The sequence below is a fragment of the Luteibacter sahnii genome, assembly GCF_034063545.1.
GTDB classification, from domain to species: Bacteria; Pseudomonadota; Gammaproteobacteria; order Xanthomonadales; family Rhodanobacteraceae; genus Luteibacter; species Luteibacter sahnii.
In genome coordinates this window covers 57,672-519,044 of the sequence record NZ_JAQLOK010000003.1, presented here as the reverse complement: position 1 = coordinate 519,044, position 461,373 = coordinate 57,672, and the positions used below count along the sequence as shown (strand labels likewise).

Sequence of the window (461,373 nt, the reverse complement as noted above, 5' to 3'; positions counted from 1 at the left end):
GCATGTCGTCGTCTTCCCGGCTCCATGCGCCACCGTGGCGAAACGGCACGGAAAACAGATGGAAGAACGCTCCCGAGGTGTACCGCGCCTGCGCGTAGAAGGCCATGCCCTGGCCTTGTGGCGGTCGCACGGCCACTTTGCCGCCGACCATGAGCGCCTGCTCGATGTCCGGCCGGCTCCGCATCAGGTTCGTGGCGTCGATCCAGGTCAGCTGGCTCGGCGGCTCGGCGTCTTTCGTGCGAGCGGTGGCGCTCCGCGGTTCGACCTGCGGATAGAACAGTTCGCTGCTATGGCCGGGCACCGGGTCGCGCTGCATGACGTGCACGAGGGTGAGCATGGTCATGCTGGCGCCAATGCCCAGGCCGACGGCGAGCACCATGAAGGCAGTCACCACCGGCGTCCGGCGCAGGCTTCGCGCGGCCAGTTCAACGTAATAGACGAGCATCTTTCCCCCTTGGGCGACCCCACCGACGCGCGGCGAACCGTGCCGCGTTACGACAAGCGGCGGGAGATGGCGAAGAACACCAGGTTGGACGCGCCCACCGCGGCGAGCACGAGGGCGACGGAGGCCGGATCGATATGGTCCACGCCGCGCGCTCCGATGCCCGCGAAGGCCAGCGCCAGGGCCACGGCGACGATGCCCCAGTAGAGGCTGGCAAGACGGCGGTGCCGGTCCTCGCCCTCCATGAACGCGCGGAGCACCTCTTCGGACGGCGCAGCCCGCAGCACGCGGCGACGACTCCATGCGTCGACGAACGCCTTGACGATGAAGGCGAGACAAGCAAAAACGGCGATAGCGGTGAAATCCACTTGCATGGTCCATCCTCGGGTCGGTGTTGCCGAAGATAGATACGTGGTACCGCCGCGCGGTTGCATGCCGATGCCTTGCAACCGCGACGGGCCAGACGGTATCTATCGAAGGACGTGGGAGGAGCGACGTGGAAGACGACCGGATACTGGTAAAGGACATCCTGGAAGGACGCAGGGGCGCCATGGAGCGCTTCGTGCGCGCCCACCAGGAAACCTGCTGGCGTGTGCTCTATCGTCTCACCGGCGATCGTGAGGACGCCCGCGACCTGTGCCAGGAGGCCTTCCTGCGCGCGCACCGCGCGCTGCCGTCGTTCCGTTTCGACGCCAGCCTGAAGACCTGGACGACGCGCATCGCCTGGTCCGTCGGGCTTCGCCACCTGGAGAAACGGCGTATACCCCTCGACGCGTTCACCGACGTCGACGACGCGGCCGACCAGGCCGACGACGCCGAGGACATCGCCTCGGCGCTCGTGCGGGAGGAACGCCGCGCGCAGGTGCGTGCCGCGCTGTCCACGCTCGCGCCGGTACAGCGCACGCTGCTGGGCATGTACCATTTCGAGGACATGACCCTGCCCGACATCTCGCGGGTCACCGGGATGCCCGTCGGCACGATCAAGAGCCACCTCTTCCGCGGGCGCCTCGCGCTCCGCCAGCAGCTGATCCGTCATCCGGAGTGCACGCCATGACGCCCGACACCCGACCCGCCGAGCTTTCCGCCGACGCATGGGAACGCCAGGAAGCCGCGATGTCGCGCGGCGACGGCACCTATCGCCTGATCGCCGACGTGCTCGCCGAACCTCCGGCAAGCCACCTGGGCGCCGACTTCGCCCGGGAGATCGAGCGGCGTGCCTATGGCCTTCGCGCAAGGGACGTCTCCGAGCGCGCCGAGGCCACGCTCGCCTGCCTCGCCGTGGCGATACTGTGCGTGGTGGCGATTGGCCTGCTGATGTCGCCCGGTGCGCTCGCGGGGCTCAGGCCGATGACCGACGGCGGCTGGATGTTCGCCGTCGTCGGCGGGCTGGGCATCTCGGCGTTCGGCTGGCGGCTGCAACGCCCCATGCCTCACGCGTAGGCCGCCCGCAGGTCGTCGCGGAACGACGGCTGGCGCGCCACCGAAAGCAGGTAGGGCGAGAACGCATGGAAGCGGATGGTCCCGTCGTCCTCTACGTAACTGAGCACTTCGCCGATCCGGCTACGGAAGGTCGTCGACACCGATCCGGCCAGCTCGCGAAATGCCGCTTCGTCGATGGACATCGGTCCTCGCGGAAACACGAACCCCACGCGATCGCCGACAAAATGCATGAGCACGGGCGTGCCGACCGGTCGCTCGACGAAGAAACGATGCCAGTGCTGCTCCGACACCGGAAGGTGGGTTTCCTCCTTCCAGTCGAACAGCGACCATATCGACTTCTGCATCGGGTTCTTGAAGTCGTGCAAGTCGACGCGCGTGCCGCCAAACGCATAGACGAAGGTCGGCACCTGGATATCCGGGCGCTCGCGCCTGAGCAGGAACCACTGCGAATTCAACGGAAGGCGCGATCGGGAGACCCCTTTCAGGCCGGGATCGTGCGCAACCTCTCCGGCGACGTCGAACAACGGCTGCAACAGCCGGTGGCACCATTGTTCGTGGCAACCCCATTCGCCGAGCGTTTCGCGAAGACGCGTGCCGTTGTACGAAAAGCCGCGATTGATCACCCGCCGGCCGGCGAAGCGACGGACCACGTCATCCGGAAATTCCGCGCGCACGACCGACGGCCACTCGGCACGGTGCACGTACGGCAGCAGCGCATCCACCGGCATGTGCTCGGCGTCGGGCATCGCGTCGAGCAGGGGATCGTTCGGCTCGGCATGAAGGATCAGCGGGCGGGACATCAGGCCACCTCCAGGGTCGCGTCGACCGACGCATAGAACTCGCGCATCGAGGCCTGCATGCCATCGATGGCGGCGATGAAGTCGTCGGTGGGCGGCTCGTCGAGCAGGAACTGCTCGGCCAGTCGCTGCCCGATAAGGAACCCGGCGCCAAAGTCGCCCATGCGCCGTTCCAGTTCGGCGCGCTCGGACGCGGGGAGGTCCACCGGCGAGCGCAGGATGGCGTCGAAGAGGCGATGGCAGACGTAATAGACGATGATGGCGTGCGCCAGGGAATGGTTGGGAATGGGGTTGCCCGACCATGGCGACACGGGGCGCACGACCACGCCGCTGTCCATGAACTTGCCGTGCCCGCGCTCGTAGGCGGCCAGCACGTTGTGCACGCATTCGTGGAGCATCGACTCCATGCAGGCCACGAACGACTTCTGCGTGAGCTGGGGGTTGAGCAGGCGGATCGTCCCGGGTTGCTGCGGCCTCGATTCCGAGCCGACGCGGAAATTCTGGTCGACCGTTTCGACGTCCTGCTGCTCCACCGACTTACGTACGATGATGCGCCGCACGAAGCTGCGGATCATCAGCCCGAAATGCGGTTCGCATACGTCGATCAGTTCCAGCGACTCGGCCAGCTTGGCGACGATGCGCTCCCGTTCGTCGGCGCTCACCTCCAGGCACGGCTGGCTCAGCGTGCCGCTGTCGGGCTCGTGCCGGCGGGCGAGCGCGCTGTCGAAATCCACCGCGATCAGGCCATCGAGCCCAGGAACGCGCTCCAGGCGCCACGCACCGTTTTCCCGGATCGCGACGCGGTCTCCCATCGGGCTGATGACGCGATCATCCGGCGCATCGCGCATCCAGGCGACGACGTCACCATGCGAAAGCCGATGCAACGCATCTTCGCGCTGGATCTGTTCGAGCAGCCGATCCAGGGCACGTTCGAGTTCGTCACGGGTCTTGTGCCGGGCCTCCTCCCACGTCGCCAGGGCATCGCCGAATTCGGCGCTGGCGAGCAGGCGCGCCTGCATGACCGGGTCCAGCCGACCGTAAGCCGACAAAACGGCATCGGCGACAGGACGGTCCTTGCCCGTGGCCAGCAGGCTCATCAGGCTGGCGCGTGTGCAGGCCATCTGCTCGTCGAGCAGTTCGGCCATGAGTTCGGCCGCATCGTCGCGACCGTCGAAGATATCCATCAGGCGAAGAAGATCGAGCGTCACCTTGCACCTCGTAAGTCAGTCCCTCGTGAGGACGGCCGCCAGAGGGCGGCCGTCCGGTGTCGCGTCAGACGTTGAATTCGGCCATCGACGTGTCGGCGAAGCCGGAGCCGGCGGAACCGGAGCTGTAGAAGGAGCAATGCGTGCCGCCGTTATCGTAGAAGGTGCACTTCACCGGCTCCTTGACGGCCACGGCGACCTCATCGAGCGGCTGGGCAACGGCCGCCGCCAGGTCGGCGGGCGTGATCGCGGTCTGCGCGACTTCGACGGTCGGCGCCGGAGCCGGCGTGACGTCCGCCGCCGAGGCGGTGCCGAAGGCGCCCGTCATGGCGACGAGCAGCGGCGACATGACGGACAACGTCAGGCGGGTCGAACGAGAAGGCTTGTTGGTCATTTCGTTTCTTCCTTATAAGGAGTCGGTGGATCGTCAAGACCTCACTACTACTCCGGTCCGGACACCCGTCCGGAGCCGTCATCGTCAAACCGGTTCGATGCCGGATGACGTTCCTTCCATCCACGCATGGCATGGACGAAATCGCAGGCATGCCTTCCCGGGCGCTGCCGACACGTCGCCGGCACCGCTTCGCCGATGCGAAAAGGCCTGGAAAGAAGGATTCCCCTGATCGTGAACGGATGACGCCCCCGGCGTCATCCATCGCTCATGATCGAATGTGTCACAACCGATCAAGCGCGACAACGCGCCGTGACGATGCCAAGGGCAACCGTGCCGATATTGCCCACCGATGGCTGCAACCCCACGAAAAACAGCCAATCCACCGATGCCACGCTGTCGACGCGGCGATGGGCGGCGTGGGCATCGATACGGTAAGCGGTCTGGCCGGGTGGCATGAACCGCCGATGCGGTGGATTACATGCGTGCGGGCACGCGAATACCCAGAAGCTCCAACGCCTGCGTCAATACGTGGCGCGCCAGCAACGCCAGTGACAGCCGCGATCCGCGCACCGCGGGCACGTCGGCGCCAAGAACGGGGCATGCCGCGTAGAAACGGCTGAACGCCTGGGCGAGGTCGTACGCGTAGTCGGCGATATCGTTCGGCGCGTAGCGAAGCGCCGCCGACGCCACGGCATCGGGAAAGCGCGCGCACAACAGCACGAGCGCGCGCTCCGCCGCCTCGGCCACCTCGATCGGACCCGGCACCACGCCCTGCGCCGTCGCGCGGTCCAGGATCGAGGCGATGCGCACGCACGCATACTGCACATAAGGCCCGGTGCGACCTTCGAACGACACCATGCGATCGGGGTCGAATACGTAACCCGACGTGCGGTACGTCGACAGATCGGCGAATTTCACCGCCGCGATGCCGATGGCCCTTGCCCGCGCATCGATGTCGTCGACATCGCCGCTCTCCTCGATGCGCGCCCGTGCGCGCCCGATCGCATCGTCGAGCAGTTCGTGCAACTGTGCGACGCCGCCATCGCGCGTCTTGTACGGCTTACCGTCACGGCCGTTGACCGTGCCGAAACCCACGTGCACCAGATCCATGCCGTCGGCGAATCCGGCTCGCTTCGCCGCACGGAAGACCTGGCGGAAATGCAGCGCCTGGCGCTGGTCCACCACATAGACGACGCGCGAGGGATGCAGCCGGTCGCGCCGGTCGAGCAACGTGGCCAGATCCGTCGTCGCGTACAGCGCCGCGCCGTCGGACTTCTCCAGCAGCAACGGCGGCACCGGCGCGTCGTCGCCCTCCTGCGCCACCTCGATCACCAGCGCACCTTCGCTGTCCTGCGCGATACCGCGTGCACGAAGGTCCGCGATCATGCCCGGGATCAACGGCTGCACCCGGCTCTCGCCGTTAAGCTCGTCGAAGTGCGCGTCGAGCGAGGCGAAATCCACGGACTGCGCCTGCAACGATACGCGACGGATCGTTTCCCATAGCCGCATCGAGGCGGTATCGCCCGCCTGCAGCTTCGCCGTCGCGGCGCGTGCCACGGCCATGCGCGCCGGGTCGGCCTTGCAGGCGGCCGCCACCCGCGGATAGATCGCCTGCAACTGCCCCATGTCGAAGGGCGGGGCGGCAGTCCAACCACCATCGTCACGCAGCTCCGGCCAGATCGCCGGCAACTCAGAGATGAGCATGCCCATCTGCAGGCCCCAGTCACCCAGGTGCACATCGCCGATCACCCGATGTCCCTGCGCGATGAGGATGCGACGCAGGCTTTCGCCCAGGACGAGCGAACGCAGGTGTCCCACGTGCAGGGGCTTGGCGACGTTCGGCCCACCGAAATCGATGACGATGATTTCCGGAGGCTGCGGCGCGATGCCCGCGCGGACATCCGCCCATTGAGAGGTCGCGGCCTCGCCCAGCAGCGACGCCGACAGCCGCACATTGATGAACCCGGGCCCGGCCACCTCCACGCTATCGAACGCGGCGTCGTTCCTCAGGGAGGCGGCCACGGCCTCGGCGATCTCGCGCGGCGGCCGCTGGATGGCACCGCCCAGCGGCATCGCCGCATTGCACTGCAGGTCGGCCAGCTCCGGTCGCTGCGCCGGCACGGCGCGGACACCGCGGCTGTCGAAGCCATGGGCTTCGAAGGCACGAACGAGCAGGCGTTCGACATGCGCGGCGAGGGTCGACATGGGGCGAGGCGTCCTTGGCGGTGGAAGCCGCATGATCGCCGGGATACCGTTGGCGGTCGAGAGGCATGTCGATACCGGCCCGGCCGACGCTGGCAAGCCGGCGCCGCGTTGTGTAGATTCATCGCGCCTTACACGGCATGCCGCCCTGTCGAACGGTCCATCGTCGCATGACGACAGGCAGCCACCCCATCCGCTTTCGCCAGGCGTACCTTATGTCCATGCCGCTGGTCCGGATCATCCTCTACGTGCGCGATGTCGCTACAGTCGAGGCGTTCTATCGCGAGCACTTCGATGCCGACACCGTCGAGCGCATCGAGAACGAGTGGGTAGTGTTCAAGATGGGGCAGATCGAACTTGCCCTGCACCGTGCCGGCGCATCCTACCGAAAGGCGTCCCCGCCGGCAGCACCGACCGGTTCCACGACGAAACTCGTTTTCGCCATCACGTCGGATCTTGCGGCGCACCGCGACTCGCTCAGCGCCTCGGGCGTATCGGTGGGCGCGATCAAGCGCTACGACGGGTTTCCCTATGCCATGTACGACGGTCGCGACCCCGAGGGCAATGTGTTCCAGGTGATGCGCTACGACTGAGCGTTCATTCGCAACGGACGCGAGGGTCTGATCCGGTAGACCAGGCAGCGTGATCGACCAAGCGTCGTAACAGGTCGACAGGACACACCTTCAGCGCCCTCACTCGATATTCTGCACCTGCTCCCGCATCTGCTCGATCAGCACCTTCAACTCCACCGCCGCGTTGGTCGTGCGTGAGTCCACCGATTTCGACCCGAGCGTATTGGCCTCGCGGTTGAACTCCTGCATGAGGAAGTCGAGGCGGCGGCCGATCGGCTCCTTCAGGGCGAGCACGCGGCGAGCCTCGGCGATGTGGGTGGCGAGGCGATCGAGCTCTTCGTCGACGTCGATGCGGGTGATCTGCAGCACCAGCTCCTGCTCCAGGCGGCCGGGCTCGACCGGCTGACGGACGTCGGCCAGGCGGGTTTCGAGGCGGGCGCGCAGCGCGGCGCGGATCTCGGGCAGCCAGCCACGCACGTCGCCGACGATCCGGTCGATGCCGTCCAGGCGCTCGCGGAGGATCTCGCCCAGCTTGGCGCCTTCGCGTCCGCGGGTATCGGCCAGGACGTCGAGCGCGCGGTCGAGCACGTCCATAAGGGCGGCCTGCAAGGCGTCGGTGTCGGCTTCCGGCTGCTGGAGCACCCCGGGGAAACGCAACAGTTCGGTGAAGTCGATCGACATGCGCGGGAACCGTTGCTCGAGATCGAGCGCCAGCTCCGACAGGCGGGCCAGCATGCCGCCGTTGACGCGCAGGCCATCGACCGAGCCGTTTTCCACGCGCAGGCGCACCGTGACGTCCACCTTGCCGCGCGACAGCCGCGTGGCGATGCGCTCGCGCAGGGCGCCCTCGAAGCTGCGCAGGTCGTCGGGCAGGCGCGGGCTGATCTCGAGGTAGCGGTGGTTCACCGTGCGCAGTTCGCAGGTGAGCGTGCCGGACGGGCCCGCGCTTTCGGCGGAGGCGTAGGCGGTCATGCTGCGGATCATGGTCGGCGTCGCTCGCGCGGGAAGGAGGGGCGCAATGGTAAACTGACCCACCGCCCGCGCCCAAATCAGGCCTGCCCATGTCCTTTTCCCGTCCGAGCGGCCGCGCCGCCGACCAGCTGCGCACCGTCACCATCGAACGCCACTACACCCGCCACGCCGAAGGCTCCGTGCTGGTGAGCTTCGGCGACACCCGCGTGCTCTGCACCGCCTCGGTCGAAGAGCGCGTGCCGCCGTGGCTGCGTGGCAAGGGCGAGGGCTGGGTCACCGCCGAATACGGCATGTTGCCGCGCGCCACCACCGACCGTACCCAGCGCGAAGCCGCGCGGGGCGGCCAGGGTGGCCGCACCATGGAGATCCAGCGCCTCATCGGCCGCTCGCTGCGCGCCTGCGTCGACCGCGCCGCGCTGGGCGAGCGGGTGATCACGCTCGACTGCGACGTGATCCAGGCCGATGGCGGCACGCGCACGGCCGCCATTACCGGTGCCTACGTGGCCCTGGTCGACGCGGTGTCCACGCTCACCGAACGCAAGCTGATCAAGCGCAACCCCATCCTCGGCGCCATCGCCGCCGTCTCCGTCGGCATCTTCGAAGGCGTGCCCGTGCTCGACCTCGACTATGCCGAGGACTCGAACTGCGACACCGACATGAACGTCGTGATGAACGATGGCGGCGGCTTCATCGAAGTGCAGGGCACCGCGGAGGGCCACGCCTTCCGCCGTGACGAAATGAACGCCATGCTCGACCTGGCCGCGAAGGGCATCGGCGAACTCGTCGCCGCGCAGCGCACCGCCCTGGGGGTCGCCCCGTGAGCGAGGTGCGCGCCGCCCGCCACACCGACCTCGACGCCATCGTGGCCGTCCACGACGCCGCCTTCGGCCGTCCGACCGAAGGCCACCTCGTGCGCCGCCTCGTCGAGGCGGACCAGGCCGTCATCTCGCTGGTCGCGGTCGACGACGATGACGCGGTGATCGGCCATGCGCTGTTCTCGCCCGTGCGCATCGAACACGGCGACGACGGCAAGGCGCTGGGCCTCGCCCCTGTCGCCGTGCATCCCGAACACCAACGGCGCGGCGTCGGTCGCGCGCTCATCGAAGAAGGCATCGGCGCCTGCTTCGTCGCCGACGCCCGTGCGGTGTTCGTGCTTGGTTCGCCGGCCTACTACCCCGCGTTCGGGTTCACCAAGGCCTCGGACCATGGGCTGCACGACGCGTTCGAGGGTGGCAACGCCTTCCAGGTGCTGCCCCTGACCGTGCAAGGGCTCGACGGCTATCGCGGCCGCGTGGACTATGCCTCGGTGTTCTCGGAGGCGCGGTAATGCGCCTGGTGCTCGCGTCGGGCAATGCCGGCAAGGTGGCCGAACTGCGCCAACTGCTCGAAGGCAGCGCGATCGACCTCGTGCCGCAGACCACGCTCGGCGTCGGCGATGCCGACGAAACCGGGCTCACCTTCGTGGAAAACGCCCTGATCAAGGCACGGCATGCCGCCCGCGCCACCGGCCTGCCCGCGCTGGCCGACGATTCGGGCCTTTGCGTGGACGCGCTCGGCGGTGCGCCCGGTCTCTATGCCGCGCGATACGCGGGCGTGCACGGCGACAACGCCGCCAACAACACCAAGCTGCTGCGTGAACTCGATGGCGTGCCGATGTCGCGGCGCGGCGCTTACTTCATCGCAGTGCTGGTGGTGCTGCGGCACGCGGACGACCCGGCGCCGCTGATCGCCGAAGGTCGCTGGCATGGTCGCGTCCTCGAGGCGCCCCGCGGCACCGCCGGCTTCGGGTACGACCCGCTGTTCCTCCCGGACGGCTCCGACCTCGGCGCGGCCGAACTCGACACCGCCCTGAAAAACCGCATCAGCCACCGCGGCCAGGCGCTGGCCGCCCTGCAAGCGCGGTTGAACGAACTGGCATGAGTCGGGTGCCGCCACCGTTGTCGCTGTACGTGCACATGCCCTGGTGCGTGCGCAAATGCCCCTATTGCGACTTCAATTCGCACGGCGTGCGGGGCACGCCCGATTACGCGGCCTACGTCGACGCCCTGCTGGCCGATCTCGACGCCGACCTGCGGGATTTCGGCGCGGCGGTGCATGGCCGGGCGATCCACAGCGTGTTCTTCGGCGGCGGCACGCCAAGCCTGTTTTCACCCGAACTCGTGCATCGTTTCCTCGACGGTGCCCGCGCACGCCTGCCCTTCGACGCTGGCGCGGAAGTCACCTTGGAAACCAACCCAGGCACGGTCGAGCACGGGCGTTTCGACGGCTACCTCGCGGCGGGCGTCAACCGCATCTCGTTCGGCGTGCAGAGCTTCGACAACGACAAGCTGCACCGCCTGGGCCGCATCCATTCCTCGCAGGAGGCGTCCGATGCCGTTCGCCAGGCCCAGGATGCCGGCATCGACAACATCAACATCGACCTGATGTACGCACTGCCGGAGCAGACGCTCGATGGTGCACTGGACGACGTGCGCCGCGCGGTGGCGCTCGCGCCGACGCATCTGTCGCATTACCAGCTCACCCTTGAGCCGAACACGGCGTTCGCGGCCAATCCCCCGCCTCTGCCCGACGACGACGCGGCGTGGGCCATCCAGGACGCCTGTCAGGCCTATCTGGCCGACGCCGGGTACGGGCAGTACGAAGTGTCCGCCTACGCCCTGGACGACCGCCGTTGCCGGCACAACCTCAACTACTGGCGCTTCGGCGATTACCTCGGCATCGGCGCGGGGGCGCACGGCAAGGTGAGCGACGCGAACGGCGTGCGCCGACGCTGGAAGACACGCCTGCCCGCCGCGTTCCTGGCCACCGCGGGCGAGCCGGCCCGGATCGGGGGCGACAGCGTCATCGACGCGGACGACCTGCCCTTCGAATACATGCTCAACGCGCTGCGCCTGGTCGACGGCGTGCCGCTGGATGATTTCAGCCAGCGGACGGGACTTCCCCTGGATGCCATCGCGGCACCGCTGGCCGTGTGCATCCGCAAGGGCTGGCTCCACGACGATCCGGCCTGTCTGCATACGACCGCGCTCGGCCAGCGTTTCCTCAACGACGTGATCGAAGCCTTCATGGCCTGAGCGGATGGCCCGCCTAGGCCATCCGTCCTAGCCGAATTCAGGCGTGCGAACGCTGGCGCGAAGCATGGGCGGCCTTCTAAACTCGCGCAGGGTCGGGGAGGACCCCTCACGATGAAACCAGGCATGCCGCCGACGACCCGCCGGGCGGGCGAGAATCCCGTGCCCCTGTCGCCGCGCGCCGAACGCGAGGCGCAGCAGGGCCTGTCGTTATGCCTGAACTGGCTCGACACGCCGTTGCGCGCCGCCCTGGCCGATCTCGATGCGCGCCTGTTCGCCGTCGCCGAGGGCACCCGCAATCACCTCGAGCAACAGGCCTGCTTCGACAGCCGTGGGATCGTCGAACGCGAAGGACCGGCCTTCCGCCAGCGCTTTGCCGCCTTTCTCACCGAGCGCTTCCGGCGGCTGGGCGACGATCTGCCGCGCGGGGCCGCCGAGGCGTTGCCCTCGGGCCTGAGCCTGGTGGATCCCGGCGAGCAGGAGCGCAGCGACGCGCTTGCCAGCCTCGCCGCGCGCGCCGAGTCGCGCAGCGCGACGAACCTTTTCGAACTCGGCTACCGCATGGCGGTGCTGGCGGGTAGCGCGCCGCTGGAAGGCGGCACCCTGCCGGTCGGCCCGCGCGCCCTCGCCGCCGCGCTCGACGCGGCCTCACGCCCCATGCCCCTGGACCCGGCGCACGCGGGGCTGCTTTTCAAGGCCATGGAGACCCACGTCTTCGCACCGATGGACGGCTTCTACGCCGCCCTCAACGCGCATTTGCTCGCACGCGGCATCCTGCCCGGCCTGCGCGCGTTTCCGAACGCGCGAATCCAGCATCCGGTCGCGCCGCGCGAGCCCGCGCCCGAGCCAACCGACACGCGCGCCACCGACGGCCATATCGGCGTACTTGAGGGACTCCGTACCCTGCTCGCCAGTCGATCGACCCATCCCGGCGCGACCGTGGCCCCGCCGACCCTGGCCACCGAGGACGAACTGCAGACGGCGTTGCACGCGTTGCAGGGCCATGTCACCGACGTGGCCGACGCGGCCCGGCGCGAGATCCGCAGCGCCCAGGCCCTGCGTGAGGAACTGCAGGCGCAGCTCGCGCGCGGACGCCCGCAGGGCGCCCCACCCGCCGCCCTCAGCGCCGAGCAGGACGACACCGTGACGCTCACCGCATTGCTGTTCGAGGGCCTGGCGGGCGAACTCACCGAGGGCAATCGGGGCCAGGCGTTGCTGGGCGACCTGCAATGGCCGATGCTGCGCGCGGCGATGAACGACCGCGCGTTCTTCGAGGCGCCGGCGCATCCGGCCCGCCAGTTGCTCGAAACCGTCGGCGACGCCGCCCGGCAGTGGCTCGACCCCGCCGACGGCGAACCCGACGCGGCGCTGCTCGACCAGCTCGAACGCGCCGTACGCGACGCGAGCCAGGCCCAGGTGATCGACCCGGACTGGCGTGCCGGCATCGAGCGCCAGATCGCCCAACTGGCGCGCAAGGCGCACGTGGCCGAGCGCCGCCAGATCGAGGCGATGGACGGACGCGACCGCCTGGAGCGGGCGCGGCGTCGCGCCGCCGAACTCATGGCCGAACGCATGGGTGGCCGTCCCGCACCGCGCGGCGTGTTGCGCATCCTGCTGGAGCGGACCTGGGCCGACGTGCTCGCGCTGCATATCCTGCGCGGTGGTGAGAACGGCGAGGCGTTCGTGCAGTGCCTGGGCGTCACCGACCAGTTGCTCGGTCGGCGCGCGGTGAATGACGCGCGCAAGCTGCGCCAGGACATCGAACGCGGCCTCGAGCACCTGGGCATGCATCCGGTCGAGGCCGGGCAGGTCGCCGCGGGGGTGTTCGACACCGCCGGCGACGACGACGCGCCGACGGCCACCGACATGGCGCTGCGCCTGAAGCAGCGGCCGCGGCTGGGGGAAGGCACCGCCCACGGCGAGCCCGTGGCGCCGGTGGAGCCGACGCCGCTGGATCCAGCCTCGCAGGCGGTGCATGCGGGTTTCGCGCAACTGCGCTTCGGCACGTGGTTCGAGTTCCGCCAGCCGGGCGGCGGCATCGCACGACGCAAGCTCGCCTGGTTTTCACCGGTGACCGGGCGCTGCCTGTTCGTGACGTCGCGCGGCGCGCGCGCGGAAAACATCGACCTGACCCGCCTGGCCCGACTGATCGCCGACGGCGACGCCTGGGAATGGAAGGAACAGCGCCTGTCGATGATCGACCGCGCATGGCGTGCGGTGAGCCGCCACCTGCGTCGCGATCCGGGCGTCGGCCATGACGATCGCCAGAAGGGACACGGATGAGCACGCCCAGCGAACAACGCCGCGCGCCGCGCAAGCAGGTGACCTCCCCGATGCCGGTCACCGACGTGATGCACGACCGCGTCATCGGCCAGCTGGGCAATCTGTCGGTGGGCGGACTGCTGCTGATCGGGCCCGGCGCACCCACGCCGGGCCTCGTGCGGCAGGTGAGTTTCGCGCTGCCCGACGGCGAGCGAGCGCATCGCGTCACGCTGGGCATCCAGGAACAATGGCACGAACCGGCCGCCACGGCGGGTCAGTTCTGGAGCGGCTACCGCATCGTCGCGGCCAGCGACGACGACCTGCGCCGCATCGACGAGTGGGTCGGGCCCCAGCCGGACTGAACGGAGACCATCGAGCATGCTTTACGACCGACCGCGCGGGGGCTCACCATCGCGTCTCATGAGCGACGCCACCACGATCCTGGTCGATTCCCGCCTCGAGCGCGACGACGCCGCAGCCGCCGCCACGGCGCTCTACCTGCGCCTGGTCGGCGACGGCACCATCGCCGCGCAGGTGCACGGGACCGAGCCGCGATTCCGCGTGGTCGACGAGCGGCTGCGCGAGCAGACCGGCATCCTCGCCATCGGCCTGCACGCCAGCGGCCATCGCTGGGTGGCCGGTCCCGAGGAGTCGCACCTGGTCGAGGGCGGGCCGGACAACGGCATCTTCTGTCGCTACGACAGCGGGTTTACCGTGCGCTGCCCCGAGTGCCACGTCGACCTCTCGCCGGGCGACGACGGTTCGGACGCGCTGGAAGAAGCCCTGACCGTCTGGTGCGACGCGCCCGATTCCGCCTACGTGGCCTGCCCGGCCTGCGCGCACTGGACACCCTTGTCGCAGTGGCGCTCGCCGGCGCACGACTTCGCGGTGGGGCATTTCGCGATCACGCTCTACGGATCGCACCTGCACGGCCTCACCGGGGGCGGCGATCACCAGGCGACGCTGCTGCGCCACCGCATGGGCGATCTGGCGGCGGACTACACGGTGGTGTTCGCCCGCGCGTGAAGGGCACCGGGGTTGGCGGGGGCCACGCTTGGGCGCACCATTGGCGTTTGCCCGCATCCCCCGACTCCGGAGAACGCCGATGAACGACGCGCTGGCCGCACTCTATCCGCAGCACCTCGCCACCCTGCGCGAGCGCACCGACACCGCCCTGGCGCGCGGCGGCTTCGACCACCTCGTCGTGCCAGCCGGTCGTCCGATCACGAAGTTTCTCGACGACATGGACTACCCCTTCGTCGTCAACCCGCATTTCAAGCATTGGTTGCCGTTGACGGACGCGCCAGGCAGTTGGCTGGTCTACACGCCGGGCGAAAAGCCCAAGCTGGTGTTTCTCCAGCCGCGCGATTACTGGCACGTGGTGCCCGAGGCGCCGTCGGGCTACTGGGTGGAACACGTCGACATCGTCGTGGTGCGCAAGGCGGAGGACGCCATCGCCGAGCTGCCCGCGATGCTGTCGCGCTGCGCGATCATCGGCGACGCCTCGTGCGATTCCGCCGCGGTGTGCGCGAACAACCCGCCGCTGGTGGTGGATCACCTGCACTACCACCGCGCTTACAAGACGCCTTACGAACTCGAACTCATGCGCGAGGCGAGCCGTCTCGGGGCGCGCGGCCATCGCGCGGCGGAAAACGCGTTTCGCGAAGGCGCCAGCGAACTGGGCATCCACCAGGCGTACCTCGCCGCCGTGGGACAGATCGACGCCGAGCTACCCTATCCGAGCATCGTATGCCTCAACGACCACGGCGCGGTGCTGCACTACACGCACTTCGACCGCACGCCGCCGGCGCGCAGCCTGTCGTTCCTGATCGACGCGGGCGCGAGCGCATCGGGGTACGCCAGCGACATCACGCGCACCTACGCGGCGCGGGGGGAGACCGAATTCCAGTCGCTGGTCGATGCGATGGACGCGGCGGAACGATCGTTCGCGGCGAAGGTGCGCGCGGGGCAGAGCTACCCGGAACTGCACGTGCATGCCCACCACGTGTTGGCCGGGGTGCTGCGCGAACACGGCTTCATCCGCATGAGCGCGGAGAGCGCCGTGGAGTCGGGTGTCACGTCGGCCTTCTTCCCGCACGGGCTGGGCCACGGCATCGGCATGCAGGTGCATGACGTGGGCGGGTTCCAGGCCTCGGAAACCGGCGGCACCATCGCCAGGCCGCAAGGCCATCCGTACCTGCGCCTCACTCGCGAACTGGAAGCGGGCATGGTGGTCACCATCGAGCCGGGTCTGTACTTCATCGACATGCTGCTGGCGGAATTGAAGGACAAGCCGTTCGCGAACGACATCGACTGGGCGAAGATCGATCGTTTCCGTCCGTACGGCGGCATTCGCATCGAGGACGACGTGGTCTGCACCGCGGACGAGCCGGAGAACCTGACACGCGATGCGTTCGCGGCGCTGGGCTGAGACTGGCACTGCCTCGACAACGGTGCGCCGGTGCGACGCCCCACCCGTCGTCCCGGCGCAGGCCGGGACCCACCGCGATGCGTTCGGTGGACCTAGACCTTGAGGTAGATCCGCCGCCGGTCCATCCAGCGCACCACGCCCCACCACACCGCCACGAACGCCACGCCCCACGCCGCCGAGGGCACGTAGGGGCCGAACAAGGGCGTCATCCACGAGGCGAAAGCGACGCGATACAGCGCGCCCCACGCCCCCAGCGCGATCATCAGGCAGACCATCAGCCCCGAGCCCGCATAGGCCGCGATCGCATTGACCCCGAACGCGCGACCAAACGGTGGCCAGCCGCGGCGATCCACGAGGGTGTGCGCCAGCGCCAGCAGGGCGAACGACCAGCCCCCGGTCCACAACGCGTAGCTCGGCGTCCAGAGGTTCTTGTTGAACGGCCACAGCCCCTGCGCCAGCCCGCCCGCGACCAGGAGCACGAGCGCCCCGACCCAGAGGCGACGGACCTGCCCACGCGCGAGCCACGCGCCCGCCCGCATGCCCATCAGCACCGTCGCCAGCGCCGGCAGGGTCGACAGCAATCCCTCCGGGTCGTGACCTCGCCCGGTCAAGGGATCGAACTGATAGGCCGTGCCGCCGAAAACGAATGCGTCGACCCGGCTGGGCAGGTTGCTCCACGGCGCCATGCCGTCCATGAGCAGCAGGCCGCCATACACGACGAGCAACCCCACACCGAGCAGGTCGCGCGTGCGCGGACGGACATGGATGGCCAGGGTACCGGCCACGGCAAAGCACAGGCCGATACGTTGCAGCACGCCCGGAATACGGAAGTGCGCACCGGGGATCGTCAGCCACGCCAGCAGGTTCAACGCCAGCCCAAGGCCCACGATGCGCAGGGCGCGACGGATCGTCGCACGCTGCAAGGGCGCGCGCGGTGCGCCCGCCTCCACGCGGGACACGATCGCCAGCGACACGGACACGCCGACGATGAAGAGGAACAGCGGAAAGACCAGGTCCGCGAACGTGCAGCCGTTCCACTCGGCGTGCTCCAGGAGCGGCCACACATGGCTCCAGTCGCCTGGATCGTTGACCAATAGCATGGCCGCCACGGTGATCCCCCGAAGGGCGTCGACGGACGCGTAACGTGTCGTGGCGTGGCTCATCGGGGCACAGGGTCCGGGCGGCAGGGATGGCACGCAGCATACGCGGTCAGGCCGTTGCGACAATCGGTCATGGCTGGCCCGCGAAACGCCGGGCGTACGATGGCCTCGATTGTTCGCAACGCCGGAACCGCACGCATGAAGGACGTCGACGCATCATCCCCCCGTCGCTGGCGCGACAAGCCGCTCAGGCGCCTCGCCCTCGACCTGTGCCTGCTGGTCGTCGCCAAACTCGCGTTGCTCATGCTCATCTGGTACGTGGCCATCCGGCCGCTGCCCCGTGCGGACGTCTCGCCCGCGGGCGTCGACCGCATGCTCTCGCCCATCTCCGCCTCCACCCAGGGAACCTCGCCATGATCGTCGACCCCGATGTCGTCGGCCTGTCGCGCCTTCAGTTCGCGCTGACCGCGCTCTACCACTTCCTGTTCGTCCCGCTCACGCTGGGCCTCGCGTTCATGCTCGCCATCATGGAAAGCGTCTACGTGATGACGCGGCGCGAGGTATGGAAACGCATGACCCAGTTCTGGGGCGTGCTGTTCGGCATCAACTTCGCCATGGGCGTGGCCACCGGCGTCACCATGGAATTCCAGTTCGGCACGAACTGGGCCTACTACTCTCACTACGTCGGCGACATCTTCGGCGCACCGCTGGCGATCGAAGGCATGATGGCGTTCTTCCTCGAAGCCACCCTCGTGGGCGTGTTCTTCTTCGGCTGGGAGCGGGTCTCGCCGCTCAAGCACATGATCGCCACCTGGTTCCTCGCCCTCGCCACCAGCCTGTCGGCTCTGTGGATCCTGATCGCCAATGCCTGGATGCAGAACCCGGTGGGGGCCGCCTTCAATCCGCAGACGATGCGCATGGAGGTCACCTCCTTCAGCGACGTGATCTTCAACCCCGTGGCGCAGTCGAAGTTCGTGCACACGGTGAGCGCCGGTTACACCATGGGCGCGATGTTCGTGCTGTCGATCAGCGCGTGGTACCTGCTGCGCGGACGCAACGTCGATTTCGCCAAGCGATCGATGACGGTGGCCGCCAGCTTCGGCCTGGCCGCCTCGCTGTCGGTGGTGGTGCTGGGCGACGAGTCGGGCTACACCGTCTCGGAAAACCAGAAGATGAAGATGGCAGCCATCGAGGCGATGTGGGACACCGAGCCCGCCCCGGCATCGTTCACGCTTTTCGGTCTGCCCGACGTGGCCAGCCACAGCACCCGCGCCGCGGTGAGGATTCCCTGGGTGATGGGCCTCATGGGCACGCGGTCGATCGATGAGCCCATCCTCGGCATCGCCGACCTGGTCGACCAGGCCAAGGTGCGCATCGGCGACGGCATCAAGGCCTACGATGCGATGCTCGTGTTGCGCGAAAACCACGACGACGCCCAGGCGAAGGCGATCCTCGCGATGCACGACAAGGACATGGGCTACGCCCTGTTGCTCAAGCGCTTCATCGACGACCCGCGCAAGGCGACCGCCGACGACATCCAGAAGGCCGCGAACAGCACCATCCCCAACGTGCCCGTGCTGTTCTGGTCCTTCCGCCTGATGGTGGCCTGCGGCCTGTGGTTCATCGCCCTGTTCGCCTACGCGTTCTGGCGCGCGAGCAAGCGCCGCCTGGATGGCCGACGTTTCCTCACCGTGGCGCTGTGGAGCCTGCCCCTGCCCTGGGTCGCGGCCGAACTGGGCTGGATCGTCGCCGAATACGGCCGCCAGCCGTGGGCCATCGAAGGCGTGCTGCCGACCGCGCTGGGCGCCTCGTCGCTCACGGCGAGTCAGGTGGGGCTGTCGCTCGGCGGCTTCGTACTGTTCTACACGGCGCTGGCGGTGGTCGACGGCTACCTGATGGTCAAGTTCGCCCGCAAGGGTCCTGACGGCCTGGGCATGTGGCCGCAGCGTCCCGACGCGATCCCCGCCACGGCGCAGACGGCCTGAAGGAGCGCACCATGTTCGATTACGAGATTCTCCGCATCATCTGGTGGGCATTGATCGGCGTGCTGCTGTGCGGTTTCGCCATCATGGACGGCTTCGATTTTGGCGTGGCCGCGCTGCTGCGCGTGCTCGGTCGCGACGACCACGAACGGTCGGTCCTGCTCGAAACGATCGAGCCTACCTGGGAAGGCAACCAGGTGTGGTTCGTGCTTGGCGGCGGCGCGGTGTTCGCCGCGTGGCCACTGCTCTACGCCGCCTCGTTCTCGGGCCTGTACCTGGCGATGTTCGTGCTGCTGGTCGCGTTCATCCTCCGGCCCGTGGGCTTCAACTTCCGCGAGAAGATGCACGACGCGCGCTGGCGCGCCGTGTGGGACTACGCGCTGGTCGTCTCCGGGGTCATCGTGATGGTGGTCTGCGGCGTGGCCTTCGGCAACCTCTTCCTCGGCCTGCCTTTCCGCTACGACGGCGACCTGCGCATGAGCTGGGAGGGTGGCTTCTTCGGCCTGTTCCGCCCCTTCGCCCTGCTCAGCGGCCTGGTGAGCCTGAGCATGCTGCTGGCGCACGGCGCCTCCTGGGCCGCGATGAAGGCCGACCACGCCATCGCCGACCGGGCCGTGCGCATCGCCCGCATCGCGTCGGCGCTGTGGCTGGCCTTGTTCGTGATCGCCGGGATCTGGCTGGCCTATGGCGTGCCCGGCTACGCGGTCACGGGACCGGTGGTCACCGACGGCATCTCGAACCCGCTCGCCAAGCAGGTGGCGATCGGCGGCTCGTGGTTCGCCGGCTACCTCACGCACCCGACGTTCTGGGCGGCGCCGGGGGTGGCCTTCGTGGGCGCGCTCGGGTTGCAGGCAACGATCGGACGGCGAGGCTTCGGCGGCTTCTTCTTCAGCTGCCTTTGCGTGGCCGGCACCATCGTCTCCGCCGGGCTGGCGCTGTTCCCGTTCCTGATGCCGTCGGCGCTGGACCCGGCCTCCAGCCTCACCGTGTGGGACGCGTCATCGAGCCGCGGCACGCTGCTGCTGATGCTTGGCGTCACCGTGGTCTTCATGCCGATCATCATCCTCTACACCGGCTGGGTCTATCGCGTGATGCGCGGCCGGATCACCCTCGAGCACGTGCGCAAGTCGCACGGCATGTACTGAAGGACCGGCGCCATGTGGTATTTCGCCTGGATTCTCGGCCTGGGCCTGGCGTGCAGCTTCGCCGTGCTCAACGCGATGTGGTACGAGGTGCACGTGGACGACGAGGCCCACCGTCGCAAGGACGTGGTGCCCAGACACGAAGGCACCTGAGACCCTCGGTCGGCGGGGAAGGGGGCGTCCGGTGACGTCCCCTTCTTTTATCGCTCCAGCGCCTGGATGCTCTTCGGCACCATCGCCGTCATCACCTCGGGGGCGCCGCGGGTCACCGCCACGTCGTCCTCGATGCGGATGCCAATGCCGCGCCAGCGCTCGGCCACGGCGCGGTCGTTGGGCGGCACGTAGATGCCGGGCTCGACCGTGAGCACCATGCCTTCTTCCAGCACGCGGGGCTCGCCGTCGATGCGGTAGTCACCCACGTCGTGCACGTCGAGGCCGAGCCAGTGGCCGGTCTTGCTGGGAAAATAGGCCTTGTAGCTGCCGTCGGCGATCGCGCGGGCCGGATCGCCCGGAAGCAGTCCCAGCGCGCACAGGCCGGTGGCGATGACGCGTACGGCCGCGTCGTGCGCATCGGCGAACGAGCGTCCCGGCCGCACGGCGTCGATGGCGGCGAACTGGGCCTCCAGCACGATGTCGTACAGCGCGCGCTGCGCGTCGCTGAAGCGGCCGCCGACCGGGAAGGTGCGGGTGATGTCCGACGCGTAGCAGTCGACCTCCGCACCCGCGTCGATCAGCAGCAGCTCGCCGTCGCGCAGGGTGGCGCGGTTATGCAGGTAATGCATGATGCAGGCGTTCGTGCCGCCGGCGACCGTGGGCGGAAACGCCGGCACCGCGCCGCGGCCGCGGATGGTGCGGAGGATCTCGCCCTCGATCTCGTATTCGGCCACGCCGGGGCGCGCCATGCGCATCGCGGCGAGGTGCGCGGCGCCGGCGACCTCGGCCGACCGGCGCATCAGCGCGAGTTCGTCGCGCGACTTGAACAGGCGCAGGTCGTGCAGCAGGTGCCCTAGCGCCACGAGGTCTTTGGGCACCACCCCGCCACCGCGCGCCGTGCGCAGGCGGCGCATCCATGCGAGCAGGCGGGCGTCGAAATCGGGTTCCTGGCCGAAATGGCAGTAGACCCTGGCCCGGCCTTCGATCATCCCGGGCAGGATGTCGTCGATGTCGTCGATGGGGAAGGCATCGTCGAGCCGCAGTTCGCGCACCGCGCGATCGGTGCCCATGCGTTCGCCGTCCCAGCGCTCGCGTTCCACGTCGCGCTCGCGGCAGAACAGCACCGTCTCACCGTGGGCGCGACCGGGGAGCAGCGCAAGCACCGCCTCCGGCTCGTCGAAGCCGGTGAGGTAGTGGAAATCCGAATCCTGCCGATACGGCCACGGCGCGTCGGCGTTGCGCATCCGCTCCGGTGCGGCCGCGAGGATCAGCACCGCGTCCTCGCCCGCCATGCGCATGAGCTCCCGGCGGCGCCGGGCGTATTCGGCTGGCCCGATCAATGCAAGGTGTCGCCGTCGGCCGGATGCTGGCGCTGGGCGGTCTCCGCATGCAGCGTGAGTGCGCCCACGCGCACGTATTCCTCCAGCTCGGTCAGGGAGACCTCGTCGCTCTCGGCATCGTCGTCGAACTCCGCATCGGTGGAAGCGATGGTCGCCATGTCGCGCAGGATCTCCCGCGCGTCGCTGCTCAGTCCCGTCACCGTCTCCGCGCTGCCGCCCAGGCCGAAACCGCCGAGGAAGCCGCGCGTCCAGTCGGCCAGCCCTTCCACGCGCTCGCGCAGCGGGGCCTCGTCGTCGGGCACCCAGGGCATGAAACTCAGGTCGGTGTCGGCCAGCCAGGTTTCGGTCTGGTGGCGCAGTCGGGTGAGCATGGCCTGCTCATCGGCCGTGGGCGCCGGGTCGGGCTCGAACTTGAGGGCGTCGAGCACCGAGTCGCCGGGGAACGAACCGCCGGCGCTGATATACCCCACGAGCGAGCCATGGAACTCGCTGACCGAGGTGGCGAGCTTGCAGCGGCCGATGAGTTCGGCGATGTCTTCCGGATCGACGGTGGTGTTGGCCGGCATGACGCATACTCCTGGGGAAATCGGAGTGAAGTCTAATGCACCCCGGCGTCGCCGCCCTGTTATAGTCCGCTGCATGACGAACCCGGACGCCTTCAAGACCGAACTGGAAGCCCTGAGCGCCACGCTCGACCGGCTCGTCGATACCGTTCGTCGCCTCACCGAGGAAAACCGCAGCCTGCGGCACAGCCAGGAACAACTGGCCAACGAACGGGCCGGCCTCATGGCGCGCAACGAACAGGCGCGCAGCCGTGTGGAAGCCATGATCCAGCGCCTCAAGGCGCTTGAGAACACGGGTTGATACCGCCCTGATGAATGCCATGACCAGCGAACCGGTGGCGTTGCGCCTGCTCGACCGCGAATTCCACATTGCCTGCGCGCCCGAAGAACGGGCCGGGCTGGTGGCGGCCGCGCAGTTTCTCGACGGCAAGATGCGCGAGCTGAAGTCCAATGCCAAGGTGCCCGGCTTCGACCGCATCGCCGTGCTGGCCGCCGTGAGCATCGCTCACGAATTGCTCACGCTCCGCGGCGAGCGGGCCAATCAGGAACAGGCACTGACCGACGGGCTCGCCGCCCTGCGCAAGAAGCTTGATGGCCTCGTGGACGCGTCGGTAAAATAACCCCGGGCGTTCTCTGCGCTGTTCGCCAGCGTACTTTACATTTGCCTTGTTCCTACATACGACCCCGGGTCGGCCTTACGTGATGGTTGAGCATGTCCGCCGCGTGCGGAAAGCCTTGAAGTCACGTGGCTCTCCCACCTGATCCTTTGGATCAAGGTCGTTTGGTACGCAGCGGCAGTGCGGAGGGCGTCTCTCTTTTTCTGGCCGACCGGCCCTGCCGGTCAGCGTTGTCGCCGAGGCACCGGAGACAACGGCTTGCCGGCGATCTCCCGCTCGTGCCGCCCGGCTGAACGACCCCATGTCAAAGCTCCCCGAGAGACGTGAACTGCGCGCCGACCTCGTCCAGCGCCGCCGTGAACTGAAGCCCGCCGAGCGCGTCGCCGCGGCCCAGGGCCTTCGCCGCTCGCTCGAACAGCTTCCCGAATTCCTCACCGATACCCACGTGGCCGGCTATTGGGCCACGGGGGGCGAACTCCCCCTGAACGCCGCCATCGCGCCCCTCGCCGGGCGCGGGCAGACGTTCTACCTGCCCATCGTCACCAAGGTGGCCGGCAAGCGCCGACTGCGCTTCGCGCCCTGGACAACCGGTGAAGACGTCGAAACCAACGACCTGGGCATTCCCGAACCGAAGGCGTCGGAGCGCGTCGTGGAAGCCGACCGGCTCGACCTCGTGCTGGTGCCGCTGCTCGGCTTCGACCGCCGGGGCAACCGCCTCGGCTTCGGCGGCGGCTATTACGACCGCAGCTTCGAATTCCTGCGCGGCCAGCCGCGCCCCGCGACGCCGCTGCTGGTGGGCGTGGGGTACGCCTTCCAGGAACTGGACACGATCCAGACGGCCGAGTGGGACATCCCGCTCGACTACGTCGCTACCGAGAAAGAGCTCATCGACTGCTCGGGCGCGACGGCATGAAGTACTGGCTCATGAAGTCAGAGCCGGACACGTTCTCCATCGACGACCTCCAGCGCAAGGGCGTGGAACCCTGGGACGGCGTGCGTAATTACCAGGCGCGAAACTTCATGCGCGACGGCATGAAAGTGGGCGACCGGATCTTCTTCTACCACTCCAACACCGACGTGCCGGGCATCGTCGGCATCGCCTCGGTGGCGTCGCCGTCGTACCCGGACGAAAGCCAGTTTCACCCGAAGTCGAAGTACTACGACGAGAAGAGCACGCGCGAGGAGCCGCGCTGGATGCTGGTCGACGTCAAATTCGAGCGCAAGCTCAAGCGCACGATTTCGCTCGACGAACTCAAGAAGCACGACGAACTGGCCGACATGCCGCTCGTGCGCAAAGGCAACCGTCTTTCGGTCATGCCCGTCGCCAAGGGCGACTGGGACTTCATCCTGACGTTGGAGAACGCATGAGCCAGGACAACGAAAAGCGCCTCGCCGCCGAGACCGCCGCCTACAAATATGTTGGCAACGGCCACTTCAAGGGTGGGATCATCGGCGTGGGTACCGGCTCGACGGTGAACTTCTTCATCGACGAACTGGCCCAGTACCGCGACCGCATCAAGGCCTGCGTGTCCAGTTCCGAAGCCTCCAGCGAACGCCTGCGCAAGCTGGGCTTCGACGTGCTCGATCTCAATGCCGCCGGGCGGCTCGACCTCTACGTGGACGGCGCCGACGAGTGCGATCCGCACAAGCGCCTGATCAAGGGCGGTGGCGCGGCGCTCACGCGCGAGAAGATCGTGGCAGCGGCCTCCGACCGGTTCGTCTGCATTATCGACGCCACGAAGCAGGTCGACGTGCTCGGCCGGTTTCCGTTGCCCGTCGAGGTCATTCCGATGGCACGCAGCCTTGTGGCGCGCGAGATCACCGCCATGGGCGGCACGCCGGTATGGCGCGACGGCGTCGTCACCGACAACGGCAACTGGATCATCGACGTCCACGGGTGGCGCATCACCGATCCGGTGGGGCTGGAGGCCCAGCTCAACCAGATCGTCGGCGTGGTCTGCGTGGGACTGTTCGCAAAGCGTCCGGCGGACGTGGTCATCGTCGGCAACCGCGAGATCTGAGGCGGCGATAGCGCGGATCGGCGATGCCATCGATCCCCTTGGGTAGCGGGTGGCCGCTACAGCGTGCGGGTGGGAGCGGACCGTGTCCGCGAACCCTCGTGACGGCCGAGGCGAATGACGCGATGAACCTCAAGGGTGCAGGGCACCGGCCGCGCCGTGGCGAGCACGGGGCCATTGCCCCCCGCGCCCGACCCCACGACACTTGACGGCATGACTCTCGACACGATCCTCCTCATCGCCCTGCTCGTGATGGCTCTGGCCTGCGTGGGCCTTCTCCTCGTTCTTCTTTCGCGTCGCCAGGGCGACGACGGCAGCGCGGCGCGTCTGGACGCCCTGCGCGAGGACTCCCGTCGGCTCGAGGCTGTGCTTCGCGACGAACAACGCGCGGGACGCAGCGAGCTGGGCGAGAGCTTCGGCCAGTTCCGCGGCCACGTGCAGGAGCAACTCCAGGCAGCGTCCGAGCGTCAGCAGGAACGCATCGAGGGCTTCGCGCGCCGTCTCGACCAGCTCACCGAGCGCACCGACAACGGTCTGCAGTCGCTGCGGCAGGGCCTGGCCGACGACGCGCGCAAGACGCGCGAGGAATCCGCGCTCACCCTCAAGCACTTCGGCGAACGCATCGACCAACGCCTCGCCACGCTCACCGCCGACAACGAGAAACGGCTGGCCGACGTGCGTTCCACGCTCGAAACGCGCCTCGCCGCCATCCAGCAGGACAACGCCGCCAAGCTGGATCAGATGCGCGCCACCGTCGACGAAAAGCTGCAGTCCACCCTCGAAACCCGCCTGGGCCAGTCGTTCCAGCTGGTCTCCGAGCGGCTCGAGGCCGTGCAGCGCGGGCTGGGCGAAATGCAGGCGCTGGCCGCTGGCGTGGGCGACCTCAAGCGCGTGCTGACCAACGTGAAGACCCGGGGCACGTTCGGCGAGGTGCAGTTGGGCGCCCTGCTGGAGCAGATCCTCGTCGCGGAGCAGTACGCCGCCAACGTCGCCACCGTACCGGGGTCGGTCGAGCGCGTGGAATACGCCATCCGGCTTCCGGGCGCCGATGACGGCGAGCCCGTGTGGCTGCCGATCGACGCCAAATACCCGATCGAGGACTACCAGCGCCTGCTCGACGCCCAGGACGCCGCCGACGCCGACGGCGTGCTGAGCGCAGGCAAGGCCTTGGAGCTGCGCGTGCGCGAGGAGGCCAAGCGGATCCGCGGCAAGTACGTGGCCCCGCCGCACACCACCGATTTCGCGATCCTTTTCCTGCCGACGGAAGGCCTCTACGCGGAGGTGATCCGCCGTCCGGGGTTGTCCGACCAGCTCCAGCGCGAGCACCGGGTGACCGTGGCCGGCCCGACCACGCTCACCGCGCTGCTGAACAGCTTGCAGATGGGTTTCCGCACCCTGGCCATCGAGAAGCGTTCCTCGGAGGTGTGGCAGGTGCTGGGCGCGGTAAAGAACGAGTTCAGCAAGTTCGGTGCGGTGCTGGAGAAGACCCGCAAGCAGCTGGACACCGTGCGCAACAGCATCGACAGCGCGGGGGTCCGCACCCGCGCTATCGAGCGGCGCCTGCGTGGGGTGGAGACGCTGGGAGGCGAAGAGACACAGCAGCTGCTCGAACTGGGGGCCGGGACGGACGAGGCCCCGCCCGAGGGATCGGACGACTGACGAGGGCACGTCCGGCCCGGGTCTGGCGTCCATTCACCGGGGAGCGCCGTCCCGATGCAAGCCGGCGGCCACGCCGGGGGGCATACGCCCCTGGCGAACGCGCCTTCCGATCCCTGCAAGGAAAGGACGCCCGAACGCATGGGCCGCGCTACAATGCGCGTTTGCACGATCCCGAGGATTCCAGCCCCATGAGCGACGCTCCCCCGTCCCGCCCGGTCACCCGCGAGCAGGCCGAAGAGGCCGTGCGCACCCTCCTGCTGTGGGCGGGTGAAGACCCCGCGCGCGAGGGCCTGCTCGACACGCCCAAGCGCGTGGTCAAGGCCTATTCCGACTGGTTCCGTGGCTACGACGAAGACCCGGCCGAATACCTGCGCCGCACCTTCGAGGAAGTGGCCGGCTACGACGAGATGATCGTGCTGCGCGACATCGAGTTCGAGAGCCACTGCGAGCACCACATGGCGCCGATCATCGGTCGCGCGCACGTGGGTTACGTGCCCACCGACCGCGTGGTCGGCATCAGCAAGCTGGCCCGCGTGGTCGACGGGTTCGCCCGCCGTTTCCAGGTGCAGGAAAAACTCACCGCGCAGATCGCCCACTGCATCGACGACACCCTGCGCCCGCGCGGCGTGGGCGTGGTGATCGACGCCAGCCACGAATGCATGACCACCCGTGGCGTGCACAAGCGTGGCGTGTCGATGGTCACCAGCCAGATGCTCGGCAGCTTCCGCGAAGATCCGCGCACGCGCAGCGAGTTCCTCCGGTTCGTCGGCGTCGACCGGCGTTGAGCGGCACGCCCGACGCCGCCCTCCACGACGAACGCCTGCAGGATGTTTTCCGCGACGGCATCGTCGCGGAGGATCTCCCCTCCCTCTTTCCGCTATTGCGCGGCCGTGGCCTCCTGCGCGCGTTTTCTGCCCTGTTCCACGGCGGTGAAACCCAGGTGCTGCTGCGTCTGCTCGTGCTGCGCACCCTCGGCGCGCGCTCGCACGCCACGGAGTGGACGCCGCAGGAGATCCGCGACCACCTGGCATTCGTCGATCCGGTCAAGCTCGAAACCGTCGTCCAGCGCCTGAAAGAGCACGACATCCTCGTCTACGACAACGAGACACAGCGCTACCGCGTGGGCCCGATCGGCCGCAAGGCGCTCGGCGCGTTGGCGACGATGCTCGAATTCGAGCGCGACGACGAGGATGGCCTGGGCTACCTCACCGCGCAGCTGGCGGCGGGGCAGGCCGTGGGGCGCGTCTCGGTGGACGAACTGGGACACCTGCTGTCGCGCCTTACCGAACTCAAGGACGATTTCGACCGTGCGGTGCTATCGGGCTCCGAGCATCGCATCCGCCGCGCGGCCGACCGTCTCGAATCGGTGTGGACCTGGGTGGAGAAAGGCACCGAGGTGGTGGCGGCCATTACCACCCAGGACGAGCTCGAACCGGCCGCGCATCGACTGGCGCAGGCCGTGGGCCGCGCCCAGAGCGCGTTGCTGCGCCAGGCCGGCGTGTTCCAGCGAGAGCTCAACAAGATCGACCAGCATCGGGTGCACCTGGGCCGCACCGGCCTGTCCTCGTCCGACCTGGTCGGCTGGCTGCGTGCACAGGCGGTCGACGCGTTGGCCGCCTTCGAAGACGGCCAGCTTCGTCTGCCGCTTCCCGCCCCCTTTCTCCATGACCAGATCGCCCTGGACGTGGCCGAGTACGAACTGCTCGAACGCGAGCGTCTCGCTGCCGAAGTCACCACGTTGCCCGGCGCGGAAGCGCCACCGGACACCGCTGAACTGCCGACCAGCGAAGACGACCTGCGCTTCCTCGACGACTGGCACGCGGAGCTGGCGACCATCGCCGCGCCCCGTGAATTGGCCGCCACGCTGATCGGCGACGACTACGCGCTGTCCGCCTACCGCCTTTCGCTGCTCGGCCTTCTCGGCGATCCGGAATCCGCCGCGCTCGAAGGCGGCACCGCCGACCTCGCCCGCCTGCCGCTCGCGCTCGAGATCGAGCCGCGCCTGATCGACCCCGACTTACCCGCCATCGCCCTGGTCAGCGCCGGCCGCCTGCACCCGCGCGACGACGCGAAGGACACCTCCCATGCATGACGACACCGCCAGCCTGGTCACGCGCCTGCTCGCCCAACGCTGGCTGCCGCGCGACGACGTCCAGGCGCGAAAGGCGCTTCTGGACGAGGCCTTCCGCGAAGAACTCGACCGCCGCCTCGACGCCGTGGGGCTCGAATTGCGCGAACATCCGTATGCCGCCTACATCGGCCTGGCCGTGGCGAAGAAAAGCGAGCGCGCGGTGTTCGGCGGCAGCGACAGCTGGATCTCCAACACGATGCAGCTGGACCGGGACGGCGTCGCATTGCTCGTGGTGATCTGGGCCCTGATCGTGCTGCCCAAGCGCCAGCGCCAGGTCGAACGCCAGGCGCTGGAAGCCGCCGCATCGCAGACCCAGATGTTCGCCGAAGACAAACCCATCCCGCGCGACCCGACCGTGGCCCCGATGATCGCCGAGCGCACCCTGCTGGCGGATTTCGGCGACAAGCTCGGCGGCAAGATGCGCATCAACATCCTGTTGGGCACGCTGAGCCGGCTCGGTTTCATCGTACGCAAGCGCGGCGAGGGCACGGACGGTCGCTACGTCGCCGAAGGCCCCCTGCTCGACCTCGCCTTCGACTACGAGCGTACCGCGCGACGCATCCTCGACGGCGCCCTGGGCGACCTGCTCACCGAGGCCTCGGCCCGCGCGGGTCACGCGCCCGCCGCCATGGCGGACGACGCATCGCTGGACGAGACCGACACCGAGGACAACGACGATGTTTGATTTCCGCAGCCTCGAGGTCGTGCACTGGGATTACTGGAAGCGTTTCAGCCTTCCGCTGGATACCAACATCGTCACCGTCGTGGGCCCCAACGGCTCCGGCAAGACCACCCTGCTCGACGCCCTGCGTACCCTGCTGACCATCGATTGCGCCGGCAATCGCGACTACAAGAGCTACCTGCGCCACAACGGCCAGCCTTTCGCCTGGCTGCGCGCCCGCGTGGGCAACGTGCCCGGCCCCAGCGGCGAGCGCCCGTTTTTCCCGATCATGGATCGCGAGGTCACGCTTGCCTGCCGTATCCAGAAGAAAGGGGGCGAGTGGACCCGACAGTACGCTGTGCTGGGCGGTGACGTGTCGGTGGAAGACATCGCCGAGCGCAACGAGTTCCTGGGCCTGCGCGAATACCGCGTGCGCCTGGAAGGCGCGGGGCTTTCGCAGGCGATCCGCCGCGTGCTCACGCTCGAACAGGGCGCCACCGACAAGCTCTGCCAGTTGCCGCCCAAGCAGTTGCTCGACCTCGTCTTCGACGTCTTCGGCGACAAGACCGTGCTCGACGACTACCAGCGCGCACGCAACGAGCAGGTCGAAGCCGACCGCGAACTGCACGGGCTCGAGCAGCAGCTGTCGCTGATCGGCATCAGCCTGCAGGAAGCCGAGGCGCGCTCGCGCTCCTACGGCGAGTGGAACGACCTGAAGCGGGAGCGGACCGCGCTCGTCGCCGACATCCTGCCGCGCACCGAACTGGCCGACGTCGCCGCAAGCCTCCGTGGCGCGCGGCCCGCGCTCAACGGCCTGAAGCGCCGCGTGGCGGAGCTCAAGCGCCAGGATGGCGATCTCACCGACCAGCTCGCCCGGCTCGACGCCACCGGCGAACGGCTCGCTGGCGAACAGAACGAGGCCGACCACGCCCGCCAGGCCACACGCAAGAGCCTCGACGCCGCGCGTGCCGCGCTGGCCCAGAACGAACTGGTGATCAACCAGGAAAACCGCCTGCGCCAGACCGTCGCCGCGCAGGATGGCGCAAACCACGAACAGCTGGCGACCATCGCCCGCGACGCGCGCGCGCGGCTGCGCGTGCTCCAGGACGACGAAGCCGCCCTGCGCCAGGAGCTCGGCACGCTGACGGGCAAGCTAAGCGCATGGCGCAGCGGTCGTCGCTACACCCCGGACTTCGAGGCGGCGTTCCGCCGTGCGCTCGACGAGGCGGGCATCCGCCACAGCATGCTCAGCGAGATCGTCGAGATCACCCAGCCGCGCTGGCAGCCGGCGGTCGAGGCGGTGCTCGCCGGCTATCGCCACGTGGTGCTGCTGGACGACCCACGCGATCGCGAGGCGGCGTGGAAGATCGGCGAATCGATGCGCTACAAGCACTTCGTAGTGGCCGAGCGCGCGCCGGCCGATACGCCCGCCCGCGGTTCGCTGCTGGAAGTGGTCGAATTCTCCGCCGCCGCGCCCGACTGGCTGTTGCGTAACCTTGACCGCATCCGCCGCGTGGACGACATCGCCGAGGGCTCGCGACTGGGCCGGGAGCAGGACTGGATCACGCCGCAAGGCTATTTCCGTGAGCGCCGAGGCGGCCGCCACCTCGGCGTGGACGACATGTATTTCGGTGCCGCGGCGCGCGAGCGCCAGCTGCGCGACGGCGAAGCCCGCCTGCTCGACATCGAGGGACGCCTGCGCGCCATCGCCGACGAGCGCAAGCGAGCGTCCGCGCAGGCGAACGACGCCGAGAGCATCCTTCGCGGCGCCAACGCCAGCAGCCAGCTCGCCGATCGCACGGACGAGTTCAACGACGCCCGCGACCAGCAGCCGCGTCTGCAGGAAGACGTGCAGCGCACCGCCGACAGCCACGTCGCCGCCGAGCAGCATTACGAGGCCGTGCGGGAGACGCGCACCAAGACCTCGCTGGCCCGCGACCAGGCCGCCCGCGAACAGGTCGCCGTCCGGCGCCAGCTGGTGGACGCGGAGCGCCAGCTTCACCAGATGCGCGGCGAGCAAGGGGAGCGACTGAAGGCGTTTCGCGCCCGGCGCGTCCACGTGCCGTTGGCCCGGCGCACGCGCGGCGCGATGGCGGCCTTGCGCGATGACTACCAGTCACCCTCCGAGGTGCGGCGGGCCATCGAACGCGTCGAACGTCGACTGGAAGAAGGCCATTGGGAGACGGACCCGAGCGTGCTTTCGCTACGCGACAAGCTCTTTGCCGACCACGATGGACTCAAGGGCGATCTCGACCGCCGGCGTGTCCATCTGGAACGCGCGAGCCGTATCACGCATGAAGCGCGCGGCGCGTACATCCAGGTGTTGCGCAACACGGTGCGACGCTACGCCAAGAACCTCAAAGTGCTTGCCGACCTGGCCGGCATCGGCGTGGATGTCGATCTGCCCGAACTGACCAACGACGACCTCGCGCTTTCGTCCGCCGCGCTGCACGTGCGGTTCGAATTCGACAAGAAGGGTTGGATCGGCATGGACGACGGCGAGGCGTCCGGCGGTCAGCAGGTGATGAAGTCGCTGCTGTTGCTGGTGGCGCTCATGCGCGACGAGGATCGTCCCGGCGGCTTCGTCTTCATCGACGAACCGTTCGCCCACCTGGACATCTTCAACATCGACAAGGTGGGCGCATTCCTCAAGTCCACGCGCGCGCAGTACATCCTCACCACCCCGGCCACCCACAACGTCAACGTGTTCCAGCCGTCCGACCTGACGCTCGTGACGAGCAAGCGGCGGCCGGGAGCGACCTGGGCGCAGCCGCTGGCGGTGCTGCGGCGTCGGGCAGAGGTCGCTTGAACGAGGCGGTGCCCGATGGCACCACCTCGTTTGAATCAGTAAAGACCGGTCTCACCGGGGACGACCGATGCGTCGTTCGCCGCGGCGGCATCCTCGTGAAACGGGTCGTGCTCGTCACGCTGGGGTTCGGCGAGGGGACGGCGGCGCATCAGGAGCCACGCGGTAGCAATCGCCGCCACGCCCAGTCCCCCCACGAGCAGCGCCGCACGGGGATGACGCTTCACCTGGCGGCCGGCACGCGAGACGGCAAGGCCGGCCTCACCCACGTATTGGCGTGCGGCGCCGGCGAATTCGCGCGAATGATTGCGGGTCGCCGCCCCTGCAATGCGCTGGGCGCGACCGTGCACATCGAGGGCGAGGCTCTTGCGGAAGAGGGTCATGTCGGTCTCCTTCGTTCAGGGCCCTACCTTGGCGCCTACCGTGTGATGGAAGCGCGTGTGAGGTGTTCGCGTGCCGTCATCGCGGCCGCTCGCATCGGTGATCCGGCGGTAGCCGGCCCGAGTCAGCGGTCTCTCTCGCACGAGCCGCCCTGAGGGTTCGCGGATACCATCCGCTCCCACCGGAACACCCTCAGGACGCGCTCCTGCCGGGTCAGCCCTGGGTGGCGAGCCACTCGTCGTCGGATCCTTCGTTGACGCCTTCCATGAGAAACGTGGAGAGATAACGCTCGCCCGTGTCCGGGAGCATCGCCAGGATGACGCTGCCCTCTTGCGCGGTCTCGGCGTAACGCAGTGCGGCGGCCATCGTGGCGCCAGCGGAGATCCCGACGAAGAGGCCCTCTTCCGCGGCGAGGCGGCGGGACGTGTCGCGCGCGACCACGTCGTCCACGGGGATGTCGACATCGAACACCGTGCGATCGAGCACCTCGGGAACGAAGTCGGGCGTCCAGCCCTGGATCTTGTGCGGCGCCCATGGCTTGCCGTCGAGCAGGGAAGCCCCGGCGGGTTCGGTGGTGACGATCGTCACCTCGGGCCGGGCGAGCTTGAGCATCTGGCCCACGCCAGTCATCGTGCCGCCGGTGCCCCAACCCGTCACGAAGGCGTCGAGGCGACGGCCGGCGAAATCCTGGAGGATCTCCGCCGCGGTCGTGCTGCGGTGGTAGGCCGGGTTGGCGGGGTTGCGGAACTGCTGCGGCATGAACCAGCCGTGCTGGTTAGCCAGTTCCTCCGCGCGTCGCACCATGCCCGAGCCCCGCTCGGCGGCGGGCGTGAGGATCACCTTGGCCCCATAGGCGCGCATCAGCTTGCGGCGCTCGATCGAGAACGTCTCGGTCATCACCGCGACGAAGCGGTAGCCCTTGGCCGCGCAGACCATCGCCAGCGCCACGCCGGTGTTTCCGGAGGTGGCTTCGACCACGGTGTCGCCGGGCTTCAACCGACCGTGGCGCTCGGCGTCGAGGATCACGGCGATGGCGAGACGGTCCTTCACCGAACCGCCGGGATTGAAGGCTTCCACCTTCGCGTAGAGGGACACGTGCGATGGCGCGATACGATGCAGGCGAACGATGGGCGTGCGGCCGATCGTGTCGAGGATACTGTCATGGATCATGGGAGCTCTCCCGTGGTCGACGTCGAAGCGATACGCCCAAAGGTACTCCCACCCATGCGCCCATCACAAACCCCGCCGGCCTGCCACGCATGACCATGAATGGACGTCCATACGCCCTGGCCCTCCTGCTCGTCGCCACCCCCGCGCCGGCCCAGGATCCGCCGCGCACCCCGGCGGATTACCTCGCCCGTTTCGACACCAACGGTGACGGGCGCGTGGACGAAGCCGAGTACGTTCGCTACATGAGCCTGGGATTCCAGCGCATGGACGTCAACGGCGATGGCGTGATCGACGCCAACGACCGGCCCATGCGTCCCGGGCAGCGCCCCATCACGCTCGAACGCTTCCAGCACGACCTCATCGTGCAGTTCCACCGGCTGGATACCAACCACGACGGCTACCTGAGCGCAAAGGAACTCACCCAGCCCCCGCGCTGATCGCACGCCCGCGCTTAATCCGGCCGGACCGAACTGCTACGCTTCGCCACTGACCCGGGGAGCCATGCATGAGCACGACGGAACTGTTCCTGATCGCGATGACGATCATCCTCAGCGTGCCCTATCTCCTGTGGCGCGTCTTTCGCACCGATTACTGGGCGCCACTGGTCGTGGTGCAGATCCTCACCGGTATCCTGCTGGGTCCCGGGGTACTCGGCAAGGTGTTTCCCGATTACTTCGCCACGGTGTTCGCGCCGCCCGTGATCGCCGCGCTCAACGGCATCGCGTGGTGGGCGGTGATGGTGTTCGTGTGGATCGCGGGCATCGAACTGGACCTCACCGAGGTATGGAAACAACGCCGCGAGTGCGGCACCACCGCCGCGCTCGCCCTGGGCGTGCCCCTGCTCGCCGGCTGCGGCGCCGCGATGCTGATGCTGGCCTGGCGCGACGGCTGGATGGGACCACAGGCGCAGCCCTGGCAGTTCGTGCTGGGCATCGGCATGGCCTGCGCGGTCACCGCGCTGCCGATCCTAATCCTGCTCATGGAAAAGCTCGGCATCCTCCGCGCGCCGCTGGGCGAGCGGGTGCTGCGCTACGCCAGCCTCGACGACGTGGCGATCTGGGCCGTGCTCGCGATCATCCTGCTCGACTGGACACGGGTCGGCCACCAGCTGGCCTTCCTGGCGATTTTCGCGGTGGTGGCGTGGGCCTTCCGCCGGCTGATGGCGAGGCTGCGCGAAAGCGACCGTTACGTGCTCGGCCTGGTCTGGCTCGCCGCGTGTGGCTACGGCGCCGACTGGTGCGGCCTGCACTTCATGGTGGGCGCCTTCCTGGCCGGCGCGGCGATGGAACGCGCGTGGTTCCGGATCGAGGGACTGGACACCCTGCGGCACAACGTGCTGCTGGTGGTCATGCCGGTGTACTTCCTCTCCACCGGCCTGCGCACGAACTGGCAGCTCGGCGGCGTCGCGGTGTTCGGTGCGGCCGCCCTGCTCCTGGTGGCGTCCGTGGCGGGCAAGCTGGCCGGCGTGGGCATCGCCGGCCGCCTGCTGGGCTGGAAACGCGGCGACGCCTGGACGATCGGCTGGCTGCTGCAGACCAAGGCGCTGATCATGATCATCTTCGTCAACGTGCTGCTCGACCGTGGCCTGATCGCCGGCGACACCTTCACGGCCCTGCTGCTGATGGCGGTGGCGAGCACGATGCTGACGATTCCCGTCGTCGCCCCGCGACTGGCCGGTCCGGGCATCGCGCGGCCCGGGAACGAACCCCCTACATCCCCGCCAAAAGCCCCCGAGTCAGCGTAAGATAGCGCCTATTCGGCACATCATGCGGTAACCACGTGCGTCTGGACGACCAGCCTTGGGAAGGCAAATACCACGAAGCGGTGGAGCGGCTCTCTCGCGAAGAGGCGCAATGGCGTGACGCCGAAACGCTGCTCAGGCAGCTCGTGGGCTGCCTTACCCGTGCGATGCAGGGCGCGCACGACCAGCTCGATTCGCATATCGAGCGCCTGAACGAGGCCCTCGCCGGCCCCCTGGCCGCCGCCGAGCTGGGCGGCGTGGTGCGCAGCCTGAGCGAGACGATCGACAACCTCGGCGCCCGTCCCTACACGCCCGACCAGCGATCCATCGCGATCACGCGCCCACGCACGGAGCACGGCTCGTCGGTGCAGTCGTCGCTGAGCCGGCTGGTAGACCGCATCATCGTGCTGCCCAAGCTTGCCGACCGCGCGAACGACCTGCGCCACGATGTGGCCAACGCGGGCGATCTGGTCGCCCTGGCCGCCTGCGGCGACCGCCTCGCCGACCTGATCAACGAACAACGCATGGGCCTGCAACGCGAGATCGACGCGTTGCAGGCGGTGTTGCGGCACGTCACCGGCCGACTGGACGAAATGACCCAGTACATGGCGCGCGAGCTCACCGACCAGGCCACCGGCGAGACGAACGGCCAGGTACTCGATGCCTCGGTGGCGCACGAGATCCGCGTGCTCGGCGAAGCCGCGCTGGAACTCGACGACGTGCACGAGCTGCGCGAGCGGGTCAACGCGAGCCTGGAAACCATCACCGCATGCTTCCGCGAATTCCGTGACCGCGAAGGCGCCCGCCTGACCGCCTACCGCGAGCGGGCCGAGGCGATGCGCCTGCGCATCGAGCAGCTGGAAACCGAGCGCCACACCTTGCAGCGTTCGCTCGAACGCGAGCACGAGCTGTCGCAGACCGACACCATGATCGGCATGCCCAACCGGCTCGCCTACGAGAAGCGCGTCGACTTGGCGTACCAGTCGTGGCTGGTGTCGCAGCGCCCTCTGGGCATCGCCGCGATCGACATCGACCACTTCAAGAGCATCAACGACACCTACGGCCACACCGCCGGCGACGCGGTGCTGCGCGTCATCGGGCAGGCCCTGCTCAAGCACGTGCGACCGGTCGACTTCGTGGCGCGCTATGGCGGCGAGGAATTCATCGTGATCTTCGACGGCACCGAGCCGGCCGAGGCCTTGCAGGTGTGCGAACGCCTGCGCGGCAAGATCCAGCACCTCAACTTCCACGCGGCAAGACAACTGCTGCGGGTGACCGCGTCCATCGGCCTGGCGCACTTCCAACCGGGCGATACGCCGGCATCGGTGTTCGAGCGGGCCGACCTGGCCCTCTACACCGCAAAAAATGGCGGCCGCAATCGCTGCATCATGGGCTGACCGGCGTCGACGACGCCCCGGCGGACGCGCACAATACGCGCATCGCGGCCACCCCGGCCGTCCTTCGTCGAGACACCACCCATGACCCTTTCGATGTACCAGGCTTCGGTTCCCGTCCTCGTCCGCGCGCTCAAGGCGCTGTCGGGCGTGCTGCATAAAGGCGCGGCGTTCGCCAGGGAGCGCAACGTGTCGCCCGAGGTACTGCTCAACACCCGCATCATCGCCGACATGTTCCCGCTGGCGCGCCAGGTGCAGATCGCCACCGACATGGCCAAGGGCGCGGTCTATCGCCTCGCGGGCCAGGACGTGCCCTCGATGGACGACAACGAGGCCACGTTCGAGCAGCTGCAGGAGCGCATCGCGCGCGTCATCGGGATGATCGAAGCGTTCACCCCGGCCCAGATCGACGGCAGCGAAGACCGCTCGATCGTGCTCAAGCTGCGCAGCGGCGAGCTGACGTTCAACGGCCAGGATTACCTGCTCGGCTTCGTGCTGCCGAACGTGTATTTCCACTGCACCACGTCGTATTCGATCCTCCGCGGCGAAGGCGTGCCGCTGGGCAAGGCCGACTTCCTCGGCAAGGCGTAAGCCCACGCTGGAGGCGTGAACCGCCGCGTCCGCGCCGGTTCACGCGCTTCCGGGTCGATCGTCCGCATGGCGATGCCGGCCCTCGACCCAACCTTCCAGACGTGCCACCAGCCAGCCCACCATCAGCGCGGACACGGTGCCGATCACCACTTCGCCCAGGCGAAACGCCGCGACGTCCCAGAGCGGCCCCGTCGACGGCACCAGCATGACGATGGCGGTGGTGATGCCGCCCACCCGCGCCGCCGCGCCGACGCCGGCGGCCCACGACGCGAGCGTCACCAGGAACAGCGCCGCCGCGAAGGCGAGGAAGTCGCCGGTGCCGCCGATCCACAGGCCCAGCACACCGGCCACGGCGCCCAGCCCGGTGCCCAGCACGCGGTCGCGGCCGGCACCGCGCGTGTCGCCGTAATGCGGCTGGGTGACCGCGATGGCGCTGATCGCCGCCCAGAACGCCTCGTGCGGATGCACCCATCGGCCAGCGCCGTAAGCCACGCAGGCCGACGCCATGGTCTTGGCCGCGATGAACAGGCCGACCCGCGCGCGCTTGCCCGGCGGAAGCGCCCGGACCATCCGTTCGAGCAGGCCCTGCGCACGACGAAGCCGCCTGACGGGGCGCTCGTCGTCGTGCATGCGTCGCTCGATCATGCGGTGGCCCGGGTCACGCCTTGAGTTTCCAGCCCGTACGGAAGATCCACCAGACGGCGCCGATGCATACCAGCAGGAAGCCCAGCGTGGCCGACGCGCTCAGCACCACGTCGACGTCGGCCTGGCCGTAGAAGCTCCAGCGAAATCCGTTGACCAGGTACACCACCGGATTGAACAAGGTGATCTTCTGCCACACCGGCGGCAGCATCGCGATGGAATAGAAGCTGCCGCCGAGGAACGTGAGCGGCGTGATCACCATCAGCGGGATCACCTGCAGTTTCTGGAAGTCGTCCGCCCACAGGCCGATGATGAAACCGAACAGGCTGAAGGTCACCGCCGTCAACACCAGGAAACCGACCATCCAGAACGGGTGCATGATCTGGTAAGGCACGAACAGCCGCGCGGTGGCGAGGATCAACAGGCCCAGGATCACCGACTTGGTCGCGGCGGCCCCGACGTAACCGATGACCACCTCCACGAACGTGACCGGTGCGGAGAGCAACTCGTAGATCGTGCCTGCCCACTTGGGCATGTAGATGCCGAACGAGGCGTTGGACACGCTTTCGTTGAGCAGCGACAGCATGATCAGGCCGGGAATGATGAAAGCACCGTAGCTCACACCGCCGATCTGGCCCATGCGCGAGCCGATGGCCGCGCCGAACACCACGAAGTAGAGCGAGGTCGACAGCACCGGCGATGCGATGCTCTGCATCAGCGTACGGCCGGTGCGGGCCATTTCGAAGCGATAGATGGCGCGGATCGCGTGCAGGTTCATGCGCCGTTCCTCAGCAGGCTCACGAAGATCTCCTCCAGCGAGCTCTCGCTCGAGTGCAGGTCCTTGAAGTCGATGCCCATCCCGCCGAGCTGGCGAAGCAGGTCGGCGATGCCGGTATCGTCGCCCTGCGTGTCGAAGGTGTAGGTGAGCGTCTGGCCGTCGGCGGAGAGTTCGAGCGGCCAGTGCGCCAGTTCCGCGGGCACGGCGGCGAGCGGCGACTGCAGTTGCAACGAGAGCTGCTTCTTGCCCAGCTTGCGCATCAGCGTGTGCTTGTCTTCGACGATGACGAGCTCGCCGCGATCGATGACGCCGATGCGATCGGCCATCTCTTCGGCTTCTTCGATGTAGTGCGTGGTGAGGATGATGGTGACGCCCGCGTCGCGCAGGCGGCGCACCATCTGCCACATGTCGTGGCGCAGCTCCACGTCCACGCCCGCAGTGGGCTCGTCGAGGAACAGCACGCGGGGCTCGTGGGCCAGCGCCTTGGCGATCAGCACCCGCCGCTTCATGCCGCCGGACAGCGTCATGATCTTCGCGTCGCGTTTTTCCCATAGCGACAGCTCGCGGAGGATCCGCTCCAGGTGCACCGGGTTGGGCGCCTTGCCGAACAGCCCGCGACTGAAGCGCACCGTGGCCCACACGCTCTCGAACGCGTCGGTGGAGAGCTCCTGCGGCACCAGGCCGATCAGGCCACGCGCCACGCGGGCGTCGCGGACGATGTCATGGCCGTCGACCGTCACGGTCCCCTCGCTGCCGTTGACGATGCCGCAGATGATGCTGATCAGGGTCGTCTTGCCGGCGCCATTGGGGCCGAGCAGCGCGAAAATCTCACCCCGGTGGATATCGAGGTCGACGCGCTTGAGGGCCTGGAAGCCGCTCTTGTAGGTCTTGGACAGGCCTCGCACCGCGACGATGGCGTCAGGGGCCGGATCGTTGGGAGACATGGGGTTCCGTGGGTGGCGGATGGATCGCCGATGGTAATCGCACCGTCGTGAAGACGCAGCCCTGTGGGCGATGCGCGCCCTGGCCAGCGAGCCCGTGCCCGCAAGTCATTGTGATACAACGGTTAACGGGTTTTTTAGCCGATAAGGCGTAGCGTCGTGGTCGAGGGGTCGACGCGGCCCCGCATCGTCAGCGCACCCAACCGACAGCGAGGGTTCCATGGCTTCCAGTTCCGCTCAACTGTTCATTCCGTACAACGAATCGACACAGGGACCGTGGATCGTACGCCGCGCGTCCCTGCCGCTGGGCCGCTACGCGTCCCAGGCGGCCGCGATCGCCGCCGCCGAAGGGATGGCGCCCGACCTCTCCGATCACCTTGGCCGCCCGGTGGAAATCCACGTGCAGCACGCCGATGGCACGTGGGAAGAACACACCTTCGTCGTCGCCGGCCTCGTCGCGGGCGCGCCGGCCAACGGCGTTCACCACCGCCACCTCTGAGCGCCACGGGCTGAGACGGCGATAAGGTAACCTTGTCCGGTTGCCTTATCCGTCCGCTGTCCGCCCGATGCTCACCGAAGACACCAAAGCCACGATCCGTGCCGCGTATGCGCGGCTGAAGGACGGCCTCGCGGGCTTCCGCGGCCGTGCGTCGCAGCTGAAGATGATCGCGGAAGTGGCGAAGGCACTGGCCGAACCGCAGGGTGCGGCGGTGATCGAGGCACCGACGGGCACCGGCAAGTCGATGGCCTATCTCATCGCGGGCCTGGAAGTGGCCCGGGCACAGAAGAAGAAGCTGGTCATCGCCACGGCGACCGTGGCGCTGCAGGAGCAGCTCGTCCAGCGCGACATTCCCCAATACCTCAGCCTCTGCGGCGTGCAGGCGAAAGTCGCGCTGGCCAAGGGTCGCGCGCGCTACCTCTGCCCGCGCAACCTGCGCATGGCCGGCGCCGAGCCATCCGCCCAGGCCGGTTTCGAGTTCGACGCCGAACTGGCGCTCTGGTCGCGGCCGCCCGCCGAGCGGGACACCAAGGCCATCGAGAAGCTCGGCCAGGCCTTCGAGGCCGGCGAGTGGAACGGCGACATCGACAGCAGCCCCGAACCGATCTCCGACCTCGTCCGCGGCATGATCACCACCAGTGCGGGCGGCTGCACCGGCCGCAAATGCGGGTCGTTCGCGGTGTGTCCGTTCTTCCTGGCCCGGCGCGCCATCGGCGAGGCCGACATCGTGGTCGCCAACCAGGATCTCGTGCTGGCCGACCTCACCATGCCGCGTGACGAAGACACCTTCGGTGGCGTCATCCTGCCCAAGCCGGAAGACACGCTGTATATCTTCGACGAGGCGCATCACGTGCCGGGCAAGGCCATCGACCGGGGCGCCGCCGACGTGCACCTGGCGTCGACCATCCGCCGCATCGGCCGCCTGCAGAACCAGATCCACGGCGCGTACTCGTTGACCGACAAGGAGTCCATCGGCAATCTCACCCTCGAGATGGGCGACGAGAAACTGGTGGCGTTGTCGGGGGCGCTGGAGGAGATCGAGCGCGAGATCCGGCTCAGCTGGACACCCTCGTCGAGCGAGACCGAACCGGTGTTCCGCGCATCGCTGGGGCAGTTGCCCGCCCCATGGAAGCACCACGCGGACTACCTGCACCTGCTGACCAAGGACATCCAGCGCTGGCTGCGCACGGTACGGCGCACGGTGGTCGAGATGGAAGCCGGCGGCCCCACGCAGGAAGCCCTTTCGCGCGAACTCGGCGTGGCGCTGGAGCGTCTCGAGCGCCAGGTGCGCACGTGGTACGCGTGGTCGACCGACGATCGCGAAAACGGGCCGCCGCTCGCCCGCTGGGTCAGCATGACGGCCGACCAGCAACTGGTGTGCCATGCCTCGGCGGTGTCGGCGGGCGGCCTGTTGCGCAACGTGCTGTGGGAAAACGCTTCCGCCGTGGTGATGACCTCGGCGACGCTGAGCGCGGGCGGCAACTTCCGCGGCTTCGCCGACGCCGTCGGCCTGCCGGATGCATCGGTGACGCTCAGCCTGCCGTCGCCCTTCGATCTCGAACGGCAGGCCACGCTCGCCGTGCCGGCGCTGCGCACGTTGCCCGACGATCGCGAGGGCCATGCGCGCGAAGTGTCCGAATGGCTGGCGACGCACCTGGACTGGAACGCCGGCAACCTCGTGCTGTTCACCTCACGTGCCAAGCTTGACCGCGTGTTGCAGATCCTGCCCATCGAACACGTGCGCAAGGTGCGTGCGCAAGGCTCGCTGTCGAAGGCGCAGCTCATCGCCGAGCATTGCGCGGACATCGAGGCGGGCAAAGGCAGCACGCTGTTCGGGCTCGCGTCGTTCGGCGAGGGCCTGGACCTGCCCGGCAAGCTCTGCGAGACCGTGGTGGTGACGCAGCTTCCGTTCGCCGTGCCAACCGACCCGGTGGGTGCCACGTATGCGGAATGGCTCGAATCGCGTGGGCGCAACCCGTTCATCGAGGTGAGCGTGCCGGATGCCACGCGCATCCTCACGCAGTATTGTGGCCGCCTGATCCGCACCGAAACCGACACCGGGCGCATCGTGCTACTCGACCGCCGCGTGATCACCAAACGCTACGGCACGGGCATGCTGCGCGCCCTCCCCCCCTTCGCCCGCGAGATCGAGCGCGTCGCATGACCCTGATCCGCTTCGACGACCTCAACGCCATACCCTGGAAGAACGGACTGGGCATCACCCGCGAAGTGGCGGTGCATCCGCACGACGCGGGCATGGATGACTTCCTCTGGCGCGTCAGCATCGCCGATGTCGACACCGCCTCGCCGTTTTCGGTGTTTCCGGGCGTCGACCGGACCATCGTGCTACTCCAGGGCGATGGCTTCACGATGACGCTCGATGGTGCGCGCGAGCACGCGCTCACCGAGCCATGCGTGCCGTTTTCCTTTCCGGGCGAGGCGTCCGTGGCGGTCCGCCTGGCCGGCGGCGCCACGCGCGATTTCAACCTGATGGTCAGACGGAAAGGCGGAACCGCGCGCCTGGAGGTGTGGCAGGGCCCGCTGCGCCACGAGGCGGCGGACGACATCGCCTTGATGCACCTGGCCCGCGGCGAGGCGCGGGTGGGTGGCGAATCGCTCCACACGGGCGACACCGTACGGGGCCCGCACGAGGTCGAACTGCTGCCCGACGCGGTTCTTCTCGTCGTCCGCCGGTAGGACGATCCGGGGCCCCACCTGTCCCGCACGATGCCGGCTGCCGCCGGATCGCCGACACGGTCGGCTCTCATCCCTTCGGGCACGAACTGTCATCCGGCCACATGCCGGCGTCCGCCGATCGATCGGTGCCTACCCGCTTGGCGTTTAAGCCGAGACGCCTGGCTCGCGCAGCCACAGGTCCACCGACGTCAGCTGATACTTCACCGGCGGCAGCGCCGCGAGCCAACCTTCGATGCCGGGAAACACCGGCGTCAGGTCACGCACCAGGTCGGCGAAGCCCTTGTCCCGCTCCGACACGACCAGCAGGTCGTGCTCGGCGTGGAAGAAAAGAAACACGGTGTCGTAAGACGCATCGTCACGGTTGCCCGCCTCCACCCGGCGGACATCGGCGACCGAGCATTCGCGCACGCTCAAGGGACCGGCGACATGCACGATCACCCCATCTACGGGGTCGAAGCGAACGCGTGGGGTCGTGGTCAATCGCTCCCGCAGGCGTCCAACCCACCCTGGCGGTTCGCTTCGATGCATTCGGCCCATCCCCCCGGAAAAACAGCGCGATTCAACCGCGATTCACCCATGGGCCGCATCGTAGAGGGTCGTTTCGCCGGAATCCAGCCATGCCCCCTATGCCATCCAGCCTACCCGTCACCGCCGTGGCCGACCTCGATCTCGCCCGCTACGCCGGCACCTGGCACGAGATCGCCCGGCTCCCGATGTTCTTCCAGCGCAAGTGTGCCGGCCAGTCGATCGCCGAATACACGCCCCAGCCCGATGAGACCGTGACCGTCCACAATCGCTGCCCAGGACAGGACGGCAGGGAGATGTCCGTCCTCGGTACCGCCCGCCGCCCCGACCCCTACGCACGCGGCAAACTGCAGGTCACGTTCGCTCCCCGCTGGCTGCGATGGCTACCGATGGTGTGGGCGGACTACTGGGTGATTGCGCTCGACGACGACTATCGCTGGGCGATGGTGGGGGAGCCGAGGCGGAAGTACCTCTGGATCCTGTCGCGCGATCCGCGCATGGACGTCACGGTTCTGGAGTCACTGAAGGGACAGGCCACAAGCATGGGATACGACCTCAGCGATCTCATCCTGGACGAGGGTGGTTCATGCGTGCGCAAGGCGTCCTCCCCTGCCGATGGCCGCTAACCCCGCAACCTGCCCCTGTGGCACAGGGCGCTCCCTCGCCGACTGCTGCGGCCGCTGGCTAGACGGCGAACCCGCACCCACCGCCGAGATGCTGATGCGATCGCGATACAGTGCCTACGTGCTGGGCCTGGACGCGTATTTGCTCGCCACATGGCACGCGACGACCCGGCCCGCGACACTCGATCTCGCCATGCAGTCGCCCAAGCCACACTGGCTCGGCCTGTCGGTGAAGCGCCACGAAAACCCTACGCCAGACACGGCGGTGGTCGAGTTCGTGGCGCGCATGCGCGTCGGCGGCGGCAGCGCGCAGCGCATGCACGAGGTCAGCCGTTTCGTTCGCGACGACGGTCGCTGGTACTACGTCGACGGCGACGTCACGTGAATACCGATGACACGATCATCTGCGATGCCATCGACGCGATGCGTCTTTTGATCGTCGACTACGGTGGCACACGGCGCCTCGTGCAACCCCACGTGTACGGCGACGACACGCAAGGGCATCGCCTGTTGAGCGCCTACCAGCTCGACGGCGGCAGCAGCTCGGGTGAATCCCGGGGATGGAAGAGTTTCCGGATGGATCGTGTCCGCGCGGTGGCGCCCACGGACGAGCGCTTCCATGCGCCCCGCCCGGAGTTCCAGCGAAACGACGGCGCTTTCGCGCGCATCATCCGCCAGGTGGGTGGTTAGACGACCGACCGCGTCACGCCACCATCGACGCGGATGGCGGCACCGGTCGTGCCCGAGGCCTGTTCCGACGCGAGGTACACGCACGCGTTTGCCACTTCGTCCACGCTGAGCAGTCGCTTGATCAGCGACGTGGGCCGGTGGGTCTGGATGAAATCCTGCTCCACGTCCTTCTGCGTCTTGCCTTGTTCTTTCGCGATCTTGCCGAAGAACTCGCTCACGCCTTCCGAAAGCGTCGGCCCCGGCAGCACGGCGTTGACGGTGACGCCGGTGCCGGCCAGTACCTCGGCCAGCCCACGCGATACCGCCAATTGCGCCGTTTTCGTCACGCCGTAGTGGACCATTTCCGCAGGAATCTGCACGCCGGATTCGCTGGAGATGAACTGCACGCGTCCCCAACCCCGCTCGGCCATGCCTTTGGCGTAATGGCGCGACAGCCGCACGCCCGAATTGACGTTGACCTCGAAAAAGCGCGTCCATTCGGCATCGTCGATGGCAAAGAAATCCTTCGGCTCGAAGATGCCGAGGTTGTTGACAAGGATGTCGGTGTCGGGAACGGCGGCGATGAGCGCCGCGCCGCCTTCGGCGGTGCCCAGGTCGGCGGCGACGCCGGTGAGTCGCGCCTGGGGCACCTCTGCGCGAAGCTGGGCGATGGCGTCGTCCACGCGCGCCTGGGTGCGTCCAGTGATGACGATGCTGGCCCCGGCGGCCGCGAGACCCTTGGCGATGGCCAGCCCGATGCCCGCGGTGGAACCGGTGACGATGGCGCGACGGGTCGAAAGGTCGATGTGCATGGACAGGTTCCCGGAGAAAGAGACGATGGGAACATCGTCGGGGTGGATGGATCGTGGATCAATCGCCGCCACGGCAAAACACTTTCGTTTCGTAGGCGATGATCCGCTCCGCGCCCGGTACCGATGGCGGATTGCCCCGATGCGCGTTAGGCCGCAAGCATCGCCCTTCGCCGTGGCCCCGGCACGTTCAGGGCTGCGGCACGCCCGGCAGGTCCAGCCGCGTTTCGCCTTCGGACAAACCATGCGGGCCGAAGCGGCGTTCGATGATCGTCGTCGCATCGTCGTGCCCGACCAGAATCACGGTGCTCGCACGGGTCCCGTACTGTTCGCCGGCGATGAACGCGCTGGCGAGGAAGCGTTCGCGTTCGATGCCGACGCCGGTATCCGGAAGCAGGTCGTCCGGCCAACCGCCGCGATCCGACAGCAGGTCGAACAGCGACGCGATGTCGCCATCGCTGTCGATCCATGCACCCAGCTTCGCCGTCAGCGCCTGCGTTTTGGGCCACGGCGCGTTGAAGTCGGCATTGGACACGCCGTGGATGCCGTCGGTCACGCGCTGGCGGCGCGCCTCGCGATGGTTGCCGAGGTAGAACGCGTCGTCGCGATCGAACGTGAGCAGGTTGAAAGGCCGGTACGCGGACGCCATCGCCATCAGTTCGTCGGCGTGCGCGGCGGCGGGAAGACTCGAGGCGAGGTAATCCGCCACGAGAAGGCCTCGCGACATGCCCTCATGGGACGCCTGGGGATCACGCACGTTGGTGATGACGCCGACACGTCCCCGCGGGGCTACACCCGCCCAGGTCCCGCCCGCGTGGAGGTCACGACCGGCGAGGATCTGTGGCGCTTCGTCCCACGAGGCGAGGGGCGCCGTGGGGCGCGCATGGAACTCGTCGCGATTGCCGACGAGCACGAGACGCCAGCGCGGATGGGTGCGCCAGGCAAAAGCGATGAGACACATGGAGGGGCGCCGAAGGAACGTTGCCACCATTGTGCGCCTGCGCTGTGGCAGGCGCACCGCCACCGTCGGCGTCGGTTCAGGCGGTCGCGAGCCGGCCTGCGGTCTTGCCGGCCAGCAGGCGAACGATGGACCCCGCCGCCTCGCGACCGTCGTACACCGCGCGCACCACGAGATCGGCCCCACGCACGTTGTCGCCGCCGGCGAACACCTGCGGATGGCTCGTCTGGTGCGGCAGGCGCCCCTCGGCGCCTGTCACGATGCGCCCGCTGCGATCGCGATCGATCCCGAACGGCTCACACCAGTCGGGCGGGCTGGGCTGAAAGCCAAACGCCTGGATGACCACGTCGGCACGCAAGTCCGTCTCGCTGCCTTCGACGTTGCGCGGACGCAGGCGACCGTCGCCCTCGTCCACCAGCTGCGTTTCGACCACACGCACCGCTTTCACCCGTCCGCTGTCGCCGATGAGGGCCACGGGCTGGCGCTGGAAGAGGAAGCGCACGCCTTCGTCGCGGCTGTAGCCGACCTCGCGGCGCGACCCGGGCATGTTCGGCTCGTCGCGACGGTAGACGCAGGTGACGGAAGCGGCACCCAGGCGGATGGCGGTGCGGTTGCAGTCCATGCCGGTGTCGCCGCCGCCGAGCACCACCACGTGCTTGCCGGCGAGGTCGTACGCCGGCGCCGGTGGCGCATCGCGCAGCAGGCGCTCGGTGTTGGCGATCAGGAACGGCAGCGCATCATGCACGCCACCGAGTTCGCGACCTTCGAGTTGGCCGTCGACGTAGGTATACGCACCCGTGCCGACGAAGACCGCATCGTAGTCGGCAAGCAGGTCATCGAAGGTGACGTCCACGCCGATGTCCACGCCCAGGTGGAAGCGCACGCCCATGCCTTCGAGCACGGCGCGACGCGTGCGCACGACGGTCTTGTCCAGCTTGAACGGCGGGATGCCGAAGGTGAGCAGGCCCCCGATTTCGTGCTGGCGGTCGAACACGTGGGCGGCGATGCCCGCGCGGCGCAGGCGATCGGCACAGGCCAGGCCGGCCGGACCGGCGCCGACGATGGCCACGCGCGCACCGGTCTCCTTCACCCGCGACAGATCGGGGCGCCAGCCCTGGCGGAAGGCTTCATCGGTGACCCACCGCTCGACGCTGCCGATGGTGACGGCACCGAAATCGCCTTGCTCCAACGTGCAGGCACCCTCGCAGAGGCGATCCTGGGGACAGACGCGTCCGCAGATTTCCGGCAGCGGATTGGTTTCGTGCATCAGCGTGGCGGCTTCGAACAGACGGCCGTCCTGCACCAGCTTGAGCCAGTTGGGGATGTAGTTGTGCACCGGACACGCGTGTTCGCAATACGGGTTGCCGCAATCGATGCACCGGCCGGACTGCTGGGCAGCTTCATTGGACGCGAAGTCGCCGGAGATCTCGCCATAGCCCAACACGCGCACCGCCACCGGCACGGTGCGCGGCACTTGCCGCGGGATGTCGAGGAAACGGAAGTCTTTCGCGCTCATGCGGCGCTCCTGAGTTCTTCGGCCAGCGCGTCGAGGCTCGCCGCCTTCGGCTTGACCAGCCAGAAACGCTGGAGCAGGCCGCGGAAATCGCCGAGCACGCGACGTCCCCAGGCGCTGCCGGTGAGCTCGGCATGGCGCTCGATGAGCTGGCGCAGGTGCTGCATGTAATGCTCCATGCCCTCGTGCGAGATACGCACGATGTCGACGAGTTCGTGGTTGTAGCAATCGACGAAGTTGCGCTCGATGTCGAGCACGTAGGCAAAGCCGCCGGTCATGCCCGCACCGAAGTTGAGCCCCGTGCGGCCGAGCACGGCGACGACGCCGCCGGTCATGTACTCGCAGCAGTGGTCGCCCGCGCCTTCCACCACGGCCAGCGCGCCGGAGTTGCGCACGGCAAAGCGCTCGCCCGCCTGCCCCGCGGCGAAGAGCTCGCCGCCGGTGGCGCCGTAGAGGCAGGTATTGCCGATGATCGAGGCATCCTGGCTGGCGAACGGCGAGTCGTCGGGCGGACGGACGACGATGCGTCCGCCGGCCATGCCCTTGCCGACGCCGTCGTTAGCCTCGCCGATCAGGTCGATATGCACGCCGCCGGCATTCCAGGCGCCGAGGCTCTGGCCCGCCGAACCGCGCAGACGCAGGTCGATCGGCCGGCCGCCCATGCCGGCGTCACCCCAGCGGCGCGCCACGTCGCCGGACAGGCGCGCACCGATGGCGCGATCGGTGTTGGCGATGTCATAAGCGAACGAGCCGCCGGTGCCGTGCGCGACCGCTTCACGCGTTTGGGCCGAGATGTGGTTGGCCAGCGTGGCGGGGTCACGCATCGGGTTGCGCGCCAGCGCGCAGGCGACATCGACCTGCGTGCCTAGCCCGTCGTCGCTCACCAGCGGGGCGAGGTCGAGTCGCTGCTGCACGGCGGTGACGCCCTCCCGGCGCTCAAGCCGATGACCCTGGCCGATCAGCTCGGCGAGCGACCGCACGCCGAGGCGGGCGAGATGGCGACGCACGTCTTCGGCGACGAAGCGGAAATAGTTCATCACCATGTCGGGCAGGCCGACGAAGTGCTTCTCGCGCAGCACCGGGTGCTGCGTGGCGACGCCCGTGGCGCAGTTGTTGAGGTGGCAGATGCGCAGGTATTTGCAGCCCAGCGCCACCATCGGCCCGGTGCCGAAGCCGAAGCTTTCCGCACCGAGCATGGCCGCCTTGATGACATCGAGCCCGGTCTTGAGGCCGCCATCGGTCTGCAGGCGAACGCGTCCGCGCAGGCCGTTGAGGCGCAGCGTCTGCTGCGTCTCGGCCAGGCCCAGTTCCCACGGGGTGCCGGCGTATTTGATCGACGTGAGCGGGCTGGCGCCCGTGCCGCCGTCGTGGCCGGACACGGTGATCAGGTCGGCGCCCGCCTTGACCACGCCCGCCGCCACGGTACCCACGCCGGCATGCGACACCAGCTTGACCGAGACCAGCGCCCCAGGGTTGACCTCCTTGAGGTCGTGGATGAGCTGGGCGAGGTCTTCGATGGAGTAGATGTCGTGATGGGGCGGCGGCGAGATGAGGCCGATGCCGGGCTTGGCGTAGCGCAGGCGGGCGATGGTGGCATCCACCTTATGGCCCGGCAGCTGCCCACCTTCGCCCGGCTTGGCGCCCTGGGCGATCTTGATCTGCAAGACCTCGGCGTTGACCAGGTACGCCGGCGTGACGCCGAAGCGGCCGGACGCCACCTGTTTGATCTTGGACGCGCGCTCGGTGCCGTAACGCTCGGGATCTTCGCCACCCTCGCCCGAGTTGCTCCGCGCCCCGAGGCGGTTCATCGCGATGGCGAGCGCCTCGTGCGCCTCGGGAGACAACGCGCCCAGCGACATGCCAGCGGAATCGAAGCGACGCAGGATCGCCTCGACCGGCTCGACCTCGTCGATCGGCACCGGGGTGCCCTCGCGCGGCACGAGCAGGTCGCGCAACGCGGACGGCGGACGGGTGTCGACGTGGCGCGCGTATGTCTCGTAGTCGCTCCACTGCCCCGTTCGCACCGCCACCTGCAGGCTGGCGATGACATCGGGGTTGTACATATGGAACTCGCCGCCGTGAACGTACTTGTAGAGACCGCCGGCACGCAGCGCGAGCGCTTCGTCCCAGGCTTCGGCGGCGAGCACGCGCTGCTCCTGTTCCAGGTCGGCGAAGGTGGATCCGCCGATGCGCGACGGCGTGCCGGGGAAGCAGAGCTTCACCACGTCGGACGCGAGGCCGACGATCTCGAACAGTTGCGCGCCGCGATAGCCGGCCACCGTGGAGATGCCCATCTTGGAGAGGATCTTCAGCAGGCCCTTGCGGATGCCGCGACGGTAGTTGCGACCGATCTCGCGGGGCGCGCCTTCGCCACGGCGCAGGTGACCGCTGCGTCCCATGTCGAACAGGCTCTGGTAGGCGAGCCAGGGATAGATGGCGGTGGCGCCGAAACCGAGCAGGCACGCGAAATGATGCGGGTCGCGCGGCGTCGCGGTCTCCACCATGATGTTGCATTGGCAGCGCAGCCCTGCATCCACCAGGCGCGCGTGCACGGCGCCGGTGGCCAGCAGCGCGTGGATCGGCAGCAGGTCGCGGCGCGGGTAACGGTCGCTCAGGAAGACGATGCGCACGCCCCCACGCACGGCGGCTTCCACCGCATCGCACAGGCGGGCCAGGGCCTGCTCGAGCGTGTCGCCCTCGCCGTACATGAGATCGAAGCGCGGCGTGTCGGCGTAATCGGGATGGGCGAGGATCTGGCGCAGCTTGCGCTGGGAGAGGATCGGCGAATTGAGCAGGATCTGCTTCGCGTTGTCCGGACCCAGATCGAAGATATTGCGCTCCTGGCCGATCTGGGTCACCAGCGACATGACCAGCCGCTCGCGGAGCGGATCGATCGGCGGATTGGTGACCTGCGCGAAGCCCTGGCGAAAACGGTCGAACAGCGGGCGCACCTGGCGAGACAACACCGCCATGGGCGTGTCGTCGCCCATCGAGCCGGTAGCTTCCGCTTCCGTTTCGGCAAGCACCTTCAGCACCGATTCGCATTCTTCGCGCGACAGGCCGTAGAGCTTCTGATAGCGGCGCAGTTCCTCGGCGGGCAACGGCTCGGCCGCGAGGCTGGGATCGATGAGATCGGATTCGAGATAGGTGACGCCCTCGCGCAGCCATTCGCGGAACGGCGCCCGCGCACGATGGATGGCATCGATGTCCGCGTCGCGCAGCAGGCGGTGCTCGCGGAAATCCACCGCGATCATCTCGCCGGGGGCGAGGCGGCCCTTGGCGACCACGCGCGCGGAGGGGACGTTCCACAAGCCCGCCTCGGAGGCGACGATCAGGTGGTTGTCGTCGGACAGCGCCCAGCGCGCGGGGCGCAGGCCGTTGCGATCGAGCGTGCACGCCGCGTAACGGCCGTCGCACATGACCAGACCGGCGGGGCCGTCCCACGGCTCGCTGTGCAGGGCGTAATACTCGTAGAAGGCGGCGAGGTCTTCGTCGATGTCCTCGCGCGCGGCGTAGGCCGGCGGCACCAGCACGCGCATCGCGGTGAGGAGGTCCATGCCCCCCATCAGCAGCACTTCGAGCGCGTTGTCGAGGCTTTCCGAATCGGAACCGTCCTGCCTCACGAGAGGGCCGATGTCGGTCAGGTCGACCCGGTCCGAGCGCAGCACCGAACCGCGCGCCTGCATCCAGCGGCGGTTCGCGCGAATGGTGTTGATCTCACCGTTGTGCGCAAGAAAGCGGAACGGCTGCGCCAGGCGCCAGCGCGGCGACGTGTTGGTGGAGAAACGCTGGTGGAATACCACCGCGTCGGCGACCAGCGCCGGATGGCGCAGATCGGGGTAGACGTCGCGCAAGCGCCCGGGGGCCGCCATGGCCTTGTAGCCGATGACTTCGCCCGAGAGCGACACCACGTAGAACTGCGGGTCGTCGACGAGCCGCTGCTCCGCGCGGCGACGGGCGCGGAACAGCGCGGCCTCGAACGCGGCGGTGGAAAGATCGCCACGGGCCTCGACGAACACCTGACGGATGCGCGGCATGGACGACGCCGCGAGGGGGCCGCACGCCTCGGCGTGCGCCGCGACCTCGCGCCAGCCCGACACGCGCAGGTTGACGGCGGCGAGCTCATCGGCGAGCACGGCGGCGGCTTCGTCGGCGCGATCGGGGTCGACAAACACGTTGCCCGCGGCGAAGTGCGTCGCCAGAGGGATGCCGGCCTCGGCGGCGAGCGCGCGTAGCCACTCCACCGGCCGGCGAATGAGCACGCCGCAGCCGTCGCCGCTCACCCCGTCGGCGTTGACGCCGCCACGGTGGGAAAGTTTCGCCAGCGCGGCGAACGCGGTGTCGACGAGCGCGGCGCTCGCGTGCCCGTCGATCTGCGCGACGAGGCCGAAACCGCAGCTGTCGTGCTCGAACGCCTCGTCATAGAGGCGCGGAATGCCTTGCTCCACCATCCGCCTCCTCGTGGCATCGGTATGTGCTGGGATGCAATGCCGGGAGGCATGCGCCTCACTTTAGACACATTTGCCGCGCTGCGTCAAAGCCGCTTAGACGTCCAAATGGAAATTAAACGGAATTCCTAAGAAATCCGGGCGCCGCTGGCCCGGTCGGTCGTGTCCGGCGCCGGGGCCAGGCCAATGCGTCCCAACGGCAGCACGCCCTGCCCGGCCCGCGTCTCCCGAATCGGTGATAATCCCCGGCATGCGCCCACACCACGTCTGTTCTTTCGCCCTCGCCCTCCTCATGCCCACCCTTGCCCCGCCCGCCCATGCGGCGCAGGACGGCAAGGCGCGGACCGAGCAGGCCCAGGCCCGGCAGAAGCTGGACGACGTGCGCAAGCAGATCGACCAGATCACGAAGGACCAGCGCGACACCGCCAACGCCAGGGACAGCGCCAACGCCGCGCTGGCCCGACAGGCCGAGCAGGTCGCCGGCGCCGCCCGTGCCGTACGCGACACCGAGGCCGAACTGGAGCAGCGCAAGCGCGACCTGGAGCAGCTCGGCGCCCAGCGCAACGCGATCCAGCAGGGCCTGGATCGGCAGAAGGGTGCCCTTGGCGACCTCCTGCGCGCCACCTACACCCTGGGCCGCGGCTCCGACCTGCAGCTGCTGCTCGGCGACGAGGACGTGAACCGCATCTCGCGCGCCCTGGCCTACTCGCGGTATTTCCAGCAGAACCGCGTCGAGCGCATCAAGGGCCTGCTCGCGGATCTTTCCCGCCTCCAGGAGGTCGAAGCCGCGATCTCCGCCGAACAGCAGAAACTGGAGACGACCCGGGCCGAGCGCGAAAAACGCGCGGCCGAACTGGAAAAACAACGCGCCGCCCAGCAAAAGCTCGTGGCGGAGGCCGATTCCCGATACAAGGACCAGGCCTCGCGCATCGCCGCCCTGAAGCAGAACGAGGCCGACATGAACGCGCTGGTGTCCCGCCTGCAAAAGGTGATCGACGACGCCGCCAAGGCAGCCGAAGTGGCGCCCCCGCCCAAGGGCGCGCCCCCGTCGGCACCGCTTGGCAACCTGCGCGGCAACCTGCCCTGGCCCGCCAACGGCGCGGTGCACGCCTACGGTAACGGCGTGATCATCGTGGCCCCCCGCGGCAGTGAGGTGAAGGCGGTGGCGCGCGGCCGGGTGGTGTTCGCCAACTTCCTGCGTGGCTACGGCATGATGATCATCGTGAACCACGGCAACGGATTCATGAGCATGTACGGCAACAACGAGACGCTGCTGCACGGCGTGGGCGACATGGTGGAGGCCGGCGAAGCCGTCGGCACCGCCGCGGCGCCGGCCGGCGACAGCGGCGCCTATTTCGAGCTGCGCCAGGGCGGCAAGCCCATCGACGCGCGCGGCTGGCTCGGTAAACGGCATTGATTTCCCCGGAGAAACGCATGCGTCAGCTTCCCCCGCGATTCGTCTTCGCGCTCGCCCTGGGTGCGGCGCTGGCAGCACCCGTCCATGCGAAGCAGGACGGTGCGACGCCACCCGTGCGGCAACCCGACGCGCCGGCGGCCTCGTCGACGGCGGCGGCGAATGTCGCCACGAAGGCCGACGATGGCGTCGATCTCGACGACATTCGCAATTTCACGCGGGTCTACCACATCGTGCAGCAGGCCTATGTCGAGAAACTCGACAACAAGACGATCATGAAGGCCGCGATCTCCGGGATGCTGGAGAACCTCGATCCGCACAGCGAATACCTCGACAAGGACGGCCTGGCCGAACTGGACGAGGACACCACCGGGCAATACGGCGGCCTCGGCATCGAGGTGCTTCAGGTCGACGGCGCGCTCAAGATCGTCTCGCCGATCGACGACACCCCCGCGTCGCGCGCCGGTATCAAGGCGGGCGATACGATCCTCAAGGTCGACGGACGAGTGGTCGACAGCCAGAACATCGACGACGCATTCAAGAAGCTGCGCGGCGATCCGGGCAGCAAGATCACGCTCACCATCCTCCACGAGAAGTCGGACAAACCGATCGACGTGCCCATGGTACGTGAGCGCATCAATGTCACGAGCGTGAAGGTCCGCCCGCTCGAGGCCGGCTACGTGTACATCCGCCTGAGCCAGTTCCAGGAGGACACCGCCAGCGACCTGGAGAAGAAGCTGGGCGACTACATCCGTAAGAACGGCGCGCCCAAGGGCGCCGTGCTCGACCTTCGCTCCAATCCCGGCGGCCTGCTGACCACCGCGGTGGGCGTGGCCGACACGTTCCTCGACAGCGGCGGCATCGTCAGCACCAAGGGCCGCCTGCCGGATGCCAACCTGCATTTCGACGCGCACCCGGGCGACCTGCTCAACGGCGCGCCGATGGTGGTACTGGTGGACAACGGCACGGCATCGGCCGCCGAAATCGTGTCCGGCGCGCTCAAGGACAACCACCGCGCCCTGATCATGGGCCGGCGCACGTTCGGCAAGGGCGTGGTGCAGACGGTGTTGCCGCTCGACCAGGACCACGCGGTGAAGATCACCACCGCTCGCTACTACACGCCCAACGGTACGTCGATCCAGGCCGAAGGCATCAAGCCGGACATCGCCCTGGCCGATCTCGCGGTCACCAAGAGCGATGCGACGCCGCCACTGATCGGCTCGGAAGCCGACCTGCCGAACCACCTCGTGAACGAGAAGGCATCCACCGACGACAAGGGCTCGGCGGACGACGACGGCAAGCTGGCCATCGAAGACTACGCGCTATCGCAGGCGCTTAACGTGCTGAAGGGACTGGCGATCGGGCGGCGGTGAGGTGACGGCGTCGCAGGGACGCCGGGGCGGTTGTGGCCTCGACGGCGGCGTACGGCCTGGATGGGGGACACTGCCGACACGTGGCTGGCGTTTCGCGAACACGGCGCGCTCCTCGCCGCGCGCAGCGAAATGCGGTTACCAGAAGCGCCACCACGGCCGCGCGGAACGGGCCATGCGGCGACGCAGCCGGCGCGACGCCGCCCGGGGAATCACCTCCGCGCCCAGCTTCCAGCCGTCGAACGCGGCACGGCCATAGGCGGCGGCACCGAAATCGTATTCGAACCCGGTGTACATCTCGGCCAGTTCCACGGGCAGCGCGACAAAGCAGTCGACGTCGCGTCCCTCCTCGTCGGCGATGTCCTGCTCGGATTCGAAGCGCGCATGCAGCACGTCGAAGCCCGGTGGTAAGGCGCCGCTGGCGGCCAGCACGCGTACCTCGTCGTCGCGCGCGGCGTGCTCCACGTGCCAGAGCACCGCGCCGTCGTCGTAGCAGGTAGCCACGCTGTATGCCGTTTCGTCGTGTTGCACGCTCACCACCCGGCAACCCTTCGACAAGGGCAGCAGGGTGTCTTCGGTGAGCAGGGGCGAGCCGGCGCGCGCCACCACCACGAACCACCCGGACGGTAGCGCCAGGCAGAAGCCTCGCCGCGCGCGCGGCGAGGTGTCGCCGTTGCGGACGAGATCGAGCTCGGCGAAGACCGCCGCGTCGTCCTTGCCCTTCACCGCCAGCCAGCCGAGCGTCGCGGCCACCGGACTATTCCCGCCCGGCGGACGGTTTCAGCAGGAAGCGCACCGACAGCAGCCCCAGCTCGTAGAGCAGGCACATGGGCACCGCCAGCATGACCATCGACAACAGGTCGGGCGGGGTGATGAACGCCGCGATGGCGAAGGCACCCACGATGGCGTAGCCGCGCCCCTTGCTGAGCTTCTCGGCATCCACCACGCCGATCGCGGCGAGGATCACCACAGCCACCGGCACCTCGAAGCACAGGCCGAAGGCAAAGAACATCAACATCACGAAATCGAGGTAGTGCGTGATGTCCGTCATCATCGCCACGCCGTCGGGCGTGACCGCGTTGAGGAACTTGAAGGCCGCCGGCATCACGACGAAATACGCGAAGGCGCAGCCGGCGTAGAACAGCACCAGCGCGGCGACGAGCAGCGGCTTGGCCAGGCGCTTCTCGTGCTTGTAGAGGCCGGGGCTCACGAAGGCCCAAAGCTGGTAGAGGATCATCGGCATGCTGATGAACAGCGCCACGAAAAACGCGAGCTTCAGCGGCGTGACGAACGGGCTGGCGACCTCGGTGGCGATCAGGTGCGCGCCTTGCGGCATGCGGTCGACCAGCGGCTTGGCCAGCTCGGCATAAAGGTGGTTCGCCACCGGCACGAGCGCCAGCAGCACCAGCAACAGCACCACGATCGCGCGCAGCAGGCGCGAGCGCAGCTCGATCAGGTGCGAGAACAACCCCGCTTCGAGGCCGTCGTCAGCGGACGGATCGGGCTCACGTGCGGTCATGCGGTTCAGTCCTGGGCGGCACGGGGTCGGGCGAAGGCACGACGGCGGGCGGGGTGCCGTCGGTTGCGGCGCGCGCGGCCTGGGTGTCGGTGAAGGTATCCCGCATGCGATCGCCGGTGCGGCGCATCTCATCGCCCGCGACGCGCAAGTCGTCCCGTACACCCTCGTGGGCGGAGCGCGCCTGCTCGGCGGTCTCACGCAACGTGCGACGAATCTCTTCCGCCTGGATTTCGCGCTCTACCTCGGAGCGCACGCTGTCCCAGCCGTTTCGCACGCGGCGCAGGAGCGCACCGGCCGTGCGCGCGGCGTGGGGGAGGCGTTCGGGCCCGAGGACGATGAGCGCCACCAGCGCGAGCAGCAGCAGCTTGCCGAAGCTGATCTCGATCATGGTGGCGGCGCGATCACGGGGTCCGGTCGTGCGGCTCGGCGTTCTCGCGCTGGGCCTGCGCCGACGCCGCCGGCGGCGGGTCGGCGCGCAGCTTTTCGGCCTCGCGACGGGCTTCTTCGTCGCCATCCAGGCCCTTCTTGAAGTCGCGCATGGCACCGCCCAGGTCCGAGCCGATGTTACGCAGCTTTTTCGTGCCGAAGATCAGCACGACGACGAGCAGCAGGAGGACGATATGGGTAATGCTCATGAAAAACCTCGGAAGCCCCCAAGGGGCCGGTAGGACGGATGGCGCCCCCCGGGCGCCGTCACTTCTGAGTGTACTCCTCCAGTTTATCCCGGAAATTGATCACTTCGGGCGGGACGTTCGTCACGCCGCCTTCGAAAATGCGACGTGGCGTCTTGTCCGAGCCGTAGACGGCGGCGTTGGAATCGTCGTCAATGCTGATCCGGGCACCCTGCAGCGCCACGCCCGCGAACAGGCCCTTGGAACGCGAATAGGTGTAGATCTCCGCGTTCATGTTGCCGTTGGTGGCAGCGGAGACCGAACGGCCCACCGGACCGGCGGCGGCACTCGCGTCGGCGCCCAGGGTGAACTGCCCGTCGATGATCTTGTTCACGCCGCGATCGGTGAGAAACACCAGGATCACGTCGTTGGACTGGATGCCGATCTGGAAACCCACGCCCGCCGAGGCGGTGGAGATGAAGTTGGGATTGGACCAGGTGCCGTCGCGGCCCTTGATGGCGATCAGGCCTTCCCCCTTGCCGCCGGAGAAGACGAAGCCGGCGCGCACCATGCCCGGGATCACGGCGATGGCGTAGGCCTTCTTGAGCAGGTCGGAGGGAATGGACTTGTCCGGCGCGTCGTTGATCATCTCGTCGAGCACCCGGACGGCGTTGCGCGCCTGCTCCAGCGGCGGATCGGCGGCCTGCGCGGCCATCGAGGGCACGAACGCGAGGAGGCCGAGGGCGAGCAGGCGGTGGAAGCGTGGGGACATCGGGGAGGCTCCTATCGGTGCGGAAGGCATCGGCTGCGGCGATCGAACGCGAGCCTGGTCGCGTCGGCCTGTGGCAGACTGCGACGATCCCCGCGACAGCCGACGCCGATGCCAGGTACGCCAAACTATACCGGCCTTGCCGGTCATTCCCACGACATCCCTGCCCGCGCCGGTGTGCTGCTGGTTAACCTCGGTACACCCGAGGCGCCCACCGCCGCCGCCGTACGGCCCTATCTGGCGCAGTTCCTCGGCGACCCGCGGGTGATCGAATACCCGCGCCTGCTGTGGAAAGCGATCCTCCATGGCGTGATCCTGCGCGTGCGGCCCAAGCGCTCGGCGCACGCCTACTCGCGCATCTGGACCGAGCAGGGGTCACCCCTGCGCGTGGGCAGCGAGGCCCTTGCCGCCGCGCTCCAGGCCGAGCTGGCGCAGCGCCGGCCCGGACCTGTCCGGGTCGAGCTGGCGATGCGCTATGGCCGCCCCGCCGTGGCCGACACGATCGCACGCATGCAGCGCGAGGGCGTGCGCCGCCTGCTGGTGCTGCCGCTCTACCCGCAGTATTCGGCCACGTCCACGGGCAGCGTCTTCGATGCCGTCGCCGATACGGTCAAGGGCCTGCGCTGGCCGCCGGAACTGCGCCAGATCAACGATTACCACGACGATCCGGCCTACATCGCCGCGCTGGCCGCGAGCGTGCGCGCCCACTGGGACCGCCACGGGCGCGGTGAGAAACTTCTCATGAGTTTCCACGGCATCCCCGAGCGCTACCTGCGCGCGGGCGATCCGTATTTCTGCCAGTGCCACGCCACCGCGCGCCTCCTGCGCGAGGCGCTCGGCCTGACGGACGAACAGGCGCCGATGTCGTTCCAGTCGCGCGTCGGCCGGGAGCGCTGGCTGCACCCCTACACCGACGAAACGGTCAAGGCGCTGGGCCGGGACGGCGTCAAGCGCCTGGATGCGATCAGCCCGGGCTTCGCGGTGGACTGCCTGGAAACCCTCGAAGAAATCGCCATGCAGAACGCGGAGTTCTTCCGCGAGGCCGGTGGCGAATCGATGCGCTATATCCCCTGCCTCAACGCGGATGCATCGCACGTGGACGCGTTGGCGGCGCTGGTGTTGCGGCATACGCAGGGCTGGCCGGAGTTCTCGCCCGGCTACGATGCCGCGGCCGCGGCCACGGCCCTGGCCGCGGCACGCGAACGAGCCCGCCGGGCCAGCCAGGGTGCGTGAGCTGCGGGTCGCTATCCCCGGTCTCGAACTGGCCGGACTGGCGTGGGGACAACCGGACGCGCCGCCGCTGCTCGCGATCCATGGCTGGCTCGATAACGCGGCGAGCTTCGCCCGTATCGCGCCACGACTGGCGGAACGCTTCCACGTCATCGCGCTCGACCTGCCCGGCCACGGTCATTCGCAGCACCTGCCACCGGGTGCGGTGTATCAGCATGTCGACTACGTGCGGGCCATGCTGGCCGCCGCCGACGCGCTCGCCTTGCCGCGCTTCCACCTGCTCGGTCATTCCCTCGGCGCGGGCGTGGCGACGATGCTTGCCATCGCCGCGCCCGAGCGCGTCCGACACCTCGCCTTGATCGAAGGGCTGGGCCCCTTGGGCGACGATGGTTCGCGCACGCTTGAACGCTTTCGCGAAGCCATGGCCACGGGACACTCGGGCCAGCGCCCCCTGCGGGTGTTCGGCAGCGTCGACGACGCGACCGCCGTGCGTGCGACGGTCAGCGGACTGGACCCCGCCCTCGCCCGCCCCATCGTCGAGCGCGGCCTGCGCGAGGTGATCGGCGGCTACAGCTGGCGGAGCGATCCCCGCCTGTCGAAGCCGACGGCCATAAGGCTCGCGGAAACGCAGGTCATGTCGCTGCTGCTGGGCCTGGCCGCGCCCACATCGCTGTTGCTCGCGCAGCCGCACGCACCCTACCTCGAACCGGACGCACTGCAGGTGCGGATCGACTGCGTGGCGGACATCACGGTCACGCCCATGAACGGCGGCCATCACCTGCAGCTGGAGCATCCGGACGCGGTCGCGGGCTGGCTGCTCGCGGCGCTGTAGACCAGGCGGGTCACACCACCGGGTCGAAACGGATCGCCGGATGCACCATCGGCTCCACGAGCCAATGATCGGCAAGCAGGAATGCGAACAACACCATCAGGTAGACGATGGAGTAGTTGAACACCTTCATGGCGAAGAAGTCGTCCGGCGGGTTGAACAGCCGCACGGCGTACCAGAGGAACCCGCCGCCGAGCACCACCGCGCCCAGCAGGTAGATCAGCCCGCTCATGCCGGTAAGGAACGGCAGCAGCGTCACCAGGAACAGCAGCACGGTGTAGAAGAAGATGTGCCAGCGCGTGTAGCGCACGCCGTGCGTCACCGGCAGCATCGGCACCTGCGCGCGCGAGTAGTCGTCGACGCGGAAGATCGCCAGCGCCCAGAAATGCGGCGGCGTCCAGACGAAGATGATGAGCAGCAGTTGCAGCGCGTAAGGATGCAGCGAGCCGGTGACGGCGGTCCAGCCGAGCACGGGCGGCGCGGCGCCCGCGATGCCGCCGATGACGATGTTCTGCGGCGTGGCGCGCTTGAGGAATGCGGTGTAGATCACCGCGTAGCCGATCAGCGAGAAAAACGTGAGCGTCGCCGTCAGCACGTTCACCAGCAGCACGAGCACGAGCATCGCCACCACGCCCAGGGTCGTGGCGAAGACGAACACCTGCATCGGCGTGAGTTGCCCGGTGGCCAGCGGGCGATGCGAGGTGCGCGCCATCAGCCGGTCGATGCGCTGGTCGATCAGGTGGTTGTAGGCGGCCGCCGAGGCCGACGCCAGCCAGATGCCGAGCGTGCCGAACACCACGGCGTGCCAGCCCGGCAGGAGACGCTGGCCGTTCTCGTCCACGGCGAGGAACATGCCGATGACGGCGCAGAACACCAGCAGGGCGACGACGCGAGGCTTGGTCAGTTCGAGGTACTGGCGGAAGGTGTTCAAAGCGTCTCTCTCGTCGCGGGCAGCCGCTGGGTGCGGGCCAGGGCGGCCAGCAGGGTGAACAGCAGCAGCGCGGCCACGCCATTGTGCGCCGTGGCGACCGGCAAGGGCAGGCCCAGGTGAACGTTGCCGATGCCCAGCAGCACCTGGACCACGAGCACCGCGCCCACGGCGATGCCGATGCGACGCAGGCCACGGCGTGCCAGCCGGTGGGAGAGCCAGGCCAGGTAACAGAACGTCACCAGCGCGCCGATGCGGTGGGCGACCTGGATGGCGCTGCGCGCGGCCATGTCGAGTACGCCGCCTTCGTAGTTCACGCCCACGCCACGCCAGAGCACGAACCCCTCGTGGAAATCCGTGGCGGGCCACCACTGGCCGAGGCACTTGGGAAAATCGGTGCCGCAGGCCAGCGCCGCGTAGTTGGAACTGGTCCAGCCGCCGAGCGTGATCTGGCACACCAGCACGGCTATGCCAACGACCACCGGCGCACGCAGCGCGGCGTACCGATCGTCGGGCGTGCCAACCCGCCACCAACGCAACGCGGCCCAGGCCAGGAGCCCGAACGTGGCCAGGCCACCGAGCAGGTGGCCGGTCACCACGATCGGCTTCACCAGCAGGGTGACCGTCCACATGCCGAGCATGGCCTGGAAGATGATGACCGCGAGCGCCGCCACACCCACGCGCCACGCGCCCGGGCGATCGAGCGTGAATGCCGCGATCAGCGGCAACGCGATCGCAAGCACCGACAATACCGACGACACCACATGCTCGCCACGGACGTAAAGCACCACCCCGGCCGCGGCGAACACCGCCGCGGCGACGATGCCGGCCACCGTGACCCGTCGTCCCCAGGCGCTGACCAGCGCGATCGCCAGCACCATCACGCCGAGGCCGCCCGCGAGGAAGCGGTGCACCTGCTCGCGCCAGGCCTTGTGCGTCTCGTAAGGCCGATCGGGGAAGGCCTGGTTGGCCTGCGCGATGTCCTGCGCGTGGCCCGGCCAGGTGACCTTGCCATAGCAGGTGGGCCAGTCGGGACACGACAGGCCCGCGTTGGAGAGCCGCACGAACGCGCCGAACATCACGATGCAAAAGGCGAAGATCGCCGCCAGCAGCGCGAGCGTGCGCAGGGTCTTCAGGGCGCGGGGAGACATCAGCGGATCACCTTCTGCAGGTCTTTGCGCAGGCCGTTGGGATCGAAGCCGGCCGGATACCACGCCAGGGCGGTGCCGTTGGATTCGACCAGCACGGCGGCCACGCTATCGGGTTCGGTGGCGCGGAACGACGCGAACGCGCCGGTGGTGTCGTCGCCGCGCGCGTAGTCGTCCATCACGCCAGCCGCGTCGCGCGGCGGCTCGCCCAGGTAGAGCAAGCGCAGGCGATCGGCATTGCGATTGAGCACGATGCGGGCGTTACGCATCAACCCCAGCGTGGCGACGCAGCGCGCGGCGCAACCGGGCCCCGGCAAGGCCACCAGCGTGAGCCGGGGTTCGCTGTCGCGCCACGCCCAAGGCCGGCCATCGACGTCGATGCGCACGTCGGCCATGCTGCGCTGCGGCACGATCGGACGGCCATTGCCCTTGCCTTCGGGTTGCCAGTCGCTGAGCGTGAGCAGGCCCGCCGCCACGATGGGGGCGAGAAACACGAGCATGATCAGCACGAGCTTGGTCCGGCCGCGGCCGGGACGGGAGGGGTGGGCGTGGGAATCGGTCATCGGTCCGTCGGTCGGCGTCGTTTGCGATGCAGGATGAAGAAGATCACCACCGCGGCGAGCGCGAAGGTAAACCACTGGAAGGCGTAGGCACGGTGGCGTGCCGGCGGCATGACCGCAGGCGTCCAGTCGCGCGCGTAGAGCGAACCGGGGTCGGCGTCGAGCAGAAGCACGCGCGGGTACACCAGGCGCCCGAGATCGGCGCCGATGTCCTTGAGGTCGACGTAGACCATGGTTTTTTCCGGGCCTCGCTGTTCCGGCAGGCGATCGCCGCCCATGCGCACCCCGACGCCCGGCGGCGGCACGTACAACCCCCGCACCGTCGTATCGCCCGAGGGCAGCGGCGGCAGGTGCGGGTTGGCGCCGCCGTCCTTCGGCAGGAAGCCCAGACCGACAAGCACGAGGCGATCGCTGCGCGCCGGCGCGAAGGGGACGTAAACCAGCACACCCACGCGGCCGCCGTGCGACTGGTCATCGAGCAGATACACACGGCCGGGAACGAAATGGCCATGCAGCGCCAGGCGGGGATAGGCGTCGACGGGCGGGGTTTCCGGGATGTCGCCGAACGTCTCCACGCCGGCCGCGGCCGCCGCGGCATAGCGTCGCAGCAGGTCTTCCTTTTCGCCCGCGCGATCGAGCTGCCACATGCCCAGGCGCACGAAAACCAGCACGCCCACCACGGTGAGTGCGACAGCGAACCACGTCGGGCGGCGCATGAAGCTCATGCAAGGAGCCTGCGGGCCGCCGCTATACTCGGATTGTCGCAATGGGGCGGAACGGTCACGTGGAAACCATCTACAAATACGCGCTGGTGATCCTGCTGCTGGTGGTTCTGTTCAACCTTGGGCAGGCCCTGTTCTTCATGATGACCGACAAGGGCCAGAGCAAGCGCACCGTCTGGGCGCTCACCCGTCGCATCGGCCTGTCCCTGCTGCTCATCGCCATGGTGGCGCTGGGCATCTTCATGGGCTGGCTGCACCCCCACGGGGTCGGTCAATTCTAACCCGCGGTCGCAGGGGGCCAAGGCGCGGTGCGGCAATCGGTGCCGGCGCCCACGACGTGAATCCCGGCGACGCACGCGAGCGTCATCCGCGCGCACCCGGCTAATCGAGAAATCCCTCATCCGCCGATCGGTCGCCAACCGACGGCGACGCGCCTGAACGCCTTGATTTCCAACGAAGCGCGATCCCACGGCGGGCACGGCCTGCCAACCTTCCGGTGTGGACCGCTTTTCGGAATCGGCAATGACGCTGCGTTGGACGCACCTCGGGGCGGGCCTTGGAGGCCTGGGTGCATTGGGAGTCGCCCCTTATCTGGCCGGGATAGGCATGCTGTCGGCCCTGGGATGGCCGTGGGACGACCTGCGTCCGGGCCTGGCCTGGGCCTTCTGGCAAGTGCGCGACCTGCCCGAGTATGCGCCCTACGCCACGCGCATTCGTTGGGGCGGCGGCCTCGGACTGGCGCTCGCTCCGCTGGGGTGGGCCACTGCCGTCGCCGTGGTGTGGTGGCGTAGACGTCGCCACGGCCCCTCCCACGCCCCCGTTTTCGCTCGCGCCTCGGCCCTGGCGCCGATCTGGCCCGATGCGTCGACGGCGCGCTTGCCCGACGACGAATCGGCGCTGATCGTCGCACCGGATTACCCGCGAGCCGCCGACGCGTTGTGGCCGGCCCTGCGTACCTTGCCGACGCCCTTGCTCATCGTGGATATCGACGGCGCGCTGTACGCCGCGACCGCGGGATGGCGCGCCACGCTGGGCCCCGTGCGGTGCATCGCCCCCCTCGGCGAGGGCACGCCATGGAATCCGCTGGCGGCGGCCTGCCATGCCGAGGGCCTGGACCCGGATGCGGTCAGGACGCTCGTGGACGGCTGGTATGCCACGGGCACCCCGCTGATGACGAGCCTTGTGGGGATCGCCTTCCGGGCGCTGCTCGGCGTGGTGAACGACACGCTCCGTCATGCAGGGGATTCGTCACGTCCCGCGCCGGGGGATTTGGCGCGGCTGGCGCACACGCCGCTGCGCCGCGCCGCGCTCGACCACCTGGCGACACGTCCGGGCCTGACGGCGAACACGCAAGCGGACCTCACCGCCTGGCGACGCGCCGACGACGACACGCTCGACGCCATCGAAAGGCATCTGCGACCGCCACTGGCCGCGTTTCTCGCCCCCGAACGGGACACGTCGACGCGAGGAACCGCCGTGCGCCTCGAAGGGACCGTGTTCCTGACCGTGCCCTACCGGCGCCGCGCCGACGTCGTGCCGCTGCTGAACGCCTTGCTTGGCCACTATCGGCATCCGCCCACGGTGGTCGTCCACGGGCTCGACCTGCTGCCGCCCCTGCCCCACGTCCCTCGCCTCCTGGCGACGGCGGTGTCCATGCATCGACTGCTCGACATGCACGGGAAGGACGCGGATCGGTTCGCCCGTCGCTTTCGATTCGTGACGTGGCAGGGTCCCGGCCAACGAGCCGACACCGACAACGAGATCGAGGCACTGGGTGCGTATCTCTCCGCCCACGGACACCACGGCAAGCGCCTCGCCGCGGACGCGTTCCGCACGGCCTTGCAACGACTACGCGCCCGCCAACACGCCGTGGTCTCACCGGCGCTCTGGCCACCGGTGCGTTGTCGGGTCGCCACTTGCCGACCACCGACGCCCACGACACCTCGTCCGCATCACGAAGGAGAACCGATGAAACGCCCCCTATCCATTGCTGCGCTCCTCGCGTCGCTCGCCACGGTCCAAACGAAAGACGCCCACGCCTGGCCGATCGTGTACGACGCCCCTGCCCGGGCCATCCCCTCCAAGGTGGTCAGCCTGGGGCCGCATCGCTTCCGCCTGCCGATGAACATCTTCGACGGGCAGGACGGCTATAACCCTGAAGGCACGGTCATCCTTCTTGCCCTGCGCTGGCCGACGCTTGAGGCCCTGCCGATGGGCGTTAATTACCACGACATCAACGAGGACTTCATTTCGACGATCCGGATCGCCGTGACCTACTTCTCCCGGCTCAGCGACGAGCAGGCACGCGACTTTCTTCGCCATAACATCCATCCAGGGAGCGGCGCGGATCGCTTCACACGCGAAGACCCTGCCGACAATCTGGAGCTTCGCCTCAAAGGGGATGCGCACCACGGTTTGACGCCTTACTACCTGGATACCGAGCGTCTGAAGGCCTATTACTCGAAGGAATTCGGACCCCAGAGCCCTGCGGTGACGAATGCGGACGACTGGGGAGAAGACTGGTACGTCCGCATGGATGACCGCGGCATACCGTTGACGCACATCTCATGTACCACGCGCCTTCGGCCCGATGGTGTAGCCATCATCGATCATCGCCCCGTGGACGACGTGCCCGCGCGTAGCCGCGCCACGTGCACGCACCAGTTCATCCTGCCGCAATACAAGGCTTTGGTAAGCGTGGACTACCTCCGAGTGATGCTCCCGGACTGGAAGCGCATGGAAGATCGCGTCATCGCCATACTTCGTAACGCAGAGGTGGTCGAATGACTCGACCCGGATTGGACGAGCGGGACATACGGGTTCTGAGCCATTATGCGAAGAACGGAAATCGCGAACTCTATTGGAACTACCTTGCCCAGCTACCCGGTAATGACGGTTATGGAAAGCTGGCTCTCGGCGTCGTTCGCAACGACAACATCCCCGGCGCCACAGCCAATGCCTACGCGGCAGCCTACGCACGCAATCATGACCACAAGACGCTGACCGAGCGCGATTGGGATAACTTTGGCATCGATCTCATGCGAAGGGACTTCGCCTATCGAAAGCAACTTGTCGATGACGGGTCTCACCACGAGGCCCTCAACCTTCCCGTCTGGAACGTACAGAAAGCTCACGACAAGTCATTCGAGAATATCCACGTCGACCCCAACGCCTGGACGCCGCGAAAGCTCCTCGAAGCCGCGCGCGCCGATGGTGAAGCCGAGGCGGAAAAGGTCTGGGCCCAACTGCTCGACAACGGCGCGATGGGCCTGCATCGCGGCAAGGACGTGCTCATGCGGCTCGCCAGCGAGCACCACATGCCCTCCGGCGAGGTCACCCGCTACGCCATCGACATGGCAAGCGCCTATGCCACGGCCACCGACGACCGATCGCATGTCCCACCGGATGTCGTCGGTACGAGCGACCTGTATTACGAGCGGGGCGCCGATGGCCGCTGGATCCAGATACAGCAACTTCCCGCGAATCCCGGCATGCCTGCGACACCCTGGATACATGAGGTCAAACGGCCCGCGATGCTAAGCGAACTGGAAGACATCCATCGCCTGCGCCTGGAACGCCAATCGGCGCGCGAGGCCTTCGCCCCCGACGATCCGGGCAAGCTCGTCGCCTCACCCCATCCGCTCGCCGACATCCGCCCCACGACCTCCCTGCCCAAGCCGGGCGACGATCCGCTGTACGCCGCGATCCGTCACCAGTTGCCCTTCGAGGTTACCGACGACAAAGTCGCCGAGGTCGCCCTGCAGGCGCGCCACATCGGCATCCGGAAACCCTCGCAGATGGCGGGCGTGTCGATCCACGATGAACGCATCGTCTGCGAAGCCATCCACAGTGGCCTGTGGACCGACGTCGCCGTACGCACGCCCGCACCGGCGAAGGACGAGAGCCTGGCGATGGCGCAGCAACTGGACCAGCACGCCATCGACGCGCGGTCACAGCGAACGATGGCGATGCTGCACGAAGGGCCGGCCATGCGTCTGTAGCGCCGTACGTTTCTGACGTATATCGCGCCCCGCGGGGCGGCGCGCCATCGGGGCCTTGCCTGCCGTGCTCGCCCCCTCGACGAAAAAACCCGCCTTGCGGCGGGTCGGTGTTCGGTTCGGCGATGACGGCTCAGAGCACGTAAACGAAGAGGAACAGCGCCAGCCAGACGACGTCCACGAAGTGCCAGTACCAGGCCACGGCTTCGAAACCGAAATGGTTGTCCTTGGTGAAGTGGCCCTGCGCGCAGCGCACCCAGATGATCGCCAGCATGATCGTGCCCAGGGTCACGTGCATGCCGTGGAACCCGGTGAGCATGAAGAACGTGGCGCCGTACACGCCGCTGCCCAGCGTCAGGTTGAAGTGCTCATAGGCTTCGGCGTATTCGTGCGCCTGGCAGAACAGGAAGGTGCAGCCCAGCAGCACGGTGGCGCCCAGGCCGATCAGCAGCGCCTTGCGGTGGCCCGCCTTCAGTGCGTGATGGGCGATGGTGATGGTGACGCCGGACGACAAAAGGATCAGCGTATTGATCAGCGGCAGACCCCACGCCGCGATCGTCTGGAACGATCCGCCGATGCGGTCGGGACCGCCACCGCCGGATGCACCCCAGGCGGCGTTGTAGTTTTCCCAGATGAACTGGTGGGTGAGCACGCCGTGCCCCTCGCCGCCGAGCCAGGGCACGGAGAACACGCGGGCATAGAACAGGGCGCCGAAGAATGCGCCGAAGAACATCACCTCGGAGAAGATGAACCACATCATGCCCATGCGGAAGGATCGATCCACCTGGGTGTTGTAGCTGCCCGCGAGCGACTCGCGGATCACCGAACGGAACCAGCCGAAGAACATGCCCAGGATGGCGACCACGCCCACCCAGAACACGGTCTTGCCGAACCCGGCGTCGCCCGGCTGGGCGTTCAGCCAGTGCGCGGCGCCGAACACCGTGATGAACATCGAGACGGCGGCCACGATGGGCCACTGGCTCTTGCTCGGTACGAAGTAGATGTCTTGTTGCTGGTGACCCTGGTGACCCATGGTGGTTTCCCGTGGATGAGCGCGTTTTCTAGCCTAGACCTTCAGCATCTGCACGATCGACAGCACGAAGACCGCGATCGCGAACCCGCCCGCGATCAGGGCGGTGCGCCGGGCGCGCCGACGGCGCGCGTCGAGGTCGTCGTGTGCCGCGTCGGACATCGGTCAGTGTTCCGTGTTGCCGTGGGCCAGCTCGTCATCGTGGATGACCGGCGGCACCTCGAAGGTGTGGTGCGGCGCGGGCGACGGCACGGTCCACTCCAGGCCCCTGGCGCCTTCCCAGGAACGGTCGGCGGCCTTCTTCTTGGAGAACCACACGCAGTGCACCACCACGCCGAGGAAGATCAGCTGCGAGGCGCCGAACCAGAAGCCGCCGATGGAACTGATCATGTTGAAGTTGGCGAAGGCCACGTTGTAGTCAGGGATGCGGCGCGGCATGCCGGCGAGGCCGAGGAAGTGCTGCGGGAAGAACAACACGTTGACCGAGATCACGCTCGACCAGAAGTGGATCTTGCCCCACGTCTCCGAATACATGTGGCCCGACCACTTCGGCAGCCAGTAGTACGCCGCCGCGATGATCGAGAACGCGGCGCCGGTCACCAGCACGTAGTGGAAGTGCGCCACCACGAAGTACGTGTCGTGGTACTGGAAGTCGGCCGGGGCCAGGGCCAGCATCAGGCCGGAGAAGCCGCCGATGGTGAACAGGATCACGAAGGCGATCGAGAACAGCATCGGCGTCTCGAAGGTCATCGAGCCGCCCCACATCGTCGATACCCAGTTGAACACTTTCACGCCCGTGGGCACCGCGATCAGCATCGTCGCGTACATGAAGAAGATCTCCGCACCCATCGGCAGGCCCACGGCGAACATGTGGTGGGCCCAGACGATGAACGAGAGGAAGGCGATCGACGCGATGGCGAACACCATCGCGCGGTAGCCGAAGATCGGCTTGCGGGCGAAGGTGGGGATGATCTCCGAGATGATCCCGAACGCGGGCAGGATCATGATGTAGACCTCGGGATGCCCGAAGAACCAGAAGATGTGCTGGAACAGCACCGGGTCGCCGCCGCCGGCGGCGTTGAAGAAGTTGGTGTGGAAATACTTGTCGGTGAGCAGCATCGTCACCGCGCCGGCCAGCACCGGCATCACCGCGATGAGCAGGAAGGCCGTGATCAGCCAGCTCCACACGAACACCGGCATCTTCAGCAGGTCCATGCCCGGGGCGCGCATGTTGAGGATGGTGGCGATGATGTTGATCGCGCCCATGATCGAGCTGATGCCCATCAGGTGCACCGCGAAGATCACATAGGCGATCGACTCACCCTGCAGCGACAGCGGCGGGTACATCGTCCAGCCGCCGGCGGGGCCGCCGCCGGGCATGAACAGCGTGGACAGCAGCAGGATGAACGCGAACGGCATGATCCAGAACGACAGGTTGTTCATGCGCGGCAACGCCATGTCCGGCGCGCCGACCATGAGCGGGATCATCCAGTTCGCCAGGCCCACGAAGGAGGGCATGATCGCGCCGAAGATCATCACCAGCGCGTGCATGGTCGTCATTTCGTTGAAGAAATACGGCTGCACGAGCTGCATGCCCGGCTTGAACAATTCGGCGCGGATCACCATCGCGAACGCGCCGCCGATGAAGAACATCGTCAGCGAGAAGATCAGGTAAAGCGTGCCGATGTCCTTGTGGTTCGTGGACATCACCCAGCGCTGGAAGAATCCCTGCGGCGCATGGTGATGATCGTGGTGGTCGTGGGTGGCTTCGTGGGCCATGGCCTTGCACCTCTACCTGAAGACGAATGCGTGATCGGTTAACCCTGGGGGGCCGGGGCGGGAGCGTTCGGGGCGGCCTGGGCCGTTTGCGGCGGGGCCTTGGCAGCCTTCGCCTCGTTTTCCCGCGACGCCAGCCACTGCTCGAACTCCGCCCTGGGCAGCGCCTTGACCACGATCGGCATGAAGCCGTGGTCCTGGCCGCACAGTTCGGCGCACTGGCCGCGATAAACGCCCGGTTCCTTGATCTTGGTCCACGCCGTATTGGCGATGCCGGGGATGGCATCCATCTTCCAGCCCAGCGCCGGCACCCACCAGGAGTGGATGACGTCGCCGCCGATGATCACGAAGCGGATCTTGGTGCCGACCGGCACGACGAGGGGCTTGTCGACGTCGAGCAGGTAGGTCTTGTAGCCGTCGACCTGGATCTTCTCCGGGTCGAGGTTGGAATGCAGCTGGCGGGTGCGGTCGGAGCTTTCCTCCAGCTTGGACATATAGCCCACCTGGTCGATGCCCTTGCCCTTGTAGTCGACGTAGTCGTAACGCCACTTCCACTGGTAGCCGGTGATCTTGACGGTCATTTCCGAGCCGGTGGTGTCGGCGAAGGAGACCAGGCCGCCGGTGGCGAGGTGGGCCAGGAAGATCAGGATGACGACGGGGATGACCGTCCAGACGATTTCGAGCTTGGTGCTGTGCGACCACTTCTCCGGGACGGCACCGCGCGATTTGCGGAAGCGGAACATGGCGATGAACATCGCGCCGAAGACCACCACGCCGATGACCACGCAGACCCACAGGGCCACCATGTGCATCGCGTAGGGCGACCACTCGCTGACGCCGCGGGTCATGTTCATCTGGCCGGGCTCGGGATTGGCCAGCGCCGATCCGCCCCACAGGGCCGCCATGCCCCCCAACACCCATGCCGAAACCGATCGTCCGATGCCACCAGATGTCATGTCTGCACCTTTGTTGAACCTACCTGCGCGACTGATCCATGACCTCGGACAGAAGCACCATGAGTTTCCTTGACACCTCGACCCTTTCCTCTTCCCCAAGGAAGGCGCCGATTTCGAGCTGTTTGCCGTGCGATGTGATCACGAGCCGCTGGCGGCCATCCCCCGGCGCCAGCCCGATGCGCACCCAATATGTCTGGAAACGGCTCACCCGTCGACCGGGCACCTGCCGCACCTCCAGCGTATCCGGGCCGATGGCAATGCGTTCACCCCTGTCGCCGGCCCGCCAGGCCGCGCCAAGCGCGAACCCCACGACGAACGCCTCGAGCAACGCGAAGAAGGGGGCGAAAACGTTCCCCTGCCATGCGCCTAGCGTGGCGGTCGCCAGGGCCAACACCGAAAGACCGATGATCAGTCGACGCAGGCCGCGCCTGTCCAGCGCACGGTTGGGCCGAAGCCACAACACGCGCGGGTGACCCGCGGCGGTCGGTCGAAGCACGATCATGGGAATCCGGCGTGCCTGGAACAGAACGATGATAGGGCGGCTGTCCCCACGCGGCAAGGATGGGAAGCGGCAGGATGTCGCAGGGGGCGCCGACCGGCCGGGAGCGTCAAAGGGCATGCCGCACAGCAGCACGCACGGCTACCCGCCCTCCCCTACAATACGCGGTCTTCCCCTCCCCGCGACCGCCCGTGAATCCTTCCATCCTCCGTCCCGAACTCCCGACCGGCGCCGAGCCGGCGCGCGCGCGCATCACCGCCGCCTGGCTGCGCGACGAAACCGAGGCCGTGAACGACCTGCTTGCGCAGGCCAGCCTGCCTCCCACCGAGCGCGAACACGTCATCGACGTGGCCGCCGGCCTGGTGACGCGCGTCCGCGCGCGTGCCAAGGACCAGAGCGCCGTCGAGTCGTTCATGCGCCAGTACGACCTCTCCTCTGAGGAAGGCGTGCTCCTGATGTGCGTGGCCGAAGCCCTCCTGCGCATCCCCGACAAGGGCACGGCCGACAAGCTGATCCGCGACAAGCTCGGCGAGGCCGACTGGAAGAAACACCTCGGCCAGAGCGAGTCGGTCTTCGTCAACGCCTCGACCTGGGGCCTGATGCTCACCGGCCACCTGGTGAACCTCGCGGACGAAACCCGCAAGGACTTCTCCTCCGCCCTGCGCCGCCTGGTCGGCCGCGCCGGCGAGCCGGTGGTCCGCCTGGCGGTGCGCCAGGCGATGCGCATCATGGGCCACCAGTTCGTGATGGGACGCACGATCAAGGAAGCCCTCGACCGCTCCGCCGAGAAGGAACACGCGGTCTACCGGTATTCCTACGACATGCTCGGCGAGTCCGCGCTCACCCAGGCCACGGCCGAGCGCTACCAGCAGGATTACCGTGACGCGATCAACGCGCTCGGTGCGCGCGGCCCGTTCGCCAGCAACCTCGAGGCGCCGTCTATCTCGGTGAAGCTTTCGGCGCTGCATCCGCGCTACGAGGTAGCCAACCGTGCCCGCGCCCGCGCCGAACTGGGCGCCAAGCTCCTCGAACTGTCGCAACTGGCCTTCAGGAACGGCATCGCCCTGTCCGTGGACGCCGAAGAGACCGACCGCCTCGAGCTCTCGCTGGACATCATCGGCGACGTCTTCGCGCATCCCTCGCTCGAGGGCTGGAACGGCCTGGGCATCGTCATCCAGGCCTACCAGAAGCGCGCGCCCTTCGTGATCGACTGGGTGACCGAAAAAGCCCGCGCCACCGGCCGTCGCTGGTTCGTGCGGCTGGTGAAGGGCGCCTACTGGGATGCCGAGATCAAGCGCGCCCAGGAAAACGGCCTGGCGGGCTACCCGGTGTACACGCGCAAGCCGAACACCGACGTCAGCTACCTGGCATGCGCCCACCGCCTGTTCAACGCGGGCAGCGACCTCATCTACCCGCAGTTCGCCACACACAACGCGCACACCATCGCCGCGATCCACCACATCGCGAAGGGCCGGCCCTACGAAAACCAGCGCCTGCACGGCATGGGGGCCGACCTCTACGCCGAGGTGATCGGCAAGGACAAGCTCAACGTGCCTTGCCGCGTCTATGCACCGGTAGGTAGCCACGAAGACCTCCTGCCCTACCTCGTGCGCCGCCTGCTCGAGAACGGCGCCAATACCAGCTTCGTCAACCGCGTGGTCGACGACACCGTGCCGGTGCGCGACCTCGTGGCCGATCCGTGCGAGACGGTGCGCGCCTTCGCCTCCATCCCGCACCCCCGCATTCCCCTGCCGGTCAATCTCTACGGCGAACTCCGGAAGAACTCCATGGGCATGAACTTCGCAAACGACAACGAGCTCAACGAGCTGGCCGATGCCGTCAACCGCCACGCCGGTCCGTGGCGCGCCACCCCGCTCGTCGCCGGCGTCTCGCCGTCGGGCACGACCGTCGAGGTCACCGACCCGTCCGATCGCCGCCGCATCATCGGCACCGTCGAAAACGCCGACGCCGCGCTGGTGGATCGCGCGCTGTCCGCCGCCGTCGCCGCCCAGCCAGGCTGGGATCGCCTGCCGGCGGCCAGCCGCGCGGCGATCCTCGAGCACGCCGCCGAGCAACTGGAACATCACCGGGCCGAATTCATCGCCCTGTGCGTGCGTGAGGCCGGCAAGAGCCTGCCCGACGCCATCGCCGAGGTGCGCGAGGCCGCCGACTTCCTGCGTTACTACGCCACCATGGCGCGCCGCCTGTTCGGCCAGCCCGAACAGCTGCCCGGCCCCACCGGCGAGAGCAACCAGTTGTTCCTCAACGGCCGCGGCGTGTTCGTCTGCATCAGCCCGTGGAACTTCCCCCTCGCGATCTTCCTGGGCCAGGTCTCGGCCGCGCTCGCCGCCGGCAACGCGGTGGTCGCCAAGCCCGCCGAGCAGACCTCGCTCATCGGCCATGCCGCCGTGAAACTGCTGCACGCCGCCGGCGTGCCGGCCGACGTGCTGCAATACCTGCCGGGCGACGGCGCCACCGTCGGCGCGGCGCTCACCCGCGATCCTCGCGTGGCCGGCGTGGCGTTCACCGGCTCGACCGAAACCGCGTGGGCGATCAATCGCGCGCTCGCGGCGCGCAACGCACCCATCGCCGCACTGGTGGCCGAAACCGGCGGCCAGAACGCGATGATCGCCGACTCGTCGGCCCTGCCCGAGCAGATCGTGAAGGACGTCATCGCCTCCGCGTTCCAGTCCGCCGGCCAGCGCTGCTCGGCGGCACGCGTGCTGTTCGTGCAGGAAGACATCGCCGACAAGGTCGTTTCGATGCTCGCCGGTGCGATGGCCGAGTTGAAGGTGGGCGATCCGGGCCTGCTTTCGACCGACGTCGGCCCGGTCATCGACGAGGACGCGCGGCAGATCCTCGTCGATCATGCCGCGCGCATGGACCGCGAAGCGAAGAAAATCGCCGAAGTGCGGCTCCCGGCGGAGGCGGCCAACGGCACGTATTTCGCGCCGCGTGCCTATGAGATTCCTTCGCTGGCCACGCTCACCCGCGAAGTGTTCGGTCCGGTGCTGCACGTCATCCGCTGGAAGGCCAGCGACCTGGCCAAGGTCGTCGACCAGATCAACGCCACGGGCTATGGCCTCACGCTCGGCATCCACAGCCGCATCGACGACACCGTCGACTACATCGCCAGCCATGCCCGCGTGGGCAACTGTTACGTCAACCGCAACCAGATCGGGGCGGTGGTCGGTGTGCAGCCGTTCGGCGGCGAAGCGCTCTCCGGCACCGGTCCCAAGGCGGGCGGCCCGCACTACCTGTTGCGTTTCGCGGGCGAGCGCACGCTGACCGTGAACACCACCGCGGCCGGCGGCAACGCCTCGCTGCTGACGATCGGCGAATAACAACCGCCACGCGGTTCCGGCAACGCCCGGCCAAGCCTCTTTCCGGCAACGGAAGGAGGCTTTTTTCATGGTCTGGCGAAAAAGGTCGACGGCGTTATGCTGGATGTGCCGCATGCCAGGGCTGGCATCGCCAACGTCATCGCTCCATGGAAGGAGGCGTCATGAAAGCATCGATCTGGGCCGTCATCGGCCTGGCCGCGGCCTGCGCCGTCGGCGTCACGGCAGGGGTCGTCCACGCGTGGCATCGCGACGCGGCCGATCCCCTCCGGGGGGCGCCCCATGCCGCAACGGCCACGCCGTTCGCGGAACCCTGCGACGCGGCCACCGGCGAGGGTTACGTGCAATCGGGTCAATGGACCCTCGACACATTCGGCCCGGTGCTGGAAATCACGCCGACCGACTGCGGCCGCAACGCAGGTGCGGCCAGGCGCGACCACCTCGATATGGAAGTGATCGAGAAATTCAGCGGCAACGTGAACTGGCGCAATACGCGGGGCCTGATCAACCAGCTCGATTGCCACGCGATCAACTATCCCACCAAGCCGACCTGGAACATCGAGCCGGACCGCCCCTACGTCGGCTACCGCCTGACGTGGCAGGCGCAATGCAATCCCTCCACGCCCCGGCCCGATTCGCCGTTCGAGTGATCGCCGGCCACCCGCCTGAGACACCGTCTACGACCAAAGGCGTATTGCCCCGGTGTCCGGCTTGCGCGAACGTCCACCCACGCGCGTTTCGGCCGGTACCCGACGCCCCGTTTCCCCCAATGGAGACCCGCGACATGACGTCGCTACCGGCCCTGCCTCTACGTGTACACCCCCGGTCCCGACCGGGCATCGCCAGTCGCCCCCGGCTGGACCTCAAACAGAAGCTTCTCGCGACCAACCCCGCGATCCTGGACCAGTTGGCGCGTCCCCTGGGCGAGCTGGGACGGACAGGGATCGACTTTCGCTTCGGTGCCGGTGACGTCCAATCGATCGATCCCTATGCGTCACGTGCGTTCGGCGAACTGGTGATCGTCACCGGCAAGCACGGCGCCTTCGTCGAGCCGATGGACGAGGAAGCGAACGAAGGCCCTGAGCGTTATGCGCTTATCGGCAAGCATCGCTCCGAGAACGAATGCCTGCTGCTCTTTCGCCACGCCTTTGGCGCCGTCACGTGCCACTTCACCGTGAATTCCGTGGGGCCCGACGCGCGGATCGGCTTCCTCAGGCACACCCAATTCGCCGAGGTGCGTGGCTTTACCGTCTCGACCCCGAGCAGGATGAGCCGGGAACGGGCGGCCTTCGAGACCGTGCTGCGGTATCGCGCCACCGAACTCAACGAACTGCAGGGCATCGTCTTTCGCGGAGGCGCCCTGGGTATCGAACGAATCATCCTGACACCCTGAGTCCCCACAGCGCCTCCTCCCCAGCCAGGGAGGCCATGTCCACAAGGAGAGTGACCGATGCGTGCAACAGACGTTGATCAAGGAGCCGATCCCATGAAGCCTGCCCAGCGCCCCCCGTACATCCGAACCTTCCGCGACGCGCTACGCCCTCTTTTCGACCATCGCGACGGTCGGATCGACCACCGCCGCGATTCGTCGTCCGGACCGCGGCCCACGGCACGATGGCGGTCACACCCCCTGGATCGAACCGGCTCCAACCTGGCCCAGGAATGGGACACGGTCGAACTGATCGCCGATCCCACGCTTGGCCTGACGTTCGACTATGCGCGCCTGGGCGTGCACGAGGGCGAGTCAAGCGTGGGCGCCTACGCGCTGGGATCGCTGTGGCTTCGCTGGCACAAGACGGCAAAAACCACCTGGGAGCGCGCCGTGGAGATCCGGCAGGCGCACGACGGAGAAACCGCGGGGCTCATGGTCTTCGTGATCGGCCGCTTCACCCTTCTCCTGGACGGCGCGATGCTTGAAGAGGCCCTGTCAAGCGCCGCGCTTTTTCAGTACTGGGTGAACGATGCGTGGATCCTTATCTACAACTATGTGCTGGAGGACGGCACGGGCAACCACACCGTGGGTTCGGTCGGCCCGCTAGTGGATGTCAAGGACAACACCGTGAACTTCTATGCCCTTGTCGAACCGACCCAACCCAACGATGGAAGCGACATCCTCAACGCGATGAGAAGCTACGGCTACCTGCCGATGCAGGAGGGGATCGGCGTCGTCACGAACGACCGGCGACTCGTTCTCTACACGTCCGGGGACGGCGGCACGATCGACACCCAGTTCGGTGTCATCGAGACGGGGGTCAAGTTCGTCGACATCCCCACCTTCAAGGGAGACGTCAAGGAATACCGGGAGAACGAACTAAAGGTTTTTTCGTCCGTGGCCGATGAACACCGCCGCGAACAGGGGATACCCTGAGGCCCGCCACATCGGTTGACGCGATAGTTTCCGGAGCGGGGCCGCCGGCCTCGCTCCGGAACGCCGGTCAACACATCCGGGCCGTTGCGATCAGCGGCCGCTCACAAACGGCGGGTCGACCGAGAACGATACCGACGCGTCCCATCGCAAGCCCTTGAACGGATGATCGCTGTGCCTGGAAAGAAGCTCACCCTGCTTGACGACAGCTTCGTCAATGAAATCGTTGTGCGCCCCATACCAGGCGACCCGTCCTGACCCGCCGGTGACTGTCAACGTGAATGCCTTTACGTTATCGGCGAAGGTTCCACGCTGCTCCAGTGCCTTGCCCGTTTTTTCGTCCCACGTCTTCATGCTAACCATCCTTGTCGTTGAACCCCTGTACTCGAGACGATAGGTCGCGCGCAGGGCTCGCCGCAAGCCTCATCGACGCGCATAGAAGGCAGAAGCGGGGCAAACCACGGAGACGCCTGTGATTTGCCCCGGGATGCGTTATTTGAGGCCACGGTCCTTCAGCATCGGCTCGATCGAGGGATCCTTGCCGCGGAAATCGCGGTAGAGCTTCGCCAGATCGACCGTATTGCCTCGCGAGAGGATCTTGTCGCGGAAGATCTGCCCGTTTTCGCGGGTCAGGCCGCCGTGCTCCTTGAACCACTCGAAGGCGTCCGAATCGAGCATCTGCGTCCACAGGTAGGCGTAGTAGCCGGCGGCGTAACCGTTGCCCCAGATGTGCTGAAAGTAGCTCGAGCGGTAACGCGGCGGCACCTGCGGCAGGGTGAACCCGGCCTTCTTCAGCGCATTGGCTTCGAACGCGTCGACATCCTGCTTGCCCGCGTCGGCCGGCAGCATGTGCCACTGCATATCGAGCGATGCCGCGGCGATGAGCTCGCTCATCGCATAGCCCTGGTTGAAGCTCTTGGCTTTCTTGATCTTGGCCACGAGTTCGTCGGGCATCGGCGCACCGGTCTGGTAGTGCTTCGCGTAGTGGGCGAACACCTTCGGGTCGGACGCCCACTGCTCGTTGAACTGCGAGGGAAACTCGACGAAATCTCGCGCGGTGTTGGCACCCGAGAGCGAGGGGTACTGCGAGTCGGCGAACATGCCGTGCAGCGCGTGGCCGAACTCGTGGAACATGGTCGTCACGTCGTCGAACGACAGCAGCGCCGGCTGGCCCGGCGCCGGCTTGGTGAAGTTCGCCACGTTGTAGATCACCGGCTTCTTGCCGAGCAGCTTCGACTGGTCGACGAAGTTGCTCATCCAGGCGCCGCCGTTCTTGTTGTCGCGCTTGAAGTAGTCGCAGTAGAACAGCGCCAGCGACGTACCGTCCTTGTCGAACACCTCGAACACGCGCACGTCCGGCTGATAGACCGGGATATCCTTGCGCTCCTTGAAGGTCAGTCCATAGAGCTGGTTCGCGGCGTAGAAGACGCCATTCTGCAGCACGTTGTCGAGCTCGAAATACGGACGGATCTGCGCCTCGTCGAGGTCGTACCTGGCCTTGCGCACTTTTTCGGCGTAGTGATCCCAATCCCAGGCCTGCACCTGGAATCCGCCGTTCTCCTTGTCGATCACGGCCTGGATGTCGGCGGACTCGGCCTTGGCACGGGCGACCGCGGCAGGGGCGAGGCGCTCCATGAACTTCTCCGCGGCCTCAGGCGTCTTCGCCATCTGGTCGACGAGGTTCCACGCGGCGTAGTTCGGGTAGCCGAGCAGCTTCGCGCGCTCGGCACGCAGCTGGGCGATGCGGGTGATGATGTCGCGGGTGTCGTTGGCGTCGCCGTGCTCCGCACGCTCCCACGAGGCCTTGAACAGCTTCTCGCGCGTGGCGCGGTCGTTCATGCCCTGCAGGTCGGGCTGCTGGGTGGTGTTTTGCAGCGTCACGACGTATTTGCCGTCGAGGCCGCGCTCCTTCGCCGCCTCGGCCGCCGCCTTGACGTCGGCGTCGGACAAACCGTCGAGGGCCTTCGCGTCGTCCACCACGAGGGCGCCGGCCTTCGTCGCCGCAAGCAACTGCGTGGTGAACTTGGTGCTGAGGGTGGATTCTTCCTTGTTGAGGTCTTTCAGCCTGGCCTTGTCGGCATCCGACAGCTGGGCGCCGGCGAGCACGAAGTGCTGGTACTTCACCTCGAGCAGGCGCAGGGATTCCGGATCCAGGTGGAGCGAATCACGCTTGTCGTAAAGCGTCTTGATCCGCTTGAACAGCTTGTCGTTGAGATAGATCGCATCGCTATGCGCCGCCAGCTTCGGCGATTCGTCTTCGTCGACCTTCTGCAACGTGTCGTTCGTGTTCGCACCGGTGAGCGCCGAGAACACGCTCTGCGCGCGACCGAGCAGTTCGCCGGATTTTTCCATGGCGACGACGGTGTTCTCGAAGGTCGGCTCGTCCGGCGACTGGGCGATGGCGTCGATCTCGGCCATCTGCTGCTTCATGCCTTCCTCGATGGCGGGCTGGAAGTCGGCATCGACGATCTTGTCGAACGGCGGCGCTTCGAACGGGAGGGGGCTGCGGGTCAGCAGGGGATTGACGTGCGCGGACGGCGCCGCGGCGGTGGTGGCCGCCGGCGCGGGTGCCGTGCCCGTGGCGGCGGGCGCGGGGGCGTTGTCGGACTCGTTATGGGACGACGAGCAAGCGGCGGTGAGGGCGATCGAGGTGGCGATCACGAGCGTGCGTACCTTCATGGACGAGAGGTCCCCTGACGACTGGCAAAAAGGAGACTCTAGTCACAGAACACCATCGTGGACAACCGCCGGAAGTCAGCGGCGATCCGCCTCGCCCGGGTCAACGCGTGTCGCGAAGCTCCCAGCTGCTGCCGATCAGAAGGTTGAGGCGGTGCTTGACGATACGCATCGGCAGGCTCGTGGTGAGCGTGATGTCGGTGCGGTCGTTCGACAGTTCGCCGCTGGCCGATGCCCCCGCGTCGGTGACGCCGAGCGCCGGATCCACCTCATCCGGCTCGGGTTGCTTGGCGCGCCAGCGCTGGAAAAGCGCGTCCGACCGCATGGCGGCCGCGATGTCGGCGGCGAGCTTGTCCGGGCCGATGCCCTCGAAGGCGAGGTCAGGGTCCGGGCCCTTCGCCTTGCTCATGTCTTTGACGGAGAGAAAGTAGGTGGTCATGCGTTCGTGATAAATCGCGACGCGTGAAGCCGCCGTCAGTCGAGCGCCGAAAGCTCCAGCGCGCGCGCCGCCTCGGACGGCGCCGGACCGTAAGGCAGCGTGCCCAGCAGGGGCGCGGGAAGCAGCCGGCGCAGCGTCTGGACGTTGCCGTCGATCCATGGCATCGCCGGATCGACGAGGTTGGCGATCCAGCCCGCGAGCTCGCAGCCATGCGCCCGGATCGCCAGGGCGGTCAGGCGCGCATGGCTGATGCAGCCCAGCCGTATGCCGACGACGAGCACGACCGGCAGGCGCCAGCGCGACGGAAGTTGTTCCATGGACATCTCCTCGGCGAGGGGCACCATCCAGCCGCCGACGCCTTCGACCACCACGCGATCATGAGTGCGGGTCAGCGTCGCGAACGCCTCGTCGAGCGGTGGCCAGTGCAGGGCAACCCCTTCGGCCTGCGCCGCGAGGTGTGGCGCGACGGCCTGCTCGAGCGTCAGCGGGTTGACCACGGCGTACGCGGGACGCGGGTCGCTGGCGGCCTGCAGGTCGAGCGCATCCTGGTTGCGCAGGCCATCGGCCGTGCGCTCGGACCCGCTGGCGATGGGTTTCATGCCGGCCACGCGCTCGCCGCGGGCGCGGAACGCGTGGAGAAGGGCCTGGGTGGCGTGGGTCTTGCCGATGCCCGTGTCGGTACCGGCGACGAAGAGATGGCGGGTCATGGAGCGGCCTTGCGGTGGCGAGGACGTGGCACCATACACGGCTTGACCCTCGATTCGCGCGGAACGCCCCATGTACGAAGCCAAAGCCATCGACGCCACCGACAAGGCCGCCCTGTACGCCGAACTGGCCGAACAGGCCGGCGGACTGATGCACGGCGAATCGAACACGATCGCGAACGCCGCCAACTTCGCGGCCCTGGTGTACGACGTGCTGCCGGATCTGAACTGGGCGGGCTTCTATCTCTACGACGGCACCGAACTGGTCGTCGGCCCCTTCCAGGGCAAGCCGGCGTGCATCCGCATCGCGCTGGGCCGCGGCGTGTGCGGCACCGCGGCGCAGACGCGACAGACCCAGTTAGTGCACGACGTGCACGCGTTCGACGGACACATCGCCTGCGACGCCGCGTCCAATGCCGAGATCGTGGTACCGCTGGTCCGGGCCGACGGAAGCCTGTTCGGCGTATGGGACGTGGACAGTCCGACGGTCGGGCGCTTTGATGACGACGACCGCCAGGGGATGGAGCGGCTCTGCGCGGTGTTCATGCAAACGCTCGGCCGATAGCCCGACGGGTCGCTGCGACAGCGCGATGGCAGGGCCGGACCGTGGCCTCGGCGAATGAGGCCATGAACGTCATCGCAGCCATGCCGGCTGCCGCCGGATCGCCGGTGCGATCGACTTCCACCCCTTCAGTAGGCGGCAGATCGGGTGCCCCCTCTTGCCTTCGTCGGGTGGGAGCGGATCGTTCGGGACGCGACGAAGCGACCGAGGCGGGCACCACCAGGGTGCCGATGCCGCACGGCTCGCTCAGAGTTCGTGCGGTCGCGGCGTGTGCAGCAACGCCACGATCTTCGCCCGCGCTTCGTCCACGCCCGTCTTCGCCAGCGACGAGAAGACCTGCGCCGTGCCCTGCACGCCCTGCTGACGGAAATCGCGGCGCAGCACGTCGAGCGCCTTGCCGGCCTGGCCGCGGGAGACCTTGTCCGCCTTGGTCATGAGTACGTGGCACGGCAGTTCGGTGGCCGCGCAGAATTCGAGCATCGTGCGGTCGAAATCCTTCAGCTCGTGGCGGATGTCCACGATCAGCACGATGCCGCGCAGGCTCCGGCGCATGCGCAGGTAGGCGTCGATCTCGCCGCGCCAGTGGGCACGCATGGCCTCGGGCACCTTGGCGTAGCCATACCCGGGCAGGTCGACCAGCCGCGCGTCGAGGGGGGCGGCGCCGTCGTCCGGCTTCAACGGCGGCAGGTCGAACACCACCATCAACTGCGTGCGCCCCGGCGTCTTCGACGTGCGTGCCAGCGCGTTGTGCCCGGTCAGCGCGTTGAGCGCGCTGGACTTGCCCGCGTTGGAACGGCCGGCGAAAGCCACCTCGGCACCCTGGTCGTAGGGCAGTTGCGTGATGTCGTGCGCGGCCAGCACGAAGCGGGCGCCGTTGAGCGGATTGGATGACATGGCGTGTGCGACGGACCGGGCTGCGGATGCAGGGTCCGCCAGTATACCGGCTCGGCCCGTCGCGCCGGTTTGACCGGCATCTGGCGAGGCCCCCATAATCATTCGGTTGAGGCGTGGCAGGGAGCACGCCCGGTCATGAAGTATCCCCTTCCGGAGACACTTATGAAATTCAGGCACGCCGTCGCTGCCGTCGTCACCATGCTCGTCATGAGCGCCGCGAGCGCTCAGTCCACCGCTCCCGCCAAACCGTCCAGCGCCGCCGCGCCGGCCGGCGCCGAAGCCCGGCCAGGCGGCGACGCCACGCACGATCCGGCGACACCCGGCATGCCCACGGCCACGCAGGCCACGGCCACCACGCCTTCGGGCGAGGCCGGCGCGGCCGCGAAACCCGGCGACGCCACGGCGGGCCAGGCCAAGGCCGCCGTCTGCGGCGCCTGCCACGGCATGGACGGCAACTCCACCGACCCCCAATACCCGCGCCTGGCGGGACAGAGCGAGCAGTACATCGCCGCCCAGCTGGCCGACTTCAAGTCGGGCAAGCGGATGAATCCGATCATGCAGGGCTTCGCCCAGCCCTTGTCCGACCAGGACATGCACGACATCGGCGCCTATTTCGCCACCAAGTCGTCGCTGCCGGGCGTGGCCGACCAGGCCTTCGTCGAACAGGGCCAGACGCTCTACCGCCAGGGTGACGCCGACCGCGGCATTCCCGCCTGCATGGCCTGCCACGGTCCGGACGGCCGCGGCAATCCGGGCCCGCATTACCCCCAGCTCACCAGCCAGCACGCCCAGTACGTCGAATCGCGCCTGAAGGCGCTGCGCGACATGGACCCGGCTCAGGCCGGTCCGCACGCGAAGCCCATGGTCGAGGTAGCTAAGAAGCTCGACGACAAGGACATCGCCGCCGTCGCCAGCTACATCGAAGGCCTGCACGCCAACGAGCCGACCCCGGCCGTCGCCCCAGCGTCGCCCTGAGGCGGTAAAGTGGGGAGATCGAACGGGCCCGTCGGGCCCGTTCTCATTTCGACGGTAAGAAAAGGACACCTCCGATGCGTATGCGCCTTCCCCTCCTCTGCGCCGCCCTGATCGGCCTGGCGGCCTGCGGCTCCGGCCAGCATGAGGCCGCTTCCTCCGCCCCGGCCCCGACCGCCACCGCCGGGGCGGCATCCGCCGCCGCCCCGGCCACCGCGCCCGCCCCCGCGACGACCGCCCCCGCGAGCGCCGCACCGGCCGCCGCCGGTAGCGTGGCCGCCCCCGCGCCCGCCGCGCCCAGCCAGGACGATGCCGGCCGCCCGGACGTGAAGCCCTTCGTCGACGAGGGGAAATGGGTCGAAGGCAAGAACTACTTCCGCATCGATCCGGCCCAGCCGACGAGCAGCCCGGGCAAGATCGAAGTCACCGAGGTGTTCTCCTACGGTTGCCCGGCCTGCTTCCAGTTCCACGGCATCGTCGACGAAATGGCCAAGGGCCTGCCCAAGGGCACCGTGATGACCTTCACGCCGGCAGCCTTCCGCCCCGATGAGAACTGGCCGCTGCTGCAGCGCGCCTACCTCACCGCGCAGGCCTTCGGGGTCGACAGGCAGAGCCACGACGCCATGTTCGACGCCGTGTTCAAGAGCGGCGAGCTGGGCATCTTCGACAAGCAGACCAACAAGCCCAAGCCGCAGTCGGCCTGGCCCACCATCGACGACGTGGCGAAGTTCTACGCCAAGTACGGCGTGAAGCCGGCGGACTTCGTCGGCACCGCGAACTCGTTCACCATCAACACCAAGATGAAGCGCGCCGATGAACTGATCCGCGCCTACGAGGTCGATAGCACGCCGACGATCGTGGTCAACGGCAAGTATCGCCTCACCCCGTCCTCCGCCGGCGGCTATCCGCAGACCATCGAGCTGGTGCAGTGGCTCGTCTCCAAGGAAGCCGCGGGCAAGTAACCGCTTTTCGAATCGATACAGGGAGATTACCGATGTTCAAGCGCCTACCGCTGCTGCTCGCCGCGTTGGTCCTGTCCACCGCGTGCAGCGCGAAGCCCGCCGAGGGCGCGGCTGCCAGCTTCACCGACGGGCAGGAATACGTGTCCATCGCCACGCCGCAGCGCCTGGATCCGAAGGGCAAGATCGAAGTCGTCGAGGTGTTCTCGTTCGGCTGCATCCACTGCGCGCATTACGAGCCCAAGGTCGAAGAGTTGCAGAAGGCCCTGCCCAGGACCGTCGCCTTCCACCGCATCCCGGCCGCGTTCAACGACGCGTGGCTGCCGTTCGCCCAGGCCTACTACGCCGCGCAGCGGCTGCTGCCGGCCGACAAGCTCGATGAGTCGACCGACAAGCTCTTCAAGGCCAAGTGGGATCTGCACATGCCCTTGAACGCCATCGAGGAAATGGCCGACTGGTATCACCAGAACTACGGCGTCGACAGCGCGAAGTTCGTGCAGGTCGCCCAGGGTCCCGAGGTCAAGGCGCAGATCGAGAAAGACACCAAGCTGATCCAGCAGTGGGGTGTCGACGGCACGCCGACGATGGTGGTCGACGGCAAGTACCGCAGCAACCGCATCCAGGACTTCGACCAGCTCAATGCCGTGGTCCGTTTCCTGGTCGACAAGGAAACCAAGGGCGGCAAGTAAACCTCGCCGGCCGATGCCCCCCGTTCACATCGCGGGGGGCATCATCCGCCGCCACGGCCCGACGAGACGCACGCCCGCTACCTAAGCCATGACCCGCTCAACGCCGTCTTCCCCACTCGCTGCCGAGCGCACCCTGCGCCTGCTCAGCTGCAACATCCTCGCCGGCGCGAGCGTCCAGCGTTACAGCGACTACGTCACCCGCAGCGTCAACGCTGTGTTGCCCGGGCCGTCCAAGCTCGCCAACCTCGATTCACTCGCCGCGCTGCTGCACGACTTCGACGTCGTCGGCCTCCAGGAGGCCGACGCAGGCAGCCTTCGCTCGGGCTTTCTCAACCAGACCCGCTACATCGCCGAAGCCGCCGGCATGCCCTTCTGGAGCCACCAGCCGAACCGGCCGATGGCCCGCGTGGCGCATTCGGCCAACGGCCTGCTCAGCCGCATCGAACCCACCGAAGTCATCGACTATCCGCTGCCCGGCCGCATCAAGGGACGCGGCGCCTTGTTCGTGCGATTCGGCGAGGGCACCGACGGCCTGGTGGTGGTGGTGGCCCATCTCTCGCTCGGCGCTGCCGCGCGCATGGGGCAGCTCGGTTTCATCGCCGAGCTGCTGGCGCCCTATCCGCACGCGGTGCTGATGGGCGACCTCAATACCGAGCCCTCAAGCCCGGAAATGCGCCTGTTGTTCAACAAGACCGCGCTGCAGGCGCCGATGGCGCCGATGCCCACGTTCCCCAGTTGGAAGCCTCGCCGCGCGCTCGACCACATTCTTACCTCGGCGGACATCGCGCTCGAGCGCACGTGGACCCTCCCGCGCGCGTTCTCCGATCACCTGCCGCTCGCCGCCGAAATCCGTTTGCCCGCGTCCCTGGCCGTGACGGCCGGCGCGCATGTCCTGAGGTAGTCACCATGCCATCGTCCCTGCGCGCCGCCCTGCCCTGGGCCGCCATCGTCGTCGCCGCGATCGGCGCCGCCGTGCTGCGCTACGGCTTCATCGAGCCCGCCCATGTCGCGCACGCCTGCGACGGCACCGGGGGCCCGTGGTGGTGCGGCACGCGCGACATGATCGTGCAGGGCTTCCTCAGCTACGGCTATGGCTACGCGGCTATCGCCGCCGCCCTGCTGGCGTTGTTCGTGCGCGGCACCGCGATGGCCGTGCTGGCCGCCTGCCTGGGCGTACTCGCACTGCAACTTTACTGCTACGAAGGCGGCGCATTGGCCTTGCTGGTGGGTGCCCTGCGCCTGGTGCGCGTGCAATACGATCGCTGGCACCTGGCTGCGGCGGCCTGAGGCGACCACCGACCGCCGCGCTCAGCGCAAGGGTGCCGGGCGCCGCGCGCGGCGCCACGCCACCAGCACGGGCAGCGCCAGCGCCAGGTTGAGGCCGAGCCACCCCCACGACACCGCGTTAGCGCCCACTTCCTGCACCACCACGGCCACGCCGAGCAGCACCAGCCAGATCGCAAGCAGGCGCTCTTCGATCAGCGGCATCGTCGCTTCGTCGCGCGTGCGCAGCGCCGCGAGCAGGAGGAAACCGATGCAAGGCAGCGCGAACAGGCCGACGGGCATGTCGCGATAGCGGCCGTTGAAGACCAGCAGGATGCCGTAGAGCGTCAGCGCGAACATCCAGAAGAAACGCTGCGGCGTGAACACGCCAGACCACGCGATGCCGAGCATGCGTCGCTCCGCCGGCTTCGGCGCCACGGCCGCAGGGTCGATCGGCGAGGCGAGCCGCGCGGCGAGGGCACGCGACAACGACAGTGCCGTGAGCAAGGCCAGTACGCCGGTACCGGCGCCGAGGGTCCATTCCAGGGGGTTGCGACAGGCGAAGCTCAACAGGCGCGCGTGCGTGGCCAGCGCGGCGCCGCTCGCGAACCCCGCCAGCGCCAGCGCGACCCATCCGGCCGGCCCGTGCCAACGGCGGCGAATGGCGCCCACGGCGAAGAACAGCATGGCGCCGAGGCCCCCCGCGGCGATGCCCCCAAGCCAGCGCGGTTCCTCGACGACCGGGCCGGTCATCGCGAACTTGGGCCGGGCGTCCACGTCGAAGATGCCCCAGTAACCGCCCACGGTGCCTTCCAGGTCGCGCTTCCATGGCTGGTCGAACGCCTCGATGACGTTGTAGGGCATGTCGACCGTGGCGGCGTAGTTGAGAAACTCGCGCAGGTAGCGCGCTTCGTTGACCAGGCTCGCGCCGGCCTCGCGGCGCGTGCGGCCCTCGCTGGGCCAGCCGGTTTCGCCGATCATCACGGCCTTGCCCGGGAATCGCGCCTTCATGCGCTGGTAGACCTCGGCGACGTGGCGCACGGCGCGCTCGGGGGCCACCGGCTCGTCCTCCCAATAGGGCAGGATGTGGATCGTGAGGTAGTCGGTCACCTTCGCCAGAGCGGGGTGCTTGAGCCAGAACTCCCAGACGTCGGCGTAGGTCACCGGCACGTCGGTGGCATCGTTGACGCGCTTGATGTAAGCGGCGAGGGCCTTTTCGGATAACTCGCCGCGCAGCATCACCTCGTTGCCGACCACGATGCCGCGCAGCGTGTCGTGGTCGCGGCGGGCCGCGGCGATGCCCAGGGCGATCTCGCGCTCGTTGGCGGCGGTGTCCCGGCCGAGCCAGATGCCCATCAGCACCTTCATGCCGTAGCGGCCGGCGATGTCCGGCACCGCGCCCAGGCCCTGGCTCATCGAGTAGGTGCGCACGCAATCGAAGCGCGTGGAGAGCGCCTTGAGGTCGGCGTCGATCCGCTCGGGCGGAACGAACGCGTTGGGATCGAACGGCGTCTCGCCCTTCAGCCGGAACGGCGCGTACGACACGCAGGCGATCTTTGCCGTGGGCGAATCCGGCAGCGCCACCGGTCGGCCCAGGTGCCACCAGTAGCCGGCGGCGAAGATCGCGGCGGCGACGAGAAGGATCCAGGCGAGCGGTCGCGCGAACCGCGCGTAGGGGGTGTGAGGCGGCATGCCGGTCCAGTGGGAGGCGAGGTGATCCCGTTTAGCTTAACGGGCCGCGCGCGGCAGGGCGATTCCCTCGCGCCCACGCCGTTCATCCGGCCTGCGCGCCGGTTTCTTACAATCATGCCGTACGCAACCGTGAAGGAACCTCGATGATCCGCTTCCTGGCCGGACTGGCCCTCGCCGCGCTCGCGGTCACCCATGCGCCGTCGGCCTGCGCCGAAGGCACCGAGTCGCAGCGGGCGCGCTTTCGCCAGGCCTACGCGGTCGCCAGCCAGCAGGGCGGCGACGCGTGGCGCGCGCAGGCCACGGGCCTGGAGGGCTATAGCCTCTTTCCCTACCTCGAAGCCGCGGCGCTCACCCATGACCTGCGCACGCTCGATCGCGCTCCCGTGCAGGCCTACCTCGACCGCTACCCGGGCATGATCCCGGCCGCCGACCTGCGCCGCGACTTCCTCGGCGAGTTGGCCCGACGCAAAGACTGGACCACCTTCACGGCCATGTACCAGCCGGGCCTGGGCGACGCGCTGACTTGTTTCGACCTGCAGGCGAAACTGTCGCGCGGCGAGCCCCTGGTGTTCGAGCGCGACCTCGGCGACCTGTGGAAGAAGGCCAGCCTGCCCAACAGCTGCGACCCGGTCATCGACGCCGCCGCCAGCCAGGGGCTGCTCACGCCGGAGCGGGTCTGGTCCCGGATCGACGTGGCCGCCGAGGCGGGCAAGGGGGGCACCGTCGCCTCGCTCGCGCCCCGGCTGCCGTCCGCCGACGCGCTCGTGGCCCAGCGGATCGCCCTGGCGCTCAACGATCCCGCCACCGCCCTGCGCCAGGCGACGGACTGGCCGGACACGCCGCGCGACCGGCAGGCGGTGACCTACGCGCTGCAACGGCTGGCGCGGCGCCAGTCCGCGGCCGCGGACACCGCGTGGACCACGCTGGCGCCCCGCTTCCAGCTGAGCGAGCAGCAGAAGGGCGCCATCGAAACCACCCTCGCGCTGTTCCATGCCACGGACTTCGACGAATCCGCGCTCGATCGCCTCGCCGCCCTGCCTGCGCGCGCACAGACCGACGCCACCCGCGAATGGCGGGTGCGCGTGGCCCTGGCCCGTCAGGACTGGCGTGCCGCGCTGAACGCCCTCGACGCGCTCTCGCCGACACAGAAGGACGACGGCGAATGGCGCTATTTCCGGGCCCTCGTACTCGCCAGGATGGGCCGCACCGACGAAGCGCGCGCGCTTTACCAGCGTGTCGCCCAGGAAGCCACGTATTTCGGCTTCCTCGCCGCCGACCGCATCGACGCCTCGTACGCGATATGCCCCACGACCATGAACGTCGACGAGCGACGCGAGGCGTCGCTCCTGACCGACCCGGGGCTGGATCGCGCGTTCGAACTGTACGCGGTGGGACTGCAGAAGTTCGCCCGACGTGAATGGAGCGCGGCGCTGTCGGGTCGCGACGCGGAAACGCAACGACTGGCCGCGGACCTGGCGTTCCGCAAGGGCTGGTACGACCGCGCGGTCTTCGGGCTGTCGTCCGGCGACGCGCTGCGCCTCTACGAGCAGCGCTTCCCGCTCGCCCGCCAGGACGGCGTGGTGGAGCAATCGAGCCAGGCCGGCATCGAGGCGCCCTGGGCCTACGCCATCATCCGCGCCGAAAGCGCATGGATGAGCGACGCCCGCTCCGGTGCCGACGCGCGCGGCCTGATGCAGCTGCTGCCGACCACCGCCGCTACCGTGGCACGTCGCAATGGTCTCGCATGGGGCGGTCCCGAAAGCCTCTACGACGCTCCGACCAACATCGTGCTGGGCACGCGCTACCTGTCGCAGATGGCCGCCCGATACAACGGCGCGCCCTGGCTCGCCAGCGCCGCCTATAACGCCGGTCCGAACAAGGTCGACCAGTGGCTCGAAGCGCGCGGTTCGCTTGATCCCGACCTCTTCGTGGCAAGCATCCCCTATAAGGAAACCCGCGAGTACGTCGCCCGCGTGATGGCCTTCGCGGTGATCTACGACTGGCGCCTGAACGGCAATGCGCTGCCCATCGACAGCCGCATGACCCGCATCGGCAGCCCTTACGCCTTGCCCCAGCCGGGGGCGGTGCGTCGTACGGTCAGCTGTCCGGCGCCGGCCGTGTCGCATGCCACGCCGCCGAGCGCGCCGGCCGTCGCCGAACCCGCCCCGGCCGAGGCCTCCTCCGCCCCCACCGTCCAGGAGCCGCAGCGATGAGTCGTCCTACACCCCAGCGCATCGTGATCCTCGGCGGCACCGGTTTCGTGGGCAGCTGTCTCGTGCCGCGCCTCGTCGCCGACGGCCATGGGATCGTGCTGCTTTCGCGCAACGGCCAGGCACGCCGCCATGCCACCGTGGGACGCAACGTGCAGGTCGTCTCCACCGACGTGTATGACCCGCCGTCGCTGCGCTCGCAGGTTGCCGGTGCCGATGCCGTCATCAATCTGGTCGGCATCCTCAACGAAAGCGGGCGACAGACCTTCGCCCGCGCGCACGTGGAACTCACCCGGCTCGTGGTGGACGCCTGCCGCGACACCGGGGTGCTTCGCCTGCACCAGATGAGCGCGCTTCATGCGGGCGCCGCGTCGTCCGCCTACCTGCGCTCGCGCGGCGAGGCCGAAGCCCTGGTGAAAGCCTCCACCCTCGACTGGACGATCTACCGTCCCAGCACGATCTTCGGCCCGAACGACGGTTTGATTACGCGCTTCGATCGCCTGCTAGCCATCGCACCGGTGATGCCCCTGCCGCGTCCGCACGCACGCATGGCGCCGGTGTACGTGGGCGACGTCGTCGAAGCGATGGCGCGCGCGGTGGCCGATCCGGCGCGTTCGGTGCTGCATACGTTCGAACTCTACGGCCGCGAAACGTGGACATTGCTCAACCTGGTGCGCGCCATCCGTGACGCACGCGGCCGCCACCGGGTGGTGCTGCCCATGCCCGACGGCCTCGGCCGCGTGCAGGCACAGGTCGCGCAGTTCGTGCCGGGCAAGCCGTTCACGCCGGACAACTTCCGCACGCTCATGATCGACTCGGTCGGCAGCACCGACGGCCTGGCCGAACTGGGTATCGAGCCGCAGGCGTTGTCCGCCTGGTTGCCGAGGTTGCTCGGCCAACCCATCCGCCAGCGCCGCCTCGACGCGTCGCGACAGAAACGGCCGTCCTGAGGCGCATGGACATCTATCTCGTCGGCGGCGCGGTGCGCGACGCGTTGCTCGGCCGCCCGGTGGTGGATCGCGACTGGGTGGTCGTCGGCGCGACACCCGACGACATGCTCGCCGCGGGCTACAAGCCCGTGGGCAAGGACTTCCCGGTGTTCCTCCATGGCGACACGCGGGAGGAATACGCGCTGGCCCGCACCGAGCGGAAGACCGGACGCGGCTACCACGGCTTCGCGTTTCACGCCGACCCGGGCGTGACGGTCGAGCAGGACCTCGAACGCCGCGACCTCACCATCAACGCGATCGCGCGCCATGAGGACGGTCACCTCGTCGACCCGTTCCACGGCGCGCGTGACATCGAGAACCGCCTGCTTCGGCACGTGTCCCCGGCCTTCGTCGAAGACCCGGTGCGCCTCCTGCGCGTGGCACGGTTCGCCGCCCGCTACGCGCCGCTCGGGTTCCGCGTGGCGGACGAGACGATGGCGCTGATGCGACGCATGGTCGACGACGGCGAGGTCGACCACCTCGTGCCCGAGCGTGTCTGGGCCGAAACCCGCAAGGCGCTGGCCGAACCGATGCCGCAGGTGTTCCTGCGGGTGCTGCGCGAAACCGGCGCGCTACGCGTGCTGTTCCCGGAGGTCGACGCCCTGTATGGCGTGCCGCAGCGCCCGGAGTTCCACCCTGAGGTGGATACGGGCATCCACGTCGAACTCGTGTTGCAGGCCGCGGCCACCTTAGCGCCCGGCGACGCGCTGGTGGGCTGGTGCGCGCTCACCCACGACCTGGGCAAGGCCCTGACGCCGGCCGACGTGCTGCCGCGCCACATCATGCACGAGCAGCGCGGGATCGAACCGGTGCGTGCCCTTTGCGCGCGGCTGAAAGTACCTTCGGACTACGCCTTCATGGCCGAGATGGTGTGCAAACACCACCTCAACGCGCACATGGCGCTGGAGCTCAAACCGGCGACGGTACTGCGATTGCTGGACGCCCTCGGCGCGCTGCGACGGCCCGAGCGGCTGGATACCTTCCTGCTCGCGTGCCTGGCCGACAAGCGGGGCCGCCTGGGCAGCGAGTCGGCGTCGTACCCGCAGGCCGACTACCTGCGCGCGTGTCGTGCAGCGGCCGCGTCGGTCACGTCCCGGCCCTTCGTCGACAAGGGACTGCAAGGACCGGCCATCGGCGAGGCGATGAAGACGGCGCAGGTGGCGGCGATCGCCGCCGTGCCAAAACCCCTGTCATAGCGCGCAGCGCGCGCTCCTACAGGCGGTGGCCCTGGTCGGCGGCGAGGACGGCCGCCGGCAAGGCGTCCGGGTCGACGCCGCGAGCGAACATCATCACCTGGAAGCGCTCGCCCATCTGGTCGGGCAGCGTGAGCTTTTTCACTTCCTGGGCCAGGCGATAGCGCGTGAGCTCGTCGTCTGTGGCGAGGTAATCCGCCTCGAAGAACGCCTGCATGTCCGCCGCGAGCAGGAACTGTGCCTGCGGCAGGTAGGCCGCCACACCGAAGCCGGCGCTGTTGCCAGCCTCGGCCAGCGCGGTGAAATCGACCGACGCGGTGAGATCCTGCAGACCCGGCAGGAAAAACGCGTCGCCGTGGGCGCGATGCCGATAGAACGCACGCAGGGTGCCGTCGTTGCGCTCCGGGTGATAGAACTCGCCCCGCGTGTAACCGTAGTCGGCGAAGATCATCGCGCCCTTGCGCAGCGTCCCGGCCACCGCCTGCATCCAGTACGGCAGCTGCGGCAGCACCTCCGTGCGGTAGCCCGCGTCGAATTCGCGGCCGAGATCGCGCTCCAGGTGGCGCACGGCGCCATTGACGAGCACGTCGGCGGGGCGATCGGTTCGCAAGAAACGGCCTTCGCCGTCGAGCACCACGTGTTCTTCGTAGACCTCGCCCTCGCGCGTGGTGAAACGCGTGGTCGGCAACGCGTCGATCACCTCGTTGGCGAACAGCACGCCGTCCCATTCCTCCTCCGGTGGCGCGTCGAGCCAGACCACGCGCGCGGCAAGCTCTGACGGCAGCCGCGCGTGCAGGCGCTCGCGCTGGCGCTGGCGCAGGTCGGCGCTGGGTTCGAGGATCATGAAACGCCGGGGCACGCGCCCGGCGGCGTCGAGCGCGCGCAGCGCCGCTTCGGCGAACGCGCCGCTGCCGCCGCCCAGTTCGAGGAACTCGGCCTCCGGACCGAGCGAAGCGAGCACGGGCTCGAACGCCCGCACCACGCAGCGCGCAAACAACGAGCCCAGCTCAGGCGCCGTGACGAAGTCGCCCTCGGCGCCGAACTTGGTCTTGCCCGCGCTGTAATAGCCCAGCCCTGGCGTGTAGAGGCAGCGCTCCATGAAGCGCGCGAACGGCATGGGGCCGTGGGCGGCGATCTCCTCGCGCAGGAGGGCGGTGAGGTGATCGGAATGGGCGCGCTCGTCGGCGCCAGGTTCGGGGTGGCGATCGGTCATGCCGGGAGGATACCCGATGTGCCACGACGAACAGGGCCCGCGCCTGCCGGATGGCGGACGCGGGCCCTGTTCGCGCAGTCGCGGATCAGACGTGGATCAGAAATCCTGCTGCAGCGAGAGGAACACGCCGCGACGCGGACCGTACTGCGGCGCGCCCACGCCGATGCCGGAACCGTCACGCAGCTCGTAGGTACGATCCAGCGCGTTGACCAGGGCCAGCTGCGCGTGGGTGGGGCCCGCCGACGTGAAGTGGAAATCGTGGCCTACGCTCAGGTTGAGCTGGAAGTAGTCCGGCATGGTGTCGCCGTTGGGCACCGCACCGTCGCGACGCAAGCCCGAACCGTAGAGGTAATCCAGGCCCAGGCGGGTGGAGTCGGCGAACGCGTAGCCGATACCGCCCGACGAGGTGAACTTCTGGTCGTGGTCGAGATGGATGTAGTGGTTTGCGATATAGGCCAGGTCGTCCGGATTGAAGTTGTACTGGCTGGTGATGACGTTCTTGCCGACCGCGCGGTTGTACGCGAAGTTGAAGTAGGCCGTGAGCGCGCCCCCGTCGTAGTTCACCGTGAACTCGGTGCCCTTGATGCGGCCCTGGTCGTAGTTGAAGGTGGAATACACCAGCGCGGCACCGAACTGGCCTTCGTCCTGGATGCGCGACACCTTGCGGTAGTAGCTGTCCAGGCCCACCGTCCACGCCGATCCGATCTTCTGCGAGATGCCGATGTCGTAGTAGCTGGCACGCTCGGCCAGCGGCGTGTCGTTGCCGTCGTTCTGCAACGCGTTGGTGGTGCCGTCGAATTTCGCGATCGAGGTCGGCGCGATCATCTCGGTGGCCGGCGGCGTGAAGTAACGCGAGTAGCCGGCGTGGATGGTCGTGCTGTCGGTCGGCTGGTAGACAACGCCCAGGCGCGGGCTGAGCTGGCTCTCCGGGCGGAACGCGTTATAGCGGTCGCCACGCACGCCGTAGTTCACCGTCCACTTGTCGCCGATGCTCCATTCGTCCTGCAGGTAGACCGCATAGGTGCGGGCGAGCACGCGGCTGGCGTCCACGATGTTGAGCGGCACGGTCGACGACTGCGCCCCCGTGTCGTCGGCCGGGAACACCAGGGCGTTATTGGTCGACGTGGCGCGCTCGAACGAGCCATAGAGGCCGTAGCGCAGCGTGTGGTTGTCGCCCAGCGGCGTGGAGAAGTCCGCCTGCAGGGTGGTCGCGCGGTTGGCACGGCGCACGTTGGAGGCCACGCCGTTGAACATGAGATCGCCGATGTCGTCCGGGGTGAAGTCCAGGCCGCTGTAACGCTCGCCCGCCGACACCTGGTACGCCGTGTCGCCCATCTTGCCCTGCAGGCTGAGCACGCCGAAGCGGGTGCGCTCCTGCTGGCGCTCGTTGAGCTGCGCCGAATCGAAATGGGTGACGTCGAGGTAGCCGAACTGCGGGGTCTGGTTGGGGTTGTTCGGGATCTGGAAACGGTTGTTGGTGGCACCGAACATGAAACTCAGGCGCGTGTCGTTGTCGATCAGGTACGACACGTCGCCGAAGGCCTTGGCCTGGTTGGTGTGGTCATGGATCGGCTTGCGGCTCGACGTCGGGTTTTCGATGCCGTTGTCGTTTTCCAGGTAGTTGGCCGTGAGGAACCAGCTCCAGTTGCCGCTGCGGCCGAACAGCGAAGCGTTCGGGTTGAGCGTGCCGTACTGGCCGCCCATCACGCCCACGCTGCCGTTGACGCCATCCTGCTTGGCGGTGCGCGTGGTGATGTCGATGATGGCCGCGGTGCGGTCGCCGTACTGCGCCGGCAGCGCGCCGGTGAGCAGCTTCACGCTGTCGATCGTGCGCGCGTCCAGCGTCTGGCCGAAGCCGCCGATGCTCTCGGGAATCAGCACGCCGTTGATGCGGTACTGGAGGTTGGCGTGGTCGCCGCGCACATGGAGCTGGCCGTAGGAATCCTGTACCACGCCCGGCGCCTGCAGGATCACCTGGTTGAGCGGGGTGGCATCGCCCAGCGGCAGCGCCTGGATGGTCTGCCGGTCCATCACGTACTGGCTGCTGCCGGTGTCCGGCGAAAGGCTGTTGCGCGCTTCGTCGAGGCGGGCCGTGACGTCGACCTCACCCAGGTTCGTAGCTTTTTGCGGGGGCGTGTCGTCGGCGAAGGCGGGAGCGGCGGCGAGCGCGACGGCGATGCAGAGGGCAAGACGGACGGGAGTCATCGGGGGCCTTTCGTAAAATGTTATAATGTTTCACAACAAGTCTGTGACGACGACCTTTCGTGTTGCTTTCACGCAAGCGTTAAGGACGATGCGGTATGTCTTTCGTTCACTCCACGACGGAACGCTCCATGTCGACACCCGATGACTCCCCGACTTCCCGCGAGATCGTCCCCGTTCATGGCGGCGAGCGCGGTGAGAACGTCATCGCCGCCGCCATTCTCGATTTCGTCAGTCATATTCCCGCCAGCGCCGAGCCGGTCGCCAGTCATGCGGACGACACCAGCCGCCGCATCGCCAGCGCCGCCGCGAACAAGGCCGCGCTCACCGCCGGCTCGCTGGCCCTGCCACCCGGTCCGTTGGGCTGGTTTACCGTCGTGCCCGAACTGGTGGCCATCTGGCGTATCCAGGGCCAGATGGTCAGCGACATCGCGGCGGCGTACGGCAAGACGGCCACCCTGGGCCGCGAACAGATGCTGTGGTGCCTGTTCCGTCATACGGCCGCGCAGGCCTTCCGCGACGTCGCCGTCCGGGTCGGCGACCGCCTGGTGTTCCGCACCGCCGCCACCGGCGTCGTGCAGCGCCTCGCGGGCCGCATCGGGCTGAGCGTGTCCAAGCGGGCACTGGGCAAGGGCATCTCGCGCTGGTTGCCTGTCGTGGGCGCCATGGGCGTAGGCGCCTACGCGTATTACGACACCCAGCAGGTGGCCCGGACCGCCATCGACCTGTTCGGCGCCGTGGTACACACCGACGACGGCCGCGCCGTCAGCGACGCGGTCCCCACGCGCTAGCTGCCGGTTCGTGACGCCCGTCCCGCTTTGGGGCAAGCTCACGCCGCCACGACCAGGGAGCGTCCCGTGAATCCATCGCCCGTCATCCTCGTCACCGGAGGCGCGCGCCGCGTCGGCCAGGCCATCGTGCGCCACCTGCACGCCGCGGGCTGCGCGGTCGCGATCCATTACCGTCACTCCCAGGCCGACGCCCTCGCGCTCGCGGACGACCTCAACGCGGCGCGGCCCGACACCGCCGCGACGTTCGCCGCCGCACTCGACGACGACACCGCCCTGCCCGGCCTCGTCGACGCCGTGTTGCGTCGCTTCGGCCGACTCGACGGGCTGGTGAACAACGCCTCGGCCTTCTACCCCACGCCCATCGGTAGCGCCACCCCGGCGCAGTGGGACGATCTCTTCGCGGCGAACGCCCGCGCGCCGTTTTTCCTGGCGCAGGCGGCGGCGCCCGCGCTGAAGGCCAGCCAGGGTGCCATCGTCAACCTCGTGGACATCTACGCCGAGCGCCCGCTGGCGCAGCACCCGATCTACTCGATGGCGAAAGCCGCGCTGTGGATGCTCACGCAGTCGCTCGCCCGCGAGCTCGCGCCCGAGGTGCGGGTCAATGCCGTGGCGCCCGGCGCCATCCTGTGGCCCGAGTCGGGCAAGTCGGCGGAGGACGCCGCAGCCCTGCTCGCCAAGACGCCGCTGGCCCGCAAGGGCGAGCCCGGCGACGTCGCGGAGGCGGTGCGCTGGCTGTTGCTCGATGCGCGCTACACCACCGCCAACCTCGTTCGGGTGGACGGCGGCCGCACGCTGGCGATCTGAACCGCCCTTCGCCTCAGCGCCTGGAACGGAAGGCCGATTCGAGCAGGCGACGATCGAAGCCCTCGCCTGGGTCGCCGTAGGCGGCGAAGCGGTAGAGCGCCGCCGAATACACGCCGTGCATCGCGGTCTGGAAGAGGCTGAGCGCGACCAACGCGATCATGCCGGCCACGGCCACGGAAACCATCAGCGCGATCGACTGGGTCGAGGCGGCGGCGCCAAACAACACGAGGCTCACCGCCACGACACAAAAGGTGAGGATGCCCCCGACCAGGCCGATGCCGGCGTTGCCGATGACGTTCTCGCCCCAGGTGTCCTTCAACAGCGACGCGCTGCGCTTGATCGCGTCGACCGGCCCGATGTCGTGCGCGGCGAGCACCGGCACCACGAGGAAGGTGGCAACGGTCCAGCCGACACCGAGCAGGCCGGCGATGAGACGCCCGACCAGGCCGACGCGTTCCTGGATCGCACGGAGCACCATGCCGACGGTGGCGGAAATCAACGCGTAGCCGAGGATCGTCGGCAGCTTCGACCAGGCCGCGCGCATGCCGTCGCCCAGCGTGGGGTTGCCGCCCTCGAGGCGGATCATCGCCGCGGCGGCGAGCGCCGTGTTGAAGAAGATCACCACGGCGTATTGCACGAAGTAGAACGCGAAGGCCAGCAGCATGACGACCGGCGGCATGGCGTGGGCATGGCCCTCGAACGCCGCGCGATGGTGCCGCATGGCGGCGAAGATCGGCCAGCCGAAGGTGGCGATGATCAGCAAGGAGCAGGCCCCGGCCAGCAACGGAAAGAGCATCAGCTCTTTGTCCTGGCGGAGGATGTTGGCGCTGGACTTCATCAGCGCCCAGCTGCGTTCGAACCGGCCCATGTCCCCTGAACTCCTCGTGATGGTGGCGGTGTTTTAACACCCGGCCGCCGGCATCGCCAGAGCCGGTCGGCCCATCCGGCGGCGTGGCGATGCGTTACGAGAGCGCCAGGGTCGGGTCCAACGTGAGCGGCTCGCGATCCGCCGGGAAAGCCGCCCACAGCTCGCCGAGAGTGCGCCCGTCCACCGGATGGCGAACGTCGGGCGCGATGTCCGCCATGGGCCGCAACACAAAGGCATGGCGCAGTTCGCCGCGTGGGAGCTCAAGGTGTCCCGCTCCCTGCCGCACGAGGTCGTCGTAGAGCACGATGTCGACATCGAGCGTGCGGCTGGCGTAGCGGTCGCCGCCGCGGACGCGACCGTGGCTGTCTTCCAGGGCGTGCAACCAATCGTTGAGCGCGTCCGGGCCCAGCTCGGTGTCCAGGCCCACGGCGAGGTTGAAGAAATCCGGACCCTCGAAGCCCACGGCGGCGCTGCGATAGACGGGGGATACGTCGAGCGCGCCGAAGCGCTCGCGCAAGGCGGCCACCGCCGCGGGGAGCCAGCGCGCGGCGTCGATATTCGAACCCAGGCTCAGGTAGGCGCGGCCCATTCAGTGCCTCTCCTCGTGCAGGCGCACCAGCGCATCGCGCACGTCACCGCCCGACGGCTGCTGGAAGGGGCGCAGGCCGAACTCCGGCAGGATCGCGATGAGGTGATCGAAAATGTCGGCCTGGATGCGCTCGTAGTCGAGCCAGGCCACGGTGTTGGTGAAGCAGTAGACCTCCAGGGGGATGCCCTGCGCCCCGGGATCGCGCATGCGGACCATGCGCGTCATCCGGTCGTGCACGTCCGGGTGCGCCGTGATGTAGGCCTCGGCGTAGGCGCGAAACGCCCCGATGTTGGTCTGTCGCCGCCGATTGACGGGCAGCTTGCCCGGCTCGCCGAGGGCGTCGTTCCAGCGACGGATGTCGTCGCGCTTGCGCGCGAGGTAATCCTTCAGGAGATACATCCGGCCAAAGCGCTCGATTTCGTCGTCCTCGAGAAAGCGCACGCAGGCGGCGTCGACGTAGAGCTCGCGCTTGATCCGCCGGCCTCCCGATTCGGACATGCCGCGCCAGTTCTGGAACGACTCGGCGATGAGCTTCCAGGTGGGCACGGTAACGATGGTGCGGTCGAAGTTGCGCACCTTCACCGTATGCAGGGTGATGTCGATGACGTCGCCGTCCACGCCCGCCGTGGGCATGGTGATCCAGTCGCCCACGCGCAGCATGTCGTTGGTGCCCAGCTGGATACCCGCGACGAACCCGAGGATGGTGTCCTTGAACACCAGCAGCAGCACCGCCGACATCGCGCCGATGCCCGACAGCAGCAGGCCGATGCTCTGGTGCGTAAGCTTGGTGATCACCAGCACGAAAGCGACGATCCACAGCGCCAGCTGCAACAGCTGCACCACGCCCTTGATCGAACGCTTGCCCGCCGGCGTGGCGCTGTAAAGCGACTCGAAGGCGACCAGCGCGCGCCCCAGCGAGCCGATCACGCAGACGATCATCCAGCACACGGCGAGGTTGCGCACGAGCACGGCGAGGGTGTCGGCGGGCTCCAACAAGGCGTCGATGCCGTAGTAGACGACGATGGCCGGCAGCATGCGTGCCAGCCAGCGGAACGCACCGTGCTCGTAGAGCGCATCGTCCCAGCGCCAGGTCGTGTGGCGCGTGGCGACGCGCACCACGCGATGCAGGAACAGCCGCCCCATCAACCCGACCAGCCACGCCAGCAGGAACAGTCCCGCCACGAGGGCGACACGGCGCAGTTCGGGGGAAGCGATGAACCCTTCGGCGGTGGTCAACGGTGCGGTGAAGTCGATCATGCCGGACGGGTGCCCCGCTCGATGCGCACGCCCACGGCCTTCGCACCGCGCACGGCACCGGGTTTGGACAGCTTCAACCGCACCCAGGCGACGCCGAACTCATCGCGCACGATCTCCGCGCAGCGCTCGGCCAGGGTCTCGACCAAGCCGAAGCTCGACGCTGCCACGTAGGCCTGGAGGCGCTTGGAAATCGATTTGTAGTTGAGCGTGTCTTCGATAGCGTCGGTCGAGGCCGGCTTGCGGTTGTCGAAGGCCATTTCGAGGTCGAACGACAGCGTCTGGCGGATGCGGCGTTCCCAGTCGTAGATGCCGATGACCGCGTCGATGCGCAGGTCTTCGATGAAGACGATATCCATAGGGAGGCGTTTGCGTGGGAGGGAATGGAACAGGGTCGGCCACGCGAAGCGTCCGCGCAAGCCCCGGCGCGGTCGCGCACGGGGCATCGCGACACGGGGATCAGGCGGCGGGCAGAGTTTCCAGGCTCCAGCGCGGATGCACCTGGATCGTCTGGTCCTGGCCCTGCCCCGCCGCGAGGCGGATGGCGCCGGCCAGGGCAATCATCGCGCCGTTGTCGGTACAGAACTGCAGGCGCGGGAAATACACCCTGAAGCCGTCGGCCGACGCGGCGTCCGCCAGTTGCTGGCGCAGCCGCTTGTTGGCGCCCACGCCGCCGGCGATCACCAGACGTTTCGTACCGGTCGCTTCAAGGGCGCGACGGCATTTGATCGCCAGCGTGTCGACGATGGCGTCCTCGAAACCGCGAGCGATGTCGGCCCGGGTCTGCTCGGTCTTGTCCGCGTTCTGCCAGGCCAGCAGCACCTGGGTTTTCAGGCCGGAAAAGCTGAAGTCCAGGCCGGGCCGGTCGACCATGGGCCGCGAGAAGCGGAACGCGCCGGGCGTGCCCTGCTCCGCGAGTTTCGCCAGCGCCGGGCCGCCCGGATACGGCAGGCCCATCAGCTTGGCCGTCTTGTCGAAGGCCTCGCCCGCGGCGTCGTCGAGCGTGTCGCCGAGGATGCGGTAGTCACCGATCGCCCGCACCTCCACCAGCATCGAGTGGCCGCCGGACACCAGCAGGGCCACGAACGGCGGCTCGGGCGGGTCGTCCTCGAGCAGCGGGGCCAGCAGGTGACCCTCCATGTGGTGCACGCCGATGGCCGGTACACCCAGCGCCCAGGCCATGGCCCGCGCCGCCGCCGCCCCCACCAGCAGGGCGCCGACAAGGCCGGGGCCGGCGGTGTAGGCCACGCCGCCCAGGTCGGCGGGCGTGAGGCCGGCCTCCTTGAGGGCCTCGCGAACCAGCGGCAACAGCTTGCGCACATGGTCGCGGCTGGCCAGTTCGGGCACCACCCCGCCGTACTCGGCGTGCAGGGCGATCTGGCTGAAAAGCGCGTGCGACAGCAGGCCGCGCCCCGGTTTTTCCGGATCCCAACGCAGCAGGGCCACCCCCGTTTCGTCGCAGGAGGTTTCCACGCCAAGGATGGGCTTTGAAATTTTCGAATCGATCACGTTATAATCCGCGGCTCACCCGGGTTCACGGGTCAGTTTAATCAAGTGGAGTTTCCATGCCGAGCGTTAAAGTCCGCGAGAACGAGCCGTTTGAGCTTGCCCTCCGCCGCTTCAAGCGTACGTGCGAAAAGGCTGGCGTGCTGGCCGAAACGCGCAAGCGCGAATTTTACGAAAAGCCGACCCAGGAGCGTAAGCGCAAGCGCGCCGCTGCGGTGAAGCGCCACCTGCGCCGTCTGTCCCGCGACACGACGCGCCGGACCCGCATGTACTGATCCCCTCCCCGACCCTCGTGGTCGGGCGATGGACCCGCGGCTGGCGCGTTCGCCCGCTGCCGCCGTGATCAGGCGGAAACCCGAGCCGGCTTCGCCGAAAGGTGAAGCCGGCTTTTCGTCGTCCCGGAGATAAAGCAATGACGCTCAAGGCAAAGATCACAGAAGACATGAAGGCCGCCATGAAGGGCGGCGAAAAGGATCGCCTGGCCGTGATCCGCCTCATGCAGGCGGCGATCAAGCAGCGCGAGGTCGATGAGCGGATCGAACTGGACGATGCCCAGGTGCTCGCCGTGCTCGAGAAGATGCAGAAGCAGCGCCGGGATTCGATCGAACAATATGACAACGCCGGCCGTACGGAACTGGCCGACGTCGAGCGCTACGAGATGGGCGTGATCGACGGCTACCTGCCGGCCAAGCTCAGCGAGGCCGAACTCGACGGCATCATCGCCGCCGCCATCGCCCAGACCGGCGCCACCTCCGCCCGCGACATGGGCAAGGTAGTGGCCCTGGTGAAGGAAAAAGCGGCCGGACGCGCCGACATGGGCGCTGTGGCCGGCAAGGTCAAGACGAAGCTGGGCTGATGGCTGATCGTGGGGGCCTCGCCCGCCGGGCGGGCTCCTATGACAGAAGGTGGATGTCCGCCTCGGTCCGGTGGGAGCGGGGGCCCGTGTCCGCGAACCCTCCGGGCCGCAACGGGCGAGTGAGGCCGTGCCCGCCATGGGGCGATAGGCCCGCGTCGCCCGCCCCATGCCGGCTGCCGCCGGATCGCCGACACGGTCGGCTCCTCCCCCTTTTGTCGCGACGGTGTCCAGGGCCCTGCCCCGATCCCGCCATTCACGACACTCCCACATCGACGGACGCATCCTGCCGCCGCGACTGGGGAGCGGCTCCTCCGGCGCCACCATCGGAGAATCCCATGCTCAAGTACGCCATCATTTTCGGTCTCATCGCGCTCGTCACCGGTGCGCTGGGCTTCAGCCGCATCTCTGGCATGGCGGCGACGGTTGCCAAGGTGTGCTTCGCGATCTTCCTGATCCTGTTCATCATCGCGATCCTCGCCGTGGTCGGCGTCCTAAAGATGGCGTTCTGATCGCGCCGGGAAGCGCAGGCATGGCATCCTACGCGTTCCATGCGCGGCCGTATTCCCGACAACTTCATCGATGAACTGCTCACTCGCGTCGACATCGTCGACGTGATCGAGCGGCGCGTGCCCCTGAAGAAGGCGGGGCGCGAATGGACGGCGTGCTGCCCGTTTCACAACGAGCGCTCGCCGTCCTTCTACGTCAGCCCACAAAAGCAATTCTTTCACTGCTTCGGCTGCGGCGCCCACGGCAGCGCGATCAAGTTCCTCATGGACTACGATCGCCTGGAATTTCCCGACGCCATCGAAGAACTCGCCCAGTCGGTCGGCCTGAAGGTGCCCTACGAGGGCGGACGCGACGACAAGCCGCGCGAAGACCGCAGCGACCTGTACACCCTGCTCGATGAGGCCGCGTCGTTCTACCAGCGCGAACTGGGCGGCAGCGACGAGGCCCGGGCCTACGTGAAACGACGCGGGCTCGACGCGGACACCCTTGCACGGTTCCGCGTGGGGTGGGCGCCCGCGGGCTTCGACGGCGTGCTCAAGGCCTTTGGCACCACTGACCGTCGCCGACAGTTGCTCAACGACGCGGGCATGGTCGCGAGCAACGAAAAAGGCAACCGCTACGACCGTTTCCGCGAGCGGGTGATGTTTCCGATCCTCGACCGGCGCGGGCGGGTGATCGCCTTCGGCGGGCGCGTGCTGTCGTCCGACCAGGGTCCGAAATACCTCAACTCGCCGGAAACCGCGCTCTTCCACAAGGGCCGGGAGCTGTTCGCCCTGTGGCAGGTGAAACAGGCCAACGCCAACCTCACCCGGATCATGGTGGTCGAGGGGTACATGGACGTCATCGCCCTGCACCAGGCTGGCCTGCCGATCGCGGTGGCGACCCTCGGCACCGCGACCACGCCCGATCACGCCGAGGTACTGTTCCGCGCCGCGCCCGACGTCTACTTCTGCTTCGACGGCGACCGCGCCGGGCGGCAGGCCGCCTGGCGCGCGCTGGAGTCGATCCTGCCGCGCATGCGCGACGGCCGCCAGGCCCACTTCCTGTTTCTCCCCGACGGCGAAGATCCCGACACCCTGGTCCGCAAGGAGGGCAAGGAGGGCATGGAGAAGCGCATGAAAGACGCCATGCCCCTGTCGGAATACTTTTTCGAGGAACTGGCCCGCGACGTCGACGTGAGCCGCCTCGATGGCCGCGCCCGGCTCGCCGAGCGGGCCCGCCCCCTGATCGCCCGGCTGCCCGACGGTGCCTTCCGCGATCTCATGGCGGACGAACTGCAACGCCGCACCGGCGCGCGGGCCGTGCTCGACGCCGAGGCGGCGACCGGGCGCGCCACGCCGCCGCCCCGGGCCGGCAATGTCCAGCGCAGCCTGGTGCGCAGCGCCATCACCCTTCTCCTGGCCCAACCCGCGCTGGCCGACGAGGTGGCGCCGCCCTATCCGTTCCTGCGCCTGGACCGGCCCGGCGTGGCGCTGCTGGCCGAACTCATCGACATCGCGCGCAGCCGCCCGGGCATCAACCCGGCCGTGCTGGTCGAAGCCTTCATGGACCGACCCGAATACCCCTCGTTGCAGAAGCTGATGCAGGCCGAGGTGGTCGGCGAAGCGGACATGCAGCGCGTGGAATTTTTCGACGCACTCACCCAGATGGAACGCCAGGCCGCGTCACAACGCCTCGAGCATCTGATCGCCCAGCACCGCGACGGGCTGCTCGACGGCGCGGGCGTGGCCGAGTTGCGCGCCCTGCTCGCAGCGCGCGCGGCACCGGCACCGGCGGAGGGCCGATGATGCAGCGCACCTCGCGTGGACGGCGATCCGTGGGATCATGCGATCCTCGTTCTTCGATGGAATCGGCCCCGGCCGGATCGATGCCCCGCTGATGGATATCCTCAACAACCTCGTCGACGTGTTCGGACACAACGGCTATATCGCCGTGTTCATCGCGTTGATGCTCTGCGGCGCGGGCATCCCGCTGCCGGAGGACCTCACCCTCGTCGCGGGCGGCATCATCACCGGCCTGGGCTACGGCGACGTGCACACCATGGTCTGCGTGGGCATGGCCGGCGTGCTGGTGGGCGATTCGACCATGTTCCTGCTCGGCCGCCACTTCGGGGGGCGCATCATGCGCGTGCGGCTGGTCGCGCGCCTGCTCACCCCCGAACGCTACGCCAAGGTGCAGGAGAAATTCGAGCGCTACGGCAACCGCCTGATGTTCGTGGCCCGCTTTCTGCCGGGCATGCGCACGGCGGTATTCATCACCGCGGGCGCCACCCATCGGGTGGGTTTCTTCCGTTTTCTCCTTCTCGATGGCATGGCCGCGGCGATCAGCGTGCCGATCTGGGTCTACCTCGGTTATTTCGGGGCCCATAACCACGAGTGGCTGACGATGTGGATCCACCGCGGTCAGACCGGCATCTGGCTGGCCATCGCGGCAGCCCTGGCCGTGGTCGGGGTGCTGTGGTGGCGCAAGCGGAAGACCGCCCGGGACTGCTGATCGGTCAGCCCGGCCGCTCGCCGCCCAGTTCGGCCACGAGCCAGGCCCGGAACAGCGCCGTTTCGTCGCGGGTCGATGCCTCGCGCGACACCGACAGGTAATACGTGTGCTGCAGCGGCACCGCCACCTCGCACGGCTCCGCCAGCCGCCCGGCGGCCAGATCGTAGGCCACGAGCAGTTCCTGCGCGAGCGCGACGCCCTGCCCCTCGATCGCCGCCTGCAACATCATCGTGGCGTCGCCAAAGCCCATGTCGCGGGACGCCGGTCCCGGGTCCACGCCGGCCAGTTCGAACCAGCGATCCCAACTGGCGGAAGGCGCGGAGCGTCGGCCGGTGCGCTCATGCAACAGCAGTTGCCCGGCCAGGTCGACCGGTGACGCGATGCGCGCGGCGAGCCCGGGAGAGCACACGGGCACGTATCGACTGACCGCGAGAAGCGTGGCGCCCTCGGCGAGGCGATCGTCGATGGCGAGATCCCAGCCAGCGTCCTCTCCCTCGGTGACCACCTCGACGGCGACATCCGGATGCCTGGCGAGGAAGCGGAACAACCTCGGTACCAGCCATTTCGTGCCGAACGGGGGCGGCACCGCCACCCTCAGCGAGGGGGGGCGCTGCCCCGTGACCTGATCGGTGGCGTGCTGCAACGCACGAAACGCGTCGCGCACCCGCGGAAAATAATGTTCGCCCGCCTGCGTCAGCGAGAGCCGGTTGTTGCTCCGCACAAAGAGCGCCGTGCCGAGGTAGGCCTCGAGCGATTTGACCTGCGCACTGACCGCCGCCGCGGTCAGCGACAGCTCTTCACCCGCCTTGGTGAAGCTCAGATGCTGCGCCGCAAGCTCGAATACGCGCACGGCATTCAGGGGGAGCGAGCGCTTCATCGCAAGGTCTTCAAGAAAAATTTGGGGAAAGCCCGGAGAAATTCTAGTTTGCCTGTCCGCGCGGGCGCCGCCAAGAATCGACCGCGTTCCGCACGGGATCCACGATGAACATCGTCACCATCGACACCGGCACCACGAACACCCGCGCCAGCGTGTGGCGCGACGGCAGCGTCGTCGGCCGCGCGGCCGCCCAGGTGGGGGTGCGCGACACCGCCATCACGGGCGACACGAAGAAGCTCGAAGAAGGCGTGCGCGACACCATCGTCCAGGCCCTCGCCGACGCCGGCCTCGAGCGTGGCGACGTCGGTCACGTGCTGGCCTCGGGCATGATCACCTCGAACATGGGCCTGTGCGAGATTCCGCACGTTCCCGCCCCAGCCGGCATCGACGACCTCGCGAAGGCCATGCGCGAGACGCTCGTGGAAAATGTCTGGCACCAGCCGCTCTGGTTCGTACCCGGCGTGCGTAACGCCGTGGAACACATCGGCCTGCACAACTGCGAGGCCATGGACATGATGCGCGGCGAGGAGACCGAATCCTTCGCCCTGGTCGAGCGCCTTCGCATTGCCGAGCCCACCGTGATCGTGCTGCCCGGCTCCCATTCGAAGTTCGTCAGCCTCGACGCCCGCCAGCGCATCGAGGGCTGCGTCACCACGCTGGCCGGCGAACTGCTCCACGTGATCTCGCACGACACCATTCTCGCCGGCTCGCTCAAGGACGGCTTCGCCCGGCGCGTCGACCCCGAGATGCTGCTCGCCGGCGCGGCGGAGTCGAAGAAGATCGGCTTGGGCCGGGCCTGCTTCAGCGTGCGCATCCTCGACCAGTTCGCCGTGTATGACGCCAACGCCCGGGCCAACTTCCTGCTCGGCGCCGTGCTCGGCTCCGACCTGCTCACCCTGAAGAACTCCAGCGCCATCCGCATGAGCCCGGGCACGCGCTTCGTCATCAGCGGCAAGCCGGTGCTGCGCGATGCCATCGCCCGGCTCGTGGAGGGCGACGATTTCTTTTCCGGCACCGTCACGGTGCTCGATGACGACGAACAGCGCGATCTGGCCGGCCACGGCGCCATCGCGGTCGCCCGCCGGCGCGGCCTGGTCGACTAGTCCCCTTCCCTTCGCGATACGAGGAGCTCCGCATGAAGATGAAGATCGCCCTGGGCCTGAAAGCCCTCGCCCTGGCGCTGGCGCTGTCGGCCTGCTCGTCGGGTTCCAACGATCAGGTAAAGATCGGTTTCGTCGTGAAGCAGCCCGAAGAGCCGTGGTTCCAGGACGAATGGAAATACGCCGAGCAGGCGGCGAAGGAGAAAGGCTTCACCCTGGTCAAGATCGGCGCGCCCGACGGCGGTCAGGTGCTCACCGCTATCGACAATCTCAAATCCCAGCATGCGCAGGGCTTCATCATCTGCACGCCCGACGTGAAGCTGGGCCCCTCGATCGTCGCCAAGGCGAAAGCCGATGGACTCAAGCTGATGACGGTGGACGACCGCCTGGTCGACGGCGCCGGGCAACCCCTCGCCTCGGTGCCGCACATGGGTATCTCGGCCACCAAGATCGGCGAACAGGTCGGCCAGGCGATCGCCGATGAAATGAAGAAGCGCGGCTGGAAACCCGAAGACACGGGCGCGCTGCGGATCGCCTACGACCAACTGCCGACGGCGAAGGAGCGCACCGATGGCGCCGTCGACGCGCTGACCGCCGCGGGCTTTCCGAAGGCGAACATCGTCAACGCACCGGAAGCCAAGACCGACACGGAAAACGCGTTCAATGCGGCCAACATCGCGATCACCCAGAACCCGACCTACAAGCACTGGGTCGCCTTCGGCCTCAACGACGAGGCGGTGCTGGGCGCCGTGCGCGCCGCCGAAGGACGCGGCTTCCGCGCCGGCGACATGATCGGCGTGGGCATCGGCGGCAGCCAGTCCGCCCTGAACGAATTCGCCAAGCCCGAGGCCACCGGCTTCTTCGGCAGCGTGCTGATCAGTCCCAAGCGCCATGGGTACGAAACCTCGATCAACATGTACGAGTGGATCAAGAACGGCAAGGCGCCGCCGGCGCTCACGCTGACCACCGGGCAACTCATCACCCGGGACAACGCCGCGCAGGTGCGCAAGGACATGGGGCTCTGACGATGCACAGTGCGCCACGCCTGGCATTTCGTCATATCGGCAAGCGCTTCCCCGGCGTGCGCGCGCTGGACGACGTCGGCTTCAGCGTGCGCGCCGGCAGCGTGCACGGCCTGCTGGGCGAGAACGGCGCGGGCAAGTCGACGATGATGAAGATCCTCGGCGGCGAATACGTGCCCGACGACGGCGAGGTGGCCATCGACGGCCAGGCGGTGGCGTTTCGCGGCGCGGCCGACGCCATCGCCGCCGGCGTGGCGGTGATCCACCAGGAACTCCAGTACGTGCCGGAGCTGTCGGTGATGGAAAACCTGCTGCTGGGGCGCCTGCCCACGCGGCTGGGCCTGGTCGACCGTCGCCGCGCGCTGGCCTTCGTGCGCGAGCGGCTGGATGCCCTGGGGGTCGATCTCGATCCACGGGCGAAGCTGAAGCAGCTGTCGATCGGGCAAAGGCAGATGGTGGAAATCGTCAAGGCCATCCTGCGCGACGCGACGATCCTCGCCCTCGACGAACCCACCAGTTCGCTCTCCCATCGCGAGACGGAGGTGCTCTTCCGCCTGGTCCGCGACCTCCGGGCGCAGGGCAAGGCGATGATCTACATCTCGCACCGCCTCGACGAGATCTTCGCGCTGTGCGATGCGGCCACCATTTTCCGTGACGGCCGCAAGGTCGCCGATTTCGACACGCTCCAGGGCGTGTCGCGCGAGACGCTGGTGCAACGCATGGTCGGCCGCGACATCGGCGACATCTGGGGTTACCGTCCACGCGAGCACGGTCCCGTGCGCCTGTCGGTGCAGGGCGTGACGAGCCGCGCCGTGCCGCTGCCGGCCAGTTTCCAGGTGCGAGCGGGCGAGATCGTGGGGTTCTTCGGCCTGGTCGGCGCGGGCCGCTCGGAGTTGATGCGCGCCGTCTACGGCGCCGACCGCCGTCTTTCCGGCGAGGTGAGCGTCGATGGCAAGGCGGTGCGGCCCACGCACATCCGCGACGCGATCCGCCTCGGCCTGGTGTTCTGTCCCGAAGACCGCAAGGAGGAAGGCATCATCGGCGTGCGCTCGGTGTCGGAGAACATCAACATCAGCGCGCGACGCAACCACCTCGTCGCGGGCCTGTTCGTCAACGACCGCGTCGAAGCGCGCACCGCCGACACCTACATCGAACGCCTGCGCATCCGCACGCCGAACCGGCGCCAGGAAATCCGCCTGCTCTCCGGCGGCAACCAGCAAAAGGCCGTGCTCTCGCGCTGGCTCGCCGAGAACGACCTGCGCGTGCTCATCGTCGATGAGCCCACGCGCGGCATTGATGTCGGCGCGAAGAACGAAATCTACGCCGTGCTCTACGAACTGGCCGCGCGCGGCGTGGCCGTGGTGATGATCTCCAGCGAACTGCCCGAAGTGCTCGGGGTGTCCGACCGGGTGATCGCGATGTCACGCGGGCGCATCGTCGCCCAGTTCGCCCGCGGCGAGGCGAGCGAGGAAAGTGTCCTCGCCGCCGCCCTCCCCGAAGGGGCCGCCCCATCCGCCCGCCAGGTAACCCCATGACCGACACCCGCGCCACCGCCCTCGGCACCACGCCCGATTCACCGGCCTCGCGACGCCGCGCGATGCTCTGGCAGATGGTGGACGACTACAGCCTGATCCTCATCTTCGTCGCGCTGTTCGCGGTGTTGAGCGCCACGGTGCGGTACTTCTTCTCGTGGGACAACATGGCCGGCCTGCTGCTGTCCGTGTCGCAGATCGGCATGGTCGCGTGCACCATGATGTTCTGCCTGGCGTCCCGCGACTTCGACCTCTCCGTGGGCTCCACGGTGGCGTTCGCCGGCGTGTTCTGCGCCATCGTCGCCAATGCCACCGGCAGCGTCGTCGTCGGCGTGCTCGCCGCCCTCGTGGCCGGCGCCCTCGTCGGCTTCGTCAACGGGGCGGTCATCGCCAAACTCAGGATCAACGCCCTGATCACCACGCTCGCGACGATGGAGATCGTCCGTGGCCTGGCCTTCATCAGTTCCCATGGCCAGGCGGTAGGCGTCAGCAACGAGGCATTCTTCGCCCTCGGCAGCGCATCTGTAGCCGGCCTGTCCGTTCCGGTGTGGATCACGCTGGGCTGTTTCGCGTTGTTCGGCGTGCTGCTGAACAAGACGATCTACGGACGCAATACGCTGGCCATCGGCGGCAACCCGGACGCGGCCCGGCTCGCCGGCGTGGCGGTGGACCGCGTGCGTATCGCCATCTTCCTCATCCAGGGCCTCGTGGCGGCGCTGGCCGGTGTCATCCTCGCCTCGCGCATGACCAGCGGCCAGCCGAACGCCGGCCAAGGCTTTGAGCTGAACGTGATCTCGGCCTGCGTGCTCGGCGGGGTATCCCTGATGGGTGGCCGCGCGACGATCAGCGGCGTCATCGTTGGCGTCCTCATCATGGGCACTGTGCAGAATGCGATGAGCCTCATGAACATCGACGCTTTCTACCAATACGTCGTGCGCGGCACCATCCTCCTGATCGCCGTGCTCGTCGACCAGCTCAAGAACCGCAGGCAAGCCCGCTGATGAACGACTTCAAGCCTCTTTCCGAACACCGCCAGGCGCATGCCGAAGGCGTGATCTGGGACGACCTCAAGGGCGTGGTCCGCTGGACCGACATCGCCACCGCCACGCTCTACGCCTACGAGCCCGCCACGGGGCAGGTGAGCGAGCATCGCCTGCCGTCGCGCCCGTGCTGTTTCGCGCTCACCCATGACCCCGGCGTGCTCGTGCTTGCGCTGGAAAAACAGGTGGCGCGCCTGGACACGGCCGACGGTACCCTGCACGTGCTCACCGACATCGAGCCGGATCTTATCGGCATGCGCGCGAACGACGGCCGTTGCGACCGCGGCGGCAATTTCATCTTCGGCACGCTCAACGAACGCGGTCCGGAGAAGACCGCGTCGTTCTGGCGCTATGCGCGCGATGGACGGCTTGATCGCCTCGCGTTGCCCAAGGCGGCCATCACCAACAGCATCTGCTTCAGCCCCGACGGCGGCACGATGTATTTCACCGACTCGCCCAGCGCGGAGATCATGGCCTGCGACTACGACGCGGCCACGGGTGAGGTCGATCGCATCCGCGTCTTCGCGCGGCTGCGCGAGGGCTACGAGCCCGACGGTTCCACCATCGATGCCGACGGCTTCCTGTGGAACGCCGAATGGGGTGCCTCGCGCGTCGTCCGCTACGCGCCCGACGGCCGCATCGATACGGTGATCGACCTGCCCTCGCGCCAGCCGACCTGCGTGACCTTCGCCGGGCCCGGACTCGACCGCATGGTGGTGACGTCAGCCCACAAAGGCCTCACGGGCGAACCGGGGCCGTTCGACGGCGCGATCTTCATTGGCACGCCGCCGGTCGGCCGCGGGCTGCCCGAAGCGCGTTACGGCCACGCGGTGGCGCCGTGAACGCGATGACGCGCCCCGACCCGCGCACCACGCCGCTACCACGCCTGGCCGGCAAGGTAGCGATCGTCACCGGGGCCACCCAGGGCATCGGCGCGGCCACGGCGAGGCTGTTCGCCGCCCATGGTGCCGCCGTGGTGCTCAACGTGCTCGAAGACACCGCGCAGGCCCGCGAGACGCTTGCGACGCTCGGCACGGAACACGCGATGCTCTACGAGGCCGACGTCACCGACGCGGCCGCCGTCGCGCGGATGGTCGACGCCGCGACCGCACGTTTCGGCGCGCCCGACGTACTCGTCAACAACGCTGGCATCAACGTGTTCAACGCGCCGCTGGCGCTCACCGACGAGGAGTGGACGCGCTGTTTCGAGGTCGACCTCAAGGGCGCGTGGCACTGCGCCAGGGCGGTGCTTCCGGGCATGCTTGCGCTCGGCCGCGGCAGCATCGTCAACATCGCCTCGGTGCACGGGCACAAGATCATCCCGCATTGCTTTCCCTATCCCGTGGCCAAGCACGGCCTCATCGGCCTGACGCGAGCGTTGGGCATCGAGTACGCCGCGCACAACATCCGCGTGAATTCGATTTCGCCCGGCCTGGTGCTTACCGCCATCGCCGAAGCCGGCTTCGCCGCCGCGCCCGATCCCGAGGCCGAGCGGCGCCGGCAGACCGAGATCCTGCCCAACAAGCGCATCGGCGAGCCGGAGGAGATCGCCTATGCGGCGCTGTTCCTGGCCTCCGACGAAGCCCGCTACATCAACGCCGCCGACATCCGCATCGACGGCGGCCGTTCCCAGCTCTACCACGAGTGACTTCCATGGCCTGGCCTACCGCATTGCCCCTCGTCGCGATCCTGCGCGGCATCACGCCCGACGAGGCCGTCGACCACGTCGAGGCCTTGATCGCGGAGGGTTTCGACGCGATCGAGATCCCGCTCAATTCGCCGGATTGGCGCCGGAGTATCCCGCTCGCGGTCGACGCCGCCGGTGACCGGGCCCTGGTGGGCGCGGGTACGGTGCTCAGCCCCGACCTGGTGGACGAGGTAGCCGACCTCGGCGGGCACCTGCTGGTCACCCCGAACACCGATCCGGCCGTGATCCGCCAGGGCGTCAAGCGCGGCATGTACGCCTGCATCGGCTTTGCCACGCCCAGCGAGGCTTTCGTCGCCCTCGCCGCCGGCGCGCAGTCGCTGAAGCTGTTTCCCGCGGCGAACCTGGGACCAGGTTACGTCAAGGCGATCCGCGCGGTGCTGCCGCCCGACGTGCCCCTGCTGGCGGTCGGCGGCGTGACCCCCGACAATCTCGGCGACTACCTCGACGCCGGCTGCATCGGCGCGGGACTCGGCAGCGACCTCTATAAACCGGGGCAGCCGGTCTCGCGCACCCGCGAACGCGCCGCCGCCTTCGTCAAAGCCTACCGCTCGGTCTGAACATGAAAGTCACACGGATCACCACCTATCGCGTGCCGCCTCGCTGGATGTTCCTGAAGATGGAAACCGACGAGGGCGTCGTCGGCTGGGGCGAACCCGTCGTGGAAGGCCGGGCGCGCACCGTCGAGGCCGCCGTGCACGAACTGTCCGAGCTCGTGGTCGGCAAGAACCCGGCACACATCAACGACATCTGGCAGACCCTTTACCGTGGCGGCTTCTACCGCGGCGGCGCGGTGTTCATGAGCGCCATCGCCGGCATCGACCAGGCCCTGTGGGACATCAAAGGCAAGGTGCTCGGCGCACCGGTCTACGAGCTGCTCGGCGGCCGCGTGCGCGACCGCATGAAAACCTATTGCTGGGTCGGCGGCGATCGGCCGGCCGACATCATCGCGCAGATGAAAGAGCGTCTCGCCCACGGCTTCGACACCTTCAAGCTCAACGGCTGCGAAGAGATGTCGATCATCGGCACCAGCAAGGCCGTGGATGCCGCCGTGGCCAAGGTCGCGCAGATCCGCGAAGCCTTCGGCAACACGGTGGAATTCGGCCTGGATTTCCACGGGCGCGTCTCGGCACCCATGGCCAAGGTGCTGGTGAAAGAACTCGAACCGTTCCGTCCGTTGTTCATCGAAGAACCGGTGCTGGCCGAACAGGCCGAGCATTACCCGCGCATCGCCGCCCAGACGTCCATTCCCATCGCGGCGGGCGAGCGGATGTATTCGCGCTTCGAGTTCAAGCACGTGCTCGAGCGGGGCGGCATCTCGATCATCCAGCCCGACCTGTCCCATGCGGGCGGCATCACCGAGTGCGTGAAGATCGCCGCGATGGCCGAGGCCTACGACGTGGCGCTCGCCCCGCACTGCCCGCTCGGACCCATCGCGCTGGCCTCGTGCCTGCACGTGGATTTCGTCAGCTGGAACGCCACGCTGCAGGAGCAGAGCATGGGCATCCACTACAACAAGGGCGGCGAGGTACTCGACTACATGCTCAACAAGGACGCCCTGACGCTCGACGACGGCGGCTATGCGCTGCCGTTCAAGGGGCCGGGCCTGGGCATCGAGGTGAACGAGGCGCTCGTGATCGAGCGCAGCCGCGACCCGGGCGACTGGCGCAATCCGCTGTGGCGGCACCCGGATGGATCCGTGGCGGAGTGGTAGGCTGCCGCTGCCGGTGAGGGCCGGTCACTTCGGATGTCAGGTCGGAGCGCGCCCCGCGCGCGATACATCGATCACCCGCGTCTGGCCCGGCCCCAGCCCATCGAGCCGATAATCGCCGACGGCCTCGCGGATGAGCCGCAGCGTGGGATGCCCGACCGCCGCCGTCATCCGGCGCACCTGGCGGTTGCGCCCCTCCCGCAGCACGATACGCAGCCAGCGATCGGGCACGGTCTTGCGGAAGCGCACCGGCGGATCGCGCGGCCATAACCACTCGGGTGCGTCGATCGCCTGGACGCCCGCGGGAAGGGTCGGGCCGTCGTTGAGCGTCACGCCACGGCGCAACCGGTCGAGCGCATCGTCCGTGGGCACGCCTTCGACCTGCACCAGATAGGTCTTGGGTTGCTTGTGCTTCGGGTCGGCGAGCCGATGCTGCAGGCGGCCATCGTCGGTGAGCAGCACCAAGCCCTCGCTGTCGTGGTCGAGCCGACCGGCGGCATAGACACCCTTGTACGGCACGAGGTCGGCCAGCGTGCGCCGGCCGGCCTCGTCGGTGAACTGGCACAGCACCCCGAAGGGCTTGTTGAGCGCAACCAGCACTTACTTCGCGGCGGGCTTCACGAAGCGCAGGGTCATGCGGTCGGACTCGCCGATGGCCTGGTACTTGGCCTTGTCGGTCTCACCCAGTTCGAGCGTCGGCGGCAGCGTCCACACGCCCTTGGGATGATCGCGATCGTCCTTCGGATTGGCGTTGATCTCGCTCTGGCCATCGAGCTTGAAGCCGGCATCGGTAGCGAGCTTGATGACGTAATCGGTCGGCAGGTAGCCCGAGTTCACCACCTGGTCGAGCGTCTTGCCCTTGGCCGCGCGGTGGTCTTCCACGCCCAGCACGCCGCCGGGCTTGAGCACCTTGAAGAACGCCTTGAACATGGTTTCAGCCGAGCCGTCGGCCGCCCAGTTATGCACGTTGCGGAAGGTCAGCACCATGTCGGCCGAGCCGTCCGGGCCGAGGTTCGGCGCCTTGTTGTCGAAGTCCAGCAGCCTGGCGTTGCCGAAGTGGGCCTTGTCGAAGGCGAATTTCTTCTCCAGCGCGGCCTTGCTCTTGGACCCGGCGGGCACGGCACCGATGTAGTGGCCGTTGGCGTTGAGGAACGGTGCGAGGATTTCGGTGAACCAACCGCCCGACGGCCAGATCTCGATCACCGTCATGTCCGGCCGGATGCCGAAGAAGGTCAGCATCTGCTTCGGATGACGATACGTGTCGCGCGCCTTGTTCTGCTCGGAGCGCCACGGCCCGGCGACGGCCTGGTCGAGCTGCGTGGAGGCCACCTGGCCGGCACTGGCCGGTGGGGTGGCCTGGGTCGGCTGGTCGACGTCGAAGGCCATCACGGCGGCGCTCGCGGCGAGGGCGACGGCGTTGGCGATGACGAACTTCCGCATGAACTGCTTCATGGCGCTACCGGTGCGATGGGAGGGTGGCCCGAAGGCTAGCATGGACGACCCTTGCCCAGCGATGTACGGCACGTCGACACACGACGTGGATCATGGGGTTTCCTCCCGGGAACACACCGCATGACCTTCCGCCCCCTCGCCGCGGCCGTTGCGCTTGCGCTCCCGGCCGTCGCCACCGCCCAGGACGTACCGCGCCTGGGCGCGGTGGTGGTGACCGCCACGCGCACCGCGCAATCGCCCTACGACGTGCCTGCCGCGATCGACAGCGTGCCGACCCCGCCCGACGGCACGCTCGACGTCAATCTTTCCGAGCGGTTGCAGTCGATCCCCGGCGTGACGGCGCGCGACCGCCAGAACTACGCGCAGGACACGCAGATCTCGATCCGCGGTTTCGGTGCCCGCTCGACGTTCGGCATCCGCGGCATCCGCCTTTACACCGACGGCATCCCGGCCACCATGCCGGACGGCCAGGGCCAGGTCACGCATTTCAACCTCGACTCGGCCGAGCGGGTGGAAGTGTTGCGCGGCCCGTTCTCGGCGCTTTACGGCAACGCCTCCGGCGGCGTCATCCAGCTGTTTACCGCGGACGGCACCGAGCCGCCGACCTACCGCGTCGGCGTGGCCGGCGGCAGCAACGGCAACCTGCGTGTCTCGGCCAACGCGCGCGGCGTCGAGGGGCCGGTCGACTACAACGTGGACGTGACCCACTTCCGCACCGACGGCTATCGCGACCACAGCGCGGCGCGGCGCGAATCGGGCAACGCCAAGCTCGGCTGGACGATCGACGACGACACGAAACTGACCCTCGTGCTCAACGCCGTGGACATCCCCGATGCGCAGGATCCCCTGGGCCTGACCCGCGCACAGTACCGCGCCGATCCACGCCAGGTCGCCGCCGTTGCCCGGACTTTCGACACCCGCAAGTCGGCGGACCAGCAGCAGGCCGGCGTGATCTGGGACCAACGCATCGACGCGTCGAACAGCCTGCGCGTGATGGCGTATTACGGCCAGCGGTCGGTAACGCAATACCTGTCGATCCCCGTCGCCACGCAGGTGTCTCAGCCCGGTAACGCAGGTGGCGTGGTGGATCTGGCCAATGCCTATGGCGGCGGCGACGCGCGCTGGACCTGGCGCGACACCCTGGCCGGCAAGCCCTTCGAGCTGGCCGCCGGCGTGGCCTACGACAACCAGCACCAGCACCGCCAGGGCGACGAGAACTTCGTCGGTACTGCGCTCGGCGTACGTGGCGCCCTGCGCCGCGACGAGATCGACCGGGTATTCAATGTCGACGAATACGCCCAAGCCACCTGGCGCGTCGCCGACGACTGGACGCTGATGGGCGGCGTCCGCCACAGCGACGTGCGCTTCCGCTCCACCGACCGCTACATCGCGCCGGGCAACCCCGACGACAGCGGCACGGTGCGTTATACGGCCACCACCCCGGTCGGCGGCGTGCTATGGCGCGCGGCGCCGTGGGCGCACGTCTACGCCAACTGGGGACGCGGCTTCGAGACGCCGACGTTTTCCGAGCTCGGCTATCGCGCGGATCGCGGCGCGGGGCTCGCCTTCAACCTCAAACCCTCGCACTCGAACAACATGGAAGTGGGGCTGAAGCTACAGCCCGCAGAAACGCTCTCGGCGGGCGTGGCGGTCTTCCGCGCCGACAGCGACGACGAGCTCGCGGTGGCGACGAACCTCGGTGGCCGCACGACCTACCAGAACATCGCGCGCTCCCGCCGCCAGGGTATCGAGGCATCGTTCGACGACGAGGTCGCGCGCGACCTTCACCTCGTCGCGTCGTACACGCGCCTGCTTGCGAGCTTCCGCTCGCCGTTCCTCACCTGCGTCTCCGCCGGCTGCCGCGCTCCGGATACGCCGGTCGCGGCGGGAACACGCATTCCCGGGGTTCCCCGCGGCCTGGGCTATGCGGCGATCAAATACGGCGGCGAGCGCGGCTGGCAGGCGACCCTCGACGCCAACGCGGTCGGCGCGACCCCGGTCAACGACCTCGGCACCGAAGCCGCGCCGGGCTATGCCCTGTTCGGCTTGGGCGCCGGCTACGTGTTCGACCACGGACCGTGGCGCGTGAACACGTTCGGCCGGCTGGACAATCTGGCCGACCGGCACGTCATCGGCTCGGTGATCGTCAACGACGGTAACGGGCGTTACTACGAGCCGGCACCGGGGCGAACGTTCCTCGTGGGCGTGGACGTCACATGGCGCTAGGCGGACGGTCGCGCGCCAGGCGCGCGACGGCCCTCACCCGGAGATCGCCAACCGCTCCGACCGATACATCCACGCCGTCGCCAGGATCGCCACCAGCGCCGCGACGAATCCGCCGCCCAGACAGAGCGCCGTCTGCCATGCCGGTACGCCGTCGCCGCGCAGCAATTGCACGATGGCCAGGTTCTGACCGAGCAGGGGCACCGCGTACATCCACGACTCGGCGCGCACCTGGATCACCGACAGGAGTACGCTGGGCAGGATCGGCACCATCATCAGCACCGAAAGGTACGTCTGCGCTTCGCGGTAGCTGCGTGCGAACGCGGACACCAGCGACTGCAACGCCGCCAACAGGACGATCAGCGGCAGCATCAGCAACAGCACGTGCGCGGCGAAGCCGACGCCCAGGTCGAGCATGATGCCGAGCTTTTCGATGGGAATGAACCACGGCGCGGTGGAGAAGGCCAGCACGCACAGGAACAGGCTTACCAGCGAGAACGTGCAGATCGCCATCAGCTTGCCCGCGAGGATCTTCCAGCGCGCCACGGGATTGACGAACAGCGGCTCGAGCGATTGCCTTTCGCGCTCGCCGGCGGTCAGGTCGATCGCCAGGTACATGCCACCGACGAACACCGTGAGCACCAGGAAGTACGGCATGAACGAGAACATCAGGCCCGCTCGCGCCTGGGACGACGCCTGGTCGCGGTCGGCCACCTGCAGGGGCGCCGCCACGCTCGGTGACAGGCCGCGGGCGATCAGCCGCATGGCACCCTCGCGCTTGGCGTAAGCGTCGAGCACGGCACGCACGCGCGCCACCACCGGGATCGCGTCGCGGCGCGACGAGTCGTGGATGACTTCCACCTGCACCGGCTGGCCTGCGTTCCACGCTTTCGTGTAATCGGGCGCTATGCGCAGCACCACGTCGGCGCGCTGGTCGCGCACCGCGGCTTCAGGATCGGGCAGGCCCGCGACCACGTCGATGTTGGAGGCCTTGAGCGTCCTCATCAGGTTCGGCGCGGCCTCGGCGCCGATCACCGGCACCGCGATAGGCTGGTCGGCCTTGGCCAGTTCGCGGTTCACGGCGATGTTCATCATCGTGATGAACAGGACGGGCCCCAACAGCGGCCCGGTGACCAGCGCGTTGAGCAAGGCACGGCGGTCGCGCAGGTTTTCGCGCACCTCTTTCCAGTAGACGGCAAGCATCGCGCTCATGCGGCCAGGCCCTCGTCGGTGCCGATCAGTTCGACGAAGGCATCTTCGAGGTTCGCCTTGCCGGTCTGCGCGAGCAGCGCATCGGGCGATTCGTCGGCCACCACGCGACCGTGCGCGATCACCACGATGCGATCGCACAGCGCCGCCACCTCTTGCATGATATGGCTGGAAAACAGCACGCACCGTCCCTCGTCTTTGAGTTGCCGCATGAAGCGGCGCATGGCGCGCGTGGCCATCACGTCGAGCCCGTTCGTCGGTTCGTCCAGCAGCACGTTGCGCGGATCGTGCACCAGGGCCCGCGCGATCGCCGTCTTGACCCGCTGCCCCTGCGAAAAGCCCTCGGTGCGCCGGGTCGCGATGTCGCGCATGTCCAACGCATCGATCAGGGCCTCGCGGCGACGATCGATCAGGGCCGCGTCCATCCCGTGCAGCCGGCCGAAATACTCGATGTTTTCCGCAGCGGTGAGGCGCTTGTACAAGCCGCGCGCGTCAGGCAACACGCCGAGCGCCCGGCGCACGGTCTGAGGATCCGCCGCGGCGTCCACCCCATCGACCAGCACCTGGCCGGCATCCGGCGTCATCAACGTGTAAAGCATGCGCAGCGTGGTGGTTTTGCCGGCGCCGTTCGGCCCCAGCAAACCGGTGATTTCACCGTCGCGCGCGGTAAAACTGACGCCTTTGACGGCATGCACCGCGCCGAACGTCTTGCGCAGGTCCTTGACCTCGATCATGGCGTGGCTCCATTGAATCCGACGAAGGGGGGCAGCGACGAGAGACGATCCAGGCAACCGGCGTCGAGCGCCTTTGCATCGGCCTTGTCGATGAATTCGGACAGCAGGCGCGGCATGCAGCCGCGCATCACGACGTTGTGGCCCTGGCCCTTGAGCACGAAGTGACGGCCGTTCGGCAGGTCTTTCACGACGGCATCGCCATAGCGGGGCGGGGTCACCGGATCATATTGGCCCGACATCAGCAGTGCGGGCACCGCGCTCTTGAGCGGCTGGCGAAAGTCGGCCGGGCGTGCGCCGTGCGGCCACACCGAACACACGGTGCGGAACGCCTCGATCATGGCGTCGCCCAGGATGAGTTCCTTGTCCTGGGGCCGCGGCTGCAGTTCGGACGCGTCTTCGGAACACAGCACCGAATACTGCAGGCCGCTGCCCATGGTGTCGCCGAGGTCGGCCGCGAGCAGTTTGGCCTGACCCAGCAGCGGGCCCACGTCGCCGTGCGCGGCGGCGTCGACCGACAGCGGGAGCAGCGCGGAGGTCTCCGGCGAATAGGCGAACATGCGCACGACCGTCGCCAGCACGTAGCTGCTGAGCATGCGCTGGGTGGATGCGTAGGTCTGCGGATCACGGAAGGTGACCTTGTGCGGGTTCGCCCGCAGCGCATCACGCAACTGGTAGAGCGTCTGGTAGGGATCGCCGAAGCGCGCGTGGCAGGCGGCATCCGCCGTGCAATCGGCGAAGCGGGCCTTGAGCGCCGCGTCGAGGTTCACCGCGAACTCCTCGCCGAGCACGAGCGAGTTGGGCACCACGCCGTCGAGCACCAGGGTGCGCACGGCATCGGGGTGATGCATCGCGTACTGCTGTGCCACCCGCGTGCCGTACGAGACGCCGATCAGGTCGACGGCCGGCGAGCCCAGGGCGCGCCGCGCATCTTCCAGGTCCGCCACGGCATCGGTGGTGGTGTAAAAGCGCACGTCGGCGGTCGGCGAGAGCGCATCGAGGCAATGCTGCGTCTCCCGGCGAACCCGCGCGAGGTCCAGGCCGCCTTCGTCGCTTTCGCCGGCGTCGCCCGGCTCGCTGTCGCGACAGCCCAGCGGATGCGATCCGCCCGTGCCGCGCTGGTCAAGCAGAAGCACGTTGCGATGCGCCTGCACGCCCGCCATCGCCGGCTCGACCGCGGCGTAGGTTTGCGTCGCCGCCTGCCCCGGTCCGCCCGCGAGGAACACCACCATGTCCGGCGCGGGCACCTGGGCATCGCTGCGGACCACGGCCAGTCGCATCGCGATCTTGCGTCCCTGCGGATGCGCCCGGTCTTCGGGCACCTCGAACGGCGCGCACCACGCGGCGATAGAGAGCGCGGTATGCGGCTGGCCCAGCTCGCAGGGCGTCAGCCGCAACGAACCCAGCCGCCATTCGGCGGGCGCGGCGGTCATCGATGTCGCTGCCTTTGTCGGAGCCGCCATGGTGGACGCGTCGTGCCGATGCGACACGTGGCGTGCGACGAAGACGGCGGCGAGGATCACGACAGCGATCGCGATCCGGCGTTGGATAGTCATGCCTTTCAGTCCTCGGGCGTGAAGATGGATTCGATGGGCATCGCGAAGATACGCGCGATCTTAAAGGCCAGCGGCAGGCTGGGGTCGTATTTGCCGGTCTCGACGGCATTCACCGTCTGCCGCGAGACGTCGAGGCGGTCGCCCAGGTCGGCCTGCGACCAGCCCAGCGCAGTGCGGAGTTCACGGACCCGGTTGTTCATCGCTGGCGAAGGTAATGCAGGCGGCACAGGCATTTGGCGACGCCAAAGCAAAACATCAGCACCGGAAACACCCAGATCGCCACCGCCTCGCCGGGCGGCACCGGCAACACCTTCGCGTTGAGCAGCATGCCGTAGGTGAAGAAACCGAAGCAGCCCGCGCCGCCGCCGATGGCGATGGCTTGCAGGTCGATCAGCCGCTCGAATTCGTCCTGGTCGCGGATCACCCGAACCATCGCCCGCAGCACGAACGCGATCGGCACGACCGGCAGCAACGTCACCAGGGTACGCATGGCGGTGCCTTCAAGCGTTTTCAGCCAGTAGACCGAGAGGACGATCAGTACGCAGTAGACGAGCATCGCGGGCAGCAACTCGCGAAAGTAACGTTTGTGGACGGCGCGCAGGGCCATGTCAGTGAGCCTCGATGAAAGCGTTCAACGTCTTGAGGAAGGTGGCGGGCTGGTCGAGCATCACGTAGTGCCTCGACGGCGCGATCGGGACGACCCTGGCGTTCGGCGCGTCGGCGAGCAGCGACGCGTAGTAGGCGGTTTTCTGCGCTTGCGTGAGCTTCACCGGCCCGGCGTTCGCGTCCGCCTGGCTGTACGGCATGATCTCCAGGATCGGCGCCTTCGCCGCCTTCAGGTCGGGACGGAAGTCGGCGCCCACGTCTTCGGCCATGTAGCGGGCGACGGCCTTGCGATCGCTACGGGCGTTGAGTGGCGCCACGCGTTCGGCGATGGACGGATCGAGCGTACCCACGCTTTTCATGTATTGCAGCTGCTGCGCCTGGAAGGCTTCCGGCGTGGCGCTTTCCATCTGCGCACGCAGGCCGCCGGCGATGGCTGCGCGCTGCGTCGCGTCGACCCGCTCCATGCCCGGGAAGACAGGCAATCCATCGACGGCGACGACACCGCCGACGAGGTCCGGATGCCGGCCGGCGAAGCGCAGCGCCAGGGTGCCGCCCAGGCTGTGGCCGACGAGGATGGGATGTGCGATGTGCCGATCGGCGATCAGACGCGCCAGCGCGTCGTCGGCACGGTCCAGCCACTGGCCGTCGCCGGATGGTGGCGACGTGCCGTCGAACCCGGCGAGCGTCACCACGTAGACGGTGTCGCGTTTTTCCAGGTCGGCCACGGTGTCTTTCCACACCCAGGCACCACCGGCGAGGCCCGGGATCAAGATCACGGCGTGGCCGCCGGATCCGTGGCGTTCGACCTTGAGCGTGTCGACCTGCCAGGACGGCGCGTCGGCGGCATGCAGGGTGGACAGGGCGCAAGCGGTGAGCGCGAGCGTGGCGAGACGACGGATGATGCGATGAGACATGGATGAACCTCCCCCGAGGTGACGTGGAGCGTGTCAAGCACGCTTGACACGCATCCTGCGCTTCGCTGTCCGCACTGTCAAGCACCCTTGACACGAGCAGAGCACGGATTCGGCATCGCTAGGCGAATCCGGACGCCTTGCCGAATTTCGTCACTCGCGCACGGCGCGCTTGCCGATGCTTGGTGCGAAGGAAATCACGATGCACGAAACGGATGCGCCGCACCCCGCCGGGAGTTACCCATGATCCGCCTCCGTTCCCTCGTGGCCGCCGCCGCGCTCGTCACCGTCGCCGCGGCGCACGACGCCCGTGCCGCGACCGCCACCAACACGTTCAACGTGCGCATCACCATCACCGCGGCGTGCAACATCACGACTACCGCACCCACCGACGTGAACTTCGGTAGCCAGCCTTCGACTGCCACCAACGTGGACAACCAGGGCGCGCTCAACGTCAATTGCACCCCGAGCGCGCCTTACACGATCGCGCTGGACAACGGCCAGAACGGCACGGATGCGAACAGCCGCAAGATGAGCAACGGCACCTCGCTGGTGCCCTACCAGCTGTATCGCGCCGCGACGCGAACCGCGGCCGACGTGTGGGGCAGCACCACCGGCACCGGCGGCAACGTGTTCGCCGGCACGGGCACGGGAGCCAACCAGGCGATCCCGGTCTACGGGCGCGTGCCCAGCACCAACTTCGCCGCCGGCAGCTATGCGGACGTGATCACCGCCACCATCACCTACTGACGGTGCGCACGCCTTGGTTACCGTGCCTGGCGATGGCCACGGCCATGGCGATGTCGTTCGCTTGCGTGTCGCGCGCCAGCGGCCTGCAGGTGGCGCCGATCGGCCTGCGCCTGACCGGCGACACGCCTGCCCAGGCGCTGTGGCTGACCAATACGGGCGCCGATCCCATCCACGCCCAGGTGCGCGTGTTCCGCTGGACCCAGCACGACGGCAAAGATCTGTACGAGCCCTCGGGCGACCTGGTGGTCAGCCCCCCCATGACCACCATCGCCGCTGGCAGCCGGCAGATGGTCCGGGTCATCCGTCAAGCCGCGCCGCCGGACGGCGTCGAGGCGTCGTATCGGGTCATCGTCGACGAACTGCCGATCGACACGCCGAAGGGGCTCGCCTTCGTGCTGCGTTATTCGATTCCCGTGTTCGTGGCACCGAAAGACGATGCGTCGGTGCGCGCGACGCTGGATGCCACCTGGAACGACACGCCGGAGGGACCCCGCCTGCGCGTGCGCAACGAAGGCAACGGCCATGCGCAGATCGCCAACCTCGTACACGTCGACAGCCAGGGACATCGCATGGTGGTGTTGCCGGGATTGGTCGGCTATGCGCTGCCCGACAGCGCCATGAGTTGGGCGGTGCCGCCCCACGTGCCGCGCGAAGGCACGTGGAAGGCGAGGGTCAACGGTGAAACGACCGAATCGACCCTCGTCGCTGGCAAGGGCGATCGCTAGCCTCCTGGCCCTGGATGCCGCCACGGTGAACGCGACATCGACCGGACCCGGCGCCGCCGAGGCGATTCCTCCACCGCCGGTGCTCTCGCGCGACCGACGGGTGGGCGAAGACCTCTACCTCGAAGTCGTGCTCAACGGCAGCAGCACCCAGCGCCTCGTGCACTTCATCCGACGCGACGACGCCCTGTGCGCACGGGCGGAGGATCTTCGCGCCATCGGCTTCGCGCTGCCGACCGGCGGCGACGACGTCCGTTGCCTGTCGGACATGCCGGGCGTGCGCGTCGGCTACGACGTGGCCGAGCAACGCGTGCGCATCGACGCGCCGCTCGACCGCCTGGCGTTGCCGCGGCACGTGCTCGGCACGCCGGAGCGCGCGACGACGCCGCCGGCCAGCGGCACGGGCCTGCTGCTCAACTACGACATCTATGCCGCCCAGGGCGGCGGGCTGGGCAACGTCAGCGGGCTCGCGGAGCTGCGCGGCTTCAGCCAGGGCCTCGGCGTGCTCAGCAACACGTCGCTGACACGCCGTTACCAGGCGCGCGGCGAAGGCTGGCAGGGCGACACGGTGCGCCTGGACACGCAGTGGCGCCTGTCGTTTCCCACGCAATCCATGGCGTTGACCGTCGGCGACACGTTGACCGGCTTCCTTTCGTGGACGCGCGCCACGCGCATCGGCGGCGTCGCCATCGGCACCGACTTCGCCCAGCAGCCCTATCGCGTCACGACGCCCTTGCCGCAATTCTTCGGTGAAGCCACCGCGCCGTCGGCGGTGGAGCTTTACATCGACGGCGTGCGTCAATACAGCGGGCGCGTGCCGGCGGGGCCGTTCCAGCTCACCGCGGTGCCCGGCGTCGACCAGGCCGGGCAGGCACAGGTCGTGCTGACCGACGCGCTGGGCCGCACGAGCACGGTGACCTTTCCGTTCTATGCGGCCCGCCAGCTCCTGCGCGCGGGACTCGACGACTGGTCGGTCGAATGGGGCAAGGTGCGCGAGTCCTACGGCATCCGCTCGTTCGACTACGGCGAAGCGATGCTGGGCAGCGCCACGTGGCGCCACGGCGTCGACGACCACCTTACGCTCGAGGGACACGCCGAAGGCGGTGACGGCCGCGCGAGCGGCGGCGTGGGGACGGTGTGGAATCCCGCGGGCGCCAACACCATCAACGCGTCGCTGGCCGCGTCGCACGGCGGCGGCCTGCAGTATGGCCTCGGCTACACCTGGATGGGCCGCTACGTGAACGCCTCGTTCGACACGCTGCGCGGCAACGCGCATTACCGCGACGTGGCGTCGGGGTACGGCTCGCCCCCGCCGCGGGTGAGCGAACGCGCGCTGATCGGGTTCAATGTGCGTCATTCGAGCTTCGGCGTGAACTACGTACGCCTGCGCTATCCCGGCGCCCCGGCGACCCGGCTCGCGGGGTTGTTCGTGCTGCGCAACGTGGGCCACGGCATCACGCTGAACCTCACCGCCAACCAGAACCTCGACGACGCCCGGGACCGGAGTCTCTTCGCCGGCGTCACCGTCGCCCTCGATGAGCGCACCACCTGGAGCACCTCGGTACAGCGCGACCGCAACCAGACCTTCGGCATCGTCGACGCCAGCCGGCCGATCGACGGCGACGGCGGCTTCGGCTGGCACGCGCAGGCACGCGCCGGCCAGGACGGCGGCGGCCTGGTGGAAGCGGGCTGGCTCGGCCGCCTGGGCCAGGCGACCGTGGGTGCCAGCGACATCGGTCCGGGCCGCTACGGCTACGCCGACGTCAGTGGCGCCCTCGTGTTGATGGGCGGCCACGCGTTCGCCTCGCGGCGCATCGACGACGCCTTCGCGGTGGTGAGCACCGAAGGCACCCCGGACATCCCCGTCTTGCAGGAAAACCGCCGCACGGGCGTCACCGACGACCGCGGACTGTTGCTCGTGTCCCGACTCAACGCATGGCAGGACAACCGCCTCGCGATCGACCCGATCGACCTGCCCGCGGATGCGCGCATCCAGCGCGTGGAGGCGGTCGTGGCGCCGGCCGACCGTTCCGGCGTGCTCGTGCGCTTTCCCGTGCGCTACGTGCGCGCGGCTTCGGTCGTGCTGGTCGATACCCACGGCGAACCGCTGCCCGTGGGCACGCGCGTGGACACCGGACGCGGCGACCCCGCGTGGGTGGGCTACGACGGCATGACCTACCTCGACAGCCTGCAGGGCGCGCACACGCCACTGCGGGCCACGTTGCCCGACGGGTCGACCTGCACGGCGCGTCTGGACTACCCCGCCAGCGCAACGCAACTGCCGCGGCTGGGGCCGATCGCCTGCATGGGGACACCGCCGTGAAGTGGCTCGCGCTGATCGTGCTGCTACTGGGCGCCCTGGCGTGCGCACCGCGCGCACAGGCCACCACGACATGCAGCATCACGAGCGTCACCGCCCTCGCCCTCGGACCGGTGGATCCGACCGGCAGTTTCGTCGACGCGTCGGCCACGCTCAACTACCAGTGCACGTACAGCGGCCTGCTGGGTAACCTGTATGGCACCTTCGTCACCGCCTGCGCGAGCGTTTCGGCCGACGACCAGGGCAGCTTCGCGCCGCGCACCGTGGTCAACGCCAGCAACGACCGCATGGCCTACCAGGTCTACCAGGATGCGGGTCGCACCACGATCTGGGGGACGCTGGGCAACGCGAGCTATCCCCCGAGGGTATGGAACACGAGCATCGGCATCCTGTCGAACGGGGCACAGGTCACCGGATCGCTGAACGTCTACGGACGCGTCCCGGCCGGCCAATCCACGCTTTCGCCCGGCAGCTACGCGGGCTCGCTGTCCACCTCGCTCACCTACAGCTACAACGAGGCGCTCCTGAGCATCGGCACGCCCCCGGCCGCCTGCAACGGCGGCGGCACGGGCGGCCCACTCACCGCCGCGGGACCGACGATGAACGTGACTGCGTCGGTCGCGGCGCGATGCACCTTCGGCACCGCCACCGACCTGCTCTTCGGCAACGTGCCGGGGCTATTGACCGTGGCCACCGACCAGACCTCGTTGCTGCGCGTCACCTGCACCAACCGTGCCCCGTTCCAGCTTGGCCTCGACAACGGCGCGAACGCCTCCGGCGCGCAACGACGCATGGGCAGCGCGGGGCAATACGTCAATTACGAGCTCTACCGCGACAGCGCGCGCACGCAACGCTGGGGCAACACGCTCAACAGCGACACCTACGCCGGCACGGGTTCGGGCAGCGAGCAGACCGTGACGGTGTATGGCCGCGTTCCGCCGCAGGCGGCGGCCATGGCCGGCACCTACAGCGATCTCATCACGGTGACGGTCACCTACTGAGGCGGCATGCGGACTGCCGCAGCGACGTCGCCGACGCGCGCCCTGCGCCCGGCCAAGGCGAATGACGCCGTGCGAGGTGGGAGCGGACCGCATCCGCGAACCCTCCGGACACGAGGGACGAATGAGGACGCAATCCTCATTCGTGCGAGCTGCCCGACCCCAACGCCCGCTCAGTCGTCCTGCGACGACCAGCCGCCACGCCTGGGCTTGCCGCCGTGCTTCACCGGCCCGGCCTTGCGCCGCAACCGTGCTTCGAGCGTGGCCGCCTGTTCTTCGCGTTCGTCGTGCAGCTTGAGGTAGTTGCGCCAGCGTTGCGGCGACAGCTCGCCCGACGCGAGCGCGGCCTGGATCGCGCAGCCCGGTTCGTTGCCGTGGCCGCAGTCGGCGAACCGGCATTGCGCGGCCAGCGCTTCGATGTCGGCGAAGAGATCGAGGTTTTCCTCGCCGGTGAGCTTCAGCTCGCGCATGCCCGGCGTATCGATGAGGCAACCGCCCGTGGGCAGCATCAGCAGCGCGCGGTGCGTGGTGGTGTGGCGACCGCGGCTGTCGTGCGAACGCACCGCACCGGTCGCCATGCGCTCCTCACCAAGCAAGGTGTTCGTGAGCGTGGACTTGCCCGCGCCGGAGGAGCCCACCAGCACCGCGCTCGACCCCGGTCCGAGATACGTCGCCAGCAAGGGCACCGTGGCCGGGTCCTTGCCGTTGATCGCATGCACCGCCGCGTCGGATGGCAAGCGCGCGCGCAGGGCGGCGACCGCCGCATCCGTATCCACCCCGGTGTCCGCCTTGCTCAACAACACCACCGGGCGCGCGCCGGAGCCCTCGACCAGGGTGAGGTAGCGCTCGATGCGCGCCGGGTTGAAGTCGCCGTCCAGGCCGGTAAGCACCAGCACGTAATCGATGTTGGTGGCGATGATCTGCCGTTCGTAGCGCTCGCCCGCGGCGGCGCGCGTGAGCACCGACCGACGCGGCAGCACGGCCTCGATCACCGGATGCGTGGCCCGGTCGAGCAACACGAAGTCGCCGACCGCGGGCCGCAACGACGGATCGAGCCCGCGCTTGAGGAAGGTGCCCGCCGGTTGCGCGTTGAACGCCCCGGCCCCGTCGTGCACTTCGTAGCCCGCGCGATGCTGGGCCACCACGCGTGCCAGGCGGCGCGGATCGTCGGGCAGGGCGGGCTCGCGCCAACCGATGTGACGCAGGCGCGCCAGGTCCGGGGAGAGGGTCATGGCGCGATTATGCCCGCTCCGCGGCCGATTTCCGCCTCGCTGGCGGGGAATGACGCTGCTAGGATCGGGGAACGCGGCCGGAAACGGGTCCGGCCAAGCCAAGGGAAGTCGTCCAACGTGTCCTCGATCGAACCCAGCGCGCACCTGGCGGAAGTGCGTTACGAGATCCGCGGCGCCCTTACCCGGCGCGCCCGCGAGCGCGAAGCGGCCGGCGAGACGGTCATCAAGCTCAACATCGGCAACCCCGGCCGCTACGGCTTCGCCACGCCGGCCCACCTGCGCGAGGCCATCGCCAGCCACCTCGTCGACAGCGAGGCCTACGGCCACGAGCAGGGCCTGGACGAGGCCCGCGAGGCCATCGTCGCCCAGCAGCGGGCACGCGGCGCCCACGGGATCGACGTCGAACGCGTCTTCGTCGGCAACGGCGTCAGCGAGCTGATCGACCTCTCCCTGCGCGCCCTGCTCCAGCCCGGCGACGAGGTACTGCTGCCCAGCCCGGACTACCCCCTGTGGAGCGCCGCCACCCTGCTCAACCACGGCCAGCCGCGTTACTACCGCTGCCTCGCCCAGAACGCCCACCTGCCCGATCCGGACGAAATCGAGGCGCTGGTCGGGCCGCGCACGCGCGCGATCGTGCTGATCAACCCCAACAACCCCACCGGCGCGGTCTATCCGAAGGCACTCCTGGAGCGCATCGTGGCGGTGGCGCGCCGGCATGGGCTGTTGCTGCTCTGCGACGAGATCTACGACGAGATCCTCTACGACGGCACGCCGTTCCAGCCGCTGGCCGCCGTCGCCGGGGATCACCCCTGCGTGAGCTTCGGCGGCCTCTCGAAGGTGCATCGCGCCTGCGGCTACCGCGTGGGCTGGATGAGCCTGTCGGGCGACCCGCGTCGCACCGCCGACTATCGCGACGCGCTCCAGTTGCTCGCCGCGCTGCGCCTTTGCGCCAACGTCACCGCGCAATGGGCCGTGCGACCCGCCCTGCTCGATGCGCCGACCATCGGCGAACTGACGGCGCCGGGTGGCCGCCTGCACGACGCACGGCGCATCGTGCTCGACCACGTCGCCGCGAGCCCTTACCTCGACGTGGTCGCGCCCGGTGGCGCGATCTACGCGTTCCCCTGGGTGCGTGCCGATGCCCTGCCCCAGTTCGACGACACCGCTTTCGCCCTGCGCCTGCTCGACGAAGAAGGCGTGCTGCTCGTGCCAGGCACCAGCTTCAACCTCGCCGCCAGCCGGCACCTGCGCTTCACCCTGCTGCCCGAGCCGGCGCAGCTGGTGGAAGTGTTCGCGCGCATCGATCGCGTGCTCGGTCGCATGGCCACCGAGGCGCGTCCCGTCGCCAGCGCGGTCGCCTGATGCGCGAGGCATCGTTTCTCGCCTTGGGCGATTCATACACCATCGGCGAGGGCGTCGCCGACGACGCGCGCTGGCCCGTGCAATTGGCCGCGCGCCTGCGCGCGGAGGGTTTCGCCGTCGCCCCACCACGCATCGTCGCCACCACCGGCTGGACCACCGACGAACTCGCCGCGGCCATGGACGCCGCGCACCTGCGTCCCGGCTACGCGCTGGTCACCTTGCTGATCGGCGTCAACAACCAATACCGCGGACGCCCCGCCGCCGAATACCGCGAGCCGTTCCTCGCGCTGCTCCATCGCGCCATCGGACTGGCGGGCGATGCCCGGCGCGTGGTCGTGGTGTCGATTCCCGACTGGGGCGTCACCCCGTTCGCGGAGGGGCGCGACCGTGCCGCGATCGCCAGTGCGATCGACACTTTCAACGCGATCGCCCGCGACGAAACCCTGCGGGCGTTCGCACGCTGGGTGGACGTCACCGACATCTCGCGACGCGACGCACGGGACGTGGTCGACGACGGACTGCACCCGTCCGCGACGCAATACGCCGCGTGGGTCGACGCCATCCTGCCGCAAGCCCGGGCCGCGCTGCGCGAGCGCCCAAACGCCACGACGTAAGCGCGCGCCGCAACCTCCCTGCAACACCCCCGCCACGGTCCGGTTACCTCCCGGGCCGACACTGACGTCCCGGGAACGCCCCGGAAACCGACGCCATGGCCAAGCTCACCTGTCGCAGCGCCTTCATCTCCGACGTGCACCTGGGCACCCCGGATTGCAAGGCCGCCTACCTCCTCGATTTCCTCCGTCACCTCGACTGCGAACGCCTTTACCTCGTCGGCGACATCGTCGACCTGGAGGCCCTCGCCAAACGCCACTGGTGGCACCCCGACCACAGCGCCGTGATCGTCCAGCTGGTCGACATGGCCGCGCGCGGGATCGAGGTGATCTACATCCCGGGCAACCATGATTTCCAGATGCGCGGCCTCGCCGGCGCCACGATCGCGGGCATCCGGGTCGAACTGGACGCGCTGCACGAAGGTGCCGACGGCCGCCGCTACCGCGTGAGCCACGGCGATGAGTTCGATCCCGAGCACATCGGCAAGCGCTGGCTCACCGTGCTCGGCGACGCGATGCACCGCGTGATCTGCTGGGCCAATCGGCGCATGCACGCGATGCGCCGGCGCATGGAACTGCCCTACCTGCCGCTGTCGATCATCATCAAGTCGCATATCCGCCTGGCCATGGAGTACATCCGCGGCTACGAACAACGGGTGGCACGCGACGCGCGCGAGCGCGGCGTGGACGGCCATATCTGCGGCCACATCCATTTCGGCCACGTGCGCCCGATCGACGGCATCCTCTACCTCAACGACGGCGACTGGGTGGAGCACTGCACGGCCCTGGTGGAAGACTTCACCGGTGCCATGGAACTGATCCACTGGACCGAACGACGCACGCCGCTGGGTCGCGCCAGCCGCGAGACGGTGCTGCCCTCGCCGGCCGCGGTGCTCGGCTTCGCGCCCCTGGCCGACTGCCGCAGCGATCTCTCGGCGCTGCGCGCGGAGGTGTCCATCGCGGGTTGAAACGGCCGGGGGGAGGCCCATGTAGAATGGGCTCATTTCCCCCCAGTTGCGGTGAACCCCATGGCCCTCGACACCCCCACCCGCGAGCGCATCGAAGCCCTGCTCGCCCAGCACGAGGTCGTGCTGTTCATGAAGGGCACCCGCCGGCAGCCGATGTGCGGTTTCTCCGCCGCCGCCACGAACACGCTCAATGACATCATCGACGACTACCACACCGTCAACGTGCTCGACGATCCGGAGATCCGCGAGGGCATCAAGGAATTCGGCCAGTGGCCCACGATTCCACAGCTCTACGTGAAGGGCGAACTGGTCGGCGGTTCGGACATCATCCGGCAGATGTACACCAGCGGCGAACTCTACGGCCTGTTCGGCGCCACGCCGCCGGACCGCACGCCACCGGCGATCACCATCACCGACAAAGCCGCCGAAGCGATCCGCGGCGGCATGGCGAACGCCCAGGGTATGGCCCTGCACCTGGAGATCGGGCCCGACCACAGCGCGGGTTTCCAGCTTGCCCCAGGCGGTAGCCATGACATCGTCACCGTCGCCAACGGCATCGAAGTGCACTTCGACCCGGGTAGCGCGCAGCGCGCCAACGGCGTGGTGATCGACTGGGTCAGCACGGTGCAGGGCGAGGGGCTCAGCCTGAAGTTTCCCGGCGCCGTCGAGATCGGCTCGCTCACGGTCCACGCGCTGAAGGAGCGCCTTGCCGCCGGCGATCTCGTGCTGGTCGACGTGCGCCCGGCCCACGGCCGTGCCATGGCGGCTCCGCTGGCCGGCGCGCGGATCCTCGAAGACGAAGGCTACGAAGCGCTCGCCGCGCTGCCGAAGGACACCCCGATCGCGTTCATCTGCCACCACGGCATCTCCAGCCGCGCCGCCGCCGAGCGCTTCGCGGCACACGGCTTCACCCACCTCTTCAACGTCGAGGGTGGCATGGACGCCTGGGCGCGCGAGGTCGATCCGAGCGTGCCACGTTACTGAGCGGACGCGTCAGGTGGATTGAGAAAGCGGCGTTGCGAGACGCCGCTTTTTTTTGTGCGGATAGCGGCGAAAACCGCATGCGCCGGGACGACGACCATCTCACCCCCTCGTCCCGGCGCAGGCCGGGACCCACCGCGATGCGGTCGGTCGTCGTGAGAGCGCTACACCACAAGGGGGCTCGCTCATCGGTGCGACGGGATCCGGAAAGGCCTGGGGTCCTGCCGTAAAAACCGCGACGGCATGCCCTGCCGAGTCCTCATCGCAGCAGGCACCCGAACAGCACGGCGGCTTCGATCATTTCCACCATCGCTCCTGCCGTGTCGCCGGTAAAGCCGCCGAGACGACGCATGCAGGCCACGCGCCACGCACCTGCGACGATGACGGCGATCAACAGCGACAGCGCGCCCGTCATGCCAAAGCACAGCGCGCCCAGCATCGTCAGCACGATCGCCACGCGGCATGTTGTCGCCGATGCGCCGCGCAAGCCGTCGCCCAGGCCGCCCTCGCGGACGTAAGGCGTGGTGAGTACCAGCCCGACCAGTGCGCCTCGCGCCAGCAACGGCGGCAACAGCAGCCACCATGGCGACGGCAACGCGGTCAGCATCGATACCTTGAGCAACGCGAGCGTGACCAGCGCCATCACGCCGGCCGGTCCGCAGCGCGGGTCTTTCATGATCGCCAGCGTGCGCGTGCGATCGCCCAGGCCGCCCACCCACGCGTCGGCGCTATCGGCCAGACCATCCAGGTGCAGCGCGCCGGTCAGCAGCACCCAGGCGGTGAATACGACGACCGCGACGGGCAACGAGGGGAGCCGGTACAGCACGAACGCGAGCAGCGCCAGAAGTAGGCCGAGCATGAGACCCACGGCGGGATACCACTTCAATGAGGCCGCCTGTCCCCGCGCATCCCACGCCACCTTCGGCGTGGGCAGCCGCGTCAGGAACGCGAACGCGATCGCCAGCCCGCGCATCATTCGCCCCAGGCGATCGGATGCACCGAGGCGTGCGGCACGTCGATACCCGCCATGTCGCCGAAGTCGCGCCGCTCCGCGACGCATCGCAGCAAGCGGATCGCTCCGCCATGCGTCACCACGAGCACGCGACGGTCGCCGGCGTGGGCGGCGATGTCGTCCATGGCCGCCGAAAGACGCGCGCGGAAGGCCGCGAAGGGTTCCGCACCGGGCGGCGGATGCGCGACGGGGTCGGCCCAGAACCGGCCCAGTGCGTCGCCGTCCGCGTCGGCCAGTGTCTCGATGGGCACGCCCTGCCAGTCGCCGAAATGGTATTCGGCCAGTCGCGCATCGATGCGCAACGGCAGGCAGCGCTCGGCGGCGAGCTTTTCGGCGAAACGCGCGCAGCGCGCGAGGGGCGATGACACCAGGCCGTCCCACTCGCCCCCGACCACGGCCTGGCTCAGTTGCATCCAGCCCAACGGCGTCAGTGGATCGTCGAGCTGGCCGCGGTAACTGCGCTGGCCGGTATCACCATGACGAAGCAGGTCGATGCTCATACCCGGGACACGCCCGCTTCGTCGAAGGTCGCCATCGATCGATGCAGCGCACACGCCATGCGCAGCAGCGGTACGGCGACGGCCGCCCCGCTGGCCTCACCCAGGCGGAGCTGGAGATCGAGCAGCGGCTCGGCACGCAGAGCCGCCAGGACAGCCCGGTGCCCGCGTTCGTGCGAACGGTGGGCGAAGATCAGCCAGGGACGTGTCGTCGGCTGCATGGCAACGGCGGCCAGCGCCGCGACGCTGGCGATGAAGCCGTCGACGAGCACGGGTAGCCCGCGCTGCGCCGCCGCGATGAACGCACCGGTCAGGGCCGCGATCTCGAACCCACCGACACGGCGCAACGCTTCGCGCGGCGACGAGAGGTGGCCATCATGGAAACGCAGCACGTCGCCGATCACCGCGGCCTTGCGCGCGATGCCAGCGGCGTCGAGCCCCGTGCCCGCGCCCGTGAGCGCCTCGGGCACCTCGCCGAGCAGCGCGCAGGCGAGCGCGCTGGCCACGGCCGTGTTGCCGATGCCCATGTCACCGCCGATGAACAGGTCGGCGCCTTCGGCGAGCGCGCGATCGACGGCATCCCGCCCCGCCGCGCAAGCTGCCTCCAGCTGCACCCCGCTCATGGCATCGGCGTGCCGGCTGTTCGCGGACGACTGCGCGACGATCGCCCGGCGCACGCCGGCGATCTCGCCGGGGTCGTTCACCGTGCCCAGGTGGATCACCTCCAGCGTGGCCCCAAGCTCACGCGCGAGCACCGCGATGGCCGCGCCGCCGGTGGCGAAGTTGCGCAGCATCTCGCCGGTGACGGCTTGCGGAAACGCAGAGACACCCTCCTCGGCCAGGCCGTGGTCGGCGGCGAACACGGCGATGTGCACCTGGTCGACACACGGGCGATCGCGCCGTTGCAGCGACGCCAGCGTGATGGCCAGGGCCTCGAGCCGGCCGAGCGATCCGGGCGGCTTGGTCAACGACGCCTGGCGTTGCGCCGCCATCGCGGCGACCGCCGCATCGGGCTCGATACAGGGGGCCGTCATCCAGTGGGTCATGGCAGGGATCCTTTCAGGGCGAGGGGAAGGCCGGCGGCGACGAAGATCACGCGATCGCACGCCGCGGCAAGCGCCTGGTGCAGGCGGCCCGCCTCGTCGACGTAACGACGGGTAAGCGCCCCCATCGGCACGATCCCGAGGCCGACCTCGTTGCTCACGAACACGATGTCGCCGGGTAATGCGGGCAGCGTGTCCACGAGCGCGTCGCGCTCATGAACGAAATGGACGCCGTCGTCGACGCCGAGCACGTTGGAAAGCCACAGCGTGAGGCAATCCACGAGCACGCAGCGATCCGGCGCCGCGTGCTCCCGCAGCGTCCGGGCCAGGTGCACGGGCGCCTCGGCGTCGACCCACGCGGCGGGCCGGCGCGCGCGATGGTGGGCGATGCGCTCGGCCATCTCCGCGTCGAGCGCCTGCGCCGTCGCGACGTAGTGCACCGCGAGGCGGGATGCCATGGCGAGACGTTCGGCGAGCAGGCTCTTGCCCGACCGGGCACCGCCGAGGATCAGGGTCTTCATAGCGACAGTCCGAAAAGCGAAAGAAGGGCGTCGGTATCCATGTGCGCCTCGACCGTATCGGCGAGGCGATCGATGGAGGCGTCGCGCAAGGCGTGGATGTCGAGCGTCGCCGGCGCGGTCACGCCCGCGAAGCGCAGGAGCGCGTCCAGCGCGTCGGGATGGTCGAACACGCCATGCAGGTAGGTGCCGGCGACCTGGCCGTCGTCGGAGCGCGCGCCATCCACGCGCCCGCCATCGAGCTGCACCAACGGTCGTGCCAGGCCCGCGCCCGCGCTGATACCGCAATGAATCTCGTAACCCGTCACCGCGACGCCGTCGGGCAACAGGTGTCCCTCGACGCGATGCAGTTGCTTGCGCGGGGTGAGCACGGTATCGATATCGAGCAGACCCAGGCCCGGCGTGCTGCCTGCCTCGCCCTCGACGCCGTCGGGATCGTGCACGGCGTGACCCAGCATCTGAAACCCGCCGCAGATACCGATCACCCGGCCGCCATAACGCAGGTGGCGCCGGATCGCCGTCTCCCACCCCTCGGCTCGCAACCACGCCAGGTCGGCGCGGGTGGACTTCGATCCCGGCAGCACGATGAGATCGCACGGCGGCGGCGCGTCGCCGGGGCCGACGAAACGCAGGTCGACGTCGGGATGCGCGCGCAATGCGTCCACGTCGGTGTGGTTGCTGATCCGCGGCAGCACGGGTACGACCACGCGCACGCGCGCCTGCGCCGTCGGCATGACCTCGCGGGGGATCGCGTCCTCGGCCTCCAGCATGAGGCCATGCAGGTAAGGCAGCACGCCAAGCACGGGCTTGCCCGTCTCCCGTCGTAGCCAGTCGAGCCCGGGTTCCAGCAGCGCGATGTCGCCGCGAAAGCGGTTGATGACGAAGCCCGCGATGCGATCGCGCTCGCTCGGCGCGAGCACGGCGAGCGTGCCCACCAGATGGGCGAAGACACCGCCCCGATCGATGTCGGCCACGAGGATCACCGGGCAGTCGACCGCCTCGGCGTAGCCCATGTTGGCGATATCGCGATCGCGCAGGTTGATCTCGGCCGGGCTGCCCGCACCCTCGACCACCACCACGTCGTAGGCGTGGACCAGTCGCGCATGCGACGCGAGCACCGCATCCATCGCGACCCGCTTGTATGCGTGGTAACCCACGGCATCCATGTTGCCCACCGGATGGCCATGCACGATCACCTGCGCCCCGGTATCGCTGTTGGGCTTGAGCAGCACGGGATTGAAATCGGTATGCGGCGCGACGCCGGCCGCCTGCGCCTGCACCGCCTGTGCGCGGCCGATCTCGCCGCCGTCGACGGTCACGGCGGAATTGAGCGCCATGTTCTGCGGCTTGAACGGCGCCACCGTGATACCGCGGCGGCGCACCCACCGACACAGGGCGGCGACGAGCGTGCTCTTGCCCGCATCGGACGTGCAGCCCTGCACCATCACCACGCGCGCGGTCATGCGAGCACCTCGCGCAGGGCGACCGCCAGGCGGGCCGAATCAGCGCGGTCCGGAGGCAAGCCGAAGCGCAGGGCCGGCGGGTCGTCGAACAGGCGCACGAGAATGCCACGCCGCGCGAGCGCCTCGTGCAGGCGCGCCGCGTCGGCGTGCCTGACGTACTGGAACAGATCGGTGCCACCGGTGGGCGGCCATCCCGCCTCGGCGAGCAGCGAGGCCAGCGCAGCCGCCTCGGCGCGCAGCCGGGGACGCATGCGGGCCTGCCAGTCCCGATCACGCAGGGCCTGGGCGACCACCGAGCGGCTGGGACCGGCGAGCGCCCACGGCCCCAGCCGCTCGGCCAGGGACGTCAGCAGCGCGGGCCACGCGGCGACGAACCCCACCCGCGCGCCGGCCAGACCGAAGAACTTGCCCACCGAACGCAGCACGATCAGGCCCTCCCGGGCCGGCACGCGAAGAAACGACCTCTCCTGCGTATCGGCGAACGCCTCGTCGACCACCAGCCAGCGGTCGGGGCCGGCAAGGCGCTCGACGAGGGCGAGCGGTGCCCGTTCGCCGGTGGGGTTGTTGGGCGAGATCAGCACCACCGCGTCGAACGCGTCGACCTGGTCCAGCAACGCCGCCATCGGCAGCGTGGTGACCTCGTGCCCCGCAGCGCGCCAGGCGTGCGCATGCTCGGCGTAACCCGGGGCGACGATGCCGACGCGGCAGGGCCACCGCAGCCAGGGCAGGGCCTGGATCGCGGCCTGCGAGCCCGCCACGGCGATCAGCGAGGTCACGCCGTAATACGCGCGCGCCGCATCGAGCAGGCCGTCATCGTCCTCGGGCAGCCGGTGCCAGGCGTCGGCGGCGATCGGCGGTATCGGCCACGCGTGTGGACTGATGCCCGTGGACAGATCGAGCCAGTGCTCGCGGGGGATGCCATACCGCGCTACCGCGCGCGTGAGTCGTCCGCCGTGCTCAAGCATGCGTCGCTACGCCCCAGAGCAGCATCACGCCGAGCCAGAACGCGACGCCACGATCGACCAGACGCAATGCCCCGCGAACGGACCCGGCATCCGCCGGTGGGCCGTCGCCCAGGGCGGGCCGGGCTTCCCAGCGTCCGTGGTAAGGCGCGGGGCCGCCCAGGGCCACGCCGAGCGCACCGGCCCCGGCCGCCATCACCGGTCCCGCGTTGGGGCTTTTCCACCGGCGCGCCTGCGTGCGCCAGCAACGCATGGCGCCAGCGAAGCGTCCGGCGAACGCATACGACAGCGCGGTGAGTCGGGCGGGAAGAAATCCAAGTACGTCATCGGCCCGGGCCGCGGCCCAGCCGAAGCGCAGGTAGCGCGGCGTTCGGTAGCCCCACATCGCATCGAGCGTGTTGGCCAGTCGAAAGAGCATGGCGCCCGGGGCGCCGAACAGGGCGAACCAGAACAAGGCACCAAACACGGCATCGTGGCCGTTCTCCAGCACCGATTCGGTGGCGGCGCCGGCGACCTGCGTCGCGTCGAGCGCATCGGTGTCACGACTGACCATGCGTCCCACCGCCTCACGTGCCGCGGACAGGTCGCCCGCGTCGAGCGCCGTGGCGATCGGCCTCGCATGGTCGGCGAGGCTGCGACGGCCCAGGGCGACATAGAGGACGACGACATCCAGCCCCCATGCCCACGCCAGGGGCACGGACTGACGCACCCCGAACGTCGCCGCCGACGGGATAAGCACCAGCATGCCCCAGGCCGCCATGCCGGCGTACGTCGCGCCGCCGTACGACGCCGCTGGGTTGAGCCGCCGCTCCATCCATGAGGCCAGGCGCCCGAAGCCGACCAGCGGATGGTAACGACGCGCTTCGCCGAGCCAGGCATCGAGCCACACCGCCGCCACCATCGCCAGCGCGACGCTCATGGCAGGAACAGGCGCGCCGCCGCGTCGGGATTCGACGGGAAATAGAAATGCACGAAGCTCGCGGTCAGCCGGCGGTGGCGATAGACGGCTTCGGCCGTCGGCCCACCGTTCGGGTTGCTTGCGTGGGCGAGCGGCGGCGCATCGACCGTGGCCTGGGCGTAATGGAACGAATGCCCGCGCAGCGTACCTTCGGGCAAGTCGACCGCCTGCAGACCCAAGGCGGCGAGCCGTGGCTGCAACGTCGCATCGCCCGGCAACAGGCCCGCCATCGCGGCGCCGTGGCCGTCACGATCGGTCAGGCGATCCAGCGCGTAGAGCAAGCCACCGCATTCGGCGAGCAAGGGGTGTCCCGCCGCGACGTGCGCGTGCAATGCCGCGCGCAGGTCGATGCGCGCCGCGAGCGCGTCCAGATGGAGCTCCGGATACCCACCGGGGAGCCACACGGCATCGCATGCCGGCAAGGCATCGCCCGCCAGGGGCGAGAAAAAGAGAAGTTCCGCGCCGGCATCGCGGAGCACGTCGAGGTTGGCGGGATAGAGGAACGCGAAGGCGGCATCGCGCGCGATGGCGATGCGTCGTCCGTCGAGCCGCGCCCCCACCCTCGGGCACGGCGGTGCGGAAAACGCGACCGGTGCCGGTAGCGGCAGGTAGCCTTCGGCGAGCAGCGCGTCGGAAAGTGCTTCCAGGCGGGCGTCGAGATCGGCCAGTTCCGCCGCCGCGACGAGACCGAGGTGACGCTCGGGGAGCCGCATCCGCTCGTCGCGGGGCACGTGGCCATACCACGCGACGCCCTCGCGAAGGCTCTCGCGCAGCAGGCTCGCGTGGTAGGCACTGCCCACGCGATTGGCGATGACGCCCGCGAGCGTGAGGTCGTTCCGGTAGGTCGCCAGGCCGTGCACCATCGCGCCGAACGTCTGCGCCATGGCCGAGCCGTCGAGCACGGCCAGCACCGGCAGGCCGAGCCGCGCGGCGAGATCGGCGCTCGACGGCACACCGTCGAACAAGCCCATCACGCCCTCGACGAGAATGAGGTCGGCGTCGCCCGCCGCGTCGTGCAGGCGACGCTGGACATCCTCCTCGCCGCCCATCCAGGCGTCGAGCTGGTATACGGGCGCTCCGCTCGCCCGCTCGAGGATCATGGGATCGAGAAAGTCCGGACCGGTCTTGAAGACGCGCACGCGCCGCCCCGCGCGCGCATGGGCACGGGCGAGGCCCGCCGTGATGCTGGTCTTGCCCTGCCCCGACGCGGGCGCGGCGACCAGCAGCGCGGGACAGGCGCGCGTCACAGTTCGATACCGTGCTGGGCGCGAATGCCCGCCTGGAACGCGTGCTTCACCACGCGCATCTCCGTGACGGTGTCCGCGACGGCCACGAGTGCGTCGGGCGCGCCGCGCCCGGTGATCACGACGTGCTGGCGCCCGGGGCGGACGGCCAGGGCGGCAAGCACCCGCTCCAGCGGCACGTACGCCTTGGTAAGCGCGATGTTGAGTTCGTCCAGGAGCACGAAGTCATACGACGCATCGCCCAGCATCTGTTCGGCGATGTCCCACGCGGCCATGGCGGCGGCGATGTCGCGGTCCCTGTCCTGGGTTTCCCATGTAAAGCCCTCGCCCATCACGTGGTAATCCACGCCATCCCCGTCGAAGCGCCGGAAGAACGCTTCCTCGCCCGTGGAGAAGCTGCCCTTGATGAACTGCACCACGCCGCAATGGAACCCGTGGCCGAGCGAGCGCGCGAGCATGCCGAAGCCCGACGAACTCTTGCCCTTGCCGTTGCCGGTGTTGACCACCAGTACGCCACGGTCGATGGTCGCGCGTGCGATGCGCCGGTCGACAAGCTCCTTCTTGCGACGCATGCGATCGCGGTACCGCGCGGCGTCATCCATGTCGCGCCAGTCGGGGCCCTCGCTCATGCGTGCGCCGCATCGTCGCGCACGCGGAACACGCGTGCGATCACCGCGTGCGCGACCTGCGCTACGGCCACGTAGCATGCCGTGGTCCGCACGAACCGCGGTCCCCAGGTCATCAGCCGCACGCCGTAGTCGGCGAGGTTGGGTTCCGCGTAACGGCCACCGAGGAAGTAGAACGACCCACCCGATACGACGTAAGACAACGATGCGCTCGCCAACAAGGTGGCGAACACGATCACGTGCGACCGCAGCGAGCCATCGAACCGTGGCGCGATAGCACGCCCCGCGTACCACAGCACGGCGTAGGCCAGCGGCAGGAACGAATACGCCAGCGTGATGCAGAACGCGCTCACGCCCGCGTAGCTCACCGAGTACCAGTCCACCAGCACCGCCAGGACGACAAAGCCGACGAAGGCCATGTGCCTGCGCAGGTAGAGGCCGCCGAGGAAGAACAGGGCCATCGACGCGTCCGGCAGGTGAAGCCAGTCGCCGAAGTGATGGAAACGGGTACCGATCATCACGAGGGCGAACGACGCGGCGAGGGCAACGGATAGCGGACGGGAAAGCGGCTTCATCGTGACGGGCTCCGGGTGGGGTGCGGTTACGAACGGGGCTGGTAGCGCAGCGTGAGCATCCAGTGGCGGCCGGGCTGGTTGAAGTAACGGGCGGTCTCGTAGTGACGATCGAAGATGTTCTTCGCCGCCAGTTCGACGTTCCAGAACGCGTCGAAGGCATAGGCCAGGCGCAGGTCGGTCAACGCGTAGCCACCCAGGCGATGCAGGTTGGCCGCATCGTCGTAGCGGTAGCCCGAGGCGAACACGCTTGCGCCGACGCTGAAGGCACCGAAGCGGCGATCGACGTCGAGGTTGGCCGTGCGCCGCGCACGGCGCGGCAACAGGTTGCCCTGGCCGGCGTCGCCGCTGTCGTTCTCCGGTTGCAGCCACGTGGCATTGCCGGCGACGGTCCAATCGGCGAGCGTCGTGTCAGCGGCCAGTTCCACGCCACGGATACGCGAGCGATCAATGTTGTTGGCACCGCCGAACGGGAACAGCGGGCCGGTCAGGCCCGCGTCGAACACGATCAGGTGGTCGATGCGGTTCTGGAACGCGTTGACCGACCAATGACCCCAGCCCGGCGTGCCCTTCAGGCCCATCTCCCAGTTGCGCGAGGTTTCCGGCTGAAGATCGGGGTTGCCGTAGTCGGGGTAGTAGAGATCGTTGAAAGTGGGCGCCTTGAACGCGGTGCCGTAGCTGGCGGTGACTTTCAGCGCATCGGTGAGCGCGTAGCCGTAGAGGAGGCTGCCGGTGGTCTTGCCGCCGAACTGGCTGTTTTCATCGCGGCGCAGGCTCCCCTGCACCGAGCTGGCGCCGAACACCTGCTGCCACTGCGCGAACAACGCATGATTGCGGCGCGCGTCGACGGCGTAATCGGTGCTGCCCACCACGCGATCGCGCTGCCAGTCGAATCCGACGGTGGTCAGGCCATAGGCACCGCCGACGTGACCCAGGTCGGCCTGCAGCGAGGCGAGGTCGCGATGCGTGTTGAACGTATCGGCGTAGACGCTGTTTTCGTCGTCGGTGGAGAGATCGGCGCTGCGACCGACGTTGAGCGTGACCAGCGCGTCGCCCGACGGGCGGTAGCGGACGCGGCCGCCGACAGCCTGCGTGGCGGACGCGGCGAAGTTACTGCTGGTACCGTCGTAGTGATTGCGGCCTTCGCTGCGCATGGCGCTCGCGTCGGCGTCCCACTGCTCGTCGAAGCGCCAGCCCCCCTTGAGCGAGAGCGCGTTGTTCCGATAACCGTCGCGGTCCGGTTCGTAGGTGTAGCACCCGCCGCCGCCCGGGCTGGGCTTGCCCCGGCACGCATTGATGCCGTCGGTCTGGTCGTGCGTGGCTTCCACCGCGTACCAGCCCTGCTTGCCGCTGCCGGCGAAGCCCGCCGACCCACGCAGGGTGGACCAGCTGCCGACGCCCAGCGAAAAGCTGGGCACGAAGGCGCCCTGCGGCCGGCGGGTGAAGATCTGGATGACACCGCCCAGGGCTTCGGAGCCGTAAAGGCTCGAGTACGGACCCCTTACGATTTCGATCCGTTCGATCTGGTCGACCGGAATATCCTGGAACGCGGCGGTGCCGGAGGTGACCGACCCGATCCGCACGCCGTCCACCAGCACCAGCACGTGGTCCGCGTCGGTGCCGCGCATGAACACGGAGGTCGACTTGCCCGGTCCGCCGTTGTTGGCGATGGACACGCCCGGCACGCCGCGCAGCAACTCCGCGAGGGAGCTGGGCTGCAAGCGCTCGATGTCGGCGCGATCGATGACGGTGGACGCGGCCAGCACCTGCGAGGCGGCCTGTTCGGTGCGCGAGGCGGTGACGACGACCTGGTCGAGGTCGGTGGACACCTCGTCGGCCTGGGCAAGGGCAGGCAAGACGAAAGCCGTCGCGACGGCGAGCGCGAGGCGGGACGAACGGAACATCGTGGTGTCACTCCCTACGAGCCGCGCCAACCCGCGCGGCATGGATGCGTGGGACGGACGCAGGGAGACGGGGAGCGCCGACGATGGACGGCCACCCTCGACAGGCCCTCCGCCAGTCCGGTGTCGCCTCGAGGCCGGTCTCCGGGCTTGCGGGCATGGGACGTGCGTCCCATCGGACCGGCGCCTTCCCATGCCAGGGGCACAGTGGCGTAGAGCCGGTCGTTCACTCGCTTACCGTTGCGGGGGCAGCTCCGGAATGGCGCGGCGCGAGAGCGCCCGCGCGTCACCGGATTCCCGTTTCAATCGCCGTCGTCAGACGTCGGCGATCACCTTGGGCCCGGGCAGTGTAGCCGAACCACGCGCGTGCCGGTCGCGCCAGCGCAGGCAGGGGCGCTCGACCGTGTAGTGCAGCAGGGCGCCGCAGGCCAGCGTGGTGGCGGCGAACACGGCAAAACGGAGGAAACGATGCGCCGCCAGGTGGTCGCCAAGGGCGGCCGCGGTCAGAGCAAACGCCCCCTTGTGACTCAGGTAGAGACTGTAGGACGCGCGGGCGAGCCAGCCCACCCCCGGCAGGCGAACGGCGACCGGGCCGCGTGTCGCGCTGCATGCGGCGACGAAGGCGGCCATGGCGGTCGCCAGCAACGGGTATCCGAGCACGCAAGACCAGAACGCCGTGCGCCGCCCCGTGAACACGGCCAGGGAAAGGATGAGCAGCACACCGGCGAGCGTCAGCAGACGGCCCTGCCGCGCGTGCAAGCCAGCCATCCACGCGGGTCGGTACACCGCGCAGGCCGCGAGCGAGACACCGGCGACCAGGCCGTCCAATCGCGCGTAAGTGGGGTAGTAGAGGTAGCGCAGGTAGGATGGCCCCTCCGGGTCGGCATGGGCGACCTGCGTCTGCCATAGCCACGCGCGCAGGATCACGCCACCGACCACGACCAGCCCCAGAACGGCCAGCCCCCGGAGCAACGACGGCCGCCTGGCCAGGGCCAGGGCGAGGAACGGAAACACCAGGTAGAAGTGTTCCTCCACGCACAACGACCACACATGCGAAAACGCCGAACGCTCCGGTGCGTCGAACAGCAGGTTGAAGGTGAAGGTCGGAAACTGCCACCACGGCTGCATCAAGGGCGTTTCGCGCCAGGCAGGCCAGCACAGGTACAAGACCAGCACCACGGCGAACGCGGGCAGGATGCGAAAGGCGCGCCGCCGATAGAATTCGGCCAGGTCGACCGTGCCGTTTGCGGCGACCGACGCCAGCACCTGGCGGCCGATGAGGTAACCGCTTAGCACGAAGAACAGGTCGACACCCATCCAGCCTGACGTTTCGAGCAGGCCGAAGCCGTCGCCCAGGCCGCCGAGCAGGTAGCTATGGAACAGCATCACCCAGACGATTGCGATGGCGCGCAGGGTATCCAGTCCGGGTTGGCGGCTCATCGGTCGTGTTTTCCCCGTGCGATACGACAGTGCCTGCGGCGACACGAACGATAGGCGTCGCACCGGCCGGCGGCATGGAGCGATTCGGGCCATTCACGGGCAAGCCGCAACGGGGCCGATCGCTTGAGAGGCCATTGTGGAAAAAAGTACGGCCCGTCGCACCGGGTAATGCGGCGGGCCGTGCGTTCACGGCGTTGAAGCGTTGCGATGGATCAGAGGCAGGTGGCCAGGCCGTCGTAGATCGAGGCCCGCGACATCGGGAGCTTGGCTTCGAGCGGGTTTTCGCCCTCGATCAGCTGGAAGAACTGCTCCGCCGGGGTGTCCTTGGCCAGGGGCAGCCGGCACTTATAGAGACGGGCGTTCACCTGCACGGCACCGGACTTCGGATTGACGCCCGCGTAGCTGCCGGCGAAGGTCCACAGGCACTGCTTGACGGTGCCCTTGGTGGCGTCGACCGAGCAACGCAACTGCATCGGACGCAGGTTGCCATAGTCCCCCTCGCAGAAGGTGTCGCCACAGACCTTGTCGAACGCGCGACCGAGCGCGGCCTCGGCGTCGTAGAAGCGCTGGAAACTGTTTTCGGAGGCAGGCCAGTCGACCAGGTCGACGTAGCGAGCCGGGGCCGGCGGCGGCGTGGTGGACTGGGCGAACGCCGCGGCGGGGAGAACGAACAGGACGGCGGCGAGGGTGGTTCGGATCATCGGGTGGCTCCGTGGTGAAGGGAGCCGGTATTTCAGCGGTACGGGCGCGGCGGGTCTGTCCCGCCGCGCCTGTCCGCGCGTGTAGTCGCCGGCCTGCGTTAAAGCCAGTGTCCGTAACGGCGGATGTAGATCGTCTTCACCAACTGCGTCAGCACGCAGTACGAGACCAGCGTGACCGCCAGCCAGGCGAAGTAGATGCCCGGCAACGGCTGCATCCCGATGTGCGCACCAAGCGACGAGAACGGGATCAACATGCCCACCACCATGATCGTGCCGGTCAGCGCCAGCACCGGTGCCGACGCCACGCTGCGCAGGAACGGAATGCGCCGCGTGCGGATCATGTGCACCACGAGCGTCTGCGACAGCAGGCCTTCGATGAACCAGCCTGACTGGAACAGCGACTGGTGTGCGGCATCGTTCGCACCGAACACATGCCACATCAACCAGAAGGTGGTGATGTCGAACACCGAGCTGACCGGGCCGATCCAGACCATGAAGCGACCGATGTCCCCGGCATCCCACTTGCGCGGCCTGCGCAGGTACTCCTCGTCCATGCGATCGAACGGAATCGACAGCTGTGAGAGGTCGTAGAGCAGGTTCTGCACCAGGATCTGCAACGGCAGCATGGGCACGAACGGCAGGAAGGCACTGGCCACGAGCACGCTGAACACGTTGCCGAAGTTAGAACTGGCCGTCATCTTGATGTACTTCATGATGTTGCCGAAGGTGACGCGGCCCTCGACCACGCCCTCCTCCAGCACCATCAGGTTTTTTTCAAGCAGGATGATGTCGGCCGACTCCTTGGCGATGTCGGTGGCGGTATCGACCGAGATGCCCACGTCGGCGTCGCGCAGCGCCGGCGCATCGTTGATGCCGTCGCCGAGGAAGCCCACGGTATGACCACGCCGTTGCAGGGCCTTGACCACGCGCGCCTTCTGCACGGGAGACATCTTCGCGAAGACGGTGGTGTGCTCCACCATGGCATCGAGCGCCTCGTCGTCGAGCTTTTCGATGTCGCGCCCCTGCACCGTGCCCAGCACGTCCAGCCCCACCTCGGTGCAGATCTTGCGCGTCACCGCCTCGTTGTCGCCGGTGATCACCTTCACCGCCACCCCGTGGTGGTTGAGCGCGCGGATCGCGGTAGCGGCGGAATCCTTCGGCGGATCGAGGAACGCCAGGCAACCCACCGCCGTCAGGCCCGACTCATCGGCCACGCCATAGGCACGGTCGGCGATGGGGTCGCGGCGCACGGCCACCACGAGAACGCGCAGGCCGTCTTCGTTGAGGCGGCTGGTCATCGCGCGGATCTCACGCCGCTTTTCGTCCGTCATCGGCTCCACGACGTCGCCGGTGCGGGCTTCGGTGCAGATCGCGAGCATCTCTTCGACCGCACCCTTGCACACCAGCAACTGCTCGTCGCGGCCATCGGTCACCACCACCGACATGCGCCGGCGCTGGAAGTCGAACGGGATCTCGTCGACGATGCGGAAGCGGCTCGCGACCGGCTCGAGATCGCGGTGGGTGAGCACCGCCTTGTCCATCAGGTTGCGCAGGCCGGTCTGGAAACGGCTGTTGAGATAGCCCCACTCCAGGGCTTCGTCCGAGTCTTCGCCGGCGAGGTCCACGTGGCGCTCGAGCACGATCTTGTCGAGCGTGAGCGTGCCCGTCTTGTCGGTGCAGAGCACGTCCATCGCGCCGAAGTTCTGGATCGCGTTCAGGCGTTTGACCACCACCTTGCGCTTGGACATGGCGATGGCGCCCTTGCCCAGGTTGGCGGTGACGATCAGCGGCAGCATCTCGGGCGTGAGGCCCACGGCCACCGACAGGCTGAACATGAACGCCTCGAGCCAGTCGTGCTTGTCGAAGCCGTTGATCAGGAACACCACCGGCACCATCACCGCCATGAAGCGGATCAACAGCCAGCTGACCGACGAGATGCCGCGGTCGAAGCTGGTCTGCACGCGTTCGCCGGAGAGCGTGCGCGCCAGCGAGCCGAGGTAGGTCCGCGCACCGGTCGCCAGTACCACCGCGGTGGCCGTGCCGGAGACGACGTTGGTGCCCATGTAACAGATCGTGGGCAGGTCGAGCGGGCTGCCGCTCTCGTCGCCCGAATGACCGTGCGGCACGGATTTCTCCACCGGGATCGACTCGCCGGTGAGGATCGCCTGGCTGATGAAGAGGTCTTTCGCGGCCAGCAGGCGAAGGTCGGCCGGGATCATGTCGCCGGCGCCCAGGTGCACGATGTCGCCCACGACGAGCTCTTCCACCGGCACTTCGATGCGCTCGGCGTGGCCGTCCTCGGCGCGGCGCGTCACCGTCGCGGTGTTGCGCACCATGGCCTTGAGCTTTTCGGCCGCCTTCGACGAGCGGTATTCCTGAGTGAACGACAGCAGCACGCTGATGCCGACCATCACCGCGATGATGATCGGGCCGGTCAGGTCATCCGGTTCGGTGACCAGTTGCACCACCGCCAGCACCAGCAGCACGATGATGAAAGGGTTCTTGAACGCACGCAGGAGTTGCAACGACCAGTGCGGCGGCTTCTCGTGCCCGACCTCGTTGATGCCGTCGCGGTCGAGCCGCTCGACGATCGCGGCTTCGTCAAGGCCGTCCGGCCGGGCCTCGAGCGCGCGCAGGAGTTCGTCCGCGGGGCGAAACGCGTCGGCGGCGACATTGGCGAAGGACTTGGCGGCGACGGCCGCCGGCGAGGGGTGCTTTTTCATGGCTCGCTGCCTTTCCGGACGACGACTCCGGTCGGGCGCGAACCGGCCTCAGCGAGGGACTGAAGGCAGGCGCGCCGGCGCGGGGCCGACGGACGGTGTTCCGGTAAACGTGACGACGCGCGGCGCGGGCCGCGTCGTCGTGTCTATGTCGCTGTTCATGGCTGCGGCAGTTTGCCGTCGACCGGTTTCGATGAGCTTTCAGCCAGGTTAAGGGATCGCGGCACGGTGATGGTGCGCTTGGCCGGCTGGGCGACGGCGCGACGGCGTGCGAGGGCGAAAGCGAAACGGCGGCCGAACATGCGCGGACCGTTCTTGTCGAGCTGAAGGTTCATGGCTCAATCCTCGTATAACGGATGCTCACGGCATCCGTCGAGGAGAGCCGGACTTTCCCTAGCGGAGGAAAGCGCCGGCCGACCGGGAGCGGTCGCCGCGGGCGATGGTGTTTGCCAGCGCCGGAACCCGATGCGTGCGGATGCCGGCGCGTCGACTAGGGTAGACGTCCATATGCCTGGGTAAGGTAAGGAGGGTGCCGCCGGGGATGTCGTCTTCCGGGTAGCCGTGGAATTGTCGCGCCGCGGCAAGGGCCGGTCAAGCCCACAACGGGGCCGGATCGCCCGCCCGGCGATCAGGCCGGCAGGGGCTGGCCTTCGGTGATGCCGGCTTCGTAGTCCGCGGCTTCGGCCAACAACCAATCGCGGACCTTGCCAAACCCCGCGTGCGAGGTCGAGCGCTTGGGAGAGACCAGGTAATAGGCCTCGGCCACGCGCATGCGCTCCTTGCAAAGCACGGTGAGCGCCCCGCATTCGATCAGCGAGCGGGCCATCACGAGCCGGCCCAGTGCCACGCCGAGCCCTTCGAGCACCGCGCGCTGCAGGTGTTCGGTGTTGTCGAAACGGGCCACGTAACGCGACGGCAACGGCATGTCGAACTGCTCGGCCCAGTCGGCCCAGCGCCCGGAGGGATCGCCCAGCAACGGCCAACCGGCCAGGGAGGTATCCGGCAGGCCACCCATGCGGCGCACCAGCGAGGGGCTGGCGATCGGCACAATGTATTCGCCGAAGAGCCGTTCCGCGCGGGTACGCGGCCACGCGCCCAACCCGTAGCGAAACGCACAATCGATGGCCGGTTCACGGTCGAAGTCCACCACCGACACCGACGAGTGCAGGCTGAGTTCCAGTTCGGGATGCTTGCCGACCAGACGGGGCAACCTGGGCACCAGCCAGCTGGAGGCCACCGACGGCAGGACGCTGAGGGTCACCAGGTCGTGGTGTCGGCACGCATAGCGGTTCAGGGCATGCTCGATGCCTTCGAAATGGTGGCCGATGGCGTCGAGCAACTGGGCGCCATCGGTGGTCAGGGTGACCCCGCGCGGCCCGCGGTCGAACAGCGTCCGCCCCAGCCGTTCCTCCAGGTTGCGCACCTGGTGACTTAACGCGCTGACGGTCAGGTTCAGCTGGTCGGCCGCACGCGACAGCTTGCCCGTGCGCGCCACCAGCACGAACCCCTGAAGAAGCCCCAGCGGGAGGCGAGACATGTGAATTCTCCTCAAGCCCAGGTTGCAAACATATCGCTTTTTCAGCTGTCACGGGAGGCGCACCCTTTAGGCCGATGAGAGTCACGCGGCCATGGGCCATATCGGGGAGGGTGTCATGGCATCGATTTTCACCGGCCTTGCCTTCATGCACGGCCATCTGGTCGACCGCGAACTGGTGCTGCGCCTCGGGCGCGCCGAGCCGGCGGTCGGCAAGGGCGGCGGCCGCAAGGCACGCGTCCGCGGGACGCCGGAGAAGCGCCCAGCCCGCAAACCGCCGCTGACCTTCGCGTCCGGCTGCGGCTGACGCATCACGCGCCGCCAACCCGCGACGACCGACCATCAGGCTTTGCCTTGACGGAGACCCCCCATGCAACGTCGTCCCCTTGGCCGCTCGCGCCTTGAAGTCGCCCCGCTCGCCTTCGGTGGCAACGTCTTCGGCTGGAGCGTCGACGCGCCCCGCTCGTTCGACCTGCTCGATGCCTTCGTCGACCACGGCTTCAACCTGATCGACACCGCCGACGTCTACGAGGCATGGGTACCCGGCAACGAGGGCGGCGAATCCGAAACCATCATCGGCCAGTGGCTCAGGCGGTCGGGCAAACGCGACCAGGTGCTCATCGCCACCAAGGTCGGCAAATGGGCGCGCTATCCGGGGCTGTCGCCGACCAACATCAAGGAAGCCGTGGAGGATTCCCTGCGCCGCCTGCAGACCGACCGCATCGACCTTTACCAGGCCCACGAGGACGATCCCAGGGTACCGCTGGAAGAAACCCTGCGCGCGTTCGACGACCTCGTCACCGCCGGAAAGGTACGCGTGATCGGCGCGTCGAACTACGAGGCGACGCGACTCGCCGACGCACTGCGTATCAGCCAGGACAAGCACCTCGCCCGCTACGAATCGCTTCAGCCCGAATACAACCTCATGGATCGCCAGGGCTTCGAAGCGGCGTTGCAGCCGCTTTGCGTCGAGCAAGGCATCGGCGTGATCACCTATTACTCGCTCGCCAGCGGCTTCCTCAGCGGCAAGTACCGCGACGAAGCCGACCTGGGCAAAAGCCGCGTGCGTGGCGCCCGGGTGAAATCCTATCTGGGCGAGCGCGGCACGCGGGTGCTCGACGCGCTGGATCAGATGGCGTCGCGGCACGCGGCGACACCGGCCCAGGTCGCCCTCGCATGGCTGATGGCGCGCCCTGCAGTCGCCGCGGTGATCGCCAGCGCGACCACCGTCGAGCAACTGGACGACATCGCTCGCGCGGCGATGCTCACACTGGCCGAGGACGAGCGAGCCGCGCTCGACGACGCCAGCCGTTGACCCACGATGGGCGCCTGACCGATATCGGTCAGGCGCCCACTTACACGAGCGCTGGGGATCATTTACAGGCCGGAGCGGCCGGGGACGACATTCTGCCGAGGGCGGCATCGCCATGATGGCGCCGGTCGGCACGACGCCGACCGATGCCCCCATGACATGGAGTCACCATGAAACCTTTCGTCCTTGTCGCCTGCCTGGCGGCCGTATCGTGTGCAACCGCCCAAGCGCAGATACTCCCGCCCGTTCCGATCGACCTCGGCAGCTTCCCGACCAAGGCCAGCCTGCGCTGCTGGTATCGCACACCCAAACCGACCAACCCGCTCGCGACGTCCTACGTGAATGCCGAAGGCTTCACGGTGCTGGGCACGTGGGCCAATCTCAGCGCGAGCCCCACGTCCAACCTGTTCTACACGCAGCAGAAGCCCTGGGAAATGCGCGAAGCCTGTGAGAGGACGCTCGCGAAAAAAGGCATCGACGAGCCCGTCATCCAATGGAATGCCGCGGCATCGTCTCTGAGCTATAACCATCAGATATGGCATGACACCGTGCTGTCGCCCGGTGCGACGGTGGAGCGGATCGTCGCGTTCGGCGACAGCCTGAGCGATACGGGCAACATCTTCAACGACCTGCAGTGGACGTTTCCCGCACCGCACGCCTGGTTTCTCGGCCGCTTCAGCAATGGGCCGGTATGGACCGAGTACTTCGCCGACATGACCGACAAGCCCTTGGCCAACTGGGCCATCGGGGGCGCCGAGACGAAACACTCCAACGTGTTCATCAAGGGACTGGACGCGCAGGTCGACTCCTTCGGCAAATACGTGGCGCGCGCACGCGGCTACGATCCGTCACGCACCGTGTTCACGGTGCTGGCGGGGGCCAACGACTTCATGAACGACCGCAGCCCCCAGATCGATGCCGTCTTCGCCGTGACCCGCCGTCTCGAAGCGTCGTTGGAGAAACTCGCGATGTTGGGGGCCCGGAAGATCGTGCTGCTCAATCTACCGGACATCAGCCGTACGCCGGCCTTCCGCGACGACCCGGCGCAGGCCTCGCTCGTCCGAGACAAGACCCGCCTCTACAACGAGGTGCTCACGGCGATGGCGGCGCGGGTCAACAAAACGCACGGCACCGACATCCAGCTCGTCGACCTGGCCGGCATGTTCGCCGAGGTGCTGGAAAGCCCCGACCGGTTCGGCTTCCACGACACCGAGCATTCGTGTCTGAACATGCCTACCGAGAAGAAAACCGACTACCTCACCGGCCCATCGATGACGCCCGGATGCGACCCCGACGGTTACGTCTTCTGGGACCGCGTGCACCCGACGACCAAGGTACACCGCCTCATCGCCGAACGCGTCTTCGCGGCGGTGTCGGAACGCTGGGCCCTTTCCGGTCGCTGAAACCGTGACTCCCGGCCGCGAAGGCCGGGAGCGGCGTGGCGCGATCAGCGCAGCGCGTCGATCGCCGCATTGAACGTGGGGCTGGGACGCATCGCCTGGCTGACCCGCGCCATGTCGGGGTGGTAATACCCCTTGATCTCCACCGCGTGCCCCTGCGCGCCGTTGAGTTCGCCGACGATGGTCGCCTCGTTGTCGGCCAGCGTCTTCGCCAACGGAGCGAACGTGGCCTTCAGCGCCGCGTCGTCGTCCTGGGCGGCCAGCGCCTGGGCCCAGTACATCGCCAGGTAGAAGTGGCTGCCACGGTTGTCGATCTCGCCCACCTTGCGAGCCGGCGACTTGTTGCTGTCGAGGAAGCGGCCATTCGCCTGGTCGAGCGTCTTCGCCAAGACGCGGGCATGACGGTTGTCGTAACGCTCGGCGAGGTGTTCGAGCGACGCCGCCAGCGCGAGGAATTCGCCCAGCGAATCCCAACGCAGGTAGTTCTCTTCGACGAACTGCTGCACGTGCTTGGGTGCGGAACCGCCGGCTCCCGTCTCAAACAGGCCACCGCCGGCCATCAGCGGCACGATGGAAAGCATCTTCGCCGAGGTGCCCAGTTCCATGATCGGGAACAGGTCGGTCAGGTAGTCGCGCAGCACATTGCCGGTCACCGAGATGGTGTCCTGGCCCTTGCGGATGCGCTCAAGCGAAAAAGTCGTGGCATCCACCGGCGCCAGGATGCGCAGGTCGAGGCCGGAGGTATCGTGATCTTTCAGGTAGCGCTCGACCTTCGCGATGACCTGCGCGTCGTGCGCACGCGCGCGATCGAGCCAGAACACCGCTGGCGTATCCGACAGGCGCGCGCGCTGCACGGCCAGCTTCACCCAATCCTGGATCGGCGCATCCTTGGTCTGGCACATACGCCAGATGTCACCCGCTTCCACCGCATGCTCGAACACCGTGGAGCCGTCATCGGCCAGCACGCGGACCGTGCCGTCGGCCGGCACCTGGAAGGTCTTGTCGTGGGAGCCGTATTCCTCGGCCTTCTGCGCCATCAGGCCCACGTTGGGCACGCTACCCATCGTCGCCGGGTCGAAGGCGCCGTGCGCGATGCAATCCTCGATCACCGCCTGGTAGACGCCCGCGTAGCAGCGGTCGGGAATGATCGCCTTGGCATCCTGCAGCTTGCCTTCGGCATTCCACATGCCGCCGGAGTCGCGGATCATCGCCGGCATCGACGCATCGACGATCACGTCGCTGGGCACGTGCAGGTTGGTGATGCCCTTGTCCGAATTGACCATCGCCAACGCGGGGCGCTTTGCGTACTCCGCCTTGAGGTCGGCTTCGATCTCGGCGCGCTTGCCGGCATCGAGCCGGTCGAGACGGGCGTAGAGGTCGCCGATGCCGTTGTTCGCGTCGAAGCCCACCTGCGCGAGCGTGTCGGCGTGCTTGGCCAGCACGTCCTTGTAGAACTCACGCACCACGATACCGAACATGATCGGATCGGAGACCTTCATCATGGTCGCCTTAAGGTGCAGCGAGAACAGCACGCCGCGGGCCTTGGCGTCGTCGATCTGCGCACCGATAAAGGCCGCCAGCTTCTTGCGGCTCATCACCGCGGCGTCGACGATCTCACCCGCCTTCACCGCCACCTTGTCCTTGAGCACCTTCACGGCGCCGTCCTTGCCGGTAAACTCGATGCGCAGGCTGCCGGCCTTGTCGAGCGTGGCCGAGGCCTCGCTGCCGTAGAAATCGCCGCCGTCCATGTGCGCGACGTGCGACTTCGAATCGCTCGACCACTTGCCCATGCGATGCGGATGCTTGCGCGCGTAGTTCTTCACCGAGAGCGGGGCGCGGCGATCCGAATTGCCTTCGCGCAGCACCGGGTTCACCGCGCTGCCCATGGCCTTGCCATAGCGGGCGTTGCTTTCCTTCTCGGCGTCCGTCGCTGGCGCGTCGACGTAATCGGGCAGGTCGTAGCCCTGGGCCTGCAATTCACGGATCGCGGCCTTCATCTGCGGCACCGAGGCGCTGATGTTGGGCAGCTTGATGATGTTGGCTTCCGGCGTCGTCGCCAGCTCGCCCAGTTCGGCGAGGTGGTCGCCGATGCGCTGGGCGTCGGTGAGGCGATCGGGGAACTGGGCCAGAATGCGGCCGGCAAGCGAAATGTCGCGCGTCTCCACCGCCACGCCCGCCGCACCCGCGAACGCCTCGATGATCGGCAGGAACGACGCCGTAGCGAGGAACGGCGCTTCGTCGGTAAGCGTGTAGATGATCTTGGGCGACTGGGACATATGCGGCGAGCCTTCTGCGTGAGTGGGCCAGGTTATGGGGCCATTCCACGAGCGCCGCAAGAGCGACGTCGCGGGCGGACAACCCATCCATTGTGGCCCGGATGGGGTGGGAGGGGAAAGCGAGCGGGGGACACGGGTGTCTTGCGCGGGCTGCAACGGCAGGGAAGGCTCGCCTTCGGCCTCGCGGCAGCGGCGGTGAGGCCGGCGGATTCGTGGCCGCCGCCCCGTGGCGCGACGGCTTCGCCGACCCTTGGGTAAAGAAGCCGCTGCGCGGCTCGTGTCCCATGGCTGGCGCCCCGGCGGGCACGGTCAGGCGGGCGGGGTGTTTCGACTCGGCATCCTGCCTCGGCGAAACATGCCGGCCATCCCTGGCCGGCACCGCTACGCGGCCTTATCCGCCCGCCTGACCTCGGCTCCAGATGTCGCGCCACGGGGCGGCGGCCACGAATCCACTTCGACCACTGAGGTTTCAAGGCAAAGCCGGGGTGACGCAAGCCGTTGCCGCTGGAGAACCGCACCACGCCCGACTCGGTGTACGGAAGAGCCCGTAGCCCTGGCTCCTTGCCGCGACATCTGGAGCCGAGGGCGTTCGGACGGACCAGGCCGCGCAGCGGGATCGGCCATGGATGGCCGATCTTTTCCGCCGAGGCAGGATGCCGAGTCGGAAAACCCCGTCCGAACGCCCGTGCCCGCCGGGGCGGCAGCCATCAGACACCAGCCGCGAAGCGGCTCTCCCTGCCCAAGGGCCGGCGAAGCCGTCGCGGCAAGGAGCCAGGGCTACGGGCTCTGCCCCTCAACGCCACAGTGTTACGCCCGCGACGCCCTCAACGCCTTACGTTCGCGCCGACGCGCCTTGCGCGCCTTCCAGCGCTCGGACAGACACGCGAAGATCACGTACAGCGCCGGGGTGGAAAGCAGCGTCAGGCTCTGGGAGATGAGCAGGCCGCCGATCATCGCGATACCGAGCGGGCGGCGAAGCTCCGAGCCCTCGCCCAGGCCAATGGCGAGCGGCAATGCGGCGAGGATCGCCACCATCGTGGTCATCATGATCGGACGGAAACGCACCAGACAGGCTTCGCGGATGGCTTCCTTGGACGTGAGGCCACGTTCGCGCTGCGCCACCAGGGCAAAGTCGATCATCATGATCGCGTTTTTCTTGACGATGCCGATGAGTAGCACCAGGGCGATCATCGCCACGATGGAGAGATCGGTGTCGGTGATGACCAGCGCGGCGAGCGCGCCGACGCCCGCGGCGGGCAGTGTCGACAGGATGGTGACCGGATGGATGAGGCTCTCGTAGAGCATGCCCATCAACAGGTACACCGTGACAATGGCGGCGAGGATCAGCAACGGCATGTCGCTCTGCGACTGCTGGAAGCGACGGAAGTCGCCACCCGCTTCCACGCGGATGTCGCCCGGCATGCGCATGCCGGCGACGGTCTTCTGGATGATCTCGGTGGCCTCGCCCATGCTCACGCCTTCGGCGAGATTGAAGCTCACGTCCATCGTGGTGTACTGGTCTTCGTGGACGATCTGGGTGGGAGCGAGCCCCGGCACCTGCCGCGTCACCGCCGAGAGGGGCACCATCGACCCGGAACTGGCCCGCACATAGAGCTGGTTGAGCGAATCGGGCGTGGCGGCCAGCTGCGGGAGCGAGTTGACGATGACGCGGTACTGGTTGATGTCCGAATAGATCGTCGAGACCGCGCGCTGGCCGAAGGCGTTGTAGAGCGCGCCGTCGATGTCGCCGATGCTGACGCCCAGGCGTGCGGCGGTGTCGCGGTCGATGATGAGGTTCTGGCGCAGGCCGGCGGCATCGATGTCGCTACCGACGTCCTTGAGCATCTTGTTTTTCTTCAGCGCGTCGACGAGCCTGGGCAACCACGTCTGGAGCTCGGTCACGTCGTTGCCCTTGAGCGACACGGCGTACTGGCCGCCCTGCGAGGATCCGCCGCCTCCCCCACTGGGGAGATCCTGGATCGGGCGCAGGCGCAGGTTGAGGTCGGGATAGCGATTGGCCTTGGCGGACAAACGGGCCAGCGCATCGAACGTCGTGTCCTTGCGTCCGTCGGCGACCGTCTTCAGTTCGATGTTGAACGAGCCGGTGGAGCCGGTGCGGCTGGTGCCCAGGCGCGAACCGACCGCGCGCACGTCGGGATCGGCGAGCAGCATCTCGGTGAGTCGCTGCTGGCGCTGCTTCATTTCGCCGAACGACACGGTAGAACTGGCGTTGGCGCGCGCGGCGATCAGGCCGGTGTCCTGCGGCGGGAAGAAGCCCCCCTTGACCATGCCGGCGAGCACGAACGTGATCGCGACCAGGGCCAGCGGCGTGAGCGCCATCAACAGCGCGTGGCGCAACGTCCAGTCGAGCGCGCGACGGTACATGCCGACCATGCGCTCGTGCATGCGCTCCAGCGCGCGGCCGAGCTTCGATTCGGGCTGCTGTTCCTTGTGCGCACGCAAGAACTGCCCGCACAGCGAGGGCGTGAGGGTAAGCGAGACCAGCGCCGACACCACGATGGCCGCGATCAGGGTGACGGTGAATTCCTTGAAGAACATGCCGAAGATGCCAGGCGCCAGCAGCAACGGAATGAACACGGCGATCAGCGAGCCGGTGATCGAGACGATGGTGAAACCGATTTCCCGCGCCCCCAGCAGGGCCGCCTGGAAGCGGGGTACGCCTTCGTCCATGTGCCGGATGACGTTTTCGATGACGACGATGGCGTCGTCGACGACGAAGCCGATCGAGATGACCAGCGCGAGCAGCGTGAGGTTGTTGAGGGTGTAACCGAAGAGGTACATCACCACGAACGCGCCCGCCAGCGACAGCGGCACGGCCAGGCCGGCGATCACCGTGGGAGCCACCCGGCGCAGGAACAGCGCCATGGTCATGATGACCATCGCCAGGCTGATCAGCAGGGTGGCCTGCACTTCGTGGAGCGACGCGCGGATGGTCGGCGTGCCGTCGAAGAACGGATGCAGCTGCGCGCCTGCGGGGAGCCAGGTCTGCATCGTGGGAATGAGCGCCTTGACCCGGTCGACGGTAGCGATGATGTTCGCGTCCGACTTGCGGTAGACGTACATCAGGATGCCGGGGCGGCCGTTGAACCACGCGGCCTGATAGGCGTCCTGCTGGCCGTCGTACACCTTGGCCACGTCGGACAGGCGCACGGGGGTGCCGTTCTTGTTGGCGATCACCAGGCGGGCGAACTCGTCCGCGGTGTGCAGGGAGTCGTTGGCGGTAACCGCCATGTCGGTCGTGCCGTCGGTAAGGAAACCCTGCGGCGAAGTGACGTTGGCGGCGGTGAGCGCGTTGCGCAACTGGTCGGGCGACAGGCCCATGGCGTTGAGGGCGCGCAGGTTGACGTCGACGCGGATCGCCGGCGTGGCGCTGCCGGCGATGTCCACCGAGGCGATGCCTTCCTGCTGGCGCAGGCGCTGGGCGAGGATGGAGTCGGCGACGTTGTAGAGGTCGGTGGGCGCCATCGTGTCGGACGTGAGCGCGAGCACGATGATCGGGTCGTCGTTGGGATTGGCCTTCTGGTAGGACGGGGCGTTGAGCAGGCCCGACGGCAGGTCGGGCTGCGCGGCATTGATGGCCGTCTGCACGTCGCGCGCGGCCGCGTCGATGTTCACCCCGTTCTGGAAAAACAGCAGGACGAACGTCGAGCCTTCCGAACTGTTCGAACGCATCTGCTCGATGCCGGGCACCTGGCCGAGGTGCCGCTCCAGGGGCGCCGCCACCGTGGAGGCCATCGTGCCCGCGTCGGCGCCGGACTGCTGGGCGCTGACGAAAATGGCGGGGAACTGGATCGACGGCAGCGCCGCCACGCCGAGCAGGGAGTAGCAGATGATGCCCACGATGAAGACACCGATCGCCAGCAGCGACGTGCCGATCGGACGGCGGATGAAGGGGCCGGAAATATTCATGGGGCGACGCGTTTCATGAGCGGATCGGCGGGGACGGTTCCATCGTCAACGCACGAGCCGGAAAAAGGTTTCGCCGGGCGTGGGTACGCCCGGCGAAGAAAGGGTGGCTGGGGTATCCGGCGCCGCCATCAGCTGGCGATGCGCGGATGGCCTTGGGCCAGTTCGCGTCGTCGCTTGCGTTCGGCCAGCCAGTCGGAGAAGCGCTCCATGTAAAGGTAAATCACCGGCGTGGTGTAGAGCGTGACCAGCTGCGAGAGCAACAGGCCGCCGACGATCGACACGCCCAGGGGCCGGCGCAGCTCCGAACCGATGCCGTTGCCCAGCGCCAGCGGCAGCGCGCCGAGCAAGGCCGCGGCCGTCGTCATCATGATCGGCCGGAAGCGCAGCAGGCAGGCGCGGCGAATGGCCTCGGTGGCGTTCATGCCGGTGCGCTTCGCCTCGATGGCGAAGTCGATCATCATGATGGCGTTTTTCTTGACGATGCCGATCAGCAGCACGATGCCGACGATGCCATCCACCGACAGGGTCATACCGCACAGGAGCAGTGCCAGCAACGCGCCCACGCCGGCCGGCGGCAGCGTCGAGATGATCGTCAACGGGTGGATGTAGCTCTCGTAGAGCACGCCCAGCACGATGTAGATCACGATGACCGAGGCCAGCAGGAGGAGCACCTCGTCGCCCACCGACGACGAGAACTCGGCGGCCTTGCCGATGAACTGCCCGCGTACCGACGGCGGGAAGTTGAGTTCTTTCTCAACCTCGTGAATCGCATCCACCGCGGCCGAGAGCGATTCGCCCTGGGCGAGGTTGAACGAGATCGTGACCGCCGGCAACTGCTGCAGGTGGCTCACCACCAACGGCGCGGACGTGACCTGGGCGCTGGCCAGCGAGGCGATGGGAATGGTGCCGCCCCCGCCGACCTGGAAGCCCACGTTGCCGGTGTTGCCGATGCCCGAGGGCGTGGCCGAATTGCTCGAGGCGAGCTGGCCGAAGCTGGTGGCGTTGGAGCCGGTAAGCGCCCCGTTGCCGTTGCCGCGCACGGTGAGCTTGTTGAGCAGGTCGGCGCTGGTGCGGAACTCCGGCGCCACCTCCAGCACCACGCGGTACTGGTTGAGCTGGGTGAAGATGGTGGAGATCTGGCGCTGGCCGAACGCGTCGTAGAGCGTGTCGTCGATGGTCTGCACCGGGACGCCGAGGCGGCTGGCGCTGTCGCGATCGATGGTCAGCTTCAGCGCGGTGCCCTGGTCGGCGAGGTTGTTGTCGACGTCGGCCAGTTCCTTGCGCTTGCGCAGTGCCGAGGTCATCTGCTGCGCATAGCCGGCGAGCTCCGTGCTGTTCACGTCCGAGAGCGAGTACTGGTATTCGGTGGCGGATACCTGGCTGTCGAGCGTGACGTCCTGCACCGGCTTGAGGAACAACGCCACGCCGGGGATCTGCGCCGCGGCGCGCTGCAACCGGGGAATCACCTCATCGAGGCTGGAACGGTCGCCGCGTTCTTTCAGCACCAGCGATATCTGGCCCTGGTTGAGCGTGGGATTGACCGAGCCCGCGCCGATGAAGGCGGCCACGCCGGCCACGGCAGGGTCTTTCGCGAGCGCGTCGGCCACGGCCTTGGTGCGCTGCTCCATCTGCGGAAACGCGACGTTCTGGTCGGCCTGCACCACGGCGGTGATGAGCCCGGTGTCCTGTTCGGGCAGCAGGCCCTTGGGAATGACGATGTAAAGCACCACGGTGAGCGCGACGGTCAGCACCGCGATCAGCATCGTGAGCGGGCGGTGGTCGAGCACCCAGTCGAGGCTGCGGCCATAGCCTTCAACCGTGCGCGACCAGACCGTGTGCTTGCCCGCGGCGATGGCGTGCTCGTGCGCGTCGTCGGCCTCGGGCAATTCGTCGGCCTTGAGCAGGTAGGCGCACATCATCGGGGTGAGCGTCAGCGAGACCAGCATCGAGATCGCCACCGCGATCGTGAGCACCCAGGCGAACTCGTGGAACAGGCGGCCGGTGACGCCCGGCATGAGCAGCAGCGGCAGGAACACGGCGATCAACGAGACGGTGAGCGAGAGCACCGTGAAGCCGATCTCTTTCGCGCCGATCTCGGCGGCGGTCTTGCCGTCGTGGCCCTGCTCGATGTAGCGGACGATGTTTTCGATCATCACGATCGCGTCGTCCACCACGAAGCCGGTGGCCACCGCCAGCGCCATCAGCGAGAGGTTGTCCAGCGACATGTTCGCGAACGCCATCACGCCGAAGGTGCCCATCAGCGACAGCGGCACCGCCACCGACGGGATCACCGTGGCCCACAGCCGGCGCAGGAACACGAAGATCACGGCCACCACCAGGCAGATGGTGAGGATCAGCGTGAACTGCACGTCTTCCACCGACGCGCGAATGGTGATGGTGCGATCGGCGAATACCTGCAGGTGCACGTCGGCCGGCAGCACCTTCTGCAGGTCGGGAAGCGTCTGGCGGATCTGCTGCACCGTCTGCACGATGTTCGCGCCGGGCTGGCGGCGGATGTCGAGCAACACGGCCGAGCGGCCGTTGGCCCACGCGGCGAGCTGGTCGTTCTCCACGCCGTCGATCACGTTGGCCACGTCGGACAGGCGCACCGGCGCGCCGTTCTTATAGCTGATGATGGTGTCCTTGTAGGCAGCGGCGTCTTCGAGCTGGTCGTTCGTGCCGATGCTGTACGACTGCGTCTTGCCGTTGAGCGTGCCCTTGGGCGCGTTGACGTTGGCTTCGGTGAGCGACGCCCGCACGTCTTCCAGCGTGAGGCCGAGGTTGGCCAACTGCGCGGGATTGACCTGGATGCGCACGGCCGGGCGCACGTTGCCCGCGATGGACACCAGACCCACGCCCTCCACCTGGGCCAGTTTTTGCGCGAGGATCGAATCGGCGTAGTTGTTCACGTCGCGCAGCGGCAGGCTGTCGGAGGTGAGCATCAGCGTCATGATCGGCGCGTCGGCCGGGTTCACGCGGTTGTACACGGGCGGATACGGCAGGTTGTTCGGCAGCGTGCCGCGCGCCTGGTTGATCGCCGCCTGCACGTCCTGCGCGGCGATGTCGATGTCGCGGTCCATGTTGAACTGCAGCACGATCGTCGACAAGCCGGCCGAGGAGTCGGAACTCATCATCGACAGGCCGGAGATCTGGCCGAAGTTGCGCTCCAGCGGCGTGGTGACCAGCGCGGCCATCGTGCTGGCGCTCGCGCCGGGATACTGCGTGGTGACGACGAGACTGGGCGCGTCGATCTCCGGCAGCGCCGATACCGGCAGCTGCCGGTAGCCGAGGATGCCCAGCAGCAGCACGGCCACCATCAGCAACGAGGTCGCGATCGGCCGGCGAATGAAGAGTGTCGAGAAACCCACGTTCTGATCCTGGTGTCGTGGCCCGTGAGGAGCCGGGGCGGCGCGTCCGGCGGGACGCGCCGCGCGCTGTCAGCCGCCGCGGCGTCCGCCGCGACCCTGCTGGCCCTGCTTGGCTTTCTGGAGTTCTTCGGCGGTGGGCGCGGCCGGCACCTGGCCCGGGGCCAGCGGCTGCACCTTCGAGCCCGGCTTGAGGCGGAACTGGCCCTCGGTGACGACCTTGTCGCCCAGCTTCAGGCCCTTGCCGATCAGCACGTGGCTGTCGCCGACCTCGGTGGAGGTCTCGACCGGCTGCATGCGGACCGTGTTGTCGCCCTGCACGAGATAGACGTAGTCGCCATCCGGGCCGCGCTGCACGGCCTGGGCCGGCACCACGAGACCGTTCTTCACCGTGCGCACCTTCAGCTGCACGTTGACGAACTGGCCCGGCCACAGCTGGGTCTTCTCGTTCTCGAACAGCGAGCGCAGGCGGAAGGTACCGGTGCTGGTGTCGATCGTGTTGTCGATGACGTCGAGGTGGCCGGTGGCGATGGCGTGCGAATCGACGCGGTCCAGCGCCTGCACTTCGAGCGAGGTGAGGTCGCCGCCCTCCAGGGTGGACGAGCGCACCAGGTCGAGGTTCTTCTCCGGAAGGAAGAACATCACGTAGATGGGGTGCAGCTCGGTGATGGTGACGATGGCATCGGTGGTGGCGACGACGTTGCCCACATCGACCGAACGAATGCCGGCCAGGCCGTCGATCGGCGCGATCACCTTGGTGAAGCCCAACTGCACCTGCGAGGCGCGGATCGCGGCCTGGTCCGCCACCACGGTGGCATTGGCCTGGTCGAGGGTGTTCTTGAGGTTGTCCAGGTCCTGCTTGGACACGTACTGCTGGCCACCCTTGCTGACCAGGTTCTGCGAACGGTCGAGGTTATTCCTGGCCGTGGCCGCCGACGCCTGGTCCTGCTTGAGCTTGGCTACCGACTGGTCGTACTGCGACTGGATCGTTCGCGGGTCGATCTCGGCGATCACGTCGCCGGCCTTGACCTCCTGGCCTTCCTTGAAATTCAGCTTCATCAGCTGGCCGCCCACCTGGGGGCGCACGGTGACCGTGTTGCGCGCCTGCACCGTGCCCAGCGCGGTCAGGTAGACCGGGACATCCTGGCTGACCACGGGCACCACGGTGACCGGCACCGGCGGCTGGTCCTTGCCCTGCCCCTCGCCGTTGGCCTGCGCGCCGGCCGCGGCGGCATCGCTCTTGCCGTGGTGCATACGCGGAACGATGACGATGCCTGCGATCACCACGACAACGATGACGGCCAGCGCGATTTTCCAGAAACGCGACATGAAACACTCCCAGGATGAAAAGCCGGCGCTCGCTCGAGGCCGGGCGCGCCGTGCGCCAGGGGCTTGCCGCACCCTGCGCTAACGAGCCACGACGCCAATATAGGTGTTGGGGAACGGGATTGAACAATGCCGGTTGACAGGGGTGCACCATGACTGACGGCACGTCCGCCGTCATCGCCCTGCAACCTGGCGCCTCCCAGACCGCTGACGCGCGCCAAGGTTCCCCCTATACTCGCCGGGGATCGTTGCCGCATCGCGGCTTGCAGGCACGCCGACACCCCGGGGAGGGGGGCGGCACACCCAACACCAGTGGAGTCAATGCGTGAGCGGTTCTCCAAGCAAGTCCGACCAGAACTTCATGCGCCAGTTTTCCTGGCTGACCGCGGGCCTGAGCGTGCTCGCCCTCGTGCTGATGGTGATCGCCTACAGCATCTACAACGGCATTCCCAAGGAGCAGGACCCGGCGGTCGCCAAGCGCACCGAAGCCCGGATCGCCCCGGTGGGCGCGGTCTACGCCGGCGACACCGGTCGCGCGGCCATGCAGGCCGCCCAGGAGGCCGCCGCCAAGGCCGCCGCCGCGCAGGTTGCCTACGGTGGCACCACGGACGGCAAGACCATCTACGACAACCTCTGCCACAGCTGCCACACGGCCGGCGTGGCCGGGGCGCCCAAGCTGGGGGATAAGGGCGCCTGGAGCGCCCGCATCGCCCAGGGCACCGCCACCCTGATCAAGCACGCGATCGAGGGCTATACCGGCCCGGATGGCAACCACATGCCCGCGCGTGGCGGCAATCCGGCCCTCAACGACGAGCAGGTCGGCAACACCGTGAAGTGGATGGTCGACCAGGCCCGGTAGGAACGCGCCCCGCGCGCGACGCTTATCCGTCCAGCGGAAACCGTCTTTAGGCTTCGTCCTGCCCGTTGCGAAACCCCAGGGGAACGGGGCCGCTGGCCTTACCTCTCGCGACCAGGGCGTGCTCCCACGACCCAGGCGGCGGCGAAGGCCCGCACGTCGGGAAAGAACCGCTCGAAGGTGCCTCGCAGCGCCTCGTCGTCGGCCAGCAGCACGGGCATCGCCGCGGCGACCGGATTGGCTCGCGACAACCGTCGCGACAGGCCGTCGAAGGCCCCCGCGACGCGATCCGGGTCGATGTAGCCCGCCGGCAGGTCGTGGGCGTCCATGTAGGCAAGGAATCGCCGGAGGCCGTCGGGAAGCATCCCCTGGGCCTGGTGCAGTTCGCCGCGCACGCGACCGGAAAACGCCGCCAGCGGCTCGTCGCTCCAGCGGGCGAAATCCCGTGCCAGGCAATGATCGAACCACACGTCGAGCAGGATGCCCGCATACCGGCGGAACGGCGCGGGCATCCGCTCGCGGGCGGCGCGCACCTCGGGATGGCCGTCGGTATAGCCGTCGATGGCCCGGTGCAGGTAGATGCCCTGGCGAACATCCGGCGGCAGGGACGCATCGGGCGTGCCCCGCACGAAATCGCCCAGCAGCCCGCCCAGGCGCAGCCCGCGATCGTCCCCGGCCAGCAGCGCGTGGGCGAGCACGTTCACGGCGCGGCTCCGGCGCGACGACGGCAGTCAGCAGGTATCATGGTGGGATGAACGATCTACTTTCCGTGGCCCCGGACCACTTCCCGGGCGAAGCGGCAAGCTTCGCGCTCGATGGCCCGGCGGGCAAGCTCGAATGCGAAGCGAAGCCGGCCGGTCCCGAAGGCCGGCGCGACGCCGTCGCCGTCATCTGCCACCCGCTGTCCACCGACGGGGGCAGCATGCATAACAAGGTGGTGACGATGGTCGAACGCGCGTTGCGCGAGTCCGGCGTCGATACCGTCATCTTCAATTTCCGCAGCGTCGGCCGCTCCGAGGGCGCATTCGACCACGGCAACGGCGAGAGCGACGACCTCGCCGCCGTGGTGGCCTGGGTCCGCACCGTGCGGCCCGGCGCGTCGCTCTGGCTCGCCGGCTTCTCGTTCGGCAGCTACGTCACCCTGCGTAACGCCGTCGCCCTCGGCGCCAACGCCCTCGTCAGCATCGCGCCGCCCGCGGCCGGTCGCGGCTGGGACTTCGCGCCCATCGCCCTGCCCTCGTGCCGCTGGCTCGTGGTGATGGGCGACGCCGACGAGATCGTCGAGCCGCAGGCGGTCTACGACTGGGTCGACGGCCTCCCGGACGACAAGCGCCCGGCGCTGGTCCGCATGGAAGACACCAGCCACTTCTTCCACCGACGGCTCATGGACCTTCGCGGCGTGATCAAGCACGCCGTCAAGGACTGGCCGCCGCTGCCGGCGTCCGCATGAGCGGTGCCGCCTCCACGCCCGGCGAGCGCTATCGCGATGGCGTCGCCGGCCACCGCTGGGAATCCGACCCCGCCCAAGGGCCGGTGATCGCCGAGTTCGACCGCCTGCATGCGGCGCTGTGTGCCGCCGAACCCGCCGCCGGCGGCCTGTTCGGGCGGCTGCGCAGCATGCTGGGCGGCGAGCGCCGCGCGGTGCCGGGGCTTTACCTCTGGGGCAGCGTCGGTCGCGGCAAGACGTTTCTCATGGATCTCTTCGTCTCCAGCCTCCCCCCGGGCCTGGCGCTACGTCGGCATTTCCACCGTTTCATGCAGGACATCCATGCCACGTTGCGCGAGCTCGGCGACCGGCAGAATCCGCTCGACGAGGTCGCCGCCCGGCTCGCCGCGAAGTGCCGCGTGCTCTGCCTGGACGAGTTCCTGGTGACCGACATCGGCGACGCGATGATCCTCTCCGGGCTTCTCGAGGGGCTGTTCGACCGGGGCGTCACCCTCGTCACCACCTCGAACACCCCACCGGGCAACCTCTACAAGGACGGCCTGCAACGCGCGCGCTTCCTGCCCGCCATCGCCGCCATCCAGGCGCACTGCGTGGTGCACGAGATGCTTTCGCCGCGCGACTGGCGCCTGCGTGCGCTCAGCCAGGCGCCGGTCTACCTGGTGCCGCCCGGCGTCGAGGCCGAGCGTTCGCTGGCGAAGATCTTCGGTGGACAGGCGCAGGGTGGGGTCGTCGAGGGCGGATCCATCCACCTCAATGCGCGCGACGTGCCGGTGCGACGGCGCGCCGACAACATCGCGTGGTTCGACTTCACCGCGTTGTGCGATGGACCGCGCGCCGTCGCCGATTACATCGAGCTCGCCCGCGCGTACCCCACGGTGATCCTCTCCAACGTGCCGCAGTTCACCATCTACACCGAGAACGAAGCCAAGCGCTTCGTGCTGCTGGTGGACGAGTTCTACGACCGTCAGGTGAAGCTCGTGCTGTCGGCCGCCGCGCCGATCACCGAGCTCTACGACGGCACGAAGCTGCGCGCGGAGTTCGGGCGCACGGAGTCGCGCCTCATCGAGATGCAGAGCGAAGACTACCTCGCCCGTGAGCACAAGCCCTGAGCCATGGTCGCGCGGACGGCTGGTGACGGGCACCCGAAACAGGACATGCTTGGAGAGCGGGACCCCCGCACTCCCCAAGAGGTACGCCATGGAATCATGTGAACTCATCCCCGGCCGCGGCATCCGCCGCGGCGATATCGACGTTTTTTTCGGCATGCGGCGCAAGGCACTGCGCGACGCGCTCGGCTACACGGCCGGCGGCGACGGCATGTGGGACGACGAAGACGAATACGCCGGCACGGACGGCACCGACTGGCTAGTGCTCCGCTTCCTCGACGACCGACTCTGCGATATCGAAGTGCGGGGCGGCAGCCTCGTGCACGAGGGCATCGAACTGAAGAACACCCTCATGCCCACGTTGCGGGTCGATCTCGAACGCAAGGGCATGGCGCTCGAAAAGACCGAGTGGCTATCCGAAGGGCATGACTGCGTGGATCTCCAGATCGTCGTCGCCGCGGAATCGGACATCGACGACTACTCCGACGACACGGGCGACAAGATCGCCTGGGTCATCGCCAGCAGCGACTTCAAGGTCGAATGACCATGGGGCCGACCCGCATCGTACGGATCCTCCGCATGGCGATGGCGATCGCGGTGTCGGCCCTGCTCGCCGCCTGCGCGACCACACCGGCGGCCACGCCCGAACGCAGCGCGCTGGCCCGGTGGTCGCCCTCGCCCAACTTCAACGCACGCAAGGCCCAGCTCATCGTGCTGCATCACACCTCCACGACGAACGCCGCCGAGGCCCTGCGTATCCTCAAGGGCCGCAACAGCGAAGGCCCGGTAAGCGCGCACTACCTCGTCGAGGCGAACGGCCAGATCGACCAGCTCGTCGACGAGCGCGCACGGGCATGGCACGCGGGCGTGTCGTCGTGGGCCGGCATGACCGACCTCAATTCGTCGTCCATCGGCATCGAGCTCGACAACGACGGGGTGGCGCCCTTTACCCAACCGCAGATCCAGGCCCTGGTGAACCTGCTCGCGGACATCACCTCGCGGCTGGGCATCCCTCGCGACGCGGTGGTAGGCCACGGCGACATCGCACCGGGGCGCAAGACCGACCCCAGCGCACGCTTTCCCTGGGCCACCCTGGCCCGCTATGGCTTCGGCCTGTGGCCTGACATGCCGCTGATCCCCGCGCCCCCGGGCTTCGACAGCCTCGCCGCGATGCGCCTGGTGGGCTACGACGTATCCAACCCACGCGCGGCGATCGTCGCGTTCCACCGGCACTACCGCGGCATGGCATCGGACACGCTCGACGATACGGATGCGTCGATCCTCTATTCGCTGCAACGAAAGCGGATGGCCCCACGCGCCTGAGCGCGACACGCCTCGGCGGCAGGTGCGCCCCTCAGCGCGGACCCTCGGCATCCGACGACACGAACGATGCCGCCCCACGGTCCGTCAATAAGCGAAGGAAGCGAACGCCGTCACCGTTCGCTCGACGGCCTCGTCGTCGATGCCCAGGTGCGTCACCAGCCGTACCGATGGCAGGTAGCCGATGCTGAGGCGGATACCGGCCGCCGCCATGTGCGCCGCGAGGTCCTTCAGACGAGCCGGAGGGACATCGATGAAGACCATGTTCGTATGCTGGGCGGTGACGCTCAGGCCATCGATGCGGCGCAGCGCGTCCGCCAGCCGATGGGCGCGAGCGTGATCGTCGGCCAGCCGCTCCACATGGTGGTCGAGCGCATGCATCGCCGCGGCCGCCAGCATGCCGGCCTGGCGCCATCCGCCGCCGGCCACCTTGCGCCAGCGTCGTGCCCGATCGATGAATGCGACGTCGCCCAACAGAACCGAGCCGACCGGTGCTCCCAGCCCCTTCGAGAGGCAGACGGACACGCTATCGAAACCGGCGGCCACCTCGCGCGCCGGCTTGCCATAGGCGATGGCGGCGTTGTACATCCGCGCGCCGTCCAGATGAAGCGTCAGGCCCCTTCGCGTGGCCAGTTCGCGGGCGCGCCCCAGATAGGCGAAATCAAGGGTGCGACCGTGCCAGGTGTTCTCCAACGCCAGCACTTTGGATCGGGCGAAATGCGGGTCCACCGGCTTGATGGCCGCCTCCACCTTATCGAGCGGAAGGCTGCCGTCGGCATCCTGCGCAATGGGCTGTGGCTGGATGGACCCAAGCACGGCGGCGCCGCCGCCTTCGAAACGGTAGGTATGCGCATCCGCGCCGACGATGTATTCGTCGCCGCGCTCGCAGTGGGACATCAGCGCGAGCAGGTTGCTCTGCGTGCCCGTGGGCACGAACAGCGCAGCGGGAAAACCGAGGTCAGCGGCCAGGCGATCCTGGAGGGCGTGGACGGACGGATCTTCACCGTAAACATCATCACCGACGGGCGCGCGGAGCATCGCCTCGCGCATCGCGTCGGTGGGCTGGGTGACGGTATCGCTGCGGAGGTCGACAGGGCGCATGGCATGGGTCGGTCGGACGGGTCGTCCATGCTAGCCGAGCCCGGCAGGCGAACGAAATCGCCGCGCCGCCCCATCGCCTGCGCTTCACGCGACGGGTGCATCATGGCCACATGATCACGATCGTCATGGGCGTCTCCGGCAGCGGCAAGAGCACCATCGGCGAGGGACTCGCCCAACGCACCGGGGCGGCCTTCATCGATGGCGACACACTGCACCCGCCTGCCAACCGCGACAAGATGGCACGGGGCATCCCCCTGGACGACGCCGACCGGCAACCCTGGCTGGAAGCGATCGTCGCGCAGATGCAGCACCATCGCGAGGCGGGGCGTTCGCTCGTGCTGGCGTGTTCCGCGCTCAAGACGCGCTATCGCGATGTCCTGCGCCAGGGTCACGATGATGTGCGCTTCGTCTATTTGCGTGGCTCGCGGGACGTGCTGGCATCACGCCTTTCGCATCGCAGCGGTCATTTCTTCGATCCTGCCCTGCTCGACAGCCAACTGGCGACGCTCGAAGAGCCTTCGCACGAGGAAGCGTTATGGGTCGATATCGGCGACTCGCCCGCGTCGATGATCAAGGAGATCCTGCGTGCGGGTGGTGCTCCCCTGCACGGCTGAAACCGGCGCGGAGACGATGTGCCGTCGCGGCAGGTCCGCGCGCACGGCGATGCGGTCGGCGGCCGTGAAAGCGGTACATCGAAAGCGTACTCGCCGTAGCCCGCCACCGGAGCCGCAGACGCCGGCCTGCGCCGGTGCGACGTTAACCTCACCCTGTCGTCCCGGCGCAGGCCGAGATCCACCGCGATTCAGTCGGTTATCGCGAGAGCGCCACATCGGAAGGGTGCTCGCGATAACCGACCACCGAGGCCAGGACGCACCGAGGTGCGATCGGTTGCCGCGAGGGCGCCCTGCCTGGGCGCCCTCGCGATCCCGCCGCCTTACTTCGGCAGTGCGTAGGCGATCACCCAGTCGCCTTGCTTGGTCCCGAGCGAGCCGTGACCGCCGGCCACCACGAGGATGTACTGTCGGCCGCTTGCGTCCGAGTAGCTCATCGGCGTCGCCTGGCCGCCGGCGGGAAGACGGGCCTCCCACAGCTTCTCGCCCGTGCGCACGTCATAGCCGCGGATGTAGTCGTCGAGCGTGCCGCTGAGGAACGTCACGCCGCCAGCGGTGGTGAGCATGCCGCCGAGGCTGGGCACGCCTAGCGGCATCGGGATCGGCAGCGGGGCGCTGTCGACGATGGTGCCGTTCTTGTGCTTCCACATCGTGCGGCCCGTGCCGAGATCGACACCCGCCACGTAGCCCCACGGCGGTGCCTGGCACGGGATGCCCAGCGGCGAGAGGAACGGCGACAGCTCGATGCCGTAAGGGATGCCCTTGGCCTGCTTGATGCCCTGCGTCTCGCTCTTGGGCTCGCTCACCTCCATCTTCGCCAGTTGCTCCTTCGGGATCAGCCGCGACTGGAACGCCATATAGCTCGGATTGAGCAGCAGGAGCTGGCGGGTGGGATCCACCGACACACCACCCCAGTCGAACACGCCGAAGTTGCCCGGATACACCAGGGAGCCCTGCTCCGATGGCGGCGTGAACATGCCCTCGTAGCGCAACGAGCGGAAGCGGACGCGGCACCAGAGCTGATCCAGCGGCGTGGTGCCCCACATGTCCTTCTCGCGAAGGTCGGCCGGCGCGAAGTTGAGGTCGGACATCGGCTGGGTCGGCGACGTATGGTCGCCCGGCACCGCGCCCTGCGGACGCGGAACCTCGTGGATAGGCACGATAGGGGTGCCGTCGCGACGATCCAGCACGTAGATGCTGCCCTGCTTGGTGGACGCGACCAGGGCCGGCTTCATGCCGTCCGACGTCTTCAGGTCGATCAGCGTGGGCTGGCCGCCGATGTCCATGTCCCACAGGTCGTGGTGCGTGAACTGGTAGTTCCAGCGCACCTTGCCCGTGGCGACGTCGAGCGCGACGACACCTGCGCCGTACTTCTCCGAGGTGGGCGTGCGCGTGCCGGCGAACTGGTCCGGCGTCTGGTTACCCATCGGCAGGTAGACCATGCCCAGGTTCTCGTCGACGCTGAAGACCGACCACACGTTCGGCGAATTACGGGTGTAGGTCTCGCCCGGCGCGATGGGCGCCGTGTCGTCGGGCTTGCCCGGGTCCCAGTTCCACACCAGGTGGCCGTCATGCACGTCGAAGGCGCGGATGACGCCCGACGGCTCGTTGGTGGATTCGTTGTCGGTGACGTGGCCGCTGATGATCACCAGGTTACGCGTCACGGCCGGGGGCGAGGTGGAGTAGTAGCCACCCGGGGTGAACGGACCGATGTTGGCGCGCAGGTCGACCGTGCCCTGGTTGCCGAAGTCGGCGCAGGGCTTGCCGGTGTCGGCGTCCAGCGCGATCAGGCGCGCATCGGCCGTGGGCAGGAAGATCCGCCGCGGGCACACGGCGGAGGCCGTCGCCGTGGGCACCCAGGCCGTGGAGGCCGCCGCCGGTGCGGACGTCGAGGCCGGTGCGGGCGTGGTGGCGGCGTACTTCGCGTCGTCGTGGTACGACACCCCGCGGCAGGTCATGTGCTCCCAGTGCTTGAAGCCGACCGGGCTCTGCAGGTGCGGATCGAAGGCCCAGCGCTGGGTGCCCGTGGCCGCGTCGACCGCGATCACGCGGCTGTGCGGCGTGCAGATGTACACCGTGTCGCCGATCTTGATCGGGGTGTTTTCGTCGGTGGTCTCGGTCGGGTCATCCGGGCCCGGGCGATCGCCGGTCTGGATCTTCCAGGCCACTTCCAGACGATGCACGTTGTCCGCATTCACCTGCGACAACGGCGAATAGCGCTGTCCGTACGGCGAGCCGCCGTAATCGGTCCAGTCCCCGTCGGGGCGCATCGCGCGATCGCCTTCCGGACCCGCCACGTCCGCCATCTGCAGGTCGCCGCGCAGGTCGGGGTTCGGCTGCAACGCACCGGCAGCGCCGACCGCGCCCATCAGAAGCAGGGAGAGAAACAGGACGCCGCCGCCGGTGCCCCGGGCCGTGTTGGTGAAGCGCCCCGGGCTCAGGCCGCGACGCGACCACGGCAGAAGCAGCCACAATCCCAGGCCAAACCACAGGTCGAGGCGGGTCAGCAGCTGCCACCAGTCCAGGCGCACTTCCCACACCGCCCACGCGGTGGTGCCGATCAGCAGCAGCGAGAACACGTAGACGCCCAGGCGCGAGCGGCACAGCAACAGCAGCGCCGAGAGCAGGGTCAGCAGGCCCGCGACCAGGTAATACGCCGAGCCTCCCACGTGCAGCAGCTGGAGGCCGCCCCACAACAGGACGGCACCGAACAGGCCGAAAACGATGGCGGTGAACACCGTCATCGGGTGGAACGCGCGGACTCTCACATACATGGGCTTGCCCCTTGAAACACTGCCCGAAAGCGTGGGCGCCGCGCCGTGAATCCAAGGTGGAGGATGATCCGCGATCCTCTCAGCAGGAGGGGCGCCGCCGCCCTGCCGCGTTTTCTTGCGGCCGGTGAATCCGCCCACGACGGATCACTCCCGGCCGATCAAGGACATACGCGAACCCCCTACATATTGTGTTGACCTCCCCCTCCCCCGCCTATATCGTGTGTCCCGCTGGTGTCCGAGGAGGCGCGACTGCCCGTCGGAACTAATAGGGAATCCGGTGCGAATCCGGAACTGCCCCGCAGCGGTAAGTGGAAACGACCCCGGAACGAGGCACTGGTCCATAACGACCGGGAAGCCCCGGGTAGGCCCGGCGAAAGCCCCCGTCCACGAGTCCGAAGACCTGCCAGCAATCGACGCCACGACCGGCGTCGACGAGGGTAGTGGCGGCTTCCGCGGGGAGGCGCGTCGTGACCGGAGCCATCGGCGCTCCGTCCCGGCCGTTTCCGCGTTTGCCCCACCGCTCCGCTTCGAGCCCCGTCCACACGGACGGGTGTCTGAACCAGTTGCTGGGGCAAGCCAGACATGACCACGATGGATTCCGCCGCGCGCGAGCGCACCGAGACGGCCGATACGGCCGCCGTTTCCCCTTCCGCCCCCGCCGCCGACAAGGCACCCGCCACCGGCTACCGCCAGGAGGCCCCGCCGGCCTTCGCCCTCACCCCGCCGCACAACCCCGGCCAGATGCGCGTCACCAAGCGCAACGGCGGCCAGGAAGTGGTCGACGTCAACAAGATCGTGCGCGCGGTGACCCGCAGCGCCGACGGGCTCTACTCAGTCGACCCGATGCGCGTGGCGCTCAAGACCATCGGCGGCCTCTACGACGGCGCCACCACCCAGGAACTCGACCAGCTGTCGATCCGCACCTCCGCGGCGCTCACCGCCGAAGAGCCGGAATACGGCCAGCTCGCCGCGCGCCTGCTCGCCGCGTTCATCGACAAGGAGGTCGCCGGCCAGGAGATCCAGTCGTTCTCGCAGTCCATCGCCACGGGCTCGGAGCTGGGCATCCTCAACGACCGCCTGCGCGATTTCGTGCAGGCCAACGCGCGCAAGCTCAACGACGCCATCGACATCAACGCGTCGCGTCGCTTCGAATACTTCGGCCTGCGCACGGTCTACGACCGCTACCTGCTGCGCCACCCGACCAAGCGCTTCGTCATCGAGACGCCGCAGTATTTCTTCATGCGCATCGCCTGCGCGCTCGGCGGCAACGACGTGGCCGAGACGCTCGAGCTCTACCGCATGCTCTCCTCGCTGGAATACCTCGCCAGCTCGCCCACCCTGTTCAACGCCGGTACCGCGCACGAGCAGCTGTCGTCGTGCTTCTTGCTCGACTCGCCGCAGGATGCGCTGGAATCCATCTATGCCAAGTACGGCGACGTGGCGCAGCTGTCCAAGTTCGCCGGCGGCATCGGCCTGGCCTACTCGCGCATCCGTTCGCGCGGCTCGCTGATCAAGGGCACCAACGGCCACTCGAACGGCCTGGTGCCCTGGTTGAAGACCCTCGATGCCTCGGTCGCCGCGGTGAACCAGGGCGGCAAGCGCAAGGGCGCCGCCTGCGTGTACCTGGAGAGCTGGCACGCCGACATCGAGGAGTTCCTCGAGCTGCGCGAGAACACCGGCGACGACGCCCGTCGCACGCACAACCTCAACCTCGCCAACTGGGTACCCGACCTCTTCATGCGCCGCGTGGAGAACGACGGCGACTGGTCGCTGTTCGATCCGAAGATCGTGCCGCACTTCGTCGACACCTGGGGCGAGGCGTTCGAGGCCGCCTACGCGAAGGCCGAGGCCGACGGCCTCGCCGTGAAGACGATCAAGGCGCGCGAGCTCTACGCCCGCATGCTGCGTTCGCTGGCCCAGACCGGCAATGGCTGGATGACCTTCAAGGATCGCTCCAACGCGACCAGCAACCAGACCGCGCGGCCGGAAAACGTCATCCACCTGTCCAACCTCTGCACCGAGATCCTCGAAGTCACCAACGAAAACGAGACGGCGGTGTGCAACCTCGGCTCGGTGAACCTCGCCCGTCACGTCGTGGACGGCGCCTTCGACTTCGACAAGCTCGCGACCACCGTGCGCACCGCGGTGCGCCAGCTCAACCGCGTGATCGACCTCAACTTCTACCCGATCGCCACGGCGAAGACGGCGAACGTGAAGTGGCGCCCGGTCGGTCTGGGCGTCATGGGCCTGCAGGACGTCTTCTTCAAGCTTCGCCTGCCGTTCGACTCCGACGAAGCGCGCACGCTGTCCACGCGCATCCAGGAAGAGATCTACTTCCATGCGCTGTCGCAATCGAACGAGATCGCCGAGCGCGACGGCGCCCACCCCGGCTTCGACGAAAGCCGCGCCGCCAACGGCGAGCTGCAGTTCGACTACTGGCCGGCCGCCACCCCGAACGGCAAGGACGAGCGCTGGGCCGAACTGCGCGCCCGGATCAAGCAGCACGGCCTGCGCAACTCGCTGCTCATCGCGATCGCACCGACCGCTACCATCGCCTCGATCGCCGGATGCTACGAATGCATCGAGCCGCAGGTGTCCAACCTGTTCAAGCGCGAAACGCTTTCGGGCGACTTCCTCGTGGTCAACCGCTACCTCGTCGAGGAGCTGAAGACGCTGGGCCTGTGGACCGCCGAGGTGCGCGACCAGATCAAGCTCGCCGAGGGCTCGGTGCAGGGCGTGGCCGCCATCCCGGCGCCGCTGCGCGCCGTCTACCGCACCGTGTGGGAACTGCCGCAGAAGGCCTTGATCGATCTCGCCGCCGCGCGCGGCGCGTACATCGACCAGAGCCAGTCGCTGAACCTGTTCATGGAAAACCCGAACATCGGCCAGCTCTCCTCGATGTACATGTACGCCTGGAAGTCGGGCGTCAAAACCACCTACTACCTGCGTTCGCGCCCCGCCACCCGCATCGCCAAGACCACCGTCAGCGCGACCGCCTCGGCGCCCGTCGCCCCGGTCGTCGACGCGCAGGAGCAGGCGACGGCGGCGGTCTTCTGCTCGCTCGAGAATCCCGAGTACTGCGAAGCCTGTCAGTAACCGGGGGACCGGACGCGACGTGGGGGCGCATGGACGTGCGATCGAGCGAACCGGTGGCGCCAGGAAGGCGTTACCGGCCTTCTCGACCTGACGATCGTCGCGCCGCCACGTCCTGTCCGCCCTCTCCCGCAAAGCCTTTTACGAATTTCGAGGTCCGCCACCCATGTCCACCGTTCCCGTCACCCGCGACTCCCATCTCCTCGATCCCGGCTTCGAGCTCACCCTGCGCCCGATGCGGTATCCGAAGTTCTACGAGATGTACCGCGCGGCCATCCGCAACACCTGGACGGTGGAGGAAGTGGACTTCTCGCTCGACGTGACCGACCTGAAGTCGAAGATGTCGGACGCCGACCGCCACCTCATCCATCGCCTCGTGGCGTTCTTCGCCACCGGCGACACGATCGTGTCCAACAACCTCGTGCTCAACCTCTACCAGCACGTGAATTCGCCTGAGGCGCGGATGTTCCTCTCGCGCCAGCTCTACGAAGAAGCCCTGCACGTGCAGTTCTACCTCACGCTGCTGGACACCTACATCCCCGAACCGTCGGAGCGCAACAAGGCGTTCGCGGCGCTCGAGAACATTCCCTCGATCCGCCAGAAGGGCGAGTTCTGCTTCAAGTGGATCGACTCCATCCAGAACCTCAACCGCCTGGAAACCCGCGAGCACCGTCGTCAGTTCCTGCTGAACCTGATCTGCTTCGCCGCATGCATCGAGGGCCTGTTCTTCTTCGCCGCCTTCGCCTACGTGTATTACCTGCGCTCGCGCGGCCTGCTGCACGGCCTGGCCTCGGGTACCAACTGGGTGTTCCGCGACGAGTCGGGCCACATGGCGTTCGCGTTCGACGTGGTGCGCACGGTGCGCGAGCAGGAGCCGGATCTCTTCGACGACACCATGCGCCAGCAGGTGGAAGACATGCTCGAAGAAGCCATCGCGTGCGAAACGCAGTTCGCCCAGGACGTGCTCTCCGGCGGCGTGGCCGGCCTGTCGGTGAACGACATGCGCCAGTACCTCGAATACTGCGCCGACCAGCGCCTCGTGCAGTTGGACATGCCTAAGAAGTACGGGGCGAAGAACCCGTTCGACTTCATGGACCTCCAGGACGTCCAGGAGCTCACCAACTTCTTCGAGCGCCGCGTGTCGTCCTACCAGGTGGGCGTGCAGGGCGAGGTCACCTTCGACGCTTCGTTCTGACCCCCTGGCCGGCCGCGATCGGTTTCGTTTTCACGAAGGGAACCGATCGCGCCGGGAAACGCGTCGATGCGGCAGTGCAGCAATTTCGCGATAGAATGGGCTCACTCATGACCGCCGACGCCACCATGCTTCCCATCGCCCGTCCCACCGAGGCCCGTCTCCTCGAGATCGTCTTTCCCGACCACACCAACCACCTGGGCACGTTGTTCGGCGGCCAGGCGCTGGCATGGATGGACAAGGCGGCGTTCCTCGCGGCCTCGCGCTATTCGCGCAAGGTGGTGGTCACGGCCCGTTCCGAGCAGGTGGATTTCCATGTGCCGGTGCGCAAGGGCCAGATGGTCGAGCTGATCGCCACGGTGGTGTCCGTGGGCCGCACCTCCATGAACGTGGACGTCGCCATGTACACCGAAGACCTCATCACCGGTGAGCGCGAACTATGCACGCGCGGCAACTTCGTGATGATCGCGCTGGACAGCGACCACAAGCCCACGCCGATCGAATCGCTGACCCCGGCCTGAGCGCCGGCCAGGCCGAGCCAGTCCGACGTCCATAGGCACGGGCCCCGCCCGCGACCCGCCCCTCCCCGGAACAGGCCAAGGCGCCGGCACCCGCCGCCAACCACCGCTGTTGACTTCGAGCGCACTCGAAGTCGTACGCTTCCCGTCATGCCTACCGCCATGACCATCGCCGAGGCCGCCCTGGCCACCGGCCTGACGACCCACACCCTGCGCTACTACGAACAGATCGGCCTGATCGATCCGGTGCCACGACGCAGCGGACAGCGCGTCTACGGCGACATCGAGATGCGTTTCATCCAGTTCGTGCTCAAGCTACGCGCCACCGGCATGCCCATGCGCGATATCCAGGCGTACGTGCGGCTGCGCCGCGAGGGCGATACGCCCGACAGCATCCGCCAGCGCGGCGACCTGCTGGTGCGCCATGCCGCCCACCTGCGCGAGCAACGGGCCTCGCTGGACGAAACCATCGTCCGCATCGACGAGAAGATCGCCCTGTACGGATCGATGTACGCCGACGCCACGCCTTCCCCCGCCGCGGCGTCACCCGCCACGGCTTCCGCCCCCTCGAACCCAAGGAAACACGCATGAAGACACGCACCCTCGGCAGGAACGGTCCCCAGGTCTCGGCCCAGGGCCTGGGCTGCATGGGCATGAGCGAGTTCTACGGCCGTGGCGACGATGCGCAGAACGTCGCCACGCTCGAGCGCGCCCTGGAACGGGGCATCACCTTCTGGGACACCTCCGACGCCTACGGACCGCACACGAACGAGGCATTGATCGGCCGTGTCCTCCAGGGGCGTCGCGAGGCGGTGTTTCTGGCCACCAAGTTCGGCATCGTGCGTGACCCCGACGATCCGTCCAGGCGCGGCATCAGCGGTCGCCCGGAGTACGTGCGCACGGCCGTGGAAGGCAGCCTTCGCCGCCTGAAGACCGATCACATCGACCTGTATTACCAGCATCGGGTCGACCGCGAGGTGCCGATCGAAGAGACCGTCGGCGCCATGGCCCGCTTGGTCGAAGAGGGCAAGGTGCGCTACCTGGGGCTGTCCGAGGCATCGGCGGCGACCATCGCCCGCGCCGTGAAGGTGCACCCGATCGCCGCCCTGCAGAGCGAATACTCACTGTGGACGCGCGACCCGGAAACCACCGGCACCCTGGCCGCCTGCCGCGAGCACGGCCTCGCCCTGGTCGCGTACAGCCCACTGGGCCGAGGCTTCCTCACCGGTGCCATCACCCGGCCGGAAGACTTCGCCGAGGACGATTACCGCCGCCACAACCCCCGGTTCATGGGCGAGAACTTCACCCGCAACCTGGCCCTCGTCGACAAGGTCAAGGGCATCGCGGCCGACAAGGGGTGCACGGCCGGCCAGCTGGCGCTGGCCTGGGTGTTGGCCAAGGGCGATGACATCGTGCCCATCCCGGGCACCAAGCGCGTGCCCTACCTGGACGAAAACGCCGACGCGATGGACGTCGTGTTGAGTCCGGACGAGATCGCGCAGATCGACGCGGTGTTCCCGCCGGACGCAGCGGCAGGCGACCGCTACCAGGCGGTGATGATGGGAACGATCAATGGCTGAGAGAGGTGTCGAGGGGCCGAACGCAGGGACGCGATGCGCCTTGCGTGCGCCTCGCCGCACCCGCCTGCCGTCTCCGGGGACCGACGCCCTATAATGGGCGTCGGTTCCTGCCTTCCCCTTCCTCATGCCGTCTCCCGAACATTCGCCGCTCGGCAAGGCCACCGTCTACGCCGATCGCTACGACGCCAGCCTGCTGTTTCCCATCCCACGCCAGGGCAAGCGCGACGAGATCGGCGTCGACGACGCCGCCTTGCCATTCCATGGCGAAGACCTCTGGAACGGCTACGAGCTGTCGTGGCTCGACGCGCGCGGCAAGCCACAGGTGGCGGTGGCGACGTTCCGCGTCCCGGCGACCACGCCGAACATCGTCGAATCCAAATCGTTCAAGCTCTACCTCAACAGCTTCGCCCAGGAGCGCATCGACTCGCCCGCCGCCCTTGCCGACACGCTGACGCGCGACCTCTCAGCCACCGCTGGCGGGCCGGTGCAGGTGACCCTGCACGCCCCGGACGACCTGCGTGGCACGCCCATCGGCGAACCGGATGGCCACCTGATCGACGCGATGGACATCGACATCGACTGCTACGGGCCGCCCCGGGCCGATTTCCTTCGCGCCGGCGACGGTGAGGTGCGCGAGGTGCTCGTGTCGCACCTGTTGCGCTCCAATTGTCCGGTGACCGGCCAGCCGGACTGGGGCAGCGTGCAGGTGTCGTACGTGGGCGCCCCCATCGACCCTGCGGGCTTGCTGCGTTACCTGGTGTCGTTCCGCAACCACACCGAATTCCACGAACAGTGCGTGGAGCGCATCTTCATGGACCTGCGCGCGCGATGCGCGCCGCGAGAGCTGACGGTGTACGCGCGCTACACCCGCCGCGGCGGCCTGGACATTAACCCCTTCCGCAGCACCGACGCGGCCGCGCGCCCATCGAACCCGCGCGGCGCCCGTCAATGATGAACAGGGCATTCATGCACTCTTCATTGGTCTTGCCTTTAGTTGTGTAGTCTGTAACCTGCGGCGGCGCCGCTCCTTTCGACCTAAGACATTCCGGAAAACCCACCCATGAAGCTTTCCTTGCGTTCGTCCGCTCTCGCCACGGCCACCGTTGCCGGTCTGCTGGTCCTCACCGCCTGCGGCAAGAAGGACGAACAGCAGAATGCCCCGGCCGCGGCCTCCACCGCGCCGGCGGCCGCCGCCACCGCCCCGGCCCATGCCGCGACGGCTCCGGTCGTTCCGGCCGCCACCACCACCGCCGCTGCCGCGCCGGCCGCCCAGCCCACCGCACCGGCTGCCCCGGCCGCCGCCAGCGAGTCGCTGAAGGTCGAGTCGGTCACCCTCGGCAACGCCGTGGGCAACGACAAGAAGGTCGCCAAGGCCAAGACCACGTTCACGCCGAACGAAAAGACGATCTACGCCTCGGTCGCCACCGACGGCACAAGCGCCGGCGCGACGCTGAACGCGAAGTGGACCTTCCAGGACGGCGAGACCGCGACCACGGTCAGCGACATCAGCCAGTCGATCAGCACCGATGGCCCGGCCGTCACCACGTTCAAGGTGCAGAACCCGAACGAGTGGCCGGAAGGCAAGTACAAGGTCGTCGTGTCGCTCAACGGCCAGGCCGTGGGCAACGAGTCGTTCGAGGTCAAGAAGAAGTAACTCTTCGTCCACTCGCATCGCCCAGAAGGCGCGGCTCCGGCCGCGCCTTTTCTTTTGGTTCATCGCGCAAGTGCGGGGATGCCGCATCAATGTTGCCCACGCCGCGAGGGTGGACGCCAAGGTCTCCCTGCGACTCCGCCCTGGTGCAACGCGCTCTGGCGCTCCCACGTTGCAAGACCGCCACGGTTCGCGGGATCGAACCATCCGGTCCGATCGCAGGATGCTCCCCGCCCATCCGCGATGACCGGCCCCCCTCGGAGCGCGTCGGGCGCTCGGCTACGGCTGCGTGAGCGCCGGACAGGGTGGATTTTCGTGAGCATCGTGACAAAGACCGGTGAGGCGGCGACTCACCGAGCCACGACGACTCTTTCAGGTCCCCGATGGTCGAATGCACGCAACCCGCCCCGGCGGGCGTCACGCATCGAAAGGAGAGGTCATGAACGAAGACGTCATCAAAGGCCAGTGGAAACAGCTCAAGGGAAGGATCAAGGCCAAGTGGGGCCAACTGACCGACGACGATCTCGACGTCGCCGAGGGCAATAGCGAATACCTGGCCGGCAGGATCCAGGAGCGTTACGGCAGGGCGAAGGACGACGTGGAGAAAGAAATCCACGCCTTCCGCAACGACATCGACCGCCAGTACTGATTTCCTCTCAACCTATCCAGGAGCCATCCTCATGCTGCATTGGGCCGTCATTTTCTTCGTGATCGCGATCATCGCCGCGATCTTCGGTTTCACCGGTATCGCCGCGGGCGCCGCCAGCATCGCGAAGATCCTTTTCGTGGTGTTCCTGATCCTGTTCATCCTGTCGCTGCTGTTCGGCGGCCTGCGCCGCGGTCCCCGCATCTAGCCGGTATCGCGTCTGGCCTGATCGAACGCCCCGGTCCACCGACCGGGGCGTTTTTCGTTAGGGCAGCCGCTTAAGATGGCGCCTCATCCGGATCCAACACCGGACCACCGGGGTGAGCGACACGATCGAAAGCGAGCGGCTTCTGCTGGGTCTCCCGCACGCCATGGACGCGTCGCGACTCGTGGCCCTGGTGACGCCGTCTGTCGGCCGATGGACATCCTGGCCCTTCCCCCTGACCGAACACGACGCCCTCGCACGCATCGCCGACGCGCGCGACGCCTTCGAACGTCGCACCCAGCTACCGTTGCTGATCGTCGAGAAAGCCACGGGTACGGCCGTGGGATGGGTCCGGGCGCGACGCGATGCGGTGGATACGCGACTGGGTTGGCTCGGTTACTGGATGGGCGACGCCTTTCTCGGTCGCGGCTTCATGCGTGAAGCCGTGCAGGCGCTCGTTCTCCGCCTGCCGGGCGTGCTCGACATCCTGTCGCTCGACGCGATGGTCCATCCTGACAACCTGCCCTCGACCCGTGTGCTCATGGCAGCCGGCATGACCTATGCCGGCACACTGACCAAAGGCGGCGACGACGACACCGTGTATCGGCGCTATCGCGTCGGAACGGGAAAGAGGCTCGACGAGGGGGAGCGATCGGACGGGCCCGTCGCCTGACAGGCGAGGATCGCGATGCGGAAAATGGCGCGCCCGGAGGGATTCGAACCCCCGACCAATGGCTTCGGAAGCCACTACTCTATCCGGCTGAGCTACGGGCGCGTAGATAGCGGACCGGCATTGTAGCCGGATTGCGGCACCCGGCCTAGTCCGGCGATCGCCGAGGCGGGCCTACCGGTCCGCTGTCGTCGGCAACCCGCGAATTGCCAGGCCTGGCAAGGCCCGGATCGCGCGCTGCCGAAACGACGCCACGTTTCCCCGCACCACCCATGGCGTGGCCCACCGGTACGCGGGCATGCTGTCGTCCACGATCCTTCAGGACGAAGGACCCGCCCGCACAAGGAGAGGTGCCATGCGCTGCAAGCCCGTCATCGTCATGCCTCGCGCCACGTTGCTGCACGACGTGTTCGAAGGGGCCCGCGTGCACCCCGGCGGCGCCTGCGTCGAGAGCAGGCACACCCGTTGGCGCATCGGTGATGGAGGCCGTCTGGCGCTGTCCGCCACGCATCCGCGCCAGCTGATCGCGCACTTCGACGACGACGCCGACCTGGTGATGCAGGTGCGCCACGCGCTTGGCGAGCACAGCCATTTCACCCTGTATTTCGACAGCACCGGCCTGACGAACGCTGCGCTGCTCACCACCCAGTTCGACGGGGAAGACGTCTGCGAATCGGCCATGATCGAGCCCGGCGTGGCGCTGGGCGTGGGCACGTGCCCCCTCGCCAACCGATGGCCCTATCCCACGGTGAACGAAGTCCGCATCGAGGGCACGGAGGGAAGCCGCCTGGTGATTCGCCAGGTCACCATCGCCGACTACGGCCTGCCGGTGAAACCCCGCGACGAAAAGAGGGCGCCTCCCGGCGCCCTCTTCCTTGTCACTTCGCCTTGTACAGCTCGCTGAGCCAGTCGGGCTTGCCCTTGTCCCGCTCCAGGTGCGGGTACTTCAGGCCGTCGTGGTAGTCGATGCGGATCGTCTTGTACTGGTCGAAGTTCTTCACCAGCAGTTCGATCGGCGCCGAGGTGCCCTTGGCGTCGGTGATGGCGTTCTTCAGCGCATCGCCGTCGAACTCCTTGCCGTTCACGGCGACGATGTGCATGCCGGGCGACAGGCCGGCCTTGAAGGCCGGGCCGTCCCAAAGCACGTCGGAGATGTCGCCCTTGGACGACACGCCGAAGCCCACCGAGTAGGTCACGTCGGTGTAGTGGCGCCGCCCTTCGGCGGCCTTCACCGCGTCGGACGGCTTGTCGGTGTAGACGAGCTTCCAGCCGCCACGCTCGATGCCTTCCAGGTCACCCTTGTGGCCGTCGATACGGTCATGCAGGTACTTGGCCCAATCGTAGGGAGCGATGCCGTTGAGCGTCTTCGCCACGTCGTCGAAGGTGTATGGGTTGACCTTCCAGTCGCCGTCGTTCATGCCGAAGAACGCCTTGGCGAAATCGTCAAGCGAGCGCTTGTTCTTGGTCAGTTCGCGCAGCTTGGTGTCGACGTCGAGCCACACCATCTGGCCGCCCGAGTAATAGTCTTCGCTCATCTGGTAGTTGCGATACGCAAGCGGACGGCGCTGGGCGATCGTCGGATCGTTGGTGGTGTCCTCGATGTTGCGCCAGGACAGGCCCGGGCGCCCCTTGTCGTAGGTGGCGGCCACGAAGGCGAGCAGATCGCGCGCCTGGTCCTGCGACACCAGGCCCGCACGCGCGGCGACCACGTTGCCCCAGAACTGCGTCTGGCCTTCGTACACCCACAGCAGGCTGTCGCCCATGGGCACGTTGAAGTTCGGCGTGGCCAGATCGGCGCCGCGGCGGTACTTGCCGTCCCAGGAGTGGTTGTATTCGTGCGCGAGCAGGTCGCGGCCGAGCCAGTTCTTGTCCCACTCGGTGAAGTAGCCCGGGGCCGCACTGTTTTCGGACGAGCGGTGATGCTCCAGGCCGATGCCGCCGAGCTTGTCGGTGAGCGCCAGCAGGAAGTCGTAATGGTTGTAGTGACGCGCGCCGTAGAGCTTGTCCATCTGCTTGACGAGGTTGCGGTGGATATCGAGCGCGTCGGGCTTGATCTCCAGCGACTTGGCGTCGTCGGCCACGATGTTCAGGTGCACGGGCGAGCGGCCGTTGGGGTCCAGGTCCACGCGCTTGAAGTAGCGGCCGGCGAAGACGGGCGAGTCGACGAGGTCGTCGAAATCGATCGGCTTGAAGCTGACGACGTCGCCGCTCTTGCTCGCCTGCTCGAGGGCCGACCCGTACTGGAAGCCGGCGGGCAGCTTCAGCGTGGCCTCGACCTGGATCTTGTCGGCGCGATAACCGGCGGGATACAAAGCCACCTGGTTCCACTGCACGTTGACGATATCCGGCGTCATCACGACGCGGCCCGCGCGCGAATCCTGCGGGGTCAGCGTCTGGAACTCCACCTCCACCGACGAGGCACCGGCGGGTACGTCGACGTGGAACGCGTAGACGTTGTACTCGTCGCGCTTCCATTCCAGGCGCTGGCCGTTGGCGTGCACGACCAGCCCGGCGAACTGCTCGATGGGGCCGGTGGGCGAATGGTGGCCCGGGATCCACTGCGGATAGAGCAGGGTGAGCGGGCCGGGTTGCGCCGGGATGGTTTCCTTGACGCGCAGGATCTTGCGATCGGTATCGGTGGCGTCGACGTCGAGCTTGAGGGTGCCGTTGAACGCGGCGTCCTGGATGGCGGGCACATCGTCGGCCGCGATGGCGGCCGAGGCGCCGAGGCCGGCCATGGCGGCCAGCAGCGCGGAAGCAAGAAGGGTGGATTTCACTGGGGTCTCCCGTGGAACAAAAGGCGCCCGGCCATTCCCTTCCGAGCGGATCGGCGCGCGGCTCGGGGAGCTCGCGCAGGGTACCGATGCTAGCGGCGGGGGGCGGATGGGCCCCATGCCAGAGGTCACGGTCGTGTGCCGATGGTCACGGCACGGCGCCCTGGCGGCAGGCGCCGACACGTGCGTTGCCGTCGAGGCCGCCTATAATCCGGCGTCCGCGGGCGCGCCCGCGACACGCCTCATTCTCAGGATCGGGTCACCAAGGGAGCCCCATGCACAAGTCGATCTCCACGACGGCCCTCGCCGTCGCCCTCCTCGCGCTGCCCGCCGTCGCCCTGGCGGACTCCGCGTCCGTCACGCAGACCGGCGCGTTCGTGTCGATCACCGGCGGCACGTCCCATTTCGACATCGACCGCGATCCCGCGGCGACGCGCTCGAAGGACGATGGCGACACCACCGGCTTCACCGTGCTCGGCGGCTACCGCTGGGTGGTGGCACGGCCGTTCCTGTTCGGCGTCGAAGGCGGTTACGTCAACCTGGGCAATCCCGGCTGGCGGGGCCAGTACGTCGGGCCGTCGGTGCAATACGACGTGCGCCAGAAGACCAAGGTCGACGGCCTGCTCATCGGCGTCAACGGCAAGTGGGATCTCCCCTACGACCTCACCGTGACGGCGCGCGTCGGCGTGGCGCACCTTCGCGCGCGCAACGACATCACCGAAGTCGGCGGCTTCCTCGTCTCACCGCCCTCGACGCTGACGATGCACGACCAGACCCATACCAACCGCGTGTACGCCGGCGTGGGCTTTGGCTACGACTTCGACGAAAACCTCGGCCTCACGCTCAGCTACGATCGCTACAGCTTCAAGGCCGAAAGCGCGCTGGACCCCGGCCGCACGGCCAACGTGGGCCTGCTTGGCCTGACGCTGGAATACCGGTTCTGGTAATGACACGCGGGGAAGGCAGGCCGCTACCTTCCCCGTCGACGCATCGCTACATACGCATCGAAAGACCGACATCAGGCTGAGGGGCAAGCTCCTGCTCCCGGCCCAACTGCCGTTGCTGCAGGTGATCGTTGGCCGCCTCCAGCGGAGCGATGGTTTGTTCCACCGACTGCATGACGGCCTGCGACGCGTCGAAGGACGCCCAACGCGTGCGAGGGTCATCCACGTTACCGTCGAACGCCTGCATGACGTGGAGGATCGGCCGGAACTCACCCTTCGGGCCTTTGCCGAACTCGATGTCGGTCACCGAGGTCATGTGGCCTCGCTTAGCTTCCACAAGCGCCGCGGCGCTGACCCGTTCCAGATGGGCCTTGCTCAGGTCGATGCCGTGCCGCGCGTGAAGCTCGCCCATCTGGAGGTAGATGGATTGGTACATCCGATGATCCGGGTGCTGTTCGTGCCGCGGGTCGTTGCGCGGCAGCGCCGGGTTGGACCGATCCGGAACCGCAGTCACGCGTGAGGCATCCGCTGCCATCGGCCCCGGCGTGAAGGTGAAAGCTTCACCATCCGTCGCGGGAAATACCTGCACGGCGGAACGGCCCTGGCGCTGCCCAATCGGAGCGGTGCGCGGCGACGCCAGATGGATATCCGCCAGTTGCATGGGTACGGCGGGCTCTTGCGCCGACACGGGCGCACTGGCGATCCGTTCCGCCAGCGCGGGATCCAACGGCGCCGGTGGCTCGCAGTAGATCACCGGACGGCAGTTCGACGGCGAGACCTCGGCACCGAGCACGTCGCGTTCGCCGTTCTGCGTGAAGTGAGATGTCCGATAGAAGAACGCATGTTCGTCCGAGTGGCTGATGACATACCGCGACGGATCTAAGGGCTCTGGCTGGCGCTCCAGCAACGGCACCTCGCTATGCGCGTTGATGAAATCGGTCATGAGGTTGCCGTTGATCACCGACAGGCCATCAGCGTGATAACCGCCCCCGATATCGGAATGCGCCCCGGGTACGACCACACCCAGGAAGCGTCCATCCACCGACTGCCCGGGACGGATAATCTGGGTGGCGGGAAACAGGTTGCGCCGCTCGTCGCGTGCATAGATCTGGAAGCCGGAAACCACTGACGGTGGAAGGCGTCGATCGTGCGCGTGCGGATGTCCTGTGCCGACAGGATCGAATAGGCCGACGACCTGGGGAATCGTGCCTGGGGAAATGAGTTGATGTGTTCCGTCACGCTCACCTATCTGGACACCTAACTCGTGAACCATGCGAGTAAAACCGGCCGCCTGCTCGGCCCCGCGGCTAAATCCGGTTGAAATCACAGAGATATCAACTCCTGGATCCGTTCGCCGCCATTCTTCAACCGCATCAACCAGATAGCCATACATCTTTTTGAGGCGGTCGTCGTACGTGTATCCCACGGCGCCATCCGCGAGGCGCCCGATCAGGTTGGCCTGAGTGCCAGGCCCAGCAACGTAGCCGACAGCGACCCTTCGATCCCGAGATGGATCGAGCATCTGCGACGTGAGCTTTCCGACGTTAGTCGCGTGCTCCCGATCCGACACCAAGTCGTTTCCCGTCCCATCAAAAAAAGCGAAAAATACTCTTTCTCTTGAGTTTCCATGACGCAAAAGCAATGGAACTCTCATCTGAGAAAGTTTATACGCAGCCGCTTCGTATATCGCTATATCAGAAATGGACAATGGGTCACCACCCACCTCATCAATCCGTGCGCCATCGGGTCCAATCTTATGTCTTTCCATGCAAAAACTCTCCTTAAAATACCTTTCGATACGCCAGAACAATGTCATTGTTGAAGTCACTACGCGGATTGCCCGGAATAGCAGGCTTTTTCAGTCGAATGAAAGGCTTCATATAGACGGACAATTCGCGGTCGTTGATGATCAAAACAATCGCCGGACTATGTGGCTTCACATTCTCGGCGATGTCTTCAATCGGTACGTTATGAAGAATCACCTGGCGACGGAATATCGAAGCCATATCGATATCCGCCGTGTGCGTCGCGCCATCGAGTGACTTCCACGTGGCGTGAGCGGGCGCAGGAAAGTTCTCTATGCCAAGCACATAGCCTGAGAACCAATCGAGGTCGCCCTTCTGCATGGCATCCGATCTAACCTCATCGTCCTTCTTGACCACGTACATATTGTTGTAGTCGACTCGACATCCAAACGTATCGAAGCAGCGAGCCGTAAATCGATGATCAGAGAACCTGAATTCTCCATTCTTCGCCGCAGCACCCGTCCACCAACCGCCAGCACAGCCAGAAAGCACCAAAGCCATACCCATCGAAAATGAAATAACGCGCCATCCCTTCTTCAACCTGATCTCCTTAAAAATATGACAACGCCCTAAGACATCGCAGATAACCCTTCTGTCGACGTGTCGCTACATACGCATCGAAAGACCGACATCGGGCTGCCGGGCAAGCTCATGCTCCCGGCCCAACTGCCGTTGCTGCAGGTGTTCGTTGGTCGCCTCCAGCGGAGCATTGGTTTGTCCCACCGACTGCATGACGGCCTGCGACGCGTCGAAGGACGCCCAACGCGTGCGGGCGTCATCCACGTTCCCGTCGAACGCCTGCATGACGTGGAAGGCCGGGCAGAACTCACCCTGCGCGCCTTTGCCGAAACCGATGGCGGTCACGGGCGTCACATGGCCTCGCTTGGCTTCGAACAACGCATGTTCGCAGGGATGGCTGATGACGTACCGCGACGGGTCCAGCGGCACGGGCTGGTGTTCCAGCAACGGCACATCGCTGTGCGCGTTGATGAAATCGGTCATGAGGTTGCCGTTGATCACCGACAGGCCATCGGCGTGATAACCGCCCCCGATATCGGAATGCGCCCCGGGCACGACCACACCCAGGAAGCGTCCATCCGCCGACAGCCCCGGACGGATGATCTGGGTGGCGGGAAACAGGTTGCGCCGCTCGTCGCGTGCATAGATCTGGAAGCCGGAAACCACTGACGGTGGAAGGCGCCGATCGTGCGCGTGCGGATGTCCTGTGCCGACAGGATCGAACAAGGCAACGACCTGCGGAATCTGCCCCGGGGGAATGAGTTGATGTGTTCCGTCAGCCCCTTTCGTCTGGATGCCTCGCTCGTGGACCATGCGAGTAAAGCCCGCCGCCTGCTCGGCGCCGCGACTAAATCCGGCTGAAACGACAGCTAATTGAATTTCTGGGTCATCGTTGCCCCAAATGGCTGCCTGCTTGACCAAAGCGCGATACATCCGCTCCAGCCGCCCGTAATACGAGTAGCCGATTGCTCCGTCCACAACCTTTTGAACGAAAAAAGGCTGTGTTCCGGGACCAGCGACGTATGCCGGAAAGATTCTTTTGTCGGACGGCTTATCAAGCAAATGCAACGCGAATTTGCCAACGCTTGCGGCGTGCTCCCCGTCTGAATTCACGTCGTTGCCTGTGCCATCGAAAAAGGAAAAAAATAGCCTTTGGTGAGGATTCTCTGCATGCAAAAGAACGGGAACCTTCAATAGCGAAAGGCTAGCTGCTGCGGAACCATAAAGCTCAACATCGGCGGCGGACATCCCGTGACTCCCCACCTCATCCAGCAGCGACCCTTCGGGCCCCATCCTATGTTTTTCCATGCGAAACATCTCCTAGAACGTTTTCTTGTAAGCAAGAACGAGATCATTATTGAATTGACTGTACGGATCACCTTGCACACGCCTCTTCCTGAGCCAGATGAAAGGCCTCATGTAAACAAGCAAATCGCGGTTATTCACCACGACGATGATGGCTGGAGATTCCGGCCTGACGCTGCCATCCATATCGCCTCGCGGAACGCCATGAAGAACCACCTGACGACGAAAGATGGAGGCCACATCGACATCCGCCTCGTGCTTCTCGCCATCGATCGACGTCCATGCCACATGGGCCGGCGGGGAAAGTTATCGATACCCACCAGATGTCCGGCCAGGCTATCGAGATCCGAGCACCGAAGAGGGGGCGATCTCTTGCCGTCTGAGTCCTTGACCAAGTACATACCGTTGTAGGCAATGCGGCATCCAAACGCATCGAAACAGCGAGCACCGAAATCGTGATCGCCAAACGTCAACTCACCGTCTTTCAACGCATGACCACTCAAGTTCTTAAGCGTGCAGCCACTGGCCACGAACGTCACAAGTGCCAGTACGACTGTCGACAAGCGACCCATCATTAATGACCTCCACTACACCTAAACGGTCCGCCAATGCTCAATGCAGGCACCTCGCACGTATCTACAGTGGGCGTCGTGACATGCCCAGCACCCTTTGAATGGTTGCCAAGCGCCAATACCCTCGGTTTAACCTTCGGCAATAAGCGCTTCCTGAAAAATCGCTCTTCGTAATACCGAATCCTGTCGCACATCACCGGATGCGGAATGCCTTCATAGAAGAAGACCTGCTTGTCTTTGCTCATCGCCTTTAGCTCCTGCGGCAGCATCAACGCGCGCCGCTCGTCGTGGCGGCTACGGCTGACCTCCCCGCGGGTTCGGGACGTATTTTCCTGGCGCACGGTCGTGTAACCGAGCATCTCCGAGTAGTCGTTGGCGTCACGCTGCTCGCGTGGCGTGTAGACGATCTGCAAGGCGTGGTTGGTAACGAAGGTGCGCGCCACATCCGCGCCATAGGTGGCCTCTAGTTGAGAGAGACTCTGGATAATCGGCAACAAACGGAGGTTGTAGCCGGCGATGAACGACACGGCATGGGCAAGGATGTCGATCTTGCCGATGGCGGTGAACTCGTCCATGAGCAGCAGGCACGGATACTTGAGCGCCTTGTTCTGCTGCGGAAGTTCCCGGGTATTGAGCTTGATGAGCTGACTGAAGAAGAGATTCACGATGATCCGGCATTCGGCGAGCTTGTTCGGCTGGATGCCGATATAGATCGTCGTCTTTCTTTCGCGAAGGCGCGTCAGCAGGAAATCGTCGCCGCTCGTGGCGGCGTCCATCACCGGATTGAGGAAGATGTTCAGCGGCTCCCGGAAGCTACCCATGATCGACGCGAAGGTCCGGTCCTCCTGCGAAAGCAGGTTGGCGAAGGCGTTGCGGGTGTGACTGCCGACGAAGGGCGCGTCGGCGAGGCTGCGGAAGTAGTCTTTCGTATCGCCACCGTCGCCCGTGGATAGCCTGAAGATTTCGCCGAGCGTCGGTGCGACCGCGTCCCGGCCGCCGGCCTTCTGCGCGTCGTAGCGCTCGAAGAGAAACAGCGCGAAAGCCAGGAACGCGTTACGCGACTGGCTTACCCAGAAGCCCTGCGACGCCGTGCCGTCCGGGTAGAGCGTCTCGCCGATCGACATGAGGTCGGAAACGCGGAAGACGCCATCAGACACGTAGTGCAATGGATTCCACCGCGACGTCCGTCCATCCTCGGCGAACGGGTTGAACAGGTGCACGTCCTGGCCTTGCGCGGCACGCCAGCCGCTGGTGAGGTCGAAGTTCTCCTGCTTGATGTCGAGGACCACGATCGAACCGTCGTAGGTCAGAAGATTGGGAATGACGATGCCGACGCCTTTGCCACTGCGCGTAGGCGCCGCGAGCAGGGCGAACTGCTGGCCCGGCATGCGGATGAGCCGACGTCCCAGGCGGCCGACCACGAGCCCCGTGGGCGACGGGTCGAACATGCCGTGTCTGGCGAGGTCGGCGCGGCGCGCGAAGCGCGCCTCGCCGTAGAGCGAGCCCTTCGAACGCCGCCACAGCAGCACCATGACCACGCCGAACACGAACACGGGGACGCCGATGCCCAAGGCGCCGGCGAGATGAATACGCCAGGCGACGGACGCGTACGCGGGTCGCTGAGCCGCGTTGGCGTACTGCCACCAGGCATGCCAGGGCGGCGAAGCATCGAAGCCGAGCAAACGATACGTGAGATAGGCCGATCCATGGAGTGCCGCCACGAGCGTGGCGACACCGGCCGTCAGTGCGACGGCGATCCTTCCAGGCGACATGCGGCGGGCGTTCCTTCCATACGGTGCAGGAACGTCATGCTTCGTCCTGGCGCCCTGCCTTGCAAATCGGCGGGCGCGGATTCAGGCACAGGCCAGCGCTGATGCGACCGTCAGGCATCCGGCGACTCACGCCGCCGGATACCATGCAAACGTGACAAGTGAGATTCGCCTCAAACCCAAAAGGTGGCATACCGCGCATCCCGCTCGTCGACGACGACGCCGCCCACCAGTCCGGGTGTGGAGGCGCGCGATGGGCTCAGCGCGAGGGGATCTTCAACCCGCGCTGCACGGCCGGCCGGGACATGCCACGTTCGAGCCACGCGGCGAGGTTCGGATAGTCGTCGAAACCGACCAGTTCACGTGCGTCGTAGAACGTGATGAGGTTGTTGACCCAGCCGAGCGTCGCGATGTCGGCGATGGTGTAATCCTCGCCCATGATCCATGGGCCGTCGGCGAGCCGTGCGTCGAGGATGCCAAGCAGGCGCTTCGACTCGGCCACGTAGCGCTCGAGCGGCCGTTTGTCTTCGTAGTCGCGGCCGGCGAATTTGTGGAAGAACCCCACTTGCCCGAACATCGGGCCCACGCCGGACATCTGGAAGTGCAGCCACTGGATCGTCTCCCAGCGGCGCGCCGGGTCCTGCGGAATGAACCGGCCGGTCTTCTCGGCGAGGTAGTGCAGGATGGCGCCGGATTCGGCCAGCGCGAGCGGCTTGCCGCCCGGACCGTCGGGATCGATGATCGCGGGAATCTTCCCGTTCGGATTGAGCGACGCGAATGCCGGCGACTTGCTCTCGCCCTTGAGGATGTCGACCAGGTGCGCCTCGTAAGGCAGGCCCAGCTCTTCCAGCAGGATCGAGACCTTCACTCCGTTGGGCGTGTTGAGCGAATACAGCTGGAGACGCTCGGGATGCGTCGCCGGCCAACGCTGCGTGATGGGAAAATCCGAGAGATCGACAGCCATGGAGATTCCTTCGTGAGGACGAAAACACGAAGGTAGGCGCCCGCCCCCGCACATTCAAGCAACGCGCGGACCGGGCGCCGTCACGTCGTCGTCATGGGCCTCGGTTGAGCTTGCTGTGCCTTACGCCGTAGGTGAAGTACACGATCAGGCCCAGCGCCATCCAGATGGCGAACCGCTCGAAGGTGATCCACGGGAGACCCCAGATCAGCGCCAGCGAGAAGAGGATCCCCAGCGGCGCCACGAACCACACGGCCGGCGTGCGGAACTTGCGCTCCAGACCCGGTTTGCGCACGCGCAGCACGAGCACCGATACGCAGATGAGGATGAACGCGCTGAGCGTCCCGATGTTGACCAGTTCCGCGACCTCGCCGATGGGCAACAAGCCGGCGACGACCGCGGTGAACAGGCCCAGGATCATGGTCGGCCGCGCCGGCGTGCCGAAGCGTGGATGTACGCGGGAGAACCATGCGGGCAGCAGGCCGTCGCGCGAGAGGGCGAACCAGATGCGGGCGGCACCGAGCATGAACGCGAAGAGCACACTGATCACGCCGATCACCGCGGCGACGGCGACGATGTTGCTGATCCACGGCAGGCCGATGGCGTTGAACGCGTCCGAGACCGATGCCTCGCCGCCGAGGCGCGTGTAGGGCACGATGCCGGTCAGCACCAGCGACACCGCGATGTAGAGCACCATCGCCACCGCCAGCGACAACAGCACCGCGCGCGGCAGGTCGCGTTGCGGATCGCGCGCCTCTTCGGCCGCGGTGGTCAGGGTGTCGTAGCCGAACACGGCGAAGAAGACGACGCTGGCGCCGGTCAAGACGCCGTGCCAGCCGAAATGACCCGTCCCGTTGGCGTCGACGACGCGTTCGGGGATGAAGGGATGCCAGTGCGAGGTGTCGATGAAAAACGCCCCGACGCCGATCACCAGCATCACGCCGAGCACCTTGATGCCAACGATGAAGGTGTTCAGCCGCGCGCCCCATTCCGTGCGCACCGAGAGAAGGATCGCCACGAGCAGCGAGATACCCGCCGCGATCACGTTGAAGCGATGGCCGTCCGTCGGCGCAGGCACCGGCTCGCCGACGTGCACGCCCAACGATCCGAGCGCACGCTGCCAGTAGAACGCCATGGTGTCGGCGCTCATGCTCTTCTGCGCCCATTCGGGCAGGTGCACGCCCGCGGTCGCCAGCAGCACCTGCACGTAGCCCGACCAGCCGATGGCGACCACGGCCACCACCAGGGCGTATTCGAGGAGGAGGTCCCAGCCGATGATCCAGGCGGCGCCTTCGCCGAGCACGGCGTAGCCGTAGGTGTAGGCGCTGCCGGTGACCGGGATCAGCCCGGCGAACTCCGCATAGCACAACGCAGCGCACGCGCTGCCGAGCCCGGCAATGATGAAGCTCAGCGCCACCGCCGGGCCGGCGTTCACCGCCGCCTGCTGGCCCGCGAGGACAAAGATGCCCACGCCGATGATGCCGCCGATACCGATGGCGGTGAGTTGCCACAGGCCCAGCACGCGGCGGAAATCGCGACGTTGGCCGACTTCCGCCTGCAACTGCTCGACGGATTTGTGGCGGAGGAACCGGGCTAGCGACATGGGAATCCCTGGGCGTGCATTGGCCGGGGATCATAACGGGCGGGGCCCGGGTGTGTCGTCGGGCGGGTGCAGCATCCCACCTACGGCAAACCCCGACGCCCCGCCCGCCGATCGGCTCAGCGGCCGTCGACGGCCCGGCGGCCCAACGCGGGGTCGTCGGTGAAGAACGCATCGATACCGGTCGCCAGGTAGGCTCGGATCTCCTTCACCGAGCCCTCTTCGTTGCGCGCCGCATCCCCGGCACCGTCGCGGAAATCCGCCGCGAGGAAGTGGTTCTCCGGCCGGAAGGTATAGGGATGCACCTCCAGCCCGGCCGCGTGGGCGTCGCGCACCAGCGTCGAGACGGGGGCGAGGCGCCCGTCCTTGTCCAGTGGGATGATGCTGCGGATCGACGGCCCGATCGCATCCGCATAGCCTCGGATCGCCTTCAGCCCGGCCGGCGTCATCATCGCGCCGTAGGTCGTACCCGGCTCGTCCGCCGGATGGGCGTCCGCTGCATCCATGAGTTGCAGGAGGCGGATGTTCGGATGCGCGGTGCCGAGCTTCTCGTGGAGATACTTCAGGTTGCCCACTTCGAACGACTGGATCTCCACCGGCGCCGTGCGCGTATAGGCGTGCGCGGCAAGCACCGCCAGGAGACGGTCTTCCATCGGCAGGCCGATGCCACGGAAATAGGTGCCGTGCTTGATCTCGGGAATGATGCCGATGACACGGCCACGGGCGGAGGACTCGGCCGCCACGAACTCGATCATCTCCTCGAACGTCGGCACCGTGAACTGACCGTCGTAGGTCGCGTTGTGCTTGCGGATGTCGGGCAGGCGCTCGCGGGCGCGCAACGTCTTCAGTTCGGCGAGGGTGAAGTCCTCGGTGAACCAGCCATCGATGCGCACGCCATCCACGGTCTTCGTGGTGCGACGCGACGCGAACTCCGGGTGCGAGGCGACATCGGTGGTACCGCCGATCTCGTTCTCGTGGCGGATGACCAGCACGCCATCCTTGGTGGCCACCAGATCGGGTTCGACCACGTCGGCGCCGTCCTGGATCGCCACCGCGTAGGATGCCAACGTGTGTTCCGGGCGCAGGGCGCTCGCGCCGCGATGGCCGATGACCCGCACCTTCGCGGCCAGCGGCTGGGCGGATTCCGCGTTCAGGCTCATGGGCGACGCTCCGAGCAGCAGGGCAAGAACGCCGCAGGATAGTGCAAGCCGGGTCATCAGAAATCCGCCGAAAGGGTGAGGAAGCTCTGCCGCGGGGCGCTCGCGTGGAAGGCCAGGGAGCGACCCTGCGGGTCGGTGGCGCCGAAGGCCGTGAGATTGGTCGCGTAACGATGATCGGTGAGGTTGGTCACGTTCAGCGCCAGGGTCAACGCCTTCAACTGGCCGACCTGACCGAAGTCGTAGGCGGCGCCAAGGTCGAACGAGGTCGCGCCGGCCACGCTCTGGTCGTTGGTGTACGTGTAATAGCGCTTGCCGGTGTACTTGCCGCGCAGGCTCGCCGACCAGCGGCCATAGGTGTAGCTGATCTCGCTGGCGAACAGGCGCTTGGGCGTATCCACCGTGGTCTTGTCCTTTACCGGCACGACCTGGCCGTTGGCGATGTAGTTATCGTCATAGGTCGAGCGGTTGAACGAGGCCGAGTTGTACCACTGGAAGCCGTGGAACGGCTTCCAGATGAACGTGAATTCAGCGCCCTGGCTGCTGACCGAACCCACGTTGACGAAGGCCGTGTTGCATTCCGGGCGGGTGCCCTGCTGGATGCTCGGGCAGGGATTGAGCGACAGCAGGCGGTTGTTGAACTTCACGTCGTACAGCGCGACCGAGGCTTCGTAGCCCTGGCCGACGCTACGGAAACCGCCGTCGATCGTGCGCGACGCCTCCGGGCGCAGGTTGGCCTTGGTGCCGTCGAACGCACTCTGCGACACCAGCAGCGGCCCGCCCGCGCCGCCGCCCTGGAAGGCCGCGATGTTCTTCGCGTAGGAAAGGAAAAACTCCTGCCCCGGCGCCACCTGGAAAGCCACGCCCGCCTGCGGCAGCAACGACTTGCTGGCGTTGAGCGTGCCGTTGGCCATCGGGCTCTCCACGCCCGGCGCCTCGCGGGCGGTCATCGTGGTGTGCGGGCTCTTCACGCCCACGTCTACCGTGAGGTGGTCGTCCATGGTCTGGAAGGTGTCCTGCACATAGGCCTGTCGGGTGGTGATCACGTAGTCCTGGGCGAAGAGGCGGCGATCGGGATCCTGCAGGTAGCGGTCGTCGCTCACCGGGCCGGTGATGTAATAGAAGTTGCGCTCGACATGGTGATCGTTGTGCTCGTACCACACGCCACCTTCGAGGTGATGCGCGCCCAGGTCCCAGGCGAGCGAGGCGATGGCGCCATCGCGGTTGATCGTGTAGTTGGTGCTGCGGATCGAGATCGGCAGTTCCTGCGGCGTGCCTGGGTAGGAGCGCTGGCCCGGCGACCACCAGTGGCCCTGGCCGCCGTTCTCGTGATGATAGACCTGGGTGTGCAGCGTGGCGCCGTCGGCCACGGTGACATCGCCGGCCAGATAGTAAAGGTCGTCGCGGCGCAGCGCGCGACTCTGGTAATAGGCGTCGTCGACGTTGTCCACGCCGCCGGAGAACGCACAGCGCGGATCCTTCACGCCGCCCTTGGTGTACGTGGGCGAGCAGTAGGCGGCGGCGAGAGCGCGCTGCCAGTCCGGTGCGTAGAGGTTCCAGTCCCAGCCCAGGCCGCGCTGCAGGCCGCTCTTGGAGAGATAGGCGTAGTCCGCCTGGCTGGTGCGCGAGGTGTCGGCGAAGCCGGTGATGCGGTTGCCGTCGCCGAATTCGTACACGGCCTTGCCGTTGAACTGCTGCGTGCCGGTGCTCGACTTCGGACGTGCCCACATATCCGCGTCGGCATGCACGCCCGACAGGTACATCGAAAAGCCCTTGTAGTCGCCGGTGTCGATACGGGCGTAGGTGCGGCGGTTATGGTCGCTGCCGATGGTCTGGGCCACCTTGCCGCCGAAGGTCTTCGCCGGGTCGGAGGAGAAATACTGGATCGCGCCGCCGAGGTTGCTCGTCGATGCGGTACCGAGCGCGCCGATGCCCTCGGCCAGCTCGACCGTGGCCATGTTCTCGGCGATCAGCGCGCGGGAGATGTTCAGGCCGTTGTAGTTGCCATAGGCGTTATCGCCCAGCGGCAGGCCGTCGAGCGTGTAACCCAGGCGGGTGGTGTTGAAACCGCGCAGCGTGATGGTCTGCGACTCCTCGTTGGCGCCGAAGGCATCGTTGGATTGCACCGACACGCCGGGCATCCGGTTGAGGATCTTCTGCGGGCTGGTGCCGGGGGGTAGCACGCGTTGGTCGGCCGGCACGATGCGCTGCACCTGGCGTGTCTCGCCCTGGCCGATGACCGAGACCGCCTCAAGATCCTGCGTCTTCGGCGGCATGTCGTCGGCGTGGGCCGCGACGCTGAGCGCGGATGACAGGGCGAGGAAAAGGGCGCGACGGGGATACTTCATCGGTAACAGCCTGGACGGAAAACCATGCAGCATGCGTGGCCGATGTTGACGTTTTCTTACGAACGGATGCGATCTTCGCGGCTCAGGCGGGGCCCGTGCCGGGCCACGCCCCCGCCTTCCCACGATTGCAACATCGGCCCGTCACCATGGCCGGTTTGACGACACCCGGGGGAACTCCATGCGCCAGATCACACGCCTCGCCGCCCTGCTGTTGACCGCACTCGCCACACAGGCGAGCGCGCATCGCGTGATCGTGTTCGTCTGGGACGGCATGCGGCCGGACGCGATCAGCGAGGACGACACGCCGCACCTCGCCGCGCTGGCGAAGGGTGGCACCTTCTTCGCGGACAACCATGCGACCTATCCGACCTTCACGATGATCAACGCGTCGAGCTTCGCCACCGGCTCGTTCCCTGGCACCATCGGCTTCTATGGCAACCGCTTCTGGGTACCGGGCGCCCGCGGTCCCGATGCGAAGGGCGCGCCGAGCGACTTCGCGGCACCGGTCTATACGGAGGACTACGCCGTGCTGCGCGACCTCGATGCGCACTACGGGCACGACCTGCTGGACGCACCCACGCTGCTTGAACGGGCGCGCAAGGCGGGCCTGAAAACCGCCGTGGTGGGCAAGTCCGGGCCCGCCTTCCTGCAGGACATCCACGAAGGCGGGACGATCCTCGACGAAAACGTAGCGCTACCGCTCTCGTTCGCCACCCGCCTGGGCAAGGCCGGCTTCCGGCTGCCGGCCAACACGGTGCATGCGTACGATGCGGATCGCTTCCAGCTCGAGCCGGACAACGGCGATCCGACCGAGCCATTGCCCCTGGTGACGCTCAAGGATGGCGCCAGCGCCGACGCGTCGGACGGGGCGGGTGCGCCGCCGACCCCTTCCAACGCGTATCTCATGGACGCTTACCTGGGCTACATCCTGCCCGTCGAGAAGCCTGACATCAGTTTCGTCTGGCTGCGCAACCCCGATACCACCGAACATCTGTACGGCGTGGGTTCGCCCAATTTCCACCTCGCGCTGCGCGCGCAGGACGACCTGCTGGGTAAGCTGCAGGCGAAGCTCCAGGCCCTGGGCATGGCCGACGACACCGACCTGATCGTCGTCTCCGACCACGCGCACAGTAACGTGTCGGGCCCGCTGGACCGCTTCCCCCTTCGCACCATCGCCGAAGGCCGCGTGGGTCGCGTCGACGGCGAATGGGGGTATTCGGTATCCGGCGCCGTGCGCCTGGCCGATGACATGACCCGGGCCGGCTTCACGGCGTATGACGGCTTCGGCTGCCTCTACGCCCCGGTGATGTCGGGCATCCGTGCCGATGGCACGCCCTTGCACCCGACCCGCTTCGACGACGACGGCCGCCTGTGCGGCAAACCCGGTCCGTACACCACGCCGTCGTACAAGGTGCCGACGCCACTGCCGACGGGCGCGTTCGTGATCGCGCCCAACGGCGGCAGCGAGTACCTCTATCAACCCGACCACGACAAGGCCCGGGTGCTCGCCGCGGTGCGTTTCCTGCAATCGCGCGCGATGTTCGGCGCGATCTTCGTGGACGCGCGCTACGGGCGCCTTCCCGGCACCCTCCCCTTGGCGACGGTGCACCTGGCGAACAAGCGCTCCCCGGACATCATCGTCAGCTACGACTTCGATGCCGACGCGGTCGTGCAAGGATTCCGCGGCACGGAGTATTCCAGCATGTCCAACGAGCGCGGCATGCATGGCAGCTTCAGCCCGATCGACGTGCATAACACGCTCATCGCCAGCGGACCGGATTTCCGCGAGGGCCTGCGCAGCGCATTGCCCAGCGGCAACGTCGACCTGGCGCCGACGCTGGCAGCGGTGTTGAAGATCGACCTGGGCAAGCCCGATGGCCGGGTGCTGCGCGAAGCGTTGCGTACCCGCGACGGAACGGGCCTCAGCGTGAAAGCCGTGGATGTCGCCACCGACGCCGCGACCGGGCTCGACATGCGCGCGGCCGACGGATCGCCGACGGGGCGCTCCACCTACCGCTTCGTGCTCAAGACCAAGCAGCTCAACGACAACGGCACCACCTACACGTATTTCGACCAGGCGAAAGCCGAACGACAGTGAGGCCGGCCGCCGCGGCCGGCCACGGCATGCGCGTTTCGCGCATGCCATGCCCACTTCTGCTAGTTTCCGCCCCCGAATCTTCTTCAAGCCACGGACACCGACGATGTTCAGACCCCTCGCCCTGGCCGCGCTCTCGGCCGCCCTGCTCGCGGCCTGCGCGAACGCGCCGGCACCCGCGGCCAAGCCCACCCGGCTCGACGGCGCGACGCTCGATCTCGCGATCCTCGAGACCACCGATGTCCATTCGAACATCCTGTCCTATGACTACTACAAACAGAAGGACGACCCGTCCCTCGGCTACGAGCGCGTCGCCACGCTGATCCGCCAGGCGCGCAGGGAATTTCCCAACACCGTGCTGTTCGACAGCGGCGACACGATCCAGGGATCGGTCATCGCCGATTACCAGGCCCTGGTGAAGCCGGTGGGCTGCGATACCGAGCTGGGCATCTACAAGGCGATGGATGCGATGGGCTACGACGGCGGTACCGCCGGCAACCACGAGTTCAACTACGGCCTGCCCTTCCTCGCCCAGGTCACCGACACGGCGATGAACGTGGATGGCGTCACTGCACGCCATTGCGCGGGGCCAAGGTTTCCGCTGGTGCTTTCCAACGTCTACAGCGCACGCGACGGCCAGCCCATCTTCAAGCCGTGGACCGTGGTCACCAAGACCGTCGACGTGACGACCGCATCGGGCCAGACCATGCACACGCCCCTGCGCATCGGCATCATCGGCTTCACGCCGCCGCCGATCATGGACTGGGACAAGCGCAACCTCGATGGCAAGGTCACGGTTGACGGCGTGATGGAAGCGGCGCGCAAGTACATGCCGCAACTTGAGGCCCAGCACCCCGACATCATCGTGGCGATCCTGCATGGCGGGCTCGACACCGCGCCGTACACGCCGCAGATGGAAAACGGCGGCTGGTACCTCGCCGGGGTACCGGGCGTCGATGCGCTGCTCCTGGGTCACTCGCATACCGAGTTTCCGGGGCCTCGCTACGCGGGCATGAAGGACGTCGACGCGACGCGCGGCCTGGTGCGCGGCGTTCCTGCCGTGATGGGCGGCTTCTTCGGCAAGGACCTCGGCATCATCCACATGACCCTGCGCCGCGAAGGCGACCGCTGGGTCGTGCAGAAAGACGCCAGCCATAGCGAGGTGCGGCCCATCTGCCCGAAGAAGGGCGAGTGTGTCGCGCCCGATCCCACGATCGCGCCGCTCGTCAAGGACACGCACGAAGCCGCCATCGCCTATGTGAACACCCCGATCGGCGCCGTCGACCACGACCTGTCGAGCTACTTCGCCGACGAAGGCAACATGACGGCGATCGCGGTGGTCAACGCCGCGCAGATCGACTACGCCCGCGACGAACTGGCGCGCTCGCGTCCCGACCTGAAGAACGTGCCGATCCTGTCCGCCGCGTCGGCGTTCCGCAATGGCTTCGGCGGCCCGGACGACTTCACCGACGTACCCAAGGGCCCGCTCACCATCCGCAATGCCGCCGACCTCTACTTCTATCCGAACACGCTGTCGGCGGTGAAGATCGACGGCAAGGGCGTGAAGGCATGGCTGGAGAAATCCGCCACGCGCTTCAACCGCATCGATCCGGCGAAGGACGGTGAGCAGTCGCTCATCGGACGCATGCCGGGCTACAACTTCGACCAGTTGCAGGGCGGCATCACGTATACCATCGATGTCTCCCGCCCCGAAGGCGAGCGCATCGTCGACCTTCGCTACAAGGGCAAGCCCGTGAAGGACGACCAGCCCTTCATCGTGGTCACCAACAACTACCGCGCCAACGGCGGCGGCGACTTCCCCGGCCTGAAGGGCGACGCCGTGGTGCTCAACGCGCCGGACGGCAACCGCGAAGTGGTCATCCGCTGGGTGCAGTCGAAGAAGACGATCACGACAGCGGATCTCGACAAGCGCTCGTGGCATTTTGCCCCCGTGAAGACCAAGGGACCGGTGACCTTCGTCACCGCCCCCGGCAAGGAGGCCGTGGCGACGTCGCTCGGTTTGCCCGTGCGCCAGCTGCGTGACAACGGCGACGGCACGGCGGTCTATACGATCGACCTCTCCCGGCGCTGACGTTCCGACAGCGGGGTGCCGATCATCCGGCACCCCGCCGCCGCGGGCCACCCGCATCCGGCGCTTGACACGCCACGCGGCGCGGGCATAACGTCCAGACCATGTATCCCGACGCGCCCGCGCTGATCATCGACACGGCCATGCTCCTGGCCGGTACGCGCGCGTCCACGACCACCACCGCGACGACGACCACGACGACCACTACCCGGGTCGGAGGATCGGAGACCGCGCGCGCCTAGTTCCACGTCGCTGCCGGCCCCGACCTCCCGCAGGACGGGACCGGCGCCGAAGCGATCCAAGGCCAGCATCCCACCTGACGCGAACGACGGGCCTCTCAACCGGAGGCTTTACCGTGTTCACCGCCCAGGCATTACCCCTCTCCGCCCCGCGAGCCCTCGCGGAGCCGCTCGTCATCGACGTCGGCCTCGTCGGGCCCGGCAAGGTCGGCAGCGCGTTGCTCGGCCAGCTGCGCCAGGCGATGCCGCGGCTGCTGCGCGACTGTCGCCTGCAACTGCGCCTGCGTGCGGTCAGCGACAGTCGCCACATGTGGCTCGACTGCGACGACGACGCGCTCAATGGCCGCGTGCACGGCGCGCAGACCTGGCGCCCCGCCGCGCTGGATGACTTCGCCGCCTATGTCGGTGGACGCGGCGGGCACGTCGCCGTGATCGCCGATTGCAGCGCCAGCGATGGCGTCGCCGATCGCTATGCGGACTGGCTCGCCGCAGGCATCCACATCGTCACGCCCAACAAGCGCGCCGGCAGCGGCCCGCTCGAACGCTGGCGGCGCATCGTGGGGGCCTCCCACGCCAGCGGTGCGCGACTGCATTACGAGGGCACGGTAGGCGCCGGCCTCCCGGTGGTGCAGACGCTGCGCGACCTGCTCGACACGGGCGACGAGCTGGTGGCGATCGAAGGCATGCTCTCGGGCACGCTGGCCTGGCTGTTCAACCGTTTCGACGGCTCGCAGCCGTTCTCCACGCTGGTCCGCGAAGCCCACGCGCTGGGCTATACCGAGCCTGACCCGCGTGACGACCTGTCGGGCATGGACGTCGCCCGCAAGCTCGTGATCCTCGCCCGCGAAGCGGGCCTGCCGCTCTCGCTGGGCGACGTGGCGGTGGAAAGCCTGGTGCCCGCGGAGCTGGCCGGCGGCCCCGTCGCCGACTTCATGGAGCAGCTCGATCGCCTCGACGCGCCCATGGCGGCGCGGCTGCGCGACGGTGGCGTGCTGCGCCACGTGGCCCGGCTCGAGAACGGCCGGGCGACGGTGGGCCTGCGGGTGCTCGACCCGGCGCATGCCTTCGCCCACGCGCGCCTGAGCGACAACGTGATCCGTTTCGCCACCCGTCGATACTGCGACAATGCACTGGTCGTACAGGGGCCGGGAGCCGGTCCCGACGTCACGGCCGCGGCGGTCTTCACCGACCTGCTGCGCGTGGCCGGCGCCCTGGGAGTCAAACGATGCGCATGCTGAACCCTTCATCCCCACCCCGCGCCGATGCGGATGTCGCCGTCGCCGAGGCGTACGCCAGCGTCGGCAACGTCGGTATCGGTTTCGACATCCTCGGCCATTGCGTCGCGGGGGCCGGCGACCGTGCCGAGGTACGACGCATCGCCGAGGCCGAGGTACGCATCCGTGCCATCCACGGCGTGGTCACCGAGTTGCCGATGGCGCCGGAAGCGAACACCGCCGGCCAGGCCTTGCTCTCCCTGCACCGCGCGCTCGACCTTCCCTTCGGCTTCGAGCTCACGCTGCACAAGGGCATCGCGCTGGGCTCGGGCATGGGCGGCTCGGCCGCCTCGTGCGTGGCGGCGCTCGTGGCCGCCAATGCGCTGCTCGACGCGCCCCTGTCGCGCGAAGCGCTCTATCCGTTCGCGCTCGACGGCGAGGCGGTCGCCAGCGGCAGCCGCCATGGCGACAACCTCGGCCCGATGCTGCTCGGGGGCCTGGTGCTCGCGACGGACACGCGCCTGGTGCGCATCCCCGTACCCGCCCAGTGGCATTGCGCGCTCGTGCATCCGCACGTGGTGCTGGAAACCCGCAAGGCCCGCGCCGCCCTGGCCGGACACTACGCGTTGGGGGAGTTCGTGGCGCAGAGCGCCCACCTCGCCCTGGTACTCGCCGGCTGCTATCGCGGCGATGCCGACCTGGTGCGCGAAGGGTTGGCCGACGTGCTCGTGGAGCCCCGCCGGGCGCCGCTGATTCCCGGCTTCGCCCGGGTGAAGCAGGCCGCCCTCGACCACGGCGCGTTCGGCGCGAGCATCTCCGGCGCGGGCCCCAGCGTGTTCGGCTGGTTCGCCGATCGCGCGTCGGCCGAGGCGGCCGGCGACGCGATGCGTGCGGCCTTCGGTGAGGCGGGTCACGCTGCCGACGTGCTCGTGGCGCCCATCGACGGCCCCGCCGCACGGGTGGTGTGAGCATGCGCTTCGTCAGCACGCGCGGCGCCGCCGCCCCCGCCTCCCTGTCCGCCGCCATCGCCGCGGGACTCGCCCCCGATGGCGGTCTCTACGTGCCCGAGGCGCTGCCCCGCGTCGCCCCCCCCCCCCGCGACGGCCATCTCGCGACCACCGCGGCCCGGATGCTGGCCCCGTTCTTCGAGGGCGATGCGCTCGCCCCCGACCTCGACGCCATCTGCGCGGAGGCCTTCGCGGCGCCGGCGCCACGTCGCGCATTGCCCGTCGAGGGCGCCCACCTGCTCGAGCTGTTCCACGGACCCACGGCCGCCTTCAAGGATTTCGGCGCCCGATTCCTGGCTGCGTGCCTGGTGCGGCTGCGCCGTCACGCGGACCGGCCGCTGACTATCCTGGTCGCCACCTCGGGCGACACCGGCGCCGCCGTCGGCGCCGCTTTCCACGGCCTGCCGGGCATCCGCGTGGCGATCCTCTACCCCGACCGGCGCGTCTCGCCCCGCCAGGCCCACCAGTTGGGCAGTTTCGGCGACAACGTACGGGCGCTGCGGGTGGAAGGCAGCTTCGACGACTGCCAGCGACTGGTGAAAGGCGCCCTCGCCGACCCCGCGTTGCAGGCCGACGTTCCCCTGTCGTCGGCCAACAGCATCAGCCTCGGGCGACTGCTGCCGCAGATGGCGTACTTCGGCCACGCAGCGCTCCAGGCCGGCGAGCCGATGCATACCCTCGTGCCCACGGGCAACCTGGGCAATGCCATGGCCTGCCTGTGGGCCCGCGCCATCGGCCTGCCCATCGGCGAGGTGGTGTTCGCCTGCAATGCCAACGAGACCCTCCCGGCGTTCTTCGCGGGACAGCCTTACCGGGCTCGAGGCGCGGTGCACACCGTGGCCAATGCGATGGACGTGGGCGCGCCAAGCAATGTCGAACGCCTGTTTCATCTGTTTGGCGGCGAGGACGCCGCGCGGGCCAACGGTCGGGCCTACGGCGTGGACGATGCCCAGATCCGCGACACGATCCGCCGGCACGCGGCCAGCGACGGCGACGTGTTCTGCCCGCACACGGCCACCGCCATCCACGTCTTCGAGCGCCTGCGCCTGGACGGCGACCGCCGCGCCTGGACCATCGCCGCCACGGCGCACCCGGCCAAGTTCGACAGCGTGGTCGAGCCGCTCATCGGCCGCACCGTCGAGGTGCCACCGAGCCTGGCGGCGATGCTGGCCCGGCCGGCCGTCGCCGAGCCCCTGGAAGCGGATTCGCAGGCTTTTTCGACGTGGTTGCGCCGCTGGTGACGGGCCGTTCCGACGCGTGCATACCAGTGCACGCGATCGGCGCCACACCGCACTTGTGCGCGCATGACCAGTGCTTGGATGTCTAGCCGTCCAAACGTCCTAGGAAAAATAATTTCACCGGAAAGTGTTGACACCCACCGAACCGGTGGCATACGTTCGGTGGCATGACGCAGCGCAACAGCCACGATCGCTTTGCCACGAACCGACTCCGGCGAGTCGACGGCAAGCTGCGTCTTGGCGGCGGTCTCCTTCTTATTAACCTTGTACTCATTACCTGCGGAGGTGCGGGCTGAGGGCAAGTGTCCAGGTAAAAAGAAAGACGACCTGAAGACTCCCAAAACCCCGCACCCGGAAACGGATGCGGGGTTTTTTGTTGCCAGCCCCTCCTTACGAGCGGAGCCAGACATGAATCCAGCACACCAGAGCAGTACCGATACGACCGAGGCCGACGTAGGCCGCGTGCGTATCTTCGATACCACGTTGCGCGACGGCGAACAGGCGCCCGGCTTCTCGATGGACCGCCGCGCCAAGCTGCGCATGGCCCATGCGCTGGAGGAACTGGGCGTCGACATCATCGAGGCGGGTTTTCCGCAAGCATCGCCCGACGATTTCGCGGCGGTCGCGGAGATCGCACGGTCGTTGAAGGCACCCACCGTCGCCGCGCTGGCCCGATGTATGCCCGACGACATCGACAGTGCGGGACGGGCGCTGGAAGGCGCCAGGCATTCGCGGATACACCTGTTCCTCTCGACGTCGCCCCTGCATCGCGAACACAAGCTGGGCAAGAGCAAGCAAGAAGTGATCGACATCGCCGCAACGGCGATACGCCGGGCCAAGGCCCTGGCCCATGAAGTCGAATTCTCCGCCGAAGACGCGCTGCGCACCGAGCCGGATTACCTCGCCGAGATTTTCTCGGTGGCCGTGGAAGCCGGCGCCAGCGTCCTCAACGCGCCCGACACCGTCGGTTACGTCACCCCCTTCGAAATCACCGAGATGTTCAACTACCTGCGCAAGCACGTGCGCGGCGCCGACTCGGTGATGTTCTCCTCCCATTGCCACGATGACCTGGGCATGGCCGTGGCGAACACGCTCGCCGCCGTCACCGCGGGCGCGCGCCAGGTCGAGTGCACCATCAACGGCATCGGCGAGCGCGCCGGCAATGCCGCGCTGGAGGAAGTGGTGATGGCGCTGCACACCCGCCGCACCCTCTACAAGGTCGATACCGGCATCCAGACACGCCGGCTGTTTCCCACCTCGCGCCTGCTCGCCGAGGTCACCGGCCAGCCGGTGCCGCGCAACAAGGCCATCGTCGGCGACAACGCCTTCGCGCACGAGTCGGGCATCCACCAGCACGGCATGCTCAAGCACCGCGGCACCTACGAAATCATGACACCGCAGGACGTCGGCGCGAAGACGTCGCTCGTGCTGGGAAAGCATTCGGGTCGCCACGCGTTGCGCCAGCGCCTGGCCGAACTGGATCACGAACTCGACGACGCCGCGCTCGACGCGGTGTTCGAACGCTTCAAGGCGCTGGCCGATCGCCAGCGCTCGGTTACCAACGACGACCTCGAGGCGCTGATGGGCGCCTACGAGGACGACACGCAGGCCGCCGTCGCGGTCCAGTCCTGAAGGAGCCCCCCATGGAAGCCCCCGCCCATCTCTGGCACAACGGTCGCATCAAGGCCTGGGCCGACGCCACCGTCCACGTCGGCGCGCACGCGCTGCATTATGGCTCCTCCGTGTTCGAGGGCGTACGCGTATACGACACGCCGGACGGCCCGCGCTATTTCCGCCTGGAAGAACACACCGAGCGACTGTTCCATTCCGCGCGCGTGTACGACCTGGTGATGCCGTACGACGCCGCCACCATCAATCGCGCGTGCCGCGAGGTGATCCGCGCCAACCAGTTGCCCTCGGCGTACGTGCGGCCGATCGTGTTCCGCAGCGGTTTCACCTTCAGCCTCGCACCGTCGCTGGACACCCCGGTCGACGTCGCCATCATCGCGCTGCCGTGGAACGCCTACCACGGTGCCGACGCGATCGAGAAAGGCGTCGACGTCTGCGTGTCGTCGTGGAATCGCGCGGCGCCCAACACCTACCCCAGCGGCGCGAAGGCCGGCGGCAACTACCTCAACAGCCAGCTCATCGCGCGTGAGGCGGTCAACGCCGGTTACGCCGAGGGCATCGCACTGGGGACCGATGGACTGCTCAGCGAAGGCGCGGGCGAAAACCTCTTCGTGGTGCGCAAGGGCACGATCTACACGCCCCCCGCCGCATCCGCCATCCTCTGCGGCATCACCCGCGACACGGTGCTGACGCTGGCCCGCGAACGCGGTTACGACGTGGTGGAACAACCGCTGCCGCGCGAGATGCTGTATTTCGCCGACGAGGTGTTCATGACCGGCACCGCGGCGGAAGTCACCGCCGTGCGCTCGGTCGATCGCAAGCCCGTCGGCACGGGCCATCCGGGCCCGGTCACCCGTCAGCTGCAGGCCGATTTCTTCGGCTTGTTCGACGGCCGCACCGACGACCGCTGGGGCTGGCTGACGCCCGTGGACGACGTCGCCGCCGGGAGGGCCGCCGCATGACGCCGCGTACCCTGCTCGACAAGCTGTGGGATGCCCACCAGGTGAGCGCCGAGACCGAGAGCACGCCGGGCGTGCTCTACATCGACCTGCACCTCGTGCACGAAGTCACCTCGCCGCAGGCGTTCGACGAGCTTCGTTCGCGCGGCCTGAAAGTGCGCCGCCCGGACCGCACGCTGGCCACGCTGGATCACTCCACCCCGACGCTCCCGCCCGATGCCGACGGCCGTCGTCCCTACTACACGAAGGAAGCCGAAACGCAGGTCGCCACGCTCGAAGCCAACGTACGCGAGTTCGGCATCGACCTGATGGGCTGGGACAGCCCCCAGCGCGGTATCGTGCACGTCGCGGGGCCGGAAGTCGGCGCCACGCAGCCGGGTATGACCATCGTCTGCGGCGACAGCCACACCGCCACGCACGGGGCGTTCGGCTCGCTGGCCTTCGGCATCGGCACCACCGAAGTCGGGCATGTGCTCGCCACCCAGTGCCTGCTGCAGCGCAAGCCGAAATCGCTCGCCATCCACGTCGACGGCCGCCTGCAGCCCGGCGTTACCGCGAAGGACCTGATCCTGCACATCATCGGCACGATCGGCATCGGCGGGGGCACGGGCCACGTCATCGAATACACCGGCGAAGCGATTCGCGCGCTGTCGATGGAAGAGCGCATGACGGTCTGCAACATGTCCATCGAAGCGGGCGCGCGCGCCGGCCTCATCGCGCCCGACGACACCACGTTCGCCTGGCTCGAGGGCCGCGAACGAGTGCCTAAGGGCGACGCGTGGGAGCGCGCCGTCGCCGCATGGCGCACGCTGCCGAGCGACGAGGGCGCCCGTTACGACCGCGAGGTGCGCGTCGATGCATCCACCATCCAGCCGTCGGTCACCTACGGCACGCACCCGGGCATGGTCGTGCCCATTCACGCGCCCGTCCCGGCCGCTGCCGATGCGATCGAACAGCGCGCGCTCGACTACATGAAGGTGAGCGCGGGCAAGCCGATCGCGGGCGAGTCCGTGGATGTCGTCTTCGTCGGCAGCTGCACGAACGGCCGTCTCTCCGACCTGCGCGAGGCCGCCGGCATCCTGCGCGGCCGCCGCGTGGCCGAGGGGGTCCGCATGCTGGTGGTGCCGGGTTCCGAACAGGTACGCCGCGACGCCGAGCGCGAAGGCCTGCACGAGGTGTTCCGCGCCGCCGGCGCCGAATGGCGCGAGCCGGGCTGCTCGATGTGCATCGCCATGAACGGCGACCTGGCCCAGCCGGGGCAGCTCGTCGTCGCCACCAGCAACCGCAACTTCGAAGGTCGCCAGGGCAAAGGCGCGCGCACCGTGCTCGCCAGTCCGCTGGTCGCCGCCGCCTCCGCAGTGGCGGGCCGCGTGACCGATCCCCGCGAGTACATGAACCAGGAAGCCGCCGCATGAGCACGAATTCTCCGCTGACCTACGTGCACTCGCGCACGGCAGTGCTGCGCGACGAAAACATCGACACCGACCGGATCATTCCCGCGCGGTTCCTTACCACCACCCAACGCACGGGCCTGGGCCGGCACTGCTTCGAAGACTGGCGCTACGCGGCCGACGGCAGCGACAACCCCGCCTTCGCGCTCAACCAGCCGTCGGCGCGCGGCTGCGCGATCCTCGTCGCCGGGCGCAACTTCGGTTGCGGCTCCTCGCGGGAGCACGCGCCATGGGCACTGCTCGACTACGGCATCCAGGCGGTGATCTCCAACGAGATCGCCGACATCTTCCGCGGCAACGCCCTGAAGAACGGGCTACTCGCGATCGTGCTCAGCGACGCCGAGCATCGGTGGCTGCTGGACAACCCGGGCGTGGAACTGCGCATCGACATCGCCGACAGCACGATCCGCCTGCCGGACGGCGGGTCGATCCGTTTCGAGCTCGACGCGTTCGCCCGGCACTGCCTGCTCAACGGCGTGGACCAGATGGGTTTCCTCCTGCAGCAGGACGCCGACATCGCCGCCTATGAACATCGCATGGAGAACGCCGCATGAAGGCCCATATCGTCGTCTTGCCGGGTGACGGCATCGGTCCGGAAGTCGCCTCGTCCGGCGTGGCGGTGCTGCGCCAGGTGGCTCAGCGTTTCGGTCATGCGTTCGCGTTCGACGAGCATGCCATCGGCGGCGACGCGATCGACCGCTTCGGCGATCCGTTGCCACCCGCCACGCGCGAGGCGCTGCTCGCCTGCGACGCGGTGCTGCTGGGTGCGGTCGGCGGCCCGAAGTGGTCCGACCCCTCGGCCAGCGTACGTCCCGAGCAAGGCCTGCTTGCGATGCGCAAGCTGCTGGGCGTGTTCGCCAACGTCCGCCCCCTGAAGCTCCATCCGCGCACCGCCGCGCTGTCGCCGCTGAAGCCCGAGCGCACCAAGGACGTCGACCTGGTCTTCGTGCGCGAGCTGACCGGCGGCATCTACTTCGGCGCCAAGACGCGCGACGCCGACGGCGCGACCGACGAATGCCGGTATAGCGTGGCCGAAGTGGAGCGCGTGGTGCGTCACGCCTTCGACCTGGCCCGGTCGCGCAAGCGCAAGCTCACGTCGGTGGACAAGGCCAACGTGCTGGAGACCTCGCGCCTGTGGCGCTCGGTCGCGACGCGCGTGGCGGCGGACTACCCCGACGTCGAACTGGAACACCAGCTCGTCGATTCGATGGCGATGCACCTGCTCACCCGCCCCGCCGATTACGACGTGATCGTCACCGAAAACATGTTCGGCGACATCCTCACCGACGAAGCCTCCGTGCTCGCCGGTTCGCTGGGCCTGTCGCCGTCGGCGTCGGTCGGCGGTCCGGGCGCGGGTATCTACGAACCGATCCACGGTTCGGCGCCGGACATCGCCGGCCAGTCGCTGGCCAATCCGCTGGGCACGATCCTGTCGGTGGCGATGCTGCTGCGTCATTCGCTCGGCCTCGAGGCCGAGGCCGAGGCCGTGGAAGCCGCCGTCGGCCACGTGCTGACCCACGGCAACCTGACCCGCGACCTGGGCGGCACGGCGACCACGCACGCCGTCACCCGCGCGGTGATCGACGCCCTGCAAACCGAAACGGAGGCCGCATGAGCAGCCGCAAGATTCCCCTGCGCACGCTGCGCAGCGACGCGATCAAGACCGGCCCCGACCGCGCGCCCGCCCGCGCCATGCTGCGGGCCACGGGCCTGGACGACGAGGCCATCGCCCGCCCGATGGTCGCCATCGTGCACAGCTGGTCCAACGTGTCGCCGTGCAATCTCAACCTGCGCGACCTGGCCGAGGCGGCCGCCGACGGCGTGCGCGCCGCGGGTGGCACGCCGGTCGAGTTCAACACCATCGCCGTGACCGACGGCATCGCGATGGGTTCGCCCGGGATGCGCTCGTCGCTGGTCAGCCGCGAACTCATCGCCGACTCGATCGAACTGGCGGTCGAGGGCCATTGCCTCGACGCCATGGTGGTGCTGTGCGGTTGCGACAAGACGATTCCCGCGGCGGCGATGGCGCTGGCTCGGCTGAACATCCCCGGCGTCGCGCTGTACGGCGGCAGCATCGCGCACGGCGTCCACAACGGTTGCCCGATCACCGTTCAGGAGGTCTTCGAAGCCGTGGGCGCGCACGGCGCGGGCAAGATCGACGACGCCACACTCGACGACGTCGAGCGCCACGCGTGCCCGGGAGCCGGTGCCTGCGGTGGTCAGTTCACCGCGAACACGATGGCGATGGTGCTGACGACGCTCGGCCTCACCCCGCTGGGCCTGAACGACATCCCCGCCACCGATCCGGCCAAGCGCGACGCCGCGTTCCGTTGCGGCGAACTGGCGATGGCCTGCCTGGAGGCCGACCGCCGTCCGCGCGACGCGATGACGCGCGATGCCTTCGACAACGCCGCGCGCATGGTCGCCGCGACGGCGGGTTCCACCAACGCCGTGCTGCACCTGCTAGCGATCGCCAACGAAGCCCGCGTGCCGTTGTCCATCGAAGACTTCGAGCCGGCGTCGGTGCACACGCCGGTCATCGCCGACCTCAAGCCCGGCGGACGCTACAGCGCCGTGGAACTCACCGCCGCCGGCGGCACCGCCATCGTCGCCGCCGAGTTGCGCAAGGCGGGCATGCTCAAGGACACCCCCACCCTCACCGGCCGCTCGCTGTTCGCCGAACTCGACGACGCCCCGCCGGCGACCGAGGGCCAGGCGGTGGTGCGCCCCGCCACGTCACCGTTCAAGCCGCGCGGCGGCTACAGCATCCTCTACGGCAACCTCTCGCCCGAGGGCAGCATCCTCAAGCTGGCCGGTCACGGCCGCACCAGCCATGCGGGCCCCGCGCGCGTGTTCGAGAGCGAGGAAGACGCGTTCGCCGCCGTGCAGGCCGGCCGCATCCGCGCGGGCGACGTCATGGTGATTCGCAACGAAGGGCCGGCCGGCGGCCCGGGCATGCGCGAGATGCTGGCGGTGACCGCCGCGCTCGTCGGCCGCGGTCTCGGCAACGACGTGGCGCTGATCACCGATGGCCGCTTCAGCGGCGCCACGCACGGGTTCATGGTGGGCCATGTCGCGCCGGAGGCGGCGCGCGGCGGTCCGATCGGCCTGCTCCGCGAGGGCGACGCGATCTTCATCGACGCCGCCACACGCGAACTGCGCACCGATGCCGACCTCGCGGCGCGCCGCGCCTCGTGGCGCCCCGCCCCGCCGAAGGTCACCCGCGGCGTACTCGCCAAGTACGCCCGCCTGGTCGGCTCCGCCGCCGAGGGCGCGGTGACCCAGGCCTTCGACGACGAGCCGGTCGCCGGCCCGCGCGTGCGCCGCGAGATCGAGGACGAAAACCTCACCCAGGAACTGATCGGCAACTAATCCCTGCGGGACCCGGGCCGGCACCCTCGACGTCCGCGCGCCGTACCCGGCCACCCGAACCGCGTTATTCACCGGAGATACCCATGACCGACAAACAAGCCACCACCGCCCCCCTGCAGAACGCCCGCATCGCCGTGCTCGGCTATGGCAGCCAGGGCCGCGCGCACGCGCTCAACCTGAAAGACTCCGGCCTCGACGTGGTCGTGGGCCTGCGTCCGGGCGGTCCGTCCTGGCACAAGGCGTACAACGACGGTTTCCACGTGGCGGAGCCGGCCGAAGCCGTGCGCGATGCCGACCTGGTCGCGGTGCTCACCCCGGACATGACCCAGCCGGCCCTGTACCGCGAGGCCATCGAAGGCCACATGAAGCCGGGCGCTACGCTGCTCTTTGCCCACGGCTTCAACGTGCATTTCGGCCAGATCGCGCCACGCGCGGACATCGACGTGGTGCTGGTCGCCCCGAAGGGCCCCGGTGCCCTGGTGCGCCGCGAGTATGAGATCGGCCGCGGCGTGCCCTGCCTCTACGCCGTGCATCAGGACGCCACCGGCCATGCCGCCGAGCGTGCGATGTCCTACGCGGCCGGCATCGGTGGCGCCCGCGCCATGCTTATCGAGACCGACTTCAAGGAAGAGACCGAAACCGACCTCTTCGGCGAGCAGGCGGTGCTGTGCGGTGGCGCATCCGAACTGGTCATCAAGGGCTTCGAGACACTGGTCGAGGCCGGCTACCGTCCCGAGATCGCCTACTACGAAGTGATGCACGAGTTGAAGCTGATCGTCGACCTGTTCTACGAGGGCGGCCTCGCGCGCATGCTCGAATTCGTGTCCGAGACCGCGCAGTACGGCGACTACACCCGCGGGCCGCGTATCGTCGACGACGCCACGAAGGAGCGCATGAAGGGCGTGCTCAAGGACATCCAGGACGGCACGTTCGCCCGCGAATGGACGGCCGAATACCAGGCCGGCCTGCCCAACTACAAGGCCTACAAGCAGCGCGACCTCGAGCATCCGATCGAAAAGGTGGGCGCGCAGCTGCGCGCGCGCATGCCGTGGCTCGCCGCCAACCAGCCGAAGGCACCGGAGCCCGCCAAGAGCGCCTGATGCCGTCCCTTGCAGGAGCGTGCCCGCACCGCGAAGCCCCTCCCCTTTCGCCGCGCGCGGGCGCGCTCCTGCATCTTCCCCCACCAAGGAAGCCCCACACCGTGAATGCGCAACCGGATATCGGCGACATTACTCGCCCCGCCTCGAACCATCCCCTGGCCGGACGTGCCATGACCGGCGCGGACATCGTCGTGCAGGTCATCGCCGACGAAGGCCTCGACGTGCTGTTCGGCTACTCCGGCGGTGCCATCCTTCCGGTCTACGACGCGTTATTCCGCTACAACGCCGAGCACGCCCGCGACGACGGCGGCGAGCCGCTGCCGCTGATCGTGCCCGCGAATGAGCAGGGCGCCTGTTTCATGGCCGCCGGCTACGCCCGCGCCTCGGGCCGCGTCGGCGTCGCCCTGGTCACCTCCGGTCCCGGCGCCACCAACGCGGTGACGCCCGTGCGCGACTCGATGGCCGATTCCATCCCGATGGTGGTGATCTGCGGCCAGGTACCCACCGCCGCGATCGGCACCGATGCATTCCAGGAAGCACCCATCGGCACCATCATGGGCGCCTGCGCCAAACATGTTTTTCTCGTCACCGATGCGCAGACGCTGGAAGCCACGCTGCGCACCGCGTTCCACATCGCCCGCAGCGGCCGCCCCGGGCCGGTGGTGGTGGATATTCCCAAGGACGTGCAGAACGCCCCGCTCGTCTTCCACGGTGCCCGCGAACTGCCCGTGCGCGGCTATCGCACGCGCCTGCACGCCGTGCAATCGGCTACGCCCGACGATCGCGCCTGCGCGGCATTCTTCGATGCCCTGGCGGCATCGGGGCGCCCGCTCATCTACGCGGGCGGTGGCATCATCGCGGCGGAAGCCGCCCGTGCGTTGCGTGAGTTCGCGCAGACGTTCGGCCTGCCGGTGGTGACGACGCTGATGGGCATTGGCGGTTTCGACACCACCGACCCTCTCGCGCTGGGCATGCTCGGGATGCACGGTACCGCCTACGCCAACTACGCCATGGACGACTGCGACTTCGTCTTCGCGCTGGGTGCCCGCTTCGACGATCGCGTGGTCGGCGTGCCGGATAAGTTCGCTCCCCGCGCCCGCACCATCGCGCAGATCGACATCGACCCTGCCGAGATCGGCAAGGTCAAGGCGGTGCACTGGCACCACGTGGGCGGGCTCGACGCGTCCCTGCGCGCGCTCATCGCCTACGGCAAGCGCATCGGCTTCACGGCCGACCGCCGGGCGTGGCATGCGCACGTGGAGGCGCTGAAGGCGTCTCATCCGATGAACTTCTGTCGCGAAAGCGAGCGCATCCAGCCGTGCGCGGTGATCGAGGCGATCAACCGCATCACCGGGGGCCAGGCGATCATCACCACGGGGGTGGGACAGCACCAGATGTGGGCGGCGCAGTATTTCGACTTCCGCGCGCCACGCCGCTGGCTCACCTCCGGCTCCATGGGCACCATGGGTTTCGGCCTGCCCGCCGCCATCGGGGCGCAGTTCGCCCGACGCGACCTCACCGTGATCGACGTCGACGGCGATGCCAGCATCCGGATGAACATCGGCGAGCTGGAAACGGTCACCACCTACGGGCTGCCGGTGAAGGTCGTGGTGCTGAACAACGCAGGCGACGGCATGGTGCGCCAGTGGCAGAAGCTGTTCTTCCGGGGACGCTTTTCCGCCAGCGACAAGAGCCTGCACAAGAAGGATTTCGTGCGCGCGGCACAGGCCGACGGCTTCGAATGGGCCAGGCGCCTGGACGACCCGAACGATCTGGACGCCACCATCGCCGATTTCCTCGCCTTTGACGGGCCAGCCTTTCTCGAAGTGACCATCGACCCCGATGCGGGCGTGTATCCGATGGTGGGACCGGGCGCCTCCTACGCCGAGATGATCACCGGCGACTGGATTCCCAGCCGCTCGGCAGCCGCCCCGGCCGAGGCCAAGCCGACGGGGATGTTCTGATCATGCGTCACCTGATTTCCATGCTCCTGCAAAACGAAGCCGGCGCACTCGCACGCGTCGCCGGCCTGTTCGCGTCGCGCGGCTACAACATCGAATCACTCACGGTCGCGGCGACGCACGACGAGGATGTGTCCCGCCTGACGCTCGTGGTGTTCGGCGACGATATCACCGTCGACCAGGTGGTGAAGCAGACGGCGAAGCTCGTGGACGTCATCGACATCGCGGAACTCACCCGCCGGGACCATCTCGAACGGGAGCTCTCGGTGGTGCGTGTCGAAAGCGTGGGCGAGGCGCTCGCCACCTACGTGGCGAAGTCCGGGGCAAGGGTGCTGCAACGCGAAGGCGATATGGCGATCCTGGAATACACCGGACGCACCGACGAAGTCGACGGCTTTATCGGTGGCTTGCGCGGCGTCGCCCGCATCACCGACCACGCCCGCAGTGGCGTCGCCGCCGTGGAACGCACCGCGGTCGCCGTCGGCCTGTCGCCCGCGTAACCGTCCCCGTCTCCCGGACCGCTCAGGGTCCGGCAGACCCCACGGCGTTACCAGACGGTATAGACCTGGCCGGTCTGGCGGCCTTCCACGCTGCGCGAGAACGCCAGCGCGGCACGCGCCGCCGTCACCGGCGCGAAGCCGCGGAAATACGGGCCGTAGCCTTCCATCGACTCGGTGAGCACCGTGGGGCTGACCGCATTGATGCGCAGGCCTCGCGGCAGTTCGATCGCGGCGGCGCGCACCCACGCTTCGATCGCGCCGTTGACCAGGCTCGCGCAGGCGCCTGCCACGATCGGCTGCTCGGCGAGGATGCCGGTGATGAAGGTGAACGAGCCACCGTCGCGCAGGTGATGTTCGCCCGCGCGGACCAGGCGCACCTGGCCGAGAAGCTTGTCCTGCAGGCCGGCGAGGTAGTCCGCCTCGGTCAATTCGGCCAACGGCTTGAACGGCACGGCGCCCGCCGCGCAGACGACGGCGTCCAGCATGCCGACGTCGCGGAACATCGCCTCGACGCTGGCCGCGTCGCGCAGATCGACGCGCACGTCGCCGTGGCTGCGACCCGCGCTGACGATCTCGTGGCGGCTGCCCAACTCGGCCACGACGGCCCGGCCAAGGGTGCCGCCCGCGCCGACGATGAGGATCTTCATAAGGTGTCTCCCTAGTCGATTGGACCGCGCAGCGTACGCCACGGCGGGTGAACCGCGCGCCGTCGATCGGCGCTTTACGTGACGTATCCGACAACTTCACCGCGCCAGACCTAGCGTTGGGCCTACCCGAACCCAAGGAGCCGGTCATGCCGTTCAACCCCACCAACCCGCAGCCACCCATCGCCGAGCCCGGCAAGAATCGTCCCGAAGACGAGATCCGCCAGCCGGGCAGCTACCGCCCGGAACGCGACGCCGATCCGGAGCCGCCGCATAACGACGATCCGGTCGAGCCGCTCGAGCCGAAGTAAGCGATCAGGTCGCGGGCCACGCGACTGGGGGCAGGGCGATAGTCCGGCACTTGGGGCACTCCGGGGGCAGCCGAGCGGCTAGACTTCGCGCATGAGCCCCACCTCGAAGAAATCCCGGCCGCGCCGCACGGGCGCGCCACCGGTGCGTCCCTCTCCGGCCCCGGCCCCGGCGACGCGTCCCGCCGACGCTTCCACGGCCGCCGAACGCGTGCTCGCATTCGTGCTGCGCGGCATGCCGTCGGCACGACGTGATCGCGTCTACGCGTTCCTGCAGCTGACCCGCATGGATCGTCCCATCGGGGCGTTGCTGCTGTTGTGGCCCACGTGGTGGGCGCTGTGGCTGGCGGCGAAGGATTTTCCGCCCATCGGGCCCCTGGTGATCTTCACCCTTGGCGTGTTCGCCATGCGCGCCGCCGGCTGTGCCATCAACGACTACGCCGATCGCAAGCTCGATCCTCAGGTAGCGCGTACGCGGGGCCGGCCGATCGCAAGCGGACGGGTGACGCCGCGCGAAGCGCTGTGGACCTTCGCGGCGTTACTGGCGTTCGCCTTCGTGCTGGTGCTTTTCACGAACCGTCTGACCATCCTGCTCTCGTTCGCCGGCGCCGGGCTGGCGGCGATCTATCCATTCACCAAACGCTTCACGAGCCTGCCCCAGGTGGTGCTGGGCGCGGCGTTCGGCTGGTCGATCCCGATGGCCTTCGCCGCCGTGAGCGACAGCGTGCCGCCCGTGGCGTGGTTGCTCTTCATCGCCAACATCCTGTGGTCGGTGATCTACGACACGATGTACGCGATGGTCGACCGCGAGGAAGACATCGCCGCCGGCGCCAGGTCGACGGCCATCCTGTTCGCCGACGCCGACCGGCCGATCATCGGCATCCTGATGGGCACCTTCCTGCTCGCCCTCGTGCTGGTCGGCACGCGTGCCGCGCTCGGCTGGCCCTACTGGATCGGCCTGCTCGTTACTGCCGGGCTGTTCGGTTATCAGCAGTGGATGATCCGCGATCGCGCGGGCCCCGCCTGCCTCGCCGCGTTCCGTCACAACAACTGGGTCGGCCTGGCGATCTGGGTGGGGATCGTGCTGGCGCTGGCGCTCTGAGCGCGACACGCGCGATCTAACGCGACGACACGTCGCGCCCGGTGCGCGCCAACGCCCATATGTCCACACGCGCCACGCCCGCGTCGCGCAGCGCGCGGGTGCAGGCTTCCAGCGTGGCCCCCGTGGTCATCACGTCGTCCACGACGGCAACGTGGCGCACCGCCGGCAAACGGCGCACCGCGAAGGCACCGCGCACGTTGCGCGCGCGGGCGGCGGCATCCAGGTCGCTCTGCGCGGCGGTCATGCGCACGCGCTCGAGCGCGTCGGGCCACAACGGACAACCGATCCGCCGCGCCAGCGGTTTCACCAGTTCGAGGGCCTGGTTGAATCCGCGCCGACGCAAGCGGGAGACGTGCAAGGGCACCGGTACGACGGCGTCAGGACGGTCGAGGGGACACCTCGCGCGCAGCCAGCAGTGTGCCAGCGTGCGCCCGGCCGCGAGTTGACCGTGGAACTTGAATCGCGCTTCCAGTTGGTCGATCGGCGCAGCGTAACGAAACGGCACCCACGCAGCGTGCCACGACGGCGTCGCCCGCTGGCACGAGCCGCAAAGCGTCGTCTCGCGGGGCAGCGGCAACGCGCATCGCGCGCAGTGGCGATCGTTCCACGGCAGCGCGGCGAGGCAGCCCGCGCACAACTCGGTGCTTCCCACGCCGCGATCGCCGCAGGCCAGGCAGCGGGGCGGAAGGATAAAACGGCCTGCCGCTGCCAGCCAGCGGTCCAAGGGCGCGTCCATGCGCCGGGCGTGCTCAGTAACGCCGACGGAACATGGCCGCGTCGACGATGGACCACAGGTGGATGATCCAGCCCAGCCAGATGATCCAGAGCACCGCCGCCAGCACGAACATGATCAGCGCCTTGAAGACGCGACCCTGTACAAGCTGGCCCAGACCCGGAATGAAGAAGCTGCAGATCGCCGCGATGACGTTGCCGCTGCTGCCCTGACCTTCGCTCATGGCGTGTCTCCGTAGGTGTCCTGGGCCGATGGTAGAGCCGCGGACCGTGCGCACAGCGTCAACCCGGTGACACCCATTCAGGTTGACAACGACAGGGACGAATCCGACACTTCGGCCCGTCCCCAAGGAAGTCCCCATGATCGCAGCCATCCGCCACGACTGGTCCCGCGACGAGGTCGAGCGCCTCTTCGCCCTGCCCTTCAACGACTTGCTGTTCCAGGCGCAGACCGTTCACCGGCAGTACCACGACCCCAACGCCGTGCAGGTGTCGACCCTGCTCTCGATCAAGACGGGCGGGTGCCCCGAGGATTGCGCCTACTGCCCGCAGGCCGCGCGCTACGCGACCGGGGTGAAGGCCGAGAAGCTGATGAGCGTCGAGGCCGTGCTCGCCAAGGCGCAGGCCGCCAAGGACGCGGGCGCCAGCCGCTTCTGCATGGGCGCCGCGTGGCGCGCGCCCAAGGATCGCGACGTCGCCAAGGTGGCCGAGATCGTCGGCGCGGTGAAGGCCCTCGGCCTGCAGACCTGCGCCACCCTGGGCATGCTGAGCGGTCCCCAGGCCGACACACTGAAGGCGGCGGGCCTGGATTTCTACAACCACAACATCGACACATCGCCTGACTATTACGGGGAAGTCATCCACACCCGCGACATGCAGGATCGCCTGGATACGCTCGAGCATGTGCGCGCGGCCGGTATGAAGACCTGCTGCGGCGGCATCGTGGGCATGGGCGAATCGCGCGCGCAGCGCGCGGGCCTGCTGCAGACGTTGGCGAACCTGCCCGAGCATCCGGAGTCGGTGCCGATCAACCGCCTCGTGCAGGTGGCAGGTACGCCTCTGGCGGGTACCGAGGCGCTGGATCCGTTCGAGTTCGTGCGCAGCATCGCGGTGGCGCGCCTGCTCATGCCGGCATCCGTCGTACGCCTGTCGGCTGGCCGCGAATCGATGGACGACGCGCTACAGGCACTGTGCTTCGCCGCGGGTGCCAACTCGATCTTCTACGGCGAAAAGCTGCTCACCACCGGCAACCCCGATGTCGAGCATGACCGCCGGCTGTTCGAACGACTCGGCCTGAAGCCGATGGAAGTTGCGTTCGAACCGGGCACCGTGCACGCCGACATCGTCGAGCCCGCGCACGCATGAACCGCCCTGGCCTCCGCGCCCGCGTGGAGGCCGCGCGAGCGGGTCGCGAACAGGAGGGCCTGCTTCGCCGCGCCCGTACGTGCGACGTGCTGGGCGGGGGGCGCCGGGTCGTCGGCGGACGCATCCTGACCGACTTCTGCGGCAACGATTACCTCGGCCTGGCCGGGCATCGCGACCTCGTGGCCGCGCTGACCCGCGCGGCCAGCGCCGAGGGGGTTGGCACAGGGGCGGCCCACCTGGTCAGCGGACACCGGGGCGAACACGCCGCGCTGGAGCACGAGCTGGCCGAATGGACGGGGCGCCAACGGGCCTTGCTGTTTTCCACCGGGGTGATGGCTAACCTCGGCACGCTGCAAGCCCTGCTCGGCACCGCCGTGCACGGCCGCGAGCGGGCCCTCTGCGTGCAGGACCGGCTAAACCACGCCAGCTTGATCGACGGCGCGTCGCTCGCCGACGCGGAACTGGCGCGGTATCCCCATGCCGACGCCGACGCAGCGGCACGCCAGCTCGACGCCCGGCCGACGCGTCCGGCGCTGCTCGCCACCGACGGCGTCTTCAGCATGGACGGCGACGTCGCACCCCTGGCCCGTCTGGCGACGGTGTGCGCCGAGCGCGACGCCCTGTTCTACGTCGACGATGCCCACGGCCTTGGCGTGCTCGGCCCCCGCGGCGCGGGGTCGGTGGCTGCCGCGGGCCTGGGCGCACGCGACGTGCCGGTGCTGATGGGCACGCTCGGCAAGGCCGTGGGTTGCGCGGGCGCGTTCATCGCCGGCGACGCCGACCTGATCGAGGCCGTGGCCCAGTTTGCCCGGGCGTACATCTACACCACGGCGATGCCCGCCGCGCTCGCCGCCGCGACCCGCGCGGCGCTACGACTGGTGCGGGAGGACGTGGACGGCCGGCGCGAACGCCTGCGGGCGAACGTGGCGCGGTTCCGCGCCGGTGCCGCCCAGCTGGGGCTCGGACTCATGCCATCGGACACGGCGATCCAGCCACTGGTGTTCGGCGCGACCACCGCCGCCGTCGACGCGGCGCGCCAGCTGGAGCAGGACGGCTTTCTCGTGGTGGCGATCCGCCCGCCCACCGTGCCGCGCGGTTCAGCGCGGTTGCGGGTGACGTTGTCGGCCGCGCACACACCCGACCGGATCGACGCCCTGCTGGACGCGCTGGGCCGCCTTTCCGCCCGGCGCGAGGCCGCCGCCGTATAATGGACGGCCGCAGGTCCCACGCATGTCCATGTCGATCCTCAACATTTCCGCTTACAAGTTCGTCGCCCTCGACGAACGGGCCGCGTTGCGCGACGCCATCGCGCAACGCTGCGAGGCGCTGGCGCTGAAGGGCACGGTTCTGCTCGCTCCGGAGGGCATCAACCTGTTTCTCGCCGCCCCACGCGATGCCATCGAGGCGTTCATGGCATGGTTGCGCGACGACGCCCGCTTCGCGGACATCGTTCCCAAGCAGAGCTGGTCCGAGCAGGTGCCCTTCGGGCGCATGCGTGTGCGCCTGAAGAAAGAAATCATCACCATGCACGCGCCGGCGATCCGGCCCGAGGCGGGCCGCGCGCCCCACGTACTGCCACGCGACCTGCGCCGCTGGCTCGACGCCGGCCACGACGACGAGGGCCGCGAGGTGGTGCTGCTGGACACCCGCAACGACTACGAAGTGGCCGCTGGCACCTTCGAAAACACCATCGACTACGGGCTGTCGAGCTTCACCGGGTTTCCCCCGGCGGTCGCCGCCGATCGTTCCCGCTTCGAGGGCAAGACCGTCGTCTCCTTCTGCACGGGCGGCATCCGCTGCGAGAAGGCCGCCATCCACATGAGCCAGATCGGCATCGAGCACGTCTACCAGCTCGAAGGCGGCATCCTGAACTACTTCGAAGAGGTCGGCGGCGCGCACTGGCGCGGCGACTGCTTCGTCTTCGACGGGCGTGGCGCGGTGGATCCCTCGCTGGCACCGAGCGACGCCCGGTGAGCGGGCTGTACATCGAACGGCGCGGCCGCGGCGACGTGCCGCTGGTGATGCTGCATGGCTGGGCGATGCACGGCGGCATTCTCGCGCCCCTGGCCGACGCGCTCGACGCACGCTTCGACATGTACATCGTCGACCTGCCGGGGCATGGCCGTTCGCGCGACGCCGCCCTGCCGCTCGATCCGGCGACCTGCGCGGCGGCGCTCGTGGAACGCGTGCCGCCGGCCATGTGGCTGGGCTGGTCGATGGGCGGACTGTTCGCCATGATCGCCGCCCTCGATTACCCGGATCGGGTGAGGGCTCTCATCCCCGTCAGCGCCACGCCGTGTTTCGTCCGCACGCCCGACTGGCCGCACGGCAACGACGTGGCGATGGTGCGCAAGCTCGCCGCCGATCTCGACGCCGACTACAAGGCCACGGTCGATCGCTTCATCGCCCTGGAAGCGATGGGCAGTGCCGATCCGCGTGCCGAAACCCGACGCCTGCTGGCCGACGCCTATGCCCGCGGCGAACCCGATCCGCGCGTGCTCAGGGAAGGCCTGCGCCTGCTCGAAACCACCGACCTGCGCCCGCGCCTGGGCGATCTGCGTCCGCCGAGCCTGTGGATCGCCGGGCAACGCGATCGCATCGTGCATCCCGAGGCCATGCGCTGGTCCGCGCAGGCCGCGCGAGGCGATGTCGAGACCATCAACGCCGGCCACGCCCCGTTCATTGGCCACGCCGACGAACTCGCGCGCGCCATCACGCACTTCACCGAAGCCCACGCATGAGCGATTTCCATTTCGACCGCCGCCAGGTCCGCCGTAACTTCGGCCGCGCGGCGAACACATACGAAAAACACGACGCGCTCCAGCGCGAGGTTCAGTCCACGCTGATCGATCGCCTGGAGGTCTACACGCCCGTGCCCGAGGTGGTGCTCGACGTGGGTGCCGGCACGGGACGCGGCAGCGCGGCGCTGAAAAAGCGTTACCCCAAGGCGCAGGTGATCGCGATGGACCTCGCCCTGCCGATGCTGCGCCAGGCCAGGCACAACCAGGCCTGGCTGAAGCCGTTCGCCCGCGTGGGTGCCGATGCCTACACGCTGCCGGTGCACGATCGCAGCGTGGATATCCTGTTCTCCAACCTCTGCTTCCAGTGGTGCGAAGACCTGCCACGCCTGTTCGCCGAATGCGCGCGCGTGCTCAAGCCCGGCGGCCTGCTGGCGTTCTCCACCTTCGGTCCCGACACGCTGACCGAGTTGCGCAGCGCCTGGGCCGCCGCCGACCAGCACGCGCACGTGGCGCGTTTTCTCGACATGCACGACGTCGGCGACGCGATGCTCGCCCAAGGGCTGCGCGACCCGGTGCTTTTCGCCGAGCGCTATACGCTCACCTACCCGACGCCGCGCGCCCTGCTCGACGAATTGCGCGGCCTGGGCGCCAACAACGCCGACGCCGGGCGTGCGCGCGGCCTCACCGGCAAGCAGCACTACCGGCGCATGCTCGACGCGTATGAGGCGATGCGCACCGATGGCGTGATTCCCTCCACCTGGGAGGTGGTCACGGCCTACGCGTGGGGCCCGCCGGAGGGCCAGTCGCGGCGCGAAGGCCGCGGGGACATCGCGAGCTTCTCCGTCGACAAGCTCCGCGGATCGCGCCGGAAGACGCCGTTCGACTGAGTCGAACCGCGGCGTCTCAAGCGATGAGATGAACAACGCGGATACTGCACGGGTCGGCCCGGAGGGGCCGGTCAGGCTCCTCATCAGTCACCCTTTCCGCGCAGCCCCTCCGGGTCGAACATCACATGGGCGGATGGATCACCGCCGCGCGTCCCGAGGCGATGTCACGGCCGTCATGCACCACGCGAAACGTGTATTGCGCGCCCGAGCCGTCGGCGATCAGGCACTGCGCATACACGTCGAGACGGCCGTGGAGGTCGTCGATGCGCTCCAGCGCCAGCTTCAGGCCGCGAAGGCTCACCAGCATGCCCGGACGCGGCGGCGCATCGCCGCCGCACCTCGCTCTCAGCGCGCCATGCACGGCCGTGGCCTGCGCACCGTATTCAGCCAGGTGGACCGCATGCAGGCCCCGCTCGCCGCGCAGCGGATGCGTGGGCGAGCCGTGGCTCGTGCTGAACGCGTGAATGGTGTCGTCGTCGAACGACACCACGCCGTCAAGCAGGCACATGTCGCCCGCGTGGGGCACGAGGTCAAGGAAGTCGCTTTTCTCGAGCATGGGGCGCCATGAGGATCGACAGACAGAAATGGAAGGCGACGCCGAGGGCGACCGTCAGCCCGATGGCCCGCAGCACCGGGATGCTCGACCACGCGAGCATCCCGAACACGAGCAGCGCGGACAGCACGCAAACCACCGTAGCGTGCAGCGTGCGCCGCTGCTCGGCGGGGTCGCCCGTATCGCGTTCGAAGAACAGGGCGTAGTGCAGGCCCAGGCCCGCCGCGAGGATCAACGCCACGAGATGGAACAGCGACACCGGAATACCCGCCACACGCTCGACGCCGAGCACGAGGAACGTCGCCAGCGTCATCGGCGCCAGCACGTGCCACGCGCGGCGCACGCTGCGCAAGGCAAGCGTGATGGTGACGAACAGCAGCGCCGTGGCCGCCAGCACCGCATGCAGGATGCGCGTGCGATACGCGGCGACCAGCGACTCCGAGGCATCCTTCAGGTCGAGCAGGCGCGCCTGGCCACCGGCCGCGGTCAACGCGGCGGCGATCGCCGAGGGGTCGCGCACGCCACTGAGCGTCGACAGCCCCACCCAGTGACCGGCGCGCGGCACCAGCATCGCGGCGAGACGCTGGCCCAGCGGCGAACGCGCGAAGCGCTCGGGCGTGAGCGGCGGCAGCTCGCGCGCGGTCTGTACGTCGGCCACGAAGGGCGCGAAGAGATCCTTGCGGAACGGCAGGCCATCGAGCGCGGCATCGAGCTCGGTATCGAGCGTGGCGCGATCCGGTAGCTTCGCCTGCCGCGTGCGCTGCGTCGCGATGTCCGGCAGGTAGACCGACGGCAATTCGAACCCGTCGAGGGCGTTGGCGGTGACCAGCCGCTGCAAAGGCGCCTCGAGCGCGCGCGAGGCGACGAGCACGCCGTCGGCGGTCGGCGCCTGCACGATGAGCAGGTAGCGCACGTCGGGCGCGCCCAGCTCGCCCCGCAGGCGGGCGTCGGTCATCAGCAGGTCGCGCGGCAGCGGTGTGAGGGCGGACAGGTCGTTCTGCCAGAACGGCCCTGGCGCGAATGCCAGCATCGCCCCGATGGCCAGCACGACGGGCACCGGCAACCAGCGTGGACGCGGCAAGCCGTCGAGCCAGCTGCGCAGGCGAGCGAGACCCGGCGTGTCGACGACGTCGCGGGCGTGGGCGGGAAGCAGGTGAGGCAGCAGGTAGCGCGTGCTGAACCCGGCGGCGAGCAGGCCGGCGATGGTAAACACGGCCAGTTGCTTCAGTCCGCCCACGCCGGATGCGTAAAACGCGAGGTAGGCAATGCAGGCCGAGGCGATCGCCGTGAGCAGCAACGGCCAAAGGCCGCGCACGCTCGCCACGGCCGACTCGCCCGCACGGCGGTGGCTCAGCAGGCGGATGGGGTATTCCTGGGCCACGCCGAGCAGGGTGAACCCGAAGGCCAGGGTGATGCCGTGGATCTCGGGGAACATGGCCAGCAGCGCGACGATGCCGGCCAGCGCTCCGGTCGCCACCGGCAGCGCGCCGAGCAGCAGGCTGCGTACGCTACGGTAGGCCGCCAGCATCAGCAGCACGAACCCCACCGTGGAGATCCGTCCGATCCAGTCGGCTTCCTCGCGTGTCTGCGCGTTGACCACCGTCGTGAAGTAGCCCGGACCGCTCACCGTCAGGTGCGACGCGGCGCTGCCCGGTAAGGCGGCGAAAGCCTCGCGCAGGCGCCCGAGGGCGTCGTCCTGCGCGGCGGGATCGAAGCCGGCGCCGCGCGTCTGCGCGAGCAGCAGGGCTTCGCCACGCGAAGAGAACCACACGCCGTCGCGCACGTCGGGCGAGTGCGCCGGCGTCCAGCGCTCGGCGAGCTTGAGGGTTTCCAGCGTCGGATCCCGCGGCAGCAGGCCCTTGAGCAGCGAGGCGGCGGGCGAGCCGAGGTCGTCGAGGCGCTGCTGGAGCTGGTCGGCCAGGAACCCCTCGTCGAAGGCCGTGTCGTCGAGCGTGGGCGAAAGCAGGTAGCGATACGGCAGCAGGCTGGCGTCGAGCATGCCGAGGTCGAAATCGCCGTTCACCACCTGGGTGAACGCCGCGTCCTTGCGCAGGGCGGCGGCGAGACCGCGACTGAGTGCCGCCTTGCCGGCGTCGTCGCCCCCGTCGATGGCGACCAGCAACAACCGCGAACCCGGACCCTCGCCGACCTGCTCCATGAGCAGGGTCTGGTCGGGCGTGGTCGGGGCGGGCATGAAGCTGCGCAAGTCGGTGCCGACGCGCAGGTGGGTCGCGGCAAAGCCGCCCCATCCGACGAGCAGCGCCAACCAGATCGCGAGGAGCGCCGCCTGCCGCCGGCTCACATCGCGCCGCCGCACTGCGCGATCAGGCCCTCGCGGGTCGGTTCGGCCGGCATGTGCGCGGCCAGGTCGCCGAGCAGGTCGATGGAGACGTCGCCGTCCGGCTCGTTCATGCGCAGGCAGCGCGGGGTATCGCCGCTGCCGTACACCTGCAGGCTCGCGATCTGCTTCGCCAGACGCGCGTCGCGCGGCGTGAGCGTGAGCATCCAGCGGCCGGCGTCGCGGCCCAGCGACACGTCGAAGGCCTCGCCCAGCCGGGAGGCGTCGCCGCCGAGCAGGGCGACGAAGCTGTCGAGCAGCAACTTGAGTTGCGGCGCGCGCTTGAGCGAGAAGCTGCGCGGTTTGCGTCCCTCGCGCTCCTGGGTGACCTCGCCGTCGGCGATGGTGGAGATCTCTTTCGCGGGCGCGTCCACGCGGCGTTCGAGGCGGTCGCCCCCCAGCCAGGACATCTGGCCCGACACCACCAGGGGCTTGTCGAGCACGCGCATGAAGCGCGCTTCGGCAAACGCCGTGCGGGCCGGCGGCGGCCGCTTCAGCGAGGCGACCAGCGCGGTGGCGTCGCCGGTGTCAGGCGTCGGAGTGGCGAGGCACGCCAGAGGAAACAGCAGGCTCGTCAGCCACACCCATGTCTTGCCAGAAGTCATAGAAATTGAACCAGTTGAAGGGGTGCGTGCGGCAATAGTGCTCCACCCGCGACGCGTAGCGGGCGACCACCGCGTCGATGGCGGCGGCGCGGTCGGCGCGGGGGATGTCGATGCGCTCGGCAAATGGCTCGAACACGAGGCGATAGCGGTTGCCGCCGAGGTACAGCCCCATGCAGACCATCACCGGGATCTTCAGGGCCGACGCGAGCAGCCAGGGGCCCAGCGGGAACGGCGCCGGCGCCCCCAGGAACGGCACCATGCGCGAGGCTTCGCCCTGGTGGCCGCGGTCGGCGAGCAACGCGACCATCGCGCCTTGGGCCGCGCCTTCGGCCATGGCCAGCGCCACCGAGGCACCGCCCCGCGAGGCGTCGATCACGGCCTCGCCCACGTCGGGCGCCAGCGCCTCGAGCACGGCGGTGAGGGCGGGCGTCTTCTGCTTGTCGAGCACGACGCGCAGCGGCACGTCCGGCCGGCGCTCGGCGAGCGCGCGAAGCGCTTCGAAGCTACCTTGGTGCGACCCGATCAGGAGCACCCCGCGACCGGCGTCGATATGGCGATCGAGCTCGGCCAGGCCTTCGGTTTCCACCACGAAGTCGCGCTCGCCCCGGGCAAGGAAGAACAACCGGTCGAGCAGGGTCGCGGCGAAAAAGTGGATATGGTGGAAGACGTCTCGGGACGTCACCGGGCGGTCGAGCACGCGCTCGAGGTAGAGCCGCGAGGCCAGGCGCTCGTCCGCGCGACGCAGGAAGAAGTACGCCGCGATCGGATACAGCAGCAACCGGGCTACCCGCCGCCCGAAGCGAAGGGCGATGGTGCGGATCAACCAGATGGCGAACCAGCCGCCGCCTTCGCGCTGGCGCCAGTGGCTCATGCGGCCTCCAGCGTGCCGCGCACCAGCACGTCGTCGCCCCGGCGCACGGTAAAGCGATAGCGCGTGGCATCGATGGCGGTCAGTTCGATCGCGGCGTCTTCGTCGGGCAGCAGCGGCGCCAGGAACTTCGCATCCGCCACCTGCGCGACGCGCAGGCCGCGCCAGTCGCGCAGCGCATCGGCGGCGGCCTCCAGCAGCAGCACGCCGGCGACGATGGGCCGGCCGGGGAAATGGCCGGCGAAGCTGGGATGGCCCGCATCGAAACGCAGGTGACGCGCGTGGGACGCGAGGTCGGCGGTGTCGGTCATCGGCGGAGTCCGGACGCATGGACCGGCGGCGGTCGCTGCCGTCGGGCAGGCGATGCCACGGCCCGAACGGCGGTCAGGCGGCGGCGCGGTGCTGTTCGATGTGGTCGGACAGCGTGCGCAGGCTGGTGAAGATCGTGCGGTTGTCGGGGTTGTCCGACTTGAGCTGGAAACCGTAGCGCTTGGACACGGCGAGGGCGATCTCCAGGGCGTCGATCGAGTCCAGGCCCAGGTCGCCGCCGAACAACGGCGCATCCGGATCGATCTCGGCCGGCTTGACGGATTCGAGGTTGAGGCTGTCGACGATCAGTTCGGCGAGTTCGAGTTGTACTGCGGTCTGCGTTGCCATCGGTGGTTCCACGTAAGCGGATGAGCCTGCCTCCCCCCGGATGGCAGCGGGCGCGGAGTGTAACACACGGCCCCGAATGGCCTTGGCCGGCGCGTTCAGGCAGGTGAATCATTTGGGTACGGCGACGTCACGCCGACATGGGAACGTTATGATGCCCCCTTGTATGCCCCTGGAATCCACGATGTTCTCTGGCCGTGACATGCGCGAGCCCGCGCCCTGCTCCGCCCATCCCGCGCCTCGCGTCCGCTATGCGGCGCCGGACACCGCGCCGGGCGACGGCACCCTCGCCGTGCTGCGTTTCCGCACCGCCCCCTCGCCGGACGATCCCCGCGTGCTCCACGTGCCGTTCGCTCCGCTGGGCGAGGCCATGGACGAGTATTGGGAGGTCGAGGGCCCGGTGACGTCGGGCCGCGACGGCGGGCTGCGCTGGGCGCGGGGCGGTGGCTGGCTGTTCGCTGCCATTGATGTCCTGGAGAGCGACCACGGTGGACCCGAGAACGCCGCGGCGTTCGCCTACGAAGCGCTGTCGCGCCGGGTGTCGGCCGGTCCCGAACGTCACGTGCAGCGGATCTGGAACTACCTCGGCGCGATCAACGAGGGCGACGGCGACGACGAGCGCTACAAGCACTTCTGCACCGGTCGCATCCGCGGCATGGGCGAGGTGTTCGCCCAAGGGTTTCCGGCCGCCAGTGCCCTGGGCCACCACGGGAACGCCGACCTGCTCCAGGTTTACCTGCTCGCGACCGACCAGACCGGTACCCGTGTCGAGAACCCGCGCCAGGTGAGCGCGTGGCGCTACCCGCGGCAGTACGGCCGCACCCCGCCGAGCTTCGCCCGTGCCACGATGCTGCCATGCGATGACGTGCTGGCGATTTCCGGCACCGCGGCCGTCGTCGGACACGCGTCGGCGCATGTCGGCGACATCGACGCGCAGCTGGAAGAAACCGCCCGCAACCTCGACGCCCTGCTGGAGTCCGCCGGCCTGCCGGCGGGATTCCACGCCCGCGACCCGCTCAAGGCATACGTGCGCCATGCCGAACATGCCGACACCGTGCGGGCGTTCGTCGAAAACCGCTGGCCCGGCACGCCCCTGCTGATGGTGCTCGGGGACGTCTGCCGCCGGGAGCTGCTGGTGGAAATCGACGGGTGGCGCTACCGCTGAGCGAGACCGGCACCCGGGTGGGCCATTGATAGCCCCACCCTGCGCGGAAGGTGTTACGACCTCTTCGTCGGTCGCTGCCAGCCGTCCGTGGTCGCCTGCCGGGCCCGCCCCAGGGTGAGTTGGCCCGCGGGCGCGTCGCGAGTGATCACCGAGCCGGCGCCGATCGTCGCGCCTTCGTGGAGCGTCACCGGCGCGACGAGCGAGCTGTTCGAGCCCACGAAGACGTTGTCGGCGATGGTGGTGCGACTCTTGTTCACGCCGTCGTAGTTGCAGGTAATCGTGCCGGCGCCGATGTTGACCTTGCGGCCGATGACCGCGTCGCCGAGGTAGCTGAGATGATTGGCCTTCGCGCCTTCGCCGAGCCGGGCGTTCTTGGTTTCGACGAAATTGCCGATGTGGACGCCCTCGGCCAGGTCGGTGCCCGGCCGCAATCGCGCGAACGGCCCGATCGTGCACGGACCGTGGGTGACGACGCCATCGAGGTCGCAGTGCGCGAGAACCACCGTGCCGGCCGCCAGCGTCGCGTTGCGGATCCGCGTAAACGGGCCGACGCGCACCTCGTCCCCCAGGGACACATCGCCTTCCAGGATCACATTGACGTCGATCTCTACGTCGCGCCCCGCCGTGACCGCGCCGCGCACGTCGAGCCGCGAAGGATCGGCCATGCGCACGCCCGCCATGGCAAGCGAATGGGCCATGCGTCGGCGATGGAAGGCTTCCAGTTCGGCGAGCTGCCAGGGATCGTTGGCGCCCGCCGCCTCCACCGCGTCGCAGTCGACGCAGCGGGCAGGCGCGCCCTCGTCGGCGGCCATGGCGAAGACGTCGGTCAGGTAGTACTCGCCCTGGGCATTGGCGTTGCCCAGGCGACCGGTCCAGGCCAGCAATTGGGTGGCGCGTCCCGCCACGATGCCGGTGTTGACCAGGTCGATGGTCCTTTCCGCCGCGCTGGCATCCTTCTCCTCGACGATCCGGCGCACGCTGCCCGCGGCGTCGAGTACCACCCTTCCGTAGCCCTTCGGGTCGTCCACCCGCGTGGCCAGCATGGCGAGGCCGTCGCCCTCGGCAGCGAGCCGGGCCAGGGTGTCCGCGCGAATGAGCGGCACATCGCCGTAGAGTACGAGCACGCGCCCTTCAAGCTGGCCACGGGCCTGCAGGGTCTGCAGGGCGGTGCGTACCGCGTGGCCCGTACCCAGGCGCTCGGTCTGTTCGATCCAGCCCAACGAGGCGTCGTGCGCGAAGGCGTCGCGCACCTGCTGCCCGTTATGTCCATAGACCACGTGGATGCCCGCCGGGCCCAGTCCGCGCGCGGCATCGATCACATGCGCCAGCAATGGCCGGCCAGCCAGGGGCATCAGCACCTTGGCCCGCGAGGACTTCATGCGCTTGCCTTCGCCGGCGGCGAGAATCAGGACGTGCAGGGTTTCAGCGGTCATGGCGACGGGATGTAGTCGAAACGGGGAGCGAACTGTCGCGCGTTTAGCGGCGGATGCCAAGCAACCGGGCCACGGTCATTCGTCCTTCGGCCGTTCGGTCAGGTGTTCGAGGTTGGGCTTGTAGGCCTTGACGAACGCGTTGCGCAGCACGCCGACGATGGCTTCCACGGCCGACACGTTACGGTCGTCGATGCTCCCGGAAATAGGCACGCGCGTGGCGAACTGATCCTCGGAGTGATTCTTGAAGATCTTCGTCACGCCTTCGGCCACGGCCTCGTAGGCCAGCTTGACCGGGTTTTTCTTCTCCTGCTCGACGTCCTGCTTCCAGCTGAAGATCTTCAGGCCGCGGAACAGCGGCTTCGCATACCCGTTGAGCTGACGGTCCTTCGCCTGCAACTCCATCACGAAGTCGCCCTCCCCACCGGCGAAATCCAGGCCCGTGTAAGCGCGGGCCAGGTCGTTAGCCTTGACCAGCTTGATGTTGCGCACCGTCAGCTCGTAATGGAAGTCGCCGAGCCGCTCGAGTGGATCGAATTGCGCGCTCGCCTGTAGCGGCGCGTCGCCGAGGACCTTCGCCGTCGCGTGCAGGTGGGCCACGCGCGAACCCCCTTCGCCCTGCACGTTGGTGAGGTTGCTCACCTGCGCGTTGACGTCGGTCATCTTCAGGTCGACCTTCGGGCTGGACACGAAGTTCTGGAAGGTCACCGTGCCGTTGAAGACGTTCAGCTCTTCGATGCGAGTCGGCACGATCGCGCGCAGCTGCTCGCGCCAATCCACGCCCTTACCGGTCTGGGTATCACCCTCGCCCTTGCCGTCGACAAAGTTGACCACGGGATCGTAGAAATCGACCTTGCCGCGCAAGCGGCCCTTCACCAGCGCCGTCCAGCTAAGCGCGATATCCGTGCGCGTACCTTCGAACAGCGGTACGGGGACCTTGCCGTCCACCTTCACGATCTTCAGGTGATCCAGCGAGTAGGCGCCGCGCCAGAGGTGGATGTCGATATCGTCGATGTGGCCCGCGTATGAGCCCATCCGCGCCAGCCGCGCGTTGAGCTGGTGCAACACCACGTAAGGCAGGGCGATGCGCGCCACGACCAGGATGGCGGCGACGGCCAGCAGGATCCACAGGGAGCGGCGATAACGGACATGCATGGGCGGAGTGTGAAAGCCGTCGGGTCATCGCAAGATGAAGACCGGATCATTCGGCCGCCGTGCCCCGGGGCGCCGCGCCAGCGGAAGCACCGCGCCCGCCGAAAAAAGTTCTTTACGGAAGTCCGGGGGGCCCTCCCAGCGATCGATCTTGTGGCTCGGTGGATGGTTCGATCTGGCGAGTTGTGGGGCTGTGGCGACCTTGTAGCGTCAGAACGCGTTGCACTTGGGCGGTGTCGCAGAGAGACCTTGGTGTCTACCCTCGAGGCGAGTTCCGCACAAGGGAGCGGCCGCAGGCCGATTAGCCGATGGGCCGCGTCAGCGGCCTTTCCCTGTCGAGCGCGACTGTCCGAGCAGCGAGGGTGGGCACCGAAGGCTCGGGTCTCACCGTTCGAGCCGGCCGCAAGGCCTGCATCCTTGCGGCATCACCGCATTTCGCGAAGAACCCAAAAAAAACCCCGCCGGAGCGGGGTTTCATCGTCAATGCTTGAGCGTCTTGCGCATCCGCTCCAGGGCCTGGAGCTGGGCCAGTGCCTCGGCCAGCTTGGCCTGGGCCTCGGCGACGTCGAGTTGCTCGCCGCGGTTGGCCAGGGCGGCTTCGGCTTCTTCCTTCGCCTTCAGGGCGGCGGCTTCGTCGAGGTCGGCCGCACGGGCCGCCGTATCGGCGAGGATGGTGACCACCTGGGGCTGCACCTCGAGGATGCCGCCGGAGACGTAGAACTGCTGGCGGTCGCCGTTGCTGCCGACCACGTCGACGTGACCGGGCTTGAGGCGGGTGATCAGCGGCGCATGACGCGGCGCGATGCCCAGTTCGCCAAGCTCACCGGTAGCGACCACGAGCGTGGCTTCGCCGGAGAAGATCTCGGCTTCGGCGCTGACGATGTCGACGCGAATGGTGTGGGGCATGGGGGCTCCGGCTTCTTCGTTCGGTAGGATGCGATGAGGTAGGCGGGTGTGAACCGCAAGCCGCATGGTGTGGCTCACGGCTCACGCGTCACGGAAAGCGGCTTACGCCGCCTTCTTGGCACCCATCTCTTCACCCTTCTTGATGGCCTCGTCGATGCCGCCGACCATGTAGAAGGCCTGCTCCGGGAGGTAGTCGACGTCGCCGTCGACGATCATCTTGAAGCCGCGGATGGTTTCCTTCAGCGGCACGTACTTGCCCGGGGAGCCGGTGAAGACTTCGGCCACGTGGAACGGCTGCGAGAAGAAACGCTCGATCTTACGGGCGCGCGACACGGCTTCCTTGTCTTCCTGGGACAGCTCGTCCATACCGAGGATGGCGATGATGTCCTTGAGTTCCTTGTAGCGCTGCAGGGTCTGCTGCACGCGACGGGCCACGTCGTAGTGCTCCTGGCCGATGACGCCCGGATCGAGCTGACGGCTGGTGGAGTCCAGCGGGTCCACGGCCGGGTAGATACCCAGCGAGGCGATGTTACGGCTCAGGGTCACCGTGGCATCCAGATGCGCGAAGGTGGTGGCCGGCGACGGATCGGTCAGGTCGTCCGCGGGCACGTACACGGCCTGGATCGAGGTGATCGAACCGGTCTTGGTCGAGGTGATGCGCTCCTGGAGCACGCCCATTTCCTCGGCCAGCGTCGGCTGGTAACCCACCGCCGACGGCATGCGGCCGAGCAGCGCGGACACTTCGGTACCGGCGAGCGTGTAACGGTAGATGTTGTCGACGAAGAGCAGGACGTCCTTACCCTTGCCGGTTTCGTCCTTTTCGTCGCGGAAGTACTCGGCCATGGTCAGGCCCGTGAGCGCGACGCGCAGGCGGTTGCCCGGCGGCTCGTTCATCTGGCCGTAGACCATCGCGACCTTGTCGAGCACGTTGGAGTCTTTCATCTCGTGGTAGAAGTCGTTGCCCTCGCGGGTACGCTCGCCCACGCCGGCAAACACGGACAGACCCGAGTGCGCCTTCGCGATGTTGTTGATCAGCTCCATCATGTTCACGGTCTTGCCCACGCCGGCGCCGCCGAACAGGCCGACCTTGCCGCCCTTGGCGAACGGGCAGATCAGGTCGATGACCTTGATGCCGGTCTCGAGCAGTTCGCTCGCCGCCGCCTGGTCGTCGTACGACGGGGCTTCGCGGTGGATGACCCACTGCTCCTGCTCACCGATCGGACCGGCTTCGTCGATGGGGTTGCCCAGCACGTCCATGATGCGGCCGAGCGTCGCCTTGCCGACCGGCACCTTGATGCCTTCGCCGGTGCTGTGGGCGACGAGGTTGCGGCGCAGGCCATCGGTCGAGCCGAGCGCGATGGTGCGCACGACGCCGTCGCCCAGCTGCTGCTGCACCTCGAGGGTGATGTCGGTGCCTTCGACCTTCAGTGCGTCGTAGACCTGCGGCACCTGGTCGCGCGGAAATTCGACGTCGACGACCGCGCCGATGATCTGGACAACTTTACCCTGGCTCATGGATGTGCTCCGGATGAATCTTCTAAAGGTTTTCGGTAGCGGCGCCGCTCGCGCGTCGCCTTGGCTTGTTCGTTAGACCGCGGCGGCGCCGCCGACGATTTCCGAGATTTCCTGGGTGATCGCGGCCTGGCGCGCCTTGTTGTAGCTCAGCGTCAGTTCGCCGATGACCTTCGTGGCGTTGTCGGACGCCGCCTTCATCGCGACCATGCGCGCGGCATGCTCGCTGGCGAGGTTCTCGAGCGCCGCCTGGTAGACCACCGACTCGATGTAACGCGTCATCAGGTGTTCGAGCACCGTGCGCGCGTCCGGCTCGTAGATGTAATCCCAGTCGTGCGTCTGCTCGACCTTGACACCCTCGGACGCGGCGCCCTCGGCGTTCTCCAGCTCGTTGGCGACCAGCGTCAGCGGCAGCAGCGCGTCGATGCGCGGCTTCTGCACGATGGTGTTCACGAAGTCGTTGAAGGCCAGGAACACGCGATCGAGCTTGTTGGCGCCGTACGCGTCGAGCACCACCTTGATCACGCCGATCAGGTCTTCGAGCTTCGGCTTTTCACCCAGGTGCGTGGCCGTGCCGATGAGGTTCACGCCCTTGATGCGACGGAAGAACTGCACGGCCTTCTGGCCGATCGCCACCACGTCGATCTCCACGCCCTTGCCCTGCCATTCGCGGATGGCGGTCAGCGAGCGACGGAACAGGTTGGAGTTGAGGCCACCGGCGAGGCCGCGGTCGGTCGACACCACGACGAACGCCACGCGCGACACGTTCTCGCGCTCGGTGAGGTACGGATGGGTGAAATCGGTGCTGGCCTGGGCGACGTGCGCGATCACCTTGCGCATGAGGCGCGCGTAAGGGCGCGAGGCCTTCATGAGGTCTTGCGCCTTGCGGATCTTCGACGCCGAGACCATTTCGAGCGCGCGCGTCACCTTGCGCATGTTCTGCGTGCTCTTGATCTTGGTTTTGATTTCGCGGCCGCTTGCCATGGGGATCGCCGTAGTCGTGTTGCGTGTTTACTGAGGAGGGTGAAGCGAAAAGCGCGAACCGTAAGACGCACTAGGCAACTGACGGTTCACCCGGAACGCTTCACCGGCGCGCGTCGCGCGCCTTACCAGCTGCCGGTCTTCTTGAACTCGTCGGCGCCCGCCTTGAAGGTGGCTTCGATGTCCTTGTCCCAGTCACCGGTGGCATCGATCTTCGTCATCAGCTCGGCATGGTTCTGGCGGAAGAAGGCATGCAGGCCCTTCTCGAACGGCAGCACCTTGGCGACCGGCAGGTCGTCGAGGTAGCCCTTCTCGGCCGCGAACACCGACAGGCCCAGCTCGGCGAGCGACAGCGGCGAGTACTGCGCCTGCTTCATCAGCTCGGTCACGCGCTGGCCGCGGTCGAGCTGCGCACGGGTCGCCGCATCGAGGTCGGAGGCGAACTGCGCGAAGGCGGCCAGTTCGCGGTACTGCGCGAGGGCCAGCTTCACACCACCGGAGAGCTTCTTGATGATCTTGGTCTGGGCGGCGCCACCGACGCGCGACACCGAGATACCGGCGTTCACCGGCGGACGGATGCCGGCGTTGAAGAGGTCGGTTTCCAGGAAGATCTGGCCGTCGGTGATCGAGATCACGTTGGTCGGCACGAAGGCCGACACGTCACCCGCCTGGGTTTCGATGATCGGCAGCGCGGTGAGCGAACCGGTCTTGCCCTTCACTTCGCCGTTGGTCATCTTCTCGACGTACTCGGCGCTGACGCGCGAGGCGCGCTCGAGCAGGCGCGAGTGCAGGTAGAAGACGTCGCCGGGGTAGGCTTCGCGGCCCGGGGGACGCTTCAGCAGCAGCGAGATCTGGCGATAGGCGACGGCCTGCTTGGAGAGGTCGTCGTAGACGATCAGGGCATCTTCACCACGGTCACGGAAGTACTCGCCCATCGCGCAGCCGGAATACGGCGCGACGTACTGCAGGGCGGCGGCTTCGGAGGCCGATGCGACGACGACGATCGTGTTGGCCAGGGCGCCGTTCTCTTCGAGCTTGCGCACCACGTTGGCGATCGAGCTGCGCTTCTGGCCGATGGCGACGTAGATGCAGCGGATGCCCGAGTTCTTCTGGTTGATGATCGCATCGATCGCCACGGCGGTCTTGCCGGTCTGGCGGTCGCCGATGATCAGCTCGCGCTGGCCGCGGCCGATCGGGATCATCGAGTCGATGGACTTGTAGCCGGTCTGCATCGGCTGGTCGACCGACTGACGCCAGATCACGCCCGGCGCCACCTTTTCGATGGGGCTGGAGCCGGCGGCATCGATCGGGCCCTTGCCGTCGATCGGGTTGCCCAGCGCGTCGACGACGCGACCGAGCAGGCCGGGGCCGACCGGGACTTCGAGGATGCGGCCGGTGGTCTTGGCGGTGTCGCCTTCACGCAGGTGCTGGTATTCGCCAAGCACCACCGCGCCCACCGAGTCGCGCTCGAGGTTCAGCGCGAGGGCGTAGGTGCTGTTGGGCAGTTCGATCATTTCGCCCTGCATCACGTCGGCCAGGCCGTGGATGCGCACGATGCCGTCGGACACGCTGATGATCGTGCCTTCGTTGCGTGCCTCGGCGCCGAGCTTGAACTGCTCGATGCGGGTCTTGATCAGCTCGCTGATCTCGGACGGATTCAGAGTGGTGCTGGACATGGTCGGTTCCTTGGGTTGCGCCGCTAGCGGCACCCGGTGGTATGAGAATCTGGTGTCAGTGCGTCAGCGCGCCGGCCAGCCGTTGCAGGCGGCCTCGCGCCGAACCGTCGATGACCTGCTCGCCCGTGTCGATGACGACACCACCGAGCAACGCCGGATCGACGTGCGTATCCAGTTCGATCTCGCGCTTGAAACGGCGCTTGAGCGACGCCTGAAGCTGTTCCGCCTGCGCGGCGTCGAGAGCGAGCGCGCTGGTGACCTTGACCTTCAGGGTCGACTCCGACTCCCGCTTGTACTGGTCGAAGAGCGCGGCGATATCAGGCAGCAGGCCCATGCGACCGTTCTCGGCCACTTCGGCGAGGAAGCGGGCGAACGGCGCATCAGCGGCCATGCCTTGGGGAAGGTGGATCGCCACGAGCTGCGTCGGCAGCACGCGCGGATCGGTGCCGAGCCCGGCGACCTGGGGGTCGACCGCGACCGCGGCGGCGAAGTGGAACGCCGCCGACCAGTCGGCGAGCGCACCCGACGCGTGCGCCACCTCGAAGGCGGCGCGCGCGTAGGGACGGGCGAGGGTAAGCGCCTGGGCCATGATCAGATCTCGGCGGCGAGCTGGTCGAGCAGCGCCTTGTGGGCGGCCGGATCGATTTCACGCTGCACGATCTTCTCGGCGCCCTGCACGGCGAGGCGTCCCACCTGCTCGCGCAGCTGTTCGCGGGCACGCTGCGCCATGGAGGCGATCTCGTCCTGGGCCTGGGCCTTCAGACGGTTGATCTCCTCGGTGGCTTCCACGCGGGCCTTCTCGATGATGGCGTTGGCCTGGGCCTGCGCACGATCGATGATCTCGGTGGACTGCAGGCGGGCCTGCTTGATCTCGGTGGCGACCTTGGCGTCGGCGTCCTTGAGTTCGGCGCGCGCGCGTTCGGCGGCGGCGAGACCCTCGGCCACCTTCTTCTGGCGCTCTTCGATGGCACCGTTGAGCTGGGGCCAGATGAATTTGGTGGTGAACCAGACCAGGATCGCAAAAGAGATCATCTGGCCCAAGAAGGTCATGTTGATTTCCATGATCTCTCCGAAGACTCCGAACGCTTGTGTACAGACGACCGCCGTGGCGCCATGCGCCACGGCGGCGGAACGAACGGCTTCTTAGCCGCCGACGGCGGCGCGGACCGCACCGACCAGCGGGTTCGAGAACGCGAAGAGCAGCGCCACGGCGAGGCCGATGATGAACGCCGCGTCGATCAGGCCGGCGAGCAGGAACATGCGGCCCTGCAGCAGCGGGACGAGTTCAGGCTGGCGGGCGGCCGACTCGAGGAACTTCGAGCCCATCACGGCGATACCGAGGCAGGCGCCCAGCGCGCCGAGGCCGATGATGATGCCGATGGCGATGGCGGTCATGCCCTGCACGTGGGCGAGAAGCGAGGCGAGTTCCATGGTGGTCTCCTGGGATAACTAAAACGAAAGGTTGGAAAGAAAACGAACTGAAAGGGGTGGAACGTCGGTGCGGTGAGTTAGTGGTGTTCCCGCGCCGTGGCGATGTAGACGATCGTCAGCATCATGAAGATGAACGCCTGGAGGGCGATGATCAGGATGTGGAAGATCGCCCAGGCCGTGTTGAACACGACGCCAGGCACGAAGCTGATCCAGCTCACCATCAGACCGGCAATCAGCATGAACACCAGTTCGCCGCCGTACATGTTGCCGAACAGTCGCATGGCCAGCGACACGGGCTTCGACAGGGTTTCGACGACGTTGAGAAGGAAGTTGGGAATCACCAGCACGATCTTGGCGATCGGGTTTTCCGCATGGAACGGCGCGGTCATGAGCTCTTTGGTGAAGCCGAAGCCGCCCTTGGCCTTGATGCCGTGGCCGATCACGATGAGCAGCACCGCGACCGACAGGCCCACGGTGGTGTTGATGTCGGCGGTGGGCACCAGGCGGAAGTAGGTGTGGTGCGCCACCTCGTGACCCGCGAAGGTCTGCACCAGCCAGCCGGCCAGGTCGACCGGAAGAAGGTCCATCGCGTTCATGAAGAACACCCACATGAAGATCGACAGCGCCAGCGGCGTGACCGTGCGGCGGTCGCCGTGGAAGGTGTCCTTCACCTGCGTATCGACGAACTCGATGGCCAGCTCGACCAGCGCCTGGCCCTTGGACGGCACGCCCGAGGTGGCCTTGCGGGCGTAGAGCCAGAACCACAGGCAGAACACCACGCCCAGGCCGAACGAGACGAGGATGGAGTCGGCACGGAGGTTCCAGAACCAGAAATGATCGGTGCTGAAGTTCACCGTCATGTGGTTCAGGTGGTGCTGGATGTATTCGGTCAGACCGCCTTGCGGTTCGCTCGCCATGCCTCAACCCTTGAATCTGAATGCAAATACGTTGACCGCGTAACCGGCCACCAGGCCCGCCAATGCGGGCAAGGGTGGCAGGTTCCATTGAACCAGGATGAGAGCCAGTCCACCGATGAGGATGATCCAGCGAAGGATCATGCCCACGAGGAACCGCGCAAACGTTGCCCCCGCCCCGCCCAGCGCGCCGAACGCTCGCGCGGCAAGCAGCGCGGTGGCGATGGCGACGATCAGGGCACCCCCAAAAGCCGCCAGACCGGCCGACCGCCCCTGCAGGGTGAAAGCAAGCCCGGCGACGACGGCCACCACTAGCTGCGCGATGACGATGCGCTTGGCGAGATGACGACCGGCGGCAAGGCTGTTGAGCAACGCGAGGCTCCCGTGGATTCGCTCGAAGGCGGCACCAGCTTGGATCAACGGGCCACGGTTTAATCCCGAAAAGTATACCAGTGCCGTAAACGGCCGGACAAGCTGGGAAAGGGCAATACCGGTCACCGGCGCGACGAGGGGTCGCGTCGTTGGAAATCCCCGCCGCCCCGGATCAATCCCTGGCGGGACGTCCGGCCAGGGCGCCGAGCGAAGCGGCCGTTTTCACCGCCACGTCGAGGATGTCCTCGGCGGCGGTGGCGGCGCGCTCCATCCCCTCGCGCCGCAAGTGCTCGCCACGCGCCAGCACGGCGCGCAGGGAGTCGGCGTCAGGGGCCAGCATGGCATCGGCCATGAGTCCGGTCGCGGCCCGCGCGTGTCCCTCGATCGCCTGCAACTGGAGATCGGCGACCCGTTCCATGCCTCGCCAGGCCAGGGCCTGTGCCGTCGTGGCCTGCTCGACGAGTCGGGCGAAATCGGCGTAACCGTTTGCATGGGACATCGAAGGTCGGCCGCCAAAACGGAACAGGGGGGATGCACGAGTGTAGACCCGCCTGTTGCAGGGCAGCAACCTTAATTTGTTGCGGTGACAGGTATCACTTGCCGAAAACGCGCGTCCCGCGCCCGGCATCAGCCGGTGTATTCGGCACCGGAGGTGCAGGTTTCGTGCACCACCACCTTGCACAACTGCGGCACGTCCGGCCGGAGCCGCTCGAAGATCCAGCGGGCGAGGGTTTCGCTCGTGGGATTTTCGAGGCCCTCGATGTCATTGAGGTAGTGATGGTCCAGGCGGTCGTACAGCGGCTGGAAACGCGCCTTGAGATCACCGAAGTCCATGACCCAGCCCAAGACCGGATCCACCGGGCCTTCGACATGCAACTCGACCCGGAACGAATGCCCATGTAACCGCGCACACTTGTGCCCGTCGGGCACATTCGGCAAGCGATGGGCCGCTTCGATGTTGAATATCTTGAAGATTCGCATCGGCTCATTGTAGCGGAGGCCGCCACGTTCATGACGCGGTTCGCAAATTCGCACGAAGGACTGGACTTTTTTACGACAAACGGTTGCAGTGGAAACTCAGCGGCGGATAGAGGGGGCCGCCGACACACCACCGCGTCCACCGGGAGGCCATCGATGTGCCTTGGTCGTGAGTCGCTCGACGGTCCACCCACACGGGGGATCGCCGAGGAAGTGTTCGCCACGCTTCCGTGGCCGTGCATCGTATGCCCGCGCGACGGCTGTCCCGCCGTCATGGCCAACGAAGCGTTCCGTCGCGAATTCGAGGGGGACCTCACGGCCGACTTGCCGGAATGGCTCGCCCTGCACCTCGTGCAGGGCGTGGCCGGGGAAGAACTGCGCCTGGATGCCACCCGGCGTTACCAGGTGACCCGGCAGACCATCGACCTGCCCCCGAATGCCTACCAGGCGATCTTCCTGGCGCCGATCGTGGAGGACGACGCCGCCGGGGAGCCGGTGGCGAACACCTTCGCCACGCTGCGACCCGAGGTCAGCCTCACCCGCCGCGAGTCCCAGGTGCTGGACGGCATCATGAGCGGCAAGCTCAACAAGGTCATCGCCGGCGAGCTCAACATCAGCACCAAGACCGTGGAGTTGCACCGGGCAAACCTCATGGCCAAGCTGCGGGTCAACAACGTCGTGGAACTGGCCCGCGCCGTGCTGGACCAGGGCGACGCACGACCGGCGGCGCGGGCGACCGCCCTCGCCCAGCACGACCTGTCGACCGCCTGAGATCGCGGGCATGAAAAAGGGCCGGCCCCTCGCAGGACCGGCCCTTCGTCTTTCATGGTGGCTAGAGGCGGGCTCGAACCGCCGACCTCAGCATTATGAGTGCCGCGCTCTGACCAGCTGAGCTACCTAGCCGTGGAACCTGGTCGTTGCGCCCCCAATGGGATGCGCAAGGCCGGGCAGTTTAATCGGGGCGAGCCCGTCGTTCAAGCCTCGCCTTGCCCGGCCTTTGGGCGCTGTGGTTGAATCGTCCCACCGCGCAAGCTTTTTCGTTTTGCACGGCGGGGTTGACGGAGGGCGGATGATCGACGCAGATGGCTACCGACCGAACGTGGGGATCGTCCTCCTTAACGGGGACGGCCGCCTGTTCTGGGCGCGCCGCGTCAACCGTGACGGTTGGCAGTTTCCCCAGGGCGGCATGCGCAGCGACGAGACCCCGCTCGAGGCCATGTACCGCGAACTGCAGGAAGAAACCGGCCTGCTCGCCCACCACGTCGAAGTGCTGGCCGAAACACGCGGCTGGCTCCGCTATCGCCTGCCCAGCCGTTTCGTGCGCCACCACCAGCGTCCCACGTGCATCGGCCAGAAGCAGGTGTGGTTCCTGCTGCGCCTGGCGTGCAGCGAAGAAGCCCTTCGCCTGGACGCCTGCGAGAAGCCCGAGTTCGATCTCTGGCGCTGGGTCGATTTCTGGTATCCCGCGCACCACGTGGTGAATTTCAAGCGGCAGGTTTACGAACGCGCCCTGCGCCACTTCGCCCCCACGGTGGAGACGGTCTGCCGGGTGGAGGTCGGCCGGTGCCCGCAGTCGGTCGACGCCGCACGGCGGTCGGCCAGCGGCACCTGACCGGGCGCGCCTGTTCACATTTGCGCGGTTGACAATCGTTCGCATTCGCGTTCGAATGCGCGCCATGTACATCTGCATGTGCAATGCCGTCACCGACCACGCCATCCGCCGCGCCGCGGCCGAGGGCGTGCACTCGTTCGCGGAGCTGCAGGCCCGCACCGGTTGCTCCGATTGCTGCGGCACCTGCGAGACCGAGGCGCGCCAGTGCCTGCGCGACGCGGTCGCCGCCCAGCCCGGCCTGACCTTCCTGCCCACGCCGGCCTGACCGCACGCGCGTTCCGCGCGGACGCAAACCGTCTTCATTCGCGTTACGTCATGCCCGTTCCGGGGGACGTATAGTCGCACCCTGCTTACCTGGGAGATCCGTCATGAAGGGCGACGCGAAGGTCATCGAATACCTCAATAAAGTGCTCTACAACGAGCTGGCCGCCATCAACCAGTACTTCCTCCATTACCGGATGTTCAAGGACTGGGGCTACAACGAGCTGGCCAAGCACGAGTACGAGGAATCCATCGAAGAGATGAAGCACGCCGACAAGCTGATCGAGCGCATCCTCTTCCTCGACGGCCTGCCCAACCTCCAGCACCTGGGCAAGCTGCGCATCGGCGAAAACGTGGTCGAGTGCCTCCAGGGCGACCTCGATCTCGAGATGATCGCCATGACTGACCTGCGCGAGGCCATCGCCTACAGCGAAGGCATCCACGACTTCGTCAGCCGCGACCTCTTCAAGTTCATCCTCGGCCAGGAGGAAGAACACGTGGATTGGCTGGAGACTCAGTTCAGCCTCATCAAGGACATCGGCCCCGAGCGCTACATGCTCAGCAAGGTCGGGTCGATCAACCACGATTGATCTCACGAGCTGCCGTCGCCAGACGGCTCTCTTTCGGGGCGCCTTCGGGCGCCCTTACCGTTTCGAAACAGGGGCGATATATCATCGCCCCCTTCACGTTTCCTCCACGGTAGCGCCCATGGCCCCACGCCAACCGCCACGCCTCGTCGTGCGGACGCTCGACGACGCGGTGCGCGAACGCCGTCGTCGGCGCCTGCTCGTGGGCGCCTGGGCACTCAGCCTGATGATCGCGGCGGGCCTGGGCACATGGGCGACACGCCGGCCCTCGGGGCCGACCGCCCCGGACCGCACCGATACGCGTCGCCTGCTGGCCGACAACGAGGCGCTGCGGCAGCGCGCGGCCATCCTCGAAGGCGCCGCCCAGGTGGGCGACGTGGCCACGCGCGAACTCAAGCGCAACCTCGCCGAACGCGACGAAGAGATCAGCGGCTTGCGCGCCGACCTCGCCTTCTACGCGCGGCTGGTGGGCGGCAACGGCCAACGCGAAGGCCTCCGTATCCAAGGGGTGCGCAGCACCCCGGTCAAGGATTCGCCGCAGGCATGGAACCTCACCGTCACGCTCACCCAGAACGCGCGCCGGGGCGAGGTCATCCGCGGCACCCTGCAGCTGAGCGTCGAAGGCATCCAGGGCAACGCGGTGGCCACGCTCGACGGCGTCGCCCTGGGCCTGGCCGGCGACCATCAGGCCCTGCCGTTTTCATTCAAGTATTTCCAGCAGGTGCAAGGCAGCTTTACCCTCCCCCGCGGATTCCAGCCCACGCGGATGCGCCTGGCCGCCACCGCCGCCGATGGCACCCGCGTCGACGCCACCGTGCCCTGGGCCGATGCCACCCGAAACGAGGAGATCGACGATGTTCAGCGCTAAACGGAAGCACCAGGGCCCCACGGTGAACGCGACGGCGACCAGCCTCATCGCCCGCGGCGTCACCCTGCGCGGCGACGTCGAGTTCAGCGGCGCGCTGCACCTGGACGGCACGGTGGAAGGCGCGATCCACGCCAGGGGCACCGACGGCGTGCTCACGATCAGCGAGACGGGGCGCGTCATCGGCCGGGTGGAGGTACCCCACGCCATAGTCAATGGCCACGTCACCGGCGATATCGAGGTCAACGAGCGCCTGGAGCTGGCCGCCCTGGCGTGCATCGACGGCGACGTCCGTTACCAGGTGCTGGAGATCGCGGCCGGCGCCCGGGTCAACGGAAAGATGATCCACCAGGCGCCTCCCACGGTGCGCCAACTGGCCGAAGGCCCCCGCCGCGACACGCCGGCCCTTCCGGAGGCTTGACCTGACACGGATCGGCGCCATCATGGGTGCATGAACAATCCCTTTCCCATGGCTCCCACCGCCCCGGCGCCGGATTACCGGTCGGCCGGCGCGCCACTGGTCTTCACCGAGGCGGCCGCCCGCAAGGTGCACGAGCTGATCGAGGAAGAAGGCAACCCCTCGCTCAAGCTGCGCGTGTACATCAGCGGCGGCGGTTGCTCGGGTTTCCAGTACGGCTTCACCTTTGACGAAGATCAGGCCGAAGACGACCTCGCCATCTCGCGCGACGGCGTCACCCTGCTGGTCGATCCGCTGTCGCTGCAGTACCTCACCGGCGCCGAGATCGACTACACCGAGTCGTTCAGTGGCTCGCAGTTCGTCATACGCAACCCCAATGCGAAGACGACCTGCGGCTGCGGTTCGTCGTTCAGCGCGTGAGCCGCAACGCATGAGCGTGTCGTCCGAACGCGACGCGGCGGCGGCGACGCGCGCCCGCCAGAACGTCTTCGCCGGGCTGGACATCGATCGCATGGCCGAGCGCCGCGACGATCGGCTCTGGGTGGAAGAGACCGAACGCGCCTCCGATACGCGTTTCCTCGTGCTGGATACCGAAGGCAACGCCTTCGTTCAGCCCGACGCCGACGTGCCGGCCTGGATGACCTCGACGTTGCGCGCCGAGCGCTTCGGCGACGTGCCTTCCACCCTGCTCGGGCTCGCCGACGGCTCGGCCTGGTTCACCCTCGCGCTCGATGAGGCGCACGCCGCGTTGTTCGCGCGTCTGACCGGGGCACGGCGCATGTCGCTGCGCGAGGCGGGCCTGCTGTTTTCCGCCTTCGACGCCGGCCTGTTCGCGTTCGCCAAGGGCATCCTGCACTGGCAGCGGCAGACGCGGTTCTGCAGCCAGTGCGGCGCGCCGACGCTGGTCGTCTCCAGCGGCCATCGCGTGCAATGCACGAACCCCGACGTCGAGCACCTGCATTTTCCCCGGACCGACGCCGCGATCATCGTGATCGTCGAATACGGCGACGCCTGCCTGCTCGGCCGCCAACGCGGCTGGCCCGATGGGCGCTATTCCACCCTGGCCGGGTTCATCGAGCCGGGCGAGTCGCTGGAGGACGCCGTCCGCCGCGAGGTGCGCGAGGAGTCCGGCGTGGAGGTCTCGCACGCCACCTACCACTCGTCGCAGCCCTGGCCGATGCCGGCCTCGCTGATGGTCGGATTCACCGCCACGGCACGCACCCGCGAGATCCGCCTTCGCGACGACGAACTCGAGGACGCGCGCTGGTTCACCGTGGACGACATCGTGCGCGGCATGGCCGACGGTCGCCTCGACGTTCCCCCGCCGCTGTCGGTGTCCTACCGGCTCATCGCGCATTGGCTCGCGCTACGCGGCGTGGACCTCGACGACCTCGTCGCCTCCGCCCCGCCGAGGCCCTGAACAACCCACCGTCCATCGCCTACAATCGGTCCAACGACACGCGGATCCTTCCCAAGCCATGGCCCTACGCCTTCTCGCCGTTCTCGTCGCCCTGGTCATCTGCTGGAGCGTGCCGCGGCTTTCTCGCTGGCGTGACGAACGCTGGTTCCGTGCCTGGGTGAACCGGCTGGGCGACCTCACCGGACCGGGTCGCGTCGCGGTGGTGCTGCTCGTGCCGGTCGTGGCCTGCGCACTCATCGCGGGTATCCTCAAGGCCCTCCCCTTCTTCGACATCGCCTGGTTCGTCTTCGCGCTGATCGTGCTGGTCTACACGTTGGGGCCTCGTGAGATCGAGGCCGATATCGACGGCGTCCTGCATGCCTCGGACACGCTTCGTCGCGACGAGGCCGTGCTTCGCCTCCAGCATGACGAACAACCGCTGTCCTGGTTCGCCCCGGCATTGGTGGAAGCCGCGTTCTATGCGGCGTTGCGGCGTCGCTTCGGCGTGCTGTTCTGGTTCTTCGTACTCGGCCCCGTCGGCGCGCTGGGCTATCGCCTGGCCCAGAGCCTGGGACGTGACGCCACCCTCGCACTGGACACCGCCACCCGCCAGGCCGCGCGCCGCGTCGCCGACACGCTGGACTGGGTTCCCGCCCAGTTGATGGTGTTCGCCATGGCCCTGGTGTCCGACTTTGACGCCGTGGTCGGCGCGTGGAAGCACTGGCACCAGCATTCGGGCAGCCCACGTACGCGACTGGAGCCCGATTTCCTCGGTGCCGTGGCACGGGCGGGCGTCGATGCCGATGTCGAAGCCGGCGACGGCTACGTGCAGGACGTCAGCGATCCCCTCGCCGAACTCGAAGACGCGCGCCGGGTGATTCGGCGCGTGTTGGTGGTCTGGCTGGCGGTGGTGGCGATGATCGTGCTCGGCGCCTGGTTCGCCTGACCGCCAGCGCCTGGCTCAGGGCATGTCGCCGCGCAGCGCCTCGACCCGCGCCTGAAGCGCGGCCGCGCTGGCCTCGGTAGCCGGCACGGGCTCGCCACCCACCAACTCGATGCGCGACCAGAAGCGCCGTGGCAGGCGCGCGCGATGCAGGGCGCTGTCGCGACGACTGAAGATGCTGCCCCACATGCCGCGCAGCGCCAGCGGCACGACCGGCACGGGACGTCGCGCGAGGATGCGTTCGACGCCCGGTCGGAACGGCGCGATGCCGCCGTCACGCGTGAGCCCGCCCTCCGGGAAGATACATACGACGTCGCCAGCGGCCAGCGCTTCGTCGATGCGATCGAACGCGGCATCCATCAGCGCGGGGTCTTCGTTGCGGCCTGCGATCGGGATGGCTTTCGCCGTGCGGAACACGAACTTCAGGACGGGAATGTTGAAGATCTTGTAGTACATCACGAAGCGCATCGGCCGGCGCACCGAAGCCATCAGGATCAACGGATCCATGAAGCTCACGTGGTTGCACACCACCAGGGCGGCGCCCTCCTCGGGGACCTGCTTCAGACCGTCCACGCGCACCCGGTAGAGCGTGTTGACCAGCACCCAGGTGATGAAGCGCATCGGAAACTCGGGCACCAGCGTGAAGATGTACACCGCGACGGCGATGTTGATCAGGCCGGTGACGAGAAAGATGGTCGGCGTCGCGAGGCCGAGCGCCGTCAGGCCGATGCCGAAGCCCGACGCGGCGCAGATCAACAACGCGTTGACGATGTTGTTGCCCGCGATCACCCGCGACAGGCGGTCGCGGGGCGTGCGGCTCTGCACGAAGGCGAACAGCGGCACCACGTAGAAGCCGGCGAAGGCGCCGATCATGCCCAGGTCGAGCGCCACGCGCCACGCGCCTGGTGCGGTGAGAAAGCCCCACCAGTCGAGCGTCGCGCCGGAGGCGACCGACGGACGCGCGAAAAACAGATCGACGGCGAACACCGTCAGGCCGAACGCGCCCATCGGCACCAGCCCGATTTCCACGCGCCGATTCGAAAGACGCTCGCAGAGCAGCGAGCCGATGCCCGTGCCCAACGAAAACAACGTGAGCGCCAGCGTATTGACCGAGCCGTCGCCACCGAGCACGTGACGCGTGTAGTTCGGCAACTGCGCAATCATCACCGTGCCGAAGAACCAGAACCACGAGATGCCGAGCACGGCATTCCACACCGCGCGATCGGCCTGCGTGAGTTTCAGTACCCGCCAGGTTTCGCTGAACGGGTTGGCGTTGAACGTCAGTTGCGGTGCGGTGGCAGGCGCCACCGGTATCGCGCGCGAGGCGAGGTAGCCCGCCACGGCGATGACGATCGTGGCGATCGACGCGGCCAGGGTGCCGTAGCCGGCGATCAGCATCAACGAGTTGCCGAGGATCATGCCGACGAGCATCGCCAGCTGCGTCCCCGTCTCCACCAGTGCGTTGCCACCGACCAGTTCGCGGCGATCCAGCGCCTGCGGCAGGATCGAATACTTGATCGGGCCGAACACCGTCGAATGCACACCCATCAGGAACAGCACCACGAGCAGCAGCGATACGTGGTGCGTGAGAAAACCGACCGCAGCGATCGCCATCGCGGCGATTTCGAACAGCTTCACGACGCGGATGATGCGTGTTTTCTCAAATTTCTCCGCGAGCTGGCCCGCCGTAGCCGAGAAGAGAAAATACGGCAGGATGAACAAGGCCGGCGCGAGATTGGTGTAGAGCGAGATCTGCGCATCGGGTAGGCCCAGCTGAAACGCGACCAGCATGACCATCGCGTTGCGGAACGCGTTGTCGTTGAAGGCGCCCAGCGCCTGTGTCCAGAAAAAGGGTGCGAAGCGACGCGTGCCGAGCAGCGAGAACTGGGACATGCCGTGGGTCGTTCCTGTCGTTTCGGCCGAGTTTAGCCGAAACGACAGGGGGCACCTCAGCCGCGCGACAGCGCGCGGTGGGCGATGTCGCGCCGATAGAACGCGTCGGCGAAATGGATGCGTTCGGCCGCTGCGTAGGCCTTCGCACGCGCCTGCACGAGATCGTCGCCCAGGGCGCAGATCGTCAGCACGCGACCGCCGGCCGTGACGGGCCGGCCCTGCGCATCGCTGGCGGTGCCGGCGTGGAATACTTTCACGTCGGCACCGGTATCGGCATCGGCACCCGTGATGACGTCGCCGCCACGCACCTTGCCCGGGTAGCCGCCGGCGGCGATCACCACGCCAAGCGCGGGTCGATCGTCCCACGCCGCCTGCACGCGGCCCACGTCGCCGTCGAGCGCCGCCTCGACGAGGTCGACCAGGTCAGAGCGCAGGCGCAGCATGATCGGCTGGGTTTCCGGATCGCCGAAACGCACGTTGAATTCGATCACCTTCGGCGTGCCGTCGCGATCGATCATCAGCCCCGCATAGAGGAAGCCGGTGAAGGGCGCGCCGTCCTTCGCCATGCCCGCGAGGGTGGGCTCGATGATCTCGCGCATCACCCGCGCGGAAACCGCCTCGGTGACCACCGGCGCCGGCGAATAGGCGCCCATGCCGCCGGTATTCGGCCCCAGGTCGCCATCGTCGCGGCGCTTGTGATCCTGGCTCGTGGCCATCGGCAATGCGCGCGTGCCGTCGGCGATGACGATGAAGCTGGCTTCTTCGCCATCGAGGAATTCCTCGACCACCACTCGCGACGAGGCGTCACCGAACGCCTTGCCGCCTAGCATGTCGGTGAGGGCCGCTTCGGCCTCGTCGAGTGTCATCGCCACGACGACGCCCTTGCCTGCGGCGAGTCCGTCGGCCTTGATCACGATGGGTGCGCCCTTCGCGCGCACGTGGGCCAGCGCAGGCTCAAGATCGGTAAACACCGCGTAGTGCGCGGTGGGAATGCCATGGCGGGCGAGGAAATCCTTCGCGAAGGCCTTGCTGCCTTCCAGTTGGGCCGCCGCCGCGCGGGGACCGAAGCAACGCAGCCCTTCGGCGGTGAAGCGGTCGACGACGCCGGCCACCAGGGGCACTTCGGGACCGACCACGGTGAGGCCGACCGCCTCGCGCCGCGCCAGCGCCACGAGCCCGTCGATGTCGGTCACGGCCACCGCCTCGTTGCGCAGCCTCGGCTCATGCGCGGTGCCGGCGTTGCCCGGCGCCACGATCACCTCGTCCACGCGCGGGGACTGCGCGAGCTTCCAGGCCAGCGCGTGTTCGCGACCGCCGCTGCCGATGACGAGGACTTTCATGCCGTGACTCCAGGATCGGGGAATCGCGCATTCTACCCGCCGCCGACGGCACGCGCCGCCGACGGGCGAGCCGGTCTCAGAGGGCCGGGCGGATCAGCGCCATCAGTTCGGCACGGGGCAGCTTGCCGGTCTCGTTGCGCGGCAGCGCCGCCACCATGCGCAGCGGCCGGGGCAGGAAGACCGGGTCCATCGCGGCACGCAGCGCCACGAGCACCTGCTGCTCGGTCAGCCCCGGAGCCACCACGAGGCCGGCGATGCGACGCACGCCGGACGCGTCGGCGTCATCGAGCTGGAACAGCACCCCGTCGCGCACGCCGTCGATCGCCATCAGGCGCCGGTTGAGGTCGCCCAGCGAGGCGCGCTTGCCGGCGATTTCGAGCAGGTCGGTATTGCGGCCGCAGAGCCGGAAACGCCGGCCGTCGTCGTGGAGGGTGACGATGTCGGCCAGCACCACCGGCTCGGACAGCTGCGGCGCCTCCACCAGGGTGCCGTCGGGCTGCGGATGCAGCACGGTGCCCTCGTAGAGCGTCCACGCGTCTTCCGTGGCCGTGCGCCGGCTGGCGAACACGCAGGTTTCGGTCGATCCGAACACCTCGCACAACGGAGCGCCAAACCGGGCTTGCGCGGCCGAGGCGAGTTCGACCGGCATCGGCGCCGTGGCCGAGACGAAGGCGGCGAGCGGCGGCAAGGTGATGCCGGACTCGACCAGCGCACGCAGGTGCACCGGGGTGGTGACCAGCACCCGCGGCTCGGGCAACTCGGCGAGCGCAGTGGCGACGTCGGCGGGGAAGAACGGCCGGCCGGCGTGGATGCCCACGTCGGACTGCAGCGGCAACATCACGGACATCTCCATGCCGTACATGTGCTGGGGCGGTACGGTGGCGACGGTGTGGAAGACCGGTCCCACCTCAGCACACAGCATGCGCGCATTGCCCGCGTTGCTGGCCACGAACGAGCCCCAGGTCTTCACGTTGGGCTTGGGCTTGCCGGTGGAGCCGGAGGTGTAGCCGATGGCGACCACGGTGTCGGCGGACAACAGCGGCATGTCGCCGTAGGCCGGCGCCACGCGCTCGAGGGGAGGCATGCGCAGGTAGCCCGCGGGCGCCGGATCCAGCGCCAGGTCGCCGATGGCGTAGGCGCCCGGATGATGCGCCATCACCTCGTCGACCGCATGCGGCGCGCGCGACGGGGGCAGCAGGTTGAACTGGCCACGGATCGCCAGCGCGGCGAAGGCGACGAGGAAGGCGTAGCGGTCTTCGCACAGGTTCACCGCACCGACGGCGTCCGGCAGCGCCTCGGCGACGAGTCGCACGTGGGCGAGAAACTCGCCCGCCGGCACCGGTTCGCCGGCACGCCAGGCGACCGCCCGCGACGGCGAGCCCACGAGCAGCGGCAATGACGGAACGACCGGACGCTCCAGGATCTCTTGAACGATGGACAAAGCGTGATTCCCCCTCTCAGGCGCGGATGATAGTGCCTGAGAGCGCGTCGCGAATCACCGTGGGCCGGTCCAGGCCGCCCAGGGGCGCATCCAGGGCGGCGTCGAGACGGTCGCCGAAGTAGCGCTCCAGCGTGGCGACGTCGCGCGCCGGCGGGTGCCCGTGGGGGTTGGCGCTGGTGGATACCAGCGGCGCGCCGTAGGCCCGGCAGAGCGCCGCCGCCGGCGCATGGGCGGTCACGCGCAGGGCGATGCCGGCATGGGCACCGGCAACCCAGTCGGGTACCTTCGCGCTACGCGGAAACACCCAGGTGTTCGGGCCCGGCCAGGAGGCGCGCACCTGCGCCAGTACGTCGGCGGGGACGGCGGCGAGATCGATGTACGGCTCGACCTGGGAAAACGCGGCGGCGATCAGCAGCACGCCCTGCGTGGCGGGGCGCCCCTTGAGCGCGAACAGACGCTCGAAGGCGTCGCGGTCGTGCGGATCGCAACCGAGCCCGTAGACCGCTTCGGTCGGATAGGCCAACACACCGCCCTGGCGCAGGAGCGCGGCGGCCGCCTCGAGGGTGTGATCGTCGAAGCGGCGCATGTCAGTCGGCGCGCTTGGCGGTCGCGGCTTTCTTGGTGGCGACCTTCTTCGCCGCGGCTTTCTTGGCCGTGGCTTTCTTCGCCGTTTTCTTGGCGGCCGCCTTCTTGGCCGCGGTCTTCTTGGCCACGGTCTTCTTCGCGGCCGTCTTCGTCACGGCCGCATCCTTGGCGACGGCTTTCTTCGCCGAGGCCTTCTTCGTGGCGGTCTTCTTGGCGGCTTTGCCACCGCGAGGCTTCTTCACCGGCGCGGCGGCGAGCAGTTCGGCGCATTCGGCGTCGGTCAGCGTCTTGGGCTCGCGATCCTTCGGGATGCGCGCGTTCTTCTCGCCGTCGGTGATGTACGGGCCGTAGCGGCCGTTGAGCACCTGCACGCCGTTGCCGAAGTCGAGGATGATGCGGTTGGCGATGGCTTCGAGTTTTTCCTGCACGAGCTGTAACGCCCGCGGCAGTTCGATCGTGTAGGGATCGTCTTCGGCCTTGAGCGAGGCATAGGTGCTGCCCTGCTTCACGAACGGGCCGAAGCGGCCGACACCGACGGTCACGTCCTCGCCGGCGTCGGACTGGCCGAGGTGACGCGGCAGCTTGAACAGCTCCATCGCCTCTTCGAGCGTGATGGTGTGCATGCTCTGGCCGGGACGCAGGCTCGCGTAGGTGGGCTTGTCGTCGTCGTCCTTGCTGCCGATCTGCGCATAGGCACCGTAGCGCCCCAGGCGCACCGACACCGGCTTGCCGGTCTTCGGGTCGTCGCCGAGTTCGCGCGCGCCCGTGGCCTCGCTGCGGTCGACGGTTTCGGTCTTGTCGTCGACCAGCGTCTTGAACGGCTGCCAGAAGCGCTCGAGCAACGGCACCCATTGCTCTTCGCCGCGGCTGACCGCGTCCAGTTCGTCTTCCAGGCGCGCGGTGAAGTCGTAATCGACGTATTGCGTGAAGTGGCCGGAAAGGAACTGGCTCACCGCGCGACCGACGTCGGTCGGACGGAAACGGCGATTTTCGAGCAGCACGTACTCGCGGCTGATGAGCACCTGGATGATGCTGGCGTAGGTGGACGGACGCCCGATGCCGTATTCCTCGAGCGTCTTCACCAGGCTCGCTTCGGAGAAGCGCGGCGGCGGCTCGGTGAAATGCTGGTCGGCTTCGATGGCCGAGACCGGCACCACGTCGCCCTGGGCCAGGCGAGGCAGGCGACGCTGTTCGTCGTCGTCGTCGTTTTTCTGGTCGCGGCCTTCTTCGTAGACGGCGAGGAAGCCGGGGTCGACCACGGTGGTACCGCTGGCGCGGAAGGCCGAATCCTCGACCGGGAATTCCACCGACACGGTGTTGAGCGTGGCGTGGATCATCTGGCACGCCACGGTGCGCTTCCAGATGAGCTCGTAGAGCTTGCGCTGGTCGTCGTTGAGGAACGACGCCACGCTGCGCGGCACACGCATCGCCGAGGTCGGGCGCACGGCCTCATGGGCCTCCTGCGCGTTCTTCGACTTGGACTTGTAGACCTGCGGGCCGTCCGGCAGCGCCTTGCGACCGTAATCGCGGCCGATGAGGTCACGCAGTTCGGCCACGGCGTCGTCCGAGAGCGCGACCGAGTCGGTACGCATGTAGGTGATCAGGCCGACATTGCCCTCGCTGCCCAGCGACACGCCTTCGTAGAGGCCCTGCGCCACGCGCATGGTGCGGCTCGTGGAGAAGCCGAGCTTGCGGGCCGCCTCCTGCTGCAGGGTGGAGGTGGTGAACGGCGGTGCCGGGCGGCGCTTGCGCTCGCGGCTGGTGACTTCGCCCACGGTGAAACGCCCGCCGGCGGCCCGGGTGAGGGCATCGCGGGCGGCGAGGGCATCGCGCTCGTTGGTGAGGTCGAACTGCTCGAACTTCTTGCCGTGCAATTTGACCAGGCGCGCCTCGAAGGCGCATTCCGGGTGCGCCAGGCTGGCCTGGACGGTCCAGTATTCGCGCGCCTTGAAGGCTTCGATCTCCAGTTCGCGCTCGACGATCATGCGCAACGCCGGCGACTGGACGCGACCGGCGGAGAGGCCCCGCTGCACCTTGCGCCACAGCACCGGCGAAAGGTTGAAGCCCACCAGGTAATCGAGGGCGCGACGGGCCTGCTGGGCGTCGACCAGGTCGTGCGACAGCTTGCGCGGGTTGGCCACGGCCTCCTTGATGGCCTTGGGCGTGATTTCGCTGAAGACCACGCGTTGGACATCCTTGCCGTCGAGCAGGCCGCGCTCCTTGAGGATCTCGCTGATGTGCCAGGAGATCGCCTCGCCTTCGCGATCCAAGTCGGTCGCCAGGTAGATGCTGCTGGCCTTGCTGGCCGCCTTGGCGATCGCGTCGACGTGCTTCTCGTTGCGGTCGATGACCTCATAGGCCATGGCGAAGCCGTGTTCCGGATCGACCGCGCCCTCCTTGGGCCGCAGGTCACGCACGTGACCGTACGAAGCCAGCACCTGGAAATCGGCGCCCAGGTACTTGTTGATCGTCTTGGCCTTGGCCGGCGACTCGACGATGAGGAGGTTCTTTGCCATGCGTTGATCGATTCCGAAGACCGCGGGTCGGGGGGACCGGCGTTATGTATATATTTAGTTGGAAACACACCGCCGTGATGGCTGTCAAGCGGCGAGCCCTAAACCACCCGCTGGTAGCGGTTTCCGGGCAGCGGTGCGACCTCGCCCTCGAGCTCCAGCATGAGGAGCATCGACGACAGGGCTCCGGGGGAGAGCCCGGTGGCGCCCACCAGGGCGTCCAGGGGAGCGGGATCGTAACCCATGGCGTCGAGCAGGCGGCGATATTCGTCGTCCAGGCGCCAGTCCACGCCCTGCCCGCGACGGCTGGGCGGCCGCGCGGGAGCCCGCTCCAGGCGGGCGCGCAGCTCCGCCCCCAGTTCCATGGCGGCCGGCGCCAGCGCGGCGAGGATCTCCTCCGGCCGCTGGACCAGGCGGGCGCCATCGCCGATCAGGGCATGGCAACCCTCGGCCAGGGGGTTGTGGATGGACCCCGGCAGCGCGAACACCTCGCGCCCCTGCTCGCCCGCCTGGCGGGCCGTGATCAGCGAACCGGACTTCACCCCGGCCTCGATCACCAGGACGCCCAGCGACAGACCCGCGATGATCCGGTTGCGCTGGGGGAAGTGATAGGCCAGGGCATGCGTGCCGGGCGGGTATTCGCTGACGATGGCGCCCGATTCGGCGATACGCTGGGCCAGGGCGTGGTGCTTGCGCGGATAGACGCGGTCCGGACCGGTGCCGATGACGGCCACGGTCGGCTCCCCGGCGTCCAGGGCCGCCGCATGTGCCGCGCCGTCCACCCCGTCGGCGAGGCCGCTGGTGACCAGCAGCCCGCCGGACGCGAGGGCGGCGGCGAAGCGGGCGGCGTTGGCCAGCCCCGGCGCCTGGGCCTGGCGGGCGCCGACGATGGCGACCTGCGGTCGCAGCAGGAGAGCGGCGTCGCCCTTCACGAACAGCGCCGCGGGCGGGTCGGGCATCGCCTCGAGCTGGGGCGGGAAATCCTCGTCGGTGCAGCGGAGCAGGCGGTGATCGGCGGCGGCCAGCCAGGCCAGATCCCCCGCGAGGGAGGCCTCGTCGGGATGGTCGAGCCAGGCCCGGCCGTCGGCGGTCAGCGACGCCGGGTGCCGGCCCAGCCAGGCCAACAGGCCCCGGGCGCCACCGCGCACGGCGAGGCCTTCGCGCAGCCGCCGGGCGCCCAGGCCGGGCGTGCGCAGCAGGAGCAGCCAGTCACGGAGGTCGTTGGCATCGGTCATCCGCCCAGTGTAGACGCGCAGGCCGACGGACCGGGAAGCGGCGCGGGGCGCGGGGCAAGGAGGGGCCCGGACATCGACAGGCGCCGGCCGATGTCGACGCCCCAACGGAATACCCCGACAGGCTTACTCGGGCGCGACGAGACGATCGCCGCGGTGGAACGGCCGCAGCGAATCCATCACCAGCGCATAGCTCATCCGGTCGAAGGTGCGGAACACCATCACGTGGCCCGCGTATTCGTCCGGCAACTGCACCTTCCGGCCCAGGTCACGGATCAACGAATTGCCGGAAACGTCGTCGGCGATACGGTCGCCCTGCGCCATCACGGTGAAGGTGGTGCCGTTGTCGACACCGTCCTTGCTGCCCGCCGAAATCGCCACGACCTGGTGGGCCCCGACGCTGTTCATGGCGTCGGTGAAGGCGATGACGCGCGCATCGGCCGGTACCGTCTTCGGCGCATGCGGGTAGTAGTAGGGGTCGTAGGGCTTGTCGTCCACCGGCATCAGGCGATCGCCCTTGCGTACCTCGCGGGTAGAGTCGACCAGCACCAGGCTGGACACGTCGCCGTTGGTGGCCAGCACCTCGGCCGTGCCGATCACGGTGACTTCGACGCCACGATCCAGGCCCTTGCCATCATGGGTATCGTGCGTGGTGTCTTCGCGCCAGGGCGACGGGTTCATCGTCACGTCGTCGTCGAGGCCGTCGGCCACGAAAGAGCCCTGGCCAGGGCGGGTCAGCCGATCCACGCTGCCGTGAAACCCCTGGTGATCGCGGAAGCGATGGGTCGGTCGCACGATCGCCCAGCGCTGGCCGGGCTGCGCGGTGTCGAGGTCTCGCGCGTAGACCTTGGTGCCGGGCGTGGCTCGCAGGCGGCTTTCCTCGAAGCCCACCACGTAGGGCGACTGCTCCACCGCATCGGCGTCCATGACGCGCATTTCCTTCAGGAAGGTGCGCAGCTCGCCCAGCGGAATCGCCGTGACCGGCTCGCCTTCGGCGCGCACGCGCGGTTCCAGGCCGATGCGCGGCGTACCGGTGCCGTCCAGCGAGAGGTTGAGCACGTCACCGGGGTAGATGAGGTGGGGATTGCGCACCTGGGGATTGGCCTGCCAGATCTCGGGCCACAGCCACGGCTTGGCCAGGAACCGCGCCGAAATCGCCCACAGGGTGTCGCCCTTGCGGACGGTGTAGGTGTCCGGATGGTCGGGCCGCAACTGGCTCGCCGCGGCGTAGACGGCCACGGTGAAGAACATGCCGCCCAGCAGCATGACGAACTTCTTGATCATGATGGGATTTCCCCCTTCCCCTGCGCTGTGGCGAGTGTAACTGAATCGTTCATCCGTACAAGGCGACCGACGCTCGCCGCCCCGCCGGGGCAAGCGTAGAATAGGGCGCCATCCTACAGGGTCCGTTCGCTTGGATTTCGCCGACTTGCCCGCACTTCACCGGGACGGCGCCGCCTGCGGCCCACGCAACGAATCAAGGTGACACCGTGTCCACCCTCCCCATCCTCGAATTTCCCGATCCGCGCCTGCGCACCGTCGCCGCGCCGGTCACCGTGTTCGACGCCGAACTCAAGCAGTTCGTGGCCGACATGTACGAAACCATGTACGCCGCCAACGGCGTCGGCCTGGCCGCCACGCAGGTCAACGTGCACAAGCGCGTGCTGGTCGCGGACATGAGCGAAGACCGCAACGAGCCGCTGGCGCTGATCAACGCCGAGATCATCGAAAAGGACGGCCAGCAGGTCTACCAGGAAGGCTGTCTGTCGTTTCCGGGCATCTACGCCGACGTGACCCGCGCGCTGAAGGTGAAGGTCCGGGCGAACGACGTCGACGGCAATCCCATCGTGGTCGAAGCCGAGGGTCCGCTCGCGGTGTGCATCCAGCACGAGATGGACCACCTCGCCGGCAAGGTGTTCGTCGACTACCTGTCGCCACTCAAGCGCGGCATGCTGCTGAAGCGTATGGAAAAACAGCGCAAGGCCAGCGCGTAGGCATGGCGGGCGCCTCCCTGCGCTTGGTGTTCGCCGGAACACCCGATTTCGCCGTGCCCTGCCTCGCCGCCTGCCGCGCTGCCGGTGTCGAGGTGGTGGCCGTTTACACGCAGCCCGACCGGCCCGCGGGCCGCGGCCGCAAGCTCGCCGCCAGCCCGGTGAAGGACGCTGCCCTGGCCGCGGGCTTGCCGGTCGAGCAGCCCGTGTCGTTCAAGGCCGACGCCGATCGCGCCACGCTCGCGGCGTACGCACCCGACCTGATGGTGGTGGTGGCCTACGGGCTCATCCTGCCGCGCAAGGTGCTGGCCATTCCCCGCCTGGGCTGCTGGAACGTCCACGCCTCGCTGCTGCCGCGCTGGCGCGGCGCGGCGCCGATCCAGCGCGCCATCCTCGCGGGCGACGCCGAAAGCGGCGTCGACCTCATGCAGATGGAAGCCGGCCTCGACACCGGCCCCGTGCTGATCGAACGCCGCACCCCGATCACGGCCGACGACACCGGCGGCAGCCTGCACGACCGCCTGGCGGCGCTCGGGGCCGAAGCGCTCGCCGAGGGCCTGCGCCGCACGCTGGCGGGCGAAACCCTGGTGGCCCGGCCGCAGGCGGGCGACGGCGTGGCCTACGCGCATAAGCTCGACAAGGCCGAGGCGCACCTTGATTTCTCCCTGCCGGCGATCGAACTCGAGCGCAAGGTACGGGCGTTCGACCCATGGCCCGTGGCCGAGGCGGAGGTCGCGGGCGAACGTTTGCGCATCTGGTCCGCGCGTGCCGTCGAGCGGCCGGCCGACGCAACGCCCGGCGCGGTGATCGCCGCCTCGCGCGACGGCGTGGACGTGGCCTGCGCCGAGGGCGCGCTGCGTCTGCTCGCGGTGCAACGCGACGGCGGCCGCCGCATCGGCATCGCCGACTACCTCAACGCCCGGCCGGAGCTGCGGCGGTCCAGCCCGTGAGCCGGCCGTCGGTGCGCGCCCTGGCGGCACAGGCCCTGGCCGATGTCGCGCTGTCGGGCCACTCGCTGCGCGACGTCGCCGACCGGGTGCTGCCCCGCCTCGCCGACTCGCGCGACCGCGCCCTGCTGACCGCGTTGCTCAACGAAGGCGCGCGTTGGTGGCCACGCTTCGACGCGGCGCTCGACCGCCTTCTCGACAAACCGATCCGTCGCCAGGAGCCGGTCGTCCACGCCCTCCTGGTGACCGCGCTGGTGCAGCTGGAGGTGCTCGAACTGGCCTCCTACGCCGCCGTCGCCGCCACGGTCGATGCCGTGCGGGAACTGCGCCGCCCGCGCCTGGCCGGTCTGGCCAACGCGGTGCTGCGCCGGTGGCTGCGCGAACGCGAGAGCCTTCTCGCGGCGCTGGACGCCGAACCGGCCACCCGTCATGCGCATCCGGCATGGCTGGTCCGCGCCATCGAACACGACTGGCCCGAGGCCGCCGGCGACGTGCTCGCCGCGGCCAACCGCGAGCCGCCCCTGATGCTTCGCGTGAACCGCCGCCGTGCCACGCCCGAGGCGGTCGCGTCGGCCCTGCGCGATGCTGGCGGGGAGGTGACGCCGCATCCCTGGCTGGCCGACGGCCTGGTGCTTCCCCATAGCACCGACGTGACCCGCCTGACCGGCTTCGCCGAGGGTCACTTCGCCGTGCAGGACGGGGCCGCGCAGGTGCCGGCCGACCTGCTCGACCTCGCCGACGGCCAGCGCCTGCTCGACGCCTGCGCCGCACCGGGAGGCAAGGCCTGTCACGCGCTGGAGCGCGCCGACCTGCGCCTGCTCGCGGTGGAAGCGGAGCCGCGCCGCGCACCGCGCATCCGGCAGAACCTCGATCGCCTCGGCCTGCACGCCGAGGTGGTGGTCGGCGACGCGGGCGAGCCCTCGGCCTGGTGGGACGGCACGCCCTTCGATCGGGTGATGATTGATGCACCCTGCTCGGCCACCGGTGTGATCCGGCGGCGTCCCGACGTACGCCTGCATCGCCGCGAGGCCGACATCGACGCCCTCGTCGCCCAGCAGTCGCGCATCCTGGCCGCCTGCTGGCCAACCCTGGCGCCCGGCGGACGCTTGCTTTACGTCACCTGCTCGATCCTGCGCCGCGAAAACGACGGCGTGGTCGCCGCGTTCCTTGACCGGCAGGCCGACGCCGAGGCGCTGCCTCTGACCCTGCCGGCCGGGCGCCGCACGTCGGTCGGCTGGCAGATGCTGCCCGGCGACGGCGACCTCGACGGCATGTATTACGCCTTGCTGAGCAAAGCGGCCCAACGCTGAACGAACCGAAGGGACACCCGGCCCGGCTTGCCGCGGGGCTGTTGTACCATCCCGGCTGTCCGCCGATTCCCGGTGGCACCGTACCGTCGCCTGCGTCTGCATGGCTACGGCGTTCCCGACGGGCGTTGATGGAAAACTCGCATGACCGCAGCCGTAACGGCCGCCGATCCTAGGTACACCTGGCGTACCGTTCTGCTCAGCGCGCTCGTGGCGATCGTCCCCCTCGCCGTGTCCGTCCCCTGGAAGGGCAAGGCGCTGCCGATGCTCGCGATGCTCGTGGTGGGCATGGTCATGATGGCGCGCTCCCCCGACACCCGGCTGCGCTACCGCCTAGTGCGCGCGATCGTCGTGGTGGGCCTGCTGCGTTTCGCCTACGCGGTCTTCAGCATCGCCTGGCACAAGCTGGGCTGGGGCGAACTGGATCTGCCCGCGCAGACGCTGGTGTTCCTGGGCACCGCCGCGGTGTTCACCGCGCCGCTCGATTGGCGCTGGATCTGGACGGTATTCGCCCTGACCACCCTCGTGCTCGGCGGTTCGTGCATCGTGCAGCACCACCTCCTCGGGGTTGAGCGTGCGTACGGCACCAATGGCGGTGACTGGAGCGCCATCGAGTTCACCATGGTCACGCTGTGCATGGTGCTCTTCTCGATCATCCGGCTGATCCAGCCGGGCGTGCCGCGCGGCGAGCGCGCGCTGCACGCGCTGGCGATCGTGGTGGGCGCCTACGGGGCGATCCTCACCCAGAGCCGCGGCCCGATGCTGGCGTTCATCCCCGCCCTGCTCGTGGTGGTCATCGTGCACGTGCGCCGCACCGGCCGCTGGCATGGCGCCGCGCTATGCGTGGGCCTGCTCGTGGCCGGCGTCATTACCGCCACCACCGCGCTTCACCATGAAGTGCTGCACCGCTTCGGCGAAGTGGGCGAAGAGGTCAGCACGTTCAGCAAGGACAACACCGCCGGCCCCGTGCGCGAACGCCTGGCCATGTGGGAAGTGGCGGGCAAGGCCTTCGCCGAGCACCCGATCGACGGCGTGGGCATCGACCAGTTCGGCCATTTCACCCGCGAGCTGGTGGCGCGCGGCGAGGCCAGCCCGATCATCGCCCGCTACGATCATCCCCACAACGAATACCTCGAGGCCGCCGCCACCGGCGGCGTGCCGCTGCTGCTCATCACGCTGCTCGTGTTCGCGCTGCCGGCGATGCACTTCATCCGCCGCCTGGACCATCCGGACGAATGGACGGCCACGCTCGCCACCGCCGGTCTCGCCCTCGTGGTGATGTACGTGCTATCGGCGATCACCGACAACGTGTTTTACCGGGCGATGCCGCACTCGTTCTACTTCTACCTCGCCCTCGGCTTCATGCTGGCCACGGCACGGCCCGTGCGCGTGGCGATCGGCGCGAGGGCGGAGGCCGCCCGCTAATGGCGCGCGTCCACCTGCTCGCCTGGGACAACCAGCGCGGGCTGTCGCACGACATCGCCGTGGTCGAGGGCGCCCTGCGCGAACGGGGCCACGAGGTCACCGTGTCGCGCCTGGGATCGCGCCGCTACGACGGCGCCTGGCGGCTACGCGGCATGCGTGTGCGCATGCGGCTCGCCTCCTGGCTGACCCTGGGCCGGAAACCCGCCCGCTTCGATATCAACCTGTCGCTCGAACACGTGCGCCCGGCCGCGTTCGGGCTCGCCCGCATCGACCTGTTGATGCCCAATCCGGAGTGGGTGTCCGGTCGAAGCCTGCGCTACCTGACGCGCTACGACGCCCTGCTGACGAAAACGCACGAAGCGACGCGCCTCTTCGAGGCGCGTGGATTACGCGCCATCGAAGTCGGGTTTCGCAGTCCCGACCGTTACGATCCGTCGGTGGCGCGCCAGCCGCGCACCTTCCTGCATGCCGCCGGCTCCAGCCAGCTCAAGGGCACGGCGACGCTCGTGGCGGTGTGGAAGCGGCACCCGGAGTGGCCGCTGCTCACCGTGCTTCGCGCCGGCGCGCCGGGCGAAGACGACGGCGGCGCCGCCAACCTGCGCATCGTGCGCGAGCGGTTGTCCGACGCCGAGGTCCGCCACCTGCAGAACGCCAGCCCGTTCCACCTGTGCCTGTCGCAGACCGAAGGCTGGGGGCACTATCTCGTCGAGGCCATGAGTTGCGGCGCCGTGGTGATGACCTGCGACGGCGCGCCGATGAACCAGATGATAGACGACACGCGTGGCATTCTCGTCGCCGCGCGCGAAGGCGAGCCGCACAACCTCGCGCGTACGTGGCACGTCGACGAGACGGCGCTCGAACGCGCCGTCGAGCGCGCCATCGCCATGGACGAGGGCGAACGCGCCACGCTCGGCCACCACGCGCGCTCGTGGTACCTCGCCAACCAGATGGCCTTCCCCGCGCGGATCGGCGCCTCGCTGGATGCGCTGCTGGCCGATGGACGGCGCGTCGTCGCCGGCGATACCGGCAGGCACCCGCGCTAGGGCGTCAGGGCGACGCGGCACGCTCCGTCGGTGACCGCACGTCCGGCGGCGCCGCGACAAACTCGGCCAGGTGCTGGTCCAGCCCCCGTTCGCAGCGCACGAGCCCGCGCTGCCGCGTGTCGTCGAGGATGCGGTCGTTCGGGTTGTCGACCACGTTCTTGCGCGTGCGGTGGTAGAGGTGCGTGGCCAGGCCGCTGAAGCGCATCTCGCGACGCTGCAATCCGTAGTGGTAGGCGCGGTGGACGAGTTCGGTGTCTTCGCGGCCCCAGCCGGTCATCGTCTCGTTGAAACCATTGATGGCGATGAGGTCGTCGCGCCAGAACCCCATGTTGCAGCTCTTGATGCCGCGCGTCTTGCGGACCGGCGTCGCGTAGAGGCGCGCCAGCCACGGCAGGCGCAAGGTATGGCGGCGACGTTCGATGCCCGGGGTGAAGAACGTGGCGCGGACGCTACCGTCGGCCAACATGCGGGCGGTCAGGGCCTCGTCGCTGAGCACCCGCGAGCCCTGCACGTAGCAGCCTTTCATGGCGAAGGCCTCGTGGTCGGCCACGAAGTGCGGTTCGGCGACCATGTCGCCGTCGAGCAGGATGATGTAATCGCCCGTGGCGGCGGCGATGGCGCGGTTGCGGGCGCGACTCATGCGCGCGCCGTCGTCGGGCTGCCACACATGCACCAGGCGCGTCGGAAACGTGGCGGCCACCCGCTCGATCACGGCGCGGGTATCGGGCCGTGAGCCGTCGTCGGTGACGATGACTTCGTCGGGCAGCCGGGTCTGCCGGGCCAGCGCCTCGAGCACGCGCTCCAGGGCGGTGGGCCAGTTGTAGGTGAGGATGGCGACGGTGATGCGCATGGCCGGGAAGCATAACGGGTTACGGCGATCGGGTAGACTTTCGCGATGCCGAACCTGCCCCTGACCCTTGTCGTCATCACCTATAACGAGGCGCACACGATCGCCCGCTGCCTCGACAGCGTGCCGTTCGCGGCCGAAAAGGTGGTGGTGGACAGCGGCAGCACCGACGACACGGTGGCCATCGCCCGGGCCCATGGCGCCCGGGTGGTACACCAGGACTGGCTCGGCTTCGGCCCGCAGCGCAACTTCGCCACCACCCAGGCCAGCCATCCGTGGCTGCTGGCGCTGGATGCCGATGAATTCCTCTCGCCGGAACTCGCCGCCGAACTGGAGACCGCCCTGCCGGCGATCCAGGCCAGCGCCGACGCGGCAGTGTACCTGCGTCGGCGCACCATCTATATGGGCCGGCCCATGCGCTGGTACCGCCCGGCGATGGGCGAGAAGATGGCCCGACTGTGGCATCGCGACCGCGCCCGCTGGACGGATGCCCGCGTGCACGAATCGCTCCGCTTCGACGGACCGTCGCGCACGCTGCGTGGCGCCTTCGATCACGTGAACAACCCCAGCCTGGTCGAAAAGCAACTCAAGGTGCTGCGCTACTCCGAATTGAAGTGCCGGGACTGGTACGACAAGGGCAAGTCGACCCGGATGTGGCAGACGCCGTTCGTCTTCCTGCTCGCGTTCATCAAGGATTACCTCTTCCGCCTCGCGTTCCTCGACGGCTGGCGCGGTTTCATCATCGCGCAGACCGCGGCCAGCTACGCCGTCTACAAGCGCATGCGCTACTACGAGATGCGGCACAACCCGGCCTCGCGCGACTCCGCGTCCACCGCCCTGCACCGCCACGGCCTCGACCGCGGCTCGGACACCACGACATGAAGAAGCACTACCTCCTTTACGGCTCCGAACGCTACGCTCTGGCCATCCTGCGCCCGCTGCAGAACGCCATCCGCGCGCGCGGCCACGAGGCGGCCTGGTTCTTCGACGGCCCCGGCGGCGACGATCTCGTGGAGGGCGAGACCTGGTTGCGCACCACCGAGGACGTGCGCCGCTACAACCCCATCGCGGTGGTCACCTCCAGCAACGCGGTGCCACACTTTTTCCCCGGCGTAAAGGTGGAAACCTTCCACGGCTTCGACGCGGGCAAGCCCCGGCATATCTACATCCGCGGCTTCTTCGACCTCTACTGCACCACCGGCCCGCGCGATAGCCGGGCCTTCGGCGAGATCGCGGCGAAGCTCGGCCATTTCGCGGTCAAGGAAACCGGCTGGCCCAAGCTCGATCCCTACATGGGCGAGATCGGCCGGCGTCCCGTGCCCCCGGTGCAGCGCCCGCCGGTGATCCTCTACCACTCCACGTTCTCGCCCTCGTGGAGTGCGGCCGAAATCCTCTACGACCAGGTGAAGGCGCTTTCCCGCGATGGGCGCTACCGCTTCGTGGTCACCTTCCACCCGAAGATGAACCCCGAAACCACCGCGAAATTCAAGGCATTGCAGAACGATTACCTTCGCTTTGCCGAGAACGACAACATCCTCGAACTGTTCGGCGACGCCGACATGATGTGCTCGGACACCTCCTCGGCCCTCAACGAGTTCCTGCTCACCGGCAAGCCGGTGGTCACGTTCAAGAACCGTCGCCCGGGGCCCCAGTTGATCGACATCGACGATCCGGCGCAGTTCGAGCCGGCGATCCAGCGCGCCCTGTCGCGCCCGCCGGAGCTCATGCAGGCGATCGACGATTACGCCAACGCCATTCATCCTTACCGCGACGGCCGCTCGAGCGAGCGGGTGCTCGACGCGATCGACGCCTTCATCGCCGAGGGGGCCCGCAACCCGCGTCGCAAGCCGCTGAACTTCTGGCGCAAGCTGAAGATCCGCCGCCGCATCGGGTACTGGGGTCCGGCCTGACGACCAGGCCTCGACGTCGCCGCCACCTGGCACGGCGTACGAATGGGGGGTCAGCCTCTGTTGGCGTGCTGCGTTTAGAATCCATGGTCCTTCAACGGTGACGACGCCCTTGTCCATCAGCGCCTATACCCGCTCGGAACACCTTCGTGCCCTGTGGCCCTGGCTGCCCCTGTGGACGGTCATGGCCCTGCTCGCCATCTTTTCGCACGGCCCCATGCCGATGTTCTCCACGCGCACGCTCGCCGTCGCATGGGAAATGTGGGCGCATGGGCATTGGCTGGTGCCGTATATCAACGGCGAGCCCTACAGCGAGAAGGTGCCCCTGCTTTTCTGGATGATCCACGCGGGATGGGCCGCGTTCGGGGTGAACGACGTGTGGCCGCGCGTGCTGGAGGTGATCTTCGGCGGCGTCCAGCTCGTGCTCGCCTCGGTGCTTGCCAGCCGCCTATTTCCGGCGCGGCCCTGGGTGGCCAAGGCCACGCCCTGGCTGCTGATGGCGTTGTCGTACTCGTTCCTGTTCGGCCTGCAGATCATGTACGAGGTGCTCCTCGTGGTCTGGGTGCTGGCCGCCCTGCTCTGCCTCGTGCCCAGCGCCACCCGGTCGCAGCCGCGCTGGTGGCTGTTCGCGCTCGTCGTCGGCGCCGGCCTGCTCACCAAGGGCCCGGTGATGGTCGTGCATGTGCTGTTCCCGCTGCTGTTCGGCCCCCTGTGGAACGACTGGGCACGCCAGAACAAGGCCCGCTGGTACGGCTTTGGCCTGCTCGCGCTGCTGGGCGGCTTCGCGATCCTGCTGGCATGGGCGATCCCTGCGGGCGAGGCGGGCGGCGAGGCCTACCGGCAGCGTCTGTTCTTTACCCAGACCGCCGGCCGCGTCGTGTCCAAGCACACGCAGGGCCTGCAGAATCATGCCCGTCCGGCCTGGTTCTACCTGCTCTACCTGCCGGTGATCGTCTTTCCGCTCAGCGGCTGGCTGCGCGGCATCGTGGCGCTGCCGACCGCGCTGTTGCGCAAGCCGTGGCGCCCTGGCACCGGTGCCGCGGTCGGGGTCGCCGCGGTGGCCCTGGTGGTGCTGCTGCTCTCCGCCACCGTCGCCTCGACCCCGGCCTGGGTCGGCAAGGTGCTCGCGGTGCTGGTGTTCGTGCCACTGTTCGTGGCGCTGATGCGCCAGCCGCTCGAGACTGGCCTGCGCTTCCTCGTGGCATGGCTGCTGCCGGCGCTGCTGACCTTCTCGCTGATCGGCGGCAAGCAGCTCTACTACCTGCTGCCGGAACTGGCTGGCGTCATCCTGCTGGTCGCCGCCTGCGTGGCCGACCTTCGCGAACGCCATAAGACCCTCGCCACGCACTACGCGCTCGGCACGTGGCCACTGTCGGTCGGCGCGTTCCTGCTCGCCGTTGCCTTGTTCGCGATGCCGTCGGTGGTGCCCACGCGATTCCCCGACAACATCTGGCTCACCGGCATGGCACCTTACGCGCGCTTCTTCGCGGTGGTGTTCGTGGTGCTCGGCGCGCTGCTGCTCCTGCGTGGCCGCGGCGAGATGCGTCGCCTGGCGTTCGCCGGCCTGGTCGGCACGGTGGCGCTCAATGCCCTGTTCACCATGGGCCTGTGGTACCGCTACGACCTCGCGCCCGCCTCGGCCTTCCTGGGCCAGGCCGATGCCGCGGGCCAGCCGATCGGCAACCTCGGCACCGAGTACAACGGCCAATACCACTTCGCCGGCCGGCTGATGCACCCCATCGCGCGGATCAACATGCTCCCTGGCATGACCGCCGCGCCGGACGACGATGACGACGACGCCATCCACGACGGCGATTCGCTGCACGACTTCGCCACGCATCATCCCAACGGGTTGATCGTGTCTTACGAGCGGCATCCGCCGGCCGAAGCGTTCCGCTTCGCGCGGCTCATCCAGCCCTCGCGCACCGGCTGGCTGATGATCTGGGACGCACCCACCCTCGATGCGCTCAAGTCCGGTCGCGTGCCGGACGAGCCGGCCCAACCCACCCTGCTGTTTCCGCAAGAGTACTGGCGCGGACGGACGGGCCTGCGATGAGCGATCCGCTCGTCGAGCGCCTGCGCACGCAGATCGGCGGCCCCCGCGACGGCGCGCTGCTTCGCTTTTCGATCGGCAACGCGCTGCTCGGCGACGGTGACTACGAGGGCGCGGCGACCGCGTTTCGCGAGGCGATCGGCTTCGATCCGAACTATTCCGCCGCGTGGAAACTGCTGGGCAAATCGCTGCTCGCGCGCGATGACGACACCGGCGCGGCCGAGGCTTGGCGCCAGGGCATCGCCACGGCCAACGCCCGTGGCGACATGCAGGCGGCGAAAGAAATGACCGTGTTCCTCAACCGGCTCACGCGAAAGGGTTGATCGTCTTGTAGGGGTCTGCGCGGTCGTAGGCCGTGTAGCGCTTGTAGTGCCACTGGTATTGCGGGAAGGCCCGCTCCACGCACTGCTCCACGCCCCGATTGAGCGCGGTGCACGCCACCTTCAGATCGGCGCTGTCGATGCCCTCCGGCGCCGGCAGCACGTGGATGCGATAGCCCGCGCCCTGCGGCAGACGCTCCGCGAAGCTGAAAAGCACGGTCGCGCCGGTGCGTGCGGCCAGTCGCGGCAACAACACCATCGTCAGCGCGTCGACGCCGAAAAACGGCGCGAACTCGCCCTCGCCTTCGCGCGGCTTCTGGTCGGGCAGGATGCCCACGGTGCCGCCCGCACCCAAACGCTTGAACAGCGTGCGCACGCCCGCGCCCTCGGCCCGCACCTGCTCGGGCGCAAGCTTGCCGCGGACCTTGCGCAACAGGGCCTCGATCGCCTGGATCCGGGGCGGCCGGTAGAGGATCGCCATCGGCGTCTTGCTGCACAGCCAGTAGTTGAGCAGCTCCCAACAGCCCAGGTGCGGCGCAGCGATGATCACGCCCTTGCCCGACGCCAGCGCCGCCTCGAACAGCTCGCCACCGATCACCTCGCGCACCAGCCCCAGGGATGTCTCCGCGCCGCCGCCCCAGATCGCCGCCACCTCGGTCACCGACTGGCCCGACGCCTCCATCGTCTCGCGAAGCAGCGCCGCGCGGGCCGCGTCATCCAGGTCCGGCCGGGTCAAGCGCAGGTTGACGGCCGTGTATCGCGCGCTGCGCGAGCGATTACGCACGGCCCGGCGACCGATCCAGGCGCCGACGGCATGCACGGTTCGCAGGGGAAACAGGCTGACGAGGCGCAGGAGGAGGTAGAGGAGGTAGATGTCGGGGCGCATGGGGGGGAGTTTAGTGGAGTGGGTATGGGGGGTGGGGGGGTGGGAAGTGGGGGCGTGGGGGCCGGCGGGCGGCAGAGGGCGCGGGTGGGGCCGCCACACCACCCACCCGACTCCAGCGCCAGCGCAGCGCTACCCACGCCCTCTCCCGCCCGCCGGCTCGCACGCCCCCACTTCCCATCCCCCATCCCCCATCCCCCATCCCCACCCCTTAAGCTATCCCCCCGCCCGCCGCTACCCACCCCATGATCGCCCTGATCCAACGAGTCGAGTCCGCACGCGTCGAGGTCGACGACGTCACCGTGGGCGCCATTGGCGCCGGCCTGCTCGCCCTCGTGGCCGTCGAGCCGGGCGACGGCGATACGCAGTGCCGGCGCATGCGGGAGCGCCTGCTGGGCTATCGCGTGTTTTCCGATGCCGAGGGCCGGATGAACCTCGGGCTGGCCGACACCGGCGGCGGACTGCTGCTGGTCAGCCAGTTCACCCTCGCCGCCGATACGCGCAAGGGCATGCGGCCGAGCTTCACCACGGCCGCCGCGCCCGACGACGCCCGCCGCTGGTTCGACCACCTGGTGGCGCTGGCCCGTGAAGCGCACCCAGGGGTGGAAACCGGCCGCTTCGGTGCCCATATGAAGGTGCACCTGATCAACGACGGCCCGGTCACCTTCCGCCTGGAGGTGCGTTGAAGCGCGCGACCGTTGCCCCTTTCGCCTCCCTCACCGACGCGTCCGCCGGGCCAACAGCGCTCGTTCTGGCGCGATTCTTGCGTGTCGGGTTGGAGCCCCATCCACTTGAAAACTGGTCAAAAAATCATCAAATGACTATACTGATCGGTTCCAGTAACCCGCGGCGGTCGGCATGACTAACAAAGCTCACGAGCAACAATCGGAAATCAAGCAACTCATTTCCAAGGGCCTCGAGCAGGGCTACCTGACGTACGCGGAGATCAACGATCACCTCCCCGACGACATCGTCGATCCGGAGCAGATCGAAGACATCATGGCCGTGCTCAAGGGCGTCGGCATCGAGGTGCACGACTCCGCGCCCGATACCGACACCATCAGCGACGGCGCGGCCCCGGGCGCATCGTCCGACGACGAGTCCGCCGCCGAGGAAGCCGTGGCGCTGCTGTCGGCCGTCGACTCCGAAGTGGGTCGCACCACCGACCCCGTGCGCATGTACATGCGCGAAATGGGTACGGTCGAGCTGCTCACCCGCGAGGGCGAAATCGCCATCGCCAAGCGCATCGAAGAGGGCCTCAACCAGGTCCAGACCGCGCTCGCCTCGTTCCCGCTCACCATCCAGCTGCTGCTGGAGGAATACGACCAGCACCTCGAAGGCAAGCGCCGCCTGAGCGAAATCCTCGCCGGCTTCGCCGACGTCGAGGCGGCCGAAGACCAGGCCCAGGCCGCCGCCGCCGAGCTGCCCGAGGTCGAGGCCGATGCCAACGACGACGACGAAACCGACGACGGCACGGCGTCCGACGAGGACGAGGGCCCGAGCGGTCCGGACCCCGAAGAGGTCAAGCGGCGCATGGAAGAACTGCGCTCGCTGCACGGCAAGTTCCAGAAGTCCGCGCCCAAGGCCGAGATCAACGACAAGAAGGTCGCGAAGATCCGCGAGCAGATGTCCGAGGCGTTCCTCAACCTCAAGCTGCCGTCGGCGCTTATCGACAGCTTCGTGCGCAAGTTGCGCGAAGTGGTGAACGACATCCGCCACCACGAGCGCGTGCTCATGGACATCTTCGTCAAGCAGGTGAAGATGCCGCGCGCCGAGTTCCTCAAGAGCTTCCCGTCCAACGAGGGCAACCTCGAGTGGGCTGCCGAGCTGTCGCGCAAGCGCCAGAAGTGGTCGCCGAACATCAAGAACTTCCGCGAAGTGATCGACGCGGAGCAGGAGAAGCTTGCCCAGATCGAGCGCACGCTCTACCTGCCGCTGACGGACATCAAGGAAATCAACCGCGCCATGTCGGTGGGCGAGGCCAAGGCCCGCCGCGCCAAGAAGGAAATGGTCGAGGCCAACCTTCGCCTGGTGATCTCCATCGCCAAGAAGTACACCAACCGCGGCCTGCAGTTCCTCGACCTCATCCAGGAAGGCAACATCGGCCTGATGAAGGCGGTGGACAAGTTCGAATACCGTCGCGGCTACAAGTTCTCCACGTACGCCACGTGGTGGATCCGCCAGGCCATCACCCGTTCCATCGCCGATCAGGCCCGCACCATCCGCATCCCGGTGCACATGATCGAGACGATCAACAAGCTCAACCGCATTTCCCGCCAGATGCTCCAGCAGTTCGGCCGCGAGCCGACGCCCGAAGAACTGGCCAAGGAAATGGAAATGCCCGAGGACAAGATCCGCAAGGTGCTGAAGATCGCGAAAGAGCCGATCTCCATGGAAACCCCGATCGGCGACGACGAGGATTCCCACCTTGGCGATTTCATCGAGGACACCAACGCCAGCTCGCCCATCGAGTCGGCCACGGAAACCGGCCTCATGGAAACCGTCCGCGACGTGCTCGCCGGCCTCACGCCGCGCGAGGCCAAGGTGCTGCGCATGCGCTTCGGCATCGACATGAACACGGATCACACGCTGGAAGAAGTCGGCAAGCAGTTCGACGTGACCCGCGAGCGCATCCGTCAGATCGAAGCCAAGGCCCTGCGCAAGCTGCGCCACCCGAGCCGGTCGGAAACCCTGCGGTCGTTCCTCGACATCGACTGATCGCCATCCGGCAAGAAAAAACGCCCGCGCAAGCGGGCGTTTTTTTGTATCGTGACCGCGAGTCCTGTCGCCTGGCGGGGAGTGCCGTGACCCCTTCGAAAACCTACCCGAGCCGTCGGACGAGCCCACCCCATGGATGAACGGGGTGCGGATTCCGGCCGGGCCACGGCGTTCTTCGCCGCCCTGATCGTGCTGGTGTCGGTGCTGGCGCTGGCCGCACCGGGACAGATCCAGCGCATCGAGCGCGAGCAGGCGTCCGCCTCGCCCACCACGCCGGCGACCCTGCCCGTCGTCGAGGTCTGGCTCAGCACCGCCGACCGTCGACTGAAGCTCGCCCAGCAGCACGACATCCCCATGACCGCGCGTGGATCGCAACCGGCCGACGTCACCGTCGACCTGCGCAAGACCTACCAGACCATGGTCGGTTTCGGCGCGGCGATGACCGACGCCTCGGCCTGGCTGTTGCGCAACAAGCTCAATCCGGCGCAACGCAAGGCGCTGCTCGACGAACTCTACGGGCCGCCGCCGCATCTGAATTTCAACATGATGCGCCTGACGATCGGTTCGTCGGACTTCTCGTTGAATGTCTATACGCTCGACGACATCTTCTTCGGCCAGACCGATCCCGACCTCAAGCACTTCAACATCGCGCCCAACCTCCCCGACCTCGTGCCGGTGGTGCAGGAGGCGCTCGCGATCAACCCGGGCATACGCATCCTCGCCACGCCATGGAGCGCGCCGGCCTGGATGAAGGTCAACACCAACGTGCTCGGCGGCGAACTGTCCGAAGACGACGAGAGCGTCTACGCCGACTACCTCATCAAGTACGTCGACGCGTATCGGCGCCACGGCATCCCGATCTTCGGCCTGAGCCTGCAGAACGAACCGGCGTTCCAGCCGATCACCTATCCCGGGATGCAGATGCCGGCGGCCCAGCGGGCACGCATCATCGCCAACTACCTCGGGCCGCGCCTGGCGAAACGCACGCCACGCACACAGATCCTGGAGTGGGATCACAACTGGAGCCATCCCGAGCAGCCGCTGGAGGTGCTCTCGCATCCGGACGCCGCGCGCTACGTCGACGGCGTGGCGTGGCACTGTTACGAAGGCAACCCCTATAACCAGGGCAAGGTCCACCGCGCGTTTCCCGACAAGGACACGTACATGACCGAATGCTCCGGCGGCGACTGGGCCTCGGCCGCCAACGGCGAACTGATCTGGTTCTCGCGCAACCTGCTGATCGAAAGCATTCGCCAGTGGGCGCGCGGTGTCGTCTACTGGAACCTCGCCCTGGATGAAAACCATGGCCCGCATTTCGGCGGATGCAGCCTGTGCAAGGGCGTGGTGCTGATCGACTCACGCACCGGCGAGGTCAGCCGCAACGACGAGTACTACGCCCTCGCGCACTTCAGCCGCTTCGTGCTGCCGGACGCCAGCCGCGTGCAATCCAACCAGCCGGACAAGGACCTCGCCAACGTCGCGTTCTGGAACGCCACCGACGGCTCGATCGTGCTGGTGATGGTCAACAGCCACAAGGACGCGCGGCATATCGCGATCGCCGAAGGACAGGCGCGCTTCGAGTACACGATGCCCGCGCAAAGCGTGGCGACGTTCGTGTGGATGCCCGATAAAGCCGTGGGCCTGGCGAAGCGGGCGATCTGGTGGGTGAGGCGAGCGCTTTAGCTCGGGCGGCAGGCGACGGCGCCTCCAAAGGGGTTGCCGCAAGGGGGTTCCAGCCCAGCCCTTGAGCCGCGCTTTTTCGTGTTCTCTCGCTATGTTCCCGAACGGCCCTTGCGGGCGCGCTTGGGCGTGGCCGCGACGCCGGGGGCCTGCTTTGCGACAGACGGTTTCGCGGCGGCATGCACCTGCTCCAGCCACGACAGATCATCGACGTACGACAGAAAATGCCGCAGGTAGTCCGGGGACTGTTCACGCATCAGCGCGATGGCGCGATACACCAGCGCAGCGGAGTTGAGCGGCCCCGCTCCGCTGGGCGCGGGCTCATGGGAGAGCCGCAGCTGGCTCTCCGAACGGACCTGCGTCCAGAGGCGCCGGACCTCGTCCAGCAACGGGAGGTCCGGATAGGTCGACGGGCGCGACATCTCGTCGACGAGTTGCCCGAGGGGTCCGCGCGGGCGTGGCGTGTCAGGGCGCATGCGGGGCCGCCGGGGCCGAGGGTTTGGGCACCGGCGCGATTTCCACGCGACGGTTCTTCGCACGCCCCGCGTCGTCGCTGTTGGAGCTGACCGGCTGCTCCGCGCCAAACGCCGCGGCGAACACCGACGAGCGCGGCACGCCTTCGTCGATCAGGGCGCGGGTGACGGTCAAGGCGCGCTGTGCCGACAGCTCGAGGTTGTCGGCGAAACGCCGGTTGCCGTCATGCACCGGCTGGTCGTCGGTGAAGCCGCTGACCATGAGGATGTCTTCGCGCGACGTGAGATAGCGCGTAAGCGGCCCGGCGAGGCTCTTCAGGAGTTCGCGCCCTTCCGGCTGCAGTTGATCCGAATTGAGCGCGAACAGCACGCTGCCGCTGATGCCGATGCGACCGTTGACGAGGGTGACGCGACCGGCCGCCAGGGGCGCCGCCAGTGCCTGTTCCAGCGTCACCCGACGCTGCGCTTCCGCCTGGCGCTGTTTCACGGCCTCGTCGAGCTTGCTCGACAACTGCAACTGCATGCCGATGACGCCGACCAGGATCAGCACGAATGCCCCGAGCAATACCGACATCAGGTCGCCGAAGGCGGCCCAGATCGGTGCGCCCGTTTCGCCGTCGAGATCGATGTCGTCGCTCATGCGCGGGCCTTGCCCGAGGGGCGGCGCTCGGCGAGGTGACGCATGTCGTCGATGATCTGCTTCTGCGACAGCACGCTCAGGTCGACCACTTCGCGCGCCTGCGCAACGTAGTACGCCAGCTGTTCGTCACTGCGCACGAGCGACTTATCGAGCGCGTCGGCGATCTCGCGCAAGCGCTGCATCAAGGCCTCGTTCGACTGCCCGAACTGCTGCACCGCGCCGCCGAAGGCGTCGCCCAGGCTCGCCACGCCGGCGGCACTGGCGGCGAGTTGCTCCGCGACCACGCCCAGCTTGCCGGTTTCCGCTTCCACGTGATCGGTGAAGCGCGTGCCGACGCGTTCGAGCAGATCGGCGGAGGTGCCGATGAGGGCGTCCACGGAGGCGCGCTGCTCGGTCGAGGCGTGGTTCACCGCATCGAGCAGGGTCTGCAGCGTTTCGAGCAGACGCGTGCGCTCTTCAAGCATCGCCGTGTCACGCTGCATGCTGTCGGAGAGCTTCTGGCGCAGTTCGGCGATCACGTCGGCCGCGGCCTTGGGTGCGTCCGACGCCGCGTCGACCAGGCGGGACATTTCGGCGATGGTCGCGCTGGCATGCGTCTGCGTCTGCGCGGCGATGGTCTCGGCCGTCCGTTCGAGCGCATCGCAGATCGCCTGCTGACGACTCGTCGCCTGTTCACCCGCACGCTCCCACTGGTGCGTGAGCGCCGCGGTGGCGTCGGCCAGCGTGTGCGCCCATGCCTTGAGACGATCGTCGTCATGGGCGGCGAGCGTCTCCTGCAGCGCCGCCTGCGAACGATGCAGTTCGGCGATCGCGTCGGCCGCGGCCTTGGGTGCCTGCGCGGCGGCCTCGACGAGGCGCGAGATCTCCGCCGCGGTGGCGCTCGCGTGGGCCTGGGCGTGTGCCGCGATGCCCTCGGCGACCTGTTCGAGGGTGTCGCAGATCGCCTGCTGTCGGCTCGTGGCGTGTTCGCCCGCGCGCTCCCACTGCTGGCTGAGGGCGGCGGTGTTCGCGGACAAGGCGTCCGTCCATGCGTTCAGGCGATCTTCGTCGCGCGTGGCGAGCGTCTGCTGCCACTCGGCCTGCGACGCGTGCACGCTGCGCACCCAGGCGGCGGCCTGCTCTTCCAGGGCCGCCATGACGGCCGCAAGGGCTGTCTGCTGCCGCTCGGCCAGCGCGTCGTTCACGGCCGTCTGCTTGCCGAGCGCGTCGCTCCACGCCGTGGCGGCATGGCTCGCGGACGCATCCAGGCGCGACGCAAGGCTGTCGACCAGGCTCGCCGAGCGTTCGTCGAAGCGCGCGGCGAAGCCGTCCAGCGACTGCCCGAGGTCGTGCGACAGTGCTTCGTTCGTTTGCCGCTGCGCCGCCAGGGCGTCGTGCCAGGCGGTGGTGATGGCAGTACCGTTCGCTTCCCAACCGCGCGCCAGTTGCTCGAACTGACGCTCGACCGCCTGCGAGACCTTCTCATGCAGCGACGCCGTTTCGCGCGCCAGGGCGGCCATCGTGGACTCCACCACCGGTTGCAGCACGTCGCCCGCCAGGCGCGCACTCTCGGCGATACCCGTCGTCATCGACTGCTCGACGGACGAGGCCAGGCGCGTATAGACGGCCTCCGTGTTGGCATGGAACGACGCCTGGTTGGCGACGAGGCGCTCGCTCGCCGTGCGGTTCTGCTGTTCCATGGCGGCCATCATCGACGCCATGCGGTCCATGAGCACCGGCAGGAGGCTGGACTGCTCTTTCAGCAGGCGGAACGACTCCTCGCGCTGGTGGGCCTGCGAGTAGACGCGCAGCCGGGTGGCGATGCTGGTGTCCAGGTCGCGCACCACGTCGCCGCGCTCACGACGGCACAGCGCGGACAACAGGCCCAGCATCGCCGAACTCGCTACGCCCGCGATCGACGTACCGAAGGCAAAACCCAGGCCCTTCACCGGCGCGGCCAACGAGCCGCGGATGGCCTGGAGATCGGTAGCGCTTTCCAGGGCGATGCCGGTGCCGCGCAGCGTCGCCATCATGCCGAGCAGCGTGCCGAGCATGCCCAGCAGCACGAGCAGACCGACCAGGTACGGCGTCAACGTCGGCGCGGGCAAGGCCACCCGCTCGCCCTCCACGCGCAGGCGCACGGCGTGACGCAGGTCGGGATGCAGCCGCTGCAACCAGTCGGGCAGGCCCGGCGTCGCGTCATCGAACTCGCCCAGCGCCCCACGAAGCGAGTCGGTGGCGCGACGGTAACGGACGAGTTCCCACGCGCCGGCGAGATAGCACACGCCGATCAGGCCGGCTACGGCCGCGCCCAGCGGGTTGGACCCGACGTAACCGAGGCCGACCCAGAAGACGGCCGCGAGGCCCAGCGCGAACACGATGGCGAGAAGCGAGTTTCTGATCATGACTTACCCGTTGATACCGCGAAGCGCCGCGAGCAGCCCTTCGACCGGTTGAAAACGCACGTCCAGTTCGGCGAGAAGGACGTCCTGCATGTCCCGCCGGAAGATATCCAGCCACGCGAGGTCGCCCTCGGCGGCGCCCGCGCGCAGGCGCTCGAAGCGATCGCCCAGCAACGTCGGCACGCCCGCCATGAGCCGGTGCTCCCGCGGGCTCAGCGTCGACTCCATGAAGGCGTCGACCTCGGCCAGACGCGCCGCCTCCGGCGAGCCGGCGGCGAGAAGATCGCGCAATCGCCCCCGCAGGCTTCCCGTCGCGGCCTGGATCGCCCGTTGGTGCCGGAGATAACGCGCCCGGAACGCCGCGACGTCCGCCCCGGGCGGCATCTCCCTGCCCCGCTCCGCCTCGATGGCCTCCACCAGCGTGACCCGCGCCTGGGCGCATTCGGCCTCCACCGCGGCATCGAAGGCCCCCACGCCCTCGACGGGCTCGGGCAGCTTGCCTTCCAGCGCCGAAGACAGGCCGATGGCCTGTTTCCAGTCGAGCCACATACCCAACCGATCGGACACCGACCCACCCACCGGAGCAGGATCGGCGTCGGTCAGTCGCGCAAGGAGGCGGACAAACGTCGAACCGCGGACGGATGGCCGTAAAGAGGCTTGCACCATGCTATCTGGCTGAAAAACGACCAGTTTACCTCAAGCGGCCACCCCGCCGGGACCGCGCCCTGCGAAAGATCGCGATGGCCGCGGGCGAACGGGTTTGGGTACACTTCCCGACCCGCAAGGGCCTATAGCTCAACGGTTAGAGCAGGGGACTCATAATCCCTTGGTTCCAGGTTCGAATCCTGGTGGGCCCACCATGCGTACTAAGGGTTTAGAGCGACACGTGCGCGATCCATCAAAGTTTGTCCGGTCTGGCCAATCTTCGATGGATATCCGCCAAGTTTGTCCAGGTGCGAGCATAACTACATACCCTCGACATGCGGCAAGGGGCATTATGTTAATCACATGGAGGCCATTTGGCCGTCGGATCGCGACGGCGTCTCTTCCTGTACTTCTCGTAGGACTGCCAGCCGAATCGCTCTTTGAGAGCAGCTTTTACTGCGAGCCTTGCAGCATGAACTCCGATTCCAGTGTGCTCGACCGTCGCTTCAACCAAACGATCTTGGCTTGAGAACTCTGACGAGGGGTACTGAAATATCGGGCCAGCCAGCAGAAAGTTGAGAGCTTGTTTTCGCGACCGCTGTATTGACTTCCTGCTATTTGCCTTCCGTAGCGCGGAGTACTTCTTGATTAGGTCTGGAAAATGAAAGTTGAGAAACCCCGTAGATACCCCTACTTCGCGGGCTATTTGTCGAAGCGACGGAACTGTATCTAACCCAGCTTCGTTAAGCTCATTTTCTAACCGAGATCTTGCCAAATTAATCAATTCGGCGGCTCTTCGAGGCTTAGCGGAAGAAGGAAGATCAAGCCGAGCGAACTCCAGAAGACACGCAGACTTTGCGGTGCCCTCCGGATCGCTGAGGACATCCGTAGGATTGACACCAAACGCAGCACATCGCCTTAAAAGCGTATCCAATCTAGGTGGCCGACCTTCTCTCGCTAGTTGTGGTCGTCGGGGCGCCTTATAGGCGAACCTCGATATTTTTTTCCCGAGAGGCGATAGATACTCCGCAAAAGTCGTGATGAAGACTCTATAGGCTTCCGGCGCGATCCATAGTTCCCCCATGGATATCTTCATAACAATATCGAGGCACTCGCGCTCATACAGTGGGACCTGCGGGGCCGCCACCCAAGTGTCCGGCGCACTGCGTAGAGAATTCTTGCACTTGCAGCAATGATCCATCGCTCCCAGGTGGTGATAATGCAGCTGAGGCGCATGACAGGTGGGGCAATTCGTAGAGAGGCTGATCTTATGGATCGCGCAACGTTGAATAGCGGGGATGGCCCAAGCGAGTCGATCATAGAATTGCCGGCCATCTCGATACGCTTCGTCCAGGCAGGCAGGGCACCAAGCTCGATTCCAGCGTACGGCACTGTGACCATTCGGATCCAATTCATTCTTGAGAGCGAGCAGTGTCGTTCGCGCAATGGTCTCGGATCCAGTGGCCTCTCGAACGATAGAGACGTACGCCTCAACGTTGGGACCATATCCGCACAGCATGGGGTTTGTGGCGTTGATGACGTTCACTTTTGCTCTGTCGTCATTAGGGTGGCGTTGCCTCCACCAGTGGCGAAGGTGCATAGCGAGCGTATAGACGGACACGTTATGTGCTTGCGCCATTCGGCAAAAAACGGAGCCAAACCCTTCTATTTCGATCGTTTCCAAGCCTAATGGGACGATAGGAAGGTAGTCAGTCGTCGTCATGGATCGATATTTCCATTGCAGAATTTCGATCTGGACTTCTTTCGAACGCCTTTGCTCTTCGGCTTGCTCCCGTCTTTTTCTCCTCTTTACTCGAATCATCACGTGTTTCGCGGACTGGAGAACCCTTGCTCAATTCGAGAGCGGCCTTCCCTTCAGCAATATCCTTGGCAATGGAGGCCTGTTCCTTGGCCGGCGGCGCACTACTAAAAAGTGTGCCTCGGTCTATCGATGACTTCTTTGAGTTGGCTGTTATCTGGGCGCGCCATAACAATTTGTCGAGCAGACCAACTACTCCGTTGGTCATCAGCATGAGGGCCTCAAACTCATCTACCAGAAGTGTGTCCGGCTTCAGCTTTAGGTGTTGGCTGTACGTCTTGAGTATGCGCACCCAGTCACGAACATCGTCCCTACGGCCGCTCTCGTAGTGGCCGAAATCGCAAGTCACAACACGTCCACTAAAGTGTGGGGAATCAAATAACCCCTTATAAGCGATTTCATAGCCACCGCATGCGATCAGGGTCCGATTGATCGCACAGGTGCATTTGACAGATTCGAGGATGGCTGCTCTGAGCTCCGGATCCTTTGTTCTGGTAAGAAGATGGACCTCATCAAGGCAAACGCGGCGTGTATATCTTCCATTGAGGGCGGATTTGAGGGCGACGCGCATGGTCCCTTCATCCCTTCCTTTGGAAGGAAAGTAATGTTCATGTTCATCAAGGGCACCGATGTGCTCATAGATCGGATGCCGAAGAACTTTAAGGAGCTCAAGCCCTAACCACTTCGGCTTGGCTCGTCCGTCCCCGACGGTTTCTATTTGGAGCTCAGCTACTGGAATCGCTCCAGGGCGGCTATCCACGAACGCCCCCTTGAGTTCACGCACAACCTCCTGGAAGACTATTGACTTGCCGCTCTGTGTCGGCCCTAGCAGTAGAATTACAAGTCCTTCGCCTGCGTCGCGACTCATGGGGATAAATATGTCTCTCGCCTCTTCCAAGAGGCGATGACGGATTACACCTTGAGTAACACGAGAGACCTTTTGCATTAGCCTGCGTCGTTCGCGTAGGGCTCGATATCATCAAAGCTAAAAAGCACCCGTTCGGCCCGGGTGTCGCTCGATGCGATGGAAGAACTTTCGCCACCAAGTTGCACTGGATGTGACGATCTCTTCTTCGCGATCTCTTCCAGCTCTTGATTGACGATTGAAGCGGCGCACCGCGTCATCTCGTTTTCTAGTTCCTTGCGGACTGCCCGTAGATCAGAGCGCTCAGCTGTGGCCATTAGGAGGCTTCGCTCGGTCATGGCGAATTGAAGCTTTGCTCGGGAGCTCAGGCAAACCATCCATTTGCCATCTAAGTAGACGTAAACGACGCTGTCCGCATATGGCTCTAGGCGTACGATGAGGTCCTTCTTGTACCCGCGATATGCAGCGAGCCGGGAAGATGTGTACCAGTTGTCGTTCACATGCAGACCGCGTCCCGGCCATAGCGTGTAACCACTGCCGGGAGCTTCGATTGATGTTGCGATAAGAAACCTTAGATCCCATTCGGTAGGGCGGCCACAATGGGGATAGAAGCGCAGTGCGCGTTCCTTCATGGCGTATCTAGACGAGTTTTCTCCTGGCTTTGGAGAATGGTTATAGCCCTGGAAGACGTACGCCTCCAGTACGTTGAATCCTTCTAGGAGCGATAGAGTTGCTCTCTTTTGGGACTTGAAGGATGCCGAGACTGCGCGGGACTTTTCTATGCTTATGCCAAAGCCAGGAAGACCTCGCGCAAATCGCTCTTTGAAGGCGCCAAAGAGACGTTCCACCTCTTGTCCAAAGCGTGGGTCCTCCGGAGGTCTTTCACAGCGAATTACGCCTAACGTTGCAAGCATGACTTGGAAGTGCACGCTTCGGAAATCGCTTCCGCCATCGACAATGATCATTTCCGGAAGTTTGTTGTGGCGCCGCACGCAATCCCGAATCACCATCGTGCACGATCTTCGGCTCGGATTTGCGAAGGAAAGCCATACCGCAAGCACCTCGCCAGAGAATGCATCAACCATCGCCGTCAGCCATGGCCTTGCGACTATGACCTTTCCGTTGACGACACCAACAACAAGAAAGAAATCGCACTTCCAGTGATCAATGTGCGCGACCGCAAAGGGTCGGCTAACGACTAGGGACTTATTCTTCGGGTCGATTGACTCTGAATCAGCGTTCTCAAGGCGCCTACCACCTTTGTGATAGGAATCGCTGCTTCTAAAAGAGGTTCGGTCGAAATAGCTATAGAAGGTCGACCGAACGACCGGCCTGGTGTCGTAGAAACCCAGGTCTTCACGAGCCGAGTCAAACGCCATTTTGTATCGTTCAAAGCACTGGCTGATGCTTGAATGATCCGGGTCACGCTTGCCTTCACGAATGCATGCAGTGAGGTAGGCTTGATGAGCGTTACTGATGCGAAGCTCATGATTTCCACAATTTGCCCACTTCGGCTGAAGCGCGATCAGTTTGCCGTTGCTTCTAGCGAAAGCGCTTCTATGCCTTCTTATAGTTCTCTCGGACAGCAGTTTTCCACGCCTGCCAGTTTTAGATAGGCCTTGTGCCACAAGGAGGCGTGTTGCGACCTCGAGTGCGTAGTGCGGATCTATAACTTCATCGTCATCAAGCACTGAAGTATCGAGATGAAGCGTCATGCCAGCGCTGGCTTCCTGCGCAGTGCGCGCCAAGCTTGGATCAACAGAGACCCACACGCTAGCTGGATCTGAGAGCGTGACGTTGTCTAGGTCGGCAAATAGTTCGCCTGAGCCAATCAGCTGTAGTATGGGTGTCGCATCCGTATCGCCCACCCGTTCCAAAATATCCGCAAGAAGCATTGTCTTCTCATCCTGCAGGAGTTGCATGAGACCAATGCGCGCCTTGCGATATCTCTTCGTATCAGGAACGTCTCGGACGGAGTTCAGGATTCCAAGATTGTCCGCTCGAATGGTGTTGAATGCGCTGTTTGGTATGACGACATGGTCGATGCCCATCGCACCAAAGAGGCGTTCCGCTGGAAGGTAACGATAGCAACCTTCTTCGATTTGCCAATCTTGTGGCCTAGATTTGATCAGCTGGGATAGTTCGCCGTCTGTCTTGAGTTCGATCGCGCAGACACGCGACTCGTACACGACAAGGTAATCAGCTGTGTACAGCGTTCTCGTCTGCCGCCCTCGACAATCAGTAATTTCGACTTTTACTGTTATCGGTTGATCGAATACCGCAACCACGTCATTACGACGATCCAGTTCCAGCAGAAAGCAATACTCGCCTGTCAATGATTCGGCCTGTAACACCGCGTGGACACAGCGCATAGGCACTTCCAAGATCAGATTGCGACGCCTCTTCCGGCCAACTTTGCGGCTTGGCGGTGAATCGCGCACATCAAGAACATACTGAGTTCCGGCAGCTGTCAGGCCAAGAAGATCAAGTTGTTCTCTCGAAACGACATTCGGAGTCATTGGCAACCACCTCCACGCTGGTGCGCCGAACATGGATCCGTAGCAACGATCCGCCAGGCCGAATTGCTTGAAGCGGAATGTCTCTCTTTATGTGGCTGCGCGCAATATTTAGAAAATCGTGACGACGGCTTTTGAATTTTTCCTGTAATTCGTCGTTAGAAATCTATCTTTTTGGTCCCGCCAAGCCTCATGGGTGGCACAGGAAGGCAGCAATGCTATCTACGGCAATCACTACGGACACGACCTATGCTTGAATAGCTGCGTCTTCAGAAAACTCACCACTCCAGATTGAGGTGCGCACGTGTCCGATCAGAGCGATAAAATTAGGCGTGGTACGCGCGGGGCAGCGTTAAGTCCGGAAGACATCGATGCGCTAAATGATTGTGCGAGACGTTTTACGATTCCGATCGAAGATCTTGCCCTGGCTTTAGCTATCGATGATCCTCGTTCAGAGCAGCCGATGGCCTCCCGCTCGATACGAGTGTTCTTGGATGATGTCGATCGGGTGGTGCTTGCAGCTGAAGAGATATCGTGCGACCGCTCTAAAACAGTTGCCTGGCTGAGACAGCCGCTCGTGGCTTTTGATGGCCAGACGCCCCTGTTTCTTACCGCTCATGGTCGCGCAACTGACCTTCTGGAGTATCTAAGCTCAATTCAGTCGGGTTTCGCCGGCTGAATGATGTATCTAACAGTGGTTGCGGTTCATGTACGCTGCCCGCAACGCTTGCGCGTCAACCAATGCATGGTGACGCCTTAGCGCTTGATCTCGATTGCTAGACCACCACCTTTCAACGTCTGCTCTGAGTTCGTCACATAGGCGCCACTCGAGGCCGAGCGGCAGTGGCCCGCTTGGATCAGGAACCTCAAATCCATCAATTACATATTGGCATAGGCTGCGATCAGCACCGAAGTCATACAGTATTCGCGGGCTATCGATGTCGGCGAGAAACTCACGAAGAGCGCGAGTCATATCAGCGTCGCTTTTGGCTGATGCACCGCGTTCCAGCAGGGGATACACCACCGTCCTGGTCCAAGGAATCGGGTCAGAGGGTAGAGGATCGCGCTCCGCGTAGAAAATTTTCTTCCCATTTAGGGAGATGAGTGCGATTGAAACAAGTTCGGATGCAAGGGTGTCTGCCCATTCGCAGTCGAGAAAGAGGTCCATAGTCGGAATCCTGCAGTTCGGTTTATCGACGCGACGATCAACTATGTCGAATTGACAGTGGAATGGCGTGTCTAAATCAAGAACTAATGAATGCAACTGAAGGAAGAAGATCTTACGCGTTTGCTGCGATCGGCTTAAATGGATTGAGCAATTGCATGGGCGATTGCAGCAGCACAACACAGCGTCTTTGGAGAAATTCCCCTCGAAGAAATACTGGGGAGTACCGATGTCTGAGCATGGAGCGGCGAGGAAATTTGAGATTTAAGCACTCTATATGGGCATCATTCAAAACTAGAAAGCAGGGGTTGTAGTTCCCGCCGGAAGAGCAGCTTCTCTTCGACACTTGGCTCTAGCTCAAGCACCACACTTCGCTCCCCTTGGAGCGCTGGCGGAGGCGCAGAGGTCGTCGTGACGATGAACTGGAACGGCACTCGGCCGTCCTTGCCAAGTTGCTCAGCTGCCTCGGCTGCGGCGAGGAAGAACTCCCGGTACAAGAGTTCGCTCATGTCCGCTTCTCGCGGACAGTCATGAACCAGAAAGCCCGGATGGTTGCTGGCGTCCGACATCGCGGAGTCAAGCAGGCAGACAATGTCTCCGAGGAGCACCTCCAGCACCTGGTACGCCTCGCCGCCGCGCGCAACTTCGAATGGGCGAACCTCGTGTTCAGGGACGAAGCGCGCGTATCCTGCGGCCCCTAGTATTCTGGTCGACACAGCTGCCGTCAAAGCCTTGAGGGCATCGACTCTCGACGACTGCTGCGATTTTCGCCTGACTTCGTTCGCCCGAAGCGAACCCAACGCAGTTTCGTGCTTCTGCAGTTGTTTTCGGGCCTCGACTAATTCGGTCGTGTCGCCGCCCTGTGCCCTTCGCGTGTGTTGCTCTTGAAGCTCGTCCCAGGACTTTTTCAAAAACGTCCGCGCACTCTCGCTGGTGGCAATGCTGACACGCAGACGGCGAAGCGCAGCCTTCTGCTCGGTGATGGCCTTCTCTTGGGCCAATACCGCTGTTGCAAGCTTTTCGAAAGCTAGCTTCCGATCCTCGTAGCGTCTGTTCAGTTCAGGATTGCTCGCCTTGGCGTGTCTACCGTCCTGGAACCAAGTGATGCTGACCGCGTTCTTGCGCTCTTGGATGTAATGACAAGCATTGAACTCGATATCGCCAAGATCGCATCTGCCCCCTTCAAGCCCCTGTAGCCTTTCCCGCAGCTTGGTGAGGCGTTCATAGTCTGCGTGATTCGTATCCACCAGGGACTTCGCGATACCGACCTCGAGGTCGGCTCGGTCGCGAGCCTTGATCAACTCAAGCAGGCGCACCTGTTCTTCTGCCAAAACATCCTCCGCCCGCGCCACCTCCTGCTCCCATCGGCTCTCGTCCCGCTCAGCAGCCTGCAGGGCGGTTTGAACACGTGATTCGACGGATTCGCCAACCGTGGTCGCGAACACGGGCTCGTCTTCTCCGGCTCGTACCCTCAGGCGAAGTTGACGGTCGGCATGAGCCAACGCAAAAGCCGGCGCTCTTTCGAGCTCTGGGATGCGCTCCTTGTGCTGTTCGATCTGCTTCTGTTCGGCCTCGATGTCACGCAGAAGCCGATCCAACTCCTGGTCCACCAGACCCAGCACAGAGCCGACCAGCAGCGGCGGATCTCGCCGTGGCCGCTTGAAACCCAGACCTTCGCCTTCACGCCAGTGGTAGAAGCCGTCGAACCTGGTTCGCTGCTCCCTAATGCACCAGGCCAGTAGATGGCGCCACTCGAGCGGCTGATTTGTTCCAGGCAGGGAGCGGGCTGCAAACCGGCCAATCGAGAACTGCTCCAACGCGCGACCGTAGCCGTCGAAGTCGTTCGGCGCGGTGCCATTGAGCAACGAGTCCAGCTCATCGCATTGAGAAGCCATGGAGTGGCTGTACGAGCCGTACGGACGGAAAACCAGCCAAACGTCGTCATCTACGTGGACCTTCGCCGCGACACCACCTTTGGGAAAACTGCCAGCAGCCTTGTTGCGCAGACCGGTAATGGTCGGCGCATCGTCACCTAGCACATACCTCAGCAGCAGACACAGTGAGGTCTTACCGACGCCATGACCTGCGCTCGCCAATCCCGTGGCGTCGTTCGAGGCGGACTCTTTGGCCCAGACGATGTTCAGCCCAGTGTGCAGATTGATCGTCCGCATGAGCACCAGCGGATCACGGGATTCAACCAGCCATATCGTTTCAACCCAAAGCCTGGGTTGCGTGCGGACCGGACTATTCACCTTGAGCCAGGTTGACATGGCGTCCTCTTACTGTGTGCCGGTTGCCTTGGGACTTGCGGGCACTGCGCCGCTCTTATCGGCCTCCAGCGTTTTGCGCCGACTCTCGGCCAGCCACAGAAGTCGAGCAGCGTCGGGGTGTTCTGGTAGCTGGATGACATCGGCAGGCGGCGCGCCGATGCCTCGCGCAAAGAAGGCTTCACTACCCTGCGTTGAACGCACAAGCACATCTGCGCTAACCAGGCGTTGCACGATGGGCAGGATTCTGCTCAGGAGCGGCGTTACGTCTGCGATCCCGAGTGAATCTCGCAAGGCATCAAAGCGCGGTCCGTCGACTGCGTCCAAGTAGTGCGCTGCCGCCGTCAACACAGCTACTGCTGACTGGAGGTCCGCCAGCGAACTGCGCTCCGTTCGCTCGGCGACCAGTGCCGTCACCAGACCAGCCAGCCTGCCTTCTTCGGCGCTGCGAATCATTCCGTGCTCGGAGTACGAAATGAAAACCGGCTGTACCGCAGCCAATATGCTGGCCTGCTGATCCCACGCCTCCAGCACTAACCTGCGCGTCCGGTATTCACCGTAGGTCTTAATTTCACCTTCCTTCAATACCCGGAAGGTCTCGCTAGGGTAGTCGGCACCCATAACGTCCTTGGGGTCGAGGATGTAGCGCAGTTCGTCGCGGTTGAGGCCGTAGAGGCGGGCGTAGTAGGCGTCGAGCTCGGCGCGCAGTTGGGCACGGCGCTCGGGGTTCCATGCAAATGGTTTGCCCTGCTCGCTGGCGGGGCGCGGGTCGTAAGCGGCGAGGTTCTGGCCCCAAGCCTTCAGGTCGTTCGCGGTGTAAGTGAGCTCGAGGATGCGAGGGACGATGAAGTCGAGGTCGGCGTCTGTATAGCGGTCAGGCTGCAGCACTGGCAACTGTTTCATGAAATAGAAGCTGTAGTTGATCCCGCCGACCTTCTGGCGCGCGACGAAATCAAACGGCAGCGAGTTCAGCCCGGCGACGAAAGCAGCGCACGCCGGACCAGTAGCGGTGTTAGGAAACGAAAAGAGGAAAACACTGTCACCTTGCGCTGATCGCGGCATGACGGTCGCGATAGTTGTGCGCTCGTCGGTGGAGCGCGCATTTCGACGCCATCCCATCAGCCAACGTGGGCTACGGCTGTCCATCCAACAGTCGAGCATCATGCGCAGTGATTCCGCCAACGCACTTGTGCGCAGGGTCTCCGCCAGGGTCGTCAGCTCATCGTCGTCCAGGCGTGCGTCCTGGTTCTGCGTCGCCCACTTGGGAAACTCGACCAGCGCCTTCTTGGTCGTCAGACCTTCCCCGCGCAGTACATCGTACAGGCGCGGAAAGCTGGCCTTGAGCTGTACCTCGGTTGGCGCGATGTGGGGATGGGCTTGTGCCGGTGTCCAGCCGACTGCGATGGGAGCCTGCCCCGCTATACGGTGAAATATCTCGCCTGCCACCCATCGGGCCAGCGCCAGCAGCAGGTCAACCAGCGCAGCGTCCGGTACGGCTGGATCCCCTACATCTCGCGCTGCGTGCAGCGCCACCCAGGCTCGCGCCACGCGGGTAGGTACTCGGGCAATGCGGGTCAGTGTCTCACGCTCGTCCACCCAGTAGCGTGGGCGCACGGTGAAGGCGGAGTCGCACTTTTGCGCGTCGCAGACATCGGCAGGTTCCACCTGGCCTGTCGCGCCACTGCCGGCGTCCACATAGGTCGCCCAGCGGTGGTCGAATTGATGAATCATCTTCGCCTCATACAGAGGCAAGCGGACGGGCTGGTCGGGCGCGGCGGGAGTGCTCTCGAACAGGCCGCTGTCGCTGGTCATGTTGAAAATGCCCTGTGAGAATGAGATTCCCCACGGGTTCACCTCGGGCCGCAGTAGCTTGCCATCTTCATCCGTCGCAGCCTCGGCGATGAGCACGGGGGCGGCTCGGTAAAGCTTCTTGGTCAGCTCGGCATCGCGCTCGCTGCGAAAGACCGGGCAAGTCCGAGTATTGGGGTTGATGAGGGCGAAATCCTCAGGTGTCAGTGTGAAGCGACGACGGAGGTCTCCGACGTGCTCGACCTGGGTGGCAAAGCAGACGAACTCGGCCTGAGGCGAAGCCCCGAGCGTCAATAGCGAGAACTTGTAGCTCCGATGTACTGCAGGAAACACGGCATTGCTGTTCTCAAAGTCGTAGAGGTTCGCCAACCGTCCGCCGCTTGCGATATTGTCGAAGTAAGCCTTGGTGGAATCGTCGGTAGCTATGCCGGTGGGAACGATGAACCCTGCGCGCCCCTTTGCTGATGTCGCCTGCAAGAACGTCTCAGCGAACAAGGCATAGGTGTTGAGCTTGCCGAAGGCTGTAAGCGGAAAACGCCCACTCGCGCGGAAGTACAGGTTTGCAGCGTCGTACTGCCGTTTAGCGCTGTGGAACTGCCCCCACAACCAAGGCGTCGTGCGCTCCAGTTCGGCAATCGCCCTCTTGCGCTTATCGCCGGCGAGTGCGGCCACAGACGGTGCACGAGGCGCGAAGAACTCTTCCTCGCTGAGCTGAAGCTGTTCCCACGGCGGGTTGCCCAGCATCACGCTAAAGCCACCTTTGGCCACGACTTGCGGGAAGGCTAGCCACCAGTGGAAGACGCTGTGCTGGCGACACAACGCCTGAGCAGCATCCTCCACCTCCGCTTTGGGCGCCTGGCCGCTCAGCACGCTCCACATATAGCCCGACAGCGGCACAGTGTCGCCAGCGCTGACCAGCTTGGGTGCCAGGAAGGCGGCAACATAAGTATCGGCCAACCGAGCAAAGCTGCTCCGCTGTGCCTCAGCCTGCGCCGTAGTCCAGGCCTTGCGTTTGGCGGCCAGGTGCTCGGGCGTGTCGTCATCGAGGATCTCGACGCTGACAGCCTCCGCAGCCATGCCTGCCTGCGTCAGGAGGTCACCGCCGGTAATCTGGCGCCAGCTCTTCAGGTCGATCTTGTTCTGCTTCTTGAGGGCGCTGGCTACAGCCTTGTCGTCGCCAGAGAGCGCGGTGTACGCCTCATCGGGGATGCCGTCCTCCAACACCTTGGGGTCCAGCACACCCAACAGCGCATCGCCTACGCGAAGGTGATGGTCAACGAAGCTCAGCGGCCGGTCGGGCGAATAGGCCTCCAGCCATAGCGCTGTCTTGGCCAACTGGATGGCCATCGGGTTCTTGTCCACGCCGAAGATGCAGTGGCTGACTACGTCGCGCAGCGCGTGGCGGTAGTCGGCTGGCGTTGGAGCTCCACCTTCTCGCTCTGCAGCGGCACGGTGCAGCGCCACCTCGTCGGCGAGGCGGCGGGCAGCCGAGAGGAGGAAGTGGCCGCTGCCACAGGCGGGGTCGCACACGGTCAGTGCCAGCAGCGCCTGCACCGGTTGCTCCGGGTTGGCCTTCACTGTCTGGGCGATGACCGGCTCCAGCGCGCTCTTGATGAGTTCTTGCACCAGGCTGTCAGGCGTGTAGTAGCTGCCCGTTAGCTTGCGCTTATTGCCCTTGGTACTGGCGTCGCTCTCGTCATCGCCGACGAAGGCAAGCCGCGCCGTGGCAGGCGACGCCAAACTCTGCAGGTCCGGTACCAACTCCAGCAGGCTTTCATACACGCTGCCCAGCTCCTCGGGACCCATGTCGCGGTAGTTGACGCGTGAAAGGCTGCCATCGGCGCGAAACCAGCCGAGCTGGAACACGGCGGTCAGCAGGTGACGGTTGTCGAGATGGGCGGCGTCGAGGCGTGGGCACTGGTCGGCATCAAACAGACCGCCTAGCGCAGGCAGACCCAAAGCGGGTTCACCGACACCCAAGGCACCGAAGGTGATGCTCAGCGCTTGCCACAGATCCGCATGGCGATCGTGCTGGCTGTGGCGCACAGCCCGCTCGCGCAGCCAGGTGATGGAGTAGCCGGACAGGTATCGGGCCTTAGCCTCGTCACTGGCGTCTGGGGCGAACACTAGGCGTTCGCCGGTGCCCCGGTCGCGGCGGTCTTCCACCGTGGCTAAGAAGATGAGGCGGTAAACCAGTCGCAGCAGCTCTTCAAAGAAGGCCTGCCGGTCGTAGCCGTCCTGGGTGATCTGCAGTGCGGCACGCAGAGCGCTGTTGCCCGGGTGCGACAAGAATCCCGTGCCCAGCGCCCGCAGCGCCTCGGCCACCTGATAGCGAAGCTTGCCTCGCACCGTGACGCCGGCCTGCTGTCCTGCAGCTCGCCAACGCTCCCAGGGGCAGTCGGCGGGCGGCGTCTCGGCTGCGCCGAAGCGAGAGGCATGGGCCAACAGCCAGAAGGCGCTGAAGTCGGCCAGCAGCTCCTCAGTGAACATCGCCTCAAGGTCGACCTCGATATAGGCCGGGCGCGTGAGGCTGACGTTATCGCGCAGAATGCGCAACGTTAGACCGTTGCTGACGATGGCCCAAAGCGACGCATCGCTAGCGTTCAGCGCCTCCTGCGCCAGCATGAAGGGACTGCGGCGGCGGGTCTTGCCGGTGTCAGGGTTGGTCTCGCCGAAGTGTTCCGCAGCGCTGTCTAATGGCCGGTCGAAGCCCGCGAAGACCAGTGGCACGCGACCATCGCTGCCGGCATGGCCAACGGCATAGTGGTGACCGGCGTGTTCAATGGCTGGACAGGGTGCGGCGTCATGGAAGTGAAGCACATCGCGTAGCAGTGGCAGCAGCCATTCGCGCACGGTGACGTCGTGAGCCCGCACGTCTAGCCGCTGACGCAGGGCCTGGAAGTCCTTCCAGAGCGTCAGAGCAATTTTGAAGTCTCGGGCGATTTCGTCGCGAAGCTTCAGGCCCTTGGCAATGCGGTACTGGGCTTCGGTCTGCTCGGTGGCCTTCGGGTCGGCCAGCAGGGTGAGGCGCGTCAGTTCTTCGGCGGGGAGTAGGCCGCCTTCGATACGGATGGCGCGGTAGGCGAGCTGGTGGAGAGGCTTTTTGGCCATGGTGTTAGGCCTCCACGGAGGCAGAGGCGGCGGCGTCCGGCAACAGCACGTATAGGCCCATTACATCGACCGGCAGGCTGACCGCGACCTGGTAGCTGCCTCGGCCTTCGGCGGCTTCACGCACTCGGCGGTGGTCGGCCAACAGCGCCTGGGCGCGGGCCTTGGCCATGGCCTCTATCTGGGGTTGCCAGCCAGGCAAGGCGTCGAGGGCCGTCTGCAACTGACGATCACGCAGTGACGCGGGCATGTTGCGGGTGGCTTCGGCGCCCAACAATTGGCGGGTCAAGTCAGGGGCGAGCTCGGCAAAGGGTTCGGAGCCACTGGCTGCCACGGCAACAGCTTCCTCGCACATCAGCAGACGCGTCTGGCTGCCATGGGTGACGGTGAGCTGGTGGCGGATGCGCAGCAGCAGCACGGTGGTTTTAAGCGACACGTCCTGCACGAAGGCGGCGCCGGCACGGGCGACGACCGCATCGTCGGCCGCAGGCGCGCCATCATCGAGCGCTTGCTCCAGCAACGTGTCGGCCAGCACCGACACCAGCGGGTGCGTGCGGTGGATAAAGGTGGCACCCTGCGCCGCGGGTTGGTGGAAGTCGACGCGCAAGGTGCTGGCCAGGCCTTCGGCCGCAAGGCGCTCACGCACGGCAGGAGGTAGGTGCTCGGTCAACAGCTTGAAGTGCTGCTTGACGGGCTGCAGGGGCGCCCCTAGCTGGGCAGCGGCACGGCTGACGAAGCGCTCGACTTCGGCGTCATCACCGAGCACTGCGGCGGACTTGCGCCATTCTGGGAGCACGTCTTCGGGCTTGAGGCGCCGCTGGGCAAATATGCTGCGGTTCTGCTTCGCCTTCTCCCTGGCACTCTGCCAAGCAAGGTCGATTTCCTTCGCTGGCTCACCGAAAAGGTCCAGCTGTGATTGGGCGTTGAGCGCGCCCTTGCGCAGCAGCACGGCGTTCATCAGCGCCTGGGTGAGCTTGCCATCGTTGTCGGGCATGGGCACCAGCACGCCCAGCTCCTTACGGATACTCTCGGCCTTACGCAGTATGACCTGCAGGACAGCACCATCAACGGGGTTGTCCTCGCCGTACAGCATGGTGCTACGCACCTCGCGCGCTTTCTGTCCAAAACGGTCCACGCGTCCTTCGCGCTGTTCGTGACGGGTGGGGTTCCAGCTGAGGTCGTAGTGAACAACGGCAGTGAACAGACTCTGCAGGTTAATACCCTCGGACAGACAGTCCGTGGCTACCAAGACGCGGGACTCGCTCTCGCCCAACTGGTCCACCGCAGCCTCTCTTTCGTCGGGCGTCAACTCGCCGGTCACTGCCCTGACGGTGACGGACTTGAACTTTTCCTGTAGGGCCGCAGCCAGGTAATGCGCCGTTGCGATGTAGCGGCAGAAGACGACGGGCTGGAAGCCTTCCTTCAGCAGCAGGGCCAAATGTTCCTGCAGCTTGGCGAGCTTGGGGTCTTTCTGTTGGCCGGCGAGTGCGGCAGCGCTGGCCATCAGGGCGTCTAGGCGTTGGCTGTCTTCGGTCTTGGCGCCCGGCTCGAGGTCGTCGGTGGACAGCGCATCGTCGGTGCCGTCCAGCACGCGGTCGGTAGCCTGGGACTCGAATTCTTCGAGCGAGGTAACTTCAGTCTGGCCCGCTTCGCCCAGAGCGCCCTGCAGTCGGGTGCGCAGCGCGTTTACCGCAGCGGCCGGGGACGACGAGATGCAGCGCAGCAGCGCCAGGGCCGCCCACCAGTTCATGCGCTGCTCACGCAGTGCTCGCCCTTCGGAGCGCTCGACCAACTCACGGGCATACGACAGCACGTCGTTGAACAGCTGGCCCCACGCGCCAGTGAGCTTGTAAGTGATTTCTGCCGAGCGCCGCTCGGGGAACATTGAGGTGTCCTGCCACTCGGCGATGTCAGGCCGGCGACGCTGGACGAAGTGCCGGGACAGGTCTTCGCGCAAGTCACTGCGCTGGCCAGCGGGCATGTCCTTCAACTGAGTGAAGTCAGCCCGTAGCAGGCCTAGCAGGTTGAAGAAGGCCTCATCGTCCCCGCTGTGAGGCGTCGCGGTGAGCAGCACCAGATGGCGCGCCGCGTCAGCTGCCAGGCCTTTGAGCAACTGATAGCGCTGTTGGCGGCCCTGGCCAGCCTGGGTGCAGGTGTGTGCCTCGTCGACGAGGACGAACTCGGGACAAAAGCGCTGGAAGGCTTCACGCCGGCGCTCCGACTTGATGTAGTCCAGGCTCACCACCGTGTAGGGGTGAGCATGGAACACCGAGGTGCCGGGCGGCAGGTCGCGCTCCAGACGGTCGGCGGTATTCGAGCGAACGACGACAGCCTGGATGTGGAAGCGCTCCGCCAGCTCGCGCTGCCACTGCTCGCACAGATGCGGTGGGCACAGCACAGCTAGGCGCTGGACCTCACCTCGGTCGAGCAGCTCTCGGGCAATGAGCGCACCCTCAATTGTCTTGCCGATGCCGACGTCGTCGGCAACTAGGAGTCGCACCGTCGGCTGCTTGAGCGCCATGAGCAGCGGCACGAGCTGATAGGCGCGCGGCTCGACGGCAATGTTGCCGAAGCTGCGAAACGGACCTGCACCGCTTCGGAGCTTTAGTTGCAGGGCATCGAGCAGCAGTTGGCTGGCCGAATGGTTGCGCGCTTGGGCGACCGAGGGCCAAGGGAACGTGGCGGACTGGACCGGCTGGCGTTCCAAAGGCAGGTAAATGAGCGTCTCATCGCGCTCACCTCCGCCCAGGGGGCGCAGGCGCAGGGTCTCCGCGTCGGACTCAGGGAGAACTATCCATTCTCGGCCACGGGCAGAAATCAAGCTGCCTGGCATAAAGTTAATGCTCGTCATCAATGCAGCTTCTCTTTCAGCAGCTGAGTAAGCTGCTTGACTATGTAGTGACTAGGGCTGCTCGGCTTCGCGATTGAACTGTGGCCTTCGCCAGGCACCGTGAAGGTCTCACCGGGGCTCGCTGCAGCGTCTGTCAATGGGACCACATCGTCATCAGTACCAACGAAGTTGCAGATGTAGCAGCCGCTCTTCGTGGCGCACCACTTCTTCCAGGCCTCATTAGTCTGGAGAAGTGCACCGGAGCTCTTGCTGAGCACCTGCATGTGAGGATTCGCCGAGAGCACCGGCAAGTGCTTGACTAGACCGGCGAGAGACGAACCTGTAGTTGGAGAAGCAAGCAATGCCACACAACGTGTTCTGTCACCGAGCTCAGCAGGAAGGAGACCTAATCCGCACACCTCGCTCAGCATCTTCCTGACGAGAATCCCTCCAAGGCTATGCGCCACGAACGCAACCGACGCATATCCCTTCAGCAATACCTCGCTACCCAAGTGTTTCGCCAGTGAGAACAGGTCGGTCCCAGCGAAAAAGCGTGATTCATAGATATATTTCGTGCACTTCGCGGGCACCGCTTCCTTGAGATATTCAGGAAGCTGTCCAAAGGTGGTATCGCCACCTCCTAGTCCGTGGACGAACACGACCAGCGTGTCATTCCTCACCTGAGCCAAAGCCTCTTGAACATCCTGCAACCCAAACGAGCATTGCACTGTTGCTCCGTACAATGGATTGGTCGTGGTACCTGCATCTGGTTGTGCGGCCTCGATAGCCCGGCGCAGATTGAATGCATGGAGCAGCTTCATCATCAGATTCGCCAAGATGCTTCCTTGGCGAATCTCCCCCACAAACTCAATGTCTTCTGGAAGACAGCCCGCGGCCTCGCATACCACTTTTGTGACCGTTCGCCTCGCTGCATCTGGATCTTCGCCATAAGGCACATTAAGGCGTAGGCTCACTTCGACGACGTCGTCGAGCTGTCGCGACGAGGTCGCAACTTGGAGCGGCCGGCCGAACAAATCGCCATTCCCGGCAAAGATGTTTGGCCACGTTGCGACGTCTGAGGAGAACCGCACAACTAAGTAGCCGAGTTCGTCAAGGGCCTGGTTGATGCGCTTGTCGTGAGCTTGCCGCGATTGCGTTTCGTGATGTGGCCCGTCAATGAAGACCGCGAGATTCAGGTCGTCATAAAAGAAGTCGGCGGTGGCCTTGACACCTGGAACTGCGTACTGACCGCGGTCTGGCTTGCGGTACCCGTGCTTGGCCACGAATTCAAGCCAGTCGTGCTCCAAAGAGCTCCCGGCTGTTCGCGATAACTCGGCATCGTGCTGATCAGGGTCACGTCCTTGTGTTCCCCGGCGAGCGAGCGCGTTGGTCAGACGACACAGGATGTCTAGCAACAGGCCGCCGGCGTCTTTGTCCTTGCGGTCGATGAGCTTGTGGTCGGGCTGGTTGTAGTACGACAGCAGGCAGCGGTAACAACCGGCCTCGCACAGCGGTTTGCCATTGTGGTCCAGCTCTTCGGTCAGCTCTTTCCGGGTCCATGGATGGACAGCAGGCGGCGTCACGAAATGCATGACCTCAAGCGCCTTAGCAGCGACGGCGGACATGGCTTCAGGTTCAGTGGCTAAGCGTGTCAGCACGCCGGCACCACCTTCGGCGGCCTCGAACAGCAGGATGGACTGGCGGTTGTCGCGGGTGGGCAGCGGCTCGGCCATTAGCTCGCTTTCTTCGAGCTGATATACCGCCTCGATGCCGCGCTTGAGCGCGTATTGCAAGGTCGTCAGCGTCTCGGTTTCGAGCTCGCCCAAGCTGTGATGCGGCCGCACGATGAGGATGTTCCGGCGGTCCTCCACGTAAGGCACGATGCGCTGTGGGGGTGTCTTGTCCGGCGGCGCCTCGCCCTCGGTATCGGACGCTCCATTGCCGTCGTCGACACCGCCGACCCAGTGGCCGGTCACGGGGTTCATCATGAAACCCTGGATGGACTTTTCCTTGCGACGGCGCCAGCCGAAGTTCATGCGCCAGACAGTGGCCGCCGGACCGTATTGCATCTCCAGCAATGGACCTTTCTCGTCCTCGATCACCGTGGTGACCATCTGCAGCTTTCCGTCGGCTTCGGCGAATTGCAGCGTGGTCTGCATCTCATAGCCCTGACGCACGCGCTCTTCTTCATTCGCTGTGATGCGTTCGGCCCGCTTCGTCGAGACGTTCTCGATGCGATAGAGATTCTTGACCTCAGGCGCGCCGGACAGCGAGGCGCCGCAGGATACGCAGCGGTCTGCGTCACGCTGGGACCTGAAGTGGCCATAGCCGCAAGTCGGGCACAAGCGTGCGACTTCGGTCGGCAGCTTGGCACCCTCGGTCACCTGGTCCTGGCCGGTGATGGTCAGCAGGGCCTTAGTGACGCGGTACTGGCTGCCCTCATGATAGATAAGGCTGTAAGGGCCGAACTCGCTCAATGCCAGGAAGCGCGGACGCGACAAGAAACTCTCACGCCCTATCGAGCCCCGCCGCGCAGGCAAGTAGGCCAGCAGCGGCAGACGTGGAAAGTTATAGCCTGGAAGGAAGCCCTGGGAGGCTAGGTAACGGTAGGTGTAGAAATCCGAGTTGAAGGCGCTGTCGCCAGCCAGCAGCAGGTCACGCTGCTTGCGAGCCTCGTTGTGGCGCTGCTGGGCTTCGCGGCGCTCGCGTTCCGAGGCGGCAGGGTTATTCTCGATCTTAAAGTTAAGCTCGATAGCTTGTGCCGTCGCGCGATACAGATCGCGCCAGCGCTGCAGCGCGCTGTCGAACTCGCGGTACGCCCGTTGGAAGACCGAATCGGCCCATTGCTCGCTGTACCACGGCGCATTCTGCGTCGTGAGCTCGTTGGCCAGCATGCCCAGGACCTTAAGGCCGCGCTGGTGGGCGCGCCTCTTCGCGTCAGCCCTATCGAGGTCGGCGACCACGTCTTCGGCAACCGGCAGCCCTTCAGGCTCGTTCATATCGAGCAGGTCGCGAACGCTATTACCTAGGCGCTTGCTGGTCTCGGCCAGCCAAATGGCGTGCATGTGGCTTTTGACCAGTTCCAGGTTGGCCAGATCCAGTGTCGGTGCATTGACCTGCCCGTGCACCATGCGCACTGGGTCGCGGAAGTAGTACTGATCGTGCGGGCTCTGCGATGCGCAGTAGGTAATGACCAAGGCGGGCTGACCGGCGCGTCCTGCACGGCCGCTGCGCTGCGCGTAGTTGGCCGGCGTGGGCGGCACGTTGCGCATGTAGACCGTGTTCAGCGACGAGATGTCAACGCCCAGCTCCATGGTCGGCGAACAGAACAATACCGGCAGCCATTCGAGCTCGGCGCCGTTCTTCTTGCGCCAGTCATCACGGTCTTTATTGGTGTAGCGAAAGCGGGCTTCTCGCTCGAGCCGGTCGTCCTGCTCAACCTGGGCCGTATGCTCGCGGGCCTCGAAGTCGAAGAGCTGGTGTACTGGACTGGCCAGCAACCCCGCGATGTTGCGGTACAAGGCACGGAAGAACTTGTTGTCCTCCGCCTGACGCTGACTCTGGCCTGAGCCAGCCTCCCATAGCAAGGCCGTGCCATTGAGCTGCCAGCCTGTGAGGCCGACATCGGTCTCTTCGCGCTTAACCAAGCCATAGGATTCGGCAGCCTTGAGCAGCGCGGAGACGACGTCCTGGTAAGTCTGGTCGTTGATGTCCTTGTAGTAGGGATTACCGCCGCCCCAAGTGCTGCTTTTGCGAAGTTCGCGGCCAAACCGTGAACGGCTAGAGCCGATGACCAAAAAGTCCTCGATCTGCACACGGCGACCGCGGCGGTCGGATTCTTCGCGTGGACGTGAGATGACGAACCATCGAGCCGGCACGGGCCGCTCGTCTTCGGTAAATCCCCAGGGCTCGCGCAGGTTGGCATAGCTCTGGGTGCGCAGCTGCTCAAGTTCGGAGCGGTCGAGATAGCGTGTGGAGATGCAGAGCCCTTGGCGCATGAAATCGAACAACTCGCGCAGGACCTTGGCCCTCTCGTCCGGAGTGGCAGCTCGCAAGACTAGGGGGGCATCAGCCCACTCGGCAGAATCAGCAGCGAGGTCGTCGATGTCCTGATAGCCAATGCGAATCAGGCCAAGCTGTTCAAGGTTGGGATTGTTGTAGCGCCAACCGCGCCTCAGATCGAAGTAGGTGCGGTAACCCAGGATGCCGCGCATAGCCTCCTGCACTTGCCGCCGTGTGTTGCCCTTGACTTCGGGCTGCTGCATGTACTCGGCTCGGACCGCCGGATCGTCGCGGTGGAAGCCCAGGGCTTCGAAGACTGCATTGGCGACCTCGCGCTCGGATAGCGCTTGGTCATCGCCCTTCTGCACGGCAGACAGCAACGCCGCGCGAGTCAATAGAACTTGCAGGAAGTCGTTGAAGTGGCCAGCCTGCAGCGCGGCATCCTGCCGGTTGTCGGAGAAACCTAGAACCTTCTTGGCCTCGGCCGAGAGCTGTTGATCCTGCTCGTACAGGTAGCGCAGCGCCGACAAAGTGAGCACCGTCGTGGCTGAGCTTCGGCCTTCGCCCGACAACGACGTAAGACGCAAGGCATCCTTACCTGAGGAGGTGTGGCTGACACCGCAGGCCAGGCAGAAGCGGAACGCCCCGGGGATAAACCAAGCCTGCAGACCCTTGTCGTTGGTGATGACGCCGTCCGGACGCACCTCCACCGCCTGCGGCACGAACTTGCGCTGGGCCGACTTGATGCGCCATTCGCCGTCGGCACGCTCCTCCAGCCAAGTTTCAGGATAGCGCTCCAGAGCTTCCGGCTCCCAAATGCCGCGACCGTCCGGCATCAGGAAGCCGAACTTCACCTGTTCGTCGTCGTGTTGCCGCTCGTCGATGTTGCGCACATCGAAGCCTCGGCCCTCGGGGCCGTCGGTGTCCCAGACTGGGATGTATTCCTGGCCGCAGTCGCGGCAGAAATGCACATGGTAGTAGCGCCGCTGTCGGTCGTCGTCGCCTGAAACGAACTGCTGCCCATCCAGCGTGATGGCTCGATGGTTGGGCGCTTCGAGCGTCGTATAGACCTTGCCGCCGCCAGCGATGAACTGGTGCAGCTTGAAGGCGAATAAGCTTTTACCAGCGCTGTCAGTAACAGCGTAGGCGCGAAGCATGAACTTCTGAAGGTAAGCCTGGCAATTAGCAACGGATTCGCCGGAGGCGTCGTGCAACAGCTGTGATGCATCTGCGAGTGTGCGCGGGCGCGCACGACGCAGCTTGTCGTCTTCGTAGGTCAAGCCTAAGGTGAGTTCCACCCAAACGGACATTGGATGCGCAGCCATGGCCTCGAAGCCGAGATCCATCGGCACGCCAGCACGGATAGCCGCGCCGAGCTTGCTCTGTACAGTTTCGAGCGTTTGGTTTTCAGGCGTCGTGCGGCGCAGGGTTTCGGTGATGACGTTGCGGTCCGCAATGGATGTGCCAAAGAGACGCCGCGCCACCTTCGCCACCACGGCTTTGCGCTCCAATTGCGTGCCTTCGGACGCCATCGTGGCTGAGGTACCAATGCAGATGAGTTCGTCAGACAGAGCTTCGCGCACGCGACGCACTAATAGCGCCACGTCAGCGCCTTGGCGACCACGATACGTATGTAATTCGTCAAGGACCAGGAAACGCAGACCCTTGGCGTTGCGCATCACCGCCTTGTCAATGTCGTTCTGCCGGGTCATCAGCAGCTCGAGCATCATGAAGTTGGTCAGGAGGATGTCCGGCGGCGTGGCGGCCATGGCCTGGCGCTCTTCATCGGATTCCTGGCCTGTATAGCGGCCGAAGGTCACGGCCTGGGCGGCGGAGTTTGAACCCAGGAACTTCTTCAACTCCTCAAGTTGCGAGTTAGCTAGCGCGTTCATCGGGTAGATGACGATTGCGCGTGTGCGAGGTGCCGGGTCGACCTTTTTAGCCTTGAGGCATGCATCGACAACAGGAATGAAGTAGCTGAGAGACTTGCCCGAGCCCGTTCCAGTAGTCAGCACGTAACTCTCGCCGGCTAATGCCAAGTTAATGGCCTCGGCCTGGTGCTTGTACAACGGCAGCGTAACGCCAGCCGAGCTAGCCGATTTCCCAAGCCGGAAGATTCCAGAGCACTCTGTGGCCAGCTGACCAGCCTGGACCAGCTCGTCGACCGTGCCGCCCGATTGATAGTTCGGGTTGATTTGGATGAGCGGCTCAGGCCAATAGCGCTGGCTGTCGTACTCGCTATCGACAAAGGCCTTGATATCACCGGACCGGATGCGCGTGAAGCTGCGCGTGAACTGCTCGTACTCGCCGACGAGGTGTTCTCGAAAATCGAAGACGTCCACCACCACTTCCCCCTGTGTTGGCCGCTTAGCGGCTTTTCGGCTGCCTTTGCTGGACTTGGATACCCTGTTCATCGCAGTGCTGGCGGACCAGCACTTCTACGAGGTTGGCTAGCGTTCTGTGCTCTCGGTACGCTGCCAAGCGGATCAGCTCCTTCAATTCGGGCGAGACCCGAAGGTTGAGGGTTTCTGTCTTGCGTTCCATGGCTGCATCCGCGCGGTTTAGTACCGCTAATGTAACGCATATGTACGCCACGCGCCCACGGCTTGAGTAGCGGTTGGCAGGCCCAATGTCCCCAAGACATGGCCGCCGCGACACTCAAACCCGCCGCGGGACTGCTAGCCTTGGTACAAAGGGCTCCGCGACATGGAGGCTGTGACCCAGAGACATACTCCCATGGCTACGCGCGGCTCTCTGTTAAAAGTCGAGAATTTCAGCTGCTCAATAGCGTCGCCCCCAAGCCAAAATCAGGGCCTACATGAAAGATCTGGATGATTCCGGGCTTCGCCTCCTAGCGTACCTCGTCGCTCATCTGCCGAAAGCCAAGCCCCACGATCCACGCACTTTCGTCGGCTATAAAGATGCCCATGACGCATTGGGGCTTTCTTTGCTTGGCTCCTCTTACGGCGTGAGCCTGAAATCGCAGGGCCTCAACTCGCTCGCCGATTGGACGGTCGATCATGGTCTTCCTGGTATCACAGGCCTCATTATCGATCGTGAAAAACTCTACCCTGGTGAGGGCTACTTTAAGCTGTTCGGATTTGACGAAGATCCATTCAATAAATGGGCGAATGAGATCGCGCGTGCAAAGGCATTCGATTGGTCGAGTTATCTAAATCCGGTTGCGACGAAGCCAAAGCCTGTGATTTGCGTAGAACACCAAGACACAAAGCGAACCTCGGCTATCTGGCGCCTAATTGCACATCACGAGCATCCGAAGGAGTCACTGGAGTGGATGGAAATCCACAATGTGATCGCGATTGGCTGGTCCGAGACAGGTGATCTTAGTGATTTAGTCCCGGAAGATTCGGCCGACATTGGTCGCCGCATTCGGGATGTCTATCCAGATCTCGAAAACTCGGCGCAGGGCGGCCCGAGCTTGTGGAACCTATATCACGAAATGCAGATCGGGGATTTGGTCATTGTCGCTGCGAACGGAACCCGCCGCGTAATGGAAGTCGTTGGTGACTATTTCTTTGCCGATCAAAATAGTCAACTGATCGGATATCAGCACCAGCGCGCAGCAATGCTTACAGCTATGGACGCCGATGAGCTCTGGGACGACGTAGGCCGTGACGTCGAGAAGGGGCAGAATCAACGTTGGACGTTGGCGAAATGCAGGTCGAGCGCTGATGCCCAGCGTAGCGCATACATGGAGGGAGGTCGTTTCGAAGTGCGATCAACGGCTGTCGAGCGCAATCCTAAAGCGCGATTGGATTGCATCGCACACTATGGTCCTCGTTGTTTTGCCTGTGGTTTCGACTTCACGATAACTTACGGTGAACTGGGAAAAGACTTTATTCACGTACATCACCGGAAGGACATAGCACTGTCTAACGGTGTGTACGTTATCGATCCGATCGAACATCTGATTCCCTTGTGTCCCAATTGTCATGCAATGGTGCATAGAACGAGGCCTTCGATGAGCGTTGAAGCGCTACAGGAACTCATCAGATTGCGGCAACAGGTGACGCGATGATGACTTAAGACAGCACTTCGCTACTGAGAAGCAAAAGCCATCCTATCCAGAGCTGGCCGAAGAGCCGGATCTCATAGTCCCTTAGGACCGGTGGTCAGGCTGCAAACAGTCCGCTACTCAACAGGGGGACGTCGACATCAGGGAGGTGCTATGGACGCCCACTTAAACGAAGCAGTGGTCTTTGTGCTCATTGGCTGGAACGACACCTATGACGGCACAACGCGAATTGTTGGCGGCCATAAGTATCTGAAAGCCAATCCTACCAATAACAGCGAAATGCGGGCTCTTGTCAGAGATTCCGATGGCTATTTCCATTGCGGAGCTGGTCGTGGAGCACTCAAAGAAAAAATGGTAACCGCTGTATTGGTTGCACGTCATCCCATCAGCCTAAGCTATGAGGCCGTAGCGATTTACCATAACGCGTTGCCCAGAGTAGGCAAGGACCAGTGGGCTACCGTATCGGCGCAAAGAATTACCGTTTTTCCTATCAACGGTAGGCCTACTTTTAATGACTGGCCTGCTGGTCAAGGGATGCGCCGATGGGCTCATAGAAACCTCCGGGGACCTGCGCATTCTCGTCTACTATCCACCTACAAGCGCATATTAAACGCGGTTGGAACACGAGTTGGCGAACGGGATTCAGACGACTATGAGCTGAGCGGGTTCGAAGGAAGTCTACGTGCACGTTTCAAAACCCACAGGCAGCGCGAAGGAAGGCTGCGCGCGGAAAAGATCAATCAGGCGCTGGTCAAAGGTAACGGCCGGCTGAAGTGCGAAGTGCCGGGGTGCCGCTTTGAATTTATGACCGTCTATGGCGAGATCGGCAGAAATTTCGCGCATGTTCACCACAAGCTTCCATTGGCGTCGGGCAGAAGGAGAACGACGCTAGATGATCTGGTGATTGTGTGTGCAAACTGCCATGCGATGATTCACCGCGATGGTGGATGCAGGGACTTTAGAACCCTTATCAAGGGACCTCGATAAAGAGGATGGTTGCGCCTGGGGATCGTTTTCGCGGGTAAGGAGTGCTATCCCGCGCGCGACTGGAGAGCAAGATTCGGAAAGTCGGTGAGCGTTCGCAAAGTATTCTGGTGGCCAAACTATGCGGGACGACCGCGGCCAAACTATGAGAGATCGCGCAACACGCTCCGCAAAATAGGTTTCGCTCCGCAATCAATCGTCCTTGAATATGTCGCGCCCCTACGCCAGATTCATCAGGCGGGGGAAAACGCTACCGGCTGCCCTGCCTGCTTCCCGAAGCCGCAGCGTCGCCGTACCAGGTGACGCGCGCCCCCCCGCGAGCGCCGATCACGACAGAAAGCCCACGAGGCCGACAGTCGGCTCCCCAACGAGTGGACGATCTGCCCGTCGCACGGCGGCTTCAGCCTGAACGTGCACGGCGCGCGCGGCTGGTATCGGCGTAGCTGCCCGGGATGTCTCCGGGTTCGCCAGGACGGAGCTCCCAGAGGTCTGTAGCCGAAACGGCATCGTCGAGCCAGGCGCCCACGCCAGAGACACGAATATCGATTCCCTACCTATGCGGGAAGTCCGGATCAGCTGCCATGCCTTCCGGCATTGGAAGCCTCAGCAGTCGTTTCCTAGACTTTTGACATTGTGCCAGCGCAGATGCGCGCCAGTCCGTTCGCTCCTGGGGAAGTCTTTGAAATTTACTGCCATAGCCGCTGGTGTCCTGGCACTGGCATCGTTTGCCGTCTATTCGGCAGAGCAGTCAGATGCGGACCTAGGGGCGTACCTCCGTCGTACCTACCCGTCTCTGCTGTACGTGGATCGTTACCGATCCGAGTTCCCTGAGGATGTGATCGGCACCAACGCTGCTTGGTCCGGTGGGCAGCCTGCAATTCAGACGGCCGACGACGTTGTGGCGGCCCTTACCGGATTGGCGGATCAACACGTTGCAATCACGGGCCCGAAGGCGGGTGCCAAGGAAACCTTGGGAGTACTGTTCCGAACATCTTCCGACGGACATATGGTGGTTTGGCGTGTGCTGGACCCCGGCCACGTTGCCCTTCGGCCTGGTGACGACATTCTCGCCGTTAACGGGCGCCCGATCGCAGACTGGCTCAAGCAAGCAAGCAGCACGACGTTCGGCGGCAATCCCCGTTCGAGGCAGAGCGAGGCTGCTTACAACCTAGGCGTCGCGCCGGCGATCGTCCATCAACTGACTGGCACGTCGTCAGTTACATTCAACGCTGCGACGGGCGGAGCTGCCCCGCGAGATGTGCACATGGTCTTCCGACCTGTCGATGGGGCATTGATGTCGACGGTCGCCACGGCGGTGGATACCTCGGATCTCCCTGACGTGGTCACCGTCGGAAAGCACCGCATCGGCATACTGCGCGTCGGTGCCTTCGCACCTCAATATGATCCAGTGTTTCAAGCAGCTGCGAATGCCATTCCCGATTCCGACCCTGATCCAGACCGCGCCATGCTGGCAGGCTTCTGTGCCGTTACCCGGGCCATGATTCAGAAATTTGATGGCCTCGCCGACCGCTCGGACGCCATGGCAGTCGATCTGCGAGGGAACCTGGGCGGTTTTGCTCGAGAAGCGTATCTGATGGCCTGGGCCATAGGGGGAAGGCGCCCGGTGTCGACCTTCCAGGTAATGCCGAGTGGTCCGGGCATGGTCCGTTTGACGAGTCTTCCAGAGGACGTCTCGTGTGGCGTCGTCCGATCTAAAAAACCGCTGATCGTGCTGACGGACGCCGGGACCCGGTCTGCGGGGGAGTTGATGGCCACATGGCTTTGGACGGCGGGGGCGACCGTGATCGGGGAACGTACCGTTGGTGCCGGCGGAGGTCGCGACGCCGATAGTGCCGGTTTCGACGTAGGCAATTCCGGATATCGGGCTCTTATAAGCGGGGAGTTTGAAGTGTTCGATCCGAGCGATTCACTCCGCCCAGGCGACATGAAAGAGACCGCCTATGTGGACTTGGTCGCTCGCGATCACTTCGCACCAAGCCGGAAGAAACCCTTTTCCATCCAGGGCGTCGGGCTGATTCCAGACGTCACCATGCCTACCGGTAAGGATGATCTTCACGACGGCGGCAGGTCCGCGCTCGTGCGCGGCGTGCAGTCAGCCATCAAACAAGGCCGTGTATCGCTGGGCCAGTGAATCCGTGCGGGAGTGCGGGTCACGAGCGCTCGTCGGACCCTTTACGACGCCGACTGCGGTGCCAGGGCGATCAGATGCCCGAACTGGGGCATTCGGTCGGGTAGCTGACCGTTCGATGACCGTCCTCACAGGATTGAGCGTGGATGCGCTCGGGAGGTGCAGACCTACCGCTAACGCTACAACATAGACCGCAGAGGGAAAGGCAGTTGTCATCTGCAATAGCGAAGTCGATTCAACCGTGCACTACACAGGCGGCTCCCAGCTGATAAGCTCGACGGAATTAAATACATCACACGTTTGACGGATAGCCTCAATCCCCTGAGAGCCGACCATCGCTTTGAGACTGAACCTAGCATCGTCATCGATACATATCATGACGTCTGAGTCACCGCCGATGGAACGAAACACGACCGCATGAAGAGACGTACCGACAGATATTGCATCGGTGGGCACCTCGTCTAGACGTCCAGCCGCCTCAATAATCTGCTCAAAGTCGGATGGAACCTCTCCCGGAACAGCCGGCCTCGTCCATTCTGTCTTGGCATAGAAGTCTATATGCTCAAACTCTCCGATGTTACCTGCGTCGACCAACGTCGTCGGAGCGCGCTGAACGAGCTCTATCGAAACACCGTAAGTCTCAAATTTGAACTCGATATCAAAGTAGTTCCATGTGAGCGCAATCCATTCTCCCGTTCTGGTTGGCAAATAGACCGACGCCCACTCTGGATTCGCATTGGTATCGATGCAATAGACCCCCGCTTTTATGGTCCCAAGAGCTTCGATCTGGTTACGGTCTGGAAAGAACCTTTTCCATTTCTTCATGGCGTCGGCTTCAGCTCGTCAGGAATTTGGGTATCCTCGGGAAAATGAATGATTTCTGGAGGCTTGGAGTCATTCGCTGGAACGTCAATCCGCGGACCGTCTTTGCCGCCCGTCCGAACGCTAACTCCATTAGGCGCAATGCTGCGACCTTTGCTGTCGGGAGTGGTAAGAGTTCCACCTGTCAGTGCCTTCACGGTATCAGCGAACTTATCGGAAGGTAAAGATGTGCCAACGGCAGTGCCGCCAGACTTACCTGTAGCGCGGGGGCTATCACCTATGAGCCCGGTCGGTAACGTTGGCGCAACGTGGATTTGGCCATCATTATGGTTTTGTGATTGTTGAGAGTTCGGCGCACTGTCTGTCAGTGCATTTTGAATAAGACGCGCAGCTACGACCGTGCCGACGTAGATGTATTCCAGTCCCCTGCCAGCAATGGTAGTAGCTTCGAGCGTGCACGAGTGATCGTCACAAGTAACTCTTCCATCCGGGTCCATCCGAGTAACTGGGTTATTGTTCGCATACGCCTGCCGGTTGAAGTTGTAGATGTCACCAGGCTTCGGCGCGACCGGATCAGCCGTCAAGAACCTGCCCACATCTGGGTCATAATATCGCGCCTGCATATAGACGAGACCAGACGCCGTATCGTTGACGTGCCCAGTATATCCAGGCCCATCCTCCGACGGCCCAAGAGCTTGGCTACCATACGATCGATAGTCTGCACTCCTGACCACATTACCCGCACCGTCTGTCGCCACCAGCACGGTGCCCTGCGGACTGGTGTAGTAATACGTGACCGTCTCGGCAGCTCTCGCCATCCCCATGCTGGCTATCAGCAACGCGAGAATGAGCAAAGCCGCACTGAGTTGGCGGGGTTCGCGGCGTGCGGTACGACGCATGAAAAATGAGGTCCAGGTTCTATCCTTACTCCGAATCAAAATGGACCGAGGCTGCGGGATTCCAGTCAATTTTTGCCACCTCTTCTTCGGCACGGTTTCACTACCGGCCCATCACCGGTAGAGTTTTGATCGACTCAACACGAAAGTCGGCTCGTGAGGGCCCATGAATATTCGGGCGGTCTACCTATAGTCCGATCAGCGGACCACCTCCTTCGCCGCTGGTGCCTCCGGTTGGTCATAGGGCGCAAATGCATTCCCATTCTATGTACCCTGCCTGGCGATAAAGGCCTCTTCCATTGATGCGAGCATCCTTACCTACCGCGTTCGATCATCTCTCCCGGAGCAACATTCGGATTTGACCCGGCACCATTTAAGGCCACGTGCGCCGCTTCCGCCAATGTTTTTTTGCCCGGTCGGCGCCCCATCGTCGTCGCACGTGCGGCGCGGATGTGCGGGATGGACCGCACCGCAAGCGATAGCTCGCGGCCGGACACCATTCGAGTGACCTGCGTGCAAAATATGTAGCCAATCAAACGGTGAGTCCGACGGTGATGTTATCGGGTTCAACCCAGCCTCGTCGAATCGACGCGGGTGGCTTGTAGCCATGAGCGCCATGGGGGCGCTGTTCGTTGTAGAACTGCCGCCAGCGCTCGATCAGTACGCGTGCTTCGGCACGACTTCGGAACCACTCTGGATCGCCCAGCTTTTCGTAAACACTCAGGAGCCGGTTTGTGCGTAACGCCGTTCGAAGTCTACCGGTGATAGATCGGCAATTTGCATTTGGTATTGCTGGGGTTCTTCGCGCAACAGCCGGTCGAGTCCGTGAGGTCCAGCTGCAAACTGGCGTAGGTATGCGCACTCACCCAGATCGGCCGTGGATATCGAAAAGAGAGTTACCGGATAATCAAATCCGCCCACACTGCGGCACTCAGTCAGCGCATCGAAACAACTATGCTCGATCGGGCGAGAGGATGGTCATCGCATCCCAAAGCTGGCCCAAGCAGCTTTTGGGAACGCTGCTCATCCAGGCCGCATAGGCACACGGGCGGCGGCACAAAAGACCAGGGCTGAAAGAAGTCCGAGGCCAAACCCTTTACCAAGTTGCTCGAGCAGGATATTCAATTCAGAAGGCCATCTGCCACGGAGAGCCGTTAGTGTGACGACGAATACGATTGCTCCAATCAAACCTGCACCAGCGCAAACGTATCTAACAGATAATTTTTTCCAGCGCGCTAACACCTTCAACCATGGCCAGCCTAAGAAGACCAGCGCCATGAAGGCGCTAGGCAGCCCAAAGAGGTATGTAAAACCCAAGGAACCCACCAGAGCATTCCATGGCCAACTGTCACCCATAGCAGAGTAATAAAGAAAATTCGCCAGGAAAAAAGCAAACGGGATGGATAGGGATGTGACTATCGTCCCGGTCCAGAGTCGACGCTGAGAAAGCATTACGGATGACATGAAGGCGCCCTGCACCATTTTGCCAAGTCATTACTAAAGGGAAGATCTCCACCGAAGACGGGTAGCCCCCACGAAGACACCGATCCCCCCGCAATATCGTTGAATATTCGATTATGAAAATCGGCGATGGATTGACCACTTACTATCACAGGATTCTGAGGAGACGCTTTTGCAGCATCCAGTTGAGCGGCACGCGCGGCGGCCAGGGCTTTGCGAATGGCTTCCATTTTTTGGTCAGTAATCGCTCTCGTGGTAGCGCACGTCTGCCCTGCCGGGAGGTGATCTGAAATTAGCGATGCGAGCCGGTAATTGGTTACTCCTGATAGGAAACCTACATTACCAGCCACATCAGCTGCTTCACAGGCATAACGATCTCCCCCGGCGCAAGCTGTGGAATAATAGCTCTTCCAATTCCCCGACTCTGCATAAGCTCGCTCAGTGGATGTATTCCAGCAGCCTTGGCCGCTGCAGGCAAGCCCGGTAGCGTCGATCCTCACCAGTGGGCTTCCCGCCACATAGGAATACGTGCTTACGCCCCCCCTTAAACCAATGGGATCGCTCTGCAGGTAGCGACCGGTAGACGGGTCGAAATTCCGATAGCTGTTGTATACGGTGCCCGCTTCCGCGTCGTAATACTGCCCTGCAAACCGAAGGTTCAGCACATACCCGCTCGCCGAAGTCGGCGCCTGCTCACCAAACGGGTTGCTCTGATAGGCCCAGCTCCACACCACCGTGCCAGTGGCATTGGTCACCGACCGGGGTGTATCCAGGCCATCGGCATGCACGAAGTTGACGGAAGAACCGTCCACTACCGCGACCGGGATGCTATCCATCCACACATAGTCCCGCGACGCAGCTCCATACTCTCCCAACATCCCGCCGGGTCCATAGGTGTAGCGCGTGGTCACGGCACCGACCGTCTTGGCGACGCGTTGAGCCGCGGCATCGTAGGCATAGGTCGCGACCGTCGCCCCGCCCTGCTGAAGTACCGTCAACTGTCCACGGCCGTTGTAGCCGTAACCCCACGCCGTGCCGGCATTGGCGTTGCCGGTAGTGGAACCGTTCGCGTCGTACGTGCGCGAGGCGGCTCCAATGCTGATCAGCTGGTGTGTGCCGGCTTGATAGCCGTAATTGCCCGTCGCCAGCCCCGGGGCGGTCTTGGTCAGTCGGTCCCCCGTCTTGGAATAGCTATAGGCCTCGACGATGGCGCCGCTCGCGTTCTTCAGGCCCGTGAGCCGGTACAGGGCGTCGTAGGTGTAGGTCTCGATCGCTGGGGAGGCACCTGCGGCATTGCCCAGGGCGACGATGTTCCCCACGGCATCGCGTGCCACATGCAGGCTCAGCGCAGGACTGACCACATCGATGAACCGGTAGTTGGCGTCGTAGGTGCGGGTCACCGTCTGGCCGTTGCCTAACGTGTAACTGGCGACGGGGCCGAATGGCAGGTAGGTGGCCGTGCTGACCACGGTACTGGCCGGTCCGGTCGCCGGGGTTACGGTCACCGACGTGATCTGGCCAGCCGCATCGCGACCATACTGCGTAACCAGCCCGCTCGGCGATGCCGTGGCGGCCAGGCGCCCGGCCTTGGTGTAAACGTAGTCGGCCGTATCCGTGACCGTTCCCTGCGTCTGGCGCTGCTCGGTCACGCGCCCTTGGTTGTCATAACAGTAGGTGGTCGTGACCGCGTTCTCGACCACCCGGGTCAGGCGGCCGACAGGGAACGAACTGGTGCAACCGGTGATGCTGTTGCTTTCGTCGTAGTGAAACGCGGCATTGAGCGAAGCGTCCGCGTAGCTGACGGCAATTCGGCGGCCTATCGCATCGAAGGCCTGGGTGGCGACGGTTGCCTTGGCATCCGTGTGCGTCAAGGCGTTGCCCGCGGCATCGAAGGTCGCCCCCTGCGTGCCGGTGTCGGGACTCGTCTGGCCGCTCGGGTTGCTCAGCCCATCAAAGGCATAGCTTGTCTTAAGACCATCCGGATCGGTCACCGCCGTCAACTGATCCAGCGCATCGAGCGCGAATGCGCTAGTCGTCGCCTTGGTCGCCGCGTTGGTACCGTTGGCGTCCGCCACGCTGGTCGCTAATCGATCCAGTGCGTCGAAGGTGCTTTTCTGCACCGTGCCCAGCGCATCCTTGGCTGACACCAAGTTGCCGTTGGCGTCGTAGCTGCCGCTGGCCGTGGCATCGAAGACCACGTGACCCAATCCGTCGGTCACGCTGACCAGTTGGCCCACGGTGTTGTACTTCCGCGACACCGTGCGTCGGGACACGCCCTTGGCGTCGAACGTCTCTTCTTTGATGCGGTTGCCGGAGGCGTCGAGCGTGTAGTGGATGTGCTCCCCCAGGCCGTTGGCAACGTCCACCAGACGGTGGGCGTCGTCGTAGCCGTAGGTGATCGTCACGCCATCCGGGTCGGTCACGGTTTTGAGCGCGCCGACGGGATCGTAGGTCAGCGTGGTGGTGGCGTCCCCGGCCGATGCCGAACCGTCGGCATTCGCGCGCACGGTACGCGTGGTCAGCCAACCGCGCGGGGCGTAGGTCACATCGGTGATGACCCCGTTGGCATCCTTCTGACGCACCGCTCGGCCATGCTTGTCATAGGCCAGCGTGGCCGTGACATGACCCACGGCATCGGTAACCTGGGCCAGGTCGCCTGCGCGGTGGCAGGCGCCCCCAATGGTGGCGCAACCGCTCTCGTCGGTGGTCAGGTAGTAGGCGTACCGGGTCGTGTCGTCCACGTCCGTCCGCGGGCCGCTCTGGCTCAGCAGCAAGCCGAACAGCGGGCACTGGGTGCCGTCGACCGCGTCGCAGTAGGTATAGCGGGTCTGCCGGATGCCTTGGGGAGCATTCACCTGGCTACCGCAGGTGTAGGCGGCACTCACCGCGGGATCGACCACGCATTCGGCGGTGACCTGACCGCGACCGTTGTAGGTCCAACGGCTCTGGGCCACCACGGCGCCCTTGGCGTTGGCGACCGTCCGGCTCAACGGCACACGATGGACAGCATCCCACGTCGTGCGGGTGGTGCGTTGCACGTCGGTGCCCGATGCGTCGACCTGCTGGGTCAGTAAGCCATTCGCGTCGTAGGTGGTCTGGGTGACGTTGCCCTTGAAATCGGTAAACGACGACGGGTAGCCGTTGGCATCGTAGGGCGATGCCTTCCACGGCTGCGAGCACTGGTTGCCGCAGGCCACGTTAGTGCCGCGCGGCTTCAACATGCCGGTACCGTCGTCGGCAAAACTGAGCGTGACCGACAGGCCCAGCGGGGTTTTCAGAACAGCGGGGACGCCGCCGTACTGGGTAACATTGCCGTAATCGAGCGTGATCTTGTCTGCACCACCGGCAAACTGCGACGAGAGCGCGTGATTGCTGTCGTCGAAAGTCGTGGTTTCGAAGCGAACCCCCTTCTCGTCGATAACACCGGTCAGTTGCGAAGGAAAGCGGGTGGGGGCTGCCGCATAGGCCGGCTCGGAGTAGACGTATTGGCGCGTTGACTGGTCGGGGTACGTGACCTTCACCAGGTTGCCGTTGTCCGCGTAGGTATAGGTGACCGCCAGGCCGGACGGATCGGTCACGCTGGCGAGGCGGCTCTTCGCATCATAGCGCAGGGCGAGCACGCGTCCTTGCGGATCCGTCACCGAGATCAGCAGCCCCGCCGCGGGAGCGACGGCGGGCGCGGTCGACGCGTCGCTGTAGGCCAATGTGGTCGTCAAGCCGTTGTCATCGGCGATGGACTGCAATCGGCCGGTGGCATCGTAGTTCTCGGTCTCCCTGGTCGCCGATACGCGCAGGGCGTAACCGGCCAGGATGCCGGTGGTCGAGTCCTTGATCGCCGTCAATGTCTCCGCCGAATCGCTATCGGCCTTCCATACCCCGCCGACGCTGCTGAACCGCACCAGCGAACCGTCCGGGCGCCGGGCGTAGAGCAACCCACCGTTGTCGCCGCTGTTCGGCGCCACGTCGATGTGACGGTCGAACGAGTGACGCCACTTCGGGCCCAGCGTCGACCCCACGATGTAGCTCGACGAATTGTAAAAGCGCCGGAAGGTGAGCCACGGTGAGGTATGCAGGTCGGTGTCCTGACGGAACGCGTTGCCATTGGCGGCATTGATGGGATCGCCCTCGAACGGCGTCCCCCCGTTGCCGTCGCCGGACTTGGTACCGCCTTCCTGGCTGCTACCGCGGGGACCCAGCGTATCGCTGGCTGCGCCATTGCCCCCCGTGCACATGGTGCGGCAGCCGCCGACGTTCTTCGCCTGAAACCCATGACCGGTCACATCGCTCGCATAGACCGAAGCACCAGGCTGGATCGAAGTCGTTCCGTCGCTATTCTGGAACTGGATGTCGACCTTGGCCGCGACGAAGGCGTTGGCACTGTAGGTCACCGCGAACGTGTGCGTCGCACACGTTCCGACTTTGCTATGGCAGAACCCTTCGTAGTCGCCGATGAACGCGCTGACGGCCGATTCCACCGAGAGGAAGCTGTCACGCGTGCCCCATGCCGTGTTGTACGAATAGGGGGCACCATAGGCGCTGGCGTGCGCCACCCCGGCGAGGGTGCCCAGGAGAAAGGCGATAACTCCCAGGAGATGCCGACGGTGCGGCGAAAAGACCAAGCCCACGCGGAACATGTCCGTATCCCGTTGCGAAAATTCGCAGAAGCTTACGCGGCAAGGTTTGTAAGTGTGGGCTGATTTACCTGTAGGAATTCCCTTACAAATACTCTCACCATCGGACGCTATGACAGCGCGATGACACCGCCACGCAAGGTGTTTCGAGATCGAAGCGTCATCAGGCCGTTGATCGCCGCCGCACGATGGAACGGCATGCCGTCATCGACGGCACGCGACGACCATCGTAACGACTTACGGACCCTTGCAGCGTCGATCCACTCGATGCCACTGACGCGGGCGACGTACACCGCCTCGAAGCGTGCCGCGAGCCCAACGATGGGCGGTGGTGCCCCCACGACCCGCGACGTCATTCACGCCACTTCGGTGAGATGCGTGGGCCTTCGCAGCGATCCCGGCATAGGTGGCATGGCCCCAGTCGGCGCCCCATCGTCGTCGCACGTACGGCGCGGATGTGCGGGATGGACCGCGCCGCAAGCGATAGCTCGCGGCCGGACACCCTTCGAGGAAGAGGTCCAGCGTGACGGACCGGGGGTATGGCGTCAGTCGCGCTCGAATCGCTGCAGTTCATCCAGTTGCGCCTGTGCCTTGCGCAAGCTGCGGCCGCTTAAGGAATCATCCATTTTCCGCCCGAACTCGGCGCGTTCAGGGCGGCGCGCCCAGCGATGGAACCACCAGGTCGCCAGCAGGCCGACTATGCCGATGCCGTAGCCGCTCCACACGAATGCGGGCGCCTTGGCCAGCAGATCGACACCGCCCAGGGCCGCCAAGGTCTGCACGATCGCGACCCACAGGAACCACCACGGCAGACCGGCAACCATGCCGCTGCGGACGTACAGCGTGCGTGCGCGCAGCAACTGCTTCTGGATGACGAGCACCGGTTGCGAGTAGTCGATGTGGCCGATCTGTCCCAGCACCACCCCTGCGGCAATGATGGTCAGCACGCCATACGCCTGCACCAACACACCGGCAACGATGGACGATGCGGGATCGGGACGGCTCATCCACAGCAGCGCTGCGAGCAGGATGAAGGGTATAGCGAACAGGATCTGCGCGACCTGCCCCCAGAACAGCGGGCGCAGGCTGCCGCGGGTTTTGTCCAGCTTGCGCTCGCGCAGTTCGTGAAGTTTCAGCGCGTTGTCGAGTTGCAGACGGTGGTCGAGCGATTGCCAGGCGGATTTGAAGTCATCGAGTTCCATCGTGGTACCCCTGTCGGTGTTATCGGAATGCGTCGCGGATGCGCTGTTTCATGCGCCCGATCTTGGTGGAGACGTTGCTTTCGGTGATGCCGAGGATCTCGGCGATCTCCCGTTGCGAGCGGTCTTCGAGGTAGAGCAGCAGCAACGCGCGGTCCAGTGGCGGCTGGCGGGCGATGAAGTCCCGGAGCAACCGGACCCCTTGTTCGTTCTCCGGGTCGACGGCGTTGCCGTCGGCCACGTCGTGCAGGGTTTCGTCCAGCGGCAATGCGTCGTGCCGCTGCCGCAACTGGCGATGGCGCAGGTGGCTGATCGCCACGTTCAGCGCGATCCGGTACATCCAGGTGGTGACGCTGCGCGCCGGGTCGTACTTCGGCCAGGCGTGCCAGAGCTGTGCCGCGATGTCCTGGGCCAGGTCGGCACGGTCCTCGGGGCCGTGCGCGTAGCTGCCGGCAATCTTGAACACGATGCCGGCATGGCGCTGAAGTAGCGCACTGAAGGCATCTCGGTCGTCATTCGCGGTCATGGTGGGTGTAATGGTATCCATGGGCTCACCGGCGCGGCCCTCCCGCCCCTCTGACCTATGATTCGGGCGAGCTCGGAGAATCTCACACCTCGCCAGGAAGAATTTTCAGGACGCTGCCCGGCCCTGCCTCCCCCGGTGTCACCGTAGTCCCGGGCGCTACCAATGTCAGGGCACTACCCGCCAGACTCGGGCACGGGGCAAACGTCCGTACGCGCCCCGATCCGTCACCTGCGTCCGAATCGTCGCTTCGGTAGCGTGATTGGCGGAGCCGTCGTGGTACACGCCCGCTGGCAACGTTATATGGCTTGCCGAAATTTCACTCAACCAGGACTCAAGCTGCGGGACTGACAGGCCGTTGTCATGGGACGCCCTTGTGGAGAGTCCCATGCGCACCGTCGGACGTATCGCTTACGCCGTCTTCCTTTCTGGGTGGTCTTTGCTGCCACTCTACGGTACCGGAGTGCACGCGCAGGAGCGCCCTACCCGGCCAGCCGAAGCGTCAGCCTTGATGTCGCCGCAACTCATTGAGCAAGGCTCCTATGTAAACCGGCAAGGTCAGACGATCCATCGGCCTGCGCACACGGACACGGGACAGGCACCTACCGGTGCATCAGCCCAGTGCCGAGATGGCACCTTTAGCTTCAGTGCAAGTCGGCGAGGCACCTGCTCGCACCACGGCGGGGTCGCGACATGGCTTTGAGCGCGTATAACCGCTACATCTTCGCAGTCCAGTACAGTGCCCGGGTGCCTACGATGGGCTGTCGCGCGGAGGCATAGGCTTTGACTGCGAACGTCGCGGCCGACATGCTGTCGATACGCAGGTGTAAGTCGGTATCCGGCGCCCGTAAGGTCAACAACACCACGTTGGGTACGGGCCCTTGCCCGATGCACGGCGCCGCGACATCCACGACGACCTGAAGCGCTCTATCACGGAAGTCGCTCCTCGATCCGCGGCGTCGCCTCACCGTCGACGTGGAAGCGGATGGCGCGGACCCGGCCTTGGTCGTTCGATATCGGCTCGATAAAGTCCGTGCCGTCGTTGGCGTAGATCAACACGTTGTCGGCGCAAGGGACCAGGCGCTTCTCGGGTCCGTCGTCGCGGCGGATCCACGGCGCGCCGTCATGGATGGCGATCACGTGATGACTGCGACCTTCGATGACATACCGTCCCGCGAGGGCGGCTATCCGGTCCGACGACCAATGGGCCGGCTCGAATGTCCTGTAGGGCACGCCCAGCGCCAACGCCGCGATACGCCGCGCCAGCGACCGGGCACCCACGTGAGGCGCATCGGAATTTTCGAGCACGGCGACAGCGATGTCCTGGCCGGGGGCGTAGACGTAGTAGGCCGAGTAGCCTTCGATGCCACCGGCGTGCTCCAACACCGCGACGCCACGGACGTTTCCCGGCGCGGTGCCCAAACCGTAAGGCAGCGCGTGGCCGGCCACGGACGCGGGCGTCGTCATGGTTTTGAAGATGGCAGGCCAGGGTGCCGGGCCCGTCGCAAGACGATGCAGCAGCGTGGCGACGCCCCGTCCATCGCCATCGAGCGCACCGGCGGCGCCAGGGCCTGCGATGCTGTACAGCACGGGCTTGATGACCTTGCCATCGCGTGCGGCGGAGTAACCGGACGCCATGCCTTTCACGATGGCCGCGTCGTCATGGTAGCCCAGGGACGCGATCCCCAGCGGGTCAAGCACGAGCGCTCGCTCCGCATCCGACCAGGCAAGACCCGTGATCTTTTCGAGGATCGCGCCGAGCACCATGTAGCCGGAGTTGCTGTAGCGCCAGTCCGTTCCGGGCGGAAAATCAGAACCCGCCTTGCCGATCAGCGCCAACCGTTGGTCCGTATCGAGCGGTTGCGCAAGGGGAACCTCCCACCCGTCGCTGACGCCCGAGGTGTGGTTCAGCAGTTCTCGAACCGTGATACCGCCTGCGCCGGGAAACGTCGGAAGCCAACGGGCGATCGGATCGTCCAGCCCCAGGCGGCCTTCGGTCTGGAGCTTCATGATCGCCGCCGCGGTCACGGTCTTGGTCAGCGAGCCGATGTGGAAGGTGCTGGCCTCGGAGAGCTTCACGTTGAGCTCAAGGCTCGCCAGGCCCCGTGAGGCCGCGTAAACCAGCGTGCCGCCCCGAACCACCGCGACGGATGCCCCTGGCGCATCGACGGGCACCTCCCGGAGCATGGCGTCGGCCTTTGGTTTCCAGTCCGGCACGTCGGACGCGGAGGCCGCGACGATCCATCCCAACGCCAACGCGAGAAGACCTACCTTTTTCATGATCGCCCCTTTTGACGCACGAAACCTATCACGTGGACCGAGCACCGGCACATGACCGCGATGGGCTGCTCTCGTCAGGGGTTGCCCGGATGGGCCGGTTCACCATCACCGTCGCCATCGCATGCGCAGGCATGCCTGATCAACGCGCCCTGAAGCTCAGCGAATAGCTCCTTCCCGCGCAGCCGCTCGCGCCAGTACGACGGAATGCCGTGCAGGCCGTAACGAATCCCCGCGATCCCACCGGCCACCGCCGCGGTGGTGTCGGTGTCATGCCCGAAGGACACGGCGTATCGCACGGCATCGGCGTAGCCCGTCGCGCGATCCAGCGCCTGGCGAGCCGACCAGAGCGTGTCCACGACGTAGCCCGAGCCTTGCACCCGGGTGGCCCAGGACCGATCCAGCACGATCTCGATGTCTTCGGCGGGAAGGCCCACGTCGGGACCATGCTGCCTTAACGTCGCCTCGGCCCACGCCCATCCCCAGTCCTTTGCCGCCAGCTCGGCACGCGCCCAAAGACACAGAAAAGCGCACGCGACGGCGGCACGGGGATGAGCATGGGTGGGGAGCGATTGCTGCGCGGCCATCGCGACAAGGGACACGTCGTCGCCGGTATGCCACAGCGCCAGCGGAAGCACACGCATCAGCGAGCCATTGCCGTTGTCGAACGCCTCCCGGCCGCCGGCGTGCTCGGGCGGTACGCCGGCGCGCAGGCGCTCGATCGCCCGAGCCGTCTGCAGGCCGATGTCGAAGACGTGGCCGTCCACCGCAAGGTGCCCCCAGTCCGCCCAGTTCACGAGCCGGCGCGAGAAGTCCCCCAGATCCAACGTTCCCTTGGCGAGCAACGATTGAAGCAGGCAGAGTGCCTGCGCCCCATCGTCCGACCATGTTCCCGGGGGTACGCCCTGGTGCGAGCGCGGGAAATCCTTGGGCGGATCGATGTCGATTTGTTCCAGGCGCGGCACGTCGAGCGGCTCGTGGAACTCGTAAGGCACGCCGAGCGCATCCCCGATCAGCAGACCCTGCAGCCCGCCGGCTAGGCGGTCCCGACGCACATCGATGCTTTCAGGCGTTTCCATGGTCGCTCCCAGGATCGAAGGCGCTGATTCTGGCATGGTCGAATGCGCAGCGGCCGAACGTGCCTGTGACGCAGCGGTACAGCACGTCGCGGGCGCGTCGGCTGTCACCGAAAACGCGTTTGATGAGCCAGCATCCATTACGATACGAACACCTGAAACCCATGGCCGCTTATGGATGACATCCGTGGGCACGCGCGATGGCGAATCGATCTCGTTCGTCCTGCCATGTCCCCTGACGCTATGCTTGAAAGGCATACACCCGATGCGCACAAAGAAACATTGGCTCACCGCCCTTATCGTGGGCATCGTCCTGTGCGTGGGTATCGCCTATGTGTGGTTGGCCAGGAAAACCGTGGCACCTGCGCCGGACGGAAGCCAGGCCACCGCACTCCCCAGTCATCCGGCGGCGGCACCGGGCCATCAGGCCAACCGCCTGGCGTCCTACGGCAATGCGCGGTTCGAGTACACGATCGACTATCCGACGCCACTCCTCACCGCCGGCAACGAGGCCGATAACGGCGACGGCGTGATCTTCAAACCCGAACAGGGCGACGCGGACATTCGCGTCTGGGGCAGCTACAACGTCGATGACGACGCACCGGCCAAGATCCTGAAAGACGCCCTGGCAGACGACTGCGCCGGCGACAAGGCGAGCTACGCCGTCGCCCGATCGAATCTCGTGGCCTACTCCTGCCTCGACGCAAAAGGCCGCATCGTCTACCGCAAGACGCTCATCGACGGCAGCCACCTCGTCACCGTGCATTTCGTCTACCGACCGCAAGAGCAAGCCCTGTGGGCACCGGTCATCAAGCAGATGGGCGATGCCATCCGCATCGGCGGCTAGTGTCCGCCGACGGTAGCGTCCATTCAGACGCCTCGTCGTAGAAGGTGGGCTGCATCGAACGGCGATGCGACGAGGAGCGCACCATGAAACCCCTGATCGCCCTGGCCCTGGTTGTCACTGCGGCGACCGCACACGCCCAGGCGCATCGAACGGATTTACCCAGCTGTGACCTCACCGCGCAGCGTGAAGTGGCGGGCACCGTCGGCGGCGATATCAAGGATCCCGGGCAGGCGCATATCGCCATGCGGGCCAACGTTCTGGAGGCCGATATCGGCACGGCGCGCAAGGCACGGCGCCTGACCCAGGCGCAGGCCGATACGCTGTTCAGGCGCGTCGAGGCGGTGCGGCGCGCCACCGATGGTTTCGTCGGTACGCAGGGCTTTCTGAGCGCGGGCGAACGCGCCAGTTACGACCGCGAGCTGGACACGATCGCCGGCGCCATCTGCGGCTCCTGATCGATCTCATCGACCTGGGTGGGGAAATCCACCCAGAACGTGCTGCCCTCGCCCTCGGTGGACGATACCTGCACCCGTCCGCCCAGCGACGCGGCGACCTGGCACACGATCCACAGGCCCAGGCCCAGGCCCTCGGCGCACGGATCGACTTGCTGGAACGCGTCGAAGATGGCGTCCTGCTTGTCGGCGGAGATGCCGATGCCGGTATCGCGCACGCTCACCCGCACCGCGTGACCGGCGATCTCGGCGTGGACGTCCACCTCGCCGCCCTGCGGCGTGTACTTGAGCGCGTTGGAGACGAGGTTGCCGAGCAGCGTCTCGAGCAGCGGCGACGGGCCCTGGATGACCAGCGGCGTCGCCGCGAAGCGGAGCGTCACGCCACGACGCAGGGCTTCCGCGCGCCAGATGCTTTCCAGTGCATCGAACGCGTCCTGCAGGCGCGCCGTGGCATCCGAGGTGACATACGCCCCCGTCGACGCCACGGCCAGCAACTGGGTGAGCTGGCGATCGATCGAGCACAGCGCCTGCCGTCCGGTACCCAGCCGCTTGGCGGTATCGTCGTCGGCGTTGCGCGAGATACGGTCCATGGCGTAAGACGCGGTACGCAACGGGCTTTTCAGGTCATGGCCCGCCGCCGCGACGAGGGCGCTAAGGCGTGTCTCGCGCTCTTGCGCTTCCGTGGCGATGCGACGCAGTTCCAGCTGCGCCATCACCTGGCGGGCGAGACGACGCAACGCATCGACCTGGATGTCGGTCAGTTCGCGCGGCCGGGTGTCCAGCACGCAGACCGTGCCCAGCGGCAGGCCGTCGGGGGTCTTCAGCAGTGCGCCCGCATAGAAGCGAAGGGCCTGGTGACCCGTGACCAGGGGGTTGCCGCAGACGCGTTCGTCCTCGCGCGTGTCCGGGATCACCAGCACGTCGTGCTCGAGGATCGCATGTGCGCACATCGACATGTCCATCGGCGTCTCGCTGACGCCCATCCCTTCTTCGGCCTTGAACCACTGGCGGTCGTCCTCGACGAAGCTCACCAGCGAAATGGGCGTGTCGCAGATGGCGGCGGCCAGGCGCACGATGTCGTCGAACGCGGCTTCGCGCGGCGTGTCGAGGATGCCGTACGCGCGCAATGCGCGAAGCCGCCGCATTTCATGCGACGGCGCAAACTTGGGAGCGGGACGATGGGACATGACGGGCGGCTATGAGAGAGAGAAGGATCGCGCCCCTGGAAGACGCAGCGAAGCCTGCGCATCGGCGGGTCGCCCGGCAGGAGTCGCTCCCCCATCGGACCGGCCGCGACACAAGCCGGATGATCGCATGCCTTACCGGGCGATAGGCGCGATCTCCGCGGTCCGCGGCGTCGCCGGGCCCCTGGGCTTGGACGGCGCCACGCGACCCAGGGTGATGTTCTTGGAGGCGCGGACATCGCGATTGGCGAACGTCCAGATTTCGCCCGTCTCGGTGATGAACACGGTCCAGTACAGGTCGGACTCCGGACCGTAGTCGATCAGGAAGTGCGCGAACCCCTCACCCTTCGGGGTGTTCATCGGCAATGGCGGGTTGAGCTGGATCATCGGCGGCTCCTTTGCGGGAATTAGCCGATCCCAGGCGTCGCCGCCGGGTGAAGACACCGTTCATGGCCCGCCAAAGCGCCCTCACGTCGCCGTGTCGATGGGGCGCGTGAGGCAACCGGCGCCTTCGAGCGATCGACGCACCGCCTCGTCCCACGGCGTATGCGGCTCCTCGCCCAACACGGCCACCAGTCGCTCATTGGTCATGCGCAGGGGCTTGCGCCAGAGGTACCGCATCTCGCGCATTTCCCGCAGGGTGGTCACGAAGGGCGACGCCAGCATCATCAGCCACCACGGAAGCGCACGCACCCGTGGCGCCCGCCCGCCTTGGCGGACGACGGCACGGGTGATGGCCGTCGTCATCCGCGTGCCGTCGGCGTCCCAGTGCCCGGCCATGTGGAAGACCGCGAACGGCGCGAGCGACGCGCGCCGCTCGAGCAGTGCGACCATCGTGCGCGCCACGTCGGGCAGGTAGGCCCACTGGTGACCGACACCCGGCTGGCCCGGTGCGGTGATGGTGGTCACGGGCCGCCCCGATGTGACCAGCCCTTGCGAGAACCAGTTATTGCCCGGCCGTGGGCCGAAGAAATCGCCCGCCCGGACCACGACGGCGCGGGCGCCCGCGTCGGTCGCCGCGCGGAGGCGACGCTCGAGTTCGACCCGGATCGCCCCCTTGCGGGTCAGCGGATGCTGGGGTGAATCCTCGGTCAGGACCGGAAAGGCATCGGGGCCGAAGTTGTAGACCGTGCCGGGAAGCACCACGGTGGCGCGCTGCGCCGTCGCCGCGGCCAGCGTGTTGTCGAGCATGGGCAGCACCCAATCGGCCCAACGGCGATAACCCGGCGGATTGACCGCATGCACGATCACCGCGCATCCCTGTGCCGCCGCCATGACGTCGTCGCGATGCAGCGCGTCGCCCGCGATCCAGGCGATGCCTTCGTCGCCGGAGGATACGGCGGGGCCGCGGCGGAGCGCGCGCACGGTCCAACCCGCGTCGCGAAGCTGCCGCGCCACCTCGCCACCGATGCCGCCGGTGGCCCCCAATACCAGAGCCGTCGTGTCGTTTCGCATGCGCTGTCTCCCGTCGATGGGAGGATTCTGGAGGCGTGCTGGCTGGAAAGAAATTGACCAACCATGCAGGGTCGCCATACATTTTCGTATGACCGACGATCCCAGCTGGGAACTCTACCGTTCGTACCTCGGCGTGCTGCGCGAGGGCTCGCTGTCGGGCGCGGCGCGATCGCTCGGCCTGGCCCAGCCCACGGTCGGTCGGCACATCGAGGCCCTCGAAACGAGCCTCGGGCTCGCCCTGTTCACCCGCTCGCCCTCCGGCCTGCTCCCCACGCCGGCCGCGCTGGAACTGAAACCCCACGCCGAGGCGATGGGGCACGCCGCCGCCGCACTCCTGCGCGCGGCCGGCAGCCAGGGCGAGGTCAAGGGCAGCGTGCGCGTCAGCGCCAGCGAGGTCATCGGCGCCGAGGTGCTGCCTCCCATCGTGGCGCGACTGCGGGCGGCGCATCCCGGCCTGCAGGTCGAACTCGTCCTCACGAACCGGGTGGAGGACCTGCTCCGGCGCGAGGCCGACATCGCCGTGCGCATGACGCGTCCGCGCCAGGACGCTCTGCTCGCGCGGCATGTCGGCGTGATCGAGGTCGGGCTGCACGCGCACCGTCGCTACCTTCGCGAACGTGGCACGCCTCGCGCATTCGCCGACCTCGCCCATCACGCGCTGATCGGTTTCGATGAGGAAACCCCGTTCATCCGCGCCGCGAGCAAGACGGCGCCGGGATGGCGTCGCCAGGCGTTCTCCCTGCGCACCGACAGCGACCTCGCGCAACTCGCGCTGATACGCGCGGGCGCCGGCATCGGCGTGTGCCAGGTGGCGCTGGCACGCAGCCATCGCGATCTCGTGCGCGTACTGGCCGACGACTTCGCCTACCGCATGGACACCTGGGTGACCATGCACGAAGACCTTCGGCACAGCCCGCGTTGCAAGGCCGCGTTCGATGCGCTGGCGCAGGGCCTGCAACAGCACATCGGCTGAGCGACGCCCGACGACGCCCACGCCAACGCGGTCCGGACCGTGCTGCAGCACGGCTTGACACCGGTGTCAGTCCCGTTACACGCTGATGGCGAATCCGGTGCGGGGGCACCTTGGATGGACTGATCCGCCCGGGAGCATCGGGGCGTCGGGGGACATTGGGGATGCAATTTCTTGCGGGCGACATCGGCGGCACGAACGGGCACGTCGCACTCATGCGTTCGGCGGATGACGGTTCCGGGGCGCTGGAGATGCTCGCCTACGGCGTCTACCCCTGCGCATCTTTCGCCTCGCTGGACGACCTGCTCCGTCACTTCATCGGCACCGAGGTACGCGCCCGCGTCTCGCACTGCGTGCTGGCCTGCGCCGGCCAGGTGAAGGACGACGAAGTGCTCAACGACAACCTCGCGTGGCCCGTGCGCCTGCCTGCCCTGCGCGGCACGCTCGACCTGGCCGAGGTCGCGGTACTCAACGATTTCGAAGCGCTCGCCTACGCCATCGAGGGTCCTCTCGCCGCGACCGGCCGGCACCTGTGCGGCCCGCCCGCACGGGCCGCCGGGCCCGCGTTGCTGGTGGGACCGGGCACCGGCCTGGGCGCGGCGATCCTCATGCCCGGGCCCAACGGTGGCGTCGCCCTCACGACGGAAGCCGGCCAGATGGATTTCGCACCGCACTCGCTGCGCGAACGCGAGGTGGTGTCGTGGCTCGCGCCGCGCGGCGGCTACGTGCCGGTGGAACACATCGTCTCGGGGCCCGGGCTGCTCACGGTCTACGAAGCGCTCTGCGCGCTGGACGGCGACGTGGCGTCGCTCACCACGCCCAAGGCCGTCACCGCGGCCGCGGCCACGATGAGCGACTCACACGCCGTGGAGGCGGTGGCGTTGTTCTGCGCGGCGCTGGGCAGCTTCACCGGCAACCTGGCCATGACCTGCATGCCCACCGGGGGCGTGTTCCTGGCCGGCGGGTTTCTTTCGTCGATTTTCGACCTGCTCAAGGCGAGCGCGTTCGAGACACGGTTTCTGCACGGTCGCAGCGTGCGCGAGCTGCTCGAACCCCTGTCGGTGTGGGTCACGGAGCACGGCAGCCACGGCGTGTACGGCGCGGCGCGGTGGTACGTGAATCGCCATCGCCGGGCGCGTGCGGCAAACGCGCACGAGGTCTGCGCGTGATCCGCGCCGCACTGGCATGCCTGGCGGTCGTCGCGGCGACCACCGTCGCGGCGGCGACGCCGGGCGTGCCCGCATGGGCCTTGCTGCCCAAGCCGGTGGTGGCACGACAGGCCAGCACCGGTGCCGTGGATGTCGACAACGGCGCGACGTTGACCGTGCGCGGCACGGCGTCCCCGGCCGTACGCGCCGTCGCGGAGCAACTCCTGCAACGCATCGCCGAACGTCGCGGACTGACCCTGCGCATGGGAACGGCGGCGGATGCCAGATCGGCCATCACCTTCGACGTCCGTGCCGACGCCGCGGTAGAAGGCGACGCGGGTTACCGCATCACGGTGGATGGGCAAGGCATCGTCGTCACCGCGCGCTCGGCGCAGGGCGCGTTCTACGGCGGCGTCACCGTATGGCAGCTGCTGACGCCGGTGGGCTGGGCACGCGGCTCGGCCGCCCACGTGCCCTACGGCACGATTGAGGATCATCCGCGCTTTGCCTGGCGCGCGTTGCTGCTGGATTCGAGCCGGCATGTTCAGACGGCCGCCGAGATCCGACAGCTCATCGACGCGATGTCGCTCGACAAGCTCAACGTGCTGGTCTGGCACCTGACCGACGACCAGGGCTGGCGCCTGCCCATCCCGGGCTACCCCGAACTCACCACCCTCGGTGCATGCCGGCGAGCGGTGGGCGTGGATGTCGAGCGCACCGGCTCTCCCGACGCACCCTACTGCGGCAGCTACACGGCCGACGAGGTGCGCGACATCGTGCGCTACGCCGCCGAGCGCTACGTCACGGTGGTCCCCGAGATCGACCTGCCCGGCCACTCGCAGGCGGCGATCGCCGCTTACCCCTGGCTCGGCGTCACAGGCAAGCGCCCCGAGGTATGGACCGACTGGGGCGTCAGCCCGTGGCTGCTCAACCCGAACGCCCGTACGCTGCGATTCGTCGATGCGGTGATGGACGAGGTGATGCGCCTGTTCCCGTCGCGCTACGTCTCGATCGGCGGCGACGAAGCGGACAAACAGCAGTGGAATGCCTCTGCCGTGGTGCAGGCACAGAGGGCCTCGCTCAAGCTCGCCACCATGGACGAGCTCCAGGGCTGGTTCATGCAGCGGGTGGCGACCTACCTCACCGAGCACGGTCGCACGCCCGTGGGCTGGGACGACCAGATCGCGGCGGGCGCGACGCTGCCGCGCAACCAGGTAGTGATGTCCTGGCATGGCGATCACGATGAGCGCGTGGCCCTGGCCGCCCTGAAGCAAGGCCACGACGTGGTCATGACGCCGCAGGAATCGCTCTACTTCGACCACGTGCCGTCGAGCCTTCCGGACGAATGGCCCGGGCCGCCGCCCGAGGTCACGCTCGAACAGGCGTACGCCACGCAGGTGATCCCGCCGGGTGCCGACGCCGCGCAAGCGCATCACGTGATCGGCGTGCAGGCAGGACTGTGGACCGAGCAGATGGCCACGTTCGCCCACGACCAACATGCGGTGTTCCCTCGGATCGCCGCGCTCGCGGAGCTGGGCTGGTCGCCGTCGGACACGCACGACTGGGCCGACTTCCTGCGCCGCCTGCCCGCGGAGGTAGCGCGCTACCGTGCCCTGGCACTCGATGGGGCCGATACCGCGTTCGCGCCGGTGTTCGACGTGACGCCGATCGGCGCCGGCGGCTTTCGCGTGAGGCTGGCCAACCAGGTGCGCGCTTTCGCTATCCGCTACACCCTCGACGGCAGCACGCCGGGCGAGGCGTCACCCCGGTATGACCAATCGTTGTCCTTACCTGACGGCACGACGTTGCGCGCGGCGACGTTTTCGCCCGAGGGCGTCACGCTCTCCGCGGCACGCACGCAGGTGCTGGACGCGACCACGACGCTAAGCCGCGACGGCGCGGCGCTATCCACCTGCTCGGGACAGCCCCCGTCGCGCCTGCAAGGGCGGCGGTCGGGCACGGGCGACAGCCCGGTCTACGCCGTCGATATCGGTAACGCCTGCTGGCGTTGGAACGACGCGGCACTGCAAGGCGCCACGCACGTCACGATCACCGCGGAACGGCTGGCCTGGCGCTTCGGCGACGAGGCCAGGGGCGCCGTGGTGCGACCGGACCAGGGGCGCGTCGACGCGATCGAGATCCACGCGAACGCGTGCGACGGTCCGCGACTGGCGACGGTCGCGCTCGCCGATGCACCGGCGGCAGGCGGCGCGATACGTCGCGACGCGGCGTTCGCCCCGCTGGGGGCCGATGTGCACGCACTGTGCGTGTTCGCGACGGGCGATCCGCGCCAGGGCCAGTGGGCCCTGGGACGCATCGCGTTTTCGAAGTAAGCGGCGCGCGGAGGGCGCGTCGTGGGGGTTTAAAGAAGGGGGCCGGCGAACCGGCCCGGGGTTGGGGAAAACACGATTCGGCGCCACGACGGCATGCGCTCCCCGGGGGGCGAGGCCGGGCTACACGTTCCTGAAAGACGGCAGCTCCTGAGGAGCGACGGCAACACTCACGAGGTCCAGGCCCATGTCCACCGCACTTCGCAAGCATCCTTTGTCTTACGCCATCACGGTCACGCTGCTCGCCATCGCGTCGACATCGGCCGCCGCGCCCGTCGCGGCCGACACGCCTCAGGACGCCCCGGCCGCGCAGGCCACCGCCGCGCCCACGGCCCCACCGGACGGCAAGAAGGGCGACGCGACGAAGAACGCGGTGGATCTGTCGGCCGTGAGCGTTACCGGCGTGCGCGCGTCGCAGATGAAGGCGATCGACGTGAAGCGCGATGCCGACCGAATCCAGGACAGCATCACCGCCGAGAATATCGGCGCCCTGCCGGACACCACCATCACCGACTCGCTGCAACGCATCACCGGCGTGCAGATCAACCGCGACGCGGGCGTGGGCACCTCGGTGGACGTGCGCGGCCTGCCCCAGGTGGGCACCATGCTCAACGGCGAGGTGTTCATCACGGCGGACCAGATCGACTCGCAGCAACCGGACTTCAGCATGCTGCCGTCCACGCTCTTCCACGGCGCCGACGTGGTGAAGTCGGCGACGGCGAGCGAAACCGACGCGGGCATCAGCGGCGCGATCGACCTGCACACCTATCGCCCGTGGGATCTCCCCTCCGGCTTCACCTACAGCTACTCGGCCAACGGCGAGCGCGGCTCGACCACGCGTGACACCGGGCCGGAGGCCAACGGTCTCATCTCGTTCAACGACGGCGGCCGCTGGGGCCTGCTGCTGTCGGGCGACTATTCCGACACGCGACGGATGAACTCCACCGAAGGGCTCGACCAGTACGGCGTGGTGCTCAACGGCGAGAACGCGACCAGCGCGGGCGGCTACAACGGCTTCCTCACCCCGTGGAACGGCGCGCCGATCCCCTCGCAGATCGTCCAGAACGCCGACGGCAGCGTCGACGTCAACGGCGACGGCCGCTCCAACGGGGTGTTCCTGGGCAGCCAGAACATCGGCCTCAACCAGATCATCACCCAGCGCAAGCGCAAGTCGGGCAACGCGTCGTTCCAGATGGACATCGGCAACGGACTGAGCCTGACCAGCGACTTCTTCTACTCGCAGCAGCACGAATACGATCGCAACGTCGGCATCCAGTTCAACTCCACCAACTGGCAGGGCGCGACCTACGTGCCGTTGCAATCGCAGAACACCGGCCGCCCCGCCCTGGGCTCGTACGGCACGCCGGAGCCGGGCTGGGAGGGCTCGCAGATCTACACGACCCAGGTCTACCAGAAGTGGCCGGGCGACGTGGAATCGTATTCGCAGATGATCCGCAAGGATTCGACTGCGAAAAACCTGAACCTCCAGCTCGACTACGACAACGGCGGTCCGTTCACCGCCACCCTGCGCGGCATCAACGACACCGCGTCACAGGCGAACCAGGAAACCGACGTCAACATCTCCGATTCGGACGGCGCTCTCTGGCCCAACGTATTGATGGACGGCGTACCGGACGGTGCCGTGCCGCCGGGCACCTTCGTCTACCCGGCGGAACTGGGCGGCAATCGGGTGTTCAACGCCAACGGCATCCCGCAGAACACGATACCCATCGTGGCCGACTTCCGGGGGCGCTACCTCCGGGTGAGCACGCCACCGGCGCTGACCAGCGCGTTCGCCGATCCGAACGCATGGACCATGAAGACCCTCGAGTCGTCCGGCAACTACGATCGCAAGGTGGCCCTCAACGCCTTGCGCTTCGACGGCAAATACGATTTCAACGATGGCTTCAAGCTCGAGTTCGGCGTGCGTAACAGCATCCGCGACGCCAGCAACGACGGCTGGACGCTGGAGACACCGGTCTATGCCGGCATGGGCGCCAGCGACCCGAACGGTTGCCTGGTGCGTTACGTCGGCGCGGACGTGGTGTTGAACAGCGGCGCCTGCACGGCCGGCAACGACCAGGGCTACTTCCGCGCCGGTCCGCTGTCCGCGATCGCGATGCCCAAGACCGCCGCCCCCTTGGCCAACAACTTCAAGCCGTACAACAACCTGCTCGGCTCGGGCATCAACTTCTGGGCGATCGATCCCAATGCCATGATCGACCCGGTGGCGTACTGGAAATCGCTGTATCCAAACACGGTGCGGGTGGGCGAGCCGGGAACGACGTGGGGCGTGCGCCTGAAAGAGCTGTCGGGCTACCTGCAGGGCGACTTCAACGGCACGATCGGCGACATGCCATACAGCGGCAACGTGGGCGTGCGCCTCATCCGAAGCCACCTGGACGTCTCCCAGCACCTCAGTGGGGCCCCGGGTGCCTACGGCGACGAGCCGGAAGACGTCGGCACCGACGTCACCAAGCGGTCGTACCAGGACGTGCTGCCCTCGGCCAACTTCGCGCTCGACGTGACCGACAGCCTGAAGGTGCGCCTGGCCTACTCGAAAAACATGATGCCGCTCAACCTGAGCACCTGGGCGGGCGGCCTGCAACTGAACTACTCGCTGTCTGAGACGCCGGATGGCCCGGTGTTCCGCGTCGCCAACGGCACGTCCTCCGGCAACCCGCAGCTCAACCCCTGGCGCTCGACCAATTACGGTGCCTCGGCGGAGTACTACATCAACCCCACGAGCATGGTGAGCCTGGCGTTCTTCCGCATCAACGTCGACAGCTTCATCAAGAACGGCAGCGTCACCAACTGCACGCTGCCCGACGAGGACGGCGTGGTGCGCAACCACTGCATCGTGATCACCCAGCCGGTGCAGGGCTCGGGCAACAGCATCCAGGGCGCCGAGTTCGACTATCGCCAGGGGTTCACGTTCCTGCCGGGTATCCTGTCCCGGACCGGCATGGAGCTCAACGCCACCTACGCACCCAGCAATTCGGGCGAGCGTGACCTCGCGGGGAAGAAGATCCCGTTCCAGGACAACTCGACCAAGTCGGGTAACTTCATCCTGTGGTACCAGGACGAGCACTTCCAGGCGCGCATCGCCTACAACTACCGCTCGCGCCGCGCGGTGTCCGACAGCGTGGGCGGCATCACCGGAATGGAGATGTACGAGGCGCCGCAGAAATACGTGGACGCATCGGTGTCGTACAAGTTCAACAAGCATGCCGAGATCTTCCTCGACGGCACCAACCTCACCAACGAATACCAGCGCTATTACCTGGTGTGGCCGAGCCAGCCGGGCCATTCGACGTTCTCCGAGCGGATGTTCATGCTCGGCGTGCGCGGCCAGTGGTGAGCCCACCCATGGACGACACCGGCACGCCCTCTCGCGAACGCGCCTTCCACCGCTCCATCGGCGTGTTCTCGGGCACGGCGATCAACATGACGCAGATGTGCGGCATCGGGCCGTTCATCACGATTCCGCTCATGGTGGCGACCATGGGCGGCCCGCAGGCCATCGTCGGCTGGATCGTCGGTGCGCTGCTGGCCATGGCCGACGGACTGGTCTGGGCCGAACTGGGCGCCGCGATGCCCGGCTCGGGGGGCACCTACGTCTACCTGCGCGAAGCGTTCCAGTCGCGCAGCGGCAAGCTGATGCCGTTCCTGTTCATCTGGACGATGCTTCTGGCGATCCCGCTGCTGATGTCCACCGGCATCATCGGCATGGTGGAATACCTTCGGTTCTTCTTCCCCGGGTTGGATGGGTGGCGGTCGCACGTCGTCGGCGTCGCCGCCACGGGCGTCGTCACCTGGCTGCTCTACCGGCGGATCGAGTCGGTACGCGTCATCACCGTCGCGCTGTGGGTGATCATGCTGGTGTCGATCATCGGCGTCGCTGCGGCGGGTTTCTCGCACTTCGATGCGCGGCTGGCCTTTGGCTTCGCTCCGGATGCCTTTGGCGGCCGGTTCTTCGTGGGTCTCGGCGCGGGCCTCATCATCGGCGTGTACGACTATCTCGGCTACAACACCACCGCCTACATCGGCGACGAGTTGCGTGATCCGGGCCGGACGATGCCACGCTCGATCATCATCTCGATCACGGCGATGATGGTGATCTACCTGCTGCTCAACATCAGCGTGCTGGGCGTGGCACCCTGGCGGGAGATCGCCGCGTCGACCTCGGTGGCATCGCTCGTGGTCGAGCGCAGCTGGGGCCACGGTGCGGCCTCGGTCATGACCGCGCTCATCATCGTCACCGCGCTGGCCTCGGTGTTCACCGGATTGCTGGGCGGCTCGCGCGTGCCGTTCGAGGCCGCGCGGGACAAGGTCTTTCTCTCGGTATTCGGGCGCCTGCATGCACGGCACGGGTTTCCGCACGTGGCGCTGCTCACCATGGGCCTGGGTACCGCGATCGGTACGTTCTTTGACCTGACCGACGTCATCAACATGCTGCTGGCCGCGACCATCCTCGTGCAGTCGATCGCGCAGGTCGTGGCCCTGGTCGTGCTGCGCCGACGCCGGCCGGACATGCCGCGCCCGTATCGTCAGTGGCTCTATCCGGTGCCTTGCGTGATCGCGCTCGTGGGCTGGGTCTACGTGTACGTCTCCGCATCGGTCCTGTCGCTCGTGCTCTCGGGCGCGTGGATCGCCGCGGGGATCGTGGTGTTTCTCCTGTGGGCCCGGGTGAACCGAGCCTGGCCGTTCGCTCCTGCCGACGCCCCGTCCCATCCTGCCGAGATCCGCTGAACCATGAACCTGACGTTTCGCGCCGCGCTCGCCGCCGCCCTGTCCGTGGTCGCCGTGCCCGCCATGGCCCGCACCACCTACGCGGACACCGCGGTCGGCGCCACGCCCGGTACGCGGGTGTCCATCGCGCGCTGGCAGATCCAGGACGTCGCCAAGGCACCGCAGGACGGCGGCGCGATCTCCACCGACGGATTCGCTACCGAGGGCTGGTTTCCCGTGACCGGCCGCGCGACGGTCATGGCGGGACTGCTGGAGAACGACGTGTTCAAGAACGACGTCTTCTACAGCGACAACCTCCGCGCCGTGCAGGTGCCCGATGCCAGCGGCAACCTCTTCGTGACGCCCTGGTGGTATCGCGCGCGCTTCGTGGTCGCCTCGGGCACGGCGGGCGAACACACGCTGCTTCGCACCCACGGCATCATCAGCGGCGCGGACGTCTGGGTGAACGGCCACGCGGTGGCCCGCCACGCCGACCTCGCCGGGGCCTACCCGGTGCATGACATCGACGTGAGCCCCTGGGTGCATCCCGGGGCGAACGTGCTGGCCATGAAGGTATACCCGGCCGACCCGCGCATGAGCCTGTCCATCGGCTGGGTCGACTGGAACCCCACGCCGCCGGACAACAACATGGGGCCGTGGCGCGGCGTGGACATCGTGCGCACCGGTCCGGTCGCGTTGAGCGCGCCGCGCGTTCGCGCGACGCTCTCGCCGGATCTGCACCGGGCCACGCTTGCGGTGAAGGTCATCGCGACCAATCTCGACCGTATCGCGCACGACGCCGTGCTCTCGGCGACCGTCGCCGACCGGCCGCTGACGCAGGCCGTCCACCTGGCTCCCGGCGAAGCGCGCGTGGTCGACTTCGGCGCGGACGGCCAGCCGGCGCTGGTGCTGGACGATCCGAAGATCTGGTGGCCGATCGGCATGGGCGACCACCCGCTCTATCGCCTGCAGGTGACGGCGACGACCGGTGGCACGACCTCGGATCGCGCCGAAACCACGTTTGGCGTGCGCAGCGTCGAGTCGCGGCTCACCGCCCAGGGCGACCGCCAGTTCGTGATCAACGGCCAGCCCCTGCTGATTCGTGGCGGCGGCTGGGCGCCCGATATGTTCCTGCGCGACGATCCGGCGCGCATGCAGGCCGAGTTCGACTACGTCGCGAACCTCGGGCTCAATACGATCCGCAGCGAGGGCAAGCTCGAGAACGACCGCTTCTACGACCTCGCCGACCGCTACGGCATCCTCGTGCTCGCCGGCTGGGAATGCTGCGACAAGTGGGAGGCCGCGGCGAAGACCGGCGGCGAGCCCTGGACCGACGCCGACATGCGCGTGGCCCAGGCCTCCATGACCAGCGAAGCCCGCCGCCTGGGCAATCACCCGTCGGTGATCGGCTTCTTCATCGGCAGCGATCACGCGCCGCCGCCGGCGCTTTCGCGACTCTACGTCGACGCGCTGCGCGCGGAAGACTGGTCGCTGCCGATCATCGCGGCGGCGGCCAACGAAGCAACGGCCGACGCCGGCCCCTCCGGCATGAAGATGGCCGGCCCGTACGACTGGATTCCACCGTCGTACTGGTATGCCGACAAACTCGGCGGCGCCTTCGGCTTCGATTCCGAAGTGAGCGCGGGCGCCGTCATCCCCCGACTCGAAGACGTGCAACGCATGCTGTCCCCGCAGGAACAGGACGCCCTGTGGAAGTCCCCCGACCTGCGCCAGTACCACGCGTCGGCGGACTGGTCGACGTTCGCGGTGCTCACCCCGTTCGACACCGCCCTGGCTCGCCGCTACGGTGCCCCCAAGGGCCTGGACGACTACGTCGCCAAGGCGCAGCTGGACAACTACGACAACGTGCGTGCGCAATTCGAAGCCTTCAACGCACACATGGACGCCACCCGCCCGGCCACCGGCGTGATCTACTGGATGCTCAACAACGCCTGGCCGTCGCTGCACTGGCATCTGTACGATTACTACATGAATCCGGCCGGCGCGTACTTCGGGGCGAAGAAAGCCAACGAGGCGTTGCACATCCAATACGCCTACGACTCCCACGAGATCGTGGCGGTGAACCACACCCGGGAGGATCGCCATGCGCTCCAGGCGAGCGTGCGCGTGCGTAACCTCGACGGCACCGTGCGTTTCGAGAAACACCTGCAAGGCGTCGAGGTCACCGGCAACCACACGCGGACCGTGTTCCGCGTACCCACGGTCCCCGGGCTATCCCCCGTGTATTTCGTCGAACTGCAACTGGACGACGCGGACGGCAAACCACTCAGCCGCAACGTCTACTGGCTGTCGACGCGAGACGATACCCTCGACTGGGCCGGTTCCAACTGGTATCTCACGCCGCTAACCCAGTACGCCGACTTCACGCCGCTGATGTCGCTGCCTACGGCCACGCGCGAGGTCCACGCCACGACGGTGCGCGACGGCAACGACGCGGTCACGACGGTGACGCTCTCCGTCCCGTCGTCGTCGAAGGCGGTGGCCCTGCAGCAGCACCTGTCGATACGCCGCGGCGCCCAGGGCGACCTTGCGCTGCCCGTACGCTGGACTGACAATGACGTCACGCTCTGGCCGGGGGAGTCCGTGGTGCTGACGGCGCGCTATCCCGCGGGGGATCCGGTCCCGCCGGTCGTCGAGGTCAGCGGCTGGAACGTCCCCACCGAACGATTCGACGCAGGCCGCCCGCAGGGAACCCAGCCTTGATGAGACCCCCATGTCGCGCGTGACCATCAACGACGTGGCGCGTGCCTCGGATACGTCGAAGAAGACCGTATCGCGCGTGCTCAACCACGAACCGGGCGTGCGCGAGGAGGTTCGCGCCCGCGTGATGGCCGCCGTCGCCGCGCTGAACTACCGCCCCCTCACGTCGGCGCGAAGCCTGGCGACGAACCGCTCGTTCATGATCGGCCTGCTCTACGACAACCTGTCGCCGAGCTACATCATGGAGGTGCAGGCCGGCGTGCAGGAGGCCTGCGAAGCCCATCAGTACAGCATGATGGTGCAGCCGCTCGTATCCACCGCCCCGGATTTCGTCGAGCGGGTGGATGGTATCCTCTCGCGACATCGTCCGGACGGCCTGATCCTGACGCCGCCCATCACCGATCACCCGGCCCTGCTCAGGCACCTGCGGGCGATGGAGCTACCCTTCGCGTCGATCGCACCGCGTCGGCCCAAGGACACCATCGGCGTCATGCTGCGCGAACGCGAGGCGGCCGCCGCGATGGTCGAGCACCTGGTCTCGCTGGGCCACCGGCGCATCGCGCACATCCTCGGCGACCCGAAGCACGGCGCGGGCGTCTGGCGCCTCGCCGGCTACCGCGATGGCCTCAAGCGTGCCGGGCTCGACGAACATCCGGACTACCTCGTGCAGGGCCGGTTCTCGTTCGAATCGGGGGTGGCGGCCGCGCGTCAGTTGCTGCGCCTCAAGCGGCGACCGACGGCGATCTTCGCCGCCGACGACGACATGGCCGTCGGCGCCATCTGGGCCGCCGCGGAAGCGGGCGTGTCGGTGCCGGGCGAGATGTCCATCTGCGGCTTCGACGACACCACCATCGCCACGCAGGTGTGGCCACCGCTCACGACGATCCACCAGCCCGTGCGCGACATGGGCAAACGGGCCACCGAGGAGCTCCTGCTCGGCCTGCTCGGCCGGGGCGAGCCCCGCATGGTGGAAGTCGACTACCAGTTGCGCCTGCGCGCTTCCACGGCGCCGGCCCCCTGATCCGCGTTTTTTTGCCTGAGGACGCCTCCATGCCCGATACGCCGACGCCCCGTCGCTTCCACTTCATCTCCGGGCTACCGCGCGCGGGGACCACGCTGCTGGCCGCCATCCTCAACCAGAATCCGCGCTTCCGCGCCGGCATGACCAGCCCGCTGGCCGACATCCTCGGCGTGGTGATGGCCGAGGCGAGCAGCAAGAACGACTTCGCCTTCGACGTGACCGACGCACAGCGCGCGGCGATGCTGCGCGGCCTGGTGGAGCATTTCTACTCGGTCGACGACCGCGCCGAAGCCATCTTCGACACCAGCCGCCTGTGGTGCAGCCGCATGGGCCTGCTCGAGACGCTGTTTCCGGGCGTGAAGGTCATCGCCTGCGTGCGCCAGCTGGCCTGGGTGCTCGACAGCATGGAGCGCCTCGTGCGCCAGCAGCCGGTGAGCGTGAGCAAAGTGTTTCGGTTCGACACCAACACCACCGTGTATTCGCGCGTGGAAGCCCTCACCGATCCGCGCGGCATGGTCGGCTTCGCTTACCAGGCGACGAAAGAGGCCTTCTACGGCGAGCATGCCCGTGACCATCTCATGCTGCTTACCTACGAAAGCCTGGTCCGCGATCCGGAGACGGCGGTACGCGCGGTCTACGCCTTCCTCGGCGAACCCTGGTTCGAACACGACTTTGATCACGTGCAGTACAGCGCCGATGAGTTCGACGCGCGCGTGGGCATGCCGGGGCTACATGTGGTGCGGGCGAAGGTGCAGGCCGTGGAACGCAAGGCCGTGTTGCCGCGTGACGTCTTTGGCCGCTTCGCGAACGAGGCGTTCTGGGCGGATCCAGGCAATAACGTGAACGGTGTGACGATCGTTTAGCGTGGCATGGTTAACGGATCGCATGGAGGCAGGCCTCGGTAACGAGAGGTCGCCAGGCCGTGCATCCGGGCGCGCCGCTCAGGCGTGGGAGGTCACGGCGTTCGGGGCCTGGGTGGCGTTGCCTTCGCGAGCGTCGTTGTCCAGCTTCAGCTGACGGGCGCGCTCTTCGAGCAGCTTCGTGCGGGCGCTGATCCAGCGCGAGCACTCCCAGAGAATCCCGACGCCGACGAGGACGGCCAGGATGAAAACACCGGTGAAGGCTTGCATGGGGTCAGCTCCGAGGGGTTTGTGTGTGAGAGCAAGTCTCGCGCGGATGGGGTGGCGGAACATCTGACAGGTGTCAGGGGATTGAGGGGAAGGGGTTGGGGGATGGGAAGTGGGGGCGTGGTAGCCGGCGAAAGGCCCGGTGACGTGAGCCTCTGCGCCTGGGTTGCCGCTGGATCACGCGACCAGCCCCTCAGGCGCCGGTCCATGCGCCCCCACTTCCCATCTCCCATCCCCTATCGCCCCCAAATGACCACCCCATGACACCTGTCACATCCCCCTAAGACATACGCTTCACGCCCTCGTCGTCGCGCTGTCAAAAAGTGCCGATAAGGTGCCGCCGATACCCCGGCCTATGGCGAAAACACTCGATTTCAATCGATTGAATCCGTCAGGCCTAACTCGTCGGTGGCAGTGTGATGGCAGGCTTTATTCGCGTGGGCTTTCTGTGTTTCGCGTACGCGGCGTGCGCGGTCGCATCGCCCGTCATGGGCCGCCCGGCGGATGTCACGCGCATCACCAGCGTGCAGTACATCGGTAGCCACAACAGTTATCACGCGGGGCTGGCGCCGGGCGAGGCGGCGATATGGCAACGGGTGGACCCGAAGACCTACGCGATCCTTACCTACGCGCATCCGTCGCTGAGTCGTCAGCTCGACGACGGCGTGCGGCAAGTGGAACTGGACGTCTACGGCGACGTGCGCGGCGGCCGCTATGCCACCCCGGCCGTGGTCGCACAGGTGGCGGCGGCAGGGCTGCCACCGGATCCGCCGTCGGCCGACCCGGCGGTGATGGCGGCGCCCGGCTTCAAGGTGATGCATATCCAGGACATGGACCAACGCGCCACCTGCCAGCCGCTCGAGGCCTGTTTGCGCGAGCTGCTCACGTGGTCGAAGGGGCATCCGGGCCACCTGCCGATCTTCGTCCTGCTGGAGACGGAGGAAACGCCCCTGTCGATGCCGTTCGCGACGGTCGCGCCCGAACCGTTCGACGCTGACGCGATGAACCGTCTCGAAGCGGAAATCACGCGGGTCTTTCCACGCGCGAGCTATGTGTCGCCCGATGACGTGCGTGGATGTTACGCGACGCTCAACGAGGCCGTGCGCCACGCCGGATGGCCGACGCTTGCCTCGGCCCGTGGTCGCTTCGTGTTTCTGCTCGACCAGCATTCGGTCGGCAAGGCGTATCTGCAGGGTCACCCGTCGTTGCGCGGCCGCGCGATGTTCACCAACGCGGCGCCGGGCGACGACGACGCGGCCTTTCTCGAACTGAACGACGGCCCTCGCGAAACGATCGCCCAACGCGTGCGCGAGGGATACCTGGTGCGCACCCGCACCGACGTCAACCTCAAGGAAGCCGCCGCCAACGACACGCGGCGGCGCGACACGATGTTCGCCAGCGGCGCGCAACTGCTGAGCACCGATTTCCCGAAGCACGAGGCAGCCCCCAGCGGCTACGTCGTGGCCTTCCCCGGCAACGCGATCGCGCGCTGCGATCCCCTCACGGCCGACGACAGCTGCCTGCGCGCCGACCTGTCCCACTGACGTCATCTCGCGGCCGTTTCGTCGGCCATTTCATCCGATCGTTCCAGAGGTTTCCATGCGCCCGTCCCTTTCCCCGGCCCTGCTTTCGCTGGCCATCGCGACCGCCCTTTTCCACGTGACGGCGGTCCGCGCCGACGATGTCGACGCCAAGGACGACAAGAAAGTCACCACGCTCAACGGCATGAGCGTGGACGCCCAGGTCGCCACCGGCACGGTCGACGAGCAACGGCTGTCCACCGGCGTGACCACGGTGATGGGCAAGCAGCAGATCGAGGCCGTCCCCACCGCGAACATCGCCGACGTGCTCTCGCGCCTGCCCGGCCTGTCCTCGTACAGCGACATGCACCTGGGCCAGGCGGCGACCGGGGAAAGCGAGTACGTGACGATCCGCGGCCTGGATTCCAGCTATAACGCCTATACGCTCAACGGTTTCGCCTTGCCTGAGACCGATGCCTCGACCCGCGCGATCTCGCTCAACATGCTCGCGCCATTCGGCATCCAGTCGGTCAAGGTGCCCAAGACCCCCACGCCGGACATGGCCGGCGACGCCATCGGCGGCACGATCGAGATGCGCACGCCGACCGCCTTCGACTTCGCCGGCGACACCTACGCGAAGACATCGGTGCAGGGGCGCCTGAACGACCTCGCCCAACATCGCGGCCTGTCCGACAAGGGCGGCGTGTTCCAGCAGGAGCTGGCCCACCGCTTCGGCGATACGAAGCAGTTCGGTATCTACGCCGCCGGGTATTACGGCAAGTACGACAACGCCGCCCAGGCCGTGGCACCCAATGCGCAGTACAAGCCGGTCGATCCGACCCGGTCGTCGAGCGACCTGTCGCAGGATGGCCCGCTGCAGAGCTCGCAGTACAAGTACAGCGTCTACACAAACCAGATCAAACGCTACGGCGGCAACGTCTCGCTGGACTGGAACGGCGAGAACACCTCGCTCTACGCACGCGCCATCTACGGCGCCTACGAGGTGCAGGGCCAGCAGAACCAGATGTCGGCGCGCAACCAGGGTGGCAACCAGGTGCTTCGCGGCGGTTACTTCAATACGCGGGACATCCACGAGAAGACCGCGACCCTCCAGCTCGGCGGCAGCAGCACGGCCGACGCCCTCACGCTCGACTATGGCACGTCGTACGGCATCGGCACGCGCGACGTACCCGACTACGTCGAGGCGAGCCTCTATGGCGCGAAGGCGCCGGGCCAGTTCCAGTTCGACCTGAGCAACCCGACCTTCCCCAGCCTGGCCGGCAACAGCGCGGCCCTGCAGAACTACGCCTACAGCCTGCGTTCGGACAGCTTCTGGAAAACGCAGGGCGGCGACGCCGGCAGCCGCGACACACGGATCAACGCGCACATCGACGGTACCTACGCGTTCACCGATTCGACCCTCGACAACGTGCGGTTCGGCCTCGCCGGCGACACATCCAAGCGCAACGCCTATGATCATCCGTTCACCCACGACGACAACAACTTCGTCTACGGCGGCCCCTTCTTCGGCGGCCCGGACTATGGGTCGTCGGCGCCGGGTGGCCCGGCGCTGGCCGATCTTCCCGGTCGCCTGGTAACCAACCCCTTTGGCGGCCGCTACGCCGGGCCCTTCAAGCTGATCGACCGCCAGTGGGTGCTCGACCAGGCCGTGCCGTACAAATACCTCAACGACCCGAACGGCGCGGGCATCTACACGGCCAACGATTACAACGCCAACACCACGTCCAGCCGCGAGAACATCTACGCGGGTTACCTCATGGCGACCTTCCGCGTGCAGGACCTCACCATCGTGCCGGGCGTGCGCTACGAACTGACCGACTACTCGGCCACCTCGTGGCGCTCGAACGGCGACGACGCCACCGGCGCCTTCGTGAACCAGGGGCGTCGTTATGGCGAGGTGCTGCCGGGCATCAGCCTGAACTACCGCCCGGACGAATTCACGGTGTACCGCGCGTCGTGGCGGCGCAGCTTCGCCCGTCCCGCGTTCGGCCTGATTTCCGGCCAGACGTCGTATTCGATCGACGACATCACCGGCCAGGTCAACGCGATTTCCAAGCCCAACCCGAACCTGCGCCCGACCACGGCGGACAACGTGGATCTCTCGGCCGAGTTCTACGACGCCACCGGCGGCCTGCTCACCGCGTCGGCCTATTACAAGCGCCTGAGCGACTTCATCTACACCTCGCAATCGTCCACCGGCAACGACAGCACGCTGGGCGGCAACGTACCCACCGGCACCGTACTGACCGGCGGCATCCCGGTGAGCATGCCGGAGAACGGCGGCGACGCGAAGATCTACGGCGCGGAGCTGGCGATGCGCAAGCAGTTCGTCACCCTCCCCGGCCTGTGGAGCCACTTCGGCATCGGCGGCAACCTCACCGTGCAGCACAGCACGGCGCAGAGCGGTCGCGCCGACCATCCAGGCAGCACGTGGCTGCCGCGTGCACCCGAGCGCATGTACAACGCCGCGATCTTCTACCACGACGACCACCTGCGCGCCGACCTCACCTACAACTACACCGGCCTGCAGCTGATCGGGCTCAACGGCAACGGGCTGGACTACTACCTGCAGCCGGTGAAGACCCTGGACGTCTCGGCGACCTATGACCTGCCTTACGGTTTCGGCGTCGGCCTCTCGGTGAAGAACCTGCTCAACAGCGCGACCTTCTACGAGACGTCGGGCAAGTCCAAGCGCTACCTGGCGTACGATCCGGGTGCCGACGGCGCCTACGTCGAGACGGGACGCATCTACATGGTCAACCTGAGCTACACGTTCTGAGCATGCGGCACGCGATGACGATGCCCGCGCGCACCGGGTGGCGCCACAGGGTGGCGCTGCTCAGCCTGGTGCTCGCGATGCCAGTCCACGCCGCGAACGACCTGCGCCTGGACCAGGTCGTGATGGTCTACCGGCACGGCGTGCGCTCGCCGCTGCCGGGCGAGATCCAGGTCGACGACGTGCACGGCGCGGCGTGGCCGGCGTGGCCGGTGCCGCCGTCCATCCTCACCCCGCACGGCCGCGAGGGCGTGATGGCGATGGCCCGTTACGACCGCGCCTGGATGGCGGACGCCGGCCTGTTTCCCCGCGACGGCTGCCCCGCCGCGGGCAGCGTGTCGATCTGGGCCAATACCGACCAGCGGACCATCGCCAGCGGACAGGCCTACGGCGATGCCTTCGCACCGGGATGCGGCCTTACCGTCGGCCATCGCCCCCAGGACAGCACCGATCCGTTGTTCAATCCGGTGGCGGCGGGCGCGGTGGGCTGGGACGGCCGCGCCGCGCTGTCGTCGATCCGGCAGGCGACGGGCGGACCGGATGCGCTGACCGATCGCCACCGCGAGGCGATGACGACGTTCGCCCGGGTCATGGGCTGCAAGCCCGGCGATACGCCCCCGGTCTGCCAGCCGGCGACGTGGAAAGGCCACCTTGGCCTGTCCGACGACGGCAAGAGCCTGACGCTGGACGGCCCGATCGCTGTGACCTCGGGCACCGCCGAGGCGATCCTGATGGCTTACCTGCAGGGCATGCCGCCGGATCAGATCGCGTGGGGGCGATTCGACCCCGCCGCGTTCCGCGCGCTGTCGCAGCTGCACGCGCTGCTGTTCGACGTCCACGCCCGCCCCGCCTACGTGGCCGAGCGCGTCGCCGCCCTGCTGGGCAAACGCATCGCCACGCTACTGGATGATCCGAACGGTCCGCGACTGGCGGTCTTCGTCGGCAGCGACAACCACATCGTCGCCCTCGCCAGCCGGCTGGGCATCCATTTCCAGTTACCGGGCTACGCCAAGGACGACCCGCCCGTGGGCGGCGCCTTCGTCATCACCGTGTGGCGCTCGGGCGACGGCAAGCGTTACGTGCGCACCGCCTACGAAGCCCAGGCACCGGACCAGCTTCGCCAGCTGCAGGTCCTCGACCTGGCCCATTCGCCGGGACGGCAGGCGCTGGTTCCCGAGGCGTGCCGTGCGGATCCATCGCGTTGCGAACTCGGCACCCTCACCGAGACGCTTCGTCGCAGCAATGTCGGTGCTGGCCCCTGAAACGACACGATGACCACCGGACGAACGATCACTATGTGAAAGCCTCTCTCGGAAAGCCTCTGGAACCCGTGGGTAGCCCCATGGCTTCGAACGTGCAACCCGGTAGCGGCGGCTTGGAATCCACGACGTCGGCGACCGAGGACACCCAGGTCGACCCGGGACCTCGTTCCCCGCATGAACTCGTCGAGCCTCAGTGGGCGCGCCGTGTTCGGGCAGCGAATGGGTCGCCCCGAAGCATCGCGCCGGAACTCCCGTGCCGTGAACCAGAAGCCACTGAGTCGGTAATAACCCACCTGGGACAGCTTGCGCTCGGCGCGTACGGGGTCGTCGATGGCCATGCCTCTCGACCTCAGCAGATGAACGAGATCGGCGTATGACGTGTGGGGCTTGGATGAGGCTTTGACGATCACCGGTATCCGTTCCGGAAAAAGAAGACCCGAACGTGATGCTGGACCAGCCAGCGCCAGAGGTTCGGGTGCGATTGGCCCCCATTTTAATGCGACAGATACGGCGGTCAAGGCGAGTACGGGCTGTCGGCCGCGCTGAGGCGCGCGTTCGCGCACGGGCCTTCACATCCCGCTGTGTAGGCTCGCGCCCCTTGGCGGCGTCATGGGCTGGCGCCACCCCTGTCCAAGGGCTTGCATGCGTATCGAACTCGGAATGCTCCTGACCCTGATGCTCGGCATCGGGTTTCTCTGCCAGTGGGTGGCCTGGCGCGTGCGGCTGCCCGCGATCCTGTTCCTGCTGCTGGCGGGTATCCTGGCCGGGCCCGTCACGGGGCTGCTGCGGCCGGACAAGGTCATGGGCGACCTGTTGTTTCCGGTGGTCTCCCTCGCGGTGGCGGTGATCCTGTTCGAAGGCAGCCTCACCCTGCGTTTCCACGAGCTCAAGGGCATCGGCCACGCCGTACGCGGCCTGGTCACCTACGGCGCGGTACTGGCGCTGGGGCTGCTCGCGGTGGCGGCGCACTACATCGGCGGCGTCAGCTGGGAACTGGCCTTCCTCTTCGGCGCGCTCACCTGCGTGACCGGGCCCACGGTCATCGCGCCGATGCTGCGCACCGTCCGGCCGAACGCACGCATCGCGAACGTGCTGCGCTGGGAAGGCATCGTCATCGACCCGGTCGGCGCCCTGTTCGCGGTGCTGGTGTACGAGGCGATCGCCTCGCACCAGGAAGGCCACTCGGTACAGGTGTTCCTCGGCACCGTCGCCTGCGGCGCCGTGTTGGGCGGCGTGGCCGCCTTCATCCACGGCAACCTGCTGCGCCGCCACTGGATCCCCGAATACCTGCAGAACTTCGGCACGCTCGCCGCGGTGCTGTTCACCTTCAGCCTGTCAAATGCCCTGGCGGGCGAATCGGGCCTTCTGGCGGTCACGGTCATGGGCATCGCGCTGGGCAACATGCGCGACGTGCACATCGACGACATCATGGATTTCAAGGAACACCTCACGACGCTGTTGGTGTCGTCGCTGTTCATCCTGCTGGCCGCCCGGCTCAACTGGCCCCTGCCGGACGGGACGCTGTTCGCCGGGTTGGCGATCTTCGCCGTCGCGCAGCTGGTGATCCGGCCGGTGTCCGTCTTCGTCTCCAGCCTGGGCAGCGGACTGACCTGGCGCGAGCGCGCGCTCGTGGCCTGGGTCGCGCCGCGCGGCATCGTCGCCGCCTCGGTGTCGGCCCTGTTCGCCCTGCGGCTGGAGAGCACCGGCATGACCGGTGCCGACAAGCTCGTGCCGCTGGTGTTCCTGATGATCATCGGCACGGTGGTGTTCCAGAGCGCCACCGCGCGCCCCCTCGCGCGCTGGCTGCGCGTGGCCGAACCCGAGCCGCGCGGGGTGCTGGTCTATGGCGCCAACGCGGTGGCGCTTGAGGTCACCCGGGCGCTGCACGCGATCGACGGCCTGCGCGTGATCGTCGCCGACGACGACTGGCATGGCATCCGCACCGCGCGCATGGAAGGCGTGCCGACGTTCTTCGGCAATCCGGCCTCGCAGGCCGCCGATCGTCATCTGGACCTCGCGGGCATCGGCCACTTGCTGGCGATGTCCACGCACCGCGAGCTGAACTCGCTGGTCAGCGTGCACTACCGCGAGGAGTTCGGCCGGGACAAAGTCTTCCGGCTGCGCAACCTCTCGCCGGAGGAGAGCCATGGCCGCGTGTCGCTGGCGGGCAACCTGCTGGCCCCGGCGCTGTTCGGCGAGGACATGACGCACGCCCGCTTCGACGACCTGTTGCACGGTGGGTGGCGGATCAAGACCACCCGCCTGAGCGACACGTTCGCCTGGACGAACTTCCTCGCGCAGTACGGCACGGATGCCCTGCTGCTGTTCGGCGTGGAGCCCCGCGGCGACCTGCGCGTCGCCACCGGCAAGCAACCGCTCGAGCCCCGCCCGGGCTGGACGGTGATCGCCCTGGTCCCCCCGGCGAACGACTGACGCCGCCGGTCAGGTCCTGGACGGCGGCGGCGCCGTCGAGCCGCGCACCACGAGTTCGGCACAGAGGATCCGTTTGCGCGCGGGCACTTCCGGGTCGCCGAGCAGTTCGAGCAGCATCGTCATCGCCTCGCGGCCCAGCGCATTCTTCGGCTGGGCGACGGTGGTCAACGGCGGCGACGTGTAGCGCGAAAAGCGGATGTCGTCGAAGCCCACCACCGAGACGTCGTGCGGCACCCGCAGCCCGCGCGACAGAAGCGCCCGCATCGCGCCGATCGCCATCTCGTCGTTGGCGCAGAAGATCGCGCTGAACGAGCGCCCCTGGGCCAGGAACAACTCGACCGCACGCTCGCCGGCCTCGATCGAAAAATCGCCCACGGCCGTCAGCGACGGATCGACGGCCAGCCCGGCGTTCTGAAGTGCCCGTTGGTAGCCCTGCTCGCGATCGACGCAGATGGGGCTCGTCGATGGCCCCGCGATAAAGGCGATGTCGCGGTGGCCGAGGGCGAGAAGGTAGTCCACCGCTTGCGTCGCCGCCGTCACGTTATCGATGTAGACGCTGGAGATCGCGCTGTCCTTGACGTATTCGCACGCGTTGACGATGGGCAGGCGGCCTTCCATGGGAATCGACGGCACGCGGTGAAACATTGTGATGATGCCGTCGGCCTGGCGGGCGGCCACCATGTCGGCGTACGCCTGTTCGCGCACGAGGTTGCTCTGCGTCTCGCCCAGCAACACCGAATACCCGTTTTCGTAGGCCACCTGCTCGATGCCACGGATCACTTCCGAAAAGAACGGATTGGCGATGTCGGGCAGCAGGGCCACGATCAGCCGCGTGCGCGCGGTGCGCAGGTTGCGCGCGAGCGCGTTGGGCGTGTAGCCCAGGCGCTTCACCACCTCGTGGATCCGCGCGCGCGTTTCTTCGCTGACGATGTCCGGACGCTGCAGCGCGCGCGAAACGGTTGCCACCGAAACCTTCGCGATCGCCGCGATCTCCTTCACCGTGCGCACGCGTACGGGCTGCGCCGCAACATCGATGCCGGCGTCACCGGCCGCCCCGTCCTTTCGCCTCTTTCCGTTCCCGCTCACGTCCCATCGTTCCTTGGCTTTGGTGCAGTGCAATGTAATGGATTACATGAAATCGTTGCGTCGGCATTTATCCATCTGCTACATATCTTGCCACTTTTGAGGCTCGCTTCCATGCGCCTCCAGGGGAAGCACGGTATCTCGCGACGCTTACGTCCTCGCTGACGGGTCGATCGCGGATGTAATCGAATACATCGGGGGAACCATGGCAGGCCAGTCGAACACGACCCGCGCCAGAGCGGCAGACCGGTGAAGCGGATCGGCATGGGGCTGGTCGGCCCCGGCTTCATCGCCGCGCACCACCTCGACGCCGTGCGCCGGCTCGGGCACGTCGATATCGTCGGCATCGCCGGTTCGAGCCTGGCGTCCACCACCCGGCGCGCCCGTGAACTGAACGCCGGCCGCGCCTATGCCCATTACCGCGACCTGCTCGCGGACCCTGCCGTGCAGGTGGTGCATAACACCACGCCCAACCATCTCCATCGGGAGGTGTCGCTGGCCGCGCTGCGTGCGGGCAAGCACGTGATCTCCGACAAGCCGCTGGCCAGCCGCAGCGACGACGCGCGCGAGCTCTACGACGCGGCGCGCGAGGCGGGCCTGGCGCACGTGGTCACCTTCAACTACCGCGGCTATCCGCTGGTGCAGCAGGCGCGGACGATGATTGCCAAGGGCCGGATCGGACCGACAGTGTTCGTGCACGGCTGTTACCTGCAAGACTGGCTGACCGACGCGCGCACGTACTCGTGGCGGCTCGATCCGAAACGGGGCGGCGCCAGCTCGGCGCTGGGCGACATCGGCTCGCACTGGTGCGACCTTGCCGAGCACGTCACCGGCGCGCGCATCGTGGCGGTGCTTGCCGACCTGCACACGGTCGTCGCCGAACGCGAGGTGCCGGACACCTCGGCCAAGGCCTTCGCCGGCGCGGCGAAGGCGCCGGGCAAACGGCAGGCGATCACCAGCGAAGACCTCGCCAGCGTGCTGCTGCGCTTCGACAACGGCGCGCGGGGCTGCGTCACCGTCGGCCAGGTGTTGCCCGGGCACAAGAACGACCTGCGCCTGGAAATCAACGGTCGCGAAGGTTCGGTCGGCTGGCGCCAGGAACAACCCAACGCGTTGTGGCTCGGCCAGCACGCCAAGGCCAACGCGGTGCTGACCCGCGACCCGGCCCTGCTCGACCCGTCCGCCCGTGGCTATGCCCATCTGCCCGGCGGTCATCCGGAAGCCTGGGCCGACGCTTTCCGCAACGTGATCGCCGATGCCTATACGTGGATCCGGCGGGGCGCCACGGAGGCGACACGGCCTGCCGCCCTGCCGACCTTCGCGGACGGCTACCGAAACAGCCTGCTGGTGGACGCGATGCTCAAGAGCCATGCCCAGGGGGGTGTCTGGCAATCCATCGACGATCCCCTCACCACTCCACGCACGAAGAGGAAACGCGGATGAAATGGCGCCTTAGCGTAATGATGCTGTTCGAGTTCGCGATCTGGGGCGCGTGGTATGTCACGGTCGGCACCTGGCTGAGCAAGACCCTGCATTTCACCGGTACCGAGATCGGCGCGGTCGCCGGCACGACCGCGATCGGCGCGATCATCTCACCGCTATTCGTCGGCCTGCTCGCCGATCGGCTGTTCGACACGCGCCGCGTACTGACCCTGCTGCACCTGCTGGGCGCCGTGCTGCTGGTGGTGGCGGCGCAGCAGACCTCGTTCGCGCTGGTCTACGCCGCCCTGCTGGCCTACAGCCTGTGTTACATGCCGACGCTCGCGCTGACCGCGTCGCTCGCCATGCGGCACATCCGCAATCCCCAGGAGGAATTCGGGGCAATCCGCGTGTTCGGCACCATCGGCTGGATCCTGGTCGGTCTCGCCGTGGGTGCCTGGGGCGTCGAGGCCACCGCCTCGCCGTTGCTCCTGGCGGCCGGCCTCTCGGTACTGATGGCGGGCTATTGCTTCACCCTGCCGCCGACCCCGCCGCTGGCGCGAAACACCCGCTTCGAACTGCGCCATGCGCTACCCCTGGAATCGCTGCACCTGCTGCGTGACCGCTCGATGGCGGTGTTCGCCCTCGCGTCGTTCCTGATCTGCATTCCCCTGCAGTTCTACTACGCGTTCACCAACCTGTTCCTCAATGAGATCGGTGTGGTGAACGCCGCCGGCAAGATGACCGGCGGGCAGATGTCCGAGCTCTTCTGCATGCTGCTCATCCCCTGGTTCTTCCGCCGCCTCGGCGTGAAGTACATGCTGGCCCTGGGCATGCTCTCCTGGGTGGTGCGCTACGCCCTGTTCGCCTTCGGCGACACCGGCCAGATGATGTGGATGCTCTGGGTCGGCATCATCCTGCACGGCATCTGCTTCGACTTCTTCTTCGTGGTCGGCCAGATCTACATCGATCGCGAGGCGCCGCCGGCGCTGCGCGCGGCCACCCAGGGCCTGATCACGTTCCTGACCTACGGCCTGGGCATGTTCGTCGGCTCGTGGCTGTCCGGCATGGTCGTGCAGTCGTACACGCGCGCCGACACGACGCACGACTGGCATGGCATCTGGATCGTCGCCGGGGCGTTCGCCGCCGCCGTCTTCGTGCTCTTCGTCTTGATGTTCAAGGATCGCAGGGCCACGGCGACTGCCGCCGTCGCCGACGCCCACTGATTCGAAAGGAGACCCCGTTTCATGATGACCCGCAGGCAATTCCTGACGCGCTCCGCCCTGTGCGGCACCGCGCTCGGCCTCACCCTCGGCGCACCCGGCAAGCTCCTGGCCGCCACCGCGAAGGGCAAGGGGCTCGGTATCCAGCTCTACATGGTGCTCGATGCCTATACGAAAGACCCGGTCGGCACGCTGAAGACGCTCAAGTCGATCGGCTACGTCGAGATCGAGGCCATCGTCACCACCACCGCCGCCACCCTGCGCGACCAGCTGAAGGAAGCGGGGCTGGGCTGCCCGAGCCTGCACTTCGACAGCCTCGGCTTCGAACCGGGCATCGACGCCGCCCACACGCTCGGCGCCACGTACATCGTCAGCAGCATGCTGCCGGCGATCATGCAGAAGGAAGCGAATGGGTCGGGCGACCCGGCGTACACGCGCGATGCCGCCAAGCGCACCGCGGCGTATGCGAACCGGCTCGGCGAAAAGGCACGCAAGGCGGGACTGCAGTACGCCTATCACAACCACCATGCCGAGTTCACGGACGTGGGCGACGGCGAAACCTTCTACGACGTGCTGCTGAAGGAAACCGATCGCGCGCTCGTGCAGTTCGAACTCGACTGCGGGTGGGTGCATGCTGGCGGCAAGAACCCGGCCGATTACTTCAAAGCCAATCCCGGCCGCATCACGCTGATGCACGCGAAGGATTTCCTCGCCGGCGGCGGCAAGGACTACCCCGGCGCCGAACTCGGGCGGGGCACGCTCGACTACAAGCCGATCATGGCCGCGGCCGACGCCTCCGGCCTGAAGCATTGCTTCGTCGAGCAGGAGGGTCCGTTCTCCCGCATGAGTTCGCTCGACGCCGCCCGCGTCGATTTCGACTACCTCCGCCCGCTGCGCTGAAGGGACAGGCATGGACACGAACACTTACGATGCCATCGTCGTCGGCACCGGCGTCAGTGGCGGCTGGGCCGCCAAGGAACTGACCGAGAAGGGCCTGAAGACCCTCGTGCTCGATCGCGGCCCCATGGTCAAGCACGGCGACTATCCCACGGCGATGAAAGCGCCCTGGGAGCTGCCCTACGGCGACGCGCCCACGCGCGAGGACATCGCACGGCACCCGATCCACACGCGCCCGTCGTTCTACGGTATCACCCAGTCGACCAAGCACTGGTTCGTCGACGACATCGACAACCCCTACGAGGAAACCAAGCCGTTCGACTGGTTCCGTGGCTATCACGTCGGCGGCCGGTCGCTGATGTGGGGCCGGCAGAGCTATCGCTTTAGCCCCATGGACTTCGAGGCGAACGGCAAGGAAGGCGTGGGCGTGGACTGGCCGATCCGCTACGACGACCTGGCGCCGTGGTACGACTACGTCGAGCACTTCATCGGCGTCAGCGGCAACACCGATCATCTCGCCCAGCTGCCCGACGGCGATTTCCTGCCGCCGATGGAGCTGAACTGCGTGGAGAAGGATTTCCGCGGCAAGCTCGACGCCAAGCTCAACCGCAAGCTGATCATCGGCCGCACCGCGAACCTGTCGGCACCGCTCAAGCACGACCAGAGCCCGCAGCGCGGCACGTGCCAGTACCGCAACCTGTGCATGCGCGGCTGCCCGTTCGGCGGCTATTTCAGCAGCAATTCGTCGACCCTCCCCTCGGCCGAGCGCACCGGCAACATGACGATGGTGACCAATGCCATCGTCTACGAAATGATCTACGACGATAAAAAGGGCAAGGCGACCGGCGTGCGCGTGCTCGACGCGGAAACCGGCCACCAGACCGATTACTTCGGCCGCATCATCTTCCTGTGCGCCTCGACCTTCGGTACCTCGCACATCCTGCTCAACTCGGTGTCGAGCCGTTTTCCCAACGGCTTCGGCAACGACAGCGGCGAGGTCGGCCACAACATCATGGACCACCTGTTCGGCAGCGGCGCGCACGCGCTCGTCGACGGCCACGAAGATCGCTACTACTTCGGGCGCCGGCCCAACGGCTTCTACATTCCGCGTTATCGCAACATCGGCGGCGACAAGCGGGATTACCTGCGCGGCTACGGTTTCCAGGGCGGCGCCAGCCGCGCGGACTGGACCCGCCTGGCCGACACGGACGCGATCGGCGCCGATCTGAAGAAGGCGGCGGAGAAACCCGGACCGTGGTCGATCGGCATGATGGGCTTCGGCGAGATGCTGCCGTCGCACAAGAACAAGGTCACGCTCGATCGCAACCGCAAGGACAAGTACGGCCTGCCCGTGCTCAACTTCGACGCCGCGCATCAGGAAAACGAGCTCAGGATGGCGAAGGACATCATCGCCGACGCCATGGAGATGCTCAACGCCGCGGGCTATCGCAACGTGGAATCGTTCGTGACGCCGGCCAACGTGGGCGCCGGGATCCACGAGATGGGCACCGCGCGCATGGGCCGCGATCCGAAGACCTCGGTGCTGAACGCCTGGAACCAGATGCACGCCTGCAAGAACGTGTTCATCACCGACGGGTCCGCCATGGCGTCGTCCGCGTGCCAGAACCCTTCCCTGACTTACATGGCCCTGACCGCTCGCGCGGCCAACCACGCCGTGGAAGAACTCAAGCGCGGCAACGTCTGAGGATCACGCCATGAACCGTCGAGAGTGGTTGAAAAGCATGTCCGCACTGGCGGTCGGCGTCATCGCCGGGCCGTCGCTGCTGGCCGTGGCCGAGGCGCACGCGGCGTCGCAGAAACCGGGCGCCGCGCCGGGCTTCTTCACGGCCGCGCAACTGGCCCTGATCGGTGCCGTCGCCGACATCATCATCCCGCGCACCGACACGCCGGGGGCGGTCGACGCCGGCGTGCCCCGCTTCATCGACCAGATGTTCAAGGACGTCTACACCCCGCAGGAACAGAAGCGCTACGTCACCTCGATGGCGGCCTTCGACACCGCGGGCGGCAAGCCGTTTCTCCAGTTGGACGAGGCCCAGCGCAAGGCGCTGGTGATGAAGCTGCACGCCGAGGCGATCGCCGCGCCCGCGTCGGCCACGTTGCCGCCCGCCACGACGTTCGTGCTGATGAGCAAGAAACTCACGATGCTGGGCTTCTTCCTCTCCGAGCCCGGCTGCACCCAGGTGCTGCAGTATTCGCCCGTGCCCGGCGCGTTCAAGGCGGACATTCCGCTGGCCGAAGCCGGCAACGGCAAGGCCTGGGCGGTCGAGACCGACCTGAAGATCTGACCTGCCGCACGGGACCGCGAACGACATCATGAAGACTCTCAAAGGCCCGGGCCTCTTCCTCGCCCAGTTCGCCTCGGACGAGGCGCCGTTCGACTCGCTGCCGTCGATCGCCCGGTGGGCGGCGTCGCTCGGCTTCGTCGGCGTGCAGATCCCCTCCAACGACCGCCGCCTGTTCGACCTTGAGCAGGCCGCCGCCAGCCAGGCCTATTGCGACGACGTCGTGGGCATGCTCGCCGAGCACGGGCTCGCCGTGACGGAGCTGTCCACCCACCTGCAAGGGCAACTGGTGGCGTCCCACCCCGCCTATGATCGCCTGTTCGACGGGTTCGCCCCGGCGGCGCTGCGCGGCAAGCCGCAGGCTCGCCAGGCCTGGGCGGTCGAACAGCTCAAGCTCGCGGCCCAGGCGAGCCGCCGCCTGGGCCTGACCGCGCATGCGACGTTCTCCGGGGCGCTCGCCTGGCACCTGTTCTATCCCTGGCCGCAGCGTCCGGCCGGCCTCGTCGACGAAGCCTTCGCGGAACTCGCGCGGCGTTGGCGGCCGATCCTGGATGCGTTCGACGACGCGGGCGTCGACGTCTGCTACGAACTGCATCCGGGTGAAGACCTGCACGACGGCGCCACGTTCGAGCGGTTCCTCGATGCGGTGGACCAGCATCCGCGCGCGAACATCCTGTTCGATCCGAGCCACATGGTGCTGCAGCAGCTCGACTATCTGCAGTTCATCGACGTCTACCACTCGCGCATACGCGCCTTCCACGTGAAGGACGCCGAGTTCCGCCCGAACGGGCGCGCGGGCGTGTACGGCGGCTACCAGGACTGGATCGACCGCCCCGGCCGGTTCCGCTCGCTGGGCGACGGCCAGGTCGATTTCGGCGCGATCTTCAGCAAGCTCGCGCAATACGACTACCCCGGCTGGGCGGTGCTCGAGTGGGAGTGCTGCATCAAGGACGCGCAGCAGGGCGCGACCGAAGGGGCCCCGTTCATCCGCGATCACATCATCAAGGTCACCGGGCGCGCCTTCGACGACTTCGCCGCCAGCGGCAGCGACACGGCCTTCAACCGGCAGCTACTGGGACTGGACGACTGACATGGCCGACACCTCATCGGGCTTCACCCGGCGCGCCGCGCTGGCCCACATGGCCACGGCCGTCGCCGCCGTGGGCGCGATGCCGCTCGTCACCGCCGCGCAGGCATCGGGCAAGCCATCGGCGACGCCCGCGCCGCCGGGGCGCCTGAAGCAGTCGCTCAGCCGCTGGACCTCGAAGGCCCCGCTGCCCGAGTTGTGCAAACGTCTCAAGGCGATCGGCTTCGCCGGCGTGGACCTGCTCTACGCCGACGAGTGGTCGACGGTGACCGACAGCGGCCTCGCGGTGACCATGGGGTATCCCGCCAAACGGGATAATTTCATCGAGATGGGTTTCAACGATCCCGCCAACCACGCCACGCTGATCAAGGAACTCGAACGCACGATCCCGCTGGCGCAGCGCGCGGGGCTGACCCGGATGATCACCATGTTCGGCAATCGCAAGCCCGGCATCGACGATCGCCAGGCGGCCGACCACTGCATCGCCGGCCTGTCGAAGATCGCGCCCTTCGCCGCGGAGCACGGCATCACGCTCTGCGTCGAGCTGCTCAACAGCAAGGTCGACCACCACGGCTACCAGGGCGACAGCACGGCGTTCGGCGTGGAGGTGATGAAGGGCATCGGTTCGCCCAACGTCAAGCTGCTCTACGACATCTACCACATGCAGATCATGGAGGGCGACGTGATCCGCACGATCCGCGACAACCTCGCGTGGATCGGCCACTTCCATACCGGCGGCGTCCCGGGACGCCACGAGATCGACGGCAGCCAGGAGCTCAACTACCACGCCGTGGCGAAAGCCATCGCGGACACCGGCTTCCAGGGCTACATCGCGCACGAGTTCATGCCCACGGCCTCCGACCCTTTCGCTTCGTTCGCCGAGGCTTTCCGGATCTGCACCGTATGAACACCACCCGCCTGTTGCCCGCTGCCCTGTGCGTTCTCGCCGTCGCCGGCACGCCGGCCCTCGCCCAGGACGACCCCAAGGCCACCGAACAGTGGACCCCGGTGCCGCCCGTGGTGACGCCCGGCACGCCTGCCGGCCAACCGCCATCCGACGCGGTGCGCCTGTTCGACGGCCACGACCTGTCCGCATGGGAGGCCTCCAGGGACGGCTCGCCCGCGCGCTGGAAGGTGCACGACGGCGTGCTGACGGTGGACAAGGCGACCGGCAACATCCAGACCCGCCGGCGTTTCCGCAACTACCAGCTGCATCTGGAATGGCAGGTGCCGAAGAACGTCACCGGCGAAGGCCAGGCCCGCGGCAACAGCGGCGTGTTCCTCGCCTCCACCGGTCCCGGCGACGAAGGGTACGAGATCCAGATCATGGATTCGTACGACAACCCCACCTACGTCAACGGCCAGGCCGGCAGCGTCTACAAGCAGTCGGCGCCGCTGGCCAACGCCATGCGCCCGCCGGGCCAATGGCAGACCTACGACATCGTCTGGACGGCCCCGGTGTTCGCCGCCGACGGCACGCTCGTCTCGCCGGCCTACGTGACGCTGTTCCACAACGGCGTACTCGTGCAGAACCACACCCGGCTGACCGGCGAAACGCGCTACATCGGCAAGCCATCCTACACGCCGTATACCGACGCCCCGATCAAGCTCCAGGCCCACGGCGACCCGTCGCCGCCGATCAGCTTTCGCGATATCTGGGTCCGGCCGCTGGATTGACGGCCGGGGTCACCCGGATCGCGTCGTTCCTTTATCCTGATGGGCCCCCACGACCCATCGACGACGTGACGACCCAGTCCCCGATCCCCCGAACGCCGCGCGTCACGTCCTTCGGGGCGGCCGTGCGCCTGTGGGGCCTCATGGGCCTGCTCGCCGTCAGCGTAATGCTGCTGGCCGTGCTGCTGGGCGGCACCGATACGCGGATGGGCGACGCCTGGACCGCGCTGATCCGACCCGCGCCCACGCCGATGCACGCGATCGTGTGGGAACTGCGCCTGCCGCGGGTCGTGGCCGCGTTCGGGGTGGGCGGCCTGCTCGCGATGTCCGGTTGCCTCATGCAGGTGCTCGTGCGCAATCCGCTGGCCGATCCCTACACGCTGGGCCTGTCCGGCGGCGCCGCCGTGGGTGCCCTCGGCGCGATGCTGGCCGGTGCGGGCACGGTGATCGTCGCCTTCGGTGCCGCGGCGGGCGCCCTGTTCGCCTGCGTGGCGGTGTTCGTGCTCGCGCACCGAGACCTGCTCTCGCGCCAGCGCGCGGCGCATCGCGACGACGCGACCGACCTGATCCTCATCGGCGTCATGCTGGCCGCCGGCTTCGGGGCGATCGTCAGCATGATGCTGGTGCTCGCGCCCGACCGGAACCTGCGCGGCATGCTGTTCTGGATGATGGGCGACCTCAGCGGCGTGGCGTGGTGGGCCCTGCCGGTGGGCTGCCTGCTCGCCTGCCTGCTCGCGATCGTGCCGCTGGGGCGACAGCTGAACCTGCTGGCCCGCGGCGAGGAATCGGCCAGTGCCCTGGGCGTCCGGCCTCCCGTCGTGAAGTCGGCCATTTTCGCCTTCGCCTCCCTCGCCACCGCCGTCGCCGTCACGACCGCGGGCACGGTGGGGTTCGTCGGCCTCGTCGTGCCGCATGCGCTGCGTCGCCTCATCGGCAACGACCAGCGCGTGCTCATCCCCGCCAGCGCGATCGGCGGCGGCATCCTCGTGGTCGTCGCCGACACGATCTCGCGCGTCGTCGCCGATCCGATCCAGCTTCCGGTGGGCGCCGTGATGGCGGTCATCGGCGTGCCGACGTTTCTCTTCCTGCTGGTCCATCGCCGGTGAGCGCCGTGCTCCGCACCGAGGCGCTCCGCCTGGTCGTGCGTGGCCGCACGCTCGTGGACTCGCTCGACCTGCACGTGGCGCCCGGACAGGTCTACGGCGTGCTGGGCCCCAACGGCGCCGGCAAGTCGACCCTGCTGCGCACCCTCGCCGGCCTGCGCGATCCCGACGGCGGGAGAGTGTGGCTGGGCGAGCGTGAGGTGGGTGCGTATACCCCGATGGAACGGGCCCGGCGGCGCGGCTTCCTGCCCCAGTCGATCGTGGACGCCTTCAGCCTCACCGTGGTGGACGCACTCGCCGCCGCGCGGCATCCACGGCTGCCGTTCTGGGCCTGGGGCGACGACGACGACGCGCCGATCCGCCGGGCCCTCGCGACCTTCGAGCTGGACGATCTCGCCGGACGCGACATCACCACGCTCTCCGGCGGCGAGCGCCAGCGCGTGAACATCGCCACGCTCTTCACCCAGGACGTGGAGGTCATGCTGCTCGACGAGCCGTTGTCGTCGCTCGACCTGCACCACCAGATGAAGACGCTGCACGAGCTGCTGCGCGCGGCAGAGCGCGATGGTCGCGCGGTGCTCTACACCGTGCACGACATCAACCTGGCCGCGCAGCACGCCACGCACGCGATCCTGCTCGACGGGCGCGGCCATGCGCTGGCCGGTCCGGCGCGCGAGGTGATCACCAGCGAGCACCTCAGCGCCGCCTTCCACCATCCCATCCACGGTATCGAACTCGACGGCGAACGGTTCTTCCGCGCCGCGCGACTGACGGACGACCGCCCATGATCCGATGCCTCCTGCCGATCGCCCTTTTCCTCTGCGGCACCGCGCACGCGGCGGTCAGCGTCGTGGACGACGCCGGGCGTACCGTCACCCTGCCGCATCCGGCGCACCGCATCGTGAGCCTCGCACCGAACGTGACCGATGCGCTCTTCGCGGCCGGCGCAGGCGCTTACGTCGTCGGCACCTCGCGTTTCAGCGACCACCCGGACGCCGCCCGGCGCGTGCCGGTGGTGAGCGACGCCACCACGATCGACCTGGAACGCATCGTGTCGCTGCGGCCGGACATCGTGATCGTCTGGAAGAGCGGCACCCCGGCGGCGCAGGTCGATCAACTCACGCGCCTCGGCGTGCCGGTGTTCTACGCCGAAACGACGCGGCTGGCCGACGTCGCGCCCGCGGTACGCCTTTTCGGCACGTTGGCGGGCACCGGCGCAGTCGCCGCGGCGAACGCCGCGACGTTCGATGCCACGCTGGCCCGGCTGCGCGCCACCTACGCGCATCGCCCCCGGCTGAAGGTGTTCTACCAGGTCTGGGATCGCCCCTTGATGACCGTCGGCCATGCGCAGATCATCGACGACGCCCTCGACCTGTGCGGGGGCGACAACGTGTTCGCCGACCTGGCCCAGGCCGCACCGACGGTCACGCGCGAAGCCGTGCTCGCGCGCTCACCCGACGCGATCGTCACGACGGGCGCCGACGCCGACACCCTCGACGGCTGGAAACGCAGCACGTTCCTGCCTGCCGTACGGTACGGCAACGTACTCACGCTGGACGCGCCGACCCTGGCGCTGCCGTCGCCCTCGATCCTGCCCAGCGTCGTCACCCTGTGCGAGCAACTGGACCGGGCGCGCCAGCGCATGGCCCAGTGACGCCATCGGCCCACGTTCTTGCGGAATCCGTCACGCCTGGCCTGCTTACACTCCCAGGCGACCTTGCCTACCTTCATGTCGATGAGCCAGACGTCATCTCCCCGGGACACCGACACCACGCTTTCCTGGCTGGATGCCGGCGGCGAGACGGGCGCGCTCATCCGCGCCTACGACTGGACCCCCACCGGGCTGGGCCCGCCCGATCGCTGGCCGCAGAGCCTGCGCACGGCGACGGCGCTGCTGCTGCTCTCCCCGGTGCCGATCGTGCTGCTGTGGGGCGAGAAAGGCATCATGATCTACAACGATGCCTATTCCGTCTTCGCCGGTAGCCGCCATCCGCAGCTGCTCGGAACGGAAGTGCGCAAGGGCTGGGCGGAAGTCGCCGACTTCAACGACAACGTGATGCGCGTGGGCCTGGCCGGCGGCACCCTCGCCTATCGCGACCAGCAGCTCACCCTTGAACGGCACGGCAAACCGGAGCCGGTGTGGATGAACCTGGACTACTCGCCCGTGCTCGACGAAAGCGGCACTCCCGGCGGCGTGATCGCGATCGTGGTGGAAACCACCGAGCGCGTGCGGGCGGAGCAGCGCGTGCGCGAAAGCGAAGAACGCCTGCGCTTCCTCGATGAACTGGGCAAGCGCACCACGGAGGCGACGGACGCCGACGCGATCATGGCGATCACCACGCGCATGCTGGGCGAACACCTCGGCGTGTCCATCTGCGCGTACGCCGACATGGAGCCGGACGAAGACGCCTTCACGATCCGCGGCGAGTGGAAGCTGGCCGACGCGGTCAGCCTCGTCGGCCGTTACCGTCTGGGTGACTTCGGCAGCCGTGCCGTCGGCGATCTGTCCGCCGGCCAGGCGCTGGTGATCCACGACGTGGACACCGAGCTTCCCGATCATGAAGCCCTCGCCTTCCGCGCGGTCGGCGTGTGCGCCTCCATCTGCATGCCCTTGGTCAAGGAAGGCAGGCTCACGGCGCTGATGGGCGTGCACCACGCGACGCCCCGGCGCTGGACGGGACGCGACCTGGCCCTGCTCAACGAAGTCACGCAGCGCAGCTGGGCCCACATCGAGCGCGTGCGTGCCGAGGCGACCGTGCGCGACGGCGAACGTCGCTTCCGCGAAGAGCTCGAAGCCAAGGTCGCCGAACGCACCGCCGCGCTGGAGCGCAGCGAGGCCAGCATCCGCACCATTTTCGAAACCTCGCACCTTTACCAGGGCCTGATGTCGACCGACGGCACGTTGCTGTACATCAACGGCACCGCGCTGGCCGGCGTCGAGGCACGCCTGGAGGACGTCGTGGGCCTGCCCTTCTGGCGCACGCCATGGTTCGCGGACACGCCGGGCATGCCGGAGGCGGTAGAAGCGGCGGTCCGGCGCGTGGCGGCGGGCGGCAGCGAAAACCTCGGCATGACGTTGAACCTGCCGACCGGCGTACGCGCCTTTGATTTCTCGTTGCGCCCCGTCGTGAACGAACGCGGCGAGGTGACCGCGATGGTGCCCGAGGCCGTGGAGAAGACCGCTCGCCTCAAGGCCGAACAGGCCCTGATGCAGGTGCAGAAAATGGAGGCCCTCGGTAGCCTCACCGGCGGCATCGCCCACGATTTCAACAACCTGCTCATGGCCGTGCAGGGCAGCCTCGAATTGCTTCGCGAACGCCTGCCGCCCGAACCATTGCTGTTGCGCCTGCTCGACAACGCGCGCGCCGGTGCCGAACGCGGCAGTGCGCTGACGGCGCGCATGCTGGCCTTTGCACGGCGGCAGGAACTGAAAACGCAGCGCGTCGACCTGCGTGAGCTCGTCGAAGGCATGGCCGACCTCCTGCAGCGGTCGCTGGGCACGACGATCGTGGTGGAGACGCGCTTCGGCCATCCGCTACCGCCGGTCGTGGTAGACGCCAACCAACTGGAAACCGCGTTGCTCAACCTCGCCGTCAACGCGCGCGACGCGATGGATGGCGCGGGTCGTCTGGTGATCGCCACGGACGAGGCATGGTTGCCGGACGCCTCGGCACCCCTGGCCCCCGGCCGCTATGTCAGGCTCGCGCTCATGGATTCGGGCAACGGCATGGACGACGCCACCCTCAAGCGGGCGACCGAGCCTTTCTTCACCACCAAGGGCGTGGGCAAGGGCACGGGGCTGGGCCTGTCGATGGTGCACGGCCTGGCCGAACAATCCGGTGGCGCGCTGCGATTGCGCAGCGTGCCCGGCGAAGGCACCACCGCCGAGATATGGCTGCCCGCCGCCGAAGGCCCCGCCGATGCCCTCAGCCCGTCGACCTCCACGGCGACGAAAAAGCCGTCGCCGCCGGCCGATCGGGCCTACACGGTGCTGAGCGTGGACGACGACGACCTGGTGCGCGCCACGACCGTCGAGATGCTCGAAGACCTCGGCTACACCGTGTTCTCCTCGCCATCGGGCGACGACGCCTTGCGCGTGCTCGAACGCACCGCGGTGGACCTGGTCATTACCGACCATGCGATGCCGCGGATGACCGGCGCGCAGCTGGCCACGCAGATCCGCTCGCGCTGGCCGTCCGTGCCGGTGGTGATGGCGACCGGCTATGCCGAACTACCCGCCGGCATGCAGCTGGACCTCCCACGCCTGGCCAAGCCGTACTCGCAGGCGTCGCTGGCCGAGGTCGTGCGGCGCACGCTCGGAATAACAACCTGAGCGGCAACTAACGCGGCACGAGGGTGTTCGTGCGGATGTCGTCGATCATCGCCGCATCGGGCGGATCGTCGGCATCGCCACCGATCTGGCGGTGGAGCATGTCGGCCGTGAGGTAGAAGGTGACCTCACGCATGAGGTCGCCGGCATCCGTATGGCCCGCGTCGCGATCCACCAGCAACGTCACGGGGCGATCCAGCAAGCGGAGCCGGGCCGCGTAAGCGAGCACACCGCGTAGCGCCACCCGCTGGTCCGCGCCTCCGGCAATCATCAGCAGGGGGCGATGCATGCGTGCGGCGTTCGACAGCGGCGATTGTGCGTGCAGGCGCGACATCGCCACGCCGTCGCCGGGATCGAGCGACATCGCCGCCATCCATTGTTCGTACGGTAGCTCGCGCGACAGCCGGGTACCTTCGCGCGTACGCCCGATCCAGGTCAGGTCCCACGCGAAGTCCGCCGGCGGCACGATCGCCACGCCGGCCTTGAACAGGTCGCCCTGCCAGGTGAGCGCGAGCAGCGTCGCGTAACCGCCGAACGATGCGCCGACGATGGCGACGCGGTTCGCATCACCCGCGCCCGCGCGCAGCAGGGCGCGCACGCCGTCCTCGATATCCCGTTGCACGCGGCCGTTGCCGAGGTCGCCGCCCGCCGCCAGCAAATAGTCGCGGCCGAAGCCGGTGGATCCACGGAAGTTCGGCTCGAACACCACGTAACCGCGATGGGCGAGAAAGGCCGCGTAGCCGCTGCCGAAATCGTCGGGCGCGACGTGGTTCCAGGGTCCACCGTGCACAAGTACCACCATCGGCAGATCGCGCGCGACGCGACCCGGCGGCACGCGAACGAAACCGTGCAGGCGTCGGCCATCGGATGCGGTCCAGTCGAACGGAATCTGCCGCGCCAGCGCTTCGACCGGCAGCCACCTGCCCGGACGGCCGTCGCGCGCGCCCAGGGGCGCGTCGTCGAGAATGCCTGTCAGTGTCCCGGTGGCGGTGTCGAACAGATGGTAGCGCGCGCCCTGCAATGCACCGCCGCGCTCGGTCACCAGCCAGTGCGATCGCCCCGGTGCGAACGTGAGCGCGCGATCGGGCAGCTGGCGCGCGATCGCGCCGAGCCGGTCGCGCGTCGTGTCGTCCAGCGCCACGCTGTGAACGACCGCACCGCGAAAGGTCAGTATCCCGGGTTGTCCGTCGCCGGGATCGGGCACCACCTCGTCGACGTCGGCTTCGCCGTCGGGATCGGCGGCACGTTCGACGAGCGAACCGTCCGCGCGAAGTCGTTGCAGGCGACGCAGGTCGCCGCCGACGTCACCGACGAGTGCCACGCTGCCGTCGGCGGCAACCACCGGCCAAAGGCTGCACCGGCGTAGCGTGCCGCAAAGGAGCACGTCATGGCGCGAACCGTCGGCGGCCAGGCGGGTCGTCGCCAGTCGACCGTCGCGCAGGTGTTGCAGATAGGCCAGGCGCCCGTCGGCGAAGGCATAGCCGGTGATCCGTTGCGGATCCTCGTCGAGCGTCGATACCCGGCCATCGACGGTGATGCGCGAGAGTCGCCAGCCGGAGGGACGGCCCAGCGCGTCCAGCGTCCGCTCCCGCACGAGCACCGCCGCCTGGAACGGATCGGCCGCCAGGAACTCGCGGCGCGGCGCGCCGCCCAGCGACGTGAGCACACGTGCGCCGGTGGCGCCCAGCGCGGGCAGCACGGAAAGCCGCTCGCCGGCCACCACGATCAGCCAGCGTCCATCGTGAGTCCATGCCAGGCCCGTCACGTTCGTGCGCGCCAGCAGCATGCGCTCCCCGCCGGTCGCCGTGTCGAGCAACCAGACGCCACGCGATCGCGTGTCGCCGCGCAGGAAGGCCACGGCGCCACCGTCGGGCGACAGCGTGACATCGGTCACCGGCGCCTGCTGGAGAAACGACGCGCGAGGCATGCGCGGTGCGACGGGGCGAGCCGCCTCCACGCGTAGCGCCTCGTGAACGTCACGGGCGGCGGCAGGCATCGCGAAGACGAGCGCGACGAGCGCTCCCAGCCAGAGCCGGAACGGGATCATGAGCGGACTCCTGGTGACGGGTCAGGCGATCGCGGCGACGCTCGCCGGTACGTGTTCCGGCATCGGCACGATCAACATCAGGCCGACCACGGCCGGCGGACCGATCACGCCGCAGGCCGTGATCCAGGCCAGCGCCGGCGCGGGACGCAGCCGTCGGCGCCGGGCCAGCCACGCGGCGGCGAACACGCTGGCAAGCATCGACGACGCGGCCAGCGTTCGCACCGTATCCGGCAGCGGCGACGCGTCGGCGTGCTGGGTGGGATCGGCGTGGGCGAAAAGCTGCGTGCCCGCCTTGCGTAGCGCATACATCGCCGGCGAGGGCCACCAGCCGCGGTAGCGGAACGCCGCGGGGTAGTCCTCCCCGAGCGAGCGCGTGGCGACCGGCGTGACCTTGCCCGCGTCGTCGACCCAGAGCACGGTCTGGAAAGGCGCGATGCCGAAGGGATCGGAGGCGTGCGCCGTGAAGGTCAGCGAGACGAGGTAACCGTCGACCAGTTCCGCGAGGTCGATGCGCGACAGGTCACCCGGCATGCCCGGCAGCGGCACCCGCTGACGCGGTGAGACAAGGCCCTCGCCGTCGGCCAGGTGGCGCCCGTCGACGACGTACAGCGCGCGGTCGCCCAGCACGACGAGGCTTCCGCCGACCGGCGTGATACCGAGCACGAACTCGCCGCCGGGCAAGGCGATGCGCGGTACCACCCGTCCCACGGACGCGACGTATCGATAGAGCGTGTTGGCCACGACGATCGCCCGGTCGCCGGCAGCCCCGCCGGGAAACTCACCCGCGACGCTCGCGACCGCCGGAAACGGCATGTTGTCCAGCCCCACGCCGAGGGCCCCCGCCGATGTGCCGTCGGTGACGTGACGGCCCGCGTAGCGCAGGGTGGCGTGGCGGAAGGTCCAGTGCACACGGGTCGGGTCGGCGTCGAACCCGTTGCCGCCGGGGTTGCTGATCTGTCCACGCCAGGGCAGTTCCCCGAGCTGCCGGCCGATCGCGTGCACGTCCGAGAGCGCGACCTGCTCGCGCCAGAGCGGCACGTCGCCGAGCGTGGCCGGCGCAAGGCCCGCGAGCAGGCGATCCCGTGGCGTCATGCGCTCGGCCTGGGTGAAGCCACCCGCGGGCGGCAGCGCCATGTTCGCCGGATGCGAACCGAGCATGATCCAGGCCAGCTCGCTGAGGAATCCGAGTAGCAGGATGCCGACGTACGCGCCGAACAACACAGGCACCGTCACGAGCAGCATCGTGGCGAGCGTCTTGGGTGGCGAGCCCAGGTCGGGGCGAAACGCCGCCAGCACCAGACCGACACCGCACGCGCACGCGAGGGCCTGGATGCCGAGGGCACCGACGCCGGTGGCCTGCGAGGCGCCGATCCATAGCAGCAGCACGAGTCCGCTGGCGGCATAGCGGCGGTCGGCGAGCATGCCGTAGGCGCCCGCGAGGTAACCGCACGCTGCGATCGACAGCGCGCTCAGCGGCAGCAGCCCGTGGCGCGGGTCCACCACGCGGGCGCTGCCCCACAGCTGCCACGCGAGCGTCAACGCGACCGGCAGGGCCACGGCGACGACGAGACCCGTCGTGGCCGTCACGATCAGGGCCATGGCGATGCGGGACGGTGCGAGCGGGCGATGCAGCAGCTGGAGCCATGCGTTGGGTTTGCGCCACGTGCCCATCTGGTGCATGCCCAGGAGCAGGCCGGTCAGGCCGTAGCCGGCGGCGAAAGCGCGGTAGACGGTGAGCGGTTGCTGACCCAGATCGACGATGCGACCGAAGAAGACCAGGAGCAGGAGGTGGGCGATCGCATAGGCGGCGATCCAACCGCGGTAGCGACCCCATTCGGCGCGGGCGATGTCGAACATGCTGCCTCCTCAGGCCGCGTGGGGCATGGCGTGGTGTTTGGCCAGAAAGCCGTTGACTGCACGGTCCAGGCTGACCGGCATCGCGTGCACGGTGCGCGCGCCGCAGGCACGTAGGAAGTCGGCGAAGTCGTCGCCCTGGTCCAGCACGAGATAGTGGTGCAGGCCGTCGATGCGTTGCGCTTCGAGCAGGCCGGGCACGAGCCGTGGATCGGGGCCGCGGAACGGGATATCGGCGACCCACGCGCAGACGCGAGCGCGGAAATCGTCCGGGGGCGACATGTGCCGCAACGCACCGCGCTCCATGATGATCAGGTTGTCGGCGACACGCTCGATCTCTTCCATCTGGTGGGAGCAGTAGACCACCGTGCAATCACGCGTGGCGTTGGAGTAGAGCAACGTCTCGAGGAATGCACGCTTGGCGACCACGTCCAGGCCCAGGGTCGGTTCGTCGAACACCAGCAATTCCGGCTGCTGGGCGAGGGTCAGCGCGAGGTTGACGCCCGCCCGCTCGCCGCGGGAAAGCTGCGCGATCTTCTGCGTGCCCAGCACATGGTAGTGGCCGATCGTTTCGTCGAACGCCAACTGGCTCCACGACGGGTAGAGTCGGCGGTGCATGGCGGTGATCGCATCGACCGTCATCCAGCCCGGTAACGTGTGGTCCTCGTTGACGAAGCCGATGCGTGCGCGGTCGGCCGGCGTCAGGGCACGGCAGTCGCGGCCGAGGATGAACGCCTCGCCCGAACTGGCGGGGAGGAAACCGAGCAGGATGCGAAACAACGTGGACTTGCCGGCGCCGTTGGCGCCGACGATGGCGTGGATGCTGCCCCGCCCGATCGTGAGATCGAGCTGGTCGATGGCGATCTTCCGCCCGTAGTGCTTGCACAACGCGCGCGTCTGGATGACCGGTGTGTCGTTCATGGGAAATCCCCTGTCGCCCGGGCTCAGGCGGATTTTTTCAGCAGCACCGCGAGGGCTTTTTCCAGGCGCCCGAGCGCGCGGTCGGGCGGGTAGTCGAGCGCGGCCACTTCGTGCACGAAGGCCTGCACGGCGTCGTCCATGCGCCGGTCGCGCTCGGCGTTGCTCAGGCGCTGGCGTGGCTCGGCCACGTAAAGGCCGAGCCCCTGGCGCGCTTCGAGCCAGCCGTCGGCGGTGAGTTCGGCGTAGGCCTTGGCGACCGTGTTGGGGTTGATGGTGAGCTGCTGGGCGAGACCACGCACGCTGGGCAGCTGCGCACCCGGGCGCAGCTCGCCGGTGGCGATGCGCATGCGCACGGCATCGACGATCTGTCGACCGATGGGACGCGGGTCGCCGGTGGCGATCTGGATGGGCAATGCCTGGGTACGGGCCATCTGTCTGCACCATGTGTACTAGTTCATGTAGTACACCATCGACATGGGACGGACGTCAAGCGCCGCCCCCGCAACGCGCGTGCGGGGAGCGGGCCATGGGCGAACGACGCGGGTCTACTTCGCTGCGTCGGCCTTCGGCGGCAGGCGGTAGCGCTGGTTGCCGTAAGCCCAGCTCGGCCACAGCGCGTGCGCCAGCACGGTTTTTTCCAGCGTGGGGTCGACCGCCTCCGGTTGAAGTATCTCGCCGTCGACGCGGTAGTGGTACTGCGTCACCGGTTGGTTGGGCCGAAGCACGACGAGCGTGTCGTTGCGCAGGTAACCGTAGTTGTCGCCGTATTGCATGATCGCGCGGTCGGGATAGCGCTGGGTAAGGTCCGCACCGAGCATGGGATGTTCGCTGCTGATGCCGATGAGCGAGAGCAGCGTCGGCGCGAGGTCGATCTGGCTGACGATGTGGTCGTCTTTCTTCACGGGCACGCCCGCACCCAGGATGAGCGCCGGGATATGGAAATGGCGCACCGGAACGAGGCTCGCACCGAACACACGCGCGTCGTGGTCGGCCACGATGAGGAACACCGTGTGGTTCCAGTACGGCGATTGTTTGGCGCGCTCGAAGAAGCGACCGATCGCCCAGTCGGCGTACCGCACGGCGTTCGCGTTGCTGGCCGGGTCGCCCTCCGGCTGGATGCGTCCGGCCGGGTATTCCCACGGCGTGTGGTTGGACACCGAGAACGCCACGGTCAGCGTGCGCTTGTCGCCGTCGTCGAGCAGGCGCTGGTGCAGTTCGTTGAACATGTCTTCGTCGGACGCGCCCCAGGAGCCGACGAAACCGGGCTTGGTCTCGAAGTTGGCGCGATCCACCACCTCGTTGAAACCGTTGCCGAAGAAGAACGAGCGCATGTTGTCGAAATGCGCCTCGCCGCCGTAGAGAAAGCGCGTGTGGTAACCGAAGGTATCGAGCAGCGCGCCCAGCGTGAAGAAGTCGCGCTGGCTGCGCGGCAGCTTGAGCACCGCCTCCGCCGGCGTCGGCATGAATCCCGTGGTCACGGCCTCGAGCCCGCGCGCCGAGCGCGTGCCCGTGGCGTAGGTGCGGGTGAGCCACCAGCCTTCGTTCGACAGCTTGTCGAGTTCGGGCGTGTCACCGGCACCGCCGAGGCTGCCGACGAACTGCGCCCCGAGGCTCTCTTCGAGGATGATGACCAGGTTGAGCGGTGTGTCGCCCGCGCGGGTGGCCTGCTGGCGGTGCAGGCTCGGATAGCGCGGATCGAGCGGCGCGCCCTGCAGCCCGGCGGTGGCACGCACGATCGCGTTCATCTGGTCATCGGGCATCTTGCCGTAGACGGCTGCCGCCGAGCGCTCGTTCTCGAGGGCCATCGCCGCGTTGAGCACGTTGTAGAGCGAGTTGAGCGGCAGCGTGTTGACCATCGCATCGCTGGTGAAGGCCACCTGCGACGCATTGAGCGGCCGATGCTGCAAGGTGCCGCGCGCGGCGAGAAACAGCACGGCGAAGCCCACGGCCGTCACCACCGGACGCAGCCACAACGTCATCGGACGGCGGTCGGGCGAGCGCGTGGGAAGCAGGCGGACGCCGATCCAGCCGATCAGCACGAGCGCCACGAGGCCCAGGCCCACCGACAGCTTGTAGCCGTGCCAGAGCATGGCGAGCACTTCGTGGGGGCTCGTGAGGTATTCGAAGTACAGGCGGTTGGGACGCGTGTCGTACTCCACGATGAACTGCGGCGTGGAGACTTCCAGCAGCGCGAACAGCAGCCACCACACCCGATACCACCACGCGGTGAGTCGCGTGGGCCACCGGCGATGGCCCAGCCACGGTGAAAGCAGCGCGGGCAACGCCACCACCATCGCGACCAGCGAGAGATCGATGCGCCAGCCGCCGAAGATCACCGGCCACAGGCCGCCCGCGTCGTGGACACGCGACCACTGCCACAGGGAGAGGCCGACGCGCGAGAGCGTCAGGAAAACCAGGACAGCGACGATGAAACGCCATGTAAGCTTGCGCAAGGCTCGAATCCGGCAATGGAGCGCGGTGGCCGCCGCGCGGGTGGGAAAACGGCCATGTTACGGATTCGCGACTTTACACTCCATGCCCTGTCAGTAACTTACGGCGTCCTTCACCGGGCCCCCGAGGATCCACGATGTTCACACTGGCCCAGGCCGAACCGATCGCCAAGGGACACGTGCGCGAGGTTTACGCGCATCCGGACGATCCGGACCTGCTGATCAAGGTGATTTCCGGCGCCTCCATCGCCGAACGCTGGGACAACGGCCCGTGGATCCGCCGCCTGGCCCGCAGTGGCCCGTACAAGGATTTCGTGCGCGAGTTCCGCGAATACGTCACCAGCCTGCACAAGGGCGATTACGCCACCTCCCCCCTCGCCCGTGTGGTCGGCATCGAGATGACCGACATCGGCCTGGGCCAGGTGGTCGAGAAAGTGCGCGGGCCGGACGGCGGCCTCGCGCCCACCCTGCATGCCTGGGTGCAGGCCGAGGGATTCACCGACCGCACCCAGGCGGCCCTGGAGGATTTCTACGCCCGCCTGCTGGCCCACGACGTGATCGCGGCCGACCTGCACGCGTGGAACGTGGTCTACGGCGAGGATTCGCGTGGCGGACCCCGCCTGGTCATGATCGACGGGTTCGGCGAGAAGAACCTGATTCCGCATTGCTCGATGAGCCGGTCGCACAACGCCTCGCGCACGAAGAAGAAGTACGAGCGCATGCTGAAGCGCACCCGCGCGGAAGCCCCGGCGCGCTAGGGCGCGTCACGGCGCATCCGGCGGGAGCCCCTTGCTCGCGCCGTCGACACAGCCGGTGCGCCAGGCGTCGGCGGGCAACAACGACAGGCTCATGCGGTTGGCGTGGCCCATGGGCCGGGCCTTGCCGTCTACCACGCAGGCGTCGATCGCCTCGTCGTTGATGAGGATCCAGCGATGCGCCGGATCGGCGGCCTGCCACGCACGCGCATCGCGCAGTTGCAGGGCCGCGTCGCGGGCGAAGCCGAACTCGGCCACGGGGCGACGCGCCTGCAGGAGGATTTCCTCGCGCCACGAGACCAGGCCCAGCTGGCCGTCCGGCCCGATGGCCTCGTCCGCCCGGGTCATCAGCTGCCGGGCGGACTGGTTGCCGTCGAGCAGCGGATAGGTGGTGACGGGCCAGAGGATCCAGCCCAGGGCGATGCCGCCGAGCAGGGCCACCACGCCGCGCCGCGGGCGGAAGATCACGGCCGACAGCAGGAAGCCGGCACCGACGAGCGCCACGCACAGCCATAGGGCCGCGCCGTTGTCGGGTAGCTCGTAGCCGGCGGCGAGGCGGCGGGCGACGGCGGGCGAGGTCTTCCAGGCCCACAGGCCCGCGCCGCCGAACACCGCCGCGCAGGCGATCGCCAGGGCGAACCCCAGCCGTTGCAACCAGCGCGCCTTCAGCAGTTCGCCGACGTAAGGCGCCATCGCCAGGGCGATCATCGGCAACGCGGGGACGATGTAGATCTCGCGCTTGCCGCGCGGTATCGAGAAGAACACCAGCACCAGTACGAACCAGAGCAGGGGCATCCACACGCGGGGTTCGCGCAGGCGCCAGGCCTCGCGCCAGCGCGGCACGACGAACACGGCGAGCAGCCAGGTGGGGATCCACGTGCGCAGGATCACCAGCAGGAAGAACCAGGGCTTTTCCTCGTGCATCCACGAGTTGGCGTAGCGATCGGCGGTCTGGTGGAACAGGATGTCGCGCACGTAGGCCAGGTAGGCCGGCGTGGCCTTGCCGTACGCCGTGGCGAGCATCGGCACCAGCCACAGCGCGATGGCGAGGAGGAAGGCCAGCGCGCCGCCGGCCCAGCGCCAGCCGTCGCCACGGGTGAGGGTCACGCCCGGCCAGCGCCGCACGCGCATCACCGCGTAGGGCAGCAGCATGAGCAGGGCGATCACGCCCACGCCCTTGGTGATCACGCCGAGCCCGGCGGCGAAGCAGCCGAGCCAGTACATGCGCCAGTTCGGACCGCGCAGGCAGTGCAGCAGCAGGCCCGCGTTGCCGAGCGTGATCCAGAACAGGTTGAGCGGATCGATCTGCGCGTGCTTGACCACCTCGACGAACTGCATCGACGACAGCACGATCGCGGCCGCGTACAGCCCGGTGCGCGCGTCCCAAAGGCGGCGGCCGAGGTGCCAGACCACGGCGAGCGTGCCCAGCCCCGAGAGCAGCGAGGTCATCAGGAAGGCGCCTTGCCAGCCACCGGTGAGCCACATCCAGAAGGCTTCCGTCCACATGAGCATGGGCGGCTTGTCGGCGTAGAGTTCCGATCCCCGGTGGGGAAACAGCCATTGGCCGGACTCGAGCATCTGCCGGGCGACCAGGGCGAAGCGGGGCTCGTCCGGCGGCCATGGGCCACGCAGGCCGATGCCGGCGGCGAGTACCACAAGGGCGATCAGCATGAACCAGCCGAACTCGCGGCGAGAGGAACGTTCGTCGTGGGAAAGCATGCAAGCCGTGGGGGGGTCGGACCTTCCCCATGCTAGCGGACGACCCTGTCCCTACCCTTACAAACGCCTTATCGATTTTCGGCACGAGTCGCGGTGGGGACACCCCGGTGGCCGTGCGTACGGTCCATTTCAATTTTCGTGGGCTCGCACGTCTAGGGGTTTCGCCGGTGCGGAAATCGGCGTTCGTCCCTGCCCGTACGGGCGTCGATTTCCCACCGTGCGAACCTACGATCCTCCCCAGCCCATGAACGCGGTCAGGCACACCATGGATCCAACCGAGCCGGCGGGTCCGCCGGCCAGCGATACGCGGGCGGCGCAGGTCGTGGCCCTGTTTCGCGAGCACAACGCGGCGCTCGTGGCCTTTCTGCGTGCCCGCCTGAACTCGCTGGCGGACGCCCAGGAAGTGGCCCAGGAGGTTTACCTGAAACTGCTGACGCTGGATGAGCGGACCGCCATCGATTCGCCGAGGGCGTTCCTGTTCCGCATGGCGTCCAACCTCGCCGTGGATCGCCTGCGCATGCGTAACGTGCGGTCCGCCGCGCCGCCCGACCCGGATCACGACGACTGGCACCTCGCGCCCGTCCCCGAGCAGCACGCGTCGGCGATGGAGCAATGGCGCGACCTGCGCGACGCGCTGGACGAACTGCCGCCCAAGACCCGCCGCGCGTTCGTGATGCATGTGCTCGACGGTCGCGACTTCGACGCGGTCGCCCGTGACATGAACCTCAGCGAGCGCATGGTGCGCTACCACGTCAGCCGTGCGCTGATCCACTGCCGTGAACGCCGCGACCGCGCGGAGAGCCCCCGATGACCCCCTTCCCTCCCGCGCCCGACCAACCCGCTCCGGACGAGCGCATCGACCACGTCGCGGCGGACTGGTGGGCGCGATTGCGCGATCCGGCCCTCCCCGAGCAGGCGTGGCACCAGTGGAGCGCGTGGTTCGAGGCCCATCCCGACCACGCCGCGGCCTTTGATCGGGTGGCCGCGCTCGCCGAGCGGCTGGGTACGATGACCGCCGCCCAGCGCGCCGCCTTCGTGGCCCGCTTCGCGCCAGCCGCCGTCACGCGCCGCGGCCCGTCGTGGCGCGCGCTCGGCCTCGCCGCCAGCGTGGCGGTGGCCGTCGCGGCGGGGGCCATCTTCCTCGCCTGGCGTAGCCATCCCGGCGATACGCCCCGGCAGTACGCCAGCGAGACGGCCGGCCGGCGCGACATCGCCCTGCCCGACGGATCGAGCATCGAACTGGGGGGCGCCAGTTCGGTCACGGCGCATTACGGCCGGGACGAGCGCGCGGTGGACCTGGACGCGGGCGAGGCCTTCTTCCGCGTGGCGCACGCGGAACGCCCCTTCGTGGTGAACGCCGGGCCCCTGCGCATCCGCGACCTCGGCACGGCCTTCAACGTGCGCCGCACCGGCGAGCGGGTCACCGTCACCGTGACCGAGGGGCGCGTGCGGGTCTCCCCCGCCCAGGGCGGCAGTGATCTCGGCCCGATCGAACTCGGCGCTGGCCGGCAGGTGTCCTACGACCCGACGACCCAGGCCATGCGCATCCTCGACGCCAGCCCGGACAGCGCGCTGGCCTGGCGCGGCAACCGGCTCGAATTCGTCAACGAGCCGCTGGATTCCGTGCTGGCCAACGTCAGCCGCTACAGCAAACGGCCGATCCGCCTGGCCGACCCCTCCCTGGGCAAGCTGACGTTTACCGGCACGGTGCGGGTCGATACCATCGACAGCTGGGTTGCCGCGCTCCCGCGCGTGTTTCCCGTGAGGGTGGAGTCCCACGCCGACCGGCTCGAACTCGCCCGACAGACCTCCACGCCGCGGAGCGCCAGGCCGCGCTGAAACACCTTCGTTTGGGACCGTCCGTTTGCCGTACCGGGTTCGCTGGCGTCGCTGCGTCACCTCCGGCGCCTTCGCGCTGGTTCTCGCGCTGCCCGCGGGTGCGTCCGACGCCCCGGACGGCGGCGCAGGCGCACTGGGCGTGCCCGGTGCGGCGATGTCGTTCGCCATCGCGCCGCAGCCCCTCGCCACGGCGCTGCTTGCCTGGGGCAAGCAGACCAACGTGCAGGTGCTCACGGCCTCGGGCTCCATCGCCAATTGGCGCTCCAGCGGTGCGCAGGGCGTGCTCACGCCCAACGCCGCGCTCGACGAATTGCTCCAGGGGACCGATCTGGAACGTGAAGCGTACGATCCGCATACCGTGGTCGTGCGCCAGAAGCCGAAACGGGGCGATGCCACGCCGCTCGATCCCGGCGTCGCCTTCGACAGCGGCAGCGTGGTGCCCCTGGCGACGGTGGATGTCAGGGGGCTGATCACCGAGGACGGCTTCAAGACCGACACGTCTCGCACGGCGACGCGCAGCGAGGCCGCGCTGGTCGACGTGCCGCAATCGGTCAGCGTGGTCAATCGCGAGGTGATCGAATCGCAGCAGGCGGTGGCGCTCGGCGATGTGGCGCGTTACGTCGCCGGCGTGCAATACGTGGACGGCTACGGCAGTTCGCCGCTGTTCCTCATCCGTGGCTTCGACGCGGGCCACGGGATGACCGACGGCATGCCCAACGGCGTGGCCCGCACGGAAGACCTGCCGCCGCTGATCGGCATCGAGCGGGTGGAAGTGTTGCGCGGACCGGAGGCGATCCTCGGCGATACCTCGCAGAACAACAACTTCGGCGGTTCGATCAACGTCGTGATGAAGCGGCCGCAGGCCGACACCGTGCGCCAGCTGACGGCCTCGGTCGGGGAATACGACGGTACCCGACTGGGCCTCGACCTGGCGGGCCCGGCGACATCGGACGGTGCGTTCACCTACCGCCTCGTCGCCGCCGGCCAGCGCGGGGCGAGCACGCCGCAGGGGCATGGCGGGGGACGCGCCAGCTACCTCGCGCCGTCGCTGGCGTGGACTCACGGCGGCACCCGCGTGATGGGCGGGCTCGAGTTCATCGACAATCGCGTGCCCGGGCCGGAGCACACCGTGCTGCTGGGGCCTTCGCTGTCCGCGGCATCGCCGTATCGCGATCCCCCCGGCACGCCGAGCGATCTGGCGGCGTTTCGCACCGCACGCGCGGTGTTCGAGATCGACCAGGCGCTGGGCGACGACTGGACCTTCCACAGCCAGGGCCAGTACGTGCGCCAGCGTAGCAGCGGCCGCAACTGGTCGTACGATCCCGCCGCGCCGCTCGCGCTGTTCTCGACGGTGGCGCGGCGCTTTCGCTATTCGGCCGATTACTGGACATGGCAGAACGACCTCGCGGCCCGTTTTCGCCACGGCGACGTGACCCACGACGTGCTGCTGGGCGTCGACGTGGCGCGCACGCATTCGGGCGACGGTGACACCTCCACGCCGGCGGTCGGCGCGTCGTCGGTCGTCGCCGAGCAGCGCGACTCGTTCGTCGCGACGCGACCGGTCGCCTTCGACCTGCGCACCGGCACCGGCATCAGCGACGGCCTGGCCAGGCTGCGCGTGCTCGACACCGAGGCCAGCGTGAGCGTGCAGCCGCTGGCCGGCTCGTGGCAGACGAACGCCGGTGTGTTTCTCCAGGACCAGATCGCCATCGGCGAGCGCTGGAACGTGTTGGCCGCCCTGCGCCGCACGGACTATCGGCTGGAGACCCACTACCCGGACGGCGGCCCCCGGCGCATCGACAAGTCGCGCTGGGTTCCGAAGCTCGGCGTCGTCTACAAGCTGACACCGGGGGTATCGCTTTACGCCGACACGTCCGTGGGCTTCCAGCCCAATCCGCTGCTCGGCAAGGACGGCCAGCCCCTGCCCGCCGCCACCTCACGCCAGGTGGAACTGGGAGGCCGTTTCGACCTGTTCGACCAGCGGGCCCGGATCACCGCCGCGCTGTATCGCATTCGCGTCGACCACAGTGTCAGCCTGGTCTCGCCCGAACCGCCGTTCTTCGCCACGCCGGGGCCGGGGCAGACCAACCGGGGCCTGGAGCTGGAATTCACCGGCCGCGTGGCGCCCGGGTTCGACGTGCTCGCAAGCCTCACCGAGACGCGCATCGCCAATCACGACGATACCCGCGTCACCGGTGCGCCCAGGCACCAGGCCGCCGCGTGGGCCAGCTACCGTTTCGGCCAGGCCGCCGTGAAACCGTGGGGCATCGCCGCCGGCGTCGTCGCGCGCAGTCGCAGCCTGGGCCGCACGACGGCCGACGGTCAGTACTTCGGCATCCCGGGCCAGGCGAGCGTGGAAGCGAACGTGTCGCGGTATGGCACGAACTGGCGGGTGACGCTCGGGGTCAAGAACCTGCTCGATCGCACGCTCTACGCGGTGAATTTCGACGAGACCTTCGTGCCGATCCGCCAGGGCCGCGTGGTGCTGCTCACCGGCAGCTACGACTTCTGAGGCTGGCGCGCGAAAGCGCGCAGCGCGACCTGGCAGGCATCCCGGCCGAAGGCGTCGCCGCGCGCGGTGGGGCTAGTCTTGTCTCGCGCGGGTATCTCGTAGCAGCCGGCCACACCCGGTCGTCCACCATGGCGACGCCAGAAACGATCGTTGGCGATCGCCATGAGCTTGCCGCGTCGTTCGACCGGCCGTGCCGCGTCGGCGACACCGCGCAGGCGCAGGATGCCGTAATGCGCCGCCAGGGCCCGGACCACCGCGAGCAACAGATCGCGCGGACGTGCACCACCGCTGGCGCGGATGAAATGCGCGGTGGCGGCCCGTCCAAGATAGGCCCACGCGCCACGCACGCCCCCGATCAACAGCCCTTCGGCACCGCCGAAGGTGATCGCGCAGGATGCGACGACTTCTTTCTGGCCGTTGAGCAGGTACAGGCCGAGTTCGCCGCTGCGCTCGTCTTCCGGCGCCCGCGCGTGAAGGTAAGCCATCTGTCCTTGACCCAGTGGCAGGGTGGCCAGGCGTACGTCGTGGCCCTTGAGCAGCCGGTCGCGCAATCGGGCGGGGAATTCCCGTTCGACAAAGCGGTAATGGGCTTCAAGTATGCGGGCACGCGTCGCGAGGTCGAATTCGCGGGAGATGTGAGGCGCGCGCCAGCGTTCGAACAGGTGGGGCTGGCGCTCGGCCACGGCCCTCAGGTCGCGTGACGCGTCGACCAGGCGCAACCAGGTCGCCTGGCGCTGCCAGCCCGCGAGGCTGTCGAACAGGTAGCCGAGCCGGCTTTCCGGGAGCGCCTGCCGCCGACGCAGCGTGGACCGGCGGCGCAGGTGGTCGAGAACCAGACGGAGCCCGCCTCGCTCGCTACCGGGGCGAGGCGCTACGGCGAGGCTGTCGAACGCGCGAGGGGCGGGAAAGCGGGGTTGCATGCCATGTAGACGTGCGACGCGCGGGAAACTGAAACGCGGATCGGCGTCGGGGTCGCCGAGGCGATCGGGTCGCAGCCGGCACCCAGCGGCACGGGGCCTACCGACGGGATGGGAGCCGATCGTATCGGCGATTCGGGGTGGCTCAGCGACCGCGCTTGCGCCGCTCGTCGCGCCATACGATCCACCCGCCCAGCAGGGTCATCGCGGCGAGGGCGTACCACGTGATGGCGTACTGGAGGTGGTTGTCAGGGAACGAAATCACGGTCAGGCCGCCCACCGGACCCTCGCTGCCATCCCCCTGCGACAGTGACGACGCGGCATCGGCGTCGACGAAATACGGCGCGGCGTCGGATACGCCCTCGGTTTTCGCGATGGCCGCGACGTCGCGCGAGAACCAACGCCCGGCCGCAGGCTCGTTGTCCTGCAGGAACGCTCCCTTGGGCTCGCTGATGCGTAACAGTCCCGTCACCGTGACCTCGCCACCCGGGCCGACGGCGCAGTCGGCCTTACCCGCACACCACGTGGGTGACACGAAACCGCGGTTGACGATGACCACCTCGCCGTTCGGACGGCGCAACGGTGTCATCAGCCACGAACCCAGGCCGAGCTCGGTGCTGGCGCGCACCCGCACGCTCTTCGTCGGCACAAACGTGCCGGAGACGCGTACGCGGCGGTATTCATCATTGGCGGCGTCGATCGACGGCCACGCGTCGCGACCGGGCGCGTCGACCGCGGCGGCGTGCACGCGCGCATCCACCCGCGCGATGAGCGCGTGCTTCCACGCGCGACGGTGCACCTGCCACGTACCGAGGGCGACGAAGCCCGCGAACAGGGCCACGCCCAGCAGCGTCAGCAGGCCCAGAACGACGACGCCGCGCGGAGGGCGCGGCGTCGTCGTGGCATCGGTATCGCGCGCGCTCAAGGCAGGTTCTTCACCTGTTGGGACATGTCGTGCGACATGCCCGGCATCATGTTGGCGTTGAGGTGATACATGACCCAGATCGAACCGGACAGGGTGATGACCACCAGCACCAGGGTGAAGATCAGCGCCAGCATGTTCCAGCCGCCTTGCGACTTGGTGTCCATGTGCAGGAAGTAGATCATGTGCACCACGATCTGGATGGCGCCGAAGACCAGCAGCACCACCGCCAGCGTCTGCGCGTTGGGGATGACCTTGCCCATCACCAGCCAGAACGGGATCGCCGTGAGCACCACGGCGAGGAAGAATCCCGTCATGTACCCCTTGAGGGTGCTGTGCGGGGCGTCGTCCTCGTGATGCGCGTGGTCGTCGTGGTGATCGTGCGAATCGACGTGCGTGCTCACTGCAGCACTCCCATCAGGTAAACGAAGGTGAAGACGCCGATCCAGACGACGTCGAGGAAATGCCAGAACATCGACAGGCACATGATGCGGCGCTTGTTCGCCGGCGTGAGACCGTGCTTGCCGACCTGGAACAGCAGCGTCACCAGCCAGATGATGCCAAAGGTGACGTGCAGGCCGTGGGTGCCCACCAGCGTGAAGAACGACGACAGGAACGCGCTGCGCTGCGGGCCGGCGCCTTCGTGGATGAGGTGGGCGAACTCGTAGAGCTCGATGCCGAGGAACGCCGCGCCGAACAGGCCGGTGATGATGAGCCACGCCATCATCGTGCCCTTCTGGTTCTTCTGCATCTCCAACACGGCGAAGCCGTAGGTGATGGAAGACAGCAGCAGCATCGTGGTGTTGATCGCCACGAGCGGCAGTTCGAACAGGTCGGCGCCCGACGGACCGCCCGCGTAGCTGCGGCCCAGCACGCCGTAGGCGGCGAACAGGCAGGCGAAGATGAGGCAGTCGCTCATCAGGTAGATCCAGAACCCGAGCAACGTGCCGTTGGCCGGGTGATGGTCTTCCTTCATCCAGAACTGGAGCTTCTGGCCCGCGGCGGGCGCGGTGGAGGAGGCATGCATATCAGACATGGGCGGCGAGCTCTTCCGTACGGGCGGTCTCGGTGCGTTCGACCACATCCGCCGGGATGTAGTAGTCGCGCTTGTAGTTGAAGGTATGGCCGATCGCCGTCACCAGCAGGCCCACGAAAGCCAGGCCGGCCACGAGGAACATGTGCCAGATCATGGCGAAGCCCAGCACGAAGGCGAAGCCCGCGATGATGATGCCGGCGCCCGTGTTGCTGGGCATGTGGATCGGCAGGTAACCCTCGGTGCGACGCTCGGCTTGGTGGTCCTTCATCTGCGACCAGGCATCGAGATCGTGCACCACCGGGGTGAACGCGAAGTTGTAGACCGGCGGCGGCGACGAGGTGGACCACTCGAGCGTGCGGCCGCCCCACGGATCGCCCGTGACGTCGCGCAGGGCATCACGGCGCTTCCAGCTGACGAAGAGCTGCATCAGGAACGAGCCGATCCCAAGGGCGATGAGGCCGGCGCCGACCGCCGCGATCTGGAACCAGATCTGCAGCGACGGATCCTCGAAGTGGTTCATGCGGCGCGTGACGCCCATGAAGCCAAGCACATAGAGCGGCATGAAGGCGACATAGAAGCCGACGAACCAGAACCAGAACGAGCACTTGCCCCAGAACGGATCGAGGCGATAGCCGAACGCCTTGGGGAACCAGTAGTTGATGGCGGCGAACACGCCGAACACCACGCCACCGATGATCACGTTATGGAAGTGCGCGATCAGGAACAGGCTGTTGTGCAGCAGGAAGTCGGCCGGGGGCACGGCAAGCATCACGCCGGTCATGCCGCCGATGACGAACGTGACCATGAAGCCCACCGTCCACAGCATCGGCACGTCGAACTTGATGCGGCCGCGGTACATCGTGAACAGCCAGTTGAAGATCTTCGCACCCGTGGGGATCGAGATGATCATCGTGGTGATGCCGAAGAACGAGTTGACGCTCGCGCCCGAACCCATGGTGAAGAAGTGGTGCAACCACACCAGGTAGGAGAGCACCGTGATCACCACGGTGGCGTAGACCATCGAGGCGTAGCCGAACAGGCGCTTGCGGCTGTAGGTCGGCACGATCTCGGAGAAGGCGCCGAACAGGGGCAGGATCAGGATGTAGACCTCGGGGTGGCCCCAGATCCAGATCAGGTTCACGTACATCATCGGGTTGCCGCCGAAGTCGTTCGTGAAGAAGTTGGTACCGATGTAGCGGTCGAGCGAGAGCAGCACCAGCACGGCCGTCAGCACCGGGAAGGCGGCGACGATGAGCACGTTGGTGCAGAGGGAGGTCCAGGTGAAGACGGGCATCTTCATCATGGTCATGCCCGGCGCGCGCATCTTGACGATGGTCGCGATCAGGTTGATGCCCGACAACGTGGTGCCCACGCCGGCGACCTGCAACGCCCATATGTAGTAGTCGACGCCGACGTCGGGACTCTGCACGAGCCCGGACAGCGGCGGATACGCCAGCCAGCCCGTGCGCGCGAACTCACCCACGAAGAGCGACGCCATCACCAGCATGGCGCCGGAGACGGTCATCCAGAAGCTGAAGTTGTTGAGAAACGGGAAGGCCACGTCACGGGCGCCGATCTGCAGCGGCACCACGTAGTTCATCAGGCCCGTCACCAGCGGCATCGCCACGAAGAAGATCATGATCACGCCGTGGGCGGTGAAGATCTGGTCGTAGTGATGCGGCGGCAGGAAGCCTGGGTTGCCGTTGAAGGCGATGGCCTGCTGGGCGCGCATCATCAGCGCGTCGGCGAAGCCGCGCAGCAGCATCACGATGCCCAGCACCATGTACATGATGCCGATCTTCTTGTGATCGATGCTGGTGAACCATTCGCTCCAGAGGTATCCCCAGAGCTTGGCGCGGGTGATGAGCGTCAGCACCGCGATGCCGCCGATGGCGACCATGGCGAACGTGGCGATGAGGATGGGCTCGTGATACGGAATCGCCTCGAGGGAGAGGCGTCCGAAGATCAGCTTGACTAGATCGGGCGTATTCATGACCGGGGGCTCGGCTAGGCTTGAATTCGGTGGGGCGCGCTCAGAGCGCGCGCCCGGCAGGGGACGTGGCCGTGCCGCCATCGCGGCTCAGGCAGAGCGCGCCGACGTAGCGCCGCTCGGCCTCGGTGAGGCCCAGGCGCGAGCGCAGGGCAGCGCTCGTGGTCACGTTGTAGGCACCCACGATGCCCTGTCCGCCCTGGCGGTCGAGCGCCATCATGTCGTTCTGGCACATGCGGTCGGACTCGACGCAGCGGTTGAGGATGGCGTTGTAGAGGCCGGGCGCGACCTTGGCGTAGTAATGCACCGGCTCGCGTTCGCTGGGCTGCTCCAGCTTGAGGTAATCCTCGCGGCTCAGGTTGCCGCCCTGGGCGCGGGCCTTGGCCACCCAGCTGTCGAACTCCGCGTCCGACACGCTATGGAAGCGGAAGGTCATGTCGGAGAAGCCGGCGCCGCTGTAGTTGGCGGAGATGCCGCCGAAGTCGCCGGTCTTGTTCATCACGGCGTGCAGCTGGGTCTCCATGCCCGGCATGGCGTAGATCATGCCCGCCAGGGACGGCACGAAGAAGGCATTCATCACCGTGGAGGCGGTGATGTGGAACTCGATCGGACGATCGACCGGCGCCGCCATCTCGTTGACCGTGGCGATGCCCTGCTCGGGATAGAAGAACAGCCACTTCCAGTCGAGCGCGACCACCTCGACCACCAGCGGCTTGGTGCCGGCGGCGACCTGGCGGGAGGCGTCGATCTGGTCGATGGGGCGGTAGGGATCGAGCTTGTGGGTGCTCGTCCAGGTGATGGCGCCCAACGCGATGATGATGATCAGTGGGGCCGACCAGATCACCAGCTCCAGCACGGTGGAGTGGTTCCAGTCCGGATCGTATTCGCCGTGGGCCGCCTTGTTCGACTCCCGGTATTTCCAGGCGAAGAGCAGGGTCAGCGCGATGACCGGGATGATGATAATCAACATCAACACGACGGAAATCGCGATAAGGTCGCGCTGCTGCCGGGCGATGTCGCCCGCGGGCGAGATCAGCACGGCATCGCAGCCCGACAGGAGCAGGGCCAGGGCGGGGATCAGCAATCCGCGCAACATCTTCATGGACATTCGCATGATGGGAGTAGATCGTGGGGACACAAAAAGGTACGCCGTTCCACCTGTCACGGCCATAGGACACATTGTCCCATGCCGTGTGTAGGGCGGGGGAATTCCATCCCGCCCGATCTTCGCTATGCTGTCCCCAACGCCACGAATTCGGGGTAAGAACACGATGTCAAGCCTTTCACACGCCGATCACGTCGGCCCCGGCGTCCAGGCCCAGAACGATCTGGCCCACCACCACGGCGGCGCCGCCCACGCGGCCGTCGCGCCGGGCGAGATCGCCGTCGGCGTCGTCATCGGCCGGGCCTCGGAATACTTCGACTTCTTCACCTATGGCATCGCCTCGGTGCTGGTGTTCCCGTCGGTGTTCTTCCCCTTTCTCAACCAGTTGGACGGCATCCTGCTGGCGTTCGCGATCTTCTCGCTGGCCTTCATCGCCCGTCCGATCGGCACCACCCTGTTCATGGCGATCCAGCGCCAGTGGAGCCGCAGCACTAAGCTCACGGCCTCGCTGTTCCTGCTGGGCACGTCGACGGTGTGCATCGCCTTCCTGCCGATGAACACGTCCGGCGGCTACGGCGTGATCGTGGTGCTGGGCGTGTTGCGCTTCATCCAGGGCATCGCCCTGGGCGGCTCATGGGACGGCCTGCCTTCCCTGCTGGCGCTCAATACGCCCAAGGGGCGCCGCGGCTGGTACGCGATGCTCGGCCAGGTGGGCGCGCCGATGGGGTTTCTCATCGCCGGCTCGCTGTTCCTGTTCCTGAATACCCAGCTGTCCCGTGAGGATTTCCTCGGCTGGGGCTGGCGCTATCCGTTCTTCGTGGCGTTCGCGATCAACGTGGTGGCCCTGTTCGCCCGCCTGCGCCTGGTCGTCACCGAGGAGTACACCCAGGCGCTGGAAGAACGCGAACTGGAGCCCATCGGCATCATCGAGATGTTCCGCGCCCAAGGCTACAACCTGTTCATCGGCGCCTTCGCGGCCTTGGCCAGTTATGCCCTGTTCCACCTCGTGACGGTGTTCCCGCTGTCCTGGATCGCCCTGTCGCGCTCACAGGACATCAACAACGTCTTGATCGTGCAGCTGGTCGGCGCCTGCGTGGCGATCCCGGCCACCGTGGCATCGGGCGTCATCGCCGACAAGATCGGCCGTCGCAACACCCTGGGCACCATGGCCGTCCTCATCGGCCTCTTCGCCATCGCCGCGCCATTCCTGCTCGACGGCGGCAAGGTGGCCCAGGACATCTTCCTGGTGGTCGGTTTTGCCCTGCTTGGCCTGTCCTACGGGCAGGCCGCCGGTACCGTTACGGCCAACTTCGCCCGCCGCTACCGCTACACCGGCGCGGCCCTCACCACCGACTTCGCCTGGCTCTTCGGCGCCGCCTTCGCTCCCCTGGTGGCCTTGGGCCTGTCGCAGCGATTCGGCCTGGTCGCCGTGAGCGGTTACCTGCTGTCGGGCGTGGTCTGCACGCTGCTGGCCCTGCGTATCAACCGGGCCCTGGAGACGGAACGTCCCAAGCCCGCACACTGAAAACGCGCCACCCACGACTCGACGGGGCCCCTTGCGGGCCCCGTCTCATTTCGGGTTGCGACGAGCGGACACTTGCTCCACCCTTTCCCGATGCTCTTCGATCTGCCCGACCACGAGACCCTCTATCGCGCCCTGCTGGACCGGGATACCGCCTACGACGGTCACGTCTATGCCGGTGTCATCCCGACGGGCGTGTTCTGCCGGCCGAGTTGCCCCGCGCCGAAACCAACGTTGGCGCACGTCCGCTTCCACGACTCGGCGGCAGCCTGCTTACGCGCGGGCCTGCGCCCCTGTCTGCGGTGTCGTCCGCTCGATCCGGTCGGCCAGCGCGAGCCCTTGGTATCTGCCCTGCTCCGCCAGCTTGAGGACGACCCGTGCCGAACATGGACGAACGACGACGTGGCGGCCCTGGGCTACGAGCCGTCGGTGGTACGCCGCACGTTCCAGCGCCAGTTGGGCATCGGCTTTATCGAAATGGCTCGCCTACGCAAGGTGACGGGCTGAGCCGACGGCACGTCATCCCAGGACGGGATAGACGCCGTCGGTAAAGACGTGGCCGTGGTAGCCCTTGCGGCCGACCTGCCGTGCCAGCTCGCTGCGGAAATCCTCACCCCGACGCAGGCTGTCCAGAACGAAGGCGAAGTCTCGCCGGGGTGTCCAGCCCAGGTCACGCACGGCACGGCCGCTGTCGTAGACGCGGTCGAGCGACGGCAGGAGAGCCCAACCTTGCCGGGCGTAGAGGTCGTCGACCCCGGGGAAGTAGCGCCGGACCACGGCGGGTGCGTCCTCTCGCAACGCCGCCGCATCCGTCCGCTGGAACGGCGTGGGGGCCGAGATGACGTAACGACCGAAGCCCAGCGCAGGCGCGCGTTCGAGGGCGAGCCGATGCGCGTCGACGATGTCCTCCATGTCGGCGCGCCGATAGAGCAGCTCGTTGGCCTGCATGTTCAGCGCGCCGTAGGCCGATCGAACCGACGCGTTGTCGTCATCTTCGGGGAAAAAGCGCGCCGTGCGCAGCACCAGCGTGGGCATGTTGTCTTGTCGCGCCGCGAGCTCGCATAACGTCTCCGCGGCGAGCTTGGTGGCGCCATAGATGGTGCGGGGCACGGGCCGCACGTCTTCATCGATCCACGCGGCCGGCGCGGCCGGTGCCGGCGACAGCGCGGCACCGTAGGCACTGGTGGTGCTGGTGAAAACGAACGCGCGCACGCCGTGCGCCACCGCCGCGTCGAGCAGGGCCAGGGTGCCCGCCACGTTGGTATCGATGAACTGGCGCCGGGTATGGGTGGCGATGTGCGGTTTGTGCAGCGTCGCGCTGTGGATCACGCCGCGCACGCCGGACAGCGCATCACGGACGAATGCCTCGTCGGCGATCGATCCGACGAGGTCGGTGTAGGGGGACGGTGTCACGTCGAGCCCCCGCACGTCATGCCCCAGGCCGCGCAGGCGGCGTACCAGCGCCTCGCCGAGGTGGCCCGCGCTGCCGGTGACGAGCAGGGTCATGCGCGCTGGCTTACCAGATGAGATCGTCGGGGACGACGAACTGCTTGTAGTAGTCGTCATCCTCGTCGGGCGGCGGCGGATCGCCTTCCTTGCGACCGTGGTCGAGGGCGATCCGCGCCGGATCGCGCACGTGGATCTTGTCGGCGGCCGCCCGGGGCAGCAGTTCGAAGCCATCGTCGTGGCGGACGATGGCAAGGGTGCCCGCCGCCAGTTGAGCCCGCTGGGCGTCGTTGACGAGCACGCTGGCGATGCGGTCGCCGTCGGTGAAGCGGTACGCGATGTCGCCGTCACGCTTGACCCGCGAGGCCTCGATGATCTGGCGGACCTGGGCCTGCACCTCTTTCGCGCGGGCCTCGGCATTGCGTTCGGCCGCCAGGGCCCGGTCGCGCTCGGCCCGCTCCGCCTGGAGGCGCTGGGCGTCGACCCGCTCCTCGGCGGGGGCGGCCTGGGCCTTGCCCTGGCGCTGCTTCGCCTGCTCGCGGACGACCTTGGCCACCTTGTCTTTCTTGACCAGCCCGGCCTTGAGGAGTTGTTCCTGGAGGGGATTGCGCATGCGACGTATCGATCGGCGGGAAGCGGCCTAGTCTAGCGCGGTGTCGGCGCCCCGCACGCCGAGCCGATCGAGTTCGGCGACGAGTTCACCGGCCAGGCGCGCGCTGGGAAATCCCCGGGCGTCGGCGGTGTAGCGCAGGATGCCCGCCGCAGCCGCCCTGCCCCCGCCGGAAGGCTCCAGCCGCCAGCGCAGCGTGCCGACCGCCAGGCCAGACCGGGCGTCACGGACCAGCGCGGCGGGAAACAGCACCAGCCGGTGACCCGCGCTCACCTCGTCCAGCGCGAGCAGCGCTTTCTCCGGCAGCGCACCGTCGATATGGCGTCCGCGGCCCTCGTCGAAGACCGTGACGTCCACCGGTAACGCGTGCCGGTCGACCAGGCCGGGTACGTCCACCGTGCGCGCCTCGAAGCCCGCGTCGCGAAGGCGCCGGGTAAGCGTGTGGGCGAAGGTCGACGCATCCGTGCGAAGCAAGGGGTCGGCGGCGGGATGGAGCGGCAGGAGCGACAGCACGTCGAGCCGGCCGATCGACGGTGCCGCGCCCAGGCGGTGCCCGGCCCCGGACACCGTCGCACAGCCGCCGACGAGGGCGGCCATCAGGATCGGCCCGGCGATGCGATAAGTCATAAGAATTCAACCATCAAACGTAGCTGGCGGGAAAAGCGCCCCCCGCCGATCGGCGAGCCCGCCTGCCTGAGGCGCGCGTGGAAGGTGAAGCGCTGACCGTTACCGAGGGCACCGAGCACGACGGGACGGGCTGGGGCGATCGCGCGCAGGTCGGCGGTGGCCAGTTGCAGGGCCACGTGGCGAGGGCCGGGCAAGGCGAAGCCCTGGGGGTCGTCCGGCGTCGCGTCGCTGGGGATGCCGAACGTAAACCGGGCGATGAGCCCTGCTGGATACGGGCAGGACGACACGCGCAAGTGAAACGGCAGCCAGGGTGTCGCACCGTCGGCGTTGCGGAAGTCGGCGACACCGTAGTCGCCCATCCGCACGACCTGATGGAGATCGTCGACGACGATGCCGCAGGCGGGCCGCTGGAGCACCACGCCGGCCATTTCGAGGGTTTCGTAGGCCAGTCGCCCACCGCCCTTCGTGTTGGTGGCGAACGACTGTCCGACGACACCAGGATCGAGGCGGCCGAAGCGCAGGGGCCCTGCCACGCGCACGATGTCGTAATGGACCGATTCGTCCGTGACGTCCACGGGCGTGCCGCCGATGACCACCCATCCGTTGTCGAGGTTCCAGTGCGTCGCCGACGGATAACGGAAGTGCTCGGCGTCCTTGCGCCTGACGGACACCTTGAGGCCCAGGCCCGAAGGAAGGCCACCGATGGTGAGCGGGCGGGTATCCCCCGCCGACACGGGCACCCACACGTGGTCGAACGTGATGACGCCTTTCTTGCACTGGAGCACGTGAGGCTCGCCGCTGCGCAGGCCTTGCCCCGTGGCCACGACCTGGCCGGGAAGGCTCCCGCCGGCGGGGATGCCCGCGTGTTCGTAGGCCGTGCCGATGCGATAACTCACCTTGCCCACCGATTCGCAACCCCACTTGGCCCATGCGTCGGGCACGTACATCGACGACAAAAGAACGACGGAAACGACCGCCTTCCTCGCTGCGTGGAAAGACATCGGGGCGCACTCCTTGGCCAGACCCGCGACACGGCGGGCAAACGATCAGGTGGGATGCGCCCAGCTTAATGGCGTGGGATTTACAGGTAGTCCACCTGTACCCGGATCACCCGTGAGAAAACACCGCCCTCGACCGTAGGCTTCGTCTCGCGCAGACGCACGTTGAAGTCATAGGCCTCGCCGGAGCCCAGCGCATTCATCTCGATGGGTACGCCCGGCGCGATCGTCTGGCGATCCTTCGTGCCCAGCTCCATCGCGACGTTCTTCGGACCGCGCAACGAAAACCACGCGGGGTGGGTCGCATCGGCATCGCCGGCGCCACCGAACGTGAAACGCGCGATCAGACCGACCGGATCGCTGCAATGCTTCACCCGCAGGCGGAAATTCTCCCAGGGCGTGGCGCGTTCCGGCGTGGCGAAGTTACTGAGGTTATAGGCGGGTAGCTCGATCGGTTTCTTCGCGTCGTCCCAATCGATGCTGCATGCTTCGCGACGAAGGACGAGGTCGTAGACCTGCATCGAACGAAACACCACGAGCCCTCCACCCACCTTGTCGACGTTCGACTGCGCGATCGCCCGACTGTCGATCTTGCCGAAGCGAACGGGGCCGGCCATGCGATAGATTTCGTAGCCGACCGAGTCCATGTCGCTTCGCACCTGTTCGCCTTGCGCCATGGTGCGATCGATATCGTGGGGAAATGGGCGGCGAACGCCATCGCGCTCACGCAGGAACAGGCGTAGCCCCACCCCCGCGCGCTGCCCACCGACGGTGAGTGGCAGCAAGCCTTCGGTCTGCCGGTTCTCCCACCGTCCGCGAAAAGTGACGCGGCCCTGGTTGCAGGTGAGCAGCAGCTTACCCTCACCGGCCGCCTCACCCTCGCGCAGCAGTTTTCCCTCGGGATCGCTGTTGCGTACGTCGACGAACGTCGTCTGGCCGATCTGGTAGGTGGCGAGGTTGACGTGGGTACAACCGGCGGCGGCGAGCGCCTGCCCGGTCACGCCGGATGAGAGCGCCAACGCACCCGAGAGCGCCCGGCGTAGGGAAAAAGTCGGCATGGTGATCACTTGGTTACCTGGGAAGGGGAGTCCACGACGATGTCGCGGGTGGAAAAGTGCGTCGCCAGCCACGTCGACCAGCGCACGGCCCGCCGAATCAGCGCCGCGCGATATCGCGCGTTGAGCTGCGGCGTGCGCGAGTGATAGTTGGCGGCGCGTGCCCATACATCGCCGGCGTCGTCACGCAGATGGCCGCGGATGCGCCACGCCGCGAGCTGATAGGCGTAGCAGCCGGGCGCGGCCACGTCGTGCGGGGAGATGCCGTAGCGCGCCAGCTCGCGCAGATAGGCGGTGTTGAACTGCAGTGCGCCGACGTCCTGCGTGCCGTTCGCGTTGCGAACCCACTGGCCCGGCCGTCCCGCTTCCTGCTCGGCGATGGCGAGGAGGATGTTCGCCGGCACGTCATAGGCGATCGCCGCGCCCAGCGCACAGGCCACCATGGCTTGCTGCTCGGCGGGAATATCCGGAAGCACGTCGATCATGGGGCGAGGCCGGCATTAGGCGTTTCGCCGGACGGCGGGGTAAGCGGCAACGGTTCGCCCTCCGTGGCGCTGTGGGGCGTGGCGACAGCGATACCGTCGTGATCCGCGCGACGTCCAGGCATGGCATCGTGAAGGGCGTGGCTCACGTCCGTGGTGCCCGGACGCAGGGTCGTGGCATAGCCTGAGGCGGGCACGGCGGGGTCGGCCTCGTTGCCGCGATGCGCTCGTGCGGTGGCTACCGTCGACGTCCGGGGCGAGGCCGCCACGGCCGGCATGGGTGTGTCCCGCGGATGCACGGAGGGGCCCTGGTCGGGCATCGCCACGGGGGACGTCATCGGCTGGACCGCCACCTGCACGTGTTCCGTCGTGCCCGGTGACGCAAAGGACGCAAGACTTACCGCGGTCGCTTGTCCGATGTGCACATCCGAGCCGCGTCGCGGCGGGCTTGTCTCCGACGGCGGCTCAATGCCTCGCTGCATGGCGATGTCGGCGGGCCGACGTGTAGCCATGGGCGCATCACCCAAGGCACGATGCGCCGGCGTACGCGGCATGACCGTGATCTCCGCGTCGAGGCTGTGCAGCCGCGTGGCGGGATGACCAGCCTGCAAGAGAGCCGTCTCGACCGAGGTTGCGGGACCGAAAGGGGCCCGCGCCTTCGGCACATGAACGGCGGACGACGCGTCGACCTCGCCATACGCCACAGACGACAGATCGTGTGAGATCGATGCAGGGGTCCTGGGAAGGTGGACCAGACGATCGGATGGCCTTGCGGACACATGGGCGATGGCGGTGCCGGCGTCGTCGGCCGGGAGCGTCGTGGTCATGCCCGGGCCAACGATCAAGGACAACATTGCCGGACCGGATGACCGCAAGAGCGAGGCGTCGTCGCGCGCGGCCTGGGTCACGCTCGGGATCGAACGGCTTTCGTCGGTCGCCGACGATGTCGCCCCATCCCTCATCGCCACGTCGCCTGTGACCGGTTGCGTGGTCACAGGGTCTAGTCCCGCGCCACCGGGCAGCGCTGTACCGGTCGGGATGCTGATCCCCTGCGTCACGTCGGCGACGACCGTCCGACCGATCGCCGGACGCTGGGATGACGCCGCGTGGTCGTATGCCGGGACGTCCTTGGGTCCGGTTCGCAGGTCGGTCGTATCCACGGCGTGCGTCGGCGCCTTGGTGGCGACGCCGTCCAGAGGCTCGGGACGCGTCGACACTTGCGGAAGGGACGGCATGGATCGCGTGCCCACGTCGGGCGGTACGCCCTGCCCGACCGGCGCCATGCCCGGTACGACCGCCGACGGCGATGTCGCATCCAGTGCCACGCTCGGCTGATCCAACGAGCCCGAGGAAGGCATGTCCATAGGCGACGATGTCCCGGGCCGCAGTCTCTCCGACACCGGCTGTCGAGGTACTGGTTTCCCCCTGGGCGTAGTCGTGGCCTGCACGGACATATCGTCGAGGTGGCGGCGCGCCTCGGCTGCGAAGGCAGCATCGATCGCCGATCTGGCTTCAGGCTCATGCCCGGATGCGACCATGAAGTCGTTCGGCGATGCCACATCGGCGGAGACGGAGCCATCGCGTGCCGCGACAACCTCGTGCGCGTGGTCACGAGCTGCGGCGCTGACACGCGTCCTCCCGTCCGGGCGTCGACCCGATGCCAGCGGTTCGGCCGATGAGGCGTGGGAGTGCTCCGCGTCGACGTCACCTCCCGTCATCGCGTAGGCCGTCTGCGTGGTGTCATGCGGCCACGCCGGCGATTCGCCGTTGCCAACACCGCCGGGCGTCGCGGTCGTTGTAACGCCCGACAGGCTCAGGTCGGGCCTGATGCGTCCGACGGGACGGTCACGCTGTGCCGTCAGGTCCGCTATCGGGCTTGCTCCCAGGGGACGCCAACGCGGCGCCCCACCCGGTGCGTAAGCCGCGTGGGTGGACGCCTGCCGCGTCCATGATCCTCCGGACGGGATGATCACCTGGGTCTGGAAGGGTTCCGGCACGCTGGACATGCCCACGGCGGAACGTTGCACGGCGTCCATCACCGAGTCGGCCCGCACCGACGCACGACTCTCGCTGTCCGAACGGTGGCGGGCTTGCGCCATATGGGCGGCCAGGGAGCCGACGGACGCCATGGCCGCCGTGCCTCCCGCACCGATCGCCGAGCCGACGACACCGGCGGTGCCTGCGTAGAGCCCCAGGTTCGAGCCGGTCACCATCGCATAGAGCATCTGCGGAACACGCAGCGCCAGCACGAGCAGCAGGATCGACACCGGCAGGATCAGACCCATGCGGGGATAGCTCACGACGCCGGATCGCGTCTGCATGGCCGCGCTGGCCAGTTCCCCCAGAAGCTGGGCGCCCTGGTGACCGATGATGCCGAGGGCGAACATACACAGGCCGATCGCCAGGACATGCTTGTAGAAATTGATCGCAATCGGCGACGTCCACCGCGCGCCGCCGAAGCCGAGCAGGATAATGCCCGCGTAGCCCATCATCCACGCGGCGATAAGCAACAGCAGGAACTGCGCCGTGACGAGGGACAGTACGACCATGGTGCCGATACCCAGCAGGTTGGCGACGATCATTTCGCCCGTCTCGGCTGACTCGGTGCCTTGCAGCATGTCCAGGTAGACCTGGATGCCGATGCCACCGATGTCGTTGCCGCGACTGATGAACGACGACGCGTTCGGGCTACCGCTGAACAGTTGGAAGAACGAATCGACGATGTCGCCGACGAAACCCTTGCTGCCCCGCAGGTCGGACGCATTGACCAGCAACCAGTAGAAAAGGCTGGTAACGATGACGAACCGTGTCAGCTCCATCAGCATCTCGCCGATGTCCTGACGCATCACCTGCATGCCCATCGTCCAGACGAGACTTATCGCGGCGAGGCTCCAGAAAAGTTGCGTGGCCGCATCGAGCACCCGCTCGTCGCGGGCGTATTGCTGGAACAGGCGATGGAAGCTGCCCACGAGGGTCTTGTCCAGATCGTCGGCGGCCAGGGCGTCGCCCGACAACGTCGACAGGACAAGAAACGCCATCAGGCGGATGAGAAAGAAAGCAGGCATGCGATCCATGACAGGTGGCGTCCATCGGAGCGCCGTCGGCATAACGGCGCTCCACCAGGGGTCAGAACGTATCGGCGAACTCGGGGCGGTCCTTCTTCAGCGAGCTGCTCGCCTCCCTGAGGCCGCTGCGAAGTCGCGCAGACGTCGCGAGTGCGCGCGATTCCTTGTCGGCGCCCGCCTGGGCCTGCGTCAATCGCGCCGCCTCGGATACGAGCAGCATGGAACGCAGCTGCATGAGCTGGTTGACCTGCGACTGGGCCATGGCATTGGCGATCTGCATCTGCTGGCCATGGCCTTGCGTGGTCTTGTTCAATGTCGACAGGGTGGCGACGGCCTCGGCTTCGCCTTGGAGACCGGAACGGTGCTCCTTGATCGACGCCAGCCAGACGTCGTTGGCGGCCTTTCGGGCGCGCGACCCTTCGAAGCCGGCGAGGTCGCCGTCTTTCGCATAGTCCGACGCGGCTTTGTACTGTGCGGCGTAGTCGTCGTCGGAGCGACCTCCCGTCACCCGCTCGAAAAAGTCCTTGACCGGGGAGGGTATGGGAATGATTTCTTCTCCCGGGTTGTTCTTGTTGATGATCACGGTGAAGTTCTTGTTGACTTCGATATTCTTGATGGCGATATCCGCGGATATCGACGTCGACTTATCGATGTTTGTGGTGCTCTTGTTGATCTCAGTCGTTGTGTTGTTTATCTGGCTCGTCGTCGTATTGATGGCGGACGTCGATTGATCGATGGAGAAGGTCTGGCTTGATATGGCCCGGGTCGAGTTGTCGATATTGTTGGTGTAGTAGTTGACCGTTCCCTCGTCCTTCTCCTGAAGCTGCTTGGCGATTTTCTTTAGCTGGAACCAGCTGGGAATGTCCCATACCAGACCAAAGGCGGACGCATCATGCGTCGATAGCGCCAGGGCACCGACGGTCATCGAGCAAACGAGGGTCTTGAAACGTTTCATGCATGGTTCTCCACGGGCTCAACATTGGGCGGATTTATCTGAAAGGCGTATACGGTCTGTCGAATGTCATGTCCTTCACGGCCATGACGTGGAACCGGTATCCCGGTCGTATCCTCAACGTGGGTGCGACGTCGAGGTTCTTCCGAAGCATTTCCGTGGCGACCATGCCTAATTGCTGTGCCAGCGACTGACTGAGAATGGTCGCGTTGGAGGTTCCGTAGGGATCGTTCTGGGGGTTGGTCGTCGACGACGTCAGGCCCGCTGTGATGCCCGATAGGAACACCGCCGATCCCAGGATGCGCAGGTAATGACGATCGACCTTGTCGCTGAAACCCGCATAGCCCGCACCGTCGACGCCGTCCATCGCACCGATATCCAGGGCTTTTCCGTCCGGGAAGACGATGCGTTGCCAGGCGACGAGCAGCCGCGACTGACCGTAGAGCACATGGTGGTCGTAGCGTCCGATGAGACGGGCGCCCTGGGGTATGAGCCGATATCGGCCGGTCGCCGTGTCGAAAACGTCCTGGCTGACCTGGGCGATGATCTGGCCGGGGATGTCCGAATTCACGCCGGAGATCATGATGGCCGGAATAACGGCACCGGCGCGCAAGGCGTAGGCGCTGCGAGGCGCCTCAAGCGCGGTGTCCAATGCCCAGCGATCGGCCTCGGCGCCCGCCTTGCGGTCGAACGATGCGTACCCGTTCGGCGTTTTGCCCGCGTCGGTGGATGAAGCCGGTTCGGTCGGCGGCGGCTTCGCGGCATCCTCGGGCACAGGGGGCTTCGCAGGCACCGCATCGGGCGTCGCCACCGACGTCTTCGCGCGAAGCGCGCTTCGCAGGAGACTCATGCGCTCGTCGGCCTGCGCGTCCGCGATGGCGGGCGCGGGGACGGTGCCACCCGTACGCCGTGGTGGCAACGGTGGCAGGTCGTCGTCCGGAACGGGCGCCACCGCAATCGCCGGCATGGACGATTCGCGCGCTTCGGCGTCCTCCACCAGACCCGCCGTCGCACCCTCGATGAGCAGCCGCTCGGGTATCGGGGGGCTCTCGGCCACGACGCCCTGCGCCGCATCGGATGCACCATGCGACACCTCGGCACGGCGGGTGATCATGGACGCGACGAGGATGACGAAGACCAGCAGTACACCGCCGATGATAAGCAGGGGCACATTGTTCACTCGCCGGACGCCGCCCGCGCCGTCACGCGGATTGTCCTGAATCTCTGGCAGGCCCCCGTCGTCAGCGACATCGACGTGACGCTTATCGGCCGCGTTCATTCGCTTCGCGTCCATGGGCCACCTGCATAGGCCGTCGCGCCATCGACGATCCAGAGACGTGTATACCGTACCGGACCGGCGGTGACCGTCACGAGGTACTGGCGATCGGCCAGGGTCGTCACCTCGCAATTGAGAAGGGATGCCACCGGGTAGGTGCCCACGCGAAAACCGTGTCCGCGCAACGACGCATAGATCGCCGTCGTAAGTGCTCCGGTGACAGCGACCGGCGCGAACGCGGTGACGGACGGATCGAACGCCTGGTCGAACAACGCCGTGACGTCGGCGACGACGACACGGCGTAGCGGGTCGACATCACCCGGCGACGGCATGGGCGGGCGGACGTCGGCGCATGCGCAGACGGCACCGAGAGCGAGCAAGAGGCCTGTGCGCCACACGGTCAATGCGTCCTCTCGATGGTGACTTTGCGCTGGGCGCGTCCCGCGCCCGCCACCAGAATCGCCTTGTCGAACAGCGTGTCGACCACGTAGCGTCCATCCTGGAGGCGATAGTTCACCATCACCTCGTCATCCTTGCGAAACAGCTTTCCGCTCTCGCGGATCACCAACAACGTGGGGGCTTCGCCCTGGGCGAACGTCGCAGGCATCTCGATGATCGTCTTGACACCATCGTTGTAGACCCGTGCGGGCCTGAAGTTCGCATCGCCACTCACGCGATAGTCGAAATCGAGCTGGCCGAGGTATTCATTGGGCCGTGAAGCGGCTGCAGTCACGCGCTGGTCGGCCACCCGTTTCTTTATGTCCGCCCACTTGGCCGACGACGCACTAGGGTAGGAAAAGGCGACGCGAGGCATGTATTCGGTGCGATGGGAACGCAGACGCAGGTGGTAGGTCCGCCGGTCGGTGGTCACGATGAGGGACGTCTCCAGACCGACGTCGAGCGGCTTGATCACCAGGTGCTGGATCGCTCCATCGCCACTGCCCGACAGGGCCGGTTCGACCAGCCAACGCACCGCGTCGCCCAGGTTGACCGAACTCACCTGTTCGCCGGGCTCGAGTTCCACGTCGCAGACCTGTAGCACGGCGCAGACGATGCTGGGTTGCGACTGCCCGAAAAGAAAGCGCAGGGTGCCGTCGGGCCCGGGAACGGGCCGGACGGCGGCCGACGTATTGGCGATCCACTGGCGTGAGATATCCAGGCCGGCTTTTTCGCTCGGCGTAAGCGTCGGGTTGTTTCCCGACAGGGGATCGACGGTTCCGGCGGCGGATTGGGCCAGGGCGGCACACGGCAGCCCTGTCGCCAGAAAAGCGAGGACGATGGCTTTGAACACAGGAGGCCTCTAGAACTGTTTGGACCAGGAGTAGTCCGTAATGAAAATGCCCAGCGGATTGAGGCGGAGACGGTCTTCGTCCATGGCCTGGGCCTGCGGCGTCGACTCGATATGGATCAACGCGCGCATCCGCGCCGGCTTGCCCATCACCTCGCCCTTGCGGCTGCGTTGGGTTTCGATCCAGTCGACCTGCCAGGTGGTGGTGCTCTGGGGAATCGACGAGGTGATCTCGACGTTGACCGTCTGCCGTTCCGCGCGTTTGAACGGATTGTTTTCGGGCGTACCGTTCAGATAGTTCGTCATCTTCTGCGCGGCCACGCTACTGGCACGCATCTGGGCATACACCTTGAAGATGTTTCTTCGCTGTAGCGCGATGTCGGGCGTCACCGTGCGGGCATTGACGATGAACTCGGCGACCGTCGTTCGCACGATGCGCTGGTCGAACTCTGTCGCCACCGTGGCAGGAGCGACGGCCGCCGCCTCGCCCAGCTTGTCCACCTCGACCACATACGGCACGAACTTCGACTGACTGCCGATATAGACGACCCCACCCACGGCGACGAAGACGATGAGCAGGCTCAGCAAGGCCATGGTCTGCCAGATGGCACGGGACGCGATCAGTCCGCCGACGTGGGAATTCCACGTACGCTTCGCGTTGAGGTAGGGGTGTGCCATGCCATCGGCAGGCTTGGGAATGCGGGTGTAGTCGATAGTCCTCTTTGCCATCATCGTGCTCCATATTCGGACAGGTACAGTCCCTTGCTTTCGAGCCACTCGTCGACCCATCCGTCGCCATGCCGCGCTTCGAGCGCACGGATCGTCGTGATCGACTCCTTATCGGTCTGGCCGATGAGCGCGAGTGCCAGCGGGCCCAGGGCGAGGTCGTAGAGCCGCCGGCCTTTTTCCGACACGTAGTAGTAATGGCGCTTCGGCACCGCCGTGGCGAGAATCTCGATCTGCCGGGTGTTCAGGCCCATGCGGCGGTAGAGCGCGGCCGTGTCCTCGTCTCTCGCGAATGGATTCGGCAGGAAGATCTTCGTGGCCGTGGACTCCACGATCACATCGAGGATCCCTGAGTCGGCCGCGTCGGAGAGGCTCTGCGTCGCCATGACGACGAGGCAATTGGCCTTGCGTAACACCTTCAGCCACTCGCGGATCTTGGCACGGAACACCGGATGGCCGAGCATGAGCCACGCCTCATCGAGCATGATCACCGCCGGCTGACCCTTCAGCGACATCTCGATGCGCCGGAACAGGTAGAGAAGCACCGGCAGGACGAAGCGATCCCCGAGCGTCATGAGGTCTTCGATCTCGAATACCGCGAAGTCGGATAGACGCAGTCCGTCGACGCTCGCGTCGAGCAGGTGACCCATCGCACCGTCGGCCGTGTAGACCTTCAGGGCCTCGCGGATCGACTCATCCTGGATCATCAGGACGAACTCCGAGAGCGTGGTCGCGCCGGACTGTTGCATCGAGACGATCGCATGGCCGATCTCGTTGCGTTGCGTGGGCGTGGTCTGCACGCCGTTGAGCGCAAGCATGGCGTCGATCCATTCCATGGCCCAGGCGCGATCGGCCTTCGACTCGAGGAACTGCAACGGGCAGAACGCCAGGGCGCCGTCTTCACCGCCGACGTCGAAGTGCAACCCACCACATGCCTTCACCAAGGGATAGAGAGAGCGCCCTTTGTCGAAGCAATACAACGCCATGCCCGCATATCGCCGGAACTGGGCGGCCAGCATTCCCAGGTGAGTCGACTTGCCCGACCCCGTCGGCCCGAAAATGAACGTGTGACCGAGATCGTTCACATGTAGATTGAGCCGGAACGGTGTCGCGCCTTGCGTGACACACTGCATCAGCGGCGGCGAGTTCGGCGGATACATGGGGCACGGCGCCTCGGCCTCGCCCGTCCATATCGTCGCCGTCGGCAGCAGGTCGGCCAGGTTCAGCGTGTTCAGCTGAGGCCGGCGAACATTCTCCACGCCATGACCGGGGAAGCTCCCCAGCAACGCGTCCATCGTGTTGACCGACTCGATGCGCGCCGCGAAGCCACGCGACTGTATGGCCTTTTCGATCTGGCGGACGGAAAGATCGAGCTGTGTACGGTCCTCGTCGGAGACGACGACGACACTGGTGTAGAAGCCCTGGGCGACAAGGCCGCTGTTGATTTCCGCGATCGCCGCTTCGGCATCCTGCATCATCGATAGCGCGTCGTAGTTCACCGAACCGGAGCTGGTCTGAAAGATCTGGTCGAAGAAGCCGCGCACCTTCTGACGCCATTTCTTTCTGAATTTTTCCATCTGGCGCAGGGCTTCATGGGGATCCATGAAGATGAAGCGGTTCGACCAGCGATATTGGCTCGGTAGATCGGCGAGGGACGAGAGGATCCCGGGATAGGATTCCAACGGAAATCCCTCGATAGCGACCACCTGGACGAATCGCCGACCGATACGCGGTGCCACGCCGCTCCAGATATCCTGCCCACCGATCAGCGCGTCGAGGTATACCGGGTTCTCGGGCAGGACGATCGGATGATCCACGCCGGTGACGCAGTACTGCAACCAACGCAGGAAGTCGTCGAACACGAGCTGCCCGCCGTTCTCCAAGGGAATGCCACGCCCGGCCAGGCGCTTCATCTTGAGCACGCCGCTGAACCGGTTCTCGAACGACACACACTCCCGCTGGAACTCGGCGATGAGGCCGTGAGTCTGCTCCGTCTTGCCAGCGACCTCGGCGTCGTCGTCGAACATCATCTCGACGAAACGCCGCTGGGCGATCTGGGGTGGATACCAGGTCAGCGTCATGACCATGTATCCCTCGTAGGTGGTCCCCAGGGCGTTGAACAGCCGGCGACGTTCCTCATCGATGGCCTTGGACACCCGATCGGGAAAATGCGAACGCGTGGCCTTCGCGTAATCGTTTGCCGGCCGGCGCACGGCATCGACGTGTAGCATCCATCCGCTTCCCAGCCGAGAGAGTGCCTGGTTGATGCGCATCGACGTATTCTCGCGCTGATCGTCCGTGCTGCTGGCCGCGTCGTCGCCTTCGTAAATCCACGCCGCCATGAAGGCGCCGTTCTTGCATACCACCACGCCATCGGCCACGACGGCGGCGTAGTTCAGCAAGTCCGCCGCCGCCTGCCCGTGCGGGCGGCGAAAATCGAGCCGGGGCTCATTGTCGAGTCGGCGGATGGTCACGTAGAGCACCATGACCATGATCGCGACGATGGCCGCCATGCCACTGATGAACCAGACGATCGTCATCGGTACTGCGCCTGCTCGGCCGGGCCGTTGTCACGGAACGGCGTGGAGCGTGCCGGGTAAAACTTGCGGTAACGCCGCTGGCGCAGGTAAACAAAACGCATCTTGGGATCGGCTTTCGCCATGATGCGGAAGGCCTGGAGGCCAAGGACCCACATGGCACCACCGAATACCGCCGCCTTCAGGTCATGCGCCGAGAAGATGAGTGCCCCGGCAAGCAGACCCGTGAAGAGCACCAGCTCCCGGTCCCCACCGAGCACCAGATTGTCCCGGTTTCCTGCGCGTCGTATAGGAACAGTTCGCATGTCCGTTTTCTCACGCCGGCGAAAACGTAGACGAGGGCGCCGTACCCGGTTTGAGCGCGGTCACGATGTTTTCGGCCTGAACGATCACGGAGACGACCAGAACGACGAATACCATCGTTCTTGCGAACCCGCTCAACTCACCGCCGAATATGAGCACCGCGCCACAACCGACGATACCGACGAGAGAAATGATGGTCGCGATGGGACCCGTCATGGCGTCCCTCAACAGAGTGACGTTCTGCTGAAACGGCAGAGCTTGCGCGGCAGCGACCGAAGGAAAAACGAGGCAGACGATCAGGACGACGACGATCGACGCGGTGAGACGCTTATAGGGTTTGAGCATGGAACATACCTTTTGTGTCATGAAAGAGTGCGGGTCAGATAGCGACCGCTTTCGTATCCGTCGATCGCGACGACCTCCTGGATGCGTCGTCCTCGCGGTGTCCTCGCGATATGCACCAAAAGGTGCACGGACTCGCCGATCAGCGGCTCGATGGGACGCGGCGCATCGCGATGCATGCTGATGAGCATCGCCAGGCGCGAGAGGCCGGCTCTCGCGTCGTTGGCGTGCAGCGTCGCCGCACCGCCTTCATGGCCGGTGTTCCAGGCCATGAGCAGGTCGAGGGCTTCCGGGCCACGAACTTCGCCCACGAGGATGCGGTCGGGGCGCATGCGCAGCGTCGTGCGCAACAACTGCGTCATGCTGACCTCGCACGATGTGCGGTATTGCACGAAGTTCTGCGCCGAGCATTGGATTTCGCCGGTATCCTCGATGATGAAAACGCGCTCGGTAGCGTCGGCGTCGACCATCTCGCGAATGATGGCGTTGACCAGCGTGGTCTTGCCTGAGCCGGTACCGCCGATCACCAGGATGTTGCGGTGTTTGCGTATGGCGTCGGCGAGCAGGTCGCGCTGGGCCGCGGTCATCGCGCCGCTTGCGACGTAGTCGCGCAGCCCGAAGATGGAAATCGCCTTCTTACGGAGCGCGAACGTCGGCGCGACGACGATCGGCGGCAGCTGCGCCGCGAATCGCGAGCCATCGAGGGGAAACTCCGATTCGAGCACGGGACGGGTACGCGTGATTTCCTTGCCGTAATAGCCGGCGATGGTCTTGATCACGGCCTCCGACTGGCTGGGCCGCATCATGCCGATACACCGCATGCCTTCGCCGAGACGCTCCTGCCAGAGCCGATGATCGGCGTTCAGCATGATTTCGACGGTTTGTGGGTCGTTGAATGCGTCGAGAAACGCGTCGCCTACGTCGCGCTTGAGCTTTTCTCTCGCGCGCTCACGTGTGACGGCGGACAGGCCGTTGTGGTGGGTTTCCATGGGGTATGAACTGGCTACGATGGCGGTGGCGCGCCCCTCCTGGTCGGCGCCACGGTCGTTGTGTCGGCGAGTCGATCCAGACCGGCCTCATCGAATCAGGCGGCGACGACGACCTCGGGTGAGGGTGGCGTCGTCGATGCACCGTGCGCACACGGCGCCTTGAACGCGCGATGCAGCCCATGGATGGGCAGGGTATCGGTCGAGACCGGCACATCGATGTAGCACCGGTCGCTCGGACCCGCTCCCCAACTCACGGTAAGACGTGAGCCAGGCGTGGCGCCGCGCGTGAAGAGTTTGCTGCCCTGCCCCACCACGCCCACGGGCTGGCCGGCGGCATCGTAAACCGATGCGCCGAACGGCAAGGGTTGTCCATCGGGTTTCGTGGCATGGATGAGCAGTGAGCGCGCCTGCGACGTCTTGAAGTCGACGCGCGCAAAGGCACCGGCACGCGGTGCCACCGATTCGGTGGTGCTCTCCAACTGCACGTCGTGCGAGGCGCCGCGTGGATCGATCGACAGGGTGTTGATCTGGTAGGGAAGCAGACTGCGAACCACCGCGTTGCCGTGGCGGTCGAGTCGCACGCCCGTGGTGCCTTCCACGCGTGCACCCTCAGCTCCCGGCGCGTGGATGATGGCGTTGGTTTCGCCCAGTTCCTGGGACAACGTCACGCCGGCGCGATGCATGACGACCGCACCCGCCGCACCCGCGGAATAGTGCTGGCCACCGGGCGAGCGACCCGCGCCGATACGGTAGCTACCCGCGTAGTTGCGATAGCCCAGGCTGCCGCTGCCGCTGTTCGTGCCGCGCCCGTCCGTACGCGATCGGCTCGCCGTTAGGTTGTAGGAAAGGCGACGGCGTTCACTGGCGTAGCCGTTCACGGAGGCCAGGGATGTGGCGCCGCCACCGGCCGCCTGAGTGTGGGTCGACGTGACGGTCGCCGCGCCGGGGGCGCTCCCGAGAGGTACGGTCAACGAGAGGTAGATCGTGGTATCCGCCCATCCACGGGACCGGCTGGCGGAATCGCCCAGAACGCTGCCGACACGTGACCGTTGCACGGACACGTTATAGGACAGCGAGCGCCAGCCTCCGCCGTAACCGATCGCATAGTTCGTGTCGCGACCGCGACGCGTCCAGTAGTCGCCGACGGATGCCGTCACGGAGAGGCTACCCTGACCGAGTGCCTGGACCACGGTGGCTTCAAGGCGCCCCCGCTCACCACCTGCCATGGGGTCGATACCGCCGAACTTGAGATAGGACCGGCGTCGTGCCGCGTCGGTGACGCCCAGGTAATGCGGCGTCGAGAAGCGGTACGCGGCCACGCCGATGTTCGTGCCCGTTGTCGCCACGGACCGGTTGTAGCGGAGCCGCGTGCTCGTGCCCCAACGCACGCTTTCCCGGCGAAATGCCGCACGCGAACCGGTCACGTCGAGCGACACCGCCCCAACGGGCAGGTTCACGGCCCAGCCGAGAAGGCCGGCTCCGTAGCTATTGGACGCGGTGGCACCCAGGTAGAGCGTGCTGCGGGCCGTGACGCCGTACTGATACGTGCCCTGGAAAATGAAAGGCGTGTCGGCCACGCTGTTATCGACGACCTGCCCCGCGGCGACCGCGAAACGATGGCTATGCTCGCGCAGCATCTGGGGCACGGAGGTGTAGGGAACGACCTGCGTGCGTGTCCGGCCGTCCGCTTCGGTCACGGTCACTTCCAGGTCGCTGCCGTAGCCCGTGGGATAGAGATCGTCGATCTCGAAGGCCCCGGGCGCGACGGTGGTGCTGTGAATGAGATAGCCGTTTTGCCGAATGGACACCTGGGCGTTGCTCTGGGCGATGCCCCGGATGACCGGGGCATACCCACGCTGCGACGCGGGCAGCATCCGGGTGTCGCTGGCGATCGCCACGCCCCGGAGCCGCACGCTGTCGAGAATGTCTCCGGAGGTATAGCTGTCGCCGACGGTCAGCTGTGCACGGGCGGCGGTCAGGTCGTGCTGGGCATAGGCTTGAGTGTTCTGCCAACGGCGGCGATCCGGGCCCAGGGTCAGGCTACCCGTGTGCCGGAGGCGCCACCCCGCGACATTGGCCCCGGCGCGAATGCCGGCATAGGTGGCCGTGCTGCGCCGCCCCTGGCTACGGACATGATACGTATTGAGGTTGTAGTTGAGCATGGCGGCGGCCTCGCCCTCGTCCCAGAGATCCGGACTGACGTAACCTCTCGCCCGGGATGCCATGAATGCCTGGGGAATCGACAGGCGCAACACCTGCTCGGCGTCGTCGAAGTCAAGCGAGGCGCCGGGTATGTAGTCGCCGAGCGGGCCGCAAAAATGGCTCTCAGCAAGCGGTTTGAGTTCGCCGGTGCCCATCGCGTGGGTGGCGAGTTTGTCCGGATCGAAGCCGAACGTCATCAGCATGGTCTGGTCGAAGCAGGGCTGGGCGCTCTCGCTGCCGACGACCTGACGGAAGGTCACCTCGTGATCCCCGGGAATGGGTATATCGTTGACACGGATGGCAGGGCGATAAATGCCGGCGAGCGTCACATTGCCGCGCTCGAACCGCGAGAGGTCGACCGGCGCCGCCGAATGCAGGAATTCGCTGCTGAATGCCGCCTGCGGCGCGGGCTCGGGATCGACGACGGCACGCGCCGTGCCATTCATGGCGAGCGCCAGAGCCAACGCCAGCGCTAGCCTCGTATGCGCAGGCAACAGCCTGCCGCCGGATCGGGTTGTCCGTGGAGAATGGATCATGAGGTTCGCGGGCGGTGGGGGTTCACCGCAGTGGAGTGGAGAGGCGCGTCAGAGTTTCGTCGCGTGCTCGACGAAGCCGCCGTAGTCGTTGATGGTCTGGTACGTCACGTTGACGGTTTCACCCGATAGCGCGAACTCGTCGACGGTGATCTGCTTGGTGGCACCGGGCGCTACCGCAAACGGATCGATCGCGTGAGTGTGTTTGCCGACTCGCAAGGCCGCGTCGTTGACCGTGACATGGTAGGCACTATCATTGCGCACCGTGAGGCGGTGGTCGTCGTGCGCCGCCCAGACGAGCGTTTTGGCGGCGTCGTCGGGAGATCCTTTGAGTCGCGCTGGCCGATAGAAAAGCTTGAGCCGATAACGCAACGCCAGCTGGATATGACTGCTGTCGTCTTCCCCGTCGGCAGGCTTGGGCGGCACCTCAAGCACGTTCAGCCAGAACAGGCTCTCCCGATCGGTGGGAAGGTCGCCCTGGGTAAACGCGATACGCAGCGTCTGGGCTTTGCCGGCCTCGATTCGCGCGATGGGTGGCGTCAGGTTGAAGGGCACGTGGACGTTTTCGGGGGTTGCCTTCGCATCGCCGTCGTCGATCCACGCCTGCGACAAGACCGGCGCCTTACCCACATTGCTGACCTTGACGGCGATCTCTCGCTCGCCAGCGCGAAAAATATATCGGGTCGCGTTCATCACAACGCTGGCCGATGCGCTTGTTGCAAAAAGCGACAAAGCGACGACAGTCCATGCGACGAGCGGCCGAAGACGTGAGGCAGGCATGAGGAAGAGCTCCTTGCTCGAGCCGCCGGCCGAAGGCCGACGGCTACCATCCTTGCGAAGGTTACGACGTGGGTTCGAAGTTCATCGTGTAGCGGACCAGGCCATTAGCTTGCCCGGCGGCGATGTCGCCCACCCGTTCGTACGCTGCGGTATGGACGATCGTCGCCTGGTTGTCCTTCACCGTCTGCTTGACGATCTTCTGATCGTTGAAGATGTCGATCTTTTCGCCGTTCTCGTTGAACAGACGGATCTGGACACCACTGGCGGCGTTGGCGCCATTGGTGACCTTGACCATGCCGGTACGGGCATCGACCAGGGTGCCGTCGGCATCGAAGTGGGCCCAGACCTTGGTGCCATCCGGGCAGCTCTTTTCACCTTCGCCGCCAACGCGGATGCGGAAACCGACGCTGCCGTGATAGTCACCGACGTTCGCGAATTCACCCGCGCTGATGCTGCCCATGTCGACGGTGAAGTTCGGACCGCCGGAGTTTTCGCCCTGAACGGTGCACGTTACATTGGCGACGGAGCCGGTGAACGTGATCGAGCCGGTTTCCGCAAATGCGGGCGACGCGGCGAGGCCTGCGATAAGCAGGGCGGAGGTGAGTGCCTTGAGGTTCATCCAATTGACCTTGTACTGATTTCGACTGGCCGTGGCGGCTTGCCCCGATGCCGGGACGGCATGACGCGACCCCTGCGATCACCATACGCATGCGTAGCGTGACCGCGGGCAAAGTCTGTCGGAATCCCCTTGCCTTACATATAGAAAGATTCTCAAAAATCGGCACCAATTTCCGGAAGACCGATACGGCCGCCCGGCCGCCACGGGCAAGCGCTCAGGTGTTCACCGACACCCGAGCGCCGGTACGCGATCAGCGACCGATCTTGCGAAGCGGCTTGCCGCCCATCAGGTTGCGCTCGATCTGCTCCAGCGAGATACCCTTGGTCTCCGGGACCAGCCAGAAGGTGATGATGATGAAGACGGCATTGAGCGCGGCATAGAGCCAGAACGTCTGGGCATTGCCGAAGCCACTCAGCAGCGTGAGGAACGTCGCGCCTACGATCATGTTGGTCACCCAGTTGGTGAAGGTCGAGCACGCGATACCGAAGTCGCGCCCCTGCAAGGGCTGCACTTCGGAGCAAAGCGTCCAGATCAGCGGCCCGGCGGACATCGCGAAGCCGACGATGAACAGGAGCAACATCGCCACGGTGAAGTACTGCTCGCCACGACCGTCGATGCCGATGCCCATCATGGTGCCGACCACGCCCAGGCCGATGGCCATGATCGTAAAGCCCGCGTAGAGGATCGGCTTGCGACCGAGGCGGTCCACCAGGGCGAAGGCGATCAGCGTCGCGAGCACGTTGGTAAGCCCGACCGCCGCGGTGAACCACATCTGCGCGTGCGTGTCGTAGCCCATATCTTTGAAGATGCGCGGCGCGTAATACATCACCACGTTCATGCCGGTGAACTGCTGCATGGCTTGCAACAGCACCCCGAGGCCCACCGAGCGGCGGAAATTGGCGTTTTCGCGGAACATGCTCCAGCCGTGCTGGCGCGTCTTGAGCTGGTCTTCGATGTCGGCGACTTCCTTTTCCACAAGCGTCTCGTCGCCACGCAACCGCGCGAGCACCACCTGGGCATCTTTGCGCCGTCCCTTGAGCAACAGCCAGCGCGGGCTGTCCGGGAGGAAGAACAGGCCGACGAGAAACAGCGCGCCCGGCGCCGCGATGATGCCGAGCATCCAGCGCCAGTTACCGGATGCGCTGAACGCGGTGTCGGAGAGGAACGCCAGCAGGATGCCCGTGGTGATCATCAGCTGGTAAGTGGAAATCATCGCGCCGCGGATGCGTTCCGGCGCGACCTCGGCCAGGTAGAGCGGAGCGGTGAACGTGGCGATGCCGATGGCGAGGCCGAGAATGAAGCGCGCGAGGATGAGGACATGGGGCGACCATGCCGCGGCGCAGAACAACGATCCGGCGATGAACAGGATGGCGCCGAGCAACAGCGACCGCTTGCGGCCCAATGACGCGGACATCCAGCCCGCGCCGAGGGCGCCGACGGCGGCTCCGGCCATCATCGCGCTCACGATCCACTCGATGACGTGGTCGGTGACCTTGAACTCGGCCTGGATAAATTGCTGGGCCCCGGAAATCACGCCGATGTCCAGGCCGAACATCAGACCCGCGAGCGCCGCGAGGACACAGGTGGTGATCATGGCCCTGCGCGGGTGCGCGGCCTCGACTTCGTGTTTGACGGCAACGTCCATGAATCGTGAACCCTCGGCGAAGAACAGGATTCACGCATTGGATGCCGTGGCATGTATGCGATCCGTCGCGACCGCGTCGGGCCATCGTGATCGTTCAGACCCAGCCGCCGTCCACGATGACGTTCTGCCCCGTGCACATGCGGCTGTCGTCCGCGGCGAGGAACAGCGCCATCCGCGCCAGGTCGTCCGGCATGAGGTGCCCGGGCAGGCACTGCACGCGGCGGATCTCCGCCTCGCCCTCCTCGTCCAGCCATAGCTGCCGCTGCTTCGGCGTGATCACCCAGCCCGGCACGAGGCAGTTGATGCGGATGCGGTCGCGTCCCAGCTCGCGAGCCATGCCGTAGACGAAACCGACGACCGCGGCCTTGGCCGTGGCATACATCGGGTAGCCGGCGTTTTTCTTCATCCAGCCGGTTGAGCCCAGGCAGATGATCGAGCCCGCCTGGGCCTGCCGCATGTCGGGCAGCACGGCCTGAGTGGCGAAGTACTGGTGGCGCAGGTTGGTGGCGAGACTGCGGTCGAAGTCGTCCACGGTGGTGTCTTCGATCGCGTGGCGCACATCGTTGGCGGCGTTGTTGACCAGCACGCCGATCGGTCCGAACCGCGCACGAACCTGCGTCACGGCCTCGCGCAACGCATCGACGTCGGCGAGGTCGCAGCGCAGGCATATCGGCGCATGGCGCCGGTCGGCCAGGCGTGTCGCCAGCGCCTGCCCCGCCTCATCCGCCACGTCGAGGAAGGCGACCTTCGCGCCCTGGTCGGCGAAGTGGGTGACGAACGACTCGCCGATGCCGCTCGCGCCGCCGGTGATGAGCACCGTGCGATCGACGAGGCTGGGGTACGTGGCGAACGAGGACATGGTGGACTCCGTGGTCAGGGAGCCCGTCATATACCAGAGCCCGTGGCGGCCGGGCGAACGGCGCTCAGGCGTCGGCCCAGGGATCGTACGTGCCGAAGTACCACAGGTGGCCCTCCGGGTCGCGCGCGGCGTAGCCCGCGCCCCCCTGGTGCTTTTCGGCGTACTCCTCGACGATCAGCGCGCCCGCGGCTTTCGCCCGTTCGTAGTGCGCGCGGAGGTCGCCAGTCACCGTCACGCACGCGCACTGCGTTTCGCGGCCCATCACCTCATCGGGCTGCACCATGTGCCGTGCGAAGGGTGTGTCTTCGCGCACGGAACCGAGCATGACCATGCCGCCGCCATAGGTCAGCTGGGCGTGCTCGACGACGCTATCGTCGTGGGCATGGCGGAACACCGCATGGGCCTGGAAATCGAACGCCTTGCAGAGGAAATCGATGGCCTCGACGGCGCGATGGTAACGCAGGCAGGGAATGATCGTGCTGGGCATGGCGGCCGCTCCGGAACGTGGGCGCGGCTACCTTACCCGCTTTCGAACGGATACCACCCCTGCCGTCAGGCGAGCTCGGCCACGGCCCGGCGGACGGTGTCGATGCCGGAGGCCTGGGTATGCGTGGCGCTGGCGACGTCGGAGACCCGGTCCAGCAGCGCCGAGACCGACCGGAGGATGGCGCGCATGGCGTCGCCGGCCTCTTCGCTGCGGTCGCTGCCTTCGCGCACCCGCTCCAGCGTGCGCTCGATCAGGGCGTGGATGTCCTTGGCCGATTCGGCACTGCGCTGCGACAGCATGCGCACTTCCTGCGCGACCACGGCGAATCCGCGCCCGTGGCCGCCGGAGTGCGCCGCCTCGATCGAGGCGTTGAGGGCGAGGATGTTGGTCTGGAAGGCGATGGTATCGATCAGTCCCACGATGTCGGCGATGTCCCGGGCCCCGTCCTGGATGGCCGACATCGTGGCGATCACCGCCTCCACGAGGGCACTGCCTTCGGTGGCCGAACGGCGGGCTTCGGTGGCAAGGGCGTTGGTGACGCGCGCCTGCTCGGCGATCGCCGGCACCGTGTCGGCCAGTTCGGCCAGGGAGCGGTGCAGGGTGCGTGTGGCGCGGGTCTGGGCGGTGACGTCGGTGGCGTACTTGACCACCTTGAACGGACGACCGGCCATGTCGAAGATCGGGTTATACGTGCCCTGGATCCACACCTCGCGCCCGTAACGGTCACGGCGCCGGTAAAGCGCCGCGTCGTATTCGCCCCGTCCGAGCTTGGCCCAGAACCGGCGGTAATCGTCGCTCTCGCGATCGGCGGGGTCGACGAACAGGCTGTGGTGCCGCCCGACGACCTCGTCGCGGGCGTACCCCATCGTGGCCAGGAAGTTGTCGTTCGCTTCGAGGATGGTGCCGTCGAGGGAGAAACTGATCACGGCCTGGGCCTTGTCGATCGCGGCCAGGCGGCCTTCCATGTCGGCGCTCTGCAGGCGCTGGCGAGTCACGTCGGTGGCGAACTTCACCACCTTGACCGGACGGCCGCGGCGGTCGATCACCGGGTTGTAGCTGGCCTGGATCCACACTTCGCGACCGCCCGACCCGCGGCGACGATACAGACCCACGTCGGGCTCGCCCGTGCGAAGGCGCTCCCAGAACGCGGCATAAGCAGGCGACTGCGCCTCCCCGGGCTCGACGAACATGCGGTGGTGCTGGCCAATGACGTCGGCCTCGGCGTATCCCATGGCCTGAAGGAAATTCTGGTTGGCCGCGACGATCGTGCCGTCCAGTCCGAACTCGATCACGGCCTGCGTGCGGTTGATGGCGTCCAGCTTGCCGCGCACGTCACCGGAGGCGAGGGCGATGAAATGACGAATGCCGTCGACGAATGCGTTTCGCATGGCAGGTTCCCCGTGAAGGTTTCGTCGTCTTTATCGTCGAACCCTCGCCGGCCCTGAATGACCGTTGCCGGAAACGCGCAGCGCTTGCGTCACTCGACAACCCCAACGCGCCATTCGCGCGTGTCGCTGCGGCCCTGGTCGTCCACCACGCGCACCAGGAACCGGCCGCTGCGCTCGGGCGCCCACATCAGCGGCTGCCCGGGCGGCACGCTGCCCAGGTAGGCGTCGTCGACGAACCAGTAAAGCGCGTGGGCGCTGGCGTCGGTGGTGGCCGAGAACGCCACGCTCTCGTGGCCCAAGCGCGACACGCGGATCTGATAGGTGCTGCCTCTGAGGGGCGAGGTGATGGCGGGCGGGTCGCCAGGCGGCTGGCCGCCACCCTGGCAATCCGGCAAGGGTGGGGGCGGACGGCGTGGCATGCCCGCCTGGGCGAACACGCGGGCGAGGTCCGACGGCCAGTATTCGTAGACGTCGGTGCGCGTGTGCGCCGGATCGTACGGCGGACACGCGGGCTTGCCCGTACGGGTATCGATCACGACGGGCCGATGCACGGTGCTCACGCGGATGGGCGACTTGCCGGGGATGAACCAGGTGCTGCCCACCTGCGGGCACCAGGCGTTCGGCAGGTCGCCGCTCGCGAGGCAGATCGGCACCCGGCGCAGGTTGGGCGGATTGCGCCGGACCGGCTCGGCCAAGCCGGGCCGCTCGGCGCGCAGCGCGTCGGCGATGCGGAAGAACAGCGGCGCCGCCGCCTCCACGCCGATGAAGGCGGGATTGCCCGAGCCGTCGAAATTGCCCACCCAGACCACGAGCACGTAGGGGCCGAAGCTGCCCGCCGTCCACGCGTCGCGGAAGCTCCACGAGGTGCCGGTCTTCCAATACAGCGGCAACCGCGACGGCTGGGCGGCCACGGCGTCGTCCGGGCGCGGGTTCTGCCGCAGCATGTCCATCACCATGAAACTGGCCTCTTCGCTCAGCAGGCGCGTGCCCCGGGTGCGCGGCGCGTCGGCCAGCAGGCGCAATGGGCGCAGTTCGCCCCGGTTGGCGAGCATCGCGTAGAGGCCGCCCAGCTCCTGCATGGTGACTTCGCCGCCGCCCAGCACGAGCGCGAGACCGTAATGCTGCTCGCTTGCCAGGCGCGAGATACCCGCGTCGCGGAGGAACTCGTAAAGCGTCGGATGGCCCAGGCGCGACGCGATCTGCACCGCGGGGATATTGCGGCTGCGCACGAGCGCCTGCGTGGCGGTGACCGGTCCGAGGAAATGCCCGTCGAAGTTTTCGGGTGTATACGGGCCGAACGCGCTGGGCACGTCGCGCAACACCGTTTCAGGATGCAACAGGCCCTGGTCGAAACCGAGCGCGTAGATGAAGGGCTTGAGCGTCGAACCGGGCGAGCGCTTGGCCAGGGTGCCGTTCACCTGTCCGAAGATCGCAGGGTCGAAATAGTCGGCCGAGCCGACCATCGCCTTGACCCCCATGTCCCGCGTGTCGATGAGCAGCGCCGCGGCATTGCGTATGCCGCGATCGCCCGCGTGCGCGATGTACTGCCGCACCTGACGTTCAAGGCTGTGTTGCAGGCCGAGGTCGAGCGTGGTCGTCACGCGCATGTCGTCGCCGCCGTCGAGGCGGCGTTCGGCGAGCACCTGCTCGACGAAGTGCGGCGCCTCGAAGGGCAGGCGCGACAGCGCGCGCAGCCGCAACGGCAGGTCGAACAGCGGCTGGGCCGACGCATCGGCGGGGTGCTCGCGCACCCAGCGGGCGAAGAGACGGTCGCGCGACGCCTTGAGGTTGGCCGCGATCACGGTGCCACCGTCGGCGCGTCCCGGCACGCCGCGCGCGGGCTCCTGCGGGATGACCGCCAGGGTCAACGCCTCGGGCAGGCTCAGCCGCGAGGGCGACTTGCCGAAGTAGGCGAGGCTCGCCGCGCCCACGCCTTCCACGTTGCGACCGTACGGCGCGGCGTTGAGATAGGCCTCGAGGATGTCGTGCTTGGAATAGCGCAACTCCAGTTGCATCGCCCGCATCACCTGCACCAGCTTGCCGCCCGGACTGCGCGTGTCGAGGCGCCAGATAAGGCGCGCGAGCTGCATGGTCAGGGTCGATCCGCCCTGCGGACTGCCATGGCGCACGTAGGTCACCCAGGCGCCACGCAGCAGGCCCCAGGCGGAGACGCCCGGATGCCAGCGGAACCAGCGGTCTTCGTGCAGCAGCACCGCGTCGACGAAGGCGGGCGACATCGCCTCCAACGGTACCCACAGTCGATAGCGGTCGTCGCTGGCCAGGGTGAGCCGCAGCAGGCGACCGTCGGCGTCGTAGACGGCGGTGGACGAAGGAAACCACGCGCGCAGGGGATCATGCGGCCACAGGCGCATCCCGGCGAGCGACGCCGCGACCAGCAGCAGGGCCACCACGAGGTTGTGCCAGTGTCGGCGGAACAGTCGGTTCATCGGCGTACGTCGGCGCGGCCTCGCCCCGGATCCATTCCCCCCCCCGCGGGTCGGGGATGGATCCGGGGAGGCGCGTCAGGGCTTGCGCTCCACCTTCAGCACGCCCGCGCCCGGCGCCATCGCCTGCGCGCTACGGTCGTAAAGCGACTCGGCGTAGACCGGCGGGATGGCGAACGTGCCCGCGTTGGTGGCCTTGATCCGATAGACGAACTCCTGCACGTCGGTGCCCGCGACGCCGTAAACCACCACGCGATCCTCGCGGACATCGGCGTAATCCGGCTTCCAGGTGGACTCGGGGTTGCCGATCGGCGAACGCCAGGCGGGCGTGTCGTCCGTCGCATCCTCGCCACTCTCGCCGTTCGCCGCGTCGGCGTCCTCGCTCTCGCCTTCCGTGGGTTCGTCGGCCGATGCCTCATCCGCGCCGGCGTTCGCCGCCGGTGCGGCGTCGGCCGGCGGCGCCGTGTCGAGCACGGGCTCGAAGCCACCCGGCAACAGGTCGACGATGGCGACATCGTCGATCGGTCGGTCCCGTGTCGACCGGATGCGCAGGTGCACGTCGATCTCCTCGCCAGCGGCCACGCTGTCGATGGCCTTGCCCTTGGTGTCGGTGTAGGTCCGGGAGATCTCCAGGCCGTCCTTGCGCACGGTGGTCGGCGGTTTGCGGTCGAACCCGGACTGGCTGACGGCATACCACGCCGCCACGTCCGCATCGTTGACCAGGCGCAGCCGCTGCGTGCCGGGCTTCCAGCACGCATCCACCAGCGAGCCCTTGACCGCGCCGACCGGGGTCACCTTGCCGTCGGCGGTGACGGCACCGATCGACAGCTTGCCCACGTCGCCGCCGGTGTCCTTCGCCCAGGCATCGAGCGCGAGGATGATCATGCCGGAGGACAGCGTGTTGTAGTGGCCCGCCCCGAGCGGACGCACGAGCCGGTCGACGATGTCCGGCGGCAGCGCGTGGGCCTGCTCGGGAAAGTGCTTCGCCAACAGGTAAAGCACGGAGGCGTCGCGGATCGTGTCGTCGTAGTAGCCCTCGTACACGTAAGGCGTGTCGCGGGCGGCCTTGTCCACGAGCCCCTGGCGGGGTCCCGCCATCAGCTGCGCGGCGAGGCGATCCTGGTGCAGCAGCTGATAAGACGCCGCCAGCCACGCCGCGGCGAGGTCGGTCTTCCACGCCTTCGCATGGGCCTCCTGCAGGCGGCGCTGCAACGAGGCCAGGTCGTTGGTGGTGACGTTGCCCTGGCGGGTCAGCAGGTAGATGGCGTACGCGCGTTGGCGCATGCCGAACAGCGAATCGTCGCTATCGTCGGCGGCGACCTGCTTGAGCGCATTGTCGGCCGAGGCGAGCATGTCGCGCGGTACGGCCACGCCGCGATCCGCGGCTTCCAGCAGATAGTGCACCGCGTAGTTCGTCGCGAAGACGTTGGTATCCGGCGTAGCCGTCCACAGGCCGAAACCGCCCTGGCCGTTCTGTCGTGCGTGCAGCACGTCGAACAACGCCGCCACCGGATCGGCCGGCGGGGTATCGTCGCCGATCATGTGGGCCGGCTTCACGTCGCCGAACTCCGGACGCTGGCCGAGGATGAGCGCCGGCATTGCCGCGCTGATCACCTGTTCGGTGCAGTAGTGCGGGAAGTCCACCAGGTAGGCCGCCAGGCCGCGCGCCAGCACCACCGGCACGGTCGAGAACGCGGCGTCGCGGCGCGCGTATTCGTCATGCAGGTCGCGCAGGTTCGTGACGTCGCCGCGCGAGTGGGCGTCGACGCGTCCGAACGACAACTCGGTACGCATCGGCGAGGCCGGGCGCACCGACAGGTCGATGCCCTGCTTCGCGGATTTGCCGTTCGCGCTCGCGCTGAAGGCCAGGTGTCCCGAACCGAGGCGATCGGTAGCGCGCACGCGGAACACCGCCACGCCTTCGCGCATCTCGCCCAGGTCGAGGGTGCGCGACGCGTCGCCCACCACCTGCAGTTGCGGGCCAGTGGCGAGCTTTACCGCCACCGGTACCGTCTTGCCGCCGAGGCCGGTCAGGTTGTTGGCCACGCCCACGCTCACCTCGGCCTCGTCGCCCGGCGCGAGCGTGGTCGGCACATTCGGCGAGAGGACGAAATCGCCGCGCACCGTGGTGGCACCTTCGAAGGTGCCGATCGTGTCCGGCGAGACGCTGACCGCCATCACGCGGAGCTTGCCGTTGAAGTAGTCGGGCACGGTGTAGGTCAGGTCACGGGAGCCGTCCACGTCGACGATGCCCGACCAGTAGGCCACCGGCTTGTCGCGCTTGCGCCGGAACGGATTGAGCTGCCGCCCGATCGCGCCGTCGGCGTCGCCGCCGGGTGCCGCCATCGCCATCAGCTTCTGGAAGTCCGGGATGATCAGATCGAGGATCTGCGAGGTGGACACCTCGAGCATCCGTTTACGGAAGAAATACTGCAGCGGATCGCCCAGTTTGTAGCGCGCCACCTGGAGGATGCCCTCGTCCACCGCGAACACCACGGCGCGGGTCGGCGCCGGCGAGGTGACGTGGAAGGTGATCGTTTCGCCGGGCTTGACCAGCGCGGGCGACGCCACGGCGATCGCGTTGCGCCGTGCGTCCATGTTCACCGAGAACGGCACCACGCCGAACGAGAGCGGGCTCATGAAAATCTCGTCGGACGACGGATCGCGCACGTACTGCACGTTGATGTAGCCGTTGCCCTCGAAGTCGGCGGGCACGCTGATGTGCTGCACCGAACTGGTGGTGTCGGCATGGAACCAGGCGTGCGCGTAGACCTTGTCGCGCTCGATGGTGATGAGGCCGCTACCCGCGTAAGGCGCGCGGATCGCCACGTCCACCGTCTCGCCCGGTGCGTAATCCTTCTTCGAGAGCGAGAGCTGCAGTTCGGCGTTGCGATCCAGCGAGCGCGACACGTTGCCGTCGCCCGCGACGGACCAGGCCACGCGGTTGACCTCCTTGCCGTCGGCGGTCTTGACCACGAGGGCGAAGTTGCCCGGCTTGTCCGTGGGGAGGGTCACGTCAAGGCCCGCCGCCGGGATGCGCAGCGGCGTTTCCGACAGCGTGGTCTCGCGCGCCTTGGATTCGTACTTGTAGACGCCCGAATCCTGCTTGGTGAGCACCGACACGTAGCGCGTCTCGACGATGGCCTGCTTGAGGTCGCCCAGGTCGATGCGCTTGGCCGAGGGGTCGATCGCCACCAGGTTGACCTTGCGCACCGCGTCGCGGCTCACGTAGTCGAGGGTGTCCGCAACCTTGTAGCCGACGAGCCAGTCGTTGGACGAGACCATGCCCTGGGTCGCGGCCGCCACGCTGCGGCCACCGTCGGCCTCGTAGACCTTGGCGAGAAAGTACAGCTGGTAGGTGGCGTCGGCGTACTTGGACAGGTCGAGCCTGAACTCGGCATGCCCCTTGTCGTCGGTCTTGGCGTCGGCGAGTTTTTCCTCGAACCCTTCCTTCGCGCGACGCACGTCGTAGAAGTGGTAATCGGGATAGCTCGCGAACGACGGGAAGGCCGGACGCAAGGTCAATGCGCCTTCCACGCGCCGGTCGGCGGCGGGCGTACCGAAAAGGTTCTGCGCATCGACCAGGGCCTTCAGATCGGCCGGCTTCACCCAGCCCTCGGCCACCGCGGTGGACAGGTGCGCCGACACCTTCATGCGGTCGGGCTGGAACTCCTTCACCTGCACGGTGGTGCTGCCGATCTGCGAATACGGCTTGCCGTCGCGGGCGATGTAGAGGTTGACGGTCCAGTTGCCGGTAGGCGCGGTCTCGGCGGTGGTGTAGTCCGTCTCGGCGAAACCGGCGGCGTCCATCGCGACCGGGCGCTGGCTCACGGCGGTGCCGCGGGGATCCACCACCTCGGCGATCAACGGCATGCCGGCGACGCTGCGCGTCCAGCTGTTCGCACGCACGATCATGCCGATGTGGAAGAGGTCGCCGGGCCGGTAGATGCCGCGATCGGAAAAGAGATAAGCCGACAGCTGGCCCTGGCTGTGCGCATTCGGTTCGCCGCCGATATCAAAGCGCGAGAAATCCAGCGTGCGGTCGTAGGCGCCCACCGGGAGGAAGGAGAGATCCTCGCCCTGGCGCACCACGTACATCGCGGGCGCCTTCTCGCGCGTGAAGCCCTTCAGGTCAGCGAAGTGTGCGCGGCCGTCCGCGCCCGTGGCCTGGGTGAAGAGCGTGCTGCCGTTCTTGGCGATCACCGACACCGAGGCGCCGCCGACCGGCGAGCCCGTGCGGATCGACTGCACGAAGATGTCCTGGCTGCCGTCGGCGGAGCGCTTGGCGATCACGCCCAGGTCCGTGATGACGACCAGGCGCTCGTCTTTCGGATAGTCGTAAGGTACGTAGCCGGTGTCGTCGTCGCGGTTGGCCGCGGCCGCCGCGGCGGCATCGGGATCGCCGCCCGCCTCACGCGCGGCGGCTTCACGGGCCGCCTTCTCGCGGCGCTCGCGGGCGTCCCGTTCGGCCTTGGGGTCATAGCCGGAAAGCTTGAGCAGGAAGACGCCTCGCTTGCCGCTGGCCAGGTACTGGCCCAGGTCGACGCCCTCGTAGTGCGCCTTGCCGGGACCGTCGTCCGGGAAGGGCACCTTCTTCACGAAGCGGTCCACGATATGGTCGGGCGTGAGGCCGTACATCTCGGGCTTGGCGTAGGTGCCGTTGTTGAGCGTCACCAGGTGCTGCAGCTGGTCGGGCAGCACGCGGCCGATTTCCATGCGCATGCCCGGCATGTTGCGCGAGACCACCGAGATGCGTTTGTCGCCCGAGAGGGACAACAACGAGCCGTCGGCCATGAAGCGCAGCAGGCGCGGGTAATCGGGCACCGTGAGGACCTGGGCGAAAGGCTTCGCCATCACGTAGCCGCCGAACGAGGTGATGCCCTTGTCCACGCGCACGTAGAGCCGCTCGCCCGGCTTGGCCTGGTAGCGGAAGCTCTGCGCGGCCGACCAGTCGTTCGCGGTGGGTACCATGACGGGCTTCACCGGCGCGAAGCGGCGCAGGTCCGCCTCCCCGATGTTCGCGACCGTGTCGTGTTCGTCGCCCGGCGGCACGATCCACGCGTGCACGTGCCTGGCCAGGTCGGCGTCGCTGACGGCACCGCTGAAGTTCATCACCACGACCTGTTCGGGCTCGTAGCGCTCATTGTCCACGAGGGTCGCCGACATCTCGTCCAGCGCGAGGCTGTACAGGCCGGGCACCTTCACCGAGGTCTCGAGCGCCGTCTCGGTGCCATCGCCGCCCCGGCTGCTGACGACGCCGTCGTCGAGCTTGAGGCCGACCGCGCCGTCGTCGCGCGGAAGTTGCAGCGGCTGCGAATGAATGAAGGCATTGAGCCGGTGTTCGTCGTAGGTGACGGTGAAGCGCAGCGGCGAACCGTGCTTCTCATCGTGGTCGCGCAGGTCGAGCGCGACGCGCTTTTCGAACTGCGCGCTGTCCACCGGGTAGTTGAAGCCGATCTGCATGATCGTCTTCTTGCGCGTGGGGTCCTGCGGATCCTGGTAGAACTCGCCGTTGACCAGCTTGGCCGCGAACGGCGCGGTGGCAACGGTGAGGTGGTCGTCGGCCATCAGCACGTGCGGCGCGAACACCTTGGCCGTGTCGAAACGGATGTCGATCTTGCGGCCGACCGGCCAGTCCGCGGCCGGCGTGAAGGTAAGCGTGCGATCGTTTTCCCAGGTCCACTGACCGGCCAGCTTCGGGTCCATCGCGATGCCGTCGGTAACCGGCTTGCCCAGCGACTCCAGCCGCGCGGCGGAAGCGGAGAAGCGGATCGTCAGCGGGTGGATGGTCGCGGGCGTACGCGTGTAGTCGGTGACCTCCGGCGCGGGCGCCTGGAAGGTGATCCGGTTTGGCTCGGCCGGACGCGGCCGGTTCTGCCACCAGTGCCAGCCGAACCAGCCCGCGGCGAGCAGCACAAGCACGCCGGCCACGCTGCCGGCGAACTTCAGCGGATGGGTCCGCGCCACCCGCCCCGTCGCCGGCACCCAGGCGGGTGCCGACCACGCCATGCCGCCGACGACCGGCCGCAGCAGCCGGCCCAGCAACCAGAACAACCCGCGCACGAGGCGCACGGGCAACAGGAGAATGAAGCGCAGCAGATCCATGGTCCCTGTCGATCCTTGTGTGTCGAGTGGCCGGGACCGCCAGACGACCTCGCCCGCCGCGGCGACGGCGGGTGGTTCAGTCGACGGTTGTCCCCATAACTACAGAGTGAGGGCATCCCCTGTCAGCCCCGTGACGGGATTCTGACACAGGCCCGCTGCGCTTCGGGCAATTCGGGGGCAGGCGCGGCGCGCCTTGCTCAGTGGGTCACGTCGATGTTGACCGTCGTGCCGTCGGGCACGTCCTGCAATTGATGCAGGATCGAGCCGGTCAGCTCGAAATGCTCGCGGGCGGGGACGGCGTGCAGATTCTCCACGCTGTATTCGCCCTCGGCGAAGATCGGCAACGTCACGTACGTGTAGCACTCGCCGTCGGCGCGGGTCTTGCCGGCGTCGATCAGGGCCTCGACCAGCGGCGGCAGCAGCCAGTCTTCGGCCACGTCCTCGCGCAGGCGTGCGTTGAAGTCGTCGATGTCGTCGGCAACCCGCTCCACCTCGGCCGTGCCGGTGTTGAGCCAGTACACGCCGCCTTCGTCGGCCTCGTAGAACATGTCGCCCAGCGCGGTGAAGACGAGCGGCGTAAAGGCATCGCCGATGCGCCAGCGCCAGGCCTCGGCGAGCGCGTCGATGGCGGCCTTGTCAGGCGTGCAGGTGAGGTCGTTCCAGGAAAGGGACATGGTCGTGCGGGGGGGGGGACGGGGGGGAGGAGGCCTAGTCTACTCCTGCGCGCCGCGGAGCACGGCGCGGACGAAGGCTGCGCGATCGGCGGCCTGCGCGTCGTCGGTGGCTACCGGCCACGCGGCAAGCTGCACGATCACGAGGTGACGCGACGGATCGACGTGCAGCAGCTGGCCGAAAATGCCGATGCCGGCGTACGAGCCGTCGTCGTACGTCCACCACTGATAGCCATAACCCCGCCCCGGCACGCCGATATCCGCATGGCGCCGGGTCGCGTCGGCGAGCCAGCCGTCCGCGAGCACCGGATGGCCCGCGGCGATGCCGCCATCGAGCAGGAACTGGCCCATGCGCGCGTAGTCCGCCAGTGTGGCCGATACGCCGGAGCCCCCGGCTTCGGTACCGTCGACGGGGTCTTTCAGCCAGAGGGCATCGGCCGCCATGCCGTAGGGCTTCCATATTTTCTCGGAAAGGTAGTCGGCCAGGCGGCGGCCGGTGGCGCGCGTGACGAGGATGCCCGCGAGGTCGGTTTCGCCGGTCTTGTAGACCCAGCGCTCGCCCGGGGCGAACTCGCGCGGGAGCGCGGCCATGTAGGTCACCAGCAACGGCACCCCAGGCTGTCGCGGGCCCTCGTACATGCGTGCCACGTCGGACCCCGGGTCGGTGTAGTCCTCGTTCCAGCGCACCCCCGAGGTCATCGTGAGCAACTGACGCACGGTCACGTCGCGGTAGGCGCCCGCGGCGAGCTCGGGAAGATAACGGGTGACCTTGTCGTCGAGGCCATGCAGGCTGCCGTCGCGCAGCGCGGCGCCGACCAGCGTCGCCGTGAACGACTTCGCCACCGAGAACGACGTCCAGCGCGTCGTGGGCCCGGCCCCCAGGCCGTATCGCTCCAGCCGCACCCGGCCGTCCTGCAGCACCATGACGCCAGCCACGTGGTGCGCTCGCATGTAGTCGTCCAGCGAGCGGCCGTCGTCGAAACGCGGCCGCAGCGGGCGCCCCGCCGGCAGCGGATGCGCCGTGCCGTGGCGCACGACGTTGCTGGCGTAATGGGTTTGCATCTGGCGAAACGCCGCTTCGCGCTCGGCCTGGTTCCAGAACAGCACGTCGGTGCGACGCGCGTGGTGGGTGGCGCAGGCGCCCAGGAGCAAGGCGGCGGCGACGACGGCGTGGCGGATCATGCCTTGCCGCGTCGCCAGAGGATTTCGAACAGACCCACCGCCACGGACGACACCAGCGCCGGGCCGAGCCCGTAGATGACCCGGTACGCGAGCAGCGCGGCGAGGACCTGGGCGCGCTGCTCCTGGGGAAACGCGGCCAGCGTCAGGGCTTCGAACGCGCCGATGCCGCCGGGCGTGTTGCTGATGATGCCCGCGATGATCGCGCCCACGTAGATCGGGGCGAAGTCGAGGAAGCTTCCCGCGATCTCCGGCGGCACGAGGAAATACATCGCCGCGGTGGCACCGGTCATCTCCACCACGCCGAGCGCCATCTGCGTCGCGGCGGAACGGGCGGACGGCACGGGCGTGGAGAACTTCCACACACGCAACTCGTCGTGCATGCCCGCCAGCCAGCGCAGCAGCAGCACGAACAGCACGATCATGGCGCTGCCGAGCCATCGCCCCCAGCCGTCCGCAATGGAGGGCTCGAGCATCAGCGCCAGGCAGATGGTGGTGGCGAAGCCCATGCCCACGGCGAAACCGACCAACCCGACGACACGGGCGACGTCCGCCGCGCTCACGCCCACCCGCGACAGCATGCGATAGCGCACCGCCGTGCCGGTGATCGCGTGGAACCCGAGGGCGTTGGTGATGGCGTGGGTGGTGATGCCGGAGAAGATCTTCAGCTTCATCGGCACCTTGCCGGGCACCACGGTTTCGACCGCCATCACGTCGTAGGTCGCCAGGCAGCCCCAGCTGACCAGCGTGGAGGCGATGGACGCGAGCACGTGCCAACGCGGAATGCGGTCGATGGCCGCGCGCACGTCGTGCCACGCCATGCGCTCGATGTAGCGGTGCAGGAGAAACACCGCGCCGCCGACGAAAGCCAGGGTGACGGCGTATTTGGCTGCGCGGCGCGCGAGGGCGCGAGCGGCCGGTTTGTCGTGCGTCGCGCTCACCGCTTCACTCGTGACGGATCGAAGGCGCGCATGATCCCCCGCAGTCCCCTTCGCCACAAGTCACGCGGCCGTCACGGATCTGGATGGTGTGGCCCTCGAGCGCCTCGACGTCGGCGGGATCGTGCGTGATCACCACCAGTTGCAGGTCGAGCCGGGCCTGGAGCGTGCGCAGTTCGTCGCGCATGCGTGCGCGCAGCGCCGGGTCGAGCGCGGCGAAGGGTTCGTCGAGCAGCACGATGCGGGGCTCGGCGATCAGTGCCCGGGCCAGCGCCGCGCGTTGGCGTTGGCCGCCGGAGACCTGGCGTGGGTAGTGATCGGCCACCCCCTCCAGCCCGAAGGCGGCCAGCCAATGCGCGACGCGTGCGTCGCGATGGCGACGGCCCGGGTTCGCCCAGCCGCGCGCAAGGGCGAAACCCACGTTCTGCGCCACCGTCAGGTGCGGAAAGAGCGCGTAATCCTGGAAGACGTAGCCGACGTCCCGCGCGCGTGCGGGGATTCGCGTGTGCGCGTCGAACAGGGTGCGTCCGTCGATCCGCACGTGCCCCGCGTCGGGGGTGAGCAGTCCGGCGATGGCGCGCAGGGTGAGGCTCTTGCCGGCGCCGGACGGGCCGTAGAGCACGACGCGCCGGTGCGACGAGGCGAACGCCACGTCGAGGTCGAAGCGGCGCGCGGCGTCGCCCAGGGACAGGCGGATGGCGACGTCGACGCTCATGGGCGCGGCCGTTTCGCGTGGGGAGGCGCCAGCCAGCCGGCCAGCAGGAGGGCGGCCACGCAGGTGGCCGAGGTCACCCCCACGAGCAGGCCCGCGCCGGCGTCGTCGCCGGCACGCACCGCGGCGTAGATCGCCGTGGACAACGTCTGCGTGCGCCCGGGCAGGTTACCGGCGACGATCAACGTCGCGCCGAACTCGCCGATCGCGCGGGCGAACGCCAACAGGACACCCGATGTGATGCCGCGCGCGGCCAGCGGCAACGATACCCGGAAAAACACGGCCGGCTCGGTCAGTCCCAGCACGCGCGCCGCGCTTTCCAGTTGCGGGTCCACCGCCTCGAAGGCGGCGCGCGCAGCTTTCTGCACGAGGGGAAACGCCGCCAGGGCGGAGGCGATCACCGCGCCCTGCCAGGTAAACACCAGGTGGATACCCAGCCCGTCGAGCCAGCGGCCGACGACTCCGTGCCGCCCCAGCAGCACGAGCAGGTAGTAGCCCATCACCGTCGGCGGCAGCACCAGCGGCAGCGTCAGCACCGAATCGACCAGTTCACGCGCGGGCGAACGCCAGCGTGACAGGCCCCAGCCAGCCGCCACGCCCAGCACGAGGTTGATCGCCGTGGCCCAACCGGCGACCTTCAGCGACAGGAACAGCGGTGCCCAGAGATCGACCACGCGCTACCGGGGCGGGCCGAAGCCGAAACGGCGCAGGATGGCCGCGCCGTCGGCGGAAAGTACGAAGGCTTCGAAGGCCCTGGCCTCGGCGCCGTGGGCGGCGCCGTTCACCACGGCCAGGGGATAACGGATCGGGGCCGGCGTGGGCACGGTCGCGACCACCTTCACCCGGCCCTTCGCGATCGTCGCGTCGGTGGCGAAGACGAAGCCGGCCTCGACCTCGCCCCGTGACACGTAGTCGAGCCCCTGGCGAACGTTCTCGGCGAGCACGCTTTTGGCCGAAACGACGTCCCACAGGCCGAGTCGCTCAAGCGCCGCGCGCGTGTATCGGCCGGCCGGCACGGAGGCGGGGTCGCCGAAGGCCACGCGACGGACCGCGCCGTCGCGCAGGTCGGCGGGGCCGGCGATGGGCAACCGGCTATCCGCCGGGACGATCAGCACCAGCGCGTTGCTGGCGAAGTCGTTTCGGGTGGGCGGGTCCACCAGCGTCGCCGCGACCGCACGGTCCATGGCCTTCTCGTCGGCAGACGCGAAGACGTCGACCGGCGCGCCATTGTCGATCTGCTGCAACAGCACGTCGGAGGCGGCGAAGTTGAACACCACGTGCGTTCCCGGGTGACGCGCCTCGTAGGCCGTGCCGACCGCCTGGAAGGCGTCGGTGAGGCTCGCCGCGGCCGACACCACCAGATCGCCGGCGCAGGCCACGGCCGGCAGGCACCACAGGACGATCGGAAGAAGAGAACGCAGGCGCATGGGTCGATGCCGTGGGCAAAGTCGCCAGACTATATCGCGCGACGCGAAGGCCGGCTCACGACGCCGTGCGACACGGGCGACCGAAGGCGGCACGCGACACCGTGTCGCACCGTGTCGACGCGCGGCCGTGCCATCATCCCTGGACCCTGGTCCAGGGTCGTTGCAAGGGGACGCGTACGTGCGTCGTATGGCCGGACATCGCTGGTGGCGCTGGATGGCGGCTTTCGCCGTCTGGGTCGCCGTGCTCGCGCCGACCGTATCGCGCACGGCCCAATCGTGCGTGTTCCCCGAACTGTCCGCCCTGTGCGGGCAGGTCAGCGCCGGGCACGAGCACCACCATCGCCACGAAGGCGGCCACCACGACGACGGCGAGGGCGCCTGCGGCTACTGCACGCTGTTCGCCCGCACGCCCTCGCTGGGTGGCATGGTGGCGCTGCACCGCATGGCGTGCGTGGCCGCGCCGCCACCGGACGTGCGCCCCGTCACGCCCGGCTTCGTCACGCTCGCGTTCCCCCGCCCCCCGTCGCAGGGGCCTCCCGCCGTCGCCTGATCCCGATCGCCCGCCCCGATCCGACAACGACACGGAACCCTTGCCATGCCCATCTTTCCTTCCGACGGCCGCGTCCTCGCGCGCGCCATCGCCTGCGCCATCGGCGCCGGCGTCGTGCCCGCGCACGCCACCGACGACCCGCCGCGTCCCACCACCCTGCGCGAGGTGCGCGTGTCCGCCACCCGCCAGAACAGCGCGGTCGATCCCGACATGCCCTCCGCGGTGGAAACCGTCACCGCCCAGAAGCTCGACCGGCTCAACGTCGTCAACACCGAGGACGCGCTCCGCTATCTGCCCGCCTTTGGCATCCGCAAACGTTTCATCGGCGACGAGAACGCGACGTTCTCGGTACGCGGCACCAGCAACCAGCAGAGCGCGCGGGGCCTGGTCTATCTCGACGGCCAGCTGCTGTCCAACCTGCTCGGCAATACCTGGGGCACTCCCCCACGCTGGTCGATGGCCTTTCCCGAAAACCTCGCCCGCGTCGAGGTGCTCTACGGCGCCTATTCCGCGCTTTACCCGGGCAACGCCATCGGCGCCACGGTGCTGATGACCACCCGCATGCCCGACCGACTGGAAGTCACCGCCGACGTTCAGGGCTTTACCCAGCACGTGGACACCTACGGTGTGGACCGCGACTACGGCGGCAGCCGGCAGAGCGCCACGATCGGCGACCGCAGCGGCCGGTTCGCGTTCCTGCTCGGCGTGTCGCACCTTCAGTCGAACGGCCAACCGCTGGTCTATGCGACGCAGAACCGGGCGACCGCCACCGGTGCCGGGGTCGCCGTGAGCGGCGCCATCGGCGACACGGGCGCCAATGGCCTGCCGCGCGAGGTGTTGGGGATCAATGCCGAAGGCCAGGAGGCGACGAGCCAGGACGAGGCGCACCTGCGCCTGACCTACGACGTCACGCCCGACCTCACCGCGGCCGTGACCGCGGGCTACTGGAGCCAGGACCTCACTCACCGTACGGAAAGCTTCCTGCGCGATGCGTCCGGTCGTCCCGTCTATACCGGGCCGGTGACGATCGATGGCGCACGCTACGTGTTGCCGGCATCGTTCTTCGCGCCGAGCACGCGGCAAAGCCGCAACTACCTGTACGGCGCCTCGCTCGGCACGCATCGTCAGAGCGGCTGGAACATCGAAGGCAACGCGTCGTATTTCGACATGGACCGCAATCGTGACCGCGTCGCTTCGGCGGTCGGCGACGACGGCCCCGGCCTGCTCACGGCGGGCGACGGTAGCCGCTGGCGCACGTTCGACCTGCGCGCCAGCCACACGCCGGACACGCTCGACGCGAATACGCACGTGGTCAGCGTCGGATATCACTTCGACGGTTATCGCCTGCGCAACGCCAGTTTCGTTCTCCCCGACTGGCGCAACGGCCCCTCGACCGCCTTCACATCGGGCAATGGCGGCAGCACACAGACGCAGGCGTTGTACGTGCAGGATGCCTGGCAACTGGACGAACGCTGGCGCCTGACGGCCGGCGCGCGTTATGAGCAGTGGCGGGCGTTCGGGGGCGGACGCGCCACGGCCAGCGCGAGCACCGCCTACGCACCACGCAAGGAGTCACACACCTCGCCGAAGCTGTCGCTCACGTACGCGGCCAGCGATGCCTTGCTTTTGCGCCTCTCCGGCGCCCGCGCCTATCGCTTCCCCACGGTGAACGAGCTGTTCCAGGGCAGCTTCAACGGTATCGCGTTCATCAACAACGACCCGAACCTGAAGCCGGAAAACGACCTGTCCCGCGAGCTGTCGGCGGAGTGGTACCGGGACAACGGGGTTGCCCGCTTCACGGTCTACCGGAGCGACACGCGCAACACGTTGTTCAGCCAGACCGACACCACGGTGTTCCCCAACGTCACCAACGTGCAGAACGTGTCGCTGGTCCGGACCCGTGGCGCCGAGGCGAGCTACGACGGCACGGGCGTGGTGTGGTCGTGGCTCGACCTCACGGCGAACGCGGCCTATACGCAGGCGACGACGGTGCGCAATCCGCGTAATCCGGCCTCGGTGGGCAAGCAGTTCTATCGCATCCCCCGCTGGCGGGCGAACGTCGTGGCCACCTGGCACGCCGACCCGCGCACCACGGTCACGCTGGCGGGCCGGTATTCAGGCCGCCAGTACAACACGCTGGACCACAGCGACATCGATCCGGACACGTTCGGCGGGGCCAGCGCATTCCTCACGTTCGACGCCAAGGTGACGTGGCGTGCGACCGACCACGTGGAGCTAGGCGTCGGCGTGGATAACCTCACCGACCGCCGGTACTACGTCTATTACCCCTATCCGTCGCGCACCTACCTGGTGGAGGCGAAGTACCGGCTCTAGGCGGCCGCGATCGACGCATACGCCACGGATGGCATGTGCTCGTCGAGCATGAACGACGCCGCCCCGCCTCGCCAGAGGCGGTCGAAGAACGCCGCCACCCCGGCGCTTCCCGTGGCGAAGTCGCAGCTCAGTCGAACCAGTTCGGCACCGGGCACCGCGAGGCCACCCGGACGGCGCACAAGGAAGGGTTCGATGCCGCTGGCGACCCGGTGCGCCTCGCGGCGGTAGATCGACGCGCGGTCCGGGAGGTAAACGGCCAGGTCGAGCAGCACCTCGCCGATGCCGGCCAGCCCGTCGAAGCGGCCGGGGCTGATCGCGTGAGGACGAAACAGATCGGCGTCGGCGGCCATCACCATGTCGCGGTAACGCACGTCGCCGGTGACCGCGAGCATGCGTGCCGCCACGGCGACGACGCCCGCGGTGCCGCAGCGAAGATACGGTGTCACCGTGCCATGTCCCACCTGCAGGGGCCACGTGGGATCGCCGTCGGGGTTGAGGCGGCGCTGCGCGAAATCGTAGCGCAGCGCCTCGTGCGCGCCACGGATGTATTTCGGCTCGCCCGTCACAAGGTGCAGATGGAGAAGGAACAGCGCGATACCGGACGCTCCGTAGGCCAGCCCTACTGGTTGCCTGCCACCGGCGGGCCAGCGATAGCCCGCCGGGTCCTCCATCGCCGCCGCCAGCACGGCATCGCCGGCGCCGATGGCGTCACGCAGAAAGACGCCGTCGGCGGTTTCGTACCACGCCTTCACCCGGGCCAGGCCCCAACCGGCGCGTCCATCGTGCAAGCCATGCGGCTCGCCGTCGAACGAAGACGACTGCCGCAGCAGATCCGTGGCTTCGCCGGTCTTGCCGGCGTCGTAGAGCACCCAGGCGATGCCGCTGTCGCCCCCGGCAAGATTGGTGCCTCGCTGACGCGCCGAACGCGTGCCGGCGAGCAGGTAATCGACCAGCCCCTCGGGTGGGCTGCGCCGGCCGCGCAGGTACGCGTGGAGGATACCCGCGGCGCCGTGCGCGACGCCCCAGGGGTGGCTCTGGAAGATTTCCGCCCCAGCGGGCACGTAGCGGTCGGGTCGGGCTTCGGCGGCGCGCTCGTCGATGAACCGGAACAACTCGGGGGCTGGGTCACAGGCGGGAAGGTACGAGCCGCCGCGATGCGGCACCGGCGGGTTGCCCCCGTCCAGGTGCTCCACCGCGTCCCGAAGACACCGCATCGCGTCGGCCGGGCGCGGGCGCCGCGTGGGGTCGTCGGCCATCAGACCGAGGATCACCTCGCCGATTTCCACCGGATAGCCCATGTCGCGGACCATGCGGTGGGCGAAACGCGCCGCCGCATCGCGATCCAACGGCAGCATCGCGTTGATCGGCATCATCGCCGCGAGCAGGTTGGCGCCGAACGCATAGGCATCTTCGGCGCAGGCCTCCGCGTGGGTCCGTCGGCGTGGCGCGGCCGACGCGAATCCCGGCGTGCGCAGGTCCAGCGTGGTGTCCAGGCCGTCTTCGATGCAGGCTTCCAGGTCGATGATCCGCACGCGCCCGTCCGCGGCGACGATGCAGTTATGGAACGAGAGGTCGCCGATGGAAACGCCCACGTCGTGGACCCGCTGGATCGTGGTCGCCAGATGGCCCATGACCTTGCAGACGTCGTCGAGGAACGCCTTGACGTCCGCGCGCGTCGCGCGCGTCTTGATCCAGGGGTAGCGGCGCCCGAGCCAATGTCGCAGGGTGTCACCCTCCAGGTATTCCTCGACGAGGAAGGTGTGCTCCCACTCGCGGAAATGCGCCACCGGACGGGGCGCGACGCCGAGCGGCGCGAGCAGCCGCAGCAGCCGGAACTCCTTGCGCAGCGTCACCGTCGCGGCGTCGTGCCCGCCGATGTACGGGCGAGCTTCCTTGATGATGACCCGGCGGCCTTCGTCTAGGTCGTCCGCCACGTAGACGCCGCCCGCGGCCGAGAACGACAGAGCATGACGCACGCGAAAGCGTCCGCCGCCGAGGGCCCCGGGCGACGATGCGTCATCGCCGTCCGGAAACGGATCACGCAACCAGTCAGGCAAGCGAAAGCACGGCTGCCTGGCGTCGGGTTCGAGGGAGCCGTCGGGACGAGTCAGCATCCATTCGCTTCGCCCGTCGCTGCCGATCCGCGGCTCACCACGAATGCCGCCGTAGCGGTAATGCAGCACGAGCGAGTCGCGGTAGCGGCGATCGGTCAGCACGTAGGGCCCTGCGTAGCCGGACAGCGAGGCATGCAGGTCGTCCAGCACGCGGCGGAATTCGCCGACGTGCCGGGGATAGATGGTGATGAACTTGCCCGATCCGCCACGGGGCCAGCGTTTGCCGTTGATGTGGCCGAGCATCGTGGCATCGGCGGCGAACTTGAAGGGGATACCGTCGCTGACCAGCACGGCAGCCGTGATGGCCAACACCACGCGGGCCGTGGTGACCACCGACGACACGTGGATCTTCCATCCCTGCGCAGGCAGCGTCGCGTCTGACGGCATGCACTGCACCCAGACACCGCGGCGGCCAAGGTCCCACGTGCGCGAGCCGTTCGTCGCCTTGCCGTGCCGGCGCACGATGCGGCGCACGGTATCGATGAAATCGTCTTCGTTCACCGGCCGGTGGCCATGCGTCTCGAAGTAGTCTTGGTCGACGCCGGTGTATGGCAGCAGGTCGATCCGAGGTTCCATGACGAGCGATCCCTTTCCTGCGCGTGGCGAAAACCCAGTGCGCGGAAACGACCCGGACGTCGCCCCGCGCACCTTCGCCTCCCATGATTCGTCGGCGTCGCCGCCGGCCTCCGCCGGCGGTGTCGGCCCGGTCATCGTTCTTCAGGGCATGCCCGACTCACTCGTTGAGCGCGTCGACGTTTCCGAAGCAGCAGCTCGTCATGCTGCACGCACTGGGGTTGGTGACGTCCATGTGCGCACCCGCTTCCATGTCCTGTTGCAGCATCTGCAGGCAAAGTACCGTGTTCATGTCCTTAGTCTCCCTATTGACCGCGCGTTCCCGCGGGAAGTGCGGGGCGCGTCTGGATTGTCGACAGGCATGTCCTGCGGCCGCAATGCGGTGATGGCGCCCTATCGGCGAAATCAACGACTTTATGGATGTTTCTGGCAGCGCGTATCGATTCCGGTCACGCCGTCGTCCGGATATGGACACCCGTGTCCGCGAGCGGACGCTCCGGTGCCACCCGGGGAAGTCGCACGTTCGCCACGGCACCCGGCCCCTCCCTGCGCGGCACCAGGTCGACCTGCCCGCCATGGGCCTCGACGATGAGCCGGGTCAGGGTCAGCCCGATGCCGGAGCCCTGCGGCTTGGTGGTAAAGAACGGCACGAACAGGCCGTCGCTCGTCGGTAGCCCGATCCCTTCGTCAACGATGCACACCACGATCTGCTCGATGTCCACACGCCAGTCGATCCACACGCGGCCGCCGGTATCGAGGGTCGCCTCGACGGCGTTGCGTAGAAGGTTGATGAAGGCCTGGCCCAACTGGTCCTCGTCGCCACGGATCGTGACGGGCGCGGTGCCCGTGACGTCGATCGCGAGGCGGTGTTCCAGCCGCGCCAGGCGCGCGAGCGACTCGTCCAGGCGGAAGATCCGCTGTTGCAGCGGCGGCAACCGCGCCAGGCGCCCGTAGCCGGATAGGAAGCGCGCCAGCGAGCCCGCCCGGCGGCCGATGGCGTCGAGCCCCTCGCGGAGCACGTCCTTCGAGCCGTCGTCGTCCTCGATGTCGAGCATCACCGTCAGGCTCTCGGCGAGCGAACCGATCGGCGTCAGCGAATTGTTGAGTTCGTGGCTGAGCACGCGCAGCAGGCGCTGCCAGGCGCGGCGCTCCTCCTCGCTGAGGGCGGCGCTGAGGTCGTGCAACATCACCATGGTGTGCTCGCGACCCTCGCTGTGCCACACGGCGCGACGGACGGCCCAGCGCCCCGATGCCGTGGCGAACTGGTGTTGGAGGATGGTGTCGTCGGGCACCGCCAGCACCGGTTCGAGACCGAGCCGGGCGACGTCCTGGCCGATGAGCCCGCCACGATCGCCCGCCAGCAGGCGGCGCCCCGCGGGATTGACCAGGCGCAGGCGATGCTCGTCGTCGATCACGAACACCGCGCTGTTGAGCGCCACCAGGGTCTTGCCCAACAGCCGCGAGGCCTCGGTGCGCTTGCGCCGGCCCGCCCGCAGGTCGTCCGAGAGCAGGTTTACGTGGGCGACGAGCCCCTGAAGGGGACTGGGGCCCTTCGGCTCGTGGCCGCGCAGCCCGTAGTCTCCCTCGCGCAGCGAGGCGAGCAACGCGAAGACCGTGTCGAGGGTGAACAGCAGGTGCCGGCCGAGGATGCGCGCCATGATGCCCATGCCTGCCAGGCCGCCCAGGCCGATCAAGAGACGGGTGGAGAACGGCGCATCGTCCTGGATGACCAGCACGGCAAGCGCGGCCACGCCCGGGGCGACGAGCCATGCCGCCCACAGGAGAGCCCGACGACGCACCCGGGCGGGATTCGCCTCCGGCTCGGACAGCTTCGGGTAGCCCTTCATGGCGCCGGCACGCTCAATGGGCCTGTTCGAAATGGTTTTTCGAGCGTTGCTTTTCCAGGCGGCGGTACAACGCCTGGCGCGAGATGCCGAGCGCTTCGGCGGCGCGCTGCAGGTTGTTGTCGTAACGCTCCATCGCGTTGCGCACGAGCATCGCCTCGGCGTCCGGCAACGTGAGCCTGTCCAGCACCAGGGGCAGGTCCGCCTCCCGGCTCAGCGCCAGATCGACGGCGTCGATTTCCTTCTGGGCCGACAGCAGCACGGCCCGTTCCACCGCGTGTTCCAGCTCGCGCACGTTGCCTGGCCAGGCATAGGTACGCATGGCCCGCTCCGCCGACGGCGCGAACGCCATCGCGTCGCGACCCAGCCGGCGGCACTCGCGCAGCATGAAATGGCGCGCGAGCGGCACGATATCCTCGACACGCTCGCGCAACGGCGGCAGGCGCACCTGCATCGCATTGAGCCGGTAGAGCAGGTCGCGACGGAAGCGGTGGGTCCGGATGGCCGCCTCAAGGTCGGCGTTGCTCGTCGACACCACGCGCACGTCCACCCGGCGCGTGCGCGTGGAGCCGCTGCGCTCGAGTTCGCCTTCTTCGATCACGCGAAGCAGTTTGATCTGGTTGAACAGGGCGATGTTTCCCACCTCCTCCAGCACCAGCGTGCCACGATGGGCCAGCTCGAAACAGCCGGGCCGCGACGTGGGCCGTTCCTCGCCGAACATGTCGTCGGCAAAACGCGATTCGGGCAGGCTGCCCATGTCCACCCGGATGAGCGGCTCTTCCACCCGTGGCGAGAGCGCGTGAAGTTCGCGCGCGAACAGGGATTTTCCGGTGCCGTTCTCGCCGAGCAGGAGCACGTTGGAGTCGCCCTTGGCGACGCGGGAGATCAGTTCCACCACGTGGCGCATCGACGACGACTCGCAGATGCGCAGCACGTCGGACGATTGCCGCGAGAGGGACGCCTCATAGCGCAGCCGCCGGTTTTCCTCGCGCATCTCGCGCAGGGCCATCTGGGCGCGCACGGTATGCATCATCCGCGCGTTGCTCCATGGCTTTTCGATAAAGTCGGCCGCGCCCAGGCGCATCGCCTTAACGGCCAGGTCGATGCTGCCCCACGCGGTCATCACGATCAGCGGGAGCTCGGGCGCCTCTTCGCGCAACCGGCCGACCAGGGCCAGGCCTTCCTGGCCGGAGGTGGTGTCAGCGGTGTAGTTGAGGTCGAGCACCGCGCAGGAGAATTCCCTGCGACTGACGGCCTCCAGCGCCGCTGCAGGCGATTCGACGTCGATCGATGGCACCTGTTCCGAACGAAGCAGCACCCGCATCGCGAGGCGTACGTCGGGATGATCGTCGACGACGAGAACAGGCAGTGGTGTGTCCTGCGGCGTCATGGGTGCTCCTTCGGACCGTGAAGTGGAAAGGTGCAAGGGTCATGCTCCGTGGATGGCGTGAAGCGGATCGATCCGCGCGGCGCGCCACGCGGGGATGACGCTGGCGATCACGGCCACCGCGAGCATAGCGACGCATGCCGGCACGGCGACCTCCAGCTGGATATGCAGCATCGTCTGCAAGGGACTGCGATGCGCCAGCAGCGTGCATCCCATGCCAAGCAGCGTGCCGATCATCGCCACCGCGACGTTTCGCGCCAGGACGATCATGGCCAGGTCCATCGGCGTGGCGCCGAGGGCGCCATGGACCGCGTAGTCACGGCGGCGGGACATCACGTCGACCGACTCGCTCGAATACAAACCGATGCAGGCCAGGAACATGGCGAACAGCGCGAGGATGGCGGAGATCACCGCGTCGCGCCGGAAGCCCGCCATCACCTGCCGCGCATCGTCGCGCATGGATCGCGCGTGGGCCACCGCGACGAACGGGGCGGTCCGGTGCAGTTCGCGGGACGCCGTCTCCATGGAGAGGCCTTCGGCATCGGGGCCGCGGACGATCACGTACATCGGCATGTACAGACGCACGAAATCGAAGGAACTTTCCCAGGCTTGCGCCAGCGGAATAAAGACGGTCGGCTCCGGAGGACGGCCCGGACCGGCATGGCGGGTATCGGCCACCACGCCGACGATACGCAGGGGAGCGTTCGGAGACAGGCGCGAGGCGGGCCATACCTCGTCGCCGACGCCACCTGAGCCGAATGTCTTCAGGTAGGCCTCGTTGACCATCGCCACACGACCGGCCCCGCCCACGTCACCGGCATCGAAGTGGCGCCCCGACAAAAGGCGCAGGCCCATGGCCTGCAGCGCGCCCGGCGTGGCCAGGCCGTATTGCGCGTAGTAGGTCGAGCCATCCGGCAGCGCGAACGGCATCACGAAGCTGCCGCTGCCCGGCAGGTGGTTGGACATCCCGGCATATCGGATGCCTCGTTGCGCGAGCAACCGGCCGGAGAACTCGCCAAACAACGCGTTCACATCGACCACCGTGGGAAACTGCGCATCGTCGGCCTTGATTTCGAAGACCTGCGCCTGTGCGGTATCGAACCCCATCGGCACGTGTTCGAGATCCCACCAGCGCGTGATGACGCCAATGCTCCAGGCGAGCAGCATGACGGCGATGGCCGTTTGCACCACGTTCATGACGCGCCGCGCATGCCGACCCGTCTTCGTGCCGAAGGCGCGGCCGGAGGCAAATCGCTCGCGAAACAGCACGCCGGAGGTTTCGTGGACCGATCCCCCCACGACGGCAACCGCCAGGGTCACCAGCGCCAGGGCGATGCCGAACACCCAGGCGTGCCAGTCGAACGCGATCGCGTCGTGGGAAATGAGCCATTCGGCCGGCAGCAGGCTGGCGAAGACGTGGGCGACGACGTTTCCCGTCGACAACCCCGCCGCGACCGCTAGTATGCCGACCAGCAGTGCTTCGCCGACCGCCGGTATCCACGGACGCCAGCCGCGCGCGCCGAGCGCGATGCGCAGCGCGGTGCCATGCGAGCGCGCCACCGCGCGTATCAGCAGAAGGCTGGACAGATTCAGGCCCGCGATGGCCATCACCGCCAGGGCGCAACTAAAGAACAGCAGCACCGTCGGCCTGGCCAGGCCCGTGACCTGATCGTCCAGCCACGTCGCGCCGTAGAAGGGCAGCCGGTCGGGACCGATCCTCAGGGCCGCGGCATGCGCCGCCGCCACCGCGTGGACATGGTCGGAAAACGCTCGTTCGCCGACACCTGGGCGCAGGCGCGCCACCGCGGTCATGTTCTGGGCGTTGTCGGCGGCATGGGGAGCAAGGTGCAACGGCAGAAAGAGGTCCACATCGGTGAACAGCCGGTAGTCGGGGCTCAGCACGCCGCGGATCATGGTGGGCCTTCCGTTGACGGTGATCCGGGTGCCGATCGCACGGAGATCGGCGTGCAACATGCGCCGCCAGAACCCATGGGAAACCACCGCCTCGTCAGGGGCGCCGGAGAGGCCCTCGCCCGCTTCGGGCGACACGCCCAGTGTCGGCAGGAAGCCGGCGTCCATCCGTTGCGCGCTCGCCAGCACGACATTCCCCGCGACGTCGGCGTTTACCGACTCGGGCAGCCGCGCGATGCCGCGCGACTCGATCTGAGCAGGCATGCCTACGTCATCGAAAAACATCGGCGAGGCGTAACGCACCGGGCCACCCGGCGAATGCTCGCCGTAAAGCACCACCCTGGCGTGGTCGGGAAACGGCGGGCGATGCAGCACGAGGCTGTCGACCAACGCGAACGCCCCGGTCGCCGCCGCGACACCAAGGCCGAGGTTGAGCGCGGCGACCGCGAGGAAGCCCGGGTAGCGGGCCAGCACACGCCACGCATGGAGGATGCCGGGAATGCCTCCCTTCAAAAGAGCGGCTCCTCGGCCCGCACCTCGCCCAGGCCACACTCTGCCTCGTGTTTGAGTTGCCGATAGGTGCTTTCGTCGACCACCTGCCCGTCGAGCAGCCGGATCACGCGGTCGGCGACGAAACCGAAGCGTTCGTCGTGGGTCACCATGCAGATGGTGTGGCCGGCCTTGTGCAGGCGATCGAGCAGGCCCATGACGATCTCGCCGTTGCGCAGGTCGAGGTTGCCGGTGGGTTCGTCGGCGAGCAGGATCGCCGGCTCGCCGGCGAGGGCCCGCGCGACGGCAACCCGCTGCTGCTGGCCACCCGACAGCTGCGCGGGAAACTGATTCATCCGATGCGCGAGTCCGACGCTGGCCAGCGCCTCCGCCGTCCGCTGCATTCGTTCCTTGCGGCCCATGCCGTCGCGATAGGTCAGCGGCAACTCCACGTTTTGCGCCACGGTGAGGTCGCCGATGAGGTTGAACGACTGGAAGACGAAACCAATGTGCCGGTTGCGCACCATGGCCCTCGCCTGGCGACCGAGCCCCGTCACGGCATGCCCCAGCACGCGAAGCTCGCCATGACTGGGCGAGTCGAGCAGGCCCATCAACGATAGCAGGGTCGTCTTGCCACAACCGGAGGGCCCGGCGATCGACACGAACTCGCCTTGCCGGATCTCCAGGTGGATGTCGGTCAGCACGTGGTTTTCGATGGCACCGGCACGGAACACCTTACCGATGCCGCTCATCTCCACGATGGCGGCGGGGGGATCGAGTGACACGGAGGCCTCGAACGAGGGGTGGGAAAGGTGTAGTCGAAGCCTACGACGCGTAGTGCGCGTTGTCGTCGCCATGGGCAACGCGATGCGCATGGATTTGCGCACTGTTGCCGGAAATGCCCAGCGATGGAGGCGGCGGCCGCGGTCGGCGAGGGGTTACCCCGGGATCTTCCCGATTCGCGCACTAAGCGGAAACTAAGCTTACAATAGGCGCAGGGGGGAGGACGCGGTCACCCCGCCGCGGTGTTTGGGCAGGCCGACCGCCATGCGATGCGCGGTGGCGTGGCCCGCATTGGAGACTCCCCATGGTGCAGAAATTTTCGTTGGGCGGCCGCGCCGCCTGGCTCAAGCGATACGATTCCGATGGCTGGTTCCGCCCCGCCGCGACGCGCGCGTGGAACCGCCTTGCCGCCCGCCTGGACCTGGCCGCGCTGCGTTCTCCGCCACGGTATGCCGGGGAGGCGGCCAAGGGGCTCGAATGGCGACGCCTCGAGGCGCTTCGCGCATGCGGCGCCCCCGTGCCGCGGGTGCTCGGCGACGGCCCCCGCAGCCTTATCCTCAGTGACATGGGCCCCACCCTGGCCCACCGGCTCAAGCGCCTGAAGAGCGCGAACGATGCCGACATGCTCGTGCGCCAGACGGCGCACGCCATCGGCCGGCTGCATCGCCAGGGCGGTTACCTGGGCCAGGCCGTCGCGCGCAACATCACTGTGGGCGACGGTGGCGTGGGCTTCATCGACTTCGAAGAAGATCCCAGCGAAATCATGAGCCTCGCCCAGGCCCAGGCGCGCGACTGGGTGCTCTTCACGACCGGCGTGGGACCCTACTTCACCGATCGCGTGGACACACTCGGGGCACTGATCCGGGAGCAGGCCCTCCAGGCCGAACCCGCGGTGGCCGACGAGGTGCAGCGCATCGCACGACGCCTCGGGGCCCTCGAACGCGTCGGGCGCTTCTTTGGCCGCAAGGCCGCAGCACTGGGAGCGGCCGTGGGCGCGATGCGCAAGGGGTTCAGTCTCGTCATGCTCGGCACCCTGCTGGGCGACCTGTTGGGCGATGGCGACCTCGATCTGTGGATCGTCGCTGTTCGCATCCTGGAAGAATCCGTTACGTAAACATGTCAGCGCGCTACCATCGCCGACCATGTGCCCGCCCTGGTCCGCCGCATGCCCCTGCCGACACCCGATCTACCCTGGTTTCTCCCGCCCGACCGAGAGCTGAGCCGGCTGATCGCCGGCTTTGACTGGCCGTCGACGCCGCTCGGTCCGATCGAAGGCTGGCCGTCGGCGCTGCACCACGCGCTGGCCCTCATGTTGCGCTCCGAAGCACCGATGATGCTGCTCATGGGCGACCAGGGCGTGATGCTTTACAACGACGCGTATCGCAGCGTGGCCGGGCTGCGCCATCCCCAGGTGCTCGGCCGGTCGGTGCTGGAGGGCTGGCCGGAGGTCGCGGACTTCAACCGCGAGGTGCTCGCCACCGTGAGGGCCGGCGGCACCCTCTCCTATCGCGACCAGCACGTGGTGCTCAACCGCACCGGCGAGCCCGAGGATGTCTGGCTGCACCTGGACTACAGCCCGCTGGCCGATGACCACGGCGCGGTCGCTGGCGTGTTCGTGCTTGTGAAGGAGACCACCCAGCGCGTTGCCGTGGCCCAACGCCTGAGCATCGCGCAGCGCGCTGGGGGCGTCGGCACCTTCGAATGGTTTCCCGAAACCGGCCGGCTGGAAGTGTCGGACGAATACCGATGCATCTGGGGGTTGCCCGCCGAGGGGCCCGTGACCGATGCGATGCTGATCGCCCTGCTCCACCCCGACGACCGGCACCAGGTCGCGACCCGACGGTTGGACCAGGCCAATCCCCTGGATTACGCGGAATACCGGCGGGTGGACGCGCAGACCGGGGAGGTGCGCTGGATCGCCCGGCGCGGCGAAGTGGTGACCCACGCGTCTCGCGCGCGACGTCGCTATCTGGGCATCGCGATGGACATCACCGACCGCAAGCTCGCCGAGGACGCCGTCCGCGCCAGCGAGCGGCGTTGGCGCGCCCTCTTCGAGCAGATGCACGAGGGCTTTTTCATCGGCGAGGTCTGCCGCGACGCCGATGGCGCCGTGGTCGACGTCACGATGAGCGAACTCAACCCCGCTTTCGAGCGGCAGACCGGTATCCCCGTGGCCGAGGCCAGTGGACGCCGTCTTCGCGACATCGTGCCGGATATCGGCGACGACGTGATCGAGCGATGCGCGGCCGTGGTCGACGGCGGGCGCTCCGAGGAGTTCGAAGTGCGCCTGGCCTCGCTGGGCGACCGCTGGTACGAGGTCCGCGTGCGTTCGGTGGGTGACGACCGCTTCGGCGCGTTGTTCGTCGACATCTCCTCGCGCAAGGCCGCCGAGGCCGAACTCGCCACGCTGGCCGCCACCCTGCAGGAGCACGTCGCCCAGCGCACCAGCGAGCTGCTGCGCACCCAGGACGCCCTGCGCCAAAGCCAGAAGATGGAAGCCATCGGCAACCTCACCGGTGGCGTGGCGCACGACTTCAACAACCTGCTCCAGGTCATCAGCGGCAACCTCCAGCTGCTGGGCGAGGACGTCGCGGGCAACGACCGCGCCCGTCGCCGCGTGTCCAACGCGATGGCAGGCGTCGCGCGCGGCTCCAAGCTGGCCGCGCAGCTGCTCGCCTTCGGCCGCCGCCAGCCGCTGGCGCCCAAGGTGGTGAACATCGGCCGCTTCATCCGCGGCATGGACGACCTGCTGCGGCGCACGCTCGGCGAGGCCATCGAGATCGAGACCGTGGTCGCCGGCGGCCTGTGGAACACGCTGATCGATCCAGGCAACATCGAAAACGCCCTGCTCAACCTGGCGATCAACGCGCGCGACGCGATGGAGGGCCAGGGCCGTCTCACCATCGAGGCGAGCAACGCGTGGCTCGACACGAACTACGTCGACGCCCACGATGAGGTCAACGCCGGTCAATACGTGCTGCTCGCGGTTACCGACACCGGCCACGGCATCGAGCCGGGCATCGTCGACAAAGTGTTCGAACCGTTCTTCACCACCAAGCCCGAAGGACGCGGCACCGGCCTGGGCCTGTCGATGGTCTACGGTTTCGTGAAGCAGTCCGGCGGCCACATCAAGGTCTACAGCGAGCCGGGCCAGGGCACCACCGTGAAGCTTTACCTGCCCCGCACCACCCAGTCCGAAGACGTGGTGGTCGACGTCGACTCCGGACCGGTCACCGGCGGCAGCGAAACCATCCTCGTGGCCGAAGACGACGACGCCGTGCGCGAAACGGTCGTGGCGATGCTCGCCGACCTCGGCTACCGGGTGCTCAAGGCCCGCGATGCCGAGAGCGCGTTGACCATCGTCGACAGCGGCATACCGATCGACCTGCTGTTCACCGACGTGGTGATGCCCGGTCCGCTCAAGAGCACGGGCCTGGCACGCAAGGCATGCGAACGCCTGCCGGGCATGGCCGTGCTGTTCACCTCGGGCTACACCGAAAACTCCATCGTGCATGCGGGCCGGCTCGACGAAGGCGTAGAGCTGCTGAGCAAGCCCTACACGCGTGAAACCCTGGCCCGGAAGCTGCGCCAGGTGTTCCTGGCCCAGGCCCAGCGCAATGCCGCGGCGCCCGCGCCCACGGCGGCGGCGGCCGCGGCCCGCCTGCCGCGCAACGTGCGCGTGCTGGTGGTCGAAGACGACTGGCTGGTGCGCACCACGGTGGTGGAAATGCTCCAGCTGCGCGGCCACGAGGTACGCGAAGCGGCCGACGGCCCGCGCGCGCTCGAACTGCTCGCCGAACGCCCGGCCGATCTGGTCATCTGCGACATCGGCCTGCCCGGCATGTCCGGCACCGAGCTGGTCGAGCACGCGCGCGAATCGTTCCCCGAACTGCGGGTGATCTACGCGACCGGCCATGCGTACGCCATCGGAGTGGCGGGCGATCCGCGCACGGCGGTGCTGACCAAGCCGTACGGCTCCGAAGCTCTGGCCGAAGCGATCGCCAAGCTCTTTCCGTCGGCCCCTTGAAGCGCTTGGCGCGCAACGACGTAATCGTTTTCGCGTAACGTCATTTACATGCCCACGGGCGGCGTGGCAGCCGGTATGCTAGCCCGCCGCCCCACGTCCCCGCTCGAAGTGAATGCCATGACCCGTGACCCCCGCATCGAAGATCTCATCGCCCGCATGACCCTCGAAGAGAAGGTTGGGCAACTGGGTATCTTCGCCGATGCCGTGCGGCCGTTTGCCCCCGACATCAATCCCGAAGCCAACGCCCGGGGGGCGGCGGAGGTGCTCGACCAGGTGAGGGCCGGCCGGGTCGGCGCGTTGTTCAACGGCGTCGGCGCGGCGGAAGGCCGCGAAGCCCAACGCGTGGCGGTGGAAGAAAGCCGGCTCGGCATCCCGTTGCTGTTCGGCTCCGACGTGATCCACGGCATGCGCACCGTGTTCCCGATCCCGCTGGGCGAGGCGGCGAGCTTCGAGCCCGCGCTTGCCGAGCGCACGGCGCGCGCCACCGCGGTGGAAGCCACCGCCGCCGGCATTCACTGGACCTTCGCCCCCGCGGTGGACATCGCCCGCGACCAGCGCTGGGGCCGCGTGGCCGAAGGCTCGGGCGAAGACGTGGTGCTGGGTTGCGCGTTCGCCGCCGCGCGGGTGCGCGGCTTCCAGGGCGGCGACCTCACCGCGCACGACTCGCTGCTGGCCACGCCCAAGCACTTCGCCGCCTACGGCGCCGTGGCCGGCGGCATGGAGTACAACACGGTGGACATCGCCCCGCAGACCCTGCGCGACGTGCACCTGCCGCCCTTCAAGGCCGCGATCGACGCGGGCGCCCTCACGCTCATGAGCGCGTTCAACGACATCAACGGCGTGCCCGCCTCGGCCAACCGCGAACTCATGACCGGCATCCTGCGCGAGGCATGGGGCTTCGGCGGCTTCGTCGTTTCCGACTACACCGCCGACATGGAACTCATCGCCCACGGCTACGCCGAAGATGAGCGCGACGCTACGCGGCGTGCGTTCGTGGCCGGCGTCGACATGAGCATGCAGAGCGGCTTCTACGCCGACCACCTGGCCGACCTGGTCGAGAAGGGTGACGTGCCGATGGACGTCCTCGACGAAGGCGTGCGACGCGTCCTCGGCGTGAAGCAGGCCATCGGTCTGCTCGACAATCCCTACCGCTCGCTCGATCCCGCCGCCGAGGCCGCCACCGCGCATCTGGCCGCGCATGCCGAACTGGCCCGCGACGCGGCGCGCCGCTCCATCGTGATGCTGAAGAACGACGGCGTGCTGCCGCTGCGCAAGAGCGCCCGCGTCGCCCTCATCGGCCCGTTCGCCCGCGACCGCGACAACATCGAAGGCTGCTGGACGCTGTTCGGCGACAAGACCCGCTACGTGGACATCGAAACAGGCCTGCGCGAAGCGCTGGCCGACCCGTCGTCGCTGGAGGTGGTCGATGGCGCCGGCATCGAAGCGCCGATCGACGGCGGCATCGAGGCCGCGGTGGCCGCCGCCCGACGCGCCGACGTGGTGCTGCTGGCGATCGGCGAGCCGCAGGTCTACTCCGGCGAAGCGCAGGCGCGCACGCAGATCGTCGTGCCGGCCGCCCAGCAGGCCCTGGCCGATGCCGTCGCCGCCACCGGCACGCCCGTGGTGGTGCTGCTCAAGAACGGCCGCGCACTGGCGTTGCACGGCGCCGTGCGTGATGCCAACGCGATCCTCGTGACGTGGTTCCTCGGCACGCAGACCGGGCCGGCCATCGCCGACGTGGTCTTCGGCGAGCACAATCCGTCCGCGCGCCTTCCGGTCAGTTTTCCGCAGGACGCCGGGCAGCAGCCTTTTTTCTATAACCACCCGCGCACGGGCCGCCCGGAACTCGCCGACCAGCCGCCGGCCTTCAAGGCGCGCTACCGCGAGGTCACGTTCGAAGCGCTGTACCCGTTCGGCCACGGCCTGAGCTACACCACGTTCGCCTACACCGCGCCCACGGCCCCGGCGACGCTCGGCTGGGACGACACCCTCGTGGCCAGCGCCACGGTGACCAACACCGGGACGGTGGCCGGCGAGGAAACCGTGCAGCTTTACGTACACGATCGTGTCGCCAGTCGCGTGAGGCCGGTGCGCGAACTCAAGGCGTTCCGCAAGGTGATGCTTGCGCCCGGCGCCTCCGAAGACGTGGTGTTCGCGTTGAGCCGCGCCGATCTCGCGTTCACCCACGTGGACGGCCGCACGTTCGAGGCCGAACCCGGCCGGTTCGACCTGTGGATCGCGGGTTCATCGAACCAGGGCGAGCCGGCGACCTTCGTGCTGCGGGGTCCGTCGGACTGACCGACGCCACGCCGCCGCGACGGGCATTGCGATAGGGTGTGGCGGTCACGTCGCCACGGAGCCTCCCCATGCAGTCCCTCGACGGCAAGATTGCCCTCGTTACCGGAGCCGCCAGCGGCATCGGCCGCGCCATCGCCGACGCCTATGCCCGCGCGGGCGCGCGGGTGGTGGTCGCCGATATCGCCGCCGACAACGCGAGCGAAACCGCGCAAGCCATCGGCCATGACGCCCTCGGCATCGCGATGGATGTCACCGACGAAGCGCAGGTCGAGGACGGCTTCGCCCGCACCGCGCGCGAACTCGGGCCGGTCGACATCCTCGTCAGCAACGCGGGCATCCAGATCATCTCGCCGCTGGTCGACCTCTCGTTCGCCGACTGGAAGCGGATGCTCGCGATCCACATGGACGGCGCGTTCCTCACCGCGCGCGCGGCCATGCGCCAGATGATCGCGGGGGGCGCGGGCGGTTCGATCATCCTGATGGGCTCGGCTCACTCCCATGTGGCCTCGAAGTTCAAGGCGCCTTACGTCGCCGCCAAGCACGGCCTGCTCGGCCTGGCCCGCGTCATCGCCAAGGAGGGCGCGGCGCATCGCGTCCGCGCCAACGTGATCTGTCCCGGTTTCGTGCGCACGCCCCTGGTGGAAAAGCAGATCCCGGAACAGGCGCGCGAGCTGGGCCTGACCCAGGAGCAGGTGGTGCGCGACGTGATGCTGCGCGACACGGTGGACACCGAGTTCACCACGCTGGAAGACATCGCGGAGACGGCGCTGTTCCTCGCCGGTTTCGGCTCGAACGCGCTTACCGGCCAGTCGCTGCTGGTCAGCCACGGATGGCACATGCAGTAGGAAACGAAAAGGGGCGCCGAAGCGCCCCGTTTTCCCCCGCGTCGATCGGCGATCAGATCGCGTAGTACATCTGGAACTCGAGCGGGTGGGTGCTCGCGCGGTAACGCGTGACTTCCTGCATCTTCAGCGCGATGTAGCCGTCGATGAAATCGTCGGTGAACACGCCACCGGCCTTGAGGAACTCGCGATCCTTGTCGAGCGCGGCCAGGGCCTCGTCGAGGCTGGCGCAGACCTGCGGAATGTTCTTTTCTTCTTCCGGCGGCAGATCGTAGAGATCCTTGTCCGCCGGCGCACCCGGGTCGATCTTGTTCAGGATACCGTCGAGGCCGGCCATCATCAGCACGGTGAAGGTGAGGTAGCCCGACTGCATCGGATCCGGGAAACGGATTTCGATGCGGCGGCCCTTCGGGCTCGACACGTACGGGATGCGGCACGACGCGGAGCGGTTGCGCGCCGAATAGGCCAGCATCACCGGCGCCTCGAAACCCGGCACCAGGCGCTTGTAGCTGTTGGTGGTGGAGTTGGCGAACGCGTTGATCGCCTTGGCGTGCTTGAAGATGCCGCCGATGTACCACAGCGCCGTCTGCGACAGGCCGCCGTAGAGGTCGCCGGCGAAGAGGTTCTCGCCGTTCTTGGACAGCGACTGGTGCACGTGCATGCCCGAGCCGTTGTCGCCGACGATGGGCTTGGGCATGAAGGTGACGGTCTTGCCGGCCTGGTGGGCGACGTTCTTGATGACGTACTTCATGGTCATCAGTTCGTCGGCCTTCTTCACCAGCGTGTTGAAGCGGGTGCCGATCTCGCACTGGCCGGCGTTGGCCACTTCATGGTGGTGCACTTCGACCACCTGGCCCAGCGACTCCAGCACCTTGCACATGTCGGCGCGCAGGTCGCCAAGGCTGTCTACCGGCGACACCGGGAAGTAGCCGCCCTTCACGCCCGGGCGATGGCCCGTGTTGGTGCCGTCGTACTTGTAGCGCGACGACCAGGCGGCCTCTTCGGAGTTGATCTCGTAGAACACGCGGCCCATGTCGTTCTGCCAGCGGATCGAGTCGAAGATGAAGAACTCCGGCTCCGGACCGAAAAAGGCCGTGTCGGCGATGCCGGTCGACTTCAGGAACGCTTCGCCGCGCTTGGCGATCGAGCGCGGGTCGCGTCCGTAGGCCTGCATGGTGCTCGGCTCGAGCACGTCGCAATGCAGGATCAGCTGCTTGTGCGCGCTGAACGGATCCAGGTGCGCCGTTTCCGGGTCGGGCATGAGCACCATGTCCGACTCGTTGATGCCCTTCCAGCCCGGAATCGACGAGCCGTCGAACATCTTGCCGTCCTCGAAGGTGCCCTCGTCGATGGCGTGGGCCGGGAAGGTCACGTGGTGGTGCTTGCCGAGCATGTCGGCGAAGCGCAGGTCGACGAACTCGATGCTCTCGTCCTGGATGAGGTTCAGCACTTTCGAAACGGCGGACATACGGACCTCGATTGGGTATGGGCTGGATGCGTAAAGCAATCGTCATGCCACCGCTTTGCCTCGAAGCGAGGGAGCAAGGACGAGCCCCTTCAGCATAATCCGGGTCGTTCTAGCTTGCCGCTTAGCACCATGATGGTGCAATGCGGTTCGCACTGCACCAATTCGTTCATTGGCCCTGGCTACCGAACGGAATCCACGCCCCGCCATCATCCGCTTTCGGTGCCGCCGGTATCGAAGCCGGCGTGGGCGTGGGCGTGGGCGTGGGCGACACGATCGTGCCCGGAAGTCCCGCGGCCGAGCCAGCGCCAGCCCGGGCGGCCACCGCAGGCGACCCGATGCAGGACACGAAATTCGGGTCCTTGAACGCCAGTTCAATATTGTCCTTCAGGAGCTCATTGAGCGCGCCGAACGGGTTCACGAACTTGGTGCTGCGGCGAGCAAGTTTTTTCTGCGAATGGAAGCACGGCTTCGGGCCGTCACCGTCCACCACGTAGGTCACGGCGAGCGTCCAGTCGACGTTGTAGCCCAGATCGTCGATCACAAAATCGTCGATGGTGCCGTGAACCAGTGGACCGCTACCTGACACGTCGATGCCGACGAATCGCGACTCGGTGAACACCGCTTTTTCGAAATACTCGTGAACCGGCTTCTCGAGCATGACGTTTCCAAGCGGCGCCGTGTTGCGGATCTGGTTGGGCTTTATCTTTCCGCTCTTGGCCGGCGCATAGTCGAAGGTGCCGACTCTTTCGTAACCCTTCACCGACATGGTGGAGCTCGGCGCGTAATTGACCGTAGCCGGTCCAGCGCAACCGCCAAGCGCGATGCAGCCCCCTATCAGGGCCACTCTTAGACGCATCATCCGTTTTCCCCTGTTTTTCCCACTGAGCCGTCCGTAGGGACGGGTAACCGCCTGTCACGGAAGCCGGCAACGTCATCGTGGCCGTCGGCGTCCATGCCCCTGATGTCGGAGCGTTTATCCTTCAATCGGCGCCATGATGCACACCCGCCCATGCCGTCGCAATCGACCACATGGCTAACGTGGATTTCGTTTAACCTGACCGGCCTTGGACATGCTCGTCCTCGACGTTTCTTTCGACCCATGACAAAAAATTACGAAGACGACACGCCTGACGCAGGGCGCCGCCGCCTCCTTGGCGGCATGGCCACGACCGGTGCGCTACTCGCGCTGGGCGGCATCAAGGACGCCGCCAGTGCCCCGGCGAAGGGCACGGCGCCCGCGCCCGGCGGTGCCGAGCTCGACGCGCTGCTTGCCAGGCACATCCAGACCGTGGTGGTGATCTACGCGGAAAACCGCAGCTTCAACAACCTGTTCGGCGACTTCCCCGGCCTTCAGCAGCCGCTGGCCGCGGTGCCCGCCGAGCGCCTCGTGCAGAAGGACCGCGACGGCACGCCGCTGAAGACGCTGCCGCCGATCTGGGGCGGCATGGTGCCGCAGGAGCAGGTCGTCGACCACGCGACGTACAAGATCGGCGAGAAGGACATCACCGGCCTGCCGAACGCGCCCTGGGCACTGCATACCGGCGACGGCACCCCCCTGCCCCACGGCGTGGTGACGCGCGATCTGGTGCACGCGTTCTACAACAACCAGTTGCAGATCAACGGCGGCAAGAACGACGGCTTCGTCGCCTGGGGCGACAACGGCGCGCTGACCATGGGCCATTACGCCAGCACGCCGGTGCACCTGCGCCTGTGGCGCCTCGCCGAGCAGTTCACGCTGTGCGACAACTTCTTCATGGGTGCGTTCGGCGGGTCGTTCCTCAACCACCAATACCTCGTGGCCGCCCGTCCGCCGTTCTACCCGAATGCGGACAAGAGCCCGGCACAGTTCAACATCGCGGTGACCGAAAGCGGCGACCCGACCGACTTCCGCCTGAAGATGGCGGAGGATTCACCCCGGAGCGCGATGGACGGCAAGCCGAAATTCGCCAACCACAACACGCTCACGCCGGACTTCTACGCGGTCAACACCATCGGACCGCCCTATTCGCCCGGGTTCAACGTCGACCGGAAGCATCCGCAGCTCGCGGACGCGACGAGCCCGAACACCCTGCCGCCCCAGACCTACGCGCACATCGGCGACAGGCTCTCCGCCCGGCAGGTCGACTGGGCGTGGTACGGCGGTGCGTTTCAGGCGGCGCTCGACGGCAAGGGCGACGGCGACGACGGCCGCTTTCCGCAGACGCCGAACTTCCAGCCGCATCACCAGCCGCTTAACTATTTCGCCTCGCTCGCCCCCGGCACGGCGGCGCGCAAGCACCACCTGCGCGACGGCGGCCTCGGCGAGACAGCGGCGACCAACCATTTCCTCGCCGACGCCGCGGCGGGCACGCTGCCGCCGGTGACGTTCTACAAGCCGCAGGGCGACCTCAACATGCACGCCGGCTACTCCGACGTGGAAGCCGGCGACCGGCACATCGCGAACGTCGTGCATGCGTTACAGAAGAGCCCGCAGTGGAAGCACATGCTCATCGTCGTTACCTTCGACGAGAACGGCGGCTGGTGGGATCACGTCGCGCCGCCCAAGGGCGACCGATGGGGCCCGGGCACGCGCATCCCCGCGCTGGTGATCTCGCCCTTCGCGAAGAAGGGCCACGTCGAACACACGATCTACGACACGGGGTCCATCGCGCGCTTCATCACGCGCCGGTTCAAGCTCGAAAAGCTGCCGGGGCTGACGATGCGCGAGGATGCGATGGTCGCGGCCGGCGGCCCCGCACCGGGTGACCTCACGGAGACGCTGGATTTTTCCGGTAAGGCGTGATGGTGCGCTAACCGTCGGATCTGGCACCGCCGCCGCCCCTCGTCACCGCTGCGCCGGTTTCGCCGGGTAACGAGCGGTGCCGGATCAATGCCCCGGGGTGCCACCGGACGCGAACGGCGGCTTGGCGAACCAGATGGCGACCATCGCCAGACCGAACATCAGCCCGAACACCCAGAAGACGTCATTCACGGCCAGGGTCGCCGCCTGCATGTCGACCAGCCGGTTGAGCGCCGCATTGGCGACAGGCCCCTGGATACCGCTGGCCTGGAAACGGTCGAGGTATTCCATCGTCGCGCGGTCGCCCGCTACCACGTGTTCGCTGAGTACCGCGTGGTGGTACGTCGTGCGATGCGAATACATCGTCGTGCTCACTGCCGTGGCGATACTGCCGGCAAGCGTGCGGAAGAAATTCGACAGGCCCGACGCGCTTGCCACCTGGTCGTCCGGGATGCCCGCCAGGATGATCTGGTTCACCGGCACGAAGAACAGCGCCACGCCCGCACCCATCATGAACCGCGGTTCGGCCAGGTCGAGATAGGGCGCGTTCGTGCTGAGCGTGGACATCCAGAACGAAGCGGCCGCAAAGATCGCGAAACCTATCGTATTCAACAACCGCAAGTCGAAGCGGTGCTGGAACGCACCGACCAGCGGTGACATGAAGATAGCGAGCAGGCCAATCGGTGCCACGACGAAGCCGGCCCAGGTGGCGTTGTAACCGAGCACCTCCTGCACCCATTGTGGCATCACCACCGTGCCACCGAAGAAGGCGAACATACCCAGCGACAGGCACAACACGCCGATGAAGAAGTTGCGTTTGCCCAGCAGGCGCAGTTCCACCACCGGGTTCTTGTGCATCAACTCCCACGCGACGAGGAAGGTGATGCAGACCAACGCGACGATACCCAGCACAGTGATGAGGTTCGAACTGAACCAGTCGTCGTCGTTGCCGTTGTCGAGCATGAACTGCAGGCAGCCCACGCCCACGGCCAGCAGGAACAGGCCGATCGCGTCGACGGGCACCTTCGACACCTTCGACTCGCGGCCGCGCAACAGCGTGATCGTGATGATGAGCGCGAACAGGCCCACCGGGATGTTGATGAAGAAGATCCACGACCAGTGGTAGTTGTCGGTGATCCAGCCGCCCAGGATCGGACCGAACACCGGTGCCACCACCACCGTCATCGCCCACAGCGCCAACGCGATCGGCCGTCTCGCCGGCGGGTAGTTGTTGAGCAGCAGGGTCTGGGACAACGGCACCATCGGGCCCGACACCGCACCCTGCAACAGGCGGAACACGATCAGCATCGTCATGCTCTGCGACAGGCCGCAAAGCGCCGAGAAGATGACGAACAGCAACACCGACACGCTGAACGTGCGCACCTCGCCGAACCGCTTGGCGACCCAGCCGGTCAGCGGCTGCATCACCGCGCTGGCCATGGAGTAGGCGCTGATCGCCATCGTGCCCTCGTTGCTGCTGACGCCTAGGTTGCCGGCGATCGTGCGCACGGAGACGTTGACGATGGAGATGTCCAGCACCTCCATGAAGGTCGCCAGGGCGACGCCCGCGGTGAGCAAGGCGAGCTGGCCGCCATGCAACGGGGGCGGCGTGCCGCCCTTGCCCTTCGCGTCGGCCATCGGTCAGCCGTGCTTCGCCGCGACGGGCTGGGGCACGTCGACGGTGTTGGCGCGGATGATCTCTTTCGCCTTTTCGTCCGCCTCGCCCATCTCGTCTTCATAGACGTTCGTGCTGACGAGCGGCTTCGTGCGCGGTGTATCCGCCAGCACGCGGCCGTCGCGGTCGTGCGTATCGACCGTGACGTAGGTCGACAGGCCCACCCGCAGCGGATGCTTGCGCAGGTCTTCGGCGTCGATCGCGACACGCACCGGCAAGCGCTGCACCACCTTGATCCAGTTACCGGTCGCGTTCTCCGCGGGCAGCAGCGAGAACGCGCTGCCGGTGCCGGCATTCAGGCCGACGACCTTGCCGTGATACGTGAAATCCGAATACATGTCGGTGGTGATCTCCACCGGCTGGCCGATGCGGATGTGCTCGAGCTGGGTTTCCTTGAAGTTTGCGTCGACCCAGAGATCCTGCAGGGGTACGACGGTGAGGAGATCCTGCCCGGGCTGCACGCGCTGGCCGACCTGCACCTGGCGACGCGCCGCGTAGCCTTCGATGGGCGAGACGATCGCGTCGCGGCCACTGTTGACCCATGCGTTGCGGAACTGCGAGCGCGCCTGGATGACCGCCGGAAAATTTTCCACCGTCGTGCCATCGACCTGCGCGTGCGCTGCGGCGGCTTCGCGTTCGGCGGCCTGCAAGGCGGCATAGGCCTGCTGCATCTGCCGCTTGCCAGTGTCCACCTCTTCGGCGGACACGGCACGGCGTTCGAGCAGCGGATGTCGGCGGTTGTAGTCGTCGCGCGCCTGTTCGTACTGCGCGCGGCGTTGCGGGATGGCGGCGTCGGCCTGGTTGGCCTGCTGCATGCGCGCCTGCGCCTCGCGCACGGCCTGGGCGAGCTGGCCCTCGGCGTTCATCAGGGCGACCTTGGCGTCGACGGGGTCCAGGCGCACGAGCACCTGGCCCGCGTGCACACGGTCGGTTTCTTCCACCGCCACTTCCACGACGGTGCCGGCCACGCGCGAGGAAATCGTCACCATGTCGCCTTTGACGTAAGCGTCGTCGGTCTTCTCGCGCTGGGTGAACACGAAGATATAAAGCAAGAGCCAGGTCAGGCCCGCCAGCACGAAGACGGCGGCGATCACGGACAGGACGATGACCTTGCGTCGCTTGGCCTTCGGGTCGTCCTTGTCCTTCTTGTCGTCTTTCTTTTCGTCCTTGTCCTCCTTCTTTTCGTCCTTGTCGTCTTTCCTTTGGTTACCGTCGTCGCCGTCCTTGTCTGTGGAATCGTCCTTGTTGTGCTTGGGTGCGTCGTCTGCGCCGTCCTTCTCGGGATCGCGCTCGTCGCCGTACTTATGCAGGTACTTGTAGCGGTATTTGTAAGGCAGCGGGGCGTTCGCGCCCTCGTCGCGCGGCTCGTCGTTCTCGATGGTCATCGGGTGGCTTCCTGTCCGGCGGACTTGGCCGGAAGATCGGGCAGGTCGTCGGCGTGATAGCCGCCGCCCAGGGCGTGAATCAGGGAAAGGTTGGCGGAAAGGGTCCGGGCGTCGACCTGCAGGCGCGCATCGCGTTGCTGGTCGACCTGCATGTCGGCGCGCAGCCAGTCGCGGTCGTCGATGAGGCCCTTTGAGCGGCGGTCACCCGCGCGGCGCTGTTGCGAACGGGCCGCATCGAGCTGGCGGTCCTGTTGTTCGGCCTGGGCCTGGAGCATGCGCAGGGTTTCGACGCCCTGGGCCACTTCGCCCGCCGCCTGCACCACCGCGCCGTCGTACTGCGCCACGGCGCTGTCGAGCTGCGCCTGCGCGCCTTCGTACTGGGCACGCAGGCGCCCCCCGCTGAAGATCGGCAACTGGATCGACGGGCCGATGCCACCCAGCGCCAGTTCCGTGCGCGTGCCCGAGCCGAGGTCGGGATAGGTACGCAGGTAAGCCCCCAGCGCGGTCAGACTCACGTCGGGATAATAGGCCTTGCGCGCCTGGTCGATGTTTTTGGCCGAGGCTTCGATCTGCCAGCGCGCGGCGGCGATGTCCGGACGACGGGCGATCAGGCCCAGTCGCGCATCCGCTGGCAGGCTCGTCTCGACGGCCGGCAGCGGACGGGGCACGAGGTCGCCCAGTGCCGCCGGCGACACGCCTGCGAGCGCGGCGAGCTGCACGCGGTCGAGGCTCGCGGCGCCTTCAAGCTGGGCGACGGCTGCCCGTTGCTGGGCCAGTTGCCCGTCGGCCTGGTCCAGCTGCGTGGGGTCGTCCAGTCCGCCGCGCACACGCAGCTGCACGAGCTCGTGGTAATCCTCGGCGCTGCGTACGGCGTGTCTGGCCACCGCCAGGCGTGCCTGCTGGGCTTGCCAGTCGAAATAGGTGTTGGCCACGTTGTATTGCAGGGAGGTAGCCGACGCGGCGCGCTCGGCTTCGGCGGCACGTGCCTGGCCCACGGCCGCGGCTACGGCGTCCTTCTGCTTGCCCCAAAGATCGAGATCCCAGGTGGCGAGGGCACCGGCGGCGCCGCTGTTGCTCCAGCTGCTGCCGGGGCTCAGCTGGAAGCCCTGCGCGTTGCCGGCGGCGCCCGGGGCCTGGCCGCGCAGCGTCACGTCGTTATAGCCGTGGTTGCCGCTGACGAGCCCGCGCACCTGCGGGTTGAGTTCGGCCCGGGCCGAATCCACGGCGCGCTGCGCCGCGCGATAGCGCGCTTCCGCCTGCTCCATGTTCGGCGATCCGCGCATCGCCAGGTCGATGATCCGGTCGAGCTGGTCGTCGCCGTATTGACGCCACCACGCGGCGTCGGGCCAACCCGCTTGTCCGGTGGGAAGGCCCGCAAGCGGAACCTCCTCCCGCGGCGTGAACGCGGGTGGCCGCACGGGCGGGGCGCACGCGGTCAACGACAGGATCGCCACGACCAGAGCGATGCAGGGGCCGCCGCGGGGACGGTCGGGCCGAAAAGGGGTCAACGCCATGACGAATCCATGTGCGAATACTTGCGAACGGGTGGCACGGGAACCGTTCGCCGTGCGGTCGCAACATTTGCAGGCATCGCGTGGGGACGATGTGATGGCGAGCGGCTAAGCTATGGCGCCGTCCCTCGCCAACCAAGCCAAGCCACGTGAACGATTTTCTCAGCGCCCTCCTTCTCGGCATCGTCGAGGGGATCACCGAATTCCTGCCCGTCTCCAGCACCGGCCACCTGCTCATCGCCGAGCGTTGGCTGGGCGCGCGGTCGGACCTGTTCAACGTGGCAATCCAGGCGGGCGCGATCCTCGCGGTCACGTTCATCTACTGGCGCACGCTGTGGAGCTTCGTGCTGAACTGGCGCCAGCCGGAAACCCGCGCCTACGTGGCGAAGCTGGCGGTGGCCTTTCTCATCACCGCGGCGCTCGGCTTCATCGCGACCAAGCTCGGCTTCCGCCTGCCCGAAACGATCACGCCGATCGCCTGGGCGTTGATCATCGGTGGCCTCTGGATGATCGCCGCCGAGCGGCTTGCCGCGAGGCAGCCCGAACGCGCCGCCGTCACCTGGCGGGTGGCGATCCTCGTGGGCCTCGCCCAGATCGTGGCCGGCATCTTCCCGGGCACCTCGCGCTCGGCCTCGACGATCTTCGTGGCCATGCTCGCCGGCACCAGCAACCGCGCCGCGGCCACGGAGTTCGCGTTTCTGGTGGGCATTCCCACGATGTACGCGGCGACGGGCTACGAACTGCTGAAGACGTTCACGCATGGCGGCGCGGCCGGCGAAGACTGGACCGGGCTGGGCGTGGCGTTCGTGGTCTCGACGATCGTGGCCTTTGCCGCGGTGAAGTGGCTGCTGGGTTACATCCGCTCGCACCGTTTCACGCCGTTCGCGATCTACCGCATCGTGGTCGGCATCGCGCTGCTGCTGTGGTTGCCCACCGGCGGCTGAGCGGCTCGTTTCACGGCGTCCCTCGCTCGAACCTGCGCCGAGGGTTCGCGGATACGGTCCGCTCCCCCCACGCTGCAAGCACCGCGGCGACCGGAGGAGAAGCCGACCGTGTCAGCCATCCGGCGCCAGCCGGCATGGGGTTCGACAGCGCGCGCGAGGTCGCCGGGGTTCGCGGCAGGCGCGCGCCTACGCGACCGCCGCCATCGCGTCGGCCTGCTCGGTCTGCGTGCGTTGGCGACGCAGGCGCAGTTCCGCTTCCTGCTGGGCGAGGATGCGGCATTGGGGGTCGCTGGTGCGCTGGAACAGCTCGCTGGTCCACTCGATGAACGCCTGCACGCGCGCCGACAGATGGCGTTTCTGGGGGTAGACGATCCACAGGTTGGAACCGGTGGAGATCGTGTCGGGCATCACGATTTCGAGTTGTCCCTTCGCCAGCGCGGAGGCGGCCAGGCAGTGCGGGGCCTGGATGATGCCCAGGCCCGCGACGGCGGCCTGGATCACCGACTCGCCGTCATTGATCAGCATGTGCGCGTCGACGTCGACCGACACGCGACCGCCCGGGGTATCGAACTGCCACTGATACGGCTTGCCGGTGGTCGGGTGCACGAAGTTGATGGTGCGGTGGGTCTTGAGGTCGTCGATGCGCGATGGCGCGCCCTGGCGCTCCAGGTAGGACGGCGCGGCGCACAGCACGTTGCTGAAGTGGCCGATCTTCCGGGCGATGAGGCTGGAATCGGCCAGTTCACCCATGCGGATCGCGCAATCGAAACCCTCCTCGTTCAGGTCGAACGGAAAGTCGCACATCGTCAACTCGAGCCGGATGTCGGGGTAACGCTGCTCGAATTGCACGAGATTGGGAATGATCGCCGCCCGCCCCACGGCTGACGACGCCGCCACCTTCAGCTTGCCCGCCGGCTTGGTCCGGGCGTACCCCAGCGCTTCGGTGGCCTCGTTTAAATCGGCCAGGATTTCCTTGCAACGTGCATAGAACGCGGACCCATCGTCGGTCAACCGCAGTGATCGCGTGGAGCGGAAGAACAGCCTGGCGCCGAGGTTTTCCTCCAGGCGCGAAATCGCCCGGCTCACGCCGGAAGGCGTCATCTCCAGATGTTGCGCCGCGGCGGAAAAGCTCTTGGCTTCGACCACACGCACGAAAACGCTTATCGCCGAAAAATCGTCCATCGCCGACTCCAGATCGTTCGCATTCGTGACTGACCGTCACAGGCGGGGTGATTGTAGACCCATTTTTCGCTTGCGAAGCAAGACCTAGATTTCGCCACCTGACGCGATCCGGCTTGACCTCAATCTATGTTGAGGTCACATCCTGCCGCACCGCAACGTCTTCCCCTTTCGTCGCGAAGCATTCCAGGGACAGCCATGAAGAAGAAAATCCTGTTCGGTTCCAGCGCCCTCGCGGTCGCGGTCGCCTCCGCCGTCTGGCTGAGCGCCGGCAGCTCCAGCCATGCCGCCGAGCCCGCCGCGGCGGCGCCGGCCCCCGAGGTCACCGTCGCCCAGGTGCTCTTGCGCCCGGTCGCCGACAGCGCCACGTTCACCGGTCGCGTGCAGGCGGTGGACGCCATCGACGTGAAGCCCCGCGTCGGCGGTTACATCGACTCGGCGCATTTCCGCGAAGGCGCCAACGTGAAAAAGGGCGACCTGCTCTTCACCATCGACCCCCGCCCCTACAAGGCCGAGGTCGATCGCCTCGCCGCCAACCTCGCCCAGGCCCGCGCCGAGGCGAAGAACGCCGACGCCAACGCCGCCCGCGGCGGCAAGCTGGTCGCCCAGCACGCGGTCTCGCAGGAAGAAGCGGACCGCCTGGATACCGCCGCCGCGAGCGCCCGGGCCCAGGTCGCCTCCGTGCAGGCCGCACTCGACGCCGCGAAACTCAACCTCTCGTTCACCGAAGTACGCGCACCCGTCGACGGCCACGTCAGCAACCAGCGCATCACCCCCGGCAATCTCGTCACCCCATCGGACACGCTCACCAGCGTGGTGACCGTGGATCCGATGTACGTCTACTTCGACGTCGACGAGCAGACCTTCCTCAAGCTCGACCGCCTGCGCCGCCAGAACGGCCGCGCGCCCGAGGTGCAGATGGGCCTGGCCGACGAGCGCGGCTATCCGCACCCGGGCAAGATCGATTTCGTCGACAACCAGGTGCGTGCCGGCGCCGGCACGATCCGCCTGCGCGCCGTGTTCCCGAACGGCGATGGCGCGTTCACCCCGGGGCTTTTCGCCCGCGTGGAGTTGCGCAGCGGCAACCCTGCGCCGCGCGCGCTGATCGACGATCGCGCCGTCGGCACCGACCTGGGCAACAAGTACGTCTACGTGGTCGGCAAGGACAGGAAGGTGCAGTACCGCCGCGTCGCCACCGGCGCGATGGTCGATGGCCTGCGCGTGGTGGACGACGGCCTGGGTGCCGAGGACGTGGTGGTGGTCAACGGTCTGCAGCACGTGCGCCCCGGCGTCGAGGTGAACCCCAAACGCGTCGCCATGGCGTCGCTCGTGCCCCACGCCGGGCCTGACGTGGCGGCGCGCCCGGCCGGTGTCGACAGCGTGGCGCAGAACCAGGACTGATTCCCCATGAAAATCGCGCAATTCTTCGTCGAACGTCCGATCCTGGCGGGCGTGCTGTCGGTGCTTTTCCTGATCGCGGGTGGCATCGCCGTGTTCAAGCTGCCGATCAGCGAATACCCGGAAGTGGTGCCGCCCACCGTGGTGGTGAAAGCCAGCTACCCCGGCGCCAACCCCAAGGTGATCGCCGAAACCGTCGCCACGCCGCTCGAGGAGCAGATCAACGGCGTGGAAGGCATGCTCTACACCTCCTCGCAGTCGACCAGCGACGGCACGATGACCCTCACGGTCACCTTCGCCCTGGGCACCGACCTGGACAACGCGCAGGTGCAGACGCAGAACCGCGTCGCGCAGGCGTTGCCGCGCCTGCCCGAAGAGGTGCAGCGCCTGGGCGTGACCACCACCAAGAGCTCGCCCGACCTGACCATGGTCGTGCACCTCACCTCGCCCGATAGCCGCTACGACATGCTGTATCTGTCGAACTACGCGCGCACGCGCATCAAGGATCAGCTCGCCCGGCTGGACGGCGTGGGCGACGTGCAGCTCTTCGGCGCGGGCGAATACAGCATGCGCATCTGGATGAACCCGGAAAAGCTCGCCATCCGCAACCTCACCACGGGCGACGTGATCAAGGCGATCCGCGAGCAGAACATCGAGGTGGCCGCAGGCTCGCTCAACGCGCCGCCCGGCCCGGATGCCAACGCCTTCCAGGTAAACATCAACACGCGCGGCCGCCTCGTGACCGAGGATGACTTCCTCAACATCATCGTGCGCAGCGACACCAGCGGTTCGGTCACGCACCTGCGTGACGTGGCGAGGGTGGAGCTGGGCTCGAACAACTACGCGCTGCGCAGCCTGCTGAACAACCGCGAGGCCGTCGCCATTCCGATCTTCCAGCGACCGGGCTCGAACGCGATCGCGATCTCCGACGAAGTGCGCAAGGAGATGGCCCAGCTGAAGAAGGAGTTCCCCCAGGGCGTCGACTACTCCATCGTCTATGACCCGACCGTGTTCGTGCGCGGCTCGATCGAGGCCGTGGTGCACACGCTGTTCGAGGCGATCGTTCTCGTGGTGCTGGTGGTGATCCTGTTCCTGCAGACCTGGCGCGCGTCGATCATCCCGCTCGTCGCGGTGCCGGTATCGCTGATCGGTACGTTCGCCGTGATGTACCTCGTGGGCTTTTCGCTCAACGCGCTGTCGCTATTCGGCCTCGTGCTCGCGATCGGCATCGTCGTCGATGACGCCATCGTGGTGGTCGAGAACGTGGAGCGGCACATCGAACACGGGCTCGATCCGAAGACGGCCACGCGCCAGGCGATGACCGAAGTGACCGGGCCCATCGTCGCCACCGCGCTCGTGCTCTGCGCGGTGTTCGTGCCGGCCGCCTTCATCAGCGGCCTCACGGGCCAGTTCTACCGGCAGTTCGCGCTGACCATTGCCATCTCGACGGTGATCTCGGCGTTCAACTCGCTCACCCTGAGCCCGGCGCTGTCCGCGATCCTGCTCAAGGGCCGCGACGAGCCGAAAGACCGTCTCACGGTAGGGATGGAGCGCAGCCTGGGCTGGCTGTTCCGTCCGTTCAACCGTACCTTCGAGCGTGCGGCCGACGGCTACGTCGGCGGCGTGCAGAAGATCCTCCGCTTCAGCGCGATCGTGCTGGTGCTCTACGCCGGCCTGGTCGGCCTGGGCGTGCTGGGCTTCATGCGCACGCCGACCGGCTTCGTGCCGCCGCAGGACAAGCAATACCTCGTCGCGTTCGCGCAGCTGCCCGATGCCGCCTCGCTGGATCGCACCGAGTCCGTGATCCGGCGCATGGGTGAGATCGCATTGAAGGATCCCGGCGTGGAAAGTGCGGTGCAGTTCCCCGGCCTGTCGATCAACGGCTTCACCAACAGCACGAATTCGGGCATCGCCTTCGTCACGTTGAAGCCGTTCGACGAGCGCCGCGCGGGTGACCTCTCGGCCGACGCTATCGCCGCCCGGCTCAACGCGCAGTTCGCGGGCATCCAGGATGCCTATATCGCGATCTTCCCGCCTCCGCCGGTGAACGGCCTTGGCACGATCGGCGGCTTCCGCATGCAGATCGAGGATCGCGGCGACATGGGCTTCGAGGAGCTGTACAAACAAACCCAGGGCATCATCGGCGCCAGCCAGAAGAGCCCGGCACTGGCCCACCTGTTCACCAGTTTCCAGGTGAGCGTGCCGCAGTTCGATGCCGACATCGACCGTGAAAAGGCGAAGTCAGAAGGCATCGATCTGGGCGACGTGTTCCAGACGATGCAGGCCTACCTGGGCTCGCTCTACGTGAACGACTTCAACCGCTTCGGCCGCACCTACCAGGTGAACGTGTCCGCGGAGCCGTCGTTCCGCCACGAACCGTCGGACATCGTGGGGCTGAAGACACGCAATGCCGCGGGCGATCTCGTGCCGCTGGGTTCGTTCCTCACCGTGCGCCAGACCAACGGGCCGGATCGCGTGCAGCACTACAACGGCTTTCCCACCGCCGAGATCAGCGGCGGCGCGGCGCCTGGCTACAGCACCGGACAGGCGCAGGCCGCGATGGAGCAGCTGGTGAAGGCCAACCTGCCCAACGGCATGACCTACGAATGGACCGAGCTGACGTACCAGCAGATCCTCGCGGGCAACACCGCGGTGCTGGTGTTCCCACTGTCGGTACTGTTGGTGTTCCTGGTGCTCGCTTCGCTGTACGAGAGCCTCAGCCTGCCGTTGGCGGTGATCCTCATCGTGCCGATGGTGCTGCTCTCGGCGATCGCGGGCATCATCGTCACCGGCGGCGACAACAACATCTTTACCCAGATCGGACTGATCGTGCTGGTCGGCCTGGCGTGCAAGAACGCGATCCTGATCGTGGAATTCGCCCGCGAGGCCGAGATCCAGGGCATGAACCGCGTCGATGCCGTGCTGGAAGCCGCACGCCTGCGACTGCGCCCGATCCTGATGACGTCGTTCGCCTTCATCATGGGCGTGGTGCCGTTGGTGACCTCGCACGGCGCCGGCGCCGAAATGCGCCACGCGATGGGCGTGGCCGTGTTCGCCGGCATGCTCGGCGTCACCTTCTTCGGCCTGATCTTCACCCCGCTCTTCTATGTGCTGATCCGCGCGTGGAACGAACGCTCCGAGGCGCGCCGCGCGGCGCGCCGCGAGCGCCGTCTCCTCGACCACGCGGCCCGGGAGTCGTGATCGATGAAAACCCTGTTCCGTAGCACCGCCCTGTTCGCCGCGCTCGCGCTTGCCGGTTGCGCGAGCGTCGGCCCCGACTACCATGCGCCGCCGGAGCGTCCCGTCACGCTGCAAGGCATCGACGCCGCGCGGCAAAGCACCGCGGATTTCCAGGCCCGGTGGTGGAAGCAGTTCGGCGACCCCACGCTCGATACGCTGATCCAGCGGGCCGCGGCCAACGCGCCCGACCTGAAGATCGCGGTGGCGCGCCTGAACCAGGCACGTGCCGCCCTGGGCACCGCGCGATCGCAGCAGATCCCCGACGTGGAAACCGGCGTGTCCTATACACGCAGCCGCCAGCAGCAGCCCGGCTTCACCGACCGCCGCACCACGGTCACCACCTACCAGGCCGGTTTCGACGCCTCATGGGAGCTCGATCTGTTCGGCGGCATCCGTCGCCAGGTAGAAGCCGCGCGTGCCGACGCGGACGCCGGCGAGGCCGCGTTGCGCGATGCGCAGGTCACCCTGTTCGCCGAAGTGGCCCGCAACTACTTCGATCTGCGCGGCACGCAGTTGCGCCTGGACGTCGCCCACCGGGACATCGCCAACCAGCGCGATTCACTCAAGGTGATCGGAGCCCGCGTCGACCTCGGCACGGGAACCGAGCAGGACCTGGCCAGCGCCCGGGCCCGGCTTGCCGCGGTGGAAGCGCAACTGCCCGTGCTGGAAACCCAGGCCCAGGCCGACCAGTTCCGCCTCGCCGTGCTGCTCGGCACGCGCCCCGGCGAACTCGACGTGGATCTGTCGCCCGCGACCCTCCGGCCGATCGACGTGAGCCTGCCCATCGGCGGCGCCGACGCGGTACTGGCACGCCGACCGGACATCCGCGTGGCCGAGCGAGAACTCGCCGCGGCCAACGCCCGGATCGGCGTGGCCCGGGCGGAGTGGTTTCCGCACGTATCGCTCGGCGGCTTTATCGGTTTTCTCGCCGGACGCAGCAACGACTTCGGCGGTGCGAATTCGCGGGCATGGTCCGTCGCACCGAGCATCGCCTGGTCGGGCCTCAACGTGCAGCGGGTGAACGCGAGCGTGAAGGGGGCGCAGGCACGGGCCGAGGAAGCGCGTGCGAATTACGATCGCACGGTACTCAGGGCGCTCGAAGACGTCGACAACTCGCTGGTCGGTTTCAATCGGCAGCGCGACCGCGTGGAAAAGCTGCTCGTGCAGGCGACCGAAAGCCGTCGTGCGGCGGAGCTGGCCAAGCTCCGTTACGACGCCGGCCGTACCGACTACCTCGAACGGCTCGATGCCGAGCGTACCCAGCTCTCGGCCGAAGACCAGCTCGCCGAGGCCGAGGCGGCGATCAACATGCGCGCGGTGCAGTTGTACAAGGCGCTCGGCGGTGGGTGGGAAGCCTGTGGGGGCACCTCGTGCGGCGAGGTGGCGACCGCCCCATGAGCCCGGCCAAGGTCCATCGCCTGCCGCTACGTGGCGCCCGTTCGGCCACCACGGCGACGGAGCCCCCGATCCACCAGCGCGTCGCGCTGATCAGCGGCGCCAATCGCGGTATCGGCCTGGAGGTGAGCAAGCAGCTCGCCTCCTGCGGCGTCACCGTATTCATGGGCATGCGCGAACCGGGCAGGAACGACCCGGCCGTGAAGGCGGTGCGCGCACTCGGCGGGGAGGCCCATGCGTTGAAGCTCGACGTGACCCGCGCCGCCGACGTGGCGAACGCCATCGCGCAGATCGACGATCGCAGGGGCCGACTCGATATCCTGGTGAACAACGCGGGCGGATACTTCGACCACGACGCCCGCGCCGCGACGCCCGACCTCGAGACCGTCCGCGGCGCGCTCGAGGTGAACCTGCTCGGCGCATGGTGCCTCACCGCCGCCGCATTGCCGCTGATGCGTCGGCACGGTTACGGACGGGTGGTAAACGTGTCCAGCGAATGCGCCACGGTCGCCATGTGCGGCGAGACCGCGCCCGCATACCGGGTATCGAAGGCCGCACTCAACGCGTACACGCAGGTGGTGGCGAAAGAAATGGCCGGGAGCGGCATCCTCATCAACGCGGTGTCGCCCGGTTGGACCGCCACCGCGCTCGGCGGCAGCGGGGGCAGGCCGGTAGCCGACGCGGCCGAGGGTATCGTGTGGGCCGCGTTGTTGCCGGAGCGCGAGGCAGGAAACGGCGCGTTTTATCGCGACCGCGCGAGGATCGGTTGGTAGGCGCCGACGCGGACGCCGCCACGCGCTACCGCGAAATGATGTGCGCGAACCATTCCCAGCCACGCAACCGCGCGGTAATGAGTTTCACGCACGTCAGCATCGGCACGGCGAGGATGGCGCCGGGAATGCCCCACAGCCAGCCCCAGATGAGCAGCCACAGGAGGATGGCCACGGGTGACAAGCGCGAGCGGCGACCCTGCAGCATCGGCGTGATCAGGTTGCCTTCCACCGCCGTGATGCCCGCGAACGTGATCGCCGGCAGCAGCGCGGTGCCTACCTGCTGGAAGTGCAGCGTGCCCACTACCGCCAGCACCGTGGTGGTCGTAATGGCACCGACATAGGGAATGAAGTTCGCTACCGTGGCGAAACAACCCCAGAGCAGCGGGTCGGGCACGTCGTAGACATACAGCATGCCGGCGGTGGCCAGGCCCAGCGTGACGTTGATCGCCGCGGTGAGCAGCAGATAGCTGGATACCTCGACCTGAATGCTACGGACGATGCTGACCGTGTGCCGTTTGTAGGCGAAGGTCGGTGAAATCTCCACCGCGCGACGCAGGATTTCGTCGCCGTACACAAGAAAGAAGAACACCAGCAATGCCACGGTCAGCACGCTCGCCACGATCTTCGGCGCGGTGGACACGACGTCCCACGCGGTGAAGGCGAGCATGCTCGGCTGCTGCACGGCACGCGTCGGCACGCCACCGGCCAGCGATTGCGTGGCGCGGCTGGCGGCTTCGATCTGCTGGGTCAGCGGCTTGATCTTCGGTGCGAGCGAACGTAGTGCCGTAGGTGCCTCGTGGAACCAGTTCAACGCCGGTTGCGAGAGGGTAACGGCGGCGGTGACAAGCCCCGCCATCAACAACATCATGAGCGTCACCGCGGCGAGCCAGCGCGGCACACGCCAACGCGCGGCGGTCGCGACGATGGGGTTCAAGGCGAGGCCGATGAAACCGGCGAGCACCAGCGGCACCAGCAACGACTTGCCGATCGCGATGGTGTAGACCAGCGCCAGCAGGATCATCCCCGTCAACGAGATGCGAATCGCTTGCAGATGGCGCGAAATACGTCGGGTGCTACGGCTGGAACGTGTTTTCCGGCGCGGCTGGGTGACCAGGGTCGATACGGCCGAACCCGGCGCCGCGGTGGGCGCCAGCGGCGTGGGCAACGAACTGGCCGGTTCGTTCACGGCGTGTCGGCGGCGGCGTCATCCGCATCGCCGTCACCGCCGCCGCCGACGAGGTCACCAATCAGTCCGCCGGCGACGGTGGAGATGATCCGGCTCACGATATCGGCACTGCCGCCCGCCACCAGCCCGCTCACGCCAGGCACCGCCAGGGGGTTCATCCGCGTGGTGCCCAGCAGGAAACCCGCCCCGGCGGCGACACTCACGACAGTCAGGGGGTGCTCGTAACCGCGGGCGATCAGGGACGCGGCCGGCGCGACGGTTTCTTCCCGGGCCAGGACCACCTCGGCGCGGGCCTTCGTGACCTTGGCCATGCTGCTGAAAATACCCATCGTCTAGTTCTCCGCCCGTTCGCCTTCGGCCTTGCCCCGCTGCATCGCCTCTTTCGCCAGCGCGGCGAACTCGGCGCGGGTGCCCGGAAGGGTAAGCCAGTGCATGCTGCGACGGAATACCAGAATCGCCAGCACCAGCAGCACGAGCTGGACGCCGGCCAGCGCCGTCAATGCCCAGGCCCAGGAGTGGAACCACTGGGCGAGCCCCCACCCGGCCAGCGCCAGGAGCGTAAAGCCCAGCGCCACCGCGAAGACGATGGCCGCCAGGCCCATGAAAAGCATCAGCACGAAGCCGCTGCGGGCCAGGCCCACTTCGGCCAGCATGAGCCGGAACTGCGCGCCGAACAGATGTTTGAGGCCGACACCGAGCTGGCGGAACTCATCGACCCACGGCGGCAGGCTCACTCCCGGACGGGAGGTGCCTGCCGCCTTGTCGTCTTCGAGCCCCGAGGGACTATCTTCCCGCATGCGTGGTCCCCCGGGCAGAACGATCAGTGACGGAAGATGCGGCCCGCGAGCCAGCCCGCGGCGATGGCCATGGCGACCGACTGGACCGGCTTCTCGCGAACGTAATCACGGGCGACGTCGAGCCAGTCGTTGGCACGATCCACGGCGTCATCGTAGGCCTCCTTGCCACGCAGCTTGGCCTCTTCGGCCTTCTCGGCAGCGCGGGTGGCGCCATGGGCGGCCTTGTCGGTGGCGTTGTGCAGGCCCGACTCCACCTTGTCGGCGGCGCGGTCCACTGCATCCTTCGTGCGCTCGACGGCGTCGGACGTCGCCTGCTTCACGCGCTCGGCGCGCTCTTCGATGCGTCCGGCGGCCGACAAGGTGTTGGCGGCGGCGGAAGCGGCGTTGGCAACGTGGTCCTCGGGCTTGCTCATGGTGAACGTCTCCGGCAGATCGGGCAGGTCAGGTTAACGGGATAAAGGTGACAGGCAGGTCGTCGCGTCAGACGCTTCGGCCACGGAAGAACGAAATGATCGCGAGGATCAGGAAGATCACGAAGAGGATCTTCGCGATGCCGGCCGCCGTGCCAGCGATGCCACCGAAGCCGAACACGGCGGCGATGATCGCGATCACGAGAAAGATAAGGGCGTAGTGCAGCATGACGTTGTCTCCTTCGGGATGCGCCACCATTTAGTCGCGCGCCCCGCGCATGCCGCGTGAAGCCGCCGCGCGCGATGCGCGCGGCGTTCAGCATCGGCGTTCACGCCTCCCTCACGCCTTCACCTTCGGGTTGAGCGAGTACGTGCCCGTCAGAACCGCCTCGTCGATCACGTGGCCCTTGATGACGTCACGGAATTCGGCCAGCGAAAAGCCGTTCTCGAGTTCGACCGCTTCCACGTCCAGCGCGTACACGTGGAAGTGATAGTGATGCACCAGGGTATCGTTCCACGGGGGGCACGGGCCGTCGTAACCGTGGTAATGGCCTTCCATCTCCGCATCGCCCTTGAACCAGCCGGTGTAGTCGTTGATGCCCTGCACCGCGCCGGGGGGTGCGACGAGGTCGTCCTTGAGCTTTCCGTTGCCCTTGCCCCGCGGCACGATGCCTTCGCCGCACGCGCCTTCGCCCAGCTCGCGGCATTCGGCCGGGATATTGGCCATCAGCCAGTGCACGAATTCCACGCGCGGCAGGTCGCGGCGCACCTCCCGGCCCTCGACGTTGACGTCGTCGGGTTTGGACGGCACGTCGGTGTCGATGACGGCGATGGCGAAGGATTTCGTGGCGGACGGCACTTCCGTCCAGGCCAGGTGCGGCGTGACGTTGCCGGCTGGCTTGACCGGCTCACCGATCTCCATGAAAGCATGCCGGGCGGGGATCGGCTTGCCGTGCTCGATGCTGTTGCTGGTAAGACGCATGGGGAGTCTCCTTGCTGGCTTGATGTGATCGGTCGATGGCGCGCGCCGTCACCGTTTCGTCGTCGACACGCGACCGAACCGAGG

Annotated in this window: 396 protein-coding genes, 3 tRNA genes, 1 other RNA gene, 6 pseudogenes and 2 riboswitches (1 of these 408 cut by a window edge); of the genes and pseudogenes, 194 read left to right on the top strand and 212 right to left on the bottom strand. The window is 67.2% G+C overall.

The features are described 5' to 3' along the window. Together PI246_RS12670 and PI246_RS12665 are read right to left on the bottom strand one after the other, a co-directional pair. Positions 1–445: the start of an ABC transporter permease gene (locus PI246_RS12670; protein WP_320551654.1), read on the bottom strand. Its footprint begins 854 nt before the window's first position; only the first 445 of its 1,299 coding nucleotides appear in the window; its start codon is at positions 443–445; its stop codon lies off the left edge, out of view. A gap of 47 nt (positions 446–492) precedes the next feature. Then, positions 493–816: a hypothetical protein gene (locus PI246_RS12665; protein WP_320551653.1), complete on the bottom strand. Its 324-nt coding sequence runs from the start codon at positions 814–816 to the stop codon at positions 493–495. 122 nt (positions 817–938) lie between these two features. Here PI246_RS12665 and PI246_RS12660 point away from each other — a divergent pair, with 122 nt between their 5' ends. Together PI246_RS12660 and PI246_RS12655 are read left to right on the top strand one after the other, a co-directional pair. Further along, on the top strand, positions 939–1,496 hold the full coding sequence (locus tag PI246_RS12660; RefSeq protein ID WP_320551652.1) for an RNA polymerase sigma factor: 558 nt from the start codon (positions 939–941) through the stop codon (positions 1,494–1,496). Then, positions 1,493–1,882, top strand: a complete 390-nt coding sequence (locus tag PI246_RS12655) for a hypothetical protein (protein ID WP_320551651.1) — start codon at positions 1,493–1,495, stop codon at positions 1,880–1,882. Before PI246_RS12660 ends, PI246_RS12655 begins: the two co-directional genes overlap by 4 nt. Here the strand turns inward: PI246_RS12655 and PI246_RS12650 are convergent. From PI246_RS12650 to argS, 5 genes are all read right to left on the bottom strand, one after another. After that, a complete protein-coding gene (locus PI246_RS12650; RefSeq protein WP_320551650.1) occupies positions 1,873–2,682 on the bottom strand; it encodes a hypothetical protein in 810 nt (269 codons plus the stop codon). The genes PI246_RS12655 and PI246_RS12650 overlap by 10 nt on opposite strands. Further along, on the bottom strand, positions 2,682–3,887 hold the full coding sequence (locus PI246_RS12645; protein ID WP_320551649.1) for a hypothetical protein: 1,206 nt from the start codon (positions 3,885–3,887) through the stop codon (positions 2,682–2,684). The genes PI246_RS12650 and PI246_RS12645 overlap by 1 nt, the downstream gene beginning before the upstream one ends. A gap of 64 nt (positions 3,888–3,951) precedes the next feature. Beyond that, positions 3,952–4,278: a hypothetical protein gene (locus PI246_RS12640; protein WP_320551648.1), complete on the bottom strand. Its 327-nt coding sequence runs from the start codon at positions 4,276–4,278 to the stop codon at positions 3,952–3,954. A gap of 290 nt (positions 4,279–4,568) precedes the next feature. Then, positions 4,569–4,733 (bottom strand): hypothetical protein, encoded by a 165-nt coding sequence (locus PI246_RS12635; RefSeq protein ID WP_320551647.1) that lies wholly within the window; start codon positions 4,731–4,733, stop codon positions 4,569–4,571. A 19-nt stretch (positions 4,734–4,752) separates the two neighbouring features. Next, positions 4,753–6,483 (bottom strand): arginine--tRNA ligase, encoded by a 1,731-nt coding sequence (argS, locus tag PI246_RS12630; protein ID WP_320551646.1) that lies wholly within the window; start codon positions 6,481–6,483, stop codon positions 4,753–4,755. A gap of 212 nt (positions 6,484–6,695) precedes the next feature. On the opposite strand from argS, the gene PI246_RS12625 reads away from it, so the two are divergent. Next, complete coding sequence (locus tag PI246_RS12625; protein WP_320551645.1) at positions 6,696–7,073, top strand: VOC family protein; 378 nt, start codon at positions 6,696–6,698, stop codon at positions 7,071–7,073. A 99-nt stretch (positions 7,074–7,172) separates the two neighbouring features. On the opposite strand, the gene PI246_RS12620 is transcribed toward PI246_RS12625, so the two are convergent. Then, a complete protein-coding gene (locus PI246_RS12620; protein ID WP_320551644.1) occupies positions 7,173–8,036 on the bottom strand; it encodes a YicC/YloC family endoribonuclease in 864 nt (287 codons plus the stop codon). 77 nt (positions 8,037–8,113) lie between these two features. On the opposite strand from PI246_RS12620, the gene rph reads away from it, so the two are divergent. The 8 genes from rph to pepQ all read left to right on the top strand — a co-directional run bounded on the left by rph (position 8,114) and on the right by pepQ (position 15,788). Then, complete coding sequence (rph, locus tag PI246_RS12615; protein ID WP_320551643.1) at positions 8,114–8,845, top strand: ribonuclease PH; 732 nt, start codon at positions 8,114–8,116, stop codon at positions 8,843–8,845. Then, a complete protein-coding gene (locus PI246_RS12610; protein ID WP_320551642.1) occupies positions 8,842–9,351 on the top strand; it encodes a GNAT family N-acetyltransferase in 510 nt (169 codons plus the stop codon). Before rph ends, PI246_RS12610 begins: the two co-directional genes overlap by 4 nt. Further along, on the top strand, positions 9,351–9,944 hold the full coding sequence (gene rdgB, locus PI246_RS12605) for an RdgB/HAM1 family non-canonical purine NTP pyrophosphatase (RefSeq protein ID WP_320551641.1): 594 nt from the start codon (positions 9,351–9,353) through the stop codon (positions 9,942–9,944). The genes PI246_RS12610 and rdgB overlap by 1 nt, the downstream gene beginning before the upstream one ends. Beyond that, a complete protein-coding gene (gene hemW, locus PI246_RS12600; protein WP_320551640.1) occupies positions 9,941–11,098 on the top strand; it encodes a radical SAM family heme chaperone HemW in 1,158 nt (385 codons plus the stop codon). The genes rdgB and hemW overlap by 4 nt, the downstream gene beginning before the upstream one ends. 123 nt (positions 11,099–11,221) lie before the next feature. Continuing rightward, complete coding sequence (locus PI246_RS12595; RefSeq protein ID WP_320551639.1) at positions 11,222–13,378, top strand: DUF1631 family protein; 2,157 nt, start codon at positions 11,222–11,224, stop codon at positions 13,376–13,378. After that, positions 13,375–13,719, top strand: coding sequence for a PilZ domain-containing protein (locus PI246_RS12590; protein ID WP_320551638.1), 345 nt, complete (start codon positions 13,375–13,377; stop codon positions 13,717–13,719). Before PI246_RS12595 ends, PI246_RS12590 begins: the two co-directional genes overlap by 4 nt. A gap of 58 nt (positions 13,720–13,777) precedes the next feature. Then, positions 13,778–14,383: a hypothetical protein gene (locus PI246_RS12585; protein WP_320551637.1), complete on the top strand. Its 606-nt coding sequence runs from the start codon at positions 13,778–13,780 to the stop codon at positions 14,381–14,383. A gap of 79 nt (positions 14,384–14,462) precedes the next feature. Next, positions 14,463–15,788, top strand: coding sequence for a Xaa-Pro dipeptidase (pepQ, locus tag PI246_RS12580; protein ID WP_320551636.1), 1,326 nt, complete (start codon positions 14,463–14,465; stop codon positions 15,786–15,788). Between the two features lie 92 nt (positions 15,789–15,880). Here pepQ and PI246_RS12575 read toward each other — a convergent pair whose 3' ends face one another. After that, on the bottom strand, positions 15,881–16,951 hold the full coding sequence (locus PI246_RS12575; RefSeq protein WP_320551635.1) for an acyltransferase family protein: 1,071 nt from the start codon (positions 16,949–16,951) through the stop codon (positions 15,881–15,883). A gap of 135 nt (positions 16,952–17,086) precedes the next feature. Here PI246_RS12575 and cydP point away from each other — a divergent pair, with 135 nt between their 5' ends. The 4 genes from cydP to cydX are packed head-to-tail and all read left to right on the top strand — an operon-like array spanning position 17,087 to position 20,165. Then, on the top strand, positions 17,087–17,305 hold the full coding sequence (gene cydP / locus PI246_RS12570) for a cytochrome oxidase putative small subunit CydP (protein ID WP_320551634.1): 219 nt from the start codon (positions 17,087–17,089) through the stop codon (positions 17,303–17,305). Further along, on the top strand, positions 17,302–18,873 hold the full coding sequence (locus PI246_RS12565) for a cytochrome ubiquinol oxidase subunit I (RefSeq protein WP_320551633.1): 1,572 nt from the start codon (positions 17,302–17,304) through the stop codon (positions 18,871–18,873). The genes cydP and PI246_RS12565 overlap by 4 nt, the downstream gene beginning before the upstream one ends. An 11-nt stretch (positions 18,874–18,884) precedes the next feature. Beyond that, positions 18,885–20,015, top strand: a complete 1,131-nt coding sequence (cydB, locus tag PI246_RS12560) for a cytochrome d ubiquinol oxidase subunit II (protein ID WP_320551632.1) — start codon at positions 18,885–18,887, stop codon at positions 20,013–20,015. A 12-nt stretch (positions 20,016–20,027) separates the two neighbouring features. Then, positions 20,028–20,165: a cytochrome bd-I oxidase subunit CydX gene (gene cydX, locus PI246_RS12555; RefSeq protein ID WP_320551631.1), complete on the top strand. Its 138-nt coding sequence runs from the start codon at positions 20,028–20,030 to the stop codon at positions 20,163–20,165. Positions 20,166–20,212: 47 nt separating this feature from the next. Here cydX and PI246_RS12550 read toward each other — a convergent pair whose 3' ends face one another. Together PI246_RS12550 and PI246_RS12545 are read right to left on the bottom strand one after the other, a co-directional pair. Beyond that, the gene (locus PI246_RS12550; RefSeq protein WP_320551630.1) at positions 20,213–21,505 is read right to left on the bottom strand and encodes an aminopeptidase P N-terminal domain-containing protein; all 1,293 of its coding nucleotides are present in this window, start codon (positions 21,503–21,505) and stop codon (positions 20,213–20,215) included. Beyond that, complete coding sequence (locus PI246_RS12545; protein ID WP_320551629.1) at positions 21,502–22,071, bottom strand: UPF0149 family protein; 570 nt, start codon at positions 22,069–22,071, stop codon at positions 21,502–21,504. Before PI246_RS12545 ends, PI246_RS12550 begins: the two co-directional genes overlap by 4 nt. A 73-nt stretch (positions 22,072–22,144) precedes the next feature. Between PI246_RS12545 and PI246_RS12540 the strand changes: the two genes are divergently transcribed. The 11 genes from PI246_RS12540 to PI246_RS12490 all read left to right on the top strand — a co-directional run bounded on the left by PI246_RS12540 (position 22,145) and on the right by PI246_RS12490 (position 31,963). Beyond that, on the top strand, positions 22,145–22,369 hold the full coding sequence (locus PI246_RS12540; RefSeq protein WP_036116258.1) for a TIGR02449 family protein: 225 nt from the start codon (positions 22,145–22,147) through the stop codon (positions 22,367–22,369). 10 nt (positions 22,370–22,379) lie between these two features. Continuing rightward, a complete protein-coding gene (locus tag PI246_RS12535; protein ID WP_320551628.1) occupies positions 22,380–22,688 on the top strand; it encodes a cell division protein ZapA in 309 nt (102 codons plus the stop codon). A 7-nt stretch (positions 22,689–22,695) separates the two neighbouring features. Then, positions 22,696–22,878, top strand: a non-coding RNA gene (gene ssrS / locus PI246_RS12530) — 6S RNA. A 108-nt stretch (positions 22,879–22,986) separates the two neighbouring features. Then, a complete protein-coding gene (locus PI246_RS12525) occupies positions 22,987–23,598 on the top strand; it encodes a 5-formyltetrahydrofolate cyclo-ligase (RefSeq protein ID WP_320551627.1) in 612 nt (203 codons plus the stop codon). Continuing rightward, positions 23,595–24,053, top strand: coding sequence for an EVE domain-containing protein (locus tag PI246_RS12520; RefSeq protein ID WP_320551626.1), 459 nt, complete (start codon positions 23,595–23,597; stop codon positions 24,051–24,053). The genes PI246_RS12525 and PI246_RS12520 overlap by 4 nt, the downstream gene beginning before the upstream one ends. Next, on the top strand, positions 24,050–24,706 hold the full coding sequence (rpiA, locus tag PI246_RS12515) for a ribose-5-phosphate isomerase RpiA (RefSeq protein ID WP_320551625.1): 657 nt from the start codon (positions 24,050–24,052) through the stop codon (positions 24,704–24,706). Before PI246_RS12520 ends, rpiA begins: the two co-directional genes overlap by 4 nt. Before the next feature lie 210 nt (positions 24,707–24,916). Beyond that, positions 24,917–26,362 carry a DNA recombination protein RmuC gene (rmuC, locus tag PI246_RS12510; protein ID WP_320551624.1) on the top strand — a complete coding sequence of 482 codons (1,446 nt, stop codon included), beginning with the start codon at positions 24,917–24,919 and terminating at the stop codon, positions 26,360–26,362. A 188-nt stretch (positions 26,363–26,550) separates the two neighbouring features. After that, a complete protein-coding gene (gene folE, locus PI246_RS12505; RefSeq protein WP_320551623.1) occupies positions 26,551–27,147 on the top strand; it encodes a GTP cyclohydrolase I FolE in 597 nt (198 codons plus the stop codon). Continuing rightward, complete coding sequence (locus PI246_RS12500; RefSeq protein ID WP_320551622.1) at positions 27,144–28,454, top strand: hypothetical protein; 1,311 nt, start codon at positions 27,144–27,146, stop codon at positions 28,452–28,454. The genes folE and PI246_RS12500 overlap by 4 nt, the downstream gene beginning before the upstream one ends. Then, positions 28,447–29,178 carry a hypothetical protein gene (locus tag PI246_RS12495; RefSeq protein WP_320551621.1) on the top strand — a complete coding sequence of 244 codons (732 nt, stop codon included), beginning with the start codon at positions 28,447–28,449 and terminating at the stop codon, positions 29,176–29,178. Before PI246_RS12500 ends, PI246_RS12495 begins: the two co-directional genes overlap by 8 nt. Further along, positions 29,171–31,963, top strand: coding sequence for an AAA family ATPase (locus tag PI246_RS12490; protein ID WP_320551620.1), 2,793 nt, complete (start codon positions 29,171–29,173; stop codon positions 31,961–31,963). Before PI246_RS12495 ends, PI246_RS12490 begins: the two co-directional genes overlap by 8 nt. A gap of 35 nt (positions 31,964–31,998) precedes the next feature. On the opposite strand, the gene PI246_RS12485 is transcribed toward PI246_RS12490, so the two are convergent. Next, complete coding sequence (locus tag PI246_RS12485; RefSeq protein ID WP_320551619.1) at positions 31,999–32,343, bottom strand: hypothetical protein; 345 nt, start codon at positions 32,341–32,343, stop codon at positions 31,999–32,001. A gap of 211 nt (positions 32,344–32,554) precedes the next feature. After that, positions 32,555–33,511, bottom strand: coding sequence for a cysteine synthase A (gene cysK / locus PI246_RS12480; protein WP_320551618.1), 957 nt, complete (start codon positions 33,509–33,511; stop codon positions 32,555–32,557). 95 nt (positions 33,512–33,606) lie between these two features. On the opposite strand from cysK, the gene PI246_RS12475 reads away from it, so the two are divergent. The 4 genes from PI246_RS12475 (at position 33,607) to PI246_RS12460 (ending at position 37,237) form a co-directional block, all read left to right on the top strand. Further along, positions 33,607–33,948: an EF-hand domain-containing protein gene (locus PI246_RS12475; RefSeq protein ID WP_320551617.1), complete on the top strand. Its 342-nt coding sequence runs from the start codon at positions 33,607–33,609 to the stop codon at positions 33,946–33,948. 68 nt (positions 33,949–34,016) lie between these two features. After that, positions 34,017–35,255 carry a cation:proton antiporter gene (locus PI246_RS12470; RefSeq protein WP_320551616.1) on the top strand — a complete coding sequence of 413 codons (1,239 nt, stop codon included), beginning with the start codon at positions 34,017–34,019 and terminating at the stop codon, positions 35,253–35,255. A 35-nt stretch (positions 35,256–35,290) separates the two neighbouring features. Then, on the top strand, positions 35,291–36,649 hold the full coding sequence (locus PI246_RS12465; protein ID WP_320551615.1) for a GGDEF domain-containing protein: 1,359 nt from the start codon (positions 35,291–35,293) through the stop codon (positions 36,647–36,649). 81 nt (positions 36,650–36,730) lie between these two features. Beyond that, positions 36,731–37,237 (top strand): DUF1993 domain-containing protein, encoded by a 507-nt coding sequence (locus PI246_RS12460; RefSeq protein WP_320551614.1) that lies wholly within the window; start codon positions 36,731–36,733, stop codon positions 37,235–37,237. 39 nt (positions 37,238–37,276) lie between these two features. Here PI246_RS12460 and PI246_RS12455 read toward each other — a convergent pair whose 3' ends face one another. Genes PI246_RS12455 through PI246_RS12445 form a run of 3 tightly spaced genes read right to left on the bottom strand, consistent with a single transcriptional unit; the run spans position 37,277 to position 39,601 of the window. After that, positions 37,277–37,882, bottom strand: coding sequence for an FUSC family protein (locus PI246_RS12455; RefSeq protein WP_320551613.1), 606 nt, complete (start codon positions 37,880–37,882; stop codon positions 37,277–37,279). A gap of 13 nt (positions 37,883–37,895) precedes the next feature. Continuing rightward, complete coding sequence (locus PI246_RS12450; RefSeq protein ID WP_320551612.1) at positions 37,896–38,657, bottom strand: ABC transporter permease; 762 nt, start codon at positions 38,655–38,657, stop codon at positions 37,896–37,898. Next, complete coding sequence (locus PI246_RS12445; protein WP_320551611.1) at positions 38,654–39,601, bottom strand: ABC transporter ATP-binding protein; 948 nt, start codon at positions 39,599–39,601, stop codon at positions 38,654–38,656. Before PI246_RS12445 ends, PI246_RS12450 begins: the two co-directional genes overlap by 4 nt. Positions 39,602–39,818: 217 nt before the next feature. On the opposite strand from PI246_RS12445, the gene PI246_RS12440 reads away from it, so the two are divergent. From PI246_RS12440 to PI246_RS12430, 3 genes are all read left to right on the top strand, one after another. Next, positions 39,819–40,097 carry a DUF2188 domain-containing protein gene (locus PI246_RS12440; protein ID WP_320551610.1) on the top strand — a complete coding sequence of 93 codons (279 nt, stop codon included), beginning with the start codon at positions 39,819–39,821 and terminating at the stop codon, positions 40,095–40,097. Between the two features lie 67 nt (positions 40,098–40,164). Then, positions 40,165–42,261, top strand: coding sequence for an ATP-dependent DNA helicase DinG (gene dinG, locus PI246_RS12435; protein WP_320551712.1), 2,097 nt, complete (start codon positions 40,165–40,167; stop codon positions 42,259–42,261). Beyond that, a complete protein-coding gene (locus PI246_RS12430) occupies positions 42,258–42,794 on the top strand; it encodes a HutD/Ves family protein (protein WP_320551609.1) in 537 nt (178 codons plus the stop codon). Before dinG ends, PI246_RS12430 begins: the two co-directional genes overlap by 4 nt. A 144-nt stretch (positions 42,795–42,938) precedes the next feature. Here the strand turns inward: PI246_RS12430 and PI246_RS12425 are convergent, their stop codons facing one another. Next, a complete protein-coding gene (locus PI246_RS12425) occupies positions 42,939–43,226 on the bottom strand; it encodes a hypothetical protein (RefSeq protein ID WP_320551608.1) in 288 nt (95 codons plus the stop codon). A 185-nt stretch (positions 43,227–43,411) separates the two neighbouring features. On the opposite strand from PI246_RS12425, the gene PI246_RS12420 reads away from it, so the two are divergent. From PI246_RS12420 to PI246_RS12410, 3 genes are read left to right on the top strand one after another with little or no spacing between them, the layout of a single operon-like run. Further along, complete coding sequence (locus tag PI246_RS12420; protein ID WP_320551607.1) at positions 43,412–43,945, top strand: lipocalin family protein; 534 nt, start codon at positions 43,412–43,414, stop codon at positions 43,943–43,945. After that, complete coding sequence (locus PI246_RS12415) at positions 43,935–44,327, top strand: YchJ family protein (protein ID WP_320551606.1); 393 nt, start codon at positions 43,935–43,937, stop codon at positions 44,325–44,327. The genes PI246_RS12420 and PI246_RS12415 overlap by 11 nt, the downstream gene beginning before the upstream one ends. Beyond that, positions 44,324–44,632, top strand: coding sequence for a hypothetical protein (locus PI246_RS12410; protein ID WP_320551605.1), 309 nt, complete (start codon positions 44,324–44,326; stop codon positions 44,630–44,632). Before PI246_RS12415 ends, PI246_RS12410 begins: the two co-directional genes overlap by 4 nt. Here PI246_RS12410 and PI246_RS12405 read toward each other — a convergent pair. The 4 genes from PI246_RS12405 to gltB form a co-directional block, all read right to left on the bottom strand. Then, a complete protein-coding gene (locus tag PI246_RS12405; protein ID WP_320551604.1) occupies positions 44,629–45,423 on the bottom strand; it encodes an SDR family NAD(P)-dependent oxidoreductase in 795 nt (264 codons plus the stop codon). The two genes, PI246_RS12410 and PI246_RS12405, sit on opposite strands and share 4 nt — an antisense overlap. Positions 45,424–45,610: 187 nt before the next feature. Then, complete coding sequence (locus tag PI246_RS12400) at positions 45,611–46,381, bottom strand: NRDE family protein (RefSeq protein WP_320551603.1); 771 nt, start codon at positions 46,379–46,381, stop codon at positions 45,611–45,613. Positions 46,382–46,457: 76 nt separating this feature from the next. Further along, entirely contained in the window at positions 46,458–47,894 is a 1,437-nt protein-coding gene (locus PI246_RS12395; protein ID WP_320551602.1) for a glutamate synthase subunit beta, read from the bottom strand. Further along, positions 47,891–52,342, bottom strand: a complete 4,452-nt coding sequence (gltB, locus tag PI246_RS12390; RefSeq protein ID WP_320551601.1) for a glutamate synthase large subunit — start codon at positions 52,340–52,342, stop codon at positions 47,891–47,893. Before gltB ends, PI246_RS12395 begins: the two co-directional genes overlap by 4 nt. 247 nt (positions 52,343–52,589) lie before the next feature. Between gltB and PI246_RS12385 the strand changes: the two genes are divergently transcribed. Together PI246_RS12385 and PI246_RS12380 are read left to right on the top strand one after the other, a co-directional pair. Then, positions 52,590–53,756, top strand: coding sequence for a murein hydrolase activator EnvC family protein (locus PI246_RS12385; RefSeq protein ID WP_320551600.1), 1,167 nt, complete (start codon positions 52,590–52,592; stop codon positions 53,754–53,756). Positions 53,757–53,773: 17 nt separating this feature from the next. After that, positions 53,774–55,126: a S41 family peptidase gene (locus tag PI246_RS12380; RefSeq protein ID WP_320551599.1), complete on the top strand. Its 1,353-nt coding sequence runs from the start codon at positions 53,774–53,776 to the stop codon at positions 55,124–55,126. 135 nt (positions 55,127–55,261) lie between these two features. Here the strand turns inward: PI246_RS12380 and PI246_RS12375 are convergent, their stop codons facing one another. From PI246_RS12375 to PI246_RS12355, 5 genes are read right to left on the bottom strand one after another with little or no spacing between them, the layout of a single operon-like run. Continuing rightward, positions 55,262–55,876 carry a S24/S26 family peptidase gene (locus tag PI246_RS12375; protein ID WP_320551598.1) on the bottom strand — a complete coding sequence of 205 codons (615 nt, stop codon included), beginning with the start codon at positions 55,874–55,876 and terminating at the stop codon, positions 55,262–55,264. A 4-nt stretch (positions 55,877–55,880) separates the two neighbouring features. Beyond that, a complete protein-coding gene (tatC, locus tag PI246_RS12370) occupies positions 55,881–56,642 on the bottom strand; it encodes a twin-arginine translocase subunit TatC (protein ID WP_320551597.1) in 762 nt (253 codons plus the stop codon). Continuing rightward, positions 56,629–57,030, bottom strand: coding sequence for a Sec-independent protein translocase protein TatB (tatB, locus tag PI246_RS12365; RefSeq protein WP_320551596.1), 402 nt, complete (start codon positions 57,028–57,030; stop codon positions 56,629–56,631). Before tatB ends, tatC begins: the two co-directional genes overlap by 14 nt. 13 nt (positions 57,031–57,043) lie before the next feature. After that, the gene (tatA, locus tag PI246_RS12360) at positions 57,044–57,277 is read right to left on the bottom strand and encodes a twin-arginine translocase TatA/TatE family subunit (RefSeq protein ID WP_320551595.1); all 234 of its coding nucleotides are present in this window, start codon (positions 57,275–57,277) and stop codon (positions 57,044–57,046) included. Positions 57,278–57,335: 58 nt separating this feature from the next. Further along, complete coding sequence (locus PI246_RS12355; RefSeq protein ID WP_320551594.1) at positions 57,336–58,025, bottom strand: lipid-binding SYLF domain-containing protein; 690 nt, start codon at positions 58,023–58,025, stop codon at positions 57,336–57,338. Positions 58,026–58,133: 108 nt separating this feature from the next. Between PI246_RS12355 and hemH the strand changes: the two genes are divergently transcribed. Further along, positions 58,134–59,255, top strand: coding sequence for a ferrochelatase (hemH, locus tag PI246_RS12350; protein ID WP_320551593.1), 1,122 nt, complete (start codon positions 58,134–58,136; stop codon positions 59,253–59,255). After that, the gene (locus tag PI246_RS12345; protein ID WP_320551592.1) at positions 59,248–60,084 is read left to right on the top strand and encodes an alpha/beta fold hydrolase; all 837 of its coding nucleotides are present in this window, start codon (positions 59,248–59,250) and stop codon (positions 60,082–60,084) included. The genes hemH and PI246_RS12345 overlap by 8 nt, the downstream gene beginning before the upstream one ends. Positions 60,085–60,094: 10 nt before the next feature. On the opposite strand, the gene cyoE is transcribed toward PI246_RS12345, so the two are convergent. The 4 genes from cyoE to PI246_RS12325 are packed head-to-tail and all read right to left on the bottom strand — an operon-like array spanning position 60,095 to position 63,442. Then, on the bottom strand, positions 60,095–61,012 hold the full coding sequence (cyoE, locus tag PI246_RS12340) for a heme o synthase (protein WP_320551591.1): 918 nt from the start codon (positions 61,010–61,012) through the stop codon (positions 60,095–60,097). Beyond that, positions 61,009–62,160, bottom strand: coding sequence for a COX15/CtaA family protein (locus PI246_RS12335; RefSeq protein WP_320551590.1), 1,152 nt, complete (start codon positions 62,158–62,160; stop codon positions 61,009–61,011). The genes cyoE and PI246_RS12335 overlap by 4 nt, the downstream gene beginning before the upstream one ends. After that, positions 62,160–62,720, bottom strand: a complete 561-nt coding sequence (locus tag PI246_RS12330; RefSeq protein ID WP_320551589.1) for a hypothetical protein — start codon at positions 62,718–62,720, stop codon at positions 62,160–62,162. Before PI246_RS12330 ends, PI246_RS12335 begins: the two co-directional genes overlap by 1 nt. Continuing rightward, a complete protein-coding gene (locus PI246_RS12325) occupies positions 62,717–63,442 on the bottom strand; it encodes an SURF1 family protein (RefSeq protein WP_320551588.1) in 726 nt (241 codons plus the stop codon). Before PI246_RS12325 ends, PI246_RS12330 begins: the two co-directional genes overlap by 4 nt. A gap of 41 nt (positions 63,443–63,483) precedes the next feature. Here PI246_RS12325 and PI246_RS12320 point away from each other — a divergent pair, with 41 nt between their 5' ends. The 3 genes from PI246_RS12320 to PI246_RS12310 all read left to right on the top strand — a co-directional run bounded on the left by PI246_RS12320 (position 63,484) and on the right by PI246_RS12310 (position 67,440). After that, positions 63,484–63,720 (top strand): twin transmembrane helix small protein, encoded by a 237-nt coding sequence (locus tag PI246_RS12320; RefSeq protein WP_072322441.1) that lies wholly within the window; start codon positions 63,484–63,486, stop codon positions 63,718–63,720. A gap of 325 nt (positions 63,721–64,045) precedes the next feature. Continuing rightward, on the top strand, positions 64,046–66,226 hold the full coding sequence (locus tag PI246_RS12315) for a hypothetical protein (protein WP_320551587.1): 2,181 nt from the start codon (positions 64,046–64,048) through the stop codon (positions 66,224–66,226). After that, positions 66,223–67,440: a hypothetical protein gene (locus PI246_RS12310; protein ID WP_320551586.1), complete on the top strand. Its 1,218-nt coding sequence runs from the start codon at positions 66,223–66,225 to the stop codon at positions 67,438–67,440. Before PI246_RS12315 ends, PI246_RS12310 begins: the two co-directional genes overlap by 4 nt. Positions 67,441–67,570: 130 nt before the next feature. Here PI246_RS12310 and PI246_RS12305 read toward each other — a convergent pair whose 3' ends face one another. From PI246_RS12305 to PI246_RS12285, 5 genes are read right to left on the bottom strand one after another with little or no spacing between them, the layout of a single operon-like run. Beyond that, on the bottom strand, positions 67,571–68,470 hold the full coding sequence (locus tag PI246_RS12305; protein ID WP_320551585.1) for a cytochrome c oxidase subunit 3: 900 nt from the start codon (positions 68,468–68,470) through the stop codon (positions 67,571–67,573). Positions 68,471–68,503: 33 nt separating this feature from the next. Then, complete coding sequence (locus PI246_RS12300; protein ID WP_320551584.1) at positions 68,504–68,629, bottom strand: hypothetical protein; 126 nt, start codon at positions 68,627–68,629, stop codon at positions 68,504–68,506. Between the two features lie 3 nt (positions 68,630–68,632). Beyond that, positions 68,633–70,246, bottom strand: a complete 1,614-nt coding sequence (ctaD, locus tag PI246_RS12295; RefSeq protein WP_320551583.1) for a cytochrome c oxidase subunit I — start codon at positions 70,244–70,246, stop codon at positions 68,633–68,635. A 38-nt stretch (positions 70,247–70,284) separates the two neighbouring features. Then, complete coding sequence (coxB, locus tag PI246_RS12290) at positions 70,285–71,199, bottom strand: cytochrome c oxidase subunit II (RefSeq protein ID WP_320551582.1); 915 nt, start codon at positions 71,197–71,199, stop codon at positions 70,285–70,287. Between the two features lie 19 nt (positions 71,200–71,218). After that, on the bottom strand, positions 71,219–71,701 hold the full coding sequence (locus tag PI246_RS12285) for a DUF2244 domain-containing protein (protein ID WP_320551581.1): 483 nt from the start codon (positions 71,699–71,701) through the stop codon (positions 71,219–71,221). Positions 71,702–71,889: 188 nt separating this feature from the next. Between PI246_RS12285 and putA the strand changes: the two genes are divergently transcribed. The 4 genes from putA (at position 71,890) to PI246_RS12265 (ending at position 77,407) form a co-directional block, all read left to right on the top strand. Continuing rightward, positions 71,890–75,042, top strand: coding sequence for a bifunctional proline dehydrogenase/L-glutamate gamma-semialdehyde dehydrogenase PutA (gene putA / locus PI246_RS12280; protein WP_320551580.1), 3,153 nt, complete (start codon positions 71,890–71,892; stop codon positions 75,040–75,042). A gap of 161 nt (positions 75,043–75,203) precedes the next feature. Continuing rightward, complete coding sequence (locus PI246_RS12275) at positions 75,204–75,689, top strand: DUF2599 domain-containing protein (protein WP_320551579.1); 486 nt, start codon at positions 75,204–75,206, stop codon at positions 75,687–75,689. 119 nt (positions 75,690–75,808) lie between these two features. Next, positions 75,809–76,432: a hypothetical protein gene (locus PI246_RS12270; RefSeq protein ID WP_320551578.1), complete on the top strand. Its 624-nt coding sequence runs from the start codon at positions 75,809–75,811 to the stop codon at positions 76,430–76,432. A 93-nt stretch (positions 76,433–76,525) separates the two neighbouring features. After that, positions 76,526–77,407: a hypothetical protein gene (locus tag PI246_RS12265; protein ID WP_320551577.1), complete on the top strand. Its 882-nt coding sequence runs from the start codon at positions 76,526–76,528 to the stop codon at positions 77,405–77,407. A gap of 90 nt (positions 77,408–77,497) precedes the next feature. Here PI246_RS12265 and PI246_RS12260 read toward each other — a convergent pair whose 3' ends face one another. From PI246_RS12260 to bioD, 4 genes are all read right to left on the bottom strand, one after another. Continuing rightward, the gene (locus tag PI246_RS12260) at positions 77,498–77,758 is read right to left on the bottom strand and encodes a hypothetical protein (protein ID WP_320551576.1); all 261 of its coding nucleotides are present in this window, start codon (positions 77,756–77,758) and stop codon (positions 77,498–77,500) included. Between the two features lie 138 nt (positions 77,759–77,896). After that, positions 77,897–80,083 carry a peptidyl-dipeptidase Dcp gene (gene dcp, locus PI246_RS12255; protein ID WP_320551575.1) on the bottom strand — a complete coding sequence of 729 codons (2,187 nt, stop codon included), beginning with the start codon at positions 80,081–80,083 and terminating at the stop codon, positions 77,897–77,899. 100 nt (positions 80,084–80,183) lie between these two features. After that, positions 80,184–80,519 (bottom strand): hypothetical protein, encoded by a 336-nt coding sequence (locus PI246_RS12250; RefSeq protein WP_320551574.1) that lies wholly within the window; start codon positions 80,517–80,519, stop codon positions 80,184–80,186. 35 nt (positions 80,520–80,554) lie between these two features. Continuing rightward, positions 80,555–81,226 carry a dethiobiotin synthase gene (bioD, locus tag PI246_RS12245; RefSeq protein ID WP_320551573.1) on the bottom strand — a complete coding sequence of 224 codons (672 nt, stop codon included), beginning with the start codon at positions 81,224–81,226 and terminating at the stop codon, positions 80,555–80,557. 70 nt (positions 81,227–81,296) lie between these two features. Here bioD and PI246_RS12240 point away from each other — a divergent pair, with 70 nt between their 5' ends. Further along, entirely contained in the window at positions 81,297–81,788 is a 492-nt protein-coding gene (locus PI246_RS12240; RefSeq protein WP_320551572.1) for a GAF domain-containing protein, read from the top strand. Between the two features lie 243 nt (positions 81,789–82,031). Here the strand turns inward: PI246_RS12240 and yihA are convergent, their stop codons facing one another. After that, positions 82,032–82,679, bottom strand: coding sequence for a ribosome biogenesis GTP-binding protein YihA/YsxC (gene yihA / locus PI246_RS12235; protein WP_320551571.1), 648 nt, complete (start codon positions 82,677–82,679; stop codon positions 82,032–82,034). Positions 82,680–82,841: 162 nt separating this feature from the next. On the opposite strand from yihA, the gene PI246_RS12230 reads away from it, so the two are divergent. From PI246_RS12230 to PI246_RS12210, 5 genes are all read left to right on the top strand, one after another. Then, entirely contained in the window at positions 82,842–83,654 is an 813-nt protein-coding gene (locus tag PI246_RS12230) for a c-type cytochrome (protein WP_320551570.1), read from the top strand. 80 nt (positions 83,655–83,734) lie between these two features. After that, positions 83,735–84,613: a thiol:disulfide interchange protein DsbA/DsbL gene (locus PI246_RS12225; protein ID WP_320551569.1), complete on the top strand. Its 879-nt coding sequence runs from the start codon at positions 83,735–83,737 to the stop codon at positions 84,611–84,613. A 32-nt stretch (positions 84,614–84,645) separates the two neighbouring features. Continuing rightward, positions 84,646–85,299: a thiol:disulfide interchange protein DsbA/DsbL gene (locus PI246_RS12220; protein ID WP_320551568.1), complete on the top strand. Its 654-nt coding sequence runs from the start codon at positions 84,646–84,648 to the stop codon at positions 85,297–85,299. A gap of 88 nt (positions 85,300–85,387) precedes the next feature. Continuing rightward, positions 85,388–86,200, top strand: a complete 813-nt coding sequence (locus PI246_RS12215; protein WP_320551567.1) for an endonuclease/exonuclease/phosphatase family protein — start codon at positions 85,388–85,390, stop codon at positions 86,198–86,200. A gap of 5 nt (positions 86,201–86,205) precedes the next feature. Further along, a complete protein-coding gene (locus PI246_RS12210) occupies positions 86,206–86,586 on the top strand; it encodes a hypothetical protein (protein WP_320551566.1) in 381 nt (126 codons plus the stop codon). Positions 86,587–86,607: 21 nt separating this feature from the next. Here the strand turns inward: PI246_RS12210 and PI246_RS12205 are convergent, their stop codons facing one another. Then, positions 86,608–88,254, bottom strand: coding sequence for a glycoside hydrolase family 17 protein (locus tag PI246_RS12205; RefSeq protein ID WP_320551565.1), 1,647 nt, complete (start codon positions 88,252–88,254; stop codon positions 86,608–86,610). 143 nt (positions 88,255–88,397) lie between these two features. On the opposite strand from PI246_RS12205, the gene PI246_RS12200 reads away from it, so the two are divergent. The 3 genes from PI246_RS12200 to PI246_RS12190 are packed head-to-tail and all read left to right on the top strand — an operon-like array spanning position 88,398 to position 92,649. Further along, positions 88,398–90,467 carry a transglycosylase SLT domain-containing protein gene (locus PI246_RS12200; protein ID WP_320551564.1) on the top strand — a complete coding sequence of 690 codons (2,070 nt, stop codon included), beginning with the start codon at positions 88,398–88,400 and terminating at the stop codon, positions 90,465–90,467. Next, the gene (locus PI246_RS12195) at positions 90,464–91,414 is read left to right on the top strand and encodes a complex I NDUFA9 subunit family protein (protein WP_320551563.1); all 951 of its coding nucleotides are present in this window, start codon (positions 90,464–90,466) and stop codon (positions 91,412–91,414) included. The genes PI246_RS12200 and PI246_RS12195 overlap by 4 nt, the downstream gene beginning before the upstream one ends. A 5-nt stretch (positions 91,415–91,419) precedes the next feature. After that, entirely contained in the window at positions 91,420–92,649 is a 1,230-nt protein-coding gene (locus tag PI246_RS12190; protein WP_320551562.1) for a multifunctional CCA addition/repair protein, read from the top strand. Between the two features lie 16 nt (positions 92,650–92,665). On the opposite strand, the gene PI246_RS12185 is transcribed toward PI246_RS12190, so the two are convergent. Both PI246_RS12185 and PI246_RS12180 read right to left on the bottom strand, forming a co-directional pair. Continuing rightward, positions 92,666–93,859, bottom strand: a complete 1,194-nt coding sequence (locus PI246_RS12185; RefSeq protein ID WP_320551561.1) for a class I SAM-dependent methyltransferase — start codon at positions 93,857–93,859, stop codon at positions 92,666–92,668. 96 nt (positions 93,860–93,955) lie between these two features. Further along, positions 93,956–96,064, bottom strand: a complete 2,109-nt coding sequence (locus tag PI246_RS12180) for a TonB-dependent receptor (protein ID WP_320551560.1) — start codon at positions 96,062–96,064, stop codon at positions 93,956–93,958. A 128-nt stretch (positions 96,065–96,192) separates the two neighbouring features. Between PI246_RS12180 and PI246_RS12175 the strand changes: the two genes are divergently transcribed. Together PI246_RS12175 and PI246_RS12170 are read left to right on the top strand one after the other, a co-directional pair. Next, complete coding sequence (locus tag PI246_RS12175; RefSeq protein WP_320551559.1) at positions 96,193–96,852, top strand: hypothetical protein; 660 nt, start codon at positions 96,193–96,195, stop codon at positions 96,850–96,852. Positions 96,853–96,918: 66 nt separating this feature from the next. Further along, positions 96,919–97,656 (top strand): pteridine reductase, encoded by a 738-nt coding sequence (locus tag PI246_RS12170; protein WP_320551558.1) that lies wholly within the window; start codon positions 96,919–96,921, stop codon positions 97,654–97,656. Positions 97,657–97,669: 13 nt separating this feature from the next. Here PI246_RS12170 and PI246_RS12165 read toward each other — a convergent pair whose 3' ends face one another. From PI246_RS12165 to tsaD, 5 genes are all read right to left on the bottom strand, one after another. After that, the gene (locus PI246_RS12165; protein WP_320551557.1) at positions 97,670–98,524 is read right to left on the bottom strand and encodes a DUF6159 family protein; all 855 of its coding nucleotides are present in this window, start codon (positions 98,522–98,524) and stop codon (positions 97,670–97,672) included. 94 nt (positions 98,525–98,618) lie between these two features. Then, positions 98,619–99,113 carry a 2-amino-4-hydroxy-6-hydroxymethyldihydropteridine diphosphokinase gene (gene folK, locus PI246_RS12160; protein ID WP_320551556.1) on the bottom strand — a complete coding sequence of 165 codons (495 nt, stop codon included), beginning with the start codon at positions 99,111–99,113 and terminating at the stop codon, positions 98,619–98,621. Beyond that, positions 99,114–100,370, bottom strand: a complete 1,257-nt coding sequence (locus PI246_RS12155) for a mechanosensitive ion channel family protein (RefSeq protein WP_320551555.1) — start codon at positions 100,368–100,370, stop codon at positions 99,114–99,116. Beyond that, a complete protein-coding gene (folB, locus tag PI246_RS12150; RefSeq protein WP_320551554.1) occupies positions 100,367–100,726 on the bottom strand; it encodes a dihydroneopterin aldolase in 360 nt (119 codons plus the stop codon). The genes PI246_RS12155 and folB overlap by 4 nt, the downstream gene beginning before the upstream one ends. 100 nt (positions 100,727–100,826) lie before the next feature. Next, complete coding sequence (tsaD, locus tag PI246_RS12145) at positions 100,827–101,849, bottom strand: tRNA (adenosine(37)-N6)-threonylcarbamoyltransferase complex transferase subunit TsaD (RefSeq protein WP_407069814.1); 1,023 nt, start codon at positions 101,847–101,849, stop codon at positions 100,827–100,829. 83 nt (positions 101,850–101,932) lie between these two features. Here tsaD and rpsU point away from each other — a divergent pair, with 83 nt between their 5' ends. The 5 genes from rpsU to PI246_RS12120 all read left to right on the top strand — a co-directional run bounded on the left by rpsU (position 101,933) and on the right by PI246_RS12120 (position 105,729). Continuing rightward, positions 101,933–102,148 (top strand): 30S ribosomal protein S21, encoded by a 216-nt coding sequence (rpsU, locus tag PI246_RS12140; protein WP_029213735.1) that lies wholly within the window; start codon positions 101,933–101,935, stop codon positions 102,146–102,148. Positions 102,149–102,285: 137 nt separating this feature from the next. Next, positions 102,286–102,729, top strand: coding sequence for a GatB/YqeY domain-containing protein (locus PI246_RS12135; RefSeq protein WP_320551552.1), 444 nt, complete (start codon positions 102,286–102,288; stop codon positions 102,727–102,729). Positions 102,730–103,064: 335 nt separating this feature from the next. Further along, complete coding sequence (locus PI246_RS12130; RefSeq protein ID WP_320551551.1) at positions 103,065–103,238, top strand: DUF1328 family protein; 174 nt, start codon at positions 103,065–103,067, stop codon at positions 103,236–103,238. Between the two features lie 39 nt (positions 103,239–103,277). Further along, entirely contained in the window at positions 103,278–105,023 is a 1,746-nt protein-coding gene (gene dnaG / locus PI246_RS12125) for a DNA primase (RefSeq protein ID WP_320551550.1), read from the top strand. Between the two features lie 37 nt (positions 105,024–105,060). Beyond that, on the top strand, positions 105,061–105,729 hold the full coding sequence (locus PI246_RS12120) for a DedA family protein (protein ID WP_343218472.1): 669 nt from the start codon (positions 105,061–105,063) through the stop codon (positions 105,727–105,729). Positions 105,730–105,733: 4 nt separating this feature from the next. On the opposite strand, the gene PI246_RS12115 is transcribed toward PI246_RS12120, so the two are convergent. Then, positions 105,734–106,606, bottom strand: a complete 873-nt coding sequence (locus PI246_RS12115) for a LysR substrate-binding domain-containing protein (protein ID WP_320551549.1) — start codon at positions 106,604–106,606, stop codon at positions 105,734–105,736. A gap of 104 nt (positions 106,607–106,710) precedes the next feature. Here PI246_RS12115 and PI246_RS12110 point away from each other — a divergent pair, with 104 nt between their 5' ends. Genes PI246_RS12110 through dgoD form a run of 8 tightly spaced genes read left to right on the top strand, consistent with a single transcriptional unit; the run spans position 106,711 to position 114,719 of the window. Then, a complete protein-coding gene (locus PI246_RS12110; protein WP_320551548.1) occupies positions 106,711–107,709 on the top strand; it encodes a 2-dehydro-3-deoxygalactonokinase in 999 nt (332 codons plus the stop codon). A gap of 32 nt (positions 107,710–107,741) precedes the next feature. Beyond that, positions 107,742–108,731 carry an arabinose ABC transporter substrate-binding protein gene (locus PI246_RS12105; RefSeq protein ID WP_320551547.1) on the top strand — a complete coding sequence of 330 codons (990 nt, stop codon included), beginning with the start codon at positions 107,742–107,744 and terminating at the stop codon, positions 108,729–108,731. Between the two features lie 2 nt (positions 108,732–108,733). Next, positions 108,734–110,263, top strand: a complete 1,530-nt coding sequence (araG, locus tag PI246_RS12100; protein ID WP_320551546.1) for an L-arabinose ABC transporter ATP-binding protein AraG — start codon at positions 108,734–108,736, stop codon at positions 110,261–110,263. Further along, on the top strand, positions 110,260–111,261 hold the full coding sequence (araH, locus tag PI246_RS12095) for an L-arabinose ABC transporter permease AraH (RefSeq protein ID WP_320551545.1): 1,002 nt from the start codon (positions 110,260–110,262) through the stop codon (positions 111,259–111,261). Before araG ends, araH begins: the two co-directional genes overlap by 4 nt. After that, positions 111,261–112,142: an SMP-30/gluconolactonase/LRE family protein gene (locus PI246_RS12090; RefSeq protein ID WP_320551544.1), complete on the top strand. Its 882-nt coding sequence runs from the start codon at positions 111,261–111,263 to the stop codon at positions 112,140–112,142. The genes araH and PI246_RS12090 overlap by 1 nt, the downstream gene beginning before the upstream one ends. 5 nt (positions 112,143–112,147) lie before the next feature. Further along, complete coding sequence (locus PI246_RS12085; RefSeq protein WP_320551710.1) at positions 112,148–112,948, top strand: SDR family oxidoreductase; 801 nt, start codon at positions 112,148–112,150, stop codon at positions 112,946–112,948. A 5-nt stretch (positions 112,949–112,953) separates the two neighbouring features. Beyond that, entirely contained in the window at positions 112,954–113,565 is a 612-nt protein-coding gene (locus PI246_RS12080) for a 2-dehydro-3-deoxy-6-phosphogalactonate aldolase (protein WP_320551543.1), read from the top strand. 2 nt (positions 113,566–113,567) lie between these two features. Next, positions 113,568–114,719 (top strand): galactonate dehydratase, encoded by a 1,152-nt coding sequence (gene dgoD, locus PI246_RS12075; RefSeq protein WP_320551542.1) that lies wholly within the window; start codon positions 113,568–113,570, stop codon positions 114,717–114,719. A gap of 36 nt (positions 114,720–114,755) precedes the next feature. Here dgoD and PI246_RS12070 read toward each other — a convergent pair whose 3' ends face one another. Together PI246_RS12070 and PI246_RS12065 are read right to left on the bottom strand one after the other, a co-directional pair. Then, positions 114,756–115,316: a pseudouridine synthase gene (locus PI246_RS12070; RefSeq protein ID WP_320551541.1), complete on the bottom strand. Its 561-nt coding sequence runs from the start codon at positions 115,314–115,316 to the stop codon at positions 114,756–114,758. Then, positions 115,317–116,168, bottom strand: coding sequence for a class I SAM-dependent methyltransferase (locus tag PI246_RS12065; RefSeq protein ID WP_320551540.1), 852 nt, complete (start codon positions 116,166–116,168; stop codon positions 115,317–115,319). 120 nt (positions 116,169–116,288) lie between these two features. Here PI246_RS12065 and PI246_RS12060 point away from each other — a divergent pair, with 120 nt between their 5' ends. Next, positions 116,289–118,394 carry a TonB-dependent receptor family protein gene (locus PI246_RS12060; RefSeq protein WP_320551539.1) on the top strand — a complete coding sequence of 702 codons (2,106 nt, stop codon included), beginning with the start codon at positions 116,289–116,291 and terminating at the stop codon, positions 118,392–118,394. A gap of 33 nt (positions 118,395–118,427) precedes the next feature. Here the strand turns inward: PI246_RS12060 and PI246_RS12055 are convergent, their stop codons facing one another. Genes PI246_RS12055 through PI246_RS12030 form a run of 6 tightly spaced genes read right to left on the bottom strand, consistent with a single transcriptional unit; the run spans position 118,428 to position 123,407 of the window. Beyond that, positions 118,428–119,603 carry an ABC transporter permease gene (locus PI246_RS12055; protein ID WP_320551538.1) on the bottom strand — a complete coding sequence of 392 codons (1,176 nt, stop codon included), beginning with the start codon at positions 119,601–119,603 and terminating at the stop codon, positions 118,428–118,430. Further along, positions 119,600–120,334, bottom strand: a complete 735-nt coding sequence (locus PI246_RS12050; protein ID WP_320551537.1) for an ABC transporter ATP-binding protein — start codon at positions 120,332–120,334, stop codon at positions 119,600–119,602. Before PI246_RS12050 ends, PI246_RS12055 begins: the two co-directional genes overlap by 4 nt. Then, on the bottom strand, positions 120,331–121,887 hold the full coding sequence (locus PI246_RS12045; RefSeq protein WP_320551536.1) for an alpha/beta fold hydrolase: 1,557 nt from the start codon (positions 121,885–121,887) through the stop codon (positions 120,331–120,333). The genes PI246_RS12050 and PI246_RS12045 overlap by 4 nt, the downstream gene beginning before the upstream one ends. 5 nt (positions 121,888–121,892) lie before the next feature. Further along, complete coding sequence (locus PI246_RS12040; RefSeq protein ID WP_320551535.1) at positions 121,893–122,087, bottom strand: helix-turn-helix transcriptional regulator; 195 nt, start codon at positions 122,085–122,087, stop codon at positions 121,893–121,895. Continuing rightward, complete coding sequence (locus tag PI246_RS12035) at positions 122,084–122,494, bottom strand: hypothetical protein (RefSeq protein ID WP_320551534.1); 411 nt, start codon at positions 122,492–122,494, stop codon at positions 122,084–122,086. Before PI246_RS12035 ends, PI246_RS12040 begins: the two co-directional genes overlap by 4 nt. A 1-nt stretch (position 122,495) precedes the next feature. After that, positions 122,496–123,407: an alpha/beta fold hydrolase gene (locus tag PI246_RS12030; protein WP_320551533.1), complete on the bottom strand. Its 912-nt coding sequence runs from the start codon at positions 123,405–123,407 to the stop codon at positions 122,496–122,498. A gap of 240 nt (positions 123,408–123,647) precedes the next feature. Here PI246_RS12030 and PI246_RS12025 point away from each other — a divergent pair, with 240 nt between their 5' ends. From PI246_RS12025 to PI246_RS12010, 4 genes are read left to right on the top strand one after another with little or no spacing between them, the layout of a single operon-like run. Beyond that, positions 123,648–124,154 (top strand): Csu type fimbrial protein, encoded by a 507-nt coding sequence (locus PI246_RS12025; protein ID WP_320551532.1) that lies wholly within the window; start codon positions 123,648–123,650, stop codon positions 124,152–124,154. A gap of 32 nt (positions 124,155–124,186) precedes the next feature. Beyond that, entirely contained in the window at positions 124,187–124,879 is a 693-nt protein-coding gene (locus PI246_RS12020; RefSeq protein WP_320551531.1) for a fimbrial biogenesis chaperone, read from the top strand. Further along, positions 124,833–127,199, top strand: coding sequence for a fimbria/pilus outer membrane usher protein (locus PI246_RS12015; protein ID WP_320551530.1), 2,367 nt, complete (start codon positions 124,833–124,835; stop codon positions 127,197–127,199). Before PI246_RS12020 ends, PI246_RS12015 begins: the two co-directional genes overlap by 47 nt. Continuing rightward, a complete protein-coding gene (locus PI246_RS12010) occupies positions 127,196–128,197 on the top strand; it encodes a Csu type fimbrial protein (protein ID WP_320551529.1) in 1,002 nt (333 codons plus the stop codon). Before PI246_RS12015 ends, PI246_RS12010 begins: the two co-directional genes overlap by 4 nt. A 170-nt stretch (positions 128,198–128,367) precedes the next feature. Here the strand turns inward: PI246_RS12010 and rsgA are convergent, their stop codons facing one another. Continuing rightward, positions 128,368–129,426: a ribosome small subunit-dependent GTPase A gene (rsgA, locus tag PI246_RS12005; protein WP_320551528.1), complete on the bottom strand. Its 1,059-nt coding sequence runs from the start codon at positions 129,424–129,426 to the stop codon at positions 128,368–128,370. Between the two features lie 117 nt (positions 129,427–129,543). Here rsgA and PI246_RS12000 point away from each other — a divergent pair, with 117 nt between their 5' ends. From PI246_RS12000 to grxD, 4 genes are all read left to right on the top strand, one after another. Continuing rightward, a complete protein-coding gene (locus tag PI246_RS12000; protein WP_320551527.1) occupies positions 129,544–130,788 on the top strand; it encodes an aminotransferase class I/II-fold pyridoxal phosphate-dependent enzyme in 1,245 nt (414 codons plus the stop codon). Next, positions 130,788–131,402: an SGNH/GDSL hydrolase family protein gene (locus tag PI246_RS11995; RefSeq protein WP_320551526.1), complete on the top strand. Its 615-nt coding sequence runs from the start codon at positions 130,788–130,790 to the stop codon at positions 131,400–131,402. Before PI246_RS12000 ends, PI246_RS11995 begins: the two co-directional genes overlap by 1 nt. Positions 131,403–131,497: 95 nt before the next feature. After that, positions 131,498–132,367 carry a UDP-2,3-diacylglucosamine diphosphatase gene (locus tag PI246_RS11990; RefSeq protein WP_320551525.1) on the top strand — a complete coding sequence of 290 codons (870 nt, stop codon included), beginning with the start codon at positions 131,498–131,500 and terminating at the stop codon, positions 132,365–132,367. 60 nt (positions 132,368–132,427) lie between these two features. Further along, positions 132,428–133,351, top strand: a complete 924-nt coding sequence (gene grxD, locus PI246_RS11985; protein WP_320551524.1) for a Grx4 family monothiol glutaredoxin — start codon at positions 132,428–132,430, stop codon at positions 133,349–133,351. A gap of 256 nt (positions 133,352–133,607) precedes the next feature. Here the strand turns inward: grxD and PI246_RS11980 are convergent, their stop codons facing one another. The 16 genes from PI246_RS11980 to PI246_RS11905 form a co-directional block, all read right to left on the bottom strand. Continuing rightward, entirely contained in the window at positions 133,608–134,324 is a 717-nt protein-coding gene (locus PI246_RS11980; RefSeq protein WP_320551523.1) for an adenosylcobinamide-GDP ribazoletransferase, read from the bottom strand. After that, positions 134,321–134,860, bottom strand: coding sequence for a histidine phosphatase family protein (locus tag PI246_RS11975; protein ID WP_320551522.1), 540 nt, complete (start codon positions 134,858–134,860; stop codon positions 134,321–134,323). Before PI246_RS11975 ends, PI246_RS11980 begins: the two co-directional genes overlap by 4 nt. Next, entirely contained in the window at positions 134,857–135,903 is a 1,047-nt protein-coding gene (cobT, locus tag PI246_RS11970) for a nicotinate-nucleotide--dimethylbenzimidazole phosphoribosyltransferase (protein WP_320551521.1), read from the bottom strand. Before cobT ends, PI246_RS11975 begins: the two co-directional genes overlap by 4 nt. Next, entirely contained in the window at positions 135,900–136,421 is a 522-nt protein-coding gene (cobU, locus tag PI246_RS11965) for a bifunctional adenosylcobinamide kinase/adenosylcobinamide-phosphate guanylyltransferase (protein ID WP_320551520.1), read from the bottom strand. Before cobU ends, cobT begins: the two co-directional genes overlap by 4 nt. Beyond that, entirely contained in the window at positions 136,418–137,881 is a 1,464-nt protein-coding gene (locus PI246_RS11960) for a cobyric acid synthase (RefSeq protein ID WP_320551519.1), read from the bottom strand. Before PI246_RS11960 ends, cobU begins: the two co-directional genes overlap by 4 nt. Continuing rightward, on the bottom strand, positions 137,878–138,846 hold the full coding sequence (cobD, locus tag PI246_RS11955) for a threonine-phosphate decarboxylase CobD (protein ID WP_320551518.1): 969 nt from the start codon (positions 138,844–138,846) through the stop codon (positions 137,878–137,880). Before cobD ends, PI246_RS11960 begins: the two co-directional genes overlap by 4 nt. Continuing rightward, positions 138,839–139,762 carry an adenosylcobinamide-phosphate synthase CbiB gene (cbiB, locus tag PI246_RS11950; RefSeq protein ID WP_320551517.1) on the bottom strand — a complete coding sequence of 308 codons (924 nt, stop codon included), beginning with the start codon at positions 139,760–139,762 and terminating at the stop codon, positions 138,839–138,841. Before cbiB ends, cobD begins: the two co-directional genes overlap by 8 nt. Further along, positions 139,759–141,048: a cobyrinate a,c-diamide synthase gene (locus PI246_RS11945; RefSeq protein WP_320551516.1), complete on the bottom strand. Its 1,290-nt coding sequence runs from the start codon at positions 141,046–141,048 to the stop codon at positions 139,759–139,761. The genes cbiB and PI246_RS11945 overlap by 4 nt, the downstream gene beginning before the upstream one ends. Further along, complete coding sequence (gene cobO / locus PI246_RS11940) at positions 141,045–141,647, bottom strand: cob(I)yrinic acid a,c-diamide adenosyltransferase (RefSeq protein ID WP_320551709.1); 603 nt, start codon at positions 141,645–141,647, stop codon at positions 141,045–141,047. The genes PI246_RS11945 and cobO overlap by 4 nt, the downstream gene beginning before the upstream one ends. Before the next feature lie 23 nt (positions 141,648–141,670). Then, positions 141,671–142,246 (bottom strand): hypothetical protein, encoded by a 576-nt coding sequence (locus tag PI246_RS11935; RefSeq protein ID WP_320551515.1) that lies wholly within the window; start codon positions 142,244–142,246, stop codon positions 141,671–141,673. Between the two features lie 26 nt (positions 142,247–142,272). Beyond that, a complete protein-coding gene (gene btuB / locus PI246_RS11930) occupies positions 142,273–144,147 on the bottom strand; it encodes a TonB-dependent vitamin B12 receptor (RefSeq protein WP_320551514.1) in 1,875 nt (624 codons plus the stop codon). Between the two features lie 115 nt (positions 144,148–144,262). Then, a riboswitch (cobalamin riboswitch) is annotated at positions 144,263–144,496 on the bottom strand. Next, positions 144,460–145,584: an acyltransferase family protein gene (locus PI246_RS11925; protein ID WP_320551513.1), complete on the bottom strand. Its 1,125-nt coding sequence runs from the start codon at positions 145,582–145,584 to the stop codon at positions 144,460–144,462. Its footprint overlaps the riboswitch before it by 37 nt. 212 nt (positions 145,585–145,796) lie before the next feature. Next, positions 145,797–146,285 (bottom strand): hypothetical protein, encoded by a 489-nt coding sequence (locus tag PI246_RS11920; protein ID WP_320551512.1) that lies wholly within the window; start codon positions 146,283–146,285, stop codon positions 145,797–145,799. Positions 146,286–146,383: 98 nt separating this feature from the next. Continuing rightward, positions 146,384–149,008: a magnesium-translocating P-type ATPase gene (mgtA, locus tag PI246_RS11915; RefSeq protein ID WP_320551511.1), complete on the bottom strand. Its 2,625-nt coding sequence runs from the start codon at positions 149,006–149,008 to the stop codon at positions 146,384–146,386. Positions 149,009–149,163: 155 nt separating this feature from the next. Then, entirely contained in the window at positions 149,164–149,340 is a 177-nt protein-coding gene (locus PI246_RS11910; protein ID WP_320551510.1) for a hypothetical protein, read from the bottom strand. A gap of 293 nt (positions 149,341–149,633) precedes the next feature. Next, positions 149,634–150,542 (bottom strand): LysR substrate-binding domain-containing protein, encoded by a 909-nt coding sequence (locus tag PI246_RS11905; protein ID WP_320551509.1) that lies wholly within the window; start codon positions 150,540–150,542, stop codon positions 149,634–149,636. Between the two features lie 115 nt (positions 150,543–150,657). Between PI246_RS11905 and PI246_RS11900 the strand changes: the two genes are divergently transcribed. The 3 genes from PI246_RS11900 to PI246_RS11890 all read left to right on the top strand — a co-directional run bounded on the left by PI246_RS11900 (position 150,658) and on the right by PI246_RS11890 (position 153,254). Further along, complete coding sequence (locus PI246_RS11900; protein WP_320551508.1) at positions 150,658–150,846, top strand: hypothetical protein; 189 nt, start codon at positions 150,658–150,660, stop codon at positions 150,844–150,846. 63 nt (positions 150,847–150,909) lie between these two features. Then, the gene (locus tag PI246_RS11895; RefSeq protein ID WP_320551507.1) at positions 150,910–151,854 is read left to right on the top strand and encodes an aldo/keto reductase; all 945 of its coding nucleotides are present in this window, start codon (positions 150,910–150,912) and stop codon (positions 151,852–151,854) included. A gap of 167 nt (positions 151,855–152,021) precedes the next feature. Beyond that, entirely contained in the window at positions 152,022–153,254 is a 1,233-nt protein-coding gene (locus tag PI246_RS11890; protein ID WP_320551506.1) for an SGNH/GDSL hydrolase family protein, read from the top strand. Between the two features lie 44 nt (positions 153,255–153,298). Here the strand turns inward: PI246_RS11890 and PI246_RS11885 are convergent, their stop codons facing one another. From PI246_RS11885 to PI246_RS11870, 4 genes are all read right to left on the bottom strand, one after another. After that, complete coding sequence (locus tag PI246_RS11885) at positions 153,299–155,527, bottom strand: NADP-dependent isocitrate dehydrogenase (RefSeq protein ID WP_320551505.1); 2,229 nt, start codon at positions 155,525–155,527, stop codon at positions 153,299–153,301. A gap of 807 nt (positions 155,528–156,334) precedes the next feature. Continuing rightward, a complete protein-coding gene (locus PI246_RS11880) occupies positions 156,335–159,457 on the bottom strand; it encodes an efflux RND transporter permease subunit (protein WP_320551504.1) in 3,123 nt (1,040 codons plus the stop codon). 128 nt (positions 159,458–159,585) lie between these two features. Next, entirely contained in the window at positions 159,586–162,825 is a 3,240-nt protein-coding gene (locus PI246_RS11875; protein WP_320551503.1) for an efflux RND transporter permease subunit, read from the bottom strand. A gap of 69 nt (positions 162,826–162,894) precedes the next feature. After that, positions 162,895–164,151 (bottom strand): efflux RND transporter periplasmic adaptor subunit, encoded by a 1,257-nt coding sequence (locus PI246_RS11870; protein WP_320551502.1) that lies wholly within the window; start codon positions 164,149–164,151, stop codon positions 162,895–162,897. A 358-nt stretch (positions 164,152–164,509) separates the two neighbouring features. On the opposite strand from PI246_RS11870, the gene PI246_RS11865 reads away from it, so the two are divergent. After that, positions 164,510–165,007, top strand: coding sequence for a c-type cytochrome (locus PI246_RS11865; RefSeq protein WP_320551708.1), 498 nt, complete (start codon positions 164,510–164,512; stop codon positions 165,005–165,007). Positions 165,008–165,105: 98 nt separating this feature from the next. On the opposite strand, the gene PI246_RS11860 is transcribed toward PI246_RS11865, so the two are convergent. After that, positions 165,106–165,708, bottom strand: a complete 603-nt coding sequence (locus tag PI246_RS11860; RefSeq protein ID WP_320551501.1) for an acyl carrier protein phosphodiesterase — start codon at positions 165,706–165,708, stop codon at positions 165,106–165,108. Positions 165,709–165,755: 47 nt separating this feature from the next. On the opposite strand from PI246_RS11860, the gene PI246_RS11855 reads away from it, so the two are divergent. The 4 genes from PI246_RS11855 (at position 165,756) to PI246_RS11840 (ending at position 168,880) form a co-directional block, all read left to right on the top strand. Further along, the gene (locus tag PI246_RS11855) at positions 165,756–166,454 is read left to right on the top strand and encodes an alpha/beta hydrolase (RefSeq protein WP_320551500.1); all 699 of its coding nucleotides are present in this window, start codon (positions 165,756–165,758) and stop codon (positions 166,452–166,454) included. After that, positions 166,451–167,560, top strand: coding sequence for a cell division protein ZapE (gene zapE / locus PI246_RS11850; protein WP_320551499.1), 1,110 nt, complete (start codon positions 166,451–166,453; stop codon positions 167,558–167,560). Before PI246_RS11855 ends, zapE begins: the two co-directional genes overlap by 4 nt. 88 nt (positions 167,561–167,648) lie before the next feature. After that, on the top strand, positions 167,649–168,101 hold the full coding sequence (locus PI246_RS11845; RefSeq protein WP_320551498.1) for a hypothetical protein: 453 nt from the start codon (positions 167,649–167,651) through the stop codon (positions 168,099–168,101). 2 nt (positions 168,102–168,103) lie between these two features. Beyond that, positions 168,104–168,880 (top strand): N-acetylmuramoyl-L-alanine amidase, encoded by a 777-nt coding sequence (locus PI246_RS11840; protein WP_320551497.1) that lies wholly within the window; start codon positions 168,104–168,106, stop codon positions 168,878–168,880. An 84-nt stretch (positions 168,881–168,964) separates the two neighbouring features. Here the strand turns inward: PI246_RS11840 and ltaE are convergent, their stop codons facing one another. Further along, entirely contained in the window at positions 168,965–169,978 is a 1,014-nt protein-coding gene (gene ltaE, locus PI246_RS11835; protein WP_320551496.1) for a low-specificity L-threonine aldolase, read from the bottom strand. 110 nt (positions 169,979–170,088) lie between these two features. Here ltaE and PI246_RS11830 point away from each other — a divergent pair, with 110 nt between their 5' ends. Then, complete coding sequence (locus PI246_RS11830; RefSeq protein ID WP_320551495.1) at positions 170,089–170,592, top strand: gluconokinase; 504 nt, start codon at positions 170,089–170,091, stop codon at positions 170,590–170,592. Positions 170,593–170,912: 320 nt separating this feature from the next. Here PI246_RS11830 and PI246_RS11825 read toward each other — a convergent pair whose 3' ends face one another. Further along, on the bottom strand, positions 170,913–173,363 hold the full coding sequence (locus PI246_RS11825; protein ID WP_320551494.1) for a glucose/quinate/shikimate family membrane-bound PQQ-dependent dehydrogenase: 2,451 nt from the start codon (positions 173,361–173,363) through the stop codon (positions 170,913–170,915). Between the two features lie 212 nt (positions 173,364–173,575). Beyond that, a riboswitch (cobalamin riboswitch) is annotated at positions 173,576–173,785 on the top strand. Positions 173,786–173,945: 160 nt separating this feature from the next. Between PI246_RS11825 and PI246_RS11820 the strand changes: the two genes are divergently transcribed. From PI246_RS11820 to PI246_RS11775, 10 genes are all read left to right on the top strand, one after another. Continuing rightward, complete coding sequence (locus PI246_RS11820; RefSeq protein ID WP_320551493.1) at positions 173,946–176,459, top strand: ribonucleoside-diphosphate reductase subunit alpha; 2,514 nt, start codon at positions 173,946–173,948, stop codon at positions 176,457–176,459. A gap of 163 nt (positions 176,460–176,622) precedes the next feature. Next, the gene (locus PI246_RS11815; protein ID WP_320551492.1) at positions 176,623–177,651 is read left to right on the top strand and encodes a ribonucleotide-diphosphate reductase subunit beta; all 1,029 of its coding nucleotides are present in this window, start codon (positions 176,623–176,625) and stop codon (positions 177,649–177,651) included. A gap of 107 nt (positions 177,652–177,758) precedes the next feature. After that, positions 177,759–178,169: an acyl-CoA thioesterase gene (locus PI246_RS11810; protein ID WP_320551491.1), complete on the top strand. Its 411-nt coding sequence runs from the start codon at positions 177,759–177,761 to the stop codon at positions 178,167–178,169. Between the two features lie 147 nt (positions 178,170–178,316). Next, positions 178,317–178,757 (top strand): MerR family transcriptional regulator, encoded by a 441-nt coding sequence (locus PI246_RS11805; protein ID WP_320551490.1) that lies wholly within the window; start codon positions 178,317–178,319, stop codon positions 178,755–178,757. Next, complete coding sequence (locus tag PI246_RS11800; RefSeq protein WP_320551489.1) at positions 178,754–179,746, top strand: aldo/keto reductase; 993 nt, start codon at positions 178,754–178,756, stop codon at positions 179,744–179,746. Before PI246_RS11805 ends, PI246_RS11800 begins: the two co-directional genes overlap by 4 nt. 124 nt (positions 179,747–179,870) lie before the next feature. Further along, positions 179,871–180,698, top strand: coding sequence for an NADPH-dependent 7-cyano-7-deazaguanine reductase QueF (queF, locus tag PI246_RS11795; protein WP_320551488.1), 828 nt, complete (start codon positions 179,871–179,873; stop codon positions 180,696–180,698). A 108-nt stretch (positions 180,699–180,806) separates the two neighbouring features. Next, a complete protein-coding gene (locus PI246_RS11790) occupies positions 180,807–181,400 on the top strand; it encodes an ML domain-containing protein (protein WP_320551487.1) in 594 nt (197 codons plus the stop codon). 436 nt (positions 181,401–181,836) lie between these two features. Next, positions 181,837–182,046, top strand: a complete 210-nt coding sequence (locus tag PI246_RS11785; protein WP_320551486.1) for a CsbD family protein — start codon at positions 181,837–181,839, stop codon at positions 182,044–182,046. Between the two features lie 31 nt (positions 182,047–182,077). Beyond that, positions 182,078–182,251 carry a DUF1328 domain-containing protein gene (locus PI246_RS11780; protein WP_144916766.1) on the top strand — a complete coding sequence of 58 codons (174 nt, stop codon included), beginning with the start codon at positions 182,078–182,080 and terminating at the stop codon, positions 182,249–182,251. A 112-nt stretch (positions 182,252–182,363) separates the two neighbouring features. Next, on the top strand, positions 182,364–182,921 hold the full coding sequence (locus PI246_RS11775; protein WP_320551485.1) for a GNAT family N-acetyltransferase: 558 nt from the start codon (positions 182,364–182,366) through the stop codon (positions 182,919–182,921). 25 nt (positions 182,922–182,946) lie between these two features. Here PI246_RS11775 and PI246_RS11770 read toward each other — a convergent pair. Continuing rightward, positions 182,947–183,023 (bottom strand) — tRNA-Arg (locus PI246_RS11770). A 250-nt stretch (positions 183,024–183,273) separates the two neighbouring features. Between PI246_RS11770 and PI246_RS11765 the strand changes: the two genes are divergently transcribed. Continuing rightward, positions 183,274–183,822: a hypothetical protein gene (locus PI246_RS11765; protein ID WP_320551484.1), complete on the top strand. Its 549-nt coding sequence runs from the start codon at positions 183,274–183,276 to the stop codon at positions 183,820–183,822. Here PI246_RS11765 and PI246_RS11760 read toward each other — a convergent pair. Next, positions 183,797–185,656 (bottom strand): M61 family metallopeptidase, encoded by a 1,860-nt coding sequence (locus PI246_RS11760; RefSeq protein ID WP_320551707.1) that lies wholly within the window; start codon positions 185,654–185,656, stop codon positions 183,797–183,799. The genes PI246_RS11765 and PI246_RS11760 overlap by 26 nt on opposite strands. A gap of 311 nt (positions 185,657–185,967) precedes the next feature. On the opposite strand from PI246_RS11760, the gene PI246_RS11755 reads away from it, so the two are divergent. Further along, positions 185,968–186,639 (top strand): outer membrane protein, encoded by a 672-nt coding sequence (locus PI246_RS11755; protein WP_320551483.1) that lies wholly within the window; start codon positions 185,968–185,970, stop codon positions 186,637–186,639. A 46-nt stretch (positions 186,640–186,685) separates the two neighbouring features. On the opposite strand, the gene PI246_RS11750 is transcribed toward PI246_RS11755, so the two are convergent. The 8 genes and pseudogenes from PI246_RS11750 to PI246_RS11715 form a co-directional block, all read right to left on the bottom strand. Then, positions 186,686–188,404 (bottom strand): DUF2235 domain-containing protein, encoded by a 1,719-nt coding sequence (locus PI246_RS11750; protein WP_320551482.1) that lies wholly within the window; start codon positions 188,402–188,404, stop codon positions 186,686–186,688. Between the two features lie 13 nt (positions 188,405–188,417). Continuing rightward, positions 188,418–188,981: a hypothetical protein gene (locus tag PI246_RS11745; RefSeq protein ID WP_320551481.1), complete on the bottom strand. Its 564-nt coding sequence runs from the start codon at positions 188,979–188,981 to the stop codon at positions 188,418–188,420. A gap of 66 nt (positions 188,982–189,047) precedes the next feature. Continuing rightward, entirely contained in the window at positions 189,048–190,208 is a 1,161-nt protein-coding gene (locus PI246_RS11740; RefSeq protein ID WP_320551480.1) for a phospholipase effector Tle1 domain-containing protein, read from the bottom strand. A gap of 739 nt (positions 190,209–190,947) precedes the next feature. After that, positions 190,948–192,609, bottom strand: a pseudogene (locus PI246_RS11735) (type IV secretory system conjugative DNA transfer family protein); the annotation flags it as partial. A gap of 256 nt (positions 192,610–192,865) precedes the next feature. Continuing rightward, complete coding sequence (locus PI246_RS11730) at positions 192,866–193,570, bottom strand: glutathione S-transferase N-terminal domain-containing protein (RefSeq protein ID WP_320551479.1); 705 nt, start codon at positions 193,568–193,570, stop codon at positions 192,866–192,868. 91 nt (positions 193,571–193,661) lie between these two features. Beyond that, positions 193,662–195,170 (bottom strand): amino acid permease, encoded by a 1,509-nt coding sequence (locus PI246_RS11725; RefSeq protein ID WP_320551478.1) that lies wholly within the window; start codon positions 195,168–195,170, stop codon positions 193,662–193,664. Positions 195,171–195,286: 116 nt separating this feature from the next. Next, entirely contained in the window at positions 195,287–196,327 is a 1,041-nt protein-coding gene (locus PI246_RS11720) for a glycerophosphodiester phosphodiesterase (RefSeq protein WP_320551477.1), read from the bottom strand. 56 nt (positions 196,328–196,383) lie between these two features. Next, the gene (locus PI246_RS11715; protein ID WP_320551476.1) at positions 196,384–198,672 is read right to left on the bottom strand and encodes a TonB-dependent receptor; all 2,289 of its coding nucleotides are present in this window, start codon (positions 198,670–198,672) and stop codon (positions 196,384–196,386) included. A 178-nt stretch (positions 198,673–198,850) separates the two neighbouring features. Between PI246_RS11715 and PI246_RS11710 the strand changes: the two genes are divergently transcribed. From PI246_RS11710 to ilvN, 14 genes and pseudogenes are all read left to right on the top strand, one after another. After that, positions 198,851–200,770 carry an alkaline phosphatase family protein gene (locus PI246_RS11710; RefSeq protein WP_320551475.1) on the top strand — a complete coding sequence of 640 codons (1,920 nt, stop codon included), beginning with the start codon at positions 198,851–198,853 and terminating at the stop codon, positions 200,768–200,770. Positions 200,771–200,873: 103 nt separating this feature from the next. After that, positions 200,874–202,859 carry a bifunctional 2',3'-cyclic-nucleotide 2'-phosphodiesterase/3'-nucleotidase gene (locus PI246_RS11705; RefSeq protein WP_320551474.1) on the top strand — a complete coding sequence of 662 codons (1,986 nt, stop codon included), beginning with the start codon at positions 200,874–200,876 and terminating at the stop codon, positions 202,857–202,859. Between the two features lie 352 nt (positions 202,860–203,211). Further along, a complete protein-coding gene (locus PI246_RS11700) occupies positions 203,212–204,333 on the top strand; it encodes a homoserine dehydrogenase family protein (RefSeq protein ID WP_320551473.1) in 1,122 nt (373 codons plus the stop codon). Further along, positions 204,321–205,277 (top strand): homoserine kinase, encoded by a 957-nt coding sequence (locus PI246_RS11695; protein WP_320551472.1) that lies wholly within the window; start codon positions 204,321–204,323, stop codon positions 205,275–205,277. Before PI246_RS11700 ends, PI246_RS11695 begins: the two co-directional genes overlap by 13 nt. Positions 205,278–205,279: 2 nt before the next feature. Beyond that, positions 205,280–206,557 carry a threonine synthase gene (gene thrC, locus PI246_RS11690; RefSeq protein ID WP_320551471.1) on the top strand — a complete coding sequence of 426 codons (1,278 nt, stop codon included), beginning with the start codon at positions 205,280–205,282 and terminating at the stop codon, positions 206,555–206,557. A gap of 405 nt (positions 206,558–206,962) precedes the next feature. Beyond that, positions 206,963–208,156, top strand: a pseudogene (locus PI246_RS11685) (2-isopropylmalate synthase); the annotation flags it as partial. A gap of 41 nt (positions 208,157–208,197) precedes the next feature. After that, positions 208,198–209,145, top strand: a complete 948-nt coding sequence (locus PI246_RS11680; RefSeq protein ID WP_320551469.1) for a branched-chain amino acid transaminase — start codon at positions 208,198–208,200, stop codon at positions 209,143–209,145. Next, positions 209,142–210,557 (top strand): 3-isopropylmalate dehydratase large subunit, encoded by a 1,416-nt coding sequence (gene leuC / locus PI246_RS11675; RefSeq protein ID WP_320551468.1) that lies wholly within the window; start codon positions 209,142–209,144, stop codon positions 210,555–210,557. The genes PI246_RS11680 and leuC overlap by 4 nt, the downstream gene beginning before the upstream one ends. Beyond that, on the top strand, positions 210,554–211,147 hold the full coding sequence (leuD, locus tag PI246_RS11670; protein ID WP_320551467.1) for a 3-isopropylmalate dehydratase small subunit: 594 nt from the start codon (positions 210,554–210,556) through the stop codon (positions 211,145–211,147). Before leuC ends, leuD begins: the two co-directional genes overlap by 4 nt. Then, positions 211,144–212,208: a 3-isopropylmalate dehydrogenase gene (gene leuB / locus PI246_RS11665; protein WP_320551466.1), complete on the top strand. Its 1,065-nt coding sequence runs from the start codon at positions 211,144–211,146 to the stop codon at positions 212,206–212,208. The genes leuD and leuB overlap by 4 nt, the downstream gene beginning before the upstream one ends. Before the next feature lie 26 nt (positions 212,209–212,234). Next, positions 212,235–213,965, top strand: coding sequence for a dihydroxy-acid dehydratase (gene ilvD / locus PI246_RS11660; protein ID WP_320551706.1), 1,731 nt, complete (start codon positions 212,235–212,237; stop codon positions 213,963–213,965). 83 nt (positions 213,966–214,048) lie between these two features. Continuing rightward, positions 214,049–215,065 (top strand): ketol-acid reductoisomerase, encoded by a 1,017-nt coding sequence (ilvC, locus tag PI246_RS11655; RefSeq protein WP_320551465.1) that lies wholly within the window; start codon positions 214,049–214,051, stop codon positions 215,063–215,065. Between the two features lie 170 nt (positions 215,066–215,235). Next, positions 215,236–217,029: a biosynthetic-type acetolactate synthase large subunit gene (gene ilvB / locus PI246_RS11650; protein ID WP_320551705.1), complete on the top strand. Its 1,794-nt coding sequence runs from the start codon at positions 215,236–215,238 to the stop codon at positions 217,027–217,029. Positions 217,030–217,031: 2 nt separating this feature from the next. Beyond that, the gene (ilvN, locus tag PI246_RS11645) at positions 217,032–217,526 is read left to right on the top strand and encodes an acetolactate synthase small subunit (protein ID WP_320551464.1); all 495 of its coding nucleotides are present in this window, start codon (positions 217,032–217,034) and stop codon (positions 217,524–217,526) included. 47 nt (positions 217,527–217,573) lie between these two features. On the opposite strand, the gene PI246_RS11640 is transcribed toward ilvN, so the two are convergent. Further along, positions 217,574–218,173, bottom strand: a complete 600-nt coding sequence (locus tag PI246_RS11640) for a short chain dehydrogenase (protein ID WP_320551463.1) — start codon at positions 218,171–218,173, stop codon at positions 217,574–217,576. Positions 218,174–218,319: 146 nt separating this feature from the next. Here PI246_RS11640 and PI246_RS11635 point away from each other — a divergent pair, with 146 nt between their 5' ends. Together PI246_RS11635 and ubiA are read left to right on the top strand one after the other, a co-directional pair. Beyond that, complete coding sequence (locus PI246_RS11635) at positions 218,320–218,481, top strand: hypothetical protein (protein WP_320551462.1); 162 nt, start codon at positions 218,320–218,322, stop codon at positions 218,479–218,481. A gap of 232 nt (positions 218,482–218,713) precedes the next feature. Beyond that, positions 218,714–219,580, top strand: a complete 867-nt coding sequence (ubiA, locus tag PI246_RS11630; RefSeq protein WP_407069813.1) for a 4-hydroxybenzoate octaprenyltransferase — start codon at positions 218,714–218,716, stop codon at positions 219,578–219,580. A gap of 16 nt (positions 219,581–219,596) precedes the next feature. Here the strand turns inward: ubiA and PI246_RS11625 are convergent, their stop codons facing one another. Continuing rightward, positions 219,597–220,316, bottom strand: a complete 720-nt coding sequence (locus PI246_RS11625; protein ID WP_320551460.1) for a ComF family protein — start codon at positions 220,314–220,316, stop codon at positions 219,597–219,599. 13 nt (positions 220,317–220,329) lie between these two features. Then, positions 220,330–220,536 carry a hypothetical protein gene (locus PI246_RS11620; RefSeq protein ID WP_320551459.1) on the bottom strand — a complete coding sequence of 69 codons (207 nt, stop codon included), beginning with the start codon at positions 220,534–220,536 and terminating at the stop codon, positions 220,330–220,332. A 136-nt stretch (positions 220,537–220,672) separates the two neighbouring features. Between PI246_RS11620 and bioB the strand changes: the two genes are divergently transcribed. From bioB to bioC, 5 genes are read left to right on the top strand one after another with little or no spacing between them, the layout of a single operon-like run. After that, positions 220,673–221,677, top strand: coding sequence for a biotin synthase BioB (gene bioB / locus PI246_RS11615; RefSeq protein WP_320551458.1), 1,005 nt, complete (start codon positions 220,673–220,675; stop codon positions 221,675–221,677). Then, complete coding sequence (locus PI246_RS11610; RefSeq protein WP_320551457.1) at positions 221,674–222,885, top strand: aminotransferase class I/II-fold pyridoxal phosphate-dependent enzyme; 1,212 nt, start codon at positions 221,674–221,676, stop codon at positions 222,883–222,885. The genes bioB and PI246_RS11610 overlap by 4 nt, the downstream gene beginning before the upstream one ends. A 22-nt stretch (positions 222,886–222,907) precedes the next feature. Beyond that, positions 222,908–223,651 (top strand): sulfurtransferase, encoded by a 744-nt coding sequence (locus tag PI246_RS11605; RefSeq protein ID WP_320551456.1) that lies wholly within the window; start codon positions 222,908–222,910, stop codon positions 223,649–223,651. After that, entirely contained in the window at positions 223,648–224,418 is a 771-nt protein-coding gene (gene bioH, locus PI246_RS11600) for a pimeloyl-ACP methyl ester esterase BioH (protein WP_320551455.1), read from the top strand. Before PI246_RS11605 ends, bioH begins: the two co-directional genes overlap by 4 nt. Then, positions 224,415–225,305, top strand: a complete 891-nt coding sequence (bioC, locus tag PI246_RS11595) for a malonyl-ACP O-methyltransferase BioC (RefSeq protein ID WP_320551454.1) — start codon at positions 224,415–224,417, stop codon at positions 225,303–225,305. The genes bioH and bioC overlap by 4 nt, the downstream gene beginning before the upstream one ends. A 121-nt stretch (positions 225,306–225,426) precedes the next feature. Here bioC and PI246_RS11590 read toward each other — a convergent pair whose 3' ends face one another. From PI246_RS11590 to PI246_RS11565, 6 genes are all read right to left on the bottom strand, one after another. After that, positions 225,427–225,861, bottom strand: a complete 435-nt coding sequence (locus tag PI246_RS11590; RefSeq protein WP_320551453.1) for an ApeP family dehydratase — start codon at positions 225,859–225,861, stop codon at positions 225,427–225,429. Continuing rightward, positions 225,836–228,160 (bottom strand): MMPL family transporter, encoded by a 2,325-nt coding sequence (locus tag PI246_RS11585; protein WP_407069809.1) that lies wholly within the window; start codon positions 228,158–228,160, stop codon positions 225,836–225,838. Before PI246_RS11585 ends, PI246_RS11590 begins: the two co-directional genes overlap by 26 nt. Then, positions 228,157–228,801 (bottom strand): LolA-related protein, encoded by a 645-nt coding sequence (locus tag PI246_RS11580; RefSeq protein ID WP_320551452.1) that lies wholly within the window; start codon positions 228,799–228,801, stop codon positions 228,157–228,159. The genes PI246_RS11585 and PI246_RS11580 overlap by 4 nt, the downstream gene beginning before the upstream one ends. Beyond that, positions 228,725–229,672 (bottom strand): LpxL/LpxP family acyltransferase, encoded by a 948-nt coding sequence (locus PI246_RS11575; RefSeq protein ID WP_320551451.1) that lies wholly within the window; start codon positions 229,670–229,672, stop codon positions 228,725–228,727. The genes PI246_RS11580 and PI246_RS11575 overlap by 77 nt, the downstream gene beginning before the upstream one ends. Beyond that, the gene (locus PI246_RS11570) at positions 229,669–229,980 is read right to left on the bottom strand and encodes a hotdog family protein (protein WP_320551450.1); all 312 of its coding nucleotides are present in this window, start codon (positions 229,978–229,980) and stop codon (positions 229,669–229,671) included. The genes PI246_RS11575 and PI246_RS11570 overlap by 4 nt, the downstream gene beginning before the upstream one ends. 73 nt (positions 229,981–230,053) lie before the next feature. After that, on the bottom strand, positions 230,054–230,326 hold the full coding sequence (locus PI246_RS11565) for a phosphopantetheine-binding protein (RefSeq protein ID WP_320551449.1): 273 nt from the start codon (positions 230,324–230,326) through the stop codon (positions 230,054–230,056). A 181-nt stretch (positions 230,327–230,507) separates the two neighbouring features. On the opposite strand from PI246_RS11565, the gene PI246_RS11560 reads away from it, so the two are divergent. Next, on the top strand, positions 230,508–231,488 hold the full coding sequence (locus PI246_RS11560; protein ID WP_320551448.1) for a chorismate transformation enzyme, FkbO/Hyg5 family: 981 nt from the start codon (positions 230,508–230,510) through the stop codon (positions 231,486–231,488). 53 nt (positions 231,489–231,541) lie between these two features. Here the strand turns inward: PI246_RS11560 and glmU are convergent, their stop codons facing one another. The 13 genes from glmU to queD form a co-directional block, all read right to left on the bottom strand. Continuing rightward, complete coding sequence (gene glmU, locus PI246_RS11555; protein WP_320551447.1) at positions 231,542–232,921, bottom strand: bifunctional UDP-N-acetylglucosamine diphosphorylase/glucosamine-1-phosphate N-acetyltransferase GlmU; 1,380 nt, start codon at positions 232,919–232,921, stop codon at positions 231,542–231,544. 75 nt (positions 232,922–232,996) lie between these two features. Further along, positions 232,997–234,073 (bottom strand): DUF748 domain-containing protein, encoded by a 1,077-nt coding sequence (locus PI246_RS11550; protein ID WP_320551446.1) that lies wholly within the window; start codon positions 234,071–234,073, stop codon positions 232,997–232,999. 477 nt (positions 234,074–234,550) lie between these two features. Next, positions 234,551–234,976, bottom strand: coding sequence for a F0F1 ATP synthase subunit epsilon (locus PI246_RS11545; RefSeq protein WP_320551445.1), 426 nt, complete (start codon positions 234,974–234,976; stop codon positions 234,551–234,553). Positions 234,977–235,078: 102 nt separating this feature from the next. Further along, a complete protein-coding gene (atpD, locus tag PI246_RS11540; protein ID WP_320551444.1) occupies positions 235,079–236,491 on the bottom strand; it encodes a F0F1 ATP synthase subunit beta in 1,413 nt (470 codons plus the stop codon). Positions 236,492–236,563: 72 nt separating this feature from the next. Beyond that, a complete protein-coding gene (atpG, locus tag PI246_RS11535) occupies positions 236,564–237,472 on the bottom strand; it encodes a F0F1 ATP synthase subunit gamma (RefSeq protein WP_320551443.1) in 909 nt (302 codons plus the stop codon). 122 nt (positions 237,473–237,594) lie between these two features. Further along, positions 237,595–239,145, bottom strand: coding sequence for a F0F1 ATP synthase subunit alpha (gene atpA, locus PI246_RS11530; RefSeq protein ID WP_320551442.1), 1,551 nt, complete (start codon positions 239,143–239,145; stop codon positions 237,595–237,597). 55 nt (positions 239,146–239,200) lie between these two features. Then, entirely contained in the window at positions 239,201–239,734 is a 534-nt protein-coding gene (locus PI246_RS11525; protein WP_320551441.1) for a F0F1 ATP synthase subunit delta, read from the bottom strand. 2 nt (positions 239,735–239,736) lie between these two features. Beyond that, the gene (locus tag PI246_RS11520; RefSeq protein ID WP_320551440.1) at positions 239,737–240,207 is read right to left on the bottom strand and encodes a F0F1 ATP synthase subunit B; all 471 of its coding nucleotides are present in this window, start codon (positions 240,205–240,207) and stop codon (positions 239,737–239,739) included. A gap of 81 nt (positions 240,208–240,288) precedes the next feature. After that, positions 240,289–240,576, bottom strand: a complete 288-nt coding sequence (gene atpE / locus PI246_RS11515; protein ID WP_320551439.1) for a F0F1 ATP synthase subunit C — start codon at positions 240,574–240,576, stop codon at positions 240,289–240,291. A 77-nt stretch (positions 240,577–240,653) separates the two neighbouring features. Continuing rightward, on the bottom strand, positions 240,654–241,493 hold the full coding sequence (gene atpB, locus PI246_RS11510) for a F0F1 ATP synthase subunit A (protein ID WP_320551438.1): 840 nt from the start codon (positions 241,491–241,493) through the stop codon (positions 240,654–240,656). Positions 241,494–241,496: 3 nt separating this feature from the next. Then, a complete protein-coding gene (locus tag PI246_RS11505) occupies positions 241,497–241,862 on the bottom strand; it encodes an ATP synthase subunit I (RefSeq protein ID WP_320551437.1) in 366 nt (121 codons plus the stop codon). A gap of 172 nt (positions 241,863–242,034) precedes the next feature. Continuing rightward, entirely contained in the window at positions 242,035–242,361 is a 327-nt protein-coding gene (locus PI246_RS11500; RefSeq protein WP_320551436.1) for a phasin family protein, read from the bottom strand. 128 nt (positions 242,362–242,489) lie between these two features. Next, entirely contained in the window at positions 242,490–242,843 is a 354-nt protein-coding gene (queD, locus tag PI246_RS11495) for a 6-carboxytetrahydropterin synthase QueD (RefSeq protein ID WP_320551435.1), read from the bottom strand. Between the two features lie 270 nt (positions 242,844–243,113). Here queD and PI246_RS11490 point away from each other — a divergent pair, with 270 nt between their 5' ends. Then, positions 243,114–243,611: a LuxR C-terminal-related transcriptional regulator gene (locus PI246_RS11490; protein ID WP_320551434.1), complete on the top strand. Its 498-nt coding sequence runs from the start codon at positions 243,114–243,116 to the stop codon at positions 243,609–243,611. 55 nt (positions 243,612–243,666) lie between these two features. Here PI246_RS11490 and PI246_RS11485 read toward each other — a convergent pair. Continuing rightward, a tRNA-Met gene (locus PI246_RS11485) sits at positions 243,667–243,743 on the bottom strand. Positions 243,744–243,909: 166 nt separating this feature from the next. On the opposite strand from PI246_RS11485, the gene PI246_RS11480 reads away from it, so the two are divergent. From PI246_RS11480 to PI246_RS11445, 8 genes are all read left to right on the top strand, one after another. After that, entirely contained in the window at positions 243,910–244,452 is a 543-nt protein-coding gene (locus tag PI246_RS11480; RefSeq protein ID WP_320551433.1) for an RNA pyrophosphohydrolase, read from the top strand. 55 nt (positions 244,453–244,507) lie between these two features. Then, positions 244,508–244,717 carry a (2Fe-2S)-binding protein gene (locus PI246_RS11475; RefSeq protein ID WP_407069808.1) on the top strand — a complete coding sequence of 70 codons (210 nt, stop codon included), beginning with the start codon at positions 244,508–244,510 and terminating at the stop codon, positions 244,715–244,717. Positions 244,718–244,820: 103 nt separating this feature from the next. Beyond that, positions 244,821–245,303 carry a bacterioferritin gene (bfr, locus tag PI246_RS11470; protein WP_320551431.1) on the top strand — a complete coding sequence of 161 codons (483 nt, stop codon included), beginning with the start codon at positions 244,821–244,823 and terminating at the stop codon, positions 245,301–245,303. Between the two features lie 118 nt (positions 245,304–245,421). Then, a complete protein-coding gene (locus PI246_RS11465) occupies positions 245,422–246,168 on the top strand; it encodes a DUF6776 family protein (RefSeq protein WP_320551430.1) in 747 nt (248 codons plus the stop codon). Beyond that, positions 246,155–246,586, top strand: coding sequence for a bactofilin family protein (locus PI246_RS11460; RefSeq protein WP_320551429.1), 432 nt, complete (start codon positions 246,155–246,157; stop codon positions 246,584–246,586). Before PI246_RS11465 ends, PI246_RS11460 begins: the two co-directional genes overlap by 14 nt. Positions 246,587–246,634: 48 nt before the next feature. Beyond that, the gene (erpA, locus tag PI246_RS11455) at positions 246,635–247,003 is read left to right on the top strand and encodes an iron-sulfur cluster insertion protein ErpA (RefSeq protein ID WP_320551428.1); all 369 of its coding nucleotides are present in this window, start codon (positions 246,635–246,637) and stop codon (positions 247,001–247,003) included. 10 nt (positions 247,004–247,013) lie between these two features. Then, positions 247,014–248,003 carry an NAD(+) diphosphatase gene (gene nudC / locus PI246_RS11450; protein WP_320551427.1) on the top strand — a complete coding sequence of 330 codons (990 nt, stop codon included), beginning with the start codon at positions 247,014–247,016 and terminating at the stop codon, positions 248,001–248,003. 58 nt (positions 248,004–248,061) lie between these two features. After that, a complete protein-coding gene (locus tag PI246_RS11445) occupies positions 248,062–248,928 on the top strand; it encodes a cobalamin biosynthesis protein (RefSeq protein WP_320551426.1) in 867 nt (288 codons plus the stop codon). A gap of 15 nt (positions 248,929–248,943) precedes the next feature. On the opposite strand, the gene PI246_RS11440 is transcribed toward PI246_RS11445, so the two are convergent. The 7 genes from PI246_RS11440 to PI246_RS11410 all read right to left on the bottom strand — a co-directional run bounded on the left by PI246_RS11440 (position 248,944) and on the right by PI246_RS11410 (position 259,213). Further along, positions 248,944–250,818 carry an MFS transporter gene (locus PI246_RS11440; RefSeq protein WP_320551425.1) on the bottom strand — a complete coding sequence of 625 codons (1,875 nt, stop codon included), beginning with the start codon at positions 250,816–250,818 and terminating at the stop codon, positions 248,944–248,946. A gap of 56 nt (positions 250,819–250,874) precedes the next feature. Next, entirely contained in the window at positions 250,875–252,158 is a 1,284-nt protein-coding gene (purD, locus tag PI246_RS11435; protein WP_320551424.1) for a phosphoribosylamine--glycine ligase, read from the bottom strand. Positions 252,159–252,234: 76 nt separating this feature from the next. Continuing rightward, positions 252,235–253,599, bottom strand: a complete 1,365-nt coding sequence (locus tag PI246_RS11430; protein ID WP_320551423.1) for an AMP-binding protein — start codon at positions 253,597–253,599, stop codon at positions 252,235–252,237. A 16-nt stretch (positions 253,600–253,615) separates the two neighbouring features. Next, positions 253,616–254,185: an L-threonylcarbamoyladenylate synthase gene (locus PI246_RS11425; RefSeq protein WP_320551422.1), complete on the bottom strand. Its 570-nt coding sequence runs from the start codon at positions 254,183–254,185 to the stop codon at positions 253,616–253,618. A gap of 1 nt (position 254,186) precedes the next feature. Further along, positions 254,187–256,700, bottom strand: a complete 2,514-nt coding sequence (locus PI246_RS11420) for a DNA topoisomerase I (protein WP_320551421.1) — start codon at positions 256,698–256,700, stop codon at positions 254,187–254,189. A gap of 98 nt (positions 256,701–256,798) precedes the next feature. Continuing rightward, entirely contained in the window at positions 256,799–257,932 is a 1,134-nt protein-coding gene (gene dprA, locus PI246_RS11415; RefSeq protein WP_320551420.1) for a DNA-processing protein DprA, read from the bottom strand. Between the two features lie 123 nt (positions 257,933–258,055). Continuing rightward, positions 258,056–259,213 carry a LysM peptidoglycan-binding domain-containing protein gene (locus PI246_RS11410; protein WP_320551419.1) on the bottom strand — a complete coding sequence of 386 codons (1,158 nt, stop codon included), beginning with the start codon at positions 259,211–259,213 and terminating at the stop codon, positions 258,056–258,058. Positions 259,214–259,419: 206 nt separating this feature from the next. Here PI246_RS11410 and def point away from each other — a divergent pair, with 206 nt between their 5' ends. The 5 genes from def (at position 259,420) to PI246_RS11385 (ending at position 264,642) form a co-directional block, all read left to right on the top strand. Continuing rightward, the gene (gene def / locus PI246_RS11405) at positions 259,420–259,923 is read left to right on the top strand and encodes a peptide deformylase (RefSeq protein WP_320551418.1); all 504 of its coding nucleotides are present in this window, start codon (positions 259,420–259,422) and stop codon (positions 259,921–259,923) included. Positions 259,924–259,925: 2 nt separating this feature from the next. Then, a complete protein-coding gene (fmt, locus tag PI246_RS11400; RefSeq protein WP_320551417.1) occupies positions 259,926–260,870 on the top strand; it encodes a methionyl-tRNA formyltransferase in 945 nt (314 codons plus the stop codon). Further along, positions 260,867–262,177, top strand: a complete 1,311-nt coding sequence (gene rsmB, locus PI246_RS11395) for a 16S rRNA (cytosine(967)-C(5))-methyltransferase RsmB (protein WP_320551416.1) — start codon at positions 260,867–260,869, stop codon at positions 262,175–262,177. Before fmt ends, rsmB begins: the two co-directional genes overlap by 4 nt. Positions 262,178–262,318: 141 nt before the next feature. Further along, positions 262,319–263,599, top strand: coding sequence for an O-antigen ligase family protein (locus PI246_RS11390; protein WP_320551415.1), 1,281 nt, complete (start codon positions 262,319–262,321; stop codon positions 263,597–263,599). Then, positions 263,599–264,642, top strand: a complete 1,044-nt coding sequence (locus tag PI246_RS11385) for a glycosyltransferase (protein WP_320551414.1) — start codon at positions 263,599–263,601, stop codon at positions 264,640–264,642. The genes PI246_RS11390 and PI246_RS11385 overlap by 1 nt, the downstream gene beginning before the upstream one ends. A 4-nt stretch (positions 264,643–264,646) precedes the next feature. Here the strand turns inward: PI246_RS11385 and PI246_RS11380 are convergent, their stop codons facing one another. Then, positions 264,647–265,492 (bottom strand): glycosyltransferase family 2 protein, encoded by an 846-nt coding sequence (locus PI246_RS11380; protein ID WP_320551413.1) that lies wholly within the window; start codon positions 265,490–265,492, stop codon positions 264,647–264,649. 45 nt (positions 265,493–265,537) lie between these two features. Between PI246_RS11380 and PI246_RS11375 the strand changes: the two genes are divergently transcribed. The 4 genes from PI246_RS11375 (at position 265,538) to PI246_RS11360 (ending at position 269,772) form a co-directional block, all read left to right on the top strand. Beyond that, positions 265,538–266,371: a glycosyltransferase family 2 protein gene (locus PI246_RS11375; RefSeq protein ID WP_320551412.1), complete on the top strand. Its 834-nt coding sequence runs from the start codon at positions 265,538–265,540 to the stop codon at positions 266,369–266,371. Then, entirely contained in the window at positions 266,368–267,399 is a 1,032-nt protein-coding gene (locus PI246_RS11370) for a CDP-glycerol glycerophosphotransferase family protein (RefSeq protein WP_320551411.1), read from the top strand. Before PI246_RS11375 ends, PI246_RS11370 begins: the two co-directional genes overlap by 4 nt. A 109-nt stretch (positions 267,400–267,508) precedes the next feature. Continuing rightward, the gene (locus tag PI246_RS11365; RefSeq protein ID WP_320551410.1) at positions 267,509–269,452 is read left to right on the top strand and encodes an ArnT family glycosyltransferase; all 1,944 of its coding nucleotides are present in this window, start codon (positions 267,509–267,511) and stop codon (positions 269,450–269,452) included. Continuing rightward, the gene (locus PI246_RS11360) at positions 269,449–269,772 is read left to right on the top strand and encodes a tetratricopeptide repeat protein (protein WP_320551409.1); all 324 of its coding nucleotides are present in this window, start codon (positions 269,449–269,451) and stop codon (positions 269,770–269,772) included. Before PI246_RS11365 ends, PI246_RS11360 begins: the two co-directional genes overlap by 4 nt. Here PI246_RS11360 and PI246_RS11355 read toward each other — a convergent pair. Next, complete coding sequence (locus tag PI246_RS11355; protein ID WP_320551408.1) at positions 269,756–270,655, bottom strand: LpxL/LpxP family acyltransferase; 900 nt, start codon at positions 270,653–270,655, stop codon at positions 269,756–269,758. The genes PI246_RS11360 and PI246_RS11355 overlap by 17 nt on opposite strands. A gap of 242 nt (positions 270,656–270,897) precedes the next feature. Between PI246_RS11355 and dtd the strand changes: the two genes are divergently transcribed. The 3 genes from dtd (at position 270,898) to PI246_RS11340 (ending at position 275,053) form a co-directional block, all read left to right on the top strand. Next, entirely contained in the window at positions 270,898–271,338 is a 441-nt protein-coding gene (dtd, locus tag PI246_RS11350; protein ID WP_320551407.1) for a D-aminoacyl-tRNA deacylase, read from the top strand. Between the two features lie 172 nt (positions 271,339–271,510). Further along, entirely contained in the window at positions 271,511–273,370 is a 1,860-nt protein-coding gene (gene rpoD / locus PI246_RS11345; protein WP_320551406.1) for an RNA polymerase sigma factor RpoD, read from the top strand. A 132-nt stretch (positions 273,371–273,502) separates the two neighbouring features. Next, positions 273,503–275,053: a glycoside hydrolase family 30 protein gene (locus tag PI246_RS11340; RefSeq protein WP_320551405.1), complete on the top strand. Its 1,551-nt coding sequence runs from the start codon at positions 273,503–273,505 to the stop codon at positions 275,051–275,053. An 89-nt stretch (positions 275,054–275,142) separates the two neighbouring features. Here PI246_RS11340 and PI246_RS18560 read toward each other — a convergent pair whose 3' ends face one another. From PI246_RS18560 to PI246_RS11320, 4 genes are read right to left on the bottom strand one after another with little or no spacing between them, the layout of a single operon-like run. Next, positions 275,143–275,526: a DUF2894 domain-containing protein gene (locus tag PI246_RS18560; protein ID WP_407069807.1), complete on the bottom strand. Its 384-nt coding sequence runs from the start codon at positions 275,524–275,526 to the stop codon at positions 275,143–275,145. Next, entirely contained in the window at positions 275,516–276,163 is a 648-nt protein-coding gene (locus tag PI246_RS11330) for an OmpA family protein (RefSeq protein ID WP_320551404.1), read from the bottom strand. Before PI246_RS11330 ends, PI246_RS18560 begins: the two co-directional genes overlap by 11 nt. Beyond that, positions 276,160–278,547: a DUF802 domain-containing protein gene (locus PI246_RS11325; protein WP_320551403.1), complete on the bottom strand. Its 2,388-nt coding sequence runs from the start codon at positions 278,545–278,547 to the stop codon at positions 276,160–276,162. The genes PI246_RS11330 and PI246_RS11325 overlap by 4 nt, the downstream gene beginning before the upstream one ends. 3 nt (positions 278,548–278,550) lie before the next feature. Continuing rightward, on the bottom strand, positions 278,551–279,210 hold the full coding sequence (locus tag PI246_RS11320) for a DUF3348 domain-containing protein (RefSeq protein WP_320551402.1): 660 nt from the start codon (positions 279,208–279,210) through the stop codon (positions 278,551–278,553). Between the two features lie 118 nt (positions 279,211–279,328). Here PI246_RS11320 and PI246_RS11315 point away from each other — a divergent pair. Beyond that, positions 279,329–279,404 (top strand) — tRNA-Ile (locus tag PI246_RS11315). Between the two features lie 140 nt (positions 279,405–279,544). On the opposite strand, the gene PI246_RS18490 is transcribed toward PI246_RS11315, so the two are convergent. The 3 genes from PI246_RS18490 to PI246_RS11305 form a co-directional block, all read right to left on the bottom strand. Further along, complete coding sequence (locus tag PI246_RS18490) at positions 279,545–280,912, bottom strand: TniQ family protein (protein WP_369335411.1); 1,368 nt, start codon at positions 280,910–280,912, stop codon at positions 279,545–279,547. Next, positions 280,899–281,792, bottom strand: coding sequence for a hypothetical protein (locus PI246_RS11310; RefSeq protein ID WP_320551401.1), 894 nt, complete (start codon positions 281,790–281,792; stop codon positions 280,899–280,901). The genes PI246_RS18490 and PI246_RS11310 overlap by 14 nt, the downstream gene beginning before the upstream one ends. Before the next feature lie 161 nt (positions 281,793–281,953). Continuing rightward, positions 281,954–284,392 (bottom strand): DDE-type integrase/transposase/recombinase, encoded by a 2,439-nt coding sequence (locus PI246_RS11305; protein WP_320551400.1) that lies wholly within the window; start codon positions 284,390–284,392, stop codon positions 281,954–281,956. A gap of 301 nt (positions 284,393–284,693) precedes the next feature. On the opposite strand from PI246_RS11305, the gene PI246_RS11300 reads away from it, so the two are divergent. After that, positions 284,694–285,068, top strand: a complete 375-nt coding sequence (locus PI246_RS11300; protein ID WP_320551399.1) for an antitoxin Xre/MbcA/ParS toxin-binding domain-containing protein — start codon at positions 284,694–284,696, stop codon at positions 285,066–285,068. A 9-nt stretch (positions 285,069–285,077) separates the two neighbouring features. Here the strand turns inward: PI246_RS11300 and PI246_RS11295 are convergent, their stop codons facing one another. From PI246_RS11295 to PI246_RS11270, 6 genes are all read right to left on the bottom strand, one after another. Then, positions 285,078–285,557 carry a 3'-5' exoribonuclease gene (locus tag PI246_RS11295; protein WP_320551398.1) on the bottom strand — a complete coding sequence of 160 codons (480 nt, stop codon included), beginning with the start codon at positions 285,555–285,557 and terminating at the stop codon, positions 285,078–285,080. Positions 285,558–285,838: 281 nt separating this feature from the next. Beyond that, positions 285,839–287,824, bottom strand: a complete 1,986-nt coding sequence (locus PI246_RS11290) for a hypothetical protein (RefSeq protein WP_320551397.1) — start codon at positions 287,822–287,824, stop codon at positions 285,839–285,841. A 9-nt stretch (positions 287,825–287,833) separates the two neighbouring features. Beyond that, complete coding sequence (locus tag PI246_RS11285) at positions 287,834–292,741, bottom strand: Eco57I restriction-modification methylase domain-containing protein (protein ID WP_320551396.1); 4,908 nt, start codon at positions 292,739–292,741, stop codon at positions 287,834–287,836. Between the two features lie 4 nt (positions 292,742–292,745). Continuing rightward, the gene (locus tag PI246_RS11280) at positions 292,746–295,589 is read right to left on the bottom strand and encodes a helicase-related protein (protein ID WP_320551395.1); all 2,844 of its coding nucleotides are present in this window, start codon (positions 295,587–295,589) and stop codon (positions 292,746–292,748) included. Further along, positions 295,589–301,912, bottom strand: coding sequence for an alpha/beta fold hydrolase (locus PI246_RS11275; protein WP_320551394.1), 6,324 nt, complete (start codon positions 301,910–301,912; stop codon positions 295,589–295,591). The genes PI246_RS11280 and PI246_RS11275 overlap by 1 nt, the downstream gene beginning before the upstream one ends. Before the next feature lie 25 nt (positions 301,913–301,937). After that, positions 301,938–302,114, bottom strand: a complete 177-nt coding sequence (locus PI246_RS11270; RefSeq protein WP_320551393.1) for a DUF1778 domain-containing protein — start codon at positions 302,112–302,114, stop codon at positions 301,938–301,940. A gap of 274 nt (positions 302,115–302,388) precedes the next feature. Between PI246_RS11270 and PI246_RS11265 the strand changes: the two genes are divergently transcribed. From PI246_RS11265 to PI246_RS11255, 3 genes are all read left to right on the top strand, one after another. Continuing rightward, positions 302,389–303,609 (top strand): hypothetical protein, encoded by a 1,221-nt coding sequence (locus PI246_RS11265; protein ID WP_320551392.1) that lies wholly within the window; start codon positions 302,389–302,391, stop codon positions 303,607–303,609. A 150-nt stretch (positions 303,610–303,759) separates the two neighbouring features. Beyond that, positions 303,760–304,593, top strand: a complete 834-nt coding sequence (locus PI246_RS11260) for an HNH endonuclease (RefSeq protein ID WP_320551391.1) — start codon at positions 303,760–303,762, stop codon at positions 304,591–304,593. 676 nt (positions 304,594–305,269) lie between these two features. Next, positions 305,270–306,742: a S41 family peptidase gene (locus PI246_RS11255; RefSeq protein ID WP_320551390.1), complete on the top strand. Its 1,473-nt coding sequence runs from the start codon at positions 305,270–305,272 to the stop codon at positions 306,740–306,742. A gap of 243 nt (positions 306,743–306,985) precedes the next feature. Here PI246_RS11255 and PI246_RS11250 read toward each other — a convergent pair whose 3' ends face one another. The 7 genes from PI246_RS11250 to PI246_RS11220 form a co-directional block, all read right to left on the bottom strand. Continuing rightward, the gene (locus PI246_RS11250) at positions 306,986–307,564 is read right to left on the bottom strand and encodes a hypothetical protein (RefSeq protein WP_320551389.1); all 579 of its coding nucleotides are present in this window, start codon (positions 307,562–307,564) and stop codon (positions 306,986–306,988) included. Further along, the gene (locus tag PI246_RS11245; protein ID WP_320551388.1) at positions 307,561–308,460 is read right to left on the bottom strand and encodes an RHS repeat-associated core domain-containing protein; all 900 of its coding nucleotides are present in this window, start codon (positions 308,458–308,460) and stop codon (positions 307,561–307,563) included. Before PI246_RS11245 ends, PI246_RS11250 begins: the two co-directional genes overlap by 4 nt. Before the next feature lie 529 nt (positions 308,461–308,989). Next, positions 308,990–309,319 carry an integrase core domain-containing protein gene (locus PI246_RS11240; protein ID WP_320551387.1) on the bottom strand — a complete coding sequence of 110 codons (330 nt, stop codon included), beginning with the start codon at positions 309,317–309,319 and terminating at the stop codon, positions 308,990–308,992. Positions 309,320–309,480: 161 nt separating this feature from the next. After that, positions 309,481–309,921: a hypothetical protein gene (locus PI246_RS11235; protein WP_320551386.1), complete on the bottom strand. Its 441-nt coding sequence runs from the start codon at positions 309,919–309,921 to the stop codon at positions 309,481–309,483. After that, complete coding sequence (locus tag PI246_RS11230; RefSeq protein ID WP_320551385.1) at positions 309,909–314,552, bottom strand: RHS repeat-associated core domain-containing protein; 4,644 nt, start codon at positions 314,550–314,552, stop codon at positions 309,909–309,911. The genes PI246_RS11235 and PI246_RS11230 overlap by 13 nt, the downstream gene beginning before the upstream one ends. 542 nt (positions 314,553–315,094) lie before the next feature. Continuing rightward, the gene (locus PI246_RS11225; RefSeq protein WP_320551384.1) at positions 315,095–315,751 is read right to left on the bottom strand and encodes a serine/threonine protein kinase; all 657 of its coding nucleotides are present in this window, start codon (positions 315,749–315,751) and stop codon (positions 315,095–315,097) included. A gap of 19 nt (positions 315,752–315,770) precedes the next feature. Continuing rightward, on the bottom strand, positions 315,771–316,295 hold the full coding sequence (locus PI246_RS11220; protein WP_320551383.1) for an RNA polymerase sigma factor: 525 nt from the start codon (positions 316,293–316,295) through the stop codon (positions 315,771–315,773). 364 nt (positions 316,296–316,659) lie between these two features. Between PI246_RS11220 and PI246_RS18435 the strand changes: the two genes are divergently transcribed. Further along, on the top strand, positions 316,660–316,974 hold the full coding sequence (locus PI246_RS18435) for a DUF3761 domain-containing protein (RefSeq protein WP_343218471.1): 315 nt from the start codon (positions 316,660–316,662) through the stop codon (positions 316,972–316,974). Positions 316,975–317,201: 227 nt separating this feature from the next. Here PI246_RS18435 and PI246_RS11215 read toward each other — a convergent pair whose 3' ends face one another. Then, on the bottom strand, positions 317,202–318,551 hold the full coding sequence (locus PI246_RS11215) for a serine hydrolase domain-containing protein (RefSeq protein ID WP_320551382.1): 1,350 nt from the start codon (positions 318,549–318,551) through the stop codon (positions 317,202–317,204). 74 nt (positions 318,552–318,625) lie between these two features. Continuing rightward, positions 318,626–319,765 carry an ADP-ribosylglycohydrolase family protein gene (locus tag PI246_RS11210; RefSeq protein ID WP_320551381.1) on the bottom strand — a complete coding sequence of 380 codons (1,140 nt, stop codon included), beginning with the start codon at positions 319,763–319,765 and terminating at the stop codon, positions 318,626–318,628. A gap of 124 nt (positions 319,766–319,889) precedes the next feature. On the opposite strand from PI246_RS11210, the gene PI246_RS11205 reads away from it, so the two are divergent. Further along, complete coding sequence (locus PI246_RS11205; protein WP_320551380.1) at positions 319,890–320,471, top strand: hypothetical protein; 582 nt, start codon at positions 319,890–319,892, stop codon at positions 320,469–320,471. 83 nt (positions 320,472–320,554) lie between these two features. Continuing rightward, positions 320,555–320,926 (top strand): hypothetical protein, encoded by a 372-nt coding sequence (locus tag PI246_RS11200; protein ID WP_320551379.1) that lies wholly within the window; start codon positions 320,555–320,557, stop codon positions 320,924–320,926. Here PI246_RS11200 and PI246_RS11195 read toward each other — a convergent pair. From PI246_RS11195 to PI246_RS11185, 3 genes are all read right to left on the bottom strand, one after another. Then, entirely contained in the window at positions 320,878–322,110 is a 1,233-nt protein-coding gene (locus PI246_RS11195; protein WP_320551378.1) for a GAF domain-containing sensor histidine kinase, read from the bottom strand. The two genes, PI246_RS11200 and PI246_RS11195, sit on opposite strands and share 49 nt — an antisense overlap. Before the next feature lie 132 nt (positions 322,111–322,242). Then, complete coding sequence (locus tag PI246_RS11190; RefSeq protein WP_320551377.1) at positions 322,243–322,494, bottom strand: hypothetical protein; 252 nt, start codon at positions 322,492–322,494, stop codon at positions 322,243–322,245. Positions 322,495–322,575: 81 nt separating this feature from the next. Then, positions 322,576–323,562 carry an NAD-dependent epimerase/dehydratase family protein gene (locus PI246_RS11185; RefSeq protein WP_320551376.1) on the bottom strand — a complete coding sequence of 329 codons (987 nt, stop codon included), beginning with the start codon at positions 323,560–323,562 and terminating at the stop codon, positions 322,576–322,578. 88 nt (positions 323,563–323,650) lie between these two features. Here PI246_RS11185 and PI246_RS11180 point away from each other — a divergent pair, with 88 nt between their 5' ends. The 8 genes from PI246_RS11180 to PI246_RS11145 all read left to right on the top strand — a co-directional run bounded on the left by PI246_RS11180 (position 323,651) and on the right by PI246_RS11145 (position 337,346). After that, positions 323,651–324,535 carry a LysR family transcriptional regulator gene (locus PI246_RS11180; protein WP_320551375.1) on the top strand — a complete coding sequence of 295 codons (885 nt, stop codon included), beginning with the start codon at positions 323,651–323,653 and terminating at the stop codon, positions 324,533–324,535. Between the two features lie 161 nt (positions 324,536–324,696). Then, the gene (locus PI246_RS11175; RefSeq protein WP_320551374.1) at positions 324,697–325,701 is read left to right on the top strand and encodes a glucokinase; all 1,005 of its coding nucleotides are present in this window, start codon (positions 324,697–324,699) and stop codon (positions 325,699–325,701) included. Next, positions 325,698–328,013, top strand: a complete 2,316-nt coding sequence (locus PI246_RS11170; protein WP_320551373.1) for a beta-N-acetylhexosaminidase — start codon at positions 325,698–325,700, stop codon at positions 328,011–328,013. Before PI246_RS11175 ends, PI246_RS11170 begins: the two co-directional genes overlap by 4 nt. A gap of 184 nt (positions 328,014–328,197) precedes the next feature. Beyond that, on the top strand, positions 328,198–331,371 hold the full coding sequence (locus tag PI246_RS11165) for a TonB-dependent receptor (protein ID WP_320551372.1): 3,174 nt from the start codon (positions 328,198–328,200) through the stop codon (positions 331,369–331,371). A gap of 8 nt (positions 331,372–331,379) precedes the next feature. Further along, positions 331,380–332,762 carry an APC family permease gene (locus PI246_RS11160; protein ID WP_320551371.1) on the top strand — a complete coding sequence of 461 codons (1,383 nt, stop codon included), beginning with the start codon at positions 331,380–331,382 and terminating at the stop codon, positions 332,760–332,762. A 3-nt stretch (positions 332,763–332,765) separates the two neighbouring features. Further along, positions 332,766–335,465, top strand: coding sequence for a glycoside hydrolase family 2 protein (locus PI246_RS11155; RefSeq protein ID WP_320551370.1), 2,700 nt, complete (start codon positions 332,766–332,768; stop codon positions 335,463–335,465). A gap of 10 nt (positions 335,466–335,475) precedes the next feature. Next, positions 335,476–336,483 carry a LacI family DNA-binding transcriptional regulator gene (locus PI246_RS11150; protein WP_320551369.1) on the top strand — a complete coding sequence of 336 codons (1,008 nt, stop codon included), beginning with the start codon at positions 335,476–335,478 and terminating at the stop codon, positions 336,481–336,483. Between the two features lie 29 nt (positions 336,484–336,512). Further along, positions 336,513–337,346 (top strand): sulfotransferase family protein, encoded by an 834-nt coding sequence (locus PI246_RS11145; RefSeq protein ID WP_320551368.1) that lies wholly within the window; start codon positions 336,513–336,515, stop codon positions 337,344–337,346. A gap of 78 nt (positions 337,347–337,424) precedes the next feature. Here PI246_RS11145 and PI246_RS11140 read toward each other — a convergent pair whose 3' ends face one another. Next, complete coding sequence (locus PI246_RS11140; protein ID WP_320551367.1) at positions 337,425–337,613, bottom strand: hypothetical protein; 189 nt, start codon at positions 337,611–337,613, stop codon at positions 337,425–337,427. Between the two features lie 485 nt (positions 337,614–338,098). Here PI246_RS11140 and PI246_RS11135 point away from each other — a divergent pair, with 485 nt between their 5' ends. The 4 genes from PI246_RS11135 to PI246_RS11120 all read left to right on the top strand — a co-directional run bounded on the left by PI246_RS11135 (position 338,099) and on the right by PI246_RS11120 (position 345,622). Beyond that, entirely contained in the window at positions 338,099–339,154 is a 1,056-nt protein-coding gene (locus PI246_RS11135; RefSeq protein WP_320551703.1) for a phosphatidylinositol-specific phospholipase C1-like protein, read from the top strand. A 55-nt stretch (positions 339,155–339,209) separates the two neighbouring features. Further along, a complete protein-coding gene (locus PI246_RS11130) occupies positions 339,210–341,930 on the top strand; it encodes a TonB-dependent receptor (RefSeq protein WP_407069806.1) in 2,721 nt (906 codons plus the stop codon). Positions 341,931–341,932: 2 nt separating this feature from the next. Beyond that, complete coding sequence (locus tag PI246_RS11125; RefSeq protein WP_320551366.1) at positions 341,933–343,189, top strand: histidine-type phosphatase; 1,257 nt, start codon at positions 341,933–341,935, stop codon at positions 343,187–343,189. 642 nt (positions 343,190–343,831) lie between these two features. After that, the gene (locus PI246_RS11120; protein WP_320551365.1) at positions 343,832–345,622 is read left to right on the top strand and encodes a cation:proton antiporter; all 1,791 of its coding nucleotides are present in this window, start codon (positions 343,832–343,834) and stop codon (positions 345,620–345,622) included. 9 nt (positions 345,623–345,631) lie between these two features. Here the strand turns inward: PI246_RS11120 and PI246_RS11115 are convergent, their stop codons facing one another. After that, positions 345,632–346,708 carry a LacI family DNA-binding transcriptional regulator gene (locus PI246_RS11115; protein ID WP_320551364.1) on the bottom strand — a complete coding sequence of 359 codons (1,077 nt, stop codon included), beginning with the start codon at positions 346,706–346,708 and terminating at the stop codon, positions 345,632–345,634. A gap of 246 nt (positions 346,709–346,954) precedes the next feature. Here PI246_RS11115 and PI246_RS11110 point away from each other — a divergent pair, with 246 nt between their 5' ends. The 12 genes and pseudogenes from PI246_RS11110 (at position 346,955) to PI246_RS11055 (ending at position 360,744) form a co-directional block, all read left to right on the top strand. Then, complete coding sequence (locus tag PI246_RS11110; RefSeq protein WP_320551363.1) at positions 346,955–348,148, top strand: Gfo/Idh/MocA family protein; 1,194 nt, start codon at positions 346,955–346,957, stop codon at positions 348,146–348,148. Further along, positions 348,145–349,350, top strand: a complete 1,206-nt coding sequence (locus PI246_RS11105; protein ID WP_320551362.1) for a nucleoside permease — start codon at positions 348,145–348,147, stop codon at positions 349,348–349,350. Before PI246_RS11110 ends, PI246_RS11105 begins: the two co-directional genes overlap by 4 nt. A gap of 21 nt (positions 349,351–349,371) precedes the next feature. After that, the gene (locus tag PI246_RS11100) at positions 349,372–350,247 is read left to right on the top strand and encodes a sugar phosphate isomerase/epimerase family protein (RefSeq protein WP_320551361.1); all 876 of its coding nucleotides are present in this window, start codon (positions 349,372–349,374) and stop codon (positions 350,245–350,247) included. 10 nt (positions 350,248–350,257) lie between these two features. After that, positions 350,258–351,949, top strand: coding sequence for a GMC family oxidoreductase (locus PI246_RS11095; RefSeq protein ID WP_320551360.1), 1,692 nt, complete (start codon positions 350,258–350,260; stop codon positions 351,947–351,949). A gap of 10 nt (positions 351,950–351,959) precedes the next feature. Beyond that, entirely contained in the window at positions 351,960–352,550 is a 591-nt protein-coding gene (locus PI246_RS11090; RefSeq protein ID WP_320551359.1) for a gluconate 2-dehydrogenase subunit 3 family protein, read from the top strand. A 28-nt stretch (positions 352,551–352,578) separates the two neighbouring features. After that, positions 352,579–353,637, top strand: coding sequence for a sugar phosphate isomerase/epimerase family protein (locus PI246_RS11085; RefSeq protein ID WP_320551358.1), 1,059 nt, complete (start codon positions 352,579–352,581; stop codon positions 353,635–353,637). Position 353,638: 1 nt separating this feature from the next. Further along, positions 353,639–354,541 carry a hydroxypyruvate isomerase family protein gene (locus tag PI246_RS11080; RefSeq protein ID WP_320551357.1) on the top strand — a complete coding sequence of 301 codons (903 nt, stop codon included), beginning with the start codon at positions 353,639–353,641 and terminating at the stop codon, positions 354,539–354,541. Continuing rightward, the gene (locus PI246_RS11075; protein WP_320551356.1) at positions 354,538–355,311 is read left to right on the top strand and encodes a 3-keto-disaccharide hydrolase; all 774 of its coding nucleotides are present in this window, start codon (positions 354,538–354,540) and stop codon (positions 355,309–355,311) included. The genes PI246_RS11080 and PI246_RS11075 overlap by 4 nt, the downstream gene beginning before the upstream one ends. Before the next feature lie 65 nt (positions 355,312–355,376). Further along, positions 355,377–356,414, top strand: coding sequence for a FecCD family ABC transporter permease (locus PI246_RS11070; protein WP_320551355.1), 1,038 nt, complete (start codon positions 355,377–355,379; stop codon positions 356,412–356,414). A gap of 35 nt (positions 356,415–356,449) precedes the next feature. Continuing rightward, a pseudogene (locus PI246_RS11065) lies at positions 356,450–357,199 on the top strand (ABC transporter ATP-binding protein); the annotation flags it as partial. After that, on the top strand, positions 357,196–358,065 hold the full coding sequence (locus PI246_RS11060; protein ID WP_320551353.1) for a cobalamin-binding protein: 870 nt from the start codon (positions 357,196–357,198) through the stop codon (positions 358,063–358,065). The pseudogene PI246_RS11065 and the gene PI246_RS11060, both read left to right, overlap by 4 nt. 63 nt (positions 358,066–358,128) lie before the next feature. Beyond that, the gene (locus PI246_RS11055) at positions 358,129–360,744 is read left to right on the top strand and encodes a response regulator (RefSeq protein WP_320551352.1); all 2,616 of its coding nucleotides are present in this window, start codon (positions 358,129–358,131) and stop codon (positions 360,742–360,744) included. Positions 360,745–360,751: 7 nt separating this feature from the next. Here the strand turns inward: PI246_RS11055 and PI246_RS11050 are convergent, their stop codons facing one another. The 5 genes from PI246_RS11050 to PI246_RS11030 all read right to left on the bottom strand — a co-directional run bounded on the left by PI246_RS11050 (position 360,752) and on the right by PI246_RS11030 (position 368,016). Further along, a complete protein-coding gene (locus tag PI246_RS11050; RefSeq protein WP_320551351.1) occupies positions 360,752–362,788 on the bottom strand; it encodes a S9 family peptidase in 2,037 nt (678 codons plus the stop codon). Positions 362,789–362,809: 21 nt separating this feature from the next. Beyond that, positions 362,810–364,645, bottom strand: a complete 1,836-nt coding sequence (locus tag PI246_RS11045; RefSeq protein WP_320551350.1) for a hypothetical protein — start codon at positions 364,643–364,645, stop codon at positions 362,810–362,812. Positions 364,646–364,654: 9 nt separating this feature from the next. Then, entirely contained in the window at positions 364,655–365,563 is a 909-nt protein-coding gene (locus PI246_RS11040) for an ABC transporter ATP-binding protein (RefSeq protein WP_320551349.1), read from the bottom strand. A 23-nt stretch (positions 365,564–365,586) separates the two neighbouring features. Beyond that, on the bottom strand, positions 365,587–365,994 hold the full coding sequence (locus PI246_RS11035; protein WP_320551348.1) for a GntR family transcriptional regulator: 408 nt from the start codon (positions 365,992–365,994) through the stop codon (positions 365,587–365,589). Positions 365,995–366,108: 114 nt separating this feature from the next. Further along, a complete protein-coding gene (locus PI246_RS11030) occupies positions 366,109–368,016 on the bottom strand; it encodes an LTA synthase family protein (protein ID WP_320551347.1) in 1,908 nt (635 codons plus the stop codon). A gap of 134 nt (positions 368,017–368,150) precedes the next feature. Between PI246_RS11030 and PI246_RS11025 the strand changes: the two genes are divergently transcribed. Continuing rightward, positions 368,151–368,771 (top strand): YrbL family protein, encoded by a 621-nt coding sequence (locus PI246_RS11025; protein ID WP_320551346.1) that lies wholly within the window; start codon positions 368,151–368,153, stop codon positions 368,769–368,771. 6 nt (positions 368,772–368,777) lie between these two features. Here the strand turns inward: PI246_RS11025 and PI246_RS11020 are convergent, their stop codons facing one another. Beyond that, complete coding sequence (locus tag PI246_RS11020) at positions 368,778–370,439, bottom strand: ArnT family glycosyltransferase (protein ID WP_320551345.1); 1,662 nt, start codon at positions 370,437–370,439, stop codon at positions 368,778–368,780. 313 nt (positions 370,440–370,752) lie between these two features. Between PI246_RS11020 and PI246_RS11015 the strand changes: the two genes are divergently transcribed. From PI246_RS11015 to PI246_RS11005, 3 genes are read left to right on the top strand one after another with little or no spacing between them, the layout of a single operon-like run. After that, entirely contained in the window at positions 370,753–371,298 is a 546-nt protein-coding gene (locus PI246_RS11015; protein WP_320551344.1) for an RNA polymerase sigma factor, read from the top strand. Beyond that, complete coding sequence (locus tag PI246_RS11010; RefSeq protein ID WP_320551343.1) at positions 371,295–372,326, top strand: FecR family protein; 1,032 nt, start codon at positions 371,295–371,297, stop codon at positions 372,324–372,326. Before PI246_RS11015 ends, PI246_RS11010 begins: the two co-directional genes overlap by 4 nt. A 25-nt stretch (positions 372,327–372,351) precedes the next feature. After that, on the top strand, positions 372,352–374,838 hold the full coding sequence (locus tag PI246_RS11005; RefSeq protein WP_320551342.1) for a TonB-dependent siderophore receptor: 2,487 nt from the start codon (positions 372,352–372,354) through the stop codon (positions 374,836–374,838). Here the strand turns inward: PI246_RS11005 and PI246_RS11000 are convergent. The 6 genes from PI246_RS11000 to cyoA all read right to left on the bottom strand — a co-directional run bounded on the left by PI246_RS11000 (position 374,826) and on the right by cyoA (position 380,805). After that, positions 374,826–375,758 (bottom strand): DUF535 family protein, encoded by a 933-nt coding sequence (locus PI246_RS11000; RefSeq protein ID WP_320551341.1) that lies wholly within the window; start codon positions 375,756–375,758, stop codon positions 374,826–374,828. The genes PI246_RS11005 and PI246_RS11000 overlap by 13 nt on opposite strands. A gap of 142 nt (positions 375,759–375,900) precedes the next feature. Continuing rightward, positions 375,901–376,680 (bottom strand): SURF1 family protein, encoded by a 780-nt coding sequence (locus tag PI246_RS10995; RefSeq protein ID WP_320551340.1) that lies wholly within the window; start codon positions 376,678–376,680, stop codon positions 375,901–375,903. After that, on the bottom strand, positions 376,677–377,081 hold the full coding sequence (cyoD, locus tag PI246_RS10990; RefSeq protein WP_320551339.1) for a cytochrome o ubiquinol oxidase subunit IV: 405 nt from the start codon (positions 377,079–377,081) through the stop codon (positions 376,677–376,679). Before cyoD ends, PI246_RS10995 begins: the two co-directional genes overlap by 4 nt. After that, entirely contained in the window at positions 377,078–377,713 is a 636-nt protein-coding gene (gene cyoC, locus PI246_RS10985) for a cytochrome o ubiquinol oxidase subunit III (protein WP_407069805.1), read from the bottom strand. Before cyoC ends, cyoD begins: the two co-directional genes overlap by 4 nt. Next, positions 377,706–379,679 (bottom strand): cytochrome o ubiquinol oxidase subunit I, encoded by a 1,974-nt coding sequence (gene cyoB / locus PI246_RS10980; protein WP_320551700.1) that lies wholly within the window; start codon positions 379,677–379,679, stop codon positions 377,706–377,708. Before cyoB ends, cyoC begins: the two co-directional genes overlap by 8 nt. Positions 379,680–379,746: 67 nt before the next feature. Continuing rightward, positions 379,747–380,805, bottom strand: a complete 1,059-nt coding sequence (gene cyoA / locus PI246_RS10975; RefSeq protein WP_320551338.1) for a ubiquinol oxidase subunit II — start codon at positions 380,803–380,805, stop codon at positions 379,747–379,749. Between the two features lie 169 nt (positions 380,806–380,974). Here cyoA and PI246_RS10970 point away from each other — a divergent pair, with 169 nt between their 5' ends. Both PI246_RS10970 and PI246_RS10965 read left to right on the top strand, forming a co-directional pair. Then, positions 380,975–382,333, top strand: coding sequence for an MFS transporter (locus tag PI246_RS10970; protein WP_320551337.1), 1,359 nt, complete (start codon positions 380,975–380,977; stop codon positions 382,331–382,333). Positions 382,334–382,405: 72 nt separating this feature from the next. After that, positions 382,406–382,837, top strand: a complete 432-nt coding sequence (locus tag PI246_RS10965) for an Ada metal-binding domain-containing protein (protein WP_320551336.1) — start codon at positions 382,406–382,408, stop codon at positions 382,835–382,837. Positions 382,838–382,849: 12 nt separating this feature from the next. On the opposite strand, the gene PI246_RS10960 is transcribed toward PI246_RS10965, so the two are convergent. The 32 genes and pseudogenes from PI246_RS10960 to modA all read right to left on the bottom strand — a co-directional run bounded on the left by PI246_RS10960 (position 382,850) and on the right by modA (position 421,015). Further along, a complete protein-coding gene (locus tag PI246_RS10960) occupies positions 382,850–383,836 on the bottom strand; it encodes an NAD-dependent epimerase/dehydratase family protein (protein WP_320551335.1) in 987 nt (328 codons plus the stop codon). 10 nt (positions 383,837–383,846) lie between these two features. Then, positions 383,847–384,389: a DUF2058 domain-containing protein gene (locus tag PI246_RS10955; protein WP_320551334.1), complete on the bottom strand. Its 543-nt coding sequence runs from the start codon at positions 384,387–384,389 to the stop codon at positions 383,847–383,849. A 27-nt stretch (positions 384,390–384,416) separates the two neighbouring features. Next, positions 384,417–385,013 carry a hypothetical protein gene (locus PI246_RS10950; RefSeq protein ID WP_320551333.1) on the bottom strand — a complete coding sequence of 199 codons (597 nt, stop codon included), beginning with the start codon at positions 385,011–385,013 and terminating at the stop codon, positions 384,417–384,419. Continuing rightward, a complete protein-coding gene (locus PI246_RS10945; protein WP_320551332.1) occupies positions 385,010–386,014 on the bottom strand; it encodes a fimbrial protein in 1,005 nt (334 codons plus the stop codon). The genes PI246_RS10950 and PI246_RS10945 overlap by 4 nt, the downstream gene beginning before the upstream one ends. Before the next feature lie 80 nt (positions 386,015–386,094). Beyond that, positions 386,095–387,069, bottom strand: coding sequence for a fimbrial protein (locus PI246_RS10940; protein WP_320551331.1), 975 nt, complete (start codon positions 387,067–387,069; stop codon positions 386,095–386,097). A gap of 35 nt (positions 387,070–387,104) precedes the next feature. Next, positions 387,105–387,551: pseudogene (locus tag PI246_RS10935) on the bottom strand (conjugal transfer protein TrbN); the annotation flags it as partial. After that, complete coding sequence (trbL, locus tag PI246_RS10930; RefSeq protein WP_320551329.1) at positions 387,548–390,613, bottom strand: P-type conjugative transfer protein TrbL; 3,066 nt, start codon at positions 390,611–390,613, stop codon at positions 387,548–387,550. The pseudogene PI246_RS10935 and the gene trbL, both read right to left, overlap by 4 nt. A gap of 61 nt (positions 390,614–390,674) precedes the next feature. Next, positions 390,675–391,568, bottom strand: a complete 894-nt coding sequence (locus PI246_RS10925) for a hypothetical protein (RefSeq protein ID WP_320551328.1) — start codon at positions 391,566–391,568, stop codon at positions 390,675–390,677. 34 nt (positions 391,569–391,602) lie between these two features. Continuing rightward, entirely contained in the window at positions 391,603–392,736 is a 1,134-nt protein-coding gene (locus PI246_RS10920; RefSeq protein WP_320551327.1) for a TrbI/VirB10 family protein, read from the bottom strand. Between the two features lie 104 nt (positions 392,737–392,840). Continuing rightward, positions 392,841–393,173 carry a hypothetical protein gene (locus PI246_RS10915; protein ID WP_320551326.1) on the bottom strand — a complete coding sequence of 111 codons (333 nt, stop codon included), beginning with the start codon at positions 393,171–393,173 and terminating at the stop codon, positions 392,841–392,843. Between the two features lie 68 nt (positions 393,174–393,241). After that, positions 393,242–394,132 (bottom strand): P-type conjugative transfer protein TrbG, encoded by an 891-nt coding sequence (trbG, locus tag PI246_RS10910; RefSeq protein WP_320551325.1) that lies wholly within the window; start codon positions 394,130–394,132, stop codon positions 393,242–393,244. Positions 394,133–394,141: 9 nt separating this feature from the next. Then, positions 394,142–394,858 carry a VirB8/TrbF family protein gene (locus PI246_RS10905; protein ID WP_320551324.1) on the bottom strand — a complete coding sequence of 239 codons (717 nt, stop codon included), beginning with the start codon at positions 394,856–394,858 and terminating at the stop codon, positions 394,142–394,144. Continuing rightward, a complete protein-coding gene (locus tag PI246_RS10900; RefSeq protein ID WP_320551323.1) occupies positions 394,858–397,395 on the bottom strand; it encodes a VirB4 family type IV secretion/conjugal transfer ATPase in 2,538 nt (845 codons plus the stop codon). Before PI246_RS10900 ends, PI246_RS10905 begins: the two co-directional genes overlap by 1 nt. After that, positions 397,392–397,697 carry a conjugal transfer protein TrbD gene (locus PI246_RS10895; protein ID WP_320551322.1) on the bottom strand — a complete coding sequence of 102 codons (306 nt, stop codon included), beginning with the start codon at positions 397,695–397,697 and terminating at the stop codon, positions 397,392–397,394. The genes PI246_RS10900 and PI246_RS10895 overlap by 4 nt, the downstream gene beginning before the upstream one ends. 10 nt (positions 397,698–397,707) lie before the next feature. Further along, on the bottom strand, positions 397,708–398,040 hold the full coding sequence (locus PI246_RS10890) for a TrbC/VirB2 family protein (protein ID WP_320551321.1): 333 nt from the start codon (positions 398,038–398,040) through the stop codon (positions 397,708–397,710). A 17-nt stretch (positions 398,041–398,057) separates the two neighbouring features. Further along, a complete protein-coding gene (trbB, locus tag PI246_RS10885; RefSeq protein WP_320551320.1) occupies positions 398,058–399,026 on the bottom strand; it encodes a P-type conjugative transfer ATPase TrbB in 969 nt (322 codons plus the stop codon). A 95-nt stretch (positions 399,027–399,121) separates the two neighbouring features. Continuing rightward, entirely contained in the window at positions 399,122–401,674 is a 2,553-nt protein-coding gene (locus PI246_RS10880; protein ID WP_320551319.1) for a fimbria/pilus outer membrane usher protein, read from the bottom strand. A gap of 138 nt (positions 401,675–401,812) precedes the next feature. Beyond that, complete coding sequence (locus PI246_RS10875) at positions 401,813–402,541, bottom strand: fimbrial biogenesis chaperone (protein ID WP_320551318.1); 729 nt, start codon at positions 402,539–402,541, stop codon at positions 401,813–401,815. Positions 402,542–402,602: 61 nt separating this feature from the next. Continuing rightward, positions 402,603–403,160, bottom strand: coding sequence for a fimbrial protein (locus PI246_RS10870; RefSeq protein WP_320551317.1), 558 nt, complete (start codon positions 403,158–403,160; stop codon positions 402,603–402,605). A 250-nt stretch (positions 403,161–403,410) separates the two neighbouring features. Then, positions 403,411–404,754, bottom strand: coding sequence for a sugar porter family MFS transporter (locus PI246_RS10865; RefSeq protein ID WP_320551316.1), 1,344 nt, complete (start codon positions 404,752–404,754; stop codon positions 403,411–403,413). Between the two features lie 145 nt (positions 404,755–404,899). Next, positions 404,900–405,664: an SDR family NAD(P)-dependent oxidoreductase gene (locus tag PI246_RS10860; protein WP_320551315.1), complete on the bottom strand. Its 765-nt coding sequence runs from the start codon at positions 405,662–405,664 to the stop codon at positions 404,900–404,902. 64 nt (positions 405,665–405,728) lie between these two features. Then, entirely contained in the window at positions 405,729–406,151 is a 423-nt protein-coding gene (locus PI246_RS10855; protein WP_320551314.1) for a VOC family protein, read from the bottom strand. A 65-nt stretch (positions 406,152–406,216) separates the two neighbouring features. Further along, positions 406,217–406,666: pseudogene (locus PI246_RS18585) on the bottom strand (methyl-accepting chemotaxis protein); the annotation flags it as partial. 101 nt (positions 406,667–406,767) lie between these two features. Next, positions 406,768–407,515: pseudogene (locus PI246_RS18580) on the bottom strand (PAS domain-containing protein); the annotation flags it as partial. Between the two features lie 113 nt (positions 407,516–407,628). Next, on the bottom strand, positions 407,629–409,986 hold the full coding sequence (gene pbpC, locus PI246_RS10845; RefSeq protein WP_320551312.1) for a penicillin-binding protein 1C: 2,358 nt from the start codon (positions 409,984–409,986) through the stop codon (positions 407,629–407,631). A 75-nt stretch (positions 409,987–410,061) separates the two neighbouring features. Then, entirely contained in the window at positions 410,062–416,088 is a 6,027-nt protein-coding gene (locus PI246_RS10840) for an alpha-2-macroglobulin family protein (protein WP_320551311.1), read from the bottom strand. A gap of 197 nt (positions 416,089–416,285) precedes the next feature. After that, on the bottom strand, positions 416,286–416,762 hold the full coding sequence (locus PI246_RS10835) for a T6SS immunity protein Tdi1 domain-containing protein (protein ID WP_320551310.1): 477 nt from the start codon (positions 416,760–416,762) through the stop codon (positions 416,286–416,288). A 39-nt stretch (positions 416,763–416,801) separates the two neighbouring features. Continuing rightward, complete coding sequence (locus tag PI246_RS10830; RefSeq protein ID WP_320551309.1) at positions 416,802–417,941, bottom strand: serine hydrolase domain-containing protein; 1,140 nt, start codon at positions 417,939–417,941, stop codon at positions 416,802–416,804. Then, positions 417,938–418,879, bottom strand: a complete 942-nt coding sequence (locus PI246_RS10825) for a lysylphosphatidylglycerol synthase transmembrane domain-containing protein (RefSeq protein ID WP_320551308.1) — start codon at positions 418,877–418,879, stop codon at positions 417,938–417,940. Before PI246_RS10825 ends, PI246_RS10830 begins: the two co-directional genes overlap by 4 nt. Positions 418,880–418,883: 4 nt before the next feature. Continuing rightward, positions 418,884–419,591 (bottom strand): ABC transporter ATP-binding protein, encoded by a 708-nt coding sequence (locus PI246_RS10820; RefSeq protein ID WP_320551307.1) that lies wholly within the window; start codon positions 419,589–419,591, stop codon positions 418,884–418,886. Then, positions 419,588–420,262, bottom strand: coding sequence for a molybdate ABC transporter permease subunit (modB, locus tag PI246_RS10815; protein WP_320551306.1), 675 nt, complete (start codon positions 420,260–420,262; stop codon positions 419,588–419,590). Before modB ends, PI246_RS10820 begins: the two co-directional genes overlap by 4 nt. A 3-nt stretch (positions 420,263–420,265) precedes the next feature. Then, positions 420,266–421,015: a molybdate ABC transporter substrate-binding protein gene (modA, locus tag PI246_RS10810; RefSeq protein ID WP_320551305.1), complete on the bottom strand. Its 750-nt coding sequence runs from the start codon at positions 421,013–421,015 to the stop codon at positions 420,266–420,268. Between the two features lie 187 nt (positions 421,016–421,202). On the opposite strand from modA, the gene PI246_RS10805 reads away from it, so the two are divergent. Together PI246_RS10805 and PI246_RS10800 are read left to right on the top strand one after the other, a co-directional pair. Continuing rightward, positions 421,203–421,565 carry a DUF2946 family protein gene (locus PI246_RS10805; RefSeq protein WP_320551699.1) on the top strand — a complete coding sequence of 121 codons (363 nt, stop codon included), beginning with the start codon at positions 421,203–421,205 and terminating at the stop codon, positions 421,563–421,565. Positions 421,566–421,610: 45 nt separating this feature from the next. Further along, positions 421,611–423,899: a TonB-dependent receptor gene (locus PI246_RS10800; protein WP_320551304.1), complete on the top strand. Its 2,289-nt coding sequence runs from the start codon at positions 421,611–421,613 to the stop codon at positions 423,897–423,899. Here PI246_RS10800 and lanKC read toward each other — a convergent pair. The 6 genes from lanKC to PI246_RS10770 all read right to left on the bottom strand — a co-directional run bounded on the left by lanKC (position 423,896) and on the right by PI246_RS10770 (position 432,969). After that, positions 423,896–426,589 carry a class III lanthionine synthetase LanKC gene (gene lanKC, locus PI246_RS10795; RefSeq protein WP_320551303.1) on the bottom strand — a complete coding sequence of 898 codons (2,694 nt, stop codon included), beginning with the start codon at positions 426,587–426,589 and terminating at the stop codon, positions 423,896–423,898. The genes PI246_RS10800 and lanKC overlap by 4 nt on opposite strands. 157 nt (positions 426,590–426,746) lie before the next feature. Continuing rightward, positions 426,747–426,878 carry a hypothetical protein gene (locus tag PI246_RS10790; RefSeq protein ID WP_320551302.1) on the bottom strand — a complete coding sequence of 44 codons (132 nt, stop codon included), beginning with the start codon at positions 426,876–426,878 and terminating at the stop codon, positions 426,747–426,749. Between the two features lie 157 nt (positions 426,879–427,035). After that, positions 427,036–428,433, bottom strand: coding sequence for a sensor histidine kinase (locus tag PI246_RS10785; protein WP_320551301.1), 1,398 nt, complete (start codon positions 428,431–428,433; stop codon positions 427,036–427,038). A 13-nt stretch (positions 428,434–428,446) separates the two neighbouring features. Further along, positions 428,447–429,820, bottom strand: a complete 1,374-nt coding sequence (locus tag PI246_RS10780) for a sigma-54-dependent transcriptional regulator (protein ID WP_320551300.1) — start codon at positions 429,818–429,820, stop codon at positions 428,447–428,449. Positions 429,821–429,859: 39 nt separating this feature from the next. Then, positions 429,860–432,241: an ABC transporter permease gene (locus PI246_RS10775; RefSeq protein WP_320551299.1), complete on the bottom strand. Its 2,382-nt coding sequence runs from the start codon at positions 432,239–432,241 to the stop codon at positions 429,860–429,862. Further along, positions 432,238–432,969, bottom strand: a complete 732-nt coding sequence (locus PI246_RS10770) for an ABC transporter ATP-binding protein (protein WP_407069812.1) — start codon at positions 432,967–432,969, stop codon at positions 432,238–432,240. The genes PI246_RS10775 and PI246_RS10770 overlap by 4 nt, the downstream gene beginning before the upstream one ends. Before the next feature lie 335 nt (positions 432,970–433,304). On the opposite strand from PI246_RS10770, the gene PI246_RS10765 reads away from it, so the two are divergent. The 4 genes from PI246_RS10765 to PI246_RS10750 all read left to right on the top strand — a co-directional run bounded on the left by PI246_RS10765 (position 433,305) and on the right by PI246_RS10750 (position 440,170). Continuing rightward, positions 433,305–434,114, top strand: coding sequence for a BUD32 family EKC/KEOPS complex subunit (locus PI246_RS10765; RefSeq protein WP_320551297.1), 810 nt, complete (start codon positions 433,305–433,307; stop codon positions 434,112–434,114). 51 nt (positions 434,115–434,165) lie between these two features. Beyond that, complete coding sequence (locus tag PI246_RS10760; RefSeq protein WP_320551296.1) at positions 434,166–437,027, top strand: hybrid sensor histidine kinase/response regulator; 2,862 nt, start codon at positions 434,166–434,168, stop codon at positions 437,025–437,027. 117 nt (positions 437,028–437,144) lie between these two features. Beyond that, positions 437,145–439,325 (top strand): beta-glucosidase BglX, encoded by a 2,181-nt coding sequence (bglX, locus tag PI246_RS10755; RefSeq protein ID WP_320551295.1) that lies wholly within the window; start codon positions 437,145–437,147, stop codon positions 439,323–439,325. 68 nt (positions 439,326–439,393) lie between these two features. Then, on the top strand, positions 439,394–440,170 hold the full coding sequence (locus PI246_RS10750) for a 3-hydroxybutyrate dehydrogenase (protein ID WP_320551294.1): 777 nt from the start codon (positions 439,394–439,396) through the stop codon (positions 440,168–440,170). A 52-nt stretch (positions 440,171–440,222) separates the two neighbouring features. Here the strand turns inward: PI246_RS10750 and glnA are convergent, their stop codons facing one another. Both glnA and PI246_RS10740 read right to left on the bottom strand, forming a co-directional pair. Further along, positions 440,223–441,635, bottom strand: a complete 1,413-nt coding sequence (gene glnA / locus PI246_RS10745) for a type I glutamate--ammonia ligase (RefSeq protein WP_320551293.1) — start codon at positions 441,633–441,635, stop codon at positions 440,223–440,225. Positions 441,636–441,801: 166 nt separating this feature from the next. Next, the gene (locus tag PI246_RS10740; RefSeq protein ID WP_320551292.1) at positions 441,802–442,401 is read right to left on the bottom strand and encodes a hypothetical protein; all 600 of its coding nucleotides are present in this window, start codon (positions 442,399–442,401) and stop codon (positions 441,802–441,804) included. A gap of 333 nt (positions 442,402–442,734) precedes the next feature. Here PI246_RS10740 and acpA point away from each other — a divergent pair, with 333 nt between their 5' ends. After that, on the top strand, positions 442,735–444,417 hold the full coding sequence (acpA, locus tag PI246_RS10735; protein WP_320551291.1) for an acid phosphatase: 1,683 nt from the start codon (positions 442,735–442,737) through the stop codon (positions 444,415–444,417). 84 nt (positions 444,418–444,501) lie between these two features. Here acpA and PI246_RS10730 read toward each other — a convergent pair whose 3' ends face one another. The 3 genes from PI246_RS10730 to PI246_RS10720 are packed head-to-tail and all read right to left on the bottom strand — an operon-like array spanning position 444,502 to position 448,988. Continuing rightward, the gene (locus PI246_RS10730) at positions 444,502–446,052 is read right to left on the bottom strand and encodes a DHA2 family efflux MFS transporter permease subunit (RefSeq protein WP_320551290.1); all 1,551 of its coding nucleotides are present in this window, start codon (positions 446,050–446,052) and stop codon (positions 444,502–444,504) included. Between the two features lie 3 nt (positions 446,053–446,055). Further along, positions 446,056–447,474, bottom strand: coding sequence for an HlyD family secretion protein (locus tag PI246_RS10725; protein WP_320551289.1), 1,419 nt, complete (start codon positions 447,472–447,474; stop codon positions 446,056–446,058). Beyond that, positions 447,471–448,988: an efflux transporter outer membrane subunit gene (locus PI246_RS10720; protein ID WP_320551288.1), complete on the bottom strand. Its 1,518-nt coding sequence runs from the start codon at positions 448,986–448,988 to the stop codon at positions 447,471–447,473. The genes PI246_RS10725 and PI246_RS10720 overlap by 4 nt, the downstream gene beginning before the upstream one ends. Before the next feature lie 146 nt (positions 448,989–449,134). Between PI246_RS10720 and PI246_RS10715 the strand changes: the two genes are divergently transcribed. After that, the gene (locus tag PI246_RS10715) at positions 449,135–449,929 is read left to right on the top strand and encodes an undecaprenyl-diphosphate phosphatase (protein ID WP_320551287.1); all 795 of its coding nucleotides are present in this window, start codon (positions 449,135–449,137) and stop codon (positions 449,927–449,929) included. 186 nt (positions 449,930–450,115) lie between these two features. Here PI246_RS10715 and PI246_RS10710 read toward each other — a convergent pair whose 3' ends face one another. Beyond that, positions 450,116–451,111, bottom strand: a complete 996-nt coding sequence (locus PI246_RS10710) for a LysR family transcriptional regulator (RefSeq protein ID WP_320551286.1) — start codon at positions 451,109–451,111, stop codon at positions 450,116–450,118. 195 nt (positions 451,112–451,306) lie between these two features. Here PI246_RS10710 and PI246_RS10705 point away from each other — a divergent pair, with 195 nt between their 5' ends. The 4 genes from PI246_RS10705 to PI246_RS10690 are packed head-to-tail and all read left to right on the top strand — an operon-like array spanning position 451,307 to position 457,914. Beyond that, a complete protein-coding gene (locus PI246_RS10705) occupies positions 451,307–452,509 on the top strand; it encodes an efflux RND transporter periplasmic adaptor subunit (RefSeq protein ID WP_320551285.1) in 1,203 nt (400 codons plus the stop codon). Between the two features lie 6 nt (positions 452,510–452,515). After that, on the top strand, positions 452,516–455,707 hold the full coding sequence (locus PI246_RS10700) for an efflux RND transporter permease subunit (RefSeq protein ID WP_320551284.1): 3,192 nt from the start codon (positions 452,516–452,518) through the stop codon (positions 455,705–455,707). 3 nt (positions 455,708–455,710) lie between these two features. Then, positions 455,711–457,144 (top strand): TolC family protein, encoded by a 1,434-nt coding sequence (locus PI246_RS10695; RefSeq protein ID WP_320551283.1) that lies wholly within the window; start codon positions 455,711–455,713, stop codon positions 457,142–457,144. Further along, positions 457,141–457,914, top strand: coding sequence for an SDR family NAD(P)-dependent oxidoreductase (locus tag PI246_RS10690; protein WP_320551282.1), 774 nt, complete (start codon positions 457,141–457,143; stop codon positions 457,912–457,914). The genes PI246_RS10695 and PI246_RS10690 overlap by 4 nt, the downstream gene beginning before the upstream one ends. Positions 457,915–457,939: 25 nt before the next feature. On the opposite strand, the gene PI246_RS10685 is transcribed toward PI246_RS10690, so the two are convergent. The 6 genes from PI246_RS10685 to PI246_RS10660 all read right to left on the bottom strand — a co-directional run bounded on the left by PI246_RS10685 (position 457,940) and on the right by PI246_RS10660 (position 461,289). Beyond that, on the bottom strand, positions 457,940–459,100 hold the full coding sequence (locus PI246_RS10685) for an AI-2E family transporter (RefSeq protein ID WP_320551281.1): 1,161 nt from the start codon (positions 459,098–459,100) through the stop codon (positions 457,940–457,942). After that, complete coding sequence (locus PI246_RS10680) at positions 459,097–459,429, bottom strand: hypothetical protein (protein ID WP_320551280.1); 333 nt, start codon at positions 459,427–459,429, stop codon at positions 459,097–459,099. Before PI246_RS10680 ends, PI246_RS10685 begins: the two co-directional genes overlap by 4 nt. Before the next feature lie 3 nt (positions 459,430–459,432). After that, positions 459,433–459,897: an ABC transporter ATP-binding protein gene (locus tag PI246_RS10675; RefSeq protein ID WP_320551279.1), complete on the bottom strand. Its 465-nt coding sequence runs from the start codon at positions 459,895–459,897 to the stop codon at positions 459,433–459,435. Between the two features lie 23 nt (positions 459,898–459,920). After that, positions 459,921–460,310 (bottom strand): DUF883 family protein, encoded by a 390-nt coding sequence (locus tag PI246_RS10670; RefSeq protein ID WP_320551278.1) that lies wholly within the window; start codon positions 460,308–460,310, stop codon positions 459,921–459,923. Positions 460,311–460,377: 67 nt separating this feature from the next. Continuing rightward, entirely contained in the window at positions 460,378–460,536 is a 159-nt protein-coding gene (locus tag PI246_RS10665) for a DUF1328 domain-containing protein (protein ID WP_320551277.1), read from the bottom strand. Positions 460,537–460,647: 111 nt separating this feature from the next. Then, positions 460,648–461,289, bottom strand: a complete 642-nt coding sequence (locus PI246_RS10660) for a YbhB/YbcL family Raf kinase inhibitor-like protein (RefSeq protein WP_320551276.1) — start codon at positions 461,287–461,289, stop codon at positions 460,648–460,650. Positions 461,290–461,373: the final 84 nt, after the last annotated feature.

Excerpts from the sequence above, each read along its gene's own strand:
- PI246_RS12665 (WP_320551653.1), bottom strand. The coding sequence starts at position 816 with ATGCAAGTGGATTTCACCGCTATCGCCGTTTTTGCTTGTCTCGCCTTC.
- PI246_RS12655 (WP_320551651.1), top strand. The coding sequence starts at position 1,493 with ATGACGCCCGACACCCGACCCGCCGAGCTTTCCGCCGACGCATGGGAA.
- PI246_RS12650 (WP_320551650.1), bottom strand. The coding sequence starts at position 2,682 with ATGTCCCGCCCGCTGATCCTTCATGCCGAGCCGAACGATCCCCTGCTC.
- PI246_RS12640 (WP_320551648.1), bottom strand. The coding sequence starts at position 4,278 with ATGACCAACAAGCCTTCTCGTTCGACCCGCCTGACGTTGTCCGTCATG.
- PI246_RS12635 (WP_320551647.1), bottom strand. The coding sequence starts at position 4,733 with ATGCCACCCGGCCAGACCGCTTACCGTATCGATGCCCACGCCGCCCAT.
- argS (WP_320551646.1), bottom strand. The coding sequence starts at position 6,483 with ATGTCGACCCTCGCCGCGCATGTCGAACGCCTGCTCGTTCGTGCCTTC.
- PI246_RS12625 (WP_320551645.1), top strand. The coding sequence starts at position 6,696 with ATGTCCATGCCGCTGGTCCGGATCATCCTCTACGTGCGCGATGTCGCT.
- PI246_RS12620 (WP_320551644.1), bottom strand. The coding sequence starts at position 8,036 with ATGATCCGCAGCATGACCGCCTACGCCTCCGCCGAAAGCGCGGGCCCG.
- rph (WP_320551643.1), top strand. The coding sequence starts at position 8,114 with ATGTCCTTTTCCCGTCCGAGCGGCCGCGCCGCCGACCAGCTGCGCACC.
- rdgB (WP_320551641.1), top strand. The coding sequence starts at position 9,351 with ATGCGCCTGGTGCTCGCGTCGGGCAATGCCGGCAAGGTGGCCGAACTG.
- hemW (WP_320551640.1), top strand. The coding sequence starts at position 9,941 with ATGAGTCGGGTGCCGCCACCGTTGTCGCTGTACGTGCACATGCCCTGG.
- PI246_RS12595 (WP_320551639.1), top strand. The coding sequence starts at position 11,222 with ATGCCGCCGACGACCCGCCGGGCGGGCGAGAATCCCGTGCCCCTGTCG.
- PI246_RS12590 (WP_320551638.1), top strand. The coding sequence starts at position 13,375 with ATGAGCACGCCCAGCGAACAACGCCGCGCGCCGCGCAAGCAGGTGACC.
- PI246_RS12585 (WP_320551637.1), top strand. The coding sequence starts at position 13,778 with ATGAGCGACGCCACCACGATCCTGGTCGATTCCCGCCTCGAGCGCGAC.
- pepQ (WP_320551636.1), top strand. The coding sequence starts at position 14,463 with ATGAACGACGCGCTGGCCGCACTCTATCCGCAGCACCTCGCCACCCTG.
- PI246_RS12575 (WP_320551635.1), bottom strand. The coding sequence starts at position 16,951 with ATGAGCCACGCCACGACACGTTACGCGTCCGTCGACGCCCTTCGGGGG.
- cydP (WP_320551634.1), top strand. The coding sequence starts at position 17,087 with ATGAAGGACGTCGACGCATCATCCCCCCGTCGCTGGCGCGACAAGCCG.
- PI246_RS12565 (WP_320551633.1), top strand. The coding sequence starts at position 17,302 with ATGATCGTCGACCCCGATGTCGTCGGCCTGTCGCGCCTTCAGTTCGCG.
- cydB (WP_320551632.1), top strand. The coding sequence starts at position 18,885 with ATGTTCGATTACGAGATTCTCCGCATCATCTGGTGGGCATTGATCGGC.
- cydX (WP_320551631.1), top strand. The coding sequence starts at position 20,028 with ATGTGGTATTTCGCCTGGATTCTCGGCCTGGGCCTGGCGTGCAGCTTC.
- PI246_RS12545 (WP_320551629.1), bottom strand. The coding sequence starts at position 22,071 with ATGCCGGCCAACACCACCGTCGATCCGGAAGACATCGCCGAACTCATC.
- PI246_RS12540 (WP_036116258.1), top strand. The coding sequence starts at position 22,145 with ATGACGAACCCGGACGCCTTCAAGACCGAACTGGAAGCCCTGAGCGCC.
- PI246_RS12535 (WP_320551628.1), top strand. The coding sequence starts at position 22,380 with ATGAATGCCATGACCAGCGAACCGGTGGCGTTGCGCCTGCTCGACCGC.
- PI246_RS12525 (WP_320551627.1), top strand. The coding sequence starts at position 22,987 with ATGTCAAAGCTCCCCGAGAGACGTGAACTGCGCGCCGACCTCGTCCAG.
- PI246_RS12520 (WP_320551626.1), top strand. The coding sequence starts at position 23,595 with ATGAAGTACTGGCTCATGAAGTCAGAGCCGGACACGTTCTCCATCGAC.
- rpiA (WP_320551625.1), top strand. The coding sequence starts at position 24,050 with ATGAGCCAGGACAACGAAAAGCGCCTCGCCGCCGAGACCGCCGCCTAC.
- rmuC (WP_320551624.1), top strand. The coding sequence starts at position 24,917 with ATGACTCTCGACACGATCCTCCTCATCGCCCTGCTCGTGATGGCTCTG.
- folE (WP_320551623.1), top strand. The coding sequence starts at position 26,551 with ATGAGCGACGCTCCCCCGTCCCGCCCGGTCACCCGCGAGCAGGCCGAA.
- PI246_RS12495 (WP_320551621.1), top strand. The coding sequence starts at position 28,447 with ATGCATGACGACACCGCCAGCCTGGTCACGCGCCTGCTCGCCCAACGC.
- PI246_RS12490 (WP_320551620.1), top strand. The coding sequence starts at position 29,171 with ATGTTTGATTTCCGCAGCCTCGAGGTCGTGCACTGGGATTACTGGAAG.
- PI246_RS12485 (WP_320551619.1), bottom strand. The coding sequence starts at position 32,343 with ATGACCCTCTTCCGCAAGAGCCTCGCCCTCGATGTGCACGGTCGCGCC.
- cysK (WP_320551618.1), bottom strand. The coding sequence starts at position 33,511 with ATGATCCATGACAGTATCCTCGACACGATCGGCCGCACGCCCATCGTT.
- PI246_RS12475 (WP_320551617.1), top strand. The coding sequence starts at position 33,607 with ATGAATGGACGTCCATACGCCCTGGCCCTCCTGCTCGTCGCCACCCCC.
- PI246_RS12470 (WP_320551616.1), top strand. The coding sequence starts at position 34,017 with ATGAGCACGACGGAACTGTTCCTGATCGCGATGACGATCATCCTCAGC.
- PI246_RS12460 (WP_320551614.1), top strand. The coding sequence starts at position 36,731 with ATGACCCTTTCGATGTACCAGGCTTCGGTTCCCGTCCTCGTCCGCGCG.
- PI246_RS12455 (WP_320551613.1), bottom strand. The coding sequence starts at position 37,882 with ATGATCGAGCGACGCATGCACGACGACGAGCGCCCCGTCAGGCGGCTT.
- PI246_RS12450 (WP_320551612.1), bottom strand. The coding sequence starts at position 38,657 with ATGAACCTGCACGCGATCCGCGCCATCTATCGCTTCGAAATGGCCCGC.
- PI246_RS12445 (WP_320551611.1), bottom strand. The coding sequence starts at position 39,601 with ATGTCTCCCAACGATCCGGCCCCTGACGCCATCGTCGCGGTGCGAGGC.
- PI246_RS12440 (WP_320551610.1), top strand. The coding sequence starts at position 39,819 with ATGGCTTCCAGTTCCGCTCAACTGTTCATTCCGTACAACGAATCGACA.
- dinG (WP_320551712.1), top strand. The coding sequence starts at position 40,165 with ATGCTCACCGAAGACACCAAAGCCACGATCCGTGCCGCGTATGCGCGG.
- PI246_RS12430 (WP_320551609.1), top strand. The coding sequence starts at position 42,258 with ATGACCCTGATCCGCTTCGACGACCTCAACGCCATACCCTGGAAGAAC.
- PI246_RS12420 (WP_320551607.1), top strand. The coding sequence starts at position 43,412 with ATGCCCCCTATGCCATCCAGCCTACCCGTCACCGCCGTGGCCGACCTC.
- PI246_RS12415 (WP_320551606.1), top strand. The coding sequence starts at position 43,935 with ATGGCCGCTAACCCCGCAACCTGCCCCTGTGGCACAGGGCGCTCCCTC.
- PI246_RS12405 (WP_320551604.1), bottom strand. The coding sequence starts at position 45,423 with ATGCACATCGACCTTTCGACCCGTCGCGCCATCGTCACCGGTTCCACC.
- PI246_RS12400 (WP_320551603.1), bottom strand. The coding sequence starts at position 46,381 with ATGTGTCTCATCGCTTTTGCCTGGCGCACCCATCCGCGCTGGCGTCTC.
- PI246_RS12395 (WP_320551602.1), bottom strand. The coding sequence starts at position 47,894 with ATGAGCGCGAAAGACTTCCGTTTCCTCGACATCCCGCGGCAAGTGCCG.
- gltB (WP_320551601.1), bottom strand. The coding sequence starts at position 52,342 with ATGGTGGAGCAAGGCATTCCGCGCCTCTATGACGAGGCGTTCGAGCAC.
- PI246_RS12385 (WP_320551600.1), top strand. The coding sequence starts at position 52,590 with ATGCGCCCACACCACGTCTGTTCTTTCGCCCTCGCCCTCCTCATGCCC.
- PI246_RS12380 (WP_320551599.1), top strand. The coding sequence starts at position 53,774 with ATGCGTCAGCTTCCCCCGCGATTCGTCTTCGCGCTCGCCCTGGGTGCG.
- tatC (WP_320551597.1), bottom strand. The coding sequence starts at position 56,642 with ATGACCGCACGTGAGCCCGATCCGTCCGCTGACGACGGCCTCGAAGCG.
- tatB (WP_320551596.1), bottom strand. The coding sequence starts at position 57,030 with ATGATCGAGATCAGCTTCGGCAAGCTGCTGCTGCTCGCGCTGGTGGCG.
- tatA (WP_320551595.1), bottom strand. The coding sequence starts at position 57,277 with ATGAGCATTACCCATATCGTCCTCCTGCTGCTCGTCGTCGTGCTGATC.
- PI246_RS12355 (WP_320551594.1), bottom strand. The coding sequence starts at position 58,025 with ATGTCCCCACGCTTCCACCGCCTGCTCGCCCTCGGCCTCCTCGCGTTC.
- hemH (WP_320551593.1), top strand. The coding sequence starts at position 58,134 with ATGCCAGGTACGCCAAACTATACCGGCCTTGCCGGTCATTCCCACGAC.
- PI246_RS12335 (WP_320551590.1), bottom strand. The coding sequence starts at position 62,160 with ATGTCTCCCCGCGCCCTGAAGACCCTGCGCACGCTCGCGCTGCTGGCG.
- PI246_RS12330 (WP_320551589.1), bottom strand. The coding sequence starts at position 62,720 with ATGACCGATTCCCACGCCCACCCCTCCCGTCCCGGCCGCGGCCGGACC.
- PI246_RS12325 (WP_320551588.1), bottom strand. The coding sequence starts at position 63,442 with ATGAGCTTCATGCGCCGCCCGACGTGGTTCGCTGTCGCACTCACCGTG.
- PI246_RS12320 (WP_072322441.1), top strand. The coding sequence starts at position 63,484 with ATGGGGCGGAACGGTCACGTGGAAACCATCTACAAATACGCGCTGGTG.
- PI246_RS12315 (WP_320551587.1), top strand. The coding sequence starts at position 64,046 with ATGCTGTCGGCCCTGGGATGGCCGTGGGACGACCTGCGTCCGGGCCTG.
- PI246_RS12310 (WP_320551586.1), top strand. The coding sequence starts at position 66,223 with ATGACTCGACCCGGATTGGACGAGCGGGACATACGGGTTCTGAGCCAT.
- PI246_RS12305 (WP_320551585.1), bottom strand. The coding sequence starts at position 68,470 with ATGGGTCACCAGGGTCACCAGCAACAAGACATCTACTTCGTACCGAGC.
- PI246_RS12300 (WP_320551584.1), bottom strand. The coding sequence starts at position 68,629 with ATGTCCGACGCGGCACACGACGACCTCGACGCGCGCCGTCGGCGCGCC.
- ctaD (WP_320551583.1), bottom strand. The coding sequence starts at position 70,246 with ATGGCCCACGAAGCCACCCACGACCACCACGATCATCACCATGCGCCG.
- coxB (WP_320551582.1), bottom strand. The coding sequence starts at position 71,199 with ATGACATCTGGTGGCATCGGACGATCGGTTTCGGCATGGGTGTTGGGG.
- PI246_RS12285 (WP_320551581.1), bottom strand. The coding sequence starts at position 71,701 with ATGATCGTGCTTCGACCGACCGCCGCGGGTCACCCGCGCGTGTTGTGG.
- PI246_RS12275 (WP_320551579.1), top strand. The coding sequence starts at position 75,204 with ATGAAAGCATCGATCTGGGCCGTCATCGGCCTGGCCGCGGCCTGCGCC.
- PI246_RS12270 (WP_320551578.1), top strand. The coding sequence starts at position 75,809 with ATGGAGACCCGCGACATGACGTCGCTACCGGCCCTGCCTCTACGTGTA.
- PI246_RS12265 (WP_320551577.1), top strand. The coding sequence starts at position 76,526 with ATGAAGCCTGCCCAGCGCCCCCCGTACATCCGAACCTTCCGCGACGCG.
- PI246_RS12260 (WP_320551576.1), bottom strand. The coding sequence starts at position 77,758 with ATGAAGACGTGGGACGAAAAAACGGGCAAGGCACTGGAGCAGCGTGGA.
- dcp (WP_320551575.1), bottom strand. The coding sequence starts at position 80,083 with ATGAAGGTACGCACGCTCGTGATCGCCACCTCGATCGCCCTCACCGCC.
- PI246_RS12250 (WP_320551574.1), bottom strand. The coding sequence starts at position 80,519 with ATGACCACCTACTTTCTCTCCGTCAAAGACATGAGCAAGGCGAAGGGC.
- bioD (WP_320551573.1), bottom strand. The coding sequence starts at position 81,226 with ATGACCCGCCATCTCTTCGTCGCCGGTACCGACACGGGCATCGGCAAG.
- PI246_RS12240 (WP_320551572.1), top strand. The coding sequence starts at position 81,297 with ATGTACGAAGCCAAAGCCATCGACGCCACCGACAAGGCCGCCCTGTAC.
- yihA (WP_320551571.1), bottom strand. The coding sequence starts at position 82,679 with ATGTCATCCAATCCGCTCAACGGCGCCCGCTTCGTGCTGGCCGCGCAC.
- PI246_RS12230 (WP_320551570.1), top strand. The coding sequence starts at position 82,842 with ATGAAATTCAGGCACGCCGTCGCTGCCGTCGTCACCATGCTCGTCATG.
- PI246_RS12225 (WP_320551569.1), top strand. The coding sequence starts at position 83,735 with ATGCGCCTTCCCCTCCTCTGCGCCGCCCTGATCGGCCTGGCGGCCTGC.
- PI246_RS12220 (WP_320551568.1), top strand. The coding sequence starts at position 84,646 with ATGTTCAAGCGCCTACCGCTGCTGCTCGCCGCGTTGGTCCTGTCCACC.
- PI246_RS12215 (WP_320551567.1), top strand. The coding sequence starts at position 85,388 with ATGACCCGCTCAACGCCGTCTTCCCCACTCGCTGCCGAGCGCACCCTG.
- PI246_RS12210 (WP_320551566.1), top strand. The coding sequence starts at position 86,206 with ATGCCATCGTCCCTGCGCGCCGCCCTGCCCTGGGCCGCCATCGTCGTC.
- PI246_RS12205 (WP_320551565.1), bottom strand. The coding sequence starts at position 88,254 with ATGCCGCCTCACACCCCCTACGCGCGGTTCGCGCGACCGCTCGCCTGG.
- PI246_RS12200 (WP_320551564.1), top strand. The coding sequence starts at position 88,398 with ATGATCCGCTTCCTGGCCGGACTGGCCCTCGCCGCGCTCGCGGTCACC.
- PI246_RS12195 (WP_320551563.1), top strand. The coding sequence starts at position 90,464 with ATGAGTCGTCCTACACCCCAGCGCATCGTGATCCTCGGCGGCACCGGT.
- PI246_RS12190 (WP_320551562.1), top strand. The coding sequence starts at position 91,420 with ATGGACATCTATCTCGTCGGCGGCGCGGTGCGCGACGCGTTGCTCGGC.
- PI246_RS12185 (WP_320551561.1), bottom strand. The coding sequence starts at position 93,859 with ATGACCGATCGCCACCCCGAACCTGGCGCCGACGAGCGCGCCCATTCC.
- PI246_RS12180 (WP_320551560.1), bottom strand. The coding sequence starts at position 96,064 with ATGACTCCCGTCCGTCTTGCCCTCTGCATCGCCGTCGCGCTCGCCGCC.
- PI246_RS12175 (WP_320551559.1), top strand. The coding sequence starts at position 96,193 with ATGTCGACACCCGATGACTCCCCGACTTCCCGCGAGATCGTCCCCGTT.
- PI246_RS12165 (WP_320551557.1), bottom strand. The coding sequence starts at position 98,524 with ATGGGCCGGTTCGAACGCAGCTGGGCGCTGATGAAGTCCAGCGCCAAC.
- folK (WP_320551556.1), bottom strand. The coding sequence starts at position 99,113 with ATGGGCCGCGCCTACCTGAGCCTGGGTTCGAATATCGACGCCGCGCGC.
- PI246_RS12155 (WP_320551555.1), bottom strand. The coding sequence starts at position 100,370 with ATGATCGACTTCACCGCACCGTTGACCACCGCCGAAGGGTTCATCGCT.
- folB (WP_320551554.1), bottom strand. The coding sequence starts at position 100,726 with ATGGATATCGTCTTCATCGAAGACCTGCGCATCGACGCGGTCATCGGC.
- rpsU (WP_029213735.1), top strand. The coding sequence starts at position 101,933 with ATGCCGAGCGTTAAAGTCCGCGAGAACGAGCCGTTTGAGCTTGCCCTC.
- PI246_RS12135 (WP_320551552.1), top strand. The coding sequence starts at position 102,286 with ATGACGCTCAAGGCAAAGATCACAGAAGACATGAAGGCCGCCATGAAG.
- PI246_RS12130 (WP_320551551.1), top strand. The coding sequence starts at position 103,065 with ATGCTCAAGTACGCCATCATTTTCGGTCTCATCGCGCTCGTCACCGGT.
- dnaG (WP_320551550.1), top strand. The coding sequence starts at position 103,278 with ATGCGCGGCCGTATTCCCGACAACTTCATCGATGAACTGCTCACTCGC.
- PI246_RS12120 (WP_343218472.1), top strand. The coding sequence starts at position 105,061 with ATGCGATCCTCGTTCTTCGATGGAATCGGCCCCGGCCGGATCGATGCC.
- PI246_RS12115 (WP_320551549.1), bottom strand. The coding sequence starts at position 106,606 with ATGAAGCGCTCGCTCCCCCTGAATGCCGTGCGCGTATTCGAGCTTGCG.
- PI246_RS12110 (WP_320551548.1), top strand. The coding sequence starts at position 106,711 with ATGAACATCGTCACCATCGACACCGGCACCACGAACACCCGCGCCAGC.
- PI246_RS12105 (WP_320551547.1), top strand. The coding sequence starts at position 107,742 with ATGAAGATGAAGATCGCCCTGGGCCTGAAAGCCCTCGCCCTGGCGCTG.
- araG (WP_320551546.1), top strand. The coding sequence starts at position 108,734 with ATGCACAGTGCGCCACGCCTGGCATTTCGTCATATCGGCAAGCGCTTC.
- araH (WP_320551545.1), top strand. The coding sequence starts at position 110,260 with ATGACCGACACCCGCGCCACCGCCCTCGGCACCACGCCCGATTCACCG.
- PI246_RS12090 (WP_320551544.1), top strand. The coding sequence starts at position 111,261 with ATGAACGACTTCAAGCCTCTTTCCGAACACCGCCAGGCGCATGCCGAA.
- PI246_RS12085 (WP_320551710.1), top strand. The coding sequence starts at position 112,148 with ATGACGCGCCCCGACCCGCGCACCACGCCGCTACCACGCCTGGCCGGC.
- PI246_RS12080 (WP_320551543.1), top strand. The coding sequence starts at position 112,954 with ATGGCCTGGCCTACCGCATTGCCCCTCGTCGCGATCCTGCGCGGCATC.
- dgoD (WP_320551542.1), top strand. The coding sequence starts at position 113,568 with ATGAAAGTCACACGGATCACCACCTATCGCGTGCCGCCTCGCTGGATG.
- PI246_RS12065 (WP_320551540.1), bottom strand. The coding sequence starts at position 116,168 with ATGAAGCAGTTCATGCGGAAGTTCGTCATCGCCAACGCCGTCGCCCTC.
- PI246_RS12060 (WP_320551539.1), top strand. The coding sequence starts at position 116,289 with ATGACCTTCCGCCCCCTCGCCGCGGCCGTTGCGCTTGCGCTCCCGGCC.
- PI246_RS12055 (WP_320551538.1), bottom strand. The coding sequence starts at position 119,603 with ATGAGCGCGATGCTTGCCGTCTACTGGAAAGAGGTGCGCGAAAACCTG.
- PI246_RS12050 (WP_320551537.1), bottom strand. The coding sequence starts at position 120,334 with ATGATCGAGGTCAAGGACCTGCGCAAGACGTTCGGCGCGGTGCATGCC.
- PI246_RS12045 (WP_320551536.1), bottom strand. The coding sequence starts at position 121,887 with ATGACTATCCAACGCCGGATCGCGATCGCTGTCGTGATCCTCGCCGCC.
- PI246_RS12040 (WP_320551535.1), bottom strand. The coding sequence starts at position 122,087 with ATGAACAACCGGGTCCGTGAACTCCGCACTGCGCTGGGCTGGTCGCAG.
- PI246_RS12035 (WP_320551534.1), bottom strand. The coding sequence starts at position 122,494 with ATGGCCCTGCGCGCCGTCCACAAACGTTACTTTCGCGAGTTGCTGCCC.
- PI246_RS12030 (WP_320551533.1), bottom strand. The coding sequence starts at position 123,407 with ATGTCTCATCGCATCATCCGTCGTCTCGCCACGCTCGCGCTCACCGCT.
- PI246_RS12025 (WP_320551532.1), top strand. The coding sequence starts at position 123,648 with ATGATCCGCCTCCGTTCCCTCGTGGCCGCCGCCGCGCTCGTCACCGTC.
- PI246_RS12020 (WP_320551531.1), top strand. The coding sequence starts at position 124,187 with ATGGCCACGGCCATGGCGATGTCGTTCGCTTGCGTGTCGCGCGCCAGC.
- rsgA (WP_320551528.1), bottom strand. The coding sequence starts at position 129,426 with ATGACCCTCTCCCCGGACCTGGCGCGCCTGCGTCACATCGGTTGGCGC.
- PI246_RS11995 (WP_320551526.1), top strand. The coding sequence starts at position 130,788 with ATGCGCGAGGCATCGTTTCTCGCCTTGGGCGATTCATACACCATCGGC.
- PI246_RS11990 (WP_320551525.1), top strand. The coding sequence starts at position 131,498 with ATGGCCAAGCTCACCTGTCGCAGCGCCTTCATCTCCGACGTGCACCTG.
- grxD (WP_320551524.1), top strand. The coding sequence starts at position 132,428 with ATGGCCCTCGACACCCCCACCCGCGAGCGCATCGAAGCCCTGCTCGCC.
- PI246_RS11980 (WP_320551523.1), bottom strand. The coding sequence starts at position 134,324 with ATGATGCGCGGGCTGGCGATCGCGTTCGCGTTCCTGACGCGGCTGCCC.
- PI246_RS11975 (WP_320551522.1), bottom strand. The coding sequence starts at position 134,860 with ATGAGCATCGACCTGCTTCGTCATGGTGATACCGGCCAGCGCAGTTAC.
- cobT (WP_320551521.1), bottom strand. The coding sequence starts at position 135,903 with ATGACCCACTGGATGACGGCCCCCTGTATCGAGCCCGATGCGGCGGTC.
- cobU (WP_320551520.1), bottom strand. The coding sequence starts at position 136,421 with ATGAAGACCCTGATCCTCGGCGGTGCCCGGTCGGGCAAGAGCCTGCTC.
- PI246_RS11960 (WP_320551519.1), bottom strand. The coding sequence starts at position 137,881 with ATGACCGCGCGCGTGGTGATGGTGCAGGGCTGCACGTCCGATGCGGGC.
- cobD (WP_320551518.1), bottom strand. The coding sequence starts at position 138,846 with ATGCTTGAGCACGGCGGACGACTCACGCGCGCGGTAGCGCGGTATGGC.
- cbiB (WP_320551517.1), bottom strand. The coding sequence starts at position 139,762 with ATGAGCGTCGCGCTGGCGATGGTGGCGGCGGTGTGGCTCGATGCCTGG.
- cobO (WP_320551709.1), bottom strand. The coding sequence starts at position 141,647 with ATGGATGACGCCGCGCGGTACCGCGATCGCATGCGTCGCAAGAAGGAG.
- PI246_RS11935 (WP_320551515.1), bottom strand. The coding sequence starts at position 142,246 with ATGAAGCCGCTTTCCCGTCCGCTATCCGTTGCCCTCGCCGCGTCGTTC.
- btuB (WP_320551514.1), bottom strand. The coding sequence starts at position 144,147 with ATGTTCCGTTCGTCCCGCCTCGCGCTCGCCGTCGCGACGGCTTTCGTC.
- PI246_RS11925 (WP_320551513.1), bottom strand. The coding sequence starts at position 145,584 with ATGAGCCGCCAACCCGGACTGGATACCCTGCGCGCCATCGCAATCGTC.
- PI246_RS11920 (WP_320551512.1), bottom strand. The coding sequence starts at position 146,285 with ATGATCCGAACCACCCTCGCCGCCGTCCTGTTCGTTCTCCCCGCCGCG.
- mgtA (WP_320551511.1), bottom strand. The coding sequence starts at position 149,008 with ATGAAAAAGCACCCCTCGCCGGCGGCCGTCGCCGCCAAGTCCTTCGCC.
- PI246_RS11910 (WP_320551510.1), bottom strand. The coding sequence starts at position 149,340 with ATGAACCTTCAGCTCGACAAGAACGGTCCGCGCATGTTCGGCCGCCGT.
- PI246_RS11905 (WP_320551509.1), bottom strand. The coding sequence starts at position 150,542 with ATGTCTCGCCTCCCGCTGGGGCTTCTTCAGGGGTTCGTGCTGGTGGCG.
- PI246_RS11900 (WP_320551508.1), top strand. The coding sequence starts at position 150,658 with ATGGCATCGATTTTCACCGGCCTTGCCTTCATGCACGGCCATCTGGTC.
- PI246_RS11895 (WP_320551507.1), top strand. The coding sequence starts at position 150,910 with ATGCAACGTCGTCCCCTTGGCCGCTCGCGCCTTGAAGTCGCCCCGCTC.
- PI246_RS11890 (WP_320551506.1), top strand. The coding sequence starts at position 152,022 with ATGAAACCTTTCGTCCTTGTCGCCTGCCTGGCGGCCGTATCGTGTGCA.
- PI246_RS11885 (WP_320551505.1), bottom strand. The coding sequence starts at position 155,527 with ATGTCCCAGTCGCCCAAGATCATCTACACGCTTACCGACGAAGCGCCG.
- PI246_RS11880 (WP_320551504.1), bottom strand. The coding sequence starts at position 159,457 with ATGAATATTTCCGGCCCCTTCATCCGCCGTCCGATCGGCACGTCGCTG.
- PI246_RS11870 (WP_320551502.1), bottom strand. The coding sequence starts at position 164,151 with ATGTCGCGTTTCTGGAAAATCGCGCTGGCCGTCATCGTTGTCGTGGTG.
- PI246_RS11865 (WP_320551708.1), top strand. The coding sequence starts at position 164,510 with ATGCGCCAGTTTTCCTGGCTGACCGCGGGCCTGAGCGTGCTCGCCCTC.
- PI246_RS11855 (WP_320551500.1), top strand. The coding sequence starts at position 165,756 with ATGAACGATCTACTTTCCGTGGCCCCGGACCACTTCCCGGGCGAAGCG.
- zapE (WP_320551499.1), top strand. The coding sequence starts at position 166,451 with ATGAGCGGTGCCGCCTCCACGCCCGGCGAGCGCTATCGCGATGGCGTC.
- PI246_RS11845 (WP_320551498.1), top strand. The coding sequence starts at position 167,649 with ATGGAATCATGTGAACTCATCCCCGGCCGCGGCATCCGCCGCGGCGAT.
- PI246_RS11840 (WP_320551497.1), top strand. The coding sequence starts at position 168,104 with ATGGGGCCGACCCGCATCGTACGGATCCTCCGCATGGCGATGGCGATC.
- ltaE (WP_320551496.1), bottom strand. The coding sequence starts at position 169,978 with ATGCGCCCTGTCGACCTCCGCAGCGATACCGTCACCCAGCCCACCGAC.
- PI246_RS11830 (WP_320551495.1), top strand. The coding sequence starts at position 170,089 with ATGATCACGATCGTCATGGGCGTCTCCGGCAGCGGCAAGAGCACCATC.
- PI246_RS11825 (WP_320551494.1), bottom strand. The coding sequence starts at position 173,363 with ATGTATGTGAGAGTCCGCGCGTTCCACCCGATGACGGTGTTCACCGCC.
- PI246_RS11820 (WP_320551493.1), top strand. The coding sequence starts at position 173,946 with ATGACCACGATGGATTCCGCCGCGCGCGAGCGCACCGAGACGGCCGAT.
- PI246_RS11815 (WP_320551492.1), top strand. The coding sequence starts at position 176,623 with ATGTCCACCGTTCCCGTCACCCGCGACTCCCATCTCCTCGATCCCGGC.
- PI246_RS11810 (WP_320551491.1), top strand. The coding sequence starts at position 177,759 with ATGACCGCCGACGCCACCATGCTTCCCATCGCCCGTCCCACCGAGGCC.
- PI246_RS11805 (WP_320551490.1), top strand. The coding sequence starts at position 178,317 with ATGCCTACCGCCATGACCATCGCCGAGGCCGCCCTGGCCACCGGCCTG.
- PI246_RS11800 (WP_320551489.1), top strand. The coding sequence starts at position 178,754 with ATGAAGACACGCACCCTCGGCAGGAACGGTCCCCAGGTCTCGGCCCAG.
- queF (WP_320551488.1), top strand. The coding sequence starts at position 179,871 with ATGCCGTCTCCCGAACATTCGCCGCTCGGCAAGGCCACCGTCTACGCC.
- PI246_RS11790 (WP_320551487.1), top strand. The coding sequence starts at position 180,807 with ATGAAGCTTTCCTTGCGTTCGTCCGCTCTCGCCACGGCCACCGTTGCC.
- PI246_RS11785 (WP_320551486.1), top strand. The coding sequence starts at position 181,837 with ATGAACGAAGACGTCATCAAAGGCCAGTGGAAACAGCTCAAGGGAAGG.
- PI246_RS11780 (WP_144916766.1), top strand. The coding sequence starts at position 182,078 with ATGCTGCATTGGGCCGTCATTTTCTTCGTGATCGCGATCATCGCCGCG.
- PI246_RS11765 (WP_320551484.1), top strand. The coding sequence starts at position 183,274 with ATGCGCTGCAAGCCCGTCATCGTCATGCCTCGCGCCACGTTGCTGCAC.
- PI246_RS11760 (WP_320551707.1), bottom strand. The coding sequence starts at position 185,656 with ATGGCCGGCCTCGGCGCCTCGGCCGCCATCGCGGCCGACGATGTGCCC.
- PI246_RS11755 (WP_320551483.1), top strand. The coding sequence starts at position 185,968 with ATGCACAAGTCGATCTCCACGACGGCCCTCGCCGTCGCCCTCCTCGCG.
- PI246_RS11750 (WP_320551482.1), bottom strand. The coding sequence starts at position 188,404 with ATGGAAAGACATAAGATTGGACCCGATGGCGCACGGATTGATGAGGTG.
- PI246_RS11740 (WP_320551480.1), bottom strand. The coding sequence starts at position 190,208 with ATGTCCGCCGCCGATGTTGAGCTTTATGGTTCCGCAGCAGCTAGCCTT.
- PI246_RS11730 (WP_320551479.1), bottom strand. The coding sequence starts at position 193,570 with ATGGCTGTCGATCTCTCGGATTTTCCCATCACGCAGCGTTGGCCGGCG.
- PI246_RS11725 (WP_320551478.1), bottom strand. The coding sequence starts at position 195,170 with ATGTCGCTAGCCCGGTTCCTCCGCCACAAATCCGTCGAGCAGTTGCAG.
- PI246_RS11720 (WP_320551477.1), bottom strand. The coding sequence starts at position 196,327 with ATGAGCCTGAACGCGGAATCCGCCCAGCCGCTGGCCGCGAAGGTGCGG.
- PI246_RS11715 (WP_320551476.1), bottom strand. The coding sequence starts at position 198,672 with ATGAAGTATCCCCGTCGCGCCCTTTTCCTCGCCCTGTCATCCGCGCTC.
- PI246_RS11710 (WP_320551475.1), top strand. The coding sequence starts at position 198,851 with ATGCGCCAGATCACACGCCTCGCCGCCCTGCTGTTGACCGCACTCGCC.
- PI246_RS11705 (WP_320551474.1), top strand. The coding sequence starts at position 200,874 with ATGTTCAGACCCCTCGCCCTGGCCGCGCTCTCGGCCGCCCTGCTCGCG.
- PI246_RS11695 (WP_320551472.1), top strand. The coding sequence starts at position 204,321 with ATGCGCATGCTGAACCCTTCATCCCCACCCCGCGCCGATGCGGATGTC.
- thrC (WP_320551471.1), top strand. The coding sequence starts at position 205,280 with ATGCGCTTCGTCAGCACGCGCGGCGCCGCCGCCCCCGCCTCCCTGTCC.
- PI246_RS11680 (WP_320551469.1), top strand. The coding sequence starts at position 208,198 with ATGGAAGCCCCCGCCCATCTCTGGCACAACGGTCGCATCAAGGCCTGG.
- leuC (WP_320551468.1), top strand. The coding sequence starts at position 209,142 with ATGACGCCGCGTACCCTGCTCGACAAGCTGTGGGATGCCCACCAGGTG.
- leuD (WP_320551467.1), top strand. The coding sequence starts at position 210,554 with ATGAGCACGAATTCTCCGCTGACCTACGTGCACTCGCGCACGGCAGTG.
- leuB (WP_320551466.1), top strand. The coding sequence starts at position 211,144 with ATGAAGGCCCATATCGTCGTCTTGCCGGGTGACGGCATCGGTCCGGAA.
- ilvC (WP_320551465.1), top strand. The coding sequence starts at position 214,049 with ATGACCGACAAACAAGCCACCACCGCCCCCCTGCAGAACGCCCGCATC.
- ilvB (WP_320551705.1), top strand. The coding sequence starts at position 215,236 with ATGACCGGCGCGGACATCGTCGTGCAGGTCATCGCCGACGAAGGCCTC.
- ilvN (WP_320551464.1), top strand. The coding sequence starts at position 217,032 with ATGCGTCACCTGATTTCCATGCTCCTGCAAAACGAAGCCGGCGCACTC.
- PI246_RS11640 (WP_320551463.1), bottom strand. The coding sequence starts at position 218,173 with ATGAAGATCCTCATCGTCGGCGCGGGCGGCACCCTTGGCCGGGCCGTC.
- PI246_RS11635 (WP_320551462.1), top strand. The coding sequence starts at position 218,320 with ATGCCGTTCAACCCCACCAACCCGCAGCCACCCATCGCCGAGCCCGGC.
- ubiA (WP_407069813.1), top strand. The coding sequence starts at position 218,714 with ATGCCGTCGGCACGACGTGATCGCGTCTACGCGTTCCTGCAGCTGACC.
- PI246_RS11625 (WP_320551460.1), bottom strand. The coding sequence starts at position 220,316 with ATGGACGCGCCCTTGGACCGCTGGCTGGCAGCGGCAGGCCGTTTTATC.
- PI246_RS11620 (WP_320551459.1), bottom strand. The coding sequence starts at position 220,536 with ATGAGCGAAGGTCAGGGCAGCAGCGGCAACGTCATCGCGGCGATCTGC.
- bioB (WP_320551458.1), top strand. The coding sequence starts at position 220,673 with ATGATCGCAGCCATCCGCCACGACTGGTCCCGCGACGAGGTCGAGCGC.
- PI246_RS11610 (WP_320551457.1), top strand. The coding sequence starts at position 221,674 with ATGAACCGCCCTGGCCTCCGCGCCCGCGTGGAGGCCGCGCGAGCGGGT.
- PI246_RS11605 (WP_320551456.1), top strand. The coding sequence starts at position 222,908 with ATGTCCATGTCGATCCTCAACATTTCCGCTTACAAGTTCGTCGCCCTC.
- bioC (WP_320551454.1), top strand. The coding sequence starts at position 224,415 with ATGAGCGATTTCCATTTCGACCGCCGCCAGGTCCGCCGTAACTTCGGC.
- PI246_RS11590 (WP_320551453.1), bottom strand. The coding sequence starts at position 225,861 with ATGCTCGAGAAAAGCGACTTCCTTGACCTCGTGCCCCACGCGGGCGAC.
- PI246_RS11580 (WP_320551452.1), bottom strand. The coding sequence starts at position 228,801 with ATGACTTCTGGCAAGACATGGGTGTGGCTGACGAGCCTGCTGTTTCCT.
- PI246_RS11575 (WP_320551451.1), bottom strand. The coding sequence starts at position 229,672 with ATGAGCCACTGGCGCCAGCGCGAAGGCGGCGGCTGGTTCGCCATCTGG.
- PI246_RS11570 (WP_320551450.1), bottom strand. The coding sequence starts at position 229,980 with ATGACCGACACCGCCGACCTCGCGTCCCACGCGCGTCACCTGCGTTTC.
- PI246_RS11565 (WP_320551449.1), bottom strand. The coding sequence starts at position 230,326 with ATGGCAACGCAGACCGCAGTACAACTCGAACTCGCCGAACTGATCGTC.
- PI246_RS11560 (WP_320551448.1), top strand. The coding sequence starts at position 230,508 with ATGTTCTCTGGCCGTGACATGCGCGAGCCCGCGCCCTGCTCCGCCCAT.
- glmU (WP_320551447.1), bottom strand. The coding sequence starts at position 232,921 with ATGACCGCTGAAACCCTGCACGTCCTGATTCTCGCCGCCGGCGAAGGC.
- PI246_RS11550 (WP_320551446.1), bottom strand. The coding sequence starts at position 234,073 with ATGCATGTCCGTTATCGCCGCTCCCTGTGGATCCTGCTGGCCGTCGCC.
- PI246_RS11545 (WP_320551445.1), bottom strand. The coding sequence starts at position 234,976 with ATGCCCCACACCATTCGCGTCGACATCGTCAGCGCCGAAGCCGAGATC.
- atpD (WP_320551444.1), bottom strand. The coding sequence starts at position 236,491 with ATGAGCCAGGGTAAAGTTGTCCAGATCATCGGCGCGGTCGTCGACGTC.
- atpG (WP_320551443.1), bottom strand. The coding sequence starts at position 237,472 with ATGGCAAGCGGCCGCGAAATCAAAACCAAGATCAAGAGCACGCAGAAC.
- atpA (WP_320551442.1), bottom strand. The coding sequence starts at position 239,145 with ATGTCCAGCACCACTCTGAATCCGTCCGAGATCAGCGAGCTGATCAAG.
- PI246_RS11525 (WP_320551441.1), bottom strand. The coding sequence starts at position 239,734 with ATGGCCCAGGCGCTTACCCTCGCCCGTCCCTACGCGCGCGCCGCCTTC.
- PI246_RS11520 (WP_320551440.1), bottom strand. The coding sequence starts at position 240,207 with ATGGAAATCAACATGACCTTCTTGGGCCAGATGATCTCTTTTGCGATC.
- atpE (WP_320551439.1), bottom strand. The coding sequence starts at position 240,576 with ATGGAACTCGCCTCGCTTCTCGCCCACGTGCAGGGCATGACCGCCATC.
- atpB (WP_320551438.1), bottom strand. The coding sequence starts at position 241,493 with ATGGCGAGCGAACCGCAAGGCGGTCTGACCGAATACATCCAGCACCAC.
- PI246_RS11500 (WP_320551436.1), bottom strand. The coding sequence starts at position 242,361 with ATGTCCCATGCAAACGGTTACGCCGATTTCGCCCGACTCGTCGAGCAG.
- queD (WP_320551435.1), bottom strand. The coding sequence starts at position 242,843 with ATGCGAATCTTCAAGATATTCAACATCGAAGCGGCCCATCGCTTGCCG.
- PI246_RS11490 (WP_320551434.1), top strand. The coding sequence starts at position 243,114 with ATGGCCAACGAAGCGTTCCGTCGCGAATTCGAGGGGGACCTCACGGCC.
- PI246_RS11480 (WP_320551433.1), top strand. The coding sequence starts at position 243,910 with ATGATCGACGCAGATGGCTACCGACCGAACGTGGGGATCGTCCTCCTT.
- PI246_RS11475 (WP_407069808.1), top strand. The coding sequence starts at position 244,508 with ATGCGCGCCATGTACATCTGCATGTGCAATGCCGTCACCGACCACGCC.
- bfr (WP_320551431.1), top strand. The coding sequence starts at position 244,821 with ATGAAGGGCGACGCGAAGGTCATCGAATACCTCAATAAAGTGCTCTAC.
- PI246_RS11465 (WP_320551430.1), top strand. The coding sequence starts at position 245,422 with ATGGCCCCACGCCAACCGCCACGCCTCGTCGTGCGGACGCTCGACGAC.
- PI246_RS11460 (WP_320551429.1), top strand. The coding sequence starts at position 246,155 with ATGTTCAGCGCTAAACGGAAGCACCAGGGCCCCACGGTGAACGCGACG.
- erpA (WP_320551428.1), top strand. The coding sequence starts at position 246,635 with ATGGCTCCCACCGCCCCGGCGCCGGATTACCGGTCGGCCGGCGCGCCA.
- nudC (WP_320551427.1), top strand. The coding sequence starts at position 247,014 with ATGAGCGTGTCGTCCGAACGCGACGCGGCGGCGGCGACGCGCGCCCGC.
- PI246_RS11445 (WP_320551426.1), top strand. The coding sequence starts at position 248,062 with ATGGCCCTACGCCTTCTCGCCGTTCTCGTCGCCCTGGTCATCTGCTGG.
- PI246_RS11440 (WP_320551425.1), bottom strand. The coding sequence starts at position 250,818 with ATGTCCCAGTTCTCGCTGCTCGGCACGCGTCGCTTCGCACCCTTTTTC.
- purD (WP_320551424.1), bottom strand. The coding sequence starts at position 252,158 with ATGAAAGTCCTCGTCATCGGCAGCGGCGGTCGCGAACACGCGCTGGCC.
- PI246_RS11425 (WP_320551422.1), bottom strand. The coding sequence starts at position 254,185 with ATGCGCCGCTTCGACGATCACACCCTCGAGGCGGCCGCCGCGCTCCTG.
- PI246_RS11420 (WP_320551421.1), bottom strand. The coding sequence starts at position 256,700 with ATGGCAAAGAACCTCCTCATCGTCGAGTCGCCGGCCAAGGCCAAGACG.
- dprA (WP_320551420.1), bottom strand. The coding sequence starts at position 257,932 with ATGACCGATGCCAACGACCTCCGTGACTGGCTGCTCCTGCTGCGCACG.
- PI246_RS11410 (WP_320551419.1), bottom strand. The coding sequence starts at position 259,213 with ATGATCAAGAAGTTCGTCATGCTGCTGGGCGGCATGTTCTTCACCGTG.
- fmt (WP_320551417.1), top strand. The coding sequence starts at position 259,926 with ATGGCGGGCGCCTCCCTGCGCTTGGTGTTCGCCGGAACACCCGATTTC.
- PI246_RS11390 (WP_320551415.1), top strand. The coding sequence starts at position 262,319 with ATGACCGCAGCCGTAACGGCCGCCGATCCTAGGTACACCTGGCGTACC.
- PI246_RS11385 (WP_320551414.1), top strand. The coding sequence starts at position 263,599 with ATGGCGCGCGTCCACCTGCTCGCCTGGGACAACCAGCGCGGGCTGTCG.
- PI246_RS11380 (WP_320551413.1), bottom strand. The coding sequence starts at position 265,492 with ATGCGCATCACCGTCGCCATCCTCACCTACAACTGGCCCACCGCCCTG.
- PI246_RS11375 (WP_320551412.1), top strand. The coding sequence starts at position 265,538 with ATGCCGAACCTGCCCCTGACCCTTGTCGTCATCACCTATAACGAGGCG.
- PI246_RS11370 (WP_320551411.1), top strand. The coding sequence starts at position 266,368 with ATGAAGAAGCACTACCTCCTTTACGGCTCCGAACGCTACGCTCTGGCC.
- PI246_RS11360 (WP_320551409.1), top strand. The coding sequence starts at position 269,449 with ATGAGCGATCCGCTCGTCGAGCGCCTGCGCACGCAGATCGGCGGCCCC.
- PI246_RS11355 (WP_320551408.1), bottom strand. The coding sequence starts at position 270,655 with ATGCGCCCCGACATCTACCTCCTCTACCTCCTCCTGCGCCTCGTCAGC.
- dtd (WP_320551407.1), top strand. The coding sequence starts at position 270,898 with ATGATCGCCCTGATCCAACGAGTCGAGTCCGCACGCGTCGAGGTCGAC.
- rpoD (WP_320551406.1), top strand. The coding sequence starts at position 271,511 with ATGACTAACAAAGCTCACGAGCAACAATCGGAAATCAAGCAACTCATT.
- PI246_RS11340 (WP_320551405.1), top strand. The coding sequence starts at position 273,503 with ATGGATGAACGGGGTGCGGATTCCGGCCGGGCCACGGCGTTCTTCGCC.
- PI246_RS18560 (WP_407069807.1), bottom strand. The coding sequence starts at position 275,526 with ATGCGCCCTGACACGCCACGCCCGCGCGGACCCCTCGGGCAACTCGTC.
- PI246_RS11330 (WP_320551404.1), bottom strand. The coding sequence starts at position 276,163 with ATGAGCGACGACATCGATCTCGACGGCGAAACGGGCGCACCGATCTGG.
- PI246_RS11325 (WP_320551403.1), bottom strand. The coding sequence starts at position 278,547 with ATGATCAGAAACTCGCTTCTCGCCATCGTGTTCGCGCTGGGCCTCGCG.
- PI246_RS11320 (WP_320551402.1), bottom strand. The coding sequence starts at position 279,210 with ATGGTGCAAGCCTCTTTACGGCCATCCGTCCGCGGTTCGACGTTTGTC.
- PI246_RS18490 (WP_369335411.1), bottom strand. The coding sequence starts at position 280,912 with ATGACGACGACTGACTACCTTCCTATCGTCCCATTAGGCTTGGAAACG.
- PI246_RS11305 (WP_320551400.1), bottom strand. The coding sequence starts at position 284,392 with ATGACTCCGAATGTCGTTTCGAGAGAACAACTTGATCTTCTTGGCCTG.
- PI246_RS11295 (WP_320551398.1), bottom strand. The coding sequence starts at position 285,557 with ATGGACCTCTTTCTCGACTGCGAATGGGCAGACACCCTTGCATCCGAA.
- PI246_RS11290 (WP_320551397.1), bottom strand. The coding sequence starts at position 287,824 with ATGTCAACCTGGCTCAAGGTGAATAGTCCGGTCCGCACGCAACCCAGG.
- PI246_RS11285 (WP_320551396.1), bottom strand. The coding sequence starts at position 292,741 with ATGGCCAAAAAGCCTCTCCACCAGCTCGCCTACCGCGCCATCCGTATC.
- PI246_RS11280 (WP_320551395.1), bottom strand. The coding sequence starts at position 295,589 with ATGACGAGCATTAACTTTATGCCAGGCAGCTTGATTTCTGCCCGTGGC.
- PI246_RS11270 (WP_320551393.1), bottom strand. The coding sequence starts at position 302,114 with ATGGAACGCAAGACAGAAACCCTCAACCTTCGGGTCTCGCCCGAATTG.
- PI246_RS11265 (WP_320551392.1), top strand. The coding sequence starts at position 302,389 with ATGAAAGATCTGGATGATTCCGGGCTTCGCCTCCTAGCGTACCTCGTC.
- PI246_RS11260 (WP_320551391.1), top strand. The coding sequence starts at position 303,760 with ATGGACGCCCACTTAAACGAAGCAGTGGTCTTTGTGCTCATTGGCTGG.
- PI246_RS11250 (WP_320551389.1), bottom strand. The coding sequence starts at position 307,564 with ATGAAGAAATGGAAAAGGTTCTTTCCAGACCGTAACCAGATCGAAGCT.
- PI246_RS11245 (WP_320551388.1), bottom strand. The coding sequence starts at position 308,460 with ATGCGTCGTACCGCACGCCGCGAACCCCGCCAACTCAGTGCGGCTTTG.
- PI246_RS11235 (WP_320551386.1), bottom strand. The coding sequence starts at position 309,921 with ATGTCATCCGTAATGCTTTCTCAGCGTCGACTCTGGACCGGGACGATA.
- PI246_RS11230 (WP_320551385.1), bottom strand. The coding sequence starts at position 314,552 with ATGTTCCGCGTGGGCTTGGTCTTTTCGCCGCACCGTCGGCATCTCCTG.
- PI246_RS11225 (WP_320551384.1), bottom strand. The coding sequence starts at position 315,751 with ATGGAACTCGATGACTTCAAATCCGCCTGGCAATCGCTCGACCACCGT.
- PI246_RS11220 (WP_320551383.1), bottom strand. The coding sequence starts at position 316,295 with ATGGATACCATTACACCCACCATGACCGCGAATGACGACCGAGATGCC.
- PI246_RS18435 (WP_343218471.1), top strand. The coding sequence starts at position 316,660 with ATGCGCACCGTCGGACGTATCGCTTACGCCGTCTTCCTTTCTGGGTGG.
- PI246_RS11215 (WP_320551382.1), bottom strand. The coding sequence starts at position 318,551 with ATGAAAAAGGTAGGTCTTCTCGCGTTGGCGTTGGGATGGATCGTCGCG.
- PI246_RS11210 (WP_320551381.1), bottom strand. The coding sequence starts at position 319,765 with ATGGATGCTGGCTCATCAAACGCGTTTTCGGTGACAGCCGACGCGCCC.
- PI246_RS11205 (WP_320551380.1), top strand. The coding sequence starts at position 319,890 with ATGCGCACAAAGAAACATTGGCTCACCGCCCTTATCGTGGGCATCGTC.
- PI246_RS11200 (WP_320551379.1), top strand. The coding sequence starts at position 320,555 with ATGAAACCCCTGATCGCCCTGGCCCTGGTTGTCACTGCGGCGACCGCA.
- PI246_RS11195 (WP_320551378.1), bottom strand. The coding sequence starts at position 322,110 with ATGTCCCATCGTCCCGCTCCCAAGTTTGCGCCGTCGCATGAAATGCGG.
- PI246_RS11190 (WP_320551377.1), bottom strand. The coding sequence starts at position 322,494 with ATGATCCAGCTCAACCCGCCATTGCCGATGAACACCCCGAAGGGTGAG.
- PI246_RS11185 (WP_320551376.1), bottom strand. The coding sequence starts at position 323,562 with ATGCGAAACGACACGACGGCTCTGGTATTGGGGGCCACCGGCGGCATC.
- PI246_RS11180 (WP_320551375.1), top strand. The coding sequence starts at position 323,651 with ATGACCGACGATCCCAGCTGGGAACTCTACCGTTCGTACCTCGGCGTG.
- PI246_RS11175 (WP_320551374.1), top strand. The coding sequence starts at position 324,697 with ATGCAATTTCTTGCGGGCGACATCGGCGGCACGAACGGGCACGTCGCA.
- PI246_RS11165 (WP_320551372.1), top strand. The coding sequence starts at position 328,198 with ATGTCCACCGCACTTCGCAAGCATCCTTTGTCTTACGCCATCACGGTC.
- PI246_RS11160 (WP_320551371.1), top strand. The coding sequence starts at position 331,380 with ATGGACGACACCGGCACGCCCTCTCGCGAACGCGCCTTCCACCGCTCC.
- PI246_RS11155 (WP_320551370.1), top strand. The coding sequence starts at position 332,766 with ATGAACCTGACGTTTCGCGCCGCGCTCGCCGCCGCCCTGTCCGTGGTC.
- PI246_RS11150 (WP_320551369.1), top strand. The coding sequence starts at position 335,476 with ATGTCGCGCGTGACCATCAACGACGTGGCGCGTGCCTCGGATACGTCG.
- PI246_RS11145 (WP_320551368.1), top strand. The coding sequence starts at position 336,513 with ATGCCCGATACGCCGACGCCCCGTCGCTTCCACTTCATCTCCGGGCTA.
- PI246_RS11140 (WP_320551367.1), bottom strand. The coding sequence starts at position 337,613 with ATGCAAGCCTTCACCGGTGTTTTCATCCTGGCCGTCCTCGTCGGCGTC.
- PI246_RS11135 (WP_320551703.1), top strand. The coding sequence starts at position 338,099 with ATGGGCCGCCCGGCGGATGTCACGCGCATCACCAGCGTGCAGTACATC.
- PI246_RS11130 (WP_407069806.1), top strand. The coding sequence starts at position 339,210 with ATGCGCCCGTCCCTTTCCCCGGCCCTGCTTTCGCTGGCCATCGCGACC.
- PI246_RS11125 (WP_320551366.1), top strand. The coding sequence starts at position 341,933 with ATGCGGCACGCGATGACGATGCCCGCGCGCACCGGGTGGCGCCACAGG.
- PI246_RS11120 (WP_320551365.1), top strand. The coding sequence starts at position 343,832 with ATGCGTATCGAACTCGGAATGCTCCTGACCCTGATGCTCGGCATCGGG.
- PI246_RS11105 (WP_320551362.1), top strand. The coding sequence starts at position 348,145 with ATGAAATGGCGCCTTAGCGTAATGATGCTGTTCGAGTTCGCGATCTGG.
- PI246_RS11100 (WP_320551361.1), top strand. The coding sequence starts at position 349,372 with ATGATGACCCGCAGGCAATTCCTGACGCGCTCCGCCCTGTGCGGCACC.
- PI246_RS11095 (WP_320551360.1), top strand. The coding sequence starts at position 350,258 with ATGGACACGAACACTTACGATGCCATCGTCGTCGGCACCGGCGTCAGT.
- PI246_RS11090 (WP_320551359.1), top strand. The coding sequence starts at position 351,960 with ATGAACCGTCGAGAGTGGTTGAAAAGCATGTCCGCACTGGCGGTCGGC.
- PI246_RS11085 (WP_320551358.1), top strand. The coding sequence starts at position 352,579 with ATGAAGACTCTCAAAGGCCCGGGCCTCTTCCTCGCCCAGTTCGCCTCG.
- PI246_RS11080 (WP_320551357.1), top strand. The coding sequence starts at position 353,639 with ATGGCCGACACCTCATCGGGCTTCACCCGGCGCGCCGCGCTGGCCCAC.
- PI246_RS11075 (WP_320551356.1), top strand. The coding sequence starts at position 354,538 with ATGAACACCACCCGCCTGTTGCCCGCTGCCCTGTGCGTTCTCGCCGTC.
- PI246_RS11060 (WP_320551353.1), top strand. The coding sequence starts at position 357,196 with ATGATCCGATGCCTCCTGCCGATCGCCCTTTTCCTCTGCGGCACCGCG.
- PI246_RS11050 (WP_320551351.1), bottom strand. The coding sequence starts at position 362,788 with ATGATCCCGTTCCGGCTCTGGCTGGGAGCGCTCGTCGCGCTCGTCTTC.
- PI246_RS11045 (WP_320551350.1), bottom strand. The coding sequence starts at position 364,645 with ATGTTCGACATCGCCCGCGCCGAATGGGGTCGCTACCGCGGTTGGATC.
- PI246_RS11040 (WP_320551349.1), bottom strand. The coding sequence starts at position 365,563 with ATGAACGACACACCGGTCATCCAGACGCGCGCGTTGTGCAAGCACTAC.
- PI246_RS11035 (WP_320551348.1), bottom strand. The coding sequence starts at position 365,994 with ATGGCCCGTACCCAGGCATTGCCCATCCAGATCGCCACCGGCGACCCG.
- PI246_RS11025 (WP_320551346.1), top strand. The coding sequence starts at position 368,151 with ATGTTCACACTGGCCCAGGCCGAACCGATCGCCAAGGGACACGTGCGC.
- PI246_RS11020 (WP_320551345.1), bottom strand. The coding sequence starts at position 370,439 with ATGCTGATCGCCCTTGTGGTACTCGCCGCCGGCATCGGCCTGCGTGGC.
- PI246_RS11015 (WP_320551344.1), top strand. The coding sequence starts at position 370,753 with ATGGATCCAACCGAGCCGGCGGGTCCGCCGGCCAGCGATACGCGGGCG.
- PI246_RS11010 (WP_320551343.1), top strand. The coding sequence starts at position 371,295 with ATGACCCCCTTCCCTCCCGCGCCCGACCAACCCGCTCCGGACGAGCGC.
- PI246_RS11000 (WP_320551341.1), bottom strand. The coding sequence starts at position 375,758 with ATGCAACCCCGCTTTCCCGCCCCTCGCGCGTTCGACAGCCTCGCCGTA.
- cyoC (WP_407069805.1), bottom strand. The coding sequence starts at position 377,713 with ATGTCTGATATGCATGCCTCCTCCACCGCGCCCGCCGCGGGCCAGAAG.
- cyoA (WP_320551338.1), bottom strand. The coding sequence starts at position 380,805 with ATGAAGATGTTGCGCGGATTGCTGATCCCCGCCCTGGCCCTGCTCCTG.
- PI246_RS10970 (WP_320551337.1), top strand. The coding sequence starts at position 380,975 with ATGTCAAGCCTTTCACACGCCGATCACGTCGGCCCCGGCGTCCAGGCC.
- PI246_RS10960 (WP_320551335.1), bottom strand. The coding sequence starts at position 383,836 with ATGACCCTGCTCGTCACCGGCAGCGCGGGCCACCTCGGCGAGGCGCTG.
- PI246_RS10955 (WP_320551334.1), bottom strand. The coding sequence starts at position 384,389 with ATGCGCAATCCCCTCCAGGAACAACTCCTCAAGGCCGGGCTGGTCAAG.
- PI246_RS10950 (WP_320551333.1), bottom strand. The coding sequence starts at position 385,013 with ATGACTTATCGCATCGCCGGGCCGATCCTGATGGCCGCCCTCGTCGGC.
- PI246_RS10945 (WP_320551332.1), bottom strand. The coding sequence starts at position 386,014 with ATGTCTTTCCACGCAGCGAGGAAGGCGGTCGTTTCCGTCGTTCTTTTG.
- PI246_RS10940 (WP_320551331.1), bottom strand. The coding sequence starts at position 387,069 with ATGCCGACTTTTTCCCTACGCCGGGCGCTCTCGGGTGCGTTGGCGCTC.
- trbL (WP_320551329.1), bottom strand. The coding sequence starts at position 390,613 with ATGCCTGCTTTCTTTCTCATCCGCCTGATGGCGTTTCTTGTCCTGTCG.
- PI246_RS10925 (WP_320551328.1), bottom strand. The coding sequence starts at position 391,568 with ATGAAACGTTTCAAGACCCTCGTTTGCTCGATGACCGTCGGTGCCCTG.
- PI246_RS10915 (WP_320551326.1), bottom strand. The coding sequence starts at position 393,173 with ATGCCGTCGCCGGGTGATGTCGACCCGCTACGCCGTGTCGTCGTCGCC.
- PI246_RS10905 (WP_320551324.1), bottom strand. The coding sequence starts at position 394,858 with ATGGCAAAGAGGACTATCGACTACACCCGCATTCCCAAGCCTGCCGAT.
- PI246_RS10900 (WP_320551323.1), bottom strand. The coding sequence starts at position 397,395 with ATGACGATCGTCTGGTTCATCAGTGGCATGGCGGCCATCGTCGCGATC.
- PI246_RS10895 (WP_320551322.1), bottom strand. The coding sequence starts at position 397,697 with ATGCGAACTGTTCCTATACGACGCGCAGGAAACCGGGACAATCTGGTG.
- PI246_RS10890 (WP_320551321.1), bottom strand. The coding sequence starts at position 398,040 with ATGCTCAAACCCTATAAGCGTCTCACCGCGTCGATCGTCGTCGTCCTG.
- trbB (WP_320551320.1), bottom strand. The coding sequence starts at position 399,026 with ATGGAAACCCACCACAACGGCCTGTCCGCCGTCACACGTGAGCGCGCG.
- PI246_RS10880 (WP_320551319.1), bottom strand. The coding sequence starts at position 401,674 with ATGAATGGCACGGCGCGTGCCGTCGTCGATCCCGAGCCCGCGCCGCAG.
- PI246_RS10875 (WP_320551318.1), bottom strand. The coding sequence starts at position 402,541 with ATGCCTGCCTCACGTCTTCGGCCGCTCGTCGCATGGACTGTCGTCGCT.
- PI246_RS10870 (WP_320551317.1), bottom strand. The coding sequence starts at position 403,160 with ATGAACCTCAAGGCACTCACCTCCGCCCTGCTTATCGCAGGCCTCGCC.
- PI246_RS10865 (WP_320551316.1), bottom strand. The coding sequence starts at position 404,754 with ATGATCACCACCTGTGTCCTCGCGGCGCTCGCGGGTCTGATGTTCGGC.
- PI246_RS10860 (WP_320551315.1), bottom strand. The coding sequence starts at position 405,664 with ATGTCCTCGTTCGCCACGTACCCCAGCCTCGTCGATCGCACGGTGCTC.
- PI246_RS10855 (WP_320551314.1), bottom strand. The coding sequence starts at position 406,151 with ATGCCCAGCACGATCATTCCCTGCCTGCGTTACCATCGCGCCGTCGAG.
- pbpC (WP_320551312.1), bottom strand. The coding sequence starts at position 409,986 with ATGAACCGACTGTTCCGCCGACACTGGCACAACCTCGTGGTGGCCCTG.
- PI246_RS10840 (WP_320551311.1), bottom strand. The coding sequence starts at position 416,088 with ATGGATCTGCTGCGCTTCATTCTCCTGTTGCCCGTGCGCCTCGTGCGC.
- PI246_RS10835 (WP_320551310.1), bottom strand. The coding sequence starts at position 416,762 with ATGTCCCTTTCCTGGAACGACCTCACCTGCACGCCTGACAAGGCCGCC.
- PI246_RS10830 (WP_320551309.1), bottom strand. The coding sequence starts at position 417,941 with ATGATCCGCCACGCCGTCGTCGCCGCCGCCTTGCTCCTGGGCGCCTGC.
- PI246_RS10820 (WP_320551307.1), bottom strand. The coding sequence starts at position 419,591 with ATGAGCGTCGACGTCGCCATCCGCCTGTCCCTGGGCGACGCCGCGCGC.
- modA (WP_320551305.1), bottom strand. The coding sequence starts at position 421,015 with ATGCGCCTGCGTTCTCTTCTTCCGATCGTCCTGTGGTGCCTGCCGGCC.
- PI246_RS10805 (WP_320551699.1), top strand. The coding sequence starts at position 421,203 with ATGGCCGGACATCGCTGGTGGCGCTGGATGGCGGCTTTCGCCGTCTGG.
- PI246_RS10800 (WP_320551304.1), top strand. The coding sequence starts at position 421,611 with ATGCCCATCTTTCCTTCCGACGGCCGCGTCCTCGCGCGCGCCATCGCC.
- lanKC (WP_320551303.1), bottom strand. The coding sequence starts at position 426,589 with ATGGAACCTCGGATCGACCTGCTGCCATACACCGGCGTCGACCAAGAC.
- PI246_RS10790 (WP_320551302.1), bottom strand. The coding sequence starts at position 426,878 with ATGAACACGGTACTTTGCCTGCAGATGCTGCAACAGGACATGGAAGCG.
- PI246_RS10785 (WP_320551301.1), bottom strand. The coding sequence starts at position 428,433 with ATGAAGGGCTACCCGAAGCTGTCCGAGCCGGAGGCGAATCCCGCCCGG.
- PI246_RS10780 (WP_320551300.1), bottom strand. The coding sequence starts at position 429,820 with ATGACGCCGCAGGACACACCACTGCCTGTTCTCGTCGTCGACGATCAT.
- PI246_RS10770 (WP_407069812.1), bottom strand. The coding sequence starts at position 432,969 with ATGAGCGGCATCGGTAAGGTGTTCCGTGCCGGTGCCATCGAAAACCAC.
- PI246_RS10765 (WP_320551297.1), top strand. The coding sequence starts at position 433,305 with ATGGTGCAGAAATTTTCGTTGGGCGGCCGCGCCGCCTGGCTCAAGCGA.
- PI246_RS10760 (WP_320551296.1), top strand. The coding sequence starts at position 434,166 with ATGCCCCTGCCGACACCCGATCTACCCTGGTTTCTCCCGCCCGACCGA.
- bglX (WP_320551295.1), top strand. The coding sequence starts at position 437,145 with ATGACCCGTGACCCCCGCATCGAAGATCTCATCGCCCGCATGACCCTC.
- PI246_RS10750 (WP_320551294.1), top strand. The coding sequence starts at position 439,394 with ATGCAGTCCCTCGACGGCAAGATTGCCCTCGTTACCGGAGCCGCCAGC.
- glnA (WP_320551293.1), bottom strand. The coding sequence starts at position 441,635 with ATGTCCGCCGTTTCGAAAGTGCTGAACCTCATCCAGGACGAGAGCATC.
- PI246_RS10740 (WP_320551292.1), bottom strand. The coding sequence starts at position 442,401 with ATGTCGGTGAAGGGTTACGAAAGAGTCGGCACCTTCGACTATGCGCCG.
- acpA (WP_320551291.1), top strand. The coding sequence starts at position 442,735 with ATGACAAAAAATTACGAAGACGACACGCCTGACGCAGGGCGCCGCCGC.
- PI246_RS10730 (WP_320551290.1), bottom strand. The coding sequence starts at position 446,052 with ATGGCCGACGCGAAGGGCAAGGGCGGCACGCCGCCCCCGTTGCATGGC.
- PI246_RS10725 (WP_320551289.1), bottom strand. The coding sequence starts at position 447,474 with ATGACCATCGAGAACGACGAGCCGCGCGACGAGGGCGCGAACGCCCCG.
- PI246_RS10720 (WP_320551288.1), bottom strand. The coding sequence starts at position 448,988 with ATGGCGTTGACCCCTTTTCGGCCCGACCGTCCCCGCGGCGGCCCCTGC.
- PI246_RS10710 (WP_320551286.1), bottom strand. The coding sequence starts at position 451,111 with ATGGACGATTTTTCGGCGATAAGCGTTTTCGTGCGTGTGGTCGAAGCC.
- PI246_RS10705 (WP_320551285.1), top strand. The coding sequence starts at position 451,307 with ATGAAGAAGAAAATCCTGTTCGGTTCCAGCGCCCTCGCGGTCGCGGTC.
- PI246_RS10700 (WP_320551284.1), top strand. The coding sequence starts at position 452,516 with ATGAAAATCGCGCAATTCTTCGTCGAACGTCCGATCCTGGCGGGCGTG.
- PI246_RS10695 (WP_320551283.1), top strand. The coding sequence starts at position 455,711 with ATGAAAACCCTGTTCCGTAGCACCGCCCTGTTCGCCGCGCTCGCGCTT.
- PI246_RS10690 (WP_320551282.1), top strand. The coding sequence starts at position 457,141 with ATGAGCCCGGCCAAGGTCCATCGCCTGCCGCTACGTGGCGCCCGTTCG.
- PI246_RS10680 (WP_320551280.1), bottom strand. The coding sequence starts at position 459,429 with ATGGGTATTTTCAGCAGCATGGCCAAGGTCACGAAGGCCCGCGCCGAG.
- PI246_RS10675 (WP_320551279.1), bottom strand. The coding sequence starts at position 459,897 with ATGCGGGAAGATAGTCCCTCGGGGCTCGAAGACGACAAGGCGGCAGGC.
- PI246_RS10670 (WP_320551278.1), bottom strand. The coding sequence starts at position 460,310 with ATGAGCAAGCCCGAGGACCACGTTGCCAACGCCGCTTCCGCCGCCGCC.
- PI246_RS10665 (WP_320551277.1), bottom strand. The coding sequence starts at position 460,536 with ATGCTGCACTACGCCCTTATCTTTCTCGTGATCGCGATCATCGCCGCC.
- PI246_RS10660 (WP_320551276.1), bottom strand. The coding sequence starts at position 461,289 with ATGCGTCTTACCAGCAACAGCATCGAGCACGGCAAGCCGATCCCCGCC.